The sequence below is a fragment of the Allobosea massiliensis genome, assembly GCF_042655245.1.
GTDB classification, from domain to species: domain Bacteria; phylum Pseudomonadota; class Alphaproteobacteria; order Rhizobiales; family Beijerinckiaceae; genus Allobosea; species Allobosea massiliensis.
In genome coordinates, this window is the sequence record NZ_JBHSLU010000004.1 from 1 (window position 1) to 344,035 (window position 344,035).

Consider the following 344,035-nt stretch of genomic DNA (forward strand, 5'->3'; position numbering starts at 1 on the left):
CCCATCGTCAGCCTGCCAGCCGTGGCCGCCTGACCAGCCCGACCAAAGCCGGCACGCGGTGGCTCTGCGAAGCTACACCACCAGCAGGGACACGACCCCCACCAACGGCACACCTCCGGATGGCTGCCCCTCGGGGATGAGGTGATGGCATCCTAGTTGGGGAACGAAGCACCGGGGATAAGTCAGCCTCCTTCTCCCCTCGGGGGAGAAGGTCCGGCAGGGGATGAGGGTGCGAGCCGCGGCGCTGCCCTCATCCGTCACGGCTTCGCCGTGCCACCTTCTCCCCCGAGGGGAGAAGGACCGCGCCCTTCGCCGTCAGCGCGCGGAACACTCCCCCTCAGCCGTAAACGCAGCGAAAGCCGATATAGACCGCCGTGAAATCCGCCGCCTTCCACTGCGGGGCTTCGCTGCGCGTCTGGGCCGGTCCGTACCACCAGGAGCCGCCGGCGGTGAGCGCCTCGCTGCCGCGCCGGTCGGCGAGCCATTCCCAGAGATTGGCGCCCATGTCGTAGAGGCCGTTGACGCCGCGCCGCGTCGCCCCCGTGGGAGCGTGCCGCTCCCAGACATCGCCGCTGGCGGGATCGGTGCCGGCGAGATTCATCCCCCCGGGCTTTTCGCCGACGGGGAAGGGATAGGTCCGGCCGCGCTCATAGCCGTCGCTCGAGGCGGCGCGGCGCTCGGTGAAGGCGGCCTCGCGCCATTCCGCGAGCGTCGGCAAGCGGCCACCCCTGGCGGCGCAATAATCACGCGCCTCGAACCAGGTCAGATGCGCCGCCGGGTCCGTCGGCTGCGCCGGGGTGCCCGAAGGGCTGCGATAGCTCCAGCCCGGCCGGCGCTGCCAGCCGCCGACATATTCATGCCCGCCGCCCTCGCGCTCGGCCGCCGTCTGCAGTCCCCGCGCGGCGGCATGGCGCGCGAAGGCCTCCACCGTGACCTCGGTGGCATCGATCGCGAAGCCGCCGATCACGACCGCGCCTTCGGGCGGGGCAGCCTGCGCCGTGCTTGCCAGCGCCAGCCCGATCAGCCCTGCCCATCGCCAGCGTCGTGCCATTCCGCATCCCCTCCCGTCGCGGAGCGGATGATGCAAGCGGACCTGCGCCCCGCAAGCCGCGCATCGCCGCACCCACGCGGATGTGATGGAGAGGTGGCGCTCAGCGGTTGCGGCGCTCGCCGCGCAGCGTCGCCAGCCCGATCCCGACCGCGTCGAACCCGCCATCGACCGCCAGCACCTGACCGGTGACGTAGCTCGCCTGGTCGCTGCACAGGAAGAAGATCGAGGCCGCCAGCTCCTCCTCCAGCCCGTAGCGGGCGAGCGGGATCGCATCGCGGTAGTCGGCGCGGATCTCGGCCGAGTGCACCGCCTTGGCCATGGCCGTGTCGACCGGGCCGGGCGCGACCGCATTGACCCGGATGCCAAGCGAGGCAAGCTCGGCCGCCTGCTGCTTGGTGAGATGGGCGAGCGCCGCCTTCGAGGTGCCGTAGGCGACGCGCAGCGTCGAGGCGCGCAAGCCCGAGATCGAGGTGATGTTGACGATGGCACCGCCGCCGGTCTCGGCCATCAGCGGGGCGGCGAGCTGCGTCGTCAGGAAGGGCCCGGTGAGGTTGACCGCCATGACTCGGTTCCACTCGGCGAGCGTCGTCTCCAGCAGCGGCTTGAACACGGCCGTGCCGGCATTGTTGACCAGCGCGTCGAGCCGGCCGAAGCGGGCGGTCAGCGCCGCGAAGGCCGCTTCCACCGCAACGGGATCCGACACGTCGCAGGGCAGCGCCAGGGTCTGCTCGGGCCGGCCGAGCGCGGCGACGGCTTGCGCCAGCAACTCGGTCTCGATGTCGAGCAGCGCGACCTTCCAGCCCTCATCGAGGAAGCGCTGCGCGGTGGCGAGCCCGATGCCGCGCGCGGCGCCGGTGACGAGGGCGATGGGAGCGGTGGTCTCGGGCATGGCGCGGTCCGGCGGCTGGCGTGAGGGGCGGGAAGCCTAAGCACGCCGCGCGCCGTCCCGCCAAGCGCGGACGCGCCGGGCGCCCTTGCGGAAATCCCGCAACGCAAGACGGCGCCGCGAGGCCGCGGCGCCGTCCGTTGCTCACGGTCCGGTCGGTGGACGCCGGATCAGAAGTCCATCCCACCCGCCGGCATGGCGGGAGCGGCGTCCTTCTTGGGTAGATCGGCGATCATCGCCTCGGTGGTGATCAGCAGGCCCGCGACCGAGGCCGCATCCTGGATCGCCGTGCGCACGACCTTGGTCGGGTCGATGATGCCGGCCTTGACCATGTCGCGATACTCGCCGGACTGCGCGTCATAGCCCCAGGCATAATCCTTGGACTCCAGCAGCTTGCCAACCACGACGGCGCCGTCATCGCCGGCATTCTCGACGATCTGGCGGGCCGGCGCGGTGATCGCCTTGCGGACGATCTCGATGCCGGTCTTCTGGTCGTCATTGCCGGCCTTCAGACCCTCCAGCGCCTTGACCGCGCGCAGCAGGGCGACGCCGCCGCCCGGCAGGATGCCCTCTTCCACGGCCGCGCGGGTGGCGTTCAGGGCGTCGTCGACGCGGTCCTTCTTCTCCTTGACCTCGACCTCGGTCGCGCCGCCGACGCGGATCACCGCGACGCCGCCGGCGAGCTTGGCCAGACGCTCCTGGAGCTTCTCGCGGTCATAGTCCGAGGTGGTCTCCTCGATCTGCGCCTTGATCTGCGCGACGCGGGCCTCGATCTCCTTCTTCTTGCCGGCGCCGTCGACGATCGTGGTGTTCTCCTTCTCGATCCGGACCTTCTTGGCGCGGCCGAGCATGTTGAGCGTCACGTTCTCGAGCTTGATGCCGAGATCCTCGGAGATGGCGGTGCCGCCGGTGAGGATCGCGATGTCCTCCAGCATGGCCTTGCGGCGGTCGCCGAAGCCCGGCGCCTTGACCGCAGCGATCTTGAGCCCGCCGCGCAGCTTGTTGACGACGAGCGTGGCGAGCGCCTCGCCCTCGACATCCTCGGCCACGATCAGCAGCGGCTTGCCGGTCTGCACCACCGCCTCGAGCAGCGGCAGCATGGTCTGCAGGCCCGAGAGCTTCTTCTCGTGGATCAGGATGTAAGGGTCCTCCAGCTCCGCGATCATCTTCTCGGAGTTGGTGACGAAATAGGGCGAGAGATAGCCGCGGTCGAACTGCATGCCCTCGACGACGTCGAGCTCGGTCTCGGCCGTCTTGGCCTCCTCGACCGTGATGACGCCCTCCTTGCCGACCTTCTTCATCGCCTCGGCGATCATCTCGCCGATCGCGCGGTCGCCATTGGCCGAGATCGTGCCGACCTGCGCGACCTCCTCCGAACCGGTGATGGTCTTGGAGTGCTGGCCCAGCGACTTGGTCACCGCCTCGACGGCGAGGTCGATGCCGCGCTTGAGATCCATCGGGTTGATGCCGGCGGCGACCGACTTGGCGCCCTCACGGACGATGGCCTGTGCCAGCACCGTCGCGGTGGTGGTGCCGTCACCCGCCGCATCGTTCTGCTTGCTGGCGACCTCGCGCACCATCTGCGCGCCCATGTTCTCGAACTTGTCGGCGAGCTCGATCTCCTTGGCGACGGTGACGCCGTCCTTGGTGATGCGCGGCGCGCCGAAGGACTTCTCGATCACGACATTGCGGCCCTTCGGACCGAGCGTGACCTTGACCGCATTGGCCAGGGTGTCGACGCCGCGCAGCATGCGTTCGCGGGCGTCTTGCGAAAACTTGACGTCTTTCGCAGCCATGATTCCTCACTCCTTCAGACTTGAGGTTTCAGGTTGATGGGTTGGAGACGAAGCCCCGTCAGGCGGCCTTCTTCAGGGAGGCGGTGGCCTCGACGACACCCATGATGTCGCTCTCCTTCATGATCAGGAGATCCTCGCCGTCGATCTTCACCTCGGTGCCGGACCATTTGCCGAAGAGCACGCGGTCGCCGACCTTGACGTCGAGCGGCACGAGCTTGCCCTGCTCGTCGCGGGCGCCGGGGCCGACGGCGACGATCTCGCCCTCCTGCGGCTTCTCCTTGGCGGTGTCGGGGATGATGATCCCGCCCTTGGTCTTCTCCTCGGCGTCGATGCGCTTCACGACGACGCGGTCATGCAGTGGCCGAAACTTCATGAGTTCCTCCGTTCATGTCGGTCACAGGTCAAAGCAGGCGACGCCCCGGCGGCGCGGCTGAGGAACCGCGGCACCCTGCGGCACGTTCGCCCGCGCGATGATCTGGTTTTGCCGTTTTCGCAGTTCAAGAGGGCGGCAGCACTTTTTTCAAGCGAGTGCTAACAGGCTGAAAAGGCAGCACAAACGCAATTTTTTGGCTTGCGTCAGCGTTGCGGATGCGCTGCCATCGGCCGGTTGCAACCACGGAGCGGACAGGCATGGCTTCGAGCGACTTCGCCCGCCAGATCGCGGGCTACGGACTGACCACCGCCGGCATCCTCTACCGGATGCCCGACCACCCGGCGATCCTGCAGGAATATGTCTGGCAGGACTACGACCTCGCCCCCCGCTTCCCGGAGCTCAACCGCTTCCTCGACTTCTGGCAGGCCAAGCTCGACGGCAAGCTCTTCCGCGTCACGGTGAGCCATAAGGACCTGATCGGCCCGGCCGATCTGCGCGCGGTGGGCGGCGAGTTCCGGCTGCACTGAGGCCGCCTCGCCGGACTTGACATCGCGAAAAGCACGGCGTCGTCGCATCGCTCTCGACAGCGCCGCGCCTTTCGTCTATGCGCTCGGGCTCAACTGAAAACAGCGTGCCGAACGCCCGCGCAGTCAAGCGCGACAACGGCAATTGGAGAGACCCGTGAACATCATCGAACAGCTCGATCAGGAGCAGATCGCCAAGCTCAGCGAAGGCCGCGAGATCCCGCACTTCCAGCCCGGCGACACCGTGCAGGTCAACGTCAAGGTCAAGGAAGGCGAGCGCAGCCGTGTCCAGGCCTATGAGGGCGTCTGCATCGCCCGCAACGGCGGCGGCCTGAACCAGAGCTTTACCGTCCGCAAGATCAGCTATGGCGAGGGCGTCGAGCGCGTCTTCCCGCTGTTCTCGCCGAACCTCGATTCCATCAAGGTCGTCCGCAAGGGCAAGGTGCGCCGCGCCAAGCTCTATTATCTGCGCGACCGCCGCGGCAAGTCGGCCCGCATCGCCGAGCGCGTCGAGGCCCGTCCCGCCAAGGGCGCCAAGGCCGACGCCAAGTAAGAATTTCGCCTCTGGCGATACAATAGCGAACGCGGTCCCTCGGGGCCGCGTTTTTCGTTGGTGATGGGGCCGTCGCCCGGCTCAGCCCCGCAGCCGCTCCAGCAGCGCCGCGATGTCGCCCTCCGTGTGATAGAGGCCGAAGCCGACGCGCAGCCGGTCGCCGCGGACATCGGTGATGATGCCGGCCTCGTGCAGGGCGCGGTGGCACGCCGCCGCCTGCTCGTGCCGGAAGGTCAGGAAGTTGCCGCGATCGGCGGCGTGCGCCACCACCAGGTTGGCGGGCGCCAGCACGGGATGGCGCAGCGCCGGCAGCCCGGCGAGGAAGAGCGCCTGCAGGGCCTGGGCATGGGCCTGCGCCCCGCCGGCATCGATCCCGTGCTCCGCCATCCAGGACAGCACGGCGTCGAAGCGGTAGAGGCCCGAGGGGTCGAAGGTCGCGCCCATGAAGCGCCAGCCGCTCTCCGCATAGGCGACCTCGTCCTGCGGGCCCGCCAGCGCCCCGAAGGCGGCATACCAGCCCGTGTTGCGCGGTCGCGGGGCGATGCCGGGCGGGCTGTGCAGGAAGCCGATGCCCTCCCCGCCCATCGCGTATTTGTAGCCGCCGGCGAGGTAGAAGGCGCGGTCCGCGATGGGCGCCAGATCGGTCGGGCGCGCCAGGAAGCCGTGATAGCCGTCGATGACGATCAGCCGATCCGGGGCGACGAGCGCCTCGACCAGGCCAGGCAGGTCCGGCAGGGCATAGCCGGAATTGAACAGCACCTGGCTGACGAAGACGAGGTCGATCCGCCCCGCCTCGCGTCCGGCGGCGACGAAGCGCGCGGTGAAGCTCTCGAACGGCTCCGCCGGGACGATGACAAGCTCGACCAGTCCCTCCTCGGCCAGGCGCTGTGTCTGGCGCCGGAAGGAGTGGAACTCGCCGTCGCTGGTGAGGATGCGCACCGGCCGGCCCGGCGCGCAGCAAGACAGCAGGCGGTTGACGAATTCATGCGTGTTGGGCGCCAGCGCCAGCGACTCCGGCGACGGCAGGTTGAGATGCCGCGCGAGCCCCGCCGCAACGCGGCTCCAGACCGGCCCTAGCACCTCGCCCCATTTGTCGTCGACGAGGCGGGCGGCATCGTCCCAGCAGCGGAGCTGCGCGGCGCGCGTCACGTCCGGCCAGAAATGGTGGCTGTGCGCGGCGACATGCAACCGGCCCGCGGCCGCCTGCCGGAACAGCGAAAAATGCTGCGAAAGATCGCGTGGAAAGGCCCGTTTGGTCATGCGTGGCGCCGCTCCCGGCTTGTGCGCGGCGCGAGATACTTTAAGTTTAAAATATTGCTTGTCGAGGCCAGAGCGGGGGATACGCGTCATGAGCCAGCCCGAAAGCCGGATCGAGCCCGGCATGACCACCGACTTCCGGCAGCGGATGAGCTATGGCGACTATCTCGGGCTGGATCTGCTGCTCTCCGCCCAGAAGCCGCTGAGCGACGCCCCCGACGAACCGCTCTTCATCACCATCCATCAGGTCCAGGAACTCTGGCTCAAGCTCTGCGTCCACGAGATCGACGGCGCCATCGCCGCGATCCGGAAAGACGAGCTGTCGCCCGCCTTCAAGTCGCTGGCGCGCGTCTCGCGCATCCAGTCGCAGCTGGTGGCGGCCTGGGACGTGCTCTCCACCATGACGCCGGCGGACTACCTCGCCTTCCGCCCCTCGCTCGGCGAATCCTCCGGCTTCCAGTCCTGGCAGTATCGCGCGCTCGAATTCCGCCTGGGCGCCAAGGACCCGCGCATGCTCGCGGTCCACAAGCATCACCCCGCCGCCCATGCGCTGCTGGAGAAAGCCTATCGCGAGCCCAGCCTCTATGACGAGGCGATCCTGCTGCTGGCGCGGCGCGGCCTGCCTGTGCCGGCGGCCTGCACCGCGCGCGACTGGCGCGAGCCGCATGGTTTCGACGCCGGGCTGCGCGATGTCTGGCTCGGGGTTTATCGCGACACCCGCGGCCATTTCGATCTCTACGAGCTGGCGGAAGAACTGGTCGACATCGAGGACCAGTTCCAGCAATGGCGCTTCCGCCACATGAAGACGGTCGAGCGCATCATCGGCTTCAAGACCGGCACCGGCGGGTCCTCCGGCGTGCAGTTCCTGAAGACGGCCCTCGAACGCCGCTTCTTCCCCGAATTGTGGGATCTGCGCGGACAGCTCTGAGCGGCCCGAGGCGGCACCCAACGACGCCCCCACCTGTCCCCGCCTCGCATTGCCCGGCCAGTCTGGAACTGTTAGAACCGCGCCATGACGAAGCGCCCCGCGAGCGAGCATGGCCGGCTCTGCGTGGTTCGCCGCGAGGCGAACCTGCGCCGCATGCCCACGACGCAGGGTTTCGCGGCGCTGCATGACCATGCCCGCCTGCCTTGGCGCTTCTTCGGCCGCTTCACCGCCTCGATCGCCGCGGGCCTTAGCCGCGCCTGAGACCCGCGCCGCGCGCGGGCGACAGGCGAATGCGTCGTGCCGGCCGGTTCGCAGAGCCGGCCCTTTCCAGTTTCCCACCGCTGTTTCGTTTCCGAGGCTCGAGCCCCATGACCGCGACGTCCGCTCCCCGCACGCTGTACGACAAGATCTTCGACGACCACGTCGTCGATCGGCAGGAGGACGGCACCTGCCTGCTCTATATCGACCGCCACCTCGTCCATGAGGTCACCAGCCCGCAGGCCTTCGAGGGGCTGCGCATGACCGGCCGCAAGGTCCGCGCGCCGGAAAAGACGCTCGCCGTCGTCGACCACAACATCCCCACCACCGATCGCTCCAAGGGCATCGCGGAGGAGGAGAGCCGTATCCAGGTCGAGGCGCTCGCCAAGAACGCCAAGGATTTCGGCGTCGAATACTTCAACGAGCGCGACATCCGCCAGGGCATCGTCCACATCGTCGGCCCCGAGCAGGGCTTCACCCTGCCGGGCACGACCATCGTCTGCGGCGACAGCCACACCTCGACGCATGGCGCCTTCGGGGCGCTGGCGCACGGCATCGGCACCTCCGAGGTCGAGCATGTGCTGGCGACCCAGACGCTGATCCAGAAAAAGGCGAAGAACATGCTCGTCCAGGTGGACGGCACGGTCGCCAAGGGCGTCACCGCCAAGGACATCACGCTCGCCATCATCGGCGAGATCGGCACCGCCGGCGGCACCGGCTCGGTCATCGAATATGCCGGCGAGGCCATCCGCGCGCTCTCGATGGAAGGCCGCATGACGGTCTGCAACATGTCGATCGAGGGCGGGGCCCGCGCCGGCATGGTCGCGCCCGACGAGAAGGCCTACGCCTATCTCAAGGGGCGCCCCAAGGCCCCGCAGGGTGCCGCCTGGGACGAGGCCCTGCGCTACTGGGAGACGCTCTACACCGACGAGGGCGCGCATTTCGACCGCATCGTGAAGCTGGACGCCAACAACCTGCCGCCGATCGTCTCCTGGGGCACCAGCCCGGAGGACGTGATCTCGGTCGCCGGCAGCGTGCCGGATCCCGATCTGATCGACGACGAGGTCAAGCGCAGCTCCAAGAAGCGCGCGCTGGAGTATATGGGCCTCACCCCCGGCACGAAGATGACCGACATCCCGCTCGACGTGATCTGGATCGGCTCCTGCACCAATGGCCGCATCGAGGATCTGCGCGCCGTCGCCAAGATCGTCGAGGGCAAGAAGATCGCGGGCTCGCTCGACTACGCCATGATCGTGCCGGGCTCGGGGCTCGTGAAGCAGCAGGCCGAGGCCGAGGGGCTGGACAAGATCTTCCTCGCCGCCGGCTTCGAATGGCGCGAGCCGGGCTGCTCGATGTGCCTCGGCATGAACCCCGACCAGCTCAAGCCGGGACAGCGCGCCGCCTCGACCTCGAACCGCAACTTCGAGGGCCGCCAGGGCTTCAAGGGCCGCACCCATCTCGTCTCGCCGCAGATGGCCGCGGCCGCCGCGCTGGTGGGGCGGTTCGTCGATGTGAGGCAGCTGGGCTGACCGGGTCTCGCGGGGAGAAACCGCCATGTCGAAGGACCCCCGCGAATCCGCCCGCGCCGCCGAGGCGCAAGCCGCGCTCGACCGCGTCAGGCGCGACAGCGAAAGCCTGCTCGGCTCCTCCATGGGCCGGGCGGCGGATCATTTCGGCGCGAAGGATGCCCCCGAGGGCGACAGGATAGAGCTCTGGGGCCGGCGCATCGGGCGCTCGCTCTCGCTGCTCGGCGTCGTCGTGCTCGCCTGGTGGCTCGGCCATCAGCTGAAGGTCTGGTGATGGGGAGCGTTCCCGCCATTCGGGCCGCCGCGGCCAACCCGGCCGAGATCGACTGGGAGGGTACACGCGCGCCCTCGATCGAGGCCTTCGAGGTCATGGCGCAGGCCGCCTTCGACCGGCTGCCGGAGGAGTTCCGCGCGCTCTGCAGCGACGTGATCTTCAACGTCACCGAATTCCCCGAGGATGATGTCTGCAAGGAGCTCGAGGCCGAGAGCCCCTTCGACATCCTCGGCCTTTTCACCGGCATCGGCCTGCCGCAGCAGGGCTATGCCCCGCAGACCGGCCAGATGCCCAACACCATCCATCTCTACCGCCGCCCGATCCTCGACTACTGGGCCGAGCATGACGAGACGCTGGGCCACATCGTCACCCATGTCCTGATCCACGAGATCGGCCACCATTTCGGCTTCTCGGACGAGGATCTCGAAGCCATCGAACAGGCGGCGGGGTAGCGCATGGGAGCGGAGAAACTCTGGTTCTGGCGGCGGATGCTGGCCACGTGGCTCGACTTCCTGGCCTATTCCCTTGTGTTCGTCATCTTCGTCGTTCTCGCCTTCGGAAGCCGAGACTCGATTCGACTGCAGGGATTCGGGATCACGACATCTCATTGCGGGCCGGTGAAGCTCGATCCAAGCGTCCTGGCGCAAGGCCGCAAACAGATGCCGGACGTGCAGTGGAACCAGGCGGCCCTTTGCGAGGTCAGCAGCTTCGGAGTAGCACGCAATCGCTTCGTGCGCCTGGCGCGGGTCGACAAGGGTACTGACGACGTCATTCGGTCCGTCTCGGTCGATGTCGCGGTGGATGATCTAGGGCGCGCAACCAAACCGTTCTTCCTCGACTGGATCGGGTATCTGGGCTTCCTAGCGGCCATCTTGGCGTGCCAGACCTTGTCGCCATGGCAAGCCACACCGGGCATGCGCCTCTTGGGGCTTCGTCTCGTCGCAGATGATGGCGGTGCAGCGAGTCTCAAACGGGCTGCTCTGCGCCTGCTTTATGCAGGTCTGCTATGGCTGACCATCATCGCAATCGTCTTTGGGCCGGTATGGATGATCGCGGCATACGGCCTGACGGCATGGCTGATGGTTCCGACATTGCTCGTTGCAGGAACATTAAGCTGGCTCGTCTGGCGGCCCTGCTCGGTCAAACGCTCGCTTCCGCTGGCACCGCTCTACGACCTCTGGGCCGGAACCCGCATCGTCCGGACACCCGCTCCAGCGACCTGATGCCATCTAAAGACCGCAAGGAACCCCTCATGCAGCCCTTCACCACCCTGACCTCGACGCCCGCGCCGCTGAAGGTGATCAATGTCGACACCGACATGATCATCCCCAAGCAGTACCTCAAGACGATCAAGCGCACCGGTCTTGGCACCGCGCTGTTCTCGGAGATGCGCTACAAGGAGGACGGCTCGGAGAACCCCGATTTCGTGCTCAACCAGCCGGCCTATCGCAAGTCGGAAATCCTCGTCGCCGGCGACAATTTCGGCTGCGGCTCCTCGCGCGAGCACGCCCCCTGGGCGCTGCTCGACTTCGGCATCCGCTGCGTGATCTCGACGAGCTTCGCCGACATTTTCTACAACAACTGCTTCAAGAACGGCATCCTGCCGATCGTCGTCAGCCCCGAGGACCTCGAGAAGCTGTTCGACGACGCCGATCGCGGCTCCAACGCGACGCTCACGGTCGATCTCGGCAATCAGACCATCAAGGGCCCGGACGGCGGCGAGATCCGCTTCGAGATCGACCCCTTCCGCAAGCACTGCCTGATGAACGGCCTCGACGATATCGGCCTGACCATGGAGAAGGCGCCGAAGATCGAGGCCTATGAGGAGAAGCTGAAGACGCGCGCCTGGGCTTGATCGAGGCCCGCTGCGCCGACAATCAGCAGCCCTCATCCTGAGGAGCCGCGTCAGCGGCGTCTCGAAGGACGGGGGCTGCGGGTCGATGGCCCCGCTTGGACAACAGCACCAGTTGGTCGAAATTCTGGGCGATCAGGGCTTCCTTCTTGGCTCGCGACCAACCCTTGATGCGTCGCTCCATCGCGATGGCGTCCGTGATGGCCTGAAAATGCTCGGCAAAGACCAGCACCACCGGCAACCGGGTCGCGGTGAATGCCTCTGGGTTCTGTGCGCTCTGGTGTTCTCCGAGACGGACCTCGACCGTCTTGCGGGTCGAGCCCGTATAATAGGCACCGTCGGCGCAACGGAGAATGTAGACCCAGCAACCGTCCGTCTCGCGCATCTTCCCTCCCGGTAAAGATCAGCCTCCAAGGCAGACGAGGATCTCGCGCAGTCTGGAGCATCCTTCGAGACGCCGCTACGCGGCTCCTCAGGATGAGGGCTGCGGTTACGCGAGCCCCCTACCCCACCAGCCCCGCCATCGGCCCGATCCCGCCGCTGCCGGGAAAGACCTTCTCCGCCAGCACCGGTCCTGACACGCCGAACAGATCCGCGACCACGCCCTTCGCCACGGCGCGAATGTCGGTGGTGGGCTTCAGGTCGCGCTTCTCGTGGAGCTGCTCCAGCTTCAGCCCCGGCCAGTCGACGATCATCCGCCCGCCCTTGACGGCGCCGCCGACGAGGAAGGCGACCGTGCCGGTGCCGTGATCGGTGCCGACGGTGCCGTTGACCTTCGCGGTGCGGCCGAACTCGGTGACGACCATCACCACCGTATCCTTCCAGACCGGCTTGAGGCCCTGCTCGAAGGTCGCCAGCGCGCCGTCGAGCCCGCCCAACAGCTGCGCCAGCCGGCCCCTGGCGCCACCCTCATTGGCATGGGTATCCCAGCCCTCGAAGGCGAGCGCGGCAATCCGCGGCCCGTCATCGGCGCCGACCAGCGCCGCCGCGCCGTCGGCGATGCGCTTCATGCCCTCCGCGCTGTCGGGCCCGCCGCCGCCCCTCGCCTCGCCGCTCATGCCCTGGCGCCTGGCGATCTCCTCGGTCAACTTCGCCTGGGCGAGCGCACGGGCGAGCCCCGGATCGCGCTGCCCGTAGAGATCCTCCAGCCGCTGGATCAGATCGGAGCCGGCCCGCGCCATCCGCGGCGGCGCCCAGCCCAGCACCGGCGCCTCGCCCCGCACCACCAGCGGCGGCACCACGCCGACCCCGAGCACGCCCTTGCGCGAGATGCCCTCCCCGGCCGGAAGACTGGCGATCAGCCGGTTGAGCCAGCCACTCTCGGTCTTGCCCGGACCGCCCTGCCCGCTCTCCAGCACATCCTGCCCGTCGAAATGCGAGCGCTCGCGATAGCCGGTGGCGGCCGCATGCACGACCGACGCATGGCCGGCGGCATAGAGCCGGGCGAGGTTCGGCATCGCGGGGTGCAGATAGAAGAATCCGTCGAGCGGCAGCGCCGCATCGGGGCCGTCCTTCGTCAGCGCGATGCCCTCGCGCAGGCCGGCATAATCGGGGTCGCCCAGCGGCGGCACGGCCGAGAGCCCGTCCAGCGCGCCGCACAGCACGACCAGCAGGAAGCGCGGGTCGCGGGCGCCCGCCGCCGCATAGGCGAATCTCGGCACGAAGGACCAGGCGAAGAGCGCCCCGGCCGCACCCAGCACGGCACGGCGCGACGGCGTCATCTTTTCGCAATCATCGTCGTCGTCGAGCATCGGGCTCACCTCCGCTGGAATTCGGGCGACAGCAGCAGCAGCGCCAGCGCCTGCGGCTTGCTGTCGGCGCGCGCCACCGCCTGACGCGTCTCGGGCGAGAGCAGAGGCCCGAGGATGTCCTCGGTCAGGGCGCGGGGATCGGGCACGCTGCCGGCAGCCTGCCGGCCCCAGCCGGCCGCGACGTCGATGCGCGTCTTGATGCCCTCGGGCGAGGCCCAGGCCTCGTTGCCATCGGGATAGCCATTGGGGCCAGACGGCTGCCAGAAGGGCTGTCCCATCGCAGTCAGCGGGCCGACGATCTGGCCGAACTCGGCCTTGCGCCCGAGCGCGCGGAAGGCGGCCAGCAGGAACTCCTGCGGCGATCGGATCTTCGTCGGCTCAGCGGTCCAGGCGGCATTCGACTCGACCAGGGCTCGCGACACGGCGGCGAGATCGCCCTCGGTCTTCCTGAACACGGCAGACAATTCGCGCACCAGCGCCGGCGGCGGCTCGTCGGCAACGAAATGCCGGACGAGCTTGATCGCGATGAAATCGGCCGTCGCGGGATGGCGGGCGAGATCGGTCAGCGCCGCCAGCCCCTTCTCCTTGCCCGGCTGGCCATAGGGCTTGCCGAGGAGTTCCGGCGCACCCGGCTCGTGCAACCCGGCATTGAAGGCAAAGGAGCCGGGGAAGCCCAGCACCGCCTCGCGGCCGACCACCGTCCAGCCCGTGATGATCCGCGCCAGATTGGTGACGTCGACCTGGGCATAGCCGCCCGAGACCCCGAGCGTGTGCAACTCCAGGATCTCGCGGGCGAGGTTCTCGTTGAGCCCGCGGCCGCGCCGCTTGCCGGCTGGCGAGGACGGGCCGATCGAAAGACGGTTGTCGAGAAACTCCAGCATGGCCGGGTGGCTCTCGGCCGCGACCAGCATATCCGCGAAGCGGCCGAAGACATGCGGACGGATCGCCTCGCGCTCATAGGCGCCGGCCATGATCCGCGTCATGTTGCTCTTGGTGGCGCCGATGCAGAAATGGTTCGACCAGAACTGGACGAGCCGTTCCCCGAAACCGGTCTCGGCCTCCAGCGCCAGCCGCACCCGTGCCGAAACCTCGTCGCGATAGGTCCGATAGGGCAGCGCCGGCTCATTGGCGGGTTTGGGCTGAGCCATCTGGTTCTGGGCGCCAGAGGTTTGACCCGGAGGCGCCGCAGCCGCCGCGACCTGCTGGCCGGCAGGGGGCTTCGCCTCGCGCGCCGCCCGCTCGGCATCCTCGAACGCGTAGAGTGCCGCCCCGATCTCGGCGGCACCCGAAAAGGGCAGCCCGGTCGGCTGCGGCAGGGTGCGTCGCTCGATCTCGGCGAGGCAGCGCTCCCGCGCCGCCCCCCGGATGCCGGCATCCTGGCCCAGGCCGAACCCCAGCCCGAAGCGCTGTAACCCCACGCTCTCGCTGCGCAACACGCTCGGGCTCGCCATGCGTCGCCTCCGGCCGGGTCCTTCTCGTGACAGAGACTAGAGCCTCAATCGTGGCGAAAAACGGAAAGCGGCCGGGACAATGCGAGGCTTTGTCGTCGCGAGTTGCGCGCAGCACGCCACAAACTGACGACTTTGAACAAAAAGAAGCCACCGCCCGGATCGGGCGGTGGCCTTGTTTCGGCGCGAAAGACGCCCGTCGTCACATCGCCGGCAGCACGGCCACGTCGCGCACCGTGCCGCTCAGCCCGGCGATCTTGCCGACCATCGTCGCCTTGCCGGAGGTGAGATCGACCTTGTGGAGCGCGCCGTCGGCGACCAGCCAGCCGGTGTTGCTGCCATCCGCCGCCGTCTCGATGTCGAAGGCGATCGCCTTCGGCATCGCGCCGAGCTTGCCGACCGCGCCGAGCACGCCGTCATTCGGCGGCGCCTGCTTCAGCAGCGCGCCGATCTTGGCGTCGATGTCGTAGAGCGCCGTCTCCTTGGTGCCCTTCACGGAATTGGTGTAGGCGCCGGCGACGACCATCGGCGTCTCGCCCTTGTGCATGTCGGTCTCGGCGAATTTCAGCGTGCCGTCGACCACGACCTTTCCGTCGTCGACATTGACGCGATAATTCGTGCCGTCCGCGCCCATGACCCGCAGACGGTCGGCCGCCGGGTTGAAGTCGACGGTCGCCATCGTCGAAGCCGAGAGGACCTTGTCCATCTTCGACTTCATCGTCGCCTTGCCGGCCGCGTCGACCGTGTAGATCGTGCCGTCGGTGGATAGCGCATAGAGCATGCCGTCGGCCGGGCGCACATCGATACCGGCGATCTTGCCGGCGATGCCGGTCACTTTCATCGACTTGCCGGCTTTCTGCGTCGCGGTGTCGATCATCGTCAGGGTGTCGTCGCCGGTGAGCGCGGCGAGCATTCCGGCCTGGGCGGAGAGCGAGGCGGAGAGCGACGCCCCGAGAAGAGTCGAGGCGGTCAGCGCAAGGCGCAGTGTCCTGGTCATGTCATTGTCCTCCGGGTTCTGTTGCGGTACCGCTCGGTGCTGAGCTCGCGGCACTCCCAGCGGCTATCGCGGCGGAGCGCGCGTGGATGCAGACTGAAAAATAAAGGAAAATCCTGCATCCGGAGGGGAACCGGCACTGTATTCCCGTGTTGGGCGTCGGTGCCCCGGCGGTGCCGCAGGGCTGGAGACGGTGGGGGACTTCACGTTGACGCAGAAGGCGGGCGAGATCGAAGCGGCGCTGCTGGCTTGCGCCGCTGGAGATAAATCCGCGCTTCGGCGCATCTATGACGCCGAGTCGCCGCGTATGATCGGTGTCGCCCAGCGTCTGCTGAAGCGTCGCGCCTTGGCCGAGGAGGCTGTGCAGGATGCGTTCGTCCTGATCTGGCGGCATGCCGCGCGGTTCGATCCGCAGCGCGGCGCCGGCCTGACCTGGATCTACGCCATTCTGCGCAACCGTGCCCTTTCCATCCTGCGCGACGAGAAGCGGACCGAGACGAGCGAAGCGCCCCTCGGGGAAGAAACCGCAAGCGAAGAGGACGATCCGGAAACCGTGATGTCGAAGCTGTCCGACGCCAAGGCGCTGCATGCCTGCCTGGAGACGCTGCCGCCGCAGCGGCGCGGCCTCGTGCTGCTCGCCTTCGTCCAGGGCCTGACCCATGGCGAGATCGCCGGCAAGCTCGGCCTGCCGATCGGCAGCGTCAAATCCTGGATCCGGCGCTCGCTGATCGCCCTAAAGGAGTGCCTCGGATGAGCCCCTCCCCTGAATCGGCTCCCGATCGCGACGCGCTCGCCGGCGAATATGTGCTCGGCCTCGTCGAGGGTGCGGATCGCGAGCGGCTCGAGCAGCGCATCGCGCGCGAGCCGGCTCTGGCCGCGAGCGTCGAAAGCTGGCGCGGTCATCTCGCCGCCATCGACGCGACAGCCCGGCCGATCCCGCCCTCGCCCGGCCTCTGGGCGCGGATCGAGGCTGAGATCGCGGCCATCCTGCCCGCTGCCGAGCGCGGCCGCGCCAAGGCGGTGAAGGCCGGCGGCACACTCGCAGATTGGTGGAACAGCCTCTTCATCTGGCGTGGAGCAGCACTTGCCGGCGCGCTCGCCGCGATCCTGCTCGCCATTGGCCTCAACAGCGCGCTCGACCGCGCCAAGCGCCAGCCGCTGATGGTCGCCGTGCTGCTGACGGACACCAACGTCGCTGCGGCCGTGGTCAACACTTATCCCGACGGCCGCGTCGAGATGGTGCCGCTGCAGAACATTGCGGTTCCCGAAGGCAAGGCGCTGGAGATCTGGACGCTCTGGGACCGTGCTGTCGGCCCCCGTTCCGTCGGCCTGATCGACCGCGCCCGTACCACGCCGCTGCGACTCGACCAGTTGCCGTTGGGCACCAATCAGCTCTTCGAGATCACGATCGAACCGGCCACCGGCTCGCCGACGGGCCGCCCGACCGGGCCGATCGTCGCGAAGGGAACGACGTCGCAGGCGTTGTGAGGGGGCGCCTGAAGCGCGCCGTCATCCTGGCCGGAGCGAAGCGAAGGCCGGGATCCATTGTAGGGCTCGGCAGCGCGCTACGATGGATCCCGGGCCGACCTTCGGTCACCCCAGGATGACGCGCTGGTTCAGGCGATCCACTTCATACCACCACCGTGATCGTCTCAGCCGCCCGCGTCAGTCCCGTATAGAGCCAGCGCGCCCGGTGCTCGCGGAAGGCGAAGCTCTCGTCGAAGAGCACGATGTCGTTCCATTGCGAGCCCTGCGCCTTGTGGACGGTCAGCGCGTAGCCGAAGGTGAACTCGTCGGTGTGCTTGCGCAGCTCCCAGGGGATCTCTTCCTCCGTGCCGTCGAAGAAGTTCGGCAGCACCGAGACCTTGACCGGCTTAGCGTTGGGGTCATCCTCCGGCGTCACGCGCATGGTGACGAGGCCCTTTTTCGAGGTCTTCAGCTCCTGCACGATCCAGGAGCCGCCATTGAGCAGGCCCTTGCTCTTGTCGTTGCGCAGGCAGACCAGCTTCTCGCCCGCCACCGGCACGGTCTCGGTGCGGCCCATGATCTGGCGCATGCGGGCGTTGTAGTTGCGCCGCGTCTTGTTCAGGCCGACGAGGACCTGGTCGGCGCTCATCACCAGCTGCGGATCGACCTCGCTGCGCCGGATCACGCGGCTCTTGCCGTAATCGCCGACATCCAGCCGGCCGCCCTCGCGGATCGTCATCGACATCCGCACGATCGGGTTGTCCGCCGCCTGCCGGTGGACCTCGGTCAGCATGATGTCGGGCTCGGCCTCGGTGAAGAAGCCGCCGCCCTTGACGGGGGGAAGCTGCGCCGGATCGCCCAGCACCAGCACCGGCGTGCCGAAGGAGAGCAGGTCGCGGCCGAGATCCTCATCCACCATCGAGCACTCGTCGATGATGATCAGCTTGGCCTTGGCCGCAGCGCTCTCGCGGTTGAGCACGAAGGTCGGGCTCTCCTCGTCGACCCCCCGGGATCGGTAGATCAGCGAATGGATGGTTTGCGCGCCCACGCAGCCCTTGTTGCGCAGCACGAGCGCGGCCTTGCCGGTGAAGGCGGCAAACGCGACGTCGCCGTCGACGGCCTCGGCGATGTGGCGCGCGAGCGTCGTCTTGCCCGTGCCGGCATAGCCGAACAGGCGGAAGAGCTGCGGCTCGCCGGCCTGCAGCCAGCGCGCGACCGCGCTCAGCGCGGCATCCTGTTGCGGGGACCAGCTCATGCAGCGATGCGGCAAAGGGAAATCATGCCGCAGATGGGGACGAGTCGCGCCACGATGGCAAGCGCGAAGGCGAAGGCCTCAGGCTGCACGCAGGCGGCGCACGAAATCCAGCGCCTCGCGCTGCAGGCTGCCGATGCGCTCGTCCAGCGCGCGGGCGCTCGCCGCCCCCATATCGGCCTGGCCGACGCTCTGGGCATTGGCGACCGCGATCTCCGACATCGCACCCGCCGCGGTCCCGGTGACCTCCGAGATGTGAGCGACGGTCTCGCCAAGAGAGTTCACCAGCTCGGCCTGTGAGCCGACCATGGTCGAGATCTCGACGCTGGCCTGCTCGACCGCGCCGACGCTGGAGGCGATCGCCGAGACCGCACCCGCGGCATGCGACAGCGCCTCGTTGACCTGCACGATCCGGGTCACGATCTGACCCGTCGCGCTCGCCGTCTGCGCCGATAGCGCCTTGACCTCACTGGCCACGACGGCAAAGCCGCGCCCATGCGGCCCGGCGCGCGCGGCCTCGATCGTCGCATTGAGGGCGAGCAGATTGGTCTGCCGGGCGATCGCCTCGATCAGGCCGACGACCTCGCGGATCCGGGTGGCATTGTCGGTCAGGCGCTCGACCAGCGCCGTCGTGCCGACGGCCTCCCGTGTCGCCTCGGTTGCCATCACCGACACGCGCCGGACCTCTTCATTGATCTGCCCGATGACCTGCTCGAGCCGCCAGGCCGCCTCGCTGCTGCGCTGGGCTTCCGCACCCGCGCCCCCCACCGAGGCGGCGGCCGTCTCGGCACTGCGCGAGACCTGATGCACCCGCACCGCCGAGTCCTGGAGCGCTGAATGCAGGCTCTCGCTCGCCACGCCGATCTCGGACAGCAGCGTGCCGAGCCGCTGCTCGAACTCGTCGGCGATGCGGTGAAGGTCCTGCGTGCGCTGCCTTCGGTTGCGCTGCGCCAGATCGGCCTCCGCCTCGCGCGTGATGAGCGTCGCGCGGACCTCGCTGAGGCTGTGCACGACGCGGGCGAGTTGCCCGATCTCGTCAGAGCGCTCCTGGTGCGGCACTTGCGCCGGTGCGTTGGAGGAACTCACCCGTCCGATCGTCGCCATCAGGTCACGCAGCGGCCGCACCAGATGCAGGCGCAGCAGCAGGAACGTGGCGAACCCGCCGGCGAGCGGCAGGAGCAGCGCCAGGGCGATGGTGCGCCAGCGCACCGCCGCAGCGAGCGCCACCGACCGGGCCCGGGCGTCGTCCGCGCGCCGCCCGAGCTCATCACGCAGCGACGTCGTGGTGACGATAATCTGGCGGACGTTCTCGCGCGCCTCCTCGGCATCGGCCTCGAGCAGCGCCGCTTTCGGCGAAACCCGCCGGCCGATCTCGACGATGCCGCGCTGGAAGGCGATGAAGGTCCGGATCCGCGGATCGAGCGTCGGATTGGCCTCCCGCATGGCCGGGGGCAGCGACGAGGCGAGGCCTGCCCGCGCCGAATCGACCAGCTCGATCGCGCCGTCGAGCTGGTCGAGCGCCGCATCCATCTGCCGCCTGTCGGCATCGGCGTTCAGCCGGCTGAGCAGCGAGGCATAGGTGACCCGGTTCGCCAGCAGAGCGGCGGCATTGGCGAGATCGAGCGCCTCGATGGCTTCTTCGTCGATGCCGCGCACCTCGTCGAGGCCCCGGATCGCGCTGACCAACCCCGCCGCCGCCGTCAGACTGAGCAGCGCGAAGAGCAGGATGATCTTGCCCGTCAGTCCCAGTCTCAGCATCGTCAGGCCGCCATCGTCACGCTGGCGAGACCCTTCGCAGACGCGAAAGAACGACAGGTTAACGCCGAGGCGAAATTGACATCAATTTCAATAGATTAGCCGATTAAGAGCATGGCGGGCGAACAGATGGCGCGAGGCATGGCTGGACATTGAACCCGGCCGCACCTTCGCTAAGGTCAAAGGCCGTGACGGAGGCTGTTCGATGCATGTGATGGTCAACGGCGTACGCCTCTACGTCGATGTCGAAGGCGCAGGCCTCGTCCCCGATGGACCGCGAATGCGTGCGAAACCGACGCTGATCCTGGTTCATGGCGGCCCCGGCGCCGACCACAGTCTCTACAAGCCGGCCTTCTCGGCGCTCAGCGACATCTGCCAGATCGTCTACTACGACCATCGCGGCTGCGGCCGCAGCGAGGACGGGTTGCCCGCAAACTGGACGCTGGCGCAGTGGGGTGATGACCTGAAGGGGCTCTGCGACGCGATCGGCATCGAGAGACCGATCGTGCTCGGCACCTCGTTCGGTGGCTTCGTCGCGCAGGCCTATGCGACGCGCCATCCCCGCCATGCCGGCAAGCTGATCCTCGTCACCACCGCGGCCAAGATCGATTTTCCGACGATCTATGCAGCGTTCGAGCGGATCGGCGGGTTGCAGGCGGGAGAGGCGGCGCGGGACTACTGGTCGGCGCCCTCGCCGGCGACCCGGGCGCCTTATCTCGACATCTGCCTGCCGCTCTACAAAGCCAGACCACCAATCGGCCCGGCCGACTGGGAGCAACGGGTCATCATGCGCAATGAGACCGGCGTCCATTTCAACGGGCCCAGCAACGAGCAGGGGCGGATGGATTTTCGCGAAGCCCTCGCAAGCATCGAATGCCCCGTTCTCGTGATGGGCGGCGAGGACGATCCGATCATGCCGATCGCCTTCAGCGAGACGATCGCGCAAAGCCTTCCGCCAAACCGTGTGCGGTTCGAGCGGTTCGCGCGCTGCGGACACGGCATCGTGCCGGACGATCCGGAGGCGGCGCTGGCCGCCATCCGCGCATTCATCCTCGACGCGTGATGCGGGCCGATCTCACCAGGGAATCGGCTCGCCCTGCCAGGTCCGGAAGCTGTTCGTCTGCGCCAGCCCCGATGCGTCGATCGTGGCGATGAGCCCGGCCGCACTCTCGGAGGGCGCGATATCGGCGCCGCCGCCGCCCATGTCGGTGCGCACCCAGCCGGGATGGAACAGGAGTTGCGCGACGCCGCGCGCACGCACCGCATTGCCGAACACCACCATCGCCATGTTCACCGCCGCCTTCGACGAGCGATAGGCCAGCGAGCCCGACGGATTTAGCCCGATCGAGCCCATGCGGCTGGTGATGGTCGCGATCTTGCGACCGCTGCTCGCCTCGACATTCGCCAGGAGGGCCTGCGAAACCCGCAGTGGCCCGTAGACATTCACCTCGAAGACCTCGCGCCAGACATCGAAATCCATCGCGAGCGCGCTCTCGGTGCCGCGCGGGCCGTGGATGCCGGCATTGTTGACGAGGACGTCGATCGGCCGGCCGTCGAGCGCGCCCTTCGCCGCCGCGACGCTCTCGTCGGAGGTGACGTCGAGTTCGAGCGGGAGCAGCGCCGCCGGATGCGCCGCCGCGAGCTCGCCGAGCGCCCCGCCCCAGGGATTGCGCGCCGCCGCCACGACATGGTCGCCCCGCCGCAGCAGCTCCATGGTGAGCGCAAGGCCGATGCCGCGATTGGCACCGGTGATCATCCAGGTGTGGGGCATGCTGTGGCTCCGTCCTCTCGGTCAGACCTTAGCCGGTGGCGGCAACCTTTCCAGAGCGGCGAAAGCGTGGCCGTCATGCTCGGGCTTGACCCGAGCATCTCGTGACGCGCTCGTCGAAGCATCGCTCGGCACGAGATTCTCGGGTCTGCGCTTCGCTTCGCCCGAGAATGACGCGCCTCTTATCCTCACCCCTTCGGCGTGCCGTACCCTCCCGCCGTCGGCGTGATCACCGTCACCGCCTCGCCGGCCTGGAGCAGCGTCTGGTCGCAAGGGTTGAGCTCCTCGACCGCGCCCGACAGACGCCGCACCAGCGTCTTGCCCAACTGCCCCGGCTCGCCGCCCTTGACACCGAAGGGGCGGACCTTGCGGTGCGAGGCGAGGATCGCGCAGTCCATCGGCTCGCGGAAACGGATCGTGCGGCTGGTGCCGTCGCCCGCGTTCCACGCGCCGCGCCCGCCCGAGCCGGCGCGGATGTGGAAATCCTCCAGCACGACGGGGAAACGCGTCTCGAGCACCTCTGGATCGGTCAAGCGCGAATTCGTCATGTGGACATGGACGCCCGACGTGCCGTGGAAGCCCGGCCCGGCCGGGGAGCCCGAGCAGATCGTCTCGTAGTACTGGTACTGGTCGTTGCCGAAGGTGAGGTTGTTCATCGTGCCCTGCGAGCAGGACATCGCTTCCAGCGCCCCGAACAGCGTGTTCGTCACAGCCTGCGAAACCTCGACATTGCCGGCCACCACCGCGGCCGGATAGCGCGGCGAGAGCATCGAGCCCTCGGGGATGACGATCTTGATCGGCCGCAGGCAGCCGGCATTCATCGGGATCGCATCGTCGACCATGACGCGGAAGACATAGAGCACCGCGGCCCGCGTCACCGGCGCCGGGGCGTTGAAATTGTCGGGCCGCTGCGGCGAAGTGCCGGTGAAGTCGACGGTGGCCTCGCGTTTGTCGCGGTCGATGCTGATCCTGACCTTGATCGCGCAACCCTGGTCCATCGGATAGGTGAACTCGGCATCGTGGAGCTTGGTCAGCAGCCGCGCGACGCTCTCGGCCGCATTGTCCTGGACATGGCCCATATAGGCCTGCACCACGTCGAGCCCGAAGGAGGCGATCATCTTCTTCAGCTCGGCGACGCCCTTGGCGTTGGCGGCGATCTGCGCCTTCAGGTCGTTGACGTTCTGGACGACGTTGCGCACCGGATATCGGGCGCCGGTCAGGACCGCGACCAGTTCGTCCTCGCAGAAGCGGCCCTGATCGACGATCTTGAAGTTGTCGATATAGACGCCTTCCTCCTCGATCACGGTCGCCAGCGGCGACATCGAGCCCGGCGCGGTGCCGCCGACATCGGCATGGTGGCCGCGGCTGGCGACCCAGAACAGAATGTCCTTCTCGGCCTCGTCGAAGACCGGGGTGCAGACCGTGATGTCCGGCAGATGCGTGCCGCCATTATAGGGCGCGTTCAGGCAGTAGACGTCGCCCGGCTTGATGACCGGGTTGTTTTTGATGACGGTCTCGACCGACTTGTCCATCGAGCCGAGATGCACGGGCATGTGCGGGGCGTTGGCGACGAGCGCCGCCTGGCTGTCGAAGACCGCGCAGGAGAAGTCGAGCCGCTCCTTGATGTTCACCGAATAGGCGGTGTTCTGCAGCGTCACGCCCATCTGCTCGGCGATCGACATGAACAGATTGTTGAAGATCTCGAGCATCACCGGATCGGCCTTCGTGCCGATCGCAGCGGTCTGGACGAGCGCCTTGGAGCGCACCAGCACGAGATGGTCCTTGGCCGTGAGCTTCGCGCTCCAGCCCTCCTCAACCACGACCGTCTGGTTCGGCTCGATGATGATCGCGGGTCCCGCGATCCCCTGGCCGGGCCGCATCGCCTCGCGCCGGACGATCGCCGCCTCGTGCCAGCGGCCCTGCGAGAACATCCGGGTGGTGGCGGCGACGGACGGCTCGCCCGCGCTTTCGCCGACCGACGCTTCCTCGAAGCGCGCCCCGCCCCCGATGGCCTCGACCTCGACGGCCTCGATCACCAGCGCCTTGCTCTCGTCCATGAAGCCGAAGCGCGCCTTGTGGGCCGCCTGGAACGCCGCCTTCATCGCGTCGGGCGTGCCGGCTGCCACCGCGATGGCGGTATCGGTGCCGGCATAGCGGACATGGGCGCGCGTCAGCGCGGTGATGGCCGCCTCCGCGACACCCTGTCCGGCGACCTCGGCCCGCGCCTCCGCGACGAGGGAGGCCGCCGCGGCCTCGACCGCCGCCTGCGCGCCGCCGTCGAGGGCTACGTCGAGTGCGGCCGTCCGCGTCGCGCGGATTTCGGCCAGGCCCATGCCATAGGCCGAGAGCAGGCCGGAGAACGGATGCAGCAGCACGGTCTTGATGCCCAGCGCATCCGCCACGAGGCAGGCATGCTGCCCGCCGGCGCCGCCAAACGAGTTCAGCGCATAGCGGGTGATGTCGTAGCCGCGCTGCACCGAGATCTTCTTGATCGCCTCGGCCATGTTGGCGACCGCGATCTGGATGAAGCCGTCGGCGACCTGCTCGGGACTGCGTCCGTCCCCGACCTCCGCGGCGAGCGCCGCGAACTTCGCCTTCACGGCCGCGACATCGAGCGGCTGGTCGCGCTTCTCGCCGAAGATCGGCGGGAAGTAGTCCGGGATCAGCTTGCCGACCATGACGTTGGCGTCGGTCACCGCGAGCGGCCCGCCGCGGCGATAGGCGGCCGGCCCCGGATTGGCGCCGGCGGAATCCGGCCCGACGCGGAAGCGGGCACCGTCATAGTGCAGGATCGAGCCGCCACCGGCCGCGACCGTGTGGATCAGCATCATCGGCGCACGCATCCGCACGCCGGCCACCTCCGTCTCGAAGGCGCGCTCATATTCGCCGTCGAAATGGGCGACGTCGGTGGAGGTCCCGCCCATGTCGAAGCCGATGACCTTGTCGAAGCCGGCGGAGCGGCCGGTTTCGGCCAGGCCGACGACGCCACCGGCGGGGCCGGACAGGATCGCATCCTTGCCCTGGAAGAGCTCGGCGGCGGTGAGCCCGCCGGAGGACATCATGAACATCAGCCGCGCACCGGTGCGGGCGATGTCGAGTTCCTCCGAGACCTGCTGCACATAGCGGCCGAGGATGGGCGAGAGATAGGCATCGACCACGGTGGTGTCGCCGCGGCCGACGAGCTTGATCAGCGGCGAGACCTCATGGCTGACCGAGACCTGCGGGAAGCCGATCTCGCGGGCGATCCGGGCTGCGACCTGCTCATGCGCCGGATAGCGATAGGCGTGCATGAAGGCGATTGCCACCGCACGGAAGCCGGCCTCGAACTGCGCCTGAAGTGCAGCCCGGATCGCAGCCTCGTCGGGCGCCTGCTCGACCACGCCGTCGGCCAGCACGCGCTCCTCGATCTCGACCACCGCCTCGTAGAGCTGCTCGGGCTTGATGATCTGCTTGGCGAAGATGTCGGGCCGCGCCTGGTAGCCGATGCGCAGCGCATCGCGGAACCCCTTCGTGGTGACCAGCAGCGTCCGGTCGCCCTTGCGCTCGAGTAGGGCGTTGGTCGCCACCGTCGTGCCCATGCGGACCTCGCCGACCAGCCCGGCCGGAATCGGCTCGCCGGTCTTCAGACCGAGATGGTCGCGGATTCCCTGCACCGCGGCGTCGCGATAGGCGCCCGGATTCTCGGACAGCAGCTTCCTGGCGTGAAGTTTGCCTGAGGGGTCGCGACCGATCACATCCGTGAAGGTGCCGCCCCGATCGATCCAGAAATCCCAGCGCGGCGCCATCTCGAATCCTCCCATCGGGCGACGCGGAACCGTCGCTGACGTTTCATCGATAATTTGTCGATGTGTTGTTGACAAGCCGGATTCGACGGCTACGATCGCGATTGTGACCGGATCATGGCGAGGGGCCGGGCGGTTGCGAGGCGGAGGATGCTATGACGGGAACGCTCCTGGCAATCGCGGGCTCGCGCCCGCCCACCCATCGGGAGATGCCCCGATGATCCGGCGCTCCCTTGATCTGCTCTACCTCGGAGCGGGATACATCGCCGGCATCTTCCTGGTCGTGATCTTTGGCCTGATGATGCTGCTGTCCGTCGGTCGCGACATCAACTTCAACGTTCCCTCTGGCGATGACTTCGCCGGTTGGGCCTTCGCTGCGATGGCCTTCTTCGGTCTCGCCCACACCTTCAAGAAGGGCGAGATGATCCGGGTCGGCCTCCTGATCGAGCGCCTGCACGGATCGGCGCGTAAAGGCGCGGAGCTGTTCTCGCTCACCGTCGCAGCCCTCTTCATCGGCTACTTCACCTTTCAGACCGGCAAGCTCGCCTATGATTCCTGGCAGTACTCGGACATGTCCACCGGCGTCGTGTCCGTCCCGCTGTGGATGCCGCAGCTTTCCCTCGTGCTGGGACTCGGCACGCTGCTGATCGCGATCCTCGACGAGTTCGTCATCGTGTTGCGGACGGGTCGCCCCACCTATGAGCCCGAGCCGCCGAAATCGGTCGAGGAACTGGTCGAGCGCGTCGCGCAGGGCGGAGGCGTCTGAACCATGAGCCTTCCCGTTCTCGCCCTTGTTCTGCTCAGCTTCCTCATTCTCGTTCTCGCCAGCGGCGTCTGGATCGCCGTCGGGCTCGGCCTCGTCGGCCTGCTGGCGATGTGGCTCGTCACCGACGTGCCGATCGGCCAGGTGCTGGCCACCACGGTCTGGAGTTCCGCCAGCGGCTGGACGCTGACCGCCCTGCCGCTCTTCATCTGGATGGGCGAGATCCTGTTCCGGACCCGCCTTTCCGAGCAAATGTTCCAGGGGCTGTCGCCCTGGCTGCAATGGCTGCCGGGACGCCTGATTCACACCAACATCGTCGGCTGCGGCATCTTTGCCGCCGTGTCCGGATCCTCGGCCGCGACGGTGGCAACGATCGGCAAGATCTCGCTGCCGGAGCTGAAGAAGCGCGGCTATGACGAGCAACTCAGCCTAGGCACCCTCGCCGGCTCGGGCACGCTCGGCCTGCTGATCCCGCCCTCCATCCCAATGGTCGTCTATGCCGTGACGGCGAACGTCTCGGTGCTGCAGGTCTTCCTCGGCGGCTTCCTGCCGGGCCTGCTCGTGATGGCGCTCTATATGGGCTACGTCATCATCTGGTCGCTGCTCAACCCGGACAAGACGCCACCGCGCGACCCCGCGCTGCCCTTCTTCGAGAAGCTGCGGCAATCCGCCAAGCTGATGCCCTGCCTCGTCCTGATCGCAGCCGTGTTCCTGGCGCTGATCCTGGGTTTCGCGACGGCGACGGAATGCGCGGCCTGGGGGGTGTCCGGCGCACTTTTCCTCGCCTGGTGGAGCGGCACGCTGAGCTGGAAGACGCTCTTCGAGAGCATCATGAGCGCGACCAGGCTCACCTGCATGATCATGCTGATCCTGGCCGGAGCCGCCTTCTGCACCGCGGCGATGGCCTATACCGGCATCCCGATGGCCCTGGCCGAATGGGTCAAGGGCATGCAGCTCTCGACGCATATGCTCGTGCTGGCGCTGACCATCATGTACATCATCCTGGGCTGCCTGATCGACGGCATCTCGATGATCGTCCTGACGGCCGTCATCGTTCTGCCGATGGTGAAGGAAGCCGGCTTCGATCTCGTCTGGTTCGGTGTCTACCTCGTTATCCATGTCGAGATGGCGCAGATCACCCCGCCGGTGGGCTTCAACCTCTTCGTGCTGCAGAACATGAGCGGCAAGGACACCTGGACGATTGCGAAGGCAGCGTTTCCGTTCTTCATTCTGCTCAACATCGCCGTCTTCATCATCACGACCTTCCCGCAGATCGTGCTCTTCCTGCCCAAACTCGCTTTCCCGGACTGACCCCACCCACAACCAACAAGAGAGGGAATGACATCATGATCGACCGCAGGACCCTTACCGCCGCCGCCCTGGCCTTCGGCGTCAGCGCTCTGGCCTTCGCCGCGCCCGCCGCCGCGCAGACCAAGTGGAATCTCCCGGCCGCCTACCCGGCCGACAACCCGCACAGCGAGAACCTCACGCTCTTCGCCAAGGATGTGGAGGCCGCGAGCGGCGGCAAGCTCGCCATCACCGTCCATCCCGGCGCCTCGCTGTTCAAGGCCCCCGAGATCAAGCGCGCGGTCCAGAGCGGCCAGGCCCAGATGGGTGAGGTGCTCCTCTCGATCCACGAGAACGAGGATCCGGTCTACGGCATCGACGTCGTGCCCTTCCTCGCGACGTCCTTCGCCGACGCCAAGAAGCTCTATGCCGCCTCCAAGGCCGCCGTGGAGAAGAAGCTCGACTCCCAGGGCGTGAAGCTGCTGTTCATGGTTCCCTGGGCGCCGCAGGGCGTCTACACGAAGAAGGAGCTCAACACGATCGACGACATGAAGGGCCTCAAGTGGCGCTCCTACAATGTCGGCACGGCCCGCCTCGGCGATCTGCTCGGCATGCAGTCGGTGACGATCCAGGCGGCGGAACTGCCGCAGGCGCTGGCGACCGGCGTCGTCAACTCCTTCATGTCCTCGGGCGGCACCGGCTACGATTCCAAGGTCTGGGAGTCGCTGACGCATTTCTACGACGTCCAAGCCTGGATCCCGAAGAACGCGACCTTCGTCAACAAGGCCGCCTTCAACGGGCTCGACAAGGCGACGCAGGACGCCATCCTCAAGGCCTCCGCCGACGCCGAAGCGCGCGGCTGGAAGATGTGGGAGGAGAAGTCCGGCTGGTATCTCGAGCAGCTCAAGGCCAAGGGCATGAAGGTCCAGGCCCCGAGCGCCGAGCTCGCCGCCGGCTTCAAGAAGGCCGGTGACACCCTGACCGGCGACTGGCTGAAGAAGGCCGGTGCCGACGGCCAGGCGATCGTCGACGCCTACAAGAAGATGTGAGGCTGCCGCCCCGCGCCCTCAACCGGGCGCGGGGTCCGCTTCCCCCGCGGCCCCTCCGGCGAGCGACGATGTCATCACCGCCCTCCTCCACCGAACTCGGCCCCATCGTCTCCTCCGGCCATCTGGCGGCGGGGGCGATGCCGGCTCTGTCGGAATTCGAGTTCGCGATGAGCATGACGGTGCACGCCTTCCATCGCTGGATGGTGCGCGCCATGGCGGCCGCCGGCACGCCGGACCTGTCCCCGCTCGACGTGCTGGTGCTGCACAACGTCAACCATCGCGGCAAGGCCAAGCGCCTCGCCGATATCTGCCTCGTCCTCAACATCGAGGACACGCATCTGGTGAACTACGCGCTCAAGAAGCTGGAGCGCCTGAAGCTCCTCAAGGCCGGTCGCAAGGGCAAGGAGAAGACGGTGGAGGTGACGCCTGCGGGCGAGGAAGCCTGCCGTGCCTATGCCCGGATTCGCGAGCAGCTTCTGGTCAAGTCGGTGCTATCGACCGGGCTCGACCCGAAGCGCCTCTCCGAGATCGCCACGGCGATGCGCTCGCTCTCGGGACAGTACGATCAGGCCGCACGCGCTGCCGCGAGCCTCTGAGACGCCGTCAGCCTCAGGCCGCGGGCTCGTCCTCCACGATCCGGATCGTCACGCGCGTCCCCTGGGCCTGCCGCGCATAGTCGATGCTGGTGCCGAGGCTGCGCGCCATCGCGCCGACGATCTTGCCGCCGAGGCCGGTGCCCGTCGCCGGTCCCTGCCCCGACCAGCCCACCCCGTCATCGGCCACGACGAGCAGCGTCGCGCCGTCCGGCTCGCGCGCGAGCGAGACACGGATTTCGCCCGTCCCCTCGGGATAGGCGTATTTGATCGCGTTCGTCACCAGCTCGGTGACGATCATGCCGATCGACACCGCCTTGTCTGTCTTCATCAGGATCGGCACCGCCTCGAAGCGGATATCGGGCGTGCGCCCGGCCGCCGACATGGAATGGCCGAGCTCGCGCACCAGCGTCTCGAGATAGGCCGCAAGATCGACGGTACGGACGTCGTCGGAGGTGTAGAGGCTGCGGTGGAGATTGCCGATCGCGGTGATGCGCGCCTGCGTTTCGGCCAGCGCCGCGCGCGCCCCGGCATCCTGCACCGAGGCGGCCTGCATCCGTACCAGCGACGACACCAGCGCAAGGCTGTTGGCGACGCGATGGTTGACCTCCGCCAGCAGCACGATGGCGCGGTCGCGCGCGTCGCGGACCTCGCGCTCGGCTTCCTCCTTGGCGCGAAGCAGACGCGCCCGCTCGACCGACTGCTCCAGCGCAGCGGTCAGCAGCACCTCGAAATCCTCGCCGATCGTCTTGACCACATAGTCGACAGCGCCGGCCTTTAAGGCCTGGACCGCGATGGCGAGTTCAGAGGAGGCGGTGACATAGACCACCGGCGGCGCGCCCTCGCTGCCGGCGAGACGCGCCAGCACCTCCAGCCCCGAACTCGTTCCGAGGTCATGGTCGAGGATCACGGCGTCGATGCCGCCCTCCGCGATGCGCGCCAGCCCGGCCTCGGCATCGCCGACATGCTCGACCGCATAGCCTTTGCGCGCGAGGATGCGCTGCACGAGCCGGCCCAGCGCCACGTCGTCGTCGATATAGAGAACCGTCAGCGGCCGATGGGGCATGGCCGGATCATCCGCGGAGGTCACGGGGTTTCTGGCACTTGCATGACCGAGAAGAACAGCCCGAGCTGGCGGATGGCATTGGCGAAACCGTCATAGTTCACCGGCTTGGTGATGTAGACATTGGCGCCGAGGTCATAGCAGCGCTGGATCTCGCGGCTGTCGTCGGTCGTCGTCAGCACGACCACGGGCGAGCGCTTGGTGTGCGGGTTGGCCTTGACCTTTTCGAGGATGTCGACGCCGCCCATGTCGGGCAGGTTGAGATCGAGCAGGATCAGGAGCTGGCGTCCCGAGCTGACCATGCCCGACCCGTCCGGCCCGAACAGATAGGCCAGCGCCTCGGTGCCGTTGGTGAACGGGATGATCTCGTTGTTGACCCCGGCCCGCCGGATGTTCTTCTCGATCAGCCGGGCATGGCCCTCGTCATCCTCGATCATCACGATCGACACGGGTTTGGCGTTGGTCATGATTCGTGGCTCCGCTTCACGCTCCGCAGATCGGCCGGCAGCAGGACCGTGAAGGTCGTTCCCACCCCGAATTCCGACCGGACGGTGATGTCTCCGCCGAGGTTGCGCACGAGCGTGCGTACATGCGCAAGCCCGATCCCCTCGCCCGGTGTATTTTGTGTTCCCGAGCGCCGGAACAGCTCGAAGATCCGCTCGTGGTCGCTGGCCGCGATGCCGCGGCCATTGTCCTCGATCTCGATCGCCACCCAGCCCGGGCGCGGCGCCAGCGTGCGCGCGACAATCTGCAGGGGCCGATCGGGCGCGCGGTACTTGATGGCGTTGTCGAGCAGATTGCCGATGATCTGGTCGAGCGAGAAGCGGTCGCTGACGATGCGGTCGGTCTTCGCCTCGATGGCGATGCCGCCGCCCGTCTCGCTGGCCTGGTGGTGGACGGCCGCCGCGGCCGCCTCGAGCAGCGCATCGAGCATCACCCGCTCGGGCTTCAGGGCCCGGCTGCCCTCGCGCGAGATCTTCAGGATCGCGTTGATCAGCCCGTCCATCTTGCGGGTCGAAGAGCGGATGAACTCCAGCGCCTCCGGCGCATCGGTCTTCAGCGCCGCCTCGGCCTCGGCCTTCAGCGCCACCGCCTTGTCGTCGGAAGCGTCGAGATAGGCCCCGATCGGCTTGAGGGTCTCCTCCAGTTCGCTGGTGAAACCCATGATGTTGACCAGCGGCGCCCGCAGATCATGCGTGACGATATAGGCGAAGCGCTGGATCTCCTGATTGGCCTTGATCAGCGCATCGGTGCGCTCGCGCACGCGTTCCTCCAGCCCGGCGTTCAGCACTTCGAGCTCACGCCGGGCGCCGACGATCTCGTTGGTGTAGCTCAGGATCGTCCAGGCCGCTGCCGCCGCGAGCCCGAGAATGACGATGGCGCCGATGATCGTGACCCAGCGCAGCCGCGAGGCGGCCGTCTCCTGCGCGGCGATGGCGGCGAGCAGGCGCGCCTCCGAGCGCTCGAGGATACTGGCGAAGGCGGCACGAGCCTCATCCATCAGCGTCTTGCCGCGGCCATCCTCGACGAGCGCCAGCGCCCCCGCGAAATCGCCGCGCTGCGACGCAGCCACCGTCTCGGCCAGCTCGGCCATCTTCGCGTCCAGCGCACGGCGCAGACGCGCCGCATAGGGCCCCATGTCGACCTCGTCGGCGACCGCTTCGGCCAGCCGCTGGAACCGCTCCTCGAAGCGCGCCACCGCCTCGGTATAGGGCGCCAGATAGGTCGCATCGCGCGTGAGCAGGAAGCCACGCTGGCCGGTCTCCGCATCCTGAACGAGCGACATCAAATCGGCAGATGCGCTGCGGACCTCGCGCGCATCGACGACCTGGGCGAAGGATCGCTCCGAGGCGAGCGTCAGCCACAGCGAGCCCGCCACGATGGTGACGAGCGCAAGGATGCCCGCCGCCATCAGCAGGAGATTGGTGCGGCGGAAAAAGGCCTGGGAGATCGGCATGGGTCGTCCGGACGGGGCGCGATGGGGATGCAGCGTCGCACATCGCTTCGCAAGGTCAAATGACAGCAGACAAGCGTCCGGCCACGAGTTTTTTGCCGGACCGTCGCATTTTACACATCCGGATTGAACTTATTTTAATCCGCTTGCCCTAACGGCAGGAGTAGTGGCTGCCGAATTGCAGGCGCAGCGGGGGCGGGTGCTGCCGCCTCGGCCGCATGCGACGACAGGAGGCCGCTTGACCGGGCAAAGGCCAACCGCATGAAGATCATGATCGTCGACGACAACCGCACCTATCTGATGGTGCTGCGCGGCGTTGTGAACAACATTGGCGACCATCACATCACGGTTTTCTCGAACCCGCTCGAGGCGCTGGAGGCGGCGGCGAGCATCGAGTTCGACCTGGTCATGGTCGATTACATGATGCCCGAGATGGATGGCGTTTCCTTCATCCGGGCGCTGCGGCAGATGCCGAACCATCGCGACCAGCCGATCGTGATGGTCACCACCACAGAGGAGCGCGAGACCCGCCTGGCGGCACTCGACGCTGGTGCGACCGACTTCCTGCGCAAGCCGATCGAGCCCGTCGAACTGCGCGTTCGCGTCCAGAACCTGCTGGCGCTGCGCGAGGCGCAAACCGCGATGCGCGACAAGGCGGCCTGGCTCGCCAAGGAGGTTCGCCAGGCGACGCAGGATCTGGTCGAGAGCCAGCGCCACATGGCGCGGCGGCTCTCGCGCGCCATCGACTGCCGCGACGGACACACCGGCGATCACGTCGCGCGCATGGCCGCACTATGCAAGATCATCGCCGAGGGGCTGGGTCTCGACGCCGAGCAATGCGAGACCATCCATGCCGCCGCGCCGATGCACGACGTCGGCAAGATCGGCATCCCCGACTTCATTCTGCAGAAGCCGGGCCGCCTCACCGATGAGGAGATGGCGGTGATGCGGACGCATGTGTCGATCGGCGAGGCGATCCTCGCCGATGGCCGCTCCGCCCTGATGCGCTGCGCCGAACGCATCGCGGCGACCCATCACGAACGCTGGGACGGCAAGGGCTATCCGCGCGGTCTCTCGGGCCATGACATCCCCGTCGAAGGGCGCATCGCTGCCGTGGCGGATGTGTTCGAGGCGCTCTGCGCCAACCGCGTCTACCGGCCCGGACGCCCGCCCGAAGACGCCCGCCAGTTCATCCTCGCCGGCTCCGGCCGCCATTTCGATCCGGCCTGCGTCGCCGCTTTCGAGGCCCGCTGGACCGACATTCTCGCCCTGATCAACGCCACGTCCGATCCTCTGACTACGCCGATCGCCCTCGCGAGCTGAGCTCGCCGTCGGCGAACCCCTTACAACCGACAGGAGACCTGTCATGCTGATCCGTCTCGCACTCCTTTTCTGCCTTGCCTGCCTCGCACCTGCCGGCCAGGCCGGCGCTGCCGAAATCCCTGCTGCCAAGGGTCCGGTGATCCTGACCGTCTCGGGCAAGATCGCCCATCGCAACGGGCCGGATGGCGCGACCTTCGACGCGGCGATGCTGGACGCTCTGCCCAAGCGCATGACGACGGCCAGCACGCCCTGGTATTCCGACAAGATGCGCTTCGAAGGCCCCCTCGGGGCCGCGCTGCTCGACCAGGTCGGCGCGACCGGGACGACCTTGAAGGTGACGGCGCTCAACGACTACGCGGTCGAGATTCCGGTCGAGGACTTCCGCAAATGGCCCGTGATCCTCGCGACGAAGATCAACGACAAGCCGATCTCCGTGCGCGACAAGGGGCCGATCTTCGTGATCTACCCCTTCGACGAGCAGCCCTCGCTCTACAACGAGCTCTATTTCGGCCGCTCAGCCTGGCAGGTGAAGTCCATCGAGGTGCGCTGAAGCGCGCACCGCACCGAGGCGCCGCCCGATGGATAAGCCCAGCAAACAGAACCGGCTGAACAATCTGGGCATCCTGGCGCTCGTCGGGCTCAGCATCCTGCTGGGAGGCGTCGTCATGGCGATGTTTTCGGCGCTCGGTACGCGTCACCGGGCGACGGATGAAAGCGTGCGCGAGGACCTCGTCTGGGCGGCCTACCAGCTCGACCGCGAAGCGAAAAAACTCGCCAGCGCCGTTCAGGATCTGCGGGAGGGCTTCAGCGCCCAGCGGCGCGCCGATGTCGGGCTGCGCTACGACATCCTCTACAGCCGCACCACCGTTCTCATCAGCAATCACTACCGGACAAAGTTCGGCCAGACTCCGGAGATCCTGACGCTGGCGCAGGATGCGCGTGATCGCATCCTCGCGCTCGCTCCGACCATCGATGCGCTGGCAGAGGATGCCGGGGCCACGGCGCAGGCCGCGGCCCTGCTCGCAGAACTTTCGCCGCTGATGCAGAACACCGAGCGCCTGCTCAACGTCACCAACCTCGCCCAGTCGCGGATACGGGTGGAGGACCGCAACGAGCTGACGGCAGCCTATCAGCAGCTCGGCGGCGCCATGACGGCGCTGATCGTTTCGCTGGCGATGATCGTCGCCTATCTCGGCGTCCAGCTCTACCAGATCCGCATCGCGCGGCGCCGCTTCGAGCGGCTCAGCATCGAGAACGCCGACGCCGCCAAGCGCGCCGAAGCCGGGGCCCGCGCCAAGTCGATCTTCCTGGCCACGATGAGCCACGAGATCCGCACCCCGCTGAACGGCATCATCGGCATGGTCGACATCATGCGCGGGACACCGATGAGCGAGAGCCAGCGCGAGAAGCTCTCTGTGATCGGCGAATGCAGCGATACCCTGCTTGCGCTCATTGATGACATTCTCGACTTCTCGAAGCTCGAATCCGGCGCCGTCGAGCTTGAAATGCTTCCCTTCGAGCTCGGCGAGGTCTTCGCCAGCGTCGCCCATGTGATGGGCGCCCGCGCGCGCGACAAGGACATCACCTTGCATGTCGAGCAGCCGCAAGCCCGGGTCACGACGGATGCGACGCGGCTCCGGCAGATCCTCTTCAATCTCGTCGGCAACGCGGTCAAGTTCACCGATCGCGGCGGCGTCCATGTGTCATGCCGCATCGACGGCGATCGCCTGACGGTGGAGGTCGATGACACCGACACCGGCATCGGCATCCCGCCCGAGGCGCGCGACCGGCTGTTCCAGGATTTCAGCCAGCTCGACATCACCATCAACCGCCGCTTCGGCGGCACCGGGCTCGGCCTCGCCATCTGCCGGCGGCTGATCGGCGCGATGGGCGGCGACATCGGCGTCGAATCGCGAGAAGGCAGTGGTACGCGCTTCTGGTTCACCCTGCCGGTCGGACCCGTCACACCATCGGAGCGACAGCCGGTCCGTGCGCCCGAGCCAGCGCTGCAGCCGAAGCCCGAGCCGACGGGGGACCGGCGCTTCACCGGCCGCATCCTCGTCGCGGAAGACAACGCGATCAATTTCACCGTCGCGCGCGAACTCCTCCAGCGCTTCGGTGTCGAGGTCGATCACGCCCCGGATGGCCGCATCGCCGCTCACCTGGTGAGCTCAGGGCGCTACGATCTGGTGTTGATGGACATGCAGATGCCGGTGATGAGCGGGCTCGAGGCGACGCAGGCGATCCGGCAGCAGGGTTGCGTCGAACTGCCCATTATCGGGTTGACCGCCAACGCCTTCGCCAGCGACCGCGAGGCCTGCCTGGCAGCGGGGATGAGCGACTTCGTCGCCAAGCCGATCAACCGCGCCAAGCTGGCCGCGATCCTCGCGCGCTGGCTGCCGGACCCCGACGAGAGAGCAAAGCCGGCAGCGCTGGCGCAGGCCGCGGACGCCGCCGCCGGCGAGACCGTTATCGACCCCGTCGACCCGTTCATCCGCGCCGAATTGAGGCGGGAGATCGGCGGCGATCTGCTTGACGAGTTGACCCGGCAATTCTGGCCGGACGCCACGCGTGCCGCGGCCGAAGCCACCAGGGCTTTGCTGGCCGGCGACCGCGAAACCGCGATCCGCGAGCTGCACACGCTCAAGGGGCTCGCGGGAACGCTCGGCTTCTCCGCGGTGGAAGCCGCAGCCCGCGAAGCCGAGATCGCCGTCCGCACCCGAGAGACGGCCGACCTCTCGGAGCTGCAGGCGACGCTGCTTCGGACCGTGCTGGCGCTGGAAGCCACCGAACCCGCGGCGGCGGCCCCCAGTCAGGCCGACGCGGCGCGCCGATCCGCCTGACCGGAGCGGCCGCCGGCGGGCCCTACAGCGCTGCGTCGCGCTGCCTCTGCGCATACTCCGCCATCAGCGGCTCATGGGCCGACCAGAACGGCCGCGGCTTCTGACCGAGGAGCTGGTCCTCGAGCAGGCCGAGATGCAGATGCCAGCCGCTGGACACCATCGCCGTGCGCGACTTGGTCGCCAGCCGGCGGTGGATCAGCACCAGCCGAACCTGCTGCCCCATCGGCGTCAGCTCGATCTCGACATCGGAATCGGGGTCGCCCATGCCCGCCCAGGTGAAGGCCAGGCGGTGCGGCGGCTCATAGACCGTGACGGTGCCGGTCATCAGCGATCCCTCGTCGTTCATCTGGCGATGACTCTCGGGCGGCGTCTCGTCGGTGATGCGCGAATGCTTGAAGAACAGCTCGATTTGGCCGCCGGCGCGGGCTTCCGTCTTGCCGCCGCAGAACCAGCTCGCACGCTTCCCGTCCTCGACCAGATAGGCCCAGACCCGCTCAATCGGCCCGGGAAGCAGCCGCTCGAAGCGCACTGCCCCACTCTCCAGCACCTCGCCATACGCCTTCGCATTCGCCTGCTGTGTCTGCGTCTGCATCACGCCTCCTCGCCCGGATCGGGCTTTCGTAGCGCGGCCTCGAGGGCCGCCAGCCTGTCGGGCCAGAAGGCGCGCACGCGCCGGACCCATTGCTCGAAGCCGTCGATGCCGTCCGGGTCCAACGCATAGATGCGCCGCTGGCCTGCGACCGTGACCCGGACCAGCCCGGCCTCGCGCAGCGCCTTGAGATGCTGCGAGATCGCCGGTGCCGACAGCGTGAACCGCTCTCCGATCTCCCCGGCCGAAAGTTCACCCTCCGCCAGCATCTCGATGATGCGGCGGCGGGTCGGGTCGGCAAGAGCGGTGAAGGCGTCCATGGGCCAATGATTCCGTCTTAGCTTAATTAAGTCAATACAAAATTATAATGCGGCGCTCGGCTTCTGGCCGCTGCGCGGCCTGGTCGCTTGCCCGCAGCCTCGTGCTCCGTCAAAGCGATGCTGCACAGTCCGACCTCCGAAACGGCGAACCGCTCTCCATGGCCATCCGCAATGCCACCCTCGCCGGCATCTTCATGATGCTGCTGGGCATCCTGATGTTCTCCCTGAACGACGTCATGGGGAAATGGCTCGTGGCCACCTACACGGTCGGCCAGGTGCTGCTGCTGCGCAGCGCCGCCGCGCTGGCCGTGCTGATGCCCTTCGTGCTGCGCCAGGGGCTGATGCGGACGCTGAGGCCCGAGCGGCCGGGCCTCCAGGTCCTGCGTGTGGCACTCGGCTCCGGCGAGGTCGCGCTGTTCTACCTTGCCGTCTCCTATCTGCCGCTGGCGGATACGATGACGCTGTGGCTGGCGGCTCCGGTCTGGTCGGCCCTGCTGGCCGTGCTGCTGCTGGGCGAGCGGGTCGATGCCGGGCGCTGGCTCGCCATCGCGGCGGGCTTCGCCGGCGTCGCCATCGCGCTGAACCCGACGGGGGCGAGCCTGTCGATGCCCGCCCTGCTGGCCCTGCTCGGCAGCGTCCTCTTCGCGGGCATGATGATCGCCGGCCGCTATCTGCGCGGCACGCCCGATGTCACGCTGGTCGCCTGGCAGACGCTGGGCGCCCTGCTGATGGGCCTCGTGCTGCTGCCCTTCGGCTGGGTCACGCCGAGCTGGACGGACGCCGCGCTACTGGGGCTGCTCGGCATCGTCGCGATGGTCGCGCATCTCTGCGTCACGCGCTCGCTCAAGCTGGCGGAAGCTTCGGTCGTCGTGCCCTACCAATACACGCTGATCGTCTGGGCGCTGATCTTCGGCTGGCTGATCTTCGGCGATTGGCCGACGTCGGCCATGCTCGCCGGCGCGGCGCTCATCGTGGCGGCCGGCCTCGCCCTGATCCTGCTGGAGCGGCGCGCGGCCGGCCGCGCGCCTGTCGATGCCGAGACCAGCCCTTCGGCGCCTTGATCAACTGGCGATGAAGGGCACCTTCATCCGGTCCGAGGACTGGACGATGTGGTGCCGCATCGCGACCGCCGCGGTCTCGCCGTCGCGGCGGCCGAGCGCGCGCAGGATCGCGCCATGCTCGGCGAACGCCTCCTGCAGCCGGGCCGGCTCCTGCACCGGCGGCCGCTGGCTGCGGGTGATGATCGGCCGGTAGAGGCCCAGGATATCGCGGATCGCACGGTTTCCGGCAATCTCCGCGATCGCCATATGCAGGCCGAAATCCGCCTCCATGGCGTCGAGATAGCGCGCTTGCTCGATCGCCAGACGCATCGTCTCGTTGAGCTCCGAGAGGCGGCCGAGATCCTCCTGCGAGGCGTGCCGCGCCGCGAGCTGGACGGTTGACGCCTCGAGCGTGAAGCGCAGTTGGTAGATCTCCACCTCCGAGAAGCGCTGCTCGAAAGTCCAGCCGGTGAGATCGGCCTCCGGGCGGTCGAAGCCTTCGGCCACGAAGGCGCCCCGCGCCGGCTCGATCCGGATCAGGCCCATCCCTTCGAGCTGCAGCACGGCCTCGCGCACGGTCGGGCGGCTGGCCCCCAGTCGCTGGGCGAGCTCCCGCTGCGGCGGCACCCGGTCTCCCGGCTTCAATCCCGTCTCGGCCATCAGGCGCCGGATCTGCTGCACCAGCTGGGTGGTGACCGGCCTCCTGTCCTTCTCGACCTGCATGGGCCTCATCCCTCCCCTTCCACACCCGCCTGTTGACGGCTCCCGCGACGCGCTGTCAACTCGTGGCCATACCGGTAAGACCACGATACGGCGGGCCTGTGGCCCGTCGCTAACTGGCACCAACAGGCGAGGAAACTCATGGCCCTGATCACCTATCTGACGACCGTCAAATTCGGCTATGGCGAGATTGACGCCATCGGGGCCGATCTGGCGGGGCTCGGCGTCGCCAAGCCGCTGATCATCGCGGATAAGGGCATCGTCGCGGCCGGCCTGGTCGCGAAGGTCCAGGCGCTGGCACCCGCGCTCGCCAGCGCGCCGGTGTTCGACGGCACCCCGACGAACCCGACAGAGGAGGCCGTCGAGGCCGCGCTTGAACTCTACCGCCGGCATGGCTGCGACGGGCTCGTCGCCATCGGCGGCGGTTCACCGATCGACCTCGCCAAGGGCGTGGCGCTGCTGGCGACCCATGAAGGCTCGCTCGAGACCTATGCCGCGATCCTCGGCGGTATCCCGAAAGTCACGGCCGCGGTCGCCCCTGTCATCGCCGTGCCGACGACCTCGGGCACAGGCAGCGAGGTCGGCCGCGCGGCGCTGATCACGCTGAAGGACGGTCGCAAGCTCGGCTTCATCTCGCCTCACCTGATCCCGCGTCTGGCGATCTGCGACCCCGAGCTGACGCTCGGACTGCCCGCCTGGCTCACCGCCGCCACCGGCATGGACGCCGTCACCCACTGCATCGAGACCTATCTCAGCCCGCGCGAGAACCCGCCGGCGGAAGCGATCGCGCTGGACGGACTCAAGCGGGCCGTCGGCTTCATCGAGCGCGCGGTCAAGGACGGCAGCGACCGCGAGGCCCGCAAGGAGATGATGATGGCCGCGCTCCAGGGCGGCCTGACCTTCCAGAAGGGGCTCGGCGCCGTCCATGCCCTCTCCCATCCGCTTGGGGGGCTGAAGGAAATCTCGCTGCATCACGGCACACTCAATGCCGTCCTGCTGCCGGCCGTCCTGCGCTTCAACGCGGCTGAGGCGGAGGCGAAATATGCCGAGATCCGCAAGGTGCTCGGCCTCGCACCCGACACCGACCTCGCCGATTGGATCGCCGGCCTCGTCGCGCGCCTCGGCATGCCGGGCAGCCTCTCGGCCATGGGCCTGCCACGCGGCGTGATTCCCGCCATCGCCGAGGCCGCGACCAAGGACCATTCGAGCGCGACCAACCCGCGCGCCGCCACAGCGGCCGACTATGCCGCGATGCTGGAGGCCTCCTTCGGCTGACGGACCGGCGACAGCATCACTGCGCTCCGGCCGCCCGGCCGGCGCGCCCCATCGGAAGGCCCCAGCCGAACAAGCGGGCCGAGCAGGGAGAAACGACGATGACGAACAGACGCGACATGCTGAAGACCGGGCTGGCCGGAGCCGCCCTCGCCGCCGGCACGACGGCCGCCTCGGCCCAGGCGCCCCAGGCCGCGACGATCAACTGGCGCATGACCTCGAGCTACCCCAAGGCGCTCGACGCGGTCTTCGGCGCCGGCGACATCTTCCTCAAGGCGGTGTCCGACATGTCGGGCGGGCGCATCCAACTCCAGCATTTCGCTTCCGGCGAACTGGTTCCCGGCCTGCAGGCGCTCGATGCCGTGCAGAACGGCACGGTCGAATGCTGCGACACCGCCGCCTTCTACTATGTCGGCAAGGACCCTTCCTTCGCCTTCGGCGCGGCGGTGCCCTTCGGCCTCAACACCCGCCAGCAGAACGCCTGGTTCTTCCAGGGCGGCGGCCTCGCCCTCTTCAACGAGTTGCTGGCGCAGTACAATGTCATCGGCCTGCCGATCGGCAACACCAATGCCCAGATGGCCGGCTGGTTTCGCAAGGAGATCAAGACGGTCGATGACCTCAAGGGCCTGAAGATCCGCATCGGCGGTCTCGCCGGCCAGGTCATCGCCAAGCTCGGCGCGGTGCCCCAGCAGATCGCCGCCGGCGACATCTACCCCGCCCTGGAGCGCGGCACGATCGACGCCGCCGAATGGGTCGGCCCCTATGACGACGAGAAGCTCGGTTTCAGCCGCGTCGCCCCCTATTACTACTATCCCGGCTGGTGGGAGGGCGCGTCCGCCATCCTGCTGATGATCAACCGCTCGAAATGGAACGAGCTCAGCGCCACCGACAAGGCGATCTTCGTCGCCGCCGCGCATCAGGCCAACTCGCTGACCATCGCCAAATACGACGACGTCAACCCGGCCGCGATCAAGCGGCTGATCGCCTCGGGAACGCAGCTGCGCGGCTTCTCGCCGGAGATCATGGACGCCTGCGCCAAGGCCGCCGCCGAACTCTACGAGGAGATCGGCGCCAAGAATCCGATGTTCAAGAAGCTGCACGACCACATGATGGCCTATCGCAACGAGCAGCTGCTCTGGCAGCAGGTGGCCGAGTTCAACTACGACGCCTACCAGATCCGCTCGCGCAGCCGCCGCTGAGCGACATGGCTCTCACCTCTCCGGGCCGTCGCGGCCCGGAGAGGAAGCATTTGCGTAGCGGTCCTCAGTAGAGCCGCGTCCGGTAGGCCTCTTCGAGATTGGCCTCCGCCTCCGCGACGCCCACCGCCTTCGTCTGATCCGCCATGATGCGCCCGAGCGAGGGAAAGCGGCTGCGCTCGACCCGGCTCGCCGGATCCCAGAGCTTCGACCGGATCAGCGCCTTGCCGCAATGGAAGAAGGCCTCCTCGACCGAAACCAGCAGGCCGAGCGTCGGCATGCGCTCCTGCACGGTCGCGGGCGCGAGCAGGTCGGGATCGCGCGTCAGCGTCGCGCGGCCGTTGACCCGCAAGGTCTCGGCGATGCCTGGCACCATGAAGATCAGCCCGACGCCGGGCGAGGCCAGCACATTGCCGAAGCTGTCGACCCGGTTGTTGCCGCGCCGGTCCGGAATGAACAGGGTCCGCTCGTCGAGCACCTCGACGAAGCCCGGCGCATCGCCGCGGGGGCTAGCGTCGGCGCGGCCTTCGCCGTCGGCCGTCGCCAGCACGAGGAAGGGCGAGAGCGCGATGAAATCGCGGCAATGCCCGTCAAGCCGGTCCAGCACCTTGCGTTCCGCCAGCGGGTTGACCGGGCCCATATGCGCCCGCAGCTCCGCGGGTTCGGCGATGGCCGTCGCGGCCCGGTCGCTCTCCGTCGTCATGGCATCCTCCTGCATCCTCGCGCGCCACTTTCCGCGATCCGCCGCTCGCGGGCCAGCGCCCTGGCCGCACGGCGGCCATTCCGTCAGATGCGGCGGCGGATCGAAAAGCCACAGCCGGCGCCGCGATGCCCCGGCGCCTCGCCGCCGCCTTGACCCCGCAAACGGCCGCCGCCATCGTGCGCCATCGCTTCCTGCCCCTCCACGAGGCCGACTTTCATGCGCCGCGCCCTGCTGCGAACCGCTCTCGCTTCCCTCGCCCTGCTCACGGCCGCCGCATCGGCCGAGGCCTCCGGCCGCCGCATCGTCCACCCGGCCGACCGGGCCGAGAACCGCACCGTGCCGCTGACCGGCGCCCTGCCGGCCTGCGACGACCCCGCAGTGCTGGGCGAGATCACGAGCTGGTTCAACACGCGCGAAAGCCGCTTCTGGGGCCCGCTTCAGGCGGTGGCCTATGACCGCATCCGGCCGATCGGCTTCCGGCCGCTCGGCGACGACCTGATTCCGCGCCGCTTCTGCACCGGCCGCATCGCCCTGAACGACGGGACGCTGCACCGCATCGACTATTCGGTCCGGGAGAATCTCGGCCTCTTCGGCTGGACCTGGAACGTCAACTGGTGCGTCAGCGGGCTCGATCGCCACCGCGCCTATGCGCCCGATTGCAAGATGGCCCGTCCCTGAGGCGGAGCCGCCGATGCGCCTCGCCCGATTCGCACTGGCCCTGCCGCTTCTCCTGGGATTGGCCACGACCGCCCAGGCCCAGCCCCGCAACCAGCGCGGCGGAGAACCCGGCAGCTTCGATTTCTATGTCCTGGCGCTGTCCTGGTCGCCCGGCTTCTGCGAACTCGACGGGGAGCGCGACCGCAATCGCGAGCAATGCGCCGAGGGCGCGGGCCTGGGCTTCGTGGTGCACGGCCTCTGGCCGCAGCATGAGCAGGGCTACCCCAGTGAATGCGGGCCGGCCGGGCGCACGCCCTCGCGCATTGCGCTCGACCAGGCCAAGGGGTTGTTTCCCAGCGAAGGGCTTGCGCGACACCAGTGGCGCAAGCACGGCACCTGCTCGGGCTCCAGCCCAAGCGACTATTTCGCCGACACACGCCGGGCGCGCGAGAAGATCATCATTCCGCCGGCGCTCGCAAACCCCAAACGCGAGCAGAACTGGACCGCCATCGATCTGGAGCGCGCCTTCGTCGATGCGAATCCGGGACTGCGGACCGACATGATGTCGGTCGCCTGCCGCCGCGGCGTGCTGCAGGAGGTCCGCATCTGCCTGTCCAAGGACCTGCGCAGTTTCCAGACCTGCCAGGAGGTCGACCGCTCAGGCTGCCGCACGCGCGACATCACCGTGCCGGCGCCGCGCTGACAGAAGGCGCAAAGCCGCGTAAGAGCGCGGCATGAACTACCGCCACGGCTTCCACGCCGGCAACTTCGCCGATGTCCTCAAACATGTCGTTCTGATGCGCATCTTGACGCATCTGAACGCCAAGGACACGCCCTATCGCGTCATCGACACCCATGCCGGCGCCGGCCGCTACGACCTCGGCTCGGAAGAAGCCCTGCGGACGCATGAATGGAAGGACGGCGTCGCCCGGCTGGACCAGGCACCGCTCGCTCCTCCTGTCGAGGCTCTGCTCAAGCCCTGGCGCGATGCCGTTGCCGGTGCACGTGCTCTCTACGGGCCGAGCGCCTATCCCGGCTCCCCCTGGCTCTGCCGCCAGGCCATGCGCCGCGACGACCGGCTGATCGCAGCCGAACTCCACCCCCAGACCCACAAGAAACTCGTCGCCGCGATCGGACGCGACGAGCGCTGCAAGGCGCTCGCGATCGACGGATGGAATGCCCTGCGCGGCAATGTGCCCCCGAAAGAACGGCGCGGTGTCGTGCTCATCGATCCGCCATTCGAGGAGAAGGACGAGTTTGCAACCCTGGCAGCGGAGCTGATCGCCGCGCATCGCAAATGGGCGACCGGGATTTACGCGGTCTGGTACCCGATCAAGGACCGCCGCGCTGTCGAAGGCCTGGTCGATTCGGTTCTGGCAGCGGGCATCGGCCGGCTGCTGCGGCTGGAAATCGATGTCGATCGTCCAGAGGCGGCGGGCGGGCTCAGCGCCACCGGCATGCTGATCGTCAACCCGCCCTGGATGCTCGGCGACGAAGCCCGAATCATCCTCCCCGCCCTGTCGGAACGCCTCGCCCAAGGACCGCAGCCGCGCTATCTATGCGAGCCGATCCGTCCGGACGGCTGACACGCCCGCAGTCTCGAGGCTTTGCCGATGCTCGTTCTCCGCTCCTCCCCCGCCTCCCCCTTCGGCCGCAAGGTCAAGATGGCCGCCGCCGAACTCGGCCTGAGCGATCGCATCGAGATCGTCGTCGCCGACACCAACGACCCGTCCGAGCCACTGCGCCAGCAGAATCCGCTCGGCAAGATTCCGACGCTGGTCCTGGAGGACGGGACGACGCTGTTCGATTCACGCGTGATCGTCGATTATCTTGACCACCTTGCCGGCGGCGGACGCCTGATCCCGACGGGCGAGGAGCGCTTCGCGCAGCTGCGCCTGCAGGCGCTGGCGGACGGACTCTGCGATGCCGCGCTGCTGCAGGTCTACGAGACGCGTTTCCGCCCGGAGGAGGGCCGCAACGCCGCCTGGGTCGCCAACCAGGCTGGCAAGGTTTCGCGCGCGCTCGCGTCGCTCGAGGCCGCGCCGCCCGCCTATCCGGATTCTCCGCGGATCGGCGAGATCGCGCTGGCCTGCGCGCTCGGCTATCTCGATCTGCGCTTCGCCGGGACCTGGCGCACTGATCATCCCCGGCTCGTCGCCTGGCTCGATGCCTTCGCGACGAAGGTCCCCGCCTTCGAGGCGACCCGGTTCAAGGGCTGACCCTCTCGCATCGCCGGTCTTTTCCGCAGAGGCCGGCCTTTCTGGGAGGACCGCGTTTCCCATCGGCCGCAGAGGCCGGCAAAACCAGTCCAGACAACAAAAAACCCGGTGACCGAAGCCACCGGGTTCTCTTTTCCCCGCGAGGGGAGGCAGACTAGAACTTGTAGTTCAGGCCGGCGCGGACGACCGAGAAGTCGGTGCCGACCTTCACGCCCGAGTTGAACACCGTCTTCTCGCCGAGGTCGACGTAGAGGTACTCGACCTTGGCGGTCCAGTTGTTGGTGAAGGCGTACTCGAGACCGCCGCCGACGGCGTAGCCGCCGGTGTGGGTCTTGTCGGTCGAGCCGACGCCGCCGATCGTGGTCTTCACGTTGCCGTAAGCCCAACCACCGGTGACGTAGGGCATGAACCGGTCGAAGGCGACGCCGACGCGGCCGCGAACCGTGCCGAAGTACTCTGTACGAACGCGGTCACCGAAGAAGCTCGAACCCGAGTTCAGGTCGGCGCCCTGGATGTCGGCCTCGACGCCCACGACGAACTGGCCCATCTGGTAGTTGTAGCCGACCTGGCCACCGCCGACGAAGCCGTCGAGGTCGCCGATGTTGACCGTGCGGTTACCGAACACCGTACCGGCATTCACGTTGCCGAAGCCGTAGCCGGCGTTCGCACCGACGTAGAAGCCGGTCCAGGTGAAGACGGGGGCGTAGACCGGGGCGACGACCGGGCCCTTGCGGGACGGCAGGTCAGCGGCCGAGGCAGCGCCGGCGGCGACGAGGCCGAGGGCCGCAACGCTCGAAAGCAGAAACTTCTTCATTTGGAACTCCTGAGGGTCGTCGTTTTGCCGGCGGGACCGGCGGGTGATGTCGATGAGCCGGTTATAAGACCTGCCGACGATTTTGTCTGTTGCAGCGGCACCACATCTGCCTCACAGACCGCGGCAAAAATGGGGCACGATTGGGATGACTGCGGCGAATGCGTAAAAACGTGTTAATCACTGTTAAAGCACAGCTAATGGTGAACCGAATACTAACGATGTCGTGACACGTCGCTTCGGCCCGCACTCTCAACTCGCGACCTGACGTCGAGTTCCCATTCTCGCCACATTTTTCCAGGGCCGCTTGCGGCCCCTGCCGTCGCATGCTTAAGCCACGGGCGCCTCAGGCCAATGATGGACACAGGGTGCCGCAGCTTTCGATCTTCATCATTGCCCGCGACGAAGCGGACCGGATCGGCCGCACCATCGAAGCGGTGCGCGGCCTGAGCGACGACATCGTCCTCGTCGATTCGGGTTCGACCGACGGCACGCAGGGCATCGCGGAGAGGCTTGGAGCCCGGGTCGTCTTCAATCCCTGGCCGGGCTATGGCCAGCAGAAGCGCTTCGCGGAAGAGCAGTGTCGGCATGACTGGTTGCTCAACATCGATGCGGACGAGGTCGTCCCGCCCGATCTCGCAGCAGAGATCGCCAGCCTGTTCGCTGGCCCAGGCCCGGCCGCGGACGCCTACCAGATTCGCATTGCGGAGATCTTCCCTGGCGAGCCCGCGCCTCACCGCTTCGCCTATGCGCTAGCCCCCGTGCGGCTCTACCGGAAGGACAAGGGCCGCTACTCGCCCTCGCCCGTCCATGACCGCGTCGATCTCGCGCCTGGCGCGCGTGTCGCGCGCCTCAAGAGGACGGTACATCACTACTCCGTGCGCTCGCTCGGCGAACAGATGAGCAAGCTCAACAGTTACAGCGACGCCCAGGCCGACGATCTCGACCGCCGCGGCCAGACGCTGTCGGTGTTCCGGCTCGCGGTCGAGTTCCCCGCCAACTTCATCAAGGCCTATATCGGCCGGCGTCATGCCCTGCGCGGCGTCTACGGCTTCATGACCGCGATGAACTACGCCTTCTACCGTTATCTGCGGGTGGCGAAGCACTGGGAGCGGCGGCTGCAGCGCCGCTCGACCGACGCTTCCGGGCAAGCCCGGTCGAAGATAGGAGAGCGGATCGATGGGTGACGTCGCGCTCGTGACCGGCGGCGCCCGCCGCATCGGCCGCGCCATCGTTGAGCGCCTGGCCGCGAATGGCTATGCCGTCGCGATCCATTGCGGCAGCGCGCGCGACGAGGCCGATTCGCTGGCGGCGGGAATCGTCCGGGACGGCGGCCGCGCTGCGGTGCTGGTCGCGGATCTGGCCGATCCGGAGGCCGTGGCGGCCCTGATACCGGCCGCGGAGGCCGCTCTCGGCCCCGTCACGCTGCTCGTCAACAATGCCTCCAGCTTCCTCGTCGACGAGGTCACGACCCTCGACGTGCCGACCTGGAACCGCCAGTTCTCGATCAATCTGCGGGCGCCTTCGGTCCTTGCCGGAGCTCTCGCCAACCGGCTCCCGGAGGGGCGCGAGGGCGCCATCGTCAACATCATCGACCAGCGCGTCTGGAAGCTGACGCCGCAATACTATTCCTACACCCTGACCAAGGCCGCCTTGCTGACCGCGACCAAGACGATGGCGCAGGCGCTGGCACCGCGCATCCGCGTCAACGCCGTCGGTCCCGGCCCGACGCTGCCGAACCCGCATGACGGGCCGGAGGCGATGGAGCAGGAGGCGGCCGGCACGCTGCTGCGCCGCAAGATCGACGCCGCCGAAATCGCGGAGGCGGTGCTCTACCTCGCCCGTGCCCGCTCGGTCACCGGCCAGATGATCGCGGTCGACGCCGGCCAGCATCTCGGCTGGCGCACGCCCGACATCGTCGGCTGAACTCGTCGATCAGGCGGCCGGATCCGGCCGGAAGGGCGCGCGGCCGCTGGCGAGCGCACTGTCGAGCAGTTCGAGCCGGTCCTGCCCCCAGAACACCTCGCCGTCGAGCACATAGCTCGGCGCGCCGAACACCCCGGCCGCCACCGCCGCCGCGATGGTGCCCTCATAGGTCCCGATCACCGCCTCGCTCTCGGCGGCGAGCGCAAGCGACTGCGCATCGAAGCCGCAGGCACGGGCCACCCTGGCCACCGCCTCGGGCTGCGTCATGTCCTCGTCGCGGGACCAGACGCCCGCCATGATTTCCCCCATGAACAGGCCGGGGTCCCCGCCCGCCTGGACGATCGCGATCAGGAAACGGTCGGCAAGCGACGGATCGAAGGGGAAATGCTTCGGCTGCAGCACAAGCTTCACGCCGCGCCGCTCGCGCCAGCGCTGCAGGTCCATCAACCGGTAGCGCTGGCGCACCGGATGGCGCTTCGGCAGCGGCAACCCGCCGGTCTCGTCGAACACCGCCCGCAGCGGCACGGGCCGATAGACGATCCGGCAGCCATGCCGCGCCGCGATGTCGAGAAAGGTCGCATGGCCTAGATAGGTCCAGGGCGAATGCAGCGAGAAATAGTAGTCGATGGTGCGGGGCATAGGCGGCTTTCGGCGACGCGGGAGCGGGCACGATAGCGGCCCGGCCAGCCGGGGAAAGGCGCGGCCACGCATGACAGGGTGGGCGAGCAGCGCTATACTCGATTTTGGTAACGACTCGGATTAGCTCATGGGCAAGAATACCTCGATCAGCCTCAGCGACCATTTCGTCAGCTTCATCGAAGCGGAGGTCGAGAAAGGGCGTTATGGCTCTGCCAGCGAAGTGGTGCGGGCTGGCTTGCGCCTGCTTGAAGATCAGGAGGCCCGGATCGCCGCATTGCGCGCCGCGCTCGAAGAGGGCGAGGCCAGTGGTTTTGACGAGGAGTTCGACTTCGACACCTTCATCGAAGCGGAAACGAAGAAGGCGGGGGAGCACGCTTGAAGCGGTTCATCCTGCGTCGCCGCGCCAGCGCCGATCTGATGGACATATCCGCCTTTTCCGAACGCGAATGGGGCCGATCGCAAGCGAACGTCTATCTCCGTCGCATTCAGCAGGCGATCGAGAATCTTGCTGAGACACCCGACATGGGCCCGGCCTGCGACGAGATCAAACGAGACCACCGAAGATTCCCTGTCGGATCTCACGTCGTCTTCTATCGCAAAACGGCCCACCGCATCGAGATCGTTCGCATCCTGCACCAGAGCAAGGACGTCGTTCGGCACCTGAAGTAATCGTCAAACCAGCGCGATCGCCGAGATCAGCCGCCCGTAATCCTCCTCGCCGCGATGGGTCGTGCGGCGATAGCTGAAGAACCGCTCCTCGTCGCCATAGGTGCACAGCGACAGATCGAGGAAACGGCCGATTCCCGCCTCCTGCGCCCGCAGCCCGATGAAGGCTGGCAGATCGAACATCGCATGCGCCGCGCGCTCGGAAGCCGTGAAGAAGCGGGCATAGGTCGCGTTCTCGGCCTTGAAGCGCTCGATGAATTCCGGCCCGACCTCATAGGCGGCGGCGCTGATCGTCGGCCCGAGCACGGCGATGATGCGCTCGCGCCGCGCGCCGAGCTTCTCCATCGCGGTTACCGTCGCGGCCACGACGCCGCCGAAGGCGCCCTTCCAGCCCGAATGGGCCGCGCCAACGACCCGCGCCTCGCTGTCGGCGAACAAGATCGGCCCGCAATCGGCGCTGGAGACACCGAGCGCCACGCCCAAAGCCGCCGTCACCATCGCGTCGGCCTTCGGCCGCTCCGCCGGCCAGGGGCCTGTCACCACCTCCACATCGGCCGAATGCACCTGATAGAGACTGACCAGATGGGTCGGCTCGACCGAGAGATGCGCCGCCATGCGCCTCCGGTTCTCGGCGATCGCCTCCGGATCGTCGGCCGACCCCAGCCCGCCATTGAGCGAAGCGTAGATGCCGGTCGAGACGCCGCCCTGCCGGGTGAAGAAGGCGTGGCGGATGCCGGGTTCGCTGGCGAGATCGGGAGAGGTGATGAACATCGTATCGTCCGGTTTCGGCGGGCGGAGCCGCCCATGTCAGCCCTGCTCTGGCAGGCGATGAAGGTCAAATCCGGGCAGCGGCGGCAAGCCCGGATGCGAAATGGCCAGAACCTTGAACAGATCGCCCATGGCGGTTTCGCCCCGCTCGGTCAGCCGGTCGAACGCCGCGCCGATCGACGCCGTTTGCTGCGGCGTCGCCTTGGTCGACAGGTTCTGCGCCCGCTCGGCCAGGCCGAGCGCCAGCAGGAAATCCGCCTGCCGGACGGGGCCGTGGATCGCGGCGCCCGCCCGCAGCGCCGCCTGGGCCATCCGGGCGAAATCGACATGCACGGTGAGATCCGCCTCGCCGGGCTCCTCCAGCGGATCGACGAAGGCGTGCCGGCGCATCGCCTGCAGCGTGTCGCCGAAGCCCGACTGCAGCGAGCCGTAGTCGATGAAGAGCGCCGCGCCACCCGCCCGCGCCAGATGCGATGCGACGGTCGAGACCAGAGACAGGGCCGCCAGCGGCTGTTCCAGCACCGCGCCGGTCGGTGCCGTTGCGGGCCCGACTCCGTCGGAAGCGGCCACCGCCAGCCCGAAGGCGAGGCGCCCCTCGCCGTCGAGCCCGACGAGTCGCTCGCGCCAGCCCTGCTCCGTCATCACGAACTGGTCGAGCGGCAGCGCGTCGAGCAGTTCATTGGCGACGATGATCGCCGGCCCCTCAAGCGCGGTCTCGATCCGCTCGTGCCAGACCGGCTCGGCCTTGCCAGCGAGCGTCGCGGCCTGGATTTCGCGCAGCACCGGGCTGGTCTCGACCAGATGCACCGCCAGCGCCTCCCGAAAGCCGGGCATGACGCGGGTCGCACGCAGCATGTCGGCCATCAGCGTTCCGCGGCCCGGGCCGATCTCGATCAGGGCGACGCGCGCAGGCTGACCCATCGCCTGCCAGAGATGGGCCGCCCAGAGCCCGATGATCTCGCCGAACATCTGGCTGATCTCGGGCGCGGTGGTGAAGTCGCCCTGCGCGCCGAAGGGATCGCGCGTCCTATAGTAACCATGCCGTGGATGGCCGAGGCACAGCGCCATGAAGCGCGAGATGGGAAGCGGCCCCTCCTCCGCGATCAGGCGGATGAGTTCCGCCTTCAGCGCGGTCACGCCGCGCCCCGCCGCGCGCGCAGCACGAGAACCAGCCCCGCCGCGAACAGCGGCAGCGAGAGCAGCATGCCCATGGTGATGCCGCCCGAGAGCGCATCGACCGAGGTCCCGAACAGGAAGCCGAGCTGCGGGTCGGGCTCGCGGAAGAACTCGCAGACGATGCGCGCCACCGCATAGCCCATGCCGAAGACACCCGCGACGAGGCCGGGCCGCTTCAGCCCGCCCGCCCGCACCAGCAGCGCCAGCAGGATGAAGAGCAGCAGCCCCTCGGAGAAGGCCTCGTAAAGCTGGCTCGGATGGCGCGGCAGCGGCCCGCCACCCGGAAACACCATCGCCCAGGGCACATCCGGCGCCGGCCGGCCCCACAGCTCGGCATTGATGAAATTGGCGATGCGCCCCAGGAACAGCCCGATCGGCACGACGGCGGCGGCGATGTCGAACACCGCCAGCGCCGGATAGCCGCGCCGCCGCGCGAACAGCCACAACCCCAGCGTCGCGCCGATCAGCCCGCCATGGAAGGACATGCCGCCCTGCCAGATCGCCAGGATGTCCTGCGGCCGGGCGAGATAACGCGCCAGATCGTAGAACAGCACGAAGCCCAGCCGCCCGCCGAGAACGACGCCGAGCGCGACGAAGAGCAGCATGTCGTCGAGTTCGTCGGCCTTCGGCCGCGCCCGCCCCGCCCAGAGCGGCTCGGACGAAACCAGCCGGCGCGCATACCACCAGCCGCCGAGCAGGCCGACGACATAGGCCAGCCCATACCATTTGACCGAGATCGGCCCGAGCTGCAGCGCGACCGGGTCGATCACCGGGAAGGCGATGGCGAAGGTTGGCATGGGCAGGATCCGGTTGGCGGTGATGGCGCTTATGCGTTCGTCCCAACGCGCCGTCATCCCGGACAAGCCGCAAAGCGGCGCCGATCCGGGATCCATTCCGGAGCCCTCACGAAGAAGGCTCAGGCATGGATCCCGGGTCTCCCTTCGGTCGCCCGGGGTGACGGCGCGGGAGGATCAAGATCGGCGGGACTTGGGCAAGGCGACCTCAGCAGGTCAAGCAAAAAGGCCCCGCCCCCCAGCCCAGACTTAGAGCTTCACGATCAGCTTGCCGAAGTTGCCGCCCTCGAGCAGCCCGATGAAGGCCTCGGGCGCGCTTTCCAGCCCCTCGACGATGTCTTCCTTGTAGTGCACCGCGCCACTGGCGATCCAGGCCGCCATCTCGCGCTCGAAGTCCGGGCGCTGGGCGATGAATTCGCGCTGGATGAAGCCGCGGATCAGCAAGCTCTTCGAAAGAACCTGCCGCATCAGCACGGGCAGCCGGTCGGGCCCCTCGAAATCCCCGGTGGCGTTGTACTGCGCGACCAGCCCGCAGACCGGGATGCGCGCGAAGGTGTTGAGCAGCGGGAAGACCGCGTCCCAGACCTTGCCGCCGACATTCTCGAAATAGACGTCGATGCCCTCCGGACAGGCCGCCGCGAGCTGCGCCGCGAAATCCGGCGCGCGATGGTCGATGACCGCGTCGAATCCGAAGGTGTCACGAACGAGCGCGCATTTCTCCGGCCCGCCCGCGATGCCGACGGCGCGCGCGCCCTTGATCTTCGCGATCTGGCCGACCGCCGAACCGACCGGGCCGCTGGCGGCCGCGACGACGACGGTCTCTTCGGTCTTTGGCTGCCCGATGGTCAGCAGACCGGCATAGGCGGTGAAGCCCGGCATTCCCAAAACGCCGAGCGCCGTGGTGACGGGCGCGGCAGCCGGATCGAGCTTGCGCAGCTGCTCGCCCTTCGCCAGCACATGCGACTGCCAGCCGGAATGGGACAGCACGAGGTCGCCCGCCGCAAAGTTCGGATGCCGGCTCTCCAGCACCTCGGCGACCGTACCGCCCTCCATGACGGCGCCGATCTCGGTCGGCGCAGCATAGCTCTTCGCCGCACTCATCCGCCCGCGCATATAGGGATCGAGCGAGAGATAGAGGATCTTCAGCAGGACCTCGCCTTCGGAAGGCGTCGGCATCGCAGCCCGCTCCACCCGAAAATTGGCAGGCGCAGGGCGCCCTTCGGGACGCGAGGCAAGAACGATCTGCAAACGTTCGGATAAGGACATGCGGCGCTTTCGATCTCGATTCTGTCGCCTGCACATGGCGACGCGGGCCATTGTGATCAAGCGAGCTCCCTTGGGAGCGGCCACCTTCAGTGCCCGAGCGCGACTGCTGACATGACGAAACGCCCCGCGCATCCTACATGCGAGCGATGAATCGCGAACCGACCCAGCCCCCGCCCGAAGAGGACCTGCCGGACACCGGGGCCGCCCCCGAACCCGAGGCCGAGGAGGCCCTGCCGACGCCGGCGCTTGATCTCGGCGAGACCGCGCCTGGGGCGCTGAAGCACGGCATCGAGGTCATCGCCGGCTTCGCCAAGCATCTGCCCAACAAGCCCGGCGTCTACCGGATGTTCGATACCGCCGGCGAGGTGCTCTATGTCGGCAAGGCCAAGAACCTGAAGAACCGGGTCACGGCCTACGCGCGCGGCATGGCCCACACCAATGCCGTCGCCCGCATGATCGCCGAGACGGCGAATATGGAGTTCGTCACCACGGGGACGGAAACCGAAGCGCTGCTGCTCGAATCCAACCTGATCAAGCAGCTGCGGCCGCGCTACAACGTGCTGCTGCGCGACGACAAGAGCTTCCCCTATATCCTGCTGAGCGGCGACCACGAGGCGCCCCAGATCGCCAAGCACAGGGGCTCGCGGCAGCGCAAGGGCGATTATTTCGGCCCCTTCGCCTCGGTCTGGGCCGTGGAGCGGACCATCGACGCGCTGCAGAAGGCCTTCCTGCTGCGCTCCTGCACCGATTCCTTCTACGAGAACCGCACGCGTCCCTGCCTGCTCTTCCAGATCAAGCGCTGCGCCGGCCCCTGCACGGGCGAGATCGCGATCCCCGACTATCAGGCGCTGGCCGGCCAGGCGCGCGACTTCCTCTCGGGCCGCTCCTCCAACGTCAAACAGTTGCTCTCGACCCGCATGCAAGAGGCGGCCGAAGAGCTCGAATTCGAGAAGGCGGCGCGCTATCGCGACCGGCTGGCGGCGCTCTCGGCCGTGCAGGCCGGGCAGGACATCAACACGCAGGGCGTCGAGGAGGCGGACGTCTTCGCCATCGACGAGCAGGCCGGGCAGTTCTGCGTCGAGATCTTCTTCTTCCGCAACAAGCAGAACTGGGGCAACCGCGCGATCTTCCCGCGTGCCGACCGCAGCCTGACGCCTGAGGAGGTGCTGGCCTCGGTCGTGGCCCAGTTCTACGACGACAAGCCGCCGCCGCGCCTTGTGCTGCTCTCGCACGAGCTGGCGGAGATCGAGCTGATCGGCCAGGCACTCTCCGCACGCGCCGGCCGCAAGGTCGAGATCGCCAATCCCAAACGCGGCGAGCGCGTCGACCTCGTCGAGATGGCGCGCAAGAACGCCCGCGAGGCGCTCTCACGCAAGCTCGCCGACAATGCCGGCCAGACTTCGCTACTCGCGGCGCTCGGCGCCGCCTTCGGACTCGCCAGGCCGCCGCGCCGCGTCGAGGTCTACGACAACTCCCACATCATGGGCACGAACGCCGTCGGCGGCATGGTCGTCGCCGGCCGGGACGGCTTCATGAAGAGCCATTACCGCACCTTCAACATCTCGTCCGACACCATCGCCGGCGACGATTTCGGCATGATGCGCGAGGTGCTGCAGCGGCGCTTCGCGCGGCTGGCGAAGGAAGCGGGGATTTCTCTGTCCTCCACCCCTCATCCTGAGGAGGCCGAACCAGCGGGCGTCTCGAAGGACGCTCCAGCGGACGACGGAGCCTCGACCAGCATCCTTCGAGACGCGCCTGACGGCATTCCTCAGGATGAGGGCTCGGGTGGGATCGATCGATCCGCGGCACCCCCCGAACCCGACGACGACAGCTTTCCCTCACGCCCCGACCTCGTCATCGTCGACGGCGGCAAAGGCCAGTTCGAGGCGGCGCGTCGGATCATGGCTGAGCTCGGAGCCGCCGACATTCCCCTCGTCGCCATCGCCAAGGGCGAGGATCGCAACGCCATGCGCGAAACCTTCCACATGGCAGGCCGTGAGCCCTTCAAGCTGCCCCCGCGCGATCCGGCGCTCTACTTCATCCAGCGTCTGCGCGACGAGGCGCACCGCTTCGCCATCGGCACGCACCGGGCGCGGCGCAAGAAGGATACGATGAAGAACCCGCTCGACGAGATCCCCGGTATCGGCCCGACGCGCAAGCGCGCCCTGCTGCTGCATTTCGGAACGGTGAAGGCGATCAAGCGTGCCAAGCTCGACGATCTGATGCGCGCTCCCGGCGTCAACGCCGCCACGGCCAAGGCGGTGCATGATTATTTTCACGATGGCTGACAACGAACGGCATTGTCGCCGCATTGCGTGTTGACGCTGTCACGGGGCGGCTGCTTTGGTGATTTCCGTGACGATTCTTCCAGACGCCATCAGGCGGCGCGGGCCCTGGTCCCTGCCGAACCTGCTCACCTACGGCCGGATCCTGGCGATTCCGGCGCTGGTCGGGCTGTTGTTCTGGCCGAAGGACGACTGGGTGCGCTGGATCGCGCTTGCGGTCTATGTCGCCGCCGCCGTCACCGACTATCTCGACGGCTGGATCGCGCGGGCCTGGAGCCAGCAATCCGCCATCGGCCGCATGCTCGATCCGATCGCCGACAAGCTGCTCGTCTGCGCGCTCCTGCTGATGCTCGTCCACACCGAGACGATCAAGGGCTGGGCGATCTGGGCGGCGATCGTCATCCTCTGCCGTGAAATCCTGGTCTCGGGCCTGCGCGAGTTCCTCGCCGACCTCAAGGTCAGCGTGCCCGTCAGCAAGGTCGCGAAATGGAAGACGACGGCGCAGCTGCTGGCACTCGGCTTTCTCGTCGCCGGCCCGGCAGGTGACAGCGTCCTGCCCTACAACACGCAGATCGGCATCGTCATGCTCTGGATCGCGGCGGCGCTGACGATCTACACCGGCTGGGACTATTTCAACGCCGGCATCCGGCACATGGTCGACGAGGACGCGCGCGGCTCATGACGCAGTCTTCCGCCACAACGGCCTCCACCGCGCAGGCGCGGACGGTCCGGCTCGTCTATTTCGCCTGGGTGCGCGAGCGCGTCGGCCAGGCCGAGGAGCAGATCGTCCTGCCGGAGGATGTCGGCACCGTGCTCGACCTGGTGCGCTGGCTGAAGGCCCGCGACGAGGGCTATGCCGCCGCCTTCGCCGACGAGACGCTGGTGCGCGCCGCCATCAACCAGACCCATGTCAAGCCGGGCGCGAGCCTGGACGGCGCCCGCGAAATCGCCTTCTTCCCGCCGATGACGGGCGGCTGACCTCCCATGACCCCGATCGTCCGCATCCAGCGGGAGGATTTCGACCTCGCAGCCGAGATCGCGACGCTCTCCGCCGGCCGGCGTGACATCGGCGCCGTGGTCAGCTTCACCGGCCTCTGCCGCGACGAGGGCGGCACGCTCGCCGCGCTCGAGCTCGAGCATTATCCCGGCATGGCGGAAGCCGAGATCGCCCGCGTTGCCGAGCACGCCGCCGCGCGCTGGCCGCTGCTCGGTCTTCTCGCGATCCACCGCTATGGCCGCGTGGCGCCGGGCGAGCAGATCGTGCTGGTGATCGCGACCTCCGCCCATCGCCGCGCCGCTTTTGAAGCCGCCGATTTCATGATGGACTATCTCAAGACCCGCGCCCCGTTCTGGAAGCGTGAGCACTTGATCGATGGCCGCATCGGCGGCTGGGTCGAGGCGAAGGGGGAGGACGACGATGCGGCTCGGCGATGGGAGTAGAACAAAGCTCGCCGCGCTTGCGCTGACGCTCAGCCTGGCGATGCCGGCGCAGGCACAGATCGGACCGATCAAGACCTTCCGCGACTGGGTCGCGGGCTGCGACAACACGAAATCCTGCACGGCGCTGTCGCTGCCCGCCGAGACCGACGACGAGATCGCCTTCCTGCGGCTCGACCGTCCGGCCGGCCCCGATGGCGTCCCGACCCTGGCGCTGAAGCTGCGTGCCCAGAAGCTGAAGAAGAACTTCACCATCGCACTCGCGCTGGACGGCCAGCCCTTTCCGAATGCGGGGCAGCCCCTGCAGGCCAGCAGCGTCGATGGCGAGGTGGCCGAGATCGCGATTCCGGCGGCAACGGCGGAGGCCCTGATCGCCGCGGCGCGCAAGGCGACGACGCTGACGGCGTCGATCGAGTCGTCCACATTCAAGGTGTCGCTCGCCGGCTCGGTCGCCGCCATGCTCTGGATCGACGAGCGGCAGGGCCGGCTCAACACGCCGTCCGCCCTGATCCGCAAGGGCACGAACGGCACGGCGCCGACCGCGCCTCCCGTGCCGATGATCGCCAGCCGCCCGGCCGCGGGCAAGCCCCTCTCCAAGGCGGAGGCCGCAGCGCTGATCAAGGCGATGCGGACCGAGACCAACCGCCGGGAGCCCGATTCCTGCGAGGACACGCCGGACGGCTTGAGCGATGCAGACGGAGCCTGGGCCCTGGACGGCACGCTCAGGCTCGTCGCGATCGCCTGTTCGCGCGGCGCCTACAATGTCTCGAGCCAGTTCTGGCTCGTGACCGGGCGCGACGTCGCCAAGGCGAAACCGGCCCCCTTCGAAGGGGACACGAGCAAGACGGCCAGCGAGCTGGTCAATGCCGATTTCGACCCGAAAACCGGCCAGATCACCTTCTACGCCAAGGCCCGCGGGCTCGGCGACTGCGGCAGCTCCGGCTCCTATGGCTGGAACGGCCAGCGCTTCGCCGTCCTCCAGTGGAGCGAGATGAGCGAGTGCCGTCTGATTCCTGGCGATGATTGGATCACGCTGTTCCGGAGCCAGGAGCGCGCCGCCAACTAACCGCCGTCATGCACGGGGCGAGCCCGCGCATGACGGCCTGTGGTCACGCCGCCTTCGACTTCGGCCGCACGGCGTCGGAGTAATCCTCCATGATCACCTTGCCCATATTGCCGGTGAGGAAGGAGTAGGGCCCGATCTCGGAGACGAGCGTCACCTCGGCCGCCGAGCCGGTGATGAAGCACTCGCTGAAGCCCTCGAGCTCCTCCGGACGGATACGCCGCTCGACCACCTCGAAGCCGCGCTGGCGGCAGAGATCGATCACCGACTGGCGCGTGATGCCGTTCAGGAAGCGGTCGGCCAGCGGTGTGTAGATCACGCCATCCTTGACGAAGAAGATGTTGGCGCCGGTGCATTCGGCGACATGGCCTTCCCAGTCCAGCATCATCGCATCGGCATAGCCGGCGCGCTCCGCCTTGTGCTTGGAGAGCGAGCAGATCATGTAGAGCCCCGCCGCCTTGGCATGGACCGGCGCGCAGGCCGGGTCCGGCCGGCGATAGGCGGCGACGTCGAGGCGCACGCCCTTCAGCTTCTGCGCCATGTCGAACATGCTCGGCCACTCCCAGACCGCGATGGCGGTATGGATCGTGTTGTTGATGCCGGACACCGCCATCATCTCCGAGCCACGCCAGGCGACCGGGCGGATATAGGCGTCCTTCAGCCCGTTCTCCTTGAGGCAGAGCTCCTTGGCGGCGTCGAGCTCGGCGACCGACCAGGGAATCGTGAAATCCATGATCTCGGCCGACTTGTGGAAGCGCTGGGAATGTTCGGTGCCTTTGTAGATCACGCCGTCATAGGCGCGCTCGCCCTCGAACACGCAGGAACCGTAATGCAGCCCATGGGTCAGTACGTGGATCTTCGCGTCCTTCCACGGCACGAGCTTGCCGTCGAACCAGATGACGCCGTCGCGCTGGTCGAAAGGAATGACTGACATGGGGTGCTCCTCTTGGCACGTCCGGTCCGGTTGATCCCTTGGCGCCTCAGACCCCGTCACCATGGCGGGCAGAGGCGCGGACCGGAATGATACTGCGCTGCAACATCGTCTCGCGACATAATCCGTCGTCAGGCGCGCTTGACCGGTAATCTTCCGTCTGAGATATGTCAACATCACTGACGTAATTCGCAGGACGGATTCGATGCCGCAGACGCAGGCCCGGTCCATGGCCGCTGCCGCTCCCGCGCCGGATGCGGCGGTCCCCTATGACCTGATCGAGTTGCTCTTCTTCGCCTATCGCGACTTCGTCGGCGGCCCTGACCTGATCCTCGCCGAATACGGCTTCGGCCGGGCGCATCACCGTGTGCTGCATTTTGTCCTGCGCCGGCCGGGACTGACCATCGCCGAACTGCTCGACATCCTGAAGATCACCAAGCAGAGCCTCAACCGCGTCCTGAAGGAGCTGGTCGAGACCGGCTTCGTCGAGCAGCGCACCGGCGTGCAGGACAAGCGCCAGCGTCATCTCCATGCCACGGCCGCGGGGCAGGATCTGGCGTTGCGGCTCGTCAGGCTGCAGGCCCAGCGCATCCAGGCGGCGCTCGCCGATCTCGCCCCCGAGGCGGCCGAGACCGTCGCGCTCTACCTCTCGGGGTTGATCGATCCCGCCGAACGCCACAAGGTGCAGGGCTTCCTCGCCGCGCCGCGGTGAGGGCCACGGCAGGAGCCCGGGACGCCGCCGCGGCGGTATGCGGACCCAGGCGAAGAAGACGATCGAGGCGGACGAGACATGGCCGCACAGCCGGCGCGAAAGCCCCTCCCCGACGAGGCGCCCCACATCCTGGTGGTCGACGACGATCGCCGCCTGCGCGACCTGCTGGCGCGCTTCCTCGGCGACAATGGCTATCGCGTCACCACCGCGGCCAACGCCGCCGACGCCGACCAGCGCCTGGCGCGGCTGGTCTTCGACGCCATCGTCCTCGACATCATGATGCCCGGCGAGAACGGCTTCGACTTCGCCCGCCGTTTCCGGATCGACTCGGCCGTGCCGATCCTGATGCTGACCGCCCGCGCCGACGGCAAGGACCGCATCAACGGGCTCGAGATCGGGGTTGACGACTATCTCGCCAAGCCCTTCGAGCCGCGGGAACTGCTGCTGCGCCTCGGCAACATCCTCAAGCGCACCATCGTGGTGGAAACCGCCCAGTCCGGCCCGCGGCCCGATTTCGTCCGCTTCGGCCCCTTCCTCTACGGGCTGTCGCGCGGCGAGCTGCGCAAGGGCGAGGAACCGATCCGCCTGACCGAGCGCGAGCGCGAGATCCTGACTGCGCTGGCCGAACGCGCCGGCGAGGTCGTGCCCCGCGAGGAGCTGGCGGCCCAGGGTACCGCCGCCAATGACCGCACCGTCGACGTCCAGATGAACCGGCTGCGCCGCAAGATCGAGCGCGATCCGGCCGATCCGCTCTATCTCCAGACCGTGCGCGGCGTCGGCTATCGCCTCGTGACCGACCGGACGTGACGCCGGTCCCGCCCGGCACGCGTCGCAGGGGCTTGGCGCAGACGATGGGATCGGGCCTGACACGCGCCTCCGCCCTCGGCGCGTGCTGGCGCAAGCGCGCCAACGACCGGCTGAAGCCCTGGCTCAAGGTCGCCGGCCGCCCGCTGCACGCCATCGCTCGCTACATGCCCAAAGGGCTTTACCCGCGCGCGCTGGTCATCGTCATCGCGCCCGTCGTGCTGCTGCAGTCGGTCATTGCCTATGTCTTCATGGAGCGGCACTGGCAGACCGTGACGCAGCGCCTGTCCTCGGCTGTCTCGGCCGACATCGCCGCGATGATAGACGTCTATGAGAGCTATCCGCAGGACGCCGACACCAGCGTGCTCTCGCGCATCGCGGCCGAGCGGCTGGGCATGGACATCGACATCATCCCAGATTCCGACCTGCCGCCGCCGGGGCCCCGCCCTTTTTTCTCGCTGCTCGACAGCGCGCTCTCGGCCGAGCTCGCGCAGCAGGTCGCCCGGCCCTTCTGGCTCGACACGGTCGGCCGCTCCAGCCTGATCGAAATCCGCATCAAGCTCGACAAGGACGTGATGCGCATCCTGACGCGGCGAAACTCCGCTTACGCCAGCAACAGCCACATCTTCCTGCTCTGGATGCTCGGCACCTCGCTGATCCTGCTGACGATCGCGGTTCTGTTCCTGCGCAATCAGATCCGGCCGATCCTCAAGCTCGCCGATGCGGCGGAGGCCTTCGGCAAGGGCCGCGACGCCGAGTTCCGCCCGCGCGGCGCCCGCGAGGTCCGTCGCGCCGGCAACGCCTTCATCGAGATGAAGCGGCGCGTCGAGCGCGCGGTCGGCGAGCGCACGACCATGCTCAACGGCGTCAGCCACGATCTGCGCACCATCCTGACCCGCTTCAAGCTCTCGCTCGCTTTGCTCGAGCGCTCCTCCGAGATCGAGGCGCTGGAGAAGGATGTCGACGAAATGGCCCGCATGCTCGAGGACTATCTCGCCTTCGCCCGCGGCGATGCCGGCGAGACCGCGGTCGAGACCGACATCCGCGGCCTGCTCGAGGAGCTGAAATCGGACGCCGAGCGCCAAGGCCACCAGACCGAGCTGACCGTGGTCGGCGACCCGCTGGTCGTGGTCAGGCCCGACGCCTTCCGCCGCCTGATGACGAACCTGGTCTCCAACGCTGCGCGCTATGGCGACCGCATCGCCATCCGCGCCACCCATGACGCGCGCTACCTGATCGTGATGATCGACGACGACGGCCCCGGCATCCCGGCCGACCAGCGCGAGGAGGTCTTCCGCCCCTTCTTCCGCCTCGACGAGGCCCGCAACGTCGATTCGGGCGGCACGGGCCTGGGCCTCGCCATCGCCCGCGACATCGCCCGCGCCCATGGCGGCGACATCATGTTGGCGGATTCGCCGCTCGGCGGGTTGCGGGCGACGGTACGACTACCCGTCTGAGCTGTCCTGCTCCGGCTTGTGCCGTGGGAAGACCAGCGAGAAGCGGCAACCGCGCGGCAGGTTTTCGGCCTGCAGCTCTCCCTGCAGCTGGCGGGCAAGGCTGGTGATGACCCGGATGCCGAAGCTCTTGCGCGACGCGTTGAGATCGAACTCCGGCGGCAGACCGCGGCCGTCATCCTCGACACTGAGGCTGAGCTCCTGCTCGCGGGCCGTGAGGCGCACTGCAACAGCGCCGGGACCGCCGGGGTCGAAGGCGTATTTCACCGCATTGGTGACGAGCTCGTTGACCATCAACCCAACGGGAATCGCGAAATCCGCGTCGATGACCACGTCATCGGCCTCGCAGCCGATCGTCACGCCCTCGACCGAGCCGCCGAGCGACTTGCACAGCTCGCGCAGGAACTCGCCGATATTGACCTCGCCGATGCGCTCGCCCTGCCAGAGATGGTTGTGGACATGGGCGATGGTCAGAACCCGGTTTTCTGCGTCCTGCAGCAGCGCCTTGGCGGCCGGGTCGGCAACGTTGCTGGCATTGATGCGCAGGAGGCCGCTGACCACGCCGAGGCTGTTCTTGATGCGGTGGCTCATCTCCCGCATCAGCATGGCCTGGCGCTCGACCGCCTTCTGCAGCTTCGTGTCCGAGCGGTTGCGCTCGATCGCCGCGCCGAGGATGCGGGCGCAGCCATAGAGGAAGGTGACGTCATCCTCGTCGAAATCGCCCGGATCGGGGCTGTCGACCTCCAGCACGCCGAAGGGCCCGTCATTCTTGCCACCGAGATCGATCAGCACATTGACGGCCCGCCTGATACCATAGGCCGCCAGCAGCGTCGGCGTGCGGAAGCGCGTCTCTTCGGTCAGGTGGTTGGAGAGGACGGGCTGACCGGTCTGGAAGGCGAAGCCCGCCGGCGATTCGAGGTCGGCGCCCAGCGTCGCCTGCCCGATCTCCTCGGGCCGCCAGCCGACACCCGCCCTCATCAGCAGCACGCGACGATCATGCAGGAATTCGAGCGCCTTGCAGAACGGCGCGTCGAGCCCGTCCGCGCAGAGTTCGGTGGCACGTTGCAGCAGCGCCGGCAAATCGGATTCGCGCAGCGCCATCCGGCCGAATTCAGCAAGGAGTCTCTGCTGCTTAAGGCGATAGGCGAGTTCGTCCCGGCGCACCGGCTCATCCGGCACGCCCGCCGGGGTCTCCTCGATCTGCAATCCCTGCGCCTCCGCTCACCTTGGCGCGGCGCATATGGGTGACCGCGGACCGATTGTCCAGCGCGTCACCCGCGGCCCTCAATACAGCCGCCCGCCCTTCGGCACCTCGTGCCCCGGCCCGATCAGCACGACCTCGCCCTGCTCGTCGGGCACGCCGAGCGTCAGCACCTCGGACATGAACTTGCCGATCTGGCGCGGCGGGAAGTTCACCACCGCCAGCACCTGCCGGCCCGGCAGATCCTCGCAGGTGTAGTGCTTCGTGATCTGCGCCGAGGACTTCTTCAGCCCGATCGTGCCGCCGAAATCGATCACCAGCTTGATCGCGGGCTTTCGTGCCTCCGGATAGGGCGAGGCTTCGACGATCGTGCCGACGCGGATGTCGACCTTGAGGAAATCGTCGAAGCCGATGGTGGCGGCCGGCGCGGCGCTGTCCGAGGGGCCGCTCAAAACTCGGCCCACCCCTTGTCATGCGCGCTCATGTCCGGCTTCCGCGCGGCGCTGCCGCCGGCAGCGGCCACGGGCCGTGCGGCCGGAGGCGCGGCCTTGCGCGGCGCGGGCGCGACGGCGGCCTGCATCGTGCGCGCCATTGCCTTCAAGCCCGCGACATCGCCGCCGAGCTGGAAGCGCGCGACCAGCGCGGCCAGGCGGTCGGCCTCCTGCGAGAGCGAATGCGCGGCGGCGGTCGACTGCTCGGCCATGGCGGCGTTCTGCTGGGTCGACTGGTCCATCTCGGCCACGGCCGTGTTGACCTCCTGCAGGCCCGACGCCTGTTCCTGGGCGGCGCTGGCGATCTCGGAAACGAGGCCGGTGGCACGGCTGATCTCGTCGGCCATGCGCTGCAGGGCGCTGCCGGTCTGGCCGACCAAGGTCACACCCTTCTCGACCTCGCTGTTGGAGGCCGCGATCAGCTCCTTGATCTCCTTGGCCGCCGAGGCGGAGCGCTGGGCGAGCGCCCGCACCTCGGAGGCGACGACTGCGAAGCCCTTGCCGGCGTCGCCCGCGCGGGCCGCCTCGACGCTCGCGTTCAGCGCCAGAAGATTGGTCTGGAAGGCGATCTCGTCGATCACGCCGACGATCTGCGAGATCTCCTCGGCCGACTTCTCGATGCCGCCCATCGCCACGACCGCATCGCGCACGATCGCGGTCGACTGCTCGGCTTCCGCCTTGACCTGGGTCGTCGCCTGATTGGCCTGGCGCGCGCTCTCAGCCGTCTGCCGCACGGTTGCGGTCAGCTCGTCCAGCGCCGTCGCCGTCTCCTCGACGGAAGCCGCCTGCTGCTCGGTGCGCCCGGCGAGGTCGTCGGCCGCCTGGCTGATCTCGATCGAGCCCGCCTTCATGCTCTCGGTGTTCGTCGCGATCTGCCGCATCGTCTCCTGCAGCTTGCCGATCGCGGCATTGAAATCGTCCCGCAGCTTGGCGTAGTCGGAGCCGAAGTTCGCGTTGATGCGGTAGGTCAGGTCGCCCTCCGCCAGATGCTCGAGGCCCGTCGCGAGCGCCGCCACGACGGTTTCCTGCGTCCGGGAAAGCTCGGCCCTCTCGGCCTCGCTGCGGCGGCGCTGACCGTCGGCCGCATCGCGATGGGCCGCCGCCTCCTGTTCGGCCCGCGCCTTGTCGGCCTGCATCGCGTCCTTTGCGACGGCGGCGTCGCGGAAGACCACCAGCGCACGCGCCATCTGGCCGACCTCGTCGGGCCGCTCCTGATGGGAAATGGTCGTCTGGAGATTGCCAGCTGCGAGGGCGTTCATCGTGCCCGAGAGCGAGGTCAGCATCGTCGAGGCCCGGCGGCTCAGGACAATCACGAGCCCGAGCATGAGCAGGCCGAGCGGCACCAGCACCTTGGCGACATCGCCCATCAGGCCGAGGAACTTGGCATCGACATCGTGCACATGCAGGCCGGTGCCGACCGCCCAGTTCCAGTCGGCGATGCCGCTGACATAGGCGATCTTCCTGGTGGGCTCCTTGTCGCCGGGCTTGACCCAAAGGAAGTCGAGATAGCCGCCCTTGCCACCGGCCTTGGCGATCGACAGCAGTTCCTGGACGATCGGCTTGCCGGCGGGATCCTTGAGACCCATCAGGTTCTTGCCGATCATGTCGGCGCGGGGATGCGTGACGCTGACGCCGTCGAAGGTGTAGACGAAGAAGTAGTTGCCGTCGTCGAAGCGCGCGCCCGCCACCGCATCGATGGCGAGCTTCTGGGCATCGGCGACCGGGATCTCGCCCTTCTTGGCTTTGTCGCGATAGAACTCCACCGTCGTGCGCGCGATGTCGGTGGCGTTCTGAACCTCCTGCCGCTTCAGCTCGATCATCTCGTTGCGGGCTTCGGTCAGCGTGTAACCGACGCTTCCGACAGCTATGACCACGGCGAGACCTGCGATCAACGCGAAGGAGCGGCTGATCGACAAGGTGGCGAGCTTCTTCGTCAGCGACATGCGCAAACCCCTGCGAAACGAGATTCGCAAGGGTCGCAAAAAATGGCTAATGCCCGCTTAACGCTAAGGAAGCGGAAACCGCATTCCTTAAACCTGCGTCAGATCGCAGGGGCGAAATCCTCGCCCTCGCGCCGCAGGCTCTCGTCCGAGCGCTCGCGCCGCCGGACGGTCGGGCGGCGCCCCGAGCAGAGCGCCCGGGCGAGGCCGCGCAGCGGCGCCGTCAGCCGGTGGACGTCCTCGACCCGCGCCATGATCCGGGCCGCCGTCTTCAGCTCGCGGTCGAGCCGCGCCATCGTCCGCGACAGCTCCGGCTCGTCGTCCTGGAGCCAGACCTCAGTGACGCGAGCCATCAGCAGCACCGCCCCCTGCACCCGCACCGGCCCCAGCCCATCCTCGGTCGGGATGCCGGCCGAGGCCAGCATGTAGCGCCAGGAGTTGACGGCCCCGCGATTCAGCGCGGCCATGGTCAGCGGGTCGCGCCGGATGACCGGTGCGATCCGCCGCAGCCCGGCCTTGTAGGGCGCCAGCGCATCGAGCCGTCGCATCACCAGGTCAAACAGCCGCTCTCGCACCGGCTCCCCGGCGAGGTCGTCCGAAACATCGGCCAGCACCGCGTCGTCGACGATCCGGGCCAGGCCGCCGAGCATCGCGAGCTTGGAGGGAAACAGGCCACGCAGCTTGGCCAGCGTCAGCCCCGCCTCGGCAGCGATATCGCCCAGTTCGATCTCATCCCAGGGGCGGGTCGCGGCCAGGCGCATCAGCGCCTCGACGGCCTGCCGGCGCGGATCGGCGGGCGCAGCGGCGGAAGCCTCGGTGACGGAGTCGGCGGAGAGGGGATCGGAAGCCATGGCGGTTCTCCTTCGGCGGTCCTGCGACCAACCTAGGATGCGATCGCGGCGCCCGAAAGGCCGATCAGCCCGAAAGCTCTCCGGCGCGACGTTTGGCGGCAGCCACCGTCTCGACGATCAGCGGCTCCAGCGGGCCCATCAGCACCGAAAGCCCGGCCGCAGTCGTCCCGGCCGGCGAGGTCACGTTCTGGCGCAGCGTCGCCGGCGACAGCGGCGACTGGTGCAGCAGTTCGCCTGCCCCCTCGATCGTCGCCCGCGCCAAGCGCTCGGCAATGTCGGCGGGCAGGCCCGCCTGCTTGCCGGCCGCGGCGAGGCACTCGACCAGATGGAAGACATAGGCCGGCCCTGAGCCCGAGACAGCGGTGACGGCGTCGATCAGCCCCTCGTCGTCCAGCCATTCGACCGTGCCGATGCTGCGCAGCAGGGCGTCGGCCATGGCGCGCTGCGCGCCGGTGACTCCCTGCCCCGCCGCGGCGCCGGTGGCTCCACGCTGGACCGAGGCCGGCAGGTTCGGCATCGCCCGGATCATCGCGGTCGCGTTGGGTAGCCGCGCCGACAGGTCCGATAGCGTCTTGCCGGCGAGGATCGAGATGAGCAGCGTCTGCGGCCGAATGAAGGCCTGGACGGCGGGCGCCGCGGTGTCGAGCATCTGCGGCTTCGTCGCCAGAACCAGGACCTCGACCGAGGTCAGCGAGGCCGGATCGGGGTTGAGCGCCATGCCCTTCTCGGTGGCGAGGGCGACCATCTCGTCGGACGGCTTCGGGTCGATCAGGCTGATGCCGGCGGGATTCATCCCGATCCTCAGCCAGCCCTCCAACATCGCGCCACCCATCTTGCCGGCGCCGATGAGGACGAGCGTCTGGGGGAGCGGACTGGTCATGGCGGGTTCTCGCAGTTTTCGGCGACAGACATCACTCTCGGGCTCGTCCCGAGAATCTCATGGCCAGCAGTCTCCGGCGGGAGAGGGTCGGGTCAAGCCCGACCATGACGAAGCCCAGGCGTCAGGCTTCGCCGACCGTCTCGAGCAGCGAGCCCTCGAGCCCCTCCTTCGCCGTCTTTCCGGCCCAGACCACGAACTGGAAAGCCTGGAAATAGCGCTCGCAGGCGTCGATCGCCGCCTTGATCAGCGCCGCGGCCTGCTCGTCGGTGGGCTCGGCCCCGCCCGACAGCAGCAGCGCGTGGCGGTACATCACCACGTTCTCGGAGCTCCAAAGGTCGAAATGCCCGACCCAGAGCTGCTCGTTGACGAGGCTGACGAGCTGCAGCACCTCGCCGCGCCGGCGCTCGGGGACCTTGAGGTCGAAGGCGCAGGCGACGTGGATCGCCTCGACCTCCTCCAGCCAGGTGATGGCGAGATGGTAGTCTGACCAGGCTCCGGAAACGGCGACCGACAGTTCGTCGTCGCTGTCGCGGTCGAAGCTCCAGTTGTTGAGGGCGGCGAGACGCTCGATCAGGTCGAGCGGGTTGGAGGGCCGATCCAGTTCTGCGTCCAGTTCGAGATCCATCATGTCCTTGGGTCCAACTGCCGACCGCCGCAGGCGGGCCGGCGCGTTCGAGAACGGGAACACGGCGACAGGAAAGCTGAAGGACGCAACCCACAGGCGCGGCGCCGGCCGGAAACCGGATGCCACGCTCCGCCCGGCCCGACCTAAGCGGTTGGACCGACGAATCAATTTCTTCACCGACGTTAGCGCAGGGCGTGTGACACGCCCAACACCGGCCGACGCTCGGCGGATTCGGGGGACGGCTCAATCCCTACCCGCCCCTGTCCACAGCACATGGCTGTGGACGCCGCCCGCTGCAGCGGGTCCGCTCAGGACTTGGGCTGGGCCGCCGCTTCGAGCGCGGCGAGGCGCGCCGCAAGCCGGTCGTTCTCCTCGCGGGCGAGCAGCGCCATTTCGCGCACCGCCTCGAACTCCTCGCGGGTGACGACGTCGAGATCGCGCAGGAGGCGCTCGATCTGAGTCTTCACCACGGTCTCGACCTCGCGGCGCACGCCCTGCGCGGCGCCGGCGGCGTCGGTGGCGAGGCGGGCGATGTCGTCGAGAATGCGGCTGCTGGTGGTGACCATGGGGCTCTCCGGACAAAGGCCCGTCGGGGCCGGCATGGCGTTATATGGGGGAGGACGCCGCCTCCCGCAAATGGGACGCGACGCACGGCGCAGGCGCCGCAACCGGCTCGTCTGGACCTGCGGAAGACAACGGCCTAGAAACACGGCGCAGGGACTGCGAAACACCAACCCGTCAGCGATCCAGAACAAGCGGGAGGCGTCGATGATCGTTCGTTTGAGCACTCCGGTTGTCGGGGTGGCCCTGGCGCTCGCGCTGGGCGGTTGCCAGGAGACCACCACGGCCGCGCGCCCCCGCGTGGATGCGCCGGGTGTCCCTGTCTCGGTTCAGAGCATTTCCGGTGCCCCCGATGCCGTGACGACCCGCTTTGCCGGGCTGCTCGGCGAGGCCGCGGCCGAGCGGCGCATGGAGATCGTCCCCGGGGACAAGCCCGCCCGCTTCCGCGTTCGCGGCTATCTCACCGCCCAGCCGACGGAGGACGGGCAGACCGCGCTCGCCTTCGTCTGGGACGTCTATGACGAGACCAAAAAGCGCGCCCAGCGCGTCCAGGGCGAGAGCCTGGGGCGGCGCGGCGGCGGGTCCGATCCCTGGTCGGCCATCGACCAGACGGTCGTCGCCAAGGCCGCGGCCGAATCGATGGACGCGATTGCGAGCTTTCTGGTGACGACTCCCGCGGTGGAAGCCGTTCTTCCGGCCGATAAGGCCAAGGCGGCTGGCGCGGAGCCCAAGCCGGCGGCCCGAACCGCCTCTACGGCGAATGGCGGCCGCAGGCTCTGAGGAACGGCACCTGATCCGCGACGAATCGGGCTTCGGCCCTGCCGATTTGGCAACCATTGCACAGCGCTTTCGCAGTGCAGCGGTCGACTCGCCGTCACACCGCTGTTAAGAGCCCTGCGATCAGCGCCGGCTCGCCCGCCGGCCGTCCAGCCCAGTTCCCAACGGTGCGCCACGGCATGCCCTCTTCCTTCAAAGTCGTCGCCGGCAATTCCAACCGGCCGCTTGCTGAAGCGATCTGCGCCCATCTCGGCATTCCGCTCGCGAAGGCGTCCGTCCGGCGCTTTGCCGACATGGAGGTCTTCGTCGAGATCCAGGAGAACGTGCGGGGGCAGGACGTCTTCGTCATCCAGTCCACCTCCTTCCCGACCAACGACCATCTGATGGAGTTGCTGATCATCACGGATGCGCTGCGCCGCTCCTCGGCGCGCCGCATCACGGCGGTGATCCCCTATTTCGGCTATGCGCGGCAGGACCGGCGCGCCTCCGGCCGCACGCCGATCTCCGCCAAGCTCGTCGCCAACCTGATTACGCATGCCGGGGTCGACCGCGTGCTGACGCTCGATCTGCACGCAGGGCAGATCCAGGGCTTCTTCGACATCCCGACCGACAACCTCTTCGGCGCGCCGCTGATGTCGCGCGACATCAAGGACCGGCTCGACTATAAGAACGCCATGGTCGTCTCGCCCGATGTCGGCGGCGTGGTGCGCGCCCGTGCGCTGGCCAAGCGCATCGACGCCCCGCTCGCCATCGTCGACAAGCGCCGCGACCGGCCGGGCGAGTCCGAGGTGATGAACATCATCGGGTCCGTCGAGGGGCGCTCCTGCATCCTGCTCGACGACATCGTCGATTCCGGCGGCACGCTGGTGAACGCGGCCGAGGCCCTGCTGGAGCAGGGCGCGCGCGAGGTCTATGCCTACATCACCCATGGCGTGCTGTCGGGTGGCGCCGTCGCCCGCATCGCCAATTCGAAGCTGAAGGAGCTCGTGATCACCGACTCCATCATGCCGACCGAGGCGGTGAAGGTGGCGCGCAACATCCGCGTCATCTCGATCGCCCAGTTGATGGGCGAGGCAATCGAGCGCACGGCGCAGGAAACCAGCGTCTCCAGCCTGTTCGACTGAGCCGGGGCGGCGCGCGTCATGACCTCCCGCGCCCTTGTCCTGTTCTCGGGCGGGCAGGACTCGACCGTCGCCCTCGCCTGGGCGCTCGCCCGGTTCGATGCGGTCGAAACCGTCGGCTTCGATTACGGCCAGCGCCACCGTGTCGAACTGGAGTGTCGCGCGACGATCCGGGACGCGCTGCCCGCACTCTCGCCCCTCTATGCGCAGCGCCTCGGCGCCGACCACAGGGTCGATCTCGCCGCGCTCGGCGCGATCTCCGAGACGGCGCTGACCCGCGACACGGAAATCGCCTTCGCCGAGACGGGCCTACCGACCACCTTCGTGCCCGGACGCAACCTGATCTTCCTGACCTTCGCGGCGGCGCTGGCTTATCGCCGTGGCGCCAAGCACATCGTGCTCGGCGTCTGCGAGACCGACTATTCCGGCTATCCCGACTGCCGCGACGACACGATCAAGGCGATGCAGGTCGCGCTCGGTCTCGGGCTCGACCGCCGGCTCGTGCTGCACACGCCGCTGATGTGGCGGGACAAGGCGCAGACCTTCGCGCTGGCCCGTGCGCTCGGCGGCGAGCCCCTGCTCGATCTGGTGGTCGAACAGAGCCATAGCTGCTATCTCGGCGACCGCTCCACCCGGCATCCCTGGGGCTATGGCTGCGGCCACTGCCCCGCCTGCGAGCTGCGCGCGAAGGGCTATGCCGCCTATCTGATGGCTCCTGACGACAGCGGACCTTCTCATGACTCTTGACCGGCAGCGCCGGATCGAAGGGCTCGTCGCCCTCGTCCTCTTCGCCCTGACCATTCCTGCCGCGAACTGGCTGATCGGCAATGCCGGCACCGTCTGCGTGCCGAACGGCCCCTGCCTCGTCCCGGTCTGGCCGGGCATCAAGGCCCCGAGCGGTGTACTCATGATCGGGCTCGCCCTCGTGCTGCGGGACCTTGTCCAGCGCCGTCTCGGCACGGCCGCCGGCCTCGGCGCCATCGCTGTCGGCGCCGCGATCTCAGGCTTCCTTGCGCCGTCCGCGATCGTCGTCGCCTCGGTGGCTGCTTTCCTCCTGTCCGAGCTGGCGGATTTCGCGGTCTACACGCCGCTGCAGAAGCGCCGCTTCGTCACGGCGGTCATCGCCTCCGGCGTGATCGGGCTCGTGGTCGACTCGATCGTCTTTCTGCAGCTCGCCTTCGGCAGCCTCGATTTCCTCAGCGGCCAGATCATCGGCAAGGCCTGGATGGTGCTGCTGGCGCTGCCCCTGATGCATCTGCTGCGCCGTCGCGACGAGCGGCTCGGGCTGGTCGCCGCCTGAAGCGCCGTTTCACACCGCAATCCACGGTGCGTGGCCGACTGCGGACAATTTGAGCGAATCCCGAAACGGCGGTTTCACGCGCCCCTGACATAGCTGCCCTATCGTCATGATGAGGCACGCAATGCGCGAAGACGGATCTGCCGGCCGCCTGCAAGCCCTGCAGAACGACATTCTGGAGACGATCGCCCGCGGCGAGCCGCTCGTCGCGGTGATGGAGAATCTGTGCCGTCGCGCCGAGGCGATCGCGCGCGGCGTCATCTGCTCGGTGATCACGCTGGACGAGCAGCAGCGGCTGGTCGCGCTCGCGGCCCCGTCGCTCCCTGCAAGCTACGCTCATGCCGTGACCGGTATCCCGATCGGCCCCCGTGTCGGCTCCTGCGGCACTGCCATCTTCCGCGGCGCACCGGTCTGCGTGACCGATATTGCGACCGATCCGCTCTGGCAGGGCTTCGAGTCGCTCGTCCTGCCGCTCGGCCTGCGCGCCTGCTGGTCGAGCCCGATCACGGCGCGGGACGGCCGCGTGATCGGCAGCTTCGCCTTCTACTATGACGAGCCGCGCGGTCCGGACGAGGTCGAGCACCGCATCGTCGCCACCTGCGTCCATCTCTGCGCGATCGCGATCGAGCATGAGGAGGTCCGCTCCCGGAACCATCGCCTCGCCTATTTCGACACGCTGACGGGGCTGCCCAACCGCGCCAGTTTCAACGACGCGATCGATCGGCTGACTGCGGCCGCGGCACCCGATTTCGGGCTGATGCTGATCGACATCGACCATCTGAAGATCACCAACGACACGATGGGTCATGCGGCGGGCGACGCGCTCATCGTCACGGTCGGAAGACGGATCCAGTCCGTGACCGGCGAGGCCGTGGCCTATCGCATCGGCGGCGACGAATTTGCGGTGATCCTGCCACGAGGAACCACCGCAGCGCAGATGCGGGCCACGGCCTGCGCCATCCTCGCTGCGATGGCCGCCCCGCTCGATCATGACGGCCATGGCATCCTGCCCAGCGTCACGATCGGCGCCGCGCTCGGTGGCGAGGACGGCGAGGACAGCGTAACGCTTCGCCAGAATGCCGACTTCGCGCTCTATCACGCCAAGGAAACGCGGCGCGGCGGCTATGTCCGTTTCAAGGACGGGTTGCGAACCTCGATGACGCGCCGCCTCCAGATCAAGCGCGATGTCGATCTCGCCCTGACCGAAGGTCGGATCATCCCCTATTACCAGCCGGTGCTGCGCCTCGACACCGACGAGATCGTCGGGCTCGAGGCCTTGGCGCGGATGCTGCGCCCGGATGGCCGCATCGCCTCCGCAGGCGAGTTCCAGGACGCGATGACCGATCCGAAGGTCGCGCTCCGCGTTACCTCTCAGATGCTGCAGGCCGTGGCGACGGACATGGCCGGCTGGCAGCGCGCCGGCATCTCCTTCCAGCATGTCGGCATGAACGTGACCACGGCCGACTTCCAGAAGGGCGACCTGGTCCAGCGTATCGTCCGGGTCATGGACCGCGCCGGCGTGGCACCGCATCATCTTGTTGTGGAGATCACCGAGCAGGTCTTCATGGGCCGAAGCAAGGACGGCGTCGCCCGAACGATCGCGGCACTGCGCGAGCGCGGGATCTGTGTCGCGCTCGACGATTTCGGCACAGGCTTCGCGTCTCTGACCCACCTCCTCGACTTTCCCGTCGACATCATCAAGATCGACCGCTCCTTCGTCGCCGCCGCCCAGAACGGCACCAAGAGCAGCGTCATCGTCGAGGCGATGATCGGCATCGCCAAGAGGCTCGGCATGAGGGTCATCACCGAGGGCATCGAGACCCAGGCCCAAGCGGAATGGCTTCAATCCGTCGGCTGTCGCCTCGGCCAGGGCTTCCTCTACGCTCAGGCCCTGCCCGCCGGCATCGTCGGCGAACTGCTGCAGCGCTTCGGCCCGAAGACGGAGCGCGCCGCCCGCCCCTTGCGCGGCATCACCGCCTCCGCCGCCTGAGCGTCCGGCCTGCGCCGAACGGGCTTGAGATCACGGCGCTTTTCGCCTATGAGCCTGCCAGCGCCCGACTGACACCCTTGGAGGCACGGGCGCGAACCGCAAGGAGGCCGCCTGCTGGCGGCCTTGTCTTTTCAAGCAAGGATTCAAAACCATGACCGCCGTGAAGCAAATCGAGGCTTCGGCGCGCGCACAGGTCGGCAAGGGGGCCGCCCGTGCAGTTCGTCGTCAAGGCCAGACACCCGCCGTCATCTATGGTGGTGGCGCCGCTCCCGAAGCCATCGCGCTCGACGCAAACAAGACCCGCCTCCTGATCTATGGCGGCCACTTCCTGACCACGCTGTTCGAGATCAGCGTTAACGGCAAGAAGCAGCGCGTGATCCCGCGCGACTACCAGCTCGACCCGGTCAAGGACTTCCCGATCCATGTCGACTTCCTGCGCGTCGCCGCAGGGCAGACGGTGACGGTCGAGGTTCCGATCCATGTCGTCGGCCAGGATGCCAGCCCGGGCGTGAAGAACGGCGGCCTCGTGCAGATCGTCGAGCATTCGCTCGAGATCACGGTCGAGCCGGAGCACATCCCGGAGGCCTTCGAGGTCTCGGTGGCCGGTCTCGAGATCGGCGATGCCCTCGAGGCCAGCGTCATCAAGCTGCCGAAGGGCGCCAAGCTCACGGTCGGCTCGGACGCCACCATCGTCACCATCGTTCCGCCGATGGTCGAGGAGGCCGACGAGGCTGCTGAGGCCGAAGCTCCGGCCGCCGAGGCCAAGAAAGCCTGATCAAGAAAGCCTGATCAGGCTTTCGGCCGCACCACGAAGAACCAAGCGGACGGCCGGGATTTCCCGGCCGTTTTGCCGTGAGGGACGACGATCGTCATGCTGATCTTCGCAGGGCTCGGAAATCCCGGCGCGCGCTATGCCCGCAACCGGCACAATATCGGCTTCATGGCACTGGACGCCATCGCGCGCACGCATCGTGCCTCGCCCTGGCGCGGCCGCTTCCAGGCCGAGGCCTGCGAGGCGACGATCGGGACCGAGAAAATCGTCCTGCTCAAGCCGCAGACCTATATGAACGAATCCGGCCGGGCGATTGGCGAGGCCGCACGCTTCTTCAAGGTCGCACCGGCCGACATCATCGTCTTCCATGACGAACTCGACCTCGCCCCCGCCAAGCTGCGGGTGAAGCTCGGCGGCGGCAATGCCGGCCATAACGGCCTGCGCTCGACCACGGCCGTCATCGGCAACGAGTACCGCCGGGTCCGCATGGGCATCGGCCATCCAGGCCTGAAGGAACTCGTGCACGCCTATGTGCTGAACGATTTCGGCAAGGCGGAAGGCCCCTGGGTCGAGGATCTCTGCACGGCCTGCGCCGACAATGCCGAGCTGCTGGCGAAGCACGACGACGCCGGCTTTCAGAACAAGGTGCACCTCTTCATGGAGGCGCGCGGCCACGGCGCGGTGAAGCGCCTCGGCGAAAAGTCCGGCGACTGAAGCCGCTCAGTAGGGCAATTGCGCGCCGGGCTTGGCGAGAGTCACGCGGCTGGCGCTGAAGCTGCCATCGGCCTGCCTGGTCGCCGTCATCGCTACCTGCGCGCCGGTCTTCAGCTCCGAGACGTCGGCCGGCGCGGCCATGATGATATTGGCATCGGCCGGGATGGTCACCCTCTGCTCGCCGCCCGGATAGCTCAGCACGATGCCGGCGCCATCCACGCGCGAGACGGTGTCAGCGACGGTCGCGTTCGTCATGGTCGAATCCGGCAGCACGCCCCAGGGTCGGTGTCCCTCGCCCGTGCCGCGCATCGCCTCGGGAAAGATGAAGACCTGCACCGCCAGCAGCGAACCGTCCGGCTGCGGCCGCGCACCGACACCGACGAAGCCGCCCTTCTTGATGTCGGCCGTCGTCGCCTTGACCACGCCGCCGACCGAATAGCCGGGCGCCAGCGCGACCTTCGCCGCGGCGCCGTCGACGGTCTTGATCATCAGCGTATTGCCATCGGCGCTCTCGACCTCGCCGCGAATGCGCGTCGTCGGCGACTGGGCGGCGGCGGCGACGGTCAGGCCGAGGATGAGGCAGGCGGTGGTGAAAACGCGCATGGGCCGGTTTCCGTTGCTGGGGAGACATCGCCGCGCAAGTCGTGCGCTCTAGCCATGACGCTTGCCACGCACGTTCGCGTGACCGACCCCAGCGCGGATCGTTGACACGAAAACACGGAAACACGATGTTGAACCCCGCAGCGAGGTCGGTATGAGATGAAGAATTTGACGGTGACACTTCCTGACGAGACGCTGTCGCGCCTGCGCGTGGCGGCGGCGCGGGAAGGCAAGAGCATGTCCAAATTCGTGTCCGAACTCCTCGAACGGCGCGTGGGCCGAACGATCAGCCAGCGCGAAGCGCTGGACAGGTTCCTCGCCGGGCCGCCTCTGCCGCTGTCGGACGAAAACGGCAAACTCCCCTCCCGGACCGAGTTGTATGACGAGCTCCTTCTTTCTCGACACGAACGTGCTGATCTACAGCCGGGATCCGGGCGCGAAGCAGAAGCAGGAGCGCGCGAAAATCTGGCTGAACGCGCTGATCGAGGCGACGCCGCCGGTGATCAACCTGCAGGTCATCAACGAATTCTGTCACGTCGCGCTTCGTAAGCTTCCGCATCTCGCTGTGGAAACCGTGAGAGCCGACGCCGAAGGCCTGAGGATCTGGGGCGACACGCCGATCGATTACGAGACGCTGACGGACGCCTGGCAGATCCGCGAGGAAGCAGACTATCAATGGTTCGATTGCGTGCTACTGGCCGCTGCGCAGAATTTGGGGTGTTCCCACTTTCTCAGTGAAGACATGCGGCACGGTCACGTCGTAAACGGCATCACCATCGTCAATCCGTTCATCGCCCTCCCCGGCGACTTCATGCTCCGAGACTGAAAGACCACCATGGGTTTCAAATGCGGTATCGTCGGCCTGCCGAATGTCGGCAAGTCGACCCTCTTCAACGCGCTGACGCAGACGGCGGCCGCCCAGGCGGCGAACTACCCGTTCTGCACGATCGAGCCCAATGTCGGCGACGTCGCGGTGCCTGATCCCCGGCTGGAGAAGCTCGCCGCCATCGCGGGCTCCAAGGAGATCATCCCGACGCGGCTGACCTTCGTCGACATCGCCGGCCTCGTCCGGGGCGCTTCGAAGGGCGAAGGCCTCGGCAACCAGTTCCTCGCCAACATCCGCGAATGCGACGCCATCGCCCATGTCGTGCGCTGCTTCGAGGATGGCGACATCACCCATGTCGAGGGCAAGGTCGCGCCGATCAACGACATCGAGATCATCGAGACCGAGTTGATGCTGGCCGATCTCGAAAGCCTCGAGAAGCGCGTCCTGCCGCTGGAGAAGAAGGCCAAGACCGGCGACAAGGACGCCAAGGAACTCGCCGAGTTGATGAACCGCTGCCTCGTGCTGCTGCGCGACGGCAAGCCCGCCCGCCTCGTCCAGGTCGCCGCCGAGGAGCGCAAGGCCTTCGAGATGCTCGGCCTGCTCTCTTCCAAGCCCGTGCTCTATGTCTGCAATGTCGAGGAGGCGAGCGCCGACAAGGGCAATGCCTTTTCCGAGGCCGTGAAGGCCCGCGCCGCCGAGGAAAACGCGGTCGCCGTCGTCGTCTCCGCCAAGATCGAGAGCGAGATCGCGGTGCTGCCGGCTGACGACCAGAAGGACTATCTCCAGGCCGTCGGCCTGGAGGAGCCGGGCCTCAACCGCGTCATCCGCGCCGGCTACGCGCTCCTCCACCTCGTGACCTATTTCACGGTCGGGCCGAAGGAGGCGCGCGCCTGGACGATCGAGAAGGGCACCAAGGGCCCCGCCGCCGCCGGCGTGATCCACAGCGACTTCGAGAAGGGCTATATCCGCGCCGAGACGATCGCCTATGACGACTACATCGCCCACAAGGGCGAGAGCGGCGCGCGCGAGGCCGGCAAGTTCCGGCTCGAAGGCAAGGAATACGTCGTCGCCGATGGCGACGTGCTGCATTTCCGCTTCGCCAACTGAGCCGGCGGCGGCGGTGCTGTATTTCGAGGATTTCATCGTCGGCGAGACGGTGCCGACCGGCAGCCTCGCCGTCTCGGAACGGGATATCGTCGCCTTCGCCTCGCGCTTCGACGCGCAGGACTTCCACATCGATCCCGAGAAGGCGAAGGCGAGCTTCGTCGGCACGCTGATCGCCTCGGGCTGGCACAGCTGCTCGCTGCTGATGCGGCTGATGGCGCAGAGCTTCCTGCTCAACTCCTCTGGCATGGGCGCGCCCGGCATCGAGGAGGTGAAGTGGCTGCGCCCGGTCCAGCCGGGCGACGTGCTGCATGGCCGCCGCACCGTCACCGAGATCAAGCCGTCGCGCTCGCGTCCGGCGATGGGCCTCGTCCGCTTCAAGCTCGAACTGCTGAATCAGCGCGACGAGCCGGTGCTGGAGCAGGCCAACTGGATCATGTTCGGCCGCCGCGGCGTCGCCCCCCTGCAGCCGGCGGGCGACTGGCTGAGCCACCCGCCTCTCTATGTCCCGCCCGCCTCGCCCTCCCCGATCGAGCCGCCGGCCGAGCCGACGCCGGCCGCGCGCTTCTTCGAAGACATCGCGATCGGCGACCGATTCGAGCTGGGCAGCACCGTCTTCACGGCCGACGAGATCATCGCCTTCGCGCGCGCCTTCGATCCGCAGCCCTTCCATATGGACGAGGCGGCGGCGGCTGCATCATCCTTCGGCCGGCTCGCCGCCTCGGGCTGGCATACGGCCTCCGTCTGGATGGCCACGATGGTCACCCATCGCCGCCGCCAACTCGCCGCCTTCGGGCCCTGCCCCGCGCCGCGGTTAGGGCCCTCGCCCGGCTTCAAGAACCTGCGCTGGACACGGCCGGTCTTCGCCGGAGACCGCATCAGCTACCATTCCGAGGTCACCGACAAGCGCGCCAGCGCTTCGCGCCCGCAATGGGGCCTCTTCTTCCACCGCAATACGGGCGTGAACCAAAACGGCGAAGAGGTCTTCAGCTTCGACGGCTGCGTCTTCGTCGAGCGCAAGCCGGTCTGAAGCCGCCGCCCTGCTTTCGCCGTCGAGGCCCCGCGCGGCCGTGACGCTTCTGCGGACCCGGCACAGCCTGTAGGGAGGGTGCGCGAGGTGGCCGCAGAGCCGCCCGCCAGACACATCTCCGGGAGGAGCGCATCGTGGCGGCAGCCCGCATCTTCAGCACAGCCCAGATGGCGGCGCGCGCCCGCAAGCGCCTGCCCCGCGCGGTCTATGACTTCATCGAAGGCGGCGCCGGCGCCGAACAGGCGGTGACACGCAACCGGGCGCGCTTCAGCGAGATCGCGCTGATGCCGCAGGCCCTGCGCGACTGCGCCGCCGCCCATACCGAGGTCACCCTCTTCGGCCGCCGTTATGGCGCGCCCTTCGGCGTCGCACCGATGGGCTTCGCCGATCTCGTCTGCCCCGGCACCGACCGCGCGCTGGCCGCCGCGGCCAGGGCGCAGAACATCCCCTATGTTCTCTCCACCGCCGCCACGACCTCGATCGAGACCATCGCCGGCATCGCCCAAGACAATCTCTGGTTTCAGCTCTATCCCGGCGCGGACGAGACCATCGCGGCCGGGCTGATGCGGCGGGCACTCGCGGCCGGCGTGACGACGCTCGTCGTCACCATCGACATTCCCGTACCGGCGCGGCGCGTGCGCGACCTGACCAACGGGCTCGCCATCCCCCTCAAACCCTCGCTCGCCACCATTCTGGACGTCGCGCGCCATCCCGGCTGGCTCTGGCGCGCCGCGCGCGGCGAGCGCCCCGGCATGGCGAACTTCGTCGCGGACAAGGGGTCGATGAGCGGCCTCGCCCATGCCGAGTTCGTCTCGCGACAGCTCTCCTGCCCGGCGCTCGACTGGGCGCGCATCGAAGCGATCCGCAAGGCCTGGCCGCATCATCTCGTCATCAAGGGCATCCTCAACCCGCAGGATGCGCTGACGGCCGAGCGCCTCGGCGCCGATGGCATCGTCGTCTCCAACCATGGCGGGCGCCAGCTCGATTCCGCCCCGTCCTCGATCGAGGTGCTGCCGCGCATCCGCGAGGCCTGCGGCGACCGGCTTGCCCTGATTCTCGACAGCGGCGTGCGCAACGGCGACGACATCGCCCGCAGTCTGGCTTCGGGTGCTGATTTCGTCCTGCTCGGGCGGCCATTCCTGTTTGCGGTCGCAGCGCTCGGGCTGTCTGAAGGCCCAAAGACGATCATCGAGATCCTGCGGGCGGAACTCCTCAACACGCTGATCCATCTCGGCTGCGCCGATCCGACCGAGCTCGGCAGCGACCATCTCTGGCCAAGACAGGGAGCCAATCGATGACCATCGCGATCATGGGAGCCGGCGGCGTCGGCTGCTATTACGGGGCCATGCTGGCGCGCGCCGGCCATGGCGTGACGCTGATCGCCCGGCCCCAGCATGTCGAGGCGATCGAGCGGCACGGCCTCGCCTTCGAGGCACGGGGGACGACGGAGACGCTGCCCGTCAAGGCCACGACCGAGCCCTCGGGCGTCGCCGAAGCCGACATTGTGCTTTTCTGCGTGAAGTCCGGCGACACCGAAGAGGCCGGCCGCGCCATCGCGCCCCACCTCGCAGCCAATGCCACGATCCTCAGCCTCCAGAACGGCGTCGACAATGCGCAGCGCCTGCAGGATGTGATCGGCCGCCCGGTGATCCCGGCCGCGGTCTATGTCGCGGTCGAGATGCCCGGCCCCGGCCATGTCCGTCATCACGGGCGCGGCGAACTGATCATCGGGCCCGGCGCGACCAGCATCGCGATCGCCGCAAGCTTCGGACAGGCCGGCATCCCCACCGAGGTCTCGGAGAACGTCATCGGCGCGCTCTGGACCAAGCTCGCCGTCAACTGCGCCTACAACGCCCTCTCCGCCATTCCGCAACTGCCTTATGGCCGGATGATCGCGGTCGAGGGCGTGCGCGACAGCATGGCCGACATCGTCGCCGAATGCCGCGCGGTCGCGCAGGCCGCCGGCATCGCCATCGGCCCCGAGATCATGGACACCGTCCTGGCGCTCGCCCCGGCCATGCCGGCGCAATCTTCCTCGACGGCGCAGGATCTCGCCCGCGGCAAGCGTTCCGAGATCGACCATCTCAACGGCTATGTGGTGCGGACCGGCGAGCGGCTTGGCATCTCGACGCCCGCCAACCGCCTGTTGACGGTCATGGTCAAGCTCATGGAGGAGAGCGCAGGCCTCTGAACCACGGGTCCCGGAGCGCCGGGCCGTCATGCGCCGGCGCTCGTTGTCGCCCGCGCTCGCGCCATGCCAAGCTGCCGTCACGCCGCAGACGGCGCCATAAGAAACCACCGGCAGGAAACGACATCCCATGAAGCGCAGATTGTTCTTGAAGGGCGCCGGCCTCGGCGCCGCGGCCGGAATCGCGTCGCCGGCGATTGCCCAGAGCACGCCGACCGTGACCTGGCGCCTGGCGTCGAGCTATCCGAAGTCGCTCGAGACGCTCTACGGCGCCTGCACCCATCTGTCGGAGGCGGTCGCCGGCGTCACCGACGGCAAGTTCAAGATACAGGTCTTCGCGGCCGGCGAGATCGTGCCCGCTCTCCAGGTCGCCGACGCCGTGACCAACGGCACCGTCGAGATGGGCCACTCCGGCTCCTATTTCTACATCGGCAAGGACACCGCCTTCGCCTTCGGCACGGTCATTCCCTGGGGCCCGAACAGCCGCCAGATGCAGGCCTGGCTGTTCCATGCCGGCGGGCTCGAGCTGCTCAACGAGTTCTACGCCAAGTTCAACATCTACAATCTGCCGGCCGGCAACACAGGCGCGCAGATGGGCGGCTGGTTCCGCAAGGAGATCAAGTCGGCGGCCGATCTCCAGGGCCTGAAGATGCGCATCGGCGGTCTGGGCGGCAACGTCCTGCAGAAGATGGGCGTGGTGCCGCAGCAGCTCGGCGCTGGCGACATCTATCCGGCGCTGGAACGCGGCGTGCTCGACGCTGTCGAGTTCGTCGGTCCTTACGACGACGAGAAGCTCGGCTTCGCCCGCGTCGCGCCCTATTACTACTATCCCGGCTTCTGGGACGGCTGTGCAGAGCTAAGCTTCTTCATCAATCTGGAGAAGTGGAACAACCTGCCTCCGACCTATCAGAAGGTGCTCAAGACCTGCGCGATGGCAGCCGGCCACGACATGCAGGCGAAATACGACGCGCTCAACCCGCCCGCCCTGAAGCGGCTGATCGCCGGCGGCGCGCAGCTGCGCCCGCTGCCCAACGACATCCTGAAGGCGAGCTACAAGCACACCAAGGATCTCTACGCCGAGATGTCGGCCGCCAACCCGGCCTTCAAGAAGATCTACGACCACCTCTGGGCCTTCCAGCAGGACAGCACGCGCTACTGGCAGATCTCCGACCTCTCCTTCGACCTGATGTCGGCGACGGCGCTCCAGCAGCGCTGGCAGGACGGCTGAGACAGCCGCCGACGGATTGATCGTTGTCCGGAGACGGCACGACCATCTCCGGACAACGCCGACCGCGCCGGTGCCTTCCTCCGCAAAAAGGAGCTCCAACCGCTGACGACAGGGTCGTAAGCCAACGCCCGTTGGCGACCGCCGCCTCATCGAACTGGATATTGAACATTTTATCCAATTGACAAGCGGACGGTTTGGAGGCCTCCTGCCGCCGGGTCTTCAGGCAGGCCCGAGCAAGCCGGATAGCCACGTGGTCGCGCCCCAATCCCTCCGCTCGCAAAGACCGCTGCTGCGCCAGACCGTCACGGGCGCCACGGTGGCCGAGTTGCGCCGCCGCATCCTCTCCGGAGCCGTCGCCGCAGGCGAAGCACTGCGCCAGGACGCTTTGGCGCGTGAATTCGGCATCAGCCGCATCCCCTTGCGTGAAGCCTTTCATCAGCTCGCGGCGGAGGGGCTGGTCACGCTGCATCCCCATCGCGGCGCCGTCGTCACGGAACTCTCCGCCGCCGACATCGCCGAGCTCTTCGATTTGCGCTCCATGCTGGAGCCGGACCTGATCCGACGCGCTGTGCCCCGGCTGACCGCCACCGATTTCGAACGTGCCGAGACGATCCTGGCCGATTACGCGGCGGCCATCGGCCGGGGCGACCTCGAGGCCTATGGCGAGCTCAACCGAGAATATCATCTCTCCCTCTACCGCGCTTCCGGCCGCGGCCAGACGCTCGAACTGGTGCGTGTCCTTCTCGCCAACACCGACCGCTACACCCGCGTCCAGCTCTCCATGTCGGAGGGCGCCACCGCCCGCGCCAAGCGCGAGCACGCCGCGCTGCTCGATCTCTGTCGCGCGGGCGATGCGGAGGGGGCCGCGCGGCTGACGCATCAGCACGTCATGGCCGTCCGCGAGGATCTGCTGCATCTGCTGGAGCCGGCAGACCCCACCCCAGCTCAGGCTCCCGCGGCCTGAGCACACCCTGCCAGCGCTCGAGACGGATGAACGAGGACGACGGACGATGACGATTGGAGTGGGCGGATCGAGCTTCGAGGCGGAGCTCGCCAAATTGAAACCGATGGCGGACGGCATCGAGCCGATTGCCGTCGCCGAGTTCAAGCAGCGCATCGCCAAGGCGCAGACACTGATGCGCGAGCAGGGTCTCCAGGCGCTCTATCTCGATACCTCGACCAGCCTCGCCTATTTCACCGGCATCCAGCTCGGCCCGAGCGAGCGGCTGCATGGCGCGGTGATCCCGGTCGAAGGTGAGATCGCCTATCTCAGCCCCGCCTTCGAGGAGCCGAAGACGCGCGAATACATGAAGTTCGGTAACGATGTCCGCTGCTGGGAAGAGCATGAGGACCCGACCGAACTGGTGGTCGAGACCATCCGCAGCATGGGCTATGAGAGCGGCCAGGTCGCGCTCGACCCGCAGACCCCGTTCTTCATCGTCGACGGGCTGCGCAAGGCGGGCAACCGCTTCACCTTCACGCAGGGAAGCGCGATCACCGCAACCTGCCGCCAGCTCAAATCGGCCGCCGAGATCGCCCTGATCCAGCGCGCCATGGACATCACCATGGAGGTCCACCGCGCCGCCGCCCGCGCCCTGCAGGTCGGTGTGACGACCGCGCAGGTCAAGGAGTTCCTCGGCCAGGCCCACCGCAAGCTCGGGATGACCGCCTCCTTCGGCGCCGCCCAGTTCGGCGAGGCGACGGCCTATCCGCATGGCGTGCCCCATGAGCAGACGCTGCAGGACGGCGACATGGTGCTCATCGACATGGGAACCAAAGTCGGCGGCTATTGCTCCGACATCACCCGGACCTATGTCTTCGGCGAACCGACGCAGCGCCAGCGCGAGATCTGGAACCTCGAAAAGAAGGCGCAGCTCGCCGGCTTCGCCGCCGCACAGCCCGGCGCTCCCTGCGAGAACGTCGATGTCGCCGCCCGCGGCGTGATCGAGGCGGCGGGTTACGGCCCCGGCTACAAGGTCCCCGGCCTGCCGCACCGCACCGGCCATGGGCTCGGCCTCGACATCCATGAGGAGGCCTACATGGTGAAGGGCAACAAGACGCCGCTGCAGCCCGGCATGTGCTTCTCGATCGAGCCGATGATGTGCATCTACGGCGAGTTCGGCGTGCGCCTCGAGGACATCGCCTACATGACCGAGGACGGCGCGCGCTGGTTCACGCAGCCCGCCCACACCGTCGACGACCCCTTCGCCTGCGAAGCCTGAACCGATCCGCCACCCGACACCCAACAAGAACAAGCGAAGGAAGAAGCAGATGGCTTCGAACATCTTCTCCGGCACGATCCCGGCCCTCATGACGCCCTGCAAAGCGGATCGCACCCCGGATTTCGACGCCCTCGTCCGCAAGGGCCAGGAGTTGGTCGCCGCCGGCATGTCGGCGGTGGTCTATTGCGGCTCGATGGGCGACTGGCCGCTCCTGACCGACGAGCAGCGCATGGAGGGTGTCGCCCGCCTGTGTGAGGCCGGCGTGCCAGTCATCGTCGGCACCGGTGCCCAGAACACCCAGCGCGCCGCCGCCTTCGCCGCCCATGGCAAGCGCGTCGGCGCCAAGGGTCTGATGGTGATCCCGCGCGTGCTCTCGCGCGGCCCCTCCGCCTCGGCCCAGGCCGCGCATTTCGGCGCGATCCTTGAGGCTGCCGGCGGCCTGCCGGCGGTGATCTACAACAGCCCCTATTACGGCTTCGAGACCCGTGCCGATCTTTTCTTCAAGCTGCGCGAGAGCTACCCCAACCTGATCGGCTTCAAGGAGTTCGGCGGCGCCAAGAGCCTGACCTACGCGGCCGAGAACATCACCGGCCAGTCGGAGGACATCACGCTGATGGTCGGCGTCGACACGCAGGTCTTCCACGGCTTCGTCAACTGCGGCGCCAGCGGCGCGATCACCGGCATCGGCAACGTGCTGCCGGAGCCGGTGCTGCGCCTCGTCTCGCTCTGCGAGCAAGCGGCGAAGGGCGATGTCACGGCGCGGGCCAGGGCGCTCGAACTGGACGGCGCGCTCGCCGTGCTCTCGAGCTTCGACGAGGGGCCGGACCTCGTGCTGTTCTACAAGTACCTGATGGTGCTGGAGGGCAACCCGGAATACGAGTTGCACTTCAACGCCTCGGACAGCCTGACCGACGGCCAGAAGCACTACGCCCGCACCCAGCTCGCACTCTTCAAGCGCTGGTATGCGGAGTGGGTGAAGGGCTGACGGAGGCCGAAGCCGTTCGGCGGCGCCAAGGCCGCCGGCTGTCCAGTCAAGCCGTGCGGCGTGTGCCTGCCAAGGGTCGCGACTCGATCCGGTCGCGACCGTTGCGCTTGGCCGCGTAAAGCTGCTCGTCGGCGCAGCCATAGAGCATGTCCTCGTCGACCGGCCCCTTGGCGGTGCAGAGCCCGATCGAGATCGTCGCACGGTCCAGGGCGGGGTGGAGGCTTCGCCAGGGCGCGTGAGCCAGCGCCGCACGAATTGCGAGTCCCGTCCGGTGAGCCTCCGCCAACGAAGCTCCGCCGAGAACCACGCCGAATTCCTCGCCGCCGATGCGGGAAACCAGCCGCCGGGGGCCGCTCGCCTGCTTGGCCACGATCGACCCGATCATCTTGAGACAGGCGTCGCCGACGAGATGGCCGAAGCGGTCGTTGATCGCCTTGAAGTGATCGACATCGATCGCCAGCAGCGACAGCGGTCTGGCGATCCGCGCCTCCGCAGCGAGGAACGCCATGAAGGCGCGCCGGTTGGCGAGGCCTGTCAGCGCGTCGGTGCCTGCGAGCTTCGCCAGCTCGTCGTTGGCCCGCTGCAGAGCCGCCTTCGCCTCGACGAGCTCGATGTGCTGGCGCTTGGCGGCGGTGATATCGGCGTGAGTGAAAAAGCCGATGCCGCCGGTGCCATGACGGGCGATCACCCTCAGCCAGCGCTGGCCGGGCAGCTCGATCTCGAAGGGCGCGCCGTCATAGCGCAGGCCATTGCGAATGGCGGCTCGCCAGGCCCCCGCCGGTGAATCGCCACGCCAGCACCAGGCGATGATGTCGTCGAGCGTGCATCCGACCACGGGCCGGTCCGCGGGCAGGCCATAGAGCTGCCTGAAGGCATCGTTGGCGGCGACGATGCGGTCTGCCGCATCGAGAATGGTCGCCCCGTCGGGAATGAAGGGAAGCGCCTCGAACACGGGCAGCACGAGCTCGGGAACGGCCTCGGTGCGATGCTCGGCATCCAGCCGTTGCCACAACCTGACCCGCCCGCCCTCGGGAGCGCGAAGGGACGAGGCGCGCAGCCGGCGGCCATTGTGAATGAACTCGAAGGGCTGCGTCTGATTCTCGTGGCGCGCGACGCCCTCCGCGATGTAGCGCTCGACGTCGGGCATCTCCTCCGGCGAGAGGCGGCAGCGATAGAACCGAACGAGATTGTCCGCATAGGGCTCGCCGACATAGATCTCGCCGTCATCCTCCGGGAAGAATTGCAGGAACGTGTTGTTCCAGCCGACGGCCTCCAGCCGCGCGTCGTACTCGCAGGCAGCAATGCCGAGCATATCCAGGGAGGCATGCAGATACGGCGATAGGATCATGCCCTTTCATGCGGCACGGGCCTTAACAAGCCGTAAGATGCCCGAGTGCGGGTGACCCTCGCCTTCAGCCGACCTTGCCGTAGCCCGCGAACTTCGCGCTGACCCGCGCCATCTCGGCCTCGTCGAGAATGACTGGATCGAGCCCTGCGGCGAGGATGTCGAGATACTGGCCCGCGAGATTCTCGACCTCCGCCACGATCTGGTGCGCTCCCGCGAGCGAGGCGCCGAGCGCGATGACGCCGTGATTGGCGAGCAGCACCGCCTTGCGCCCCTCCAGAGCCCGCACCGCGTTCTCCGCCAGCTCCGGCGTGCCGAAGGTCGCATAGTCGGCGCAGCGGATGTCGGCACCGCCGCAGAGCGCGATCATGTAGTGGAAGGCGGGAATGCCCCGGCGCGTGCAGGACAGCGCCGTGGCCCGCGGCGAATGCGTGTGCACGATCGCCTGCGCCTCGGGCCGGGCGCGGTAGATCGCGGCATGGAAGGGCCATTCCGAGGACGGCTTGCGCGCGCCCGAGAGCACGGCGCCGTCGAGCGAGAGTTCGATCAGATCCGCTGGCGTCGTCTGCGCATAGGGCAGGCCCGACGGCGTGATCAGGAAGCCAGCCTCCGTCCGCGCCGAGACATTGCCCGATTTCGACGGGCAGAAGCCCGCAACATCGATCGCCTGTGCGACGGCGACGATGCCGGCGCCGAGTTCGTCTCTCGTCATGATCCTGTCCTGCTCACGCTTGCGGCCGGCCCGCCCGCTCGGGAAAAAGCCCGGCCAGCCCTGCCGCGCTCGCCTCGCAGACGCCGCGCTCGGTGATCAGCCCGGTCACGAGCCGGGCGGGGGTGACGTCGAAGGCCGGGTTGGCGGCGTTGCTGCCCGGCGCGACCACGCGGATCGAGCGCACCTCGCCATCCTCCGCCAGCCCGGAGAGATGCGTCACCTCCCGCGCCGACCGCTCCTCGATCGGGATCTCGCGCAGCCCGTCCGACAGGCTCCAGTCGATCGTTGGCGAGGGCAGCGCGACATAGAAGGGCACGCCGTTGTCATGCGCGGCCAGCGCCTTGAGATAGGTGCCGATCTTGTTGGCGACGTCGCCGGTCGCGGTCGTCCGGTCGGTGCCGACGATGACCATGTCCACCTCGCCATGCTGCATCAGATGGCCGCCGGCATTGTCGGCGATCACCGTATGCGGCACGCCATGCGCGCCGAGTTCATAAGCCGTCAGCGCCGCGCCCTGGTTGCGGGGCCGCGTCTCGTCGACCCAGACATGGACGGGAATTCCGGCATCATGGGCGAGATAGATCGGCGCCAGCGCGGTGCCCCAGTCGACGGTAGCAAGCCAGCCGGCATTGCAATGGGTCAGGATGTTGACGGTGGCCCCTTCGGCCTTTTCCGCCGCGATCGAGCGGATCACGCCCAGCCCATGCTCGCCGATCGACCGGCACAGGGCCACGTCCTCGTCGCAGATCAGCGCCGCCTCGGAATAGGCCATCTCGGCACGCCGGCCCGGGTCGAGCGGCTTCAGGACGCGGCCCATTCGGCCGAGCGCCCAGCGCAGATTGACCGCCGTCGGCCGCGTTGCGCCGAGCAGGGTCAGAGCCTCGTCCAGCGCGGTGTCGGACGGATCGGCCCGCATCGCCAGCGCCACACCATACGCCGCTGTCGCACCGATCAGTGGGGCGCCGCGCACGATCATCGACCGGATCGCTTCCGCCGCAGCCTCGGCAGAGGACAGGGTCACCGTCTCGAAGCGGAAGGGCAAACGCGTCTGGTCGATGACGCAGACGCGCCAGCCATCCGGCGCGAGCCAGATCGTGCGGTAATGCTGGCCGTTGATTCTCATGCGGGCGTCAATGCCCACCAAAAGCGACGAGCGTGCGAACCGGCACGCCGAGCCGGCGGACGCGATCGGCGCCGCCGAGATCGGGCAGGTCGACGATGAAGCAGGCGGCGACCACTTCCGCCCCCAGACGCGAGAGCAGGTTCACCGCAGCCTCCGCGGTGCCCCCGGTCGCGATCAGATCGTCGACCAGCAGGACGCGCTCGCCGGGCGAGACGGCATCCTTATGGACCTCGATCTCGTCGGTGCCGTATTCGAGCTCATAGGTGACGCTGACCGTCTCATGCGGCAGCTTGCCCTTCTTCCGCACGGGCACGAAACCGGCCGAGAGCTGATGGGCGACGGCCCCGCCCAGGATGAAGCCGCGCGCCTCGATGCCGGCGATCTTGGCGATCTTCAGCCCGGCGAAAGGCTGCACCAGCTCGTCGACCGCGCGGCGAAAGGCGCGCGCATCCCCCAGCAGCGTGGTGATGTCGCGAAAGACGATACCGGGCTTGGGATAATCCGGGATGGCGCGGATACTGTCGGCGAGTTTCATGATCGTCAGGCCGCTTTCAGGACACGCCCCGCCACGGCGTCGAGCTTGGCGAGCAGAGCGGGGTCGCGCATCGTGGGCGCAGTGATAAGGGCATTGTCGAGCGCGTTGTGCGAGCCGGCGGGACAGGGCACCCGCTCCGCGGGGAAGTCCGCCGCCAGCCGCGCCACCAGGCGCTTCGCCTTGTCGGCGTTGTCATGCAGCACCTTGACCACGGCGGCGACATCGACCGGCCCGTGCTCCTCGTGCCAGCAGTCATAGTCGGTCACCATCGCGACCGTGGCGTAGGTGATCTCGGCTTCGCGGGCGAGCTTGGCCTCCGGCATCGCCGTCATGCCGATCAGGTCGTAGCCCAGCGTCTTGTAGGTCATCGATTCCGCATAGGTCGAGAATTGCGGCCCTTCCATCGTCACCAGCGTGCCGCCGCGCACGAAGGGCAGCCCCGCGGCCGTCGCGGCCTCCGCGATCAGCCCCTGCAGCGCCGGCCCCACGGGATGCGCGACGGAGACATGGGCGACGCAGCCGCGCCCGAAAAAGGAGGAAGCCCTGCCGCTGGTGCGATCGACGAACTGGTCGACCAGCACGAACAGCCCCGGATAGAGCTCGGCCTTGTAAGAGCCGCAGGCCGACAGCGAGACGAGATCGGTCACCCCGGCCCGTTTCATCACGTCGATATTGGCGCGGTAGTTGATCTCCGACGGCGGGATCGCATGGCCGCGGCCATGGCGGGGCAAGAACACGATCCGGGTTCGCCCCATCCGGCCGATGCGGAGCACGTCGGACGGCTCGCCCCAGGGGCTCTCGATCCGCTCCTCGCGCAGATCGCTCAACCCCGGCAGGTCGTAGATGCCCGACCCGCCGATGATTCCCAGAACCGCTTCGCTCATCTCGATATCCCTGCTGCCGAGCGGGACTGTGCCGCGCGGCCGCCGCCGCTTCAAGCGGCGGCACCAACGAAAAAGGCCCCGTCGCCGGGGCCTTCTGCGGAAGCGGATTGGATCAGTGGGCGGGCGTGCCGTCGGGCATGCGCGACCAGATCTTCTTCTTCGTGTAGTAGAGCAGCCCGCCGAAGATCAGCAGGAACAGCATGACCTGCAGGCCGAGACGCTTGCGCGCCTCGAGATGCGGCTCCGCGGCCCACATCAGGAACGCCGTGACGTCCTTGGCGTACTGCTTGGCCGTCTCCGGGACCTGCGGCTGACCGTCCGGCCCCTTCGGGAACTCGACCTGGCCATCGTTCAGCACGTTCGGCATCGCGATCAGGTGACCGGGCATATAGGTGTTGTAGTACTGGCCCGGCTGCAGGGTGACACCCTCCGGCGGCGGATCCTTGTAGCCCGTCAGCAGCGCCGCGATGTAGTCCGGCCCCTGCTCCTGATACTGGGTGAAGATGTCGAAGACGAAGCGCGGGAAACCACGCTCATAGGTCCGCGCCTTGGCCAGAACCGACATGTCGGGCGGGTAGGCGCCGCCATTGGCCGAGCGCGCCGCCTGCTCGTTCGGGAAGGGCGACGGGAAGGCGTCGGCCGGGCGGCCGGGCCGCTCGAACATCTCGCCGGCCTCGTTGGGGCCGTCCTTGATCTGGTAGGTGGCGGCCAGGGCCGTGACCTGGCCGGGCGTGAACTCCGGCCCGCCCGGCTGCGACAGGTTGCGGAACTTCAGCAGCGAGGCGCTGTGGCAGTTCGCGCAGACCTCCTTGTAGATCTTGTAGCCGCGCTGCAGCTGCGCGCGGTCGAACTTGCCGAAGGGCCCGGAGAACGACCAGCTCAGCGCCGGCGGCTCGACACGCTCGCCAGCGGCCTGGGCGGTGAGCGGCAGCGCTGCGAGCAGGAGACCGACAGCGGCCGAACGAACCAACATCTTGCTCATGATTCGTCTCAGCCCTTGGCGTTGGGTTCGGCGGCGACGGCGCTGCCCATGCGAGCACCCGATCCGCCCTGGAGCGAGCCGAGCACGGAATCGGCGATCGAATTCGGCAGCGCCTTCGGCCGTTCGAACAGGCCGACGACGAACAGCGCCACGAAGTAGCCGAAATAAAGCACCGTGAAGATCTGCGAGGCGATGACATAGCCGCCTTCCGCCGGCATGGCGCCGAGCCAGCCAAGGCCGATGCAGACCACGACGAAGGCCCAGAAGAGCTGGCGGGCGATCGGGCGATAGCTCATCGACTTGACCTTGGAGCTGTCGATCCAGGGCAGGAAGGCCAGAACGACGATGGCCGCACCCATGGCGATGACACCGCCGAGCTTGTCGGGAACGGCGCGCAGGATCGCGTAGAAGGGCAGGAAATACCACTCCGGGACGATATGCGCAGGCGTCACGGCCGGGTTGGCCGGGATGTAGTTATCGGCATGGCCGAGGAAGTTCGGGGTGTAGAACACGAAATAGGAGAACACGAAGATGAAGCACACCATCGCGAACAGGTCCTTGACCGTCGCATAGGGCGTGAACGGCACGGTGTCCTTGGCGACGTTCTTCACCTCGACGCCGGTCGGGTTGTTCTGGCCGACATGGTGCAGCGCCCAGACGTGGAGGATGACCACGCCGAAGATCATGAACGGCAGCAGGTAGTGCAGCGAGAAGAAGCGGTTCAGCGTCGGATTGTCGACCGAGTAGCCACCCCACAGGAAGGTCACGATCGTCTCGCCGATGACCGGCAGCGCCGAGAACAGGTTGGTGATGACGGTGGCGCCCCAGAAGGACATCTGGCCCCAGGGCAGCACGTAGCCCATAAAGGCGGTGGCCATCATCAGCAGCAGGATGACGACGCCCAGGATCCAGAGCACCTCGCGCGGGGCCTTGTAGGAGCCGTAATAGAGACCGCGGAAGATGTGGATGTAGACCGCCAGGAAGAACATCGAGGCGCCGTTGGAATGCAGATAGCGCAGCAGCCAGCCGTAGTTCACGTCGCGCATGATGTGCTCAACGGAGTTGAACGCCATCGTCGCATGGGGCGTGTAGTGCATCACCAGGATCACGCCGGTGACGATCTGGGCCACCAGCATGAACACCAGGATGCCGCCGAAGGTCCAGAAATAGTTCAGGTTGCGCGGCACCGGATAGGATACCGCCGAATCATGCGCGAGGCGGATGATCGGCAGGCGCGCATCGAGCCAGCGCTCGAAACCTGTCTTCGGGACGTAGGAGCTATGACCACTCATGCGGATTGCCTCGGGGCTGTCTCGTACAGGCGGGATCGGGGCGAGCGGAACGCTCAGCCGATCCGGATCTTGGTGTCGGCGCTGAACGCGTAGGGCGGGATCGGCAGGTTGAGCGGCGCCGGGCCCTTGCGGATGCGGCCCGACGAATCGTAGTGCGAGCCGTGGCAGGGGCAGAACCAGCCGTCGAAATCGCCCTTCGGATCGCCGGGCGCGTTGCCCAGCGGCACGCAACCGAGATGGGTGCAGTTGCCGTAGACGACGAGGAACTGCTCGTGGCCCTGCTTGACGCGGGCCTGGTCGGGCTGCGGATCGGGCAGCGTGGCGACATTGACCGCGCGGGCCTCGTCGATTTCCTTCTTGGTGCGGTGACGCACGAAGATGAGCTTGCCGCGCCAGAACAGCTTGATCGCCTGGCCTTCCGCGATCGGGGCGAGATCGAGATCGATCGGCGCACCGGCGGCGACCGTCTGCGCGTCCGGCGCGAGCTGGCTGACCAGCGGAACGACGACGGCGCCGAGGCCGACGGCACCGGCCGCGCCGGTGGCCAGCATCAGGAAATCGCGGCGGGTGGTTTCGGTCGGTTTCGTATCGGTCGCGTTCGCCACGATCCAATCCTCTAAAACGTCAGTCGAGTTTTGGAAGAACTCGAAATTGCAACCCGGCGCCGTGTTTAGGCGCGCGTCGTCACGGCCGCAATGCGGCGGCGCGTCACTGCGCGCTCTTTGGCATGCAGATTGGACGAAGTCTACTGTTGGAGGCCATGCGCCGGTGCATGGCCCGCGCCCGTCGGCAAGGGGTTCAGGCCGGCAGCGTTTCGTTGTCCGCCGCAGCGAGGAAACCACCCGACTGGCGCGACCACAGCCGCGCATAGAGGCCCGCCCGCCCGACCAGCTCCGCATGGGTTCCGACATCGACGATCCGGCCCTTGTCGAGCACGATCAGCCGGTCGAGCGCGGCGATCGTCGACAGCCGATGGGCGATGGCGATAACGGTCTTGCCCTGCATCAGCGCGGTGAGCTGCTCCTGGATCGCCGCCTCCACCTCCGAGTCCAGCGCCGAGGTCGCCTCGTCGAGGATCAGGATCGGCGCGTCCTTGAGCAGGACGCGGGCGATCGCGATGCGCTGGCGCTGACCGCCCGAAAGCTTCACGCCGCGCTCGCCGACGCGCGAATCGAAGCCGCGGCGCCCGTCCTGATCGCTGAGGCTCTGGACAAACTCATGAGCCGAGGCCTGGCGCGCCGCCTGCGCGATCTCGTCCGGCGTCGAGCCGATCCGCCCATAGGCGATGTTGTCGCCGATCGAGCGATGAAGCAACGAATTGTCCTGCGTCACCATCCCGATCTGGGCCCGCAGCGAGTCCTGCGTGACATGGGCGATGTCCTGCCCGTCGATCAGGATGCGCCCGCCCTCGAGCGGGTAGAGCCGCAGCAGCAGGTTCACCAGCGTCGACTTGCCGGCGCCCGATGGCCCGACCAGGCCGATCTTCTCGCCCGGTCGGATCTCCAGATCGAGCCCCTCGAACAGCCCGCCGCTCTTGCCGTAGTTGAAACGGACGCCCTCGAAGCTGACCGCGCCGCGCTCGACCACGAGAGCGGTCGCGTCGGGCGCATCCGTCAGGTCGTGCGGCTTGGCGATCGTCTCCATGCTCTCCTGCACCGCGCCGATGTTCTCGAACACCCCGCGCACGAGATGGATCAGCCAGCTCGACATCTGGACGAGGCGCAGAACGAGGCCGATCGAAGCCGCGACCGCGCCCGGCGTCATGGCGCCCTGGCTCCAGAGCCAGAGGCTGAGCCAGGCCGTCACCACCACCAGCAGGCTGTTCATCGTCTGCAGGACGACGCTGACGCCGGTGATCAGCCGGGACAGGTTGAGGAACGCCGTGTTCCAGCGCGCCAGCGACTCGCGCACGGCCGAGCGCTCGGCATCGGCCCGGGCGAACAGCTTCACCGTCAGGATGTTGGTATAGGCATCGACGATCCGCCCCGTCGTCGAGGAGCGGCCGAGCGAGTTGGCCTCGGAGCGACTCTTGGCGCGCGGCACGAAATAGATCAGCAGCGCTACATAGGCCCCGAGCCAGACCAGCACCGGCAGCGCCAGCCACAGCGAGGTCGCCCCGAAGAAGCCGATCGCGACGGAAGCGAAGATCAGCGCGTACCAGAGATCGTCGATGACCTCGATCGTCGCGCCGCGGATCGACTGCCCCGCCTGGATAACGCGGGAGGAGAGGCGCCCGGCGAAATCGTTTTGGAAATAGCCCAGCGCATGGCCGAGCGTGTAGACATGGTTGCGCCAGCGGATCTGGTTGGTGACCTGCGGCACCACGACCTGATCGACGATGGCGTGGTTGGCGAAATAGATGAGCGGCCGCACCACGACCACGAGAAACGCCGCCCCCGCCAGCAGCCAGCCATGGTCGCGGAAGATCGTCTCGGGCGTCTGGGTCGCCAGCAGGTCGACGAACCAGCCGACCATCAGATACATCGCCGCCTCGATGCCGCTGAAGCCGAGGCCCGTCAGCATGACGAGGAACAGCCAGCCCTTCGCATCCTTGATGTGATGCCACATGAAGGGCCAGACACCGCGAGGCGGTGTCTCGCGTTCGTCGAAGGGGGCGAAGACGTCGATCCGGCTCTCGAGCCAGCGGAACAGCGGGGTGAACATGTCCGCCCTCCTCTGGACCGGCATGGCGACAAAATCGGGGCGGGATCAGCGGCGCGGCCGGCCCGGGCAGGCAGCCGATATGGCGTGCGCCTCAGCGAATTGCCAGCCTCGCTCGCGCATGCTTGCCGCCTGCGCCGTCCTTGACGCATCCCGTGCCGTCACCCCATGACAGCAGCAGGATGACGGCGACCGAAGAAACAGCTTCTGCGACGGGTCGGGCGCCGCTGCGCCTCGCCCTCTACCACCCCGACATTCCCCAGAACACCGGCACGATAATCCGCATGGCCGCCTGTCTCGGCGTCGCCGTCGACATCGTCGAGCCTGCGGCTTTCGACGTCTCCGACCGGCATTTCCGCCGCTCGGGGATGGATTATCTTGAGCGCGCCACCGTGACCCGCCACGCCTCCTTCGCTGCCTTCGAGCGCTGGCGCCGCGGCTCTGGACACCGCTTGATCCTGGCGGAGACCGACGGGCAAACCCGCCATCTCGACTTCGCCTTCGCCCCCGGCGACATCGTCATGCTCGGCCGGGAATCGGCCGGCGTGGCGCCGGAAGTCTATGCCGCCGCCGATGCGGTGGTGCATGTGCCCATGCTGGCGGGGCTGCGCTCGCTCAACGTCGCGATTGCAGGCGCGCTGGTTCTGGGCGAAGCCTTGCGGCAGATCGGCGGCTTCCCGGCACCGCTCCGGGCCGACGACCACGAACGACAAGACCAGACAGGGTGAGGAGACGGGGATGACCGACCACAAGGCCGCCACCGCGGCGCCGAGCGACCCCGCCGCGCTGGAGAAGGCCGAGGCGATGAAGCCGCGCGCCAAGGCCTGGTTCGAAACGCTGCGGGACCGCATCTGCGCCGCCTTCGAGGCGATCGAGGCCGAGGCGACCGGCCCCTTCCCACCCGAGGCGAACGCGCCCGGCCGCTTCGTTCGCACGCCCTGGCAGCGCAACAACCATGACGGCGCGCCGGGAGGCGGCGGCGTCATGTCGATGATGAGCGGACGCGTCTTCGAGAAGGTCGGCGTCCATGTCTCGACCGTCTACGGCACCTTCCAGCCCGAATTCGCCGGGCAGATCCCGGGGGCGGCGGAGGACCCGCGCTTCCATGCCACCGGCATCTCGCTGATCGCCCATCCCTGGAACCCGCACGCGCCGACCGTGCACATGAACACGCGTTTCGTCGTCACCACCAAGCCCTGGTTCGGCGGCGGCGCAGACCTCACCCCGGTGCTGAATGCGCGTCGCAACCAGGACGATCCCGACGCCATCGCCTTCCATGCCGCGATGCGCGGGCCCTGCGAGCGCCATGCGCCGATCGCCGACTACCCGCGCTTCAAGGCCTGGTGCGACGAGTACTTCCACCTGAAGCATCGTAACGAGCCGCGCGGCATCGGCGGCATCTTCTACGATTATCTCTGGTCGGGCGATCCCGACGGCGACCTCTCCTTCACGCAGGCCGTGGGCGAGGCTTTCCTCGCCGCCTATCCGCCGATCCTGCGCGCCAACATCGGCAAGTCCTGGAGCGCGGCCGAGCGCGAGGAGCAGCAGATCCGCCGCGGCCGCTATGTCGAGTTCAACCTGCTCTACGACCGCGGCACGATCTTCGGCCTGCGCACCGGAGGCAATGTCGACTCGATCCTGTCCTCGATGCCGCCGACGGTGCGCTGGCCCTGAGCGAGGGCTGCTTCAATCCGCCCCTCGTCCGGAGGCTGAGGATCGGAGGGCCTCTTCCAGAAACCGCGATTGCGCGGCTTCGTCGGACGGGGCCCCGCCATCGATCCAGGTGGATCGCGCCGCCGCCAGCACCTGCCCGATCCGAGGCCCGGCCGGGACGCCGAGCGCGATCACGTCCCGCCCCGTCGGCAGAAAGGGTGGCGTGCGGGCCAGGTCGGCGATCATCGCTTGAGCCCGCCCGGCAGCCTCCGCGCCCCGCCCCGCCAGCAGCACGAGCCCGGCAGCAACCGCGTCCTGGCCGATCCGGTGGGCGAGATGGCGCAGCTGCGCCAGTGTCCCGGCCGTAGCCCGGCCCGACAGCCCCTCCAGCGCCAGCGCGATCCGCTCGATCCGGTCGAACTCCTCGTTCGACAGACGCAACGCCTCGCGCAGATGCAGCGCATCCTCCCGCACGCCGACGGCGAGCGCCGCCAGCCGGAAGGCGGCGAAAACGCCTTCGCCCCCGCCCTCGGCCACGGCCTCGAACCGCGTCAGATGCGGCACGCGGCCGATCATCGGCATCAGGAGCCCGGCCTCGGCCATGGCCCGCAGGGCTGGAGCCGCGCCCGGCGCCACCAGAAGCTTCATCAGCTCGGCGCGCACACGCTCGCGCGACAGCCCCGCCAGCCCATCCCGCCCCGCGATGCAGGCCCGGACGCCTTCGGCATCGGGCGCACCCCTCCCGTAGCGGGCGTGAAAGCGAAAGAACCGCAGGATACGAAGATAGTCCTCGCGAATGCGCGTCGCCGCGTCTCCGATGAAGCGGATGCGCCGCGCGGCGAGATCGGCGAGCCCACCGCAGGGATCGTGGACGACCCCGGCCCGGTCGAGCGAGAGCGCATTGACCGTGAAGTCGCGCCGCCGCGCATCCGCCTCGAAATCGCGCCCGAAGCGGACCGTCGCGTGCCGGCCGTCGGTCTCGACATCCTCGCGCAGCGTCGTGACCTCGAAGGGTGCCCCTTCGACGATCAGCGTGATCGTGCCGTGCTCGAGCCCCGTCGGCACGACCTTGAAGCCGGCCTCGCGGCCGCGCCGCATCGTCTCCTCCGGCAGGGCCGTCGTGGCCAGATCGACATCGCCGACGGCCTCGCCCAGCAGCAGGTCACGCACGGCGCCGCCGATGATGCGCGCCTCTTCCCCATTCCGGTCGAGAACGGCCAACAGCCGGGAGAGCGCGGGCCGTGCCAGGAAAGCGGCGATCCGCGCCTCCGGCAGGGTCATTTGAAGCGGCCCGGCACCAATTGCCCGTTCTCCATATGCGGCGGCTCATAAGCGCCGGTCGCGCGCGGCGCCGTCCAGCCGCCATAGGCGACGAGCGCGATCGCCAGCGCGAGCCCGACGATCGACAGCCAGAAGAGATGTCGGCTCCAATGCTCGACATCGAACGGGTTTCGCCGCTTGACGATGAGGTAGCCGGCGAAGACGCAGAAGGGCAGGACGAAGAGAAGCACCTCTTCGATGATCGAGCGCAGCATGGCCTTGATCGTCCAGTCCTGTTCAGCCCGAAAGCCGCTCGTAGAGATTGCGGATCATTCCGGCGGTGGCGCCCCAGATATAGCGATCCCCGAACGGCATCGCATAGTAGGTGCGGTAGAGCCCCTGCCACTCGCGGCCCTCGCGCCGGTGATTGGCCGGGTCGAGCAGGAAGGACAAGGGCGTCTCGAAGGCCTCGTCCACCTCATGGGCGTTCAGCGTGAGCGAGAAGGGCGGCTCGACCAGCGCGACCACCGGCACGATCCGGTAGCCGGTCCCGGTCAGATAGGCATCGAGGAAGCCCAGCGTCCGCACCCGCTCGCGCGGCAGGCCGATCTCCTCCTCCGCCTCGCGCAGCGCCGTCACCACCGGCGAACCGTCCACGGCATCCACCCGCCCACCTGGAAAGGCGACCTGCGCCGAATGGCTGCGCAGGGTCGCCGCGCGCTGCGTCAAAAGCACGGTCGGCCCCTCCGGCCGGGGCACGACGCCGATCAGCACGGCGGCCGGAATGGCGACCTTTTCATCCGGCGGCCGGATCGGGTGCGGCTGGTCGTCGTGATCGCCGCGCGGCCGCGCGATCAGATCGCCCAGTTGCGGCGGCTCGGGCCGCAGCCGGCGCTGCGCCAGCTCGGCGAACTGATCGGCCGTCAGATCCAGAGCCTGCATCACAAACCGTCGATCTCGCTCGCCGGACAAGCCGGATGGAACAGCCCGCCCGCTGCCACGCCGAACTGGGCCAGGCCGTCGATCTCGTGCACTTCGCCCAGCGCCAGCAGATCATAGGTCAGCGCCCGCGTCAGCCGCGCCCAGAGCCCGCGCCGGACATGGACATAGGGTTTGAGCCCGTCGCCCTTCGCCTCGCGCTCGAAGCGAATCGGATGCTCCGGCCCGACCTGCACGAGATCGTCGACCTGGGTGCGGAAACCGATGCTGCGACTGTCTCCCTCCCCCTCGACCGCCATCTCGACCGCCTGGAAGGGCGCATCCTCGACCGTGATCCCGAGCTTTTCGACCGGAGTCACGAGAACGTAATCGTCGCCGTCCTTCCGCAGAACCGAGGAAAACAGCTTGACGAGCGCCGGCCGGCCGATCGGCGTGCCGCGATAGAACCAGGTCCCGTCCGCAGCGATCTTCATGTCGATATGGCCGCAGAAATCGGGATTCCACCGCTCCACGGGCGGAATTCCGCGCGTGTTTCCGGCCTGGAGCGCGGCCATCAACCGCTCCATCGCGCCGCCCGTGTCGCTCATCGGGCGCTCTTGCCGTGCCGCCTGCGGCATAGTGGTTGCATCGTCATCCCTGCCTTGAACTCCACATAATCGTGAAGCCGAGTTCTGTGCACCGCGTCATTCCGCCCTTGAGCCGGCATGACGCCCCGTCCACACTCAACGGCTCCGGCCGTTGCAAGGTTGCGGGACAGCGGATGGTGCGGAGCCGAGGGTGAAGGAGATCGACATGGTGGCGCAAGCCCAGGCCCTGGAAGCCAATCCCCCCATCAGCCTGGATACCGGCATTGTCGAGGCGGCGGAAGCCGCGCTGGGCGCCATCGGGGCCGCCCGCACCGAGATCGGCCGGGTCATCTTCGGCCAGCAGAAGGTCGTCGATCTTTCGCTGATCACGCTTCTGGCCGGTGGCCACGGCCTGCTGGTCGGCGTGCCTGGCCTCGCCAAGACCAAGCTCGTCGAGGCGATGGGCAACGTGCTCGGCATGAGCGCACGCCGCGTCCAGTTCACGCCCGACCTGATGCCATCCGACATCCTCGGCTCCGAGGTTCTCGACGAGAGCGCCGACGGCAAGCGCCACTTCCGCTTCATCAAGGGCCCGGTCTTCGCCCAGCTCCTGATGGCCGACGAGATCAACCGCGCCTCGCCCCGCACCCAGTCGGCGCTGCTGCAGGCGATGCAGGAGCATCACGTCACCGTCGGCGGCGAGCGCTACGATCTCCCCGCCCCCTTCCATGTGCTGGCGACGCAGAACCCGATCGAGCAGGAGGGCACCTATCCCCTGCCCGAGGCGCAGCTCGACCGTTTCCTGCTCGAGATCGACGTCGCCTATCCCGATCGCGAGGCCGAGCGCCGCATCCTGCTCGAGACCACCGGCGCCTCCGAGCATAAGCCGGCGCAGGCGATGACGGCGGAGACGCTGATGTCGACGCAGCGGCTGGTGCGCCGGCTGCCCGTCGGCGACGCGGTCGTCGATGCGATTCTCGATCTCGTCCGCTCCGCCCGCCCCGGTGAGGGCAGCGACAATGCGATCACCGAGAAGCTCGCCTGGGGTCCCGGGCCCCGCGCCAGCCAATCGCTGACGCTGGCCTGCCGTGCCCGCGCGCTCGTCGAAGGCCGGCTCGCGCCCTCCGTCGACGACGTCGCCGCCCTGGCCATCCCCGTGCTCAAGCACCGCGTCGCGCTGACCTTCGCCGCCCGCGCCGATGGCGAGACGGTCGAGGGCATCATCGGCAAGCTCGTCGAGCGATTGGGATAAGGGCGGAGAGGGATGCTGCGCACGCGCGTTCTCGGATCGGCCGAACGACAGCCTGCGAGGCCGGTCGTCACCGCCTCGCTCGATCTGGCGGCGCGCCTGCCCCGGCTGATCCTCGAGGCGCGGCGCGTCTCCGCCAGCCTGCACGGCATCCATGGACGCCGCCGGGCGGGTCCAGGCGAGACCTTCTGGCAGTACCGCCCGCTCGTCACCGGCGAATCCTCCTCGCGCATCGACTGGCGCCGCTCGGCCCGTGATGGCCACCTCTTCGTCCGCGAACGCGAATGGGAGGCTTCGCACGCGATCTGGCTCTGGATCGATCGTTCCGCCTCGATGGGTTTCGCCTCCTCTCTGGCGCTGGCTTCGAAGGTCGATCGCGCGCTGATCGCGGGATTTGCGCTGGCCGAGACGCTGGTCGATGGCGGCGAGCGCGTCGGCCATCTCGGGCTAACCCGGGCGCTGGCCTCGCGCCGCATCGTCGAGACGCTGGCCCAAGCAATCCTGGCCGACGCGAAGGGCGCCGATCTCGATCTGCCCCCGGACGCGCCGCTGCCGCGTCTGGCCGATGCGATCATCATCACGGACGGGCTCTCGCCCGCCGATTCGCTCGCCCGCCGCATCGCCACCCTCGCCTCTTCCGGCGCCCGCGGCCATGTCCTGCTGATCGCCGACCCGATCGAGGAAACCTTCCCCTTCACCGGGCAGGCCGAACTCTTCGATCTCGAGGACGGGCTCTCGCTGCGCGTCGGCGATGCCGGCTCCTGGGGCGCCGAGTACCGCCAGCGGCTGGAGGCCCATCGCGATGCGATCCGCGAGGCCTGCCGCAAGGCGGGCTGGACGCTGACGCTCCACCGCACCGACCGGCCGGCGAGCGAGGGCGTGCTGCGGGTCGCGAGCCTCGTCGCGGCCTCACGCGGAAGCGGGAGATAGCCGGTGCTGAGCTCGCTCCCCCTCGCCTTCTCCGCCCCGCTCGCGCTGGCCGCGCTCGCGCTGCTGCCCGCGCTCTGGCTGATCCTGCGGGTCACGCCGCCGCGGCCGCGCCGGATCGACTTTCCGCCGCTCAAGATCATGGCCGACCTGGTCGCCAAGCGCGAAATGCCGGCACATACGCCATGGTGGCTGCTCGCTTTGCGCATGCTGGTCGCGGCACTCGCGATCCTCGCCGTGGCCGGCCCCGTCTGGAACCCGCCGCGCGATTCGGCCCCCCTGCGCGGCCCGATGCTGCTCATGATCGACAACGGCTTCGGTGCCGCCGTCGACTGGCCTGAACGCCTGCTCGTGGCGGAGTCCCGCGTCGCTGCCGCAGCCCGCGAGGGCCGACCGGTCGCCCTGCTCGGCCTCGCCGAAAACCCCGCCGAGATCACGCTGTCCGAGCCGCGCGCGGCGCTGGACCGGCTGCGCGCCTTTGCTTTGCAGCCGCATGCTCCGGACCGTGGCGCGCATCTGCCACGGATCGAGGCCTTCCTGCGCACCGCCCCGGAGGCCGAGATCGTCTGGGTGGCGGATGGCCTCTCCATCACCGATGACGGCGCCTTCCTGGCCCGGCTGAGGCAGGAGGCCGGCAATGGCCGGCTCTCGATCCATGCCGGACCCATCGACCAGCTCGCCCTGACTGCGCCCGAGAATCTCGCCGGGGCGCTGGCCGTGAAGGTGCTGCGGCCGACCACCGGCGCCGCCGCCAGCGGCCTCGTCCGTGCGCTCGATCTCAAGGGCCTGCCGCTCGGCGATGCGCCTTTCGTCTTCGAGGGGTCCGCACTGCAGACCACGGCCCGCCTGACCTTGCCGATCGAGGTCCGCAACGCGGTCTCCCGGCTCGAGATCGTCGGCGAGCGCAGCGCCGGCGCGGTCGCGCTGCTCGACGACCGCTCCAAGCGCCGCCGCGTCGGCATCGTCTCGGGCGCGACCACCGATACGGCGCAGCCGCTGCTCTCGCCGACCTACTATGTCTCGCGTGCGCTCCAGCCCTTCGCCGAGATCCGCGAGCCGCGGCCGGGCTCGACCGACCCCGTCGGCGAATTGCTGGCGCAGAACCTCTCGGTGCTGGTGCTGGCCGATATCGGCGCGCTCGATCCCGATACGGCCGGCAAGATCAACGCCTTCATCCAGCGCGGCGGCGTGCTGCTGCGCTTCGCCGGCGCGCGCCTCGCCGCGGCCTCGGACGAGCTGACGCCCGTGCGCCTGCGGCGGGGCGGCCGCACGCTCGGCGGCGGCCTCTCCTGGGAAACGCCGCGCAAGCTCGCCGCCTTCACCCGCGAGAGCCCCTTCTTCGGCGTGCCGATCAGCGACGATGTCCGGGTCACCCGCCAGATCCTGGCCGAGCCCGAGGCCGATCTCTCGCGCAAGACCTGGGCGGCGCTGGAGGACGGTACGCCCGTCGTCACCGGCGAGCGCCGCGGCGACGGCATGATCGCGATGATGCACGTCACGGCGGACACGACCTGGTCGAACCTGCCGCTGTCGGGGCTCTTCGTCGAGATGCTCCGGAAGATCGTCGGCCTGTCTGGCACCGGCCCGGCTGAGCCCCAGGGAGAGGATGCCCGCGTGGAGACGCTGTCACCGACCCGCGTGCTCGACGGCACCGGCGGCTTCCGCAGCCCGCCCGCCACGGCGCAGCCGGTGGCGCGCAGCTTCACCGGCCGCGCCACCCTCGCCCATCCGCCCGGCATCTACGGCCCCGCCGACGGCTCGCTCGCAGTCAACACGCTGAACCCGACGGATACGCTGCGCGCGATCGACCTCGCCGCGCTCGGTGCGCCGATCCTGCCGGTCGACAAGCCGGTCGCGCTCGACATCCGCCCGCAGCTGCTCGTGCTGGCACTGCTGCTGCTGATCGCCGACACGCTGGCGACGCTCTGGCTCGGCGGCCGCCTGAACTTCGCCCGCAAGGCCCGCCGCGCCGCCCCCGCCGCCATCCTCCTGGCCCTGGCGCTGAGCGCCGGCATGCTCCTCCCGGGAGTGGCGCAGGCCCAGGCGCCTGCGGCGACGCCTGCGCCGGACCAGCGCCCGCCGATCCCGCGCGAGCTCTTCGCGGCCGGGGCGGTGACCCGCCTGGCCTATGTCGTCACCGGCGACCGCGCGGTCGACGAGATGTCGAAAGCCGGGCTCGCCGGACTCAATGTCGTGCTGGGTGCGCGGACCGCGCTCGAGCCGGGCGAGGCCGTCGGCGTCAATGCCGACCGCGACGAACTCGCCTTCTTCCCCGTCCTGTACTGGCCGATCGTCGCTGGGCGGCCGATCCCGTCCTCGGAGACGCTGCGCAAGCTCGAAGCCTACATGAAGGGCGGCGGTCTGGTGATCTTCGACACCCGCGACGCCATGAGCGCGCGGCCGGGCGGCGGCACGACGCCCGAGGGCGACCAGCTCCGGCGCATGCTGCAGACGCTCGACATTCCCGAGCTCGAGCCGATCCCGCGTGACCACGTCCTGACCAAGACCTTCTACATCCTCGACGGCTTTGTCGGGCGCTATGACAGCGGCACGACCTGGGTCGAGATCCTGCCGCCCGCTGGCGCGGACGGCCGCCGCCCGGCGCGGGCCGGCGACAACGTCTCGCCCATCGTCATCACCTCCAACGACCTCGCCTCGGCCTGGGCCGTTAACCGCCGCGGCGAACCGCTGGTGCCGCTCTCGGGCTCGGATCCGCGCCAGCGCGAAATGGCGCTGCGGGCCGGCGTCAACCTCGTGATGTACGCCCTCACCGGCAACTACAAGGCCGACCAGGTCCATGTCCCGGCCCTGCTCGAAAGGTTGGGCCAGTGAGGGGTGCGCCAACCGTTCAACAGCTGCGGGGGCGTAGCGACAGGACCTTGATCTGATGTGGAGCCTCTCCTTCGCGCCGCTCATCCCGCTGCCGCTGCTGATCGGCCTCAGCATGCTGGCCGCGCTGGCGGCGGGCGCGGCGATCGTGCTCGCCGGCAGAAGCGCGATCCTGCGCGCGCTCGCGCTCGTCGTGCTGACGGTGACACTGGCCGACCCGTCGCTCGTCTTCGAGGACCGCGAGCCGGTGAAGGACGTCGTCTCCGTCGTCGTGGACCGCTCCGCCTCGAATCGCCTGAGCGACCGCTCGGCCCAGTCCCAGGCCGCCCAGGCCGAGATCGAGCGCCAGTTGCGCGGCATCGGCAATGTCGAGTCCCGCATCGTCGAGGTCCGCGACGCCCAGGGCTCGGGCGACGGCACGCGGCTGTTCGAGGCGCTGGCGGCGAGCCTCGCCGACGTGCCCTCCGAGCGTGTGGCCGGCGCCATCGTCGTCACCGACGGCCTCGCCCATGACACGCCGCCGACGGCGGAAGCGCTGGGCCTGCGCGCGCCGCTCCATGTCCTGACCACGGGCCGCGAGCGCGAGATCGATCGCCGCATCGTGCTGGTGGATTCGCCGCGCTTCGGCATCGTCGGCAAGGATCAGACGGTAAGGCTGCGCGTGCTCGAGAAGGGGGGGCCCGGCCGCGCCGCCCTCACCGTTCGGCGCGACGGCGAGATCATCGCCCGCCGTGAGGTCTCGGTCGGCCAGACGGTCTCGCTGCCGGTCCGCATCGACCGCGGCGGCCCCAATGTCATCGAAATCGAGGCGGCCCCGCTCGACAACGAGCTGACGCTCGCCAACAACCGCGCCGTCATCACCATCGAGGGCGTGCGCGACAAGCTGCGCGTGCTGCTGGTCTCGGGCGAGCCGCATCCGGGCGAGCGCACCTGGCGCAACCTGCTCAAGGCCGACGCCAATATCGACCTCGTCCATTTCACCATCCTGCGCCCGCCGGAGAAGCAGGACGGCACACCGATCAACGAGCTGTCGCTGATCGCCTTCCCGACGCGCGAGCTGTTTCAGGTCAAGATCAAGGAATTCGACCTGATCATTTTCGACCGCTACGCCAACCAGTCCATCCTGCCGCTGGTCTATTTCGACAACATCGTCCGCTATGTCCGCGAGGGCGGCGCGCTGCTGATCGCGGCCGGTCCGGAATATGCCGGCGCCCAGTCGCTGGCGCGCACGCCACTCGGCCAGATCCTGCCCGCGATCCCGGACGGCTCGGTGATCGACGAGGCCTATCGGGCCCGCGTCAGCGAGCCCGGCAAGCGCCATCCCGTGACGCGCGACCTTCCGGGCTCGGAGGTCGAGCCGCCGCAATGGGGCGAGTGGCTGCGCATGGTCGGCGCCCGGGCCCGCACCGGCTCTCCGGTGATGACCGGCCCTGGCGAACGCCCGCTGCTGATGCTGGCGCGCGAGCAGAAGGGCCGCGTCGCGCTCTTCCTGTCGGATCATGCCTGGCTCTGGGCCCGCGGCTTCCGCGATGGCGGCCCGCATCTCGACCTGCTGCGCCGGCTCGGCCATTGGCTGATGAAGGAACCCGATCTCGAGGAGGAGGCGCTGCGCGCCGTCTCGCGCAACGGCTATATCGAGGTCGAGCGTCAGACGCTGGGCGACAACCCGGCCCCCGTCGTCGTTACCGGCCCGGATGGACAGTCCCGCTCCGTCCCGCTCGAACCGGGCCGCCCCGGCCTGTTCACGGCCCGGATCCCGACCGGCGAGTTCGGCCTTCACAGGATCGCCGGCGACAACCTCACCGCCTTCGCCAGCGTCGGCCCCGAGAATCCGCGCGAGCTGATGGAGGTCGTCAGCGACCCGGGCCAGCTGCGCCCCCTCGCCGAAGCGACCGGCGGCTCGTCGCGCCGGATCGGCCAGGAGACCAGTTCGGACGTCACGGTGCCGCGCATCGTGCCCGTGCGCTCGGGCAGCCAGTTCGCGGGATCGGACTGGATCGGCCTGCGCATCAGCGATTCCGGCATCGTGCGCGGCGTGCAGATCTCGCCGCTGTTCGTCGGTCTGATCGGGCTGGCGCTTCTGTTCGGGGCCCTCGTCGCGGGCTGGCTCGGCGAGAGCGGCCGGCGCTTCAATCGCAAGCCCGACGCGGCGGCCTGAAAATCTGGCGCGTCATGGTCGGGCTTGACCCGACCATCTCGGAAACCTGAGTTTCCGTGTCGTGAGATTCTCGGGTCAAGCCCGAGAATGACGATGTGGCAAGCCTCAAGCGCCTGACTTGATCGCCGTCACCGCGCCGCGCCGCTGCGCCAGCACGCCCTCGACCAGTTCGAGTGCCAGGAACCGCGCCGGATCGGCCGGGCCGGGCAGCACGAGCTGGCCCGGCGGAATGACCCTGAAGCCGAAGCGGGCGTAATAGGGCGCGTCTCCCACCAGCAGGATCAGGTCGTGCCCCTCGGTGCGCGCGGCCTCGATCGAGCGGTTCATCAGCGCCGCCCCGATGCCTCGCCCCTCGAAGGCCGGATCGACGGTGAGAGGCCCCAGCATCAGCGCGCCATGGCCGCCGGCCATCACCGGCGTCACACGGATGGAGCCGACCAGGAAGGTGCCGACATGGGCGGCGAAGGTCAGCGCCGGATCGGGCGGCACGCCCTCGCGCAGGCGGAAGGCGGTGCGGGCGAAACGGCCCGGCCCGAAGGCGCGTTCATGCAGCCGCTCGATCGCGGCGGCATCGACGGGCAGTTCATGGCGGAGGGTCAGCGGAAGCGAAGTCATGACGGCGGCGAACCTGCGGACGGCAGAGGCTGAGCTGGTGAGGGCGGGGTCCGCGCATGGCACGGCCCTGCCGGAAGCGCGTTCAGCGCGCCGGTCGTCGCAGGAGGGAGGTCGCAAGCCCGATCGTCATGGTGCGGCGCTGTAGCAGAGCGGAGGGTGGGCGTCTATCGGCACCTCTGTTCTTCCGGGCGGCGCCCGTGACGTTGCGACCGGGTCTAACCGCCCAGCCCGATCAGAAGCCGCCCCAGAAGCCAGCCGGCCAGCCCAGGCAAGCAGTAGAACGATAGGCCCATGACGAGCCAGGCGGGCTCAGACGCGCGTGAATGGAGCGTTTGGTCGAAACTCCCCACGAGGATCGCCAAACCGACTGCAAGGCCGACCGACCACCAAGGCTTGTTGAATAGCCCCAGGAGCAAGCCCAACCCGAGAATGACGAGAAAAATCCCTTCTCCCATCGGTATGCTCTTACCACTCTGCTGTGGGAGCGATGCCGCCCGCGATCTCCGCCAGCCTCCGCCGCGTCGCGGGGGTCACCCCCTGCGGCAGCCCATCGAGCGGAAACCAGCCGGCCTCTGCAATCTCCATGTCCGGCAGCTTCATGCCGTCGACGGCGAACTCCCGTACGACATAGAGCGCGACATGATCCCGAGGCGACGTCTTGCGATTGAGATAGACTCCAAACAGCGGCGCCGGCCCGGTCAGGCTGATGCAGGCCTCCTCGCGCAGTTCCTTCACCAGCGCGTCCACCATCGTCTCGCCGACCTCGACGCCACCGCCGGGCAGGTGCCAGCCGGGCGTATAGGTGTGCCGGATCAGGAACACCTCGCCCCGGTCGTTCAGCACCGCCGCCCTGACGCCGAGCGTCATGCCGCGTTTGAGGCGGAAGTAGAGATGCAGCAGGCGGATCCGCAGGCGCTGCAGCCGCGTCAGGCGACCATCGCCGGGCCGCTCGTCACGCTCCTGCGATGCTCCGCTCACGCATGGCCTCCAATCGTTACCGAATTGTATATGCAAATGTCGCATGGCGGACCCCCGCCCTTCGTTCCCCAACGTCACAAACGCGCCGCAAACCGGGCCGATATCGCAGCCTCATGGCTGGGGAATACCGACATGCTGCTCTCATTCATCATCGCCCGCTTCCGCGCCAAGCCCGCCTTCGTCTGGCAGCCCGCCCTGACGCTGACCGATTCGCGCATCGTCTCCGAACTGACCGGCGCCGCCAACTGATTCATCCGCGCCACTCCCGCACGCGAAAGCGTGCGGCACGGGTGGCTTGACGATGGCTCGACCGCAAGGCTAGCGCAGAGCGTGTTCAAGCTCGCGCACCTGTCCGATCCGCATCTCGGCCCGCTCGCGGGCTTTTCGCTGCATCAGCTCTTCGGCAAGCGCGCGACCGGTTACGTCAACTGGCGCCGCAAGCGCCGGCACGCCCATGACATGGACATCCTGGCGCTGATCGTTGCGGACATCCGCGCGCAGCAGCCGGACCATGTCGCCTGCACCGGCGACGTCTCCCATATCGGCCTGCCCAACGAGTTCAAGACGGCCGTCGCCTTCCTCGATGAACTCGGGCCGCGCGACACCGTCAGCTTCGTGCCCGGCAACCACGATGCCTATGCCCGCTCCTCGCTCAAGGCCCTGGCCTACCATCTCGGCGAGTGGGTCACGGGCGACGACGGCCACACCGGCTATCCCTGGTATCGCCGCCGCGGCCCCGTCGCGCTGATCGGGCTCAACACCGGCGTGCCCACCCTGCCCCTGATGGCGACCGGCAAGGTCGGCCGCGACCAGATCGCGAAGACCGAGGCCCTGCTCGATCGCGCCCGCGACGAGGGCGCGATCCGCGTCGTGCTGATTCACCACCCGCCCTATGTCGGCGGGGCGCGGCGCTCCCGCGAACTGGTCGATGCCGCAGCGGTCGAGGCGATGCTGGCGCGCAAGGGCGCCGACCTCGTCATCCACGGTCACAACCATCGCTTCTCGCTGGCCTGGCGCCCGGGCGTGGGCCGCGACGTGCCGATCGTCGGCGTGCCTTCCGCCTCGATCGGCCCGCGCGGCCATGGCGAGATGGCGAGCTGGCATCTGTTCCGCATCGAAGGCGATGGCCGCGCCCCGCACATCGCCTTCGAGCAGCGCGGCTTCGAGCTCGACGGCACGGTCATGCGCCGCCAGGAGATCGCGCTTCACACCAAGCCGGTTTAGGCGCCGTCATGCTCGGCCTCGTGCCGAGCATCCACGTCTTGAACACAGGTCCCGACAACCAGAGACGTGGATGGTCGGGACAGGCCCGACCATGACGGGAATGCGCGAACACCACGCCAGACGGCCGCGATGGCGGATGGGCAGCGCTCTCAGATGCAGCGCCCGCCGTCGACGGCGAGCACGGTCCCCGTCACCATCTCGGCATCGTCCGAGCAGAGATAGAGCGCGGCATTGGCCATGTCCTGCGGTGTCGAGAGCCGGCCCCAAGGGATCGAGGCGCGGAACTGCGCGCGCTTCTCCGGCGTATCCTCGCCCATGAAGGTCGCCAGCAGCGGCGTCTCGCCCGCGACGGGCGCGATCGCGTTGACGCGGATCCGGTCCGGCGCCAGTTCCACCGCCATCGACTTGGACAGAAGGTTCACCGCGCCCTTGGAGCCATTGTACCAGGTCAGGCCGGGCCGCGGCCGGACGCCGGCGGTCGAGCCGATGTTGAGGATCACGCCGCCGCCATGCTCGCGGAAATGCGGCACGGTCGCCTTCGCCATCAGGTAGATCGACTTCACATTGACCGCGAAGACCCGGTCGAAGACGTCTTCGGGAACCTCCGTCATCGGCATGTTGAGATGGGTCGTGCCGGCATTGTTGACGACGATGTCGAGCCGGCCGACCTTGGCGATGACGCGCGCGACCGCCTTCTCGACGCTCTTGCCCTTGGCGACGTCGCAGGTCACGGCGAAGGCCCGCCGGCCGATCGCCTGGGCGGCCTCCTTCGCCTTGTCGCCGTTGAGGTCGAGCACCGCAACCCGCGCGCCCTCGCGCACGAAGGTCTCGGCGATGCCGAACCCGAACCCCTGCGCCGCGCCGGTGATCAGCGCCGTCTTGCCCTTCAGTCTCATCGTCGTTTTCCTGTCAGCCGGCCGCCTGTAGCGGCCCTTACGCCCCGATTTCTTCTCGGAGCATCTCCAGTTCCAGCCAGCGCTCCTCGAGCCCGGCGATCTCGCGGGTCACCTGGTCGAGCCGGGTCGTAGCCTTGGCGAAGAGCTTGGGATCGCGGGTGTAGAGATCGCCGGCGAGCGCCTGGTTGAGCTTGGCGGCCTCTGCCTGCAAGGCCGCGATCGTCTTGGGCAGCGTCTCCAGCGCATGCTTCTCATTGAAGGAGAGCTTGCGCTTTGAGGTCGGCGCGACGGGGGCGCTCGACGGGGCAGCAGCCGGCTCCGCCGCAGCGACACCGGCCTTCGACGCCACCCTGACCTTCGCGCCGACGCCGCGCCCGCGCTGTGCCAGCATATCGGTGTAGCCGCCGGCGAACTCGGTCCAGACGCCGTCGCCGTCGGAGATCAGGGTCGCGGAGACGACGCGGTCGATGAAGTCGCGGTCATGGCTGACCAGCAGCACCGTGCCCTTGTAGTCGGCCAGCAGCTCCTGCAGCAGGTCGAGCGTCTCGAGGTCGAGATCGTTGGTCGGCTCGTCCAGCACCAGCATGTTGGAGGGCTTCGCCAGCGCGCGCGCCAGCATCAGCCGGCCGCGCTCGCCGCCCGACAGCGCGCCGACCGGCGTGCGCCGCTGCAGCGGCTGGAACAGGAAGTCCTTCATATAGGCGATGACATGGCGCGGCGTGTCGCCGACCATGACCTGGTCCGAGCCACCGCCGGTCAACGCATCGCCCAGAGGCGTAGCCGGATCGAGGCTCTCGCGGCGCTGGTCGAGCGTCACCATCTCAAGCGAGACGCCGAGCTTCACCGTGCCGGAATCGGGCTCGAGCTGCCCGGTCAGGAGGTTGATCAGCGTCGTCTTGCCGGCGCCGTTGGGGCCGACGATGCCGATCCGGTCGCCCCGCGCGACGCGCAGCGACAGATCCTTGATCACCACATTCGAGCCATAAGCTTTGGAGACGTTGAGCGCCTCGATCACCAGCTTGCCCGAGGTCTGCGCTTCGCTGGCCTCCAGCTTGACGCTCCCGACGGCGAAACGTGCCGTGCGGCGCTGCTCGCGCAGACCGTGGAGCTCGCCCAGCCGGCGCTGGTTGCGGGTGCGCCGGGCGCTGACGCCATAGCGCAGCCAGTCCTCCTCGCGGGCGATCTTGCGATCGAGCTTGTGGCGTTCGAGTTCTTCCTGCGCCAGCACCTCGTCGCGCCAGGCCTCGAACTCGCCGAAGCCACGGTCCATGCGCCGGGTCAGGCCACGATCAAGCCAGATCGTCGCGCGCGACAGATTGGTCAGGAAGCGACGGTCATGGCTGATCAGCACCATCGCCGAGCGCAGCGATTTCAGCTCCTGCTCGAGCCATTCGATCACGGGCAGGTCGAGATGGTTGGTCGGCTCGTCGAGCAGCAGGATGTCGGGCTCGGGGGCGAGAACGCGCGCCAAGGCGGCGCGCCGCGCCTCGCCGCCCGACATGGTGGCGGAATCCTCTTCGCCGGTGAGGCCGAGTTCCTCGATCAGGTACTGCGCGCGATAGGCGTCGTCGCCCGGTCCCAGCCCCGCCTCGACATAGGCGAGCGAGGTTCGGTAGCCGCTGAAATCGGGCTCCTGCGGCAGATAGCGAACCGTCGCGCCCGGCTGCACGAAACGCTCCGCCGAATCGGGCTCGACGAGGCCGGCCGCGATCTTCAACAGGGTGGATTTGCCCGAGCCGTTGCGGCCGACCAGGCAGACGCGCTCTCCGGCCGACACCGCGATCTCGGCCGCCTCCAGCAGCGGCTGTCCGCCGAAGGTGAGCGCGACGTCGCGCAGATGCAGCAAGGGGGCCATGGCGTGTCCGTGTCGGAGATGGAAGGCGGGATAGACCGGCGGGCCGGCGATGTCACGCCCGCAGACCCTGGCACGGCGCTTGCGAAAACCGACCGGAACCGTAGCCTTGCGGGACCGCCGGGTCGGAGGAGAGCCCATGCCGCGTCAGCGCCCCATCGGAATCGGCCATAATGGCGGGCCGCCCCTGCAGCCGCGCAAGCGCCGGTCGGAGACGGGCACGGGGCGGATCGGCCGCTTCTTCGACTGGCGCTTCGCCCATCGCAAGGCCTGGAAGAAGCCGCGCGACATTGCCCTGCGCCGCGAGGACAACGCCGAAGCGCTCGGCCTGACCTATGAGGAATACTCGCTCGAGATCATGGAGCGCGGCTACCACCCCCAGCCCGAGCATGTCGCGGCGATCAAGGCGAAGCGGCCGGAGCGCCGCCGCAGCGGAGGCGTCGTCGGGCAATCGCTGAAGGGCCGCCGCCTCGATTGATGGCGAGATTCAGGCGCCCGTCCAGCGCCGCAACGCGCGCGTCACCGGAGCCTCGAACAGGCGATGCACCAGCAGCGCCGCGATCACCGCGCCGGCCAGGGCAGCCATGACGAAGAGCCAGGGCTCCAGCAGCCCGAGCCGCGCGAAGACCTCGCGCAACCCGCGGATCGCAAAGGGGTGGACGAGATAGAGCGCATAGGAGGCGTCGCCGACCCGCACCAGCGCCGAACCCAGCGCCGAGGGCGCGGCCGGCTCGCGCGACCCCGTCACCGCCGCCAGCACCAGCAGCGCGGCTGCCAAGCCATGCAGGGCGAGATCGCGCCACGGACCCGCCGGCAGCGGCGCATGCGGGCTCCAAAGCAAAAGACTGACGGCCATGGCCACCAGCGCGACGCGTGGGCCCGCCCCCAGCATCAAGCCACGCCGATGCAGCAGCGCGATCCCCATGCCGGCGGCGAATTCGAGCACGATCGGCTGGCCCCAGAAGCCGAAGGGCAGAGGCACCGGCCCCGCCATGGCGCTTGAACCCACGAGGATCGCCAGAGCGAGCGTCACCGCGGGCACAACGAGGACCCGCGGCAGGGCGAGGGCCGCTGCGAACAGCGCGTAGAACAGCATCTCGTAGTTCAGCGTCCAGCCGAGGGAATAGACCGGCTGGACCAACCCGCTGGACGAGACAGCAGGCCAGAACAGATAGGAGGCCGCGATCTGGCCGGGCGTCGGCGCGGCCGAGTTGAGGATCGCCGGGATCACCAGGCCGACCAGCAGGAAGAGCGTCGTCGCAGCCCAGTAGAGCGGCACGATCCGCACCAGCCGCCGCTTCAGGAACAGGGCCGGTGCGCCCGGCTGGTCGAAGAGCGAGGCCGAGGCATGGACCATGATGAAGCCGGACACGACGAAGAAAATGTCGACGCCCGCCATCCAGGGCAGCATTTCGCTCGGCGTGAAGGATCGGCCGCCGAGCCGGGCCAGCGCCGACGCATCCGGCTGGACATGATGCACCGCCACCATGAAGGCGGCGAGCGCGCGGAGCATCTGGATGGGGAGGATGGCGGACAAGACGGGCGCGGTCACAGAAGGAAAGGCCCGCCGGGCGGCATGCCGTCCTCAGCCAAACCACAAGCGCGCCGGATCGTCGAGGCCGAAGCGCTGGGGCGCGGCGGCGATGGCGGCCATGCCGCGCTCGGCGGCATCCGGAGCCGTCACCACATGCAGCGCGAAGCGTGCCGCCAGCTCCTCCATCGGCGGCTTGCCGGCGAAAACGCTCCCGAGCGCGCTCTTCGCCGCCAGCGGCAGAAGGCGCGGCACGATCCCGCCGGAGAGATAGACGCCGCCCGTCGCCTTGAAGACGAGCGCGAGGTCCCCCGCCACGCGGGCCAGCAGCCGCCAGAAGCAGATCACGGCCATCAGCGCGGCCGGGTCGCCGTCGAGCGCGAGCGTCGTCACATCGGCGGCGCTGACATCGGGCTCGCGCAGTCCGGAGCCGTCCGCGACGGCGCGGTGGAAGCGCACCAGCCCGTCGCCGCTGAGAAGGGATTCGACGGTGACGCGCGGCAGCCCGGCGGCCAGCGCCGGCCAGATCTTCTCCTCCGTCGGGTCTTCCGGGCCGACGCCGATATGCCCGGCCTCGGTCGGAACCAGCACGCTGCGCCCCGCCCGCGTCACCAGCGCCGCCGCGCCGAAGCCCGTGCCCGGGCCGAGCACGAGCCGGGTGCCTCCGGTTTCCGGCTCGCCGGCGACCAGAGTCGTCACGTCACCCTCGCCGATCACGGCGAGCGACGCCGCCTGCGCCTCGAAATCATTGACGAGCAGCCCCTGCTCCAGCCCGAGCGCCCGGCCGAGTGCGGGGCCGTCGAAGGTCCAGTTCGCATTTGTAAGCCGGGCGGCGCGCCCTTCGAGCGGCCCGGCGACGGCGAGAACCGCCGAGCGCGGCCGTTGCGCCAGCGTCGTCAGCACGGCCTCCAGCGCGGCCTCGGGTGTCGCCTGGCTGCCGGTCGGGATACGGGCGAGATGCACCGGCCGGGCGCCCGCGGTCTCGACCAGCGACAGGCGGCAATTCGTGCCCCCGATATCGGCGACCACCAGGGGCCAAGCGAAGGGCGGCATCACGCCATGTCCAGCGGGTCGGGGCGCGGGTCGTGCCGGCGATAGGGCGCAAACCAGCCGAGCCCTTCCAGCGTGCCCGCGCGCGGGCGGTATTCGCAGCCGACGAAGCCGTCATAGCCGAGCTCGTCGAGCAGGGCGAACAGCCGCGGATAGTCTGGCCCCTGGTCGTCCGGCTCGTGGCGGCCTTGCGCGCTGGCGATCTGGACATGGCCGACGAGCGGGAACAGCGCCTTCAGTCGTCCCGCCACGTCGCCATGGATCAGCTCGCAATGATACATGTCGAACTGCAGCCGAACATTCGGCCGCCCCGACTCGCGCACAAAGGCTGCAGCCCGGTCGAAATCGTTCAGGAAATAGCCCGGCATGTCCTTGCCGTTGATCGGCTCGAGCAGGAGCTCGATGCCGTGCGGCGCGAGCGCATCGGCGGCATGGGCGAGCGAGGCGCGATAGGTCGCCTGGGCGGTGGCATCGTCGGGATCGGCGAGGCCGGCCATCATGTGCAGGCGCTTCACTCCCGTCTCGTGCGCATAGGCGAGCGCGATCTCGACGCCGGCCCGGAATTCTTCTTCCCGCCCGGCGAGGGACGCAATGCCGCGCTCGCCCTTGGCAAAATCGCCGGGGGGCAGGTTGAACAGGGCCTGCTGGAGATGCCCTCCCGCTAACGCCAGCCCGACCTGTTCGGCCGGGTGATCGTAGGGAAACAGGAACTCCACCGCCGCGAAGCCGGCATCCGCGGCCGCCTTGAAGCGGTCGAGGAAGGCCCACTCGTTGAACATCATCGAGAGATTGGCGGCGAAGCGAGGCATGGCGGTCCCGGAGGCTGTTGGATTCAAGCAAGGCTAGCGTGCCGCGCCGCCCGCGTCATGCGGCAACGCGACATCGTCGCGATGCGTTCCGCCCGGCGCCCCCGCCCCGGCTACTTCTTCTCGGCGCGGACGCGCGGGTTCGGGTCTTTCGAGAAATTGCGGAACACCATGTCGGGCGAGGAGGTGTTGTGGCGCGAATGGGTGGTCCGGCCCATCCACACATCGGTCGCCTTGCCGCCGGCGAAGGGCATCAGCGGCTCCTCGCGCCAACCCTTGGCACCCGGCTCGCGAATGGCGATGCGGGCGACGTCATTGTTGAACTCCGTGACGTACATCGAGCGCAGCGCGACGAAGGCGTTGCCGCCGCCCACCGGCCGGTCGAGCACGACGTCGAGCACCATGCGATTCTCGTCGACGCTGTCGAGCTTCAGCGTGCCGCTCGAACCATCCTTGAAGCTCATCTTGAACGAAACCGTCTTCGGGTCGAACTCGATTTCGCGGATGTTGACGACCGGGCGTGCGCCATCCTGCACGATCGGCCCGACCAGGAAGGAGGAGCCATAGGCGGTGGCGGCGAGCGGCGCCGGCGGCATCGGCCGGGCGCGCCAGTAGCCGTCCTGCGGATAGACCACGAGCAATTCGTGCGAACGATCCTTGCCGAGCTTCCAGAGCTGGACGAGATGCAGGCCCTTCTCGACGCGGTCACCGACCTTGAAGGTTGTCTCGGATGGCCTCCAGAAGGTCGGGAAGGTGTACCCGACGAGCCAGTACTCGATGCTCTCGTAGAAGGTGACGCGCCGCGGCGGGGTCACGGCGGCGAAGACCGGGTCGCCCGTCATGTCGCAGGCGGTCCAGTCCGCATCCCAGTTGTCGCGCATCAGCCCGGCGATATAGGCCGGATGCGCCGCCTCGATCTGGAAGCGCCGCACTTCGGGCGAGATCGCCTTGATGGTGACGTTGTCCTTCTCGGCGCAGAGCACCGGCTCCGACTCGTTCTTGACCTCCACCGCCACGTCGCTGGCCGCGAAAGCGGGGGCTGCCGAGAGGGCCAGGGCGAACAGGGCGAGGCGAAGACGGTTGGCGCGCATCGGGGTCGGATCTCAGTTCTGCAGGAGGGCGTAGACATCGCCCGAATTGGCGGAATGCGGAAGGGCGCGCAGATAATCGAGCATGGCCTCTCCTGTGACCGGCTCCGAAAGATCAAGCTGTTGGCTTTCGCCCAGTGAGACCGTGAAGCGATACGGCCCCAGCGCCTCGAGGCGGGCGAGGCAAGCCTCCGCAACATCACGCTGGATGGTGGTGAACTCGAAGGAGATCACCGGCACGCGCCGGGAGAGACCCGCGAGCACATGCGCCTCAAACCCCTCGACGTCGATCTTCAGCAGCGCCGGCAGCCCATGGCGCGCGATCAGCGCGTCGAGCGTCGTGGAGGGCACCTCGATCTCGCGGTCCCAGACCTGCTCCTGCCAGCCTTCCGCCCCGCGCGCCGCGCCGACGAAGGCGTCGGAGGCCGTCGAAACGGTGGGGTTGGCGCTGTTGATCCGCAGCCGCACGACGCCTTCGGCATCGCCGCAGGCGGCCTCGACCAGCGTGACCTGCGGGTCGCGGCCATGGATCAGCCGCAGCGCACGCGCCGGCCCCGGCTGAGGTTCGAGCGCGACCACATGCGCACCAAGCCGACGGAAGCAGGAGATGCGGTCGCCGACATGCGCGCCGATGTCGAAGGCGAGGTCGCCCGGCTTCAGAAACCGGCCGTAGAGCGCGTCCATCGCCGGATGGCGGGACTTGTCGCCGTGATAGACCCGAAGCGACCGGCCGATGGCCTTCGCCGTGCCGGGTGCGTGGAGCATGGGATTCATGGACGAGCCTCGGCGCGGATCGCCTGCAGCACTGGCGGCGGGTCGAAATCCTCGGGGATGCCGCAGAGGCCCCGCCGCGCGAACCAAGCGCCGAGCGAGGGCAGCGCCGTCGCCATCGCAAAGGGGATCGCCAGCAGATAGCCAGCCGTCAGCGGCAGCGACCAGATCAGCAGCACCGGAGATATCACCGCCAACGTGCCGAACAGATAGAGCGCGAAAAGCAGATGCGGCCACAGCCCTGCAAACGCCGTTGCCAGCGAGAGCGCATGGGCGTCACGAGCCTGCCCGCCCCAGCCGATGCGCGAGCGGCCGAACAGCAGCCCGATCATGAAGAGCGTCGTGCGGAAGCTCGACACCGCGCCCTGCAGGAAGGCGAAGACCAGTTCGATCGCCGCCGAGGCGACGAAGCGCAGACGCCCGCCATAGGCGGCGGCACCGCCCCGCCTCAGCAGGATGTCCGCGAGGCCCGCGAGCTTGGGCGAGAGATACATCGCCAGAAAGAGCAAATAGAGCCCGGCTGCGACCCCAGTGGGATAGTCGGCGATGCCGCGATCCTCGATGGCCTTCAGCGGCAGCAGCGCGATCATCAGCGTCCAGGCCGGCAGGCCGAGGAACATCAGGATCGCCCAGAACAGCTGGAAGCGGCTCATCGGCAGCAGGCCGGGAATGTCCATCAGCTTCAGATACTGCAGATTGCCGAGGCACCAGCGCAGGTCGCGCTTGGCGAAGTCGAGCATGGTCGGTGGGTTTTCCTCCCAGCTGCCATCCTCGACCGGCAGCACGCGCACCTCGTAGCCGGCGCGGCGCATCAGCGTCGCCTCGACCTGATCGTGGCTCATCACGGCCCCGCCCAGCGGCGGGCGGCCCGGCAGCACGGGCAGATGGCAGCCATCGCGGAAAGGCGCGATGCGCACCAGCGCGTTATGACCCCAGAACGGGCCGCAATCGCCGATCCACCAGGCGGATCCCATGGTGTAGGGCCGCATGCCCTGGCGCATGCCGAACTGGAAGATGCGCGCGAACGCCGACTGGCTCGGCATGCCGACGACCAGGCTCTGCAGGATGCCGAGATTCGGATAGGCCTGCATCATCCGCGTCAGCTTGACGATCGCCTCGCCCGACATCACACTGTCGGCATCGAGCGGCAGCATGAGCTCGTAATCGGCGCCCCAGCGCTCGCAGAAGTCGCGGACATTGCCGGCCTTGAATCCCGCATTGTCGCTGCGGCGGCGATAGACGATGCGGCAATCCTCGCCCGCCTCCTGCTGCCAGGCGGCAGCCAGCCTTTCCTCGGCCGCGGCGACGTCGGGATCATTGGTGTCGGAGAGGACGAAATAGTCGTACCAGCCGCCCTCGCCCGTGGCATTGAGGCTCTTCTTGACCACATGGAGCCGCGCAAACGCCCGGGCCGGGTCCTCGTTGCGCAGCGTCATCAAAACGGCCGTCCGAACCTGGATCGGCGTTGGCAGATCGCCAGCGGCCGCGAAAGGCGCGACTCGCTCGAGCCCGTCCTTCACACCGTGCAGCAGCCAGAAGCCGAGCACGGCATTCCAGAAGCCCAGCACGGTCCAGGGCGCGCCGAACAGGAAGGCGACAAAGATCGCACCATCCGCGGCAGTCCAGCCGCCTGCCCCGAGCACCTGCGCCAGTCCAAAGAGCAGTCCCGCCAGCGTCGCCAGATTGAGCGCGAGCACCAGCCAGCGGCGGCGCGACAGCACTGCCTTCTCCTGCAGCCCGGCGGGGGTCATGCCCGTCGCGGAGAGCGGCAAGGCGTCGAGGGTCAGGCCTTGCGCCGCCGGCTGGAACGTGGTCGGAGCGGGGCGCTCGTTCATGGCTGTCTCTGTCATGCGATCGATCGAGGCGAGGCGGTGAGGGCAGAGGGGACGGGAAGCAGGACATGGCGCCGAACGACAAGGCCGGGGAGCTAAAGCCGGCATTTCCGTCCAGTGCAAGCATCCAGGCGACGGCGCTTTGGTATGTTGCGCCGCGTGAATGCGCCCTGAACGCTGAGGCCCTGCCGCCGCTCGGCGCGGATAACTGCCTCGTCCGCACGCTCTGGAGCGGCGTCAGCCGCGGAACCGAGCGACTCGTCTGCGAGGGCCGCGTGCCCGAGGGCGAATATGGCCGCATGCGCGCCCCCTTCCAGACCGGCGATTTCCCCTTCCCCGTGAAATACGGTTACTGCGCCGTGGGCGTGGTGGAGGCGGGCCCCGCCGAGCGGCTGGGCGAGACGGTCTTCTGCCTGCATCCGCATCAGAACCGCTTCGTCGCGCCGGCCGACCGGCTCACCCCGGTGCCCGACGCGGTGCCGGCCCGCCGCGCGATCCTCGCCGCCAATATGGAGACCGCGCTCAACGCCCATTGGGATGCCGGCTCCGGCCCGGCGGACCGCATCGTCGTGGTCGGCGGTGGCGTGCTCGGTCTCCTCGTGGCCTGGCTCGCGGCGCGCCTGCCCGGTGCAGAGGTGACACTGGTCGATGTCTCGCCGTCACGCGCCGAATTGGCGCAGGCACTCGGCTTCGGTTTCGCCCTGCCGGCGGACGCGCCGACGGGGGCCGATCTCGTCTTCCATGCCAGCGCCTCGCCCGCCGGCCTCGCCACCGCCGTCGCGTCGGCGGGCTACGAGGCCCGCATTGTCGAGCTGAGCTGGTATGGCGAGGGCACAGTTCCGGCTCCGCTCGGAGGCGCCTTTCACGCCGGCCGGCTGCAGCTCGTCTCGACGCAGGTCGGCGGCATCGCGCCGTCGCGGCGCCCGCGCTGGGACTATGGCCGCCGCGCCGCCGCCGCCATGGCGCTCCTCGCCGACGACCGGCTCGACGCGCTGATCAGCGAGGACATTCCTTTCGCCGAGGCGCCGGCCCGTCTGCCTGCGGTGCTGGATCCCTCCTGGCATGGTCTGACGGCCGCCATCTGTTATGAAGCGGGCCCATGACACCGCCTCGGACATATCCGCGCCCTGCCCTGGTGCCGGAGCTTTACGTGACCGCACTGCCCGCGAGCCTCGCCTTCTGGTGTGACCTGCTGGGCTTCCGCGTGCTCTACGACCGACCCGAGCAGGGCTTCGCGGCGATCGAGCGCGGGGGCATCGAGTTCATGCTGGAAGAATACGAGACCGGTCCCTCAGAGCGCTGCTGGGACACGGGGCTGCGGGAAAAGCCCTATGGGCGCGGCATCAATTTCGAGATGACGGTCGGCGACATCGCCCCTCTGCTCGAGCGCCTCAAGCACGCGCCCTGGCCGATTTTCTTCGGGCCCGAGGAGCGCTGGTACAGGATCAGTGCCGCGGAAGAGACCGGCGTGCGGCAGTTTCTCGTCCAGGACCCCGATGGCTATCTGCTGCGTTTGTCCCAGTCGCTCGGCCAGCGACCGCTCCAGGCCTGAGGCGACCCCACTCCAACCGAGGACCATCCATGTTTTCCGTCGAAGTCCGCGACCGCATCATGATCGGCCATTCGCTGCCCGATCCCTTTTTCGGCCCCGCCCAGAACATGCACGGTGCGACCTTCGTGGTCGACGTCGCCTTCTTCCGGGAAACGCTGACCAAGCAGAATGTCGTGGTCGACATCGGTGCCGCGCTCGACGTCCTGAACAGGACGCTGAAGCCGCTCAACTATCAGAACCTCGACACGCTGCCGCAATTCGCCGGCGTGCTGACGACCACCGAATTCCTCTGCAAATACATCTTCGACGCCATGGCGACGGCAGCGCGCTCCGGCGCGCTCGGGCAGGACGGCGCGGGGCTTGCCCGCATCCGCGTCACGCTGCACGAGACCGATCTCGCCCGCGCCACCTATGAGGGCGCGCTCGCGTGAGCACGATCGCCTTCGCCATTCCAGGCGATATCGACCTGCCGACGGGCGGCTACGCCTATGACCGGCGGCTGCTGGCGGAATGGCGCGCGATGGACGTCCCGGCGGAGCATGTCCCTCTGCCGGGCTCCTTTCCCTTCCCCACCGAAGCCGATCTCCACGAGACCGGCCGGGCCCTCCTTCAGCGACCCTATGACGACACGCTGCTGATCGACGGCCTTGCCTATGGCGCCTTTCCGGAGGGGATCGCGGCAGGGCTCGCAGGCCGCGTCGTGGCGCTGGTCCATCATCCGCTCGCGCTGGAAACCGGGCTGGCGCCGGAGATGGCGCAGCGTCTGCACGAGCGCGAGACGGCCGCGCTGCGATACGTCCGCGCGGTGGTGACGACGAGCCCGGCTACCAAGCGGCTGCTGATCTCCGATTTCGGGGTCCCGGAGGCGCGCATCGCCGTTGCCCTGCCCGGCGTCGATCCGGCGCCACGCGCCACGGGCTCGGCGGAGGGGCGGCCGCTGCACCTTCTGGCGGTCGGCTCGGTCGTCCCGCGCAAGGGCTACCGGGTCCTCGTTGAGGCCCTTGCCGGACTGCGCGACCGCGACTGGCGGCTGACGATCGTCGGTGCGACCGACCGCTCGCCCGAGACGATGCGCGACCTCGTCGCCGCGATCGACTCCGCGGATCTGGGCGGACGGATCGAACTTGCAGGCGCCATCCCGGACGCTGCCCTCGCCGAAGCCTATGCCCGCACCGACCTCTTCGTGATGCCCTCGCTCTTCGAAGGCTATGGCATGGTGCTGACGGAGGCGCTCGCCCGTGGCCTGCCGATCGTCTGCACCACCGGAGGTGCGGCGGCGGAGACCGCGCCGGACGCTGCGGCCCTGAAAGTCGCGCCCGGCGACGCCGCCGCTCTTGCCAAGGCCCTGGCAAGCCTGATTGATGCGCCGGCTCTGCGCCGGTCGATGGCCGATGCAGCCTGGGCCGCCGCCGCGGCCCTGCCGCGCTGGCGCGAAACGGCGACCATCGTCGCCGGGATCTGTCTGCCCGATTTCGGGCGAAAGGGGGGCTGATGGGGGGGTTTTCTCCGGAATGGCTGGCGCTGCGTGAGCCGGCCGACCACGCGGCCCGCAACCCGCAGGTGCTCGCCGCCGTCGGCGCGCATTTCGCCGCCAAGGGCTCGCTCACCGTGGTCGATCTCGGCTGCGGTGCCGGTTCGAACCTGCGCGGCACCTATGCGGCGCTGCCGCTACGCCAGCACTGGACGCTTGTCGATCTCGACGAACGGCTGCTCGCCGCGACCCGGCAGACCCTGGCCGGCTGGGCTGACGAGGCGCGCGAGCAAGGCGAGGAACTCGTCCTGCGGAAGGGCGACCATCTCATGACGGTCGACACGCGGCAGGCCGACCTCAACAAGGATCTCGAATGGGTGCTGGGCTGGCAGCCCGACCTCGTCACCGCGGCCGCGCTCTTCGACCTGACCTCGCGGCGCTGGCTGGAACGCTTCGTCGCCGGCCTAACCAGCCTGCGCCTGCCGCTCTACACCGTGCTGACCTATGACGGGCGCGAAACCTGGCAGCCGCCCCATCCGGCCGATGCCCGCATGCTCGCGGCCTTCAAGCATCACCAGCATGGCGACAAGGGCTTCGGTCCCGCCGCGGGCCCGGAGGCGACCGATGTCCTCGCCGAGGCGTTCCGGAAATCGGGCTTCGCGGTTTCGATCGGCGACAGTGCCTGGCGCATCGACGAGACGCGGCACGAACTCGCTCAGGTGCTGGCCAAGGGCATCGCCGACGCGGTGCTCGAAACCGGCCATGTCGATCCCGCGACGGTCGCCGACTGGCTGGCCTCCAAGGCGCAGAAACCCTCCGCCCTGGTCGGCCATCACGATCTCTGGGCGCGGCCGGTCTGACCGTCCCGTTTACTTGAGCCCGGGCAGCATCCGCCGCAGCACGCCGTCGCGGCGGATGAAATGATGATAGAGCGCCGCCCCGATATGGGCGCAGGCGAGCAGGGCCATCGCAATGGCGAGCTTGCCATGGATCTCCAGTACGGCCTCCGCGCGCTGCTGGTTGGGCGCCGTCAAGGCCGGCAGATCGAACAGGCCGAAGACGGTCAGCGACGGGTAGAGCGACACGCCGATCCAGCCCAGCAGCGGCACCACGAGAAGCAGCCCGTAGAGCAGCCAGTGGACGAGATGCGAGCCCGCCTTCTGCAGCGGGGTCAGCGTCGGCTCGTCGGGCGGCGCGCCCTTGAGCAGGCGATAGGCCAGCCGCCCGGCGACGAGCCAGAGCACGAGGAAACCGAACAGCTTGTGCGCGCTGTACATCGCATTGGTCGTGGCATCCCAGATGTTCAGCGTGTCGCCGCGATACGTCATCGCCAGCCCCGCGGGGACCATCACGATGACGGCCGCAGCCGTGATCCAGTGCATGTGACGCGCCGCTGCTCCATAGATGCGAGCCGGCTGTCCTTGATCCGCCTGCGCCATCCTCATCTCCGCCTGGTTCGTCCGGCGGGAAGCGCCGGTCGCACATTCATCAGGTGTTCAAGCTCGGCATCCTATACCGCAGCGTCGACAGCGCCAGTCGCTCGTGATCCTGCGTTCCAAGGGAGGCGGGGTTGCGATGGAACTGCCTTCGCGCCAGGCGCGTTTGATGGAAAACTGTGCAGCGATGATCTATATCGCCTGTGCGGCCGTAGAAGCCTTAACTCCTCCCGGACCCAGCCTCGACTGAGCCCGGATTCCTGAGCCAGCCCCATCTGACGGACAATCCGATGCTTCAGTCGCGTACGCTGTTCGGACGCCCGCTCGAGACGAGCCTCGTGGCGGTGGACCGGGCCATTTCCGAATTCCGGGCCGGGCGTCCGGTCCTGCTACGCTCCGCTGAGACGCGTCTGCTGGCTCTCTCGGCCGAGCTCGCGGATGCGGAACTCGTCGGCCGGCTTGACGCCCTTGCGAGCGGCAAGGCCTATCTCGCGCTGACGCCCGCGCGACTGCGTCGCCTCGGCGCGAAGAACCGCACCGAGACCGGCATCCTCGCCATGCCGACGCTCGACCTCGCCCGCATCGAAATGCTGGCACTGAAGATCGACGGCAAGGTGGATGCTCCCGTCGCCCCCGCTTCGGCGCTGGACGACGCTGCGCTCGAACTGTCCCGTCTCTCGCTCGTGCTGCCCGCGACGATCATCGTGCCGGTCACGGCCGAGCAGACCGCGGGCGAGCCGCTGGTCGAGGTCGACATCGAGGCCGTCAACGGCTACCGCGCCGCCCAGGCGGCGACGCTGACCATCGTCGGCCGTGCGCCGGTCCCGCTGGAGGGAGCGCCCGACACCGAATTCGTCGTCTTCCGCGGTGGCGAAGGCCTGCGCGATCAGGTCGCCATCATCGTCGGCAATCCCGATCTCTCGGGGCCCGTCCCCGTCCGCCTGCACTCGGCCTGCCTGACGGGAGATCTCTTTGGTTCGCTGAAATGCGATTGCGGCGACCAGCTGCGCGAGACCGTGCAGTGGATGGCCGAGAATGAGGGCGGCATTCTGCTCTATCTCGATCAGGAGGGCCGCGGAAACGGCATCTCCAACAAGATGCGTGCCTACAAGCTGCAGAGCCAGGGCTGGGACACCTATGACGCCGACGAGGTGCTCGGCTTCGATCTCGACCAGCGCCATTTCGACTTTGCGGCGACCATGCTGAAGCAGCTCGGCGTGACCCGTGTCACGGCGCTCACCAACAACCCGCTCAAGGTCGGCGCGATTAAGGCCGCCGGCCTCGAGGTCGATGCGACGCAGCGTGTTCTCGGGCGGCCCAACGTCCACAATGTCCGCTATCTCGCCTCGAAGCGCGACCGCGCCGGCCATTTCATCGACATGGACGCGCTGATGGCGCGGGCCGCGCCGAAGGATTGAGCCGGAAGGCGGGGCTGCCGCCTTGCCCCATGGGCTTGAACGTCCGGACAAGTTCGGGCACCGCAACGCGATGCCGCCGCACGATGCTTCCGACACCCTGACGACGCCGTCACGCTGGCCGCTGGCCGCCGTGGCGGCCATTGTCATTTTGGCCTGGGTCTCCCTGTCCTGGCCCTGGCTGTCGGGGATGGTCACCATCCCCTGGGACGCCAAGGCGCATTTTCAGCCGCAGCTCCAGTTCCTGGCCGAGGCCTGGCACAGCGGTCGCTCGCCCTTCTGGACTCCGTACGTCTTCGCCGGCTCGCCGCAGATCGCCGATCCGCAGTCGCTGATCTTCTCGCCGCCCTTCGCGCTGATTGCCGCGCTCGAACCCGTTCCCGGCTTCCGTCTCGGTGACGGGGCGGTGCTCGGCACCCTTCTGGCCGGCGCGCTCGCCTTCGTCGTCATCTTCCGCGACCGCGGCTGGCACCCGACCGGCGCGGTCGTCGCGGCGCTGGCCTTCGCCTTCGGTGCAGCGGCCGCGTGGCGCATTCAGCATATCGGCCAGGTGCTGAGCCTCGGCTATTTCGCGATCACCCTCGCGCTGATCGCACGCGCCCTCGAGCGCGGATCGATCGGCTATGGCTTCGCGGCCGGCCTCGTCGCCGGCTTCATGGTGCTCGGCCGCGACCAGGTCGCGTTGCTCGGCGTCTACGTCCTCGCCGGGCTGGTCATCGCCGCCATCGCCATGGCGCCCCGGCCCTGGCAGGCGCTGAAGACGAGCCTGCTGCCCCTGCTGGCGGGCGCGGTCGGCGCCCTGCTCGTCGCGACCGTACCCATCCTGCTCACGGCCGTTCTCGCCGAGGGCTCCAATCGCCCGGCGATCGACCTGATCGGCGCCGGCAAGGGCTCGCTGCATCCGGCTGCCCTGCTCACGGGACTCTTCGCCAATCTCTATGGCGCGGCCGGCCCGCTTGAGAATTTCTGGGGCGCGCCGAGCCCCGCCTTCGAGGCGCGCTTCGGCCCTCAGGACCTCTACCTCGCCCGCAACATGAGCCAGCTCTATCTCGGGCTGATCCCGATGGGGCTCATCCTGACCATCGGCGTCGTCCGCGGCGCGCTGCTGCGCCGCGAGATCGTCGCGCTCAGCGTCGCGGCCCTGCTCGTGCTGATCTTCGCGCTCGGGCGCTTCACGCCGGGTTTCCGGCTGCTGTTCGAACTTCCCGGAATCTCCTTCTACCGCCGCCCCGCCGACGCGCTCTTCATCCTCGGCGCGCTGCTAGCCCTGCTCGGCGGCTACCTCACCCATCTCGTCATGACCGATGCCGCGCCGCGCGCAAAGCCGTGGCAGCGCGTCGTCGAAGCCGCAATCTTCACGGGTGCGCTCGGGCTGGCGCTCTGGCTGGCCTGGACGGTAGGGCGTCTCTCGGTGGCCGCAGTGCCGCTCGTCACCGCGCTGCTCTGCGGCGTGCTGGCGATGGGCGGCCTCGTTGCCGCCCGCGGCCTGGCTCTGCGAGGGTCCGGCCTCGCCGCGGCCATCGTGCTCGCCGCGACGCTGACGGTCGATCTCTCGGTCAACAACGGCCCGAGCGAATCCACCGCCCTGCCCGCGCAGGACTACGACGTGCTGCGCGCCGACAGCACCAACGAGACCATTGCCCTGCTCAAGAGCGAGACGGCCGCCACCGCCGGCCCCGACCGGCGCGACCGCATCGAACTCGCCGGCATCGGCTTCCACTGGCCCAATGCCAGCCTCGTCCATCGCCTGGACAACACGCTCGGCTACAACCCGCTGCGGCTCGGGATCTACAGCAAGGCGACCGGCGCCGGCGATCATGTCGCCTTGCCCGACCAGCGCACCTTTTCGCCGCTGATGCCGGGCTATCGCTCGTTGCTGGCCGACATGCTCGGCCTGCGCTTCATCGCAACCGGCGTCCCCGTCGAGCAGATCGACAAGGCGCTGAAGCCCGGCGACCTCACCCTGATCGCCCGCACGCCCGACGCCTATGTCTACGAGAACCCGCGCGCGCTGCCCCGCGTGCTCTTGGTAACGAAAGCCGAGACCGCCGATTTCGACGCGATCCTCGCCACCGGCCAGTGGCCCTCAGGCTTCGACCCGCGCCGGACCGTGCTGCTAGACCGCGCCCTGCCGCCCCTGCCGCGGGACCCACTGGCGACCGGCCGGCCCGCAGGCACAGCGGCACCCGCAGGGGCGAACCCACCCGGCCAGAGCCCTGCCGGCAGCGTCCGCATCGCCGATTACGGCACCACCGAAGTGACGCTTCGGGTCGAGGCGCCCCAGGGCGGCTATGTCGTCCTGAACGACGTCTGGCACCCCTGGTGGCAGGTCGAGATCGACGGTGCCCCGGCCGAAATCCTGCGCGCCAACGTCCTGTTTCGAGCGGTCGCCGTCCCGCCGGGCCGGTCGACGGTGCGCTTCGTGTTCAAGCCTTTCCGGGGGCTTTTCCAGGATCTCGGGAAGCGGCTCCGGGCGGCGAGGGCTCACGGCTAGAGCGCTGCTCCTCGAAGAGCAGAAACCTACCCCAGCGCCGCCATCGCCGCGATCGGCTTGACCGGGCTCCCCGCCAGCACGGCCGCGAGCCCCGCCGGATCGAGCGCCCCGTCGCGCATGGTCTCGTCGCGGTGGATGCCGCCGGCGATGAAGAGGCTGTCGAAGCCCATCAGCCGCGCGCCGGCGAGATCGGTGCGCACCGCATCGCCGATCACCAGCACCTTCGCGGGATCGACCGGATGGCCGCCGCGGGCCGAGCGGGCCGCTTCCAGGGCGAGGTCATAAGCCGGGCGATAAGGCTTGCCGGCATAGGCGACGTTGCCGCCGAGTTCCTCGTAGATCAGCGCGAGCGAGCCGGCGCAGGGCAAAAGGTCGTGCCCGACATGGACGACGAGATCGGGATTGCCGCAGATGAAGGGCACCCCCCGCGCCGCGAAGCGCTCCAGCAGGGGGCGGTACTGCTCCGGCTGCTCGGTGCGATAGTCGTTGAGCTCGGTGGCGACGACGAGATCGGCCTCGTCCTCGGAGACCAGTTCGACATCGGCGCGGTCGAAGACGGTGCGGTCGCTCTGCCAGCCGATATGGAAGATCTTGCGGTGGTGGCTCTCGGCGACGAGCGAGCGCGTCACGTCGCCGGAGGTAATCAGCCGGTCCCAGGCGCTGCGCGGCACGCGCTTCTTGTCCAGCAGCTCGGCCACCTGCTCGGAGGGGCTCGGCGCGTTGGAGAGCAGCACCACGGCCCCGCCCTGCTCGCGATAGCGCGTCAGCGCCGCGCAGGCCGGCGGCAGCGCCCAGAGCCCGTCATGCACCACGCCCCAGACATCGCTAATCAGCACGTCGTAGCGGGCGAGCAGCGCGCCCGCCTCGTTCAGAACCGGAACGGCCATCAGTTTGCTTTCTTCGCCTCGAGAGCCATCCGTGCCTCGACATCGTCACGGCGCGGCAGGGGCGCCACCGCGCTGAAGCCCTGCGTCGACAGGGCCGCGGCGACATTGGCGTAGGCTCCGGCGGCAAAGGCGTCGCCGGTGCGGATGTATTCGGCGAGGAAGGCCCCGTCATAGCAGTCGCCGGCGCCGGTGGCGTCGATGGCGTCCACCTTGATCGGCACCAGCCGCTCGCGGCGCTCCGGCGTCGCGACCAGCGAGCCCTCATGGCCGAGCGTCAAAGCGACGATCTTCGCGCCGAGCCGCAGATAGAAATCGGCAATGGCGTCGGCATCGCTCAGACCGGTGAGCTGGGTGGCGTCGTCATAGCCCGGCAGCACGATGTCGGCCATGCCGCAGGCGGCGTTGATGATCGCCTTGGCGCGGGTCAGCGGCCAGAGCTTGAGGCGCAGATTGGTGTCATAGGCGGTGGTCACGCCGGCCTCGCGCGCGATCGCAAAGGCCTCGAACACCGCGTCGCAGGCGGAGGCCGAGATCGCCTGGCTGATGCCGGACGCCTGCACGATACGGGCCGAGGCGATCAGGTCCCGCGGCACGTCGCGCGGCCCCATCAGGCTCGCGGCCGAGCCGGCGCGCAGATAGGAGAAGACATGGCCGGACGGGCCGTGATCGACGAAATAGAGCCCGGTCGGCGCGCTTTGATGCGTCGTGACATGGGTATCGTCGACGCCCTCGCGGCGCCAGAGATCGCGGATCGAGCGGCCCGCCATGTCGTCGCCGAGCGCGCCGAGATAGGCCGTCTTCGCACCCTGCCGCGCCGCGGCGATGGCGCAGTTCGAGGTGTCGCCGCCATGGCCGAACTGGAAGGCGCCGCTCTCGGCACGGGTGGCGTTGAACTCGCCCAGCGGCTCGCCGATGCAGAGGAGATCGTAGCGGATGTCAGTCACGGGCGAGGACCATGTCGGCGGGGCTCTGGACGCTGGAGCGCGGGCGCGCCTTCCTAGAGCATGATCGCGGCCGGGGGAACGGCGATTGCGTGGGAAAGCGCGTTACTCCGCCGCCTCGCGCTGCGGCGGCAGGTTCATCAGGCGCTCGGCGACGGCCATGATCTCGCGCCGCAGCGCCGCATTGGCTTCCGGATCGGGGGCTGCTGCTGTCCGACCAGCCTTGCGCGCATCGGCCGCCTCGCGCTGCAGCCTGGCGCGTTCCTCCCGCGACTGCTCCAGCATTCCCTGCAGCGTCTGCAGCTCGGCATGGAGCGTTTCGAGCCGCCCGTCGCGCTCTCCGAGGTCGCGCCGCAGGGCAGCGATGTCCTCGGCGTCGCGTGAAGCCTTCGCCTCCTGCTCGGCCTTCGTCTGCGCCATCTCCCGCTCGATCCCCTGCCTAGCCTCGTGCTCCATCGCATGGGCGGCGATCTCCGCGGCCAGCTGGCTCTCGAGGCGTGCCGCCTCGACGCCGGCGGCCACCGCGCGCGCATCCGCCGCCGCGAGACCCGCCTCCGCCTGCTCGACACGCGCGGCCAACGCATCGGCCCGCAGCCGCTCGCCGTCACGATCCTCGGTCATCGCCGCCAGCGCCGCCTGGCTCGCGGCGTGATCGCGCTCCTTCGCCGCCAGACGGTCGGCGAGGTCAGATGACTTGCCTTCGAGGACAAGAATCTTCGTCCTGTCCTCGACCTGAGCCACCCGAATCTGATCGTAATCCTGCCGCAGCTGCGCCAGCTCACCCTCGCGCTCGGCGAGCAGCGCCTGGGTCCGGCCCAGCGTCTCGCGTTCTCCGGCGAGTTCGGCGACCCTTGCCGCGAGGTCGGCGCCCGTGCCGGTCAAGGAGCTTCGCGTCTCGGCCAGATCACGTTCGAGGCTGGCGAGATCGGCCAGGCGCTGGTCGAGCGTCGCGCGGGTTTCGCCGAGCGCGACAGTTTCGGCCGCGAGGGCCGCCCGGGTCTGCGCCAGATCCGCGCGCGTGGCCTCGAGATCCGTCTCGAGCGCGGCGATCCGCCCGTCGCGCTCGCGAACCACCCCTTCGAGCTCGCCGATCCGCATATCGCGTCGGCCAAGCTCCTGCATCGCTGCGGCCTTCGCCGCGAAGGCACGCTCGGTCTCCTGCTCGGCGCTCCGGGCCTTTAGCGCGAGCTCCGCGCGCAGATGATCGCGGTCGGCCGCGATCTCGCCGAGCGACAGCGGGAAGGCTGCCTCCGCCCGCTTGCGGGCCAGGCGATCGGCCCGGCGGTTCAGCGCCGGCACGATCGACAGGGCGATCAGGCTGGCGCAGAGAAAGCCGAGCGCGACGAGCATGGCAGCTTCGATCAAGGCGAGCGGCTCCACATCCGGGGGATCGTCAGACTAAGGCAAGGCGTCGCAAACCGGAAATCGGTTGTCTCCCATCCGTCGCGCGCCCGCGCCGGTCGCTCAGAACGGGTTCCAGGTCGCCTGCGGCGTGAACTTCAGATAGCCGAGATTGACGCCCAGACGCCAGCCGACGCCGGTGCGGATGGGCACCACCGTGACGCCCTCCGCCGCCAGCGCCGTGAAGCCGAAGCCGCCGATGAAATAGGCCGAGCCATCGACGCCGACGAAACGCTGATAGAGCGCCTCGACCGCGGGCAGCCCATAGACCAGCATCATGGTGCGGGCACCCTCGCCACCGAAGTCGAAGCCGACCGAGGGCCCCTGCCAGAACACCTTGCGGTCTCCGGCATTGCGCGTGAACAGCGTGCCTTCACCATAGCGCAGACCGCCGACAAAGGCGCCGGACGCCTCCTGGCCGAGCACATAGCCGTTGGGCTCGCCCCATCGCCGGACCGCCTCCTCGACCGTCAGGGCGAGCCCGCGGGAGACGTTGCCGAAGAACTGGTGCCCCGAGGTGACGAGTTCGTTCTGGGAAAAGGAGCGGCTCTGGCCATAGGATTGCTGGGCCAGCGCCGGGCCGGCGAGCGGCGCCAGCGGGCCGGCCGGCACGAGCCCGGCGCCGGCGAGCACGAGCCCACCCTTGATCAGGCTGCGACGTGTCGTGGTCATGGGGTGCGATCTCCGGGTGTCGGCTTCCCCGCCCGGTCGGCGGGGACGGCCTTGGTCACGGGTCTCCGACCGCCTGAACGGCCGTGCGGATCAGACCTCTGCGGACCTTGCGTCTTCAACGGAAAAGAAACCGTCTCGCACGATCCGGCGCAATCCGAACCAGTTCGGTAACCACTCTGATACCCCCCAAAGCGTATCCAACCCGTGAAGACGCCAGCCAGGGGGCACGTCCACCGGCAGCGATGGAGATCAGGATTTGCCGGTGATGAAGGCTGGAACAAGGCGGGGCCGCGGCGCCCCGTCGACGATCCTCGCGCCGCGAACGGCGTTGGCGCGTGCCATGGCGGCGTTTGCGCTGGTGGCGCTGACGGCTCTGCCGGCTGAAGCGAGCGCGGCTTCGGGCCGGCTTCCTGCGGGTCTGCCGGACCTGCCCGTCCTGAATGACGGCGTGCTGCACGATGTTCGCTCCGGCCTCGCCCTACGCGGCTACGATCCGATCGCCTACCGCCTGGAGGGACATGCGGTCGCCGGCGACCGCGCCTACGAGATCGTCCATGACGGGGCGGTCTGGCGCTTCGTCTCGGCGGCCAACCGCGATGCCTTCCGCGACGCCCCCGAAATCTATGCGCCCGCCTTCTCCGGCTATGATGCGGCAGCGGTGGCGGACGGCCGCGCCGTCGAGATTGACCCGCGCGAATTCGCCATTGTCGGCTCGCGTCTGTTTCTCTTCCGGACGGCGGAGAACCGCCAGCGCTTCCTCGCCGATGCGCAGCTGAGAAACCGGGCGGACGGCCGCTGGAGCAGCGTGGCGCAAAGCCTCGTCCGCTGAGACACCGCGTCTGCCGTCAGACGGCCGCCAGCGCGCGACGCGCCAGAGCCTCGCTGGAGGCCGCGACGAAGGGCGGATTGCGGAACCCGCGCGCGACCAGGCCATAGCGCGGCAGATTGCCGTCGAGCCCCAGCACCACACCGCCCGCCGCTGTCAGGATCGCGTCGCCGGCAGCGATATCCCACTCCATGGTCTGGCCGCCGCGCACATGCAGATCGGCCTCGCCCGAAGCGATCATCCCGAACTTCACGGCCGAGGACATCGGCAATGTCGCGGCGGAGCCGAGCGCACGGGCGACGCCGTCGCTCATCGCGTCGCCATGGAAACGGCTCACCAGCGTCGTCGGGCCCGACGGCGGCAGCGGCCGCACCGCGATGGCTTGCGCACCATCCTGCGGCGTCCCATCGGCTGACATGGCCTGCACGAAGGCGCTCTCCCCCGCGAACCAGACCCGGCCGCCGGCAGGCGCGGCGATCGCACCGGCCACCGGTCGGTCGCCACGCACCAGAGCGATCGCGACGCAGTAGCTGTCTCCGCCGGCAAGGAACTCGCGCGTGCCGTCCAGCGGATCGAGCAGGATGAACAGGGGCGCCGGCGCGACCTCACCCACGCTCTCCTCGCTGATGACCGGAATGTCTGGCAGCAGCCGTGCCAGCGCTGCCTTGGCTGTGTGGTCGGCGGCCAGATCGGCCGAGCAGACGGGCGAGCCGTCGGGCTTGATCTTCACGTCGCGGGCCGCCCGCATCGCCAGAAGCACAGCTCCGCTCAGCCGTGCCGCCTCGGCGAGCCGGCGGGCCACCTCGTCGAGATCCGTCAGGCGCGGATCGTCGCGATTGGGCTCCATTCGATCGGAAGACGCGGGCGCCGTCACGCGCGCCGCCGTTCTGGCCGACGGATCTGGATACCGGGACTTAACCACATGAAAACCAAGATACCACCATATCTCATCGAACGGCGAGCCGTTTGCCCGCTGCGACCGGCAGCATTGACCCCAGGACACACCCCATGACCGCCATCTCGCTCGAGCCGCTCGATCTGGCCGCGCTTCTCTGCAGCCGTGTCTGCCATGACGTGATCAGCCCGGTGGGTGCCATTGTCAACGCGCTGGAGGTTCTGGAGGAAGACGACCCCTCGATGCGCGACTTCGCGCTCGAGCTGATAAAGAAGAGTGCTCGCAACGCTTCCTCGCGCCTGCAGTTCGCGCGCCTCGCCTTCGGTGCCGCCGGCTCGGCCGGCGCCATGATCGATCTCGGCGATGCGGGCAATGTCGCCAACGGATTCCTCAACGACGAGAAGCTCTCGCTCGACTGGGAGGCTCCCCGCGCCCTGCTGCCGAAGAACCAGGTCAAGCTCCTGCTCAACCTGCTGATCATCGCGACTCAGGCGGTCCCGCGCGGCGGCAAGCTGGTGTCGCGTGCGACGGTCGAGGGCGAGCAGGGCAGCTTCACGATCACCGCCAGCGGCTCGCATGCCCGCATTCCGGCCCATGTCGAGGAGCTGATCGCCGGCCGTTCCGAGACGGGCACGATCGATGCGCATGCCGTTCAGCCGCTCTACACCGGCATGGTCGCCAAGGCCGCCGGCATGTCGATCGCCTTCGGCATCGAGGGCGACACCGTGACCATTACCGCGACCAAGGCGGAATAAAGCGCGATCGGGCGCGCTTTCGGCTCGATCTCAACCGATCATCAACCCTTCTGATGCTTAGCTGTTGTCGTGTGTTGTCGCGTTGAGTGGTGGTCCCCTGCATGGACGACTTGCTGCAAGAGTTCCTGACCGAGACGGGCGAGAATCTCGACACCGTCGATCGGGAACTCGTGCGTTTCGAGCAGGAGCCGAATAATCGCGAGATTCTCGCGAACATTTTCCGCCTCGTGCACACGGTCAAGGGCACCTGCGGTTTCATCGGGCTGCCGCGCCTGGAGGCGCTGACCCATGCCGCGGAAACGCTGATCGGGCAGTTCCGCGACGGTGCCAATGTCAGCGCGATCGCGGTCACGGCGGTGCTCGAGACGATCGACCGCGTCAAGGACATCCTCTCCGAACTGGCCGAGAAGGGCGAGGAGCCGGCGGGCTCCGACGAGAACCTCATCAGGGAACTCGGCATTCTCGCAGACCATGCCCGCGGCCAGTTGCGGCAGGCCGAAGCGGCCGTTCCCTCCGGCACCGACCCGGTTGCCGCCTATCTGGCACGCCATGCGCAGCCGGAAAACGTCCCTCCGACTGAGGATGGGCTCGACCTCGTCTTTCGCGCCGCGCCCGAGCCGCAGCGCGGGCCCGACGGGCGCATCGAGACGCTGGCCACCTCCGCGAACGAGGAAACCGGCGCCCGCGAGAGCCGTTCACCGGGCCCGGCCACGCTGCGCGTGAATGTCGACACCATCGAACACCTGATGACGATGGTGTCCGAGCTGGTGCTGACGCGCAATCAGTTGCTCGAGATCGCCCGCAAGCAGGACGACAACGGGCTGAAAGGCCCGCTCCAGCGCCTCTCGCTGATCACTGCCGAGTTGCAGGACGGCGTCATGAAGACGCGAATGCAGCCGATCGGCAACGCGTGGTCGAAGCTGCCGCGGATCGTGCGCGACCTCGGCGCCGAACTGGGCAAGCGGATCGAACTCATCACCGAAGGCGCCGACACCGAACTCGACCGGCAGATCCTCGATCTGATCAAGGACCCGCTGATCCACATGGTCCGAAACTGCGCCGATCACGCGATCGAGCAGCCGGCCGAGCGGCGCGCCCTCGGCAAGCCCGACCATGGCACCATCCGCCTCGCCGCCTATCACGAGGGTGGCTCGGTCACCATCGCCGTCGCGGATGACGGGCGCGGTCTCGACATCGAGCGCATCCGCCGCAAGGCGATCCGGCAAGGGCTTGCGAGCGAGGCCGAGATCGAGCGGATGAGCGACGCCCAGGTCAGCCGCTTCATTTTCCATCCGGGTTTTTCGACCGCCGACAGCATCACGGCGATCTCGGGCCGCGGCGTCGGCATGGATGTGGTCAAGGTCAATGTGGACGCGATCGGCGGCCTGATCGACATCGTCAGCAAGCCCGGCCAAGGCACCACGATCACGATCAAGATTCCGCTCACGCTGGCGATCGTCGCCGCCCTGATCGTCGTGGCGGGTGAACAGCGCTTCGCCATCCCGCAGATCGTCGTGCGCGAGCTGGTGCGGGTGAAATCCGGCGCGGATCACCGCATCGAGGACATCAACGGCGCCCCGATCCTGCGGCTGCGCGGCCGGCTGCTACCAGTCATCGCGCTCTCGGCGCTGATGGGAACCGCAGAGCCGAGCTTCGACGACGGCTTCATCGTCGTCACCCAGATTGGCGAGCGCCAGTTCGGCATCCTCGTCGACGGCGTCTTCCATACCGAGGAAATCGTCGTCAAGCCAATGTCGAGCAAGCTGCGGCATATCCCGCTCTTCTCGGGCAACACCATTCTCGGCGACGGCGCGGTTGTGCTCATCGTCGACCCCAATGGCGTCGCCGGCCTGGTCGGCGGCACTGCTGCCGGGGAGGCCTTCCATGTGGACGCGCCATCCACCGCCGCTCCCGTCGTCGACAAGACCACGATGCTCGTCTTCCGCACCGGGGCCGAAGGCCTGCGTGCCGTCCCGCTCTCGCTGGTCACCCGGCTTGAGGAGGTCGATGCCGCGCTGTTCGAGCATGGCAGCGGCCGAACCCTGCTGCACTACCGCAACCGCCTGATTCCAGTCGTCCCGGTGGCGGAGACCCGACTGCGGCAGGAGGGTCTTCAGCCCCTGGTGATCATTTCCGATGCCGACATGACCGTCGCGCTCGCCGTCGATGCCATCGTCGACATCGTCGACGAGGTGCTAGACATCGAGATGGCCGCCATCCAGGATCGCGGTATCGTCGGCTCGGCCATGATCCGCGGCCGCGCGACCGACATCATCGATCTCGCCCATTATCTGCCGATGAACGAGCGCGGCTGGCGGCCATCGGGCGTGGGCTCCGCGGAGCGCGCGGCCGGGGCCGACATTCTGCTCGTCGAGCCCTCGCGCTTCCTGCGCGACATGCTGACGCCGGTTCTCAAGGCGTCCGGCCATCATGTCGTCTTCGCCTCCGACTTTACGGCCGCCCGTCAGGAGCTGGCGAGTGAGGCGATCGCCATGGTGCTGATCGATCTCGACGGTAACATCGACGGTGCCTTCGCCTTCGCTGCCTCGCTGCGCGACACCGCCGCTGGCAATCGACTGCGCCTGATCGGCATGACCACTCTGGTGACTCCCGATCTTCACATGCGGGCGGGTCAGGCCCGCCTCGACGAGGTCATCGCCAAATTCGACCGCCGGGCCCTGCTCGGCGAGCTGGCGGACCGGCGGCCCGGTCTGAGGGAGGCGGCATGATCCCCGGCCGGAACGAAACCCCGGAACGCGAGGACGCGCGCAACCCGGCGGAGCCGTCGGTGACGGCCTTTGACTCGCTCGACTATGTGACGGTGCGCATCGGCGACCAGCTCCTCGGGCTGCCGATCGGGCGCGTCCATGACGTCTTCATCACCAACCGCATCACGGTGGTGCCGCGCGCACCCAAGGAAATCATCGGTCTCCTCAATCTGCGCGGGCGCATCGTCACCGCCGTCTGCCTCCGGCGGCGGCTGGGGCGCCCGGTCACCTTCAGGCAAGATCGCGAGGGCAAACAGGAACTCGTCGCGGTCGGAATCGACCACGAGGGCGAGGCCTACGCCCTCATCGTCGATGCCGTGGGAGAGGTGATGCGCTTGGACCAGTCGACCTTCGAGCCCGTTCCCGTGCATCTCGACCGGGGCTGGGCCGCGCTGGCCACCGGCGTTCACCGCCTCGAAGACCGGCTTCTCGTCGTTCTCGACGTCGATGCCATCCTCGCAATCGAGCTGGACGCGGCGGCCTGAAGCGCCACCGCACCGATTTGGAGACCCGCCATGAAATACTGTCTCGTCGTTGACGACTCCGCGGTGATCCGCAAGGTCGCGCGGCGCATCCTCGAAGGCCTGCAGTTCCGCATCGCGGAAGCCGAGGACGGCGCCCGTGCCATCGACGCCTGCAAGGGCGAGATGCCCGATGCCGTGCTGCTCGACTGGAACATGCCGATCATGGACGGCTACGACTTCCTGCGCACACTGCGCCAGATGCCGGGCGGGCGCCGCCCGAAGGTCGTCTTCTGCACGACCGAGAACGACATCGCCCATATCGCGCGGGCGATGCATGCCGGGGCCGACGAATACATCATGAAGCCGTTCGACAAGGAGATCGTCGCCTCCAAATTCCACCAGGTCGGACTGCTTTGAGCCATTCGCGACAGCCTGAGAAGATGATGGCCGCCGCCCCGCGCCGGGGTGACGCGACGCATCCGGAGGCTGTCGGATGAACAAGCTGTCCCCCATGGGCCTGCAGCCGCCCGGCCGCCACAAGACGGTGGTAATCGCCGACGACTCGGTCGTCGTGCGCGGGCTGTTCGCACGCTGGCTCGGGGAAAGCGGCCAGTTTCACCTCGTCGCCGTGGCGGGCGACGGCGAGACGGCGGTGGCACATGCCGGGCGCTTCAAGCCCGACGTCATGGTGCTCGATCTCGATATGCCGGGCGTCGACGGCGCGACCGCCCTGCCGCAGATTCTCAAGGAAAGCCCGCATACCGGTGTGCTGCTCGCCACGACACTGAATGAGCGCAACACGCGCATCGCGCTGGAATGCATGACCAAGGGCGCGATGGACGTCGTCTCGAAGCCTGACAGTCGCAGCGGCCTGACTCTCTCCCTCGACTTCCGCAGCGAGTTCCTGCTGAAACTCGGCAATGTCGCGCAGGCGAGGTTGCGCCCCGGAGCCCTGCCCTTCGAGCACGAGGTCGACTTCGCGCCGGCCGCGCCGACGAGCCTGCGCCAATTCGTCTCCACCGTCCCGCGCTACCTCGTCATCGGCGCCTCCACCGGCGGCCCGCGCGCCGTGGCGCGGGTACTCTTCGACATCGGCGACGCCCTGCATGACCTGACGACGGTCGTGGTTCAGCACATGCCGCCCGTCTTCACGGCCTCCTTCGCCGAGCAGATCGCGAGCTATATCGGCATCCCGGCGCGCGAGCCCTTCGACGGCGAACGCCTTGTCCGCGGCACGATCTATATCGCGCCGGGCGGCCGCCATCTCGGCATCGACCGGCGCCTCGGCCACATCACCGCCGCGATCGGCGACGGCCCACCGGTCCGCTTCTGCCGGCCGGCGGTGGATGTGCTCTTCAACGATGCCGCACGCCATCTCGGCTCGGCCGCTCTGGGGCTCGTGCTGACAGGCATGGGCTCGGACGGCACGGAGGGCGCCGGGGCGCTGCGCCGTGCGGGCGCCGCCGTCATCGCACAGGACGAGCAGAGCAGCACGATCTGGGGCATGCCCGGCTCCGTCGTTCGAGCCCAGCAGGCCTCCGCCGTGATCCCGCTCGACGATATCGGCCCCGCCATCCGTAGCCTCGTGAAGACGGGGCAGCCCTTATGACGGAAGCCGATTTCGCCTTCCTGCGGCAGCTCTTGCTTCTCCGCTCCGGCCTCGCACTGAGCCCGGACAAGCGCTATCTGGCCGAAAGCCGTCTCGGCATCCTCTGCCGCCGACGCGGCATCGAGGGTCTCGCGCAGCTCATCCAGGCCCTGCGCTTCGGGGCGGACCCCACGCTCGAGCATGCCGTCGTCGAGGCGATGACGACCAACGAGACCCTGTTCTTCCGCGATCACACGCCCTTCGAGCTGTTCCGCGACGTGATCCTGCCCGAGCGGCTCGAGGCGAATGCGGGCCACCGCTCCCTGCGCATCTGGTGCGCTGCCGTCTCCACCGGCCAGGAGGCCTATTCGATCGCCATGATCCTGGACGAGATGGCGCCGCGCCTCGCGGGCTGGAAAATCCAGATCGTGGGCACCGACATCTCCGGCGAGGTGCTGGACCGGGCCCGCAAGGGGCTCTACAGCCAGTTCGAGATCCAGCGCGGCCTGCCGATCCAAATGCTGCTGAAGCACTTCTACCAGGAAGGCGACAAATGGCGGATTTCGGAGAAGCTGCGCGGCATGGTCGAGCTCCGCCAGCATAATCTGCTCGAGCCGAGCGGCCATCTCGGCCAGTTCGATGTCATTTTCTGTCGCAACGTGCTGATCTATTTCGACGTCCCGACCAAGGCCAGAGTCCTGGACGGCCTGGCGCCTCGCTTGCTGCCGCAGGGCGCACTGCTGCTCGGCGCGGCCGAAACAGTGATCGGGATCTCGACATCGATCGTGCCGGACCGCCAGCACCGTGGCGTCTATCGCGGCCAGCATTCGGTCCATGCCCAGCCGGCAGGTCTCGGCCTCCCGCTGGAACCCATCCGCGCCGCAGTCGGCCTGCGCCACTGAGGGCGTCGCGGGCCCCGCGATAGCCGCCCTTTCTTGACACCGACAAACAAAAACCCCGCCTTCCGGCGGGGTCCCCGTCAGCCTGTCGTGTACATCCGACGACCAGGCTGGGTCTAACATGGAGGCGTTTCGTGACCGCCTTGTGACGGCGGTCAGGCCGGAATGCGTTCCTCGTTCTCGGAGGGCTCGCGCAGCACATAGCCGCGGCCCCAGACCGTCTCGATGTAGTTCTTGCCGTCCGAAGCGTTGGCGAGCTTCTTGCGGAGCTTGCAGATGAAGACGTCGATGATCTTCAGCTCGGGCTCGTCCATGCCGCCATAAAGGTGGTTCAGGAACATTTCCTTGGTCAGCGTCGTGCCCTTGCGGAGCGAGAGCAGCTCCAGCATCTGGTATTCCTTGCCGGTCAGGTGGACGCGGGCGGAATCCACCTCGACGGTCTTGGTGTCGAGGTTGACGACGAGATCGCCCGTCGTGATCACCGACTGGGCGTGGCCCTTCGAACGGCGGACGATGGCGTGGATGCGAGCGACCAGCTCGTCCTTGTGGAACGGCTTGGTCAGGTAGTCGTCGGCGCCGAAGCCGAGGCCCTTCACCTTGTCCTCGATGCCGGCGAGGCCGGAGAGGATCAGGATCGGTGTCTTGACCTTCGCGACGCGCAGGCTGCGGAGAACCTCGTAGCCGGACATGTCGGGCAGGTTCAGGTCGAGGAGGATGATGTCGTAATCGTAGAGCTTGCCGAGATCGACGCCCTCTTCGCCGAGATCCGTCGTATAGACGTTGAAGCTCTCGGATTTGAGCATCAGCTCGATCGACTGGGCGGTCGCGCTATCGTCCTCGATGAGCAGAACCCGCATGTCCACGTCCCCAATTTCGCCCGCAGGCAAGCTGACCGCTCTTCTCGTCCGAACCCCCACGGCTCAGGACGACGACGTACTTGCCCGTTGAAACGCCACGCGACACGCTACGAGGAAATGGTTAACAAACCGTGATTCCCGTGCGCAAGCGCTTCCTGGGAGAACGCCGCCGATCCTTGTCGAGGTGAGTCGAATTTGACACGGATCGTGACGCTGTTCGCCCGCGAAAGTCGCTTTCGCGGAGACCGTGCCGCACGTCGGGCCGGAAAGGCTCACTCGGCGTGACGCGGTCTCGAAACACAGTGTTAATCGGCCGGCTTAATGAAGGGTAAACGCATCCCGTCGCTTGCAAGGTTTCGCACAGGCCTGGCGCGGTTTCATGGCGGGCGAGGAGAGCAAGACGCCGCTGTCAGGACCGGCTTTGGTAATAAAGTCCCGTGAGGTAGCCGGAGCCCAGCGCCAGCAGATGGCCGCCCAGGACAAAGAAGCCGAAGATGTCGACCTCGCCCAACAGCACCCAGGAAGCGAACAGCAGCAGGATCGCGAGCATCAGCAGCAGCGCGCGATAGGTCCCGTCGGGAAAGAGCCCGGCACAGGCCCCGAGTGTGAACAAGGCGAGCGCGAGGATCATCGGCCGGTCCGGTGTGAGACCCGCCCGGCCTAGGAGCCCGCCCCTTTCCACGTGGTTGTGTTTCCACAGACAATCCGATTCAAATCCTCCTCATCGGATGCGCCGCATCCGACCGTCACCGGACGGCGCAGCGGTTGCCGCCAGTCCGGCGAGAGATTAACCGGGACGCGCATGAACAGCCCCGCCCATGGACAGGATCGGCTCTCCGGGCTCGCCGCCGCGATCGCGGCGCTCGATCCCGTCATCGTCTATGGTCGCGTCAACGCCGTGCGCGGACTGCTGGTCGAGGTGGCGGGGCCGATCGGGGCGATGAGCCTCGGCGGGCGCGTCGGCATCGAGATCGCGCCCGGCAGCCGCGTGCCCTGTGAGGTCATCGGCTTCTCGGGCGACCGCGCCTTGGTCATGCCCTTCGGCGGGCTCGACGGGGTGCGCCGCGGCTGCCCGGTCTATATCGACAAGGCGGCGCCGGGCCTCAAGCCCACGCCGGCCTGGCTCGGCCGCGTCGTCGATGCGCTCGGGCGCCCGGTCGATGGCGGGCCGCCTCTGCCGCAGGGCGAGGAACTCTACACCTTCCGCAACGACCCGCCGCCGGCGCATTCGCGACGACGTGTCGGCCGACCGCTCGATCTCGGCGTGCGCGCGCTCAACGCCTTCCTGACCTGCTGCCTCGGCCAGCGCATGGGCATCTTCGCCGGCTCCGGCGTCGGCAAATCGGTGCTGCTGTCGATGCTCGCGCGCTATGCCCGCGCCGACGTCAACGTCATCGGCCTCGTCGGCGAGCGCGGCCGCGAGGTGCAGGAGTTCCTGCAGGACGATCTCGGCCCCGAAGGCCTCGCGCGCTCGGTCGTCGTCGTCGCGACCTCCGACGAGCCGGCCCTCATGCGCAAGCAGGCCGCGCTGACGACCCTGACCCTCTCGGAGTATTTCCGCGACCAGGGCCGGCAGGTCATGTGCCTGATGGATTCGGTCACGCGCTTCGCCATGGCGATGCGCGAGATCGGGCTCGCCGCCGGCGAACCACCGACCACGAAGGGATATACGCCGACCGTCTTCGCCGAACTGCCGCGCCTGCTCGAGCGCGCCGGCCCAGGCGTCGGCGACGGCGCCATCACCGGGCTCTTCACCGTCCTCGTCGATGGCGGCGACCATGACGAGCCGGTGGCCGACGCCGTGCGCGGCATCCTCGACGGGCATATCGTGATGGAGCGCTCCATCGCCGAGCGCGGCCGCTTCCCGGCGATCAACATCCTGAAATCCGTCTCGCGCACCATGCCGCGCTCCTGCGACCCGGCCTTCTATCCGGTCGTGCAGAAGGCCCGCGCCACACTCGCGACCTATGCGGACATGGAGGAGCTGATCCGCCTCGGCGCCTATCGCCAGGGCGCCTCGGCCGAGGTCGACGAGGCGATCCGGCTGAACCCCGCGCTCGAGGGCTTTCTCAAGCAGGCCAAGGACGACGCGACGCCGCTGCCCGAATGCTATGCGAGGCTCGCCGCGATCATGAACGGCTGAGGCCGCGGCCGCCCGCGAGCAGCCGGAACAGCAGCAGCATCGCCACGACGCCGAGCGCCTGGATCGCGGCAGCGGCGACCAGCGCCTTGTCGCGCCCGAGATGCTCGATCATCGCGGCGAAGAGCAGCGGCGCCGCCGCGAAGGCGAGATTCTGCGGCACCGTCAGCCTTCCCATCAGCGTGCCATAGGCCTGGCGGCCGAACAGCGCGAGCGGCAGCGTCGCCCGGGCCACCGAGATCACGCCCATCGCGGCGCTGAAGCAGAGCACGAAGCCGCTCGCGACCAGCGACGTACCTGGCAGCAGCACCAGCATCAGGCAGGCGAGCGGGCCGAGCACCAACCCTGCAAACGCCGTGCGCTCCACCGGCAGCCGCTCGCCCAGCACGGCGTCGACGAGCCGCGCCAGCAGCGTCGCCGGCCCACTCAGCGCCGCGATGGCGACAGCCTCGGTCGCGCCGATCCCCGCATTGCGCAAGAGATCGATCAGATGCAGCGGCAGGCCCCAGGAGACGAGCCCGCTGGCGGAGAAGATCGCCGCGACGAGCCAGAAGGCCGTGCGCCGATCAGGCGGCGCGACGCGCGCCTCGTCCGCGCGGGCCGCGTTGGCCGCCGGCGCCGCGGCCTCGGCCGCACCCTGCCGATAGCGGGGAACAGTGGCATAGATCGGCAGCACGATCAGGATCTGCAGCGTCGCGAAGACCAGCCAGGTCGTCCGCCAGCCGAAGCTGGCGGAGAGGGCGGCGGTGAGCGGCCAGAACACGGTCGAGGACAGGCCCGTCGCCAGCATCATCAGCCCGATCACCCGCCGCGCCCGCGGGCCGACCAGATGCGCGATGGTGACGCCGCCGACATTGGCCAGCGAGAAGGCATGGCCGATGCCGATCACGACCCAGCTCGCGAGATAGCTGACGAGCCCTTGCGCGAAACCGAGCAGGGCGAGTCCGAGCGCGCAGAACAGCGCGCCGAGGCACATCGCGCCGCGGGTTCCGGCCCGGTCGAGATGGCGGCCGATCGCCGGCGCCAGCGCCGCCCCCGTCAGGAGCAGCAGCGTGATGCCGCCGAAGACGGTGGTGACGTCGAGGGCGAGATCGCGCTCGATGTCGCGCGCCACCACCGAAAGCGCATAGAAGGTCGTGCCCCAGCCGATGATGCGGGTGACGACGAGGCCGCCGATCAGCAGGCTATGCTCGGGAAGGCGCGGAAGGGCGGGCAAGGCGGGCGATCCCGGGGGCAGAGGCGGGCGCGGGGAGCGCCCCGGAGACCCCGCTACTATCCCCTGCCGCCGCCCTGCGTCAGCAGCGGGCGCGCACGCTGGCCATGCAGCGAATGCGAGGCTTTCCGGTAAGGAACGGTCAACCTCCTTGCGCCATTGTGCTTTTTGTCTCGCGGCAGGAGTTCCGGGCGGGCGCCGAGGGGTCGGCGCGCGCCCCATGCGTGATCAGGAGTTGGAAACGACATGAAGTCGCGAGACACATTGCTGCGTCTCAAGCGCTTCCAGGTGGACGAAAAGCGCCGCCGGGTAAGCCAGATCGAGATGATGATCGCGGATTTCCACCGCATGGCGAGCGATCTGGATCGCGAGATCCAGAGCGAGGAAGCCCGGGCCGGCATCTCCGACCCCGCCCATTTCGCCTACCCGACCTATGCCAAGGCGGCGCTGGGCCGCCGCGACAATCTCCGCCAGTCCGCCGACAATCTGAAGGGCCAGCTCGAGGAGGCCAAGGCCGAACTCCAGGAGGCCTTCGAGGACATGAAGAAGGTCGAGATCCTCGACGACCGCGAAAAGGCGACCGAGCGCGCCGCCGAAGCCGCCCGCGACCAGGCGATGATGGACTCGATCGGCCTGCGCCCGAGGGCGTGAGCGGCGGTTGAGGGTGTGAATTTGAAAGGCCCGCCGGGACGTCCGGCGGGCCTTTATTGTTGGGCTTAAGGGGTGGCGCGCGTCACGAAACCAAGGCAACCACGGGTCGAAAGCGGCCCCTGATCAATCGATTGGGCGTGCCATGCGTCTATCCGGAGGCGTCAGCAGCCATTCCACAAGGCGCTGCACGCGCCGATCCTGCTCGCGCTCATTTTGTTCGCCGACTTCGAGGCGGTTCCACCGATAGCGGATGCCCAACCCATCAGCGACGCGGCGGCTGACCCCGCAGCCGAGATACGCATAGGTGCCGCGTTCAAAGCGCATTGTGCTTGGTTCGCGGTCGCACGAAATACGTCCTACACCTTCGCGGGTCGGATCGACGTGTGATGGCAAAGGCCACCACCCGTCTGGAAACGCCTCGGTCAAGGACTGGTTGAGCGGCTCGGCATGGTTTATGTTAATCTCTAGAAGACTGAATCTGAAATCAGGCCAGAGATCGGTATTCCAGAACACGCGGCCTTCGTTCCAAGCCCGAGTCGCTCTGTTGCTTTGAACCATAGATGTTGTTCGATAAATTACATCGCTTCGCGGGTTCCGATTGTCATATGTTGGCTGTGCGCCACCCATCTCAATCCAGCCGGCCCAATGCGCCGGAAAATACAGCATTCGCCCGTTAATCTCGACCTTGATTGTTAGCGCAGACTCATTGGCGCTAGCATCGAATGCGGAGAAACTCGCGGCCATTGCCAAAGCTGCCGGCAGGGCGACGCAAACCAATCTACTCTTCCGCAAGTACGCTGAAAGCATCATTGACTGATCCCGTCTCATCGACGCCGCATGCGACGCATTAAACCGCATCGTTGCACAGCCCAAGACCATCACACTTCAGGATGGGCAAATGGGCCCATATTGGGCTGGATTGAGTGCCATTATCATCGCTACTAGGCCCCCACTCCGCCACCCGCAGCGATGGCGCTGGTCAACAGTGAATGGTGAATGCCGGCTACGGGTCGAAAGCTGGCCCATCGCCATTTCCCCGCCGCCCCCTACCCGATCACCGGGTGATGCGGCGCGCAATCCGGCCGCATCTGCCCCTTGAGCCGCGGGTCGTCATCGACCTCGACGCCGCGCTTGAACACCGTAAACCCCGAGCGCTGGTAGAATTCCGGCGCGGAGGGGTGGTCGAGCGTGCAGGTGTGGACCCAGAAGCGCCCGATCGGCTTGGCCCAGGCCAGCGCCAGCGCCCGGTTCATCAGCCAACGACCGGCGCCTTTGCCCACCACCGCCTCGTCGAGGCCGAAGAAGGCGAGCTCCGCCTCGCCCGCCACCCGGAAATCCAGTTCGAGCAGGCCGTGATCGGCGCCCTCGCGGCGGACCATGTAGGTCTCGACATTCGCGTCGCCGAGGATGGCCGCGACCTCGCCGCGGGGCTTGACCAGCCGGCTGAACCACATCCAGCTCTCGCCCAGCCGCCGGTACATGGCGAGATAGCGGTCCAGTTCGTCCGCGCCGATCCGCTCCAGCGCAAACCCTTCCAGCCCCGGCGGATCGGGCCGCTCGGGCGGGCGCGCGAACATCTCCAGCGAGGTGACGATGGCGGCGATCTTGCCGGGCGGCAGGTCGGTGGTGCCGGTGAGGCTGATGGTCAGGGTCTGGGTCATGTCGGCCTGATCGGTGAATCGGCATTCGGCGGCCAACCGGATTCGGCTGGCGCCCTGCCCCGATCATGACATGATCGGGGCGGAGACATCACCTCATGGCGAAGCGGCATCAGCGGGCAGGGACAGGCGGGCGCGGCCTCGCGCTGGCGCGGCTCGTGGTCGCGCTCGCGATTATGCTGCTCGCCGTGCTGCCTCATGCGACGCTGGCCGCGGGCCATGCCGCCCCGGCGGCTTTCCACACCGAGCCACACCCAGCTGCCGCGGGGCCGACGCCCTGCCATGAGGAGGCCGGCCATCACGACACCGCGCCGGCCGCGCCCGGCCACGCCATGCCCTCCTGCTGCATTCTCGGCTGCGGGCTCCTGGCCCAGGCCCCTGCCCTGCCCGGCGCCAGCGATCCGGCCGGCTGGCGCAGCCTTGCCCCCGTGACGGTGGCCGCGAAGCCCGAGCGCACGCCCGAGCCGGCCGAGCGCCCGCCGCGGCGCAGGCCGGCCTGAACCCTTCCACCCTTTTTCGTTTGCAGGGAGCCGCGCGCCGGGCCTGCGGGCCGCCGCGGCCTCCCGTCTTCATCGAGGACCACTCATGACCGTTTCCGTTTCCACCCGCCTCGCCCTCGGGCTCGTCGCTGCGCTCGCGCTCGGCGGCACGGCGCTGGCCCAGCAGCATCAGGGCCACGGCTCCCATGGCGGCCACGGCGCGCCCGCCGCGAAGGCGGGCGACAGCGCAGCGACCACCGCCTACAAGGCCGCCAATGCGAAGATGCACAAGGACATGGACATCGCCTTCACCGGCGATGCCGACGCCGATTTCGTGCGCGGCATGATCCCGCATCACCAGGGCGCCATCGACATGGCCAGGGTCATGCTCGCCCATGGCAAGGACCCGGCGCTGAAGAAGCTCGCGACCAGCATCATCGCCGATCAGGAGAAAGAGATCGCGATGATGCGCGACTGGCTCAAGGCCAACGGCAAATAGCCATCGACGACCCGGCAGGCGGCGGCGACGCCGCTTGCCCTTCCTCCGCCTCGCTGGCACAGAGGCTGCACGCACGGCTCCCCGCTGCGCCGTTTGCGCCGATCTCCACGCCCTCGCAGCCCGCGGGTCCCATGAAGCGATATCTGGATTACCTCTGGCCGATCATCGGGCTCGTCGCGGTCGTCTGGTCCGTCGATCTGCTCTGGGACAAGCTCAAGGCCGAGGCCGGGACGGATGCCGCCATCGAGGCGCTGCTCGCCCAGGGCAGTTTCTGGGACAATCTGCGCATCGTCGCCAGCCGCATCGGCCAGAAGATCGCGGTGATCCCGACCGACGCCTTCTTCCACGCTGCGCTCGCGACCCTCGTCGCCTATGCGGCCCTCGCCTGGTACGACCGCATCGCCCTGCTCCATCTCGGCAAGGAGAAGGGCATCTCCTGGCTCTACATCTCGGTCTGCTCCTTCGTCACCTACGCCCTCTCCCACAACATCGGCGCCTCTGTGTTCTCCGGCGGCATGGTGCGCTTCCGCGCCTATACGGCCAAGGGGCTGACCGCGGGCGAGGTCGCGGTGCTGGTCGCGCTCTGCTCCTTCACCTTCGCCTTCGGGACGATCCTGCTGATGGGCCTCGTCCTGCTCTACGAGCCCGAGATCCTGCGCCCGCTCGGCCGGCTCTCCTCCTGGTTCGCGATCGGCGACAATGGCGCGCGGCTGATCGGCGTCGCCATGCTCGGCTTCGTCGCGCTTTACACGATCGGCTCTTGGCTGAAATTCCGGCCGCTGCGCCTCGGCAAGCTCGAGATCATCTATCCGCGCCTGCCGATCGTCTTCCGGCAATATCTCGCCGCCCCGCTCGAACTCGCCGGCGCTGCCGGCATCATCTATTTCGCGTTGCCGGAGCAGGGCAATCCGGGCTTCATGATCGTGCTCGGCGCCTTCCTGCTCTCCTTCTCGGCCGGGCTGCTCAGCCAGGTCCCGGGCGGAGTCGGCGTGATGGAGGCGGTGTTTCTGGCGGTGATGCCCGGCATGCCGGCGCCGGCCGTCTTCGCCGCGCTGCTGATCTGGCGGATGTTCTATCTCATCATCCCGCTGGTCGTGTCGCTGCCGGTGGTGCTGGCCTTCGAGCGGGCCCAGCTCCGGCGAAACACCCGCATCGCCCCACCGCCCTAGCACCGCCCCTAAAGTCGGGACCCGGTTTTCGGAGCCATCCGATGCGCGACAATGCCCGTCAGCGTCGGAGTGCGATCGCGGCGGCCGCGAACATCAGCGCCGCGCCGATCGCCTCGCTGCGGCCGAAGGGCTCGTCGAGCAGCAACACGCCGGCGATCACCGCGATCACCGGGCTGACGAAGGCGTAGAGCCCGGCTCCGAAGGCGCCCCAGTCGCGCAGCAACCGGATGAAGATGGTGAAGCCGATCAGCGAGCCAGCCCCGACCAGGAAGGCGAGCGCCGGCGCCACGGGCCAGGCCAGCAAACCCGCGAGTTCGGCGGTGCCGACCGGCTCCAGCACCAGCGTCACGACGATCAGCCCGGCCGCGCCGATCGCCGTCTGCCAGCTCGCCAGCGTCAGCGTCAGCGTCGGCATCGTCCCCACAATCGGCCGGCTCAGCACCGCGCCGATGCAGTAGCACAGCGTTCCGAAGGCGACCGAGGCCAGCCCCCAGGCCTCCAGCGCGTCACCCGAGCCCACTCCGCCGGAGAGGCGCTGCCCGAAGAGGAAGCCGAGCCCCGCCGTCCCGAGCGCGATCGCCAGCAGCCGCCGCCCAGTGATCGCCTCGCCTTCGATCAGCCGCACCGCGATCAGCGTCCAGATCGGGATCGTCGCCATGTTGACGATGGCCGAGAGGCCGGAGGGGGCATGGGCCGCGCCCCAGAACAGGAAGGCGTAATTGGCGGTGTTGACCAGCAGCGCCGTGCCGATCAGCCGCGGCCAGGCGGCGGGCGGAACCCGGCCCGCATCCCGCCCGGCCCAGAGCAGCAGCAGCCCTCCGGCGATGACGAAGCGGGCCGCGGCGAGCAGCAAAGGCGAGGTGTGCGCGGAGGCGATCCTGACCGGCAGGAAGGTCAGCCCCCAGACGAGGCAGAGCAGGGCGAAGAGGGCGGCGTTGCGCGACATGCCCAGCCGTCTTAGGCGAGGCCCGCCGGCCCCACCATTGCACCGCCGGCATCGGCGCCCCGTGGAAACCGGCGGCGCCGGTGCCTGCTCAGACGGTGCCGACTGTCTTCAGCCGCACGCGCGGATGGATCTCGGCCTGCGAGAGCACCGGCGTCTCGCGCCGGAAGCGCTCGATGATCTGGCGCACGAAGGGCCGCGCCATGCCGGAGGTGACGAGCGCCGGCATCTCGCCCATGCGCGCCGCATCCTCGAACTTGTCGCGCACCTGATGGACGAACTCCTGCAGCCGCGAGGGCTGCATGGCGAGATGGCGATCCTCGCCCTGGCCGATGATGGACTCGGCGAAAACGCTCTCCCAGGCCGGCGAGAGCGTGATGATCGGCAGCAGGCCCTGCCCGTTCGAGAACTGCGCGCAGATCTGGCGCGAGAGCCGCATGCGGACATGCTCGGCGATGTCGCGCGGGTTCTTGAGCCCGCCCGCAGCCTCAGCGATGCCCTCCACGATGGTGGCGAGGTCCCGGATCGAGATGCGTTCGGAGAGCAGGAGCTGCAGCACGCGCTGAATGCCGGTGGTCGAGATCTGGCTCGGCACGATCTCCTTGATGAGATCGGCATGGTCCTTGGGCAGCTCGCGCAGCAGCTTCTGCACCTCGCCATGCGAGAGCAGCTCCGGCATGTGCGACTTCAGCACCTCGGTGAGATGCGTCGAGATCACCGTCGCGGCGTCGACCACCGTGTAGCCGCGCAGCTGCGCCTCGTCCTGCAGCGCACCGTCGATCCAGGTCGCCGGCAGGCCGAAGGTCGGCTCCAGCACGTTGTGGCCGGGCAGGTTCACGCTGCCGCCCATCGGGTCCATCGCCATGTACTGGCCGGCATAGACGATGCCGTGCCCGGCATCGATCTCCTTGATCTTGATGAAGTAGTGGTTCGCCTCGAGCTGGACGTTGTCGACGATGCGCACGGCCGGCATGACGAAGCCGAGTTCGGCGGCAAGCTGGCGGCGCAGCGCCCGGACCTGGTCGGTCAGCCGGTCCTGCCCGCCGGCCGAATTGACCAGCGGCAGCAGCCCGTAGCCGATCTCGATCTTCAGCTCGTCGAGCTTGAGCAGGTCGTTGAGCGTCTCCTCCTTCGGCGTTCCGTCCGCCTGCAGCGGCGAGGCCGCCTGGGCCGCATCGGCGTCCTCCGCCTCCTTGGCCTTGGCGATCTGCCCGAAATGGCGGGCTAGCCAGGCGGCGGCCAGCGCCAGCACCAGGAAAGGCAGCATCGGGATGCCGGGGAGGATCGCGATCAGCGCCATCACCGCCGCCGACATGCCGAGCGCCTTCGGATAGCCGGAGAGCTGCTTGCCGAGCGCCTTGTCGGCCGCGCCGCGCACGCCGGATTTCGACACGAGCAGGCCCGCGGCGGTCGAGACGATGAGCGCCGGGATCTGGCTGACGAGGCCGTCGCCGACGGTCAGCTGCGTATAGGCGCGGGCGGCGTCGCCGAAGCCCATGCCCTGCTGCGCGACGCCGATGATGATGCCGCCCAGAACGTTGATGAAGGTGATCAGCAGGCCGGCGATGGCGTCGCCGCGCACGAATTTCGAGGCACCGTCCATCGAGCCGAAGAAGTTGGCCTCGTCCTCGAGCGCCTTGCGACGGGTCTTGGCGACCTCCTGGTCGATCAGCCCCGCCGAGAGATCGGCGTCGATCGCCATCTGCTTGCCGGGCATCGCGTCGAGCGCGAAACGGGCCGCGACCTCGGCGATGCGCCCCGAGCCCTTCGTGATAACGACGAAGTTCACGATGATCAGGATGGTGAAGACGATCACCCCGATCACGAAATTGCCGCCCATCACGAAATTGCCAAAGGCCTCGATGACGTGGCCGGCCGCCGCGCTGCCCTCATGCCCATGGGCGAGGATCAGACGCGTCGAGGCGAGATTCAGGGCCAGCCGGAGCATGGTGACGATCAGCAGCACCGTCGGGAAAGCCGAGAACTCCAGCGGTTCCTCGATGAACAGCGCCGTCATCAGCACGAGCACCGACAGGATGATCGAGAGCGCCAGCAGCATGTCGAGCAGTAGGCTCGGCAACGGGAAGATGAGCACCACGAGGATGCCCATGACGCCGATCGCCAGGAACAGGTCCGGGCGGTTGAGGAGCTTCCCCATCCCCCCGCGGCTCATCTCGAAGCCACCGCCTGCCGCTGCTGCCGTGGTCACATCCGTCATCGACCAGCCTGCTCCCCGCGCCGAACTGCGCACGCACCCGGCAATTCTTGCCGGGCATAGGGTGAACGAGTGGTTAAGAAGACCGGATTAGTTCCTTCCGGAACCCTTTCCTGAACAGACCGTTATCGAATGGCCGCGCTGCGGCCCCATTCCGCCCGCCCACTGGAACCGGGGTGGATGACCGGGCTTTTTCGAAAAGCCACAGCTACTGGAGAACGACCTTGGATAGACGTTCATTCGTGTTGAGCCTGTTCGGCGGCATTGCCGCGGCCAGCGTCGGCGGTATTGCCCTCGCACAGGCTGCTGAGGGTGAGATGCCGGTCAAGGCCGGTGATCTGGATGCCGCGACCAAGGCGGCCCTGGACAAGACCGACGCCGATTTCAGCCAGGTCGTCGTGCGCGAGCGCGTCGTGCGCCGTCCGCGTCGGCCGGTCGTGGTGCGTGAGCGCGTGATCGTGCGTCGCCGTCCGCGCCGCTATCGCAGGCCGGTGGTCGTCCGCCGCCGCGTCATTGTGCGCTGAGCGATATTCTCGGGGGCGGCGGCTTGGGCCGCCGCCCTTTTGCGTGAGGCAGCGTTTTCAGACCGCGGAGCCGGAGGTCCCTTGGCATGGCAGAGCCCGTCGCGACTCCGGCGCCAGCACCCGGCGTGGTCGCCACCGCGATCCCCGCCCGCCTCGACCGCCTGCCCTGGTCGCCCTTTCATACGCTCGTCGTCGTCGCCCTCGGCGTGACCTGGATTCTCGACGGGCTGGAAGTCACTCTCGCGGGCTCGGTCTCCGGGGCGCTGAAGGACAGCCCCGTCCTGCGCTTCAGCAATACCGAGGTCGGAATGGCGGGAGCCGCCTATCTCGCCGGAGCCGTCATCGGCGCGCTCTTCTTCGGCTGGCTGACCGACAGGCTCGGTCGCAAGAAGCTCTTCACCGTCACCCTGCTGGTCTATCTCGCCGCGACCGCAGCCACCGCCTTCTCCTGGAACTTCTGGAGCTTCATCGTCTTCCGCTTCTTCACCGGCATGGGCATCGGCGGCGAATACACGGCCATCAACTCGACCATTCAGGAACTCGTCCCCGCACGCGTCCGCGGTTGGGTCGACCTTGTCATCAATGGGTCCTTCTGGGTCGGCGCGGCCCTGGGCGCCGTGGGCGCGATCATTCTCCTCGACCCCGCCGTGATCGATCCCGAGCTCGGCTGGCGGCTTGCCTTTTTCATCGGCTCGGCGCTGGGGCTGATCATCCTCGTGCTGCGGCAGTGGATCCCCGAAAGCCCGCGCTGGCTCATCGGCCATGGCCGGACGCAGGAGGCCGAAGCCATCGTCGCGGCGATCGAGGCTCGCGCCGGCATCCGCCATGATCCGCAGGAATCGCTCCCGCTGACCCATTTGCGGCCCCGCGCGGTGACGCCGCTGCGCGAGGTCTTTCACGTGCTCTTCGTCGTCCATCGCCCGCGCGCACTGGTCGGGCTGGCGCTGATGGTCGCGCAGGCCTTCTTCTACAATGCCATCTTCTTCACCTATGCGCTGATCCTGACCGACTTCTACCAGGTTCCCTCGCAGTCGATCGGCTGGTTCATCCTGCCCTTCGCGGCCGGCAATTTCCTCGGGCCTTTGATCCTCGGGCGGCTCTTCGACACGGTCGGACGTCGCACGATGATCGCCGTGACCTACGCCCTTTCGGGCCTGCTCCTCACCGGCACCGGCTATCTCTTCTGGCGCGATCTTCTGACAGCGCAGCAGCTCACCCTATGCTGGAGCGTCGTGTTCTTCTTCGCTTCCGCAGCCGCGAGTTCGGCCTATCTGACCGTCAGCGAGACGTTCCCGGTCGAGATGCGGGCGCTCGCGATCGCCGCTTTCTACGCGGTGGGCACCGGTGTGGGCGGCGTCGCCGGCCCCTGGCTGTTTGGCTTTCTGATCGATACCGGCTCCCGCGGCAGCGTCTTCGGCGGTTATCTGTTCGGGGCCGTGCTCATGCTGGCGGTGGCTGCGATCGCGGCCCGCTTCGCCATTCGGGCTGAGCGGCAGCCGCTTGAGAGCATCGCCCGCCCCTTGAACGCGGCCGACTAAGCGGACCGCGCCATCGGAGCCCCGACACCGAAACCGATACCGAACGGAACAATGCATCATTCGAATGCATTATTCCGGACCGCCGACTTGGCCCTAGGATGCCGGGGACGATGTGGCGACAGACACTGCGGAGGATCTCGTGGACAGACGTTCGTTCATCATGTCTCTGATCGGCGGCATGGCCGTCGCGAGCCTGGGCGGCCTCGCTGCGGCCGAGGCGACCCAGCCGGCAACACGGCCCGAGGCGAAACCGGAGCCGGCCCCTGCGAACGACGCGGAGGCCGTCACGGCGGAAGTCAAGGATGGCCTGGACAAGGCCGAGGCCGACTATAGCCAGTATTACTATTACCGCCGCCGGCCGCGCTATTACGCCCGGCCGCGCTACTATTACCGCCCGCGGCCGCGCTATTATTACCGCCCGCGCTATTACGCCCGCCCCCGCTATTACCGGCGCCGCTACTGGTAAGGCCCGATCGGGTCAGAGCGCGCTGACGCGCGCCTGACCCGGCTCTGCTACGGCGATACCGGCTGAGCTGTACTCGCTCAGCTTGTTGCGCAGGGTGCGGATTGAGATTCCCAGGATCTTGGCCGCATGGGTGCGATTCCCGAGGCAGTGGTCGAGCGTGTCGAGGATCAGCTCGCGCTCGACATCGGCGACGGTGTGGCCGACCAGCGACCGTGTCATGGCCTCCGCCGTCTGCGCGGCGCGGGCGGCCGGGTCGCGGCCTGCAGCTGGGCCTAGTGTTTCGCCCTCGGGCGTCATCACCGCTTCCGGCCCGATCTCGGCGCCGCGCGCCAGCAGCACGGCGCGGTGGATCGTGTTCTCCAGTTCGCGGACATTGCCGCGCCAGGCATTCGAGAGCAGCAGCTTGCGCGCCTCGGGCGCGATCGGGCGCAACGGCATGCCGTTCAACTCGGCATATTTCCGAGCGAAATGATCCGCCAGGGCGAGAATATCGCCAGGGCGCTCGCGGAGCGCCGGCAGCCGCAGATGCACCACGTTGAGGCGGTAGAACAGGTCTTCGCGGAAGGAGCCTTCGCGTACCGCATCGCCGAGATTGCGGTTGGACGTGGCGATGATGCGCAGATCGACCTTGACCGGCGTCGTTCCCCCGACGCGGTCGATCATCCGCTCCTGCAGCGCCCGCAGGAGCTTGGCCTGCAGGCGGACATCCATCTCCGAGATTTCATCGAGCAGCAGCGTCCCGCCATTGGCCTCCTCGAATTTGCCGATGCGCCGCGCGATGGCGCCGGTGAAGGCGCCCTTTTCATGCCCGAACAGCTCGGACTCCAGCAGATTGTCGGGGATGGCCGCGCAGTTGACCGCGACGAAGGGCTTGTCCTTGCGCAGCGACTTCTGATGCAGGTGCCGGGCGATCACCTCCTTGCCGGTGCCGCTCTCGCCCGTCACCAGCACGGGCGCGTCCGAACGCGCGATCTGGCCCGCGAGCTGGACCACCCGCTCCATCGCCGGGTCTTTCCAGATCAGGCTCGACTGGTCGGCGGCGACGGCCTCCAGCACGGCCGCGATCAGCTCGGGATCGGGCGGCAGGGGAACGTATTCGCGCGCCCCGGCCTGGATCGCCGCGACAGCCGCCCGTGCGTCGGTCGAGGTGCCGCAGGCGACGATCGGCGTGCGGATGCGCTCCGCTTCCAGCGAGGCGACGAATTGCGCCACCGGCAGCGCAACCTCGACCATGAGCAGGTCCGCGCCCTTGGACCGCAGCACGGCGAGCGTCTGCTCCAGCCCCTCGGTGTGCGTGACATTGGCGCCATGCGCGATCGCGATCTTGGCGGCGGCGATGAGCTGTCCCTTGAGACCGCCGGCGATGATGAGACGCATGGCTGAAGCCCTCCTGCGTGACTGCGTGACGGGTCGACCGGGCCTTACCGGTCGGCCTTGATGATTTCGGTCATGGTGACGCCGAGCCGGTCCTCCACCACGACGACCTCCCCGCGTGCCACCAGACGCTCGTTGACGAAGATGTCGATCGCCTCGCCGACGCGGCGGTCGAGTTCCAGCACGGCGCCCGGCACGATCTGCAGCAGATCGCCGACGGCGATCTTCGAGGAGCCGAGCACGGCCGAGACGTTGACCGGCACGTCGAAGACCTGTTCGAGATCCTCCGCCGTCTTGACCGGCACCGGCCCCGACCGCGCGACCGAGCTGTCGTTGTGGTCGAAGGAGAGATCCGCCGGGTTGAGAGGCGGCAGCTTGAGATCGTTGTCCGTGCTCATCGCTCGTCCTTACTCCGCAGGGGGCCGGAAGCCGGGAAACGCCGTCGCCACGGCCTGATCCACCAATTGTCCGAGCCGCTCCCTTTCGATCACGAAGCCGCCCTCGGCCCATTCGATGCGCCCGTCCCCGGGCGCGATGTCGGGCTCGCCCAGCACCACGAGGCGCCCGGCGAAGCCGGTTTCCTGGGCGAGGCGCCGGACCAGGGCCTCGGCCGTTTCCACAGCGCCTTCATTCACCCGCATCACCAGATGCGGCGCCTGCCGCGCATGGGCGAGGCACTCGCGCAGCGCGTTCTCCAGCGCCGCCAGCGGCCGCTCGCCCAGGGCGGCCCCCGCAAGGGCCCGCGCCGCGACGACGGCGACATAGGCCGCCCGCGCTTCGACCTCGGCCGCATGGGTGGCTTCCTGCGCGACGAGCCGCTCGGCGGCCCGGGCCAGTTGGGCGACCAGCCCGTTGAGCTGCCCCTCGGCCTCACGCCGCCCCTGCTCGACCCCCGCCGCGAAACCCTCGGCTCGTGCAGCCGCGATGTCGGCCTCGCCGGCCGCCCTGCGGCCGCCTTCGCGGAAATCCGTCCCGAAGGTGAATTTCGTGGCGCTGCTCATCGTCAATAGACCAGCTCGTCTTCGGCATTGCCCTTGGACAGAATGATCTCGCCCTTGTCGGCGAGGTCCTTGGTCAGCGCGACGAGCTTCTGCTGCGCCTCGTCGACCTCCTTGAGCCGCAGCGGCCCGAGACTCTGGATGTCGTCCTGCATGTTCTTGACGGCGCGTTGCGACATCGCGCTGAAGAAGAAGTCGCGCATCCCCTCGCTGGCGCCCTTGAGGGCGCGGGTCAGCGTATCCTTGTCGACCTGGCGCATCAGCGTCTGCAGCCCGGCCGGATCGAGCTTGCCGAGATCCTCGAAGGTGAACATCAGCGCCCGGATGCGCGCGGCCGAATCCTGGTTGGAGGCGTCGAGCGCGGACAGGAAGCGCATCTCCGTCTGCCGGTCGAAGCCGTTGAAGATCTCGGCCATCATCTCGTGGGGATCGCGCCGCCGCGTCTGCGTCAGGGTCGCGACGAATTCGGTACGCAGCGTGTTCTCGATATGGTCGAGCGCTTCCTTCTGCACCGATTCCAGCCGCAGCATCCGCCCGACGACCTCGATCGAGAGATCGTTCGGCAGGTTGCGCAGCACGTTGGCGGCATGGTCGGGCCGGATCTTGGAGAGGATCACCGCGATCGTCTGCGGATATTCGTTCTTGAGGAAGTTGGCGAGCACAACGGCGTCGATATTGCCGAGCTTCTGCCACATGTTGCGGCCGGCGGGACCGCGGATTTCCTCCATGATCATGGCGACCTGATCGGTCGGCAGGATCTTCTCGAGCAGCGAGATCGTGCGGTCGAAAGAGCCGGTGACGGCGCCGGCGCTGGAAAGCTTGCCGACGAAGTCCAGCATCAGCCGCTCGACATCGTCGGCATCGACCGTGCCGAGTTCTGCCATGGCGCGGGTGATGATGCGGATTTCCTCGTCGTCGAATTCCGACCAGATCTTCCGGCCGTGCTCTTCGCCGAGCACGAGCAGGATCACCGCGGCCCGCTGCGGGCCGGTCATCTCGTCGATATTGGTGACGCCGATGCCACCGCCTTCGATGGAGCCGTCGCGGTTGGCGAGGGAACGTGCTTCGGCCATGGCTCAGTGCCCCGTCATGCCGCGGCTTTTTCGTGGATCCAGGTCCGCAGCACCGCGACGCTGTCCGCCGGGTTCTGGGAGACCATCTGACCGATTTTTTCCACGGACTGCGCCTTGAGCTGCCCCTTGAACTGGGCGACGGCGAGCATGCGCTCCGAGGGCAGCTCCACGTTGAGCGGATCGCCGTCGGCTCCCGGCAGCGCGCGCGAGGCGGCCGGATCGCCGTTCGTTTCGGCGGGAATCATCGCGACGCCATTGCGGATGATCATGGGCCCGCCCCGCATGGCGGCGCCGGGATCGGGCGCGAGGATCTGCTTGAGCAGCGGCCGCACCACCACCATCAGCACGATCAGCGTGAGCAGGGCGATCACGCCGATCTCGGCGAAGCGGATGACGTCCTCCTTCGTGACCGAAAGCAGCTGCTGCATGAGGCTCTGCTCGACCAGATCGGTCGCGGTCGGCGGCGCCTCGGCGAAGCGCAGATTGACGACCTCGAGCTTGTCGCCGCGAGACTCGTCGAAGCCGGCCGCCGTCCTCACGAGCTGGCCGATGCGCTCCAGATCCTCGTTGCTGCGCGGCTGATACGTCACCTCGCCATTGGCGCCGCGCGTATAGGTGCCGTCGACCAGCACCGCCACCGAGAGCCGCTTGACCCGCCCGCCCTCCAGCACCTCGGTGCGGGTCGTGCGGGAGATCTCGTAATTGACGACCTCCTCGTTCTTCTGGGAGTTGTCGCGCGGGGCGTTGCCGCCCTGCCCGGGCTGGGCGCCGGGCAGCTCGTTACCGACGGTGACGGCGCCGCCGCCCTCGGAGGTCGTCGACGCCTCGGTCCGGTTCTGGCTGGAGCGAACGACGCGGCTCTCGGGATCGAAGGTCTCGGAGCGGCTCTCGATGCGGTTGACGTCGAGCGCCGCCGAAACCTGCACGCGGGCCCGGCCGTGACCGACGATGCTGGCGACGATGTCCTCAATCTGCAGTTTGAGGCGGCGCTCGATGCCGACCTGCCGCTCCTCGATGCCGAGCCCGGCCACGCCGTTCTCCGACTGGGCACCGTCGGCGAGCAGCCGGCCACGCTCGTCGACGATCGAGACCCGCTCGGGCTTCAGCCCGTCGACCGCCGAGGAGACGAGATGGCGGATAGCCCGGACCTGAGCCGCGTCGAGATCGCCTCCCAGCTTGAGCGCGATCGAGGCCCGCGGGGGCTCGCGGTCGCGCTCGAACAGCCGCTTTTCAGGGATCACGAGGTGCACGCGCGCGGCCTGGACGCGGCTGATCGAGCGGATCGTGCGCGACAGCTCGCCTTCGAGCGCGCGCATGTGGTTGATGTTCTGGACGAAGCTGGTCGAGGAAAAGGCGTCGCCCTTGTCGAAGATCTCGTAGCCGACGCCGCCGCCCGCCGGGATGCCCTTGCTGGCGAGGTCGAGCCGCAGCCGCGGCACGACCGTCTTGTCGACCAGGATGGTCTGGCCATCGCCGCGCAGCTCATATTTCACGCCGCGCGTGTCGAGGTCCTTGAGGATGGCGCTGACATCGGAGGAATTCAGGTCGGAAAACAGGACGCCCATGGCGGGCTGGGACATCCGCATCATCACGAAGGCGAAGAAGCCGACGAGCGCGAGCGTGACCGCCAGCATCGCCGCCAGGCGCGGCGCTCCAAAACGCGAGAACTGTTCGACGATGCCGCTCACGCCGCTATCCGTTTCACAAAGCCGTCCCGCCCGCTCCTGGTCGCGGGTTACTAGGCAAGTTTTTCCCGGTGCGTGGTTAGCGTCTGGTTAATTTTTGCCGGGCGGCCGTTAAGATTGTCCCGGACAGGGCCGCCGGAACGAAAAAGGCGCCGGTCCGGGGACCGACGCCTTGGGGCATCCGGCAGCGGTCAGCTGCGATCATTGGCGGTAGTGCTGGATCCGGGTGGTGCGCAGCCCCGCGAGGCCGTGCTGGTCGATCGACATCTGCCAGCTGAGGAATTCGTCCACTGTCAGCGTGTAGCGCTGGCAGGCTTCTTCGAGGCTCAGGAGGCCGCCGCGCACCGCGGCGACGACCTCGGCCTTGCGCCGGATCACCCAGCGGCGGGTATTCATCGGCGGAAGGTCGGCGATCGTCAGCGGACTTCCGTCCGGTCCGATCACGTATTTCACCCGCGGTCGCAAAGGCTCGGTCATGGTACACTCACACAACTCAACAGAGCTACTTGTGCCGAGCATAGGGCTACCGCTTTAAGATTTGCCTAAGGCGAAACCCACGGCTTTCGCCATCGCTGATTCGCTTCACTGCGTCCGCACCACGCTCTTGACCTTGTCGATCGGGACACTGATCGCGCCGATCTTCAGCGTCGGGATCGAGCCGGTGAAGTCGACGCCGTCGACCACGCCACTGATCTTCGTCGTCGCCGTCATGGTCGCGCCGGCCGTGTCCTTGGCATCGATCGTGATCGTGTATTCCCCGTCCGCCGCTGTTTGCGCCGTCGAGGTCGTGCCGTCCCAGGTGTATTTCTGGTCACCGGCGACGAGCGTCTTGGTCTGCGTCTGCACGACGCTGCCCTTCGAATCCTTGATCGTGATCGTCGCGACGCCGCCGCGCGGCACGTTGACCTGCCATTCGGCCTTGCCCTTCTCGAGACGCGTCGTGGCGCCGTCGGAGGTGATGGTCGCACCGATGAAACCGACGGCGCTCGTCGCCGTGCCGGCCGAATTGAGGCTGAGCAGCGAACTCAGCGTCTCATTGGTCTTGAGCTGCTGCTCGACGCCCGCGAACTGCACCAGCTGCTGCGTGAACTGGTTGGTGTCGAGCGGGTCGAGCGGTGACTGGTTCTTGAGCTGGGTCGTCAGCAAGGTCAGAAACTGGTCGAAATTCTGCGCGATCGCGGCGCCGCCCGAGACGGTGCTGGAACTGCTGGTGCTGCTCGAGGTGCTCGAGGTCGAGCTCGAGGTGTTGGAGACGGTCATGACGCTCCTCCCTGGTTCAGACGCTCACGTCCACGCCGCCCAGGCGCACGAAGCGGCCCTGGGGCGCGGAAAGCGCGGTGATGGCGATGTCGTCGCCGGCTTCGGCGCCGGAGGCGGAGCCACGCCGGCGCTGCGGGGTATCGTCCTGCTGCCGCGGCTGGCGGAAACCGGATTGGTCGGATGGATCGCGGAGCGAGATATCGACGCCACCATCGGAGGGCTTGAGCCCCGCCTGTTCGAAGGCGCGCTCCAGCGTCCGCGCATCGCGCTGCAGCAGATGCAATGTCTCGACGCGGTCCACCACCATCCTGGCGCTGACCTCGCCCTTGTCCGAGATCGACAAGGTGACGTCGACTCGCCCCAGCTCGCCGGGATCGAGCCGGATGTCGAACTGCCGCGCACCTGAGAGCGCTTTGAGGCCGATCTCGATAGGGAGCACGTGCAGCGGCGTCGGCGGGCCGCTGGCGGCCGCATGGCCCGGCTGCGCGGGCGTCTGGGCCAGGATCGGATCCGGCATCGCCAGCATGCGCAGCGGATCGGGCCGGGCCGCGCCTTGCGCCGTCATCGCGGACAGGTCGATCGCACCGAGCGCCTGGTCGAGCCGCTCCAGCGGCTTGAACTCGGCCGTCGCGGCTGTGGGCAGAGCGGCAGGGGCTTCCGCCTTGGGCGTAACCTCGGGGGTCCCAGGCAGGCCGGTCGGAACGGTCTCCGCCTTGCCGGCCGGCGCCGCATCGGGCGTCAGGGCCAAGGCGGCGGTGAAGCGGTCTGCGGCAGGCCGCGCGGCCGGCGCTCCTGCAACCTCGGGACCGGCAGCCTGCCCGGCCACGGGCTGCTGCGGATCGCCGGCGACGGTCGAAGCTGTGCCGGGGGCAATGGCCGCTACCGCCTGCGCCGTGGCAGCGCCGCCGCCCTTGCCGGCCAGTGGATCGCCATCAGGAGCAGGCGTTGACGCCGAAGATGCCGGCATCGCAGCCGGTGTGGCCGGAGCGGGAACGAGCAGCGGCTGCACCGGCGCCGCGGGAGCCGTCTCGGCCATCATGATGTCGGGCAGCGCGGCGGGGACAGTCCCTTCGCCCTCGCTCGTCTCGACCGGCTTCGCAGCTTCGGTCGTCTCGGTGGTCGCACCGTCCGTCTCGACCGCCTGAGGCGAAGGATGAGAGCCGGAGGCCACGACCGCGGCCGCCAATGCGGCGGTTGTTTGAGCGGGCGTCTCGTCCTGGGCGGCCTGCGCGATCGTGACGAGCGCCGCGACGTCGAGATCGGGCTTCGTGGCCGAGGCGGGCTTCGGCGCCGTGGCCGGCGCGGCGGCGGGTTTCTGTGGCTCGGTCTGCCCGCCCTTCGCCGCCTTGTCGGCAGTGGCTTCGCTGGAGGCGTCCGCCTGGCCGGTCTCCTCCGCCTTGGCGGATTTCGCCTCGTCGCTTTGCGCCTTGCGCTCCTCGCTGGCGCGGACGGGCTCCCGCCCGTCCCGGACCGGCGCATCCGCCTCCGCGCTCGCCTCACGGCGCTCCCGGGGGGCAGCCGGCGCCTCGCGAACCGGTTCGTCCTGCGGCAGCACGAAGCTCTCGCGTTCGTTCGGCTCGCGCTCGACAGCGCGGCGGCGCGGGGCGGCCTCGGCGGGCGCAGAGGCAATCGTCAGTGGCTGAATCGACATTCGGTTCGTCCGCAACACGGGGCGAAAGGCCCCGCAACCCTCCAGCAAGCCGCGAGCCACAGCCGATCCTAGCAATTACAATGAGTTAGCGCAGAACCGCAGCCGCTTCGACGGCAAGAACCGCCGGATGTCTCGCGCTGGCCGGCAGCTTTTGCCCATCGCGGCTGGCCGCGCCGCGCCAAAGCCGGTATAGAGCCGCCTCCATCTCCCTTTGACTGACGGACCGCCCCGCTTTCCATGACCGCGCCCCGCAACTCCCTCGACATCGCCAAGCCGCCCGCGGCCACGCGCGTCGTCGCGGCGATGTCGGGCGGCGTCGATTCCTCGGTCGTGGCCGCCCTGCTCAAGCGCGAGGGCTATGACGTCGTCGGCGTGACGCTGCAGCTCTACGACCATGGCGCCGCCGTCCACCGCGCCGGGGCCTGCTGCGCCGGGCAGGACATCCATGACGCGCGCCGCGTCGCCGAGCAGATCGGCATCCCCCATTACGTCCTCGATTACGAGAACCGCTTCCGCGACGCCGTGATCGAGCGCTTCGCCGAGAGCTATCTCGCCGGCGAGACGCCGATCCCCTGCGTCGAGTGCAACCGCACGGTGAAGTTCCAGGACCTGCTCGGGCTCGCCCGGGAACTCGGGGCCGACGCGCTGGCGACCGGCCATTACGTCGTCGGACGCGAACTGGCCGATGGCCGTCGCGGCCTGTTCCGCGCCGCCGACGCCAACCGCGACCAGAGCTATTTCCTCTACGCCACGACGCAGGAGCAGCTCGACCTGCTGCGCTTCCCGCTCGGCAGCATCGACAAGGCGCAGACCCGCGCGCTCGCCGCCGAACTCGGCCTCGGCATCGCCGACAAGCCCGACAGCCAGGACATCTGCTTCGTCCCCAATGGCCGCTATGCCGACGTCATCGAGCGGCTGAAGCCGGGCGCGGCGCGGCCGGGCGAGATCGTCCATCTCGACGGCCGGGTGCTCGGCCGCCATGAGGGCGTGCTGCGCTTCACCGTCGGCCAGCGCAAGGGCCTGGGCCTGAGCACGCCCGAGCCGCTCTATGTCCTGCGGCTCGACGCCGACGAGGCCCGCGTTATCGTCGGCCCGCGCGAGGCGCTCAATGTCCGTGAGGTTCGTCTGCGCGATCTCAACTGGCTCGGCGAGACTCCGCTCGACTCCTTACCCGCAGACGGCCTCGACGTCGCTGTGCGCGTGCGCTCGACGCGCCCCCCGCGCGAGGCGCGGCTGCTGCGCGACGAGGCCGGGCTGAAGGTCGAGCTCGCCACCGACGAGGAGGGCGTCTCACCCGGCCAGGCCTGCGTGATCTATGCCGATGCCGGTCCCGGTGCCCGCGTGCTCGGCGGCGGCACGATCATCCGCCCCGCCCTGCGGATGCCGCAGCCGCGGCCCGTCGCCGACCTCGCCTTGTCCTGACGCCGGCCTCCGGCTCCTCCTCCTCGATCCTGATTACGAGCCGCTCCATGCCGGTGCCAGACCATCTCGAAAGCCAGAAGCGCGTCTATGCCGTCTGGGCGCGCATCTATGACCGGATCTACCAGAACCTGCTGGCCGGCCCGCAGCGCGAGGCCGTGGCCGCCGCCTGCGCCTGCGGGCCCGACATCCTCGAGATCGGCGTCGGCACAGGCCTGACCCTGCCCTATTTCACCGCCGGATCGCGCGTCGTCGGCGCCGATCTCTCGCTCGACATGCTGAAAGTGGCCAACCGCAAGGTCGCCAGCCAGGGCCTTTCGCATGTCCGCGGGCTGATGGTGATGGACGCCTGCCGGCTCGGCTTCGCCGACGAGGCCTTCGACGCCGTCACCGCGCAATTCGTCATCACCCTGGTGCCCGACCCCGAGCAGGCCCTGACCGAGATGGACCGCGTGCTGAAGCCCGGCGGCGAGATCGTGATCTCGAGCCGCCTCGTCGACGATGGCGGGCCTTTCGCGGCGCTCTGGTCGGCGCTCGCGCCGCTCGCCCGCGCCGTCGGCTGGAGCTCGGATTTCAAGGTCAGCCGCCTGACCGGCTGGGCCGCGCGCACCGGGCGCTACGAGACCACCCATGTCGGCTCCGGCTATTTCAAGGTGGTGCGGCTGCGCAAGCTCGCCTCCGCGACCGGAAGGGCCTGACCGGCCGGGAACCGGCGAGCCGAGGCTTGACGAGCCCCGGTCCGCCCCCCTATATCGCGGCCTCCGGCGAACGGCAGCCTCATGGCGGGCCGGTCATTGGGGCGGGGTAGCTCAGCTGGTTAGAGCAGCGGAATCATAATCCGCGTGTCGGGGGTTCAAGTCCCTCTCCCGCTACCATTCGACCCCCCACAGCCTTGCTGGTGGGGAAATGGTCGCCTCCGATCAATTTTGTCAGATGTCCTGTGACCTCGATCTCCGGCATAATCCCGGCAGGTGCCTTGTACACCGTGACCGTGCTGATCAAATCGCGAAGCGCCTTCTTCGACTCAGCTCCATAGGCCTCACTCTCGCGCACGGTCGTAGCCAGATTCTCGATCGAGGCGAGGTAACGAGACACTGTTGCCGGATGAAGCGAGACGCTGTTGGGCGGTTCGTCGCATAGGGCAAGTTCGGCACGTAGGGCTTCGCATTCGGCTTTCCGCGGAGGCAAATCGCGCTTGACCTGGTCTTCTTCGATGAGCCCCATGACGAAGGCCTTGTAGATACGATCCTGTTCGCGCTCGGCCTGCTGGAGACGCTTCTCGATCCGGGAGCGTCGATGTACGCTATCAGCCGCGAGAGCCCGCCTCTCCTCGTTGTAGACGCGCACATAAAGCGCGATGCCGTCGCGATCGACCATCCGGTCGCGCAGTCCGCCCACCACGGCAGCCTCGATGACGTCGAGTGTGTAGGACCGGGAATTATCGCAGCTCCCCGCCTCGGTCGCCTTCGTGCAGCGAATGCGTGTGCGTCCTCGGTGATGATCCTTCACCGACATGCCGGCGCCGCAGGAACCGCACCTTAGCAACCCGGATAGAAGGTGCCGCGGCGTCGATCGGTCGCGTGGAGCCATCGCAGCTCGCCCTCCGCGCTTGGCGAGCGCTGCAGCGAACATTTCATTCTGCACGATCGCCAATGCCGGGACGGCTTGTTCCTGCCACTCCGCCTCGGGATTGACCCGCGAGATGCGGTTTCCGGTCTCGGGATCCTTGACCATCCGTACGCGATTCCACACGAGGCGGCCCACGTACAGCGGATTGAGAAGAATACCGTGGCCTCGCTTTCGATTACCGTTGATCGTGACCGCAGCCCAGTAGTCCCCCCGGGGTGGAGGTACACCTTCGGCGTTGAGTTCACCAGCTATGGCTCGTGGCGATTTGCCAGCGACATAGTCGGCAAAGATGCGTCGAACGATAGCGGCCTCGGAGTCGACGATCGTCAGTTTGCCAGGAGCTCCGGGAACGGGCTTGTAGCCGTACGCTCGACCACCGGCGTTTCGACCTTGCCGGATGACGCCGGCCATTCCGCGTCTCGTTTTTTGCGCCAGTCCCTTGAGGAAAACGGCAGACTGGGTTCCCTTGAAGCCGATATGCATTTCGTCGAGTTCGCCATCAGCGGCGGTGACGAGCTTCACTCCGAAGAAGTTCATCCGCTCATAGAGCCGCGCGATGTCGGCGAGGTTCCGCGACAGGCGATCGATGTCCTCCGCCAGGATGACATCGATCTCACCAGCAGCCGCCAAGCCGATCATGCGCTGATAGTCGGGTCTGTTGTGAATCGACGACCCCGAGACAGCATAGTCCGCAAAGGTCGCGGTCACCCGCCATCCCAGCTTTTCGGCGTACCCTCGACATAGCGCGTTCTGGTCTTCTACCGATCGATCGTTCTGGAGATCGGACGAAAATCTGGCGTAGATCGCCGTGCGCATCTGTTTTCCTTTTGGGTAACGTTGTCTTGACCGGCCGAAGTCGAATGATCGCGACGGGCGCATTCTCGTGCAAGCGCCTCAATGAGACGGGCGATCCCTGGATCGAGAGCGGGTTGCCGCTCACTGATCAACGTGCCCGCGGGATGCGACGTGCGAACTGCGGGACCTGCCGCCACCGCCTCAAGAAGCCCGCTATCTGAAACAGGTTTCCTAGCCATGGTCGCACCGACCACGACCTATGACGACACCGCCAGCACGTCGCCGCGAGCAGATATACAGATAGAGGTACCGGCGGGAACTCAACATAGAGCAGACTCACGGACATCCGCTCTCGTTTCCAAGAGCAGCATCCGCGCCATCCACTCGGACGTACCCGGGCACGGCACGTAATTGCCCGGCGTAGTGTAAGCAGCGAAGTTCCCACGCCCCTACACGGATACGATCAAGTCGACCCCAGTCCGAACACAATCCCTGGGAGGGTCGAGCGTTCGCCCGACCTACAGAACTTTAAGACGACCAGAACCTGCGACGGTCGCCCAGTTAGCCGCTGGGTTTCGGTGGTTTGATGCTCACGACCCACTGTGTCGAGTGGTGACAGAAATCATCGCCCCACAGCTCCGAACCATACGGGCAGGACAATTAGAACATAGCAGCAACACAGAGGAGACGCAAGCAGGAGAAGGCTTCGATGTCCTTACCGCGCATGCCCTGGCGCCAAGCCCACGGACTGTCTGCGAATATCTTGCAAGCGCCAATCAGGAACGTGGAGGCTCATCATCGCCTTGAAGACACGCCCGTGATTGGGGATTTTGAGGTGGAGGAGTTCATGGGCGATGACAAAGTCCTGGAAGCTTTCATCCTGAGCCGCCAGGTCCGACGCCAACGTCACGATGCCGCCGGTCGAACATGAACCCCATTTTTGGGTCATTCTCTGGACGCGAACGATCCTCGGCGACACCTTCAAGCGCAGAGCCCAGGCGCGCACACGCTGGCGCAGCACGGCGTTGCCATCGTCAAGCATCGCCATCCGGATCGCCGCCCAAGAGAATAGCCAAAACGGCGTCCACGACACGGACGCGGCTTTCGCCGTCAAGCCCTAGAAGCGGGCGATAGAGCGCGGCGCGAAGGCGCCGCTGCTCGTCGACGTTCACACGGGCGTTCGGGAAGCGCGCGGATTGCGTCTCACTTTCCTGAGCAATCTCCATTGCAGATATTCCGGCGTTCTGAAGGGCAGCATCGGCCTTGAGTGCCCAATAGACGCCGAAGGCGCGCGGGGTGAGCCCACTGTCCTTGGCAGCCTTGATAGCCTCATCCCTTTCGCGCGCTATAGCGGCCAGGAGATCCATCGCCGCCAGCCCGGTGGCATTACGGCTCTCAAGGTCCTTCAGGATCCGCTCGGCACGGTCCTTCAACGTCTGCAGAATGGGGGCGGCGTCAGCGTCCTCGTCAGCTTCTCTCTGAAGGCCCTTGACGAGGTTGAAGACCTTGCCCTCATCAGGGCCCGGCTCGCTGCGGAGAGCCTCTAGAGTCTTCAGGTCAAAGGTCACCGTCTTCGTCAATCGGCCGAGACCGTCCTGCGTAGCATTTTCCTCAACCAGTCGGAGCGTCTTGTAGGCCAAGTCGGCGACGTAGCCGACTCGGTCGGCATAGGCGTTGCACACGGCCGCGTAGAGATGTGCAAGGCGCTTGAAGGTACCGATGTGATCGCGGAGCTCGGGCGATGGTGAGAGGATCTCCCAGAGGCCTTCAAGCTCCTTGTAGGCCTCGAAGAAGGCCTTGCGCGGTTCCGGGTCCAGGAAGCGGCCGTAGATGACTTGCTCCAGGCGTTCGTCCGGAGAGCCCTCGCCGGGCACGTCAAGGTACTCAGCCTTGGACTTGCCGATTTTGTCGAGAAGCTGCGCCAGCATGAGATCGAGGTCTTCGATCACGCCGCTAACGTCGGAATCGTCGAATTTGAGTGCCTTCTTCAATTCGCGCAGGACGCCGACGAAGTCGACAACGAGGCCGATCCGCTTCTGTACGCCATTGGCGTCGACGTAAGGCCGATTCACGCGGGCGATCGCCTGCAGCAGGACGTGATCGCGCATCGGCTTGTCCAGATACATGCAGAAGAGCACCGGAGCGTCGTAGCCGGTCAGAAGCTTGTCCGTGACGATCAGAATTTTGGGATCCTCGGCAGGCTTCTTGAAGAGCACGCGGACGTCCGCCTCCTTTTCTGGAGAGAGCTGGACCTCGGCGACCAACGGCTTATCGACGATGTCGGCCGCGCTTTCGGTATAGATCGCCTCGGACCATTCCGGAGGCAGGAGCTTGTCGAGGGCCCGCTTGTATTTGGCGCAGGCCTCGCGATTCACGCCCACGAGGAACGCCTTGTAGCCAAGCGGAAGCACCTTCTCCTGGAAGTGCTGGGCGACGTAGGCGGCGACCTTCTCGACACGGTCATCCGCCGTCAGAAACGTCCGCAGACCAACGGCGCGGTCGAGAACCTTGTTTAGCTCATCGACGTCACTGATGCCCTCGGCTGCCGCGAGCTCGAGGAATTCCTTGTTGAGCAGCTCCACGGGGGCTGCCATATCACTGGGCGCCATCGTGTGGCGTATGGGGAGCGTCGTCTCATCGTCGATCGACTCGCGGATCGAGTATTTATCGAGATATCCCTTCTCGTCATCGACGCCGAAGATCTTGAAGGTGCCCTCGCCTTGTGCCGTCTTGGCGATGGGCGTGCCTGTGAAGCCGATCAGCGTCGCGTTGGGCACCGCGGCCATCATGTAGGTGCCGAGGTCCTTCGCGACCGAGCGGTGGGCCTCGTCGATGAAGACGTAGATGTTGTCGCGGGTGTTGGCGTCTCGATCGATCCCCTCGAATTTGTGGATCATCGAGATGATCAGGCCACGCCGATCGGCGCGGAGGAGATCGCGAACCTCGTCCTTGGATTGAGCACGCCGGATCGGGATGTCCTGGCTCTGCATCTCGCCCAGAAGCTTCTCGACCCAGCCCTTGAGCTGACCTTCCAGTTCCGTTCGGTCGACCACGAGGATGACGGTGGCGTTGTTGAAGCGGGCCTTGTCCTGGAGGATCAACCGCGCGGCCGTCAGAAGGGTGAAGGTCTTGCCAGAACCCTGTGTATGCCAGATCAGGGCGCGCTTTTTGATCCTGTCCGCGCATCGCGCGACGATCTTGTCGATGGCGCCGCGCTGGTGCTGACGCAGGATGGACTTCCGCGTCTCGCCGTCCTCGACGTAGAACAGTATCCAGTGCTGGAGGGTGCGTAGGAAGTCCGTCGGCTCGAAGAAGGCCTGAACAGCGAACTTGTAGGTTTCCTCGCGCTCCTGTTTCCACCGGGCCATGAAGCGGCGATTGGCGTTCCAGGTGACGCCGTACCAGTAGTCGATCAGGTGCGTGACGTTGAAGAGCTGGGGGGGGCCGATGAGCTCAGGCGTCTCTTTTTCGTAGCGCTTGAGCTGGGTGACGCCGCGATCGATGGCGCCGCCATCCTTGGGATTTTTGTGTTCAACGATGCAGACGGGCAGACCATTGATGACGAACATCACGTCCGCCCGATTGCCCTTCCGCGCCGGCGGCTTCAGCTTCCATTCCCATGTCACGTGAAAGACGTTGTGGCCGAGACTATCGAAGTCGATCAGCGTCACGGGCCGATGGCGCTGCTCGGTCTCGTCATACCACTGGCGCTCACCTCGCAGCCACGAGAGCATGTCGCGGTTGCCTTCGATCGTCGGGGCGATCGCCTGGAGCTTCTCGACGACCTGCCGGATAATGTCTGTGTCCATCCACGGATTGAAGCGCGAGAGGGCGGCCTCGACCTCGTCACGAAGCAGCATGGTGTCGTCCCCGCCGCGTTTCCGCCTAGCCTCCTCTGGCGAGATTGGCTTCCAGCCGACGCTGGCCGCGTGGGCGACCATCGGGAACTGGACGGTGACCGCCTCTCCTATCGCGAAGCCGCTCATGCCGCGATCTCGGCAGAAGGCGGAGCGAGAACCGAAAGGTCGAGTTCAGCTACTCGAATTGCGCCCGTCAAGAGCTTGTTCAAAATAGTCCTAGAAAGACTATCAAGCACTGCATTCTGGCATCGGCGCGCATCAATTTTACCGTTCACCAAGTCCAGCACCGCAACGATTTCACGCTGCTCGTCGAGAGTGGGAGGAAGAGGAATTGGAAGGCTATCTATTGTTCCGGTGTTTAGGTTATATTTGCCGTCAGCAGCGGGAGTTGCTCTCCCACCAATAACCGCCGTACCCCGCTCTGAAGCAAAAAAATACGCAGCGTAGTATGGGTCAATTATAGTTGATTTCAGGCGTGCGCGGATAAGATATGAGGCAAAGAGAGCTCCCTCTGGCTGTCCAGCATAGACCGCGCACGCACCAAGGCGTTCGATCACACCATTTGTTCTGATGAAAATGAGATCGCCATTCTCAAGTCGATATCGGTCGGCCTCTTCAGGTCGCAAATTGCCATACTTGATGTCCGTTGAATCAACTCGGCCCGGCAGGACATTAGGAATTCGCAGGACGGGATATTCGGTAGGCACATAGCTGCAAGGCGTCGAAGTCCCGTATTGTAGCCACTCGCGAACCGATCGGAATTCCAAAAGATTCCAGCTCTCAGGTATAGATCCGATCTCGGTTTCCTTTAACGGCGCGCCCCTCAGCCCATGAGCGAACACCCTCTCGCTACCCTTTGCAAAAGGCGCAAGAACCTTCAGAAGCTTCTCGGTAATCTGAACCTCGCGCGCGGCCAGGCCTTCTAATTCAGCCAGCAGGTCGGACACTGACGCCAGCGGATCGTTATCCGAATTGCCAACCCATCTGCTCGGACTGAGATTGTAATCCGCCTCCTCTGCTTGTTCGCGGGTTATAATCGCGACTTCACCCTCTACCTGTTTGCCAGCTGAATACGACGCTGCCAAAGCGCGAACTGAAGCACTTGGTATAAAGTTCTTGGGTCGGCCCTTTTCGACGTGGCGGCTCGCATTGACGAGGACAATCCGGTTTTTGCGTGCCGGCGGTTTGCGCTTGTTCAGCACGAGGATCACGCCTGCAGCCATGGTGTTATAGAATAGGTTGTCCGGCAGCAGGATCACGCCGTCGATTAGGTCGTTATCGACGAACCATTTCCTGATGTTCCGTTCCTTGTCCTCGTTCCTCGAACCCGAACCGCGAGTGACGGCGCCGGTGTCCAACACCACCGCTGCCCGGCCACGCTCGCCGAGGCAGGCGAGCGTATGCTGCAGCCAGGCCCAGTCGCCCTTGCCGGTCGTGATGCCACCCTGCGGGCGGAATCGATCGAGCGGATCCTCGGAAAAGAGATCCGGGTTGAAGGGCTGGTTCCACATCGGATTGGCGACGACGACGTCATAGGTCCGCAGCTTGCTATCGGACGTCTTGAACTTCGGGTTGATCATGGAGTCGCCGCGCGCCATCTCGACGGTCATGTCGTGGATGATGGCGTTCATGTGGGCGACTGCGTAGCTCTCGGCCGTCAGCTCCTGCCCATAGAGCTTGAGGGGCACGCGGCTCGTCGGATCGAGTTCCCGCGCGACGATCTGCAGCTTTACGAGCAGCCCTGCCGAGCCGCAGGCGTAATCGTGGCACTCTTCGCCGGGCCTCGGACGCATGATGTGCGCCATGAGGAGACCGACCTCGGTAGGCGTGAAGAATTCGCCCGCGCTTTGTCCAGAGCCCTCGGCAAACTTGCGCAGGAGGTATTCGTATGCCCGTCCCAGGAAGTCCGGCTGCACGTCCGCCAGGCCGAGGCGGTACCGAGGATCGGAGAAGATCTCGATGACGTCGCTGAGCTTGGCCGAGGCGATATCGCGCTCGCCATTTCGCTCGGCTGCGAAGTCCACGACGTCGATGACGCCGACCAGCGAGGGGTTCTGGCGCGCCACTGCGCGGACGGCCATGGTCAGGTGCTGGCCTGTGTCCCTGGGACGGGTGGTGCGCCCTAGTGAGTCATCCGGCCAGTCATAGGATGAGCGACCACTGATAACGGCCCAGCGGGCCTCCGGCGGGAGATAGAAGCGCAGCAGAGCGTGATCGCCCTCGGCGATCTGCAACGCAGTCGCGCGGTCTCCGTATTCCTCGGCAAGCCGGTCGATCTCGTCGTCGAAGACATCGGAGAGGCGCTTCAGGAACAGGAGAGGCAGAAGGTAGTCCTTGAACTTCGCAGCATCCTTCTCGCCACGGATCGAGCAAGCCGCATCCCACAGCATCTGCTCCATCGTTTTTGTGGATGGCGCTGACGATGCCCCTTTTTCGCGACGACGGCGCGTGACCTGCGCTGCCGCCGTTCCCGTTTCCGCGCTAGGCTCGCCCGAATCAATGCCGGCCTCTTTTGCAAGTGCCGCGATTGTCTCGCGGGCCGCCTTCTGGGGCATGTTTGATCCACCTTCCCACCGATTCACGGTGGCGAAAGAAACACCCAGCCGCGACGCTAGCTCCTCCTGCGTCAGATCGAGCTTTGCGCGGATGGCGCGGAGGGTTGCGGCGACAGCTTGTGCGTTTGTCATGTTTGTTATATTTGTTATATGATGATTTTTGTCAACGTCATTTGAGTGCCGCAAACAGGATCGGGTGGTTGTCATGAAGGAAGATCCGACCCGGACCCCGGAGCGGCAGCCGTGCTCACGCGCCTGACGCCGGTCGAGTTCAACAAGCCAACCGGGTCGGGCCGGACGAGGCCTGCGATCGTCACGTGTGAAACGCCAGAAGGCGACATCGTCGAAGTCGTGGCCAAGTTCTCAGCCGGATGCGATCTGGGCGTCACCAGCTTGGCGCGAGAGGTGGTCGCCGCGTGCCTCGCCGCAGATCTCGAACTGCCCGTGCCGCAGCCCTTCCTCCTTGAAATTTCGCCGGCCTGGGCCGACATCATCTCTGAACCTGGATATCGGGAACTCGTCACCCGCAGCTCGCCTGTGGCCTTCGGCTCCAAATATCTCGGCAATCAGTATGCCGCCTGGTCGAGCGGGGCCCGGCTTCTGGACGGAACGGTGCCCGTCGCGGCCGCTGCTTTTGTCTTTGACGGTATCATTCAGAACCCCGATCGTCGGCGCGAAAACCCGAATTGCTTGGTTCGCGGCGACGAAATTAGGATCATCGACCACGAATTGGCCTTCGGCCACCGGCAGATCCTTTTCTGGAAACCGCCCTGGCAGCTCGGCGGTCTTAAGGTGATGGAAACGCCGGGGTTTCATATTTTCCGAGACGCACTGCACAACCGCATTATCGATTTCGAGCAGATCAGGGCTGCATGGCGATCCTTGTCTGATGAAAGGCTCCGTGCCTATGGTGCGGCCGTGCCGCAAGAATGGTCTGACGCTGGGGCGGAGATCGAAAGCGCGCTGGCTCTGATACGAGACGCGCGAGACAACATCGACGGCTGCATCGCGGAGGCGAGACGGGTTCTGGAATGACGGAAAAGCGGACCTACACATATGCGGTCTTGCGCTATGTGCACGACGTGATGACGGCCGAGTTCGTCAACGTCGGCGTGGTCATATACGTGCCGTCGACGGGATCGGTACTTTCGCGTGTCCGGAACTCGATGGGTCCTCGCCTGCGAGGCGTTTTCCCCGATCTCGATCGCGATGCCTTTACGCGTGCCATGAGGGCCACAGAGCGCAGCCTCGCGACGCTGACCAAGGAGACGAGGACGGAAGGACTCTTTCCGTCCGATGCAGACGCGGTCGGCATGGTCGCTCGCGCCCTGCCGAAAGATGATAGCTCCATCCAGTGGTCATCTCCGGCCGGCTCGGGCTTGACGAACGACCCCGAAAAGACCCTTGCGCGTCTCTACGACCGCTTTGTGTCGCGTTACGACGTTCGATCCCTCCGCCGCCGCTCGGATGATGATGTCTGGCGTCCAGTGCGCCTGAAGCTGGAAGAGCAGAACCTGTCTGTCCAGCTTCAGGAAAAGACCATAGTCGGCACTGTCGACGAGATCGTCTTCAAGCACGCTTGGAAGAACAGCGTCTGGCACGTCTATGAGGCCCTCTCCTTCGATCTCGCTGATGCCGACGGAATCAAGACGAAGGCGCGTGAGTGGGCAGGTCATTTGCTGTCCGCGAGCGACGGCGCGACCGAGGTTTTCAAGCCCCATTTCATCGTCTGCGGACCGTCGCGCATCGAGTTGTCGAGTGCCTATAAGTCCGCGCTGGCCATTCTGAAGAAGGCACCGGGGACACCGGAGATTTTCGAAGAGGATCAGGTCGATGACCTCGTCGCTCAAATCGAGGACGAGGTCCGCGCTCATGAGGCGCACGCCAGCTAGCTGGCCTGACGGTCCGCTCTCGGAGACGCTGGCAGCCGTGCACCGGCTACGGTCGAGACATGGTTCATGATGATGGTCTCGATGATCCTGACGAGCCGCTGAGACTGCTTGGCCGGCTTGAACAGGAAGATTTCCCGGGCTCGGGACATGCGGTCACCGCCGCCCATGTTATACGTGCTGTACCGCGCGAAGCGAGAGGGCGAGAGCCCGAACCGCGCGCAGTGCGCACGCCCTGTCCGCGACGCCACCCACCGCCCGAGCTCCGCGTTCGAAAGCGCCTGGCGCAGGACTCGCTCGAAGGTATCGAAGTCGAGATCGTCCGGGAGGATCACTTCGATACCGCGCGGCAGTATCCTCAGGGGGCTGCCAGGGGACAGGATCACGTCTGCCCCCACCATCGACAGACCCCACCGGCTGAAGTGCGGGTCCTCGACGGTGTCGGTGCCGACCCTGTAGGTCGAGCCATACCGGTCGGTGCCGAGGGCGTCGAGACGGCGCTGGAGCCCGGGCGACTCGTCCTGCGTCGTCGAAATCTTCCAGGCACCGATATGGAGGAGTTGAGCGACGGAGCTCAGGAGGCCGCGACACCCGGCGATGTAGACGGTGGTGCGCTCGCCGGGGACGAAGCGACTGGTGAAGAGGGGTTCGGCGAAGCGCGGGTCGGGGTTCAGATCGAGGCGAGGCCCCCCGATCTCGGGCCATGCGGTAGGCACCCACAGCCTGACGGCCGCAGGGGAATGGATATCCTTCAGCCGTCGAGGCACGGCGTTGGAGCGAGGCGCGATGGAAGTGGCAGGCGATAGCGCCGGGAGAATCTTAGTCATTGGTATCGGTCTCTGATCTGGTGGTCGTATGGGTTCCAGAGGGGTGTCTTCGTATTCCCTCATCTCTGGGCGGTCGGCCGTGGGGACGTGGATCCGCGTGGGCTGGGCGGTGTCGTCGGTCTGAAAGGCGCGCCGCGCGAGCGCGCCTCCCATTCGCTTCAGCTTCTCGCCGAGCTGCAGACGCGGGCGTTAGTCCTGCTCGGCGATGTTCAGGAACCGGCAGCTCTGTCCGGCGACGGTCTCGCCCTGGTTGAAGGCGATCTCCCACAGCGCCCCGAGCCGATCGGGGTCGGCGTCGCGAGAGCGCACGAGATCGCGCGCCGAGATCTTGGCGGCGACGTCCTGCCGGTCGCGCGCCGGCCAGAGCGCGATGCGAAGCAGCCGGGCATAGGCGAGAACCAGCCCGCCCTCGATAGCGTGGGCGGTCGTTTCAGGTTGATCGCCGCCGAGGCGCAGCGCGTCGACCAGCCCGAAGATATGGCGGACGCCGTCGAGAAGCCCAGCGAGATGCGGCGCGGCGGCAAAGTATGACTTCAGGCTTTCGGCCTGCTCGAGCGGATAGGCGGCTGGGGCACCGGGCTCGGTCGTGACCAACCTCGGCTGCAGAGCTCCGACGCGGCGCGCCATCGCCGTGATCATCTCGCTGATCTCTTCGGCACCCGCGGGCGGCGTCAGATGGGCGGATCGGCGCGGCAGTGCGCCTACGGCGCGCTGCACCAGTGCCAGATCCTCGCCTTCACCATTGCGACGGGCATGCCGCAGCAGGTAGCGGCCGAACTCTTCCCGCGCCCACCCGTCGTCCTCCGAGCGCACCGGCAGGAGCAGGAGCGTCAGGTTCGCGGCGTTCGCCAGGATGGTCAGCGCATTGACGACGTCGATCCAGGCTTCGACCTGATCCGGCTCTCGCGCGATCATCGAGATCATGCTCCGGACCTCGCCGGCATGTGCATCGGCACGGCCACGAACGGCCAACAGGCCGGGGAGCTGGTTGCGGAAGATGGCGAGGCCTTCGATCTCGCTCGGCGCCTGAGGCACGAGGCGCTCGAGACCGGCGAGGTCGTCGATGACAGGAAGCAGGCTCGGTTCGATGGCGATCGTGCTGAGCAGGAGGTCGCGGCGGTTGGGCGTGTTCATGGTATTTCCTTGAATTCATGAGGGGTGACGGTGTCGTTCCGTCAAATTTCTCCTTTCTCTTGACCCCCAAGCCTGTTCCTTGCCGGCCTTGGAATGCGAACAGGCAGCGCTGGTGAAGGCGCTGCCTGTTCATGGTGCCTGGAGTGCCGGGCGGCCCTCGAATTCATCGGCCGGTTCGAGTTATTGCGTCGCGCATAGCGCGGCGCTTGCATCGACCGACAAGCCGCCGGGAACTAGCCGGAGCTGGCGTTCTAGAGATCGGGCCACCGGCCTCGTCCTGGCGTCAGGAATCCGATCCGAGAAGGCTTGGAGTTGGCTGTGGCGACGGCCTCTGCGGCCTCGATATCGGCGAGCGCCATCTGGCCCCGACCTGCGGCAGCGGCGAAGCCGTACGCTAGTTTGGCGATCTTCTTGATGCCGCGCGGGTTCGTCCTCGCGAGACGGCGGATGGTCGCTTCATCGGGCAGCGCGACCCGGCCACGCAGGGTGTCGACGACGTCGACGACGATGTTTCGCGCGATCGCGACGAGGGCGTCACCCGAGGGCGGTGCAATGTTGAATGCGAGCACCCGATCCATGATGAAGTCTGGAATCTGGCCTGCGTCGTTAGCGGTTAGAATGAACAGGGCGTTGGCGACGTTGAAGGGTACCTGAAGGTACTCGTCCCGCATGGCGCCCGCGTTTTCTGGCTCGAGTGCCGACAGGAGGACAGCGTAAGGCTGTTCGGTATGGTGAGTCATGAACTTGTCGACTTCGTCGAACAGCACGGCCGGCTGCGCGCTGGCGGACGCGATCATGGCCTCGGTCAGGATGCCGGTACGAGCTCCTCTCCAGCTAGGCGGATGACCGACCAGGAGCGCCTGGGCATCGCTGGACGTCGCGCAGGAGAACGCGTGGATGTCGACGCCGAGGGCCGTGGCGATCGATTTCGACGCATGTGTCTTGCCGATCCCGGGCTCGCCGAGGAGCAGCACCGGGGGGACAGAGACGGGCGCGCCCGTCATCTGCGACAGAGCGACAGCGCGTTCATACAGCGCGACGACCTCGCCGAATGCCGGACATTTGGCATGGACCTGCGCCAGTGCATTTTGAAGGCTAGCCGTCCCGAACAGCAGCGACCGATGGGAACCCCGAACGTCATCGAGAATGGCAAGGAGCTTGTCGATGCGAGGCCCCTCGTCGGGACCGAGCGTGGGGCGCGGCCCATAGTATTCCTCGAGCCGAGGCTCGAACCCCCACGCGAGCGTAATCTGACGCTCGACCTCGTCGCGATCATAGACGGCGATCGTTGCATCGGGGGAGACGATAGGCACCTCGGCAGGCTTGACGACATCAGGAGCCTGGGAGGCGAGGCCACCGGCGCTCCGCCTCTTGTTCGGCCTGGGATTGGCGAGTGCGGGGTCTGAATCAGGCATTGTCGGTCTCGTCGTTACGATGTTTCGGGGGCGGCCATTGCGGCCCGCCAGACGGACCCATCGAAACGACGAAAGGGGCGAACCCCGCGGCTCGCCCCTAACCAGTGACCTTATGAAGTCGGACCGTCCTTTAGGTCATCCCTGGCCGGGAAACCTCTCGGTGGCGTGTTTGGCTTCCACTTTGAACCGATCGCTCTGCGCGGCCACGCCGTTGCCGAGATCGTAGGCCATCGCCGCGACGGCTCTCGCGCTGGCGGGGTCAGCGACGCGATCGCGAAGGATCGCCCTGCAGGTCGCTTTGGCGTGGAGATCACGCTCCGTGCGCGCCGGCCACAGGCCGACCCGGGCGATCGCAGCGTATGCGAGGGTCAGGGCCGACTTTGCGGCCTGCTCGAAGATCCGGTCGATTTCGCCGACGGACTGCGTCCAGGTATCCGCTTTCGCCAGCAGATCCATGGCCTCCTCGGCGAGAGACGTGAGATCCGGCGCTGCGGCGAAGAAGTCCTCGAGCGACGGAGCCTCTTCCAGGCGGTAGCATCCGACACGGGCGAGTTCATCGGCGGAAGCGTCTGCCGCCGGCGGCCGGATCAGTCCCATTCTCCGAACCGTATCCTGAATCCACGCGGTCATTTCGCCGAGGTCGGTGGTGCTGGATTTTTTCCGGGCTCTCGGCGCGATGCCGAAGGCCTTTCGAAGAAGCGCAGCCCGGGCGGCGTCACCCTGCCGCTTTGCAGCCGAGGCGAGGCACTCGCCGATGTAATCCTTGGCCCAGCGGTCGTCATCGGAGCACGGCTCGAACAGCGCAGCGGCGAGGTATGCGCTCTGACGAAGCAGGTTGAGGGCGTTGAAGGTGTCGATCCGCTCCTCGGTCAGCGTGTCGTCCTTCGACATCAGTTTGACGAACCGGCCGAGTTCGTTGTCGTGGAAGGTCGCGCGCGCGATGACGGCGGTGGAGGCCGGCGCGATGTTCGGCAGGCCGGCCAGGCGCTCCACTGGCGCCGGTGCTTCCGGCAGCCGATCTGCGAGAACGGCGAGATCTTCACAGATCGGCCGGATCGTCGTTGCGAGGACCAGCGAGGCGATGCCGACAGGCTTGCGCGATGCGGTGTTTGAGATGGCGTTCTTGGTCATGGTCTCTGCTCTTTTCCCAGGGGTGACTGCCACGCGGCAGCACGATTCCTCCTCTCGCCCTCGCCGTTTCGGCGCTTTTTGACCTGCCTTTCCGGTAAGATGGCTGCTCCCTTCGGACCTGTCGGTTGTCAGAGCAGCTACGAAAAAGGTCACCGCCCCGGGAGGGCGGTGACCTTCGATGTCATCTGTTCCGTCTTCTCATCAGTCAGTCATCGCGTCGAGCGATGCCGATTTGGCGTCGAGCCACGCGGAGATGTCCGCGATGTTCTTCAGGCGGTCGACGTCGCCCGGAGAGCTGGCCGCCGCAAGGGCCGCAAGACGTCGCCGCGCTGCCGGGATCGTCATCCAAGGACGATCGACATCGGAGAGAAGGCGATCGACGAGCCAGGTCGTCATCGCCGCACGGTCCGCCGGCGCCATCGTTGCCGGAGCCGCCTCGAAGACCATGCGCCGCGAGAACGCCTGGAGCCGTGGATCGCCGATCACGACCTGGCCGAAGCGATCGCGTTGCTCCCAGGAGATTTCATGCCATCGTCGGGAATGCCCCTGATCCGGCTTGGTGACGAAGCGATCGTAGATCTGCTCCTCAGGCTGCGAGACGACGGCACGATCCCTGAACTGTTGCCCGAGCACGGCGGTGAGCCGTGCGACGAATCCGTGATCGTCGCGGATACGTCTGGCTCGCGCCTTGTATTCCTCGATCGAGAGGCGACCGACGATGGCGGCTCCTCCATGCTCGACCGGAAAGAGCATCGGCTGGGCGTTCGCGGCGATCGTGAAGATCGGGCGCGGCCCCCGGATCGCCAACAGTTCCGCCAGCTCGGGCTCGCTCGTATCGAGATAGGTGCCCGGATCGACCGTGAGGTCGGCTACGGCAAAAGCGCTGCCGTTCGCGGGGCTGACGACGATCGGCGCGATCGGAAGGGTCTTCGAGGCCCCGAAGTGCTGGGTCAGGGCCAGCAACTCGGTGTTACGCAGCATGTCGAGGACATGCCGACGATCCGAGTTCGCCATCATCGTCCCGAAGGTGGCGGGAGCCGCCTCCCGGAGATGTCGGAGGATCGCGAGCGTGGCACGCGCATCGGCGAGCGCATCATGTGCCTCGTCATCGGGAAGGACGATGCCGTTGGCGGCGCAGAGAGCCCCTAGCCGAAAGGTCGGCTTGCCGGCCTCGTTGAGAGGCACGGCCAGTGCCCATGGTTCGTGAGCCGCGACAGCCTGCGCCATGACCATGACGTCGGCTCTCGTACAGCCCGGCGCTTGGGTCGCATAGACGGGATGGAGCGTCTGAAGGAAGCCTTGCCTTAAGATGGTCTCGTCGAACTTTAGGCTGTTGTATCCGACCCAGCATGCTGGGCCGGCCATCGAGACGACCGAGGCGATGGCATTCATGAGGTCGAGATGCGAGAGCGGCGCGCCGTCGAGCATCGCCGGCGCTGTTCTCGTCGTCAGGAGCGCGTCCGGCGACGGAATGACGTGCTGCGGGGGACGTCCGCGCAGCACGATCTCGTCTTGCACGACGAGGTCGTCGCCGCAGACGACGAAGGCGGCTTGAAGCGGCACGTCGAAGTGACGCGAGAGGCCGGTAGTCTCGGTATCGTAGATGACCGTGGTCATTGGCCCGGCCTCAGTGCTTGAGGGCGGACGGCGCGGCGCGCGCAACCATGGCGATGTCGATGTTCAGGCGCTCGGCGTCACGGATCAGCGATGCCTGGAGCAGGCGCAGAACATAGGATCTCCGAACCTCGTCCTCGTCCCGCTCGATCGCTTCCGCGATCTCCGCCTTGAGAACCACGAGTGCGGCGTCATGCGCCGGCACCTCGGCGATCAGCAGGGCGTATCGCCGCGCGGCAACCCGTGCGCCTTCCCCGAGCTGCCTGCCGGTGAGGCCGCCATAGGCCTCGAATGTCTTCCCTGGCTCCGCCTCCAGCCTGACGGCATGTGCCATGTGAACCTGCCATCGCAGGTAGTGGTCGGCGCTGTCGTTCTGGGCGCGATAGAGCGCGCGATATTGCGCAAGTTCGCGGTCGCCGATGTCGTCGGCGACTTTGGGCATCTTTTCGGTCATATTGGGCTCGCCAAGGTCGGAGCGTCACGCCCGCGAGCGCCGGATTACCGACCTGCTCTTTTCACGGGGGTTCCCTGATCAGGGTTCCACTGATCGATGTCCCAACGGCACTGTGCCGGCACAGAGGCCTATTCCGCGCGGCCGGGCAGGCCCAGGCGCGCAGATAATCGCATGACACGCATTCGAGAACTAAGCCGCAGGCGTCCATTCAATCTCCATACCCCTTCCCGCCCCGTCGACCCGGATTGGACAGGATCGCCTTCCTCCTTTCTTGTTGCCTCCGCTCTTCATCGTTCGGACCCTCGCCTTCCTGCCTGCGGCGCTTCGCCACCGCTTCCTGCCAAATTTCTTTAGCGCGGGATCGATCGGGTTGAGACGATGGCGAGGGAGCGATCGGCGGAGTGGCTTTCGCCGTTTCGACTTCCCTCAGCTCCACTTCATGGGCCCACGCATCGAGGGCAGCCTGTGCCGCCCGATTGGCGCTATCGAGCGCTGATTGAGCTGCTTTCGCTTGAGCCGCCTTCTCCTCTTTTGCGACGTCATGGACGTCGGCGGCGACTTCGGCAGTCGGCAATTCGTCGAGCGCGTGAACCGACCTATGCCGGGTGTCCGTGATGCGGCTCTTGGACTCCCGCTGAAGACGAATGTGATGCCTCGCTGAGGAATTCTGCCTTGTCGAGGCGATCAGCGCGTCCAGCGTCGCCGCCTCGCCTGCCTGAGCGGCTCGGAGAAGAAGGGCTGCCTTCCAGTGTTCGGCCGCTTCGATCGCAAGCTGCCGCGAAGCCGATGACGTCGCGCGGGACCAATCGACCCGCGCTCCATTGCGCGAGAAAGTCGGCACAGACCGCATGATGCGAACGAATTCGTCCGGCGCGTTTCGAGCGGACGAGACCAGACGGTCCAGAGCACTGAGCGCCTTGGCCTGCTGTGTACGAGAGGACCGAACAGCGGCGCCAGCGATCTCGTCTGCGACGTCGTGGAGAGACAGGTCACGATCACGACGAACGATCTTCCTGGCGTATCCCGCTTTCCTCTCGGGCTCGACGTCCAGGATACCCGCCTCGGCATAGCTGCGATGATCGTACCGGATCGCCTTGCCCGCCTTCTCCATCTCGGCATTGACCAGACCTGCGAAACGCTCGCGCTCCCGCTGAACGAACCGTCCCCGAAGCAAGTCCGGAACATCTTGGCGCATCGGGAACTGGTCGCGATGATTGCGATGCTTTGTGCGAATGCGCCTGACTGCCGCGAAATCCCAAGTCGAGACGAGCTTGCGGTCCGTCGAACCGTCATCGCCGCCTTCCGGCCATGGGATCATTTTGGTCGGACGATTGAAGACGATGACGTGCGCGTGGAAGTTCCGGGGATCGTTGTCCGCTGTCGGCGCATGCAGCGCGGCCCAGTACGGGATTCTCCGGTCATCGTCGACGCCGAACGGGGCGTCGAACGGAGCGACGAAGGCTTTGATGATCGCGAGCCGCTCGGATACCGACGCCTCCTTCGGCAGTTGGAGAATGAAGCGGTGCTGGATGATTCCGTTGGCGCGCTCGGGGTATTTGTGAGCCAGGCGCCAGAATTCCAGCCGCTCGGCCTGGGTCTTGCCGGTCGTCCCGAACGAGAACTCCGCCTCGGCGACGTCGGCATCGCGGTTGCCGCCGACCTTCTCGGCGTCTTCGATATAGGCCTGTTCCCTGGCCGGCTCGACGATCGTCGAAGTCTGCTCCACGGCAGAAGGACGTTCGATGTAGAGCTGATGGGCGCCCGGCTGAGACGTGTAGTAGATGTCCCTGCCGAGCTTGGCATGACCGAACCCGTTGCGGCACCAATGAGTCTGCCCGGGCTTAAGCTCCGTGGATCGCTGGGTCACGGAGGTATGTCCGAAATGAAAGCTCATCCCGCCGGTATCGGGCATGGGTCGGCGCTTAGAGGGCGCAAGCCCGATAGTCGGAAACTCGGTACGGACGGCACGCACGACCGCGGCGGACATTCTGTCCGCGGCTAAGGCGGCGTCGCGAAACGGGTTGTGGGCGATGGCCTGCTCTACGTTCCGCCGCGCCCGCTCCTCTGCCCGAGCGAGCGCCTTGGCTAGAACGCGGTCAAGGGCATGCCGCGACGGGGCGAAAAGGCCACGTGTCCGTCCGTCGACATCCTCCAGCGTCACCTCGCGAGCCATCGCGAATCACTCACATTTTTCCAGTCAAGGAAATTCTGCCAGTGATCCACGAGATTGAAAGCGGGTTCGAGCACTAGACCTTCTGGCCCGCAGCCACCCGGAGGGTGGCGCGGCATCGCAGATGCCGCGCGGGACGGATTGAGCCGATTAGCGTCTCGTGGCCCTGGCACGACAGGCAGCTGGCAGCCGCCGCGCAGCGCGCCGACGAAGGTGCCGAAACGCCCCCAGGGGCGGTGCGGCACTTTTGTCTTTCGCGCCATTGTATTACTTAAACGCTATTTAGACCATATATCACGGCTGCGGTCATGCTGCTCTCGATCGCACAACGGCATTTGCTAGTATGAGCTTTTGCGTATTTGGCGCATACAGAGCCTGTAGGCTATTTTTGCGGCATAGGATATACAACATGGACGTGGTTCCAGTAGGCCTCATTGGGCGGATGGACTTCATCCGGCAACGTCGGCTGCTCGTTGGTCTCGTCGCAAAGGCCATAGACGAAGGCGATCTGCCTGTCGGCAGCGTCGATCTCGTACACCTGCTGTTCGGGCACGAGCCGACATGGGCCGGCACGCTCAGGCATGTCGAAATCGTGCAAAAGATATTGGAGGAAGCACAGCGATCAGGCCGGATTGCCCCGGGCAAGTCCCCTCTCGGCGCCGCAGGTCTTGCGAAGCAGGCCGTGCTGACAGCGATCGTGGCCGAGCTGAATCTCAAGGAGGCAGCGGGACGTCACGGACGCGGATCGAAGACTGACGATGTGACCTTTAGGGAGGTGCGGAGTCGGCTCGACGACTATGTCGACTACCTGGTCGAACTCACGGAGTACCAGCGCCTCGCCGGCGATATCCATTCCAGGTATGCTCTTAGGGCAGAAAATGACGTCGATCGAAGCGGTTCATCGGCCGCGCGCCTGAAGGAATTTCAGAAGGCCTCGGCATGGGTCTCCGAATTCGAGCGCACGTTCGATCAGGCGTCCGGCATCGCGGCCGCGAAAACGAAATCGCCAATTCGCGGTAACCCGTTGGTCGACAAGCTCGGGCGAGCCCGATGGCCGACGGGTGGATCGCGTCGGCGCACGAGGCCGAGGGCCGAGCTTCGCGACCGCGCAGTGCTTCTCGCCCGGCTCGGATTAGACCTCGACGAAGCGCATCAGGCCGCCCTTCCGGCTGGCTGGAAAAAAGTGAAGCTGAGCCAACGGCGGATCGCTCACCTTCTGCCCTATCCGCGCCCCGTGCATGTGAATGAGGCCCTCGAGGCTTTCGGCCACGCGCCGTGGCGAAGCCACGACGACCTGCCGAAACAACTGATAGCCGTATTGGAGTTGAGCGCTCGGCCCTGCCGCCAGATATTGCTTGATGACGCCAACGGGAGCGCGCCGACGCGGCAACTGGGTAACTGGATCGTCTCCGACCGATGGTGGCGCGCGTTGGGATTTTATAGGCAGGCCCGGTGGCTGGCGGGAGAGATACGATCGGGACCGATTTGGCCTGAGCCCTTCGAGTACCTGTGTTCGGCGCAGCCGAATGTTTATTCGGAGGCTGGGTTGCGGCTGGTCCGGCAGCTGGACGCAATATGCGGCATCGCGGACGCGATCGTCGCGAGCCATTCCGCTGATTGGAAAGCAGTGCTTCAACCGCTCCAAGATCGCAACTCCGCCTATTCTACCATTGTCGGCATCGCCCTCCGCCAGCCCGAGCCGCACCAACTCCCGCGGAAGCTGATGACGATCTGGGCTGGAACCATCGATGAAGCCGACGTTGACCAGATTCTGCCTGGCTTCTCGATATGAGAGCTGCGTTGGTTGCCGGCTGATAAGTCAATCAGCCCTCTTATCGGCCGCTAATCAGATTGGCTCCAGGCGGCCGGGGAGCATGCTTCCGACACGATCCAACCAGTTCGCTCTACCAGTCGTAGCAAGGCGGGGAGCCGTGCCGTTCCCGTGTCCGATGTATCCGATCGTCGTCGCCGCCGGGCCAGGCCCAGCATGGTAAACTCGTCGGAACGCCGTCCCTGCGGGCTGCCGGAGCTCATCCCCCGTGGAGATCACCGCAACTCGGGGGCGGATGCGGACATCGACGCGCTCGGTCCCTTGGGCGGCGCGACGATGTGCTTTTGCACTGTCCGCCGCGCGGGCCTGCCGCTCTTCATTGTAGATGCGCACATACAGCGCGATGCGATCGCGATCGACCATCCGCTCGCAGCCCGCCGACCACGGCAGCCTCGATGACATCCAGCTGGCAGGCTGGGGTGTTGTCGCAGTCAGATTAGTTTGGATCGGCCCGCGTCGCGGCTGCCACCCTTCAGACTCTTTCAAGAGCGATGGCGATGCCTTGGCCCACGCCGATGCACATAGTTGCCAGCGCGCGGCGCTTACCTGTGAGGGAGAGTTCGAGCGCGGCCGTCCCGGCGATGCGCGCGCCCGACATGCCGAGCGGATGGCCGAGTGCGATCGCGCCGCCGTTCGGGTTTACATGCGCGCCGTCCTCAGGAATCCTCAGTTCCCGCAGGACCGCGATCCCCTGGGAAGCAAAGGCTTCGTTCAGCTCAACGAGGTCGAACTGCGAGGGCTGGACGCCGATCAGCTTGCAGAGCTTTTGGGTCGCAGGGGCAGGACCGATGCCCATCACCCGCGGCGCGACGCCGACGGTAGCACCCGCAACGATGCGAGCGAGCGGCGTCAGGCCGAAGCGCTTCATCGCCGCTTCCGACGCCACGATCAGCGCCGCTGCGCCGTCATTGACGCCGGACGCATTACCGGCGGTCACCGTGCCGCCCTCCTTCTTGAAGGGTGTCGGCAGCTTGCCGAGTTTTTCGATCGTGGTGTCCCTACGTGGATGCTCGTCGGTGTCGATCACGACCGGATCACCCTTTCGCTGAGGGATCAAGACGGACACGATCTCCCGCGCCATTCGGCCGTTCTCTTGGGCGGCAACCGCCTTCTGCTGGGAGCGCATCGCGAACGCGTCCTGGTCTGCTCGCGAGACCTTGTAGTCGGCCGCGACGTTCTCGCCGGTCTCGGGCATCGAATCAACGCCGTACTGCTTCTTCATGATCGGATTGACGAGGCGCCAGCCAATCGTTGTGTCGTGAATTTCCGCATGGCGCGAGAAGGCACTCTCGGACTTGGGCATCACGAAGGGAGCGCGGCTCATGCTCTCGACGCCGCCAGCGATGACCAGCTCCGCCTCACCAGCCTTGATTGCGCGCGCCGCGGTGATCACCGCGTCCATCCCGGAGCCACAGAGCCGATTCATCGTCGTGCCGGGCACGTTTTCCGGCAGGCCAGCAAGGAGCAGTGACATCCGCGCGACGTTGCGGTTGTCCTCGCCCGCTTGGTTGGCGCAGCCGAAGATCACCTCCTCGATCGCGGCGGGGTCGAGCGAGCCGTTGCGCACCAGCAACGCATGCAGGGGAATCGCCCCCAGATCATCCGTCCGAACCGACGACAGGACGCCGCCAAAGCGGCCGATAGGCGTGCGGACATAATCGCAGATATAGGCTTCGATCACAGTCTTATCTTCCGATTTTGGCGAGTTCGGCGTCGAGTTCGGGCAGGATGGCGAAGAGGTCGCCGACGAGGCCGTAATCGGCGACCTGGAAGATCGGCGCCTCCTCGTCCTTGTTGATCGCGACGATGACCTTGGAGTCCTTCATGCCGGCGAGATGCTGGATCGCGCCCGAGATGCCGACGGCGATGTAGAGGTCGGGTGCCACGACCTTGCCGGTCTGGCCAACCTGCCAATCGTTCGGCGCGTAGCCGGCATCGACCGCCGCGCGCGAGGCGCCCATGGCCGCGCCCAGCCGGTCGGCGACGGGCTCGATCACTTTGGCGAAATTCTCCGACGAAGCCAAAGCGCGGCCGCCCGAGATGATGATCCTGGCCGAGGCCAGTTCGGGACGGTCGGACTTGGCGACCTCCTCGCCCTTAAAGCTCGAGGAGCCATCATTGCCGGCCGTGGCGACGGTCTCGATCGGGGCGGTCGCGCTACCGTCTTCGGTGGCCTGGAAGGAGGCGCCGCGCACGGTGATGACCTTCTTGGCGTCGGTCGCCTGCACGGTCTGGATGGCGTTGCCGGCATAGATCGGCCGTTCGAAGGTGTCGGCCGAGACGACCTTCGTCACTTCCGAGACCTGCATCACGTCGAGCAGGGCGGCGACGCGGGGCAACACGTTCTTACCGGTGGTGGTGCCCGGCGCGACGATCGCGTCATAGGCGCCGGCCAGCGAGACGATCAGCGCGGCCAGCGGCTCGGCCAGGCGATGCTCGTAAGCCGCGTCCTCGGCGAGCAGCACCTTCTCGATGCCGTCGAGCTTGGCGGCCGCATCCGCGACCGCTTGGGCGCCGTGACCGGCGACGAGGACATGGACGGGAGCGCCGAGCGCCTTGGCGGCGGCGAGGGCCTTGCGGGTCGCCTCGTTGAGGGTCTTGTTGTCGTGCTTGGCGAGAAGAAGCGTCGTCATGATCAGAGAACTCCGGCTTCGTTCTTGAGCTTCGAGACGAGCTCGGCCACCGAACCAACCTTGACGCCGGCCGAACGGCCCGCGGGCTCGACGGTCTTGAGCACCTTGAGGCGCGGCGTGACATCGATCTCCAGCGTCTCCGCGCTCGTCTCGTCGAGTGGCTTCTTCTTGGCCTTCATGATGTTGGGCAGCGAGGCGTAGCGCGGCTCGTTCAAGCGCAGATCGGTGGTGACGATCGCGGGCAGCTTGAGACCGACTGTCTGCAGGCCGCCATCGACCTCGCGAGTGACGTCGACCGTATTGGCCTCCAGCGCGACCTTCGACGCGAACGTGCCCTGCGGCCAGCCGAGCAAGGCGGCCAGCATCTGGCCGGTCTGGTTGCAGTCGTCGTCGATCGCCTGCTTGCCGAGGATGACGAGCTCAGGCGCCTCCTGCACGACCACCTTCTTCAGGAGCTTGGCGACGGCCAGCGGCTCGACCACGCCGTCGACCTTGACCAGGATGCCGCGGTCGGCGCCCATGGCGAGACCCGTGCGGATCGTCTCGGCCGCCTGCGCCGGGCCGATCGAAACCACCACCACTTCCGTCGCCTTGCCCGCTTCCCTCAGCCGCAGCGCCTCTTCGACCGCGATCTCGTCGAACGGGTTCATCGACATCTTCACATTGGCGAGCTCGACGCCCGAACCGTCCGCCTTCACGCGGATCTTCACGTTGTAGTCAACCACCCGCTTCACGGGCACAAGGATCTTCATCTGTCAGCCTCTCGTCGTCTTTCAGAAATCGCGATGCGCCATGGACGAGGTCAGGCCCCGGCAGACTTGATTACGCGCTCGACCGGCCCGCGCCGGAACCTCGCGCCGCAGGCGCTCGCGACCATGTCGAGGATCGCGGCGATCTTGGCGCCCGGCTGGCGACCGGCCCAGAACAGCGGCCCGCCCCTGTACTTGGGAAAGCCGTAGCCGTGGACGAGAACGAGATCGATGTCGCTGGCCCGTTCGGCGACGCCTTCGTCGAGCACGAGGGCGGCCTCGTTGACGATCGCACCGAGCGCCCGCCCCACGATCTCCTCCGGCTCGATCGCGCGGCCAGTGATCCCGTTCGCCTTGCGGTGGTCCTCGATCAGTTCCCCGACGACGGGGTCGGGCTGCCCGCGCAGCGAACCGGCTTCGTAACGGTACCAGCCCGTGCCGCTCTTGCGACCGAGGCGGCCGGCTTCGCAGAGCTGGTCGAGCAGCGGGACGTAGCGCTCCTGCGGATCGCGCGTCGCCGCCAGACGGCGACGCGTCCGCCAGGCGATGTCGAGGCCCGCCATATCCCAGGTGGCGAACGGCCCCATCGCGAAACCAAATGCGGTCAGCGCGGCGTCGATCTCTTCAGGCAGGACACCGTCTTCCAGCAGGTATTCGCATTGCTGCCGGTAGGCCATGAAGATGCGGTTGGCGATGAAGCCTTCCGACACACCCGAGATCACCGGGATCTTGCCCAGCTTCCTGGCGATCCTGACCGCGGTCGCAAGCACATCCGGCGCGGTCTTGGCACCGCGCACGATCTCAACGAGCCGCATGATATGCGCCGGGCTGAAGAAGTGTAGGCCCACCACATCCTGCGGCCGGTTCGACTCGGCGGCGAGAGCATCGACATCGAGATAGGAGGTGTTGGTCGCCAGAATGCCGTGCGGCGCCGCCTCCGTCGCGAGCCGGCGAAAGATGTCCTTCTTGACGTCGAGATCCTCGAAGGCCGCTTCGACGACGAGATCGGCATCGCCGATGCGCGACCAGTCGGCCGCGGTCGAAAGGCGGTCGCGGCGGCGCTCGCGCTCCGAAGCGGCGATCCGCCCCGAACCGACAGCCTGGTCCTCGATGGCGGCGATGCTCTTGCGCCCGCGCTCGACCGCCTCTTCCGACGTGTCCAGCATGTGGACGTCGAAACCCGCTCCGAGGAAGCTGCTGGCGATCCCGGAGCCCATCAGCCCGGCCCCGATCACCGCGACCTTCGCAGGCATTGCCGAGGCGTTGCCGGCCTCGACCTTGCCGGCCAAGCGCTCGGCAAAGAAGATGTGGCGCAGTGCGGCCGCTTCCTCGCCCTGGCGCAGTGTCTGGAAAACCGAGCGCTCTGCCGCGAGCGCGGCGTCGAATGGCAATACGAGGGCCCTGTCGACGGCTGCGATCGCCTCGAGCACCTGCGGCCGCCCCTTGCCACCGCGCGTCGCGGCCTCCACGACTTTCCGATAGGCTCCGGCATCGCGCTCCCGGACGCGAAGGTCGCGGATCCGCTGCTTCCCGGTCGTCGCCGCGAGTTCGGCGGCCAGCGCCGCGGCCGCGTCGCGGATATCTCCATCGGCTACCTGGTTCACCATGCCGAGCTCTAGGGCCTTCTTCGCCACGATCCGGCGCCCGCTGACGATGAGGTCGAGCGCGACTGCGGGGTCGGCGATGCGCGGCAGCCTGACGGTTCCCCCAGCGCCCGGGATCATGCCCAGCGTCACCTCCGGCAGACCCAGGATCGCGTCCGGCGCCACCACGCGCGCATCGCAGCCGAGAGCGAGTTCGTAACCGCCGCCGAGCGCGGCGCCGTGGATGGCGGCGACGATCGGCTTGGGGCTCGCCTCCAGCGCGGCGATCACCGCGGGCATCTGCGGATCCATCAGCGGGAGCGAAAACTCCTTGATGTCGGACCCGGAGACGAAGGTCGATCCGGCTCCGACCAGAACGGCGCCGATAATTTGCGGATCGGCGGAGATCGCGTCGATCGCCGCGATCAACCCGGCCCGCACGGCATGCGAACCGGCATTGACCGGCGGGTTGTCGATGACGATCACGGCGATACCCGCCGAACCGAGATGGCGCTCGACGCGAACGGCTTGGCCGGTGGAGTTCACGGATGGGTCGGAAAAGGCGGGCATGGGTGCACTCGCAAGGCAATGGCAGTGTGGCTGCCGTCGTTGATCTGGCTTGCGCGACCGGCGGCAGGACGGCGCGGGGCATGAGCCATGGCCGACCGCCGGTCGGCCATGGTGGCGCCAGGAAGGTGGCCTCAGGCGGCGGGGGCGCGTCGGCGACTGCCTTTGGGCGTGCCGCTCGCCGCGACCGCACCGTTGACGGGCTTCTTGGGCGCCTTGGTCTCGGAGCCCGCGACCAGCTCCAGCTCGGCGATCGTCGATTGCGAGGTCCCCATCATCGCTGAGATCGACGCTCCGGCTTCGAGCATAATCGCCTTGAACTCCTTAAGACGCGGATCCATACGAATGCTCGGGCCCGTCAGTGACAGCGAATAGTGAACCTCGTCCTTGATGTCGAAAATCGGCACCGAGATCGCGGTCACGCCTGGAATGCGTTGTCCCGACGTGCATGCGAAGCCCTGATTACGGATCTTGGCCAGGTCAGCCATGAGTTCCGTCGGATCCACCTTGTCGGCCGCAGCAGATTGGGCGACGATCCTGGCGATCGCCTCATCCCCCGCATAGGCCAGCAGCAGTCGCGCCGTCGCGCCGCGCAAGAGGCTGACATGATCGCCGGGGCGGACGATCGTCATCAGCGGCGAAGGCGTGTCGACGACGTCAATGCAGACGCGCTCCACGCCCGAGCGGATGTTCAGCGTCACGGTTTCGCCGGTCGCGCGGCAGACCTCAGCCATGGCCGGCCGTGCGGCCTCTCGGATGCCAAGAGTGCTTTTCACCAGTCCGGACAGGCGCAGGATTTTGAGCGACAGGCAGTAGCGCTGGTCCTCGAGCCGAACGAGAAAACCGTTTCGATGCAGCGTGTTGACCAAACGAAACGTGGTGGCCTTCGGCATCGAGATGCGCTCGCCGATCTCCAGCAGGGATAGGCTTTGATGCTGCACATCGAAAGCATCGAAAATGGCCAGAGCTCGCTCGACGGCACGGATCATGGGCGCGCCTCCATCAACAGGGCATTTCGGGACATTGTGGCCACGGCTCTACTCGGCCGCGAGTCGTGGCGTACGCGTGTCGGGCCGTATGGCGTTCAATCCCGTCAGTTCGCGTCCCATGATCAATGTGAGAATCTCATTGGTTCCGTCCGGAATGGGCAACATGCGCACATCTCGATAGAGTTGTTCCAAACCGGTTTCCTCTGCCACACCCATAGCGCCATGCACCTGCATGGCGAGCGAGATAGCCTCGGCACACGCGGTCGTAGCATAGCGTTTGGCCATTGCGGACGTGCCGTCGGCACGACCGCCATTATCGATGGTGGACAACGCATGGTAGCATAGGAGCCGACTGGTGGTGATCGCGGTCGCGATGTCAGCGAGACGCCCCTGCACGAGCTGCTTGCGCCCGATCGGCTCGTCGAACTGCTTGCGGACCTGCGCATAAGCGATCGAAACATTCAGCGCTTTCTGCGCCATGTTGACCGCGCAGAGCCCTAGAAGCGGCCGGTTGCCGACCCAGGTGCTCTGAAGAATGCGCGCCGCGTCTCCGCCCTGCCCCAGCACGTTGCGCTTCGGGACCCGGCAATCGTTGAGCGAAATCTCGGACAAATGCCCCTGCTTGAAGCCGAGGACCGGGATCTCGCGCGCCTCGTAGGGGGACTTGTCGCGCTCGATCAGCACCCGCTGCATCACGGTCGCGCCATGCTCGCTGCGCCCCGTGGAGCAGGTCGCGATCATCACGTCGCTGATCGTGCCGTTGGTGATCCACATCTTGGTCCCGGAGACGCTGCATCCGTCCCCCAGATCGGTCAGGCGCGTCTGAACGCCCCTGGGGTCGGAGCCGGTATTGGGCTCGGTCGAGCCCGTGCAGCAGATCTTCCGGCCGGCAATAAGATCGGGCAGCAAGGCCGCGACATGCTCGGCGCCGCCTTCGGCGTGGATCCGCGCGATCGTGCATTCGTGCGAGATCAGCGAGATCGCGATCACGGGTGGCAGTTGCTCGAAGGCCAGACCGTAATCCAGCATCTTCATCTCGCCGCCGCCGGCGGAGGCGGGCAGCCGCGGCGCCGTCAGCCCCATCTCCGCCAGTACGCCGTAGATCTCCAGCATGGTCTGCTTGGGCAGCGGCTTCGTCGCGTCATGGCGCCTGAGCCGTGGCTCGATCTCCGTCCTGACCATGCGAGACACACTGTCCTGCAGCAGCTCCTGCTCCTCGGTAGGCCTGAAATCCATGACCGCTTCCTCGCTACGTTTGTTGTTATCCGTTGTCATGCCGTTACGGCATGACAAAGCCGCCATTCACACTCAGCACCTGGCCCGTCACCCACGACGCTTCGTCGCTGCACAGGAAAGCGATCGCCGCCGCGATGTCCTCAGGGTCGCCGATGCGCCCGACGGGGTAGAGCTTCAGCACGCTCTGGACGCGGCGGGCATATTTTTCCTCTCCCATCTGCTCACGCATGCTTTTTTCGCGCGAGATGCGCAGCGGCGTGTTGGTCGCGCCGGGCGAAACGATGTTCAACGTCACCCCGCCCTTTCCGACCTCCTGCGCGACGGACTTGATCAGGGCGATGACGCCCGCCTTTGCGGCTGCGTAATAGGATAGCCGCGCCTGTCCGATGCGCGCCGAGTCCGACGCAAGGCAGACGACGCGGCCGTAGCCGCGCTCGACCATGCCCGGCAGAACGGCCCGCAAGCCGAGCATGGGGCCGTGCAGGCAGACGCTCAGCATCCGCTCCCAATCGGAGGGTCCCGATTCCAGGAAGAGCTTGTCGTCGAGAATCGCCGCCGAGTTGACGAAGATCGAGACCGGGCCGAGCTCCGCCTCGGCGCTCGCCACCATCGCGCTGACGTGATCCTCGCGGGTGATGTTGCAGCCGATGCCGATGGCGCCGGGCAGCTTCTTCGCCGCCGCCTCGGCCGATGCCGCGTCGATGTCGGCGAGCGCGAGCCGGCCGCCCTCGCTGGCGATGCGCTGCGCCGCGGCGAAGCCGATGCCGCGGGCGCCGCCGGTGACGAGCGCGACCTTGCCCTCGAAACGTCCCGCAGCCATCAGACCGGCCTCCGGAAGCGCCGGAAGTCCGGCTTGCGCTTCTCGATGAAAGCGTTGATGCCCTCCATGTTCTCTTCGTTGCCGTAGATCGAGGCGAGCAGCTCCGCGTTCGGGAAGAATGCCGAGTAGAACTCCTGATCAGACCCGGCATTGAGCGAAAGCTTCGCGATGCGGATGCTCTGCGGGCTCTTGTCGAGGATGTCCGAGCAGAGCTGGTCGACCGTGGCGTCGAGATTTTCGGCGCTGACCACCTGGTTGATCAGGCCCATCGCGAGGGCTTCCTGCGCGCTGTAGAGGCGGCAGGTAAAGACCATCTCGCGGGCCTTGCGCTCTCCCACATAGCGGGCGAGCAGCTGGCAGGCTCCCCAGATCGGGATACTGCCGACGCGCGGACCCGTCTGGCCGAACTTCGCATCCTCGCTGGCGACGGTCATATCGCAGAACAGATTGATCTCGTTGCCGCCGCCAACGCAGAAGCCGCGCACCTTGGCGATGACCGGCTTGTCCATCATCCGCATCACGGTCGAGAGGTTGAACAGCCGGCGCATGTGCTTGCGGCCGACGGCCGGGACGCGCTTCGATTGGTCGCGAATGTCACCGCCCGAGCAGAACGCCTTGTCGCCGGCCCCCGACAGCACGACCACCCCGATCTCGGGATCGTCGGCGGCGCGCGCCATCGCGTCGGTCAGCTCCTCATAGGTGCGCGGCCGCACGGCGTTGCGAACCTCGGCGCGGTCGATCGTGATCCGGGCGATTCCGCCCTGCGCTTCGTAAAGCACATCCTCGTAGGCCACCTTGCGTCTCCTCAAAATCCTCGTCCGAATTCCACTAGACGGACCCGGTTCCAAAATGTTATAGCTCCGATCAATGCCGACTAGCAACTCAGAATCGGCGCAACGGGAGCGAAACATGAAGTCTGATTTTCGATCGTGCATATTGGCTGGCCTAGCCGTCTCGGCCCTCGCGGCCTCTTCGGCGGCTATCGCGCAGGACAGCATCAAGATCGGCGTACCGATGGAACTCAGCGGGCGCTTCGTCGCCTACGGCGCATCCGGCAAGCGCGGCGCCGAGCTGGCCGCCGAGGTCTATGGCGGAAAGGTCGCCGGCAAGAAGATCGAGCTTCTGCATCGGGACATTCAGTCGGAATCCCAGGCGACGATCTCGGTCTTCAACGAGCTCGTCAACAAAGAGAAGGTCAACTACATCATCGGGCCGATCGCGAGCCCCACGGTGGCGGCTGCGATCCCGGCATGGCGCCAGACCAAGCCGCTCTGGATCGTCCCGGGCTCGACCAGCACCAAGCTCGAGGAGGAGGCCGGCCCCGAGCCGGAGTTCTTCCACACCTTCCCCTTCGCCTACCACTATCACCAGAGCGTCGCCGCGGCCCTGAAAAGCCAGCTGCCGACGGGGCAGAGGGTGTCGTTGGTCTTCTCTGACGACAACTATGGCCGGACCCACCAGCCCTACGCCAAGAAATACCTGACGGAATCGGGCTTCGAGATCGTCGCAGAGGAGATCGTCCGGACCAACGCGCCGGATATGAACCCGCTCCTCACGAAGATTGCACGCTCAAAGCCCAGCATCCTGCTCGGCCTCGTCCAGACGACTGACGCCGTCACGCTCACCAAGCAGATCTATACCCGCAAGCTGCCTGTTCCCTACCTCGTCGGAACGGCGGCTACGCAGCTTGATGAATGGCAGAAGGCCGTCGGCCAGGCCCAGGAAGGCTGGATCGGCGTCACCACCTATCTGCCCGGGCTTAAGCGTCCCGGTAATGCCGACTATCCGAAACTATTCCCGCCGAGCGACGAGTGGGAGGCCGCCTTCATCAAGAGGTATGGCCAGGAGCCCGACTTCGAGGACGCCGGCTGCTACGTCAGCGCCATGCTGCTTTTCCTGGCCATCGAGAAAGCTGGCGGGGACGACAAGGCAAAGGTCGTCGCCGAACTTCAGAAGCTCGACGTCAAGAACACGCTTCTCGGCGACGCCAAGTTCGTCCCCACCCCCGGCGGCACGAAGAACCAAGCGTTCACCGACCTCGTCGTGTTCCAGCGCCAGAGCGGAAAGAACGTGATGCTGTTTCCGCCCGGTCCAACCGTCGGGAAGATCAAATCCGCCGTCCAGGAATGACAGAGCTGGCCCGGGCCTAGTGTCCGGGCCGCCACCAGGCGGAGCAGGATCATGCACTACATCCCACAACTCATCGTCGACGCGCTGCTGCTCGGCGGAATCTATACGCTGATGGTGATCGGCCTGGCGCTGAGCTTCGGCGTGACCCGCGTCATCAACTTCGCGCATGGCGAGGCCGTCATGCTCGGCGCCTATGGCGCCTATACGATCGCCCTCGTCAGCGGAATCGACCCGCTGCTGGCGTTGCCGCTGCTGATGGTCGTCGGCTGCCTGTTCGGCATGGCCCTGTTCAAGGTCTCGATCGAGCCGGTCCTCAAGGCGCCGCACGTCAACCAGATCCTGCTGACCTTCGGCATCGGCCTCGTGCTGCAGAACGCCGCCGTCATGATCTGGAAGGCCGACGAGCGCTCAGTCGTGACGCCCTATGCCTATTCCTCCTTCCAGTTCGGGGAGGTCTTCGTTCCCGGCGGGCGCCTGATCGGCTTCGGCGTCGCCGTGGTCCTGGTTGCCGCCTTGTTCTTCTGGCTCAGGCGCACGGAATTCGGACGGGCGACACGCGCCCTCGACGAGCAGCGCGATGCCGCCGTCCTGGTCGGAATCAACGTCAAGCGCATGTATGCGCTTGCCTTCGGCCTCAGCGTCGCGCTGGGCGTCGCGACCGGCGTCATCCTGAGCTTCATCGGCGCCATCTCGCCTTTTATGGGCTTCCACATCCTGGTGAAGGGTTTTGCCATCATCGTTCTCGGCGGGCTGGGAAGCATCGTCGGAGCGGTTCTGGGCGCCTTCCTGCTCGCCTTCGCGGAGACCGCGGTCAGCTACTACGTCCCCAACGGGACCGGCTGGGCCGAAGCGGTTGCCTTCGCGGTTCTTTTCCTCGTCCTGGTGCTCCGTCCGCGAGGCATCGTCGGCCAAGCGGTGGCGGACTAAGCAATGGCACGTCAATCCAATGTCATGATCGCGCTCGGCGTTCTCTCCGCGCTCGGTCTCGTGGCGAGCACCTTCTGGGATGCTCCACAGATCAACAATTGGCTGTTCCGCGCCTCCACACTGATCATGCTCGCGACGAGCTGGAACCTGATGGCCAATGCTGGCCTGGTTTCGCTGGGGCACTCGGCCTTCTGGGGCGTCGGCAGCTATGCCGCGATCCTGTCGGCCAATGCCTGGAGCGGCTCGGTCCTGGGAACGCTCGTCGTAGCCCTGCTCGCAGGCGCCTTGATGGGCCTGATCGTCGCTGCCGTCACCGGCGGCCTGAAGGGCATCTTCTTCGCGATCTCCACGCTGGCTCTCTCGGAGGGGCTGCGCATCTCGGCGCTGATGCTGCCCGACGTCACCGGCGGCGCCGTCGGCCTGTTCCTGCGCCAGGATCTGCGGCCGAGCCAGCACACGCTGTATCTCGTCGCCGCGCTCGCCGCCGTCGCCAGTGTCGGCGTGGCAATCCTGATCTCGCGCTCGAAATTGCAGTTCGCCTCCCGCGCCATGCGCGACAACGAGGCTGCGGCCCAGATGCTCGGCATCGCACCGCGACGGCAGCGCATGATCATCGTCGCCATCTCGGGCGCGATGGCTTCGGCGGCGGGCGCGATCAACGCCTGGTACGGCGGCTATCTCGACCCCGAGGTCGGCTTCACGCTGCACAACACCATCCTGGCGCAGATCGCGCCGATCCTGGGCGGCATCCACACGCTCGCAGGTCCGGTCATCGGCTCCTTTGCGATCATTGCGCTCTCCGAGGGCACCCGGATCTGGTTCGGCAACATGGAAGGCGTCAGCCAGATGACCTTCGGCCTCGTGCTGGTCATCTGCATTCTGTTCCTCCCGCGCGGCATCGAGGGCGTGATGCAAGGCCGCAAGAAGAAGCAAGCTACGGCGGACGCTCTGTCCCCAGCGCTGGCGACCGGTCCCGGAGGCAGGTCATGACCACCATGCTGTCTGTCCGCGATCTCCATGCCGGCTACGGCGAATCCAGCGTTCTCCAGGGACTGAACTTCGAGCTCCAGAAAGGGGAGGTCGTCTGCCTGCTCGGCGCCAACGGCGCCGGCAAGACGACGACGATGGCGGTGCTGTCCGGTCTCGTCGACGCCAGCTCGGGAAGCGTGACCTATGATGGCGAGGATCTGCTCGCCATGCCTTCCCATCAGCGGGTCGAGGCCGGGCTGTCGCTCTCTCCGGAAGGACGCAAGGTCTTCCCGAACCTCACCGTCGAGGAGAACCTGGTCCTCGGATCGTTCAACGCCAAAGCACGCGCCGGCCGCTCCGCCCGGCTCGAGGAGGTCTACACCCTGTTTCCGCGGCTTGCGGAACGACGCGTGCAGAGCGCCGGGCTGATGTCGGGCGGCGAGCAGCAGATGCTGGCACTGGGCCGGGCCATCATGGCGAAACCGAGGCTCCTACTGCTCGACGAGCCGTCCCTCGGGCTCGCGCCAATGATTGTCCAGGCGGTTTTCGAGGCGATCCGCAAGATCGCCTTGACCGAGATCACCATCTTCCTGGTCGAGCAGAACACCCATGCCGCGCTGAGCGTCGCCAGTCGCGGCTACGTCATGTCGGCGGGCCGCATTGTCCACGCCGGCAGCGCCGCGGAGCTACGTCAGTCGCCCGAGGTTCGGGACGCCTTTATCGGCGGCAAGTCCGCCCGCACGATCCGGGAGGCTCGTCATGCTTGAGATCAGCAGCCTCACCAAGATTTTCGGCGGCCTGACCGCCGTCAGCGATTTCTCGATGACTGTCGGCAAGGGCGAATTCGTCGGGGTCATCGGCCCGAACGGCGCCGGCAAGACGACGCTGATGAACCTCATCACCGGGTATCTCCCTCCATCGTCGGGCGATATCCGTTTCGAGGGAGCCTCGCTGGTCGGCCTGGCACCGTACCAGATCTCGCATCGCGGCATCGGGCGCACCTTTCAGGTCGTCCGCCCCTTCTCGGAGATGTCGGTCGAGGACAACGTCATGACCGGCGCGCTGTTCTCCGGCCAGCGTGCCGCGACGCTGGCCAAGGCCCGCGAGGCGGCAGAGTTGCCGATGGAACTGACGGGCCTGACCGCCAAGCGCCATGTCATGGCCGGCGCACTGACCCTGGGCGAGAAGAAGAAGCTCGAGCTCGCAAGGGCGCTGGCGACGAGCCCGCGGCTACTCCTGCTCGACGAGGTTATGGGCGGCGTCAATCGCGGCGAGGTCGATGAGCTGATGCTCGTCCTGCAGCGCATCCATGCGGCGGGCGTCACGATCGTGATGATCGAGCACCTCGTCGAGGTCATCATCGCGCTCTCGATGCGCGTCGTGGTGCTGAACTTCGGTCGCAAACTCTACGAGGGCTCCCCGGACGAGGTTGTCGAGCATCCCGACGTCATCGAGTCCTATCTCGGCCGGCCCCTCGACGTGGAGGCCGCATGAACGCGCATCCGAAAGCCCTGGCCGTCTCGCCGGAGTACGTCGGGTCGCTCACGGTACGCCGGTACGGCGATGGCCCGCTGCTTGTTCTCGTCCATGGCGGCGTCGGCTCGGCAAGCCACTGGATTGCCAATCTTGAGGCGCTTTCCAGGCGGTTCGAGGTGGCGGCGGTCGAACTGCCGGGCTACGGCGACGCGCCGGCGCCGCGCGAGCGCGACGCGCTCGGCTATGTCGAGGAGGTCATTGCCTCTTTCGCTCAGATCGCGCCTGCGACCAGGCAGTTCGGACTGGTCGGCTTCAGCTTCGGTGGCGTGATCTCGGCCGCCGTGGCGCGCAGGCTCGGCACGCGCGTCCGCGCCTTGTCGCTGCTGGGTCCCGGCGGCTTCGGCATTCCCGCGGGACGGGACGTCACCCTGCTGCCCGTGCCTCCGATCACCGAGGACCCCACGGGCCATGCCGGGGCGGTCGCGCAAAATCTCGGCACCTTCATGCTGGCAAGCGCGCCCGCGCCGGACGATCCGGTGGTCCGCCTGCAGAGCGAGAACATCGCCCGCACGCGGTTCGACAGCCGCAAGTTGAGCTTCCAGGATCGGCTGATCGACGATCTGCGCGCGAGCTCCACTCCCCTGCAGTTGATCTGGGGGGAGAGCGACCGGCTGCCCGTGCCCTCGATTGCGGCGCGCATCGATCTCGTGCGCAGAGCGCGGCCGGACGCCGAATTCCACGTCGTCCCGGATGCGGGGCACTGGGTCCAATTCGAGGCTCCAGATGCGGTGGACGCCTTGCTGATCAATTTTCACGAGCGAGTGGCCATATGACTGAATACGAGACATTGCGGGTCGAGCGCAGCGGTTCGGCCCTAATCCTGAACCTCTACCGGCCCGAGCGGCGCAACGCCGTCAGCCTGCAGATGATGGCTGACATCATCGCAGCTTTCGAGGCGGCGGAGGACGACGCCGAGACGCGCACCATCATCCTCTATGGCGGCGCCGAGTATTTCTCGGCCGGCGCCGATCTGACCGAAGCCGTCAAGATCAAGACTGCGACCGACGGCACCCGCTACTTCAACAAGTGGCACGCGCTCAACGCGACTCTGGAGCATTCCTCGAAGCCGGTGATCGCCGCGATCGAAGGCTTCTGCATGACAGGCGGCCTCGAACTCGCGCTCGCGGCCGACCTGCGCGTCGCCGCAGAGGGAGCGACCTTCGCCATCACCAGCGCCCGCATCGGTACGGTCGCCGGCGCCGGCGGCACGCAGCGCCTGCCGCGCGTGGTCGGCATCTCGAACGCGCTGGACATGCTGTTCGCGGCCGAGCCGATCGACGCCGCCGAGGCGCTCCGCATCGGTCTGATCAACCGTCTGACTGAGCGCGGCGGCGCATTGAAGAAGGCACTCGAAATGGCCGAGCTCTACGCCACGCGCGCCCCGCTCAGCCTCGGCTTCGTCAAGCGCGTCGTGCATCGCGGCATGCAGATGGACCTCGCCTCGGCGATCGAGTTCGAAACCTTCCTCGTCACCACGGTCTACGGCACCAAGGACAAGCAGGAAGGCATCACGGCCTTCCTCGAGAAGCGCCGCCCTAGCTTCAAGGGAGAATAACGATGGCCGATCGCAAGCTCCCACTCGACGGCATCAGGATCGCCGATTTCAGCCGCCTTCTGCCGGGCCCCTGGTGCACGCAGATGCTCGCCGATCTCGGCGCGGAGGTGATCAAGGTCGAACACCCCGACGGTGATCCGAGCCGCCACAATCCGCCGCTCTATAGCGCGGAGAGCGTCTATTTCTGCTCCGTGAACGGCGGCAAGACGTCGCTCGCGCTCGATCTCTCGACGCCGGAGGGGCGCTCGGCCGCCCATGCGCTGATCGCCGATGCGGACGTGCTGGTCGAAAGCTATGGCCGGGGCGGCGCCGAAAAGCTCGACGTGCACTGGGACCGCGCCAGGGCGCTGAACCCACGGCTCGTCTATTGCAGCATCACCGGCTTCGGCCAGACCGGGACGCTTGCTCCCATCGCGGGCCACGATCTCGCCATCCAGGCGGCGACAGGCCTGCTCTCGCTCGCCGACACGCCGGCGCCCGCCTTCCAGGCCGCCGACTATGCCGCGGCGACGATGGCGGTCATCGCCATCATGGGCGCGCTGCGCAACCGCGACCGTGACGGGCAAGGCACCTATCTCGACTTGGCGATGTTCGATGCCTTGTTCGGCATGGGCAATATAGGCTTGGCCAGCGCGCTCGGGCGCCATGCCGGCGGGTCCGGCACGCCTAGCATGGAAGTCTGGGGCGGCAACCCGCGCTATCGTACCTATCCGACGCGCGACGGCAAGAAGGTCGCGGTCTGCCTCCTGGAAACGAAGATCTGGCGCAAGTTCTGCGAGCTGATCGGACGTCCCGATCTCGATTTCGCCGATGAGGGCCACAAGGCCCGGCTGTCGAGCCATGGCGAGCGCGCCGAGCTCTTCCGCGAGGCCATCGCGAGCTACTGCCTGGCGCATGATCGCGACGAGATCGGCTCCGTCATGACGAAACTGGCCTTGCCGGTCATCCCCGTCCTCACGCCCGACGAAGCCGTCGCCAGCGACCATGTCCGCAGTCGCGGGCTTGTCGAAGCCGTCGAGCATCCCACGGAAGGCCACACCTTCACACTGCGCAGCGGACTAATGAATTCGGGCGTCATGCGCCCGCGCAGGGCTGCCGCTCCGCTGATCGGCAATGCCGGCAAAGCTTTCTCTTCCTCCGCAAGAACCGGCACAACGGGCTGACACACATGGATTTCAATCTGAACGAGGAACAGGTCCTTTTCCGCGACTCGGTCCGGGCCTTCGCTGAGCGTCATCTCGCCGCCGGGGCGCTCGAGCGCGCTCACAGCGACGACTATCCCTGGGATGTCGCGAAGATGATGGCCGAGCAGGGTCTGCTCGGAATCACCGCCAGCGAGGCAAGCGGCGGCGTCGGCGGGACGCTGATGGACGCCGTGATCGCTATCCAGGAGATCGCACGCTCCTGCCCGCGCTCGGCGGACGTCGTCCAGGCCGGCAATTTCGGTGCGATCCGCGTTCTTATGCAGTACGCGACGCCCGAGCAGCGCGAGCGCTACCTTAAGCCGTTGCTCGAGGGCACCGCGCTCATCTCGGTGGCCATGACCGAGCCCAACGCCGGCTCGGCCGTCACCGAACTGACGACCACGGCGAAGGAAGACGGGGACGGCTTTCGCCTCAGCGGCAGCAAGATCTTCACCACCCACGGCACGCACGCGACGGTGTTCCTCGTGTATGTCCGCTTCGGGCCGGGCGTCGGCAATATCGGGTCGGTGCTCGTCGAGCGCGGCACCGAGGGCGTCACCTTTGGTAAACAAGTGCGCTTCCTCTCCGGAGAGGAGTGGAACCCGATATTCTTCGACAACGTCTACATCCCGCGCGAAAACGTGCTGCTCGGGCCGGGCGGCTTCAAGAAGCAGATTTCTGGCTTCAACGTTGAGCGGATCGGCAATTCGTCGCGCTCGCTCGCGCTCGGCCGCTACGCTTACGACGTCGCACGCGACCATGTGCTGACCAGAAAGCAGTTCGGTCGCCCCCTCGCCGACTTCCAGGGCCTTCAATGGAAGTTCGCCGAGATGAAGATCCAGCTCGATGCGGCCCAACTTCTGCTCTACCGAGCGGCCGCCAGCGCTGATCGCGGCTTTCCGTCCGCGGAAGAGACCGCCATCGCGAAGGTCGCCTGCAACAGGGCGGGCTTTAACGTCGCCAACGAGGCGATACAAGTCATGGGCGGCGCCGGCTACAGTCAGGATTCACTTGTCGAATACTGCTTCCGCCGCACCCGCGGCTGGATGATCGCCGGCGGCACCATCGAAATTCTGCTCAACCGCATCGCCGAGCACGTCTTCGATCAGACGTTCCCGCAGCGTCTGCCATCGCTCGCGAAGGTCCCGGCCTGATGACCCCCGCAACTCTTCCGGACGCCCTGTTCAGTCCTCGCAGCATCGCCCTCGTCGGCGCATCGGGCGACGAGAACAAGCATGCTTCGCTGCCGCATCAGTATCTGCGCCGACACGGTTACGGAGGGGAGATCTTCCCCATCAACGCCAATCGCGATTCCGTCTTCGGCGAGCGGGCCTACAAAAACGTCGACCAGATCGGCAAGCCCGTCGATCATGCCTTCATCATGCTGCCGACCCATAGCGTCGTCGACGCCGTGACGGACTGCTGCAGGGCCGGCGTGCGTTGCGCGACGATCCTCTCGAACGGGTTTGCGGAGAGCGGGGGAAGCGGACCTGATCGGCAGCGCGAACTGGTGGATATGGCGCGCGACGGCGGTATGCGGCTTCTGGGCCCCAACAGCCTCGGCATCATCAACCTTCCCGACCATGTCGCCTTGTCGGCGAACGAGATCCTGTCACTGCCGGAGCTGAAGGCCGGTCGCTACAGCCTGATTTCGCAGAGCGGCAGCCTGATCGGCGCGGTGCTATCGCGAGGCCAGGAGCGCGGTCTCGGCTTCGCCAAGATGGTGTCGGTCGGGAATGAGGCGGATCTCGGTGTCGCGGAAATCGGCGAGATGCTGATCGACGATCCCGCGACCGACGCGATCCTCCTTTTCCTCGAAACGGTGCGCAATCCATCCGGTCTTGCCTCCATGGCGCGCCGCGCGTTCGGCGCCGGAAAGCCGGTCATCGCCTTCCGCGTCGGCCGATCCGAAGTCGGCGAAAAACTCGCCGCGTCTCATACAGGCGCCATCATCGGCAACGGCGCGGCCATGGATGCGTTTCTTCGCGACATCGGCGTGATCCGGGTCGAGACGCTCGATGCGTTTCTCGAGATCGGGCCGTTGGTGAAGGGGCGCCGACCGCCTTTGGGACGCCGCGTCTCGGTGATGAGCACCACCGGCGGCGGCGGAACCCTCGTGATTGACGCGATGTCGCGCCACGACGTCGAGATTGTGGCGCCTTCCGAGAGCGCGGTTCGCAATCTCGCCGAGCAGGGTATCACGATCAGCCGCACGCCATTGGTAGACCTGACGCTCGCCGGCACGAACCCGCGCACCTATGGCGCCGTGCTGCGCGAACTGATGGCATCCCGGGATTGCGACCTCGTCGTCCCGGTCGTCGGCTCGTCCTCCCAGTTCAGACCGGACAGGGCGGTGTTTCCGATCACCTCCGCCGTGAAGCATGATCCCGCCAAGCCCGTCGCGGTCTTCCTGACCCCACATGCTGAAGCCTCGCTGAGCTTGCTCTCCGAGGCCGATGTCGCAGCCTTCCGGACACCGGAATCCTGCGCCGACGCGATCCGCGCCTATTTCGATTGGCGGGCGCCGCGCCAGATCCTGCCGGCTGTTTTGCCCAATGGCATCGCGGAACTCCTCGAAGCCGCGCAGGGCGACTCGCTCGACGCGAAGGCGGCGGGCGCAATCTTCGCGCAACTCGGCGTCCCCATGGCCTCGGAGTGGATCCTGCCGGCGGAGATGTCGGCCATTGAGCAGATGTCCCTCGGCGACATGGCCTATCCGGCCGTCGCCAAGATCCTGTCACAGGACATCACCCACAAGACGGAAGTCGGCGGCGTTGTCGTTGGCTGCGCCGACGAGGCGGCGCTGAAGGCCGCGTGCCGCCAGATCCTGGCAAGCGTCCGCAAGGCCGCCCCGGATGCAAGCCTGAGCGGCATCCAGGTCCAGCCCATGCTCCGCGGCATCGGCGAGGCGCTGCTCGGATACGGGCTCGACCCCACGGTCGGCCCGGTGGTCACCCTCGGCGTCGGCGGGGTCCTGACGGAGATCTATCGCGACGTCTCGGTCAGGATCGCGCCGGTGGACGTCGACGAGGCCCGCCGGATGATCGCGGAGGTTCGCGGCTTTGCGCCGCTGCGCGGCTATCGCGGCATGGACCTCGGCGATATCGAGGCTCTCGCCAAGGCGATCGCCGCCTTCTCCCGGCTGGCCTTCTTCGATGTCGAGGAGGCCGAGATAAACCCGGTACTCATCGGCAGGCAGGGCGACGGCGTCGTCGCTCTCGATGCGCTGTTGATCAAGGGCGGACGTCGCGATGAAAGCTGACACCCACATCCCCGACGGCCCGACCACGGAACTAGCCGCGTTCTGCGCGGGCCTGCGCTACGATCATCTCGACGAGGCTGCACGGCGCGGCGTGCGCAGGCACCTGCTCGACACCTTCGGCGCGATCATCGCCGGCACGCAGGGCTCGCCGGCCCGCATCGCGGAGCGCACCATCGCCGAGCTCGAGCCGGAAGGCGACATTCCCCTCCCCGGCTTCTCGGCGAAGCGCCAGCGCCTCTCCGCCGCCTATCTGATGGGCGCGAGTGCGCATGGCCTGGAACTGGATGACGGCTATCGCGCCGGCTCCGTCCATCCCGGCGCGCCGGTCATCCCCGCCGTGCTCGCCGCCGCCTGGGGCAACAAGGTCGACGGGCGACGCGTCGCCGCGGCAATCGCCGCCGGATACGAGGTGGTGACGCGCGTCGCAGAGACCGTCCATCCCGCGTCCCGCAAGCGCGGCTTCCACAACACGTCGATCACCGGCGTGCTGGGGGCGGCCGTCGCAGTCGCCTCTGTGCTCGGGCTCGACGCCCGCCAGACCGCCCATGCTCTCGCCATCGCCGCGAGCTCGGCAGCGGGCCTCTTCGCCTTCCTGCACGGCGGCGGGGAGATCAAGCGCCTCCACCCAGGCTTCGCCGCGCGCGAAGGCCTGCTGGCCGCGCATCTGGCCAGAAACGGCATGACCGGCCCCGCCGGCGTGCTGGAGATCGAGGACGGCTTCCTGCAGGCTTTTGCGGGCAAGGCCGACGCGGGCAAGCTCGTGGCCGGGCTCGGAGAATCCTTCAACATCGCCCGCTGCTACATCAAGCCCTATGCCTGCTGCCGGCATCTGCATCCGGGGCTGGACGCGGTCATCGCCATCGCGCGGGAAGAGGGCGTCGCGCCCGGCGATATCGCCGCCATCGAGATCGGCACCTATGAGATCGCCGCCGGCCATGCCCATGGCGGCTGGCAGGACATGCCGTCGGCACAGATGAACTACCGCTTCTGCACGGCACTGGCGGCGACCAGGGAACGCGTCGGCATCGCCGATTTCGATGCGGATGTGCTGGCCGAGGCCAACGTCTCGGAGCTCGCCGGCAAGGTTGATGTTCGCGTCGACGACGCCTGCGAGGCTGACTATCCGCGCCTGCGCTCGGCCAAGGTCCTGGTCAGGACGAAGGCCGGCGCCGAGCATCGCCGCTATGTCGACGAACCTCTCGGCTCGGCGCGCCATCCGCTCAGCGACGAGGCCCTGCTCGCCAAGTTCGACGAGATGGTCGTTCCGGTCCTCGGAGAGGCCTCGAACCAGCGGCTCAAGGCAGCCGTGCTCGCCATCCAGCAGATCGACGACATCGACGCCCTGCTGACGACGCCCAACGCAAAATGAGAAGAGGCCCGAGGACATGTCGAAGACGATGCTCTTTTCACCGACGACGCTGCGGTCCGTCACCTTCGACAACCGGATCGTCGTCTCACCGATGGGTCAGTACTCGGCCGATGCCGAAGGCCGCGCGACCGACTGGCACTTGATGCATCTGGGCCATCTCGCGGCGTCCGGCGCCGGGCTCGTCTTCACCGAGGCGACGGCCGTCGAGCCGCGCGGCCGCGTCAGCGGCAAATGCCTCGGCATCTGGTCGGACGATCATGTCGAGGGCCTGCGGAGCGTCGTCGATTTCTGCCGGCGGCACGGCGGCGCGAAGCTCGGCATGCAGCTCGCCCATTCCGGCCGCAAAGGCTCCGTCACGGTTCCCTGGGAGAAACAGGTCGGCATGCAGGACGGCGAGGGCGGCTGGCTGATGGCGAGCCCGTCCGCGGTTGCCTATCCCGGCCGCCCAATGCCGGAAGCTCTCGACGAAGCGGGACTGGCGCAGGTCAGGGACGCCTTCCGCGACGCGGCGATCCGAGCCGACGCTGCGGGTTTCGACATCATCGAAATTCACAACGCGCATGGCTACCTGCTGCACTCCTTCCTGACGCCCTTCGCCAATGCCCGCACAGATGCCTATGGCGGCAGCCTGGAGAACCGAATGCGCTTCCCGCTCTCGGTCTTCGAAGCGGTTCGCGCGGTCTGGCCGGAGCGCAAGCCGCTGGGTGTCCGCATATCGGCGACGGACTGGGCCGAAGGCGGCTGGACCCCGGAGGAATCCGTCGTCTTCGTCCGCGAGCTTGAAAAGCGTGGCTGCGACTACATCTGCGCCTCCAGCGGCGGCTCTACCGACAAGCAGAAGATTCCGATCGGACCCAGCTATCAGGTTCCCTTCGCAGAGCAGATCCGCCGCAAGGTCGGAATTCCCACCATGGCAGTGGGGCTGATCACGCAGCCGCAGCAGGCCGAGGACATCCTGACAGGTGGGCAGGCCGACTTCGTCGCCCTCGGGCGGGGCATGCTCTACAACCCGCGCTGGCCCTGGCACGCGGCGGCCCAGTTCGGCGAGGAAGTCTATTTTCCGCCGCAGTACGAGCGCTCCCACCCCTCCATGCGCGCCGGCGACTTCCTGAAGCCATTTCGTGAACGGCAGACCGCGGAGAGCTGAGCATCATGACGCACGACGTCGATCACACGCAGGCTTTTGCCGCAGAGCTTCTCGCACTAGCTCCGGGCTCGCTCGGCGAGGCCGACCGGATCCAGCTCCAGTCGTTGATCCTCGACTATACCGGGGTCGCTTTCGGCGGCGCGGAACGTCCCTGGATCGTGGCGCTACACCGCTGGGCCGAGCGTTACCGCGACACCGGCCCGGCCCGGATCGTCGCCAGCGACATCATGGCGACGGCCGAGATCGCCGCCTTTGTGAACGGCGCCGCCGGTCACAGCTTCGAGCTCGACGACACACATGACGCCTCGATGAGCCATCCCGGAGCGGTCGTGATCCCGGCCGCGCTGGCCGTCGCGGCCGAGACCGGAGCCTCGGGACGGGACGTGATGGCGGCCGTCGCAGCCGGCTACGAGGCCATGGCGCGCATCGGCATCGCCGCGCGCGCCGAGCGCCTCATCGCCACCGGCTTCCACCCCACGGCGGTCCTCGGCGTCTTCGGCGCCGCCGCCACCGTCGGCAAGCTTCTTGGTCTTGATGCGGACGGCATCAGCTGCGCCTGGGGCCACGCCCTGTCTCTCTCTGCCGGATCGATGCAGTTCTCGCAGGAGGTCACGGGCGCCGAAGTCAAGCGGCTTCATGCCGGATACGCAGCCCGCAACGGCGTCCTCGCCGCGCAGATGGCGCTGGTGGGAATCGATGCTCCGCGTCGCAGCCTCGACGGTAAATACGGCTTCCTGGCGCTCTATGGCAACGATGCCATGCTGGGCGAACTGAACAGGATGGGCCCGAACGGCCTCGCGATCCACGACATCAGCATCAAGCCCTATGCCTGCTGCCGTCTCCTGCATTCGATGATCGACGGCCTGCGTACCACGACCGGCAATTTCTCAGCGACGGTAGACCAGATAGCCTCGATCACGGTGCGCGGCCCGCGCAAGCTCGTCGAGCAGCACATGGTGCGCCGCCCCCAGACACCGATGGCGGCGCAGTACAGCCTGCCCTACACGGTCGGCGCGACGCTTGCCTATGGGCCGGAGCGTTTCGACGCCTTCGAGGCCGCCAACCTGTCGGACGCGCGCATCCTCGCCTGGGCGGACCGGGTCGAGGTCGAAGCCGACGAAGCGCTCGAAGCGTCCTATCCGGCTCATTTCGGCACTGAGGTCGAGGTTGCCTTCTGCGATGGCAAGCGCCGCACGGAGCGCGTGCTCGACAGCGTCGGCACGCCGGCCAATCCCATGGGCATCGAGCAGCTCAGGCTGAAGGCGCACGCACTCGTCGGCGGCCGGCTGAGCGACGCCGCGTTCCAGACGCTGCTCGACGAGATCCAGTCCTTCCCAACCATCTCGGGCGTCGGCGGCCTTCAGGATGCGTTCGCGCGATGACGCTCGAACAACGCCTCGATGGCCTGACTGTTCTGGAGTGGGGCTCGCGCCCCGCGGTCAGGGCTTGCGGCGGGCTGCTCGCACAGCTCGGCGCGACCGTGATCGACCTCACCGGCACCGCTCCGCAGGATGCGCTCTCCCGCTTCAAGACACGCCTGCCCGGAACGAGCGAGGCGCGCGCCGAGGCGCTGGCCCGCGCCAATGTCGTCCTGCACTCCTCGGACCGTCGCGACGAGATGGCGCTTCCCGCCTGCCGTCACGACCAGATCGTGCTCGACATCACGGTCGACCAAACGGGCGAGCACGGCCACTGGACCGAGCCGCTCCTGCAGGCGGTCGCAGGCATCTCCGATATAACCGGGACAACGAACACGCCGCCCACCATCTGCGCCGCTCCCGTCGTCGAGCTGCAGACCGCCATCTTCGCGGCGGCAGGCATCCTCGTGGCCTGGCCGCGCCTGGCCGCGACGGGCGAAGGGCAGCAGATCTCGCTCTCGCTCATCGATTGCGCCCTGAACGGGCTCTCGTCGTTCCTGCCGTTGGTCTATGCAGGAAAGACGCCGCATCGCTCGGGCAACCGCCATCCCATGGCAGTTCCGTGGAACTCCTACAGGACCAGCGACGGCTGGATCCTGCTGTGCTCGGCCACCGACGAGCATTGGGTGAAGCTCTGCACCCTGATGGGCCGGCCCGGGCTCGCCCAGGGGGCCTTCGCCAGGCTGGCCGACCGCGTCCAGCAATGCGAAGCAGTCGACGGGCTGGTCGAAGCCTGGACGTCGACGCTGTCGGTCAAGGATTGCGTCGCCGCGCTGAACGCGGCGGGACTCGCCGCAGGGCCGATCCTGACGCTCGCCGAACTCGGCCAGGACCCCAATCTGAAGCATCGCCGCTCCGTCTCGGAGGACGACAGGCCCGCGCCGCTCGGCTTCCTCAAGGCGCAGCCGGGCCGTGGCTCGACGAATCAGGCCAGCGCCCCGCAACTGCCGGCCCAGCCGCTGGCAGGTCTGCGCGTGATCGAGATCGGGCAGTACACGACGGCCCCGCTCGCGGCCAAGCAGCTCGCTCTGCTCGGCGCCGAGGTCATCAAGATCGAGCCGCCCGGCGGCGAAGCCTCCCGCGCCTGGCCTCCGCATCAGGATGGGCAGGGCTACTTCTTCACGATGAACAACGCGAACAAGCGCAGCTGCCTGCTCGATCTGCGCAGCGACGCCGACCGCCAGACTTTCGCGAGTCTGCTGGAACGGTCCGACGTTCTGATCGAGAACATGAAGCCGGGTTCGCTCGACAAGCTCGGCTTCGGCTGGGAGCGGCTTTCGGAGCTCAATCCCCGGCTCGTCTATTGTGGGATATCGGGCTTCGGCCAGGATTCCGCATATCCCGGCCGGCCGGCCTTCGACACGGTGGTCCAGGCGATGTCGGGGCTGATGGATGCGACAAGGGCGGGAGGCATCCCCTTCAAGCTCGGGATTTCGGCCGCGGACGTCACCGGCGGCATCGCCGGCCTGCTGGCCGTGATCTACGGGCTCGAGCAACGCCGGCAAACCGGGCGGGGCACGATGATCGACCTTTCGATGCAGGATGTCAGCGCGTGGCTAACGCAGACCCTGTGGGGCACGTCCTCGGCCGATCCGTACTCGGTGGTGCCATGCGCCGACGGATACGTTGTGGCGGCGTGCCAATCTCCGACGGCGGACGAGATCATCGGCTCGAGAACCGTCCCGATGCGGGCCGCCGCGATCGCGCTGCTGGAAGAGGCCCGCATCGCAGCCGGCTCCGTCCGGACGCTCAACGAAATCGCCGGAGCTGAGGCCGGCGACGACACCCGTTCGATCCAAACCCACGTCGATGGCAACGGCAGGTCGTGGCCCCTGTTTCGATGCCCATATCACTTTTCAGTCGAAAAGACCGTCGCGACCGTGGCGATCGGGCCTCTCGGGGAGGCAAACGCCTATGTCGGCGAGATCTGTGCGCGGCCCACTCCGGCTCTGCCGGACAGTAGCCATCTAGCTTGAAGCTGGTTGACCGGTCGCGATCAGCGCGCCGGGTCCGTTTCCAGTTGACCATCAGGAGCGCCGCCTCAAAAGCCGATCGCGGAGCATGCATTCCGCCGTCCCGTCGACCGCGACGCGGCCGACTTCGAGATGGGCATGCGATCTCCATTAGACTCAATTGGCGCCCCGAGCCACGGCGCTGCGATCAGCATCGTCTAGGATTACATTGTGCTTTCACACAGCAGCCCTCGCGGAATCCGAAAACGCTGTTATAAATCAGTACTAGATAGCCTGTTGGAGGTTCGAATCCCTCCTGGTCTAACGCCAGCTCGCAATATCCCGACACAACCCCATCGGACCTGCATCACGATGCACACGGGAAACGACCGACGCGGCGTCAGGTCCCGGCGGATGTGTCAAGTGGTTCGGTTGTTAAACCGAAATTGAAGGTGCGTTTGGTTGTGGGGGGCTGGTATGAGTCCCTCTCCCGCTACCAACGGATCTCCCAGGATCCACATTGTGACAGTGCTGACCTCCGATCCATCCATCCGGCTCTCCTGATCGCCGTATCGGGTCCATGTCGGGCAAAGGGTCGAGGCGATGTGCAACCTCTACAGCCACACCCGCAACATCGAGGCGATGCGCAAGCTCTTCGCCACCTTCGACGTCGCCGCGCAGATCGTGCCGCAGCCCGGTATCTTTCCCGACTATGCCGCGCCGATCATCCGCAACGAGGGCGGGATGCCGACGCTGGCGATGGCGCGGTGGGGCATGCCCTCGCCCGCCTTCGCGCTCGAAGGCAAGAAGACCGACCCCGGGGTCACCAATGTGCGCAACACCAGGAGCCCGCACTGGCGCCGCTGGCTCGGCATCGAGAACCGCTGCCTCGTGCCCTTCACATCCTTCAGCGAGTTCAACAGGGCCGAGGGCGGCGACATCTGGTTCGCCTTCGGCGAGGACCGGCCGACGGCCTTCTTCGCGGGAATCTGGACGCCGCACTGGGCCAGCGTGCGCAAGCTGAAGGAAGGCCCGGTCTCGGTGGATCTCTACGCCTTCCTGACCACCGATCCCAATGCCGAGGTCAAGGCGATCCACCCCAAGGCCATGCCGGTCATCCTGACGACGCCCGAAGCCTGCGAGACCTGGATGACCGCGCCCTGGGAATACGCCAGCGCGCTCCAGCGTCCCCTGCCGGACGGCGCGCTCCGGATCGTCGCGCGCGGGGTGAAGGAGGATGGAAGCAGATAGCGCAGCTTCAGCATGGCGCTTGGGGTATTCGACACTTGGGAAATCTGCAAACACGTGGATGGGGAAGCCCGGAATACTGAACCGCCAAAACCGACAGAAGCTCAACCGCAGTGACGGCAGACGGAATTGACGTTGCGCGAAGACGTCAGATCGGCCTTCCAAGTATGGTTAATCGTTTATTGAGACAAATTGCGTCCAATCGCCCTTGAACCGGGAGATGGACGATGCCGAGTCGCAGTGGATGGTTGATGACGTTTGTCGGGTTCGTCCTCCTGTCGGGCCCGACGCTGGCGCAAGGCTTCGATCCCGGCTCGGCGACGGGGGCTGCCGGCGAGCCGATGTTCAGCGTGACACCGTCGATCGGCTATCTGCGCAGCGTTTCGACAGAAAATGTCTATGATCCGTTGAGCCGCAGCAAGATCAGCCAGCTCGACTGGAAAAGCGAGGCGGTGACGCTCGGCGGTCGCGCGGCCTTGCGTCCGTTCGACGGGGTCGTCCTCCGTGGCAGCCTCTGGGCGGCCGTGGCGTCGGAGGCCGACATGCGCGATCGGGATTGGCTCTTTGGCTACCGGGGCGACGATTCCTGGAGCCACCAATCGCTGCACCCCGACACCCGCGTTCCGAAGGCATGGCAAGCCGATGTGAGCGTCGCCTATCGAGTCATCGACGGCGGGGATTTCGCAATCTCCGCCCTGGCCGGTTTCCGCCACTATGACATCAAGTACCGGGCTTATGGCGGCAGTTATGTCTACTCGCAGAATGGATTTCGCGACGCGGTCGGAAACTTCGATCCGAGCCGCCTGGGCATCTCCTATCGGCAACAATGGGATACGCCCTATCTCGGGCTTGGGACGACCTATCGGGGAGAGACGCTTTCGCTGTCTGCCGAACTGTATGGCAGCCCTGCGAGCTTTGGTCGGGACCGCGATTATCACGCGTTACGCTATACGCTCTTCACGGAGAAGTTCTCGCCTTCCGCCATGATCGGCGCCAATCTCGCGGTCGAGTACCCGCTGACCACGGCTTTCTCGCTCGTCGGCCGCGTCGATTATACCAAATACTTCGAAGCCAAGGGCGGCACTCGGATCTACGACGCCGCCAGCGGCCAGTTTGCGCGGATTCCCAAGCCGGGTGCCGGGGCGGACGCCGAGGCGCTGAACGTCTCGCTCGGCGTCAGGGGAAAGATCTGACGCACAGACTCGTACGGGCCGCGTCCGCGACGACCGGCCGGTCGACCGACATGGCATGGGCGGAGAGCGATGGGACACGGTGTGTGTCCTCCTCCACCGGCCCTGGGGTCGCATCACGACCCTTCTCTGCGGAGACGAACTGGCGCAAAGGGCCAGCTTGGTACCCAGCCTCGCCGCCCCCCACTTGCCCACCGGAACCGCCCATGACAGCCCCCGCCGACACCACCTGGACCGTTCCCGCCACTGACGCCGCGCCGCTGGAGAGCATCCGCTTCCATGGCCTGCAGGCCGGGCCGAAGCTGCTGGTGCTCGGCGCCGTCCATGGCAATGAGAGCTGCGGCCCGAAGGCGATCGCGCGCATTGTCGAGAATTGCCGGGCCGGCCGGCTGCTGATCGCGCGCGGCGAGGTCACCTTCGTGCCGGTCACCAACCCCAAGGCCTATCGCCAGAACACCCGCGAAGGCGACCGCAACCTCAACCGGGATCTGCGCGAGCGGCTGCAACCGGTCGACAACGAGGACCGCATCGGCCGCCGGCTCTGCGCCCTGCTGCGCGAGCATGAGGTTCTGCTCGACGTGCATTCCTTCCGCGGCGAGGGCGAGCCCTTCGTCTTCTTGGGGCCGGAGGACAATACTGGCCCGCTCGAACCCTTCCGGCACGGCGCGGCGGAGCTCGCGCTCGCCGCCTGCCTCGGCGTGCCCGTCGCGATCCATGGCTGGCTCGACAACTATGTCCAGATCATCGCCGCGCGCGAGCGGCTGAACCTGCCGCCCCTGGCCGTCACCGAGGGCTTCGGCACGACAGAATTCATGCGCTTTGCCGGGCGCTTTGGCGTGACGCTGGAATGCGGGCAGCATGACGACCCCGCTTCCGTCGAGATCGGCTATGCCGCCATCCGCAATACGCTCGCCCATCTCGGCCTGATCGACGCGCCCGCTCCCGCACCGGCGCTGACTTCAGTGATCCAGATGACCGAGGTGGTGATCTGCGAGGCGGCGGGCGACCGGGTGGCGCAGGGCTGGAAGACCGGCGACCGCGTCCCGGCCGGTGCCCTGCTGGCGACGCGCGCGGATGGGACCGCCGTGACCGCGCCGAGCGACGGCTTCGTCATCTTCCCGAGCACCACGGCCAAGCCCGGCGAGCCGATCTGCCATTTCGGCGTGGCGAGCCCGCGCCGGCCGCTCTGAGCGCGCCTTCAGAGGCAGTTCACCCAGAGAACCCGTGTCTCGCCCGAAGCCGCATTGGCGAAGCGGTGCGGCCGGGAGGACAGGAAGCGGAAGCTGTCGCCCTCCTGCAGCGTCCAGCTCTCCTGCTCGACGCTCAGGCTCATGGCGCCGTTCAGAACAAGCCCGGCCTCCTCGCCGCCATGGGTGTAGAGTTCGTCGCCGGTGCTGGCGCCCGGTTCCATCTCGACCAGATAGAGGCTGAGCTTGGCACCCTCGCTGTGCGGGGTCAGGAGCTGCTTGCGGATGCCGGAGCGCCAGAGCTGCAGCTCGCTGCGCCCGCCCGCCCGCACGATCGTCGCGGTCTGGGACGAAGCCGCCTCCCCGCCCTTGGGAAAGAGATCGCCGATGCCGACGCCCAGCGCATCCGCCATGCTGGCGAGCGCTCGCAGCGTCGGCGAGGACTTGCCGCGCTCGATCTGGCTGAGGAAACCGATCGAGAGATTGGTCCGGCCCGCCAGATCGACCAGCGAGAGGCGACGCTCGCGGCGCAGGCGGCGCAGACCGGCGCCGATCTCTGAATCGACTTCCGGCCGGGACGGCGTGGCGGCAGGGCTGCTCATGAAGGCTCCATTCGTCGCCGCTATTTCATGCACGTGAAATCGCTTGCCGACAAGTTTGTCCTATGCTCGTATCTTCACGCAGGTGAAAATTGCCGTGCCATTCAGACACAGGCCCAACCGGGGGATTTTGCCATGGAACGTCGCACCTTTCTGTCGATGCTGGCGGGCGGCGCGCTCGCAGCCGGGCTGACCCCGGCGCAGGCGCAGGCGGTGCTGAAGGTCGGCTCGACGCCGACGGGCAGCCCCTTCACCTTCCTCGACACCAAGACCAACACCATCGAAGGCGTGATGGTCGATCTGATCAAGGCGATCGCCGCCGTCTCCGATTTCAAGGTCGAGGTCGAGGGCATGCAGTTCTCGACGCTGATCCCCTCGCTCACCGGCAACAAGGTCGATATCGTCGCCGCCGCGATGTACATCACACCGGTCCGCAAGGAGGTGATCGACTTCTCGGACCCGATCTACACCTATGGCGAGGGCCTGATCGTCCCGGCCACCGACACGAAGGACTACGTCACGCTCGAAGACCTCAAGGGCAAGACGATCGGCGTCCAGATCGGAACGGCCTATGTCGACAAGCTGCAGAGCTCGGGCCTGTTCTCGGAAGTGAAGCTCTACAAGACGCTGCCGGACATCCTCGCCGATGTGAACGCCGCCCGCGTCCAGGCCGCCGTCTTCGACCTGCCGATCATCGCCTACAACCTCTCGCAGGGGCAGTTCCCGCGCGTGCGCATCGTCAAGAGCTACAAGCCGGTGATCTCCGGCTCGGTCGGCATCGGCGTGCGCAAGACCGACGGCGAGCTGCTGAAGAAGATCAATGCCGGCCTCGCCAAGCTCAAGGCCGACGGCACGGTCGACAAGATCCTGGCCAAGTGGGGCCTCGTCTGAACCTTCAGTTCGGGTTCCTGAACCACACCGTCATCCCGGGCGCAGCGAAGCGAAGACCCGGGATCCATTCCGGAACCGTTCCGGCATGGATCCCGGATCGGCGCTGCTGCGCAGCTTGTCCGGGATGACGCGGGAGGCTCGCGAGACTCCCGCAGAGACGATCATCAGGGCTCATCACCGGAACCGCATGCAAACCTTCCTGCGCGACGCCACCCAGTTCCTGCCGCTGCTGCTGCAGGGCATCAAGTTCACGGTGATCGTGGCGCTGGGCTCGCTCGCGCTGTCGACGGTGCTCGGCCTCGTCTGGGCGCTGATGCGCGTCTCGGGCATCGGCTGGCTGGCGACGACCGCGAAGATCGTCGTCAACACGCTGCGCGGCATCCCGATCCTGGTGCAGCTCTTCTACATTTACTTCGTGCTGCCCGAGTTCGGCATCGCGCTGACGGCGCTGCAGGCGGCGATCATCGGGCTCGGCATCGCCTATTCGGCCTATCAGTCCGAGAACTTCCGCGCCGGCATCGAGGCGATCGACCACGGCCAGATCGAGGCCGCGCAGTCGATCGGCATGGGCTGGGGCCTGACCATGCGCCGGGTGATCCTGCCGCAGGCGATCCGCCTCGTGCTGCCGCCCTATGGCAACATCATGGTGATGATGCTGAAGGATTCCTCGCAGGCCTCGACCATCACGGTGGCGGAGCTGACGCTGCAGGGCACGCTGATCGCCTCCTCCACCTTCAAGAACATGACCGTCTACACGCTGGTCGCCCTGCTCTACCTGGCGATGTGCCTGCCGCTGATGGGGCTGGTGAGCTGGCTCGAACGCCGCTTCGGCAAGGGGGCCAGGCGATGACCGGGCATGTGGTCGCGGGCGCGCCGATGATCGAGATCACCGGCGTCACCAAGAGCTTCGGCTCGTTTCCGGTGCTGAAGGGCATCACGGCGAGCGTCGCCCGGGGCGAGGTCGTCTGCCTGATCGGACCGTCCGGCTCCGGCAAGTCGACGATCCTGCGCTGCATCAACGGGCTCGAATCCTATGATGGCGGCGCGATCACGATCGACGGCGAGCGCGTCGAGCGCGACAAGCCCTCGATCGTCGGCATCCGCACGGCGATGGCGATGGTGTTCCAGCGCTTCAACCTGTTTCCGCACCGCACCGCGCTGGAGAACGTCGTCGAGGGACCGATCTTCGTGAAGAAGGAGCCGGCGGCGCAGGCCCTGGCGCGCGGACGCGACCTGCTCGATCGTGTCGGGCTCGGCAACAAGATGGATGCCTATCCCGGCCAGCTCTCGGGCGGACAGATGCAGCGCGTCGCCATCGCGCGCGCGCTCTGCATGCAACCCAAGGCGATCCTGTTCGACGAACCAACCTCGGCGCTCGACCCCGAGCTCGTCGGCGAGGTGCTGCAGGTGATGAAGAGCCTGGCCGAGGAGGGCATGACCATGCTCGTCGTCACCCACGAGATGGGCTTCGCGCGCGAGGTCGCCGACCGCGTGCTCTTCCTCGACGGCGGCGTCATCGTCGAGCAGGGCCCCTCGCGCGAGGTGCTGAGCGCGCCGACCCATCCGCGCACGCAGGATTTCCTGCGCCGCGTGCTGCGTCCGATCTGAGGAGCGAGCCCCGTGGCCGAACCCTTCCCGCTCGCCCCCTCGCTCTGGTTCGCGACCGCACCGGCCGCGGCGGCGACCCCGCCGCTGGCGCAGGACGTCAGCGCCGATGTCTGCGTGATCGGCGCCGGTTTCGCCGGCCTGTCGACGGCGCTGCATCTGGCGGAGGCCGGCGTCTCGGTCGTGGTGCTCGAGACCCACGAGCCCGGCTGGGGCGGGTCCGGCCGCAATGGCGGGCAGGTTATCCCCGGCATCAAATATGATCCGAGCGAGATCCTCGCCAAATTCGGCCCCGTTGCGGGCGAGGCGCTGATCGGCTTCGTTGGATCCACCGCCGATCTCGTCTTCGACCTGATCGCGAAACACGGCATGGATGTGCCGCACAAGCGCGCCGGCTGGATCCAGGGCGCGCATACGCCGGCCATGGTCGAGACGGTCAAGCGCCGCGCCGCCGAATGGCAGGCACGCGGCGTCGACGCGCAGTTCCTCGACAAGGACGCCGCCGCCCGCCTGCTCGGCACGGATCGCTATCTCGCCGGCTGGGTCGACCGGCGCGCCGGCGGTGTGCAGCCGCTCGCCTATGCGCGCGGGCTGGCGAAGGCGGCGCTCGCGGCGGGCGCTGCCATCCACGGCCAGAGCAACGTCGTCTCGCTCACGCGCAGTGGCGCGACCTGGACGGTACGGACCGCCCAGGGCGCCTCGGTGACGGCGCCGCGCGTCGTCGTCGCCACCAACGGCTATACGGGCGACCTGATCCCGAAGCTGCGCCAGAGCGTGATCCGGCCGAACTCCTTCATCGTCGCCACGCAACCGCTCTCCGACAACGTCGCGGGCACGATCCTGCCCGAGGGCCAGGTCGTCTCGGACACCCGCCAGCTGCTGCTCTACTTCCGCAAGGACCATCAGAACCGGCTGCTGATGGGCGGCCGCGGCCCCTTCCGCGAGCCGAAGGATGCCGCCGACTGGGCCCATCTCGAGCGCGTCGTCGGCAAGATGTATCCGCAGGTGAAGGGCGTGCCCTTCGACTTCCGCTGGTGCGGCCGGGTGGCACTGACGCGTGATTTCCTGCCGCATCTGCACGAGCCCGAGCCCGGCCTACTCGTCGACATCGGCTGCATGGGCCGCGGCGTCGGGCTGCAGAGCGCCATGGGCAAGGCGATGGCGGCCTACATCACAACCGGCGACAGGGGCCGCCTGCCCTTCCCGGTCGTGCCGATCACGCCGCTGCCGCTGCACGCGCTGAACGAGCTCTACGTCTCGGCGATCATCGCCTGGTACCGCCTCACCGATGGCGGCATGAAGGACAAGGCGGCCTGAAGGCCGGCGGCGGGCCTCCCCGCCACCGGCACGGATCGCTCAGACGCAGCGCCCGCCATCGACCGCCAGCACGCTGCCGGTCACCATCTCGGATTCGTCCGAGCACAGGAACAGCGCGGCATTGGCGATGTCCTGCGGCGTCGAGAACCGGCCCCAGGGAATCGTCGCGGTGAAGGCCTTGCGCTTTTCCGGCGTATCCTCGCCCATGAAGGTCGCCAGCAGTGGTGTCTCGCCCGCGACGGGCGCGATCGCGTTGACGCGGATCCGGTCCGGTGCCAGCTCCACCGCCATCGACTTCGATAGCAGGTTCGCCGCCCCCTTCGAGCCATTGTACCAGGTCAGGCCTGGCCGCGGCCGGACTCCCGCTGTCGAACCGATATTGAGGATCACGCCGCCGCCATGCTCGCGGAAATGCGGCACCGTTGCCTTCGCCATCAGGTAGATCGACTTGACGTTGACGTCGAAGACGCGGTCGAACTCCTCCTCGCTGACGTCGAGCATGGGCTGGTTGCGATGGCTGATGCCGGCATTGTTGACGACGATGTCGAGCCGGCCGACCTTGGCGATGACGCGCGCCACGGCCTTCTCGACGCTCTTGCCTTTCCCCACATCGCAGGTCACGGCAAAGGCCCGGCGGCCGATCGCCTGCGCGGCCTCCTTGGCCTTGTCGCCGTTGAGGTCGAGCACCGCCACCCGCGCGCCCTCGCGCACGAAGGTCTCGGCGATGCCGAAGCCGAACCCCTGCGCCGCGCCAGTGATCAGCGCCGTCTTGCCCTTCAGTCTCATGGTGTTTCCTCGGTCGTCCTGGGAACGCCATCATTGGCCGGGCCGCAGGCCTGGGACCAATGCGATTTGGCGATCCCGCTCAGACGGAAATGCTATGGCCGCGCGCGCAGCAGCCTGCGTACCACCCGCTTATGCCGGGGATCGCGAAACGATCTTTGACAGGCCCCGTCATTTGCGGCCCGATGGCGTCAACGACACAAGCCTGCCGAGGAACGCCTGAATGAAGATCCGTGCCGCCGTCCTGAATGCCAGTCCCGTCTCCGCGCCTTATGCGCAGAGCCGGCCGCTCTCGATCGAGGAGGTCGAGCTCGCTCCGCCGGGGCCGGGCGAGGTGCTGGTGCGGGTCCGCGCCGCCGGTCTCTGCCATTCCGACCTCTCGGTGATCGACGGCAACCGGCCTCGTCCCGTGCCGATGGTGCTCGGTCATGAGGCGGCCGGCGAGGTCGTCGAACCCGGCCCCGGCGTCCAGGATCTGAAGAAGGGCGACCGTGTCATCATGGTCTTCGTGCCCTCCTGCGGGCATTGCTCGCCCTGCAGCGAGGGCCGCCCGGCGCTTTGCGAGCCCGGCAACGCCGCCAACGGTATCGGCGAACTGATCGGCGGCGGTCGCCGGCTCTCGGCCCATGGCAAGCCGGTGCATCACCATGTCGGCGTCTCCGCCTTCGCCGAATATGCCGTGATCTCGCGCCATTCGCTGGTGAAGCTCGAGGCCGACATTCCCCATGAGATCGCGGCGCTCTTTGGCTGCGCCGTGCTGACCGGCGTCGGCGCTGCCGTGAACACGGCCAAGGTCAGGGCTGGTGAAACGGTCGCCGTCGTCGGCCTCGGCGGCGTCGGCCTGAGCGCGCTGATGGGCGCCGCCGCCTGCGGCGCGTCCCGCGTTATCGCGGTCGATCTGTCCGATGAGAAGCTCGCCATCGCCCGCGATCTCGGCGCGACCGACACCTTCAATGCGGGCGACCCCGGCGTCATCGAGGCGATCCGCGCCGCGACCAAGGGCGGTGTCGATCACGGGCTGGAGATGGCGGGCTCGGTCAAGGCGCTCGACCTCGCCTACCAGATCACGCGGCGCGGCGGCACGACCACGACGGCAGGCCTCGCCAACCCAGCCCACACCCTGTCGCTGGCCCCCGTGCGCCTCGTCGGCGAAGAGCGCACGCTGAAGGGCTCCTATGTGGGCTCCTGCATCCCGGTGCGCGACATCCCCCGCTTCGTCGACCTTTACCAGCGCGGCAAGCTGCCGGTGGACAAGCTGATGACCAGCCAGAGCGGGCTCGACGGCATCAACGAGGGCTTCGACGCCTTGAATGAAGGCCGCACCATCCGGCACGTCATCATGATGTGAGGAAGAGCGTCATTCTCGGGCGGAGCGAAGCTTCGACCCGAGAATCTCTGGCAAGAGATGCTCGGGTCGAGCCCGAGCATGACGCGCCCCGACCTCTCACCCGTGCTTGTGCACGATCGTCTTGGTCACCGCGAACTCCTCCAGCGCGGCGAAGCCCTTCTCGCGGCCATGGCCGGATTTGCCGGTGCCCCCGAAAGGCAGCTCGATGCCGCCGCCGGCGCCATAGCCGTTTATGAAGACCTGGCCGGCGCGGACCTTCTTGGCAACACGCTGCTGGCGCCCGCCATCCTTGGTCCACACCGCCGCGACGAGCCCGTATTCGGTCGAGTTGGCGAGCTTGATCGCATCCGCCTCGTCGCTGAAGGGGAAGGCGGCGAGCACCGGGCCGAAGACCTCCTCCTGCTCCAGCCGGTTGCCGCGCGGCACTGTCCCGAACAGCGTCGGCGTCACATAGAAACCGCCATTGGGCACGCCCTGCGCGATCTGTCCCTCGGCGATGACCGGAATGCCGGCCTCGCGGGCCTGATCGATGAAGCTCTGAACGCGGCCACGCTGCTTGGCGTTGATCACCGGGCCGCAATCGAGATCCATTTCCGGCGTGCCGGCGCGCAGCTTGGTGAACTCCTTGGCGACCGCACCCATGAAGTCGTCATAGACGCGTTCCTGCACCAGCACGCGCGAACCGGCCGAGCAGGTCTGCCCGGTGTTCTGGACGATCGCCTTGCAGACGATCGGCACGGCGGCGTCGAAATCGGCATCGTCGAAGACGATCTGGGGCGACTTGCCGCCGAGCTCGAGCGTGCAGGGGATGAGATGCTCGGCGCAGGCGTGCTGCACCATCTTGCCGACCTCGGGCGAGCCGGTGAAGGACATGAAGTCGACCCCGTGATGGGCCGAAAGCGCCGCGCCCGCCTCGTGCCCGCGACCCGTGACGATGTTGATCGCGCCGTCGGGGAAGCCGACCTCGGAAGCCAGCACCGCCAGCCGCAACGCCGTCTGGCAGGCCTCTTCCGCCGGCTTCAGCACGACCGCGTTGCCCATGGCGAGCGCCGCCGTCAGCGAGCGGCCAAACATCTGCGCCGGATAGTTCCAGGGCAGGATATGGCCGGTGACGCCATGCGGCTCATGGATCACGTTGACGCTGTAGCCGTTGAGGAAGGGCACGATGTGGCCATGCACCTTGTCGGCCGCGCCACCATAGAACTCGAAATAGCGGGCGGTCGCCTCGATGTCGGCGCGCGCCTGGGCCATCGGCTTGCCGGTGTCCTGCGCCTCGATCTTCGCCAGCTCGTCGAAATGGTCGAGCACCTTGAGCCCGAGCTTGGAAATCAGCCGTCCGCGCTCGGCCGCTGTCAGCTTGCCCCAGGCGCCTTCATAGGCCGCGCGCGCCGCCTTCACGGCATCGTCGATATCCTCGGCCGTGCCGCAGGCGATGCGGGTGAACTCCTCGCCGGTGGCGGGGGCCAGCACGGCCATGGTCTCGCCGCTGCGGCCCGCCACATGGCGGCCGTTGATGAAGTGCTGGGTCATGGGGTTTCTCCTATCCGGGCCCCTCATGCGGGGCGAAAGTCTCGTTCGAAAGATGCCCTGCGCAGGGGCAGGCCGATCGGGTTTCAGCTCGATCCGATGACGAAGGGGTTGTGGATCGTCAGGCGGCCCTCCACGACCAGCCCGTCCTGCAGATCCTCTGACCAGAAGGTCGTGCAGCCGAGTTTCAGAGCCGCCGCGATCATCATCGCGTCATAGACCGAAAGCCGGTGGCGCTCGGCGATCTCGATGCCGGCGAGATGCGTTTCGAGATCGAGAGGAGCGACCGCGGACAGCAGCGCCCGGATCGCGTCGAGAGCCTCCCGCACCTCCCGCCACTCCATCGCGAGCTTGCGCCGCGCGACATTGGCGAACTCGTTGAGCGCCTGCACGCTGCTGGCACAGCCCTTTGCCAGCAAGGCCTCGGCGCGGGCCGAGCGGGTATCGTTGCAAAACGCGTAGACCAACACATTCGTATCCAGGAACTCGCTCGGTGCCGTCACCGCGCATTGGCCTCGTCGCGGTCGAAACGCCAGCCGGGCGGCAACGGCCTGCGCAGCGCGCGAACCCGTTCGAGCGCCCGTTCGCGGCTGCGGTCGAGGTCAATGTCGAAGGCGCGCTCGCCGGCGACGCGGATCTCGATGTCATCGCCCTCCTTCAGGCCAAGTGCCTCGACCACGGATGCGGGCAGGCGGACGGCCAGACTGTTACCCCAACGCGCGACCTGCATGACGCGACCTCCTGATATACTCCCGAAGATGTATATCTTGCGCTCCTCGTTGTCCAACGCCAGCCGAGGCCAGAACCCATCCGCGACCTAATGCAGCCCCGCCGCTTCGAGCGAACTCGCCGCCAGGCCGCCGGCCACTTCCGTGACCTCGCCACGCTCGATCGCATAGGCTCGCTCGGCGAAGCTGCGCAGCAGACTGGGATTGGATTCGGTGATGAGCAACGCGATCTCGGGATGGCTGTCGCGCAGCGCGCGCAGGGCGGTCGCGTAGCGCTGCGCCAGCACCGGGGCGAGGCCCTGGAAGGGTTCGTCGAGCAGGATGACGCGCTGCCCCACCATCAGCGCCCGGGCCAGCGCCGCCATCTTGCCCTGGCCGCCCGAAAGCCCCGCCGCCGCGCGGTGGCGCAGATCGGCCAGTTCCGGCAGCACCTGATAGATGCCCTCCAGCCGCCTTGCGATCTCGGCGCCCGGCACCTTCATCACCTCGGCCGGCAGGCGGATGTTCTCCTCGATCGAAAAGCTCGAAAATAGCCGCCGGTCCTCCGGCGCGTAGCCGATTCCGAGCCGCGGCCGCTCATGCGGCGGGATCGCCAGGATCGGCCGGCCGTCGAAGGCGATCGTGCCCTCGGTCACCGTCATGAAGCCCATGATCGCGCGCAGCAGGCTGGTCTTGCCCGCGCCGTTGCGGCCGATCAGCGCCACGGTCGCGCCCTCGGCCAGCGCGAAATCGACCTTGCGCAACACCTGCACACCTTCAATGACGGCCGACAGTCCCCTGATCTCCAGCATGGCTAGACTCCCACCCCGATCACGGTTTCGCGGACCTCGGGATGATTGAGGATCTCGTCGGGCGTGCCCTCCAGCGCGATGCGACCGCCCGACCAGACCGCGACGCGGCTGGCGTAGCGCGCGACCACATCCATGTCGTGCTCGACGAAGATCGCCGTCGTGGCGCGGGCGTCTAGCGCGCGTGTCAACGTATCCATGACCTGGAACTTCTCGTGGCTGGAGACGCCCGAGGTCGGCTCGTCCATGAAGATCAGCTTCGGATCCAGCGCCAGCGCCACCGCGATGTCGATCAGCTTGCGCATGCCCTCGGGCAGCTCTCGCACCGGCCGCTCGGCGGTGTCGCGCAGGCCGACGCTGTCGAGCAGCGCGATCATCTCCTCGCGCTTGGGGTGGCGGTCGAGCCGCAGGAAGGGCGACCAGGTGCCCTCGCGCGCGCTCAGCGCCAGCAGCAGGTTCTCCATCACTGTGTTGTCGGTGAAGAGCTGCGGGATCTGGAAGGAGCGGCCGATGCCGCGCCGCGTGATCGTGCGCGGCGACAGCCCCGTCACATCCTGCCCCGCGAAGATCACGCGGCCCGACTGCGGCTTCAGATAGCCAGTGCAGAGGTTGATGAAGGTGGTCTTGCCGGCGCCGTTGGGGCCGATGATCGCGATGCGCTCGTTGGCCCGCACGCTCAGCGAGGCGCCATTGGCCGCCAGCACGCCGCCGAAGCGCAATTCGAGATCGCGCGCCTCGAGGATGATCTCGCTCATCGCCCGCCCTCCCCGCCGGCGCCGGGTGCGGCCGCGCGCTTGCGACCCGCGATCAGGCCATAGAGCCCGCTCGGCGCGAAGAAGATGATGACGAGCAGCATCACGCCGAGCACAGCATGCCAGGTTTCGGGCGCATGCACGGCGGCATAGCCGCGGATGATCTGGAACATCAGCGCACCCAGGAAGGGCCCCGCCACGCCGCCGACGCCACCCAGGATCGCGATGAAGACGAACTCGCCCGAGCGCACCCAGTAGGCCAGTTCCGGCGTGACATGGCCCGAGACCAGAGCGATGATCGCGCCCCCCAGGCCCGCCAGCAGACCCGAGAGCAGATAGGCGCCGTAGAGCACCTTGCGGCTGGAAACGCCGAGATATTCCAGCCGCGTCTCGTTGGACTTGATCGCCTCCAGCGCCTTGCCACCCGGCGAGACGAGATAGCGCGCCACACCGAGCGCCGCGACCACGGCCAGCGCCAGTGTGATGTAGAACATCCAGAATTCGAAGGTCTCGCGATCGAGCGTCATGCCCGCGAGCGTCGGCCGCGGCACCCGCTTGCCGTCGGCGCCGCCGGTGACCGAGAACAGCTTTTCGAGCAGCGAGAAGAACACCATCGAGATGGCGAGGTTGAGCATGCCGAAGAAGATCGCGCGGTAGCGCACGATGAAGAGCCCGACGATCGCCGCGACGAGGCCCGACGCTGCAGTCGCGATCGGGACCAGCAGCAGCACCTCGTGGCCGAGGCTCGCCGCGGCCATGAAGGCGACGACATAGGCCGAAAACGCGAAGAACAGCCCGTGACCGAAGGAGACCTGGCCCGCCCGCAGCAACACGAGGATGCCGAGCGCCGCCAGCCCCTCGCACAGCGCGACGGTGAGGATGACCGTGGCCCAGGGCGAGATCAGCGGAAAGACGATGAGCGCGATCAGTAGCGCCGCGCCGATGAGATATTGGCGCGCCATCAGACTTTCCTCGTCTGCAACGTGGTGAACAGGCCTTCCGGCTTGATCAGCAGCACCGCGACCATGATCAGATAGGGGATCAGCACGTCGAACTCCGGCGCGAAATAGACCGCCGCCGAGCGTCCGAGCCCGATCATCAGGGCTGCGACCGCCGCGCCCTCGATGCGCCCGAGGCCGGCGGTGGCCGCCACGGCGAAGGACAGCACGATCATCCCAGAGCCGATGCCAGGCGTCAGCGAGGTCGTCGCCGAGGAGAGCGCCCCGCCCAGCGCCGCCAGCGACGCCCCGATCATGAAGGTGAAGAGATAGATCCGCGTCGCATTGATGCCCATCGCCATCGCTGCCTCGCGGTCCTGCGTCACTGCGACGATGGCCCGCCCGAAGGCGGTCCGCCGAAGGAACAGCCGCAGGCCGACCAGCACCGCGAGCGCCACCAGCGGGATCAGGATGAGCTGGTAGCGCGTGTAGAAGATGCCGAAGACCTCGACCGTGCCGAGCCAGTTCATCGGCGCGTTGGCGAAGAGCGGCTGCGTGCCGAACACGACCTTCTGCGCATCCTCCAGGATCATGAAGACCGCGAAGGTGACGAGGAGCTGCAGCACCTCCTCCTTGCCGTAGATCCGCCGCAGCAGCAGCGCCTCGACCAGCCCGCCGACGACGACGCCGACCAGGATCGCCGAGATCAGGAAGAGCGGAAAGGAGAGCCAGGTCGGCAGGCCCATCCCGGCCGCCGCCAGCACGGCGCTCGCCGCGACATAGGCGCCGATCGCGTAGAACGAGCCATGCGCGACGTTGAGCACGCCGAGCACGCCGAAGATCAGCGACAGCCCGACCGCCACCAGAAACAGCAGCGAGCCATAGGCGAGGCCGTCGAGCGCGGCGAGGAAGAGCATTTCAGGAGGCATGGCCATCCGATTCTGGATTGTGATCAACCGTTCCGCGCCATCCCGGACGCAGCGAAGCGGAGATCCGGGATCCATCGTAGAGCGCGGTGCCCTCCGATGGATCCCGGAGCTGCGCCGCTACGCGGCTTGTCCGGGATGACGGCGGCGGATGCGGCTGGTTCGATTACTTCGAATAGTCGAAGGTCTCGATCGACTTGTCGTTGACCATCTCGGGCTTGATCTTGGCGAACCACTCGAGCGACTTCTCGCCGACCGGGGTGGTCACCAGCTTGCCGGGATAGAGCGCCATCTTGTCATAGACCGCGAAGGGGTATTCCGGCACGCGCTTGGTGGTGCCGAGCATCTGGTCCTCGAGCCCCTGATGGTCGGAGCGGATGGTGATCGTCCCCGTCAGCGACTTGAACTCCAGCCCCTCGAAGGCGGTAATAACCTGCTCCTTGCTGGGCCACTTGCCGCCATTGGCGGCGGAGGCCTTCTCATAGGCCTTCACCAGCCCGGTCACGGCCTGATTCATGTGGAAGGTCGGGTAGATCGGATAGACGCCGGTCTTGTCCTTGTACTTCTTCACGAAGGACTGCATTTCGGGCGTGTTCTTGTACTTCGGATGCAGGAAGTAGTGGTCGCCGCGCGAGCCGACGATCACACCTTCCGGCAGCACATTGCCGAGCCGCTCCAGCGAGCTTTCCGCCAGTGGCAGCACAAAGGTCGACTGCTTCAGCAGGCCGCGCGCCGCCGCCTGCTGGACGAAGGTGTCGAGATCGCCGCCCCAGGAGGTCGAGATCACCACATCGGGCCGCAGCGCCGAGAGGCGGGTGATCTCGGTGGAGAAGTCGGGCGCGCCGAATTTCGGGAACAGCTCGGCGACGACCTTGACGTCGGGCTTCAGCGCCTTGAGGCCAGCCTGCAGCAGCGCCCAGGATTCACGGCCCCAAGCATAGTCCTGGTTGACGACCGCGATCGTCTTGAAGTCCGGCTTGGTCTTCATGAGGTAGAGCAGCGTCGCCATCATCTCGGCGCCGGCATGGCCCTGGGTGCGGACCGAATACTTCCACTTGCCCTCTTCGAAGATCGTCTGCGTGCCGCAATCCCACATCACGTTGACGACCTTGAGGTCCTCGGCGACGGGGGCGAGCGCGTTGCAGGAACCCGACGAGATCGCGCCGAACATCACCTGCGCGCCCTGGTCCTGGACGACGCGGCGATATTCCGAAATCAGCTGGTTGGTGCCCGCGCCCTCGTCGACATAAACCGGCTTCACCGGCACGCCGAGGATACCACCCTTGGCGTTCAGTTCCTCGAAGAACAGGTCGGCGGCATTGCGGCCGGGCACGCCGAAGACCGAAGCGGGTCCCGACAGGAAGGTCGCGATGCCGACGACCAGTTCCTTCGGCTTCTCCTGCGCCTGCACCGGAAGCGCCATCAGCGCCCCTAGAACGAATGCGGCTACGGCTGATCGTTTGATGGCCATCGGTTCCTCTCCCTGAATCCTCTGGAGCGCGCTCTTGGGCGGCGCACTGCCTGGAGCCGAGAGGGGTGCATGGGCGATCCGGCAGGACAAGTAGGATAAAACGATGAGGGCCATAGCGATTATCTATGGTGATCGCGGCACAGCGAGGATTTCGCTATGCCCCTCATCGCAAAACCCTATTTGACTTGGCTCCGGCTTCGACGGCCCGTCTGCGAGGGTGGATGGGAAGGCGGACCGCCGGAACGACGATGAACGCGCTCGAAGGAATTCTGGTGGTGGCGCTGGAGCAGGCGGTGGCCGTGCCGACCGCGACCTGCAAGCTCGCCGATGCCGGTGCACGCGTCATCAAGCTGGAGCGCGCCGAGGGCGACTTCGCCCGCGGCTATGACGATTATGCGAAAGGCCAGTCCTCCTATTTCGTCTGGCTGAACCGGGGCAAGGAATCCTGCCGGGTCGATCTCAAGCTGGAAGACGACCGCGCCATGGTCGAGGCCATGCTGGCGCAGGCCGATGTGTTCATCCAGAACCTCGCGCCGGGCGCCACCGGCCGGCTCGGCCTCGGCGCGGCCGATCTGCGCGCGCGCTATCCGAGACTGATCACCTGCGACGTCTCGGGCTATGCGCCGGGCACGCCGCACCACACGCGCAAGGCCTATGATCTGCTGATCCAGGCCGAATCGGGGCTAGCTGCCATCACCGGCACGCAGGCCTCCGGCCCGTCGCGCATCGGCGTCTCGATCGCCGACATCGCCACCGGCCAGGCGGCCTATGCCGCCATCCTCGAGGCGCTGCTGCGTCGCGCGAAGACCGGCCGGGGCTCCGCGATCCAGCTCTCGCTGTTCGATACCCTGGGCGACCTGATGAACGTGCCCTATCTGACGCGGCGCTATGGCGGCATCGAGCCGCCGCGGCTGGGGCTCGCCCACCCCTCGATCGCCCCCTATGGCGTCTTCTCGACCGCCGATGGCGATGTGCTGATCTCGATCCAGAGCGAGCGCGAATGGCAGATCCTCGCCCGCGAGGTTCTGGGCAGCGCGGCTCTCGCCGAGGACCCACGCTTCGCCACCAATGTCCTGCGGGTGCGGCAGCGTGAGACGGTGGATCGCGAGGTTCAGGCCCTGCTCGCGACGCGCTCCTTCGCCGAGGTCACCGCCGCGCTCGATCGCTATGCCATCGCCTATGGCACCGTCTCCAGCGTCGGCGACCTCATCACACACCCCGCCGCGACCGCCCTGGCCACCCCGACGCCGTCGGGCCCCGTCGAGGTCCTCGCCCCGCCCGCCATCGTCGACGGGCAGCGCGTGACGATGCGCCCCGTGCCGGCGCTCGGCCAGCATGACGAGGCGTTGCGGGCCGAGTTCGGCCGCTCTTCGGCCCCGTAAAGACAGCAACCATGCAGCACCCATCCGACCATGCCGAGATCCGCGACGCCGTCGCCCGCCTCTGCGCCGGCTTCCCGGGCGAGTACTGGCGCAAGCTCGACCGCGAGATGGCCTACCCGACCGAGTTCGTCGCGGCACTCACCGAAAGCGGCTTTCTCTCGGCGCTGATCCCGGAGGCCTATGGCGGCGCCGGCCTGACGCTATCGGCGGCGAGCGTCATCATGGAGGAGATCCAGCGCCAGGGCTGCAATGGCGGCGCCTGTCACGCGCAGATGTATGTCATGGGTACGGTTCTCCGGCATGGCTCGGAGGCGCAGAAGCAGGCCTGGCTGCCCCGCGTCGCCTCGGGCGAACTGCGCCTGCAGGCCTTCGGCGTCACCGAGCCGACCAGCGGCACCGACACCACCGCGCTGCGCACGACCGCCAGGCGCGAGGGCGACCATTACGTCGTCAACGGGCAGAAGATCTGGACGAGCCGCGCCGCGCAGTCGGACCTCATGCTGCTGCTGGCGCGCACCACCCCGCGCGAGCAGGTCGCCAAGCGCACCGACGGGCTCTCGGTCTTCCTGCTCGACATGCGCGAGGCGCTGAAAAACGGCCTCACCATCCGGCCGATCCGGACGATGATGAACCACGCCACCACCGAGGTCTTCTTCGACAATGTCCGCATCCCCGCCGGGAACCTGATCGGCGAGGAGGGCAAGGGCTTCCGCTACATCCTCTCGGGCATGAATGCCGAGCGCATCCTGATCGCGGCCGAATGCGTCGGCGACGCCAAATGGTTCATCGAGAAGGCCTCGACCTACGCCAAGGAGCGTCAGGTCTTCGGCCGGCCGATCGGCCAGAATCAGGGCATCCAGTTCCCGATCGCCAAGGCCTACGCCAATATGCGCGCAGCCGAACTGATGGTGCGCGAGGCGGTGCGGCTCTATGAGGCCGGCGAGAATGCCGGCGCGGAGGCCAACATGGCGAAGATGCTCGCTGCGGATGCCTCCTTCGAGGCGGCCAACGCCTGCATCCAGACCCATGGCGGCTTCGGCTTCGCCGAGGAGTACGATATCGAGCGCAAATTCAGGGAGACCCGGCTCTACCAGGTGGCGCCGATCTCGACCAACCTGATCCTGTCCTATCTCGCGGAGCATGTGCTGGGCATGCCGCGCTCCTACTGAAGGCTCTCGGATCCATGGACATCGACCATCTCCGCGGCTGGATCGGCAGGACGGAGGAGGCCTCGGATCTCGTCACGCCGCGCCTGATCGAGAGTTATGCGGCCACCTTCGCGCCCCATCTCGCGCCCGGCCCGCAGGGCGACGCGCCGCTCGCGCTGCACTGGTGTCTCGCACCACCCATCGCACCGATGAACGCGCTCGGGCCTGATGGCCATCCGGCGAAGGGGGATTTCCTGCCGCCGGTGCCGCTGCCGCGGCGGATGTGGGCGGGCGGGCGCCTTGAGGCGCTGGCGCCCTTACGCGCGGGCGATCTCGTCACGCGCCGCTCGACCATCGGCGACGTCACGGCCAAGGAGGGCCGCACCGGCGCGCTCTGCTTCGTCGCCGTCCATCACGAGGTCTCGACTCCGCGCGGCCTCGCCCTGCGCGAGCGCCACGACATCGTTTACCGCGAGGCCACGAGCCTGCCGGCCCCCGCAACTGCTGCCACAGTCACACCGGAACCGGCCGATCTCGTCTGGGAGATCGAGGCCAGCCCGACCCTGCTCTTCCGCTACTCGGCGCTGACCTTCAACGGCCACCGCATCCATTACGACCAGCCCTATGCGACCGCCGAGGAAGGCTATGCCGGGCTCGTCGTCCATGGTCCGATCCAGGCGACGCTGATGCTCAACATCGCCGCGACGCTGGCGGGAACCACGACGCTGGCGCTCGATTATCGCGGCCTGAGCCCGCTGATCGCCGGCGGCCGCTTTGCCGTCAAAGCCCGGCGCAACGCCGACGGCGGCATCCGGACCTGGACGGAAGGCGCCGATGGGCGCTTGCGGATGGAGGGAACGGCGCGTCCGCTTTAGGGGGCGCCGCCGGCCTCACCCGTACAGCATCGGCGGCCCGCCATCCTGGCCCAGCGTCGCCGTCCAGGTCTCGTCGGTGACGAGGCCGCGCAGGATCTCCCAGGACAATTGCCCGATCGCGCGCGCCGCCGCCGGCATCGGCCGCTCGGTCGAATAGGCGAGATAGACCTTGCGGTAGAGCGTCGGGCGCTCCAGCGGCCAGGTCTGGAACAGCCCGGCCTTTTCCTGCGCCGCCACCGCCATGCGCGGCAGGATGCTGTAGCCGAATCCCTGCTCCACCAGCCGCTTGATCTGGCTGTAGGATTCGATCTCGATTGCCGGCTGGATGGTCGCCCCGGCCGAGGCCGCCGCCTCGTCGATCTGGTCGCGCAGCCCATGCCCGATGCCCGGCAGGATCAGGTCGAGAGCCGCGGCATCGGCCATCGCCACGGCCTCGCCCGACGGCGCCGGCGAGCCGGTGACGCCCGAGGCGCAGAACAGGCAGAGCTCTTCGGTCAGGACATGGTGGATGCCGAGCCCCTTGGGATCGGAGGTCGAGTAGATCATCGCCAGATCGACCTCGCCGCGGCGCAGCCAGTCCAGCACGAAGCCGCTCATCGCCTCGGCGATGCGGATCCGGATCGCCGGATAGCGCTCACGCGCCGCCTGGATCAGCGGCACGCTGAACTGCTCGCTCACTGTGCCGGGCAGGCCGATCCGGACCTCGCCACCCGGCAATTCGGCCTCGCCGCGCACGGCTTCGCGCAGCGCCCCGAACTCGGCCAGGATGACATGCGCGCGGGCCAGCAGGCGCTCCCCCGCCTCCGTCGGCAGCACGCCGCGCGTGCCGCGATGCAGCAGCGCGACGCCGAGCTCGTCCTCCATATGCCGCAGATGCTGGCTCAGCGCTGGCTGCGCCACACGCAGCTTGGTGGCGGCCTTGGAGAAGGAGCCCTGTTCGACGATCGCCGCGAAATAGCGAAGCTGCCTTAAATCCATCGCCGTTCGGGTCTCCCTGGGCCTGCGGCAAGCCGCAGGCCTGCATAGCGGCGCCGCGCACCCATGACCAGCGAGACCCCGCGACTGCGCCAGCTTTGCGTTATGGCGGCTAGAGCGAAGCGGTATTGGTCGAAGCCGCGGGCGCGGGTGCATCGTTCTCCCCGGATCCGCAGGCGCTCCGTCGCCCTTCGCGCAAGCCCCACAGAACAGGCCCCGAAGGCCGGCCCTATCGCAATGATCCCGGAGGAAATGCCATGTCGAACGACCCGTTCCGTCTGCCGTCGGCGAGCCGCCGCGGCTTCCTGGGCGCAGCCGCCGCCCTCGCCGCCACCGGTAGCGGTCTCCCGCTCATCGGCCCGGCAGCCGCCAAGGCGCCGCTCTCGAAGACGCAGCCGGCCTATTTCTACCGCTTCATGCTGGGAACGGCGGAGGTCACCGTCGTCTCGGACGGGCCGCTGCCGCTGGGCGATCCCGGCACGAGCTTCCTCGGCGTGCCGAAGGAAACCGTCTACGGCATGCTGGAGAACAGCTTCCTGCCCAAGGACAACGTCGTCCTCGAGCAGAACATCCCGATCGTGAATTTCGGCGACCGGCTCGTCATGTTCGACACCGGCATGGGCTTCTCCAAGGCCTTCGGGCCCACCACAGGCCGGCTCATGAAGAGCATGGAGGAGGCCGGCATCAAGGCCGGCGACATCGACGACATCGTCTGCAGCCACGCCCATATCGATCATATAGGCGGCATCTGCACGGCGGACGGCAAGCCGCTCTTCCCCAATGCACGCATCCATATCAGCCAGACCGATTTCGATTTCTGGACGGACGAGAGCAAGCTGGGCTCGCCGCTCAAGGCCTTCATCGAGCATGCCCGCGCCAATCTGCTGCCGGTGCGTGACCGCATCGTTTTCTTCAAGGACCAGCAGGAGTTCCTGCCGGGCGTGCAGGCGATCGCGGCGCCGGGCCACACCGCCGGCCACCACATCTTCAAGGTCGCCTCGGCGGGCAAGTCCTTCGTCTTCCTCGGCGACCTGACGCACCACGCCGTGCTGCTGACCGAGAACCCGCGTCTCGAATTTGCCTATGACAGCGACCCCAAGCAGGCCGTGCAGTCCCGCGTTCGGCTCCTGACGATGCTGGCGCAGGAGAAGACGCCGGTGATGTCCTACCACTTCGCCTGGCCGGGCTTCGGCAACCTCGCCAAGGCGGGCGAGGGCTTCCGCTACTACCCTGCGCCGATGCAGCTCATCCCGGTCTGATCGGTCCGGCGCGCCCGGCCTCCCGCGGCCGGGCGCGTTCAGGCCCCCTCGTCGCTCGCGCCTGGCGGGTCATAACCCGGCAGGCGCGACACAACCCCGGTCACGGGCCGCAGATGCTCGTCGAGCACGGCGCGCGCCCGCGCCTCGTCGAAGGCCCGCAGCGCCGCGATGAAGTCGCGATGCTCGACGCGGATGCGCTCGATCCGACCCGGATCCACCGCCAGTGCCCGCATGGCGACCCGCTGCTGCCGCGCCCCCAGCGACTGGTAGAGTTCGGACAGCACCTCATTGCCGAGCGCCTGCACCATACCGAAATGGAACTCGCGGTTGAGTTCGACACGGGCGAAATGGTCACTGCCGGCAATCGCGTCGAGCCGGTCGAGCACAGCCTCCATCGTCTCGGGCAGCACGATCCTTTCCCGGCAGATGCGGGCGACCGCATAGCCCTCGATCATGCGGCGGGTCTCGTAGAGATCGGCCAATTCCTGCGCCGTGACCTGCCGCACCAGCGCCCCCCGGCGCGGCAGCAGGTCGATGAAGCGCTCCGCCTCGAGCCTGTGGAAAGCCTCGCGGACCGGCGTCCGCGACACGCCCATGACCGAGGAGATCGCCTCCTCCTCGACGAAGGAGCCCCCGGCATAGACGCCGCGCAGGATCTGCTCGCGGACATGCGCATAGACCCGCTCGCGAGCCGGCCGGGACTCCGCATCCTGCGCCTGGGGCGGCGTCATCACGTTCAATCTGGGCATCCCGATTTGGCTACCGAAGCGGCAACTCTAGGCGCTTCGGCTGCGAACGGCAAAAATCCGCCACGTATACACGACGCATGACCGCCATGCGCTGCCGGACTGGCGTCGCCGCCCCGATGGCGCTCTTCTTGCCAGACAAGGGACGCCGGACAGACGCGACAACGCGCGCGGCGACGACGACCACAGCGAGGAGAAAGCCGATGACGATCTCACGCCGCACGATGCTGGCCGCCGGGCTGGCCGCGCCCTTCGCGAGCCTGCCACTGCTCTCCCGCCCCGCCAGCGCCCAGCGGGCCGCCGGCATTCTCCGCTACGGCCTCTCCGCCTTTCCGCCCAATCTGCAGCCCTGGGTCTCGACCGGCGCCTCGGCCGGCACGGTCAAGATGCTGATCCACCGCAGCCTGGTGTCCTACGGCCCGAAGGGCGAGCTGCGCGGCGAACTGGCAACCTCCTGGTCGCTCGACGGCGACGGCGCCTGGGTCTTCAAGCTCAGGCCCGGCTGCGTCTTCCACAATGGCGATCCGGTCACCGCCGAGGACGTGAAGTGGTCGATCGAGCAGATCGCCGGCGAAAAATCGACCGCCTATATGCGCAGCCAGTTCCAGAGCGTCGAGCGCATCGAGATCCCCGACCCCGGCACGATCCGGCTGGTCACCAAGACGCCGCAGGCGACGCTGCCGAGCTGGTTCGGCAACTACAACACCTTCATCCTCTCGCGGAAATCGACGCCGACCGAGTTCATCGGCGCCGGCCCCTTCCGGCTGGTCGGTCAGGAGCGCGGCTCTTCCGTCGAGATCGCGGCCTTCGACAAGTTCTACAAGCCCGGAATCCCGAAGCTGAAGGGCATCAAATTCGTCGTCTATGCCGACGAGAACCTGCGCTTTGCCGCCCTGCAGTCGGGCGATGTCGACATGATCGAATATGTCCCCTGGCAGTCGATGGCAGCCGTCGAGGCCGATCCGCGCCTCAAGCTCGACAGCCAGGAGGGCCCGTTCATGGACGTGCTCTTCAACGGGACGAAGCCGCCCTTCAACGATCCGCGCGTGCGCCGCGCCATCGCCCATGCCGTGCGCCGGGAGGACATCGTCAAGGTCGCCTTCTTCGGCCGCGGCAAGCCGCTCGAGGGCCTGCCGATCGTCGAGGGCACGCCCTGGTGGGACAAGGACCTGTCGCGCGGCTGGAACTACGATCCCGCCCGCGCCAAGGCGCTGCTGACGGAGGCGGGTTTCGGCAACGGCTTCCAGACCACGCTGCTCGCGACCGCCCAATTCGGCATGCACAAGGACACCGCCGAGATCGTCCAGCAGCACCTCGCCGCCATCGGCATCCAGTGCGAACTGCAGCTGCCCGACTGGTCGACCCGCGTCGCCCGCGGCTCGAAGGGCCAGTACGACATGGCGATCCACGGCGTCTCCTCGGACAACAACGATCCCGACGGGCTGACGGTCGTGCTCGACACGACGCTCTCCCCCAGCCATGGCCGCTCCTTCCGCGTCGACGCCCCGCGCACCATCGCAGCCCTCGCCAGGGGCCGCGCCGAGTTCGACCAGGCCAAGCGCGTCGAGATCTACAAGGAGATGCAGCGGGCCGCGCTGGAGGAGGTGCCGATGGTCGGCCTCGCCTGGCGCAGCCAGGGCTACGGCATGGACAAGGGCGTGATGGGCTTCACCAACCTGCCCGGCGCGCTCTCCAACTCCTCCGGCAACATGCTCGAAGAGACCTATTTCGGATGAGCGCGACCTGGCTCGCGCGCAAGCTGACGGTCGTCGCGGGCCTTGCCTGGCTCGTCGCGACGATCGTCTTCCTGGCGCTGCACATGGTGCCTGGCGACCCCGCCGAGCTCCTGCTCTCGACCGGCGGCGTCTCGCCGGACCCGGCCTCCGTCGCCGAGCTGCGCGAGAAGCTCGGGCTAGAGCGCCCGCTCTTCGTGCAATACGCCGCCTTCCTGGGCGGGCTGCTGCGCGGTGATCTCGGCACTTCGCTGGTCGATGAGTATCCGGTGATCAGCGAGATCGCTCTGCGCCTGCCGCGCACGCTGGAACTGATCGCCGCCGGCAGCGTCATCGCGATTCTGGTCGGCGTGCCGGCGGGCGTCTTTGCCGCGCTCGACCGCGGCGGCGCCTTCGACCGCGCCGCCTCCGCCGTCACGGCGCTGCTGCTGGCCGTACCCGTCTTCGTGCTGGGCACGCTGCTCGTGCTGCTCTTCGCGCAGACACTGCGGATCATGCCGGCCGGCGGCTTCGTGCCCTTTTCACAGGATCCCGTGCAGCACCTGAAGCTCCTGACCCTGCCCGCCATCGCCATCGCCAAGGGGCTGGCCGCCGTACTGTTCCGGATGACGCGCGCGGCGATGCTGGACGCGCTCGCCAACGACTATGTCCGCACCGCCCGCGCCAAGGGCCTCTCGCCCACCCGCGTCATCGTCGTCCATGTTCTGCGCAATGCGCTGAACCCGGTCGTCACCGTGCTCGGCCTGCAGATGGGCACGCTGCTCGGCGGCACGGTGCTGGTCGAATACGTCTTCAACTGGCCGGGCATGTCGACGCCGCTGCTGCGCGCCGTCGAGGGCCGCGACTACCCCATGGTGGTTGGCATCGTGCTGACGATCTCGGTGCTGTTCCTGCTGCTCAACCTCGTGGTCGAGCTCGTCCATGCCCTGCTCGACCCGCGGGTGGCGCATTCATGAGCGGCAACCGGCATTTCAAGCGCCTCTGGCTGCCCGGTGGCTTCGTCGCCCTGATCGCGCTGGCGGCGCTCTGCGCGCCGCTCTTCCCCCTGCCCGACCCGATCCGCCAGGACGTCGCCAACCGCCTCGTCGGCCCGATGGCGGGCTCCTGGCTCGGCCGCGACGAGTTCGGGCGGGACGTGCTCTCGCGCCTGCTCTGGGGCGCGCGCACCAGCCTGAGCGTCGCCTTCGCCTCCGCCCTGACGGCCGGCGCCATCGGCGTCCTGCTCGGGCTGATCGGTGGCTGGGGCAAGGGCGCCGCGGCCTTCCTCTCCGTGCGCAGCATGGACGTGGTGCTGTGCTTCCCGCCCGTGCTGCTCGCTTTGCTGGTGGTGACGCTGCTCGGCCCCGGCGCCGCGACGCTGATCCTCGTGCTCTCGGTGCTCTATCTGCCGGGCTTCGCCCGCGTCACCCATGCCGAGGTCCGCGCGGTCAAGCACCGCGACTATGTCGAGGCGACGCGCGCGCTCGGCGCCCGCCCCGCCTATCTCCTGCTGCGCACCGTGCTGCCCAACATCGCCGGGCCGATTCTGGTCCAGCTCTCGCTCGCGGTCGCCGCCGCCGTCGTGCTGGAGAGCGGGCTCTCCTTCCTCGGTCTCGGCGTCGTCCCGCCCGCCCCGTCCTGGGGGCTGATGATCCGCGGCGCGCGCGCCACCATGGAGCAGGCCCCGCTGCTGCTGGTCTGGCCCTGCGCGGCGCTGACGCTCACCATTCTCGCCATGAACCTGCTCTGCGACGGCCTGCGCGACGCGCTCGACCCGCGCACGGGCGGCCGTTGAACCACCACCGAAACCTGCAAGGACATAGTCCCATGGCTGCCAAGACCGACCCCCTCGTCCATATGGGCACGATCACCGGGGGCGAGGCCCGCGAGATCCTGAAAGAAAACCCGGTGATCCTGCTCCCCATGGGCAGCCATGAGGACCAGGGCCCGCACGCCCCGATGGGCGACTACCTCCTGGCCGAGAAAATCGCCGAGCTCGCCGCCATCCGCGCCAGCAAGGCCGGCACGCGCACGCTGGTGGCGCCGGTCCTGCCTTTCGGCGGGGCCGACTGGTTCGGCTCGATGACCGGCGGCATCGCGATCTCGCAGGCGACGCTGACCACCGTCATCGCCGAGATGGTGGATTCGCTGCATCGCAACGGCCTGACCCGTATCATCGTGATCAACGGCCATGGCGGCAATGTCGGCCCGATCTCGGAGGTCGCCCGCGAACTCTACCTGCGCGAGCAGATCGTGCTGCCGAGCCTATATCTCTGGCGCATCGGCTACGGCCTGCTGCCGGGCATCCTCGGCGGGGCCGACAAGGCGGCCGCCGTCGCCGGCCACGGTGCCGATCCGCTGACCTCGATCGGCCTGCATCTCTTCCCCGAGCTGATCCGCAAGGACCTGATCCCCGAGGCGAAGCCGCTGAAGCGCGATCCGGTCCTCGATCTGCCCTTCACGGGCTTGGGCCTCGCGAGCTTCGAGGGCCACGAGGTCGCGATGCCCAACGAGTATGACGAGACCTACAATCTCGGCGTCGCCAAGGGCGATCCGCGTCTCTGCTCCGCCGAGACCGGCGCCGCGCTCACCGAGAAGCTGACCGACATCTGCGCCCGCTTCATCGCGCATTTCGCCAGCAAGGTCGCAGCCTGATCCGGCCGGCCGCCGCGCAGCCCGCGCGGCGGCTCGCCACGCCCAGCCGCTCATCCTCATTCCGGGAGGTTCCCATGCCGACTCGCCGCCGCCTGCTCCAGACCGGCCTCGCCACCATCGCCATGCCCTCCGTGCTGCGGGCCCAGAGCCTGAGCGGTCAGATCACGCTGATGTCCTACAGCGGCATCTTCCAGGACAACTACACTAAGGCGGTGGTCGAGCCCTTCCTCGCCGCCAACCCGGGCGTAAAGGTGAACTACGCGCCGGGCGGCACCTCGGCGCAGATGGTCGGCTCGGTCAGGGCCCAGAAGGCCGATCCTCAGATCGACGTCGTCATCATGGACGTCACGACCTCGAGCATCGGCAACATCGAGGGCCTGTTCGAGAAACTGACTCCGGCGGAATTTCCGGTGCTCGAGGAGCTGGCCCCCGAGGCGCGCGCAGCCGGCGGCGAGTTCGGCCCGGCCGTCACCTTCGATCATCTCGTGCTGGTCTACGACACGCAGAACCTGAAGCCCCCGATCACGAAGCTGGCGGATCTCTGGCGCCCGGATCTGAAGGGCCAGCTCGCGCTCTCGGCCCCGCCGAACATCCAGGGCCTCGCCCTGACCGCGATGGTCGAGAAGATGGAGGGCGGCGACCATCGCAAGTCGATCGACGCCGCGATGCGGAAGCTCAAGGAGCTCGCCCCCTCAGTGAACACCTTCGAGCCGAACCCGGACGGGTATTCGCTGATCCTGAACGGGGTGGTGAAGGTCGCGACCGGCTGGAACGCCCGCTCGCAGCTCTATGGCGACCAGTCCAACGGCCGGATCGGCACGCTGCTGCCGCCCGAGGGCTCGGTCTTCCAGATCAACACGATCAATCTCACGGCCGGCTCGAAGAACCGCGCGGCCGCAGCCGCCTTCGTGAAACACGCCCTGTCCCAATCGGCGCAGAAGGCCTTCACCGAGCGGATGTTCTACGCCCCCACCAATGCCAGGGCGCAGATCGACCCCAAGGCGGTCGCCCGCACCGCCGCAGCGCCGGAAAGCCGCGCGAACATGATCCCCGTGGACTGGAACGACATCCTGAAAGTCCGCGACCAGTGGAACAACCGCTGGCGCCGCGAAGTGATTTCGGCCGCCCGGTGAGCCCGGTGCGCGGCGTCATGCTCGCCCTTGTGGCGAGCATCCACGTCTTGGACACCGCGCCGGATGGAGAAAGACGTGGATGGTCGGGACAAGCCCGACCATGACGGATCAGCCCGGAATGTCTGGATCATGAGCTATCTCGAACTGGCCGGCCTGCAGAAGCGCTACGGCGCCTCCATCGCGGTCGACGAAGTCTCGCTGTCGGTCGCGAAGGGCGAATCCGTCGCCCTGCTCGGCCCCTCCGGATGCGGCAAGACCACGACCCTGCGCATGCTGGCCGGGCTGATCGCTCCCGACCGCGGCACGATCCGCGTCGACGGCACCGAGATCACCAGGCTGCCGGCGCATAAGCGCAACATGGGCTACGTCTTCCAGTCCTACGCGCTGTTTCCGCATCTCTCCGTCGCCCGCAACGTCGCCTTCGGGCTGGAGGAGCGCGGCGTCGCCAGGGCCGAGATCGCACGGCAGGTCGCGGAGGGGCTCGCCATGGTCCAGCTCGGCCATCTCGGCGAGCGGCGCCCGCGCGAGCTCTCCGGCGGCCAGCAGCAGCGCGTCGCTCTCGCCCGCGCGCTGGTGATCCGCCCCTCCGTCCTGCTGCTAGACGAATCCCTCTCCAATCTCGACGCCAAGCTGCGCGACGCGATGCGCCACGAGATCCGCTCGATCCAGCGCTCGCTCGGCATCACCACCCTCTTCGTCACCCATGATCAGGTCGAGGCGCTGACGATGTGCGACCGCATCGCGGTGATGAACCGCGGCCGCATCGCCCAGATCGGCACCGCCGAGGACATCTACGAGCGCCCCGCGACACGCTTTGTCGCCGAGTTCGTCGGCCGGATGAACGCGCTCCCCGCCACGCGCGACGGCGACGGCAAGGTCCTGCTCTGGGGCGGGCGTCAGCAGCTCGCAGCCCCGCTCGAGGGCGCGTTCGACCTCTTCGTGCGGCCGCAGCGCATGCGGATCGTCGCGCCCTCGGAGACCGTCGGCGAGACGAACCTGCGCGTCGCAGGCCGCGTCCTGCGCAGCGTCTTCGTCGGCGACCATGTCGAGGTCCTGGTCGAGGGCGCAGGCGGGCAGCTCACCGTCGAGATGCCGTCGGGCACCGCGCTCCCGGCGGAGGGCGACGAGGTCGCGGTGATCTGGCCGACCGCCGACAGCCTCGCCTTTGCCCGCGAGGCGGCATGACCGGCGCGCTCCGCCTGCCGCTGCTGCTGGTCCCAGCGGGCCTCTTCGTCCTGGCGATCTACGCCTGGCCGACGCTGCTGCTGCTGCGCAACGGCTTCAACGAGGTCGGGCCGACCGGCGCGATGGTCGAGGCCTGGTCGCTGAAGACGGCGGCCGACACCTTCGCGGACGGCTTCACCTTCGAGCTGACGCTGAACTCGCTGCAGCTCTCGCTCAGCGCCACCGCGATCGCGCTCGCTTTGTCCTATCCGCTCTCGCTGTTCCTCTTCCGCACCGAGTCCCGCTTCCGCGGCCTGCTCGCCGTCATCGCGATCATGCCCATGCTGATCTCGGGCGTGGTGCGCGTCTTCGGCTGGCTCGCCATCCTCGGCGACCGCGGCCTCGTCAACGGCCTGCTGCAATCGCTGGGACTGATCTCCGCGCCGCTGCGGCTCGTCTTCAACTGGACCGGCGTCACCATCGGCCTGGCCGAGAGCATCATGCCCTACATGATCCTGGCGCTGCTCGCCGGCTTCGGCCAGCTCGACCGCACGCTCGAGGAGGCGGCCCGCTCGCTCGGGGCGTCGCCGTTGCGCACCTTCTGGCGCGTGACGCTGCCGCTCAGCCTGCCCGCGCTCGCGCTCGCCGCGGGACTCGGCTTCATCCTCTCCATGTCGGCCTACATCACACCGAAGCTCCTGGGCGGCGGACGCGTCTTCGTGCTGGCGACCGAAATCTTCGAGCAGGCGACGACCAACACCAACTGGCCGGTCGCGGCCGTACTGGCGATCTACACGCTCGGCCTGCTCCTGCTGCTGCTGGTCCTATCCAACCTGCTGGCGCGGGGGCTGCGGCGATGAACGGCGCCGGTCCCGTGCTCTCCACCCTCGCAGGCATCGTCTACGCGCTGATCCTGGCGCCGATCATCGTCGTCGTGATGCTCGCCTTCTCGGCTGACAACTTCATCCTGTTCCCGCCCTCGGGCTATTCCCTGCGCTGGTTCGAGGCCCTGAGCGCGCATGCGCCGCTGCTCTCGGCGCTGGGGCTGAGCGTCCAGGTCGCCAGCGTCGTCACGCTGCTCTCGCTCGCGCTCGGCGTGCCTGCCGCCCTGGCGCTGGCCAAAGGCACGTTCCGCGGCAAGGAGGCGCTGACCGGCTTCTTCCTGGCGCCGCTGCTGCTGCCGACGCTGATCACCGGGCTCGCTTTGCTCCTGTTCTTCACGCCGCTGCGGCTCACCGCGACGCTGCCGGGGCTGGTTCTCGGCCACATGACGGTGACGGTGCCCTTCGTCATCCGGATGATGACGACGGCGCTCTCGAACCTGCCTCATGACATTGAGGCCGCAGCCGCGACGCTCGGCGCCACGCCCTGGCGCGTCGTGCGGCGCGTGACGCTGCCGCTGGCGACGCCGGGCCTGATCGCCTGCGCCTGCCTCTCCTTCCTGCTGTCCTTCGACGAGACGGTGATCTCGCTCTTCATCTCCGGCCCGCGCGCCTCGACGCTGCCTGTCGAGATGGTGCGTTATGTCGAGGGCCGGACCGACCCGCTGATCGCCGCCCTCTCCGTCGTCCTCATCATCGCCACGCTGATCATCGTGGTCGCGGTGGAACGCCTCGTCGGCGTCGCCCGCGCCGTCGGCAAATAGGAGACCATCATGCCCGACTACCGTATCGCCCCGATGCCGGATCAGCTCCCGGCCGCCCTCGTCGCGAAGCTGCTCAAGGTCGAGACCGCGACCGTCGGGCACTCGCAGCACTGGGGCTTTATGGATCGCGGTATCCAGCCGCTGCTGCGCACCAAGCGGATCGCCGCCGCGGCGGTGACGCTCGCCATCCCCGGCCAGGACTCGACGCTGCTGCACCACACGCTCGGCCTGCTGCGGCCCGGCGACATCCTCGTCGTCGACCGGCTCGGCGACGACAAGCACGCCTGCTGGGGCGGCGGCGTCACGGTCGCGGCCAAGGCGGCCGGCGCGGTCGGCGGCATCGTCGACGGGCCCTGCACGGACCTCACCGAGATCCAGGACAGCGACTTCCCGATGTGGTGCCGCGGCATGTCCCCGATCACGACGCGGCTCTACAATCTCGGCGGCACGCTGAACCTGCCGATCTCCTGCGGCAACGTGCCGGTCAAGGCCGGCGACGTCATCCTGGCCGACGAGTCCGGCGTGCTCGTGCTGCCGCGCGACGAGGCGGAGGCGATCGCCGACGCGGCCATCGCCAGACAGGAGCGCGGCGAGCGCACGCAGGATCGCGTCCGCAAGGGCGAGAAACTGGGTGACATCTCGGGCGCGACGAAGATGGTGCTCGACGCGCTGGCGCAGCAGGCCGGCTGAGGAAGCTCACATCATGACCGCCACCGCCCGCGCGCCCCGCATCACCCCCTTCACCTGCGACAAGAGGCCGGCGACGGGCTCGCGCGGCATGGTCGTCACCAACCACCCCCTCGCCTCGGCCGCAGGTTCGCAGATGCTGCTGGCGGGGGGCAACGCGGTCGATGCGGCTGTGGCCGCGCTCTTCGCGCTGACCGTCGTCGAGCCGATGATGGTCGGCATCCTCGGCGGCGGGCTCGCCCATATCCGCATGGCCGATGGCCGCCATGTCGTGCTGGACGGGCTCTCGACCGCGCCGCGGCGCGCCACGCCCGACATGTATGACTGCCTCTCCGACGAGATCGGCAAGCAGCGCGACGTCCGCGACCGGGAGAACGTGGTCGGCCCCAGGGCCGTCGCCGTGCCAGGCGCACTGGCCGGCTGGTGCGAGGCGCTCGCCCGCTTCGGCACGCTGCCGCTCGCCGAGGTGCTCCAGCCCGCCATCGCGCTGGCCGAGCGCGGCTTCACGGTCACGCCCTATCTCTCCAACTGCATCGCCGACAACATCGCCGATCTCGCGCGCGATCCGGGCCTCTCGGCGCTGTTCCTGCGCGATGGTCAAGCCCTGCCTGCGGGTACGAGGCTGGTCCAGAGCGACTATGCCAAAAGCCTGAGCCTGATCGCCGAGACCGGCCCGGCCGCGCTCTATGGCGGCCCGCTCGGCCAGGCGCTGACCGATTTCATGGCGGCGAAGGGGGGCCTGATCGGCCCCGACGATCTCACCGCCTACCGGGTCGAGACGCGCGAGCCGATCCGCGGAAGCTATCGCGGCCACGAGATCCTGGGCCCCCCGCCGCCGGCCTCCTCGGGCGTCCACATCGCGCAGATGCTCAACATCCTCGAGGGCTACGACATCGGCGCGCTCGGCTTCGGCTCGCCGGACGCGGTCCATCTCCTGGCCGAGGCCCTCAAGATCGCCTTCGCCGACCGCGCCGTGGCGACCGCCGATCCCGCCTTCGTCAAAGTCCCGGTCGCTCGGCTGATCGACAAGGCTTATGCCGACGAACGCCGCGCGCTCATCGCGATGGACGAGGCCAAGGCATGGTCTGCGGGACTAGCGCCGGGCGAATCGAACGACACCACCCATGTCACGGTCGCCGATGCCGACGGCAACGTCGTCACCGCGACGCAGACCATCAACGGCCTGTTCGGCGCCTGCACCCAGATCCCCGGCACGGGGATGCTGACGAACAACTACATGTTCAATTTCGACCCGCATCCCGGCCGCGCGCTCTCGATCGCACCCGGCAAGCGCGTCTTCACCTCGATGGCCCCGATGATCGTGCTGAAGGAGGGCAAGCTCGCCTTCGCGCTCGGGCTGCCCGGCGCGCTGCGCATCTTCCCCTCGGCCCTGCAGGCGATCGTCAACCTGATCGACCACGGCATGAGCCTGCAGGAGGCGGTCGAGGCGCCGCGTGTCTGGACCGAAGGCGGCGTGCTCGAACTCGAGGAGGCCTTCCCCGAGACGGTGGCGGAGGCGCTGCGCGCGCGCGGTCACCGCATCGTCCGGATGCCCCGCATCGCCGGCGGCATGAACGCCATTTCCTTCGGCACCGACGGCACGCTGACCGGCGCCGCCTGCTGGCGCGCCGACGGCACGCCCGTCGCGGTCTCGGGCGGCCTCGCCCGCGCCGGCGCCCGCTTCACGATCTGACAACGGAACCCGACGATGACCGAGACCATCTGCCTCCTCGACATGACCACGCCGGCCCGCGCCGAGAAGCTGCGCGCCCTGCTGCCGCCCGGCTTCGTGCTGACCCATGGCACCGCCCGCGGCGACGAGCACATGAAGGAGATCATCGCCGAGGCCGACTACGCCATCTCCGGCCAGGTCGCCGTCTCCGGCGACGTCTTGCGCGCCGGCAAGAAGCTGAAACTGCTGCACAAATGGGGCGTCGGTTACGACAACATCGACATCGCCACCGCCAAGGAACTGGGCATCAAGGTCGCCCGGACGACGGGCAGCAACGCGCTGCCCGTCGCCGAATTCGCGCTGGGCCTCATGATCTCGGCCCTGCGCTATATCGGCTACGGCCATGCCGAGCTGAAGAAGGGCCACTGGAGCACCGGCAGCCTGCCGGGCGAAACCTTCATGCTCTCGGGCAAGACCGTCGGCATCATCGGCTTCGGCGCGATCGGCCAGAACGTCGCGAAGCTGCTGCGGGGCTTCGGCTGCACCATCCTCTACAGCAAGCGCCAGCCCCTCACGGCAGAGGAAGAGGCGGCGCTCGGCGTCCGCCACGCCAGCCTGGACGCGATTCTCGCGCAGGCGGACGTCGTTTCGCTGCACTGTCCGCTGACGCCCGAGACCACCAACCTGATCGGTCGCGAGGCTTTCGCGAAGATGAAGAAGACCGCCGTGCTGATCAATGTGGCGCGCGGCGGGGTCATCGACGAATCGGCGCTGGTCACCGCGCTGCGCGACCGCGAGATCGCGGGCGCGGCGATGGACGTCTATGCGATCGAGCCGCTGCCGGCCGACAGCGAACTGCTGACCCTCGACAATCTCGTCGTGACGCCGCATCTCGCGGCGATGGCCGCGGACAATTTCGCCCCCACCGTTTCGCGGATGTTCGCCAACATCGCCCATGTGTCGCGCGGCGAGCCGGTCCCGGCAAAGGATCTCGTCGTCTGAAACCCGGGCCCGCCCCGGCGGCGCCTTGACCTGAATCAAGGCTCGCCGGCACCGCCGCCGCTAAGCCTCGCCCATGACAGCGTGCGCGTAGAGCGCCGCAGGGTGAGCAGGGGCTGGGCATGGCGACCACGGGCAATCCGATCCGACAAGCGACGACAGGCGAGATGGTGGGCATCGCGCTTGCCGCGGTGAGCTTCCTGGGCTTGCTGCTGATCGCCGCCAAGACCGACCACGGCGCCTATGCCTTTCATGCCGCCGTCGGCATGGCCGCGGCCCTGGCGACCATCTTCCTGATCGGCAACCGCTGCTTCAAGCCGGGCACCGGCCCGGCGCCGCAGGAAATCGATGGTCGGCCCAATTACAATATGGAGCCGGTCAAGTTCGCGACGCTCGCGGCGCTCTTCTGGGGCATCGCCGGCTTCACTGTCGGGCTGATCATCGCGCTTCAGCTCGCCTTCCCGGTCCTGAACTTCGATCTGCCCTGGATCAATTTCGGCCGCCTGCGCCCGTTGCACACCTCGGCGGTGATCTTCGCCTTCGGCGGCAACGTGTTGATCGCGACCTCCTTCTACGTCGTCCAGCGCACCTCCCGCGCCAGGCTGGCGGGCGATCTGTCACCCTGGTTCGTGGTCCTGGGCTACAACCTCTTCATCGTCATCGCCGGCACCGGCTATCTGCTCGGCATCACCCAGGGCAAGGAATACGCCGAGCCGGAATGGTATGCCGATCTCTGGCTGACCATCGTCTGGGTCGCCTATCTGCTGGTCTTCCTGCTGACGCTCGCCAAGCGCAAGGAACCCCACATCTATGTGGCCAACTGGTTCTATCTCGGCTTCATCGTCACCATCGCGGTCCTGCATCTCGGCAACAACCTGACGCTGCCGGTCTCGATCCTCTCGCCCAAGTCCTACATCGTCTGGTCGGGCGTGCAGGATGCGATGTTCCAGTGGTGGTACGGCCATAACGCCGTCGGCTTCTTTCTGACCGCCGGCTTCCTCGCGATCATGTATTACTTCGTGCCCAAGCGCGCGAACCGCCCGGTCTACAGCTATCGCCTCTCGATCATCCACTTCTGGGCGCTGATCTTCATCTACATCTGGGCCGGGCCGCACCACCTGCACTACACCGCCCTGCCCGACTGGGCGCAGACACTGGGCATGACCTTCTCGATCATGCTCTGGATGCCCTCCTGGGGCGGCATGATCAACGGAATCATGACCCTCTCGGGTGCCTGGGACAAGCTGCGCACCGACCCCGTACTGCGCCTGATGGTGGTCTCGCTCGCCTTCTACGGCATGTCGACCTTCGAGGGCCCGCTGATGTCGATCAAGGCGGTCAACTCGCTGTCGCACTACACCGACTGGACCATCGGCCATGTCCATTCCGGCGCGCTCGGCTGGGTCGCCTACATCTCCTTCGGCGCGATCTACTGCCTCGTTCCCTGGCTCTGGAACCGCAAGGAACTGTATTCGCTCAAGCTGGTGAACTGGCACTTCTGGATCTCGACCCTCGGCATCGTCCTCTACATCTCGGCAATGTGGGTCTCCGGCATCCTGCAGGGACTGATGTGGCGCGCCTACACCTCGCTGGGCTTCCTCGAATACTCCTTCATCGAGACCGTCGCGGCGATGCACCCCTTCTACGTCATCCGGGCACTCGGCGGCGCACTCTTCCTCACCGGCGCGCTGATCATGGTCTTCAACGTCTGGATGACCATCCGCAGCGGCGAGCCGGAGAGCGCCCAGGACAACGCCCCGCTTCAGCCCGCCCTCGTGCCGGCCGAGTAAGGACCGCTTCCATGACGAGCATCGAACACAACGCCCCGCGCAAGTCGCTCTGGTCCAAGCACAAGATCTTCGAGACCAACTCCATCATCCTGATCATCGGCGTCCTGCTGGTGATCTCGGTCGGTGGCCTGGTCGAGATCGCGCCGCTCTTCTACCTGAAGAACACGATCGAGAAGGTCGAGGGCATGCGCCCCTATACCCCGCTCGAGCTGGCCGGCCGCGCCATCTATGTCCGCGAGGGCTGCTACAACTGCCACAGCCAGATGATCCGCCCGCTGCGCGACGAGATCGAGCGCTACGGCCATTACTCGCTCGCGGCGGAGAGCATGTACGATAAGCCCTTCCAGTGGGGCTCGAAGCGCACGGGGCCGGACCTCGCCCGCGTCGGCGGCAAGTATTCGGACGAATGGCAGCGCGACCACCTGGCCAATCCGCGCGCCCTCGTGCCGCAGTCGATCATGCCCGGCTATCCCTTCCTGACGAAGACCGAACTGAAATTCGACGACATCGCCGACGAGCTGCGTGCGAACCGCGGCAGCGGCGTGCCCTACACCGACGAGATGATCGCCCAGGCCGCCAGCGACCTGCGTGCCCAGGCGACGCCCGACCATCCCAAGCAGGGCGAGCTCGAGGCGCGCTATCCCAAGGTCCAGGCGCGCGACTTCGACGGCGACCCGAGCCGCATCACCGAGGCCGACGCACTGATCGCCTATCTGCAGGTGCTCGGCACGCTCGTCGACTTCAAGCTCTACGACAACAAAGCCAACATCCGCTGACGGAGGGCATCATGGACATGACCTATCAGTGGCTCGCGCGCTTCGCGCAGTCCGCCGGCCTCCTCTACTTCGTCGGCATCTTTCTTTCCGTCTGCGTCTACGCCTTCTGGCCGGCCAATCGCGCCCGGTTCGAGGAGGCCGCCCGCACCCCGTTGCAGGACGACTGAACCATGGCTCAGCATCAGGACCATCACGAGGTGGACGCCAATACCGGCGTGTCCACGACCGGCCATGAGTGGGACGGGATCCGCGAACTCAACACGCCGCTGCCGCGCTGGTGGCTCGGCATCTTCTACGCGACGATCGTCTGGTCGGTCGGCTACTGGGTCGTCTATCCGGCCTGGCCTCTGATCACCGGCGCGACCCAGGGCGTCATCGGCTATGCCTCTCGCATCGAGATCGCCAAGGATCTCGCTTTGCTGCAGCAGCACCGGGCGTCCCAGTCCAGTGGGCTGGCCGAAGCCTCGCTCGAGCAGATCAAGGCCGACCCCTCGCTCTTCCGCATCGCCATGGCCCAGGGCAAGGCCGCCTTCGGCGACAACTGCGCAGCATGCCACGGCGTCGGCGGCGCCGGGTCCAAGGGCTATCCCAACCTCAACGACGACGACTGGCTCTGGGGCGGCTCGCTCGCCGAGATCCACCAGACACTGCAGAACGGCATCCGCGTCGCCGGTAATGCCGAGACGCGCATCAGCCAGATGCCTGCCTTCGGCAAGGACGGCGTACTGAAGCCGGCCGAGATCCGCGCCGTCGCCAACCATGTCCGCGAAATCGCCGGTCTGCCGACCGAGGCGAATGCCGATCTTGCCAAGGGACGCGAGCTCTTCGCCACCAACTGCGCCGCCTGCCATGGCGACGCCGGCAAGGGCAACAAGGAGCTCGGCGCGCCGAACCTCACCGACGCGATCTCGCTCTATGGCATGGATCTGGCCTCGCTGACCGAGACGATCACCAACAGCCGCGCCGGCGTGATGCCGGCCTGGGGCCAGCGCCTCGATCCGACCACGGTCAAGGCCCTGACGATCTATGTCCATTCGCTCGGAGGGGGCCAGTAGCCATGGCTCTCCAGGAGACCGATCTCGGGGATCTGCCGCTCTTCGCCCCCACGAAGAAGGTCTATCCGCAAAGCGTGTCCGGCCCCTACCGGCGCGCCAAGTGGATCATCCTCGGGCTCTGTCTCGGCGTGTACTATCTGCTGCCCTTCCTGCGCTGGGAACGCGGCCCGAACCTGCCCAACCAGGCGGTTCTGGCCGACCTTGCCAACGCCCGCTTCTACTTCTTCTTCATCGAGATCTGGCCGCAGGAGGTCTATTACTTCACCGGCCTGTTGATCATGGCCGCCTTCGTGCTGTTCGTGATGAACGCCGTCGCCGGGCGCGTCTGGTGTGGCTATCTCTGCCCCCAGACCGTCTGGACCGACCTTTTCCTCGCGGTGGAACGGTTTTTCGAAGGCGATCGGCGCGAGCGCATCAAGCTCGACGAGGGCCCCTGGACCGCCGGCAAGGTGCTGCGCAAGACCGGCAAGCACGCGGTCTGGCTGCTCATCGCCTGGTGGACCGGCGGCGCCTGGGTCCTCTACTTCGCCGATGCGCCGACCCTGGTGCGCGATCTCGCCACCTTCCAGGCCCCGCTGACGGCCTATGCCTTCATCGCGATCCTGACCTTCACGACCTATGCCCTCGCCGGAATCATGCGCGAGCAGGTTTGCAAGTTCATGTGCCCCTGGCCCCGCATCCAGGCCGCGCTCACCGACGACGAAGCCCTCAACGTCACCTATCGCTACGACCGCGGCGATCCGCGCGTCTCGGTGAAGCAGGCCGAGCGCCTGCGCAAGGAAGGCCAGCCCGCGGGCGACTGCATCGACTGCCGGCAATGCGTCGCCGTCTGCCCGACCGGCATCGACATCCGCGACGGAGCCCAGCTCGACTGCATTCAGTGCGGGCTGTGCATCGACGCGTGCGACAACGTCATGGAGAAGATCAGCCGTCCCAAGGGGCTGATCGGCTACGACACCGACGATAACGTCAAGCGGCGCATCGCCGGCGAGAAGCCCGTCTACAACCCGCTGCGCCTGCGCACGATGATCTATGCCGCGCTGATCCTCGTGGTCGGCGGCGCCATGGTCTTCCAGCTCGCCACCCGCCGCACGGTTGAACTTTCGGTGCTGCACGACCGTTCCCCGCTCTTCGTGCGTCTCAGCGACGGCTCGATCCGCAACGCCTTCACCATCCGCATCCTGAACAAGCGGCCCGACGAACGCCCGGTCGCGCTGACGGTCCACGGCCTTCCCGGCATCCGGATCGAGGCGGTGGGCGTCACGCCAACGGCGGATCTGCGTCCGGTCGTCACCGTCGGCCCGGACTCGTCGCGCGAGGTTCGCGTGCTGGTGACACTGCCGCCGGATGTCCGCCCCGAGAAGACGCAGCCCATCACCTTCACCGCCGCCGATCTCTTCGCCGGCGAGATGGTGACCGCCACCGACCATTTCATCGCGCCCTGAGGGGGCACGCCATGTCCTGTTGTGGAGCCTTCATCATGCCCGTGGATCTGACCGCACCGGTTCGTCCCCGCACCGCGGAGCCCTTCCGCCTCAGCGGCCGGATGGTGCTGGCCACCTTGATCGGCTTCTTCCTCGTCGTCGCCGGCATGAACGCCGTGATGATGACGATCGCGATCAGCACCATGCCCGGCGTCGATGTGAAGAGCGCCTACGAGACCAGCCAGCACTACAACGGCGAGATCGCGCGGATGCAGGAGCAGGCGGCGCGCGGCTGGACCGCAGAGGCCGGGCTGCGCCGCAGCGGCGCCGACGCCATCTTGACCCTGTCCCTGCGCGACCGCGCCGGCGCGCCCGTGACGGGGCTGTCGGTGACGGCGCGGCTCGAACACCCGGCCACCCGGCGCGAGGACCGGGACGCCGCGCTCTCCGAGGCCGTGGCAGGCACCTACGGCACCCGCTTCCTGGCCGTTCATGGCGGAGGTTGGACCCTCGCCATCTCGGCGCGACGCGGCAGCGAGACAGTCTTCGTCTCGCGCAGCCGGATCGTGCTGGAGGACTGAAGCATGGCCGCGCAGCAGGATCTCTCCGTCTTCGTGCGCCATGGCGAAGGCGGTGTCGCGGGCATGGAACTCGCCGTCGAGGGCATCCGCTGCGCCGGCTGCATGCACGCGATCGAAAACGGCCTCTCCAAGGACGCCGCCATCCTGAAGGCGCGGGTGAACCTTGCCCTGAAGCGCGTCACCGTCGAGTGGCGCGAAGGGGCGCTGCGTCCGGAGGCGGTGATCGAGCGCCTCGGCGCGCTCGGCTTCAAGGCCTACCCCTTCCTGCCCTCGGCCGAGCGCGACAGCGTCACGGTCGAGGAGCGGCGGCTGCTGCGCTACCTCGCCGTCGCGGGCTTCGCCGCGATGAACATCATGCTGCTCTCGGTCTCGGTGTGGTCGGGTGCCAATGGCGATATCAGCCCCGTCACGCGCGACTTCTTCCACTGGCTCTCGGCCCTGATCGCCTTGCCGACGGCGGCCTATGCCGGGCGGCCCTTCTTCGAGAGCGCGTTGCGGGCCCTGCGCGCCGGCGCGGTCAACATGGACGTGCCGATCACGCTCGGCATCGTGCTGGCGCTGGGCATGTCGGTGGTCGAGACCGCCAATCACTCCGACCACGCCTATTTCGACGGCGCGGTCATGCTGATCTTTTTCTTGCTGATCGGCCGCTATCTCGACCAGATGATGCGGCGGCGCACCCGGGACCTCGCCGGCAATCTCGCCGCACTCAAGGCCGAGACGGCGACCCGTCTGATGCCGGATGGCACCACGGTGACGCTGCCGATCGCCGCGATCGCGCCCGGCGATCTCGTTCTGGTGCAGCCGGGCGAGCGCGTCTGCGTCGATGGCATCGTCGAGACCGGGCATTCCGAGATCGACCGCAGCCTCGTCACTGGCGAAACCGATCCGGCGCCGATCGGCGCCGGCGCCCAGGTCCATGCCGGGACGATGAACCTCACCGGCGCGCTCGGCGTCCGCGTCGTCGCGGCCGGCGCCGGTACCCTTCTCGATGAGATCGAGCGACTGATGAGCCAGGCGGTGGAGAGCCGCTCGCGCTATGTCCGCCTCTCGGACCGGGCCGCCCGCCTCTACGCCCCCCTCGTCCATGCCACGGCGCTAGCGACGCTGGTCGGCTGGATCGCCTTCGGTCTCGCCTGGCAGGAAGCCCTGATCATCGCAATCACGGTCCTGATCATCACCTGCCCCTGCGCGCTCGGCCTCGCCATCCCCGCCGTGCAGGTCGTGACCGCCTCGGCGCTATTTCGCCGCCAGGTCATGCTGAAGGAGGGCGATGCGTTGGAGCGGTTGGCGGAGGCGGATGTCGTCGTCTTCGACAAGACGGGGACCCTGACCCTGCCCGAGCCCGACCTGCTGAATGTCGAAACCATCGACGCCAGCAGTCTTGCGGCCGCCGGGGCGCTCGCCGCCGCAAGCCGTCACCCCCTCGCCCAGGCGATCAGCCGTGCGGCCGGGCTCCCTGCCCCGTTGCCCGGCGCGCAGGAGCGACGCGGCCTCGGCCTCTCGGCCCTGGTCGACGGCATCGAGATGCGTCTCGGCAGCCCCGCCTTCTGCGAGGCGCAGGCGCTGGCCGAGCGGGTCTCGACCGAGCATCCGACGGCTTCGCTGATCGCCTGGCGCCATGGCGACCGGGCGATCGTCTTCGCCGTCGGCCAGAAGCTGCGCCCCGAGGCGCAGGCCTGTGTCGAAGCGCTCGCCCGCCTCGGCCTCGCGCCGATGATCCTCTCCGGCGATCGTGACAGTGCCGTCGCAGCCGTCGCCCGCGAACTGGGCATCACGCAATGGCGCTCAGGTCTGCGACCGGACGAGAAGCTGCATGTCCTCGACGACCTCGCGGCACAGGGCCGCAAGGTGCTGATGGTCGGTGACGGGCTCAACGATGCACCCGCGCTTGCCAAGGCCCATGTCTCGATCTCGCCGATCAGCGCGACCCACCTCGCCCAGGCGGCCGCCGACATCGTTTTCCTCGGCGACAGCCTCGCGCCGGTCGCCGAGACCATCGCCATCGCCCGCAAGGCCCGCACGCTGATGATGGAGAACCTCTGGTTCGCCGTTCTCTACAACGCCGTTGCCGTCCCCATCGCTGTCGCCGGCTTCGCGACGCCGCTCGTCGCCGCCGCAGCCATGTCCGGCTCCTCGCTTGTCGTCACGCTCAATGCCCTGCGCGCCGCACGTCAGCCGGCGGCGCCCCTCGCACAGGCCGGATCATGAACATCCTCGTCATCCTCTTTCCCCTGGCGCTGGGGCTCGGTCTTGCCGGACTCGGGGCCTTCTTCTGGTGCATGCGCAACGGCCAGTATGCCGATCTCGAGGGCTCGGGCTGGCGCGTCCTGCAGGACGACGATCTCGGGCTCGACCCCGTCGAGGATCTGCTGGACGAAGACGCGACGACGCCGCCCCGCGGCAAGCGTCAGCACGCCTGATTGACAGGTCGGGCGATCTGAAACATTGGGTTCGCCCAGAGTGGGAGCGGCGATTGCGGCGCTCCCGTTCACTCCCCGACAGGGCGGAACGGGCACGATGACCACGGCTTCACCCCGGCGCGTCCTGTTGACCGGCGCGGCCGGTTTCGTCGGCTTCCACGTCACGCAGGCTCTGGTCGCCCGCGGCGTCGAGGTTCTCGGCATCGACAATCTGACGCCCTATTACGACCCAGCCCTCAAGCAGGCGCGGCTCGACCGCCTGCTGCCGCGTGCCGGCTTTTCCTTCCAGCCGCTCGACATCGCAGACTATGACGGGCTGCTGGCAGCCTTCGCTGCCTTCCGCCCGGAGGCGGTGATCCATCTCGCGGCCCAGGCGGGGGTGCGCTACTCGCTCGACAACCCGCGCGCCTATGCCCACTCCAATCTGGACGGGTTTCTCTCGGTCCTGGAGGCCTGCCGGGCTCACCCCGTCGCGCATCTGGTCTATGCCTCGTCGAGTTCCGTCTATGGCGCAAACGCCAAGGTGCCGTTCAGCGAGCATGACGGGGCCGACCACCCGGTGTCGCTCTACGCTGCGACCAAGCGCGCCAACGAGCTGATGGCCCACAGCTACGCCCAGCTCTACGGCATTCCGGCCACTGGCCTGCGGTTCTTCACTGTCTACGGCCCCTGGGGCCGGCCGGACATGGCCTATTTCAAGTTCACCAAGGCGATCCTCGAAGGCCGGCCGATCGAGGTCTATGCCGAGGCCGAGATGAGCCGCGACTTCACCTATGTCGACGACATCAGCGAGGCGATCGTCCGGCTGACGGCGCTGCCGCCCGCTCCCGATGAAGCGGGCGCGACGGCGGACCCCGCAACCGCCGCAGCGCCCTGGCGGATCTACAACATCGGCAACCACACGCCCGTCCGCCTCGACCGCTTCATCGCGGTGATCGAGGCCGCCTGCGGCAAGGCCGCGATCAAGACACATCTGCCGATGCAGCCGGGCGACGTGCGGGCGACCTATGCCGACGTTTCCGACCTGATGGCGCGGGTCGACTTCCGACCCGACACACCGATCGAGACCGGCATCGCGCGCTTCGTTGCCTGGTACCGCGACTTCTACGGCGTCAGCGGGAGCTGATCAGCCGCCGACGACCTGTCGCGAGAAACGCGCCACCGAATCATCCAGCCGACGGGCCGAGCCGTCGACCCCGGCTGCGGCTTCCGAGACCTGCCGGCCATTGTCCATCGTCAGGGCGGCATCGGCCGCGACGAGATCGATCGCGTTCGCGGCGCGCTGGGTTTCCTTGACCGCCCGGCTGAGCAGATCGACCATGGTGCGGATGGCCTCGGCCTGCTGGTCGACGGCGAGCACGATCCCGCCAGTGGCCCCGACAATGGCATCGGTGGAGACGCTGATGTTCATCACCGCCGCCAGCGAACGCTCGGTCGAGGCGCGCACCTCTTCGATCCGCTCCGAGATCTCCTGCGTCGCCGCCTCCGTGCGCTCGGCCAGGCTCTTCACCTCGGTCGCGACCACGGCGAAGCCGCGCCCCGCGACGCCGGCGCGCGCGGCCTCGATGGTTGCGTTCAGCGCGAGCAGGTTGGTCTGGGCGGCAATCTCGCGGATCAGCTCCGAGACCTCGCCGATATCCCGCACCGATCGCGTCAGCTGCTCCTTGATCGCGACCGACGCTGCCACGTCCGACGCTGCGGTCCGCACCAGCTGCGTCGTCCGGTCGGCTTCGGTGCGAATCAGCGCGATGGTGTCGGTCAGCCGTCGCGAGCAGGCCTCGACCGATGAGATGTCGTCGCTGGCCTCGCCCACCTGCTTCAGCATGCCGCCGAGCTTCTCCTGCGAACGCTGGGAGATGGCGACGAGCTGCTCGGCGGCGCTGTTCATGTGGACCACCGACTGGAACACCGGCTTGAGAATCGCCCCGATCTCGCGCCGGAAGGCGTCGGCCTGGCGTTCGACATCCTCGCGCCGCGCCTCCTCGAAGCGCGCCTGGGCCTGCGCGTCGAGCCCCAGAGCCTGCGCGCTGCCGATAGCGCGAACCCGGTCGATGAAGAGCTGTGCCATGCTGCGCAGCGAAACCAGCATCACCGAACCATAGATCCACTGGAAGGTCAGGTTCTCGACCGCATGGTCGAGCGGCGACAGGGCGATATGGAGGATGCGCGCGCCCAGGATCAGGCCTGCGAAGAGCAGCGCGGCCGACGGCATGCTCGCCATGGTGAAGGTGCCGGCGCAGACCAGCCCCGCCAGCAGCGTCGCGGTCAGCACCTCCATTTCGGGAACGCGGGTCGGATTGAAGACGATCGCCATCACCAGCCAGGGCGCGGCCATCAGGGCTGAGTCGATCAGGATCCGGTCGTTGAACTTGGCGGACGGACTTTCTTCTCGCGCCCGCTCGCGGATCCGCGTGATCCGCAGGATACCGAGCACGCCGATAGCGACGACGGAGGCGCTCCAGAACAGGGGAAACCAGAGCCAGCCATGCACCATGGCCGTGATCGCGACCAGTACGGCCGACAGCAGGTTGGACAACAGGATGGCCGGAAGCACCCGGGCGAATTGCTCGCCCTGCGCGCGGCGCAGCGCCGCGGCATCGGCCTCGTCGAGCGGGACGATGCCGAGCCGGCGGTTCACCCAGTCATTGTAGCGTGCCGGCCATGTCGCTTGCGCTGTCATGACCGGCAGGCCCATTTCGTCGCGTCCACGCTCGCCTCCAGCGCGCATCCGGGAGGCGACATTAGAAAAGACATCTCAAGCAGCGGTTAACGATGACGCTGCGTCAATCGCTCAAGTTGCACCGCTCTCGTCTGTCAGACGGCTCCGTGCGCTTCGACGTAGAGCGCATAGAGCGAATGGCTGCTCGCCATATAGAGGCGGTTGCCCTTGGGGCCGCCGAAGCAGAGATTGGCGCAGCGTTCGGGCAGGCGGATGAAGGCGAGCGGCTTGCCGGCCGGGCTGAACACCATGACGCCGTCGAGATCCTCGGGCTTCCCGCGCAGCGTGAAGACCTTGCGCCCGCCCATATCGGTCGGTTCCGCATTGAGGGCGCCGTTGCTGCCATAGCCGCACCAGAGATTGCCGTCGCGATCGACCCTGAAGCCGTCGAGCGCCCCGAAATCGGCCGCGTCGACGACCTTTGTCTTGTTCGAGGCCTTGCCCTGCGCGTCGATGTCGAAGCTCCAGATGCTGCGGTTGGGCGTGCCGCGCCACTCCACCACGTAGAGCTTCTTCTCGTCGGGCGAGAAGGCCAGACCGTTGGGATTGAGCAGATCGGTGACGACCGCCGTCAGTTTCCCGTCCGTGCCGATGCGGTAGACATTGGTGGTAGCCTGCTCGGGCTTGGCGCGCGACCCTTCCCACTCGCCATTGATGCCGAAGAGCGGATCGGTAAACCAGATCGTGTGGTCGGACTTCACGACGACGTCGTTGGGCGCGTTCAGCCGCTTGCCCTCGAAGCGGTCGGCCAGAACGGTGATCTTGCCGTTCGTCTCGGTGCGGGTGACCCGGCGCGTGACGGAGTGCTCGCAGGTGACGAGCCGGCCCTGCCGGTCGCGCGCATTGCCGTTGGCGAAATTGGCGTTCTCGCGGAAGACGGTGAAGCTGTTCTTCACCTCGTCGTACTTCATGATCCGGTTGTTGGGGATGTCGCTGACGAGGACATAACGCCCTGCCGGGAAATAAACCGGTCCCTCGGCCCAGCGCATGCCGGTCGCGACCTGCTCGATCGTGCTCGAATAGATGCGATACTTCGCGAAACTCGGATCGAGGATCTCGACCGACGGATCGGGGTAGCGCTGGTTCGGCTTGAACGGAAAGGCCTGTCCGAGTGCCGGTCCGGCCAGTGCGGAGCCGGCAGCGGCGAGGCCGCCCGCAAGCCATTGACGACGCGACGCTTCAACCATGATGTCCCCCCAGATTTTTGGCAATGATGGTCGTGGCGGGACGCGCCGCTCGGCACCGTCCCGATTCAGCCCGTGTCACGGCCGGCTTCGCCGTCTTGTCTGGTGATGTGCCGGCGGAGCGGCGCTGCGGCGGTCAGGACCAGCCGGGCCGCCACGCGGCGAACTCGCTCTTGGTCTGCTCGTTCGCGGGATAGAGCCCGAAGATGCCCTGCCCGCCGCGCACGCGTTCCGCAACGAAATCCTCGTAAGCCGTCTGCTCATAGACCTCGGGCGCGATCTCGTTGGCGAGATGGGCGGGGATGACGCAGACTCCCTCGCCGTCGCCGACGATGATGTCTCCCGGATAGACGGCGACGTCGCCGCAGGCGATCGGCGCGTTGATGTCGAGCGCGTGGTGACGGATCAGGTTGGTCGGCGCGCTCGGGCGGTTGTGATAGGCCGGGATCGCCATCGCCGCGATCTCGGGCGAGTCCCGGAAGCCGCCATCGGTCACGATGCCGGCGACGCCGCGTTGCATCAGCCGCGACACGAGGATGCCACCGGCCGAGGCCGCGCGCGGATCCTTGCGCGAGTCGATCACCATGACATGGCCAGGCGGGCAGTCCTCGACCGCGCGGCGCTGCGGATGCTGCGTCCCCTCGAAGGTGCCGAGATGATCGAGATCCTCCCGCGCCGGGATGTAGCGCAGCGTGAACGCCTCCCCGACCATGCTCTCGCCCTTCTGACTCAGCGGCCGCACGTCCTGGATGAAGACATTCCGGAAGCCGCGCTTGAACAGCGCCGTCGTCAGCGTCGCGGTCGAAACGCGCTTCAGCTTCTTGCGGTTTTCGTCGGTGAGGGTGGTCGATGTCATCGCGGCGCTATCCGGTTCTCGTGACGCAGTGGATGTGGGACGGGCGTCATTCTCGGGCTTGACCCGAGAATCTCAGGACCAGATCGCTGGTTTCCGAGATGGTCGGGTCAAGCCCGACCATGACGCTGGCTCATTCGATCACTCGATCCGGACATTCGCCTTCTGCGCCACATCGGCCCAGCGCTTGGTCTCGGCGGCGATATGGGCGGTGAACTGCTCCTGGGTCGAGCCGACCGGATCGACGCCGAGCTTCTTCATCTGATCGATGACCGCAGGCTCGCGCATGATCGCCTGGACCTCGGTGGACAGCTTGGCGACGATCTCCTTCGGCACGCCCGACGGCGCGAAGAAGCCGTGCCAGGAGGCGGCGGCATAGCCCGGGATGAACTCGGCCAGCGCCGGCAGGTCCTTGGCAACGGCGAGGCGTTCAGGCGTCGCGGTGGCGAGCGCGCGGATCTTGCCGGCTTCGACATGCGGCCAGGCGATGGTGATATTGTCGAAGGTGATCTGGATCTGGCCGGAGAGAAGGTCCTGCGTCACCTGCCCGCTCGAGCGATAGGGCACATGCACCATGTCGGTGCCGGTCGAGACCTTGAAGAGCTCGGCCGCCATATGGGTCGAGGTGCCGGCGCCGGACGAGCCGAAGGAATACTTGCCAGGGTTCTTCTTCAGCAGATCGATCAGCTCCGGCACCGTCTTCACCGGCAGATCGACATTGACCATCAGGATGTTGGGCACGCTCGCCACCTGCGAGATCGGCGCGAAATCCTTGATGTGGTCGAAAGGCATCTTGGCATAGACGGCCGGATTGATCGCATGGGTCGAGACCGTGCCCATGGTCAGGGTGTAGCCGTCGGGCGTCGACCGCGCGACCGCGGCCACGCCGGTGTTGCCGCCGGCACCCGGCCGATTCTCGACGATGAACTTGCCGCCGAGACGCGCGCCCAGCCTGTCGGCGAGCACACGCCCGAGCAGGTCGGTGGTGCCGCCCGCCGCGAAGGGCACCACGATCGTCACCACCTTGCTGCCGGGATAGTCGCTTTGCGCCTGCGCGGCCGGGGCGGCCATCAGGCAAATTGCGGCGGCCAGTGCGGCCCTGCGTGTCATCGTCATCCGTCGTCCTCCCATGACTGTCGCGGTGCCGGCACGTCGATGCCGGCGCGGTCCGTTATCGGATCCTTACCGACTCCGATAGCACAGGATTCCAGATTTGAAATCTGAAATTTCAGACTTGTCGCCGCTTGTCCTTTGTGGTGAGTGATGCGGAGATGGAGCATGGCTCCGCGGGCCGCCCGGCGGATTCGCGGGGCTGGTGCCCGCTCCGGACTTAAGATGCCCCAGACCCTGACCATCGAACCCGTCGCCCCGCATCTGCTGCGCTCCCTGCGCGAGCATGTGCATGAGCGGCTGCGCAGGGCGATCGTCGCAGGCCGCTTCCGCAATGGCGAGCGCCTGAACGAGCGGCATCTGGCCGAGATGCTGGGCGTCAGCACCACGCCGGTGAAGGACGCGATCCGCAAGCTGGAGAGCGAGGGGCTGGTGCGCACCGAGGCGCGCCGCGGCGTCTTCGTCGAGTTCTCCGCCCGCCAGGCGCTGGAGATGGCGCTGGGGCGCGCGGCGCTGGAAAGCGTCATGACCCATATCGCCGCCAACCGCCTGAGCGAGGGCGATCTCACGGAGATCGCGCGGCTGATCGAGGAAATGGCCCATGCGACGCAGCACAGCGCGCTGGAAGACCTCGTTACCCTGAACGAGGCCTATCACGGCGCGATTCACCGCATTTCCGGCTGCGGCTATCTCGAGCGCCGGCTCGACGGGCAGCGCATGTACGACCATGCCCAGCGCATCGCCCTGCTCTCGGAGCCGTCCGAGCGCGGCCAGGGCTTCGAGGAACATCGCTCCATTTACGAGGCGCTGCGGGCGCGCGATCCCGCGCTCGCCGAACAGAGAATGCGCCGCCACATCGTCCGTTCGGCGAAAGCCCATGTGCGGCAGGTGTTCGGCGCCGACGCGGAAGGGTTGGACTATGACGAGTGATAAAGTCCGCAGTGCGCTGCGCGGCATTTCGGGCGTGCATGTCACCGCCTGGGGCGCCGATGGCGAGGCCGATTGGGCCGTGACGGGCCAGATCGTCGCGCGCATCGCCGCAGCCGGCATCCACAACATCGTTTCTGCCGGCAACACCGGCGAGTTTTACCCGATGACGACGGACGAGGTCGTGCGCAGCCATGCCGTCGCGGCCGAAGCCGCCGCCGGCAAGGCGCTGGTCACCGCCGGCATCGGCCGGTCGCTGCGCGAAGCCGTCTCGACCGGCAAGCTTGCAGCGAAAGCCGGTTGCGATGCGGTCATGGTGCATCACCCGCTCGACCCCTTCGCCGCGCCGCAGTCGCAGGCGGACTACATCCTCGCCATCGCCGAGGCGCTGACGCTGCCGCTGGTGGCCTATATCCGCTCCGACGCGATCGGCGTGAAGGATCTGGTGCGCGTGGCGACCCATCCCAATGTCGCCGGCGTGAAGTTCGCCTCGACCAACATGATGCTGTTGTCCGAATGCGTCCGGGCTACGCAGGGAACGCGCGCCAACTGGATCTGCGGCCTCGCCGAGGGATGGGCGGCGCCCTTCTACGCGCTAGGCGCCCGCGGCTTCACCTCTGGCCTGATCAATGTCGCCCCCGACCGCTCGCTCGCCGTCTGGCATGCGCTGGAAAAGGGCGACTACACCGCCGCCCGCAGCGAGGTCGATGCCATCGCCGGTTTCGAGACGCTGCGCACGAGATACGGCAACGGCGCCAACGTCACCGTCGTCAAGGAAGCCCTCGGCCTGCTCGGCACCAATGTCGGCCCTGTCCGCCTGCCCGGTCTGCCGGATCTGAACGCCGAGGAAAAGGCGCAACTGCGCGCCATCGTCTCCGGCTGGAGCACTCAGCGCGCGGCGGCAGAGTAGGACTCCCTCGTCATGGTCGCCCTTGTGGCGACCATCCACGTCTTCGCGCGTCGAGGCCCGCGGTCAAGACGTGGATGCTCGGGACAAGCCCGAGCATGACGGTGAACGTGGCCAACACAAGAAACCACCCGAGGACACGCCATGACCACCCATCCCCGCAAGACGCCCGAAACCCTGCGCTCGAAGCGCTGGTTCGGCGCCAGCGATCTGCGCTCTTTCGGGCATCGCTCGCGCGCGCTGCAGATGGGGTTTGCCCATGAGGAGTTCATGGGAAAGCCGGTCATCGGCATCATCAACACCTGGTCGGAGATCAACCCCTGCCACACCCATCTGCGCGACCGCGCGGATGCGGTGAAGCGGGCGGTCTGGGCGGCGGGCGGCTTCCCGGTCGAGATCCCCGTGATGTCGGTCTCGGAGCAGTACCAGAAGCCCACCACTATGCTCTATCGCAACTTCCTGGCGATGGAGACGGAGGAATCGATCCGCTCCCACCCGCTCGATGGCGCGGTGCTGCTAGGGGGCTGCGACAAGTCCACGCCGGCCCTGATCATGGGCGCCTGCAGCGCCGGGCTGCCCTTCATCTATGTCCCGGCGGGGCCGATGCTGCGCGGCAACTGGGCCGGCAAGGTGCTGGGCTCGGGCGCCGATGTCTGGAAATACTGGGCCGAGAAGGAAGCCGGCAACATCACTGACGACCAGTGGAAAGACATGGAAAGCGGCATCGCCCGTTCGCATGGCACCTGCATGGTGATGGGCACCGCCGCCACCATGATGAGCCATGCCGAGGTGCTGGGCCTGACGCTGCCGGGCGCCTCCGCCATTCCCGCCGCCGACGCCGCCCATCCCCGCATGGCCGCGGCCGCCGGCAAGCGCATCGTCGAGATGGTCTGGGAGGATCTGACGCCCGACCGTATCCTCACCCGCAAGAGCTTCGAAAACGCGCTGACTGTCCACATGGCGGTCGCCGGATCGACCAATGCCATCATCCACCTCATCGCCATGGCCGGGCGCGCCGGCGTCTCGCTGACACCGGACGATTTTGACGCCTTCTCGCGCAAGGTCCCCGTGATCGCGAACCTGCGCCCGTCCGGCGAATTCCTGATGGAGGATTTCTTCTATGCCGGCGGGCTCCCGGCCCTTCTGAAACAGCTCGAGAGCAAGCTCCACACCGACGCGATGACGGTCACCGGCAAGCCGATCTCGGAGACCATCGCGCTCGCGACCGTCTATGACGACAACGTCATCCGCCCGCTCGACAATGCGGTGACGACCGCCAACGGTCTCGCGGTGCTGAAGGGCAACATCGCCCCCGATGGCTGCGTCATCAAACCCTCCGCCGCCGAGCCGCGCCTGCTGAAGCATTCAGGCCCCGCGCTGGTTTTCGAGGACTACGACGCGATGATGAAGGCGGTGAACGACGAGGCGCTCGACGTCACGCCCGACCACATCATGGTGCTGAAGAACTGCGGCCCGGTCGGCGGGCCCGGCATGCCGGAATGGGGCATGATGCCGATCCCGAAGAAGCTGCTGAAGCAGGGCGTACGCGACATGCTGCGCATCTCGGATGCCCGCATGTCCGGCACCAGCTACGGCGCCTGCGTGCTGCATGTCGCGCCCGAGGCCTATATCCGGGGGCCGCTCGCCGCGGTGCAGACCGGCGACGTCATCAGCGTCGATGTCGAGGCGCGCAGCATCTCGGTCGCCCTGACGGATGCCGAGATCGCCGCCCGCCTCGCGGCCTGGACGCCGCCCGACCGCGACTATCCCCGCGGCTGGGGCAAGATGTCGGCGGCCCATATCCGCCAGGCCGACAAGGGCTGCGACTTCGATTACCTCGAGGGCACGGCGAAGATTCCCGAGCCTGAGATTCACTGAAAGCCGTCATTGCGAGGAGCGCAGCGACGACGCAATCCAGAAGCTCCGGCGCCACGCTTCCTGGATTGCTTCGCTTCGCTCGCAATGACGACGAGGCCCAGACGTTTCATCCGCAACCGCGTTGCCCTAGGCTGCCGTCCCGCCCCCGCGAGACGACAGACCGTGCCAGATCCGACGCCCGCCCCCCGCCTCTCCTGGCAGGACGCCTTCGAGACGCCGACGAACTCGCAGATCGAGCAGGAGCGCTGGGTGCTGGCGATGTGCGGCGGAAGGCGCGGCGGGCGCTTCGCCGAGATCGGCGCCTTCGACGGCGTGCTGCATAGCAACACCTGCTTCCTCGAAGCCGACCATGGCTGGAACGGTGTGCTCGTCGAGCCCAACCCGATCCTCTTCGCCAGGCTCGCTGCGAGCCGCAAGGCCGCCTGCCTCGAGCGGGCCGTCCATCGCGAGGGCGGCCAGTTCCTGTCCTTCGTCCCCTCGCAGGAGATCGGCACGCTCGCCGAATACGCCGAGTCGGACGGCTATGCCGAGCACCGGCGCCAGGCGATCAGCGAGAACGGGCTGATCACGGTCGAGACCGTGACCTTCGACCAGATGGACGAAGCCGATGGGCAGGCGGGCTCGGGCTTCGATTATGTCTCGCTCGACACGGAAGGCTCGGAGCTCGACATCCTCCGGACGATCGACCTCTCCCGCCACGCCATCGCGCTCTTCACCATCGAGCACAATTTCGTCGAGCCGCGCCGCGAGACGATGCGCACCCTGCTCGCGGAAGCCGGCTATCAGCGGCTGAATGTCGGCTTTGACGACTGGTACTGGCACGAGGGCCATCTGCGGACGCGCAATGGTGGGATGCTGCCGGACATCGCCGCCATCAACGCCCATGTGAAAAGCATCTATCTCGACTGAGGCGAGCCTGCTCAGAGCTCGGCGTCGAAGGCGATGCTGCCGAACGTGGCCTCGACGCGGCCGACGGCAGAGGCCGCCACCGAGACGCGTGCCTCCCGCCGCGACAGCACCGTCAGCGCCGGACTTCCACCCGCGACGTTCACCGTGCCCGAAACGGCGAAGGCGGCGCTCGGCGTCGCGCGCATCCTCGTCGGCAGGATCAGAGTCTGTGCCACGGCGCCGCCCGCGGCCTGATAGGCGTCGAGCGCAAGCGAACTCTCGGGCCGCCAGAAATAGCGGGCGCAGAGCAGTTCTTCGAGCGTCGCCGGCCGCGCCGCCCAAGTGCTGGCGCGGCGCCCGATCTCCAGCTTCACGCGGCGCAGGCTCACGGCAGGCCCCACCGGCGCCAGACTGACCAAGAGCGCGCCGGTATCGCCCGCCGCGGGCGTCAGCGTCACGCTGCGCCGGCCCGCCCCCGCGGCAATCGAACCCGAGACGCTGCCGACGGAGACCGAGAGCGCCCCGCCCGACAGCCCCTCGACCGACAGCGTCAGTGCCTGGCCGGCGAAGGACGAGAGCCCCCACAGCGCCGGCTCAACCGGCTGCACGAGCGCCCCGGCACTGAGGGTGAGGTCGTAACCCGCAACGGAAAGCGTCGCGCCCGCCGGACCCGCCTTCCAGCGGTCGAAGCCATAGATGCCGGCCGCCAGAGCGCCGCCAGCGAAGCCGCGCTGATTGATCTGGAGATCGCCATTGAGCAGGAGATTGCCGCCGCTCGCCCAGGGCGTCGCCGGCAGCGAGACCTCGCCCGTCGACCGCTCGACGGTGAGCGCCTCGGCCCAGGCCGAGCCATCCGCGCTGACCTTGCAATGCAGGTCGTCGTCGCCGGCGAGGCCGATCTCGGCGCGGCCGGAATAGCCGTCCTGGAAGAGCAGGCTCGCCGTCTCGCCGGCCGCCGCCTTGTTGAGCTTGAGCTGATGGCCGGCGCCGTCATGGTTGAAAAGGCTCGCCGGCGCCTGCACCACGAAGCGGGTCGTGACGTCGGCGGTGCCGTTCACGCCCCAGAGGCTGGCGCCGAGGCTGCTGAGCGGGCTGTCGCGGCGCCATTCCGTGCCGGTCCAGAGGTTATGCTCGGCCTCATCGACGACCCAGGCCTGCCAGCCGGGGCGCGGCGTCAGGAAGAGCCAGCCGCCATTCTCGAACAGCGCGATCTGGTCGGTGCGGCCGGAGAACACGCCCGTCGCGCCGGGCGGGATGATGCAGGCGGAGAGCTCGGTCGGCACCGCCGGCGGCACGGTCTGCGAGCGGCTGTCGACGGTGAGATGCACCAGCGCGTCGAGCCGCGTCAGGGCATCGTTATGGGTGACGTGCTTCTGCGCCTGCCCGGCGGCGAGCAGGGGCAGGGAAAGCCGCGGCGTTGCGGTCATGGGGCCTCGCGAGGTCGGGCGCCGCCTCGGCGCCGGGGGATGCGACGCCCAGCATTGCTCCCCACACAGCCACCGGGGATAACCCGCTCCGCTATCCCCGCGTGCGGCAGCCCCCGTCAGAACACCCGCGGCCGCAAGCCGGCATGGAACCAGCTGATCATCGAGTAGATGTCGTGGACCGGCCGTCCCGTCGCCGCCTGCACGGCCGCGGCATAGGGCGGCATGTTCGTGCATTCGAGCACGATGGCGCCCACCTCCGGATGCCGCGCCACCAGATCCAGCGCCGCATTGACAACGTCCTGCCGGGCGAGATCGACATCCATGTCGTCCTTCTCGGCCTTGATCAGGACGCGGAAGAACTCGCGACCGCCTTCCGTCCCGGCAACCGGCGTATCGACCGGCACGCCGACCTTCTCCAGATGCGCCGGCGTCAGGCTCCCCGCGGAGACGGTGACGACGCCGACCCGCTGGCCCGGCGGCAGCGTCGCCTGCACCCAGGGAACCTGCATCAGCGACGAGGTCGCCACCGGCACGCCGACGGCCGCCGCAAGCTCGCGCTGGAACAGGGAGAGGAAGCCGCAATTGGTGGTGATCGCCTCGGCCCCGAGCCGCACCAGATCCTGCGCCGCGGCGATGAAATCCGGCAGCAGCCCGTCGGCACCGCGCAGCACGACCTTGTCGGGGCTCGCCCCGCCGACGACGCGGTAGAGCACCGGAAACGGCCAGGTCCCGCCATTGCCCATGTCGCCGAGAATGCGCGGGAAGCGCGCTTCCAGCATGAGGATGCCGAGCGGCGCGCCATAGATGGCCTTGCCGCCGCGGGCGATGCGCGGAGCCTGCGATGGGGCGGCGGCGGTGGTCATGGGCTTGGTCCTGCAAAGCGTCGACGCCAGACCTAACCCGCCGAAGCGGACCCGCCAAGACAGAATGCAGTGCCGTTCCGGATTGGCACATCCCTTCCCGCCGCGCGCCGCCCAAGTCGCGGCCGCGCGGGAGAAAAGGACGGTTTGTCAGTGATTTGTCTGCATTCCGACCTGATCTGAGCCAGCCTCCATCGGTACGTCGATTGCGATCCCTGCGCTCCGACAGCACCAAACGCGAAGCCTGTGCCGGAGCGGCACAGCGCGCCACGGTGCATCGCGGAGTGAGCGAGCCCATGAGCGTCAACGACATCGCACCGACGGCCTTTGCGGCGCGCGACGCCCGCGCCAACATGCTGCGCCACTGGCTCTGGCTGATCACGGCGGCGGCCGATGCGGCGGTGATTGCGGCCATGGTCGGCCTGGTCTCGCTGGCCTACCACCTGCCGGTCTATGGCGATCTCCGCGCCGATCAGGCGACGCTCGAACTCGCCCTGATGCTGGCCGGCATCTTCGTCTTCATCAACGCGACGCAAGGGCGCTACCAACTCGCCAACTATCTTTCGACCAAGGGGCAGATCGCCTCGGCTTTCACGGTCTGGAACCTCACCCTGGTCGCCTTCATCGCCATCCTGTTTCTGGCGAAGATCGCCGACCACTATTCCCGCGGCGTCGTGCTCGCGAGCTATCTGGCCGGCATCCCGGTCATCGCATTGTCACGCTCCGCCATGGTCCGGACCATCTCGATGGGCAGCAAGACCGGCCGCATCACCAGCGAGCGCGTCTTCCTCATCGGGCGGGAAGCGGATGTGATGTCCTTCGTCTCGCGCCACCAGCCCTGGAATGTCGGCTACGCCATCATCGACGTCGCCTTCCTGCGCAGCAACGATGCGCGGCGGATCAACGACCCCGCCGCCGCCCTCGCGGCCGATCTCGCCAGCGCGGTCGCCACCTGCCGTGCCAAGCGCCCCGACTCGGTGTTCATCGCCCTGCCCTGGTCGGACCAGGAGACGATCGACGCCTGTCTCGCGGCGTTCATGACGCTCCCGGTCGCCATCCATCTGACGCCCGAAAAGATCATGGACCGCTTCGAGCGGCCCCATATCGTCCGCACCGGAAGCCTCACGAGCCTGCGCCTGACGAGGCCCCCGCTCTCGCTGGCCGAGATTGCGCTGAAACGCGCCTTCGATCTCGTCGCCGCCGGCACCATCCTTCTGCTGTCTGCCCCATTGCTGCTGCTGATCGCACTGGCGATCCGGCTGGATTCGCCGGGACCGGTCCTGTTCCGGCAGCGGCGCTACGGCTTCAACCAAGAGGCCTTCCGCATCTTCAAGTTCCGCACCATGACGACCACCGACGACGGCAGCGTCATCGTCCAGGCGCGGCGCGACGACCCGCGCGTCACCCGCGTCGGCCGGATGCTGCGCCGCACCAATCTCGACGAGCTGCCGCAGTTGCTGAACGTCCTCGCCGGGCAGATGTCGCTGGTCGGGCCGCGCCCGCATGCGCTCGCCCATGATCAGGCCTTCGAGCGCAAGATCGCGCTCTATGCCCGGCGTCACAACGTCCGCCCGGGGATCACCGGCTGGGCACAAGTGAACGGGTTGCGCGGCGAAACCGATACCGACGAGAAGATGGCGCGGCGCATCGCCTATGACCACTGGTATGTCGACAACTGGTCGTTCTGGCTCGACCTCGCGATCCTGCTGCGCACCGTCTTCAGCCCGAAGGCCTTCCAGAACGCGCGGTAAACGCAGCGGCTGGGCGTCGACACCTCAGTTGCTAAGGTTGACTGGCAACAATATCGTAAAGAGCGCTATTTCAGCGGCCGGTTGGGTGCACGCCGGAGCTTACCCGGTGTTGTCGGTTGCCGAACAGCTTTGGGAGCTTACAATGGCAAAAGCGACGGCTGCCGAACTCATCAAGAATTTCAGCCGCTACATGGACATAGCACAGCGCGAACCTATAGCCGTGAAGAGCCATGGCCGAGTTAGCACCTATTTGGTGTCGGCGACTGCTTACGAGGAACTGCAGCGCTACAGGCAGGATGGGCAACAGAGTTTTGCTACCAAAGATTTGTCATTCGATCTGATCAGTTTGATCGCACAATGCCGGATGGCGCCCGAGCATGATTATCACAATGCCCTGCTGAACCCCGCATGAGGCGCGGCATTGCCGCAATGCCAAGCACGAAGCGGTCATTTCATCAGTCTTGATAAAATTCGATTTCAGCCTCCGTGCAGCCGCCGTGATTAGATAAAAATTGTTATGAAACAACAGAATATTTACGGGGAATTAATCTATCAGTATAAAATAATTTCTTGAATCTTACCCTCTGAAAGCCGCGTCGGCGCGATACCCAAATATTCATACCAGCCATCACCATAAGCTGTTGCAGTGCTAGCCGCGTCCCGCCCGAGATAGACGCTGCCGCGGCTCGACGGCGGAGAACCCGTGTCGGTGACGACCGCGACGCCGTTGCGGGCCACGGAGCGACCGGTTCCGTCGAAGGCGCAGGCGGCGGCGTAGCTGCTCATGCGCAGATCGGCCCCCGCCGCTGTGGCAAGTTGCGCCGAACCGTCCATCAGCACGGACAAGCGGTTCGACTGGGCGCGCAGCAACGAGGAGGTTCCGTTGACGCCGACAATGCGGGCTGCATTCCGCTCCAGCCTCTGGCCGCGCACCGCGAGCGTCGCGGCGCTGCGTTGAAGCAGCGCCTCCAGCACGGGCGAGAGTTCGGCCGTCTCCGCCGCCCGGCTCACCGCCGCGCCGACTGTCGCGATGTAGGGCGAGGCGAAGCTGTTGGCCTCGAGCTGGGCGAGGCGGACATCGCCGCTCATCGTCAGCGTCAGCGTGCCGGCCGCCGGAGTGAAGACGAGTGAGACGCGGCTCGCGGCGCCCACCCCCGCCAGCGGCCCGGCGCTCGACGCGCCGGACAGCGCGATGCTGCCCGTGCCGGTGAAGGAGAGCGCATAGCTCTGCGCCGTCACCGCTAGGCTCTGGCTGGCCGGAGCGGCGCTGTTCAGCAGCAGATTGGCGGAGGCGCCGTTGAGCGCGAGCTGCCGGCGCCCGTTCGTCCAGTCGAAGCGCGGCTGGTCCAAGGCGAGATCGGCCCGCATCACGCCTTGCGCGTCGAGATAGGAGCGCGCCGGGCCCGAGTTGCAGGTGAAGGCGATCAGCTCAGCGAAGCTCGCCGCCCGCTTGACGCGCAGCGCCGCCGCGCTCGCCCCGGCAATGCCGGCGAGCGGCACGGTGGTGATGGCGTAGCGGTCGGCCGAAAAATCGGCGATGGCCGCGAAGTCGGCATAGGCCGGCGCCTCGAACCAGGCGCGCTTGCCCGCGGGCGTCAGGCGCGCCAGATCGAGCGGGTCGCGCCGGCGGCGCGTCAGGGTGACGGGCTGTGCGACCATGGTCAGCCCCAGTATTCGAGCGAGCCCTTGCAGGCGGTCGCCGCCCGCAGGCACAGATGCGTCGCCGCCGCCGGCAGCCGCCTGACCCCGGGATTGAGGGCGCTGCCGCTGCCGTCGGTCACCGTCGCCGCGGGCAGGGTCAGCGCGGTGTCGACGAGCCCCGCCTTGACCCGGACATCGCCGTCGAAGGAGAGCGAGACGAAGCGCGCCCCGGCGGGAATGGCCACGCGCAGCAGCGTGTCGGCGGCCAGCACGATGTCATAGATGGTGTCGGAGAATTGCGGCGCCTGGGCCAGGCGCCCCGAATTCAGCGGATACTCCTCATGGAAGGCAAGCATGATCGATCCCCTCGCTGGATGGAGGGGAAGTCTAGGCATGCCCCGAGGTGCCGGGGATAAGTCTCAGGCAAACCGTATAGGAGTTAGGCTGCGTTATATTTCTTCCTTGCCTCGGGCGCGAGGACACCACGCCCGACATCGACATAGGTGAAACCCTTGGCGCGGACCTGTTCGGCCCGGTAGACATTGCGCAGATCGATGAGGACCGGCGCCGCCATGGTGGCCTTGAGCCGCTGGAAATCCAGCGCGCGGAAGATGTTCCACTCGGTGACGATCACGGCCGCATGCGCACCCTCGACGCATTCATAGGCGTCGTTGCAGTAGACGACGCCGCCCGGCAGCATGCCCTTGGCCTGCTCCATGCCCTCCGGATCAAAGGCGCGGATGGTCGCGCCGCCATCCTGCAGCGCGGTGACGATCGACAGCGAAGGCGCATCGCGCATGTCGTCGGTGTTCGGCTTGAAGGTCAGGCCGAGCACGGCGATGGTCTTGCCGCGCACCGAGCCGCCGCAGGCCGCGACGACCTTCTTCGCCATCGCCCGCTTGCGCAGATCGTTGACGGAGGCGACAGCCTCGACGATGCGCGAGGGCGTGCCGTAATCCTGCGCCGTTTTGATCAGCGCCAGCGTGTCCTTCGGGAAGCAGGAGCCGCCATAGCCCGGCCCGGCATGCAGGAACTTGCTCCCGATGCGGTTGTCGAGGCCCATGCCGCGCGCCACGTCCTGCACATTGGCGCCGACCTGCTCGCACAGATCCGCCATTTCGTTGATGAAGGTGATCTTCGTCGCGAGGAAAGCGTTGGCGGCGTATTTGGTCAGCTCGGCCGTGCGGCGGCTGGTGTTCAGGATCGGCGCACTGTTGAGGTAGAGTGGCCGGTAGACATCGGCCATCAGCGTCTGGGCGCGCGGATCATCGGTACCGATGACGATCCGGTCCGGGCGCTTGAAGTCGTCGATCGCCGCGCCCTCGCGCAGGAACTCGGGATTGGAGACGACGGCGAAATCGGCGTCCGGGCGCAGCTCGCGGATGATCCGCTCGACCTCGTCGCCGGTGCCGACCGGCACCGTCGATTTCGTGACGATGACCGTATAGCCGTCGAGCGCATGGGCGATCTCGCGCGCCGCGGCATAGACATAGGACAGGTCCGCGAAACCGTCGCCGCGCCGGGATGGGGTACCGACGGCGATGAAGACCGCATCGGCCTGGGCGACGGGCCCCGCGAGATCGGTCGTAAAGGAGAGCCGCTTCGCCTCGGTATTGCTGCGCACGAGCTCCGACAGGCCGGGTTCGAAGATCGGGATTTCGCCCTGCTTCAGCGCCGCGATCTTGCTTTCCATCTTGTCGACGCAGACGACCTCATGGCCGAAATCCGCAAAGCAGGCGCCGGACACGAGCCCGACATAACCTGACCCGACCATCACGATCTTCATCGGACACTCCCCCAAACCGTCAAACACCAGTCCCGGAACGCGCGCTTATCATGCGGAGCCGGTTCGCCAAAGTCACCCGAGACGCGCGGTGGTCAGCCGATAGACGCTGCCGATCTCAGCGATGTGACTGCAATCCCGCTCCTCGGCATCGGATCGACGCAGATCCGGGCCGGCCGGTCGAGCCGCTCGGCCTCCCGCCCGATCGCCCGGCTCACGAACGTCTTGTATCCGAGCCAGGAGCCGATGACGCGCGAACAGCCTCCGCAGCTAACCGGCGCATCATCCGCGATGATCGTTGGCGCCACGACAGACACCGCTCCGCACACGCAGGAATTGAAGCCCTGGATCGTCTTGCCACCGGCCACAGCAACCTCCCGCCACGCTTCAGCGGCGAGTTTTGCAAGATCGAGGCCAGCATGATCTGGCCTGTTTCGAAACGGTACTGCCGTCGCTCTGCGTCAGATCTCGGTGTGCTCGCCCGGAGCAGCTGCGATCTCGGCGGCCATGCGCAGCAGATACTGTCCATAGTCGCTTTTGGCGAGCCTTGAGCCCAGCACTTCGAGCTGAGCGGTATCGATCCATCCCTGGCGACAGGCGATTTCCTCAGGGCAGGCGATGCGCAGATCCTGGCGGCTTTCGAGCGTGCGGACGAACTCGCTCGCCTGCAGCAGGCTGTCGGGCGTGCCGGTGTCGAGCCAGGCGAAGCCGCGTCCCATGCGCTCGACGGCGAGTTCGCCGCGCGCCAAATAGGCGCGGTTGACGTCGGTGATCTCGAGTTCGCCCCGCGGCGAGGGGGCGAGCGAGGCGGCGATCTCGACCACCTGCGCGTCGTAGAAATAGAGCCCCGTCACGGCCCAGTTGGAGCGCGGCGCCTTGGGTTTCTCTTCGATCGAGAGGGCCTTGCCCGCGGCGTCGAAGCTCACGACGCCGTAGCGTTCCGGATCGCGGACCTGATAGGCGAAGACGCTCGCCCCGCTCCGGCGTTGGCGCGCCGCGCGCATCATCGCGGTGAGGTTGTGCCCGTAGAACAGGTTGTCGCCGAGGATCAGCGCCGAGGGTTGGCCTGCGACGAAATCCGCCCCGATCTGATAGGCCTGCGCCAGTCCGCCGGGATGGGGCTGCTCGGCATAGCAGAGGTTCAGGCCCCACTCCGCGCCGTCCCCGAGCAGGCGCCTGAAATGCGGCAGGTCGTGCGGGGTGGAGATGATCAGGATGTCCCGGATCTCCGCCAGCATCAGCGTGGTCAGGGGGTAGTAGATCATCGGCTTGTCGTAGACCGGCAGCAGCTGCTTCGACATCGCCAGCGTCATCGGGTGCAGCCGCGTGCCGGATCCGCCGGCGAGAATGATGCCCTTCATGGCTGCCGTTCCAATGCTTCCTGCTGCAGCAGCCGCGCGACGCAGGCGGCGAGCGAACCGCGCCAGGGCGGCAGCCTGACGCCATGGATCGCGGCGAGCTTCGTCCCGTCGAGCCGGGAGTTGGCCGGCCGTCGCGCCGGCGTCGGATAATCGCTGGTGGCGATGCGACGCACCGCGACGGGCGCGCGTCCATGGGCGGCCGCCTCGGCGAAGATCGCCTCCGCGAAGGAAGCCCAGTCGGCCTCCCCCTGTGCCGCCATGTGGAAAACACCGCGCAGGGCTGGATCGCCCGGCCCCGCGACGAGGTTGCGGGCCACAGACAGCACGGCGTCAGCGATGTCGAGGGCCGAGGTCGGGCAGCCGGTCTGGTCGCCGACGACGGCGACCTCGCTCCGCTCCTCGCCCAGGCGCAGCATGGTGCGCACGAAGTTCTTGCCGAAGGGCGCATAGACCCAGGCGGTACGCAGGATGGCATGGTCGGGCGTCGCAGCCGCCACGGCCTGCTCGCCGGCGAGCTTGCTGCGGCCATAGGCGGATACCGGGCCCGTCGCGTCCTCCTCGCGATACGGCAGCAGTGAGGAGCCGTCGAAGACATAATCGGTCGAGATCTGGATCACGGGTACGCCGAGCGCGCGCGCCGCGGCGGCGACTGCGCCTGCACCGGCGGCGTTGACAGCGAAGGCCTGCGCCTCCTCGCTCTCGGCATGATCGACCGCGGTGTAGGCCGCGGCATTGACGACGATGTCCGGCCGCGCCGCCGCCAGGGCCGGAGCGATCGACTGCGGGCGTTCGAGATCGAGTTCGGGACGCCCAAGCGCGATCAGCGTCGCGCCCGCGCTGCTCGCGCGCTCGGCCAGCGCCCGCGCGACCTGGCCCTCGCGTCCGGTGACGACGACCCTCACGCGAAATACCGCGGCAGCTCGGCGAGGCGTGGATGCCGACGGTCCTTGTCGGAAAGGGTCAGCCACTCCGCCGGCAGGCCCCAGTCGATGCCGATGGCCGGATCGTCGTAGGCGAGCCCGCGATCATGCTCAGGCGCATAGGGCGCGCTGACCTTGTAGATCACCTCGGTGTCGGGCTCGAGCGTGACGAAGCCATGGGCGAAGCCGACGGGCACCAGCATCTGCCGCCAGTTCTCCGCCGAGAGCTCGACCGCAACGAATTTGCCGAAATGCGGCGAGGAGGCTCGGATGTCGACAGCGACGTCGAGGATGCGGCCGCGCGGCACGCGGATCAGCTTGTCCTGCGCGAAGGGCGGCGCCTGGAAATGCAGGCCGCGCAGCGTGCCGACCGCCGCCGAGAGTGAGTGGTTGTCCTGCACGAAATCGAGCGTGATCCCGGCCTCGGCGAAGGCCTGGCGGCTATAGGTCTCCGAGAAGAAGCCGCGATGGTCGCCGAACCGCTTCGGCGTGATGATCCTGACCTCCGGCAGCGCGGTCGCTTCGACCTGCAGCATGGTCAGCGCCCTCCCTCGGCGGCCGGGGCCGCACCGGTGCCCAGCCGCTCGCCGCGATAGACCCCGGAGCGGATGTCGTTCCACCAATCCTGATGCGCGAGATACCACTCGACCGTGCGGCGAAGGCCGCTTTCGAAGCTCTGCCGCGGGGCCCAGCCGAGTTCGCGACGGATCTTGCCGGCGTCGATCGCATAGCGCGCATCATGCCCCGGCCGGTCGGCGACATAGGTGATCAACCGGGCATGCGGCCCGGCCGGATCGGGCCGCAGTTCGTCGAGCAGCGCGCAGATCGCCTCGACCACTTGGCGGTTCGACATCTCGGCCGAGCCCCCGATCGCATAGGTCTCGCCGGACCGCCCATTCTGCGCCACCAGCAGCAGCGCCTCGGCATGGTCCTCGACATAGAGCCAGTCGCGCACGTTCAGACCGTTGCCATAGATCGGCAGCGGCTTGCCCTCGATCCCGTTGATGATCATCAGCGGGATCAGCTTCTCCGGGAAATGATAGGGCCCGTAATTGTTCGAGCAGTTGGTGACGAGCGTCGGCAGGCCGTAGGTGTGGTGCCAGGCCCGCACGAGATGATCGGAAGCCGCCTTCGAGGCCGAATAGGGCGAGTTCGGCGCATAGGCTGTCGCCTCGTCGAACAGGCCGTCCGGCCCCAGCGAGCCGAAGACCTCGTCGGTCGAGATGTGGTGGAAGCGAAAGCGCTCGCGACGCCCCCCCTCGAGCCCGCGCCAGTGCCGCAGCGCCTCCTGCAGCAGCACATAGGAGCCGACGATATTGGTCTCGATGAAGGCTCCGGGCCCGTCGATGGAGCGGTCGACATGGCTCTCGGCGGCGAGATGCAGCACGATGTCGGGGTCGAAATCGGCGAAGATCGCCCGCATCCGCTCGCCATCGGCGATGTCCGCCTTCTCGAAGCGATAGCGCGGATCGGCGGAAACCGGCGCCAGCGAGGCCAGATTGCCGGCATAGGTCAGCTTGTCGACGACGCAGACCGCGGCCTCCGTCTGCGCGATCAGCCGGCGCACCACGGCCGAGCCGATGAAGCCCGCTCCGCCCGTCACGAGATACCTCAGACCCGCCGTCAAAACCGCCCCCGCTCCCGCTACGGGCGCATCTAGGCGATGGACACGTCCCGCGTAAACCCGCCGCTTGTCTCAACGGCCCTGCCAGTTCGGCGTGCGCTTGCCGAGAAAGGCCTCCATGCCTTCGCGGAAATCGGCGCTGTCATAGCACATCACCACCAGATCATCGCCGCCATCGGCCGGCATCGTGGCGGCGGTCAGCCGGCGAAGCGCTTCTTTCGTCGCCCGCATCGTCAGCGGCGCATGCCCGGCGATGGTCGTTGCCAGTTCGCGGGCCCGGCTCATCAGCGCCGCGTGATCGGCGACGATCTCGCTGTAGAGGCCGACGCGATGCCCCTCCTCCGCCTCCATCAGCCGGGCCGTGAAGACGATGTCCTTGACCCGCGCCGGCCCGAGCAGCGCCGCGAGCCGGGCATGGTTCGCCATCGACAGGCAATTGCCCAGCGTGCGCGCGATCGGAAAGCCGAAGCGCGCCGTCGGCGTGGCGATGCGGATGTCGCAGGCGCAGGCGATGCTGGCCCCTCCGCCGGTCACCGCCCCCGAGATCGCCGCGATCATCGGGACCGGACAACGCTCGATCGCGGTGATGACGCGGTCGATCTTTTCCTCATAGTCCAGCGCATCCTGAGGCGAGGCGAAGCTGCGGAACTGCGCGATGTCCGTTCCGGCCGCGAACGCCTTGTCGCCCGCACCGGTGACGATCAGCACCTTGGGCGCGCCATGGGCGGCCGGGTCGCTGCAGATCGCCGCCAGCCGCTCATACATCGCAAAGGTCAGCGCATTGCGGGCCTGGGGGCGGTTCAGCGTGATCGTGCCGATCCCGGCTTCGACCGTGTAGAGAATCTCGTCGTCCATGCGCCCGCTTCCGTCGGTTGCCGAGGAGGCGGACTATCCGGTCAGGCCTCTACCGCGTCAACGGCGGGCGTCCCGGTCGCGAAATCCCGCCCCGGCGCCGCCTCGATCAGGGCGCGGGTGTAGGGATGCGCGGGGGCGGCGAAGACCTGCGAGGTCGCGCCCTGCTCGACGACCAGGCCTTTTTCCATCACCACGATGCGGTCGCAGATTTGCGCGGCCACCCGCAGGTCATGGGTGATGAACAGGATCGCCAGGTTGAAACGCGCCTGCACATCGGCGAGCAGGGCCAGCACCTGTTTCTGGACCGACACGTCCAGCGCCGAAACGGCCTCGTCCGCGATCAGAATCTCCGGCTCCATCGCCAGCGCGCGGGCGATCGCGATGCGCTGGCGCTGCCCTCCCGAGAACTGGTGCGGATAGCGTTCGAGCGCGGTCGGCTGCAGCCCGACCAGCGCCATCAGGTCGCGCGCCCGCTGCAGCGCCTCCTCCTCGCTTAGTCCGAAATTCATCGGCCCCTCGATGATCGAGGCCCCAACGGTGCGGCGGGGGTTGAGCGAGCGGAATGGGTCCTGGAAGACCACCTGGATCTTGCGGCGATAGGGCCGCAGGCGCCGCTCGGGCAGTTGGGCGATGTCGATGTCGGGCACGAGAATGGAGCCGACGCTGGGCGGCATCAGCCGCGCGATGCAGCGCGCCACCGTGGTCTTGCCGGAGCCGGATTCGCCGACAATGCCGACGGTCTCACCGCGCCGCACGCGGATCGCGACATCCTTCGCCGCATGCACGACCCGCTCCTTCCGGAACAGCGCTTTCGAGCTGTAGGTCTTGCCGAGCCCGGCCGCTTCCAGCGCGAGCGGACCGAGAACCGGCTTCCGCTGCGCCGGCTTCAGACTCGGCACGGCGGCGATCAGCATCTGCGTGTAGGGGTGTTGTGGCCGCGTCAGGATGTCCGCGGCGGCGCCCTGCTCGACCACGCGCCCCTTCTCCATCACCACGACCCGGTCGGCGATCTCGGCGACGACGCCGAAATCATGCGTGATGAACAGCACGCCGGTGCCACGGCGGCTCTGCATGTCCTTGATCAGCTTCAGGATCTGCGCCTGCGTCGTGACATCGAGCGCGGTCGTCGGCTCGTCGGCGATCAGGAGCGCCGGATCGAGGATCAGCGCGGCCGCGATCATCACGCGCTGGCGCTGCCCGCCGGAGATCTGATGCGGATAGGAGGCGTGCATCCGCTCCGGATCGGGCAGGCGCATCGCCTCCAGCATCGCCAGCACGCGGCTGCGCCGCTCGGCGGGGCCGAGATCGGTGTGGATGCGCAGAACCTCCTCGATCTGGTCGCCGATCGTCAGCACCGGGTTCAGCGCCGTCATCGGCTCCTGGAAGATCATCGCCATCCGGTCGCCGCGCAGCGCCCGCAGCCGCTGCGGCGTCGCCACCAGAACATCCTCGCCCTCCAGGCGGATCGCGCCCGCGACGGGCTTCAGCGCCCTGGCGAGCAGGCCCAGGACCGAGAAGGCGGTGACGGATTTGCCCGAGCCCGATTCCCCGACGACGCAGACGATTTCGCCCGCGCCGACGCTGAGCGAGACGTCATCGACAGCGAAGGCGCGGTCGCCGCCGCCGGGCAAAGCGATGCTCAGCCCCGCGATCTCCAGGACGGGTGTCTGTCCCTCGCTCATCGGCCGGCCATCTTGGGATCGAGGGTGTCGCGCAGCCCGTCGCCGAGCATGTTCACCGCCAACACCGTGAGGCCGAGGAAGATGCCGGGATAGAGGATGTTGTGCGGGAAGACGCGGAAGAGATTGCGCCCCTCTGCCATGATGTTGCCCCAGGTCGGGATCTCCGGAGGGATGCCGATGCCGAGGAAGGACAGGATCGCCTCGACCAGGATCGCAGAGGCCGCGATGAAGGTGCCCTGCACGATCAGGGGCGCGATGGTATTGGGCAGGATGTGGCGGACCATCAGCTTCGGCAGTCGCGTGCCGGCCATGATCGCCGCCTCGACATAGGGCTCCTCGCGCACCGACAGCACGATCGACCGCACGACCCGTACGACGCGCGGGATCTCCGGCACGATGATCGCGATGATCACCGAAACGAGACCGCTGCGGAACAGCGAGACGACCGCGATGGCGAGCAGGATGCCGGGTATCGCCATCAGCCCGTCCATGAAGCGCATGATCACCCCGTCGAGCGCGCGGACATAGCCGGCGATCAGCCCGATCACGAGCCCGATGGCGATGGCGATCGAGGCGACGGAGACCGCGATCAGCAGCGAGACGCGGGCTCCGTAGACGACGCGGCTATAGACGTCGCGGCCGAGCGAATCCGTCCCCATCCGATGCTTGAACACGGTCGTCGTGCCGTCATCGGCGCGGATCGTCCGCTCAAAACCCGGCACACGGTTGCGCGTGCTCGGGTTGATCGCGGTCGGATCGATCGTGCCGAGATAGGGCGCCAACAGCCCGATCAGCGCCATCAGCAGCAGCACCGTTCCGCCGATCAGCACCACGGGATTGCGCAGCAGCCGCCTCAGGATGGTGCGGGCCGGTGCGGCCGGTTCGGCCGGAGCCGGCGCCAGGAGGGTCGGCTCGGCGCTCAATAGCGGATCCTCGGGTCGAACAGGCTGTAGGCGAGGTCGATCAGCAGGTTGATGCCGACATAGACCCCCGAGAACAGCAGGATCACCGCCTGAATGGTCGGGTAGTCGCGCGCCAGCACCGCATCGACGGTCAGTCGGCCGAGCCCGGGGATCGCATAGACACTTTCGGTGACCACGACGCCGCCGATGAGCAGCGCAATGCCGATCCCGACGACGGTGACGATCGGCACCGCCGCGTTCTTGAGCGCATGGCGGAACAGGATCTTGCGCTCGACCTGCCCCTTGGCGCGGGCGGTGCGGATATAGTCCTCGTTCAGCACCTCGAGCACGCTGGCCCGCGTCATCCGCGCGATCAGCGCGATATAGATCACCGACAGCGTCACCGCCGGCAGCACCAGCCGCTGCAGGAAGCCCCCGAACCCGCCCGAGAGCGGCTGGTAGCCTTGGACCGGGAACCAGCCCAGCGTGATCGCGAAGACATAGATCAGCGCATAGCCGATCACGAAGACCGGCACCGAGAAGCCCAGCACCGAGAAGCCCATCACGATCCGGTCGATCCAGGAGCCGTGCTTGTAAGCGGCGAGCACGCCGAGCGGGATCGCCACGCAGATCGCGATCAGCATCGTCGCGAAGGCGAGCGACAGGGTCGGCTCGATCCGCCCGGCGATGAGTTCGCCGATCGGCTTCTTGAAGAAGAAGCTCTCGCCGAGGTCGCCGCGCAGCAGATTGCCGGCCCAGATCGCGAACTGCGTCGGGATCGGCTTGTCGAGCCCGAGCCGGTTGCGGATCAGTGCGATCTGCTCGGTCGTCGCATTGTCGCCCGCGATCACCGCAGCGGGGTCGCCGGGCGTCAGCCGCAGCATCAGGAAGACCAGGACCGCGACGATCACCAGCACGGGGACCGTCGCGAGCAGGCGCCGCAGGATGTAGCCGAGCATCAGCGCCGGATCCGCAGGGTCAGCGTCGCCACCTCACTTCTTCTCGACGTTCCAGAACACCGGGGCCGGCGCCGTCAGGATGCCGCTGACGCTCTTACGGGCCGCGATCGGCACATTGTACTGGCCGAGATGGACATGGGTGACGACTTCGCGCCAGCGCATCTGCACGGCTTCCGCGATCGCCTTCTGCTTCGCCGGATCGGGTTCGCGGGCGAAATCGTCGCGCAGCTTCTCCATCTGCTCGTCGCAGGGCCAACCGAACGCCGCCTTGTCGCAGCTGGCATTGAAGAAGCCCGCCATCACCGGGTTGAGGATGTCGGCCGAAACCCAGGAGGTCTGCATCACGTTCCAGCCGCCCTTGTCGATCGGATCCTTGCGGACGCGGCGGGAGACCACGGTCTGCCAGTCGGAGGATTGCATGTCGACCTTGAAGCCGCCGCGCTCCAGCAGCTGCTTGGCGACGGGGCCGAGATTGGTCAGCGACTGCAGGTCGGTGGAGTGCAGCAGCACGATCGGCTTGCCGTCATAGCCGGCTTCCTTGAGCAGCTCCTGAGACTTCCGGAAGTTCGATTCCAGCAGCCCCTCCATCCCCTTCTCGGAGGCGAGCGGCGTGCCGCAGACGAACATCGCCTTGCAGGGCTGGTAGTAATCAGGATTGCCGACCGTCGCCTCGAGGAAATCCTTCTGGTTCAGCGCATAGGTCACGGCCTGGCGCACCTTCGGGTTGTCGAAGGGCGGCTGGGTGTGGTTGAAGCGCATCGTGTATTGCAGGCCGAGCGGGTTGTAGTTCCACAGCTTGATGTTCTTGTCGCCGGCGAGCAGCGGGATCAGGTCGAAGGCCGGCTGCTCGATCATGTCGATCTCGCCGGCGAGCAGCGCGTTCACCGCCTGCTGTTGGTCGGTCACCGCCAGCCACTCGATGCGGTCGAGCTTCGCGACCTTGCCGCCGGCAAGGCCCGAGGCCGGCTCGGCGCGCGGCTTGTAGTCCTTGAATTTCGTATAGACGATCTTGTCACCCGGCTTCCATTCGTCGGTCTTCAGCACGAAGGGGCCGGAGCCGATGAACTCCGAGATCTGCGTGTTCGGATCGGTGTCCGCCACGCGCTTGGGCATCATGAACGGCACGTTCGACGACGGTTTGCCGAGACCGAAGATCAGCAGGCCGGTCGGCGATTTCAGCTTCACCGTGAAGCTCTTGGCATCGTCGGCGGTGATCGTGTCGACGAAGGTCATCAGCTTCTGACCGACCGGGTCCTTGGCCGACCAGCGCTTGATCGAGGCGATGCAATCCTCCGAGGTGACGGGCTTGCCGTCATGCCAGAGCAGACCGTCGCGGAGGGTGAACTTGTAGGTCAGCTTGTCGGGCGATTCGGTGAAGGTCTCGACCATCTGCGGCTTGATCGCGCCGGCCTCGTCCATCGAGAACAGCGTGTCGTAGATCATGTAGCCGTGATTGCGGACGATATAGGCCGTGGTCCAGATCGGATCGACGATCTTCACGTCGGAATGCATCACGACCTTGAGGGTCTGTGCCGGCGCCATCGAGGTGCCGGCAATGATCGCGCAGGCGGCCACCAAAGTCTTCAAACGCCATGCCATGGTGCTCTCCCTCGGTCTGTCGTGCGCGTTCGGCGCATCGCGATCTATGCAGGCCCTGTGCCACCGGGCGGCGCATGCTCGCCCGGCATCCTCATGCGGTCAACCGCGCCAGCAGCCCGGCCATCAGCCGGGTGCGCTGCAGCAGGCTTCCCACCTCGATATGCTCCTCCAACGTATGGTAGCCGGCGCCCAGCAGACCGAGCCCATCCAGCGAGGGAAGCCCTGCGGCTCCGGTAAAATTGGCATCCGAACCTCCGCCCGCCGAGCCGTGTTCGAGGCTCCAGCCTAGATCGGCGGCGACCTCGCGCGCGAGACCGAAAAGTTCGAGCGTGGCCGCGTCCGGTTCCCAGACGGGCCGGGTCACGCCGCGTGTCACGCTGAAGCGCGTGCCGTCGGTATTCTGCACGCCCAGCGCCAGCATACGCTCGACCCCGCGGTCGAGATCCGCCTGCCGCTTCGCCATGCTGAGCGCCTCGGCTCGACAGGTCGTCGGCACGCAATTGACCCATTGCCCGCCCTGGATCACGCCGACGCTGAAGGTGCAGTCGTCATCGGTCATCGCCTCGATCGCGAGCAGCTGCTGCGCCATCATGCTGATCGCGGAGCGGCCGTTCTTGAGCTGGGAGCCGGCATGGCTCGGCCGCCCTTCGGCGAGGAGGTTGAAGCGGGCGATCGCATAGCGCCCGGTGACGACGCCGTTGCCCGGCCGCCCCGGCTCGGGAACGAGGATGAAGCGATGCCGACGCGCCTGCTCCATGATCAGGTCGCGTGTGCCGGGACTGCCGATCTCCTCGTCGCTGGTGAACAGCACGCTGACCGGCAGCGGCGTCTCGATCCCCGCCTTGGCCAGCGCGATGATCGCCTGCAGCCCGGCATAGGCGCCGCCCTTCATGTCGAGGATTCCCGGCCCGTAGCAGCGCCAGCCGTCGCGCCGGAAGGGCAGCGTCTTCAGCGTGCCGACAGGATGCACCGTGTCGAGATGCGACATCATCAGGATGCCGGGCTCAGCCCTTCGCGGATGCGGAAAGTCGCCGCGCAGGCAGTCGCCGAGGCCGGGCGGGCCAGGAAAGCGAGTGACGATGGCGCCGGCCGCGACAAGCTCGCTCGCCGCGAAATCCATCATCCGGTTCACGGCCGCGACGTCGAAGGTCGGGCTCTCGCATTCGATCCAGGGCCGAAGGCCCGCGAGCAGGGCATCGAGATCGAGGGGCAGATCGGCGGGGTTCATGCGGGACGCCTTCAGGCTTTGCTGCGCGTTTCGACGAGCCGCGCCAGCAGGCTCGCCCCGATCGGCAGGATGCCGTCATCGAGCACGAAGGCCGGGTTGTGGACCGGCACGCTGCCGGCGTGGCCGACCCAGGCATAGGCACCGGGCACTACGCGCAGCATGTCGGCGAAATCCTCGCTGCCCATCACCGGCTTCGTCTCGGTCAGGACATTGCCCGCCCCGACGATCTCGGCGGCGACGGCGGCCGTGGCGACCGCCTGCTCGGGATGGTTCACCAGCACGTCGAAGATGCCGCGGATGTCGATGTCGACCTGCACGCCGAAGGTCGTCGCCATGCCGGCGCAAATCTCGCGCATCCGTTCCCGGATCAGCTTGGCGATCTCGGGCGAGAAGGTCCGCACCGTGCCGGCCAGCGCCGCCTCCTCCGGGATCACGTTATAGGCCGAGCCGGCATGGATCTGCGTGATCGAGAGCACGGCCGCCTCGCGCGGATCGGCGTTGCGGCTGACGATCGTCTGCAGCGCGGCCGCGAGCGAGATCGCGACGATGACCGGGTCGCGCCCGACATGGGGCATGGCGCCATGGCTGCCCTTGCCGGTGATCTTGATGTCGAAGAAATCCGCCCCCGCCATCGCCGGACCGGGGAAGACGGCGATCTGGCCGGGGTCGAGATTGGGCGCGTTGTGGATGCCGTAGATCTCGTCGCAGGGGAAGCGCTCGAACAGGTTGTCCGCGAGCATGGCGCGCGCCCCGCCGAGCCCCTCCTCCGCCGGCTGGAACACGAAGATCGCCGTGCCCGCGAAGCCGCGGTTCTCGGCGAGATAACGCGCCGCCCCCAGCAGCATCGTGGTGTGGCCGTCATGGCCGCAGGCATGCATCCGGCCGGGGATGGTCGAGCGCCAGGGCAGGTTGGTGATCTCGTCCATCGGCAGCGCGTCCATGTCGGCACGCAGGCCAATGCGCCGGCCCGGCCCACCCGTGCCCTGCAGGACGCCGACCACGCCGGTGCCGCCGATGCCACGATGAACCTCGATGCCCCAGGCTTCCAGCTTCTCGGCGACGATGCCCGACGTCCGGACCTCCTCGAAGCCGATCTCGGGATGGGCGTGGAGATCGCGGCGAATGGCGACGAGCTCGTCCGTGAAGGCCTCGATCGCGGTCAGGGCAGGCATGGGCAGAAACTCCGGGAGGGATTGAGGGCGATCAGCCGAAGACAGGGCCGAGCGGCGCGGTGCGCAGCCCCGGCCGCAGATGCTTCCAGGGCAGCACGGAGGGATCGACCGGCATCGGGCCGGGCGCGGCGCAGACCAGGATGGAATGCGCGATCGGTTCGAAATCGGCGCGGAAATGCACGGAGCTCTTGTTGACGAGGATCGCCTGCTCGGTCGGCTCGATGCCGACCTGCCGGTACATCGCCTGGTCCGCCATCTGCGCCTTGCGCGAGGCGACGACGATGCGGACGCCGCCGATCCGCAGCGCCGCGCAGGGACCGAGATTCATCCGCGATCCCCCGAAGAAGGGGCCGGGCGCCACGAAGCGCCCGTCCGAGAGCTGCTCGACGACGAACTCGCCTTCGAGCGGCACATCGCCGGGGATGCCGGATTTGGCGCCGAGCGCAGCCCGGATCGTCGCACCGACGCCCGCCTCATGCGCCTGGCGCGCCACCTCGGGATCGACGATCAGCCCGATCGCCGCCCGCTGCGCCCCGTTGCGGACGAGCGCGCGCGCCATACCCATCGTATCGGAATCGCCGCCTGCACCGGGATTGTCCTGCGTGTCGGAGATGACGATCGGCTTGGTCGCCCCTTGCGCCAGCGCCATCGCAGCCTTCACGCCCTCGTCCGGCGCGAAGACCTTGCCGTTGAACGCAGCCTCGCTCGCCATCACGCGCGCCGTTACGGCGTCGGCCGCCCGGTCGGCATCTCTTTGCGTCGCGCCATAGGCGACGACAGTCGGCCCGCAATCGGGAAAATCGGCGGCCGGGAAGCCCGGCAGGAAGGAGAGCGTCGGCACGCTGTCGCCCTCCAGCGCGGCGAGTTCGGCATAGATCGTCGCGCACGGCTCCATCGCCGTCGCCTGCCAGGCGATCGGGATCAGATAGGGGATCTGCCGGAAGGCCTTGGCGTCGCGCTTGGCCGTGCCGATCAGCCGCGCGAGATAGGTCGTCGCGCGGCTGCCCGTCAGCGCCATATCGACATGGGGATAGGTCCTATAGGCCACCAGCGCATCGGCGCTGTCGACCATGAGCTGCGTGACATTGCCATGCAGATCGAGGCTGGCGACCAGCGGTACGTCCGGGCCGATCGCGGCGCGCACGCGCCGCAGCGTTTCGCCCTCCCCGTCCGGGAAGCCTTCCGCCACCATGGCGCCGTGCAGATCGAGATAGACGCCATCCAGCGGCAATGCCGCCGCGGTGCGTTCGACCAGTTCGCCCAGCAGCGTCTCGAAAGCCTCGGCCGTGACATGGGCGGAGGGGCTGGCGGCGCACCACAGCGTCGGCACCATCTCCCAGCCCAGCCCGCGCGCCGTCTCGACGAAACCGCAGGCGCCGACATTGACGTTGCGCACCGCCTCGAACACGGCCTCGCCCCGCGCCAGCGACGGCCAGCCGCCACCCTGGATGAAGGCGTCGAGTCCCGCCTTGCTCGGCGCGAAGGTGTTGGTCTCGTGCAGGAACCCGCCGAAGGCGATGCGTGGCGACATGGGCGTAGGCTCCGGCTCGGCGACGAACCGCTGCAGGTCATCACGCCGGACGACCGGCCACAAGGCCGAAAACGAGCCGGCTGCCTTTCAAAAAGGCAAAGCTGGCCTGCGTCCCGTCACTTCTCGACGAAGGCGCGCTCCACCACATAGGTCGCCGGCGTCGAGCTCGAGCCCTCGACGAAGCCGCGTCCCTCGAGCTGGACCTTCATGTCGGCCAGCATCGCCGGGCTGCCGCAGAGCATGACCCGGTCGTTCTCGGCATTGGCGAAGGGCAGCCCGAGCGAGGCGAACCAGTCCGGCGAGGCGAACAGCTCGGTCACGCGGCCGCGATTGCGGTAGTCCTCGCGGGTCACGGTCGGATGGTAGATGAGCTGGCTGGCGACCATCTCGCCGATCAGCTCGTCAGCCGGCAGCTCCTCGCGGATGAAGGTCTCATAGGCCAGTTCCGACACCAGTCGCACGCCATGGACGAGCACGACCTTCTCGAAACGCTCATAGGTGGCCGGATCGCGGATCAGGCTCATGAAGGGTGCGAGCCCGGTGCCGGTCGATAGGAAATACAGGTTGCGGCCTGGCACCAAATTGTCGTGCAGCAGCGTGCCGGTGGCCTTGCGGCCGATCAGGATCTCGTCGCCGGGCACGATCTTCTGCAGGCGAGAGGTCAGCGGGCCGTCGGGCACCTTGATGCTGAGGAATTCGAGTTCCTCGTCATAGGGCGCGCAGGCCATGCTGTAGGCGCGCAGCAGGGGGCGCCCCTCGACCATCAGGCCGATCATCGCGAACTGGCCGGCCTCGAAGCGGAAGGCGGGATTGCGGGTGGTGCGGAAGCTGAACAGCGTGTCGTTCCAGTGATGAACCGACAGGACCTTCTCGACATACTGGTTGCTCATGCTCGTCTCTTCCGTCCCGTCCTCTGCCCTCTGCATCGCGAGGCCGGGCCTCGCGCCGATGCGCGGCCTCTCCTCGGCGAAGCCGGCGCCGAAGGCAAGCCGTTCTCTGCCTGCGAGACCGGCTCATCTGCCTTGATTCGCCGCAAATCCCGGCGCGGACGCAGACAGCCGCACCACAGGTGCCAGCCAGCGGGTCGCCGCGAGACGCGACATCCGCTATGGCGGGTGATCGCCGCCGGCAAAGCGCCGGCGGGACCGGAGACGCCATGACCATCCGCGCCGAACTGACCGAGCGCTTCCTGCGCTATGTCGCCATCGAGAGCCAGAGCGATGCACGCGCCACAGCTCTGCCCAGCACGCCGGGCCAGCAAAGCCTCGCCGATCTCCTGGCGCGGGAACTGCGCGCTCTCGGCCTGTCGGACGTCGTGGTCGACGATCATGCCACCGTCACGGCGGTGAAGCGGGGCAACCGCCCTGGCGCGCCACGGATCGGCTTCATCGCTCATCTCGACACGGTCGATTCTGGCCTCTCGCCCGTCATCCGCCCGCAGATCCTGCGCTTCGAGGGCGAGGATCTCTGCCTGAACCGCGATCAGGACATCTGGCTGCGCGTCGCCAACCACCCCGAGATCCGCCGTTGGACCGGCGAAGACATCCTGTTCAGCGACGGCACCAGCGTGCTCGGGGCCGACAACAAGGCTGCGGTGGCGATCATCATGACGCTGCTGGCGCGGCTCGGCTCCGACGATCCCCATGGCGACCTCGCGATCGCTTTCGTGCCGGACGAGGAGATCGGTCTGCGCGGCGCCAAGGCGCTCGACCTCGCCCGCTTCCCCTGCGACTTCGCCTATACGATCGACAGCTGCGAGGTCGGCGAGGTCGTCATCGAGAACTTCAACGCTGCGGCGGGAGAACTCGCCTTCACCGGCGTCCCCGCCCACCCGATGTCGGCCAAGGGCGTGATGGTCAACCCGCTGCTGATGGCGCATGACTACATCGCCGCCTTCGACCGCGCGGAAACCCCGGAGCGGACCGAGCAGCGCGAAGGCTATGTCTGGTTCACGGAAATGACCGCCAATCCCGGTCAGGCCATTCTCAAACTCGCCATCCGCGATTTCGACCGTCAGAGCTTCGCGCGGCGCAAGCGACGCGTGACGGAGGTGGCGGAGGCGATCGCCGACCGCTACCCGACGGGGCGGGTCTCCTGCAGCCTCTCCGACACCTATGGCAACATCGCCGACAGCCTCGGCGACGATCGCCGCCCGGTGGATCGCCTGCTGGCGGCGATGAAAGGTCTGGGGGTCGAGCCCAAGCTGATCCCGATGCGCGGCGGCACCGACGGCGCGGCGCTCTCCGCCCGCGGGCTGCCGACGCCGAACTTCTTCACCGGCGCCTACAACTTCCACTCGCGCTTCGAATTCCTGCCGCTGCCCGCCTTCGAGACCGCCTATGCAGTTGCTCGCGCGGTGTGTCTCGAGCCCGTCTGAGGCGACGTCTCAGCTCAGCAGACGGCCCGCCAGCGGAACGACGGTCGGCGGCGCCTCCACCTCCTCATCGGCGAAGCCGGGCAGGAAGGCGCCGCAGGATGCGGTCGCGGCTTCGCCCGCCGTGATCGGGCCCTCGGCGAGCCGGCGCAGTAACGCGGCCTTGAGCGGACAGGGCCCCGCCCCCGCCATGCCGGAACTCTCGGCGAGGTCGAGCAGGCATGACGCGCAGGGCGCCTGCGACAGGCGCACCGGCGCACCGCTGAGGAGACGCGGAAAGGGCAGCATCGGCAGGTGGTCCGGTGGTTCGAGCGGCACTCGGATGCCGAGCATGGCGTGCCGATCTCTCCAACGCGTTAACCCGGACCCGAGATGGCGGGGCCATCGAGCGACAGCCAGCCACTGCGGAAGCACAACGGCATTTTAACCGTCGCTCGCCATGCTCCCCCGGTTGTGGCCCCAGGGACTACCGATGCCCTCTCGTTCCTCCCATCGCGTCATCGATCAGGGATTGCGCGACGAGGTCTACATCTCGCTGGTCCGCTCGCTCTATGCGGACCCGCGCACGCTGGTTGTCGGGTCCAGCGGCTCGGTGCTGGCGGCCTTCGTCACGGCGGCAATGACGGGTCACGTCGCCTTTTATGGCTGCGCCCTCGCCATGCTGGTGCTGACGCTGGTCCGGGCCGTGGACGCCGTGCAGTTCAAGGCCGCGTCGCGCACCCTGAGGCGGCCGAGCCAGGCCGCCCGCTGGGAACTGCGCTACACCGCCCTGTCCTCGGTTTATGTTTTCGTGCTCGGGCTCTGGTCCTTCCTTGCCTTCGCCCTGCAGGCGAGTCCGCCGGTCCAGCTCCTCGCCTTCTCGATGACGCTCGCCAACATGATCGGCGTCGCCGGCCGCAATTACGGCAGCCGGATGCTGGTGATGACCCAGCTCAGCTGCGCCGGTGTGCCGCTGCTGGCCGGCCTGACGCTGGCCGGGAACAGCCACTATGCGGTCGTCGCCTGCGTGCTCGCGCCTTTCCTCGTCAGCTTCAAGACCATCGCGGACAAGCTGCGCGCGACGCTGACGACGGCCGTCGTCTCGGCCAAGCATGAGCGCCTGCTGGCGGCCAGGCTCGAGACCGCGCTCGACAACATGGCCCATGGCCTGTGCATGTTCGACCAGTCCGGCATGCTCTCGCTGGTCAACCGGCGCCTGCCCGGCATCGTCGGCCTGCCGGGCGGCCTGGCGGAGCCCGGCCGCGGCATCGGCCGTCTTCTGATCCGCGCGCAGCGCGCCGGTGTGATCGGCCGCGCCCAGTTGCGCAGCCTCGTCCTGGCAGCCCGTCTGGCGTTGCGCGACCACGCCGAGGCACGGCTCACGACCAGCCTGGTCAACGGCCGAATCCTCGAACTCACCTTTCGCACATCGGACGTGACCGGCACCGTCGTGGTGGTCGAGGACATCACCGAACAGCGGCAGCAGGAGGACATGATCCGCCAGCTCGCCCATTACGATCCGCTCACTGGTCTGCCCAATCGCAGCCTGCTGCGTTCCCATCTCCAGAGCCTGATCGGCGAGGCCGACAAGAGCTTCGCCATCCTGTTCATCGATCTCGACCACTTCAAGAAGGTCAACGACACGCTGGGCCACCCCTGCGGCGACGCGCTGCTCGTCGAGGTCTCCCGCCGCCTCACGGCAACCTTGCCGGCCGCCTCGCTCATCGCGCGGCTCGGCGGCGACGAATTCGTGGCCATCATGCCCGACATGGTCGAGCGCGAGGCGCTGGAGAAGATCACGGCCCGCGTCAGCGCGAGCCTGCTGCAGCCCTATGAGATCGAGGGCAACGCCATCGTCAGCAGCGCCAGCATCGGCATCGCGATCAGCCCGGATGACGGGCGAGATCCAGACATCGTTATCCGCAACGCCGATCTCGCGCTCTACGCGGCCAAGTCGAGCGGGCGGGGCTGCGCCCAGTTCTACGACAGCAGCATGATCGAGGTCGCCCGCGCACGTCGGATCGTCGAGATCGATCTGCGCGAGGCTTTGGCGAGCGACCAGTTCGAACTGTTCTATCAGCCGATCGTGGCCATGCAGACCGGCCGGATCACGAGCTGCGAGGCGCTCCTGCGCTGGCGGCACCCCGAGCGTGGCATCGTCTCGCCGGGCGAATTCATCGGCATCGCCGAGGAGGTCGGGCTGATCGCGCAGATCGGTCGCGTCGTCCTCGACAAGGCCTGCCGCGAAGCGACCCACTGGCCGGACAGCGTCTCGGTCGCCGTCAACATCTCGGCGATTCATTTCCGCGGCGACGCGGTCGTGGAGGATGTCGCGGCAGCGCTGGAGCGCACGGGCCTCGCGCCCTCCCGCCTCGTCGTCGAACTGACCGAATCCGCGCTGATGCAGGATGATGCGCTGGCGCTCTCGACGCTGACGCGCCTGCGCGACCTCGGCGTGCGCATCGCGCTCGATGATTTCGGCACGGGCTATTCCAGCCTGAGCTATCTCCAGTCGTTTCCGCTCCACAAGATCAAGATCGACCGCTCCTTCGTCTCGGGCGGCCGCGAGACCCGCAAGGACCAGACGCTGCTCGTCGGCATCGCCCGGCTCTGCAAGGAACTGGGCCTCACCGTCGTGGCCGAAGGCGTCGAGACGGTGGGCCAGCTCGACACCCTCGCCCGCATGGGAGCGATCGACGAGGTCCAGGGCTATCTCCTCGCCCGGCCGCAGCCGACGTCGCAGTTGCGCGACCTGATCGCCGCCTTCGCCCAGCGCTCGCTGACGGCGAGCGTGGAGCGGTTGCCGGTGCGCCGCCAGGCTCGCTGAGCCCCTCGCTTGCCACCGTAACATTCGCGCCGCACTGCCCGGAAAACGCTCGCAAGCGACGTTGCGGCAGGCTCAAACTTGGGCGGACCGCCGCTTGACGACTCCGTCGCGGGCCGATGATGGTTAATTCCAGTTAACCATCATCGGTCGCGTCATGGTCGAAACCGCCGCACTCCAGGTGCCCTCCCTGAGCGACCGTGTGCTGCGGGCGATGGAGCGCATCGAGTACCGTCTCGCGACCGACACCGCTGACCGCGAACGCATCTTCAACCTGCGCTACCGCGCCTATCTCCGCGAAGGTGCGATCGCCGAGAGCGAGGACGAGCGCTTCACCGACCCGGTGGACGACCATCCGAACTGTCTGATTTTCGGCGTCTATGCCGATGGCGATCTGGCGGGAGCCATCCGCCTCAGCATAACCGTGCCGGGCCTGCCGCAGATCCCGACGGCGCAGGTCTTCCCCGAGGCGGTCCTGCCCCTGATCGACGCCGGCCATGTGCTGGTCGATCCGACCCGTTTCGTCGCCGATCCGCACTGGTCACGGGCCCTGCCGGAACTGGCCTATCTGACGCTGCGGCTGCCTTGGCTGGCGATGGAGCAGTTCGGCGCGGACATCATGCTGGCTGCGGTGCGGCCGGAACATTATCCCTTCTATCGCCGCCTCTGGGGCAACACCGTCGCTGCGCCGGCCACGCTCTATCCCGGCCTGTCGAAGCCGGTCATGCTGTCGCTGCTCGACTATGCCCGGGCGGCGCCGCGCGTCGAAAAGCTCTACCCGTTCTTCCGGGCCCGCGACGACGAGCGCACGGCGATCTTCGGCACCAGCGCCCTGCCGTGGCTGCCGCTGGGCGCTCCCGCTCTCTCCGGGCCGCTGCGGGCCTGAGGGGTCGCCCTAACGGCTGAAGGCGAATTTGGTTCCATGCGTCGCGGCGTGAAACCCCTGCCGTCGCTTGCAAAAAACGAATTCCCTCCCGTTCCGGCAATGCTCTAGAAGTCTCAGGCCCCGACATCGCTTCCGCGGTGGGGTTCGCGCCGGATTCCGCCCGGCGCGGTGGCCCTGAATGGCGGATCCGCATGTCCGACGCCGACCCTGCCCGTGTTTTCCACTTCCTCAAAGGCGACAGCGAACTCGCCGGGCTGATCGCCCGGTTCGACTGGTCCGCGACGACGCTCGGACCCGTCGACAGCTGGCCGGCGACCATCCGCTCCGTCGTCGGCATGATCCTGCATTCACCGCTGCCTATCGTGACGCTCTGGGGCGAGCCGGGCATCATGATCTACAATGACGCCTATTCCGTCTTCGCGGGAGCGCGCCACCCGCAACTGCTCGGCTCCGAGGTTCGCAAGGGATGGCCCGAGGTCGCCGATTTCAACGACAACGTCGTCCGCACCGTTTTCCGCGAGGGCCGGACGCTCTCCTACAAGGATCAGGAGCTGACCCTGAACCGCGGCTCCGGCCCGGCCCAGGTCTGGATGAACCTGGACTATTCGCCGATCCTCGGCGACGACGGGGTGCCTCTCGGCGTCATCGCGATCGTCGTCGAGACCACCGAGAAGGTCACGGCCGACCGGCAGCTGCGCAACGAGCGCCTGCGCCTGCAGCAGATGTACGAGCAGGCGCCCTCCTTCATGGCGATGCTGGAGGGGCCGGAGCACCGCTTCTCCCTCGTCAACGAGGCCTATCAGCAGTTGATCGGCCGTCGCGACGTGATGGGTCGGACTGTCGCCGAGGCCCTGCCAGACGCGGCCGAGCAGGGCTATGTCCGCATCCTCGACGACGTCTTCGCGAGCGGAATGGCCTATCGCGCCTCCGGGGCGCGCTTCCAGGCGCGCAACCCCGATGGCGGCCCGTCTTACACGCGCTTCGTCGATTTTGTCTTCCAGCCCATCACCGATGCAACCGGCCAGGTGACAGGCATCTTCGTCGACGGCATCGACGTCACAGACCGCATCGTTGCGCAGGAGGCGATCCGCGCCAGCGAGGCGCAGTTCCGCTCCTTCGCCCAGGCGATGCCGAACCATGTCTGGACCGCGCCGGCGGACGGCCGGCTCGACTGGTTCAACGAGCGCGTCATGGAATACAGCGGCCGCGAGGCCCAGGAGCTTCTGGCGGAGGGATGGCTCGCCATCGTCCATCCCGACGACCGCGATGCGGCGGTCAAGCTGTGGCAGGGAGCTTTGACCTCCGGCGAACGCTACGAGACCGAGTTCCGCATTCGCAGCGCGGCCGGCGAGTTCCGCTGGCATCTGGTCCGCGCCGTGCCGATCCGTAGCGAAGCGGGCGAGATCATCCGCTGGATCGGCACCAGCACAGACATCCACGAGCAGAAACTGGCCGAGGTCGAGACCACGCGAGACCGCGACCGGCTCTGGAAGCTGTCGCAGGAATTGATGCTGGTCTGCGACTATGAGGGCATCGTGACGGCGGTCAATCCATCGGCCGAGCGGCTTCTCGGCTGGACGGAGTGCGAAATGGCAGGGAGGCCCCTGTCGGACTTCGTCCACCCTGATGACCTGGACCGCACGGCGGCCGAGGTTCTCAAGCTCTCGCATGGCGCGACGACGCTGGCCTTCGAGAACCGCTATCGCTGCCGCGACGGCAGCTACCGCCTGCTCGACTGGACGGCCGTGCCGGATTCCGGCCGCATCCACGCTATCGGGCGCGACATCACCGAGGAGCGCCGCGCTACCCGCGACCGTGACCGGATCTGGAACCTCTCGCCCGTTCTCAAGGTCGTCGCCAAGCCCGACGGCACGGTGACGGCGGTCAATCCGACCTGGACAAAGGTGCTCGGCTGGTCATCGGCCCAGACCGTCGGCCGCACGATCCTGGATTTCGTCGATCCCGACGATCGCGAGGCCGCAGCGGAGCGCCTCGCCCGTCTGGCAAGCGGTGCGCCGATCATGGCTTCCGAAAGCGCAATTCTGACGGCGGATGGCGGAAGGCGTCGGATCGCCTGGACCAGCGTGCCCGACGGCGACACGATCTATGCGTTCGGCCGCGACATCACGGCGGAGACGGAAGCCGCCGCGGCGCTCGCGAGCAGCGAGGCGGCGCTGCGCCAGGCGCAGAAGATGGAGGCGATCGGCCAGCTCACCGGCGGCGTCGCCCATGACTTCAACAATTTGCTGCAGGTGGTCAGCGGCAATCTCCAGCTTCTCGCCCGCGATGTCGCGGGCAATGAGAGGGCAGCCCGGCGCATCCAGAACGCGATGGAGGGCGTCGCCCGCGGTTCCCGCCTCGCCTCGCAGCTTCTCGCCTTCGGCAGGCGCCAGCCTCTGGCCCCGAAGGTCATCAATCTCGGCAAGCTGATCCGTGGCATGGACGAGATGCTGCGGCGTGCGCTCGGCGAGACGATCGAAATCGAAAGCGTCGTTGCTGGCGGCCTCTGGAACACGCTGGTCGATCCCAGCAACGTCGAGAACGCCCTGCTCAACCTCGCCATCAACGCCCGCGACGCCATGGACGGCCGCGGCAAGCTGACGATCGAGGCCGGCAATGCGGTTCTCGACAGCACCTATGCCCGCATCCATCCTGACGTCGCGCCGGGCCGCTACGTCATGCTCGCCGTAACCGACACCGGCTCCGGCATCCCGCCCGAGATCGTCGACAAGGTCTTCGACCCCTTCTTCAGCACCAAGCCGGAAGGCAAGGGCACGGGGCTCGGCCTTTCCATGGTCTACGGCTTCGTCAAGCAGTCCGGCGGCCATGTGAAGATCTACAGCGAACCCGGCGAAGGCACGACGATCCGGCTCTACCTGCCGCGCTCGGTCGAGAGCGAGGACGAGCTGGTGGCGTTCGATACCGGGCCGATCGCCGGCGGCACCGAGACGATCCTCGTGGCCGAGGACGACAAGGGCGTCCGCGAGACGGTGATCGAGACGCTGACCGATCTCGGCTATCGCGTGCTGCAGGCGCCCGATGCGAAATCGGCCCTCGCCATCGTCGAGAGCGGCATCCATATCGACATGCTCTTCACCGATGTCGTGATGCCCGGCCCGATGAAGAGCACCGAACTGGCGCGCAAGGCGGTCGAAAGACTGCCGGGGCTGACGGTGCTGTTCACCTCGGGCTACACCGAGAACTCGATCGTCCATGAGGGGCGGCTCGACGAGGGTGTCGAGCTGCTGAGCAAGCCCTACTCGCTCGAGCAGCTCGCGCGGAAGGTGCGCCACCAGTTCGCCAACGCCGCCCAGCAGCGGCTGGCAGCAGCGCCCCCTCCGCGGGCGGAGCCGGCCCCGGCCGCTGTGCGCAAGCTCTCGATCCTGCTCTGCGAGGACGACGCCCTGATCGCCATGGCGACCGTCGACATGCTGGAGGATCTCGGCCATTCCGTCATCGAGACGGGTCTGGCCCGCGACGCCCTCGCCATGCTGGACAAGGCGCAGGTCGATATCCTTCTGACCGATGTGGGCCTGCCGGATATGCCGGGCACGGCGCTCGTCGCCAAGGCCCGCGAGAAGCGGCCCGATCTGCCGGTCGTCTTCGCCACGGGCCATTCACGCGTCGAAGGCGTCGAGATCGACGAGCGGACCGCGCTGGTGGTGAAGCCCTATCAGCCCAGCCACCTCGCCGCCGCGGTCGCGAAGATCGCAGCGCTGCTGGGCCCGCGCTGACACGCGGGCCCGTGCGAGTGGCTCAGGCGGGCGCCTTGGACTTACCCTCGCCCACTGTAATCGCAAACAGACCGACATCGGTGGCGGCGCTGCGGAAGCCGCCCTCGCAATAGCAGAGATAGAACTCCCAGAGCCGCCGGAAGGGCTCGTCGAAGCCGAGCGGGCGGATCGATTGCCACTGCACCAGGAAGCGTCGGCGCCATTCCTGCAGAGTCAGCGCATAGCTCTCGCCGAAACTGAACCGGTCGGCGAGCTTCAGCCCCGCCGCGTCGATCTGCTCGTTCATAGCGCTGTGCGAGGGCAGGAGCCCGCCGGGGAAGATATAGTGCTGGATGAAGTCAGCGCCGCTGGCATAGGAGGCGAAACGGCTGTCCTCGATCGTGATCGCCTGCAGCACGATGCGGCCATCGGGCTTGAGGCAGTTGCGCAGCGTCGCGAAATAGGCGGGCCAGAACTCGCGGCCGACGGCCTCGATCATCTCGATCGAGACGATCCGGTCGAACTGTCCGGTCACGTCGCGGTAGTCCTGCAGCCGCAGATCGACCCGGTCGGACAGTCCGGCATCGGCAATGCGCTGCTGCGCATAGGCCAGTTGCGAGGGCGAGAGCGTGATGCCCGTGACATGGCAGCCTTCGCGGGCCAGCCGTTCCGCCAGCGCGCCCCATCCGCAGCCGATCTCGAGCACGCGCTCGCCGCCCTTGAGCTGCAGCCGCTCGACGATCAGGTCGAGCTTGGCGACCTGGGCCTGCTCGAGCGTTTGGCCCGGCTGCGTATAGAGCGCCGAGGAATAGGTCATGCTCTCGTCGAGCCACTGCGCGTAGAAGGCATTGCCCAAGTCGTAATGGGCCGTGATGTTACGCTTGCTGCCGCGGCGGGTGTTGGCGCGCCCGAGATGCAGCATCCGCGTCAGCATGCGCGCCGGCCAGCTCCCGGAGATCATGGCGCGCAGCGTGTGGTCGTTCACGGCCGCCAGTTCGATCACGGCCGTCATGTCAGGGCTGCTGAAATCGCCGTCGCAATAGGCGCGGGCGAAGCCGATATCGCTCTGCAGCACGAGCCGGCGAATGGCCCGCCAGCGCTTGAGGACGATCATCGCGTCGGGGCCGGGCTCCGGCGCCTGCTGCACGAGCACGGCGCCATCCGGCGTCACCACCGTCAGTCGTCCCCGCGCCAGCCGCGCCATCAGCTTCGCCAGGAACGCCCGCGACAGCCCCAGACTCCAATCCGGGGCGAGCCGTGCCACGCGAACCAGATCCTGCTGCCGTGTTTCGTCTGTCATCGTCCGTATCCGACCGTTTCCGCTGGAACGCCGCCCCGGTCTCGACGTTGAGGCTGGGGCAGGCCGCCGCGCCTCATCTGTCCTGTCGAAGCGTGTCAGACTGCATACGCTGCAAGCGCGCAAACAGATTTGCAGCGCGAGCGGCCGTCCCAAGAAAGGCGATCCGCGCTTCCGCGGTCAACGTAACAGGGCCCATGCCCCGGAGAACAGGATGACCCGGAGAACAGAATGACCTTCCTCGCAGGCTACCTCATCTTCCTGGTCGTGTTCGGCGTGATCGACGTGATCTGGCTTTCGCTGATGGCGGGCGCGCTCTATCGCCCGACCTTGGGCGATGCCCTGCTCGAGCGGATCCGCTGGGCGCCGGCGCTGCTGTTCTATTTCGCCTTCCCGGCCGGGCTGATCCATTTCGCGCTGATGCCCGCCTTGGCGGGCGGCTCGCCGATGGCAGCCTTCGTCAACGGCGCGCTGCTCGGGCTGCTCGCTTACGGCACCTATGACCTGACCAACTATGCCACGTTGCGGCGCTGGACGCTGACGATCACCCTGGCCGACCTCGTCTATGGCAGCCTGGTGGCCGGCGTTTCGACGCTGGCGGCCTATGCGGGCGTGGTCGCGATGCGCGGCTGGGGCTGGCTTTAGGCTGGCTTCAGCCGGTAATGGCCGACGCCCCAGGACTCGCCGCCGGCATGGCCGAAGAGCCCGCTGGTGGCGAGGAAGAACAGCCGCCAGCGCCGGCGCCACAAACCCGCATCGGCGCCATAGACCTGCGACAGGATCGGGTCGATCACCGGCAGATTGCGGTCGAAATTGGCGAGCCAGTCTTCTGCGGTGCGCTTGTAATGCTCGCCGCTCCAGTGCCATTCCGATTCGACGTCGAACAGCTCCGGAAAGCAGTGCACCAGCCGCCGGCTCGGCATCAGCCCGCCGGTGAAGAAGTGCTGGGCGATCCAGTCCGACTTGTCCTCGACATCGAAGCGATAGCAGGCCGAGCGATGGGTGAAGACGTGCAGGAAGAGCCGTCCCTCGGGTTTCAGCCAGCCCCGCGCCCGCGACAGCAGCTCGGTCCAGTTCGCCATGTGCTCGAACATCTCGACCGAGACGATGCGGTCGAAGCCACCCTCGCTGGCAAAGGCGTTCATGTCGGCTGTGACGATCCGCAGATTCGACAGGCCCCGCGCCGCGATCTCGCCCTCGATAAAGGCACGCTGCGAGGCCGAGTTGGAAACAGCGGTGATCTGAGCGGACGGCAGCCGCTCCGCCATGAACAGCGACAGCGAGCCCCAGCCGCAACCGAGCTCGAGGATGCGCTGCCCGTCCCGGAGATCGGCATGCTCGAGGGTGAGTTCGAGCGCCCGAACCTCAGCCTCGTCCAGCGTCGTCTGCGGCGTGTCGTAGTAGCAGCAGGAGTATTTCCGCCTCGCTCCCAGCGCAGCCTGGAAGAAGGCCGCCGGCACCTCGTAATGCTGGCGGTTGGCGGCGTCCGCATGCTGCGCGATCGGGTACTGGCCCATCGACGCGACAAAGGAGGAGTCCGGCTCGGCCTCGCCCTGACGCAGCTTGCGATCGGTGCGACCGACGAGCGTGGCGATGCCGGCGCGGGTGACGACGTCGGGCAGCGGCAGGCGCTCGCCCCAATTGCCGAGATGGTCCAGAATCGTCATCGCAAACCTCAGCCGGTGGCGGGCGGCCAGGGCAGCAGCGCGCTGGTGCGCCGCTGATAGGCCCGGTAAGCGTCGCCATGCTTGGCGACCATGTGTTCCTCGAGCGGCGGAATGCCGGAGATGCGCGTCAGCAGGAGCGTCATGGCGATCGGCGCCAGCAGAGCGATGAAGCCGTAGCCATAGCCGGAGACCGCGATTGCGATCACCGGATAGGCGCTCCAAAGCACGCATTCGAAGAAGTAGTTGGGGTGGCGCGACCAGGCCCAAAGCCCCTGGTCGCAGACCTTGCCCTTGTTGGCAGGATCGCGGGCGAAAGCACGCAATTGCCGGTCGGCGATGGCGCCGCCACCGACACCGATGGCGAAGACCAGCACGCCGACGAAGTCCTGGAGACCCAGCGTGGAGGCGGGATTGTGCGCGGCCAGCACGATCGCCATCGCCAGCGGCGCGCTGGCGAGCGCCTGCAGCATCAGGAAGCGGAACATCTGGCGGTCCTTGTCGGCCCCCCAATCGCGCTTGAGCTTGGCGTAGCGCGGATCATCCGAGATGCCCCGCGTGCGCGAAGCGACATGGAGGCCCAGCCGCAGCGCCCACGCCGCCGCCAACCCAGCGACGAGAACACGACGCGACATCGGCCCGGCGCCGAAAGGCAACAGCGAGCCGACCATGCCGGCCGTCCCCAGCCCGAAGGTCCAGATCGAATCGATCCAGCCCGAATTGCCTGTGCGCCGCTCGACCAACCAGGCCCCCGTCATCGCGACGACCATGACGAGCGCGACGGTCGCCAGCGCCAGCAGGAAGGAGAGCGCGGTCACAGCCGCACCAGCGGTTGCAGCAGGCGGCCGAGCCAGCCCTCGAATTTCACCTCGCCCGTCAGCGCGACGATGCAGGTGCATCCTTCTACGGCATCGACACGCGGATGGTGCTCGTGGTTCTCGTTCGCCTCGTCGAAATCACCGCGGGCGAACCGGCCATATTCATGCTCATAGGCGCCCGAGAGGATCGTGGTCCACTCATGGCCCGTATGGCGATGCTCCGGCAGCCGCGTCCCGGGAGCGGCCCGCAGCATGAAGACACGCGACTCGGCGCCCGGAACCTTGACCCGCCGCAGCGAAACCCCGAGCCCGATCGGCTGCCAGCGGCCAAGCTCATAGGGCTGCAGCACGCGCGGCAATCCTGTCTCCACCGGCCGCAAAGCCGGAGGCTCGTCGTGGTCTTCGCGCTCGAGGCGTGCCAGCGCGTCCTCGGCCGAGGTCAGCATCGGAACCGCTTCGCCGGCCGCGAGTACACCACCGCCGACCGCCTCGATCTCGCGCAGGGCCCGCGCTGAGGCCGGATTCATTTCGACATGCGCCGCGACCACGAGCGACATGCCTTCGTCGAGCCGGCCTGCGGCGAAGCCGGCCAAGGTCTCGTCCGACGGGAGATGCCGGGCGTTCATCGCAGATCCTCCAGATGTCGGCGCAGATGCGCCATGGCCAGCCGCAGACGCGACTTCACCGTTCCGAGCGGGATAGAGAGCTTGTTGGCCACGTCCTGGTGGCTGAATCCCTCGAGAAAGGCGAGTTCAACGACCCGATATTGCTCTTTGGACAGTCCTTTGAGCGCGACGCGTACCCGAGCATCACGTTCCGAGCCGGACAGAACCTCGTCGGGCTGCTCCGGCCCGTCTTCCTCCTCCAGCAGGTCGAAGACCTGGGATTGGCGCGAACGCTTCTCCCGCCGCGCATGATCGATCCGGAGATTGCGCGCGATCGTCGCGATCCAGGTGCTGGCGCCGGCCTTGGCGGGGTCGAACAGGGCAGCCTTGCGCCACACTGTCATCAGCGTTTCCTGGGCCAGCTCCTCCGCCAGATCCGGCGGCGTGCCGCCGCGCATCAGCAGGCCTTTCACGCGAGGCGCGAAATGGTCGAACAAGCGCGCGAAGGCTTGGCGGTCGGCGGAAGACGCGATGGCCTGAACAAGGGCGTCTGCATCCATGGGGACGGTGATCGAACCTCTCCGCACCCCGGCCGTGACCGGGGATCGTGACTTCTGTCCTGTTGCGGGCGTTGCGAACATGGCCCCTTTACGCGGCCCGTCCGCATCTGGATCAGATCGCCAGCTGCGATAGCCGTCGCTCCGTGAGAAAGACGGCTCCGGACCGGCTACCACTCCCTGCCCCAACGATAAAGACTGAACCGATGGGGACAGCCGGTCGTAACCTTTCGCTCTGCCGCGACAAAAGGTCGGTTCATGCACGGCTCCTTCTCCCAGCCCCTCCGGATCGCCGTCATCGGCTCCGGGATCTCAGGGCTTTCCAGCGCCTGGCTGCTGTCGCAGCGACATGACGTCACGCTGTACGAAAGCGCGCCGCGGCTCGGCGGGCATGCCAACACGGTCGATGTCGTGCAGCACAGCGGCGCGGATGTGCCGGTCGACACCGGCTTCATCGTCTATAACGAGGCGACCTACCCCAATTTCACGGCGCTGATGGCCCATCTCGGCGTCGCGACCAAGCCGACGGAAATGTCCTTCGCCGTCTCGCTCGACGAGGGACGCCTGGAATACAGCGGCACCAGCCTCTCGGGCCTCTTCGCGCAGCGGCGCAATCTGCTCAGCCCGCGCTTCTGGTCGATGCTGAGCGATCTCCGCCGCTTCTATGCCCAGGCGACGCGGGACGCGCAGTCCTCGACGCTCGCTGGCCAGTCGCTGGGCGATTATCTCGACGCGGGCCGCTATGGCGAGGCGTTTCGGGAGGATCATCTCCTTCCGATGGCGGCCGCGATCTGGTCGGCCCCCTGCAACGAGATGCTGGAGTACCCCGCAGCCGCCTTCATCCGCTTCCATCACAACCACGGCCTGCTGAAGCTGACCAATCGCCCGGTCTGGCGCACGGTCGATCGCGGCAGCCGCTCCTATGTCGAGCGTCTGCGCGATGCGTTCCGCGGCGACATCGTACTGGGCAACGCCGTGCGACAGGTGACGCGTCTCGAGGACGCGGTCCGTGTCGAGACTGCGGATGGCGAGGCGCGCGGCTTCGATCATGTCGTGCTGGCGACCCATGCCGATCAGGCGTTGGCCCTGCTCGGCGATCCCTCGGCCGAAGAAACGAGGCTGCTGGGCGCCTTCCGCTACAGCCGCAACCGCGCGATCCTGCACAGCGACGCGATGCTGATGCCGCGCCGCCGCAGCGCCTGGGCGAGCTGGAACCTTCTCGGCGAGCGCCGGGCGCCGGACGCGCCCTGCGCCGTGACCTACTGGATGAACCTGCTTCAGGGTCTCAAAACCGAGCAGCCTCTCTTCGTCACCCTCAACCCCCCCCGCGATCCGGCACCCGAGACCGTGCTGCGCGAGGAGATCTACGAGCATCCAATCTTCGACGGGCCGGCTCTGGCGGCCCAGGAGGAGCTCTGGTCGCTGCAGGGTGGACGCAACACCTGGTTCTGTGGCGCCCATTTCGGCGCTGGCTTCCACGAGGATGGCCTTCAGGCTGGCCTCGCGGTCGCGGAGGATCTCGGCGGCATGACGCGTCCCTGGACCGTGGCGGACGACTCCGGCAGGATCGTCCGCACGCCGGTGACGGCGGGGCTGGAACGCGCGGCATGACGACGGAGACCGCCTCGGCGCTGTATGTCGGCCGGGTGCGACATCTGCGGTTCCGGCCGCGCCGGCACAAGCTCGCCTATCGCGTCTTCTGGATGCTGCTCGATCTCGACGAGATCGACAGCCTTGCGCGACGGCTGCGCGTCTTTTCCCGTAACCGCTTCAATCTCTATGCATTCCGCGACGCCGATTACGGTGACCGCAGCGGCGCCCCTTTGCGCCCGCAGATCGAGGCGCTGCTGCGCGAGGCGGGGCTCGATCCCGATGGCGGGCCGATCCGGCTGCTCACCATGCCGCGCATCCTGGGCTACGCCTTCAACCCGCTCAGCACATGGTTCTGCCACAGCCGCGACGGCAGGCTGATGGCGATCGTCTACGAGGTGCACAACACCTTCGGCGAGACGCACAGCTACGTCTCCAGGGTGGTGGAGACGGATGGCCTTGTGGAACAGGAAGCGCCGAAGCGTTTCCATGTCTCGCCCTTTATGCACCTCGCCATGGACTACCGCTTCGCGGTGGTGCCACCGTCCGCCACCATGTCGGTCGCCATCGACGGCTCAGACGCCGAAGGGCGGCTGATCGCGGCGACGATGAGCGGCGAGCGGCAGCCACTATCCGACAGGGCCCTGCTCGGCCTTCTGGCGAGCCATCCCCTGCTGACGCTGAAGGTCACGCTCGCCATCCACTGGCATGCGCTCAGACTAGTGCTGAAGCGCATTCCGCTCGTCCGGCACTCGCCGCCTTTGCAGCCGAACGTGACGCTCGGCCACCCGCGGCCCGCTCGGGACGGCGGCCACCTCTGACGGCGAATAAGAAAAAGGGCGCCCGGAGGCGCCCTTTCGCGTGTGTCGACTGCAACTGCCGCTCAGCGACCGCCGAAGAGGTCGATCTCTTCGTCACGGTGACGACCGCCCAGCATCGCGGCGAGATAGGCCGCCGCAGCGCCGACCAGCAGCACGGCCGCCGTCAGGAAGGCGACGATGATGCCGGTGCGGCGGGCCTTCTCGGCCGCCTGCTTGGCGGTTTCCTTGGCCTGGTTGAGCCGCGCATAGGCGTCGTCGATGCGCTTCTCGGCCTCGGCCTGCGGAATGTTCATCCGCGTCGCCATCCTCGAGGCGATGTATTCGCGATCACCAGCCTCCAGGCTGCCATTCGCGAGGCTGCGGACCAGAATGCGCGAGGCCTCCTCGCGCTCGCCCTGCGTCGGTGGCGTCGCGCCGTTCGAGCGCATCACCGTATCGAGCGCCGAGGCCAGCGGATCGGCCTGCTGGCTGACGAGCGAGCTGGCGCCGCTGGCGAGCGAGGCCGCGCCCGAAGCCGCGGTCCGCGCTGCGCCCATCAGCGACGACGAGGTGATGAAGGCCACGAGCAACGCGCCAACGGCCCAGACGACGAGCCCATGCGCGCCGTCACGAACGCCGCGCTCGTGAGAGCTCGCATCGCCGAGCGGCTTGCGCATCCGGCCGGCCAGATAACCGCCGGCGCCGCTGGCGGAGACGGTGACCCAGAGCGCCCAGAGAGCGCCGGCAATGGCCAGCCCCATCACCCCCATCGAGCGCTCGGTCTCGGCCGAGACGAGCGACAGGCCGATCGCCGAGCCGAAAGCCGCCATGATCGTGGAGATCGCGGCGGACAGCACGGCGCCGCCGAGAATGGGGCTCCATTCGAGATAGGAACCGGCCGCGGTGTCGGAACCGGGCGGTGAAACGACGACGACGTCGGTAGAGCCAAGCGACATGGGAGACCTCACCGCAGTCCGAGGAAGGACAGGATCGCGAGCACGACCACGACGAGACCGACGAGATAGATGATACTGTTCATGACAGCCCCCATTGAGCAGGCGCGCAAACGCCGATGTCCGCTCAACGATGCGGCCGGACAGAAGTTCCGCTGGGGCGGCCGCAGCCGGCTCGCGCCGGCGCCGGTGCGACGTCAGTTCGGGCGGCGCGCTTGCCAGCGCTCGACCCGCTCGATGATCCACATCGCGAAGCGCGCCATCGGCCGTTGCAGAAAGGGAACGTCGGCTGCGATCAGCATCAGCCCGAGCGGCAGCATCCAGATGCCAAGCACGGGCAGGAAGGAGAAGACGCCACCGACGATCAGGACCAGCCCGGCGGGCAGCCGCGCCCAGCGCGACGCCGGGTGCCGCAGCCAGCGCAGGCCGGAGGCGAGACGCGCCGGCAAGATCCGCTCCAGCCGCTTGAAGGCGGCACGAAGCTCCTGCTGGGCACTATAGAAGGACCGCGTCTGACTCATGCTGGCTCTACGAGGTGGGGCGAGGCGAGGATCACTGCGCCAGCACTTCGGCGAATTCAGGGTGACGGCGCGCCCAGGCTGCGACGAAGGAGCAGGCCGGGACGATGCGGCGCCCGCTGTCACGGGCCGTTTCGAACAGGCCGCGGACCAGTTGCGAGCCGATGCCGCGGCCCTCATGGGCGGCTGGTACCTCGGTATGGGTGACAATAAGCCTGTCGCCGTCGCGCCGGAATGACGCGAAGGCCGTTCCGCCGGGAAAGCGCATCTCGAACCGGCCGGCGGCGGTGTTCTCGACGACGATCCCGGTCTGTTGGTCCTGCGCTGCCATAGCTGCTCCCGTCTCGACCCACAGCAATCCGGCGCGCGAGTCTCTGCACGGGATATGGGGCCGCGATCCGGGCCCGCAAGCCGAGACGATCCCGATGACACCCGCTGCGCGGCTCGAGGGCACGCTGCGGCGGCTGCGCTCAGTGGCGCGTGCCGTTGCTGAAAGCGCCGGTCCGGACCTTGTCGGCGAGCCCCTCGGCAAACACGGCCGTCGCCTCCTCGCCATAGGTCTCGACCAGGGTGCGGAAGGCAGCGAACAGTGCGGCATGAGCCAGCGCATCGCTGTCGAGCCCATCCTGCTGGGCCTCGGCGAAGGCGTCCTCGACATAGCCATAGGCGACGCGCCTTGCGTCATGCGCATCCTCGGCCGGAACCAGATCGAGCGGCAGATCGTCGGAGATGATGGACATGAAGGCGAGGACTCTACGGCTGGCTCGGCTCTGCGTCTTGTCGCGCGGCGCTGGTGTCGGTGTCGCAAATCGCGCCGGTTTCGGCCCGCTTCGCGGTGGATCGCGTCGACCATGACCATAGGGCGTGCCAGAGCGGCACGCTACTGCCCCCTTTCGAAAAGGTTAACGCCCGGAGCCAAATCGCGCGAAACGGCGCAGGTTCTCCGCGGCTGTCACCTATCCGCCATAGCGCCCGGCCAGCGCGCGCGCGAGCCGCTCGCCCTCGGCGGCGAGCCGCGTCGAGGCCTCCTGGCTGCCGGCCGTGCAGGAGCGATGTGTCAGCGAATAGGCGCGAAAGCCCCGGTTGTAGGCGCTCGTCAGCCTGTCCCGCCGCCCGGCGCTTCGTCCCTCCGCCTCGACCAGCGCCGCCATCCGTTCGCGCCAGCCCTGCGCCTCGGGCGCCGCGCAGAGCGTCCGCAGATAGGCGAGCGACCCCATGATCTCGGCGAGCTTGAGCAGTTGCGGCTCATAAGGCGGCGGAGGTGGCTCAGGCGGCGGCTCGGCCGGCTTGGCCGCGGCCGGCGCGCGCGGCTGCTGCGCGAACGCCGTCTGGGGGGCCACGCCGATCAGCAATGCGAGCAGCCACAGTCCCGGCCCCCTCATGCGGGCGCGTCTCCCAGCAGAATCCGCTGTGCCCTGCGCACCACGTCGGCGAGCTCTCGCGTCGTGGCGAGGCCGCCGAGGCGAAGCGGATCCGCCCACATCACGGCGCCCGCCTCCGGCCCGGGGCTCGGCTCCCCCGACAGCCATTCACCGACGAAGGACGCCACGACAAAATGATGCGTGACCGCGCCGCTCTCATCCCGCCCAAAAATCTCGACATGGCGGTTGAAGCCGAGGATGCGGGCGCTGACGCCGACCTCCTCCTCCAGTTCGCGCAGGGCGGCCGCCTCGAGCGTCTCGCCCGCCTCGACCTTGCCGCCGGGCAGCGACCAGAGCCGGTCGGCGGGCGGCTTGGTCCGCGTGGCGAGCAGCACCTTGCCGTCTTTGAAAACCGCAACGGAGGCCGCCAGCACGGGACGCGCCGGCGCCTTTCCTGGAACCGGAAAGCGAATGACCTGCGCGCCGTCGCCGCTCATCTCAGCCCGCCCGGGTCATACGTGCTGGCCGCCATTGATGTGCAGCTCCGCCCCGGTCACATAGCTCGACGCATCGGTGCAGAGGAAATAGATCGCGCGGGCGACCTCCTCCGTGCGCCCCAGCCGCCCGAGCGGCAGCGTCGCGACGATCTTCTCGGTGCCGGGCGAGAGGATCGCCGTATCGATCTCGCCGGGCGAGATCGAGTTCACGCGGATACCGAGCGGCCCGAAATCCGACGCCATTTCGCGCGTCAAGCTGGCGAGCGCCGCCTTCGAGGTCGCGTAGGCGGCTCCGGCGAAGGGATGGACGCGCGAGCCGGCGATCGAAGTGACGTTGACGATCGTCCCCTTCGCCGCGGTCAGCTCGTCGAGCAGGCCGCGCGCCAGCATGATCGGCGCGAAGAAATTGACCTGGAAGACCTTGTGCCAGTCGTTGAACGAGGTCGTCGCCGCCCCGAGCCGCGCCCCTTTCGGCCCCTTGGGCGAGATGCCCGCATTGTTCACCAGCGCGTTGAGCTTGCCGCCCTCCGCCGCCAGCCGCCGCTTGATCTCGGCGATGCCGCGCATCGTGTCCTCGGGATCGCCCAGATCGATCTGGATGTGATCGTCCGCCCCCGACGGCCAGGGGCATTTGTCGGAGAAGGCCTGGCGCGAGCAGGACAGGATGCGCCAGCCCGCCATGGCGAATTGCATCACCGTCGCATGGCCGATGCCGCGGCTGGCCCCGGTCAGCAGCATCACCGGCCTCTGGCCCGGCTCGGTCTTGGGAAAGTCGAATTTGGGCATCGCCATGGGGCTATCGATCCTCAGGGGTAAAGCCGCTCGCGCGACCAGGGCTGGTCGACCGCGGTACGGCGAAAGACGACGCGGTCATGGAGCCGGAAGGCGCCGTCCCGCCAGAATTCGAGATAGACAGGGCTGACGCGGAAGCCGGTCCAGTGCGGCGGACGCGGGATGGTGCCCACGCCGAACTTCGCCGCCTGCAGGGCGACCGCCTTCTCCAGCGCGAAGCGGCTTTCCAGCGGGCGCGACTGCTGCGAGGCCCAGGCGCCGATCCGGCTGTCGCGCGGACGCGAGGCGAAATAGGCGTCCGCCATCTCGTCGCTGACCAGCGAGACGGCGCCGCGGATGCGCACCTGCCGGCGCAGGCTCTTCCAGTGGAACAGCAGCGCCGCCTTGGGCTGGGCGAGCAGTTCCGTGCCCTTCTGGCTCTGGGTGTTGGTGTAGAAGACGAAATCCTCGCCGTCCCGCCCGTTCAGCAGGACCATGCGGCTGTTCGGCAGACCGTCCGCATCGACCGTCGAGAGCGCCATCGCGTTGGGATCGTTCGGCTCGCTCTTCTTCGCCTCCTCGAACCAGCTCTGGAACAGGGCGAAGGGGTCCTGTTCCTGGGTGAAGTCACCGCTCGTTAACTGTTCCACGTGTCTAATCCTCGACGAATGAAGCACTGCGTTTGGGCGAGCGCGAGCGGTGAAACCGGACCGATCCGAGCGACTATATAGGACAGGGCGCGGGCCGTCCCAAAGCCATGCGCGGCGCAGCGGCGCCATGCGTAGGCTCGCCCTGGCTGGCGCTGTGCTGTCGGGGTTCGCCGTCGCCGGCTGCTCGGTCTCCTTCCCCATCCTCGGCCTTTCCAGCAAGGCCGAGGACGAGATCGCCACGACCTCCTCGATCCTGCCGTCGCGCGGCACCAGCAAGCCCGGCCCCCTCGCCTCGCTCTCCTCCGAACTCGGCCCGGAGGACCTTCGCCGCGCCGAGGGCGCTATGGCCGTGGCGCTGGACCCGCAGGGCAACGGCGCCGCCGTCTCCTGGGACAACCCGCAGAGCGGCGTGAAGGGCTCCTTCATCCCGGTCGGCGGCCCCTTCCTCCGGGCCGACGAGATCTGCCGCGCCTTCATCGCCAATGTTCAGACGCAGACGCAGCCGAAGCGCCTGCAGGGCACGGCCTGCCGGCCCTCAGGCGGCGAATGGGCCGTCCGCGACATCGGCCCCTGGAAGGGCACCGGCTGAGCCGCATTCTCTTGTTGAACGTGTCGGCCCGGCTGTTGCGCTCAGGCCACACCATTCCCAGATAAGGCTGCGAGATCAGGATACCCGCCGGCCCGCCTCCGGCGCGGCGGTCAGCAGTACCACATGGGGTTCAGGAATGCGCGACCCGTACCAGATTCTGGGCGTCGCCCGCTCGGCCAGCGAGGCCGACATCAAGAAAGCCTATCGCCGGCGCGCCAAGGATCTCCATCCCGACCGCAACCAGGATGATCCGAAGGCGCAGGACCGTTTCGCGGAGCTCAACGGCGCCTATGAGATCCTCGGCGACGAGGCCAAGCGCAAGCAGTTCGACCGCGGCGAGATCGACGGCGAGGGCAAGCCGAAGTTCTCCGGCTTCGAGGGCATGGGTGCCGGCCGTGGTGGCCGCGCCGGCGGCTTCGAGTTCAATTTCGGCCAGGGCGGCCACCCCTTCGGCACCGGCGGCGGCGCGGGCGCCGGTTTCGACCCGTCTGACATCTTCGGCTCGCTGTTCGGCGATGCGGCGCGACGCGCCGGCAAGGCCCGGCCCGAGGCCCAGAAGCCGCCGGAGCAGAGCTTCACCCTCGAGGTGACGCTGGCCCAGGCCGTCGCGGGCGCGACGCGGCGGGTACGGCTGCCGGGCGGCCGCGAGGTCGAGGTCACGATCCCCGAAGGTGTCGCCGACGGCAAGGTCATGCGGTTGCGGGGCCTCGGCCAGACCGACCCGTTCTCGGGCCAGACCGGCGACGTGCTGATGACCATCAAGGTCAAGCCCGATCCGCGCTTCACCGTGGACGGCGACGACCTGCGCACCCGCGTGCCGGTGTCGCTGGCGCGCGCCGTGCTGGGCGGCCCCGTTCATGTCCCGACGCTGACCGGCGCGGTCGAGATGACGATCCCGCCGCTGACGGGCACAACGCGCTCCTTCCGCCTGCGCGGCAAGGGCATCAAGGGCGAAGGCGAGAAGCCCGGCGATCTCTTCGTCTCGATCGATATCGAGATGCCGGAACACGATGCCGAGTTGACCGCACTGATGAAGGCGCGGGCGGAGTAAGGCTTCGTGCCGCGCGGGGCAAATCCGGTTTCCACTTGTCGCGCCATGCTCTAAGAAGCGCCCTCGTCTTTTCCAGTTCGCGGGTCCCCCATGCCTGAATCAAACGCTCTCGCCCGGCCGACGGCCAATCTCCTCAAGGGCAAGCGCGGCCTCGTCATGGGTGTCGCCAACAACCGCTCGATCGCCTGGGGCATTGCCAAGGCGGCGGCTGACGCGGGTGCCGAGCTCGCCTTCACCTATCAGGGCGACGCCCTGAAGAAGCGCGTCGAGCCGCTCGCCAAGGAGTTGGGCGGCCATGTCGTCGGCCATTGCGACGTCACTGATTCCGCCTCGATCGACGCCGTCTTCGCCGAGGTCGAGAAGCTCTGGGGCAAGCTCGACTTCGTCGTCCACTGCATCGCCTTCTCCGACAAGGACGAGCTGACCGGGCGCTATGTCGAGACGACCGAAGCGAACTTCACCAAGTCGCTGCTGATCTCCTGCTACTCCTTCACCGCCGTCACCCAGCGCGCCGAGAAGCTGATGACCGATGGCGGCTCCCTGCTGACGCTGACCTATTACGGCGCCGAGAAGTGGATGCCGCATTACAACGTCATGGGCGTGGCGAAGGCTGCGCTGGAGTCGAGCGTACAGTATCTCGCCGCCGATCTCGGCCCCTCCAAGATCCGCGTCAACGCGATCTCGGCCGGGCCGATCAAGACGCTCGCCGCCTCCGGCATCGGCGACTTCCGCTACATCCTGCGCTGGAACGAGTACAACTCGCCGCTGCGCCGGACCGTGACGATCGAGGAGGTCGGCGAGACCGCCGTGTTCCTCGTTTCCGACATGTCGCGCGGCATCACCGGCGAGATCCTGCATGTCGACGCCGGCTACCATGTCGTCGGCATGAAGGTGCCGGAGGCGCCCGACATCACGCTCGAAAAGGGCGTCTGATGTAAAGCTAGACCGTCTGCACGCCCTGCAGCCGCTCCGTCGCGGCCGGGTCCCGGCGGATGGTCTCGTCCATGACCGCTTCGAGCAGGTCCGCGACCGATCGTCCCCCGATCATCATCCCCGGCGCGATCTCCGCCAGCGGCGCCAGCACGAAGGCCCGCTCCGCGATCCGCGGATGCGGCACCTGCAGTCCCGGCTCGTCGATCGTCTCTCCGCCATAGGTCAGGATGTCGATGTCGAGCGTGCGCGGCCCCCAGCGTTCGCGCCGCTCACGGCCGCCCTCGCGCTCGAGCGACAGGCAGAGGTCGAGCAGCGCGCGGGCCGACAGTGTGGTCTCGACCAGAACCGCCATGTTCAGGAATTCCGGCTGGTCGAGCTTGCCCCAGGGCGCGGTGCGATAGACGCTCGACGGGCTGACCCGCGAGACCGCCTCATGCGCCTCGAGCCGCCGCAGCACCGTGGCGAAAGCCACGACGGGATCGCCCAGATTGCCGCCGAGGCCGAGCGCGGCCTCAACCCTCACGCGGAAAACTCAGCTTGATGCCGACGCTCGCCAGCGTCGCATGGATCGGCGGGGTCGGCTTGCGCAGCGTGACCTCGACGCGGGTGACGGGCGGAAATCGCTCCAGGACCGCCTCGGCCACGGCCCGCGCCGCCGCCTCCAGCAGGTTGAAGCGGCGCGTGGTGAAGACCTCCGTTACGACACCGACGACCGTGCCGTAGTTCACCGTGTCGGCCAGCGCGTCGCTGACGGAGGACGGCCGCAGATCGGTGTCCAGCGCGAGATCGAGCACGAAACGCTGCCCGAGCCGCTCCTCCTCGGAAAAGAAGCCGTGATAGGCGTAGATATCGAGCTTCTCGATCAGGATGACGCCGGTTTCGCTCACGCGCTTGGCTCCGAAGGCAGGGACAGGGCGCGCCAGACCTTGAAGGCCTGGGCGTGGGCGGCGACGTCGTGGACGCGGAGGATGGCCGCTCCCTGCGTCGCGCCGAAGAGATGCGCGGCGACGCTACCGGCGACGCGCTCGGCGGGAACACTCTGGCCGGTCACGACGCCGATCACCGATTTGCGCGAGGCCCCGAGCAGGATCGGGCATCCCAGGCTCTCGAGCTTCGCCAGTTCGCGGATCAGCCGCAGCGACTGCTCCGGCGTCTTGCCGAACAGCCCGATGCCGGGGTCGACCACGATCTGCCCGCGTGGAACGCCCGCCTCCAGCGCGATGCCGATCGAGCGTTCGAGGAAGCGCAGCACGTCTGACAGGATGTCGAGCGCCGGGTCGGTCGTCTCGCGGTTGTGCATCAGGATGATCGGCGCGCCGTGGCGGGCCGCGACACCGGCGATGGCGGGGTCGCGCTGCGCGCCCCACACATCGTTGACGATCGAGGCCCCCGCCTTCAGCGCGGCGTCCGCGACCTCGGCCTTCCAGGTGTCGATCGACAGCGGCGTGCCGACCCGCTCGCGCAATCCGGCGATGACCGGCAGCACGCGTCCGAGCTCCGTGGCTGCGTCGAGCGGCGCATGGCCGGGCCGGGTCGATTCCCCGCCGACATCGACGATGTCCGCGCCCTCCTCCGCCAGCCTCTCACCATGCGCGATCGCCTGCCCGGCATTCTGCAGCATCCCGCCATCAGAGAAGGAATCGGGCGTGATGTTGACGATCCCCATCAGCAGGGGACGGTCGTCCAGGGCGAGCCTGCGACCATCGGGCAATGTCAGGGCCGGCGGCATGAAGCGGGGTCCGAAAGAAGCGGAGGCCCGCCTATAGACCGGCGGCTGCGACAGGCCAAACGAAACGCTCGCCCGCCGCCATGGCTGCGACGCATGGCCCCGCGCCCGGCAGATGCTTTGACCTCGCGCCCGGCCCGGTGCAGAAGCCCGGCATGGTCCCGATCACGCTCCCGCACCGGCTCATCCTCATCCGCCACGGCGAGACCGACTGGAATCGCGAAGGCCGTCTCCAGGGCGGCCAGGACATTCCGCTGAACGATCTCGGCCGGCGTCAGGCGGCGGAAGCGGCCGAGCGCCTGCGGGCGCTGGCTCCCGGCTTTGCTGCGCTCGACTATATCGGCTCGCCGATGAAGCGGGCGCGCGAGACGATGGACATCCTGCGCGCCACGCTCGGGCTGGAGGCCGGCGCCTACCGCACCGACGACCGGCTCAAGGAACTCACCTTCGGCAGCTGGGAAGGCTACACCTGGCGCGACATCCGCAAGGCCGAGCGCGAGCAGGCGCAATTGCGCGAGCGCGACAAATGGAGCTTCGTCCCGCCGGGCGGCGAAAGCTACGCCATGCTCGCCGAACGCATCCGGCCGGTGCTGGAAGCCCTGCCCGGCGAGACCGTGGTGGTGAGCCATGGCGGCGTCGCCCGCGCCGTGCTCGCCCTCGTCGGGGCCGTGCCGCCGGCCAAGGCCTCGATGGTCGAGATTTGGCAGGGCAAGATCCTGGTCGTTACCGGCAACCGCGCCGACTGGCTCTGACGTCCCTCACGCCAGCGGGCGTGTCTCCACGATCTCGATGCCGAAGCCGCTGAGCCCGACGAAGGAGCGCGGCGACGAGGCGAGGTTCACGATCGAGCGCACGCCGAGATCGCGCAGGATCTGCGCGCCGAGGCCGACCTCGCGCCATTGCTGGGAGCGCTGCGCATCCGCGCCCTCCTCGACCGGCTTGATCGGCACGCCGGCCGAGCCATCGCGGAGATAGACCAGCACGCCGCGCCCGTCCTGCTCGAACGCCAGCAGCGCGCACTGGATCGCACTCGCTCCGCCGATGACATCGGCCACGACATCGGCGCGGTGCAGCCGCGAGGGAATCCGCTCGCCTTCGCCGATCTTGCCCATGACGAAGGCGAAATGCTGCGTGTCGTCGAAGGGCGTCACATAGACATGGCCGGTCATCTCGCCGAAGGCGCTCTTGACCGGAAAAGAATGCACGCGCTCGACCAGCTTCTCGCGCGACTGGCGATAGGCGATGAGATCGGCCACCGTGATCTGCTTCAGGCCGTGCTTCTCGGCGAAGGCGGCGATCTGCGGCCCCTTCATCACCGTGCCGTCGTCATTGGCGAGCTCGCAGATCACCCCGACCGGCGGCAGGTCGGCCAGTTTGCAGAGGTCCACCGCGGCCTCGGTATGGCCCGAGCGCATCAGCACCCCGCCCTCCTTCGCGATCAGCGGGAAGACATGGCCCGGCCGCACGAAATCGCCCGCGCCCATATTGCCGTTCGCCAGCGCCCGCACCGTGTTGCAGCGCTGCTCGGCCGAGATGCCCGTCGTCAGCCCGTGCTTGACGTCGACCGTGACGGTAAAGGCCGTGCCCAGGGGCGCGTCGTTCGAGGACACCATCGGGTCGAGCCGCAGGCGCCGGGCTTCGGAGGCTGTGAGCGGCGCGCAGACGATGCCGCAGGTGTTGCGGATGATGAAGGCCATCTTCTCCGGCGTGCAGAGCGAGGCGGCGACGATCAGGTCGCCCTCGTTCTCGCGATCGTCGTCATCGGTGACGATGACGATCTCGCCGCGGGCGAAGGCCTCGATGGTGGCGGTGACGTTGTTGGGCATGGCGGCCTCGCGTGGCCTGACCAGGCCGAGGAAATCATTGGGGGTGACGGCGCCGCCCGTCGCGGCGGCGATGCGCTCGGCGCTTTCGCGCGAGATCCAGGCGCTCTGGTCGTTGCAGAGGGCCGTCACGCTGGCCGGCGACAGGCCGACCAGCCGCGCGAAGGCGCTGCGGCCGATCTTGTTCTGCGTGAGCCAAGCGTCGAGCTTCATCCCCGCAAACTAAGGCAACCGCCCTTCATCCGCAATGAAGCAAGCGCGCAATTTCAGTATGACTGAAATGCAAAGGCGCCATCATCGGCGAGGTACGCGGGTTGGCCTCACTCCTGGAACGGCCACCGCGGCTCGACCACGCCGACCTGCGCCCGGTGCCGCAGGAAATGATCGGCCAGGACGCAGGCGACCATGGCCTCGCCCACCGGCACCGCGCGGATGCCGACGCAAGGGTCATGGCGGCCCTTGGTGAACATCTCGGCCTCGCCGCCGCTGCGCGTCACGGTCGCCCGCGTCGCCAGGATGGACGAGGTCGGCTTCACCGCGAAGCGCGCCACGATCGGCTGCCCGGTCGAGATGCCGCCGAGGATGCCGCCGGCATGGTTGGAGAGGAACAGCGGCCGCCCGTCATTGCCGGCGCGCATCTCGTCGGCGTTCTCCTCGCCGGAAAGTGCGGCCGCGTCGAAACCGTCGCCGATCTCGACTCCCTTGACGGCGTTGATGCTCATCAGCGCGGCCGCGATCTCGGCGTCGAGCTTGCCATAGATCGGCGCGCCCAGCCCCACCGGCACGCCCTCCGCCACGATCTCGAGCACCGCCCCGGTCGAGGAGCCGGACTTCCGGACGCCGTCGAGATAGCCCTCGAAGAAAGCGGCGGCCTTCGCGTCCGGGCAGAAGAAGGGATTGCGGCCGACCTCCTCCCAGTCCCAGTTGGCGCGGTCGATCTTGTGCGGCCCCATCTGGACCAGCGCCCCGCGGACGACGAGCCCCGGCACGACCTTGCGCGCGATCGCGCCCGCCGCCACCCGCATCGCCGTCTCGCGCGCCGAGGACCGCCCGCCGCCGCGATAGTCGCGGATGCCGTATTTCACGTCATAGGTGAAATCGGCATGCCCCGGGCGGTACTTGTCCTTGATCTCGGAATAATCCTTCGAGCGCTGGTCGACATTGTCGATCATCAGCCCGATCGGGGTGCCGGTCGTGATCTGCACGCCGTCGCTCTCGCGCGCGAAGACGCCCGAGACGATGCGGACCTGATCGGGCTCCTGCCGCTGCGTGGTGAAGCGCGACTGGCCGGGCCTGCGCCGGTCGAGATCGCCCTGGATGTCGGCCTCGGTCAGCGGGATCAGCGGCGGGCAGCCATCGACCACGCAGCCGATGGCCGGCCCATGGCTCTCGCCGAATGTCGTGACGCGGAAGAGATGGCCGAACGAGTTGTGGGACATGGAAACCTGCACAGAAATCCGTGCAGGCTCATAGTCCCGGGCAGGACTGGCGGTCAAACACCACGCTGTCGCTCAATGCCCCGCAGACACCGCCGCCGGCACCGCCGGCGCTCCCTCCCAGCGCGTGTGCGCCGGCAGGTTCTCGCCCTTCATGATGACGGTCAGCAGCCCGACCTGCGCATAATCGCCGACATGGGTGTCGTAGAGCACCGTCGCGCCGGCCCCGACGCAGACGCCCTTTCCGAGCTTCACCCGGCCGACCTTCATTACCCGGTCCTCGTAGAGATGGGTCTGCAGGGCGGAATGCGCGTTGATCGTGCAATAGTCCCCGACATTGATGCAGTCGAACTCGGTGATGTCTGTCGAGTCGAGCCAGACGCCCTTGCCGTACTTCGCGCCGAACAGCTTCAGGAACCACGGCAGGAAGGGCGTGCCGCGCAGATGGTCGAACAGCACCTTGCCGCCGAGCCCCCAGTACAGCACGGCCACCGCCTCGGTCCGCATCGCCCACCAGGACCACATCGGCTTCATCACCGGCTTGTAGACGCCCATCATCAGCCACTTCATCGTGGCGCAGATGACCGCCTGCGTGATCGCGATCAGCACCGCGACGCCCATGAAGGCGAGCACCAGCCCACCCCAGTCCTGCTCGTTGATGCGCTGCTGCAGCACGAGATCGACCGCGATGGTTCCGAAGGTGATGAACAGCATCGCCGGGAAGGAGGTGTGCAGGGCCTCGAAGGTGCCGCGCGCCACCTGCTTGCGCAGCGAGGGCTTGTAGGTCCAGTCCGCCCCGAGATCGACCTTCTGCCGCGTCGGCAGCCGGATGGCCGGTGAACCGAACCAGGTGTCGCCGGGCTGCATCCGGTCATTGGCCGGCGGCTTCGACTTGATGCCGATCAGCACGCGATCCGGGATGACCGCGCCCGGCGGCACCACGGCGTCGTTGCCTACGAAGACCTGCTCGCCGGTGCGCGTCATGTCGAGCCGCATATAGCCGCGGCGCATGTCTTCGTCCCCGAAGACGACCTCGTCGGCGATGAAGTTTCCGGCACCGATGGCGGTCAGGTCGAAGCGCCCCGAGAGATTGGTCGAGATTTCGGCGCCGGAGCCGATGCGGGCGCCCATCAGCCGATACCAGGCGCGCATATAGATGGTCGCGAACAGCGAAGAGAGCGTCTCGAGCGTTACCTCCGTCGCCAGCGAGACGGTCCATTTCCGGGCATAGAAGCCGGAATGGATCGAATAAGAGCCCGAGGTCACCCGCGGCAGGATCGCCCAGCGCAGCCCGGCCATCAGGAAGACGGTGAAGGAGATCAGCCCAATCGCGGTCGGCCAGGTCAGCAGCGGCAGATACCAGAGATAGCTGATCTCCGACCAGGACGAGATCCAGTCGTCGATCTGGTCGAACAGCCAGAAGGCCGGGAAGATCGGCAGCAAGCTGATCGGCGGCACGACGACGAGCATCAGCACGCAGAAGGCGGTCATCGCCGCGCGGCGGCCGGGCCCGGCCTCGGCCTGCGGCGGCAGCGCCGCGAGATCGACCGTCCCGGTCTTGCGGGCGGGCGAGCCGTCCCAGATCTCGGCTTCGGCGATCTGCGCCCGCGGCGGGATCGCGGTCAAATCGCCGATCTCGACATGGTCGCCGATCACGCAATCATGACCGAAAACGACGGAGGCGCCGGCGCAGACATCGCGGCCGATGGTAATCCGTCCGATGATCAGCTTGTCGCCGATCGCCTCGCCATTGGCGAAGGTCGTCTTGGAGCCGAACGTGGTCCCGTCGCCGATCTCGATCAGGTCGATGGCGCCGGCCTCGTAATCGGAGATGATGACGTCGCGCCCGACCTTGGCGCCCAGCAAACGCCAGTAGACCCGCATTACCGGAGAGCCCTGCAGCCACTTGATGTGGACGAGCCCGGCGACGCGCGCCGCGAACCACCAGCGGAAGTAATAGACGCCCCAGAGCGGATAGACCCCGGGCTTGGTCCGCCCCAGCACGATCCATTTCAGCGCGATCGCGATGAGGCCCGTGACGACCGTGATGGCGACATAGACGCCGAGCAGCGCGAAGATCTGGCCGACCAGCGGCAGATCCTCGCCGGAAAGCAGCATGTAGGTGACGAAGATGCCGAGCCATTGCGCCGTCGAGAGGCCGATGATCACCGGCAGCGCCACGGCCTGCGCCAGTCCGCACAGGAAGCGGCGCAGGAAGGGCGGCGGCGTGAAGGAGAGGTCCTGCGCCTCGGCGATGCCGCGCCCGTCGAGCAACGCCGCCATGCCGCGCAGGGTGCGCGCGCCATAGACGTCCTGCAGCGTGATGCCGGCATAGGCCGGGTTCTCGCGGACGATCGAGATGAAGCGCGCCGCCAGCAGCGAATGCCCGCCGAGATCGACGAAGAAATCGGCCTCCAGCGGCAGGCTTGATGCCCCCAGCACGCGCTTGGCGGCGTCGAGGAGCGCCGCTTCCGTGGCGTTGCGCGGCGGCTCCTGCTCGCCTTGCGCGCTCGGCGCCGTCAGCGGGGCGGCCTTCAGCATCCGCCGGTCGACCTTGCCGGAGACCATGCGCGGCAGCGAGCCCACCGCCTCGAAATGCGCCGGCACCATATAGGGCGGCAGCTTTTCGCGCAGCGCCGCGCGCAGCACCGCGCCGTCGACCGCGACGCCGGGCTCGGCCACGACGAAAGCGACGAGGCGCTCGATCTCGTCATCGGTCCGCATCACCACGGCGGCCTGGTGCACGCCGGGCTCGTCGGCGAGCTTGGATTCGATCTCGCCGAGCTCGACACGGAAACCGCGGATCTTGATCTGGTCGTCGATGCGCCCGTGGAAGACGATGTTGCCGGCCTCGTCGAGGCTGACCGCGTCGCCCGAACGATAGAGCACCGGATCATCGGGGCCGAAGGGCTGCCCGAACGGGTTGGGGATGAACTTCTCGGCGGTGAGCTCGGGGCGGCCGTGATAGCCCTGCGCCACGCCCGGCCCGCCGATCAGCAGCTCGCCCTGTTCGCCGGGGCCGACCAGCGCCATCGCCTCGTTGACGACATAGGCGGTGTAGTTGGGAATGGGCCGGCCGATGGTCACCGTCTCGCCCGGATGGACCTCGGCCGCAGTGGCGACAACCGTCGCCTCGGTCGGGCCATAGGTGTTCAGGATGCGCCGGCCAGGTTTCGACCATTTCTGCACCGTTGCCGGCGGCAGCGCCTCGCCGCCGAGCAGGATCAGCTTCAGCGAGGGCACGTCGGCGGGCAGGATGCCGAGCAGCGTCGGCACGGTGTCGATGACCGTGACGCCGGCCTGGGTCAGGATCGCCGGCAGCTTCTCGGCATCGCCCATCATCTCCGGCGAGGCAACAAAGAGCGTCGCGCCCGCGAGATAGGGCGTCCAGATTTCTTCCATCGAGAGGTCGAAGGCGACCGAGGCGCCCTGGAACACGACGTCGTCCGGGCCGATTCCGTAGAGCGCGTTCCCCGACCGCAGGAAATGGCAGATGTTGCGGTGGCTGATGACGATCGCCTTCGGCGTACCCGTCGAGCCGGAGGTGTAGATCAGATAAGCGGGATGCTCGCGCGTCAGCCCGGTGGCACGGGCGGGCATCGCATGCCCGTCATCGCCCTCCGCGAGCCCATCCGGCGTCCAGACGATGCGCTCGGTCGAGGCGGCGCGACCGATCCAGGCCGGGCATGTGACGATGCCCTTGGCCTGCGCATCGGCCAGGCAGACGGCGATGCGCTCGACCGGCGCCTCGGCATCGAAAGGGATCCAGGCCGCGCCGGCGCGCGTGATCGCGATCTGCGCGACCAGCAGATCGATGCCCCGCGGCATCCAAAGACCGACGAGATCGCCCGGTCCGACGCCCTGCAGCGCGAGCCCGCGCGCCTGCCGGCCAGCCAGCGCCCAGATCTCGTCATAGCTCAGGCGGCGGCTGCCATCGACCAGCGCGGGATGCGCTCCCCGGTCCGCGACGGTGGCGGCTAGGATTTCGCCCAGGACCTCGTCGCGCAACAGTTCGGGGCGCTTGTCGCCCGCCATCATGGCGACGGGGGTCGGGCTCGCCTGGTCTGCCGTTCCCGGCAGCATGGTCATGTCGTTCATTGCGCCCCGCTGCGCGCAGCCGACCGGTTTCGCGAAGCGCGGCGCCCTCGCCCGCATCCCGATCCGACGCCGCTGTCACGCACCTCTTGCCTGCTGGAAAACGCACGATCCCGCGCCTTTTCCGATCGCTTCCCCCGGCCGGGCGAGTGCCGCAACGCGGCCTCGCTCTAGCACGCTTCTCCTGCCCACGCACCTCTGAACCCATGATGAACACCACGCATGGGCCGATGCGACGCTGCGTCATCCACGCATCAGCGCCATCACATGTGCCGCCGCCGAACGCGACAGACCTTCGAGGTCGTAGCCGCCTTCCAGCACGGAAACGATGCGCCCGCCGCACTGACGATCCGCGATCTCCATCAGCCTCTGCGTCGCCCAGGCGAAATCGGGCTCCTTCAGATTCAGGTTGGCGAGCGGATCGCGCCAATGTGCATCGAATCCCGCCGAAATAATGATCAGATCCGGCGAAAATCCGGCGATGCGCGGCAGCAGGACGCTCTCCATCGCCTCCCGGAAGGCGTCGGAGCCATCCCCGGCGCTGAGAGGCGCGTTGACGATGGTGTCGTGGGCGCCGCGCTCGGACGCCGCGCCCGTGCCCGGATAGAGCGGCATCTCATGGCTGGACGCGTAGAGCACGCTGGCATCGTCCCAGAAGATCTCCTGGGTCCCGTTGCCGTGATGGACGTCCCAATCGATGATCGCCACCCGTTCCGCCCCATGGCGCCGCTGGGCATGACGGGCCGCGATCGCCGCCTGGTTGAAGAAGCAGAACCCCATCGCCTTGACGCTCTCGGCATGGTGGCCGGGCGGCCGCGTGGCGCTGAAAGCGTTGGCGACGCGGCCGGTCATCACCTCGTCCACCGCCTGCACCGCGCCGCCGACGCCGTGCAGCACGGCTTCGAGCGTGCCGGGGGACATCGTCGTGTCGGCATCGAAGGGGACGAGCCCCTGCGCGGGCGAGGCCGCCAGCACCGCCTCGACGAAGTCGTGCGGATGGCAAAGGCCGACCTGCTCCAGCGTGCCCCGCGGCGCCGCCTCGCGAATCAGCGGCGCGAAACGCTCGGTCTCCAGCGCCGCTTCGACGGCCCGAAGCCTGTCGGGACGCTCGGGATGGCCGAGCGGGGTCTCATGCGCAAGGCTGGACGGGTGCGTCAGCAGGAGTGTCGTCACAGGCGGGGCCCCTCGGGACGGTTAGAGACAGAAAACGTGGCAAGATGGCCACGGTGCAGTGCGAAACGCGTGATTCGGCGCGCCCCAGCGGAACCCAAATTGCGCCGTGTCCGTTTGCGCCCTAGACCATCCGCCAGCGCGCAAAGTCGAGCTGAAGCCGACGGATACGAAGCGTTAACCCTGAATTCATCATAAAGATCGCCTTCGGGCCGTCTGGTGGACGTCATGAAACAGACCGCGATCCTTGCCTTGGCGCTCTCGACCCTGCTGGGAGCCTGCCAGTACAAGAGCGTCAACGCGCCGGCCCTGTCTCAGAGGGATGCCGAGTACATCGCCCTGGTGCCGAAGTTCGAGCACCATCTCACCCATCTGCCCTACGAGATCGCCGACCCGACGGACCAGCCACCCGGCACCATCGTCGTCGATACGCGGGAGAAGTATCTCTATTACGTGCTGCCGAACAAGAAGGCGATCCGCTACGGCGTCGCCACCGGCGACGAGGCCTTCGGCTGGACCGGCGAGGCGGTCGTCCAGCGCAAGGCGGAATGGCCGCGCTGGACCCCGCCGGCCGAAATGATCGCGCGCTGGCCGCATCTGGCGCCGCGCGCCGGCGGCATGGAGGGCGGACCCGACAATCCGCTCGGTGCCCGCGCCCTCTATCTCTACCAGAACGGCCGCGACACGCTCTATCGCATCCACGGCACCAACGAACCCGAGACGATCGGCCGCTCGGCCTCCTCCGGCTGCATCCGAATGCGCAACATCGACGTGATCGACCTGTTCAACCGCGTGCCCAACGGCACGAAGGTGATCGTGACCTGATCCGAGCGGGACGCCGTCCGGCGCTCAGCCCAGTTCGATCAGCACGATCTCGGGCGGAATGCCGAAGCGGATCGGCAGCTGGCTGGTGCCGATGCCTCCCGAGACGACGAGATCGCGCCCCGCCTCGCGGACATGGCCATAGGCGTAACGATTGCCATAGCGCGACGGCACGATCGGCGCCCAGCCCAGAAACCGCACCTGCCCGCCATGAGTGTGGCCCGAGAGCGTCAGCGTCACCCGGTCGGGCATGCGGGCGAAGACGTCGGGCTCGTGGGCCATCATGATCACCGGCGCCTCGTCATCGGTGATCTGCGCCATCGTTCCTGCGAGGTCGTCGATACCGCGCGGACGGCGCCCTCTCGACAGGAAGGCGATCTGGTCGCCGAGCCCGGCCAGCCAGAGCGGCCCGCCTGCCGTGTCGAGCCTGACGGCCTTGTTCTCCAGAACCGGGATCCCGACGCGCTCCAGCGCGAGACCGACCTGCGTCGGTCCCTGTCGCAGCTGCTGTGTCGGCTCGTCATGCCACCAGTCGTGATTGCCCAGCACGGCGAAGACGCCGTCCCGCGCCTGAAGCCGGGCGAGTTCGGTTGCCAGATCCGCGAGGCTGGGATCGGAGGCGATACGTGCTCGGCTGGCGACGAAATCGCCGAGCAGCAGCGTCAGATCGGGCGCCAGCGCATTGGTCGCAGCGACGAGTTCGGACACCCGCGAGAGCGGCACGTGCAGCGATCCGACATGCAGATCGGACAGGATCGCCAACCTCAGGCGCCGTCCCTCCGGCCAGCCGCGCGGGGTGAGCCGGTAGCGGGTCACGTTCTGCCGCCCCGGCTCCCAGACCGCCGCATAGGCGCCCGGCCCCGCCATGGCCAAAAAAAGACCGGCGAGAGTCCGAAGAACTCTGCGCCGGTCAAGCATGGAGGGTCTCGAAGGGGTCTAGGAAGTCAGTCGTCGAATCCGTTGCGGAGGACACCGGCAAGCCGGGATGGTGCATCCTTCGCACGGTGATCCAACGCAGCCGGGGCGCGTCTTGTTCCAGCGGCCAATGCAGGCAGCGCGATGGGCTTGAACCAGGATGCGTAGGCCTCCCTGGCGTGGGCATCGTGGAAACTCGCATGGGCGGGGATCGCGCGGCGGGGTTGAGACGGGGTCGTCATGGGTTCCGACTGGGTTGGTTTCCGTGGCAGCGACGGGACCGTCGCCGCAGCGAAACTTGCCCAACGATCGGGACGCCAAAACGGCATGATCGTGATGCGCTTCGGGCAAATTGTGTCAGGAGGTTCGCCCCGCGCCACAATCATGAAAGACCCGCACCCACCGCATGCCGCGAAGGGCCGCCGCCGCATCAGGCGGCGAGCAGGCCTTCCGCCTTGGCCCAGGCCAGGGTCTTGTCGAGAGCGCGCTCGTAGCGGTCGAACATCTCCTCGATCTCCGCCTCCTTCATGATCAACGGCGGGCAGAAGGCGACGCGGTCGCCCATCGCCCGCAGGATCAGGCCTTCCTGCTGCGCGAACAGCACCGACTTCGGCCCGACGCCCTTCTTGATCTCGAACGAGGCCTTCGTCGCCTTGTCGCGGACCAGCTCGACACCGCCGATCATGCCGACGCCGCGCGCCTCGCCGACGAGCGGATGCTCCTCAAGCTTGGTCAGGCGGCGCAGGAAGGTCGGCGAGACGCTACGGACATGCTCGACGATTCGCTCGCGCTGGTAGATCTCCAGCGTCTTGACCGCCACCGCGCAGCCCACCGGGTGGCCGGCATAGGTGTTCCCGTGGCCGAAGGTGCCGATCTTGCGGCTCTGGTCGACGAGGACCTCGTAGACCCGCTCGTTCATCATCACCGCGCTGAGCGGGAAATAGGCCGAGGTGATCTGCTTGGCGCAGGACAGCGTGTCGGCGGCGAGCCCGTAGGTCGTGGTGCCGAACATATTGCCGGTCCGTCCGAAGCCGGTGATGACCTCGTCGGCGATGAAGAGGATATCGTACTTCGCCAGCACGGCGTTGATCTTCTCGAAATAGCCGGCCGGCGGCGTGATCGCACCGCCCGCGCCCATCACCGGCTCGGCGATGAAGGCGGCGACGGTATCGGGCCCCTCGCGCAGGATCATCTCCTCCAGCTCGGCGGCCATGCGCGAGGAGAAATCCTGCTCGCTCTCGCCGGGCTCGGCGAAGCGGTAGTGATGCGGGCAGGAGGTATGCAGGATGCCGGGCAGCGGCAGGTCGAAATCGATGTGGTTGTTGGGCAGGCCGGTCAGGGAGGCGGAGGCGACGGTGACGCCGTGATAACCCTTCAGCCGCGAGATGATCTTCTTCTTCTGCGGCCGGCCCAGCGCATTGTTCATGTACCAGACGATCTTGATCTGGGTGTCGTTCGCATCCGAGCCGGAGGCGCCGTAGAACACCTTCGAGATCGGAACCGGCGCGATCTCCTTCAGCTTCTCCGCCAGCTCGATCGCGGGGTCGTGGCTGCGCCCGCCAAAGATGTGCTGGAAGGGCAGCTTCTTCATCTGCTCATAGGCGGTCTCGATCAGCTCCTGGTTGGAGTAGCCGAGCGCCGTGCACCAGAGGCCCGCCATGCCCTCCAGATATTCCTTGCCGTTGCTGTCATAGACATAGACGCCCTTGCCGCTCTCCAGCACCAGCGGACCCGTCTCCCGATGCGCGGCGAGGTTCGTATAGGGGTGAACGAGAGTCTCGATGTCGCGGACGGCGAGGTTGGACAGCATCGTGCGGATCCCCTGATGCGAGTGGTGTCGTGTGCCAGCATAGACCGGCGCCCGCGCAAGCGCTGAGCGAATTTATCGCAACCCGAGGCAGACTCTGCCGCAGGGCCGGCGGATCTCGATCCATCCATCACCGCGGCCGCTCAGGCCGGCCGGGCTTGTCAGGCGCCTCCCGCCTCGGCATCGTCGGCGCCTGTTTGGAACGGTTCGGAAGAGGCCGCATGATCGACCCGGCAGCAATGGTGAACCGGCCCGCCCCGGGCCGGGACTGCGGCACCTGCACGCTCTGTTGCAAGGTCTATGAGGTGCCGGCAGTCGAGAGCAGGGCCGGCAGCTGGTGCCGCCATTGCCTGCCGGGCCGCGGCTGCGGCATCCACGAAACCCGCCCGCAGCATTGCCGCGCCTTCTTCTGCCTCTGGATGACGCAGGATTTCCTCGGCCCCGAGTGGAAGCCGGACCGCGCCCGCTTCGTCCTGACCATGGACCCGACGACGCGCTGGCTCTTCGTCCAGGTTGATCCCGGCGCCGCGCAGGCCTGGCGGAAGGATCCCTATCTCGGCCAACTCAGGCGCTGGGCCGCCGCGGGCGACCGCCCGGTGATCGTCTTCGTCAACAAGGTCGCGACCGCGATCATGGCCCAGGGGGAGATCCCGCTGGGCGAAATCAGCGCCGATGAGCGCCTTGTGATGCGCGAGCTGCCTGGCGGTCGCAAGACACTGGAGAAGGTGCAGGCCGTCGGCGCCTGAGCAGCGCTCAGCCCTCGTCAACCGCCCTGGCGAGATCGCGCCACGACAGCACGAGCCGGTCGAGCTCGGCCAGATCGTCCGCCGGCAGCTTGCCCAGTGTCTGCGCCACGAAATCGCGCTGCGCCGCGATGCCCGCCTCCGCCAGCCTGCGCCCCTCCGGCGTCAGATGCATCGCATAAGAGCGCCGATCCCCGGCAATGGCCCGGCGCTCCACCAGACCCGCCTGGACCAGGCGGTCGACGAGCCCGGAGACATTGCCCTTGGTGACGTAGAGGCGCTCCGCCAGTTCGTTCTGGCTGATGCCCTCGCGCTCGGTCAGCGTCGAGAGCAGATCGAATTGTGGAATCGAGAGGCCGAGCGCGCGGATCCGCGCCGTCATCTGCCCGAGCATGCGTTGATGCAGCCGCATGAACCGGAACCAGACGCGGTCCGGCTCCGTCGCATCGGCACGCGGCGCTGTCTTCAAATCCGGCACGGCCTCGCCCTTCATCAAGATTGATCACGCCTAAACCATCTCGCCGTCGCAGGCGAGATGGTGATGGCGGCATCTCAATGGTGCCTTGCCTCCATCGCGTCGCCGCGTCATCGATGGCCGATGCATCGCCGTCTCGTCTTCGAGGAACCCGTCTCGCGCGCCGCGCTCTGGAGCCGGCGCCTGGCCTGGTTCGCGCTGGCGGTGCTGCTGCTCGCCCTGCTGGTCTTCCGCAGCGGCGAACCGACGCTGGAAGGCCTTGCACCCGTGGCGGCTGCCTATGGGCTTGCGCTGCTCGCCCTGCTCCTGTCGCTGCTGGCCTTCGCGCGGATCTGGCAGACCGGCCATCGCGGTGTCGGCATGGCCGCCGGCGCCTTCCTCATGGGCGTGCTGATGCTGGTGCCAGCCGCCTATGTCGTGTTCAAGCTCGTCACCCTGCCGGCGCTGGCCGATATCTCGACCGATCTCGACGATCCCCCCACCTTCAGCCGCTCGCGCGCCGCGCTGGATGCACGCGCCGGGCGGGTGCCGCCCGACGTTCCGGCCGAGCGGCGCCGCCTGCAGCGCCGGGCCTACCCGAAGACGGTGCCGATCGTGCTCGAGGTTCCCGCGGAGACGGCCTTCGACATCGCCCGCCGCGCCGCCATCGCCCGCGGCTGGCAGGTTCTGGAGGCGACGCGACCGGGCGGGCGCAGTGGTGCGGGCCGAATCGAGGCCGTGGCCCGCGCCCGCCTCCTGCGCACGGCCGAGGACATCACCATCCGCATCCGCCCGCGTGCCGACGGCAGCCGCATCGACATCCGCTCGGCCTCCCGCCTCGGCCCCCATGACCTCGGCGTCAACGCGGCCCGGATCGCCGCCTTCGCCGAGGAGGTCGAGCTGCTGGTCGAGACGCGCTGAGCCTCAGGCCGGACGGTACCGGCTCCCGAGCCCCGGCACCGCCTCGTCGCAGAGGACGATCCCGCGGAGCACGAGATCCTCGAGCTGCGCCAGCACGGAGAGGGCCGCCGCCCCGTGCAGCGCCGGCGGCAGCCCCTGATAGATCGGCGGGACCATCTCGGCGATTCGCTCGTCGCCCGCCCGCAGGCGGCCGAGGATCGCGGCCTCGCGCTGGCGCCGGTGCAGCACCAGCCCGCGCAGGAAGCGCTGCGGCTCGGTCACTGGCCCGCCATGGCCCGGCCGGTAGAGCGCATGCTCCATCCCGCGCAGCTTCTCGACAGAGGCCATATAGGCCGCCATCGAGCCGTCCGGCGGAGCGACGATGGTGGTCGACCACGCCATGACATGGTCGCCGGAGAACAGCGTCGCTTCCTCGGGCAGCGCGAAGGCGAGATGGTTGGCGGTATGTCCCGGCGTCGCGATCGCCGTCAGGCTCCAGCCCGGCCCCGTGACCGCGTCGCCCTCCGCCAGGACATGGTCCGGCGCGTGCTCGAAATCGGCGGCGGCATCCAGGCGGGTGGCCTCGCCCTCCGCGAGCTCGCGGAACGGCCGGTGCGGCCCACAGCCGACGATGTCGGCGCCCGTCGCCGCCTTCAGCGCCCGCGCGCCTGGCGAGTGGTCGCGATGGGTGTGCGTGACGACGATATGGCTCACCGTCTCGCCGGACACTGCCGCGAGCAGCCCCGCCAGATGCGCCGCGTCCTCCGGCCCCGGATCGATGATCGCGACTTTGCCTTGCCCGACGATGTAGCTGCAGGTGCCGGTGAAGGTCATCGGCCCGCCATTGCCGGCGATCAGCCGCCGCACCAGGGGCGACAGCCGCACCACCTCGCCGGGAGGAGCCGTCGCGCTGCGGTCGAATTCGATCTCGTCGCTCATGCCTGTTTCCGCAGGGCCGCCGGGCAAGCCTGCGCGGGTCGCGCAGCTTGTGGGGCTTTGCCGCATTTTCTATAGACGGAAAAGCCGGCCGCGCAGCGCGGCCATCGCAGACAGGACGACACGCCCATGGCGCAGATGCTTCCCTTCCAGGCTCCGACGCTGGCCCATGCGGCCCTGCCCGCCGTTTCCGGCCCGCGCGCCGCGCTCCTGCGCAACATCGCGCTCGCCGTCGCCGGCAGCCTGCTCCTCGTGCTCGCCGCCAAGATCAAGGTGCCGTTCTGGCCGGTGCCGATGACGCTGCAGACGCTCGTCGTCTTCGGGCTCGGCGCAGCTTATGGCTCGCGGCTCGGCGCCGCCACCGTTGCGCTCTACATCGCCTATGGCCTCGCCGGCCTGCCGGTCTTCACCAACACGCCCCCGGTCGCCGCCGGCCCGCTCTATCTCGTCGGCCCGACGGGCGGCTTCCTGGTCGGCTTCGTCGCCGCCGCCGCCATCGCTGGCTGGGCTTCCGTCCGCGGCGCCTCGCTGGCGCGCCTCGTCGGCGGCCTCGTCCTCGCCGAGGTGGTGATGATGGCGCTGGGCTTCGGCTGGCTGGCGCTGGGCGCCCAGATGGCCGCCGGCACCACCGGGATCGGCTTCGCCAAGGCCTTCGCCTTCGGCGTGCAGCCCTTCATCCTGGGCGATCTGCTGAAGCTGGCGCTGGTCGCCTGCCTCGCCCGCGCCGGCTGGTCGGCCCTGCAGCGCCGCGGTTGAACGCTGTGTACTGACGAACGATCGAGGCCGGGCGCAAGCCCGGCCTTTTTCATATCCGGCTGGTTTCCTGATTCGGTGGGAGTGGCTCAGCCCTGTGGCGTCGAACTCGTGCAGACCTTCTGGTCCGGCCCGGTGAAGAAGGGACCGAGATTGCCGCATTTGTCGCAGCCCGCGAGCAGGGTCGCGAGGCCGAGGATGCCGAGGAGCTGGAAAGCGCGCTTCATGATGATGCCCGTGATGCTGTCCGCCGTTTCTAGAGCCTCGTTGGGCAAATGACCATCGCAGGCGCCAGAGCCTGCTCTCTTGCCGCCTCCGCCATCGACAGCGATGATCCCCGGAGACGACCTCGCTGGGGAAAACAATGATCGCGCGCCTCGTCCTCGCTGTGACGGCCCTCGCGATGGCGCCCGGTCCAGCAGCCCTCGCCCAGGATCGCACCGTGCCGGTCCGGTTCCAGCCCGGCGCGACCGCAGCCACCGTCAAGGGCTCGATCCGGGGCGACCGGGGACTCAACTACACCTTCGAGACGGTCGCCGGGCAGACGCTGCAGGTGCTGTTCACGCCCTCGAACCGCTCCTGCACCCTCAACGTCTACGCGCCGGGCGCCGACGAGGCGGTCCATGTCGGCTCGGTCGCCGGCAACGCATTCGCGCAGGCGGCGACGCGGGCCGGGACCTATCGCGCGCAGGTTTCCCTGATGAGGAACGCGGCCCGCCGCAACGAGACCTGCCGCCACACCCTGTCGATCGAGATCACCGGCCGAGCGGCCGGGAGCAGCGCGGGCGGCTCGGACGCGAGGCTCCGCGACCGCTGCCGGGCCGAGGCGGCGCCGATGTACGGCGTCAGCCCGCGCCGGATCGCGCTCGCAGCACGCGTCGGGCCCTCGGCCGAGGGCGGCTTTCAGATCGACGGCACCGTCGACAAGGGCCGCGAGGGCGTCAAGAAGCTGCGCTGTCTCTTCACGCGGGAGCGCGGCTTCGACCGCGTGATGGCGATGACGCCGGACGGGCGCTGACGACCGCCAAAGAAAAAGGCCCGTGAGGGCCTGTCTCCGAACGTCTTGCGATGTCCCGGGAAATTTTGGTCGGAGTGGCAGGATTTGAACCTGCGACCCCCTCGTCCCGAACGAGGTGCTCTACCAGGCTGAGCCACACTCCGATCAACTGGTTGCGGGCTTATAGCCAGCGCCGCGGCGCGGCGCAACAGGCGCGGCGGCCTTGCGTGACGAATTATCCGCACGCTCTCCCCGCGCCTCGGCTCGCGCGGGTCTGGAGCCCCCGCCGCAGCCGAGGCCGGCGGGCCTCTCGCGACGATCTGGCTGGTTGCGCGCGCCCCCGCCGCGTTCTAGAAGGCGCGGCGCGTTGGGGCGTCGCCAAGCGGTAAGGCAGCGGTTTTTGGTACCGCCATGCGGAGGTTCGAATCCTCCCGCCCCAGCCAGCCTTCGCGCCTGGCAGCGGGCCCATGTCCCGCACCGGCTGCTCGGGCTGGCCGAGCGTTTTCACCGCTGGCGGCGAGGCTGACCGTGCTGGACCGCTTCCTCCTCCCCGTCGTCAGGATCGTCCTGCAGCCGGCCGCAGCGGCGCTGGCGCGGCGCGGCGTCGCGGCGGACGCCCTGACCTGCACGGGCTTCGTCATCGGCCTCGCAGCCGTGCCGGCGCTGGCCCTGCGGCTCTATGGGTGGGCGCTCACCGCGATCCTGGTCAGCCGGCTGTTCGACGCGCTCGACGGGGCCGTGGCGCGACTCGCCGGCCCGACCGAGCGCGGCGCCTTTCTCGACATCACCCTCGACTTCGCCTTCTATGGCAGCATTCCGCTCGGCTTCGCGCTCGCCGACCCAGCGCAGAACGCGCTGCCGGCGGCGCTGCTGCTGGCGGCCTTCATGGGCACGGGCTCGAGCTTTCTCGCCTTCGCCGTCATCGCCGCCAAGCGCGGGATGAGCAGCGAGGTCTATCCGCAGAAGGGCATCTACTACCTGACCGGTCTCACCGAAGGCACCGAGACCATCGCGGCCCTGGTCCTGATGTGCCTCTTCCCCGGCTCCTTCGCACTCTTCGCCTGCGTCTTCGCCGGCGCCTGCCTGGTGACCACCCTCACCCGGCTGCGGCAGGGCTGGGTTGTCTTCGGCCCGGCATCGGGCGCCCGCGGGCGCCGGACAGGCGAGGGAGACTGAGAGCATGGCACCGCCGTCTTTCCGCGCAAGCCGGCCCGGCGATGTGCTAGCGTCGCATCCTCTGCCTGCGGGCGCCGGATCTGGCCGATGAATGCGATGGATGGATGGGGTCTGGCGGGATTCGTCGCGGCTTGCGTCGCCGTCGCGAGTTCAGGGGCGATCTTCAAACCGGGCGATTGGTATGAGGGACTGGCCAAGCCCTGGTGGCGCCCGCCGAACTGGCTCTTTCCGCCGGCCTGGACGCTGCTCTACTGCCTGATCGCGGCCTCCGGCTGGCTGGTCTGGCGCAAGGCCGGTTTTGCCGGCGCGGCGCTGCCGCTCGCCGTCTATGGCGTGCAGCTCCTGCTCAATGCGATGTGGTCGGGGGTATTCTTCGGCCTGCGCCGGATGGACCTCGCCTTCGTCAACGTCGTCGCGCTCTGGCTCTCGATCGTCGCGCTGATCGTGCTCTTCGCGCCGATCGATTCGCTCGCCGCCTGGCTGCTCGTGCCCTATCTCGCCTGGGTCAGCTTCGCCGCCCTGCTCAACTTCACCGTCTGGCGGATGAACCCGGACGCCGCACGCAGCTGACGGCGCCCTCAGGCGCCGACATATTTGAAATGAGCGCCCACGCTGCGATAGGACGCCTCCAGCACGTCGACGCCGCCGGCCAGCCGCAGCGCCTCCGCCGTCGCGAGACCCAGCTCTACCGCCTCATGGCCCGGCCGCTCATCGTGGGCGGTGATCCGCTGCGAGCCGTCATGCGCGGTGATCTGGGCATGCAGCCGCAGCCGGCCGCCCTCCCAGGTCGTGCTCGCCCCCACCGGCAGGCTGCAGCCGGCGCCGAGCGCATGCAGCAGCGCGCGCTCGCAATCGACCTCGGCGCGCGCCTTGGGGTCCTCGATGTCCTTCAGCATCGCGAGCAGGGTCGTGTCCTCGGCCCGCGCCTGGACGCCGAGAGCGCCCTGCCCGATCGCATAGGGAAACAGGATCGGATCGAGCAGCTCGGAGGTCGCGCCGTCCAGGCCCAGCCGTTGCAGACCGGCCTGCGCTAGGATCACCGCGTCGAGCCCGTCATCGCCGTTGATCTTGGCGAGCCGCGGCCCGACATTGCCGCGGATCGGCACGACCTCGACATCCGGCCGCAGGCTCAGGATCTGCGAGCGCCGCCGGAGCGACCCCGTGCCGACACGCGCGCCCTGCGGCAGCGCGGCGAGGCTCGCGCCGCAGAGCACGTCGCGCGGATCGACCCGCTCGGGCACCGCCGCCAGCACCAGCCCCTCGCGCAGCGTCGTCGGCAGGTCCTTCAGCGAATGCACGACGATGTCGACCTCGCCCGAAGTGAGCTGGTCCTCATGCTCGGTCGAGAACACGCCGATGATCCCGAACTGGTGGAACTCGGAGACGCGGTCCTTGTCGGCGATCGTGGCGATCGGATGCAGCGAGAATTCGGTATCGGGATGCTTCGCCTTGATCAGCGAGGCGATGTAATTCGTCTGCGCGATGGCGAGGGGGCTGCGTCGCGTGCCGATTTTCACGAGCATGATGGGGCTGACCTGGCCTGGCGGCCGGGGCCGCGCATGGGGACGGAAGAACCACTCGCGGCGGCCGCGGCCGTGCGATGGGATGATCTGGTTTTACGGGGCGCCGCGACGATTGGCGACCCGAAAGATGGTGCCCGGTGGAGGGAAGACGAAGCCGGCGTCACGCGGGCGCCTCAAGGCCCCGCCGGCAGGCTGCGGATGGCGATGGCCGCGGCCATCATGCCCGAGACGAAGAGCGGCACGCCGAAGCCGCTGTAGAACAGCGCCTTGCCGATGGGATCGCGCAGGAAGCGCGCCATCAGGAGGGCCTGCGCCGCGAGCAGGCCTGCGACGATCGCCGCCTGCAGCGGCCGCTGCCAGTGGAGCAGCAGCGCGATGACGCCGACCTGCGGCAGCGCCATGGCGAGGCAGGCGGCCTTGGCCGCGCCCGCAGCCCCGAGCAGCACGGGTAGCGAGCGGATCCCCATCTGCCGGTCGCCCTCCATCGCCTTGAAGTCGTTCAGCGTCATGATGCCGTGGGCGCCGAGGCTGTAGAGCAGCGCCAGCAGCAGCACCGGCACCGGCGGCAGCGCGCCGCCGAGCATCACCGCCGCCCCCGTCACCCAGGCCAGCCCCTCATAGGAGAAGCCGCAAGCGGCATTACCGAGCCAGCCGTTGCGCTTGAGCCGCAAGGGCGGCGCGCTGTAGGCCCAGGCGAGAAAGAGCCCGAGGCAGGTCGCGATGAGCACCCAGGCGCCGAGCAGCGAGGCGACCGCCAGCGACAGCACGCTCCACAGCGCGGCGATGTAGAGTCCCCAGCGCCCGGGGATGCGGCCCGAAGGGATCGGCCGGTGCGGCTCGTTGATCGCGTCGACCTCGCGGTCGTGCCAGTCGTTGATCGCCTGGCTCATCGCGCAGACCAGCGGGCCGGCGAGCAGGATGCCGAGCAGTGCGACGGGGGCGTTCGCCATCAGCGGCACGCCGGACGACACCACTCCGCAGGCGAAGGCCCACATCGGCGGGAACCAGGTGATCGGCTTCAGCAGTTCGAGCACGGCCGACGGCGCCGGATAGATTGCCGCGCCGGCGCCGGGGCGGAGCGTGGCGCCGGTCTCGCTCACGCCGCCGCCTCCAGCCCGATGCCTTCGAGACGGTCTTCCAGCGCGTCGCCGGCCTCCTGCAGCGCGGCCAGCGTCGCCGCGTCGGGCTGCCAGTATTGCCGCGCCTGCGCCTCGATCAGCCGGTTGGCGAGCTTGGCGGAGGCCGTCGGGTTCAAGGCCGCGAGCCGCTCGCGCATGGCGGGGTCGAGCAGATAGGTTTCGGTCAGCTTCTGGTAGACCCAGGGCTCGACCTGGCCCGTCGTCGCCGACCAGCCCATGGTGTTGGTGACATGGGTCTCGATCTGCCGCACGCCCTCATAGCCGTGCTTGAGCATGCCCTCATACCATTTCGGGTTGAGCACGCGGGTGCGCGTCTCCAGCGAAACCTGCTCGGACAGCGTGCGAACCGTGCCCTCACCCCGGGTCTGGTCGCCGATATAGACCGGCGTCGCCGCGCCCCCCTTGGCCCGGCGGACGGCGCGGCTGATGCCGCCCAGCGTGTCGAAATAGTTGTCGACCGTGGTGACGCCGAGCTCGACCGAATCGAGATTCTGATAGGCGAGTTCGACGCCGCCCAGCACGCTGCGCAGCAACTCGGGCTGCTGCACCGCCCGCCCGCCCCGGCCATAGGCGAAGCCCTTGCGGCGGCTGTAGGTCTCGGCCAGTTCGTCCTCGTCCTGCCAGCGCCCGCTCTCGACGAGATTGTTGACGTTGGAGCCATAGGCGCCCTCGGCATTGCCGAAGACGCGCAGCGCCGCGGTCTCGAGGTCGCAGCCATGCTCGGCCTGGTAGGCGAGCGCATGCTTCCGCACGAAGTTGCTCTCGGGCGGCTCGTCGGCCGAGGCTGCGAGGAAGGCCGCTTCCGCCAGCAGCCGGATCTGCAGCGGCAGCAGGTCGCGGAAGATGCCCGAGACCGAGATCACGACGTCGATGCGCGGCCGGCCCAGTGTCTCCGGCGGCAAGAGCTGCGCGCCCGCCAGCCGGCCATAGCCGTCGAAGCGCGGCTCGGCGCCCATCAGCGCCAACGCCTGGGCGATCGGCCCGCCCTCGGTCTTGAGATTGTCGGTGCCCCAGAGCACCAGAGCCACCGTCTCCGGCAGGGCGTGGCCGTCCGCGACATGCCGGTCGAGTAGCCTGGCGGCCTGCCGCGCGCCGTCGCGCACCGCATAGGCGCTCGGAATGCGGAAGGGATCGAACCCGTGCAGGTTGCGCCCCGTCGGCAGCACGGCCGGCGTCCGCAAGAGGTCCCCGCCCGGCGCCGGTCGGATGAAGCGTCCATCCAGAGCCCGCAGCAGCCCGTCGAGTTCGTGGTCGCGAGCCAGCAGGGCATCCGTCGCCGCGAGCTCGGCGAGCCCGGCCAGAACGCCGGCCTCCGGCTCCGCACCCGCCGCCCGCAACGCCTGCTCCGGGCTCAACCCGGCCACCAGCCCTTCGACGACGGCCCGCGCCGGCCTGACGCCGGAACCAGAGTCGACGATCGCCATCAGCATATCGGTGCGCTCAGCCTGCGAGAGCGGCTCGCCGACGACGTGCAGCCCGTGAGGGATCAGCGTGTATTCGAGTTCCAGCACCGCCTCGGTGAGCTTGCCGATTCGGCCATGGCGCTCCTCGCCGCTCCACTCCGGCTCGGCCAGCGCCAGATCGAGCGCCGCGGCCTGCGCCTGGATCAGCATCGCCAACTCCGCCGCCTCGCGCATCTCGTCGGGCGCAAGCCCACGCCAGCGGTCGAGCGAGCCCTTGAGCTCGATCAGCCCGCGATAGAGCCCGGCCGAGGCGACCGGCGGCGTCAGATAGCTGACGAGGGTCGCCGCCCCACGGCGCTTGGCGAGCGCGCCTTCGGACGGGTTGTTGGCGGCATAAAGATAGATGTTGGGCAGGTCGCCGATCAGCCGGTCCGGCCAGCACTGGGCCGAGAGTCCCGTCTGCTTGCCCGGCATGAACTCGAGCGCGCCATGCGTGCCGAAATGCAGCACGGCATCGGCCCCGAAATCCTCCCGCATCCAGCGATAGAAGGCCGAGAAGGCATGCGTCGGCGCGAAGCCCTTCTCGAAGAGCAGCCGCATCGGGTCGCCCTCATAGCCGAAGCCGGGCTGGATGCCGACGAAAACATTGCCGAAGCGCTCGCCCAGCACGAACAGGGAGGCTCCGTCGCTCTGCTGGCGGCCCGGGGCGGGGCCCCATTGCGCCTCGATCTCGGACAGCCAGCGCTCGCGCCGGATATGGTCCGCCGCGCCGATACGGACATGGACATTCGCCATCGCGCCATGGCGCGCGGCATTGCCCTGGATGATCGCCTCGCGCAGCGCCTCGACGCTGGCGGGCATCTCCACGGCATAGCCCTCGCGCTGCAGGGCACCGAGCGTCCGGTGGAGCGATTCGAACACGGAGAGATAGGCTGCCGTGCCGGTGTTGCCCGCATTGGGCGGGAAATTGAACAGCACGATGCCGATCTTGCGCTCGGCGCGGCTGCGCCGCCGCAGCGTCACCAGCTTCTCGACCCGCGCCGCCAGCGTCTCCGCCCGCTCGGCGCAGACATGCATGTCGCGCTGGCCCTCGCTGGCCGGGAAGGTGCAGGCGCGGGCGCAGCCGCTGCATCGGCCCGGCTGGTCCGTGCGTCCACCGAAGACGATCGGACCGGTCGCTCCGTCGAGCTCCGGGATCGCGATCATGATCGTCGACTCGACCGGAAGCAGGCCGCGATCGGAGGCGCCCCATTGGTCGAGCGTCTGGAACTCGGCCGGATGGGCGGCGATGTAGGGCACGTCGAGCCGCGCCAGCACGTCCTGAGCAGCGGCGGCGTCGTTGTAGGCGGGCCCGCCGACCAGGGAGAACCCGGTCAGCGAGACCAGCGCGTCGACCACCGGCCGGCCGTCGCGGACGAGAAAGGCGTCGATCGCCTCGCGCGCATCGAGACCGGTGGCGAAGACCGGCAGCACCGAGAGACCCCTGGCCTCGAGGCTGCGGATCACGCCGTCGTAATGCGCCGCATTGCCCGCCAGCACATAGGAGCGCAGCACCAGCAGCCCGACGGTCCCCTTGGCTCCGGGCATGGCCGGCAGCGCCTGCGGATCGGTGCCGACGCGCCCCGGCAGAGCGGGATGATAGATGCCGGTCTCGGGATAATCGACCGGCTTGCCGACCTTCAGCGAACCGCGCAGGACACGCCGCGGCCCGTCGGCATAGCGGTCGACCAGCAGCCTGACGAGATTGGCGATGTTCTCCTCGGAGCCCGCCAGCCAGTATTGCAGCGCCAGGAAATAGGCGCGCACGTCCTGAGCGGTGCCGGGAATGAAGCGCAGGATCTGCGGCAACCGGCGCAGCATCTTCATCTGCCCCGCGCCGCCGCTGGCGGCCTTGCCCTTGCTGCCGCGCAGGCGCTTGAGCAGAGCCATGGGCCCGCTCTGCGGTCCGTCCATGCGGAACCGCCCGACACGGGTGAGCTTGGTGACCTCCCCGGCCGACATCAGGCAGATCATCGCGTCGCAATGCTCGCGCCGCGCCTGCAGCGCCGGCACCAGCGGCAGGAAATGGTCTTCCATGAACAGCATCGTGGCGATGACGATGTCGGCGCCCGCGACGGCCTCCTGGCAGCGTGCGAGCAGGCGCGGATCGGCCGACCATTCGGAGGCCGCATGCACGCTGAGCTCGAGCCCGGGAAGATCGCGCGTCAGCGCCGCCTGGGCGCGGACCGTCGCGCTGGCGACATGCGTGTCCATGGTGACGATGACGACGCGGATCGGCGTCGCGCCGTCGGCCCGGTGCTGCGCGCCCGGCGCGACCATGTCACGACCGCTCGTTTGCGGAGACTGCGGCACCGCCTTCCGGCTCCGGGACGATGCTGGCGGAGTCGGACATCCGCCAGCCCAGCATTCTTCGCGTCGGGCAGGCGTGGAGGGCGTCGTAGAGCGGTTCGCGACGCGCCACCGCTCCCCTCGCCGCACCGGAAAAGGCGGATGGCACCGTGTTCGCGCTGCGGGAAGAGACCGGCCGGCTCAGTTCTGCGTGAAACGTCATGGGACGCCTCCTGCCAACGCCGACAACCGGATGGCGGTTGCGCTCGCGGCAAAGACGAGGCTCGCTCCGCACGCCGCATATGTCAAGTTTGATTGACGATCGATCGTGCTCAATGTGTATATTTATCTTTACATCCCGACATCTTGCGCTACTTTCCCTCAACGGGATCGGTTCGCGGCGGCGCTCATCGGCAAAGCCGCACAGGCGCGTGACCCCTGCCGGTGTAGCCGGCACCAAACGGCATCGTCTCAGGGTCGGGCTCGGTATTGCGAGACGGCGAAACGCCGTCATCGGCAAGGCCGGATCCGTTTTGAGGGGCTGGGGGCGAGATCAGGACAATGCCGCCAGCGCCGGCCGTTCCGGCGCTCGGATTAGCCTTCCGTCCATGCCGGCCGACAACGGAACGGGCCTCGTTGCCATGTCTTCTCCGCCGCCCCGGGAGCCCAGCACGCAGTCACCCGCCGAGCCATGGCCGGCAGGCGAAGCCGATCTCGCGCGCGCCGTCGCCGAGGCTGCAGCCGATATCCTGCTGACGATCGACGGCGACGGCATCATCCGCTCCGCGACCGGCAGCACCCTGCCGAGGCTCGCTCCGGGAAAAGGCTGGATCGGCCGCGCCTTCGCGGATGTCGTGGCGACGGACAGCCGGGCCAAGGCCGCAGGCCTCGCCGCCGGCGGCGATCCACGCCTGATGGGAGCCGCCGAGCTCAACCATCTCCGGACCGACGGCAGCTTCTGGCCCTTCAGTTACCGGGTGATCGCCCCTGCGGACAGGGGCCTGCGTTGCCTCGTCGGACGGGATCTGGCGGGAGTTGCGGCGCTTCAGCAGAACCTGCTGGAGGCGCAGCAGGCGATGGAGCGCGAATATGCGCGGCTGCGGCTCGCGGAAACGCGTTATCGCATGATCTTCCGCTCCGCCCCAGAACCGATTGTCATCGCCGAGGCCGCGACGCTGAGGCTGGTGGAAGCCAACCCAGCCGCCCTTGATGAACTCGGCCTGCGGGCGGATCGTCTGGCGGGCGTGTCGCTGACCTCTCTTTTTTCGCCGCTGAGCGGCGACGCGCTCGCATCCGTCCTGGCCGCCGCGCGCCATTCCGGCGAAGCCGCCGAGATCGAGGTCGCTCGTGCGGGTACCACGCGCCGGACCTCCATCCGTGCCATTGCCTTCCGCCAGGATGGCGCGGTGCATCTGCTCGTCCGCCTCGGGATCACCCCGTCAGACGGCGCCGGCGTCGCGACCGACCCGGCGCTGCGCCACGTCCACGGCATGGTCGAGCAGACGCCCGATGGCTGCGTCATCATGAGCCCGGACCGGCTGGTGCTCCACGCCAATCGGGCTTTCCTCGAACTGGCCCAGCTCTCCTCGCGCCATCAGGCACTGGGAGAGCCACTGGACCGCTGGCTCGGCCGGCCTGGCATCGATTTGCCGCTGATCCAGGGCACGCTCGCCGATCACGGCGTCGTCCGCAATTTCCCGACGATCATCCGCGGCGCCTTCGGCAGCGTCGAGGCCGTGGAACTGTCGGCGGTCACGGCCTGGACCGGCGAAACGGGCTCGACCGGCCTGATCATCCGCAGCAAGGGCGCCCAGCTCGCCGCACCGCAGCCACAGCGCGGCCCGGCCCTGCCGCGCTCGGTCGAGCAGCTGTCTCAACTCGTCGGCAGCGTTCCGCTCAAGGACATCGTGCGCGAGACCAGCGACGTCATCGAGAAGCTCTGCATCGAATCGGCGCTCGATCTCAGCCGGGACAACCGCGCGGCCGCTGCCCAGATGCTAGGCCTCAGCCGCCAGGGCTTCTATGCGAAGCTGCGGCGCCACGGGCTCGGCGCCCTCGTTGATCAGGACGAGCCGGCCTGACGCGCCGCGTCGTCCTCAGCGTGGGCCATGCCGCCGCAGCCGCAGCACCAGATCCGCGACATGGGCGAGGCCGCCGAAGCTGAGCGCCGCCAGCGTCAGGGCCGGCGCCGCCCCGGCCAGCGCACTGCGCAACGCCAGCAGCAGCCCGAGGCCGGACAGCACGGTCGACAACAACCCCGCACACGATGCGCCAGGGCGGCGCAGAGACAGCCCGATCAACAGCAGCTCGACGGCGATGATGGCGAGCGCCAGATCGACGACGCTCGCGAGCCCAGGCAGCGCCATCAGCGCGCCATGCCGAGCAGATGGCTGAGATCGTTGAAGAAGACCCTGACATGGGCCATGAACTTGCCGCGCACCAGCTGCTTGTTCATGTAGGAATCCCAGGTCAGCTTCTGCACGTCCGGGTTGCGGCACAGCTTCACGAACTGCTCGCGGCGCTTGTCGTTCCGATACCAGATCCACTGCATCAGGCCGAGAATCCAGAAGACCCGGCCGTGATCGGCCATGAAGCGCTTGCGGGCGGTAGCGAGCGCGCGGGCATCGCCGGTCTTCAGCGCGAGCTGGACGGCCTCGCCCGCCAGCCGCCCGCCCAGCATGGCATAGTAGATGCCCTCGCCCGAGGCCGGCGCGACCACCCCGGCGGCATCGCCCGCCAGCAGGACGTCGCGGCCATTGTCCCACTTCTTCAGAGGCTTCATCGGGATCGGCGCGCCCTCGCGGCGGATCGTCTCGGCGCCTTCGAGCCCCGCCTCGCGGCGCAGCACGGCAACCGCGTCCTTGAGCGAAAAACCTTTATGGGCGCTGCCGGTGCCGATGCTGGCCGTGCCGCCATGCGGGAAAATCCAGCCGTAGAAATCGGGCGAGATCCGCCCCTGATAGACCACATCGCAACGCTTGCCGTCATAGCCGCCGCCGGCCTGGGTCGGGACGCGGACGATCTCGTGATAGGCGAAGACGAAAGGCGGGCGCTTGCTGCCGGGCATCGCCGCGCGCGCCAGCGGCGAGTTCGCGCCGTCGGCGCCGATCACCATCCGCGCCCGCAGGCTGAGCGGCGCCTCGCCGTCCCGCGGCCGCAGATGCAGCCGCGCCGTCCCGTCGGGATCGCGCTCGAACCGTTCGAACGTCGCGGTGATGCGCCGTGCGCCCGACTGGGCCGCGCGCTCCCGCAGCCACTCGTCGAAAGGCTCGCGATCGACCATGCCGACATAGCCGTCGTCGATCGGCATATCGACGCTGGTCGCCGAAGGCGCGACCATGCGGGCGCAGGCGATGCGGGCGACGATCTGCGAGGGTGGGATGGCGAAATCGCGGATCGCCCGTGGCGGGATCGCGCCACCGCAGGGCTTGATCCGTCCCGCCCGGTCGATCAGCACGACGCTGTGTCCCGCACGGGCAAGGTCGTCGGCTGCCGTCGCTCCCGCAGGCCCGCCGCCGACGACGGCGACGTCATAGGTCATCTCCGATTCGTCATGCAGAGGCGGCTGGACCTGATTCATCGCGGTCACCCTGGGTTGGGAAGGAGAAGTCCGTCACCGTCGCGCGTTGTGCGGCGCTCGCGCTGTGTCGCCTGCCGTGCCACCGCCAGCGCGAGGGCGGCCGAGACGACGAACAGCAGGGCCTCGACGGCGAAGACGCCGGAATAGGCTAAGGCCGGCGTGCCCGTGACATGCCGTGCGAGATCGGTGGCGCCGGCGCCGCAGAGGCCGCCGAGCCCGAAGGCGACGCCCTGGGCCGCACCCCAGAGCCCCATCCGCACGCCCTGCCGTTCGGAGCGGCCCTCGCCAACGAGGCGCATCATCGAACCGATCGCCGCCACCGCATAAGCGCCGTTGGCGAGGCCCAGCGCGAAGACCGTACCGCGCAGAGGAAAGCTTGCCCCTGCGAAGGGCGACAGGGCGAGCCCGGCCAGCGCCAGCGCCGAGGCGAGGCAGCCGCCGACGGCCCAGAGCCGCAGCGAACCGGCTCGCGCTCCGGCCAGCGTCGTGACGACGGCGACGAGCACCATCCCCGTCAGCACGCCGCCGTTCTGGACGCCGGCGAGCCGCGTGCTCTCACCCGGCGTGAAGCCGAAGACGGTTCCCGCGAAAGGCTCGAGGATCAGGTCCTGCGCGCTGTAGGCGATCATCGAGACGAAGATGAAGATGGCGAAGAGCCGGGCCTGCGGCTCGTCCCAGACCTCCCGCAGGGCCATGCGGAAGCTCGTGTCGCCAGAGGCCACCGGCTCGTCAGGTGCAGCGGCGCGGGCTTCAGTTTCCACGCCCCGGACCGCCAGCACGGTCACGGTGAGCGCGATCGCGCTGACCGCGCCGGAGATGGCGACGAGCCGCGCTGTCGAGAACGGATCGAGCAGATGGCCGACCAGCCCGGCCGTGACGATGAATCCGGCGATCATCATCACCCAGACGACGGTCGCCGCGGCCGGCCGCCGTGCATCGGCAACCCGGCGCGAGAGCAGGATCAGCAGGCAGGTGCCGCTGGCGCCAACCCCCATGCCGATCGCCGCGAAGGAGAAGGCCGCGAGCAGGACGCCGGGCCAGAAGGCGCTTCCCATCAGGGCGGTCGCGACGGCGGCGCCGAAGCCGCCGAGCGCCAGCACCGCCATGCCGCCGAGGATCCAAGGCGTCAGCCGTCCGCCAACGTCTGAACCGTGCCCCCAGCGCGGTCGCAGGATCTGAACCGCGTAATGCAGTGCAACCAGAAGCCCCGGCAGCACCGCCGGCAGCGCCAGTTCGACGACCATGACGCGGTTGATGGTGGAGGTGGTGAGAACGACGATGGCGCCGATCGCCGTCTGGACGAGCCCGAGACGGACGATCCCGAACCAGCCCAGCGGCGCACTCATCGCGCAGCCCCTGATCGACATCCGGGGCACGGCGACCGCCCGGCGCGAGAGCGCGGACTGCGGGTCTGAACAGCTGCGGGTGGCGAGCGCTTCATAGACCGAAGGCTAGGCCCGCATACCAAAACCGTCAATCAAAATTGACAAATCAGGAAGCCAAAGAGCGTCAACTAAAATTGACGCCGCCGCCCCTTCGTCAGTTCAGATCGCTGCCATCGTCCTCGCCATCGTCGAGATCGCCAAGGCCGTGACGGCGCAGCTTGGCGTAGAAACTCTGGCGGCTGAGGCCGAGCATGTTGGCAGCGGAAGCGCGGTTGTCCTTGCTCAGCTCGAGCGCCGCTTCGATGCAGAGCTTCTCGATGACGTCCGTGGTCTCGCGCACGAGTTCGCGCAGCGAGACGCGCCCCACCAACTCCGTCAGATGCTCGACCGAGCGCGGAAGCCCGCGGCCGCGTTGGCCGGCCAGCGCATTGCGGACACCGAGGCTGCGGATGACGAAGCCATAGGACGGCGTCGACCCGCTCAGGGCCGGCACCGCCGAGATCTCGACCTCCTCGACCGTCCCGAACTGGCCGCGGACGATGGTGTTGAAGTTGCGGACCACGCCGTGCTCCGTCAGCGTCACCATCAGCAGCTGCAGATCGATGCCGGGGCGCCCGAGCCACATGTCGAGAGGCTCGCCGAGGGCCTGATGCTTGCTCGAGAGCTGTGCGAGATCGAGGAAGGCCCGGTTCGCCTCGAGGATTTTCAGCTCGGGGCTGATGACGACGAAGCCGTCGGGTAGGTGCTCGAGCAGGCCGAGAATGCGGCTTTCGAAACCTGAGCCGGCTGAGCCCTCGCCGGCGAGCGGCGTCAGGCGGATCAGCAGATAGCCGGCCTGATCCTGGCGGAAGGCCGAGGCCAGCGCGCGGAAGCGCTTCCCGCCGGAGGCCAACGCGATCTCCGTCTCGTCGGCGCGGCCGGTCGCCTGCACCGTCCGCAGCATGCCCTGAAGCGCTTCGCCGCTCTCCGGCGCCAGCCCCGCCAGGATCGAGGTATTGGTCAGCTTGTCGGCCGGCAGTTCGAGGTGCTGCTGCGCCGCGGGATTGGCCTCCACCACGCGCAGCTGCGTCGCCTCGACGATGACCACCGGCTCCGACGTCAGATGGAACAGCATGCGGTAGCGCGTCTCCGCCATGCGCAGCCGCGCATATTCGCGCTCCATCGCCTGCTGCGCTTCGACCAGCTGCTGCTGCAGATGGGCGAGGTTGCGCAGATCGCGCCCCAACGCGACGATCGTCCCGTCCTGGCCGACCTGCATCGCCGAATAGCGCACCGGCAGATCCGTCCCGCCCGGCAGCGGATGATTGAGTTCCCGAAACTGGATGGCCGCCTCGTCGGCAGCGCCCTTGAGCAGATCCTGCACCTTGGGCCGGCTCTCGACCGAAACCACCTCCGTCCAGGGCCGTCCGATCCAGGAGCGGCAATCCTCGCGGCGAAGCTCCGGCGTCCCCAAAGACACATCGACGATCACGCCCTCACGGTCGAGCACGAGAGCGATGTCGCTGGAGGCGGTGATCAGGCTGCCGGCGGTTTCCGGCGCGAGTCTGCCGAGCCAGCCCGACTGACCCTTGAACCCCAGTGTAGGCGTCTGCGGCGCGAAGACATCCATAGCGACGAAAACCCGGTTCCTGGCTGTGACGGGCGTCGAGCAAGCGTGAAGCTGATAAAGGCCCAGCCGGTCTTCAACAAGGCATCTTTTTGCCGTCGATCATGAGATCGATCTGGCGGACCGCATCTGCCGCATCGCGAACACCGAGATCGGCACCCAGCGAGACAGCCAGCTCCGGATTGGTCGAGAACAGATTGCCGCCAAGCATGATGCGGACGTCGCGATTGAGCGCAGTCGCCCGCACCGCCTCGACGATCGCCGCAACGCCCGCCGCGGCGACCTCGCCGCTGGCCGAGAGGCCGACGACGTCGAACCAACTGTTGCGGACATGGCCGAGCAGGATCGCCCGCGACGGCAGGAATTCGGACTGCACCTGCCAGCCCGCCCGGCGGAAGAACTCTTCCACCACAGCGAGGCCGAAGGTATGCTGCTCGCCCGGGACGACAGCCAGGAGCATTCGCCCGCGATCGAGTTCGGGAGCCGGCGCCAGTTCGAAATCAGGCCCGTAGACGCGCAGCAATTGTTGCAGCCGCGACAGCCCGACCGTGACATCGACGAAACTGCAGCGGTCCTGCTCCCACAGCACGCCGAGATGGCGCGCCGTCGATGACAGAACCGTGGTGATGATCGCTTCGGCCGTCAGCCCGCGGTCCCGCAGCGCATCGAGATGCGCCCGCGCCGCCGAGAGCGGCTTGTGGACGATCATTTCGGCGAAGACCGCGATGTCGCTGTCGTCAATGACGATGGTCGCCTGAGGCTCGCTCTTGGCGCCAGCCGAGCCGGGCGCCCGATGCGCGAGCATCAGCCTCGGAATGATCTCGGCCTCGATGGTGCGAGCGAGATCGGCTCTCAGTCCGGGCACTGCGGCGGGACCAAGACCGTCGAGGGGACACCACTCCGCCCCGGGCAGGTCGCGTCGCGCGGCCTGGTCCTCGGAGTAGGTCGATCGAGCAGCCAGGAAAGCGCGTCCCGAGTCAGGCATGAGGTCACCTCCCTCAGGCAACCGTCCGATCCAGCCAGGAACTCTGTCGGTCCTGTTACGGGTCGTGTCCCATAGCGTGGTGTAGCTGACGGTGGTCACCGGCGATTGCCGGTTAGGTTTGGGTTGTGAACGCCAACCCTGAACCGAGAGATCCCCGA

At 67.7% G+C, this 344,035-nt stretch carries 329 protein-coding genes, 3 tRNA genes and 1 pseudogene; 163 read left to right on the top strand and 170 right to left on the bottom strand.

Features of this window, described 5'->3' with window-relative positions:
- Positions 1-337 precede the first annotated feature (337 nt).
- From ACFPN9_RS00995 to groES, 4 genes are all read right to left on the bottom strand, one after another.
- The gene (locus tag ACFPN9_RS00995; protein ID WP_066717557.1) at positions 338-1,051 is read right to left on the bottom strand and encodes an SUMF1/EgtB/PvdO family nonheme iron enzyme; all 714 of its coding nucleotides are present in this window, start codon (positions 1,049-1,051) and stop codon (positions 338-340) included.
- 100 nt (positions 1,052-1,151) lie between these two features.
- Entirely contained in the window at positions 1,152-1,940 is a 789-nt protein-coding gene (locus ACFPN9_RS01000) for an SDR family NAD(P)-dependent oxidoreductase (RefSeq protein WP_066717558.1), read from the bottom strand.
- 167 nt (positions 1,941-2,107) lie between these two features.
- Positions 2,108-3,733, bottom strand: coding sequence for a chaperonin GroEL (gene groL / locus ACFPN9_RS01005; RefSeq protein ID WP_377814983.1), 1,626 nt, complete (start codon positions 3,731-3,733; stop codon positions 2,108-2,110).
- Positions 3,734-3,791: 58 nt separating this feature from the next.
- The gene (groES, locus tag ACFPN9_RS01010) at positions 3,792-4,106 is read right to left on the bottom strand and encodes a co-chaperone GroES (RefSeq protein ID WP_066720489.1); all 315 of its coding nucleotides are present in this window, start codon (positions 4,104-4,106) and stop codon (positions 3,792-3,794) included.
- A 257-nt stretch (positions 4,107-4,363) separates the two neighbouring features.
- Here groES and ACFPN9_RS01015 point away from each other — a divergent pair, with 257 nt between their 5' ends.
- Both ACFPN9_RS01015 and rplS read left to right on the top strand, forming a co-directional pair.
- Positions 4,364-4,633, top strand: a complete 270-nt coding sequence (locus ACFPN9_RS01015) for an usg protein (RefSeq protein WP_068072478.1) — start codon at positions 4,364-4,366, stop codon at positions 4,631-4,633.
- 154 nt (positions 4,634-4,787) lie between these two features.
- A complete protein-coding gene (rplS, locus tag ACFPN9_RS01020) occupies positions 4,788-5,183 on the top strand; it encodes a 50S ribosomal protein L19 (RefSeq protein WP_066724822.1) in 396 nt (131 codons plus the stop codon).
- A gap of 81 nt (positions 5,184-5,264) precedes the next feature.
- Here the strand turns inward: rplS and ACFPN9_RS01025 are convergent, their stop codons facing one another.
- Complete coding sequence (locus ACFPN9_RS01025) at positions 5,265-6,443, bottom strand: aminotransferase class V-fold PLP-dependent enzyme (protein ID WP_066724819.1); 1,179 nt, start codon at positions 6,441-6,443, stop codon at positions 5,265-5,267.
- An 88-nt stretch (positions 6,444-6,531) separates the two neighbouring features.
- Between ACFPN9_RS01025 and kynA the strand changes: the two genes are divergently transcribed.
- The 7 genes from kynA to leuD all read left to right on the top strand — a co-directional run bounded on the left by kynA (position 6,532) and on the right by leuD (position 11,281).
- Positions 6,532-7,368, top strand: a complete 837-nt coding sequence (gene kynA, locus ACFPN9_RS01030) for a tryptophan 2,3-dioxygenase (protein WP_066724816.1) — start codon at positions 6,532-6,534, stop codon at positions 7,366-7,368.
- 84 nt (positions 7,369-7,452) lie between these two features.
- Positions 7,453-7,629 carry a hypothetical protein gene (locus ACFPN9_RS01035; RefSeq protein WP_156446650.1) on the top strand — a complete coding sequence of 59 codons (177 nt, stop codon included), beginning with the start codon at positions 7,453-7,455 and terminating at the stop codon, positions 7,627-7,629.
- 107 nt (positions 7,630-7,736) lie between these two features.
- Complete coding sequence (leuC, locus tag ACFPN9_RS01040) at positions 7,737-9,155, top strand: 3-isopropylmalate dehydratase large subunit (protein ID WP_066724813.1); 1,419 nt, start codon at positions 7,737-7,739, stop codon at positions 9,153-9,155.
- Between the two features lie 25 nt (positions 9,156-9,180).
- Positions 9,181-9,426 carry a hypothetical protein gene (locus tag ACFPN9_RS01045; RefSeq protein ID WP_066724811.1) on the top strand — a complete coding sequence of 82 codons (246 nt, stop codon included), beginning with the start codon at positions 9,181-9,183 and terminating at the stop codon, positions 9,424-9,426.
- Complete coding sequence (locus tag ACFPN9_RS01050; protein ID WP_082734980.1) at positions 9,426-9,878, top strand: metallopeptidase family protein; 453 nt, start codon at positions 9,426-9,428, stop codon at positions 9,876-9,878. The genes ACFPN9_RS01045 and ACFPN9_RS01050 overlap by 1 nt, the downstream gene beginning before the upstream one ends.
- A gap of 3 nt (positions 9,879-9,881) precedes the next feature.
- The gene (locus tag ACFPN9_RS01055) at positions 9,882-10,649 is read left to right on the top strand and encodes an RDD family protein (protein WP_066724809.1); all 768 of its coding nucleotides are present in this window, start codon (positions 9,882-9,884) and stop codon (positions 10,647-10,649) included.
- A gap of 29 nt (positions 10,650-10,678) precedes the next feature.
- Complete coding sequence (leuD, locus tag ACFPN9_RS01060; protein ID WP_066724801.1) at positions 10,679-11,281, top strand: 3-isopropylmalate dehydratase small subunit; 603 nt, start codon at positions 10,679-10,681, stop codon at positions 11,279-11,281.
- Between the two features lie 22 nt (positions 11,282-11,303).
- Here leuD and ACFPN9_RS01065 read toward each other — a convergent pair whose 3' ends face one another.
- The 4 genes from ACFPN9_RS01065 to ACFPN9_RS01080 form a co-directional block, all read right to left on the bottom strand.
- A complete protein-coding gene (locus ACFPN9_RS01065; protein ID WP_066724798.1) occupies positions 11,304-11,663 on the bottom strand; it encodes a GIY-YIG nuclease family protein in 360 nt (119 codons plus the stop codon).
- Between the two features lie 118 nt (positions 11,664-11,781).
- Entirely contained in the window at positions 11,782-13,029 is a 1,248-nt protein-coding gene (locus ACFPN9_RS01070) for a DUF1501 domain-containing protein (RefSeq protein ID WP_066724796.1), read from the bottom strand.
- A 5-nt stretch (positions 13,030-13,034) separates the two neighbouring features.
- Complete coding sequence (locus ACFPN9_RS01075) at positions 13,035-14,480, bottom strand: DUF1800 domain-containing protein (protein ID WP_066724794.1); 1,446 nt, start codon at positions 14,478-14,480, stop codon at positions 13,035-13,037.
- 199 nt (positions 14,481-14,679) lie between these two features.
- Positions 14,680-15,474 (bottom strand): DUF4394 domain-containing protein, encoded by a 795-nt coding sequence (locus ACFPN9_RS01080; RefSeq protein ID WP_066724792.1) that lies wholly within the window; start codon positions 15,472-15,474, stop codon positions 14,680-14,682.
- A gap of 205 nt (positions 15,475-15,679) precedes the next feature.
- Between ACFPN9_RS01080 and ACFPN9_RS01085 the strand changes: the two genes are divergently transcribed.
- Together ACFPN9_RS01085 and ACFPN9_RS01090 are read left to right on the top strand one after the other, a co-directional pair.
- The gene (locus tag ACFPN9_RS01085) at positions 15,680-16,225 is read left to right on the top strand and encodes a sigma-70 family RNA polymerase sigma factor (protein WP_245282419.1); all 546 of its coding nucleotides are present in this window, start codon (positions 15,680-15,682) and stop codon (positions 16,223-16,225) included.
- A complete protein-coding gene (locus ACFPN9_RS01090) occupies positions 16,222-16,959 on the top strand; it encodes an anti-sigma factor (protein WP_066724787.1) in 738 nt (245 codons plus the stop codon). Before ACFPN9_RS01085 ends, ACFPN9_RS01090 begins: the two co-directional genes overlap by 4 nt.
- Positions 16,960-17,101: 142 nt before the next feature.
- On the opposite strand, the gene ACFPN9_RS01095 is transcribed toward ACFPN9_RS01090, so the two are convergent.
- Entirely contained in the window at positions 17,102-18,193 is a 1,092-nt protein-coding gene (locus ACFPN9_RS01095) for an ATP-dependent DNA helicase (protein WP_066724783.1), read from the bottom strand.
- A 78-nt stretch (positions 18,194-18,271) separates the two neighbouring features.
- Positions 18,272-19,948, bottom strand: a complete 1,677-nt coding sequence (locus tag ACFPN9_RS01100; protein ID WP_066724781.1) for a methyl-accepting chemotaxis protein — start codon at positions 19,946-19,948, stop codon at positions 18,272-18,274.
- A gap of 202 nt (positions 19,949-20,150) precedes the next feature.
- Between ACFPN9_RS01100 and ACFPN9_RS01105 the strand changes: the two genes are divergently transcribed.
- Positions 20,151-21,008, top strand: a complete 858-nt coding sequence (locus ACFPN9_RS01105) for an alpha/beta fold hydrolase (RefSeq protein WP_066724779.1) — start codon at positions 20,151-20,153, stop codon at positions 21,006-21,008.
- A 12-nt stretch (positions 21,009-21,020) separates the two neighbouring features.
- On the opposite strand, the gene ACFPN9_RS01110 is transcribed toward ACFPN9_RS01105, so the two are convergent.
- Positions 21,021-21,716, bottom strand: a complete 696-nt coding sequence (locus ACFPN9_RS01110; RefSeq protein ID WP_066724776.1) for an SDR family oxidoreductase — start codon at positions 21,714-21,716, stop codon at positions 21,021-21,023.
- A gap of 185 nt (positions 21,717-21,901) precedes the next feature.
- On the bottom strand, positions 21,902-25,498 hold the full coding sequence (locus ACFPN9_RS01115; protein WP_066724854.1) for a hydantoinase B/oxoprolinase family protein: 3,597 nt from the start codon (positions 25,496-25,498) through the stop codon (positions 21,902-21,904).
- 214 nt (positions 25,499-25,712) lie between these two features.
- Here ACFPN9_RS01115 and ACFPN9_RS01120 point away from each other — a divergent pair, with 214 nt between their 5' ends.
- The 4 genes from ACFPN9_RS01120 (at position 25,713) to ACFPN9_RS01135 (ending at position 29,190) form a co-directional block, all read left to right on the top strand.
- The gene (locus ACFPN9_RS01120; protein ID WP_066724773.1) at positions 25,713-26,261 is read left to right on the top strand and encodes a TRAP transporter small permease; all 549 of its coding nucleotides are present in this window, start codon (positions 25,713-25,715) and stop codon (positions 26,259-26,261) included.
- Positions 26,262-26,264: 3 nt separating this feature from the next.
- Positions 26,265-27,569, top strand: a complete 1,305-nt coding sequence (locus ACFPN9_RS01125) for a TRAP transporter large permease (RefSeq protein ID WP_066724770.1) — start codon at positions 26,265-26,267, stop codon at positions 27,567-27,569.
- Positions 27,570-27,604: 35 nt separating this feature from the next.
- Positions 27,605-28,594 carry a TRAP transporter substrate-binding protein gene (locus ACFPN9_RS01130; protein ID WP_066724767.1) on the top strand — a complete coding sequence of 330 codons (990 nt, stop codon included), beginning with the start codon at positions 27,605-27,607 and terminating at the stop codon, positions 28,592-28,594.
- Positions 28,595-28,662: 68 nt separating this feature from the next.
- Positions 28,663-29,190: a winged helix DNA-binding protein gene (locus ACFPN9_RS01135; RefSeq protein WP_066724764.1), complete on the top strand. Its 528-nt coding sequence runs from the start codon at positions 28,663-28,665 to the stop codon at positions 29,188-29,190.
- Between the two features lie 13 nt (positions 29,191-29,203).
- Here ACFPN9_RS01135 and ACFPN9_RS01140 read toward each other — a convergent pair whose 3' ends face one another.
- Genes ACFPN9_RS01140 through ACFPN9_RS01150 form a run of 3 tightly spaced genes read right to left on the bottom strand, consistent with a single transcriptional unit; the run spans position 29,204 to position 32,207 of the window.
- Positions 29,204-30,253 (bottom strand): sensor histidine kinase, encoded by a 1,050-nt coding sequence (locus tag ACFPN9_RS01140; protein ID WP_066724756.1) that lies wholly within the window; start codon positions 30,251-30,253, stop codon positions 29,204-29,206.
- Between the two features lie 20 nt (positions 30,254-30,273).
- Entirely contained in the window at positions 30,274-30,717 is a 444-nt protein-coding gene (locus ACFPN9_RS01145) for a response regulator (protein ID WP_066724753.1), read from the bottom strand.
- Positions 30,714-32,207 carry a sensor histidine kinase gene (locus ACFPN9_RS01150; RefSeq protein ID WP_066724750.1) on the bottom strand — a complete coding sequence of 498 codons (1,494 nt, stop codon included), beginning with the start codon at positions 32,205-32,207 and terminating at the stop codon, positions 30,714-30,716. Before ACFPN9_RS01150 ends, ACFPN9_RS01145 begins: the two co-directional genes overlap by 4 nt.
- 258 nt (positions 32,208-32,465) lie before the next feature.
- Between ACFPN9_RS01150 and ACFPN9_RS01155 the strand changes: the two genes are divergently transcribed.
- From ACFPN9_RS01155 to ACFPN9_RS01165, 3 genes are read left to right on the top strand one after another with little or no spacing between them, the layout of a single operon-like run.
- Entirely contained in the window at positions 32,466-33,527 is a 1,062-nt protein-coding gene (locus tag ACFPN9_RS01155; protein ID WP_377815000.1) for an HD domain-containing phosphohydrolase, read from the top strand.
- Positions 33,528-33,570: 43 nt separating this feature from the next.
- Positions 33,571-34,077 carry a putative pterin-binding protein gene (locus ACFPN9_RS01160; protein WP_082734979.1) on the top strand — a complete coding sequence of 169 codons (507 nt, stop codon included), beginning with the start codon at positions 33,571-33,573 and terminating at the stop codon, positions 34,075-34,077.
- 28 nt (positions 34,078-34,105) lie between these two features.
- Entirely contained in the window at positions 34,106-36,370 is a 2,265-nt protein-coding gene (locus ACFPN9_RS01165) for an ATP-binding protein (protein WP_066724745.1), read from the top strand.
- Between the two features lie 22 nt (positions 36,371-36,392).
- Here the strand turns inward: ACFPN9_RS01165 and ACFPN9_RS01170 are convergent, their stop codons facing one another.
- Both ACFPN9_RS01170 and ACFPN9_RS01175 read right to left on the bottom strand, forming a co-directional pair.
- On the bottom strand, positions 36,393-36,962 hold the full coding sequence (locus ACFPN9_RS01170) for an SRPBCC family protein (RefSeq protein WP_082734978.1): 570 nt from the start codon (positions 36,960-36,962) through the stop codon (positions 36,393-36,395).
- The gene (locus ACFPN9_RS01175) at positions 36,962-37,279 is read right to left on the bottom strand and encodes an ArsR/SmtB family transcription factor (protein ID WP_066724742.1); all 318 of its coding nucleotides are present in this window, start codon (positions 37,277-37,279) and stop codon (positions 36,962-36,964) included. Before ACFPN9_RS01175 ends, ACFPN9_RS01170 begins: the two co-directional genes overlap by 1 nt.
- 158 nt (positions 37,280-37,437) lie before the next feature.
- Here ACFPN9_RS01175 and ACFPN9_RS01180 point away from each other — a divergent pair, with 158 nt between their 5' ends.
- Complete coding sequence (locus ACFPN9_RS01180; protein WP_066724740.1) at positions 37,438-38,340, top strand: DMT family transporter; 903 nt, start codon at positions 37,438-37,440, stop codon at positions 38,338-38,340.
- Here ACFPN9_RS01180 and ACFPN9_RS01185 read toward each other — a convergent pair whose 3' ends face one another.
- Complete coding sequence (locus tag ACFPN9_RS01185) at positions 38,341-39,042, bottom strand: FadR/GntR family transcriptional regulator (protein ID WP_066724732.1); 702 nt, start codon at positions 39,040-39,042, stop codon at positions 38,341-38,343.
- Between the two features lie 138 nt (positions 39,043-39,180).
- On the opposite strand from ACFPN9_RS01185, the gene ACFPN9_RS01190 reads away from it, so the two are divergent.
- Together ACFPN9_RS01190 and ACFPN9_RS01195 are read left to right on the top strand one after the other, a co-directional pair.
- The gene (locus ACFPN9_RS01190; protein ID WP_066724731.1) at positions 39,181-40,314 is read left to right on the top strand and encodes an iron-containing alcohol dehydrogenase; all 1,134 of its coding nucleotides are present in this window, start codon (positions 39,181-39,183) and stop codon (positions 40,312-40,314) included.
- 98 nt (positions 40,315-40,412) lie between these two features.
- Entirely contained in the window at positions 40,413-41,510 is a 1,098-nt protein-coding gene (locus ACFPN9_RS01195; RefSeq protein WP_066724729.1) for a TRAP transporter substrate-binding protein, read from the top strand.
- A gap of 64 nt (positions 41,511-41,574) precedes the next feature.
- Here the strand turns inward: ACFPN9_RS01195 and ACFPN9_RS01200 are convergent, their stop codons facing one another.
- Both ACFPN9_RS01200 and ACFPN9_RS01205 read right to left on the bottom strand, forming a co-directional pair.
- Positions 41,575-42,210 carry a pyridoxamine 5'-phosphate oxidase family protein gene (locus ACFPN9_RS01200; RefSeq protein WP_066724844.1) on the bottom strand — a complete coding sequence of 212 codons (636 nt, stop codon included), beginning with the start codon at positions 42,208-42,210 and terminating at the stop codon, positions 41,575-41,577.
- An 83-nt stretch (positions 42,211-42,293) separates the two neighbouring features.
- A complete protein-coding gene (locus ACFPN9_RS01205) occupies positions 42,294-42,428 on the bottom strand; it encodes a hypothetical protein (protein ID WP_280939912.1) in 135 nt (44 codons plus the stop codon).
- Here ACFPN9_RS01205 and ACFPN9_RS01210 point away from each other — a divergent pair.
- The 4 genes from ACFPN9_RS01210 to ACFPN9_RS01225 are packed head-to-tail and all read left to right on the top strand — an operon-like array spanning position 42,427 to position 45,086.
- Positions 42,427-42,888, top strand: a complete 462-nt coding sequence (locus ACFPN9_RS01210) for a hypothetical protein (protein ID WP_066724726.1) — start codon at positions 42,427-42,429, stop codon at positions 42,886-42,888. The two genes, ACFPN9_RS01205 and ACFPN9_RS01210, sit on opposite strands and share 2 nt — an antisense overlap.
- Before the next feature lie 13 nt (positions 42,889-42,901).
- Positions 42,902-43,570 (top strand): ribonuclease T2 family protein, encoded by a 669-nt coding sequence (locus ACFPN9_RS01215; RefSeq protein ID WP_066724723.1) that lies wholly within the window; start codon positions 42,902-42,904, stop codon positions 43,568-43,570.
- Between the two features lie 31 nt (positions 43,571-43,601).
- On the top strand, positions 43,602-44,453 hold the full coding sequence (locus ACFPN9_RS01220; RefSeq protein WP_066724720.1) for a 23S rRNA (adenine(2030)-N(6))-methyltransferase RlmJ: 852 nt from the start codon (positions 43,602-43,604) through the stop codon (positions 44,451-44,453).
- 27 nt (positions 44,454-44,480) lie between these two features.
- On the top strand, positions 44,481-45,086 hold the full coding sequence (locus ACFPN9_RS01225; RefSeq protein ID WP_066724717.1) for a glutathione S-transferase: 606 nt from the start codon (positions 44,481-44,483) through the stop codon (positions 45,084-45,086).
- Between the two features lie 154 nt (positions 45,087-45,240).
- On the opposite strand, the gene ACFPN9_RS01230 is transcribed toward ACFPN9_RS01225, so the two are convergent.
- A complete protein-coding gene (locus ACFPN9_RS01230) occupies positions 45,241-45,900 on the bottom strand; it encodes an outer membrane protein (protein ID WP_066724715.1) in 660 nt (219 codons plus the stop codon).
- Positions 45,901-46,223: 323 nt separating this feature from the next.
- Between ACFPN9_RS01230 and ACFPN9_RS01235 the strand changes: the two genes are divergently transcribed.
- Positions 46,224-47,084: a glycosyltransferase family 2 protein gene (locus ACFPN9_RS01235; RefSeq protein ID WP_066724713.1), complete on the top strand. Its 861-nt coding sequence runs from the start codon at positions 46,224-46,226 to the stop codon at positions 47,082-47,084.
- The gene (locus tag ACFPN9_RS01240) at positions 47,077-47,823 is read left to right on the top strand and encodes an SDR family oxidoreductase (RefSeq protein WP_066724711.1); all 747 of its coding nucleotides are present in this window, start codon (positions 47,077-47,079) and stop codon (positions 47,821-47,823) included. Before ACFPN9_RS01235 ends, ACFPN9_RS01240 begins: the two co-directional genes overlap by 8 nt.
- Before the next feature lie 9 nt (positions 47,824-47,832).
- Here ACFPN9_RS01240 and ACFPN9_RS01245 read toward each other — a convergent pair whose 3' ends face one another.
- Positions 47,833-48,462 (bottom strand): 2-hydroxychromene-2-carboxylate isomerase, encoded by a 630-nt coding sequence (locus ACFPN9_RS01245; RefSeq protein ID WP_066724709.1) that lies wholly within the window; start codon positions 48,460-48,462, stop codon positions 47,833-47,835.
- 127 nt (positions 48,463-48,589) lie between these two features.
- Between ACFPN9_RS01245 and ACFPN9_RS01250 the strand changes: the two genes are divergently transcribed.
- Positions 48,590-48,841 carry a type II toxin-antitoxin system ParD family antitoxin gene (locus ACFPN9_RS01250; protein WP_066724706.1) on the top strand — a complete coding sequence of 84 codons (252 nt, stop codon included), beginning with the start codon at positions 48,590-48,592 and terminating at the stop codon, positions 48,839-48,841.
- The gene (locus ACFPN9_RS01255) at positions 48,838-49,131 is read left to right on the top strand and encodes a type II toxin-antitoxin system RelE/ParE family toxin (protein WP_066724704.1); all 294 of its coding nucleotides are present in this window, start codon (positions 48,838-48,840) and stop codon (positions 49,129-49,131) included. The genes ACFPN9_RS01250 and ACFPN9_RS01255 overlap by 4 nt, the downstream gene beginning before the upstream one ends.
- Before the next feature lie 3 nt (positions 49,132-49,134).
- Here ACFPN9_RS01255 and pgeF read toward each other — a convergent pair whose 3' ends face one another.
- From pgeF to ACFPN9_RS01275, 4 genes are all read right to left on the bottom strand, one after another.
- Positions 49,135-49,899, bottom strand: a complete 765-nt coding sequence (pgeF, locus tag ACFPN9_RS01260) for a peptidoglycan editing factor PgeF (protein WP_066724701.1) — start codon at positions 49,897-49,899, stop codon at positions 49,135-49,137.
- A gap of 36 nt (positions 49,900-49,935) precedes the next feature.
- Positions 49,936-51,033, bottom strand: coding sequence for a class I SAM-dependent methyltransferase (locus ACFPN9_RS01265; RefSeq protein WP_066724698.1), 1,098 nt, complete (start codon positions 51,031-51,033; stop codon positions 49,936-49,938).
- On the bottom strand, positions 51,030-51,869 hold the full coding sequence (gene lgt / locus ACFPN9_RS01270; protein WP_197426702.1) for a prolipoprotein diacylglyceryl transferase: 840 nt from the start codon (positions 51,867-51,869) through the stop codon (positions 51,030-51,032). The genes ACFPN9_RS01265 and lgt overlap by 4 nt, the downstream gene beginning before the upstream one ends.
- A gap of 246 nt (positions 51,870-52,115) precedes the next feature.
- Entirely contained in the window at positions 52,116-53,132 is a 1,017-nt protein-coding gene (locus tag ACFPN9_RS01275; RefSeq protein WP_066724695.1) for an NADP-dependent oxidoreductase, read from the bottom strand.
- A gap of 146 nt (positions 53,133-53,278) precedes the next feature.
- On the opposite strand from ACFPN9_RS01275, the gene uvrC reads away from it, so the two are divergent.
- From uvrC to ACFPN9_RS01300, 5 genes are all read left to right on the top strand, one after another.
- On the top strand, positions 53,279-55,420 hold the full coding sequence (gene uvrC, locus ACFPN9_RS01280) for an excinuclease ABC subunit UvrC (RefSeq protein WP_066724692.1): 2,142 nt from the start codon (positions 53,279-53,281) through the stop codon (positions 55,418-55,420).
- A gap of 67 nt (positions 55,421-55,487) precedes the next feature.
- Positions 55,488-56,099, top strand: a complete 612-nt coding sequence (gene pgsA, locus ACFPN9_RS01285) for a CDP-diacylglycerol--glycerol-3-phosphate 3-phosphatidyltransferase (protein ID WP_066724839.1) — start codon at positions 55,488-55,490, stop codon at positions 56,097-56,099.
- Positions 56,096-56,395, top strand: coding sequence for a molybdopterin converting factor subunit 1 (gene moaD, locus ACFPN9_RS01290; protein WP_066724689.1), 300 nt, complete (start codon positions 56,096-56,098; stop codon positions 56,393-56,395). Before pgsA ends, moaD begins: the two co-directional genes overlap by 4 nt.
- Before the next feature lie 6 nt (positions 56,396-56,401).
- The gene (locus tag ACFPN9_RS01295) at positions 56,402-56,857 is read left to right on the top strand and encodes a molybdenum cofactor biosynthesis protein MoaE (RefSeq protein WP_377815017.1); all 456 of its coding nucleotides are present in this window, start codon (positions 56,402-56,404) and stop codon (positions 56,855-56,857) included.
- Positions 56,835-57,920: a DUF1176 domain-containing protein gene (locus ACFPN9_RS01300; protein ID WP_377815019.1), complete on the top strand. Its 1,086-nt coding sequence runs from the start codon at positions 56,835-56,837 to the stop codon at positions 57,918-57,920. The genes ACFPN9_RS01295 and ACFPN9_RS01300 overlap by 23 nt, the downstream gene beginning before the upstream one ends.
- A gap of 43 nt (positions 57,921-57,963) precedes the next feature.
- Here the strand turns inward: ACFPN9_RS01300 and ACFPN9_RS01305 are convergent, their stop codons facing one another.
- The gene (locus ACFPN9_RS01305) at positions 57,964-58,851 is read right to left on the bottom strand and encodes a branched-chain amino acid aminotransferase (protein ID WP_066724679.1); all 888 of its coding nucleotides are present in this window, start codon (positions 58,849-58,851) and stop codon (positions 57,964-57,966) included.
- Between the two features lie 202 nt (positions 58,852-59,053).
- Here ACFPN9_RS01305 and ACFPN9_RS01310 point away from each other — a divergent pair, with 202 nt between their 5' ends.
- The 3 genes from ACFPN9_RS01310 to ACFPN9_RS01320 all read left to right on the top strand — a co-directional run bounded on the left by ACFPN9_RS01310 (position 59,054) and on the right by ACFPN9_RS01320 (position 61,821).
- Positions 59,054-59,560 (top strand): MarR family winged helix-turn-helix transcriptional regulator, encoded by a 507-nt coding sequence (locus tag ACFPN9_RS01310; protein ID WP_066724677.1) that lies wholly within the window; start codon positions 59,054-59,056, stop codon positions 59,558-59,560.
- Between the two features lie 78 nt (positions 59,561-59,638).
- The gene (locus ACFPN9_RS01315; protein ID WP_066724675.1) at positions 59,639-60,367 is read left to right on the top strand and encodes a response regulator; all 729 of its coding nucleotides are present in this window, start codon (positions 59,639-59,641) and stop codon (positions 60,365-60,367) included.
- Positions 60,368-60,411: 44 nt separating this feature from the next.
- Positions 60,412-61,821: an ATP-binding protein gene (locus ACFPN9_RS01320; RefSeq protein WP_066724673.1), complete on the top strand. Its 1,410-nt coding sequence runs from the start codon at positions 60,412-60,414 to the stop codon at positions 61,819-61,821.
- Here ACFPN9_RS01320 and ACFPN9_RS01325 read toward each other — a convergent pair.
- From ACFPN9_RS01325 to ACFPN9_RS01355, 7 genes are all read right to left on the bottom strand, one after another.
- Positions 61,810-63,024, bottom strand: a complete 1,215-nt coding sequence (locus ACFPN9_RS01325) for a sensor histidine kinase (protein WP_066724671.1) — start codon at positions 63,022-63,024, stop codon at positions 61,810-61,812. The two genes, ACFPN9_RS01320 and ACFPN9_RS01325, sit on opposite strands and share 12 nt — an antisense overlap.
- 78 nt (positions 63,025-63,102) lie before the next feature.
- A complete protein-coding gene (locus ACFPN9_RS01330) occupies positions 63,103-63,471 on the bottom strand; it encodes a tRNA-binding protein (protein WP_066724669.1) in 369 nt (122 codons plus the stop codon).
- Positions 63,468-65,453: a methyl-accepting chemotaxis protein gene (locus ACFPN9_RS01335; RefSeq protein WP_066724666.1), complete on the bottom strand. Its 1,986-nt coding sequence runs from the start codon at positions 65,451-65,453 to the stop codon at positions 63,468-63,470. The genes ACFPN9_RS01330 and ACFPN9_RS01335 overlap by 4 nt, the downstream gene beginning before the upstream one ends.
- A 98-nt stretch (positions 65,454-65,551) precedes the next feature.
- Positions 65,552-66,301, bottom strand: a complete 750-nt coding sequence (locus tag ACFPN9_RS01340) for a TetR family transcriptional regulator (RefSeq protein WP_066724663.1) — start codon at positions 66,299-66,301, stop codon at positions 65,552-65,554.
- A 64-nt stretch (positions 66,302-66,365) separates the two neighbouring features.
- Complete coding sequence (gene proC, locus ACFPN9_RS01345) at positions 66,366-67,181, bottom strand: pyrroline-5-carboxylate reductase (protein ID WP_066724659.1); 816 nt, start codon at positions 67,179-67,181, stop codon at positions 66,366-66,368.
- A gap of 121 nt (positions 67,182-67,302) precedes the next feature.
- Positions 67,303-67,809, bottom strand: coding sequence for a type III secretion system chaperone family protein (locus ACFPN9_RS01350; protein ID WP_066724655.1), 507 nt, complete (start codon positions 67,807-67,809; stop codon positions 67,303-67,305).
- 305 nt (positions 67,810-68,114) lie between these two features.
- Entirely contained in the window at positions 68,115-68,372 is a 258-nt protein-coding gene (locus ACFPN9_RS01355) for an accessory factor UbiK family protein (protein WP_066724652.1), read from the bottom strand.
- A 202-nt stretch (positions 68,373-68,574) separates the two neighbouring features.
- Here ACFPN9_RS01355 and ACFPN9_RS01360 point away from each other — a divergent pair, with 202 nt between their 5' ends.
- The 7 genes from ACFPN9_RS01360 (at position 68,575) to pth (ending at position 75,038) form a co-directional block, all read left to right on the top strand.
- On the top strand, positions 68,575-69,147 hold the full coding sequence (locus ACFPN9_RS01360; protein WP_066724648.1) for a hypothetical protein: 573 nt from the start codon (positions 68,575-68,577) through the stop codon (positions 69,145-69,147).
- 176 nt (positions 69,148-69,323) lie between these two features.
- Positions 69,324-70,268 carry a ribose-phosphate pyrophosphokinase gene (locus tag ACFPN9_RS01365; protein ID WP_066724645.1) on the top strand — a complete coding sequence of 315 codons (945 nt, stop codon included), beginning with the start codon at positions 69,324-69,326 and terminating at the stop codon, positions 70,266-70,268.
- An 18-nt stretch (positions 70,269-70,286) separates the two neighbouring features.
- Positions 70,287-71,012: a 7-cyano-7-deazaguanine synthase QueC gene (gene queC, locus ACFPN9_RS01370; protein ID WP_066724642.1), complete on the top strand. Its 726-nt coding sequence runs from the start codon at positions 70,287-70,289 to the stop codon at positions 71,010-71,012.
- Positions 71,002-71,565 carry a VUT family protein gene (locus ACFPN9_RS01375; RefSeq protein WP_066724640.1) on the top strand — a complete coding sequence of 188 codons (564 nt, stop codon included), beginning with the start codon at positions 71,002-71,004 and terminating at the stop codon, positions 71,563-71,565. Before queC ends, ACFPN9_RS01375 begins: the two co-directional genes overlap by 11 nt.
- A 121-nt stretch (positions 71,566-71,686) precedes the next feature.
- Positions 71,687-73,552, top strand: a complete 1,866-nt coding sequence (locus ACFPN9_RS01380) for a putative bifunctional diguanylate cyclase/phosphodiesterase (RefSeq protein ID WP_066724637.1) — start codon at positions 71,687-71,689, stop codon at positions 73,550-73,552.
- 151 nt (positions 73,553-73,703) lie between these two features.
- On the top strand, positions 73,704-74,327 hold the full coding sequence (locus ACFPN9_RS01385) for a 50S ribosomal protein L25/general stress protein Ctc (RefSeq protein ID WP_066724634.1): 624 nt from the start codon (positions 73,704-73,706) through the stop codon (positions 74,325-74,327).
- A gap of 96 nt (positions 74,328-74,423) precedes the next feature.
- Positions 74,424-75,038 carry an aminoacyl-tRNA hydrolase gene (pth, locus tag ACFPN9_RS01390; RefSeq protein ID WP_066724631.1) on the top strand — a complete coding sequence of 205 codons (615 nt, stop codon included), beginning with the start codon at positions 74,424-74,426 and terminating at the stop codon, positions 75,036-75,038.
- 6 nt (positions 75,039-75,044) lie between these two features.
- On the opposite strand, the gene ACFPN9_RS01395 is transcribed toward pth, so the two are convergent.
- On the bottom strand, positions 75,045-75,641 hold the full coding sequence (locus ACFPN9_RS01395) for a single stranded DNA-binding domain-containing protein (protein ID WP_066724629.1): 597 nt from the start codon (positions 75,639-75,641) through the stop codon (positions 75,045-75,047).
- A 156-nt stretch (positions 75,642-75,797) separates the two neighbouring features.
- Here ACFPN9_RS01395 and ACFPN9_RS01400 point away from each other — a divergent pair.
- The 10 genes and pseudogenes from ACFPN9_RS01400 to ACFPN9_RS01445 all read left to right on the top strand — a co-directional run.
- Positions 75,798-75,908: pseudogene (locus ACFPN9_RS01400) on the top strand (FitA-like ribbon-helix-helix domain-containing protein); the annotation flags it as partial.
- 109 nt (positions 75,909-76,017) lie between these two features.
- Positions 76,018-76,464: a PIN domain-containing protein gene (locus ACFPN9_RS01405; protein ID WP_066724626.1), complete on the top strand. Its 447-nt coding sequence runs from the start codon at positions 76,018-76,020 to the stop codon at positions 76,462-76,464.
- Positions 76,465-76,473: 9 nt separating this feature from the next.
- Positions 76,474-77,571, top strand: coding sequence for a redox-regulated ATPase YchF (ychF, locus tag ACFPN9_RS01410; RefSeq protein WP_066724623.1), 1,098 nt, complete (start codon positions 76,474-76,476; stop codon positions 77,569-77,571).
- Positions 77,572-77,584: 13 nt separating this feature from the next.
- Positions 77,585-78,598, top strand: coding sequence for a MaoC family dehydratase (locus tag ACFPN9_RS01415; protein WP_245282418.1), 1,014 nt, complete (start codon positions 77,585-77,587; stop codon positions 78,596-78,598).
- A gap of 134 nt (positions 78,599-78,732) precedes the next feature.
- Complete coding sequence (locus ACFPN9_RS01420) at positions 78,733-79,896, top strand: alpha-hydroxy acid oxidase (protein ID WP_066724619.1); 1,164 nt, start codon at positions 78,733-78,735, stop codon at positions 79,894-79,896.
- Positions 79,893-80,789 (top strand): ketopantoate reductase family protein, encoded by an 897-nt coding sequence (locus ACFPN9_RS01425; RefSeq protein ID WP_066724617.1) that lies wholly within the window; start codon positions 79,893-79,895, stop codon positions 80,787-80,789. Before ACFPN9_RS01420 ends, ACFPN9_RS01425 begins: the two co-directional genes overlap by 4 nt.
- Positions 80,790-80,916: 127 nt before the next feature.
- Entirely contained in the window at positions 80,917-82,014 is a 1,098-nt protein-coding gene (locus ACFPN9_RS01430) for a TRAP transporter substrate-binding protein (RefSeq protein ID WP_066724615.1), read from the top strand.
- A gap of 250 nt (positions 82,015-82,264) precedes the next feature.
- Entirely contained in the window at positions 82,265-82,978 is a 714-nt protein-coding gene (locus tag ACFPN9_RS01435) for a GntR family transcriptional regulator (protein ID WP_082734975.1), read from the top strand.
- 46 nt (positions 82,979-83,024) lie between these two features.
- Positions 83,025-84,236, top strand: coding sequence for a M24 family metallopeptidase (locus ACFPN9_RS01440; RefSeq protein ID WP_066724612.1), 1,212 nt, complete (start codon positions 83,025-83,027; stop codon positions 84,234-84,236).
- Positions 84,237-84,285: 49 nt separating this feature from the next.
- The gene (locus ACFPN9_RS01445; protein WP_066724609.1) at positions 84,286-85,221 is read left to right on the top strand and encodes a dihydrodipicolinate synthase family protein; all 936 of its coding nucleotides are present in this window, start codon (positions 84,286-84,288) and stop codon (positions 85,219-85,221) included.
- 46 nt (positions 85,222-85,267) lie between these two features.
- On the opposite strand, the gene ACFPN9_RS01450 is transcribed toward ACFPN9_RS01445, so the two are convergent.
- The 9 genes from ACFPN9_RS01450 to ACFPN9_RS01490 form a co-directional block, all read right to left on the bottom strand.
- Positions 85,268-86,569 carry a sensor domain-containing diguanylate cyclase gene (locus ACFPN9_RS01450; RefSeq protein WP_066724605.1) on the bottom strand — a complete coding sequence of 434 codons (1,302 nt, stop codon included), beginning with the start codon at positions 86,567-86,569 and terminating at the stop codon, positions 85,268-85,270.
- Positions 86,570-86,633: 64 nt separating this feature from the next.
- The gene (locus ACFPN9_RS01455; RefSeq protein WP_066724602.1) at positions 86,634-87,278 is read right to left on the bottom strand and encodes a class II aldolase/adducin family protein; all 645 of its coding nucleotides are present in this window, start codon (positions 87,276-87,278) and stop codon (positions 86,634-86,636) included.
- A gap of 13 nt (positions 87,279-87,291) precedes the next feature.
- Positions 87,292-88,401: an S-methyl-5-thioribose-1-phosphate isomerase gene (mtnA, locus tag ACFPN9_RS01460; protein WP_066724600.1), complete on the bottom strand. Its 1,110-nt coding sequence runs from the start codon at positions 88,399-88,401 to the stop codon at positions 87,292-87,294.
- 7 nt (positions 88,402-88,408) lie between these two features.
- A complete protein-coding gene (locus tag ACFPN9_RS01465) occupies positions 88,409-88,936 on the bottom strand; it encodes an adenine phosphoribosyltransferase (RefSeq protein WP_066724597.1) in 528 nt (175 codons plus the stop codon).
- A gap of 5 nt (positions 88,937-88,941) precedes the next feature.
- Positions 88,942-89,820, bottom strand: a complete 879-nt coding sequence (locus tag ACFPN9_RS01470) for an S-methyl-5'-thioadenosine phosphorylase (protein WP_066724594.1) — start codon at positions 89,818-89,820, stop codon at positions 88,942-88,944.
- A gap of 112 nt (positions 89,821-89,932) precedes the next feature.
- Positions 89,933-90,802, bottom strand: coding sequence for a cytochrome c1 (locus tag ACFPN9_RS01475; protein WP_066724592.1), 870 nt, complete (start codon positions 90,800-90,802; stop codon positions 89,933-89,935).
- A gap of 8 nt (positions 90,803-90,810) precedes the next feature.
- A complete protein-coding gene (locus ACFPN9_RS01480) occupies positions 90,811-92,094 on the bottom strand; it encodes a cytochrome b (RefSeq protein WP_066724589.1) in 1,284 nt (427 codons plus the stop codon).
- Positions 92,095-92,147: 53 nt separating this feature from the next.
- Positions 92,148-92,699, bottom strand: coding sequence for a ubiquinol-cytochrome c reductase iron-sulfur subunit (gene petA / locus ACFPN9_RS01485; RefSeq protein WP_280939911.1), 552 nt, complete (start codon positions 92,697-92,699; stop codon positions 92,148-92,150).
- A gap of 193 nt (positions 92,700-92,892) precedes the next feature.
- Positions 92,893-94,758 carry an ABC transporter ATP-binding protein gene (locus ACFPN9_RS01490; RefSeq protein ID WP_066724586.1) on the bottom strand — a complete coding sequence of 622 codons (1,866 nt, stop codon included), beginning with the start codon at positions 94,756-94,758 and terminating at the stop codon, positions 92,893-92,895.
- 179 nt (positions 94,759-94,937) lie between these two features.
- On the opposite strand from ACFPN9_RS01490, the gene ACFPN9_RS01495 reads away from it, so the two are divergent.
- Together ACFPN9_RS01495 and hemF are read left to right on the top strand one after the other, a co-directional pair.
- On the top strand, positions 94,938-95,483 hold the full coding sequence (locus ACFPN9_RS01495) for a tRNA (cytidine(34)-2'-O)-methyltransferase (RefSeq protein WP_066724584.1): 546 nt from the start codon (positions 94,938-94,940) through the stop codon (positions 95,481-95,483).
- Between the two features lie 10 nt (positions 95,484-95,493).
- The gene (gene hemF, locus ACFPN9_RS01500) at positions 95,494-96,429 is read left to right on the top strand and encodes an oxygen-dependent coproporphyrinogen oxidase (protein ID WP_066724582.1); all 936 of its coding nucleotides are present in this window, start codon (positions 95,494-95,496) and stop codon (positions 96,427-96,429) included.
- 12 nt (positions 96,430-96,441) lie between these two features.
- Here hemF and ACFPN9_RS01505 read toward each other — a convergent pair whose 3' ends face one another.
- Genes ACFPN9_RS01505 through ACFPN9_RS01520 form a run of 4 tightly spaced genes read right to left on the bottom strand, consistent with a single transcriptional unit; the run spans position 96,442 to position 99,194 of the window.
- Entirely contained in the window at positions 96,442-97,689 is a 1,248-nt protein-coding gene (locus tag ACFPN9_RS01505) for a CCA tRNA nucleotidyltransferase (RefSeq protein WP_066724580.1), read from the bottom strand.
- Positions 97,686-97,943 (bottom strand): DUF6111 family protein, encoded by a 258-nt coding sequence (locus tag ACFPN9_RS01510; RefSeq protein ID WP_066724578.1) that lies wholly within the window; start codon positions 97,941-97,943, stop codon positions 97,686-97,688. The genes ACFPN9_RS01505 and ACFPN9_RS01510 overlap by 4 nt, the downstream gene beginning before the upstream one ends.
- Positions 97,944-97,965: 22 nt before the next feature.
- A complete protein-coding gene (locus ACFPN9_RS01515) occupies positions 97,966-98,610 on the bottom strand; it encodes a CoA pyrophosphatase (protein WP_066724575.1) in 645 nt (214 codons plus the stop codon).
- Positions 98,610-99,194 (bottom strand): DUF1285 domain-containing protein, encoded by a 585-nt coding sequence (locus tag ACFPN9_RS01520; RefSeq protein WP_245282417.1) that lies wholly within the window; start codon positions 99,192-99,194, stop codon positions 98,610-98,612. Before ACFPN9_RS01520 ends, ACFPN9_RS01515 begins: the two co-directional genes overlap by 1 nt.
- 205 nt (positions 99,195-99,399) lie before the next feature.
- Between ACFPN9_RS01520 and ACFPN9_RS01525 the strand changes: the two genes are divergently transcribed.
- The 4 genes from ACFPN9_RS01525 to ACFPN9_RS01540 are packed head-to-tail and all read left to right on the top strand — an operon-like array spanning position 99,400 to position 106,336.
- Positions 99,400-100,425, top strand: coding sequence for an AAA family ATPase (locus ACFPN9_RS01525; RefSeq protein ID WP_066724833.1), 1,026 nt, complete (start codon positions 99,400-99,402; stop codon positions 100,423-100,425).
- A gap of 12 nt (positions 100,426-100,437) precedes the next feature.
- Positions 100,438-101,352: a DUF58 domain-containing protein gene (locus ACFPN9_RS01530; RefSeq protein ID WP_066724569.1), complete on the top strand. Its 915-nt coding sequence runs from the start codon at positions 100,438-100,440 to the stop codon at positions 101,350-101,352.
- Between the two features lie 6 nt (positions 101,353-101,358).
- Positions 101,359-104,181: a DUF4159 domain-containing protein gene (locus ACFPN9_RS01535; protein ID WP_066724830.1), complete on the top strand. Its 2,823-nt coding sequence runs from the start codon at positions 101,359-101,361 to the stop codon at positions 104,179-104,181.
- A gap of 55 nt (positions 104,182-104,236) precedes the next feature.
- The gene (locus tag ACFPN9_RS01540) at positions 104,237-106,336 is read left to right on the top strand and encodes a hypothetical protein (protein ID WP_066724567.1); all 2,100 of its coding nucleotides are present in this window, start codon (positions 104,237-104,239) and stop codon (positions 106,334-106,336) included.
- A gap of 105 nt (positions 106,337-106,441) precedes the next feature.
- Here the strand turns inward: ACFPN9_RS01540 and ACFPN9_RS01545 are convergent, their stop codons facing one another.
- Positions 106,442-106,951 (bottom strand): GNAT family N-acetyltransferase, encoded by a 510-nt coding sequence (locus ACFPN9_RS01545; RefSeq protein WP_066724563.1) that lies wholly within the window; start codon positions 106,949-106,951, stop codon positions 106,442-106,444.
- Between the two features lie 465 nt (positions 106,952-107,416).
- A complete protein-coding gene (locus ACFPN9_RS01550) occupies positions 107,417-107,818 on the bottom strand; it encodes an NUDIX domain-containing protein (RefSeq protein ID WP_245282420.1) in 402 nt (133 codons plus the stop codon).
- 441 nt (positions 107,819-108,259) lie between these two features.
- On the opposite strand from ACFPN9_RS01550, the gene ACFPN9_RS01555 reads away from it, so the two are divergent.
- Entirely contained in the window at positions 108,260-109,153 is an 894-nt protein-coding gene (locus ACFPN9_RS01555) for a metallophosphoesterase family protein (protein WP_066724557.1), read from the top strand.
- Between the two features lie 149 nt (positions 109,154-109,302).
- Here the strand turns inward: ACFPN9_RS01555 and ACFPN9_RS01560 are convergent, their stop codons facing one another.
- Positions 109,303-110,049: a glucose 1-dehydrogenase gene (locus tag ACFPN9_RS01560; RefSeq protein ID WP_068074809.1), complete on the bottom strand. Its 747-nt coding sequence runs from the start codon at positions 110,047-110,049 to the stop codon at positions 109,303-109,305.
- Between the two features lie 37 nt (positions 110,050-110,086).
- Positions 110,087-111,904: an ABC-F family ATP-binding cassette domain-containing protein gene (locus tag ACFPN9_RS01565; protein WP_066720382.1), complete on the bottom strand. Its 1,818-nt coding sequence runs from the start codon at positions 111,902-111,904 to the stop codon at positions 110,087-110,089.
- Between the two features lie 136 nt (positions 111,905-112,040).
- Between ACFPN9_RS01565 and ACFPN9_RS01570 the strand changes: the two genes are divergently transcribed.
- On the top strand, positions 112,041-112,379 hold the full coding sequence (locus ACFPN9_RS01570) for a hypothetical protein (RefSeq protein WP_066720379.1): 339 nt from the start codon (positions 112,041-112,043) through the stop codon (positions 112,377-112,379).
- Between the two features lie 9 nt (positions 112,380-112,388).
- Here the strand turns inward: ACFPN9_RS01570 and ACFPN9_RS01575 are convergent, their stop codons facing one another.
- The 6 genes from ACFPN9_RS01575 to mdoH all read right to left on the bottom strand — a co-directional run bounded on the left by ACFPN9_RS01575 (position 112,389) and on the right by mdoH (position 118,997).
- The gene (locus tag ACFPN9_RS01575) at positions 112,389-113,438 is read right to left on the bottom strand and encodes an acyltransferase family protein (protein WP_245282288.1); all 1,050 of its coding nucleotides are present in this window, start codon (positions 113,436-113,438) and stop codon (positions 112,389-112,391) included.
- Positions 113,439-113,486: 48 nt separating this feature from the next.
- Positions 113,487-114,485, bottom strand: a complete 999-nt coding sequence (locus tag ACFPN9_RS01580) for a glucokinase (protein WP_377815044.1) — start codon at positions 114,483-114,485, stop codon at positions 113,487-113,489.
- A complete protein-coding gene (gene otnI / locus ACFPN9_RS01585; protein ID WP_066720374.1) occupies positions 114,485-115,291 on the bottom strand; it encodes a 2-oxo-tetronate isomerase in 807 nt (268 codons plus the stop codon). The genes ACFPN9_RS01580 and otnI overlap by 1 nt, the downstream gene beginning before the upstream one ends.
- 110 nt (positions 115,292-115,401) lie before the next feature.
- Positions 115,402-116,379 carry a hypothetical protein gene (locus tag ACFPN9_RS01590; RefSeq protein WP_066720368.1) on the bottom strand — a complete coding sequence of 326 codons (978 nt, stop codon included), beginning with the start codon at positions 116,377-116,379 and terminating at the stop codon, positions 115,402-115,404.
- A gap of 12 nt (positions 116,380-116,391) precedes the next feature.
- On the bottom strand, positions 116,392-117,150 hold the full coding sequence (locus ACFPN9_RS01595; RefSeq protein ID WP_066720365.1) for an FkbM family methyltransferase: 759 nt from the start codon (positions 117,148-117,150) through the stop codon (positions 116,392-116,394).
- Complete coding sequence (gene mdoH, locus ACFPN9_RS01600) at positions 117,147-118,997, bottom strand: glucans biosynthesis glucosyltransferase MdoH (RefSeq protein ID WP_377815048.1); 1,851 nt, start codon at positions 118,995-118,997, stop codon at positions 117,147-117,149. Before mdoH ends, ACFPN9_RS01595 begins: the two co-directional genes overlap by 4 nt.
- 50 nt (positions 118,998-119,047) lie before the next feature.
- On the opposite strand from mdoH, the gene ACFPN9_RS01605 reads away from it, so the two are divergent.
- The 5 genes from ACFPN9_RS01605 to ACFPN9_RS01625 are packed head-to-tail and all read left to right on the top strand — an operon-like array spanning position 119,048 to position 122,862.
- Positions 119,048-120,082, top strand: coding sequence for a zinc-dependent alcohol dehydrogenase (locus ACFPN9_RS01605; protein WP_377815050.1), 1,035 nt, complete (start codon positions 119,048-119,050; stop codon positions 120,080-120,082).
- A gap of 47 nt (positions 120,083-120,129) precedes the next feature.
- On the top strand, positions 120,130-120,531 hold the full coding sequence (locus ACFPN9_RS01610) for a bleomycin resistance protein (RefSeq protein ID WP_245282289.1): 402 nt from the start codon (positions 120,130-120,132) through the stop codon (positions 120,529-120,531).
- 29 nt (positions 120,532-120,560) lie between these two features.
- Positions 120,561-120,962, top strand: a complete 402-nt coding sequence (locus ACFPN9_RS01615) for a 6-pyruvoyl trahydropterin synthase family protein (protein WP_066720353.1) — start codon at positions 120,561-120,563, stop codon at positions 120,960-120,962.
- Positions 120,959-122,023, top strand: a complete 1,065-nt coding sequence (locus ACFPN9_RS01620) for a glycosyltransferase family 4 protein (RefSeq protein WP_066720350.1) — start codon at positions 120,959-120,961, stop codon at positions 122,021-122,023. Before ACFPN9_RS01615 ends, ACFPN9_RS01620 begins: the two co-directional genes overlap by 4 nt.
- On the top strand, positions 122,023-122,862 hold the full coding sequence (locus ACFPN9_RS01625) for a class I SAM-dependent methyltransferase (RefSeq protein WP_377815054.1): 840 nt from the start codon (positions 122,023-122,025) through the stop codon (positions 122,860-122,862). The genes ACFPN9_RS01620 and ACFPN9_RS01625 overlap by 1 nt, the downstream gene beginning before the upstream one ends.
- Positions 122,863-122,871: 9 nt before the next feature.
- Here ACFPN9_RS01625 and ACFPN9_RS01630 read toward each other — a convergent pair whose 3' ends face one another.
- Positions 122,872-123,441 (bottom strand): cytochrome b, encoded by a 570-nt coding sequence (locus ACFPN9_RS01630; RefSeq protein WP_066720346.1) that lies wholly within the window; start codon positions 123,439-123,441, stop codon positions 122,872-122,874.
- A 287-nt stretch (positions 123,442-123,728) separates the two neighbouring features.
- On the opposite strand from ACFPN9_RS01630, the gene ribA reads away from it, so the two are divergent.
- Positions 123,729-124,856 (top strand): GTP cyclohydrolase II RibA, encoded by a 1,128-nt coding sequence (ribA, locus tag ACFPN9_RS01635; protein WP_066720344.1) that lies wholly within the window; start codon positions 123,729-123,731, stop codon positions 124,854-124,856.
- A 70-nt stretch (positions 124,857-124,926) separates the two neighbouring features.
- Positions 124,927-127,347, top strand: a complete 2,421-nt coding sequence (locus tag ACFPN9_RS01640) for a hypothetical protein (protein WP_377815057.1) — start codon at positions 124,927-124,929, stop codon at positions 127,345-127,347.
- Between the two features lie 26 nt (positions 127,348-127,373).
- Here the strand turns inward: ACFPN9_RS01640 and ACFPN9_RS01645 are convergent, their stop codons facing one another.
- The 4 genes from ACFPN9_RS01645 to ACFPN9_RS01660 form a co-directional block, all read right to left on the bottom strand.
- Positions 127,374-128,234 (bottom strand): TIGR01459 family HAD-type hydrolase, encoded by an 861-nt coding sequence (locus ACFPN9_RS01645; RefSeq protein WP_066720340.1) that lies wholly within the window; start codon positions 128,232-128,234, stop codon positions 127,374-127,376.
- On the bottom strand, positions 128,234-129,178 hold the full coding sequence (locus ACFPN9_RS01650) for a sugar kinase (RefSeq protein WP_066720338.1): 945 nt from the start codon (positions 129,176-129,178) through the stop codon (positions 128,234-128,236). Before ACFPN9_RS01650 ends, ACFPN9_RS01645 begins: the two co-directional genes overlap by 1 nt.
- A gap of 102 nt (positions 129,179-129,280) precedes the next feature.
- The gene (locus ACFPN9_RS01655) at positions 129,281-130,540 is read right to left on the bottom strand and encodes a coiled-coil domain-containing protein (protein WP_156446525.1); all 1,260 of its coding nucleotides are present in this window, start codon (positions 130,538-130,540) and stop codon (positions 129,281-129,283) included.
- 99 nt (positions 130,541-130,639) lie between these two features.
- Positions 130,640-131,248 carry a DUF1134 domain-containing protein gene (locus ACFPN9_RS01660; protein ID WP_066720333.1) on the bottom strand — a complete coding sequence of 203 codons (609 nt, stop codon included), beginning with the start codon at positions 131,246-131,248 and terminating at the stop codon, positions 130,640-130,642.
- A 265-nt stretch (positions 131,249-131,513) separates the two neighbouring features.
- Between ACFPN9_RS01660 and ACFPN9_RS01665 the strand changes: the two genes are divergently transcribed.
- Positions 131,514-132,077 (top strand): YHS domain-containing (seleno)protein, encoded by a 564-nt coding sequence (locus ACFPN9_RS01665; protein ID WP_156446524.1) that lies wholly within the window; start codon positions 131,514-131,516, stop codon positions 132,075-132,077.
- Positions 132,078-132,093: 16 nt separating this feature from the next.
- Here ACFPN9_RS01665 and ACFPN9_RS01670 read toward each other — a convergent pair whose 3' ends face one another.
- Entirely contained in the window at positions 132,094-132,948 is an 855-nt protein-coding gene (locus tag ACFPN9_RS01670) for a 3'(2'),5'-bisphosphate nucleotidase CysQ family protein (protein WP_245289497.1), read from the bottom strand.
- A gap of 134 nt (positions 132,949-133,082) precedes the next feature.
- Here ACFPN9_RS01670 and chpT point away from each other — a divergent pair, with 134 nt between their 5' ends.
- From chpT to ACFPN9_RS01700, 6 genes are all read left to right on the top strand, one after another.
- Positions 133,083-133,724: a histidine phosphotransferase ChpT gene (gene chpT / locus ACFPN9_RS01675; protein WP_066720324.1), complete on the top strand. Its 642-nt coding sequence runs from the start codon at positions 133,083-133,085 to the stop codon at positions 133,722-133,724.
- Between the two features lie 101 nt (positions 133,725-133,825).
- A complete protein-coding gene (locus ACFPN9_RS01680; RefSeq protein ID WP_066720320.1) occupies positions 133,826-136,453 on the top strand; it encodes a hybrid sensor histidine kinase/response regulator in 2,628 nt (875 codons plus the stop codon).
- 59 nt (positions 136,454-136,512) lie between these two features.
- Positions 136,513-136,977 (top strand): chemotaxis protein CheW, encoded by a 465-nt coding sequence (locus tag ACFPN9_RS01685; RefSeq protein ID WP_066720385.1) that lies wholly within the window; start codon positions 136,513-136,515, stop codon positions 136,975-136,977.
- A 30-nt stretch (positions 136,978-137,007) separates the two neighbouring features.
- Positions 137,008-137,373, top strand: coding sequence for a response regulator (locus ACFPN9_RS01690; protein WP_066613758.1), 366 nt, complete (start codon positions 137,008-137,010; stop codon positions 137,371-137,373).
- 76 nt (positions 137,374-137,449) lie between these two features.
- The gene (gene cheB / locus ACFPN9_RS01695) at positions 137,450-138,565 is read left to right on the top strand and encodes a chemotaxis-specific protein-glutamate methyltransferase CheB (RefSeq protein WP_066720318.1); all 1,116 of its coding nucleotides are present in this window, start codon (positions 137,450-137,452) and stop codon (positions 138,563-138,565) included.
- Complete coding sequence (locus ACFPN9_RS01700; protein ID WP_066720315.1) at positions 138,562-139,446, top strand: CheR family methyltransferase; 885 nt, start codon at positions 138,562-138,564, stop codon at positions 139,444-139,446. The genes cheB and ACFPN9_RS01700 overlap by 4 nt, the downstream gene beginning before the upstream one ends.
- A gap of 152 nt (positions 139,447-139,598) precedes the next feature.
- Here ACFPN9_RS01700 and ctrA read toward each other — a convergent pair whose 3' ends face one another.
- Both ctrA and ACFPN9_RS01710 read right to left on the bottom strand, forming a co-directional pair.
- Positions 139,599-140,300 carry a response regulator transcription factor CtrA gene (gene ctrA, locus ACFPN9_RS01705; RefSeq protein WP_066720312.1) on the bottom strand — a complete coding sequence of 234 codons (702 nt, stop codon included), beginning with the start codon at positions 140,298-140,300 and terminating at the stop codon, positions 139,599-139,601.
- Positions 140,301-140,709: 409 nt separating this feature from the next.
- On the bottom strand, positions 140,710-140,931 hold the full coding sequence (locus tag ACFPN9_RS01710) for a hypothetical protein (protein ID WP_066720309.1): 222 nt from the start codon (positions 140,929-140,931) through the stop codon (positions 140,710-140,712).
- 171 nt (positions 140,932-141,102) lie between these two features.
- Between ACFPN9_RS01710 and fliI the strand changes: the two genes are divergently transcribed.
- Positions 141,103-142,443 (top strand): flagellar protein export ATPase FliI, encoded by a 1,341-nt coding sequence (gene fliI, locus ACFPN9_RS01715; protein ID WP_066720306.1) that lies wholly within the window; start codon positions 141,103-141,105, stop codon positions 142,441-142,443.
- On the opposite strand, the gene ACFPN9_RS01720 is transcribed toward fliI, so the two are convergent.
- Positions 142,430-143,656, bottom strand: a complete 1,227-nt coding sequence (locus tag ACFPN9_RS01720; RefSeq protein ID WP_066720303.1) for an MFS transporter — start codon at positions 143,654-143,656, stop codon at positions 142,430-142,432. The two genes, fliI and ACFPN9_RS01720, sit on opposite strands and share 14 nt — an antisense overlap.
- A 243-nt stretch (positions 143,657-143,899) precedes the next feature.
- Between ACFPN9_RS01720 and fliJ the strand changes: the two genes are divergently transcribed.
- A complete protein-coding gene (gene fliJ / locus ACFPN9_RS01725; RefSeq protein WP_066720298.1) occupies positions 143,900-144,304 on the top strand; it encodes a flagellar export protein FliJ in 405 nt (134 codons plus the stop codon).
- A 123-nt stretch (positions 144,305-144,427) separates the two neighbouring features.
- Here the strand turns inward: fliJ and ACFPN9_RS01730 are convergent, their stop codons facing one another.
- Positions 144,428-145,114, bottom strand: a complete 687-nt coding sequence (locus tag ACFPN9_RS01730; protein WP_156450008.1) for a hypothetical protein — start codon at positions 145,112-145,114, stop codon at positions 144,428-144,430.
- Between the two features lie 236 nt (positions 145,115-145,350).
- A complete protein-coding gene (locus ACFPN9_RS01735) occupies positions 145,351-145,965 on the bottom strand; it encodes a GNAT family N-acetyltransferase (protein ID WP_377815066.1) in 615 nt (204 codons plus the stop codon).
- Positions 145,966-146,060: 95 nt separating this feature from the next.
- Here ACFPN9_RS01735 and ACFPN9_RS01740 point away from each other — a divergent pair, with 95 nt between their 5' ends.
- The 3 genes from ACFPN9_RS01740 to ACFPN9_RS01750 all read left to right on the top strand — a co-directional run bounded on the left by ACFPN9_RS01740 (position 146,061) and on the right by ACFPN9_RS01750 (position 148,109).
- Positions 146,061-146,462 (top strand): hypothetical protein, encoded by a 402-nt coding sequence (locus tag ACFPN9_RS01740; protein WP_066734328.1) that lies wholly within the window; start codon positions 146,061-146,063, stop codon positions 146,460-146,462.
- Between the two features lie 85 nt (positions 146,463-146,547).
- Positions 146,548-146,940 carry a CopM family metallochaperone gene (copM, locus tag ACFPN9_RS01745; protein WP_066734323.1) on the top strand — a complete coding sequence of 131 codons (393 nt, stop codon included), beginning with the start codon at positions 146,548-146,550 and terminating at the stop codon, positions 146,938-146,940.
- A 131-nt stretch (positions 146,941-147,071) separates the two neighbouring features.
- Entirely contained in the window at positions 147,072-148,109 is a 1,038-nt protein-coding gene (locus ACFPN9_RS01750) for a lysylphosphatidylglycerol synthase transmembrane domain-containing protein (protein ID WP_066734320.1), read from the top strand.
- Between the two features lie 58 nt (positions 148,110-148,167).
- Here ACFPN9_RS01750 and ACFPN9_RS01755 read toward each other — a convergent pair whose 3' ends face one another.
- Both ACFPN9_RS01755 and flhA read right to left on the bottom strand, forming a co-directional pair.
- Entirely contained in the window at positions 148,168-149,055 is an 888-nt protein-coding gene (locus tag ACFPN9_RS01755) for a DMT family transporter (RefSeq protein WP_377815069.1), read from the bottom strand.
- Between the two features lie 88 nt (positions 149,056-149,143).
- On the bottom strand, positions 149,144-151,270 hold the full coding sequence (gene flhA, locus ACFPN9_RS01760) for a flagellar biosynthesis protein FlhA (RefSeq protein WP_066734315.1): 2,127 nt from the start codon (positions 151,268-151,270) through the stop codon (positions 149,144-149,146).
- Between the two features lie 242 nt (positions 151,271-151,512).
- Between flhA and ACFPN9_RS01765 the strand changes: the two genes are divergently transcribed.
- From ACFPN9_RS01765 to ACFPN9_RS01775, 3 genes are all read left to right on the top strand, one after another.
- The gene (locus tag ACFPN9_RS01765; RefSeq protein ID WP_066734312.1) at positions 151,513-151,791 is read left to right on the top strand and encodes a hypothetical protein; all 279 of its coding nucleotides are present in this window, start codon (positions 151,513-151,515) and stop codon (positions 151,789-151,791) included.
- An 86-nt stretch (positions 151,792-151,877) separates the two neighbouring features.
- Positions 151,878-153,329: an MFS transporter gene (locus ACFPN9_RS01770; RefSeq protein ID WP_066734301.1), complete on the top strand. Its 1,452-nt coding sequence runs from the start codon at positions 151,878-151,880 to the stop codon at positions 153,327-153,329.
- Positions 153,330-153,468: 139 nt separating this feature from the next.
- Positions 153,469-153,795, top strand: coding sequence for a hypothetical protein (locus tag ACFPN9_RS01775; RefSeq protein ID WP_197431925.1), 327 nt, complete (start codon positions 153,469-153,471; stop codon positions 153,793-153,795).
- Positions 153,796-153,807: 12 nt separating this feature from the next.
- On the opposite strand, the gene flbD is transcribed toward ACFPN9_RS01775, so the two are convergent.
- The 8 genes from flbD to ACFPN9_RS01815 all read right to left on the bottom strand — a co-directional run bounded on the left by flbD (position 153,808) and on the right by ACFPN9_RS01815 (position 161,836).
- Positions 153,808-155,172 (bottom strand): sigma-54-dependent transcriptional regulator FlbD, encoded by a 1,365-nt coding sequence (flbD, locus tag ACFPN9_RS01780; protein ID WP_066734294.1) that lies wholly within the window; start codon positions 155,170-155,172, stop codon positions 153,808-153,810.
- Between the two features lie 44 nt (positions 155,173-155,216).
- A complete protein-coding gene (fliN, locus tag ACFPN9_RS01785; protein ID WP_066734291.1) occupies positions 155,217-155,567 on the bottom strand; it encodes a flagellar motor switch protein FliN in 351 nt (116 codons plus the stop codon).
- 9 nt (positions 155,568-155,576) lie between these two features.
- Complete coding sequence (locus ACFPN9_RS01790; RefSeq protein WP_082735402.1) at positions 155,577-156,170, bottom strand: FliH/SctL family protein; 594 nt, start codon at positions 156,168-156,170, stop codon at positions 155,577-155,579.
- A 2-nt stretch (positions 156,171-156,172) separates the two neighbouring features.
- Positions 156,173-157,162: a flagellar motor switch protein FliG gene (gene fliG, locus ACFPN9_RS01795; RefSeq protein WP_066734332.1), complete on the bottom strand. Its 990-nt coding sequence runs from the start codon at positions 157,160-157,162 to the stop codon at positions 156,173-156,175.
- 92 nt (positions 157,163-157,254) lie between these two features.
- On the bottom strand, positions 157,255-158,928 hold the full coding sequence (gene fliF, locus ACFPN9_RS01800; protein WP_082735401.1) for a flagellar basal-body MS-ring/collar protein FliF: 1,674 nt from the start codon (positions 158,926-158,928) through the stop codon (positions 157,255-157,257).
- A gap of 198 nt (positions 158,929-159,126) precedes the next feature.
- Positions 159,127-159,402: a CtrA inhibitor SciP gene (gene sciP / locus ACFPN9_RS01805; RefSeq protein ID WP_038359348.1), complete on the bottom strand. Its 276-nt coding sequence runs from the start codon at positions 159,400-159,402 to the stop codon at positions 159,127-159,129.
- Between the two features lie 105 nt (positions 159,403-159,507).
- Positions 159,508-160,185 carry a flagellar hook assembly protein FlgD gene (locus ACFPN9_RS01810; protein WP_066734288.1) on the bottom strand — a complete coding sequence of 226 codons (678 nt, stop codon included), beginning with the start codon at positions 160,183-160,185 and terminating at the stop codon, positions 159,508-159,510.
- Positions 160,186-160,201: 16 nt separating this feature from the next.
- Positions 160,202-161,836, bottom strand: a complete 1,635-nt coding sequence (locus tag ACFPN9_RS01815; RefSeq protein ID WP_066734286.1) for a flagellar hook-length control protein FliK — start codon at positions 161,834-161,836, stop codon at positions 160,202-160,204.
- 237 nt (positions 161,837-162,073) lie between these two features.
- Between ACFPN9_RS01815 and mnmA the strand changes: the two genes are divergently transcribed.
- From mnmA to ACFPN9_RS01830, 3 genes are all read left to right on the top strand, one after another.
- Positions 162,074-163,258 carry a tRNA 2-thiouridine(34) synthase MnmA gene (gene mnmA, locus ACFPN9_RS01820; RefSeq protein WP_066734284.1) on the top strand — a complete coding sequence of 395 codons (1,185 nt, stop codon included), beginning with the start codon at positions 162,074-162,076 and terminating at the stop codon, positions 163,256-163,258.
- Positions 163,259-163,305: 47 nt separating this feature from the next.
- Positions 163,306-163,953: a class I SAM-dependent methyltransferase gene (locus ACFPN9_RS01825; RefSeq protein WP_066734283.1), complete on the top strand. Its 648-nt coding sequence runs from the start codon at positions 163,306-163,308 to the stop codon at positions 163,951-163,953.
- A 100-nt stretch (positions 163,954-164,053) separates the two neighbouring features.
- Positions 164,054-164,130 (top strand) — tRNA-Met (locus tag ACFPN9_RS01830).
- On the opposite strand, the gene ACFPN9_RS01835 is transcribed toward ACFPN9_RS01830, so the two are convergent.
- From ACFPN9_RS01835 to ACFPN9_RS01850, 4 genes are all read right to left on the bottom strand, one after another.
- Positions 164,087-165,763 (bottom strand): recombinase family protein, encoded by a 1,677-nt coding sequence (locus tag ACFPN9_RS01835; RefSeq protein ID WP_377815225.1) that lies wholly within the window; start codon positions 165,761-165,763, stop codon positions 164,087-164,089. The genes ACFPN9_RS01830 and ACFPN9_RS01835 overlap by 44 nt on opposite strands.
- 631 nt (positions 165,764-166,394) lie before the next feature.
- Positions 166,395-166,727 carry a M48 metallopeptidase family protein gene (locus ACFPN9_RS01840; RefSeq protein ID WP_377815078.1) on the bottom strand — a complete coding sequence of 111 codons (333 nt, stop codon included), beginning with the start codon at positions 166,725-166,727 and terminating at the stop codon, positions 166,395-166,397.
- Positions 166,714-169,665: a type I restriction endonuclease subunit R gene (locus ACFPN9_RS01845; protein ID WP_377815080.1), complete on the bottom strand. Its 2,952-nt coding sequence runs from the start codon at positions 169,663-169,665 to the stop codon at positions 166,714-166,716. Before ACFPN9_RS01845 ends, ACFPN9_RS01840 begins: the two co-directional genes overlap by 14 nt.
- On the bottom strand, positions 169,662-172,301 hold the full coding sequence (locus tag ACFPN9_RS01850) for an N-6 DNA methylase (protein WP_377815082.1): 2,640 nt from the start codon (positions 172,299-172,301) through the stop codon (positions 169,662-169,664). The genes ACFPN9_RS01845 and ACFPN9_RS01850 overlap by 4 nt, the downstream gene beginning before the upstream one ends.
- Before the next feature lie 36 nt (positions 172,302-172,337).
- On the opposite strand from ACFPN9_RS01850, the gene ACFPN9_RS01855 reads away from it, so the two are divergent.
- Both ACFPN9_RS01855 and ACFPN9_RS01860 read left to right on the top strand, forming a co-directional pair.
- Complete coding sequence (locus ACFPN9_RS01855) at positions 172,338-173,129, top strand: HipA family kinase (RefSeq protein WP_377815084.1); 792 nt, start codon at positions 172,338-172,340, stop codon at positions 173,127-173,129.
- Complete coding sequence (locus ACFPN9_RS01860; RefSeq protein ID WP_377815086.1) at positions 173,126-173,986, top strand: DUF3037 domain-containing protein; 861 nt, start codon at positions 173,126-173,128, stop codon at positions 173,984-173,986. The genes ACFPN9_RS01855 and ACFPN9_RS01860 overlap by 4 nt, the downstream gene beginning before the upstream one ends.
- On the opposite strand, the gene ACFPN9_RS01865 is transcribed toward ACFPN9_RS01860, so the two are convergent.
- The 7 genes from ACFPN9_RS01865 to ACFPN9_RS01895 form a co-directional block, all read right to left on the bottom strand.
- On the bottom strand, positions 173,983-174,810 hold the full coding sequence (locus ACFPN9_RS01865; protein ID WP_377815088.1) for a hypothetical protein: 828 nt from the start codon (positions 174,808-174,810) through the stop codon (positions 173,983-173,985). The genes ACFPN9_RS01860 and ACFPN9_RS01865 overlap by 4 nt on opposite strands.
- Before the next feature lie 189 nt (positions 174,811-174,999).
- Positions 175,000-175,944 (bottom strand): hypothetical protein, encoded by a 945-nt coding sequence (locus tag ACFPN9_RS01870; protein WP_377815090.1) that lies wholly within the window; start codon positions 175,942-175,944, stop codon positions 175,000-175,002.
- A 251-nt stretch (positions 175,945-176,195) separates the two neighbouring features.
- Positions 176,196-177,359, bottom strand: coding sequence for an AAA family ATPase (locus tag ACFPN9_RS01875; RefSeq protein ID WP_377815092.1), 1,164 nt, complete (start codon positions 177,357-177,359; stop codon positions 176,196-176,198).
- A 135-nt stretch (positions 177,360-177,494) separates the two neighbouring features.
- Positions 177,495-178,643 (bottom strand): hypothetical protein, encoded by a 1,149-nt coding sequence (locus ACFPN9_RS01880; RefSeq protein ID WP_377815095.1) that lies wholly within the window; start codon positions 178,641-178,643, stop codon positions 177,495-177,497.
- 48 nt (positions 178,644-178,691) lie between these two features.
- A complete protein-coding gene (locus ACFPN9_RS01885; RefSeq protein ID WP_377815097.1) occupies positions 178,692-180,107 on the bottom strand; it encodes an exonuclease domain-containing protein in 1,416 nt (471 codons plus the stop codon).
- 10 nt (positions 180,108-180,117) lie between these two features.
- Positions 180,118-180,558 (bottom strand): hypothetical protein, encoded by a 441-nt coding sequence (locus tag ACFPN9_RS01890; RefSeq protein ID WP_377815099.1) that lies wholly within the window; start codon positions 180,556-180,558, stop codon positions 180,118-180,120.
- Between the two features lie 208 nt (positions 180,559-180,766).
- Positions 180,767-182,731, bottom strand: coding sequence for a MobA/MobL family protein (locus ACFPN9_RS01895; RefSeq protein ID WP_377815101.1), 1,965 nt, complete (start codon positions 182,729-182,731; stop codon positions 180,767-180,769).
- Positions 182,732-183,137: 406 nt separating this feature from the next.
- Between ACFPN9_RS01895 and ACFPN9_RS01900 the strand changes: the two genes are divergently transcribed.
- Entirely contained in the window at positions 183,138-184,520 is a 1,383-nt protein-coding gene (locus ACFPN9_RS01900; protein ID WP_377815103.1) for a hypothetical protein, read from the top strand.
- A 511-nt stretch (positions 184,521-185,031) separates the two neighbouring features.
- Here the strand turns inward: ACFPN9_RS01900 and pcaF are convergent.
- From pcaF to ACFPN9_RS01940, 8 genes are all read right to left on the bottom strand, one after another.
- On the bottom strand, positions 185,032-186,240 hold the full coding sequence (gene pcaF, locus ACFPN9_RS01905) for a 3-oxoadipyl-CoA thiolase (RefSeq protein WP_377815105.1): 1,209 nt from the start codon (positions 186,238-186,240) through the stop codon (positions 185,032-185,034).
- A 4-nt stretch (positions 186,241-186,244) separates the two neighbouring features.
- The gene (locus ACFPN9_RS01910) at positions 186,245-187,192 is read right to left on the bottom strand and encodes an electron transfer flavoprotein subunit alpha/FixB family protein (protein ID WP_377815107.1); all 948 of its coding nucleotides are present in this window, start codon (positions 187,190-187,192) and stop codon (positions 186,245-186,247) included.
- Positions 187,193-187,194: 2 nt separating this feature from the next.
- Positions 187,195-187,944 (bottom strand): electron transfer flavoprotein subunit beta/FixA family protein, encoded by a 750-nt coding sequence (locus ACFPN9_RS01915; RefSeq protein WP_377815109.1) that lies wholly within the window; start codon positions 187,942-187,944, stop codon positions 187,195-187,197.
- Between the two features lie 50 nt (positions 187,945-187,994).
- On the bottom strand, positions 187,995-190,094 hold the full coding sequence (locus ACFPN9_RS01920) for a 3-hydroxyacyl-CoA dehydrogenase NAD-binding domain-containing protein (protein ID WP_377815111.1): 2,100 nt from the start codon (positions 190,092-190,094) through the stop codon (positions 187,995-187,997).
- A 131-nt stretch (positions 190,095-190,225) separates the two neighbouring features.
- Complete coding sequence (locus ACFPN9_RS01925; protein WP_377815114.1) at positions 190,226-191,080, bottom strand: IclR family transcriptional regulator; 855 nt, start codon at positions 191,078-191,080, stop codon at positions 190,226-190,228.
- A gap of 48 nt (positions 191,081-191,128) precedes the next feature.
- A complete protein-coding gene (locus ACFPN9_RS01930) occupies positions 191,129-192,382 on the bottom strand; it encodes an acyl-CoA dehydrogenase family protein (RefSeq protein ID WP_377815116.1) in 1,254 nt (417 codons plus the stop codon).
- The gene (locus tag ACFPN9_RS01935; RefSeq protein WP_377815119.1) at positions 192,360-193,136 is read right to left on the bottom strand and encodes an SDR family NAD(P)-dependent oxidoreductase; all 777 of its coding nucleotides are present in this window, start codon (positions 193,134-193,136) and stop codon (positions 192,360-192,362) included. Before ACFPN9_RS01935 ends, ACFPN9_RS01930 begins: the two co-directional genes overlap by 23 nt.
- Positions 193,136-193,930: an enoyl-CoA hydratase-related protein gene (locus ACFPN9_RS01940; protein WP_377815121.1), complete on the bottom strand. Its 795-nt coding sequence runs from the start codon at positions 193,928-193,930 to the stop codon at positions 193,136-193,138. Before ACFPN9_RS01940 ends, ACFPN9_RS01935 begins: the two co-directional genes overlap by 1 nt.
- Positions 193,931-194,045: 115 nt before the next feature.
- Here ACFPN9_RS01940 and ACFPN9_RS01945 point away from each other — a divergent pair, with 115 nt between their 5' ends.
- The 17 genes from ACFPN9_RS01945 to ACFPN9_RS02025 all read left to right on the top strand — a co-directional run bounded on the left by ACFPN9_RS01945 (position 194,046) and on the right by ACFPN9_RS02025 (position 214,213).
- Positions 194,046-195,266 carry an ABC transporter substrate-binding protein gene (locus tag ACFPN9_RS01945; protein ID WP_377815123.1) on the top strand — a complete coding sequence of 407 codons (1,221 nt, stop codon included), beginning with the start codon at positions 194,046-194,048 and terminating at the stop codon, positions 195,264-195,266.
- Between the two features lie 51 nt (positions 195,267-195,317).
- A complete protein-coding gene (locus tag ACFPN9_RS01950; RefSeq protein ID WP_377815125.1) occupies positions 195,318-196,193 on the top strand; it encodes a branched-chain amino acid ABC transporter permease in 876 nt (291 codons plus the stop codon).
- A gap of 3 nt (positions 196,194-196,196) precedes the next feature.
- Positions 196,197-197,183: a branched-chain amino acid ABC transporter permease gene (locus ACFPN9_RS01955; RefSeq protein WP_377815127.1), complete on the top strand. Its 987-nt coding sequence runs from the start codon at positions 196,197-196,199 to the stop codon at positions 197,181-197,183.
- Positions 197,180-197,929 (top strand): ABC transporter ATP-binding protein, encoded by a 750-nt coding sequence (locus ACFPN9_RS01960; protein ID WP_465247891.1) that lies wholly within the window; start codon positions 197,180-197,182, stop codon positions 197,927-197,929. Before ACFPN9_RS01955 ends, ACFPN9_RS01960 begins: the two co-directional genes overlap by 4 nt.
- Entirely contained in the window at positions 197,922-198,656 is a 735-nt protein-coding gene (locus ACFPN9_RS01965; protein ID WP_377815129.1) for an ABC transporter ATP-binding protein, read from the top strand. Before ACFPN9_RS01960 ends, ACFPN9_RS01965 begins: the two co-directional genes overlap by 8 nt.
- Entirely contained in the window at positions 198,653-199,471 is an 819-nt protein-coding gene (locus ACFPN9_RS01970; RefSeq protein WP_377815132.1) for an alpha/beta fold hydrolase, read from the top strand. Before ACFPN9_RS01965 ends, ACFPN9_RS01970 begins: the two co-directional genes overlap by 4 nt.
- Positions 199,468-200,253 (top strand): enoyl-CoA hydratase/isomerase family protein, encoded by a 786-nt coding sequence (locus ACFPN9_RS01975; protein ID WP_377815134.1) that lies wholly within the window; start codon positions 199,468-199,470, stop codon positions 200,251-200,253. Before ACFPN9_RS01970 ends, ACFPN9_RS01975 begins: the two co-directional genes overlap by 4 nt.
- 2 nt (positions 200,254-200,255) lie before the next feature.
- Complete coding sequence (locus ACFPN9_RS01980; protein WP_377815136.1) at positions 200,256-201,416, top strand: CaiB/BaiF CoA transferase family protein; 1,161 nt, start codon at positions 200,256-200,258, stop codon at positions 201,414-201,416.
- A gap of 5 nt (positions 201,417-201,421) precedes the next feature.
- Positions 201,422-202,591: an acyl-CoA dehydrogenase family protein gene (locus ACFPN9_RS01985; RefSeq protein ID WP_377815138.1), complete on the top strand. Its 1,170-nt coding sequence runs from the start codon at positions 201,422-201,424 to the stop codon at positions 202,589-202,591.
- The gene (locus tag ACFPN9_RS01990) at positions 202,591-204,699 is read left to right on the top strand and encodes an acetate--CoA ligase family protein (protein WP_377815140.1); all 2,109 of its coding nucleotides are present in this window, start codon (positions 202,591-202,593) and stop codon (positions 204,697-204,699) included. Before ACFPN9_RS01985 ends, ACFPN9_RS01990 begins: the two co-directional genes overlap by 1 nt.
- Entirely contained in the window at positions 204,689-206,068 is a 1,380-nt protein-coding gene (locus ACFPN9_RS01995; protein WP_377815142.1) for an MmgE/PrpD family protein, read from the top strand. The genes ACFPN9_RS01990 and ACFPN9_RS01995 overlap by 11 nt, the downstream gene beginning before the upstream one ends.
- A gap of 16 nt (positions 206,069-206,084) precedes the next feature.
- Positions 206,085-207,215, top strand: coding sequence for an NADH:flavin oxidoreductase/NADH oxidase (locus tag ACFPN9_RS02000; protein WP_377815144.1), 1,131 nt, complete (start codon positions 206,085-206,087; stop codon positions 207,213-207,215).
- 5 nt (positions 207,216-207,220) lie between these two features.
- The gene (locus ACFPN9_RS02005; protein WP_377815146.1) at positions 207,221-208,597 is read left to right on the top strand and encodes an MmgE/PrpD family protein; all 1,377 of its coding nucleotides are present in this window, start codon (positions 207,221-207,223) and stop codon (positions 208,595-208,597) included.
- Entirely contained in the window at positions 208,594-210,609 is a 2,016-nt protein-coding gene (locus tag ACFPN9_RS02010) for a CaiB/BaiF CoA-transferase family protein (RefSeq protein WP_377815148.1), read from the top strand. Before ACFPN9_RS02005 ends, ACFPN9_RS02010 begins: the two co-directional genes overlap by 4 nt.
- A 579-nt stretch (positions 210,610-211,188) precedes the next feature.
- Complete coding sequence (locus tag ACFPN9_RS02015; protein ID WP_066735703.1) at positions 211,189-211,836, top strand: SOS response-associated peptidase; 648 nt, start codon at positions 211,189-211,191, stop codon at positions 211,834-211,836.
- Positions 211,837-212,060: 224 nt separating this feature from the next.
- Positions 212,061-213,026 (top strand): omptin family outer membrane protease, encoded by a 966-nt coding sequence (locus ACFPN9_RS02020; RefSeq protein WP_082735061.1) that lies wholly within the window; start codon positions 212,061-212,063, stop codon positions 213,024-213,026.
- Positions 213,027-213,229: 203 nt separating this feature from the next.
- Complete coding sequence (locus ACFPN9_RS02025; RefSeq protein WP_066735709.1) at positions 213,230-214,213, top strand: succinylglutamate desuccinylase/aspartoacylase family protein; 984 nt, start codon at positions 213,230-213,232, stop codon at positions 214,211-214,213.
- A gap of 8 nt (positions 214,214-214,221) precedes the next feature.
- Here the strand turns inward: ACFPN9_RS02025 and ACFPN9_RS02030 are convergent, their stop codons facing one another.
- The gene (locus ACFPN9_RS02030) at positions 214,222-214,812 is read right to left on the bottom strand and encodes a helix-turn-helix domain-containing protein (protein ID WP_066735712.1); all 591 of its coding nucleotides are present in this window, start codon (positions 214,810-214,812) and stop codon (positions 214,222-214,224) included.
- Positions 214,813-214,944: 132 nt separating this feature from the next.
- Between ACFPN9_RS02030 and ACFPN9_RS02035 the strand changes: the two genes are divergently transcribed.
- The 4 genes from ACFPN9_RS02035 to ACFPN9_RS02050 all read left to right on the top strand — a co-directional run bounded on the left by ACFPN9_RS02035 (position 214,945) and on the right by ACFPN9_RS02050 (position 218,622).
- Positions 214,945-215,700 carry an ABC transporter substrate-binding protein gene (locus ACFPN9_RS02035; protein ID WP_066735714.1) on the top strand — a complete coding sequence of 252 codons (756 nt, stop codon included), beginning with the start codon at positions 214,945-214,947 and terminating at the stop codon, positions 215,698-215,700.
- A gap of 187 nt (positions 215,701-215,887) precedes the next feature.
- Positions 215,888-216,550 carry an amino acid ABC transporter permease gene (locus tag ACFPN9_RS02040; protein ID WP_066735725.1) on the top strand — a complete coding sequence of 221 codons (663 nt, stop codon included), beginning with the start codon at positions 215,888-215,890 and terminating at the stop codon, positions 216,548-216,550.
- Positions 216,551-216,576: 26 nt separating this feature from the next.
- On the top strand, positions 216,577-217,308 hold the full coding sequence (locus ACFPN9_RS02045) for an amino acid ABC transporter ATP-binding protein (protein WP_066735729.1): 732 nt from the start codon (positions 216,577-216,579) through the stop codon (positions 217,306-217,308).
- A 12-nt stretch (positions 217,309-217,320) separates the two neighbouring features.
- Positions 217,321-218,622: an NAD(P)/FAD-dependent oxidoreductase gene (locus ACFPN9_RS02050; protein WP_066735717.1), complete on the top strand. Its 1,302-nt coding sequence runs from the start codon at positions 217,321-217,323 to the stop codon at positions 218,620-218,622.
- Between the two features lie 39 nt (positions 218,623-218,661).
- Here ACFPN9_RS02050 and ACFPN9_RS02055 read toward each other — a convergent pair whose 3' ends face one another.
- The gene (locus ACFPN9_RS02055; protein WP_067987849.1) at positions 218,662-219,408 is read right to left on the bottom strand and encodes a glucose 1-dehydrogenase; all 747 of its coding nucleotides are present in this window, start codon (positions 219,406-219,408) and stop codon (positions 218,662-218,664) included.
- A gap of 220 nt (positions 219,409-219,628) precedes the next feature.
- Between ACFPN9_RS02055 and ACFPN9_RS02060 the strand changes: the two genes are divergently transcribed.
- On the top strand, positions 219,629-220,753 hold the full coding sequence (locus tag ACFPN9_RS02060; protein ID WP_066725665.1) for a zinc-dependent alcohol dehydrogenase family protein: 1,125 nt from the start codon (positions 219,629-219,631) through the stop codon (positions 220,751-220,753).
- A gap of 96 nt (positions 220,754-220,849) precedes the next feature.
- Here ACFPN9_RS02060 and ACFPN9_RS02065 read toward each other — a convergent pair whose 3' ends face one another.
- From ACFPN9_RS02065 to ACFPN9_RS02100, 8 genes are all read right to left on the bottom strand, one after another.
- The gene (locus ACFPN9_RS02065) at positions 220,850-222,283 is read right to left on the bottom strand and encodes an aldehyde dehydrogenase family protein (protein ID WP_066725662.1); all 1,434 of its coding nucleotides are present in this window, start codon (positions 222,281-222,283) and stop codon (positions 220,850-220,852) included.
- Positions 222,284-222,366: 83 nt separating this feature from the next.
- Entirely contained in the window at positions 222,367-222,783 is a 417-nt protein-coding gene (locus ACFPN9_RS02070) for a PIN domain-containing protein (protein ID WP_066725659.1), read from the bottom strand.
- The gene (locus tag ACFPN9_RS02075) at positions 222,780-223,010 is read right to left on the bottom strand and encodes an AbrB/MazE/SpoVT family DNA-binding domain-containing protein (protein WP_066725657.1); all 231 of its coding nucleotides are present in this window, start codon (positions 223,008-223,010) and stop codon (positions 222,780-222,782) included. Before ACFPN9_RS02075 ends, ACFPN9_RS02070 begins: the two co-directional genes overlap by 4 nt.
- Before the next feature lie 87 nt (positions 223,011-223,097).
- On the bottom strand, positions 223,098-223,799 hold the full coding sequence (locus ACFPN9_RS02080; RefSeq protein WP_066725654.1) for an ABC transporter ATP-binding protein: 702 nt from the start codon (positions 223,797-223,799) through the stop codon (positions 223,098-223,100).
- A gap of 2 nt (positions 223,800-223,801) precedes the next feature.
- On the bottom strand, positions 223,802-224,551 hold the full coding sequence (locus ACFPN9_RS02085) for an ABC transporter ATP-binding protein (RefSeq protein ID WP_066725652.1): 750 nt from the start codon (positions 224,549-224,551) through the stop codon (positions 223,802-223,804).
- Positions 224,548-225,510 carry a branched-chain amino acid ABC transporter permease gene (locus ACFPN9_RS02090; protein WP_066725644.1) on the bottom strand — a complete coding sequence of 321 codons (963 nt, stop codon included), beginning with the start codon at positions 225,508-225,510 and terminating at the stop codon, positions 224,548-224,550. The genes ACFPN9_RS02085 and ACFPN9_RS02090 overlap by 4 nt, the downstream gene beginning before the upstream one ends.
- A complete protein-coding gene (locus ACFPN9_RS02095; RefSeq protein ID WP_066725693.1) occupies positions 225,510-226,415 on the bottom strand; it encodes a branched-chain amino acid ABC transporter permease in 906 nt (301 codons plus the stop codon). Before ACFPN9_RS02095 ends, ACFPN9_RS02090 begins: the two co-directional genes overlap by 1 nt.
- A 163-nt stretch (positions 226,416-226,578) precedes the next feature.
- Positions 226,579-227,883, bottom strand: a complete 1,305-nt coding sequence (locus ACFPN9_RS02100) for an ABC transporter substrate-binding protein (protein WP_082732722.1) — start codon at positions 227,881-227,883, stop codon at positions 226,579-226,581.
- A gap of 248 nt (positions 227,884-228,131) precedes the next feature.
- Here ACFPN9_RS02100 and ACFPN9_RS02105 point away from each other — a divergent pair, with 248 nt between their 5' ends.
- From ACFPN9_RS02105 to ACFPN9_RS02115, 3 genes are read left to right on the top strand one after another with little or no spacing between them, the layout of a single operon-like run.
- Positions 228,132-229,265: a CaiB/BaiF CoA transferase family protein gene (locus ACFPN9_RS02105; protein WP_066725640.1), complete on the top strand. Its 1,134-nt coding sequence runs from the start codon at positions 228,132-228,134 to the stop codon at positions 229,263-229,265.
- A gap of 11 nt (positions 229,266-229,276) precedes the next feature.
- Positions 229,277-230,434 (top strand): acyl-CoA dehydrogenase family protein, encoded by a 1,158-nt coding sequence (locus ACFPN9_RS02110; RefSeq protein WP_066725638.1) that lies wholly within the window; start codon positions 229,277-229,279, stop codon positions 230,432-230,434.
- Between the two features lie 14 nt (positions 230,435-230,448).
- Entirely contained in the window at positions 230,449-231,288 is an 840-nt protein-coding gene (locus tag ACFPN9_RS02115; RefSeq protein WP_066725636.1) for an HTD2 family dehydratase, read from the top strand.
- Positions 231,289-231,303: 15 nt separating this feature from the next.
- Here ACFPN9_RS02115 and ACFPN9_RS02120 read toward each other — a convergent pair whose 3' ends face one another.
- A complete protein-coding gene (locus ACFPN9_RS02120; RefSeq protein ID WP_066725634.1) occupies positions 231,304-232,266 on the bottom strand; it encodes a LysR family transcriptional regulator in 963 nt (320 codons plus the stop codon).
- Positions 232,267-232,520: 254 nt separating this feature from the next.
- Here ACFPN9_RS02120 and ACFPN9_RS02125 point away from each other — a divergent pair, with 254 nt between their 5' ends.
- The gene (locus ACFPN9_RS02125) at positions 232,521-233,522 is read left to right on the top strand and encodes an MBL fold metallo-hydrolase (protein WP_066725631.1); all 1,002 of its coding nucleotides are present in this window, start codon (positions 232,521-232,523) and stop codon (positions 233,520-233,522) included.
- A 38-nt stretch (positions 233,523-233,560) separates the two neighbouring features.
- On the opposite strand, the gene ACFPN9_RS02130 is transcribed toward ACFPN9_RS02125, so the two are convergent.
- Positions 233,561-234,253, bottom strand: a complete 693-nt coding sequence (locus ACFPN9_RS02130; RefSeq protein ID WP_066725628.1) for a GntR family transcriptional regulator — start codon at positions 234,251-234,253, stop codon at positions 233,561-233,563.
- A 218-nt stretch (positions 234,254-234,471) separates the two neighbouring features.
- On the opposite strand from ACFPN9_RS02130, the gene ACFPN9_RS02135 reads away from it, so the two are divergent.
- The 20 genes from ACFPN9_RS02135 to ACFPN9_RS02230 all read left to right on the top strand — a co-directional run bounded on the left by ACFPN9_RS02135 (position 234,472) and on the right by ACFPN9_RS02230 (position 255,110).
- Entirely contained in the window at positions 234,472-236,004 is a 1,533-nt protein-coding gene (locus tag ACFPN9_RS02135) for an ABC transporter substrate-binding protein (RefSeq protein ID WP_066725626.1), read from the top strand.
- On the top strand, positions 236,001-236,957 hold the full coding sequence (locus ACFPN9_RS02140) for an ABC transporter permease (RefSeq protein ID WP_066725622.1): 957 nt from the start codon (positions 236,001-236,003) through the stop codon (positions 236,955-236,957). The genes ACFPN9_RS02135 and ACFPN9_RS02140 overlap by 4 nt, the downstream gene beginning before the upstream one ends.
- Positions 236,954-237,775 (top strand): ABC transporter permease, encoded by an 822-nt coding sequence (locus tag ACFPN9_RS02145; RefSeq protein WP_066725619.1) that lies wholly within the window; start codon positions 236,954-236,956, stop codon positions 237,773-237,775. The genes ACFPN9_RS02140 and ACFPN9_RS02145 overlap by 4 nt, the downstream gene beginning before the upstream one ends.
- Before the next feature lie 32 nt (positions 237,776-237,807).
- Complete coding sequence (locus ACFPN9_RS02150; protein ID WP_066725610.1) at positions 237,808-238,635, top strand: creatininase family protein; 828 nt, start codon at positions 237,808-237,810, stop codon at positions 238,633-238,635.
- Between the two features lie 74 nt (positions 238,636-238,709).
- Complete coding sequence (locus ACFPN9_RS02155) at positions 238,710-239,768, top strand: extracellular solute-binding protein (RefSeq protein ID WP_066725602.1); 1,059 nt, start codon at positions 238,710-238,712, stop codon at positions 239,766-239,768.
- Positions 239,769-239,831: 63 nt separating this feature from the next.
- Positions 239,832-240,953, top strand: coding sequence for an ABC transporter ATP-binding protein (locus ACFPN9_RS02160; RefSeq protein ID WP_377815163.1), 1,122 nt, complete (start codon positions 239,832-239,834; stop codon positions 240,951-240,953).
- Positions 240,950-241,792: an ABC transporter permease gene (locus tag ACFPN9_RS02165; protein WP_066725600.1), complete on the top strand. Its 843-nt coding sequence runs from the start codon at positions 240,950-240,952 to the stop codon at positions 241,790-241,792. Before ACFPN9_RS02160 ends, ACFPN9_RS02165 begins: the two co-directional genes overlap by 4 nt.
- Complete coding sequence (locus tag ACFPN9_RS02170) at positions 241,789-242,577, top strand: ABC transporter permease (protein ID WP_066725599.1); 789 nt, start codon at positions 241,789-241,791, stop codon at positions 242,575-242,577. Before ACFPN9_RS02165 ends, ACFPN9_RS02170 begins: the two co-directional genes overlap by 4 nt.
- A 9-nt stretch (positions 242,578-242,586) precedes the next feature.
- Entirely contained in the window at positions 242,587-243,267 is a 681-nt protein-coding gene (locus ACFPN9_RS02175) for an RraA family protein (protein ID WP_066725597.1), read from the top strand.
- 13 nt (positions 243,268-243,280) lie between these two features.
- On the top strand, positions 243,281-244,957 hold the full coding sequence (gene ggt, locus ACFPN9_RS02180) for a gamma-glutamyltransferase (RefSeq protein WP_066725595.1): 1,677 nt from the start codon (positions 243,281-243,283) through the stop codon (positions 244,955-244,957).
- 15 nt (positions 244,958-244,972) lie between these two features.
- Entirely contained in the window at positions 244,973-245,938 is a 966-nt protein-coding gene (locus tag ACFPN9_RS02185) for a 2-hydroxyacid dehydrogenase (protein ID WP_066725594.1), read from the top strand.
- Positions 245,939-246,057: 119 nt separating this feature from the next.
- Positions 246,058-247,725, top strand: a complete 1,668-nt coding sequence (gene ccoN, locus ACFPN9_RS02190; RefSeq protein WP_066725593.1) for a cytochrome-c oxidase, cbb3-type subunit I — start codon at positions 246,058-246,060, stop codon at positions 247,723-247,725.
- An 11-nt stretch (positions 247,726-247,736) separates the two neighbouring features.
- On the top strand, positions 247,737-248,501 hold the full coding sequence (gene ccoO / locus ACFPN9_RS02195; protein ID WP_066725589.1) for a cytochrome-c oxidase, cbb3-type subunit II: 765 nt from the start codon (positions 247,737-247,739) through the stop codon (positions 248,499-248,501).
- Between the two features lie 11 nt (positions 248,502-248,512).
- Positions 248,513-248,668 (top strand): cbb3-type cytochrome c oxidase subunit 3, encoded by a 156-nt coding sequence (locus tag ACFPN9_RS02200; RefSeq protein ID WP_066725588.1) that lies wholly within the window; start codon positions 248,513-248,515, stop codon positions 248,666-248,668.
- A gap of 3 nt (positions 248,669-248,671) precedes the next feature.
- Positions 248,672-249,556, top strand: a complete 885-nt coding sequence (gene ccoP / locus ACFPN9_RS02205; RefSeq protein WP_066725587.1) for a cytochrome-c oxidase, cbb3-type subunit III — start codon at positions 248,672-248,674, stop codon at positions 249,554-249,556.
- 2 nt (positions 249,557-249,558) lie between these two features.
- Positions 249,559-251,001: a cytochrome c oxidase accessory protein CcoG gene (gene ccoG, locus ACFPN9_RS02210; RefSeq protein ID WP_066725585.1), complete on the top strand. Its 1,443-nt coding sequence runs from the start codon at positions 249,559-249,561 to the stop codon at positions 250,999-251,001.
- Between the two features lie 35 nt (positions 251,002-251,036).
- Positions 251,037-251,561 carry a FixH family protein gene (locus ACFPN9_RS02215; protein WP_066725582.1) on the top strand — a complete coding sequence of 175 codons (525 nt, stop codon included), beginning with the start codon at positions 251,037-251,039 and terminating at the stop codon, positions 251,559-251,561.
- 3 nt (positions 251,562-251,564) lie between these two features.
- Complete coding sequence (locus ACFPN9_RS02220; RefSeq protein WP_066725581.1) at positions 251,565-253,772, top strand: heavy metal translocating P-type ATPase; 2,208 nt, start codon at positions 251,565-251,567, stop codon at positions 253,770-253,772.
- The gene (gene ccoS / locus ACFPN9_RS02225; protein WP_066725577.1) at positions 253,769-253,984 is read left to right on the top strand and encodes a cbb3-type cytochrome oxidase assembly protein CcoS; all 216 of its coding nucleotides are present in this window, start codon (positions 253,769-253,771) and stop codon (positions 253,982-253,984) included. The genes ACFPN9_RS02220 and ccoS overlap by 4 nt, the downstream gene beginning before the upstream one ends.
- A gap of 97 nt (positions 253,985-254,081) precedes the next feature.
- A complete protein-coding gene (locus ACFPN9_RS02230; RefSeq protein ID WP_066725574.1) occupies positions 254,082-255,110 on the top strand; it encodes an NAD-dependent epimerase in 1,029 nt (342 codons plus the stop codon).
- Here ACFPN9_RS02230 and ACFPN9_RS02235 read toward each other — a convergent pair whose 3' ends face one another.
- From ACFPN9_RS02235 to ACFPN9_RS02250, 4 genes are all read right to left on the bottom strand, one after another.
- The gene (locus tag ACFPN9_RS02235; protein ID WP_197426716.1) at positions 255,111-256,664 is read right to left on the bottom strand and encodes a methyl-accepting chemotaxis protein; all 1,554 of its coding nucleotides are present in this window, start codon (positions 256,662-256,664) and stop codon (positions 255,111-255,113) included.
- A 134-nt stretch (positions 256,665-256,798) separates the two neighbouring features.
- Complete coding sequence (locus ACFPN9_RS02240; RefSeq protein ID WP_066725568.1) at positions 256,799-257,890, bottom strand: SMP-30/gluconolactonase/LRE family protein; 1,092 nt, start codon at positions 257,888-257,890, stop codon at positions 256,799-256,801.
- A gap of 133 nt (positions 257,891-258,023) precedes the next feature.
- Positions 258,024-258,743, bottom strand: coding sequence for a ribonuclease activity regulator RraA (locus tag ACFPN9_RS02245; RefSeq protein WP_066725566.1), 720 nt, complete (start codon positions 258,741-258,743; stop codon positions 258,024-258,026).
- 138 nt (positions 258,744-258,881) lie between these two features.
- Entirely contained in the window at positions 258,882-259,856 is a 975-nt protein-coding gene (locus ACFPN9_RS02250; protein WP_066725562.1) for a Bug family tripartite tricarboxylate transporter substrate binding protein, read from the bottom strand.
- 219 nt (positions 259,857-260,075) lie between these two features.
- Here ACFPN9_RS02250 and ACFPN9_RS02255 point away from each other — a divergent pair, with 219 nt between their 5' ends.
- The 4 genes from ACFPN9_RS02255 to ACFPN9_RS02270 all read left to right on the top strand — a co-directional run bounded on the left by ACFPN9_RS02255 (position 260,076) and on the right by ACFPN9_RS02270 (position 264,471).
- A complete protein-coding gene (locus ACFPN9_RS02255; protein ID WP_245282429.1) occupies positions 260,076-260,780 on the top strand; it encodes a GntR family transcriptional regulator in 705 nt (234 codons plus the stop codon).
- The gene (locus ACFPN9_RS02260; RefSeq protein WP_066725559.1) at positions 260,770-261,687 is read left to right on the top strand and encodes a dihydrodipicolinate synthase family protein; all 918 of its coding nucleotides are present in this window, start codon (positions 260,770-260,772) and stop codon (positions 261,685-261,687) included. Before ACFPN9_RS02255 ends, ACFPN9_RS02260 begins: the two co-directional genes overlap by 11 nt.
- A 141-nt stretch (positions 261,688-261,828) precedes the next feature.
- Entirely contained in the window at positions 261,829-263,562 is a 1,734-nt protein-coding gene (araD, locus tag ACFPN9_RS02265; RefSeq protein WP_066725556.1) for an L-arabinonate dehydratase, read from the top strand.
- 162 nt (positions 263,563-263,724) lie between these two features.
- Positions 263,725-264,471, top strand: a complete 747-nt coding sequence (locus tag ACFPN9_RS02270) for an FkbM family methyltransferase (protein WP_066725553.1) — start codon at positions 263,725-263,727, stop codon at positions 264,469-264,471.
- A gap of 11 nt (positions 264,472-264,482) precedes the next feature.
- Here ACFPN9_RS02270 and ACFPN9_RS02275 read toward each other — a convergent pair whose 3' ends face one another.
- Together ACFPN9_RS02275 and ACFPN9_RS02280 are read right to left on the bottom strand one after the other, a co-directional pair.
- Entirely contained in the window at positions 264,483-265,877 is a 1,395-nt protein-coding gene (locus tag ACFPN9_RS02275) for a DUF2793 domain-containing protein (RefSeq protein WP_066725550.1), read from the bottom strand.
- A gap of 116 nt (positions 265,878-265,993) precedes the next feature.
- Positions 265,994-266,740 (bottom strand): aspartate/glutamate racemase family protein, encoded by a 747-nt coding sequence (locus ACFPN9_RS02280; protein WP_066725547.1) that lies wholly within the window; start codon positions 266,738-266,740, stop codon positions 265,994-265,996.
- Positions 266,741-267,033: 293 nt separating this feature from the next.
- On the opposite strand from ACFPN9_RS02280, the gene ACFPN9_RS02285 reads away from it, so the two are divergent.
- Together ACFPN9_RS02285 and ACFPN9_RS02290 are read left to right on the top strand one after the other, a co-directional pair.
- A complete protein-coding gene (locus ACFPN9_RS02285; protein ID WP_066725544.1) occupies positions 267,034-268,488 on the top strand; it encodes an undecaprenyl-phosphate glucose phosphotransferase in 1,455 nt (484 codons plus the stop codon).
- Between the two features lie 37 nt (positions 268,489-268,525).
- On the top strand, positions 268,526-268,900 hold the full coding sequence (locus ACFPN9_RS02290; protein ID WP_197426715.1) for a type II toxin-antitoxin system Phd/YefM family antitoxin: 375 nt from the start codon (positions 268,526-268,528) through the stop codon (positions 268,898-268,900).
- A gap of 140 nt (positions 268,901-269,040) precedes the next feature.
- Here ACFPN9_RS02290 and ACFPN9_RS02295 read toward each other — a convergent pair whose 3' ends face one another.
- The 17 genes from ACFPN9_RS02295 to ACFPN9_RS02375 all read right to left on the bottom strand — a co-directional run bounded on the left by ACFPN9_RS02295 (position 269,041) and on the right by ACFPN9_RS02375 (position 286,635).
- On the bottom strand, positions 269,041-270,147 hold the full coding sequence (locus ACFPN9_RS02295; RefSeq protein WP_066725539.1) for a hypothetical protein: 1,107 nt from the start codon (positions 270,145-270,147) through the stop codon (positions 269,041-269,043).
- 2 nt (positions 270,148-270,149) lie between these two features.
- Positions 270,150-270,485, bottom strand: a complete 336-nt coding sequence (locus tag ACFPN9_RS02300) for a hypothetical protein (protein WP_192644404.1) — start codon at positions 270,483-270,485, stop codon at positions 270,150-270,152.
- A gap of 83 nt (positions 270,486-270,568) precedes the next feature.
- Complete coding sequence (locus ACFPN9_RS02305; protein WP_066725533.1) at positions 270,569-271,915, bottom strand: UDP-glucose dehydrogenase family protein; 1,347 nt, start codon at positions 271,913-271,915, stop codon at positions 270,569-270,571.
- A 92-nt stretch (positions 271,916-272,007) separates the two neighbouring features.
- Positions 272,008-272,280, bottom strand: coding sequence for a hypothetical protein (locus ACFPN9_RS02310; RefSeq protein ID WP_066725530.1), 273 nt, complete (start codon positions 272,278-272,280; stop codon positions 272,008-272,010).
- A 93-nt stretch (positions 272,281-272,373) separates the two neighbouring features.
- Positions 272,374-273,273: a glucose-1-phosphate thymidylyltransferase RfbA gene (gene rfbA, locus ACFPN9_RS02315; protein ID WP_066725528.1), complete on the bottom strand. Its 900-nt coding sequence runs from the start codon at positions 273,271-273,273 to the stop codon at positions 272,374-272,376.
- On the bottom strand, positions 273,270-274,175 hold the full coding sequence (rfbD, locus tag ACFPN9_RS02320; protein ID WP_066725525.1) for a dTDP-4-dehydrorhamnose reductase: 906 nt from the start codon (positions 274,173-274,175) through the stop codon (positions 273,270-273,272). The genes rfbA and rfbD overlap by 4 nt, the downstream gene beginning before the upstream one ends.
- The gene (gene rfbC / locus ACFPN9_RS02325) at positions 274,172-274,729 is read right to left on the bottom strand and encodes a dTDP-4-dehydrorhamnose 3,5-epimerase (RefSeq protein WP_066725523.1); all 558 of its coding nucleotides are present in this window, start codon (positions 274,727-274,729) and stop codon (positions 274,172-274,174) included. The genes rfbD and rfbC overlap by 4 nt, the downstream gene beginning before the upstream one ends.
- A gap of 2 nt (positions 274,730-274,731) precedes the next feature.
- Positions 274,732-275,796, bottom strand: coding sequence for a dTDP-glucose 4,6-dehydratase (rfbB, locus tag ACFPN9_RS02330; RefSeq protein WP_245282428.1), 1,065 nt, complete (start codon positions 275,794-275,796; stop codon positions 274,732-274,734).
- A 93-nt stretch (positions 275,797-275,889) separates the two neighbouring features.
- On the bottom strand, positions 275,890-276,672 hold the full coding sequence (locus ACFPN9_RS02335) for an enoyl-CoA hydratase/isomerase family protein (RefSeq protein ID WP_066725520.1): 783 nt from the start codon (positions 276,670-276,672) through the stop codon (positions 275,890-275,892).
- A 41-nt stretch (positions 276,673-276,713) separates the two neighbouring features.
- Complete coding sequence (locus tag ACFPN9_RS02340; protein ID WP_066725517.1) at positions 276,714-278,354, bottom strand: ABC transporter ATP-binding protein; 1,641 nt, start codon at positions 278,352-278,354, stop codon at positions 276,714-276,716.
- Positions 278,351-279,277 carry an ABC transporter permease gene (locus ACFPN9_RS02345; protein WP_082735488.1) on the bottom strand — a complete coding sequence of 309 codons (927 nt, stop codon included), beginning with the start codon at positions 279,275-279,277 and terminating at the stop codon, positions 278,351-278,353. The genes ACFPN9_RS02340 and ACFPN9_RS02345 overlap by 4 nt, the downstream gene beginning before the upstream one ends.
- A complete protein-coding gene (locus ACFPN9_RS02350) occupies positions 279,274-280,215 on the bottom strand; it encodes an ABC transporter permease (RefSeq protein ID WP_066725514.1) in 942 nt (313 codons plus the stop codon). The genes ACFPN9_RS02345 and ACFPN9_RS02350 overlap by 4 nt, the downstream gene beginning before the upstream one ends.
- 33 nt (positions 280,216-280,248) lie before the next feature.
- Complete coding sequence (locus tag ACFPN9_RS02355; RefSeq protein ID WP_066725511.1) at positions 280,249-281,814, bottom strand: ABC transporter substrate-binding protein; 1,566 nt, start codon at positions 281,812-281,814, stop codon at positions 280,249-280,251.
- A 91-nt stretch (positions 281,815-281,905) separates the two neighbouring features.
- Positions 281,906-283,042: a M20/M25/M40 family metallo-hydrolase gene (locus ACFPN9_RS02360; protein ID WP_066725508.1), complete on the bottom strand. Its 1,137-nt coding sequence runs from the start codon at positions 283,040-283,042 to the stop codon at positions 281,906-281,908.
- An 11-nt stretch (positions 283,043-283,053) separates the two neighbouring features.
- Positions 283,054-284,214 carry a M20 aminoacylase family protein gene (locus ACFPN9_RS02365; RefSeq protein WP_066725506.1) on the bottom strand — a complete coding sequence of 387 codons (1,161 nt, stop codon included), beginning with the start codon at positions 284,212-284,214 and terminating at the stop codon, positions 283,054-283,056.
- Positions 284,215-284,245: 31 nt separating this feature from the next.
- On the bottom strand, positions 284,246-285,745 hold the full coding sequence (locus ACFPN9_RS02370) for a M81 family metallopeptidase (protein WP_066725678.1): 1,500 nt from the start codon (positions 285,743-285,745) through the stop codon (positions 284,246-284,248).
- Positions 285,746-285,861: 116 nt separating this feature from the next.
- On the bottom strand, positions 285,862-286,635 hold the full coding sequence (locus tag ACFPN9_RS02375; RefSeq protein WP_066725504.1) for a ferredoxin--NADP reductase: 774 nt from the start codon (positions 286,633-286,635) through the stop codon (positions 285,862-285,864).
- A 266-nt stretch (positions 286,636-286,901) separates the two neighbouring features.
- Between ACFPN9_RS02375 and pepT the strand changes: the two genes are divergently transcribed.
- Positions 286,902-288,122: a peptidase T gene (gene pepT / locus ACFPN9_RS02380; RefSeq protein WP_066725502.1), complete on the top strand. Its 1,221-nt coding sequence runs from the start codon at positions 286,902-286,904 to the stop codon at positions 288,120-288,122.
- 9 nt (positions 288,123-288,131) lie between these two features.
- Here pepT and ACFPN9_RS02385 read toward each other — a convergent pair whose 3' ends face one another.
- A complete protein-coding gene (locus ACFPN9_RS02385) occupies positions 288,132-288,452 on the bottom strand; it encodes a hypothetical protein (protein ID WP_066725500.1) in 321 nt (106 codons plus the stop codon).
- Positions 288,453-288,591: 139 nt separating this feature from the next.
- Between ACFPN9_RS02385 and ACFPN9_RS02390 the strand changes: the two genes are divergently transcribed.
- The 3 genes from ACFPN9_RS02390 (at position 288,592) to ACFPN9_RS02400 (ending at position 295,542) form a co-directional block, all read left to right on the top strand.
- Complete coding sequence (locus ACFPN9_RS02390) at positions 288,592-290,925, top strand: putative bifunctional diguanylate cyclase/phosphodiesterase (protein ID WP_197426714.1); 2,334 nt, start codon at positions 288,592-288,594, stop codon at positions 290,923-290,925.
- 154 nt (positions 290,926-291,079) lie between these two features.
- Positions 291,080-291,808: an N-acyl amino acid synthase FeeM domain-containing protein gene (locus ACFPN9_RS02395; RefSeq protein WP_066725496.1), complete on the top strand. Its 729-nt coding sequence runs from the start codon at positions 291,080-291,082 to the stop codon at positions 291,806-291,808.
- A 191-nt stretch (positions 291,809-291,999) separates the two neighbouring features.
- Positions 292,000-295,542, top strand: coding sequence for a PAS domain S-box protein (locus ACFPN9_RS02400; RefSeq protein WP_082735486.1), 3,543 nt, complete (start codon positions 292,000-292,002; stop codon positions 295,540-295,542).
- A 22-nt stretch (positions 295,543-295,564) separates the two neighbouring features.
- Here ACFPN9_RS02400 and ACFPN9_RS02405 read toward each other — a convergent pair whose 3' ends face one another.
- A complete protein-coding gene (locus tag ACFPN9_RS02405; protein WP_066725494.1) occupies positions 295,565-296,821 on the bottom strand; it encodes an SAM-dependent methyltransferase in 1,257 nt (418 codons plus the stop codon).
- Positions 296,822-297,049: 228 nt separating this feature from the next.
- Here ACFPN9_RS02405 and ACFPN9_RS02410 point away from each other — a divergent pair, with 228 nt between their 5' ends.
- A complete protein-coding gene (locus tag ACFPN9_RS02410) occupies positions 297,050-297,463 on the top strand; it encodes a DUF2177 family protein (RefSeq protein WP_066725492.1) in 414 nt (137 codons plus the stop codon).
- On the opposite strand, the gene ACFPN9_RS02415 is transcribed toward ACFPN9_RS02410, so the two are convergent.
- From ACFPN9_RS02415 to ACFPN9_RS02430, 4 genes are read right to left on the bottom strand one after another with little or no spacing between them, the layout of a single operon-like run.
- Complete coding sequence (locus ACFPN9_RS02415; protein WP_066725490.1) at positions 297,460-298,485, bottom strand: SAM-dependent methyltransferase; 1,026 nt, start codon at positions 298,483-298,485, stop codon at positions 297,460-297,462. The two genes, ACFPN9_RS02410 and ACFPN9_RS02415, sit on opposite strands and share 4 nt — an antisense overlap.
- 8 nt (positions 298,486-298,493) lie before the next feature.
- Positions 298,494-299,300: a DUF1295 domain-containing protein gene (locus tag ACFPN9_RS02420; RefSeq protein WP_066725488.1), complete on the bottom strand. Its 807-nt coding sequence runs from the start codon at positions 299,298-299,300 to the stop codon at positions 298,494-298,496.
- Positions 299,297-299,926, bottom strand: a complete 630-nt coding sequence (locus ACFPN9_RS02425; protein ID WP_066725485.1) for a ChrR family anti-sigma-E factor — start codon at positions 299,924-299,926, stop codon at positions 299,297-299,299. The genes ACFPN9_RS02420 and ACFPN9_RS02425 overlap by 4 nt, the downstream gene beginning before the upstream one ends.
- On the bottom strand, positions 299,923-300,465 hold the full coding sequence (locus ACFPN9_RS02430) for a sigma-70 family RNA polymerase sigma factor (protein WP_066725482.1): 543 nt from the start codon (positions 300,463-300,465) through the stop codon (positions 299,923-299,925). Before ACFPN9_RS02430 ends, ACFPN9_RS02425 begins: the two co-directional genes overlap by 4 nt.
- A 255-nt stretch (positions 300,466-300,720) precedes the next feature.
- Here ACFPN9_RS02430 and ACFPN9_RS02435 point away from each other — a divergent pair, with 255 nt between their 5' ends.
- Positions 300,721-302,073: an NAD(P)/FAD-dependent oxidoreductase gene (locus ACFPN9_RS02435; protein WP_377815194.1), complete on the top strand. Its 1,353-nt coding sequence runs from the start codon at positions 300,721-300,723 to the stop codon at positions 302,071-302,073.
- Positions 302,070-302,873: a DUF1365 domain-containing protein gene (locus ACFPN9_RS02440; RefSeq protein WP_066725476.1), complete on the top strand. Its 804-nt coding sequence runs from the start codon at positions 302,070-302,072 to the stop codon at positions 302,871-302,873. Before ACFPN9_RS02435 ends, ACFPN9_RS02440 begins: the two co-directional genes overlap by 4 nt.
- A 62-nt stretch (positions 302,874-302,935) precedes the next feature.
- Here ACFPN9_RS02440 and ACFPN9_RS02445 read toward each other — a convergent pair whose 3' ends face one another.
- From ACFPN9_RS02445 to pdxH, 8 genes are all read right to left on the bottom strand, one after another.
- Positions 302,936-303,808, bottom strand: coding sequence for a hypothetical protein (locus ACFPN9_RS02445; RefSeq protein WP_066725473.1), 873 nt, complete (start codon positions 303,806-303,808; stop codon positions 302,936-302,938).
- Between the two features lie 194 nt (positions 303,809-304,002).
- On the bottom strand, positions 304,003-304,326 hold the full coding sequence (locus tag ACFPN9_RS02450) for a hypothetical protein (RefSeq protein WP_066725470.1): 324 nt from the start codon (positions 304,324-304,326) through the stop codon (positions 304,003-304,005).
- Positions 304,327-304,357: 31 nt separating this feature from the next.
- Complete coding sequence (locus ACFPN9_RS02455; protein ID WP_066725468.1) at positions 304,358-304,654, bottom strand: GNAT family N-acetyltransferase; 297 nt, start codon at positions 304,652-304,654, stop codon at positions 304,358-304,360.
- Between the two features lie 139 nt (positions 304,655-304,793).
- Entirely contained in the window at positions 304,794-305,063 is a 270-nt protein-coding gene (locus tag ACFPN9_RS02460; protein ID WP_066725466.1) for a hypothetical protein, read from the bottom strand.
- 216 nt (positions 305,064-305,279) lie between these two features.
- On the bottom strand, positions 305,280-305,705 hold the full coding sequence (locus ACFPN9_RS02465) for a TIGR02301 family protein (protein WP_066725464.1): 426 nt from the start codon (positions 305,703-305,705) through the stop codon (positions 305,280-305,282).
- Entirely contained in the window at positions 305,702-306,181 is a 480-nt protein-coding gene (locus ACFPN9_RS02470; protein WP_066725461.1) for an NUDIX hydrolase, read from the bottom strand. The genes ACFPN9_RS02465 and ACFPN9_RS02470 overlap by 4 nt, the downstream gene beginning before the upstream one ends.
- Positions 306,182-306,196: 15 nt before the next feature.
- On the bottom strand, positions 306,197-306,919 hold the full coding sequence (locus tag ACFPN9_RS02475) for an SDR family NAD(P)-dependent oxidoreductase (protein ID WP_082732862.1): 723 nt from the start codon (positions 306,917-306,919) through the stop codon (positions 306,197-306,199).
- Between the two features lie 68 nt (positions 306,920-306,987).
- Positions 306,988-307,602 (bottom strand): pyridoxamine 5'-phosphate oxidase, encoded by a 615-nt coding sequence (gene pdxH, locus ACFPN9_RS02480; protein ID WP_066725455.1) that lies wholly within the window; start codon positions 307,600-307,602, stop codon positions 306,988-306,990.
- A 127-nt stretch (positions 307,603-307,729) separates the two neighbouring features.
- Between pdxH and ACFPN9_RS02485 the strand changes: the two genes are divergently transcribed.
- From ACFPN9_RS02485 to fabI, 3 genes are all read left to right on the top strand, one after another.
- Complete coding sequence (locus ACFPN9_RS02485) at positions 307,730-308,191, top strand: RT0821/Lpp0805 family surface protein (protein ID WP_082735483.1); 462 nt, start codon at positions 307,730-307,732, stop codon at positions 308,189-308,191.
- 136 nt (positions 308,192-308,327) lie between these two features.
- Complete coding sequence (locus ACFPN9_RS02490; protein WP_066725452.1) at positions 308,328-309,242, top strand: DnaJ C-terminal domain-containing protein; 915 nt, start codon at positions 308,328-308,330, stop codon at positions 309,240-309,242.
- Positions 309,243-309,332: 90 nt separating this feature from the next.
- Positions 309,333-310,175: an enoyl-ACP reductase FabI gene (fabI, locus tag ACFPN9_RS02495; RefSeq protein ID WP_066725449.1), complete on the top strand. Its 843-nt coding sequence runs from the start codon at positions 309,333-309,335 to the stop codon at positions 310,173-310,175.
- A gap of 7 nt (positions 310,176-310,182) precedes the next feature.
- Here the strand turns inward: fabI and folK are convergent, their stop codons facing one another.
- From folK to folP, 3 genes are read right to left on the bottom strand one after another with little or no spacing between them, the layout of a single operon-like run.
- Positions 310,183-310,698, bottom strand: a complete 516-nt coding sequence (gene folK / locus ACFPN9_RS02500; RefSeq protein WP_066725447.1) for a 2-amino-4-hydroxy-6-hydroxymethyldihydropteridine diphosphokinase — start codon at positions 310,696-310,698, stop codon at positions 310,183-310,185.
- Positions 310,688-311,062, bottom strand: coding sequence for a dihydroneopterin aldolase (gene folB / locus ACFPN9_RS02505; protein WP_066725445.1), 375 nt, complete (start codon positions 311,060-311,062; stop codon positions 310,688-310,690). The genes folK and folB overlap by 11 nt, the downstream gene beginning before the upstream one ends.
- Positions 311,059-311,904 (bottom strand): dihydropteroate synthase, encoded by an 846-nt coding sequence (gene folP / locus ACFPN9_RS02510; protein WP_066725443.1) that lies wholly within the window; start codon positions 311,902-311,904, stop codon positions 311,059-311,061. The genes folB and folP overlap by 4 nt, the downstream gene beginning before the upstream one ends.
- Positions 311,905-312,056: 152 nt before the next feature.
- Here folP and ACFPN9_RS02515 point away from each other — a divergent pair, with 152 nt between their 5' ends.
- Entirely contained in the window at positions 312,057-312,653 is a 597-nt protein-coding gene (locus ACFPN9_RS02515) for a histidine phosphatase family protein (RefSeq protein WP_156446668.1), read from the top strand.
- A 6-nt stretch (positions 312,654-312,659) separates the two neighbouring features.
- On the opposite strand, the gene ribB is transcribed toward ACFPN9_RS02515, so the two are convergent.
- From ribB to ACFPN9_RS02535, 4 genes are all read right to left on the bottom strand, one after another.
- The gene (gene ribB, locus ACFPN9_RS02520; RefSeq protein ID WP_082735481.1) at positions 312,660-313,937 is read right to left on the bottom strand and encodes a 3,4-dihydroxy-2-butanone-4-phosphate synthase; all 1,278 of its coding nucleotides are present in this window, start codon (positions 313,935-313,937) and stop codon (positions 312,660-312,662) included.
- A 107-nt stretch (positions 313,938-314,044) separates the two neighbouring features.
- Positions 314,045-315,163, bottom strand: a complete 1,119-nt coding sequence (gene aroC, locus ACFPN9_RS02525) for a chorismate synthase (protein WP_377815204.1) — start codon at positions 315,161-315,163, stop codon at positions 314,045-314,047.
- A gap of 72 nt (positions 315,164-315,235) precedes the next feature.
- Positions 315,236-319,258, bottom strand: coding sequence for a Pls/PosA family non-ribosomal peptide synthetase (locus ACFPN9_RS02530; RefSeq protein ID WP_066725438.1), 4,023 nt, complete (start codon positions 319,256-319,258; stop codon positions 315,236-315,238).
- A 240-nt stretch (positions 319,259-319,498) separates the two neighbouring features.
- Complete coding sequence (locus ACFPN9_RS02535; protein ID WP_066725435.1) at positions 319,499-320,428, bottom strand: histone deacetylase family protein; 930 nt, start codon at positions 320,426-320,428, stop codon at positions 319,499-319,501.
- Between the two features lie 225 nt (positions 320,429-320,653).
- On the opposite strand from ACFPN9_RS02535, the gene ACFPN9_RS02540 reads away from it, so the two are divergent.
- A complete protein-coding gene (locus ACFPN9_RS02540; RefSeq protein ID WP_066725432.1) occupies positions 320,654-321,250 on the top strand; it encodes a L,D-transpeptidase in 597 nt (198 codons plus the stop codon).
- 24 nt (positions 321,251-321,274) lie between these two features.
- On the opposite strand, the gene ACFPN9_RS02545 is transcribed toward ACFPN9_RS02540, so the two are convergent.
- Both ACFPN9_RS02545 and ACFPN9_RS02550 read right to left on the bottom strand, forming a co-directional pair.
- Positions 321,275-322,114 carry a metallophosphoesterase gene (locus ACFPN9_RS02545; RefSeq protein ID WP_377815208.1) on the bottom strand — a complete coding sequence of 280 codons (840 nt, stop codon included), beginning with the start codon at positions 322,112-322,114 and terminating at the stop codon, positions 321,275-321,277.
- Between the two features lie 478 nt (positions 322,115-322,592).
- Positions 322,593-323,972, bottom strand: coding sequence for an aspartate aminotransferase family protein (locus tag ACFPN9_RS02550; RefSeq protein WP_066725426.1), 1,380 nt, complete (start codon positions 323,970-323,972; stop codon positions 322,593-322,595).
- Positions 323,973-324,190: 218 nt separating this feature from the next.
- Here ACFPN9_RS02550 and ACFPN9_RS02555 point away from each other — a divergent pair, with 218 nt between their 5' ends.
- Positions 324,191-324,715, top strand: coding sequence for a hypothetical protein (locus tag ACFPN9_RS02555; RefSeq protein WP_066725423.1), 525 nt, complete (start codon positions 324,191-324,193; stop codon positions 324,713-324,715).
- A 7-nt stretch (positions 324,716-324,722) separates the two neighbouring features.
- Here the strand turns inward: ACFPN9_RS02555 and ACFPN9_RS02560 are convergent, their stop codons facing one another.
- Positions 324,723-325,205 carry a MarR family winged helix-turn-helix transcriptional regulator gene (locus ACFPN9_RS02560; protein ID WP_066725420.1) on the bottom strand — a complete coding sequence of 161 codons (483 nt, stop codon included), beginning with the start codon at positions 325,203-325,205 and terminating at the stop codon, positions 324,723-324,725.
- A gap of 105 nt (positions 325,206-325,310) precedes the next feature.
- On the opposite strand from ACFPN9_RS02560, the gene ACFPN9_RS02565 reads away from it, so the two are divergent.
- On the top strand, positions 325,311-326,087 hold the full coding sequence (locus ACFPN9_RS02565; protein ID WP_066725417.1) for a DUF1499 domain-containing protein: 777 nt from the start codon (positions 325,311-325,313) through the stop codon (positions 326,085-326,087).
- Positions 326,088-326,090: 3 nt separating this feature from the next.
- Here ACFPN9_RS02565 and ACFPN9_RS02570 read toward each other — a convergent pair whose 3' ends face one another.
- Positions 326,091-327,005 (bottom strand): MBL fold metallo-hydrolase, encoded by a 915-nt coding sequence (locus ACFPN9_RS02570; RefSeq protein ID WP_066725414.1) that lies wholly within the window; start codon positions 327,003-327,005, stop codon positions 326,091-326,093.
- A gap of 126 nt (positions 327,006-327,131) precedes the next feature.
- Here ACFPN9_RS02570 and ACFPN9_RS02575 point away from each other — a divergent pair, with 126 nt between their 5' ends.
- Positions 327,132-327,758: a biotin transporter BioY gene (locus ACFPN9_RS02575; RefSeq protein WP_082733118.1), complete on the top strand. Its 627-nt coding sequence runs from the start codon at positions 327,132-327,134 to the stop codon at positions 327,756-327,758.
- 86 nt (positions 327,759-327,844) lie between these two features.
- Here ACFPN9_RS02575 and ACFPN9_RS02580 read toward each other — a convergent pair whose 3' ends face one another.
- A complete protein-coding gene (locus tag ACFPN9_RS02580; protein ID WP_156446667.1) occupies positions 327,845-327,982 on the bottom strand; it encodes a hypothetical protein in 138 nt (45 codons plus the stop codon).
- Between the two features lie 137 nt (positions 327,983-328,119).
- On the opposite strand from ACFPN9_RS02580, the gene ACFPN9_RS02585 reads away from it, so the two are divergent.
- Complete coding sequence (locus ACFPN9_RS02585) at positions 328,120-328,773, top strand: hypothetical protein (protein ID WP_066725410.1); 654 nt, start codon at positions 328,120-328,122, stop codon at positions 328,771-328,773.
- 66 nt (positions 328,774-328,839) lie between these two features.
- Here the strand turns inward: ACFPN9_RS02585 and ACFPN9_RS02590 are convergent.
- A tRNA-Pro gene (locus tag ACFPN9_RS02590) sits at positions 328,840-328,916 on the bottom strand.
- 204 nt (positions 328,917-329,120) lie between these two features.
- Here ACFPN9_RS02590 and ACFPN9_RS02595 point away from each other — a divergent pair.
- The 3 genes from ACFPN9_RS02595 (at position 329,121) to ACFPN9_RS02605 (ending at position 330,498) form a co-directional block, all read left to right on the top strand.
- Positions 329,121-329,195: transfer RNA gene (locus tag ACFPN9_RS02595), tRNA-Gln, on the top strand.
- A gap of 85 nt (positions 329,196-329,280) precedes the next feature.
- A complete protein-coding gene (locus tag ACFPN9_RS02600) occupies positions 329,281-329,928 on the top strand; it encodes a CDP-alcohol phosphatidyltransferase family protein (RefSeq protein WP_066725408.1) in 648 nt (215 codons plus the stop codon).
- Positions 329,929-330,015: 87 nt separating this feature from the next.
- Positions 330,016-330,498 carry a TspO/MBR family protein gene (locus tag ACFPN9_RS02605; RefSeq protein WP_066725406.1) on the top strand — a complete coding sequence of 161 codons (483 nt, stop codon included), beginning with the start codon at positions 330,016-330,018 and terminating at the stop codon, positions 330,496-330,498.
- An 8-nt stretch (positions 330,499-330,506) separates the two neighbouring features.
- Here ACFPN9_RS02605 and hemC read toward each other — a convergent pair whose 3' ends face one another.
- The 4 genes from hemC to ACFPN9_RS02625 all read right to left on the bottom strand — a co-directional run bounded on the left by hemC (position 330,507) and on the right by ACFPN9_RS02625 (position 336,544).
- Positions 330,507-331,451 carry a hydroxymethylbilane synthase gene (hemC, locus tag ACFPN9_RS02610; protein ID WP_066725403.1) on the bottom strand — a complete coding sequence of 315 codons (945 nt, stop codon included), beginning with the start codon at positions 331,449-331,451 and terminating at the stop codon, positions 330,507-330,509.
- A gap of 173 nt (positions 331,452-331,624) precedes the next feature.
- On the bottom strand, positions 331,625-332,551 hold the full coding sequence (gene chlG, locus ACFPN9_RS02615) for a chlorophyll synthase ChlG (RefSeq protein ID WP_066725401.1): 927 nt from the start codon (positions 332,549-332,551) through the stop codon (positions 331,625-331,627).
- Entirely contained in the window at positions 332,548-336,312 is a 3,765-nt protein-coding gene (locus ACFPN9_RS02620; RefSeq protein ID WP_377815217.1) for a magnesium chelatase subunit H, read from the bottom strand. The genes chlG and ACFPN9_RS02620 overlap by 4 nt, the downstream gene beginning before the upstream one ends.
- Position 336,313: 1 nt before the next feature.
- Positions 336,314-336,544, bottom strand: coding sequence for a hypothetical protein (locus ACFPN9_RS02625; protein ID WP_068203531.1), 231 nt, complete (start codon positions 336,542-336,544; stop codon positions 336,314-336,316).
- 418 nt (positions 336,545-336,962) lie between these two features.
- Here ACFPN9_RS02625 and ppsR (ACFPN9_RS02630) point away from each other — a divergent pair, with 418 nt between their 5' ends.
- Positions 336,963-338,402 carry a transcriptional regulator PpsR gene (gene ppsR / locus ACFPN9_RS02630; RefSeq protein ID WP_210173043.1) on the top strand — a complete coding sequence of 480 codons (1,440 nt, stop codon included), beginning with the start codon at positions 336,963-336,965 and terminating at the stop codon, positions 338,400-338,402.
- Between the two features lie 15 nt (positions 338,403-338,417).
- On the opposite strand, the gene ACFPN9_RS02635 is transcribed toward ppsR (ACFPN9_RS02630), so the two are convergent.
- The 5 genes from ACFPN9_RS02635 to ACFPN9_RS02655 all read right to left on the bottom strand — a co-directional run bounded on the left by ACFPN9_RS02635 (position 338,418) and on the right by ACFPN9_RS02655 (position 343,877).
- The gene (locus ACFPN9_RS02635) at positions 338,418-338,687 is read right to left on the bottom strand and encodes a hypothetical protein (RefSeq protein WP_066719079.1); all 270 of its coding nucleotides are present in this window, start codon (positions 338,685-338,687) and stop codon (positions 338,418-338,420) included.
- Positions 338,687-339,901: a geranylgeranyl diphosphate reductase gene (locus tag ACFPN9_RS02640; RefSeq protein WP_066719090.1), complete on the bottom strand. Its 1,215-nt coding sequence runs from the start codon at positions 339,899-339,901 to the stop codon at positions 338,687-338,689. Before ACFPN9_RS02640 ends, ACFPN9_RS02635 begins: the two co-directional genes overlap by 1 nt.
- Before the next feature lie 5 nt (positions 339,902-339,906).
- Entirely contained in the window at positions 339,907-341,247 is a 1,341-nt protein-coding gene (locus tag ACFPN9_RS02645; protein WP_066719083.1) for a BCD family MFS transporter, read from the bottom strand.
- A 193-nt stretch (positions 341,248-341,440) separates the two neighbouring features.
- Positions 341,441-342,895, bottom strand: a complete 1,455-nt coding sequence (gene ppsR, locus ACFPN9_RS02650; protein WP_082735478.1) for a transcriptional regulator PpsR — start codon at positions 342,893-342,895, stop codon at positions 341,441-341,443.
- A 73-nt stretch (positions 342,896-342,968) separates the two neighbouring features.
- Positions 342,969-343,877 carry a cobalamin B12-binding domain-containing protein gene (locus ACFPN9_RS02655; RefSeq protein WP_082735477.1) on the bottom strand — a complete coding sequence of 303 codons (909 nt, stop codon included), beginning with the start codon at positions 343,875-343,877 and terminating at the stop codon, positions 342,969-342,971.
- Positions 343,878-344,035 lie beyond the last annotated feature (158 nt).

Coding starts and splice junctions, on each gene's coding strand:
- ACFPN9_RS02155 (WP_066725602.1), top strand. CDS start 238,710: ATGCCGACTCGCCGCCGCCTGCTCCAGACCGGCCTCGCCACCATCGCC.
- fliN (WP_066734291.1), bottom strand. CDS start 155,567: ATGAGCACGGACAACGATCTCAAGCTGCCGCCTCTCAACCCGGCGGAT.
- ACFPN9_RS02475 (WP_082732862.1), bottom strand. CDS start 306,919: ATGCTGCTGACCGGGGCCAGCCGCGGCATCGGCCATGCGACGGTGATG.
- ACFPN9_RS02045 (WP_066735729.1), top strand. CDS start 216,577: ATGATCGAGATCACCGGCGTCACCAAGAGCTTCGGCTCGTTTCCGGTG.
- ychF (WP_066724623.1), top strand. CDS start 76,474: ATGGGTTTCAAATGCGGTATCGTCGGCCTGCCGAATGTCGGCAAGTCG.
- ACFPN9_RS01340 (WP_066724663.1), bottom strand. CDS start 66,301: ATGGCTTCCGATCCCCTCTCCGCCGACTCCGTCACCGAGGCTTCCGCC.
- ACFPN9_RS01730 (WP_156450008.1), bottom strand. CDS start 145,114: ATGATGCTTTCAGCGTACTTGCGGAAGAGTAGATTGGTTTGCGTCGCC.
- ACFPN9_RS02430 (WP_066725482.1), bottom strand. CDS start 300,465: ATGGATGCAGACGCCCTTGTTCAGGCCATCGCGTCTTCCGCCGACCGC.
- cheB (WP_066720318.1), top strand. CDS start 137,450: ATGAACAAGCTGTCCCCCATGGGCCTGCAGCCGCCCGGCCGCCACAAG.
- ACFPN9_RS02295 (WP_066725539.1), bottom strand. CDS start 270,147: ATGGTCGCACAGCCCGTCACCCTGACGCGCCGCCGGCGCGACCCGCTC.
- ACFPN9_RS02245 (WP_066725566.1), bottom strand. CDS start 258,743: ATGACATCGACCACCCTCACCGACGAAAACCGCAAGAAGCTGAAGCGC.
- ACFPN9_RS02220 (WP_066725581.1), top strand. CDS start 251,565: ATGGCCGCGCAGCAGGATCTCTCCGTCTTCGTGCGCCATGGCGAAGGC.
- ACFPN9_RS01245 (WP_066724709.1), bottom strand. CDS start 48,462: ATGCCCCGCACCATCGACTACTATTTCTCGCTGCATTCGCCCTGGACC.
- ACFPN9_RS02020 (WP_082735061.1), top strand. CDS start 212,061: ATGCCGAGTCGCAGTGGATGGTTGATGACGTTTGTCGGGTTCGTCCTC.
- ACFPN9_RS02435 (WP_377815194.1), top strand. CDS start 300,721: ATGCACGGCTCCTTCTCCCAGCCCCTCCGGATCGCCGTCATCGGCTCC.
- ACFPN9_RS01505 (WP_066724580.1), bottom strand. CDS start 97,689: ATGACCCTGCCGGAGGCGCGGATCGCCGCTTTCCTGGCACGGCCCGCG.
- ACFPN9_RS01230 (WP_066724715.1), bottom strand. CDS start 45,900: ATGAAGAAGTTTCTGCTTTCGAGCGTTGCGGCCCTCGGCCTCGTCGCC.
- ACFPN9_RS01190 (WP_066724731.1), top strand. CDS start 39,181: ATGGCCCTGATCACCTATCTGACGACCGTCAAATTCGGCTATGGCGAG.
- ccoP (WP_066725587.1), top strand. CDS start 248,672: ATGGCTCAGCATCAGGACCATCACGAGGTGGACGCCAATACCGGCGTG.
- ACFPN9_RS01945 (WP_377815123.1), top strand. CDS start 194,046: ATGAAGTCTGATTTTCGATCGTGCATATTGGCTGGCCTAGCCGTCTCG.
- ACFPN9_RS01080 (WP_066724792.1), bottom strand. CDS start 15,474: ATGACCAGGACACTGCGCCTTGCGCTGACCGCCTCGACTCTTCTCGGG.
- ACFPN9_RS01975 (WP_377815134.1), top strand. CDS start 199,468: ATGACTGAATACGAGACATTGCGGGTCGAGCGCAGCGGTTCGGCCCTA.
- ACFPN9_RS01970 (WP_377815132.1), top strand. CDS start 198,653: ATGAACGCGCATCCGAAAGCCCTGGCCGTCTCGCCGGAGTACGTCGGG.
- ACFPN9_RS01885 (WP_377815097.1), bottom strand. CDS start 180,107: ATGACCACGGTCATCTACGATACCGAGACTACCGGCCTCTCGCGTCAC.
- kynA (WP_066724816.1), top strand. CDS start 6,532: ATGAGCCAGCCCGAAAGCCGGATCGAGCCCGGCATGACCACCGACTTC.
- queC (WP_066724642.1), top strand. CDS start 70,287: ATGACCTCCCGCGCCCTTGTCCTGTTCTCGGGCGGGCAGGACTCGACC.
- ACFPN9_RS02545 (WP_377815208.1), bottom strand. CDS start 322,114: ATGGCGGGGCCGGGCGCCTATGCGGCGGTCTGGGAGCCGGGGCGGCAG.
- ACFPN9_RS01425 (WP_066724617.1), top strand. CDS start 79,893: ATGACCATCGCGATCATGGGAGCCGGCGGCGTCGGCTGCTATTACGGG.
- ACFPN9_RS01305 (WP_066724679.1), bottom strand. CDS start 58,851: ATGTCAGTCATTCCTTTCGACCAGCGCGACGGCGTCATCTGGTTCGAC.
- ACFPN9_RS02360 (WP_066725508.1), bottom strand. CDS start 283,042: ATGAACCCCGCCGATCTGCCCCTCGATCTCGATGCCCTGCTCGCGGGC.
- ACFPN9_RS01515 (WP_066724575.1), bottom strand. CDS start 98,610: ATGCAGGCTCTGGATCTGACGGCCGATCAGTTCGCCGAGCTGGCGCAG.
- ACFPN9_RS02130 (WP_066725628.1), bottom strand. CDS start 234,253: ATGACGCCGCCCCAGGCGCAGGATGCGGAGTCCCGGCCGGCTCGCGAG.
- ACFPN9_RS02450 (WP_066725470.1), bottom strand. CDS start 304,326: ATGAGTCAGACGCGGTCCTTCTATAGTGCCCAGCAGGAGCTTCGTGCC.
- mdoH (WP_377815048.1), bottom strand. CDS start 118,997: ATGACAGAGACAGCCATGAACGAGCGCCCCGCTCCGACCACGTTCCAG.
- ACFPN9_RS01045 (WP_066724811.1), top strand. CDS start 9,181: ATGTCGAAGGACCCCCGCGAATCCGCCCGCGCCGCCGAGGCGCAAGCC.
- ACFPN9_RS01235 (WP_066724713.1), top strand. CDS start 46,224: ATGCTTAAGCCACGGGCGCCTCAGGCCAATGATGGACACAGGGTGCCG.
- ACFPN9_RS02115 (WP_066725636.1), top strand. CDS start 230,449: ATGGACATCGACCATCTCCGCGGCTGGATCGGCAGGACGGAGGAGGCC.
- ACFPN9_RS01645 (WP_066720340.1), bottom strand. CDS start 128,234: ATGGCCGTTCCGGTTCTGAACGAGGCGGGCGCGCTGCTCGCCCGCTAC.
- ACFPN9_RS01580 (WP_377815044.1), bottom strand. CDS start 114,485: ATGCCGCCCTTCGCTTGGCCCCTGGTGGTCGCCGATATCGGGGGCACG.
- ACFPN9_RS01240 (WP_066724711.1), top strand. CDS start 47,077: ATGGGTGACGTCGCGCTCGTGACCGGCGGCGCCCGCCGCATCGGCCGC.
- ACFPN9_RS01160 (WP_082734979.1), top strand. CDS start 33,571: ATGCTGATCCGTCTCGCACTCCTTTTCTGCCTTGCCTGCCTCGCACCT.
- ccoS (WP_066725577.1), top strand. CDS start 253,769: ATGAACATCCTCGTCATCCTCTTTCCCCTGGCGCTGGGGCTCGGTCTT.
- copM (WP_066734323.1), top strand. CDS start 146,548: ATGACCGTTTCCGTTTCCACCCGCCTCGCCCTCGGGCTCGTCGCTGCG.
- ACFPN9_RS01220 (WP_066724720.1), top strand. CDS start 43,602: ATGAACTACCGCCACGGCTTCCACGCCGGCAACTTCGCCGATGTCCTC.
- ACFPN9_RS01865 (WP_377815088.1), bottom strand. CDS start 174,810: ATGACTAAGATTCTCCCGGCGCTATCGCCTGCCACTTCCATCGCGCCT.
- ACFPN9_RS01335 (WP_066724666.1), bottom strand. CDS start 65,453: ATGTCGCTGACGAAGAAGCTCGCCACCTTGTCGATCAGCCGCTCCTTC.
- ACFPN9_RS02515 (WP_156446668.1), top strand. CDS start 312,057: ATGGTCCCGATCACGCTCCCGCACCGGCTCATCCTCATCCGCCACGGC.
- ACFPN9_RS02075 (WP_066725657.1), bottom strand. CDS start 223,010: ATGCAGGTCGCGCGTTGGGGTAACAGTCTGGCCGTCCGCCTGCCCGCA.
- ACFPN9_RS01750 (WP_066734320.1), top strand. CDS start 147,072: ATGAAGCGATATCTGGATTACCTCTGGCCGATCATCGGGCTCGTCGCG.
- ACFPN9_RS01065 (WP_066724798.1), bottom strand. CDS start 11,663: ATGCGCGAGACGGACGGTTGCTGGGTCTACATTCTCCGTTGCGCCGAC.
- ACFPN9_RS02280 (WP_066725547.1), bottom strand. CDS start 266,740: ATGACCACCGCCGCCGCCCCATCGCAGGCTCCGCGCATCGCCCGCGGC.
- ACFPN9_RS01935 (WP_377815119.1), bottom strand. CDS start 193,136: ATGGCTGCGGGACGTTTCGAGGGCAAGGTCGCGCTCGTCACCGGCGGC.
- mtnA (WP_066724600.1), bottom strand. CDS start 88,401: ATGAGAATCAACGGCCAGCATTACCGCACGATCTGGCTCGCGCCGGAT.
- ACFPN9_RS02335 (WP_066725520.1), bottom strand. CDS start 276,672: ATGGACGACGAGATTCTCTACACGGTCGAAGCCGGGATCGGCACGATC.
- ACFPN9_RS02250 (WP_066725562.1), bottom strand. CDS start 259,856: ATGACGATGACACGCAGGGCCGCACTGGCCGCCGCAATTTGCCTGATG.
- pth (WP_066724631.1), top strand. CDS start 74,424: ATGCTGATCTTCGCAGGGCTCGGAAATCCCGGCGCGCGCTATGCCCGC.
- ACFPN9_RS01440 (WP_066724612.1), top strand. CDS start 83,025: ATGACGATTGGAGTGGGCGGATCGAGCTTCGAGGCGGAGCTCGCCAAA.
- ACFPN9_RS01205 (WP_280939912.1), bottom strand. CDS start 42,428: ATGAAAGTCGGCCTCGTGGAGGGGCAGGAAGCGATGGCGCACGATGGC.
- ACFPN9_RS02375 (WP_066725504.1), bottom strand. CDS start 286,635: ATGAGCAACCAGTATGTCGAGAAGGTCCTGTCGGTTCATCACTGGAAC.
- ACFPN9_RS02150 (WP_066725610.1), top strand. CDS start 237,808: ATGGCTGCCAAGACCGACCCCCTCGTCCATATGGGCACGATCACCGGG.
- ACFPN9_RS02000 (WP_377815144.1), top strand. CDS start 206,085: ATGTCGAAGACGATGCTCTTTTCACCGACGACGCTGCGGTCCGTCACC.
- ACFPN9_RS01405 (WP_066724626.1), top strand. CDS start 76,018: ATGACGAGCTCCTTCTTTCTCGACACGAACGTGCTGATCTACAGCCGG.
- ACFPN9_RS01660 (WP_066720333.1), bottom strand. CDS start 131,248: ATGACCACGACACGTCGCAGCCTGATCAAGGGTGGGCTCGTGCTCGCC.
- ACFPN9_RS01105 (WP_066724779.1), top strand. CDS start 20,151: ATGCATGTGATGGTCAACGGCGTACGCCTCTACGTCGATGTCGAAGGC.
- ACFPN9_RS01565 (WP_066720382.1), bottom strand. CDS start 111,904: ATGGCCCCCTTGCTGCATCTGCGCGACGTCGCGCTCACCTTCGGCGGA.
- ACFPN9_RS02140 (WP_066725622.1), top strand. CDS start 236,001: ATGAGCGCGACCTGGCTCGCGCGCAAGCTGACGGTCGTCGCGGGCCTT.
- ACFPN9_RS01890 (WP_377815099.1), bottom strand. CDS start 180,558: ATGACCGAAAAGATGCCCAAAGTCGCCGACGACATCGGCGACCGCGAA.
- ACFPN9_RS02415 (WP_066725490.1), bottom strand. CDS start 298,485: ATGACGATTCTGGACCATCTCGGCAATTGGGGCGAGCGCCTGCCGCTG.
- lgt (WP_197426702.1), bottom strand. CDS start 51,869: ATGCCAACCTTCGCCATCGCCTTCCCGGTGATCGACCCGGTCGCGCTG.
- ACFPN9_RS01925 (WP_377815114.1), bottom strand. CDS start 191,080: ATGATCCGTGCCGTCGAGCGAGCTCTGGCCATTTTCGATGCTTTCGAT.
- moaD (WP_066724689.1), top strand. CDS start 56,096: ATGACGCAGTCTTCCGCCACAACGGCCTCCACCGCGCAGGCGCGGACG.
- ACFPN9_RS01215 (WP_066724723.1), top strand. CDS start 42,902: ATGCGCCTCGCCCGATTCGCACTGGCCCTGCCGCTTCTCCTGGGATTG.
- ACFPN9_RS02530 (WP_066725438.1), bottom strand. CDS start 319,258: ATGAACGACATGACCATGCTGCCGGGAACGGCAGACCAGGCGAGCCCG.
- ACFPN9_RS01115 (WP_066724854.1), bottom strand. CDS start 25,498: ATGGCGCCGCGCTGGGATTTCTGGATCGATCGGGGCGGCACCTTCACG.
- groL (WP_377814983.1), bottom strand. CDS start 3,733: ATGGCTGCGAAAGACGTCAAGTTTTCGCAAGACGCCCGCGAACGCATG.
- ppsR (WP_210173043.1), top strand. CDS start 336,963: ATGTCTTCTCCGCCGCCCCGGGAGCCCAGCACGCAGTCACCCGCCGAG.
- ACFPN9_RS01625 (WP_377815054.1), top strand. CDS start 122,023: ATGGGGGGGTTTTCTCCGGAATGGCTGGCGCTGCGTGAGCCGGCCGAC.
- ACFPN9_RS02165 (WP_066725600.1), top strand. CDS start 240,950: ATGACCGGCGCGCTCCGCCTGCCGCTGCTGCTGGTCCCAGCGGGCCTC.
- ACFPN9_RS02645 (WP_066719083.1), bottom strand. CDS start 341,247: ATGAGTGCGCCGCTGGGCTGGTTCGGGATCGTCCGTCTCGGGCTCGTC.
- ACFPN9_RS02235 (WP_197426716.1), bottom strand. CDS start 256,664: ATGACAGCGCAAGCGACATGGCCGGCACGCTACAATGACTGGGTGAAC.
- leuD (WP_066724801.1), top strand. CDS start 10,679: ATGCAGCCCTTCACCACCCTGACCTCGACGCCCGCGCCGCTGAAGGTG.
- ACFPN9_RS01710 (WP_066720309.1), bottom strand. CDS start 140,931: ATGATCCTCGCGCTCGCCTTGTTCACACTCGGGGCCTGTGCCGGGCTC.
- ACFPN9_RS02550 (WP_066725426.1), bottom strand. CDS start 323,972: ATGCTGTCCAACCTCGCCGTCCGCGACATCGAGACTCTCGTTCACCCC.
- ACFPN9_RS01445 (WP_066724609.1), top strand. CDS start 84,286: ATGGCTTCGAACATCTTCTCCGGCACGATCCCGGCCCTCATGACGCCC.
- groES (WP_066720489.1), bottom strand. CDS start 4,106: ATGAAGTTTCGGCCACTGCATGACCGCGTCGTCGTGAAGCGCATCGAC.
- ACFPN9_RS02575 (WP_082733118.1), top strand. CDS start 327,132: ATGGCGCAGATGCTTCCCTTCCAGGCTCCGACGCTGGCCCATGCGGCC.
- ACFPN9_RS01455 (WP_066724602.1), bottom strand. CDS start 87,278: ATGACGAGAGACGAACTCGGCGCCGGCATCGTCGCCGTCGCACAGGCG.
- fliG (WP_066734332.1), bottom strand. CDS start 157,162: ATGACCGGCCCGCAGCGGGCCGCGGTGATCCTGCTCGTGCTCGGCGAA.
- fabI (WP_066725449.1), top strand. CDS start 309,333: ATGCCTGAATCAAACGCTCTCGCCCGGCCGACGGCCAATCTCCTCAAG.
- ACFPN9_RS01960 (WP_465247891.1), top strand. CDS start 197,180: ATGACCACCATGCTGTCTGTCCGCGATCTCCATGCCGGCTACGGCGAA.
- ACFPN9_RS01895 (WP_377815101.1), bottom strand. CDS start 182,731: ATGGCTCGCGAGGTGACGCTGGAGGATGTCGACGGACGGACACGTGGC.
- ACFPN9_RS01395 (WP_066724629.1), bottom strand. CDS start 75,641: ATGCGCGTTTTCACCACCGCCTGCCTCATCCTCGGCCTGACCGTCGCC.
- ACFPN9_RS01985 (WP_377815138.1), top strand. CDS start 201,422: ATGGATTTCAATCTGAACGAGGAACAGGTCCTTTTCCGCGACTCGGTC.
- ACFPN9_RS01130 (WP_066724767.1), top strand. CDS start 27,605: ATGATCGACCGCAGGACCCTTACCGCCGCCGCCCTGGCCTTCGGCGTC.
- ACFPN9_RS01875 (WP_377815092.1), bottom strand. CDS start 177,359: ATGCCTGATTCAGACCCCGCACTCGCCAATCCCAGGCCGAACAAGAGG.
- ACFPN9_RS02055 (WP_067987849.1), bottom strand. CDS start 219,408: ATGAGACTGAAGGGCAAGACGGCGCTGATCACTGGCGCGGCGCAGGGG.
- ACFPN9_RS01980 (WP_377815136.1), top strand. CDS start 200,256: ATGGCCGATCGCAAGCTCCCACTCGACGGCATCAGGATCGCCGATTTC.
- ACFPN9_RS02135 (WP_066725626.1), top strand. CDS start 234,472: ATGACGATCTCACGCCGCACGATGCTGGCCGCCGGGCTGGCCGCGCCC.
- ACFPN9_RS02370 (WP_066725678.1), bottom strand. CDS start 285,745: ATGTCGCCACGCATCGCCTTCGGCGGGTTCCTGCACGAGACCAACACC.
- ccoN (WP_066725593.1), top strand. CDS start 246,058: ATGGCGACCACGGGCAATCCGATCCGACAAGCGACGACAGGCGAGATG.
- ACFPN9_RS02620 (WP_377815217.1), bottom strand. CDS start 336,312: ATGGTCGCGCCGGGCGCGCAGCACCGGGCCGACGGCGCGACGCCGATC.
- aroC (WP_377815204.1), bottom strand. CDS start 315,163: ATGTCCCACAACTCGTTCGGCCATCTCTTCCGCGTCACGACATTCGGC.
- ACFPN9_RS01605 (WP_377815050.1), top strand. CDS start 119,048: ATGGCGCCGAACGACAAGGCCGGGGAGCTAAAGCCGGCATTTCCGTCC.
- ACFPN9_RS01315 (WP_066724675.1), top strand. CDS start 59,639: ATGGCCGCACAGCCGGCGCGAAAGCCCCTCCCCGACGAGGCGCCCCAC.
- ACFPN9_RS01140 (WP_066724756.1), bottom strand. CDS start 30,253: ATGCCCCATCGGCCGCTGACGGTTCTCTATATCGACGACGACGTGGCG.
- ppsR (WP_082735478.1), bottom strand. CDS start 342,895: ATGGATGTCTTCGCGCCGCAGACGCCTACACTGGGGTTCAAGGGTCAG.
- ACFPN9_RS01735 (WP_377815066.1), bottom strand. CDS start 145,965: ATGACCCAGACCCTGACCATCAGCCTCACCGGCACCACCGACCTGCCG.
- ACFPN9_RS02260 (WP_066725559.1), top strand. CDS start 260,770: ATGACGAGTGATAAAGTCCGCAGTGCGCTGCGCGGCATTTCGGGCGTG.
- ACFPN9_RS01845 (WP_377815080.1), bottom strand. CDS start 169,665: ATGAGCGGCTTCGCGATAGGAGAGGCGGTCACCGTCCAGTTCCCGATG.
- ACFPN9_RS01050 (WP_082734980.1), top strand. CDS start 9,426: ATGGGGAGCGTTCCCGCCATTCGGGCCGCCGCGGCCAACCCGGCCGAG.
- ACFPN9_RS02625 (WP_068203531.1), bottom strand. CDS start 336,544: ATGACGTTTCACGCAGAACTGAGCCGGCCGGTCTCTTCCCGCAGCGCG.
- ACFPN9_RS02395 (WP_066725496.1), top strand. CDS start 291,080: ATGGTCGAAACCGCCGCACTCCAGGTGCCCTCCCTGAGCGACCGTGTG.
- otnI (WP_066720374.1), bottom strand. CDS start 115,291: ATGCCTCGCTTCGCCGCCAATCTCTCGATGATGTTCAACGAGTGGGCC.
- ACFPN9_RS02275 (WP_066725550.1), bottom strand. CDS start 265,877: ATGACCGCAACGCCGCGGCTTTCCCTGCCCCTGCTCGCCGCCGGGCAG.
- ACFPN9_RS01200 (WP_066724844.1), bottom strand. CDS start 42,210: ATGACGACGGAGAGCGACCGGGCCGCGACGGCCATCGCCGAACCCGCG.
- proC (WP_066724659.1), bottom strand. CDS start 67,181: ATGACCAGTCCGCTCCCCCAGACGCTCGTCCTCATCGGCGCCGGCAAG.
- ACFPN9_RS01810 (WP_066734288.1), bottom strand. CDS start 160,185: ATGACCGTCTCCAACACCTCGAGCTCGACCTCGAGCACCTCGAGCAGC.
- ACFPN9_RS02025 (WP_066735709.1), top strand. CDS start 213,230: ATGACAGCCCCCGCCGACACCACCTGGACCGTTCCCGCCACTGACGCC.
- ACFPN9_RS01180 (WP_066724740.1), top strand. CDS start 37,438: ATGGCCATCCGCAATGCCACCCTCGCCGGCATCTTCATGATGCTGCTG.
- ACFPN9_RS01520 (WP_245282417.1), bottom strand. CDS start 99,194: ATGAGCGACACGGGCGGCGCGATGGAGCGGTTGATGGCCGCGCTCCAG.
- fliJ (WP_066720298.1), top strand. CDS start 143,900: ATGAAGTCGCGAGACACATTGCTGCGTCTCAAGCGCTTCCAGGTGGAC.
- ACFPN9_RS01000 (WP_066717558.1), bottom strand. CDS start 1,940: ATGCCCGAGACCACCGCTCCCATCGCCCTCGTCACCGGCGCCGCGCGC.
- ACFPN9_RS01490 (WP_066724586.1), bottom strand. CDS start 94,758: ATGTTCACCCCGCTGTTCCGCTGGCTCGAGAGCCGGATCGACGTCTTC.
- rfbA (WP_066725528.1), bottom strand. CDS start 273,273: ATGAAGGGCATCATTCTCGCCGGCGGATCCGGCACGCGGCTGCACCCG.
- mnmA (WP_066734284.1), top strand. CDS start 162,074: ATGACCGCGCCCCGCAACTCCCTCGACATCGCCAAGCCGCCCGCGGCC.
- ACFPN9_RS01310 (WP_066724677.1), top strand. CDS start 59,054: ATGCCGCAGACGCAGGCCCGGTCCATGGCCGCTGCCGCTCCCGCGCCG.
- ACFPN9_RS01035 (WP_156446650.1), top strand. CDS start 7,453: ATGACGAAGCGCCCCGCGAGCGAGCATGGCCGGCTCTGCGTGGTTCGC.
- ACFPN9_RS02470 (WP_066725461.1), bottom strand. CDS start 306,181: ATGAGCGGCGACGGCGCGCAGGTCATTCGCTTTCCGGTTCCAGGAAAG.
- ACFPN9_RS01350 (WP_066724655.1), bottom strand. CDS start 67,809: ATGATGGATCTCGAACTGGACGCAGAACTGGATCGGCCCTCCAACCCG.
- ACFPN9_RS02580 (WP_156446667.1), bottom strand. CDS start 327,982: ATGAAGCGCGCTTTCCAGCTCCTCGGCATCCTCGGCCTCGCGACCCTG.
- ACFPN9_RS02555 (WP_066725423.1), top strand. CDS start 324,191: ATGATCGACCCGGCAGCAATGGTGAACCGGCCCGCCCCGGGCCGGGAC.
- rfbC (WP_066725523.1), bottom strand. CDS start 274,729: ATGCTGCAGGTCGAAGCGACCGCGCTGCCGGAGGTCAGGATCATCACG.
- pepT (WP_066725502.1), top strand. CDS start 286,902: ATGACCATCCGCGCCGAACTGACCGAGCGCTTCCTGCGCTATGTCGCC.
- hemC (WP_066725403.1), bottom strand. CDS start 331,451: ATGCTCGTGAAAATCGGCACGCGACGCAGCCCCCTCGCCATCGCGCAG.
- ACFPN9_RS02010 (WP_377815148.1), top strand. CDS start 208,594: ATGACGCTCGAACAACGCCTCGATGGCCTGACTGTTCTGGAGTGGGGC.
- ACFPN9_RS01790 (WP_082735402.1), bottom strand. CDS start 156,170: ATGAGCAGCGCCACGAAATTCACCTTCGGGACGGATTTCCGCGAAGGC.
- ACFPN9_RS01630 (WP_066720346.1), bottom strand. CDS start 123,441: ATGGCGCAGGCGGATCAAGGACAGCCGGCTCGCATCTATGGAGCAGCG.
- ACFPN9_RS01470 (WP_066724594.1), bottom strand. CDS start 89,820: ATGAGCGAAGCGGTTCTGGGAATCATCGGCGGGTCGGGCATCTACGAC.
- ACFPN9_RS01860 (WP_377815086.1), top strand. CDS start 173,126: ATGACGGAAAAGCGGACCTACACATATGCGGTCTTGCGCTATGTGCAC.
- ACFPN9_RS01450 (WP_066724605.1), bottom strand. CDS start 86,569: ATGATCCTATCGCCGTATCTGCATGCCTCCCTGGATATGCTCGGCATT.
- ACFPN9_RS01930 (WP_377815116.1), bottom strand. CDS start 192,382: ATGGCGGCTTTGTCATGCCGTAACGGCATGACAACGGATAACAACAAA.
- ACFPN9_RS01375 (WP_066724640.1), top strand. CDS start 71,002: ATGACTCTTGACCGGCAGCGCCGGATCGAAGGGCTCGTCGCCCTCGTC.
- ACFPN9_RS01530 (WP_066724569.1), top strand. CDS start 100,438: ATGCTGCGCACGCGCGTTCTCGGATCGGCCGAACGACAGCCTGCGAGG.
- ACFPN9_RS01250 (WP_066724706.1), top strand. CDS start 48,590: ATGGGCAAGAATACCTCGATCAGCCTCAGCGACCATTTCGTCAGCTTC.
- ACFPN9_RS01770 (WP_066734301.1), top strand. CDS start 151,878: ATGGCAGAGCCCGTCGCGACTCCGGCGCCAGCACCCGGCGTGGTCGCC.
- ACFPN9_RS02185 (WP_066725594.1), top strand. CDS start 244,973: ATGACCGAGACCATCTGCCTCCTCGACATGACCACGCCGGCCCGCGCC.
- ACFPN9_RS02355 (WP_066725511.1), bottom strand. CDS start 281,814: ATGGCATGGCGTTTGAAGACTTTGGTGGCCGCCTGCGCGATCATTGCC.
- ACFPN9_RS02460 (WP_066725466.1), bottom strand. CDS start 305,063: ATGTCCATCATCTCCGACGATCTGCCGCTCGATCTGGTTCCGGCCGAG.
- ACFPN9_RS01700 (WP_066720315.1), top strand. CDS start 138,562: ATGACGGAAGCCGATTTCGCCTTCCTGCGGCAGCTCTTGCTTCTCCGC.
- ACFPN9_RS01430 (WP_066724615.1), top strand. CDS start 80,917: ATGAAGCGCAGATTGTTCTTGAAGGGCGCCGGCCTCGGCGCCGCGGCC.
- ACFPN9_RS02410 (WP_066725492.1), top strand. CDS start 297,050: ATGACCTTCCTCGCAGGCTACCTCATCTTCCTGGTCGTGTTCGGCGTG.
- ACFPN9_RS01560 (WP_068074809.1), bottom strand. CDS start 110,049: ATGAGACTGAAGGGCAAGACGGCGCTGATCACCGGCGCGGCGCAGGGG.
- ACFPN9_RS01690 (WP_066613758.1), top strand. CDS start 137,008: ATGAAATACTGTCTCGTCGTTGACGACTCCGCGGTGATCCGCAAGGTC.
- ACFPN9_RS02105 (WP_066725640.1), top strand. CDS start 228,132: ATGAACGCGCTCGAAGGAATTCTGGTGGTGGCGCTGGAGCAGGCGGTG.
- ACFPN9_RS01665 (WP_156446524.1), top strand. CDS start 131,514: ATGAAGGCTGGAACAAGGCGGGGCCGCGGCGCCCCGTCGACGATCCTC.
- leuC (WP_066724813.1), top strand. CDS start 7,737: ATGACCGCGACGTCCGCTCCCCGCACGCTGTACGACAAGATCTTCGAC.
- ACFPN9_RS02030 (WP_066735712.1), bottom strand. CDS start 214,812: ATGAGCAGCCCTGCCGCCACGCCGTCCCGGCCGGAAGTCGATTCAGAG.
- ACFPN9_RS02160 (WP_377815163.1), top strand. CDS start 239,832: ATGGAGAAAGACGTGGATGGTCGGGACAAGCCCGACCATGACGGATCA.
- ACFPN9_RS01835 (WP_377815225.1), bottom strand. CDS start 165,763: ATGCGCCCGTCGCGATCATTCGACTTCGGCCGGTCAAGACAACGTTAC.
- ACFPN9_RS02230 (WP_066725574.1), top strand. CDS start 254,082: ATGACCACGGCTTCACCCCGGCGCGTCCTGTTGACCGGCGCGGCCGGT.
- ACFPN9_RS01540 (WP_066724567.1), top strand. CDS start 104,237: ATGTGGAGCCTCTCCTTCGCGCCGCTCATCCCGCTGCCGCTGCTGATC.
- ACFPN9_RS02305 (WP_066725533.1), bottom strand. CDS start 271,915: ATGAAGATCGTGATGGTCGGGTCAGGTTATGTCGGGCTCGTGTCCGGC.
- ACFPN9_RS01355 (WP_066724652.1), bottom strand. CDS start 68,372: ATGGTCACCACCAGCAGCCGCATTCTCGACGACATCGCCCGCCTCGCC.
- ACFPN9_RS02635 (WP_066719079.1), bottom strand. CDS start 338,687: ATGGCGCTGCCTGGGCTCGCGAGCGTCGTCGATCTGGCGCTCGCCATC.
- ACFPN9_RS02005 (WP_377815146.1), top strand. CDS start 207,221: ATGACGCACGACGTCGATCACACGCAGGCTTTTGCCGCAGAGCTTCTC.
- fliI (WP_066720306.1), top strand. CDS start 141,103: ATGAACAGCCCCGCCCATGGACAGGATCGGCTCTCCGGGCTCGCCGCC.
- ACFPN9_RS01055 (WP_066724809.1), top strand. CDS start 9,882: ATGGGAGCGGAGAAACTCTGGTTCTGGCGGCGGATGCTGGCCACGTGG.
- ACFPN9_RS02200 (WP_066725588.1), top strand. CDS start 248,513: ATGGACATGACCTATCAGTGGCTCGCGCGCTTCGCGCAGTCCGCCGGC.
- ccoG (WP_066725585.1), top strand. CDS start 249,559: ATGGCTCTCCAGGAGACCGATCTCGGGGATCTGCCGCTCTTCGCCCCC.
- ACFPN9_RS01475 (WP_066724592.1), bottom strand. CDS start 90,802: ATGAGCAAGATGTTGGTTCGTTCGGCCGCTGTCGGTCTCCTGCTCGCA.
- ACFPN9_RS01550 (WP_245282420.1), bottom strand. CDS start 107,818: ATGACGCTCGGCGTCAGGGCGGCGGTGCTGAACGACCGGGGCGAGGTG.
- ACFPN9_RS02385 (WP_066725500.1), bottom strand. CDS start 288,452: ATGCTCGGCATCCGAGTGCCGCTCGAACCACCGGACCACCTGCCGATG.
- flhA (WP_066734315.1), bottom strand. CDS start 151,270: ATGACGGATGTGACCACGGCAGCAGCGGCAGGCGGTGGCTTCGAGATG.
- ACFPN9_RS02060 (WP_066725665.1), top strand. CDS start 219,629: ATGAAGATCCGTGCCGCCGTCCTGAATGCCAGTCCCGTCTCCGCGCCT.
- ACFPN9_RS02485 (WP_082735483.1), top strand. CDS start 307,730: ATGCGTAGGCTCGCCCTGGCTGGCGCTGTGCTGTCGGGGTTCGCCGTC.
- ACFPN9_RS01815 (WP_066734286.1), bottom strand. CDS start 161,836: ATGTCGATTCAGCCACTGACGATTGCCTCTGCGCCCGCCGAGGCCGCC.
- ACFPN9_RS01025 (WP_066724819.1), bottom strand. CDS start 6,443: ATGACCAAACGGGCCTTTCCACGCGATCTTTCGCAGCATTTTTCGCTG.
- ACFPN9_RS02015 (WP_066735703.1), top strand. CDS start 211,189: ATGTGCAACCTCTACAGCCACACCCGCAACATCGAGGCGATGCGCAAG.
- ribA (WP_066720344.1), top strand. CDS start 123,729: ATGCTTCAGTCGCGTACGCTGTTCGGACGCCCGCTCGAGACGAGCCTC.
- ACFPN9_RS01275 (WP_066724695.1), bottom strand. CDS start 53,132: ATGTCCTTATCCGAACGTTTGCAGATCGTTCTTGCCTCGCGTCCCGAA.
- ACFPN9_RS02065 (WP_066725662.1), bottom strand. CDS start 222,283: ATGACCCAGCACTTCATCAACGGCCGCCATGTGGCGGGCCGCAGCGGC.
- ACFPN9_RS02560 (WP_066725420.1), bottom strand. CDS start 325,205: ATGAAGGGCGAGGCCGTGCCGGATTTGAAGACAGCGCCGCGTGCCGAT.
- ACFPN9_RS01850 (WP_377815082.1), bottom strand. CDS start 172,301: ATGACAACCACCCGATCCTGTTTGCGGCACTCAAATGACGTTGACAAA.
- ACFPN9_RS02120 (WP_066725634.1), bottom strand. CDS start 232,266: ATGGATTTAAGGCAGCTTCGCTATTTCGCGGCGATCGTCGAACAGGGC.
- ACFPN9_RS01120 (WP_066724773.1), top strand. CDS start 25,713: ATGATCCGGCGCTCCCTTGATCTGCTCTACCTCGGAGCGGGATACATC.
- ACFPN9_RS02340 (WP_066725517.1), bottom strand. CDS start 278,354: ATGAGCGAGGGACAGACACCCGTCCTGGAGATCGCGGGGCTGAGCATC.
- ACFPN9_RS02655 (WP_082735477.1), bottom strand. CDS start 343,877: ATGCCTGACTCGGGACGCGCTTTCCTGGCTGCTCGATCGACCTACTCC.
- ACFPN9_RS01135 (WP_066724764.1), top strand. CDS start 28,663: ATGTCATCACCGCCCTCCTCCACCGAACTCGGCCCCATCGTCTCCTCC.
- ACFPN9_RS01990 (WP_377815140.1), top strand. CDS start 202,591: ATGACCCCCGCAACTCTTCCGGACGCCCTGTTCAGTCCTCGCAGCATC.
- ACFPN9_RS01015 (WP_068072478.1), top strand. CDS start 4,364: ATGGCTTCGAGCGACTTCGCCCGCCAGATCGCGGGCTACGGACTGACC.
- ACFPN9_RS02255 (WP_245282429.1), top strand. CDS start 260,076: ATGCCCCAGACCCTGACCATCGAACCCGTCGCCCCGCATCTGCTGCGC.
- ACFPN9_RS02365 (WP_066725506.1), bottom strand. CDS start 284,214: ATGCCTGCCCTGACCGCGATCGAGGCCTTCACGGACGAGCTCGTCGCC.
- ACFPN9_RS01615 (WP_066720353.1), top strand. CDS start 120,561: ATGTTTTCCGTCGAAGTCCGCGACCGCATCATGATCGGCCATTCGCTG.
- ACFPN9_RS02585 (WP_066725410.1), top strand. CDS start 328,120: ATGATCGCGCGCCTCGTCCTCGCTGTGACGGCCCTCGCGATGGCGCCC.
- ACFPN9_RS02170 (WP_066725599.1), top strand. CDS start 241,789: ATGAACGGCGCCGGTCCCGTGCTCTCCACCCTCGCAGGCATCGTCTAC.
- ACFPN9_RS01300 (WP_377815019.1), top strand. CDS start 56,835: ATGCGGCTCGGCGATGGGAGTAGAACAAAGCTCGCCGCGCTTGCGCTG.
- flbD (WP_066734294.1), bottom strand. CDS start 155,172: ATGCGTCTCATCATCGCCGGCGGTCTCAAGGGACAGCTCATCGCCGCC.
- ACFPN9_RS02445 (WP_066725473.1), bottom strand. CDS start 303,808: ATGTCGCTTGGCTCTACCGACGTCGTCGTCGTTTCACCGCCCGGTTCC.
- ACFPN9_RS02440 (WP_066725476.1), top strand. CDS start 302,070: ATGACGACGGAGACCGCCTCGGCGCTGTATGTCGGCCGGGTGCGACAT.
- ctrA (WP_066720312.1), bottom strand. CDS start 140,300: ATGCGGGTTCTGCTCATCGAGGACGATAGCGCGACCGCCCAGTCGATC.
- ACFPN9_RS01595 (WP_066720365.1), bottom strand. CDS start 117,150: ATGAATCCCATGCTCCACGCACCCGGCACGGCGAAGGCCATCGGCCGG.
- ACFPN9_RS01480 (WP_066724589.1), bottom strand. CDS start 92,094: ATGAGTGGTCATAGCTCCTACGTCCCGAAGACAGGTTTCGAGCGCTGG.
- ACFPN9_RS02285 (WP_066725544.1), top strand. CDS start 267,034: ATGAGCGTCAACGACATCGCACCGACGGCCTTTGCGGCGCGCGACGCC.
- ACFPN9_RS01100 (WP_066724781.1), bottom strand. CDS start 19,948: ATGCTGAGACTGGGACTGACGGGCAAGATCATCCTGCTCTTCGCGCTG.
- ACFPN9_RS01955 (WP_377815127.1), top strand. CDS start 196,197: ATGGCACGTCAATCCAATGTCATGATCGCGCTCGGCGTTCTCTCCGCG.
- chpT (WP_066720324.1), top strand. CDS start 133,083: ATGACCGCCATCTCGCTCGAGCCGCTCGATCTGGCCGCGCTTCTCTGC.
- ribB (WP_082735481.1), bottom strand. CDS start 313,937: ATGAAGCTCGACGCTTGGCTCACGCAGAACAAGATCGGCCGCAGCGCC.
- ACFPN9_RS01920 (WP_377815111.1), bottom strand. CDS start 190,094: ATGCCCGCCTTTTCCGACCCATCCGTGAACTCCACCGGCCAAGCCGTT.
- ACFPN9_RS02490 (WP_066725452.1), top strand. CDS start 308,328: ATGCGCGACCCGTACCAGATTCTGGGCGTCGCCCGCTCGGCCAGCGAG.
- ACFPN9_RS01385 (WP_066724634.1), top strand. CDS start 73,704: ATGACCGCCGTGAAGCAAATCGAGGCTTCGGCGCGCGCACAGGTCGGC.
- ACFPN9_RS02540 (WP_066725432.1), top strand. CDS start 320,654: ATGAAACAGACCGCGATCCTTGCCTTGGCGCTCTCGACCCTGCTGGGA.
- ACFPN9_RS01995 (WP_377815142.1), top strand. CDS start 204,689: ATGAAAGCTGACACCCACATCCCCGACGGCCCGACCACGGAACTAGCC.
- ACFPN9_RS01680 (WP_066720320.1), top strand. CDS start 133,826: ATGGACGACTTGCTGCAAGAGTTCCTGACCGAGACGGGCGAGAATCTC.
- ACFPN9_RS01185 (WP_066724732.1), bottom strand. CDS start 39,042: ATGCAGGTCGAGAAGGACAGGAGGCCGGTCACCACCCAGCTGGTGCAG.
- ccoO (WP_066725589.1), top strand. CDS start 247,737: ATGACGAGCATCGAACACAACGCCCCGCGCAAGTCGCTCTGGTCCAAG.
- ACFPN9_RS01900 (WP_377815103.1), top strand. CDS start 183,138: ATGGACGTGGTTCCAGTAGGCCTCATTGGGCGGATGGACTTCATCCGG.
- ACFPN9_RS02240 (WP_066725568.1), bottom strand. CDS start 257,890: ATGGTTGAAGCGTCGCGTCGTCAATGGCTTGCGGGCGGCCTCGCCGCT.
- ACFPN9_RS01095 (WP_066724783.1), bottom strand. CDS start 18,193: ATGAGCTGGTCCCCGCAACAGGATGCCGCGCTGAGCGCGGTCGCGCGC.
- ACFPN9_RS01740 (WP_066734328.1), top strand. CDS start 146,061: ATGGCGAAGCGGCATCAGCGGGCAGGGACAGGCGGGCGCGGCCTCGCG.
- ACFPN9_RS02640 (WP_066719090.1), bottom strand. CDS start 339,901: ATGAATCAGGTCCAGCCGCCTCTGCATGACGAATCGGAGATGACCTAT.
- ACFPN9_RS01165 (WP_066724745.1), top strand. CDS start 34,106: ATGGATAAGCCCAGCAAACAGAACCGGCTGAACAATCTGGGCATCCTG.
- ACFPN9_RS01915 (WP_377815109.1), bottom strand. CDS start 187,944: ATGAAGATCCTTGTGCCCGTGAAGCGGGTGGTTGACTACAACGTGAAG.
- ACFPN9_RS01075 (WP_066724794.1), bottom strand. CDS start 14,480: ATGGCGAGCCCGAGCGTGTTGCGCAGCGAGAGCGTGGGGTTACAGCGC.
- ACFPN9_RS02570 (WP_066725414.1), bottom strand. CDS start 327,005: ATGAGCGACGAGATCGAATTCGACCGCAGCGCGACGGCTCCTCCCGGC.
- ACFPN9_RS01155 (WP_377815000.1), top strand. CDS start 32,466: ATGAAGATCATGATCGTCGACGACAACCGCACCTATCTGATGGTGCTG.
- ACFPN9_RS02110 (WP_066725638.1), top strand. CDS start 229,277: ATGCAGCACCCATCCGACCATGCCGAGATCCGCGACGCCGTCGCCCGC.
- ACFPN9_RS01195 (WP_066724729.1), top strand. CDS start 40,413: ATGACGAACAGACGCGACATGCTGAAGACCGGGCTGGCCGGAGCCGCC.
- ACFPN9_RS01640 (WP_377815057.1), top strand. CDS start 124,927: ATGCCGCCGCACGATGCTTCCGACACCCTGACGACGCCGTCACGCTGG.
- ACFPN9_RS01870 (WP_377815090.1), bottom strand. CDS start 175,944: ATGAACACGCCCAACCGCCGCGACCTCCTGCTCAGCACGATCGCCATC.
- ACFPN9_RS01150 (WP_066724750.1), bottom strand. CDS start 32,207: ATGCCGATCTCCCAGGCCTTTTTCCGCCGCACCAATCTCCTGCTGATG.
- ACFPN9_RS01910 (WP_377815107.1), bottom strand. CDS start 187,192: ATGACGACGCTTCTTCTCGCCAAGCACGACAACAAGACCCTCAACGAG.
- araD (WP_066725556.1), top strand. CDS start 261,829: ATGACCACCCATCCCCGCAAGACGCCCGAAACCCTGCGCTCGAAGCGC.
- ACFPN9_RS01125 (WP_066724770.1), top strand. CDS start 26,265: ATGAGCCTTCCCGTTCTCGCCCTTGTTCTGCTCAGCTTCCTCATTCTC.
- ACFPN9_RS02405 (WP_066725494.1), bottom strand. CDS start 296,821: ATGACAGACGAAACACGGCAGCAGGATCTGGTTCGCGTGGCACGGCTC.
- ACFPN9_RS02455 (WP_066725468.1), bottom strand. CDS start 304,654: ATGGCAGCGCAGGACCAACAGACCGGGATCGTCGTCGAGAACACCGCC.
- uvrC (WP_066724692.1), top strand. CDS start 53,279: ATGAATCGCGAACCGACCCAGCCCCCGCCCGAAGAGGACCTGCCGGAC.
- sciP (WP_038359348.1), bottom strand. CDS start 159,402: ATGACCGAGCCTTTGCGACCGCGGGTGAAATACGTGATCGGACCGGAC.
- ACFPN9_RS01590 (WP_066720368.1), bottom strand. CDS start 116,379: ATGCGCGCCAACCGTCTTCGCCTCGCCCTGTTCGCCCTGGCCCTCTCG.
- ACFPN9_RS02215 (WP_066725582.1), top strand. CDS start 251,037: ATGCCCGTGGATCTGACCGCACCGGTTCGTCCCCGCACCGCGGAGCCC.
- ACFPN9_RS02565 (WP_066725417.1), top strand. CDS start 325,311: ATGCATCGCCGTCTCGTCTTCGAGGAACCCGTCTCGCGCGCCGCGCTC.
- ACFPN9_RS02080 (WP_066725654.1), bottom strand. CDS start 223,799: ATGCTGGAGATCAGGGGACTGTCGGCCGTCATTGAAGGTGTGCAGGTG.
- ACFPN9_RS01755 (WP_377815069.1), bottom strand. CDS start 149,055: ATGTCGCGCAACGCCGCCCTCTTCGCCCTGCTCTGCCTCGTCTGGGGG.
- ACFPN9_RS02465 (WP_066725464.1), bottom strand. CDS start 305,705: ATGAGGGGGCCGGGACTGTGGCTGCTCGCATTGCTGATCGGCGTGGCC.
- ACFPN9_RS02605 (WP_066725406.1), top strand. CDS start 330,016: ATGAATGCGATGGATGGATGGGGTCTGGCGGGATTCGTCGCGGCTTGC.
- ACFPN9_RS02085 (WP_066725652.1), bottom strand. CDS start 224,551: ATGAGCGAGATCATCCTCGAGGCGCGCGATCTCGAATTGCGCTTCGGC.
- ACFPN9_RS02400 (WP_082735486.1), top strand. CDS start 292,000: ATGTCCGACGCCGACCCTGCCCGTGTTTTCCACTTCCTCAAAGGCGAC.
- folP (WP_066725443.1), bottom strand. CDS start 311,904: ATGCCGCCGGCCCTGACATTGCCCGATGGTCGCAGGCTCGCCCTGGAC.
- ACFPN9_RS02090 (WP_066725644.1), bottom strand. CDS start 225,510: ATGGCGCGCCAATATCTCATCGGCGCGGCGCTACTGATCGCGCTCATC.
- ACFPN9_RS01175 (WP_066724742.1), bottom strand. CDS start 37,279: ATGGACGCCTTCACCGCTCTTGCCGACCCGACCCGCCGCCGCATCATC.
- ACFPN9_RS02390 (WP_197426714.1), top strand. CDS start 288,592: ATGCCCTCTCGTTCCTCCCATCGCGTCATCGATCAGGGATTGCGCGAC.
- ACFPN9_RS02145 (WP_066725619.1), top strand. CDS start 236,954: ATGAGCGGCAACCGGCATTTCAAGCGCCTCTGGCTGCCCGGTGGCTTC.
- ACFPN9_RS01070 (WP_066724796.1), bottom strand. CDS start 13,029: ATGCTCGACGACGACGATGATTGCGAAAAGATGACGCCGTCGCGCCGT.
- ACFPN9_RS01840 (WP_377815078.1), bottom strand. CDS start 166,727: ATGGCGATGCTTGACGATGGCAACGCCGTGCTGCGCCAGCGTGTGCGC.
- ACFPN9_RS02100 (WP_082732722.1), bottom strand. CDS start 227,883: ATGGCCATCAAACGATCAGCCGTAGCCGCATTCGTTCTAGGGGCGCTG.
- ACFPN9_RS01110 (WP_066724776.1), bottom strand. CDS start 21,716: ATGCCCCACACCTGGATGATCACCGGTGCCAATCGCGGCATCGGCCTT.
- ACFPN9_RS01570 (WP_066720379.1), top strand. CDS start 112,041: ATGCCGCGTCAGCGCCCCATCGGAATCGGCCATAATGGCGGGCCGCCC.
- ACFPN9_RS02125 (WP_066725631.1), top strand. CDS start 232,521: ATGTCGAACGACCCGTTCCGTCTGCCGTCGGCGAGCCGCCGCGGCTTC.
- ACFPN9_RS01365 (WP_066724645.1), top strand. CDS start 69,324: ATGCCCTCTTCCTTCAAAGTCGTCGCCGGCAATTCCAACCGGCCGCTT.
- ACFPN9_RS01090 (WP_066724787.1), top strand. CDS start 16,222: ATGAGCCCCTCCCCTGAATCGGCTCCCGATCGCGACGCGCTCGCCGGC.
- ACFPN9_RS01950 (WP_377815125.1), top strand. CDS start 195,318: ATGCACTACATCCCACAACTCATCGTCGACGCGCTGCTGCTCGGCGGA.
- ACFPN9_RS02425 (WP_066725485.1), bottom strand. CDS start 299,926: ATGAACGCCCGGCATCTCCCGTCGGACGAGACCTTGGCCGGCTTCGCC.
- ACFPN9_RS01825 (WP_066734283.1), top strand. CDS start 163,306: ATGCCGGTGCCAGACCATCTCGAAAGCCAGAAGCGCGTCTATGCCGTC.
- ACFPN9_RS01495 (WP_066724584.1), top strand. CDS start 94,938: ATGACGGCGACCGAAGAAACAGCTTCTGCGACGGGTCGGGCGCCGCTG.
- hemF (WP_066724582.1), top strand. CDS start 95,494: ATGACCGACCACAAGGCCGCCACCGCGGCGCCGAGCGACCCCGCCGCG.
- ACFPN9_RS02350 (WP_066725514.1), bottom strand. CDS start 280,215: ATGCTCGGCTACATCCTGCGGCGCCTGCTCGCGACGGTCCCCGTGCTG.
- ACFPN9_RS01145 (WP_066724753.1), bottom strand. CDS start 30,717: ATGACCAACGCCAAACCCGTGTCGATCGTGATGATCGAGGATGACGAG.
- ggt (WP_066725595.1), top strand. CDS start 243,281: ATGACCGCCACCGCCCGCGCGCCCCGCATCACCCCCTTCACCTGCGAC.
- ACFPN9_RS02040 (WP_066735725.1), top strand. CDS start 215,888: ATGCAAACCTTCCTGCGCGACGCCACCCAGTTCCTGCCGCTGCTGCTG.
- ACFPN9_RS02035 (WP_066735714.1), top strand. CDS start 214,945: ATGGAACGTCGCACCTTTCTGTCGATGCTGGCGGGCGGCGCGCTCGCA.
- ACFPN9_RS02175 (WP_066725597.1), top strand. CDS start 242,587: ATGCCCGACTACCGTATCGCCCCGATGCCGGATCAGCTCCCGGCCGCC.
- ACFPN9_RS01295 (WP_377815017.1), top strand. CDS start 56,402: ATGACCCCGATCGTCCGCATCCAGCGGGAGGATTTCGACCTCGCAGCC.
- ACFPN9_RS01525 (WP_066724833.1), top strand. CDS start 99,400: ATGGTGGCGCAAGCCCAGGCCCTGGAAGCCAATCCCCCCATCAGCCTG.
- ACFPN9_RS01360 (WP_066724648.1), top strand. CDS start 68,575: ATGATCGTTCGTTTGAGCACTCCGGTTGTCGGGGTGGCCCTGGCGCTC.
- ACFPN9_RS02300 (WP_192644404.1), bottom strand. CDS start 270,485: ATGCTTGCCTTCCATGAGGAGTATCCGCTGAATTCGGGGCGCCTGGCC.
- ACFPN9_RS01170 (WP_082734978.1), bottom strand. CDS start 36,962: ATGCAGACGCAGACACAGCAGGCGAATGCGAAGGCGTATGGCGAGGTG.
- ACFPN9_RS01380 (WP_066724637.1), top strand. CDS start 71,687: ATGCGCGAAGACGGATCTGCCGGCCGCCTGCAAGCCCTGCAGAACGAC.
- ACFPN9_RS01545 (WP_066724563.1), bottom strand. CDS start 106,951: ATGACTTCGCTTCCGCTGACCCTCCGCCATGAACTGCCCGTCGATGCC.
- ACFPN9_RS00995 (WP_066717557.1), bottom strand. CDS start 1,051: ATGGCACGACGCTGGCGATGGGCAGGGCTGATCGGGCTGGCGCTGGCA.
- ACFPN9_RS02095 (WP_066725693.1), bottom strand. CDS start 226,415: ATGCCTCCTGAAATGCTCTTCCTCGCCGCGCTCGACGGCCTCGCCTAT.
- ACFPN9_RS01225 (WP_066724717.1), top strand. CDS start 44,481: ATGCTCGTTCTCCGCTCCTCCCCCGCCTCCCCCTTCGGCCGCAAGGTC.
- ACFPN9_RS01510 (WP_066724578.1), bottom strand. CDS start 97,943: ATGCTGCGCTCGATCATCGAAGAGGTGCTTCTCTTCGTCCTGCCCTTC.
- ACFPN9_RS01210 (WP_066724726.1), top strand. CDS start 42,427: ATGCGCCGCGCCCTGCTGCGAACCGCTCTCGCTTCCCTCGCCCTGCTC.
- ACFPN9_RS01965 (WP_377815129.1), top strand. CDS start 197,922: ATGCTTGAGATCAGCAGCCTCACCAAGATTTTCGGCGGCCTGACCGCC.
- ACFPN9_RS01320 (WP_066724673.1), top strand. CDS start 60,412: ATGGGATCGGGCCTGACACGCGCCTCCGCCCTCGGCGCGTGCTGGCGC.
- pgeF (WP_066724701.1), bottom strand. CDS start 49,899: ATGTTCATCACCTCTCCCGATCTCGCCAGCGAACCCGGCATCCGCCAC.
- ACFPN9_RS01465 (WP_066724597.1), bottom strand. CDS start 88,936: ATGAAACTCGCCGACAGTATCCGCGCCATCCCGGATTATCCCAAGCCC.